Source organism: Mesorhizobium sp. W016, assembly GCF_054719485.1.
The window spans coordinates 4,894,887-5,356,259 of the sequence record NZ_JBTTIF010000002.1 but is presented as its reverse complement, the minus strand read 5'-3'; the positions used below and the strand labels follow the sequence as shown (position 1 = coordinate 5,356,259).

The 461,373-nt window shown below is 62.2% G+C and carries 398 protein-coding genes, 1 other RNA gene and 8 pseudogenes (1 of these 407 cut by a window edge); 226 read left to right on the top strand and 181 right to left on the bottom strand.

All coding sequences use genetic code 11. From position 1 onward, the window contains the following. Positions 1-553: 553 nt before the first annotated feature. The 9 genes from ACYG9V_RS26305 (at position 554) to ACYG9V_RS26265 (ending at position 11,120) form a co-directional block, all read left to right on the top strand. The gene (locus ACYG9V_RS26305; RefSeq protein ID WP_023681041.1) at positions 554-1,282 is read left to right on the top strand and encodes a nucleotidyltransferase family protein; all 729 of its coding nucleotides are present in this window, start codon (positions 554-556) and stop codon (positions 1,280-1,282) included. Positions 1,283-1,331: 49 nt separating this feature from the next. Then, entirely contained in the window at positions 1,332-2,483 is a 1,152-nt protein-coding gene (locus tag ACYG9V_RS26300; RefSeq protein ID WP_023681042.1) for a DegT/DnrJ/EryC1/StrS family aminotransferase, read from the top strand. Then, entirely contained in the window at positions 2,480-3,154 is a 675-nt protein-coding gene (locus ACYG9V_RS26295; RefSeq protein WP_023681043.1) for a sugar transferase, read from the top strand. The genes ACYG9V_RS26300 and ACYG9V_RS26295 overlap by 4 nt, the downstream gene beginning before the upstream one ends. Positions 3,155-3,198: 44 nt before the next feature. Beyond that, complete coding sequence (locus ACYG9V_RS26290) at positions 3,199-4,203, top strand: SDR family NAD(P)-dependent oxidoreductase (protein WP_460222037.1); 1,005 nt, start codon at positions 3,199-3,201, stop codon at positions 4,201-4,203. Continuing rightward, positions 4,200-5,477 carry a hypothetical protein gene (locus ACYG9V_RS26285; RefSeq protein ID WP_460222036.1) on the top strand — a complete coding sequence of 426 codons (1,278 nt, stop codon included), beginning with the start codon at positions 4,200-4,202 and terminating at the stop codon, positions 5,475-5,477. Before ACYG9V_RS26290 ends, ACYG9V_RS26285 begins: the two co-directional genes overlap by 4 nt. Continuing rightward, a complete protein-coding gene (locus ACYG9V_RS26280) occupies positions 5,464-6,723 on the top strand; it encodes a polysaccharide biosynthesis/export family protein (protein WP_460222035.1) in 1,260 nt (419 codons plus the stop codon). Before ACYG9V_RS26285 ends, ACYG9V_RS26280 begins: the two co-directional genes overlap by 14 nt. A gap of 70 nt (positions 6,724-6,793) precedes the next feature. Next, a complete protein-coding gene (locus ACYG9V_RS26275) occupies positions 6,794-7,708 on the top strand; it encodes a class I SAM-dependent methyltransferase (RefSeq protein ID WP_023805942.1) in 915 nt (304 codons plus the stop codon). A gap of 335 nt (positions 7,709-8,043) precedes the next feature. Continuing rightward, complete coding sequence (locus ACYG9V_RS26270) at positions 8,044-9,756, top strand: type I secretion system permease/ATPase (RefSeq protein WP_023701102.1); 1,713 nt, start codon at positions 8,044-8,046, stop codon at positions 9,754-9,756. 26 nt (positions 9,757-9,782) lie between these two features. After that, a complete protein-coding gene (locus ACYG9V_RS26265) occupies positions 9,783-11,120 on the top strand; it encodes an HlyD family type I secretion periplasmic adaptor subunit (protein ID WP_023714701.1) in 1,338 nt (445 codons plus the stop codon). Between the two features lie 289 nt (positions 11,121-11,409). On the opposite strand, the gene ACYG9V_RS26260 is transcribed toward ACYG9V_RS26265, so the two are convergent. Continuing rightward, positions 11,410-12,840: a coiled-coil domain-containing protein gene (locus ACYG9V_RS26260; protein WP_023821907.1), complete on the bottom strand. Its 1,431-nt coding sequence runs from the start codon at positions 12,838-12,840 to the stop codon at positions 11,410-11,412. Positions 12,841-13,321: 481 nt separating this feature from the next. Between ACYG9V_RS26260 and ACYG9V_RS26255 the strand changes: the two genes are divergently transcribed. After that, complete coding sequence (locus tag ACYG9V_RS26255; protein WP_081726094.1) at positions 13,322-13,792, top strand: pyridoxal phosphate-dependent aminotransferase; 471 nt, start codon at positions 13,322-13,324, stop codon at positions 13,790-13,792. Positions 13,793-14,921: 1,129 nt separating this feature from the next. Here the strand turns inward: ACYG9V_RS26255 and ACYG9V_RS26250 are convergent. After that, positions 14,922-15,434 carry a response regulator gene (locus tag ACYG9V_RS26250; protein WP_352765547.1) on the bottom strand — a complete coding sequence of 171 codons (513 nt, stop codon included), beginning with the start codon at positions 15,432-15,434 and terminating at the stop codon, positions 14,922-14,924. 179 nt (positions 15,435-15,613) lie between these two features. On the opposite strand from ACYG9V_RS26250, the gene ACYG9V_RS26245 reads away from it, so the two are divergent. The 4 genes from ACYG9V_RS26245 (at position 15,614) to ACYG9V_RS26230 (ending at position 17,788) form a co-directional block, all read left to right on the top strand. Then, on the top strand, positions 15,614-15,910 hold the full coding sequence (locus ACYG9V_RS26245) for an ATP-dependent DNA ligase (protein ID WP_023701099.1): 297 nt from the start codon (positions 15,614-15,616) through the stop codon (positions 15,908-15,910). 107 nt (positions 15,911-16,017) lie between these two features. Continuing rightward, positions 16,018-16,167 carry a hypothetical protein gene (locus ACYG9V_RS26240; RefSeq protein ID WP_023815062.1) on the top strand — a complete coding sequence of 50 codons (150 nt, stop codon included), beginning with the start codon at positions 16,018-16,020 and terminating at the stop codon, positions 16,165-16,167. A gap of 37 nt (positions 16,168-16,204) precedes the next feature. Further along, a complete protein-coding gene (locus ACYG9V_RS26235) occupies positions 16,205-16,450 on the top strand; it encodes a hypothetical protein (RefSeq protein WP_023714697.1) in 246 nt (81 codons plus the stop codon). Between the two features lie 1,146 nt (positions 16,451-17,596). Beyond that, entirely contained in the window at positions 17,597-17,788 is a 192-nt protein-coding gene (locus ACYG9V_RS26230) for a hypothetical protein (protein WP_023699954.1), read from the top strand. 729 nt (positions 17,789-18,517) lie between these two features. Here the strand turns inward: ACYG9V_RS26230 and ACYG9V_RS26225 are convergent. The 7 genes and pseudogenes from ACYG9V_RS26225 to ACYG9V_RS26195 form a co-directional block, all read right to left on the bottom strand. Continuing rightward, positions 18,518-19,584: pseudogene (locus tag ACYG9V_RS26225) on the bottom strand (IS3 family transposase); the annotation flags it as partial. A gap of 160 nt (positions 19,585-19,744) precedes the next feature. Then, positions 19,745-20,497, bottom strand: a complete 753-nt coding sequence (locus ACYG9V_RS26220) for a GGDEF domain-containing protein (RefSeq protein WP_023725559.1) — start codon at positions 20,495-20,497, stop codon at positions 19,745-19,747. Between the two features lie 165 nt (positions 20,498-20,662). Then, on the bottom strand, positions 20,663-21,376 hold the full coding sequence (locus ACYG9V_RS26215; RefSeq protein WP_245275038.1) for a thermonuclease family protein: 714 nt from the start codon (positions 21,374-21,376) through the stop codon (positions 20,663-20,665). Between the two features lie 13 nt (positions 21,377-21,389). Beyond that, positions 21,390-22,589: an ABC transporter substrate-binding protein gene (locus ACYG9V_RS26210; protein WP_023708369.1), complete on the bottom strand. Its 1,200-nt coding sequence runs from the start codon at positions 22,587-22,589 to the stop codon at positions 21,390-21,392. Between the two features lie 98 nt (positions 22,590-22,687). Further along, positions 22,688-23,215, bottom strand: a complete 528-nt coding sequence (locus ACYG9V_RS26205) for a lytic transglycosylase domain-containing protein (RefSeq protein ID WP_460222034.1) — start codon at positions 23,213-23,215, stop codon at positions 22,688-22,690. 264 nt (positions 23,216-23,479) lie between these two features. Next, a complete protein-coding gene (locus tag ACYG9V_RS26200) occupies positions 23,480-23,851 on the bottom strand; it encodes a hypothetical protein (RefSeq protein ID WP_023704351.1) in 372 nt (123 codons plus the stop codon). 67 nt (positions 23,852-23,918) lie between these two features. Then, entirely contained in the window at positions 23,919-38,930 is a 15,012-nt protein-coding gene (locus tag ACYG9V_RS26195; protein WP_460222033.1) for a tandem-95 repeat protein, read from the bottom strand. Positions 38,931-39,252: 322 nt separating this feature from the next. Between ACYG9V_RS26195 and ACYG9V_RS26190 the strand changes: the two genes are divergently transcribed. Then, entirely contained in the window at positions 39,253-40,191 is a 939-nt protein-coding gene (locus tag ACYG9V_RS26190) for a transglutaminase-like cysteine peptidase (RefSeq protein WP_023687774.1), read from the top strand. Between the two features lie 85 nt (positions 40,192-40,276). On the opposite strand, the gene ACYG9V_RS26185 is transcribed toward ACYG9V_RS26190, so the two are convergent. From ACYG9V_RS26185 to ACYG9V_RS26165, 5 genes are all read right to left on the bottom strand, one after another. After that, complete coding sequence (locus tag ACYG9V_RS26185; protein WP_023681069.1) at positions 40,277-40,918, bottom strand: ribbon-helix-helix domain-containing protein; 642 nt, start codon at positions 40,916-40,918, stop codon at positions 40,277-40,279. Beyond that, a complete protein-coding gene (locus ACYG9V_RS26180) occupies positions 40,908-42,197 on the bottom strand; it encodes an HlyD family type I secretion periplasmic adaptor subunit (protein ID WP_023691466.1) in 1,290 nt (429 codons plus the stop codon). Before ACYG9V_RS26180 ends, ACYG9V_RS26185 begins: the two co-directional genes overlap by 11 nt. A gap of 43 nt (positions 42,198-42,240) precedes the next feature. Next, positions 42,241-44,373 carry a type I secretion system permease/ATPase gene (locus ACYG9V_RS26175; RefSeq protein WP_352763293.1) on the bottom strand — a complete coding sequence of 711 codons (2,133 nt, stop codon included), beginning with the start codon at positions 44,371-44,373 and terminating at the stop codon, positions 42,241-42,243. Positions 44,374-44,410: 37 nt separating this feature from the next. Further along, a complete protein-coding gene (locus ACYG9V_RS26170; protein ID WP_023681072.1) occupies positions 44,411-45,859 on the bottom strand; it encodes a TolC family protein in 1,449 nt (482 codons plus the stop codon). Between the two features lie 280 nt (positions 45,860-46,139). Next, on the bottom strand, positions 46,140-46,415 hold the full coding sequence (locus ACYG9V_RS26165) for a hypothetical protein (protein ID WP_352763291.1): 276 nt from the start codon (positions 46,413-46,415) through the stop codon (positions 46,140-46,142). 888 nt (positions 46,416-47,303) lie between these two features. On the opposite strand from ACYG9V_RS26165, the gene ACYG9V_RS26160 reads away from it, so the two are divergent. From ACYG9V_RS26160 to ACYG9V_RS26140, 5 genes are all read left to right on the top strand, one after another. Further along, positions 47,304-48,020 (top strand): pentapeptide repeat-containing protein, encoded by a 717-nt coding sequence (locus ACYG9V_RS26160; protein ID WP_023687777.1) that lies wholly within the window; start codon positions 47,304-47,306, stop codon positions 48,018-48,020. Between the two features lie 504 nt (positions 48,021-48,524). Then, positions 48,525-49,712, top strand: a complete 1,188-nt coding sequence (locus ACYG9V_RS26155) for a magnesium transporter (RefSeq protein WP_023736095.1) — start codon at positions 48,525-48,527, stop codon at positions 49,710-49,712. Positions 49,713-50,244: 532 nt separating this feature from the next. Further along, a complete protein-coding gene (locus ACYG9V_RS26150) occupies positions 50,245-51,462 on the top strand; it encodes a tetratricopeptide repeat protein (protein ID WP_196814982.1) in 1,218 nt (405 codons plus the stop codon). Continuing rightward, on the top strand, positions 51,459-52,283 hold the full coding sequence (locus tag ACYG9V_RS26145) for a FecR family protein (RefSeq protein ID WP_460221765.1): 825 nt from the start codon (positions 51,459-51,461) through the stop codon (positions 52,281-52,283). Before ACYG9V_RS26150 ends, ACYG9V_RS26145 begins: the two co-directional genes overlap by 4 nt. Before the next feature lie 90 nt (positions 52,284-52,373). Further along, positions 52,374-54,344: a CHASE2 domain-containing protein gene (locus ACYG9V_RS26140; RefSeq protein ID WP_196813856.1), complete on the top strand. Its 1,971-nt coding sequence runs from the start codon at positions 52,374-52,376 to the stop codon at positions 54,342-54,344. 89 nt (positions 54,345-54,433) lie between these two features. On the opposite strand, the gene ACYG9V_RS26135 is transcribed toward ACYG9V_RS26140, so the two are convergent. The 3 genes from ACYG9V_RS26135 to ACYG9V_RS26125 form a co-directional block, all read right to left on the bottom strand. Continuing rightward, entirely contained in the window at positions 54,434-55,408 is a 975-nt protein-coding gene (locus ACYG9V_RS26135; protein WP_023667960.1) for a L,D-transpeptidase family protein, read from the bottom strand. Between the two features lie 788 nt (positions 55,409-56,196). Next, a complete protein-coding gene (locus ACYG9V_RS26130; protein ID WP_352763286.1) occupies positions 56,197-56,400 on the bottom strand; it encodes a hypothetical protein in 204 nt (67 codons plus the stop codon). A gap of 289 nt (positions 56,401-56,689) precedes the next feature. After that, complete coding sequence (locus ACYG9V_RS26125; protein WP_033001710.1) at positions 56,690-57,601, bottom strand: LysR family transcriptional regulator; 912 nt, start codon at positions 57,599-57,601, stop codon at positions 56,690-56,692. A gap of 176 nt (positions 57,602-57,777) precedes the next feature. Between ACYG9V_RS26125 and ACYG9V_RS26120 the strand changes: the two genes are divergently transcribed. From ACYG9V_RS26120 to ACYG9V_RS26100, 5 genes are all read left to right on the top strand, one after another. After that, positions 57,778-58,980 (top strand): MFS transporter, encoded by a 1,203-nt coding sequence (locus tag ACYG9V_RS26120; RefSeq protein WP_023691454.1) that lies wholly within the window; start codon positions 57,778-57,780, stop codon positions 58,978-58,980. A gap of 299 nt (positions 58,981-59,279) precedes the next feature. After that, positions 59,280-60,107: a transporter substrate-binding domain-containing protein gene (locus ACYG9V_RS26115; RefSeq protein ID WP_023736090.1), complete on the top strand. Its 828-nt coding sequence runs from the start codon at positions 59,280-59,282 to the stop codon at positions 60,105-60,107. A gap of 144 nt (positions 60,108-60,251) precedes the next feature. Continuing rightward, positions 60,252-61,532 (top strand): NAD(P)/FAD-dependent oxidoreductase, encoded by a 1,281-nt coding sequence (locus ACYG9V_RS26110; protein WP_352763285.1) that lies wholly within the window; start codon positions 60,252-60,254, stop codon positions 61,530-61,532. Between the two features lie 19 nt (positions 61,533-61,551). Continuing rightward, entirely contained in the window at positions 61,552-62,523 is a 972-nt protein-coding gene (locus ACYG9V_RS26105) for an amino acid ABC transporter permease (protein WP_023687785.1), read from the top strand. Between the two features lie 624 nt (positions 62,524-63,147). Continuing rightward, a complete protein-coding gene (locus tag ACYG9V_RS26100) occupies positions 63,148-63,711 on the top strand; it encodes a sigma-70 family RNA polymerase sigma factor (protein WP_023667968.1) in 564 nt (187 codons plus the stop codon). On the opposite strand, the gene ACYG9V_RS26095 is transcribed toward ACYG9V_RS26100, so the two are convergent. The 11 genes from ACYG9V_RS26095 to ACYG9V_RS26045 form a co-directional block, all read right to left on the bottom strand. Continuing rightward, entirely contained in the window at positions 63,712-63,888 is a 177-nt protein-coding gene (locus ACYG9V_RS26095) for a hypothetical protein (RefSeq protein ID WP_023704587.1), read from the bottom strand. Between the two features lie 142 nt (positions 63,889-64,030). Beyond that, positions 64,031-64,249, bottom strand: a complete 219-nt coding sequence (locus ACYG9V_RS26090) for a hypothetical protein (protein WP_352763284.1) — start codon at positions 64,247-64,249, stop codon at positions 64,031-64,033. Between the two features lie 73 nt (positions 64,250-64,322). Then, positions 64,323-65,225: a class I SAM-dependent methyltransferase gene (locus ACYG9V_RS26085; protein ID WP_352763283.1), complete on the bottom strand. Its 903-nt coding sequence runs from the start codon at positions 65,223-65,225 to the stop codon at positions 64,323-64,325. A gap of 4 nt (positions 65,226-65,229) precedes the next feature. Then, entirely contained in the window at positions 65,230-66,207 is a 978-nt protein-coding gene (locus ACYG9V_RS26080; RefSeq protein WP_352763280.1) for a GNAT family N-acetyltransferase, read from the bottom strand. A gap of 8 nt (positions 66,208-66,215) precedes the next feature. Further along, a complete protein-coding gene (locus tag ACYG9V_RS26075; RefSeq protein WP_352763277.1) occupies positions 66,216-67,373 on the bottom strand; it encodes a glycosyltransferase in 1,158 nt (385 codons plus the stop codon). Between the two features lie 6 nt (positions 67,374-67,379). Then, on the bottom strand, positions 67,380-68,312 hold the full coding sequence (locus ACYG9V_RS26070; protein ID WP_352763274.1) for a glycoside hydrolase 5 family protein: 933 nt from the start codon (positions 68,310-68,312) through the stop codon (positions 67,380-67,382). After that, on the bottom strand, positions 68,305-69,066 hold the full coding sequence (locus ACYG9V_RS26065) for a TIGR04290 family methyltransferase (RefSeq protein WP_023667975.1): 762 nt from the start codon (positions 69,064-69,066) through the stop codon (positions 68,305-68,307). Before ACYG9V_RS26065 ends, ACYG9V_RS26070 begins: the two co-directional genes overlap by 8 nt. A gap of 3 nt (positions 69,067-69,069) precedes the next feature. Further along, positions 69,070-69,873, bottom strand: a complete 804-nt coding sequence (locus ACYG9V_RS26060) for a sugar phosphate nucleotidyltransferase (RefSeq protein WP_352596994.1) — start codon at positions 69,871-69,873, stop codon at positions 69,070-69,072. Then, on the bottom strand, positions 69,873-70,973 hold the full coding sequence (locus ACYG9V_RS26055; RefSeq protein ID WP_023687793.1) for a CgeB family protein: 1,101 nt from the start codon (positions 70,971-70,973) through the stop codon (positions 69,873-69,875). Before ACYG9V_RS26055 ends, ACYG9V_RS26060 begins: the two co-directional genes overlap by 1 nt. 14 nt (positions 70,974-70,987) lie before the next feature. Beyond that, positions 70,988-71,584, bottom strand: a complete 597-nt coding sequence (locus tag ACYG9V_RS26050; RefSeq protein ID WP_023667978.1) for a histidine phosphatase family protein — start codon at positions 71,582-71,584, stop codon at positions 70,988-70,990. Beyond that, complete coding sequence (locus ACYG9V_RS26045) at positions 71,581-72,684, bottom strand: inositol-3-phosphate synthase (RefSeq protein WP_023681094.1); 1,104 nt, start codon at positions 72,682-72,684, stop codon at positions 71,581-71,583. The genes ACYG9V_RS26050 and ACYG9V_RS26045 overlap by 4 nt, the downstream gene beginning before the upstream one ends. Positions 72,685-72,769: 85 nt before the next feature. Here ACYG9V_RS26045 and ACYG9V_RS26040 point away from each other — a divergent pair, with 85 nt between their 5' ends. Further along, the gene (locus ACYG9V_RS26040) at positions 72,770-74,584 is read left to right on the top strand and encodes a hypothetical protein (RefSeq protein ID WP_352763272.1); all 1,815 of its coding nucleotides are present in this window, start codon (positions 72,770-72,772) and stop codon (positions 74,582-74,584) included. Between the two features lie 8 nt (positions 74,585-74,592). Here ACYG9V_RS26040 and ACYG9V_RS26035 read toward each other — a convergent pair whose 3' ends face one another. The 9 genes from ACYG9V_RS26035 to ACYG9V_RS25995 all read right to left on the bottom strand — a co-directional run bounded on the left by ACYG9V_RS26035 (position 74,593) and on the right by ACYG9V_RS25995 (position 83,811). Further along, entirely contained in the window at positions 74,593-74,778 is a 186-nt protein-coding gene (locus tag ACYG9V_RS26035) for a hypothetical protein (protein WP_023667982.1), read from the bottom strand. Between the two features lie 94 nt (positions 74,779-74,872). Next, positions 74,873-75,913, bottom strand: coding sequence for a UDP-glucuronic acid decarboxylase family protein (locus ACYG9V_RS26030; RefSeq protein WP_023681096.1), 1,041 nt, complete (start codon positions 75,911-75,913; stop codon positions 74,873-74,875). Positions 75,914-75,936: 23 nt separating this feature from the next. Continuing rightward, positions 75,937-77,040 carry a CgeB family protein gene (locus ACYG9V_RS26025; RefSeq protein ID WP_023725529.1) on the bottom strand — a complete coding sequence of 368 codons (1,104 nt, stop codon included), beginning with the start codon at positions 77,038-77,040 and terminating at the stop codon, positions 75,937-75,939. Beyond that, positions 77,037-78,131, bottom strand: coding sequence for a CgeB family protein (locus tag ACYG9V_RS26020; protein WP_352626563.1), 1,095 nt, complete (start codon positions 78,129-78,131; stop codon positions 77,037-77,039). Before ACYG9V_RS26020 ends, ACYG9V_RS26025 begins: the two co-directional genes overlap by 4 nt. Next, positions 78,128-79,258, bottom strand: a complete 1,131-nt coding sequence (locus tag ACYG9V_RS26015; RefSeq protein ID WP_352626565.1) for a CgeB family protein — start codon at positions 79,256-79,258, stop codon at positions 78,128-78,130. The genes ACYG9V_RS26020 and ACYG9V_RS26015 overlap by 4 nt, the downstream gene beginning before the upstream one ends. A 2-nt stretch (positions 79,259-79,260) precedes the next feature. Beyond that, a complete protein-coding gene (locus ACYG9V_RS26010) occupies positions 79,261-80,361 on the bottom strand; it encodes a glycosyltransferase family 4 protein (protein ID WP_352763269.1) in 1,101 nt (366 codons plus the stop codon). Continuing rightward, on the bottom strand, positions 80,346-81,638 hold the full coding sequence (locus ACYG9V_RS26005) for a TIGR04295 family B12-binding domain-containing radical SAM protein (RefSeq protein ID WP_352763266.1): 1,293 nt from the start codon (positions 81,636-81,638) through the stop codon (positions 80,346-80,348). The genes ACYG9V_RS26010 and ACYG9V_RS26005 overlap by 16 nt, the downstream gene beginning before the upstream one ends. Continuing rightward, positions 81,635-82,708 carry a GDP-mannose 4,6-dehydratase gene (locus tag ACYG9V_RS26000; RefSeq protein ID WP_352763264.1) on the bottom strand — a complete coding sequence of 358 codons (1,074 nt, stop codon included), beginning with the start codon at positions 82,706-82,708 and terminating at the stop codon, positions 81,635-81,637. The genes ACYG9V_RS26005 and ACYG9V_RS26000 overlap by 4 nt, the downstream gene beginning before the upstream one ends. Continuing rightward, complete coding sequence (locus ACYG9V_RS25995) at positions 82,705-83,811, bottom strand: NAD-dependent epimerase/dehydratase family protein (RefSeq protein ID WP_023681102.1); 1,107 nt, start codon at positions 83,809-83,811, stop codon at positions 82,705-82,707. Before ACYG9V_RS25995 ends, ACYG9V_RS26000 begins: the two co-directional genes overlap by 4 nt. Before the next feature lie 217 nt (positions 83,812-84,028). Between ACYG9V_RS25995 and ACYG9V_RS25990 the strand changes: the two genes are divergently transcribed. Continuing rightward, positions 84,029-84,304 (top strand): hypothetical protein, encoded by a 276-nt coding sequence (locus ACYG9V_RS25990; RefSeq protein ID WP_023667991.1) that lies wholly within the window; start codon positions 84,029-84,031, stop codon positions 84,302-84,304. A gap of 215 nt (positions 84,305-84,519) precedes the next feature. Here the strand turns inward: ACYG9V_RS25990 and ACYG9V_RS25985 are convergent, their stop codons facing one another. The 4 genes from ACYG9V_RS25985 to ACYG9V_RS25970 form a co-directional block, all read right to left on the bottom strand. After that, complete coding sequence (locus ACYG9V_RS25985) at positions 84,520-84,846, bottom strand: low affinity iron permease family protein (RefSeq protein ID WP_023681103.1); 327 nt, start codon at positions 84,844-84,846, stop codon at positions 84,520-84,522. A gap of 110 nt (positions 84,847-84,956) precedes the next feature. Continuing rightward, the gene (locus ACYG9V_RS25980; protein WP_023741841.1) at positions 84,957-85,439 is read right to left on the bottom strand and encodes a DUF2269 family protein; all 483 of its coding nucleotides are present in this window, start codon (positions 85,437-85,439) and stop codon (positions 84,957-84,959) included. Continuing rightward, a complete protein-coding gene (locus ACYG9V_RS25975) occupies positions 85,439-86,725 on the bottom strand; it encodes an SDR family oxidoreductase (protein WP_352763262.1) in 1,287 nt (428 codons plus the stop codon). The genes ACYG9V_RS25980 and ACYG9V_RS25975 overlap by 1 nt, the downstream gene beginning before the upstream one ends. 165 nt (positions 86,726-86,890) lie before the next feature. Continuing rightward, positions 86,891-87,847, bottom strand: coding sequence for an NAD(P)/FAD-dependent oxidoreductase (locus tag ACYG9V_RS25970; protein ID WP_352763260.1), 957 nt, complete (start codon positions 87,845-87,847; stop codon positions 86,891-86,893). A 188-nt stretch (positions 87,848-88,035) separates the two neighbouring features. On the opposite strand from ACYG9V_RS25970, the gene ACYG9V_RS25965 reads away from it, so the two are divergent. The 8 genes from ACYG9V_RS25965 to ACYG9V_RS25930 all read left to right on the top strand — a co-directional run bounded on the left by ACYG9V_RS25965 (position 88,036) and on the right by ACYG9V_RS25930 (position 94,664). Further along, positions 88,036-88,377 (top strand): hypothetical protein, encoded by a 342-nt coding sequence (locus ACYG9V_RS25965; RefSeq protein WP_352763258.1) that lies wholly within the window; start codon positions 88,036-88,038, stop codon positions 88,375-88,377. Between the two features lie 369 nt (positions 88,378-88,746). After that, a complete protein-coding gene (locus tag ACYG9V_RS25960) occupies positions 88,747-89,568 on the top strand; it encodes an ABC transporter substrate-binding protein (RefSeq protein ID WP_460222078.1) in 822 nt (273 codons plus the stop codon). Then, positions 89,462-90,346 (top strand): ABC transporter permease, encoded by an 885-nt coding sequence (locus ACYG9V_RS25955; protein WP_245270943.1) that lies wholly within the window; start codon positions 89,462-89,464, stop codon positions 90,344-90,346. The genes ACYG9V_RS25960 and ACYG9V_RS25955 overlap by 107 nt, the downstream gene beginning before the upstream one ends. Continuing rightward, positions 90,346-91,017 (top strand): ABC transporter ATP-binding protein, encoded by a 672-nt coding sequence (locus ACYG9V_RS25950; RefSeq protein WP_023829136.1) that lies wholly within the window; start codon positions 90,346-90,348, stop codon positions 91,015-91,017. Before ACYG9V_RS25955 ends, ACYG9V_RS25950 begins: the two co-directional genes overlap by 1 nt. After that, a complete protein-coding gene (locus ACYG9V_RS25945; RefSeq protein WP_352763255.1) occupies positions 91,014-92,189 on the top strand; it encodes a type 1 periplasmic-binding domain-containing protein in 1,176 nt (391 codons plus the stop codon). Before ACYG9V_RS25950 ends, ACYG9V_RS25945 begins: the two co-directional genes overlap by 4 nt. Next, positions 92,177-93,139 (top strand): PQQ-dependent catabolism-associated beta-propeller protein, encoded by a 963-nt coding sequence (locus tag ACYG9V_RS25940; protein WP_352763253.1) that lies wholly within the window; start codon positions 92,177-92,179, stop codon positions 93,137-93,139. Before ACYG9V_RS25945 ends, ACYG9V_RS25940 begins: the two co-directional genes overlap by 13 nt. Next, positions 93,136-93,861: an ATP-binding cassette domain-containing protein gene (locus ACYG9V_RS25935; RefSeq protein WP_352763251.1), complete on the top strand. Its 726-nt coding sequence runs from the start codon at positions 93,136-93,138 to the stop codon at positions 93,859-93,861. The genes ACYG9V_RS25940 and ACYG9V_RS25935 overlap by 4 nt, the downstream gene beginning before the upstream one ends. Then, a complete protein-coding gene (locus tag ACYG9V_RS25930; RefSeq protein WP_023681112.1) occupies positions 93,858-94,664 on the top strand; it encodes an ABC transporter permease in 807 nt (268 codons plus the stop codon). The genes ACYG9V_RS25935 and ACYG9V_RS25930 overlap by 4 nt, the downstream gene beginning before the upstream one ends. A gap of 1 nt (position 94,665) precedes the next feature. Here ACYG9V_RS25930 and ACYG9V_RS25925 read toward each other — a convergent pair whose 3' ends face one another. The 13 genes from ACYG9V_RS25925 to ACYG9V_RS25865 form a co-directional block, all read right to left on the bottom strand. Next, positions 94,666-95,082, bottom strand: a complete 417-nt coding sequence (locus tag ACYG9V_RS25925; protein WP_023817815.1) for a c-type cytochrome — start codon at positions 95,080-95,082, stop codon at positions 94,666-94,668. Then, on the bottom strand, positions 95,063-95,941 hold the full coding sequence (locus tag ACYG9V_RS25920; protein ID WP_352763249.1) for a cytochrome c oxidase assembly protein: 879 nt from the start codon (positions 95,939-95,941) through the stop codon (positions 95,063-95,065). Before ACYG9V_RS25920 ends, ACYG9V_RS25925 begins: the two co-directional genes overlap by 20 nt. Beyond that, positions 95,938-96,279, bottom strand: coding sequence for a hypothetical protein (locus ACYG9V_RS25915; RefSeq protein ID WP_023817816.1), 342 nt, complete (start codon positions 96,277-96,279; stop codon positions 95,938-95,940). Before ACYG9V_RS25915 ends, ACYG9V_RS25920 begins: the two co-directional genes overlap by 4 nt. Then, positions 96,279-96,884, bottom strand: a complete 606-nt coding sequence (locus ACYG9V_RS25910) for a cytochrome c oxidase subunit 3 (RefSeq protein WP_352763247.1) — start codon at positions 96,882-96,884, stop codon at positions 96,279-96,281. Before ACYG9V_RS25910 ends, ACYG9V_RS25915 begins: the two co-directional genes overlap by 1 nt. Further along, a complete protein-coding gene (gene ctaD / locus ACYG9V_RS25905) occupies positions 96,881-98,857 on the bottom strand; it encodes a cytochrome c oxidase subunit I (RefSeq protein ID WP_023712214.1) in 1,977 nt (658 codons plus the stop codon). The genes ACYG9V_RS25910 and ctaD overlap by 4 nt, the downstream gene beginning before the upstream one ends. Further along, the gene (gene coxB, locus ACYG9V_RS25900; protein ID WP_023668010.1) at positions 98,854-99,867 is read right to left on the bottom strand and encodes a cytochrome c oxidase subunit II; all 1,014 of its coding nucleotides are present in this window, start codon (positions 99,865-99,867) and stop codon (positions 98,854-98,856) included. The genes ctaD and coxB overlap by 4 nt, the downstream gene beginning before the upstream one ends. Continuing rightward, the gene (locus tag ACYG9V_RS25895) at positions 99,864-100,397 is read right to left on the bottom strand and encodes a c-type cytochrome (protein WP_023668011.1); all 534 of its coding nucleotides are present in this window, start codon (positions 100,395-100,397) and stop codon (positions 99,864-99,866) included. Before ACYG9V_RS25895 ends, coxB begins: the two co-directional genes overlap by 4 nt. Continuing rightward, positions 100,394-101,185, bottom strand: a complete 792-nt coding sequence (locus ACYG9V_RS25890; RefSeq protein ID WP_245275042.1) for a substrate-binding domain-containing protein — start codon at positions 101,183-101,185, stop codon at positions 100,394-100,396. Before ACYG9V_RS25890 ends, ACYG9V_RS25895 begins: the two co-directional genes overlap by 4 nt. Before the next feature lie 58 nt (positions 101,186-101,243). Beyond that, positions 101,244-103,121, bottom strand: a complete 1,878-nt coding sequence (locus ACYG9V_RS25885) for a methanol/ethanol family PQQ-dependent dehydrogenase (RefSeq protein ID WP_023681121.1) — start codon at positions 103,119-103,121, stop codon at positions 101,244-101,246. Continuing rightward, entirely contained in the window at positions 103,118-103,900 is a 783-nt protein-coding gene (locus ACYG9V_RS25880) for a heme-binding protein (RefSeq protein WP_023826387.1), read from the bottom strand. Before ACYG9V_RS25880 ends, ACYG9V_RS25885 begins: the two co-directional genes overlap by 4 nt. A gap of 273 nt (positions 103,901-104,173) precedes the next feature. Beyond that, positions 104,174-105,223, bottom strand: coding sequence for a chemotaxis protein CheB (locus tag ACYG9V_RS25875; protein WP_023681123.1), 1,050 nt, complete (start codon positions 105,221-105,223; stop codon positions 104,174-104,176). A gap of 135 nt (positions 105,224-105,358) precedes the next feature. Further along, the gene (locus ACYG9V_RS25870) at positions 105,359-106,327 is read right to left on the bottom strand and encodes a manganese catalase family protein (RefSeq protein WP_023681124.1); all 969 of its coding nucleotides are present in this window, start codon (positions 106,325-106,327) and stop codon (positions 105,359-105,361) included. 366 nt (positions 106,328-106,693) lie between these two features. Continuing rightward, positions 106,694-109,846: a GAF domain-containing protein gene (locus ACYG9V_RS25865; RefSeq protein WP_352763242.1), complete on the bottom strand. Its 3,153-nt coding sequence runs from the start codon at positions 109,844-109,846 to the stop codon at positions 106,694-106,696. Positions 109,847-110,066: 220 nt separating this feature from the next. On the opposite strand from ACYG9V_RS25865, the gene ACYG9V_RS25860 reads away from it, so the two are divergent. The 4 genes from ACYG9V_RS25860 to ACYG9V_RS25845 all read left to right on the top strand — a co-directional run bounded on the left by ACYG9V_RS25860 (position 110,067) and on the right by ACYG9V_RS25845 (position 112,695). Next, complete coding sequence (locus ACYG9V_RS25860; protein WP_023714654.1) at positions 110,067-110,321, top strand: hypothetical protein; 255 nt, start codon at positions 110,067-110,069, stop codon at positions 110,319-110,321. 128 nt (positions 110,322-110,449) lie between these two features. Further along, complete coding sequence (locus ACYG9V_RS25855) at positions 110,450-111,508, top strand: alpha/beta fold hydrolase (RefSeq protein ID WP_352763240.1); 1,059 nt, start codon at positions 110,450-110,452, stop codon at positions 111,506-111,508. Positions 111,509-111,528: 20 nt separating this feature from the next. Beyond that, the gene (locus ACYG9V_RS25850; protein ID WP_023681128.1) at positions 111,529-112,059 is read left to right on the top strand and encodes a DUF1003 domain-containing protein; all 531 of its coding nucleotides are present in this window, start codon (positions 111,529-111,531) and stop codon (positions 112,057-112,059) included. 243 nt (positions 112,060-112,302) lie between these two features. After that, positions 112,303-112,695 carry a response regulator gene (locus tag ACYG9V_RS25845; RefSeq protein WP_023700015.1) on the top strand — a complete coding sequence of 131 codons (393 nt, stop codon included), beginning with the start codon at positions 112,303-112,305 and terminating at the stop codon, positions 112,693-112,695. A gap of 186 nt (positions 112,696-112,881) precedes the next feature. On the opposite strand, the gene ACYG9V_RS25840 is transcribed toward ACYG9V_RS25845, so the two are convergent. From ACYG9V_RS25840 to ACYG9V_RS25830, 3 genes are all read right to left on the bottom strand, one after another. After that, on the bottom strand, positions 112,882-113,058 hold the full coding sequence (locus tag ACYG9V_RS25840; RefSeq protein WP_023700016.1) for a hypothetical protein: 177 nt from the start codon (positions 113,056-113,058) through the stop codon (positions 112,882-112,884). Positions 113,059-113,250: 192 nt separating this feature from the next. Next, the gene (locus ACYG9V_RS25835) at positions 113,251-113,487 is read right to left on the bottom strand and encodes a DUF6894 family protein (protein ID WP_023668023.1); all 237 of its coding nucleotides are present in this window, start codon (positions 113,485-113,487) and stop codon (positions 113,251-113,253) included. 19 nt (positions 113,488-113,506) lie between these two features. After that, complete coding sequence (locus ACYG9V_RS25830) at positions 113,507-114,442, bottom strand: Crp/Fnr family transcriptional regulator (RefSeq protein ID WP_245271882.1); 936 nt, start codon at positions 114,440-114,442, stop codon at positions 113,507-113,509. Positions 114,443-114,654: 212 nt separating this feature from the next. On the opposite strand from ACYG9V_RS25830, the gene ACYG9V_RS25825 reads away from it, so the two are divergent. Next, positions 114,655-117,984 carry a DEAD/DEAH box helicase gene (locus ACYG9V_RS25825; RefSeq protein ID WP_352763237.1) on the top strand — a complete coding sequence of 1,110 codons (3,330 nt, stop codon included), beginning with the start codon at positions 114,655-114,657 and terminating at the stop codon, positions 117,982-117,984. Positions 117,985-118,054: 70 nt separating this feature from the next. Here ACYG9V_RS25825 and cyoD read toward each other — a convergent pair whose 3' ends face one another. The 5 genes from cyoD to ACYG9V_RS25800 form a co-directional block, all read right to left on the bottom strand. Beyond that, the gene (cyoD, locus tag ACYG9V_RS25820) at positions 118,055-118,465 is read right to left on the bottom strand and encodes a cytochrome o ubiquinol oxidase subunit IV (RefSeq protein ID WP_023668026.1); all 411 of its coding nucleotides are present in this window, start codon (positions 118,463-118,465) and stop codon (positions 118,055-118,057) included. Further along, on the bottom strand, positions 118,462-119,148 hold the full coding sequence (locus ACYG9V_RS25815; protein WP_023815896.1) for a cytochrome (ubi)quinol oxidase subunit III: 687 nt from the start codon (positions 119,146-119,148) through the stop codon (positions 118,462-118,464). The genes cyoD and ACYG9V_RS25815 overlap by 4 nt, the downstream gene beginning before the upstream one ends. Beyond that, on the bottom strand, positions 119,145-121,145 hold the full coding sequence (gene cyoB / locus ACYG9V_RS25810) for a cytochrome o ubiquinol oxidase subunit I (protein WP_460222077.1): 2,001 nt from the start codon (positions 121,143-121,145) through the stop codon (positions 119,145-119,147). Before cyoB ends, ACYG9V_RS25815 begins: the two co-directional genes overlap by 4 nt. Positions 121,146-121,147: 2 nt before the next feature. After that, a complete protein-coding gene (cyoA, locus tag ACYG9V_RS25805) occupies positions 121,148-122,077 on the bottom strand; it encodes a ubiquinol oxidase subunit II (RefSeq protein WP_352651493.1) in 930 nt (309 codons plus the stop codon). 231 nt (positions 122,078-122,308) lie between these two features. Next, entirely contained in the window at positions 122,309-123,199 is an 891-nt protein-coding gene (locus ACYG9V_RS25800) for an MBL fold metallo-hydrolase (RefSeq protein ID WP_023668030.1), read from the bottom strand. 299 nt (positions 123,200-123,498) lie between these two features. Between ACYG9V_RS25800 and ACYG9V_RS25795 the strand changes: the two genes are divergently transcribed. Further along, entirely contained in the window at positions 123,499-124,656 is a 1,158-nt protein-coding gene (locus tag ACYG9V_RS25795) for a hypothetical protein (protein ID WP_023704619.1), read from the top strand. Positions 124,657-124,725: 69 nt separating this feature from the next. Here ACYG9V_RS25795 and ACYG9V_RS25790 read toward each other — a convergent pair whose 3' ends face one another. Genes ACYG9V_RS25790 through ACYG9V_RS25780 form a run of 3 tightly spaced genes read right to left on the bottom strand, consistent with a single transcriptional unit; the run spans position 124,726 to position 127,612 of the window. Further along, on the bottom strand, positions 124,726-125,247 hold the full coding sequence (locus ACYG9V_RS25790; RefSeq protein ID WP_023687824.1) for a ferritin-like domain-containing protein: 522 nt from the start codon (positions 125,245-125,247) through the stop codon (positions 124,726-124,728). Positions 125,248-125,294: 47 nt separating this feature from the next. Next, positions 125,295-126,437 carry a UDP-galactopyranose mutase gene (gene glf, locus ACYG9V_RS25785; protein WP_023668033.1) on the bottom strand — a complete coding sequence of 381 codons (1,143 nt, stop codon included), beginning with the start codon at positions 126,435-126,437 and terminating at the stop codon, positions 125,295-125,297. Positions 126,438-126,439: 2 nt separating this feature from the next. Then, positions 126,440-127,612 (bottom strand): glycosyltransferase family protein, encoded by a 1,173-nt coding sequence (locus ACYG9V_RS25780; protein WP_023729506.1) that lies wholly within the window; start codon positions 127,610-127,612, stop codon positions 126,440-126,442. Between the two features lie 354 nt (positions 127,613-127,966). Between ACYG9V_RS25780 and ACYG9V_RS25775 the strand changes: the two genes are divergently transcribed. Further along, positions 127,967-128,884, top strand: coding sequence for a glycoside hydrolase family protein (locus ACYG9V_RS25775; protein WP_023668035.1), 918 nt, complete (start codon positions 127,967-127,969; stop codon positions 128,882-128,884). Positions 128,885-129,174: 290 nt separating this feature from the next. Here ACYG9V_RS25775 and ACYG9V_RS25770 read toward each other — a convergent pair whose 3' ends face one another. Continuing rightward, positions 129,175-129,477: a hypothetical protein gene (locus ACYG9V_RS25770; protein WP_155929678.1), complete on the bottom strand. Its 303-nt coding sequence runs from the start codon at positions 129,475-129,477 to the stop codon at positions 129,175-129,177. A 17-nt stretch (positions 129,478-129,494) separates the two neighbouring features. On the opposite strand from ACYG9V_RS25770, the gene ACYG9V_RS25765 reads away from it, so the two are divergent. Both ACYG9V_RS25765 and ACYG9V_RS25760 read left to right on the top strand, forming a co-directional pair. Beyond that, positions 129,495-130,004 carry a pyridoxamine 5'-phosphate oxidase family protein gene (locus ACYG9V_RS25765; RefSeq protein ID WP_023739555.1) on the top strand — a complete coding sequence of 170 codons (510 nt, stop codon included), beginning with the start codon at positions 129,495-129,497 and terminating at the stop codon, positions 130,002-130,004. Between the two features lie 40 nt (positions 130,005-130,044). Further along, positions 130,045-130,644 carry a cupin gene (locus tag ACYG9V_RS25760; RefSeq protein WP_352763234.1) on the top strand — a complete coding sequence of 200 codons (600 nt, stop codon included), beginning with the start codon at positions 130,045-130,047 and terminating at the stop codon, positions 130,642-130,644. Between the two features lies 1 nt (position 130,645). Here ACYG9V_RS25760 and ACYG9V_RS25755 read toward each other — a convergent pair whose 3' ends face one another. The 5 genes from ACYG9V_RS25755 to ACYG9V_RS25735 form a co-directional block, all read right to left on the bottom strand. Continuing rightward, on the bottom strand, positions 130,646-130,942 hold the full coding sequence (locus ACYG9V_RS25755) for a SemiSWEET family sugar transporter (RefSeq protein ID WP_023687830.1): 297 nt from the start codon (positions 130,940-130,942) through the stop codon (positions 130,646-130,648). Positions 130,943-130,957: 15 nt separating this feature from the next. Further along, the gene (locus ACYG9V_RS25750; protein ID WP_352763231.1) at positions 130,958-131,524 is read right to left on the bottom strand and encodes a hypothetical protein; all 567 of its coding nucleotides are present in this window, start codon (positions 131,522-131,524) and stop codon (positions 130,958-130,960) included. 112 nt (positions 131,525-131,636) lie between these two features. Then, positions 131,637-132,413, bottom strand: a complete 777-nt coding sequence (gene xth, locus ACYG9V_RS25745; RefSeq protein WP_023668041.1) for an exodeoxyribonuclease III — start codon at positions 132,411-132,413, stop codon at positions 131,637-131,639. 68 nt (positions 132,414-132,481) lie between these two features. Further along, complete coding sequence (locus ACYG9V_RS25740; RefSeq protein ID WP_245259911.1) at positions 132,482-132,694, bottom strand: hypothetical protein; 213 nt, start codon at positions 132,692-132,694, stop codon at positions 132,482-132,484. 215 nt (positions 132,695-132,909) lie between these two features. Next, positions 132,910-133,437: a YciE/YciF ferroxidase family protein gene (locus ACYG9V_RS25735; protein WP_023704627.1), complete on the bottom strand. Its 528-nt coding sequence runs from the start codon at positions 133,435-133,437 to the stop codon at positions 132,910-132,912. A 423-nt stretch (positions 133,438-133,860) separates the two neighbouring features. Between ACYG9V_RS25735 and ACYG9V_RS25730 the strand changes: the two genes are divergently transcribed. Continuing rightward, positions 133,861-135,261: a phospholipase D family protein gene (locus tag ACYG9V_RS25730; RefSeq protein WP_023725501.1), complete on the top strand. Its 1,401-nt coding sequence runs from the start codon at positions 133,861-133,863 to the stop codon at positions 135,259-135,261. Positions 135,262-135,352: 91 nt separating this feature from the next. Here ACYG9V_RS25730 and ACYG9V_RS25725 read toward each other — a convergent pair whose 3' ends face one another. Next, positions 135,353-135,649 (bottom strand): hypothetical protein, encoded by a 297-nt coding sequence (locus tag ACYG9V_RS25725; protein ID WP_023668045.1) that lies wholly within the window; start codon positions 135,647-135,649, stop codon positions 135,353-135,355. Positions 135,650-135,722: 73 nt separating this feature from the next. Next, positions 135,723-136,715, bottom strand: a complete 993-nt coding sequence (locus tag ACYG9V_RS25720) for a YihY/virulence factor BrkB family protein (protein WP_352763228.1) — start codon at positions 136,713-136,715, stop codon at positions 135,723-135,725. 186 nt (positions 136,716-136,901) lie between these two features. Here ACYG9V_RS25720 and ACYG9V_RS25715 point away from each other — a divergent pair, with 186 nt between their 5' ends. From ACYG9V_RS25715 to ligD, 3 genes are all read left to right on the top strand, one after another. After that, positions 136,902-137,126, top strand: a complete 225-nt coding sequence (locus ACYG9V_RS25715) for a hypothetical protein (RefSeq protein WP_155921617.1) — start codon at positions 136,902-136,904, stop codon at positions 137,124-137,126. Further along, positions 137,123-137,416: a hypothetical protein gene (locus ACYG9V_RS25710; RefSeq protein WP_023687836.1), complete on the top strand. Its 294-nt coding sequence runs from the start codon at positions 137,123-137,125 to the stop codon at positions 137,414-137,416. The genes ACYG9V_RS25715 and ACYG9V_RS25710 overlap by 4 nt, the downstream gene beginning before the upstream one ends. Positions 137,417-137,578: 162 nt before the next feature. After that, complete coding sequence (ligD, locus tag ACYG9V_RS25705) at positions 137,579-140,221, top strand: DNA ligase D (RefSeq protein ID WP_352763226.1); 2,643 nt, start codon at positions 137,579-137,581, stop codon at positions 140,219-140,221. 95 nt (positions 140,222-140,316) lie between these two features. On the opposite strand, the gene ACYG9V_RS25700 is transcribed toward ligD, so the two are convergent. After that, positions 140,317-141,084, bottom strand: coding sequence for an alpha/beta fold hydrolase (locus ACYG9V_RS25700; RefSeq protein ID WP_352763223.1), 768 nt, complete (start codon positions 141,082-141,084; stop codon positions 140,317-140,319). Between the two features lie 174 nt (positions 141,085-141,258). Then, positions 141,259-141,729 carry a GFA family protein gene (locus tag ACYG9V_RS25695; RefSeq protein WP_352763221.1) on the bottom strand — a complete coding sequence of 157 codons (471 nt, stop codon included), beginning with the start codon at positions 141,727-141,729 and terminating at the stop codon, positions 141,259-141,261. Between the two features lie 192 nt (positions 141,730-141,921). On the opposite strand from ACYG9V_RS25695, the gene ACYG9V_RS25690 reads away from it, so the two are divergent. The 3 genes from ACYG9V_RS25690 to ACYG9V_RS25680 all read left to right on the top strand — a co-directional run bounded on the left by ACYG9V_RS25690 (position 141,922) and on the right by ACYG9V_RS25680 (position 144,946). Then, on the top strand, positions 141,922-142,146 hold the full coding sequence (locus ACYG9V_RS25690; protein ID WP_352763218.1) for a hypothetical protein: 225 nt from the start codon (positions 141,922-141,924) through the stop codon (positions 142,144-142,146). A 292-nt stretch (positions 142,147-142,438) separates the two neighbouring features. Then, on the top strand, positions 142,439-143,932 hold the full coding sequence (locus tag ACYG9V_RS25685) for an alpha,alpha-trehalose-phosphate synthase (UDP-forming) (protein ID WP_352763216.1): 1,494 nt from the start codon (positions 142,439-142,441) through the stop codon (positions 143,930-143,932). A 750-nt stretch (positions 143,933-144,682) separates the two neighbouring features. Beyond that, the gene (locus ACYG9V_RS25680) at positions 144,683-144,946 is read left to right on the top strand and encodes a hypothetical protein (RefSeq protein ID WP_023681159.1); all 264 of its coding nucleotides are present in this window, start codon (positions 144,683-144,685) and stop codon (positions 144,944-144,946) included. A gap of 224 nt (positions 144,947-145,170) precedes the next feature. On the opposite strand, the gene ACYG9V_RS25675 is transcribed toward ACYG9V_RS25680, so the two are convergent. Together ACYG9V_RS25675 and ACYG9V_RS25670 are read right to left on the bottom strand one after the other, a co-directional pair. Beyond that, entirely contained in the window at positions 145,171-145,347 is a 177-nt protein-coding gene (locus ACYG9V_RS25675; RefSeq protein WP_023681160.1) for a hypothetical protein, read from the bottom strand. Between the two features lie 117 nt (positions 145,348-145,464). Further along, positions 145,465-146,019 (bottom strand): response regulator, encoded by a 555-nt coding sequence (locus ACYG9V_RS25670; protein ID WP_050588792.1) that lies wholly within the window; start codon positions 146,017-146,019, stop codon positions 145,465-145,467. 158 nt (positions 146,020-146,177) lie between these two features. Here ACYG9V_RS25670 and ACYG9V_RS25665 point away from each other — a divergent pair, with 158 nt between their 5' ends. Beyond that, positions 146,178-149,285 (top strand): CheR family methyltransferase, encoded by a 3,108-nt coding sequence (locus tag ACYG9V_RS25665; protein ID WP_352763214.1) that lies wholly within the window; start codon positions 146,178-146,180, stop codon positions 149,283-149,285. Then, positions 149,282-149,698: a response regulator gene (locus tag ACYG9V_RS25660; protein WP_352763212.1), complete on the top strand. Its 417-nt coding sequence runs from the start codon at positions 149,282-149,284 to the stop codon at positions 149,696-149,698. Before ACYG9V_RS25665 ends, ACYG9V_RS25660 begins: the two co-directional genes overlap by 4 nt. Before the next feature lie 181 nt (positions 149,699-149,879). On the opposite strand, the gene ACYG9V_RS25655 is transcribed toward ACYG9V_RS25660, so the two are convergent. From ACYG9V_RS25655 to ACYG9V_RS25645, 3 genes and pseudogenes are all read right to left on the bottom strand, one after another. Then, positions 149,880-150,125 (bottom strand): hypothetical protein, encoded by a 246-nt coding sequence (locus ACYG9V_RS25655; protein ID WP_023725497.1) that lies wholly within the window; start codon positions 150,123-150,125, stop codon positions 149,880-149,882. Positions 150,126-150,215: 90 nt separating this feature from the next. Further along, a pseudogene (locus ACYG9V_RS25650) lies at positions 150,216-150,618 on the bottom strand (SDR family NAD(P)-dependent oxidoreductase); the annotation flags it as partial. A gap of 601 nt (positions 150,619-151,219) precedes the next feature. After that, entirely contained in the window at positions 151,220-152,005 is a 786-nt protein-coding gene (locus ACYG9V_RS25645) for an SDR family NAD(P)-dependent oxidoreductase (RefSeq protein WP_352497950.1), read from the bottom strand. Positions 152,006-152,541: 536 nt separating this feature from the next. Here ACYG9V_RS25645 and ACYG9V_RS25640 point away from each other — a divergent pair. The 4 genes from ACYG9V_RS25640 to ACYG9V_RS25625 are packed head-to-tail and all read left to right on the top strand — an operon-like array spanning position 152,542 to position 154,914. After that, positions 152,542-153,003: a hypothetical protein gene (locus ACYG9V_RS25640; protein ID WP_352763210.1), complete on the top strand. Its 462-nt coding sequence runs from the start codon at positions 152,542-152,544 to the stop codon at positions 153,001-153,003. Beyond that, complete coding sequence (locus ACYG9V_RS25635) at positions 153,000-154,220, top strand: NRAMP family divalent metal transporter (protein ID WP_352763208.1); 1,221 nt, start codon at positions 153,000-153,002, stop codon at positions 154,218-154,220. The genes ACYG9V_RS25640 and ACYG9V_RS25635 overlap by 4 nt, the downstream gene beginning before the upstream one ends. Continuing rightward, entirely contained in the window at positions 154,217-154,579 is a 363-nt protein-coding gene (locus tag ACYG9V_RS25630) for a hypothetical protein (RefSeq protein WP_245260251.1), read from the top strand. The genes ACYG9V_RS25635 and ACYG9V_RS25630 overlap by 4 nt, the downstream gene beginning before the upstream one ends. A gap of 2 nt (positions 154,580-154,581) precedes the next feature. Beyond that, on the top strand, positions 154,582-154,914 hold the full coding sequence (locus tag ACYG9V_RS25625) for a hypothetical protein (RefSeq protein WP_023681169.1): 333 nt from the start codon (positions 154,582-154,584) through the stop codon (positions 154,912-154,914). Positions 154,915-154,993: 79 nt separating this feature from the next. Here ACYG9V_RS25625 and ACYG9V_RS25620 read toward each other — a convergent pair whose 3' ends face one another. Then, positions 154,994-155,569: a GNAT family N-acetyltransferase gene (locus ACYG9V_RS25620; RefSeq protein ID WP_023681170.1), complete on the bottom strand. Its 576-nt coding sequence runs from the start codon at positions 155,567-155,569 to the stop codon at positions 154,994-154,996. 202 nt (positions 155,570-155,771) lie between these two features. Here ACYG9V_RS25620 and ACYG9V_RS25615 point away from each other — a divergent pair, with 202 nt between their 5' ends. The 5 genes from ACYG9V_RS25615 (at position 155,772) to ACYG9V_RS25595 (ending at position 159,610) form a co-directional block, all read left to right on the top strand. Continuing rightward, positions 155,772-156,092 (top strand): hypothetical protein, encoded by a 321-nt coding sequence (locus ACYG9V_RS25615; RefSeq protein ID WP_023807304.1) that lies wholly within the window; start codon positions 155,772-155,774, stop codon positions 156,090-156,092. Positions 156,093-156,725: 633 nt separating this feature from the next. Beyond that, positions 156,726-157,136 carry a DUF427 domain-containing protein gene (locus tag ACYG9V_RS25610; RefSeq protein WP_023691393.1) on the top strand — a complete coding sequence of 137 codons (411 nt, stop codon included), beginning with the start codon at positions 156,726-156,728 and terminating at the stop codon, positions 157,134-157,136. A gap of 40 nt (positions 157,137-157,176) precedes the next feature. Next, positions 157,177-157,596: an HD domain-containing protein gene (locus tag ACYG9V_RS25605; protein WP_352673043.1), complete on the top strand. Its 420-nt coding sequence runs from the start codon at positions 157,177-157,179 to the stop codon at positions 157,594-157,596. A gap of 332 nt (positions 157,597-157,928) precedes the next feature. Then, positions 157,929-158,435 carry a YciE/YciF ferroxidase family protein gene (locus tag ACYG9V_RS25600; protein WP_023668075.1) on the top strand — a complete coding sequence of 169 codons (507 nt, stop codon included), beginning with the start codon at positions 157,929-157,931 and terminating at the stop codon, positions 158,433-158,435. A 128-nt stretch (positions 158,436-158,563) separates the two neighbouring features. Further along, on the top strand, positions 158,564-159,610 hold the full coding sequence (locus ACYG9V_RS25595; protein WP_352763203.1) for an ATP-dependent DNA ligase: 1,047 nt from the start codon (positions 158,564-158,566) through the stop codon (positions 159,608-159,610). Between the two features lie 654 nt (positions 159,611-160,264). On the opposite strand, the gene ku is transcribed toward ACYG9V_RS25595, so the two are convergent. Continuing rightward, positions 160,265-161,281: a non-homologous end joining protein Ku gene (ku, locus tag ACYG9V_RS25590; protein WP_460222032.1), complete on the bottom strand. Its 1,017-nt coding sequence runs from the start codon at positions 161,279-161,281 to the stop codon at positions 160,265-160,267. Here ku and ACYG9V_RS25585 point away from each other — a divergent pair. The 6 genes and pseudogenes from ACYG9V_RS25585 to ACYG9V_RS25560 all read left to right on the top strand — a co-directional run bounded on the left by ACYG9V_RS25585 (position 161,280) and on the right by ACYG9V_RS25560 (position 171,018). Further along, entirely contained in the window at positions 161,280-161,789 is a 510-nt protein-coding gene (locus ACYG9V_RS25585; protein ID WP_352763201.1) for a DUF6894 family protein, read from the top strand. The two genes, ku and ACYG9V_RS25585, sit on opposite strands and share 2 nt — an antisense overlap. A gap of 23 nt (positions 161,790-161,812) precedes the next feature. Next, positions 161,813-162,433 (top strand): cysteine hydrolase family protein, encoded by a 621-nt coding sequence (locus ACYG9V_RS25580; protein ID WP_023687850.1) that lies wholly within the window; start codon positions 161,813-161,815, stop codon positions 162,431-162,433. Positions 162,434-162,729: 296 nt separating this feature from the next. Then, complete coding sequence (locus ACYG9V_RS25575; protein WP_023754442.1) at positions 162,730-163,056, top strand: hypothetical protein; 327 nt, start codon at positions 162,730-162,732, stop codon at positions 163,054-163,056. A 164-nt stretch (positions 163,057-163,220) separates the two neighbouring features. Continuing rightward, positions 163,221-168,931 (top strand): annotated as a pseudogene (locus ACYG9V_RS25570) (HAMP domain-containing protein). Positions 168,932-168,980: 49 nt separating this feature from the next. After that, a complete protein-coding gene (locus ACYG9V_RS25565) occupies positions 168,981-170,306 on the top strand; it encodes an ATP-binding response regulator (protein ID WP_460222031.1) in 1,326 nt (441 codons plus the stop codon). Positions 170,307-170,352: 46 nt separating this feature from the next. Further along, on the top strand, positions 170,353-171,018 hold the full coding sequence (locus ACYG9V_RS25560; protein WP_352763196.1) for a response regulator: 666 nt from the start codon (positions 170,353-170,355) through the stop codon (positions 171,016-171,018). Positions 171,019-171,102: 84 nt separating this feature from the next. Here the strand turns inward: ACYG9V_RS25560 and ACYG9V_RS25555 are convergent, their stop codons facing one another. The 7 genes from ACYG9V_RS25555 to ACYG9V_RS25525 form a co-directional block, all read right to left on the bottom strand. After that, positions 171,103-171,531: a GFA family protein gene (locus ACYG9V_RS25555; protein WP_081839719.1), complete on the bottom strand. Its 429-nt coding sequence runs from the start codon at positions 171,529-171,531 to the stop codon at positions 171,103-171,105. Then, positions 171,524-171,700 (bottom strand): PPC domain-containing DNA-binding protein, encoded by a 177-nt coding sequence (locus ACYG9V_RS25550; protein ID WP_023704643.1) that lies wholly within the window; start codon positions 171,698-171,700, stop codon positions 171,524-171,526. Before ACYG9V_RS25550 ends, ACYG9V_RS25555 begins: the two co-directional genes overlap by 8 nt. Before the next feature lie 26 nt (positions 171,701-171,726). After that, complete coding sequence (locus tag ACYG9V_RS25545) at positions 171,727-172,044, bottom strand: hypothetical protein (protein ID WP_023714619.1); 318 nt, start codon at positions 172,042-172,044, stop codon at positions 171,727-171,729. A 269-nt stretch (positions 172,045-172,313) separates the two neighbouring features. After that, complete coding sequence (locus ACYG9V_RS25540) at positions 172,314-173,285, bottom strand: SDR family oxidoreductase (protein WP_023687856.1); 972 nt, start codon at positions 173,283-173,285, stop codon at positions 172,314-172,316. A 183-nt stretch (positions 173,286-173,468) separates the two neighbouring features. Further along, positions 173,469-174,110, bottom strand: coding sequence for a hypothetical protein (locus ACYG9V_RS25535; protein WP_023691383.1), 642 nt, complete (start codon positions 174,108-174,110; stop codon positions 173,469-173,471). Positions 174,111-174,565: 455 nt separating this feature from the next. Continuing rightward, positions 174,566-175,546, bottom strand: a complete 981-nt coding sequence (gene ftsZ / locus ACYG9V_RS25530) for a cell division protein FtsZ (RefSeq protein ID WP_023702103.1) — start codon at positions 175,544-175,546, stop codon at positions 174,566-174,568. Positions 175,547-175,864: 318 nt separating this feature from the next. After that, positions 175,865-176,734, bottom strand: a complete 870-nt coding sequence (locus tag ACYG9V_RS25525; protein WP_023668092.1) for a LysR family transcriptional regulator — start codon at positions 176,732-176,734, stop codon at positions 175,865-175,867. A gap of 235 nt (positions 176,735-176,969) precedes the next feature. Here ACYG9V_RS25525 and ACYG9V_RS25520 point away from each other — a divergent pair, with 235 nt between their 5' ends. Together ACYG9V_RS25520 and ACYG9V_RS25515 are read left to right on the top strand one after the other, a co-directional pair. Beyond that, positions 176,970-177,125, top strand: a complete 156-nt coding sequence (locus ACYG9V_RS25520) for a DUF1127 domain-containing protein (protein ID WP_023681184.1) — start codon at positions 176,970-176,972, stop codon at positions 177,123-177,125. A gap of 141 nt (positions 177,126-177,266) precedes the next feature. Continuing rightward, the gene (locus ACYG9V_RS25515) at positions 177,267-178,337 is read left to right on the top strand and encodes a DUF930 domain-containing protein (RefSeq protein WP_050485629.1); all 1,071 of its coding nucleotides are present in this window, start codon (positions 177,267-177,269) and stop codon (positions 178,335-178,337) included. Between the two features lie 88 nt (positions 178,338-178,425). Here ACYG9V_RS25515 and ACYG9V_RS25510 read toward each other — a convergent pair whose 3' ends face one another. The 6 genes from ACYG9V_RS25510 to ACYG9V_RS25485 form a co-directional block, all read right to left on the bottom strand. Continuing rightward, complete coding sequence (locus ACYG9V_RS25510; protein ID WP_027048645.1) at positions 178,426-179,169, bottom strand: ribonuclease activity regulator RraA; 744 nt, start codon at positions 179,167-179,169, stop codon at positions 178,426-178,428. A 23-nt stretch (positions 179,170-179,192) separates the two neighbouring features. Further along, positions 179,193-180,356: a mandelate racemase/muconate lactonizing enzyme family protein gene (locus ACYG9V_RS25505; protein WP_352763192.1), complete on the bottom strand. Its 1,164-nt coding sequence runs from the start codon at positions 180,354-180,356 to the stop codon at positions 179,193-179,195. 31 nt (positions 180,357-180,387) lie between these two features. Continuing rightward, positions 180,388-181,485, bottom strand: coding sequence for an ABC transporter ATP-binding protein (locus ACYG9V_RS25500; RefSeq protein WP_352763189.1), 1,098 nt, complete (start codon positions 181,483-181,485; stop codon positions 180,388-180,390). Between the two features lie 124 nt (positions 181,486-181,609). Then, positions 181,610-182,500, bottom strand: coding sequence for a carbohydrate ABC transporter permease (locus ACYG9V_RS25495; RefSeq protein WP_352763187.1), 891 nt, complete (start codon positions 182,498-182,500; stop codon positions 181,610-181,612). Next, positions 182,497-183,456 (bottom strand): carbohydrate ABC transporter permease, encoded by a 960-nt coding sequence (locus ACYG9V_RS25490; protein WP_352763184.1) that lies wholly within the window; start codon positions 183,454-183,456, stop codon positions 182,497-182,499. The genes ACYG9V_RS25495 and ACYG9V_RS25490 overlap by 4 nt, the downstream gene beginning before the upstream one ends. Before the next feature lie 81 nt (positions 183,457-183,537). After that, on the bottom strand, positions 183,538-185,016 hold the full coding sequence (locus ACYG9V_RS25485) for an ABC transporter substrate-binding protein (protein ID WP_023668101.1): 1,479 nt from the start codon (positions 185,014-185,016) through the stop codon (positions 183,538-183,540). A 205-nt stretch (positions 185,017-185,221) separates the two neighbouring features. Between ACYG9V_RS25485 and ACYG9V_RS25480 the strand changes: the two genes are divergently transcribed. The 17 genes and pseudogenes from ACYG9V_RS25480 (at position 185,222) to ACYG9V_RS25400 (ending at position 205,332) form a co-directional block, all read left to right on the top strand. Continuing rightward, a complete protein-coding gene (locus ACYG9V_RS25480) occupies positions 185,222-185,932 on the top strand; it encodes a GntR family transcriptional regulator (RefSeq protein ID WP_027048643.1) in 711 nt (236 codons plus the stop codon). 53 nt (positions 185,933-185,985) lie between these two features. Then, positions 185,986-187,152 (top strand): mandelate racemase/muconate lactonizing enzyme family protein, encoded by a 1,167-nt coding sequence (locus ACYG9V_RS25475; RefSeq protein ID WP_023681194.1) that lies wholly within the window; start codon positions 185,986-185,988, stop codon positions 187,150-187,152. A 56-nt stretch (positions 187,153-187,208) separates the two neighbouring features. Next, positions 187,209-188,567: a mandelate racemase/muconate lactonizing enzyme family protein gene (locus ACYG9V_RS25470; protein WP_023704649.1), complete on the top strand. Its 1,359-nt coding sequence runs from the start codon at positions 187,209-187,211 to the stop codon at positions 188,565-188,567. Positions 188,568-188,614: 47 nt separating this feature from the next. Beyond that, positions 188,615-188,941, top strand: coding sequence for an NIPSNAP family protein (locus ACYG9V_RS25465; RefSeq protein WP_023704650.1), 327 nt, complete (start codon positions 188,615-188,617; stop codon positions 188,939-188,941). An 8-nt stretch (positions 188,942-188,949) separates the two neighbouring features. After that, a complete protein-coding gene (locus ACYG9V_RS25460; protein WP_023739520.1) occupies positions 188,950-190,152 on the top strand; it encodes a mandelate racemase/muconate lactonizing enzyme family protein in 1,203 nt (400 codons plus the stop codon). 36 nt (positions 190,153-190,188) lie between these two features. After that, positions 190,189-190,496, top strand: a pseudogene (locus ACYG9V_RS25455) (ATP-binding cassette domain-containing protein); the annotation flags it as partial. Between the two features lie 126 nt (positions 190,497-190,622). Next, on the top strand, positions 190,623-196,871 hold the full coding sequence (locus ACYG9V_RS25450) for an RHS repeat-associated core domain-containing protein (protein ID WP_352763181.1): 6,249 nt from the start codon (positions 190,623-190,625) through the stop codon (positions 196,869-196,871). 30 nt (positions 196,872-196,901) lie between these two features. Beyond that, positions 196,902-197,315, top strand: coding sequence for a hypothetical protein (locus ACYG9V_RS25445; RefSeq protein WP_352763179.1), 414 nt, complete (start codon positions 196,902-196,904; stop codon positions 197,313-197,315). Between the two features lie 240 nt (positions 197,316-197,555). Continuing rightward, the gene (locus ACYG9V_RS25440; RefSeq protein WP_352763176.1) at positions 197,556-198,614 is read left to right on the top strand and encodes a PilN domain-containing protein; all 1,059 of its coding nucleotides are present in this window, start codon (positions 197,556-197,558) and stop codon (positions 198,612-198,614) included. A 2-nt stretch (positions 198,615-198,616) separates the two neighbouring features. Further along, positions 198,617-199,210 (top strand): type II secretion system protein GspM, encoded by a 594-nt coding sequence (gene gspM / locus ACYG9V_RS25435; RefSeq protein ID WP_352597061.1) that lies wholly within the window; start codon positions 198,617-198,619, stop codon positions 199,208-199,210. Continuing rightward, entirely contained in the window at positions 199,207-199,785 is a 579-nt protein-coding gene (locus ACYG9V_RS25430) for a hypothetical protein (RefSeq protein WP_352763174.1), read from the top strand. Before gspM ends, ACYG9V_RS25430 begins: the two co-directional genes overlap by 4 nt. Then, a complete protein-coding gene (locus tag ACYG9V_RS25425) occupies positions 199,782-200,972 on the top strand; it encodes a hypothetical protein (protein ID WP_352763172.1) in 1,191 nt (396 codons plus the stop codon). Before ACYG9V_RS25430 ends, ACYG9V_RS25425 begins: the two co-directional genes overlap by 4 nt. After that, positions 200,969-202,612 carry a GspE/PulE family protein gene (locus ACYG9V_RS25420; protein ID WP_352763170.1) on the top strand — a complete coding sequence of 548 codons (1,644 nt, stop codon included), beginning with the start codon at positions 200,969-200,971 and terminating at the stop codon, positions 202,610-202,612. The genes ACYG9V_RS25425 and ACYG9V_RS25420 overlap by 4 nt, the downstream gene beginning before the upstream one ends. Beyond that, on the top strand, positions 202,612-203,829 hold the full coding sequence (locus ACYG9V_RS25415; RefSeq protein WP_352763167.1) for a type II secretion system F family protein: 1,218 nt from the start codon (positions 202,612-202,614) through the stop codon (positions 203,827-203,829). Before ACYG9V_RS25420 ends, ACYG9V_RS25415 begins: the two co-directional genes overlap by 1 nt. Continuing rightward, positions 203,826-204,296, top strand: coding sequence for a prepilin-type N-terminal cleavage/methylation domain-containing protein (locus tag ACYG9V_RS25410; RefSeq protein ID WP_352497925.1), 471 nt, complete (start codon positions 203,826-203,828; stop codon positions 204,294-204,296). The genes ACYG9V_RS25415 and ACYG9V_RS25410 overlap by 4 nt, the downstream gene beginning before the upstream one ends. Then, the gene (locus ACYG9V_RS25405; protein WP_245260247.1) at positions 204,293-204,625 is read left to right on the top strand and encodes a PulJ/GspJ family protein; all 333 of its coding nucleotides are present in this window, start codon (positions 204,293-204,295) and stop codon (positions 204,623-204,625) included. The genes ACYG9V_RS25410 and ACYG9V_RS25405 overlap by 4 nt, the downstream gene beginning before the upstream one ends. After that, positions 204,622-205,332, top strand: coding sequence for a type II secretion system protein GspJ (locus tag ACYG9V_RS25400; protein ID WP_023687882.1), 711 nt, complete (start codon positions 204,622-204,624; stop codon positions 205,330-205,332). The genes ACYG9V_RS25405 and ACYG9V_RS25400 overlap by 4 nt, the downstream gene beginning before the upstream one ends. Before the next feature lie 46 nt (positions 205,333-205,378). On the opposite strand, the gene gspG is transcribed toward ACYG9V_RS25400, so the two are convergent. The 5 genes from gspG to ACYG9V_RS25375 form a co-directional block, all read right to left on the bottom strand. After that, on the bottom strand, positions 205,379-205,825 hold the full coding sequence (gene gspG / locus ACYG9V_RS25395; RefSeq protein WP_023696276.1) for a type II secretion system major pseudopilin GspG: 447 nt from the start codon (positions 205,823-205,825) through the stop codon (positions 205,379-205,381). Further along, positions 205,825-206,319 (bottom strand): A24 family peptidase, encoded by a 495-nt coding sequence (locus ACYG9V_RS25390; RefSeq protein WP_352497924.1) that lies wholly within the window; start codon positions 206,317-206,319, stop codon positions 205,825-205,827. The genes gspG and ACYG9V_RS25390 overlap by 1 nt, the downstream gene beginning before the upstream one ends. Beyond that, positions 206,316-208,442 carry a type II secretion system secretin GspD gene (gspD, locus tag ACYG9V_RS25385; RefSeq protein ID WP_352763163.1) on the bottom strand — a complete coding sequence of 709 codons (2,127 nt, stop codon included), beginning with the start codon at positions 208,440-208,442 and terminating at the stop codon, positions 206,316-206,318. The genes ACYG9V_RS25390 and gspD overlap by 4 nt, the downstream gene beginning before the upstream one ends. 284 nt (positions 208,443-208,726) lie before the next feature. Continuing rightward, complete coding sequence (locus tag ACYG9V_RS25380) at positions 208,727-209,266, bottom strand: hypothetical protein (RefSeq protein ID WP_352763160.1); 540 nt, start codon at positions 209,264-209,266, stop codon at positions 208,727-208,729. A gap of 2 nt (positions 209,267-209,268) precedes the next feature. Beyond that, positions 209,269-215,517, bottom strand: coding sequence for an RHS repeat-associated core domain-containing protein (locus tag ACYG9V_RS25375; protein WP_460222030.1), 6,249 nt, complete (start codon positions 215,515-215,517; stop codon positions 209,269-209,271). A 193-nt stretch (positions 215,518-215,710) separates the two neighbouring features. On the opposite strand from ACYG9V_RS25375, the gene ACYG9V_RS25370 reads away from it, so the two are divergent. The 3 genes from ACYG9V_RS25370 (at position 215,711) to ACYG9V_RS25360 (ending at position 218,386) form a co-directional block, all read left to right on the top strand. Further along, the gene (locus ACYG9V_RS25370; protein ID WP_352763155.1) at positions 215,711-215,842 is read left to right on the top strand and encodes a hypothetical protein; all 132 of its coding nucleotides are present in this window, start codon (positions 215,711-215,713) and stop codon (positions 215,840-215,842) included. A 108-nt stretch (positions 215,843-215,950) separates the two neighbouring features. Continuing rightward, the gene (locus tag ACYG9V_RS25365; RefSeq protein ID WP_352763153.1) at positions 215,951-217,480 is read left to right on the top strand and encodes an MDR family MFS transporter; all 1,530 of its coding nucleotides are present in this window, start codon (positions 215,951-215,953) and stop codon (positions 217,478-217,480) included. Positions 217,481-217,549: 69 nt separating this feature from the next. Beyond that, on the top strand, positions 217,550-218,386 hold the full coding sequence (locus ACYG9V_RS25360; protein ID WP_352763151.1) for an amidohydrolase family protein: 837 nt from the start codon (positions 217,550-217,552) through the stop codon (positions 218,384-218,386). A 55-nt stretch (positions 218,387-218,441) separates the two neighbouring features. On the opposite strand, the gene ACYG9V_RS25355 is transcribed toward ACYG9V_RS25360, so the two are convergent. Continuing rightward, positions 218,442-219,227, bottom strand: coding sequence for an SDR family NAD(P)-dependent oxidoreductase (locus ACYG9V_RS25355; protein ID WP_352763304.1), 786 nt, complete (start codon positions 219,225-219,227; stop codon positions 218,442-218,444). Between the two features lie 83 nt (positions 219,228-219,310). On the opposite strand from ACYG9V_RS25355, the gene uxuA reads away from it, so the two are divergent. The 5 genes from uxuA to ACYG9V_RS25330 all read left to right on the top strand — a co-directional run bounded on the left by uxuA (position 219,311) and on the right by ACYG9V_RS25330 (position 226,650). Further along, a complete protein-coding gene (gene uxuA, locus ACYG9V_RS25350) occupies positions 219,311-220,495 on the top strand; it encodes a mannonate dehydratase (protein WP_352763148.1) in 1,185 nt (394 codons plus the stop codon). Positions 220,496-220,698: 203 nt separating this feature from the next. Continuing rightward, on the top strand, positions 220,699-221,988 hold the full coding sequence (locus ACYG9V_RS25345) for a D-arabinono-1,4-lactone oxidase (RefSeq protein ID WP_352763146.1): 1,290 nt from the start codon (positions 220,699-220,701) through the stop codon (positions 221,986-221,988). Continuing rightward, the gene (locus ACYG9V_RS25340) at positions 221,985-223,157 is read left to right on the top strand and encodes an alanine racemase (RefSeq protein WP_352763143.1); all 1,173 of its coding nucleotides are present in this window, start codon (positions 221,985-221,987) and stop codon (positions 223,155-223,157) included. Before ACYG9V_RS25345 ends, ACYG9V_RS25340 begins: the two co-directional genes overlap by 4 nt. Before the next feature lie 77 nt (positions 223,158-223,234). Beyond that, positions 223,235-224,947, top strand: coding sequence for an aldehyde dehydrogenase family protein (locus ACYG9V_RS25335; protein WP_023826421.1), 1,713 nt, complete (start codon positions 223,235-223,237; stop codon positions 224,945-224,947). Positions 224,948-224,997: 50 nt separating this feature from the next. After that, positions 224,998-226,650, top strand: a complete 1,653-nt coding sequence (locus ACYG9V_RS25330; RefSeq protein ID WP_023826422.1) for an FAD-binding dehydrogenase — start codon at positions 224,998-225,000, stop codon at positions 226,648-226,650. A gap of 239 nt (positions 226,651-226,889) precedes the next feature. On the opposite strand, the gene dgoD is transcribed toward ACYG9V_RS25330, so the two are convergent. Beyond that, a complete protein-coding gene (gene dgoD / locus ACYG9V_RS25325) occupies positions 226,890-228,038 on the bottom strand; it encodes a galactonate dehydratase (protein ID WP_023714596.1) in 1,149 nt (382 codons plus the stop codon). Positions 228,039-228,045: 7 nt separating this feature from the next. Then, positions 228,046-228,786, bottom strand: coding sequence for a FadR/GntR family transcriptional regulator (locus tag ACYG9V_RS25320; RefSeq protein WP_460222029.1), 741 nt, complete (start codon positions 228,784-228,786; stop codon positions 228,046-228,048). Between the two features lie 194 nt (positions 228,787-228,980). On the opposite strand from ACYG9V_RS25320, the gene ACYG9V_RS25315 reads away from it, so the two are divergent. From ACYG9V_RS25315 to ACYG9V_RS25300, 4 genes are all read left to right on the top strand, one after another. Next, entirely contained in the window at positions 228,981-229,970 is a 990-nt protein-coding gene (locus ACYG9V_RS25315; RefSeq protein ID WP_023668118.1) for an arabinose ABC transporter substrate-binding protein, read from the top strand. Between the two features lie 70 nt (positions 229,971-230,040). Beyond that, positions 230,041-231,552, top strand: a complete 1,512-nt coding sequence (araG, locus tag ACYG9V_RS25310) for an L-arabinose ABC transporter ATP-binding protein AraG (protein ID WP_023833960.1) — start codon at positions 230,041-230,043, stop codon at positions 231,550-231,552. Positions 231,553-231,563: 11 nt separating this feature from the next. Continuing rightward, positions 231,564-232,514 (top strand): L-arabinose ABC transporter permease AraH, encoded by a 951-nt coding sequence (gene araH / locus ACYG9V_RS25305; protein WP_023668120.1) that lies wholly within the window; start codon positions 231,564-231,566, stop codon positions 232,512-232,514. A 25-nt stretch (positions 232,515-232,539) separates the two neighbouring features. Continuing rightward, entirely contained in the window at positions 232,540-233,319 is a 780-nt protein-coding gene (locus ACYG9V_RS25300; RefSeq protein ID WP_023739508.1) for an SDR family oxidoreductase, read from the top strand. A gap of 62 nt (positions 233,320-233,381) precedes the next feature. On the opposite strand, the gene ACYG9V_RS25295 is transcribed toward ACYG9V_RS25300, so the two are convergent. Continuing rightward, a complete protein-coding gene (locus ACYG9V_RS25295; RefSeq protein ID WP_023712134.1) occupies positions 233,382-234,329 on the bottom strand; it encodes a GlxA family transcriptional regulator in 948 nt (315 codons plus the stop codon). 86 nt (positions 234,330-234,415) lie between these two features. Between ACYG9V_RS25295 and ACYG9V_RS25290 the strand changes: the two genes are divergently transcribed. The 7 genes from ACYG9V_RS25290 (at position 234,416) to ACYG9V_RS25260 (ending at position 241,550) form a co-directional block, all read left to right on the top strand. Further along, entirely contained in the window at positions 234,416-235,123 is a 708-nt protein-coding gene (locus tag ACYG9V_RS25290; protein ID WP_023702130.1) for a DJ-1/PfpI family protein, read from the top strand. A gap of 121 nt (positions 235,124-235,244) precedes the next feature. Beyond that, positions 235,245-235,979 carry a FadR/GntR family transcriptional regulator gene (locus ACYG9V_RS25285; protein WP_023668124.1) on the top strand — a complete coding sequence of 245 codons (735 nt, stop codon included), beginning with the start codon at positions 235,245-235,247 and terminating at the stop codon, positions 235,977-235,979. Beyond that, positions 235,976-237,172, top strand: coding sequence for a PLP-dependent transferase (locus ACYG9V_RS25280; protein WP_023725462.1), 1,197 nt, complete (start codon positions 235,976-235,978; stop codon positions 237,170-237,172). Before ACYG9V_RS25285 ends, ACYG9V_RS25280 begins: the two co-directional genes overlap by 4 nt. Positions 237,173-237,198: 26 nt before the next feature. Continuing rightward, positions 237,199-238,476, top strand: coding sequence for an ABC transporter substrate-binding protein (locus ACYG9V_RS25275; RefSeq protein ID WP_023685297.1), 1,278 nt, complete (start codon positions 237,199-237,201; stop codon positions 238,474-238,476). 231 nt (positions 238,477-238,707) lie between these two features. Further along, positions 238,708-239,631: a carbohydrate ABC transporter permease gene (locus ACYG9V_RS25270; protein ID WP_023685296.1), complete on the top strand. Its 924-nt coding sequence runs from the start codon at positions 238,708-238,710 to the stop codon at positions 239,629-239,631. Next, positions 239,631-240,479 (top strand): carbohydrate ABC transporter permease, encoded by an 849-nt coding sequence (locus ACYG9V_RS25265; protein ID WP_023668128.1) that lies wholly within the window; start codon positions 239,631-239,633, stop codon positions 240,477-240,479. Before ACYG9V_RS25270 ends, ACYG9V_RS25265 begins: the two co-directional genes overlap by 1 nt. A gap of 3 nt (positions 240,480-240,482) precedes the next feature. After that, positions 240,483-241,550 (top strand): ABC transporter ATP-binding protein, encoded by a 1,068-nt coding sequence (locus tag ACYG9V_RS25260; RefSeq protein WP_023685295.1) that lies wholly within the window; start codon positions 240,483-240,485, stop codon positions 241,548-241,550. Positions 241,551-241,622: 72 nt separating this feature from the next. Here the strand turns inward: ACYG9V_RS25260 and ACYG9V_RS25255 are convergent, their stop codons facing one another. Then, entirely contained in the window at positions 241,623-242,465 is an 843-nt protein-coding gene (locus ACYG9V_RS25255) for an AraC family transcriptional regulator (protein WP_081727386.1), read from the bottom strand. A 247-nt stretch (positions 242,466-242,712) separates the two neighbouring features. On the opposite strand from ACYG9V_RS25255, the gene melA (ACYG9V_RS25250) reads away from it, so the two are divergent. The 6 genes from melA (ACYG9V_RS25250) (at position 242,713) to melA (ACYG9V_RS25225) (ending at position 251,703) form a co-directional block, all read left to right on the top strand. Then, positions 242,713-244,179 (top strand): alpha-glucosidase/alpha-galactosidase, encoded by a 1,467-nt coding sequence (gene melA, locus ACYG9V_RS25250; protein WP_352763139.1) that lies wholly within the window; start codon positions 242,713-242,715, stop codon positions 244,177-244,179. A gap of 98 nt (positions 244,180-244,277) precedes the next feature. After that, positions 244,278-246,389, top strand: a complete 2,112-nt coding sequence (locus tag ACYG9V_RS25245) for an ABC transporter substrate-binding protein (protein ID WP_023691352.1) — start codon at positions 244,278-244,280, stop codon at positions 246,387-246,389. Between the two features lie 99 nt (positions 246,390-246,488). After that, complete coding sequence (locus ACYG9V_RS25240) at positions 246,489-247,496, top strand: ABC transporter permease (protein ID WP_023668135.1); 1,008 nt, start codon at positions 246,489-246,491, stop codon at positions 247,494-247,496. Beyond that, positions 247,497-248,633 carry an ABC transporter permease gene (locus tag ACYG9V_RS25235; protein ID WP_023687914.1) on the top strand — a complete coding sequence of 379 codons (1,137 nt, stop codon included), beginning with the start codon at positions 247,497-247,499 and terminating at the stop codon, positions 248,631-248,633. Positions 248,634-248,643: 10 nt separating this feature from the next. Next, positions 248,644-250,311: an ABC transporter ATP-binding protein gene (locus tag ACYG9V_RS25230; RefSeq protein ID WP_023691351.1), complete on the top strand. Its 1,668-nt coding sequence runs from the start codon at positions 248,644-248,646 to the stop codon at positions 250,309-250,311. Positions 250,312-250,332: 21 nt separating this feature from the next. Continuing rightward, complete coding sequence (melA, locus tag ACYG9V_RS25225; RefSeq protein ID WP_031201500.1) at positions 250,333-251,703, top strand: alpha-glucosidase/alpha-galactosidase; 1,371 nt, start codon at positions 250,333-250,335, stop codon at positions 251,701-251,703. A gap of 29 nt (positions 251,704-251,732) precedes the next feature. On the opposite strand, the gene ACYG9V_RS25220 is transcribed toward melA (ACYG9V_RS25225), so the two are convergent. Both ACYG9V_RS25220 and ACYG9V_RS25215 read right to left on the bottom strand, forming a co-directional pair. Further along, positions 251,733-253,379, bottom strand: coding sequence for an acetolactate synthase large subunit (locus tag ACYG9V_RS25220; protein ID WP_352763136.1), 1,647 nt, complete (start codon positions 253,377-253,379; stop codon positions 251,733-251,735). A gap of 107 nt (positions 253,380-253,486) precedes the next feature. Beyond that, positions 253,487-254,374: an AraC family transcriptional regulator gene (locus ACYG9V_RS25215; RefSeq protein WP_023704666.1), complete on the bottom strand. Its 888-nt coding sequence runs from the start codon at positions 254,372-254,374 to the stop codon at positions 253,487-253,489. Between the two features lie 99 nt (positions 254,375-254,473). On the opposite strand from ACYG9V_RS25215, the gene ACYG9V_RS25210 reads away from it, so the two are divergent. Continuing rightward, positions 254,474-255,178, top strand: coding sequence for a glutathione S-transferase family protein (locus ACYG9V_RS25210; RefSeq protein ID WP_352763134.1), 705 nt, complete (start codon positions 254,474-254,476; stop codon positions 255,176-255,178). 132 nt (positions 255,179-255,310) lie between these two features. Then, positions 255,311-255,871 carry an FMN reductase gene (gene msuE, locus ACYG9V_RS25205; protein WP_352763131.1) on the top strand — a complete coding sequence of 187 codons (561 nt, stop codon included), beginning with the start codon at positions 255,311-255,313 and terminating at the stop codon, positions 255,869-255,871. A 139-nt stretch (positions 255,872-256,010) separates the two neighbouring features. Here msuE and ACYG9V_RS25200 read toward each other — a convergent pair whose 3' ends face one another. From ACYG9V_RS25200 to pcaQ, 10 genes are all read right to left on the bottom strand, one after another. Beyond that, on the bottom strand, positions 256,011-257,093 hold the full coding sequence (locus ACYG9V_RS25200) for an IS481 family transposase (RefSeq protein ID WP_460222028.1): 1,083 nt from the start codon (positions 257,091-257,093) through the stop codon (positions 256,011-256,013). 57 nt (positions 257,094-257,150) lie between these two features. After that, positions 257,151-258,182, bottom strand: a complete 1,032-nt coding sequence (locus ACYG9V_RS25195) for a hydroxyacid dehydrogenase (protein ID WP_023729450.1) — start codon at positions 258,180-258,182, stop codon at positions 257,151-257,153. A 256-nt stretch (positions 258,183-258,438) separates the two neighbouring features. Further along, entirely contained in the window at positions 258,439-259,884 is a 1,446-nt protein-coding gene (locus ACYG9V_RS25190; protein ID WP_023815845.1) for an aldehyde dehydrogenase, read from the bottom strand. Positions 259,885-259,978: 94 nt separating this feature from the next. Then, a complete protein-coding gene (locus tag ACYG9V_RS25185) occupies positions 259,979-260,764 on the bottom strand; it encodes a coniferyl-alcohol dehydrogenase (protein ID WP_352763300.1) in 786 nt (261 codons plus the stop codon). A gap of 2 nt (positions 260,765-260,766) precedes the next feature. Beyond that, positions 260,767-261,831 (bottom strand): branched-chain amino acid ABC transporter permease, encoded by a 1,065-nt coding sequence (locus ACYG9V_RS25180; RefSeq protein ID WP_352763130.1) that lies wholly within the window; start codon positions 261,829-261,831, stop codon positions 260,767-260,769. After that, positions 261,828-262,724, bottom strand: a complete 897-nt coding sequence (locus ACYG9V_RS25175) for a branched-chain amino acid ABC transporter permease (protein ID WP_023685279.1) — start codon at positions 262,722-262,724, stop codon at positions 261,828-261,830. The genes ACYG9V_RS25180 and ACYG9V_RS25175 overlap by 4 nt, the downstream gene beginning before the upstream one ends. Next, positions 262,721-263,449: an ABC transporter ATP-binding protein gene (locus ACYG9V_RS25170; RefSeq protein ID WP_023685278.1), complete on the bottom strand. Its 729-nt coding sequence runs from the start codon at positions 263,447-263,449 to the stop codon at positions 262,721-262,723. Before ACYG9V_RS25170 ends, ACYG9V_RS25175 begins: the two co-directional genes overlap by 4 nt. Further along, entirely contained in the window at positions 263,446-264,186 is a 741-nt protein-coding gene (locus tag ACYG9V_RS25165; protein WP_023691339.1) for an ABC transporter ATP-binding protein, read from the bottom strand. Before ACYG9V_RS25165 ends, ACYG9V_RS25170 begins: the two co-directional genes overlap by 4 nt. 23 nt (positions 264,187-264,209) lie before the next feature. Continuing rightward, positions 264,210-265,508, bottom strand: coding sequence for an ABC transporter substrate-binding protein (locus ACYG9V_RS25160; RefSeq protein ID WP_023733161.1), 1,299 nt, complete (start codon positions 265,506-265,508; stop codon positions 264,210-264,212). A 276-nt stretch (positions 265,509-265,784) separates the two neighbouring features. Beyond that, entirely contained in the window at positions 265,785-266,702 is a 918-nt protein-coding gene (gene pcaQ / locus ACYG9V_RS25155; protein ID WP_460222027.1) for a pca operon transcription factor PcaQ, read from the bottom strand. A gap of 92 nt (positions 266,703-266,794) precedes the next feature. On the opposite strand from pcaQ, the gene pcaD reads away from it, so the two are divergent. The 6 genes from pcaD to pobA are packed head-to-tail and all read left to right on the top strand — an operon-like array spanning position 266,795 to position 271,606. Next, complete coding sequence (gene pcaD / locus ACYG9V_RS25150) at positions 266,795-267,604, top strand: 3-oxoadipate enol-lactonase (RefSeq protein ID WP_352763127.1); 810 nt, start codon at positions 266,795-266,797, stop codon at positions 267,602-267,604. Further along, positions 267,597-268,010, top strand: coding sequence for a 4-carboxymuconolactone decarboxylase (gene pcaC, locus ACYG9V_RS25145; RefSeq protein WP_023714835.1), 414 nt, complete (start codon positions 267,597-267,599; stop codon positions 268,008-268,010). The genes pcaD and pcaC overlap by 8 nt, the downstream gene beginning before the upstream one ends. Next, positions 268,000-268,755 carry a protocatechuate 3,4-dioxygenase subunit beta gene (pcaH, locus tag ACYG9V_RS25140; protein WP_023744539.1) on the top strand — a complete coding sequence of 252 codons (756 nt, stop codon included), beginning with the start codon at positions 268,000-268,002 and terminating at the stop codon, positions 268,753-268,755. Before pcaC ends, pcaH begins: the two co-directional genes overlap by 11 nt. Further along, positions 268,755-269,369 carry a protocatechuate 3,4-dioxygenase subunit alpha gene (gene pcaG / locus ACYG9V_RS25135; RefSeq protein WP_352763125.1) on the top strand — a complete coding sequence of 205 codons (615 nt, stop codon included), beginning with the start codon at positions 268,755-268,757 and terminating at the stop codon, positions 269,367-269,369. Before pcaH ends, pcaG begins: the two co-directional genes overlap by 1 nt. 12 nt (positions 269,370-269,381) lie before the next feature. Continuing rightward, a complete protein-coding gene (locus ACYG9V_RS25130) occupies positions 269,382-270,434 on the top strand; it encodes a 3-carboxy-cis,cis-muconate cycloisomerase (RefSeq protein ID WP_023685270.1) in 1,053 nt (350 codons plus the stop codon). Next, positions 270,434-271,606 (top strand): 4-hydroxybenzoate 3-monooxygenase, encoded by a 1,173-nt coding sequence (pobA, locus tag ACYG9V_RS25125; protein ID WP_352763123.1) that lies wholly within the window; start codon positions 270,434-270,436, stop codon positions 271,604-271,606. The genes ACYG9V_RS25130 and pobA overlap by 1 nt, the downstream gene beginning before the upstream one ends. Positions 271,607-271,618: 12 nt before the next feature. Here pobA and pcaF read toward each other — a convergent pair whose 3' ends face one another. The 3 genes from pcaF to ACYG9V_RS25110 are packed head-to-tail and all read right to left on the bottom strand — an operon-like array spanning position 271,619 to position 274,468. Further along, positions 271,619-272,824, bottom strand: a complete 1,206-nt coding sequence (gene pcaF / locus ACYG9V_RS25120; protein ID WP_023754409.1) for a 3-oxoadipyl-CoA thiolase — start codon at positions 272,822-272,824, stop codon at positions 271,619-271,621. A gap of 1 nt (position 272,825) precedes the next feature. Continuing rightward, positions 272,826-273,614 (bottom strand): CoA-transferase subunit beta, encoded by a 789-nt coding sequence (locus tag ACYG9V_RS25115; protein WP_023754408.1) that lies wholly within the window; start codon positions 273,612-273,614, stop codon positions 272,826-272,828. Then, positions 273,611-274,468, bottom strand: a complete 858-nt coding sequence (locus tag ACYG9V_RS25110) for a CoA transferase subunit A (RefSeq protein ID WP_023754407.1) — start codon at positions 274,466-274,468, stop codon at positions 273,611-273,613. The genes ACYG9V_RS25115 and ACYG9V_RS25110 overlap by 4 nt, the downstream gene beginning before the upstream one ends. A 116-nt stretch (positions 274,469-274,584) precedes the next feature. On the opposite strand from ACYG9V_RS25110, the gene ACYG9V_RS25105 reads away from it, so the two are divergent. The 12 genes and pseudogenes from ACYG9V_RS25105 to ACYG9V_RS25050 all read left to right on the top strand — a co-directional run bounded on the left by ACYG9V_RS25105 (position 274,585) and on the right by ACYG9V_RS25050 (position 286,332). Then, positions 274,585-275,355: an IclR family transcriptional regulator domain-containing protein gene (locus ACYG9V_RS25105; RefSeq protein ID WP_023754406.1), complete on the top strand. Its 771-nt coding sequence runs from the start codon at positions 274,585-274,587 to the stop codon at positions 275,353-275,355. A gap of 206 nt (positions 275,356-275,561) precedes the next feature. Continuing rightward, positions 275,562-276,287 (top strand): GntR family transcriptional regulator, encoded by a 726-nt coding sequence (locus ACYG9V_RS25100; protein WP_023687928.1) that lies wholly within the window; start codon positions 275,562-275,564, stop codon positions 276,285-276,287. A 3-nt stretch (positions 276,288-276,290) separates the two neighbouring features. Further along, the gene (locus ACYG9V_RS25095) at positions 276,291-277,319 is read left to right on the top strand and encodes an ADP-ribosylglycohydrolase family protein (RefSeq protein ID WP_352763122.1); all 1,029 of its coding nucleotides are present in this window, start codon (positions 276,291-276,293) and stop codon (positions 277,317-277,319) included. After that, on the top strand, positions 277,316-278,290 hold the full coding sequence (locus ACYG9V_RS25090) for a PfkB family carbohydrate kinase (RefSeq protein WP_352763120.1): 975 nt from the start codon (positions 277,316-277,318) through the stop codon (positions 278,288-278,290). Before ACYG9V_RS25095 ends, ACYG9V_RS25090 begins: the two co-directional genes overlap by 4 nt. Positions 278,291-278,323: 33 nt before the next feature. Then, a complete protein-coding gene (locus tag ACYG9V_RS25085) occupies positions 278,324-279,385 on the top strand; it encodes an ABC transporter substrate-binding protein (protein ID WP_352763119.1) in 1,062 nt (353 codons plus the stop codon). A gap of 66 nt (positions 279,386-279,451) precedes the next feature. Next, positions 279,452-280,322 (top strand): annotated as a pseudogene (locus tag ACYG9V_RS25080) (ABC transporter permease). Continuing rightward, entirely contained in the window at positions 280,322-281,110 is a 789-nt protein-coding gene (locus tag ACYG9V_RS25075) for an ABC transporter permease (RefSeq protein WP_023685259.1), read from the top strand. Before ACYG9V_RS25080 ends, ACYG9V_RS25075 begins: the two are co-directional and overlap by 1 nt. Further along, on the top strand, positions 281,110-282,174 hold the full coding sequence (locus ACYG9V_RS25070) for an ABC transporter ATP-binding protein (RefSeq protein WP_352763117.1): 1,065 nt from the start codon (positions 281,110-281,112) through the stop codon (positions 282,172-282,174). Before ACYG9V_RS25075 ends, ACYG9V_RS25070 begins: the two co-directional genes overlap by 1 nt. Positions 282,175-282,275: 101 nt before the next feature. Continuing rightward, positions 282,276-283,364 (top strand): Gfo/Idh/MocA family protein, encoded by a 1,089-nt coding sequence (locus tag ACYG9V_RS25065; RefSeq protein WP_352629231.1) that lies wholly within the window; start codon positions 282,276-282,278, stop codon positions 283,362-283,364. 54 nt (positions 283,365-283,418) lie between these two features. Next, entirely contained in the window at positions 283,419-284,333 is a 915-nt protein-coding gene (locus tag ACYG9V_RS25060; protein WP_352763116.1) for a sugar phosphate isomerase/epimerase family protein, read from the top strand. 18 nt (positions 284,334-284,351) lie between these two features. Next, positions 284,352-285,443, top strand: coding sequence for a fatty acid desaturase family protein (locus ACYG9V_RS25055; RefSeq protein WP_023712101.1), 1,092 nt, complete (start codon positions 284,352-284,354; stop codon positions 285,441-285,443). 85 nt (positions 285,444-285,528) lie between these two features. Then, positions 285,529-286,332: a 3-methyl-2-oxobutanoate hydroxymethyltransferase gene (locus tag ACYG9V_RS25050; RefSeq protein WP_023682254.1), complete on the top strand. Its 804-nt coding sequence runs from the start codon at positions 285,529-285,531 to the stop codon at positions 286,330-286,332. Here ACYG9V_RS25050 and ACYG9V_RS25045 read toward each other — a convergent pair whose 3' ends face one another. Both ACYG9V_RS25045 and ACYG9V_RS25040 read right to left on the bottom strand, forming a co-directional pair. Then, positions 286,333-287,841 (bottom strand): HAL/PAL/TAL family ammonia-lyase, encoded by a 1,509-nt coding sequence (locus tag ACYG9V_RS25045; RefSeq protein ID WP_023712100.1) that lies wholly within the window; start codon positions 287,839-287,841, stop codon positions 286,333-286,335. Further along, positions 287,838-288,839 (bottom strand): ornithine cyclodeaminase family protein, encoded by a 1,002-nt coding sequence (locus ACYG9V_RS25040; protein WP_023699683.1) that lies wholly within the window; start codon positions 288,837-288,839, stop codon positions 287,838-287,840. Before ACYG9V_RS25040 ends, ACYG9V_RS25045 begins: the two co-directional genes overlap by 4 nt. Positions 288,840-288,948: 109 nt before the next feature. Here ACYG9V_RS25040 and ACYG9V_RS25035 point away from each other — a divergent pair, with 109 nt between their 5' ends. The 7 genes from ACYG9V_RS25035 (at position 288,949) to ACYG9V_RS25005 (ending at position 298,128) form a co-directional block, all read left to right on the top strand. Next, positions 288,949-290,382 (top strand): DHA2 family efflux MFS transporter permease subunit, encoded by a 1,434-nt coding sequence (locus ACYG9V_RS25035; protein WP_023699682.1) that lies wholly within the window; start codon positions 288,949-288,951, stop codon positions 290,380-290,382. A gap of 272 nt (positions 290,383-290,654) precedes the next feature. Continuing rightward, positions 290,655-291,641 (top strand): ABC transporter permease, encoded by a 987-nt coding sequence (locus ACYG9V_RS25030; RefSeq protein ID WP_023699681.1) that lies wholly within the window; start codon positions 290,655-290,657, stop codon positions 291,639-291,641. A 60-nt stretch (positions 291,642-291,701) separates the two neighbouring features. Continuing rightward, positions 291,702-292,727: a sugar ABC transporter substrate-binding protein gene (locus ACYG9V_RS25025; RefSeq protein WP_023668177.1), complete on the top strand. Its 1,026-nt coding sequence runs from the start codon at positions 291,702-291,704 to the stop codon at positions 292,725-292,727. Between the two features lie 79 nt (positions 292,728-292,806). Further along, complete coding sequence (locus ACYG9V_RS25020) at positions 292,807-294,930, top strand: ABC transporter permease (protein ID WP_023746981.1); 2,124 nt, start codon at positions 292,807-292,809, stop codon at positions 294,928-294,930. After that, the gene (locus ACYG9V_RS25015) at positions 294,927-295,976 is read left to right on the top strand and encodes an NHL repeat-containing protein (protein WP_352763113.1); all 1,050 of its coding nucleotides are present in this window, start codon (positions 294,927-294,929) and stop codon (positions 295,974-295,976) included. Before ACYG9V_RS25020 ends, ACYG9V_RS25015 begins: the two co-directional genes overlap by 4 nt. Further along, positions 295,976-297,472 carry a sugar ABC transporter ATP-binding protein gene (locus ACYG9V_RS25010; RefSeq protein ID WP_352763111.1) on the top strand — a complete coding sequence of 499 codons (1,497 nt, stop codon included), beginning with the start codon at positions 295,976-295,978 and terminating at the stop codon, positions 297,470-297,472. The genes ACYG9V_RS25015 and ACYG9V_RS25010 overlap by 1 nt, the downstream gene beginning before the upstream one ends. Positions 297,473-297,720: 248 nt before the next feature. After that, positions 297,721-298,128 carry a carboxymuconolactone decarboxylase family protein gene (locus tag ACYG9V_RS25005; protein WP_352763108.1) on the top strand — a complete coding sequence of 136 codons (408 nt, stop codon included), beginning with the start codon at positions 297,721-297,723 and terminating at the stop codon, positions 298,126-298,128. A gap of 45 nt (positions 298,129-298,173) precedes the next feature. Here the strand turns inward: ACYG9V_RS25005 and ACYG9V_RS25000 are convergent, their stop codons facing one another. The 12 genes from ACYG9V_RS25000 to ACYG9V_RS24945 all read right to left on the bottom strand — a co-directional run bounded on the left by ACYG9V_RS25000 (position 298,174) and on the right by ACYG9V_RS24945 (position 309,184). Then, positions 298,174-299,061, bottom strand: coding sequence for an amidohydrolase family protein (locus tag ACYG9V_RS25000; protein ID WP_352763298.1), 888 nt, complete (start codon positions 299,059-299,061; stop codon positions 298,174-298,176). Then, a complete protein-coding gene (locus tag ACYG9V_RS24995; RefSeq protein ID WP_352763107.1) occupies positions 299,061-300,197 on the bottom strand; it encodes a vWA domain-containing protein in 1,137 nt (378 codons plus the stop codon). Before ACYG9V_RS24995 ends, ACYG9V_RS25000 begins: the two co-directional genes overlap by 1 nt. Before the next feature lie 235 nt (positions 300,198-300,432). Next, positions 300,433-301,314 carry an AAA family ATPase gene (locus tag ACYG9V_RS24990; RefSeq protein WP_352763105.1) on the bottom strand — a complete coding sequence of 294 codons (882 nt, stop codon included), beginning with the start codon at positions 301,312-301,314 and terminating at the stop codon, positions 300,433-300,435. 7 nt (positions 301,315-301,321) lie between these two features. Then, positions 301,322-302,326: a xanthine dehydrogenase family protein molybdopterin-binding subunit gene (locus ACYG9V_RS24985; protein ID WP_023690781.1), complete on the bottom strand. Its 1,005-nt coding sequence runs from the start codon at positions 302,324-302,326 to the stop codon at positions 301,322-301,324. Between the two features lies 1 nt (position 302,327). Beyond that, positions 302,328-303,695, bottom strand: coding sequence for a xanthine dehydrogenase family protein molybdopterin-binding subunit (locus tag ACYG9V_RS24980; RefSeq protein ID WP_352763103.1), 1,368 nt, complete (start codon positions 303,693-303,695; stop codon positions 302,328-302,330). An 11-nt stretch (positions 303,696-303,706) separates the two neighbouring features. Next, on the bottom strand, positions 303,707-304,189 hold the full coding sequence (locus ACYG9V_RS24975) for a (2Fe-2S)-binding protein (protein ID WP_023746979.1): 483 nt from the start codon (positions 304,187-304,189) through the stop codon (positions 303,707-303,709). A gap of 59 nt (positions 304,190-304,248) precedes the next feature. Continuing rightward, positions 304,249-305,043, bottom strand: coding sequence for an FAD binding domain-containing protein (locus ACYG9V_RS24970; RefSeq protein ID WP_352763100.1), 795 nt, complete (start codon positions 305,041-305,043; stop codon positions 304,249-304,251). A 15-nt stretch (positions 305,044-305,058) separates the two neighbouring features. Further along, entirely contained in the window at positions 305,059-305,502 is a 444-nt protein-coding gene (locus tag ACYG9V_RS24965) for an SRPBCC family protein (RefSeq protein WP_023673045.1), read from the bottom strand. Positions 305,503-305,615: 113 nt separating this feature from the next. Continuing rightward, complete coding sequence (locus tag ACYG9V_RS24960) at positions 305,616-306,443, bottom strand: AraC family transcriptional regulator (protein WP_023712094.1); 828 nt, start codon at positions 306,441-306,443, stop codon at positions 305,616-305,618. Positions 306,444-306,593: 150 nt separating this feature from the next. Beyond that, positions 306,594-307,364 (bottom strand): SDR family oxidoreductase, encoded by a 771-nt coding sequence (locus tag ACYG9V_RS24955; protein ID WP_023712093.1) that lies wholly within the window; start codon positions 307,362-307,364, stop codon positions 306,594-306,596. A 39-nt stretch (positions 307,365-307,403) separates the two neighbouring features. After that, positions 307,404-308,402, bottom strand: coding sequence for an ABC transporter permease (locus tag ACYG9V_RS24950; protein ID WP_023673048.1), 999 nt, complete (start codon positions 308,400-308,402; stop codon positions 307,404-307,406). Positions 308,403-308,443: 41 nt separating this feature from the next. Continuing rightward, the gene (locus ACYG9V_RS24945; protein ID WP_023696206.1) at positions 308,444-309,184 is read right to left on the bottom strand and encodes an ATP-binding cassette domain-containing protein; all 741 of its coding nucleotides are present in this window, start codon (positions 309,182-309,184) and stop codon (positions 308,444-308,446) included. A gap of 466 nt (positions 309,185-309,650) precedes the next feature. Here ACYG9V_RS24945 and ACYG9V_RS24940 point away from each other — a divergent pair, with 466 nt between their 5' ends. Beyond that, entirely contained in the window at positions 309,651-310,640 is a 990-nt protein-coding gene (locus ACYG9V_RS24940; RefSeq protein ID WP_023673050.1) for a sugar-binding protein, read from the top strand. 179 nt (positions 310,641-310,819) lie between these two features. Continuing rightward, positions 310,820-311,602 (top strand): FadR/GntR family transcriptional regulator, encoded by a 783-nt coding sequence (locus ACYG9V_RS24935; RefSeq protein ID WP_023690787.1) that lies wholly within the window; start codon positions 310,820-310,822, stop codon positions 311,600-311,602. Positions 311,603-311,620: 18 nt separating this feature from the next. On the opposite strand, the gene ACYG9V_RS24930 is transcribed toward ACYG9V_RS24935, so the two are convergent. Then, positions 311,621-312,559, bottom strand: coding sequence for an NAD(P)-dependent oxidoreductase (locus ACYG9V_RS24930; RefSeq protein WP_023690788.1), 939 nt, complete (start codon positions 312,557-312,559; stop codon positions 311,621-311,623). Between the two features lie 117 nt (positions 312,560-312,676). Between ACYG9V_RS24930 and ACYG9V_RS24925 the strand changes: the two genes are divergently transcribed. Both ACYG9V_RS24925 and ACYG9V_RS24920 read left to right on the top strand, forming a co-directional pair. Further along, complete coding sequence (locus ACYG9V_RS24925; RefSeq protein ID WP_023712090.1) at positions 312,677-313,567, top strand: NAD-dependent epimerase/dehydratase family protein; 891 nt, start codon at positions 312,677-312,679, stop codon at positions 313,565-313,567. 118 nt (positions 313,568-313,685) lie between these two features. After that, positions 313,686-314,462, top strand: coding sequence for a FadR/GntR family transcriptional regulator (locus tag ACYG9V_RS24920; RefSeq protein WP_023725423.1), 777 nt, complete (start codon positions 313,686-313,688; stop codon positions 314,460-314,462). A 149-nt stretch (positions 314,463-314,611) separates the two neighbouring features. Here the strand turns inward: ACYG9V_RS24920 and ACYG9V_RS24915 are convergent, their stop codons facing one another. From ACYG9V_RS24915 to ACYG9V_RS24895, 5 genes are all read right to left on the bottom strand, one after another. Next, positions 314,612-315,718: a Gfo/Idh/MocA family protein gene (locus tag ACYG9V_RS24915; protein ID WP_352763097.1), complete on the bottom strand. Its 1,107-nt coding sequence runs from the start codon at positions 315,716-315,718 to the stop codon at positions 314,612-314,614. 32 nt (positions 315,719-315,750) lie between these two features. Then, positions 315,751-316,587, bottom strand: a complete 837-nt coding sequence (locus ACYG9V_RS24910; RefSeq protein WP_023712088.1) for an ATP-binding cassette domain-containing protein — start codon at positions 316,585-316,587, stop codon at positions 315,751-315,753. Further along, positions 316,584-317,699: an ABC transporter permease gene (locus tag ACYG9V_RS24905; RefSeq protein ID WP_023687958.1), complete on the bottom strand. Its 1,116-nt coding sequence runs from the start codon at positions 317,697-317,699 to the stop codon at positions 316,584-316,586. Before ACYG9V_RS24905 ends, ACYG9V_RS24910 begins: the two co-directional genes overlap by 4 nt. A 157-nt stretch (positions 317,700-317,856) precedes the next feature. Further along, positions 317,857-318,825 (bottom strand): rhizopine catabolism ABC transporter substrate-binding protein, encoded by a 969-nt coding sequence (locus ACYG9V_RS24900; RefSeq protein WP_023696200.1) that lies wholly within the window; start codon positions 318,823-318,825, stop codon positions 317,857-317,859. Between the two features lie 63 nt (positions 318,826-318,888). Then, the gene (locus ACYG9V_RS24895; RefSeq protein WP_023696199.1) at positions 318,889-319,800 is read right to left on the bottom strand and encodes a polysaccharide deacetylase family protein; all 912 of its coding nucleotides are present in this window, start codon (positions 319,798-319,800) and stop codon (positions 318,889-318,891) included. 359 nt (positions 319,801-320,159) lie between these two features. On the opposite strand from ACYG9V_RS24895, the gene ACYG9V_RS24890 reads away from it, so the two are divergent. Next, a complete protein-coding gene (locus ACYG9V_RS24890) occupies positions 320,160-321,404 on the top strand; it encodes a DegT/DnrJ/EryC1/StrS family aminotransferase (RefSeq protein WP_352765030.1) in 1,245 nt (414 codons plus the stop codon). Positions 321,405-321,425: 21 nt separating this feature from the next. Here the strand turns inward: ACYG9V_RS24890 and mocR are convergent, their stop codons facing one another. From mocR to ACYG9V_RS24870, 4 genes are all read right to left on the bottom strand, one after another. Then, complete coding sequence (gene mocR, locus ACYG9V_RS24885; protein WP_245261866.1) at positions 321,426-322,892, bottom strand: rhizopine catabolism transcriptional regulator MocR; 1,467 nt, start codon at positions 322,890-322,892, stop codon at positions 321,426-321,428. Position 322,893: 1 nt separating this feature from the next. Next, complete coding sequence (locus ACYG9V_RS24880; protein WP_023705614.1) at positions 322,894-323,100, bottom strand: LacI family DNA-binding transcriptional regulator; 207 nt, start codon at positions 323,098-323,100, stop codon at positions 322,894-322,896. A 214-nt stretch (positions 323,101-323,314) separates the two neighbouring features. Then, positions 323,315-324,226, bottom strand: a complete 912-nt coding sequence (gene iolE / locus ACYG9V_RS24875; protein WP_352765032.1) for a myo-inosose-2 dehydratase — start codon at positions 324,224-324,226, stop codon at positions 323,315-323,317. A 218-nt stretch (positions 324,227-324,444) separates the two neighbouring features. Then, the gene (locus ACYG9V_RS24870) at positions 324,445-324,732 is read right to left on the bottom strand and encodes a DUF3175 domain-containing protein (RefSeq protein WP_023673065.1); all 288 of its coding nucleotides are present in this window, start codon (positions 324,730-324,732) and stop codon (positions 324,445-324,447) included. 231 nt (positions 324,733-324,963) lie between these two features. On the opposite strand from ACYG9V_RS24870, the gene ACYG9V_RS24865 reads away from it, so the two are divergent. The 7 genes from ACYG9V_RS24865 (at position 324,964) to ACYG9V_RS24835 (ending at position 332,942) form a co-directional block, all read left to right on the top strand. Then, entirely contained in the window at positions 324,964-326,136 is a 1,173-nt protein-coding gene (locus ACYG9V_RS24865) for an MFS transporter (protein WP_050587434.1), read from the top strand. Between the two features lie 155 nt (positions 326,137-326,291). Further along, positions 326,292-327,320: an HTH-type transcriptional regulator GntR gene (gene gntR / locus ACYG9V_RS24860; RefSeq protein WP_023746968.1), complete on the top strand. Its 1,029-nt coding sequence runs from the start codon at positions 326,292-326,294 to the stop codon at positions 327,318-327,320. A 324-nt stretch (positions 327,321-327,644) separates the two neighbouring features. Continuing rightward, on the top strand, positions 327,645-328,769 hold the full coding sequence (locus tag ACYG9V_RS24855; RefSeq protein WP_023682221.1) for a sugar ABC transporter substrate-binding protein: 1,125 nt from the start codon (positions 327,645-327,647) through the stop codon (positions 328,767-328,769). 93 nt (positions 328,770-328,862) lie between these two features. Beyond that, positions 328,863-330,425, top strand: a complete 1,563-nt coding sequence (locus ACYG9V_RS24850) for a sugar ABC transporter ATP-binding protein (RefSeq protein WP_352765034.1) — start codon at positions 328,863-328,865, stop codon at positions 330,423-330,425. Continuing rightward, a complete protein-coding gene (locus tag ACYG9V_RS24845; RefSeq protein WP_023733121.1) occupies positions 330,422-331,402 on the top strand; it encodes an ABC transporter permease in 981 nt (326 codons plus the stop codon). The genes ACYG9V_RS24850 and ACYG9V_RS24845 overlap by 4 nt, the downstream gene beginning before the upstream one ends. Further along, positions 331,399-332,385 carry an ABC transporter permease gene (locus ACYG9V_RS24840; protein ID WP_023673071.1) on the top strand — a complete coding sequence of 329 codons (987 nt, stop codon included), beginning with the start codon at positions 331,399-331,401 and terminating at the stop codon, positions 332,383-332,385. The genes ACYG9V_RS24845 and ACYG9V_RS24840 overlap by 4 nt, the downstream gene beginning before the upstream one ends. A 2-nt stretch (positions 332,386-332,387) precedes the next feature. Then, positions 332,388-332,942, top strand: coding sequence for a gluconokinase (locus tag ACYG9V_RS24835; RefSeq protein ID WP_023673072.1), 555 nt, complete (start codon positions 332,388-332,390; stop codon positions 332,940-332,942). Here ACYG9V_RS24835 and ACYG9V_RS24830 read toward each other — a convergent pair. Continuing rightward, positions 332,937-334,082 (bottom strand): hypothetical protein, encoded by a 1,146-nt coding sequence (locus ACYG9V_RS24830; RefSeq protein WP_352518725.1) that lies wholly within the window; start codon positions 334,080-334,082, stop codon positions 332,937-332,939. The two genes, ACYG9V_RS24835 and ACYG9V_RS24830, sit on opposite strands and share 6 nt — an antisense overlap. A 113-nt stretch (positions 334,083-334,195) precedes the next feature. Between ACYG9V_RS24830 and ACYG9V_RS24825 the strand changes: the two genes are divergently transcribed. Continuing rightward, complete coding sequence (locus tag ACYG9V_RS24825) at positions 334,196-335,737, top strand: acyl--CoA ligase (RefSeq protein WP_460222026.1); 1,542 nt, start codon at positions 334,196-334,198, stop codon at positions 335,735-335,737. 65 nt (positions 335,738-335,802) lie between these two features. On the opposite strand, the gene ACYG9V_RS24820 is transcribed toward ACYG9V_RS24825, so the two are convergent. Together ACYG9V_RS24820 and ACYG9V_RS24815 are read right to left on the bottom strand one after the other, a co-directional pair. Next, positions 335,803-336,252: an RrF2 family transcriptional regulator gene (locus tag ACYG9V_RS24820; protein ID WP_023673075.1), complete on the bottom strand. Its 450-nt coding sequence runs from the start codon at positions 336,250-336,252 to the stop codon at positions 335,803-335,805. A gap of 261 nt (positions 336,253-336,513) precedes the next feature. Further along, the gene (locus ACYG9V_RS24815; protein WP_023744562.1) at positions 336,514-337,500 is read right to left on the bottom strand and encodes a sulfate ABC transporter substrate-binding protein; all 987 of its coding nucleotides are present in this window, start codon (positions 337,498-337,500) and stop codon (positions 336,514-336,516) included. Positions 337,501-337,740: 240 nt separating this feature from the next. Between ACYG9V_RS24815 and ACYG9V_RS24810 the strand changes: the two genes are divergently transcribed. Both ACYG9V_RS24810 and ACYG9V_RS24805 read left to right on the top strand, forming a co-directional pair. Continuing rightward, positions 337,741-338,013: an antitoxin gene (locus tag ACYG9V_RS24810; RefSeq protein WP_352765038.1), complete on the top strand. Its 273-nt coding sequence runs from the start codon at positions 337,741-337,743 to the stop codon at positions 338,011-338,013. 8 nt (positions 338,014-338,021) lie between these two features. Continuing rightward, on the top strand, positions 338,022-338,408 hold the full coding sequence (locus ACYG9V_RS24805) for a PIN domain-containing protein (RefSeq protein ID WP_460222025.1): 387 nt from the start codon (positions 338,022-338,024) through the stop codon (positions 338,406-338,408). Between the two features lie 14 nt (positions 338,409-338,422). Here the strand turns inward: ACYG9V_RS24805 and ACYG9V_RS24800 are convergent, their stop codons facing one another. The 7 genes from ACYG9V_RS24800 to ACYG9V_RS24770 form a co-directional block, all read right to left on the bottom strand. Next, on the bottom strand, positions 338,423-339,463 hold the full coding sequence (locus ACYG9V_RS24800) for a sulfate/molybdate ABC transporter ATP-binding protein (protein ID WP_023673079.1): 1,041 nt from the start codon (positions 339,461-339,463) through the stop codon (positions 338,423-338,425). A 69-nt stretch (positions 339,464-339,532) separates the two neighbouring features. Next, the gene (cysW, locus tag ACYG9V_RS24795) at positions 339,533-340,417 is read right to left on the bottom strand and encodes a sulfate ABC transporter permease subunit CysW (protein WP_023673080.1); all 885 of its coding nucleotides are present in this window, start codon (positions 340,415-340,417) and stop codon (positions 339,533-339,535) included. Further along, on the bottom strand, positions 340,410-341,261 hold the full coding sequence (gene cysT / locus ACYG9V_RS24790) for a sulfate ABC transporter permease subunit CysT (RefSeq protein WP_023687973.1): 852 nt from the start codon (positions 341,259-341,261) through the stop codon (positions 340,410-340,412). The genes cysW and cysT overlap by 8 nt, the downstream gene beginning before the upstream one ends. Positions 341,262-341,279: 18 nt before the next feature. Further along, positions 341,280-342,308 (bottom strand): sulfate ABC transporter substrate-binding protein, encoded by a 1,029-nt coding sequence (locus ACYG9V_RS24785; protein ID WP_023673082.1) that lies wholly within the window; start codon positions 342,306-342,308, stop codon positions 341,280-341,282. Positions 342,309-342,539: 231 nt separating this feature from the next. Continuing rightward, the gene (locus tag ACYG9V_RS24780; protein ID WP_352463501.1) at positions 342,540-343,223 is read right to left on the bottom strand and encodes a M15 family metallopeptidase; all 684 of its coding nucleotides are present in this window, start codon (positions 343,221-343,223) and stop codon (positions 342,540-342,542) included. Positions 343,224-343,476: 253 nt separating this feature from the next. After that, positions 343,477-345,582: a penicillin-binding protein 1C gene (gene pbpC / locus ACYG9V_RS24775; RefSeq protein WP_031247064.1), complete on the bottom strand. Its 2,106-nt coding sequence runs from the start codon at positions 345,580-345,582 to the stop codon at positions 343,477-343,479. Positions 345,583-345,665: 83 nt separating this feature from the next. Next, on the bottom strand, positions 345,666-351,152 hold the full coding sequence (locus tag ACYG9V_RS24770) for an alpha-2-macroglobulin family protein (protein WP_352765041.1): 5,487 nt from the start codon (positions 351,150-351,152) through the stop codon (positions 345,666-345,668). A gap of 277 nt (positions 351,153-351,429) precedes the next feature. Here ACYG9V_RS24770 and ACYG9V_RS24765 point away from each other — a divergent pair, with 277 nt between their 5' ends. The 8 genes from ACYG9V_RS24765 to ACYG9V_RS24730 all read left to right on the top strand — a co-directional run bounded on the left by ACYG9V_RS24765 (position 351,430) and on the right by ACYG9V_RS24730 (position 366,809). Next, positions 351,430-353,358 (top strand): autotransporter assembly complex protein TamA, encoded by a 1,929-nt coding sequence (locus ACYG9V_RS24765; protein ID WP_031199490.1) that lies wholly within the window; start codon positions 351,430-351,432, stop codon positions 353,356-353,358. A 2-nt stretch (positions 353,359-353,360) separates the two neighbouring features. After that, the gene (locus ACYG9V_RS24760; RefSeq protein ID WP_352765042.1) at positions 353,361-359,408 is read left to right on the top strand and encodes a translocation/assembly module TamB domain-containing protein; all 6,048 of its coding nucleotides are present in this window, start codon (positions 353,361-353,363) and stop codon (positions 359,406-359,408) included. A 252-nt stretch (positions 359,409-359,660) separates the two neighbouring features. Then, positions 359,661-361,313: an ABC transporter substrate-binding protein gene (locus ACYG9V_RS24755; RefSeq protein ID WP_023668187.1), complete on the top strand. Its 1,653-nt coding sequence runs from the start codon at positions 359,661-359,663 to the stop codon at positions 361,311-361,313. Positions 361,314-361,535: 222 nt separating this feature from the next. Next, on the top strand, positions 361,536-362,570 hold the full coding sequence (locus ACYG9V_RS24750; RefSeq protein ID WP_023668188.1) for an ABC transporter permease: 1,035 nt from the start codon (positions 361,536-361,538) through the stop codon (positions 362,568-362,570). A 13-nt stretch (positions 362,571-362,583) separates the two neighbouring features. Continuing rightward, the gene (locus ACYG9V_RS24745) at positions 362,584-363,741 is read left to right on the top strand and encodes an ABC transporter permease (RefSeq protein WP_352522042.1); all 1,158 of its coding nucleotides are present in this window, start codon (positions 362,584-362,586) and stop codon (positions 363,739-363,741) included. Positions 363,742-363,789: 48 nt separating this feature from the next. Then, entirely contained in the window at positions 363,790-366,006 is a 2,217-nt protein-coding gene (locus ACYG9V_RS24740; protein ID WP_023668190.1) for a dipeptide ABC transporter ATP-binding protein, read from the top strand. Positions 366,007-366,147: 141 nt separating this feature from the next. Then, positions 366,148-366,375, top strand: a complete 228-nt coding sequence (locus ACYG9V_RS24735; protein ID WP_023668191.1) for a hypothetical protein — start codon at positions 366,148-366,150, stop codon at positions 366,373-366,375. Continuing rightward, positions 366,372-366,809, top strand: a complete 438-nt coding sequence (locus ACYG9V_RS24730) for a TA system VapC family ribonuclease toxin (RefSeq protein ID WP_352741258.1) — start codon at positions 366,372-366,374, stop codon at positions 366,807-366,809. Before ACYG9V_RS24735 ends, ACYG9V_RS24730 begins: the two co-directional genes overlap by 4 nt. 56 nt (positions 366,810-366,865) lie before the next feature. Here the strand turns inward: ACYG9V_RS24730 and ACYG9V_RS24725 are convergent, their stop codons facing one another. Then, positions 366,866-367,456 (bottom strand): transglycosylase SLT domain-containing protein, encoded by a 591-nt coding sequence (locus ACYG9V_RS24725; RefSeq protein ID WP_352741259.1) that lies wholly within the window; start codon positions 367,454-367,456, stop codon positions 366,866-366,868. Positions 367,457-367,672: 216 nt separating this feature from the next. On the opposite strand from ACYG9V_RS24725, the gene ACYG9V_RS24720 reads away from it, so the two are divergent. Together ACYG9V_RS24720 and ACYG9V_RS24715 are read left to right on the top strand one after the other, a co-directional pair. Continuing rightward, positions 367,673-369,211 carry a trimethylamine methyltransferase family protein gene (locus ACYG9V_RS24720; protein WP_352765043.1) on the top strand — a complete coding sequence of 513 codons (1,539 nt, stop codon included), beginning with the start codon at positions 367,673-367,675 and terminating at the stop codon, positions 369,209-369,211. 78 nt (positions 369,212-369,289) lie between these two features. Next, positions 369,290-371,731, top strand: coding sequence for a GcvT family protein (locus tag ACYG9V_RS24715; RefSeq protein ID WP_352765044.1), 2,442 nt, complete (start codon positions 369,290-369,292; stop codon positions 371,729-371,731). 113 nt (positions 371,732-371,844) lie between these two features. Here ACYG9V_RS24715 and ACYG9V_RS24710 read toward each other — a convergent pair whose 3' ends face one another. Further along, complete coding sequence (locus ACYG9V_RS24710; protein WP_023707718.1) at positions 371,845-372,237, bottom strand: DoxX family protein; 393 nt, start codon at positions 372,235-372,237, stop codon at positions 371,845-371,847. Positions 372,238-372,443: 206 nt separating this feature from the next. On the opposite strand from ACYG9V_RS24710, the gene ACYG9V_RS24705 reads away from it, so the two are divergent. Further along, positions 372,444-372,932 carry a hypothetical protein gene (locus tag ACYG9V_RS24705; RefSeq protein WP_352765045.1) on the top strand — a complete coding sequence of 163 codons (489 nt, stop codon included), beginning with the start codon at positions 372,444-372,446 and terminating at the stop codon, positions 372,930-372,932. Between the two features lie 74 nt (positions 372,933-373,006). Here ACYG9V_RS24705 and ACYG9V_RS24700 read toward each other — a convergent pair whose 3' ends face one another. Further along, positions 373,007-373,783, bottom strand: coding sequence for a VOC family protein (locus ACYG9V_RS24700; protein WP_352765047.1), 777 nt, complete (start codon positions 373,781-373,783; stop codon positions 373,007-373,009). A gap of 195 nt (positions 373,784-373,978) precedes the next feature. Here ACYG9V_RS24700 and ACYG9V_RS24695 point away from each other — a divergent pair, with 195 nt between their 5' ends. Then, positions 373,979-374,671: a gamma-glutamylcyclotransferase gene (locus ACYG9V_RS24695; protein WP_352765048.1), complete on the top strand. Its 693-nt coding sequence runs from the start codon at positions 373,979-373,981 to the stop codon at positions 374,669-374,671. 117 nt (positions 374,672-374,788) lie between these two features. Here the strand turns inward: ACYG9V_RS24695 and ACYG9V_RS24690 are convergent, their stop codons facing one another. Next, positions 374,789-375,370 (bottom strand): helix-turn-helix domain-containing protein, encoded by a 582-nt coding sequence (locus ACYG9V_RS24690; protein WP_023821798.1) that lies wholly within the window; start codon positions 375,368-375,370, stop codon positions 374,789-374,791. A gap of 233 nt (positions 375,371-375,603) precedes the next feature. Between ACYG9V_RS24690 and ACYG9V_RS24685 the strand changes: the two are divergent. The 6 genes and pseudogenes from ACYG9V_RS24685 to ACYG9V_RS24660 all read left to right on the top strand — a co-directional run bounded on the left by ACYG9V_RS24685 (position 375,604) and on the right by ACYG9V_RS24660 (position 380,704). After that, positions 375,604-376,958, top strand: a pseudogene (locus ACYG9V_RS24685) (NAD(P)-dependent oxidoreductase). A 5-nt stretch (positions 376,959-376,963) separates the two neighbouring features. After that, positions 376,964-377,806: a class I SAM-dependent methyltransferase gene (locus tag ACYG9V_RS24680; RefSeq protein ID WP_023690824.1), complete on the top strand. Its 843-nt coding sequence runs from the start codon at positions 376,964-376,966 to the stop codon at positions 377,804-377,806. Between the two features lie 12 nt (positions 377,807-377,818). Further along, positions 377,819-379,132, top strand: a complete 1,314-nt coding sequence (gene preA, locus ACYG9V_RS24675) for an NAD-dependent dihydropyrimidine dehydrogenase subunit PreA (RefSeq protein WP_023729383.1) — start codon at positions 377,819-377,821, stop codon at positions 379,130-379,132. Between the two features lie 109 nt (positions 379,133-379,241). After that, positions 379,242-379,760, top strand: a complete 519-nt coding sequence (locus tag ACYG9V_RS24670; protein ID WP_023668205.1) for an RrF2 family transcriptional regulator — start codon at positions 379,242-379,244, stop codon at positions 379,758-379,760. 31 nt (positions 379,761-379,791) lie between these two features. After that, complete coding sequence (locus ACYG9V_RS24665; protein WP_023668206.1) at positions 379,792-380,250, top strand: carboxymuconolactone decarboxylase family protein; 459 nt, start codon at positions 379,792-379,794, stop codon at positions 380,248-380,250. Positions 380,251-380,326: 76 nt separating this feature from the next. Further along, the gene (locus tag ACYG9V_RS24660) at positions 380,327-380,704 is read left to right on the top strand and encodes a DoxX family protein (protein ID WP_023668207.1); all 378 of its coding nucleotides are present in this window, start codon (positions 380,327-380,329) and stop codon (positions 380,702-380,704) included. Between the two features lie 2 nt (positions 380,705-380,706). Here the strand turns inward: ACYG9V_RS24660 and ACYG9V_RS24655 are convergent, their stop codons facing one another. Together ACYG9V_RS24655 and ACYG9V_RS24650 are read right to left on the bottom strand one after the other, a co-directional pair. Further along, positions 380,707-381,429 carry an SDR family oxidoreductase gene (locus ACYG9V_RS24655; RefSeq protein WP_023668208.1) on the bottom strand — a complete coding sequence of 241 codons (723 nt, stop codon included), beginning with the start codon at positions 381,427-381,429 and terminating at the stop codon, positions 380,707-380,709. Continuing rightward, a complete protein-coding gene (locus ACYG9V_RS24650; RefSeq protein WP_352765049.1) occupies positions 381,426-382,265 on the bottom strand; it encodes an SDR family oxidoreductase in 840 nt (279 codons plus the stop codon). Before ACYG9V_RS24650 ends, ACYG9V_RS24655 begins: the two co-directional genes overlap by 4 nt. Before the next feature lie 99 nt (positions 382,266-382,364). Between ACYG9V_RS24650 and ACYG9V_RS24645 the strand changes: the two are divergent. Continuing rightward, a pseudogene (locus tag ACYG9V_RS24645) lies at positions 382,365-383,236 on the top strand (helix-turn-helix transcriptional regulator). A gap of 10 nt (positions 383,237-383,246) precedes the next feature. Here the strand turns inward: ACYG9V_RS24645 and ACYG9V_RS24640 are convergent. Continuing rightward, on the bottom strand, positions 383,247-383,876 hold the full coding sequence (locus ACYG9V_RS24640) for a TetR family transcriptional regulator C-terminal domain-containing protein (RefSeq protein WP_023697053.1): 630 nt from the start codon (positions 383,874-383,876) through the stop codon (positions 383,247-383,249). A 255-nt stretch (positions 383,877-384,131) separates the two neighbouring features. Between ACYG9V_RS24640 and aptA the strand changes: the two genes are divergently transcribed. From aptA to ACYG9V_RS24615, 5 genes are all read left to right on the top strand, one after another. Further along, positions 384,132-385,460 (top strand): omega-aminotransferase AptA, encoded by a 1,329-nt coding sequence (gene aptA / locus ACYG9V_RS24635; protein ID WP_023830791.1) that lies wholly within the window; start codon positions 384,132-384,134, stop codon positions 385,458-385,460. Between the two features lie 69 nt (positions 385,461-385,529). Further along, complete coding sequence (locus ACYG9V_RS24630) at positions 385,530-386,780, top strand: Zn-dependent hydrolase (protein WP_352765051.1); 1,251 nt, start codon at positions 385,530-385,532, stop codon at positions 386,778-386,780. Between the two features lie 62 nt (positions 386,781-386,842). Further along, the gene (hydA, locus tag ACYG9V_RS24625) at positions 386,843-388,294 is read left to right on the top strand and encodes a dihydropyrimidinase (protein WP_027050645.1); all 1,452 of its coding nucleotides are present in this window, start codon (positions 386,843-386,845) and stop codon (positions 388,292-388,294) included. After that, complete coding sequence (locus tag ACYG9V_RS24620; protein ID WP_023668216.1) at positions 388,291-388,668, top strand: hypothetical protein; 378 nt, start codon at positions 388,291-388,293, stop codon at positions 388,666-388,668. Before hydA ends, ACYG9V_RS24620 begins: the two co-directional genes overlap by 4 nt. A 16-nt stretch (positions 388,669-388,684) precedes the next feature. Continuing rightward, positions 388,685-389,068, top strand: coding sequence for a hypothetical protein (locus tag ACYG9V_RS24615; protein ID WP_031251092.1), 384 nt, complete (start codon positions 388,685-388,687; stop codon positions 389,066-389,068). A 17-nt stretch (positions 389,069-389,085) separates the two neighbouring features. Here the strand turns inward: ACYG9V_RS24615 and ACYG9V_RS24610 are convergent, their stop codons facing one another. After that, positions 389,086-389,490: a cupin domain-containing protein gene (locus tag ACYG9V_RS24610; RefSeq protein WP_031193071.1), complete on the bottom strand. Its 405-nt coding sequence runs from the start codon at positions 389,488-389,490 to the stop codon at positions 389,086-389,088. Between the two features lie 110 nt (positions 389,491-389,600). On the opposite strand from ACYG9V_RS24610, the gene ACYG9V_RS24605 reads away from it, so the two are divergent. From ACYG9V_RS24605 to ACYG9V_RS24585, 5 genes are read left to right on the top strand one after another with little or no spacing between them, the layout of a single operon-like run. After that, a complete protein-coding gene (locus ACYG9V_RS24605) occupies positions 389,601-390,392 on the top strand; it encodes an ABC transporter ATP-binding protein (RefSeq protein WP_023668219.1) in 792 nt (263 codons plus the stop codon). Continuing rightward, positions 390,382-390,918: an endonuclease domain-containing protein gene (locus tag ACYG9V_RS24600; RefSeq protein ID WP_023705579.1), complete on the top strand. Its 537-nt coding sequence runs from the start codon at positions 390,382-390,384 to the stop codon at positions 390,916-390,918. The genes ACYG9V_RS24605 and ACYG9V_RS24600 overlap by 11 nt, the downstream gene beginning before the upstream one ends. Further along, positions 390,919-391,797 carry an ABC transporter permease gene (locus ACYG9V_RS24595; RefSeq protein WP_023741720.1) on the top strand — a complete coding sequence of 293 codons (879 nt, stop codon included), beginning with the start codon at positions 390,919-390,921 and terminating at the stop codon, positions 391,795-391,797. Then, positions 391,794-392,948 carry an ABC transporter permease gene (locus ACYG9V_RS24590; protein WP_023753550.1) on the top strand — a complete coding sequence of 385 codons (1,155 nt, stop codon included), beginning with the start codon at positions 391,794-391,796 and terminating at the stop codon, positions 392,946-392,948. The genes ACYG9V_RS24595 and ACYG9V_RS24590 overlap by 4 nt, the downstream gene beginning before the upstream one ends. A gap of 38 nt (positions 392,949-392,986) precedes the next feature. Then, a complete protein-coding gene (locus ACYG9V_RS24585) occupies positions 392,987-393,958 on the top strand; it encodes an ABC transporter substrate-binding protein (protein ID WP_023682178.1) in 972 nt (323 codons plus the stop codon). A 48-nt stretch (positions 393,959-394,006) separates the two neighbouring features. On the opposite strand, the gene ACYG9V_RS24580 is transcribed toward ACYG9V_RS24585, so the two are convergent. Next, positions 394,007-394,465 carry an Lrp/AsnC family transcriptional regulator gene (locus ACYG9V_RS24580; RefSeq protein ID WP_023682177.1) on the bottom strand — a complete coding sequence of 153 codons (459 nt, stop codon included), beginning with the start codon at positions 394,463-394,465 and terminating at the stop codon, positions 394,007-394,009. A 123-nt stretch (positions 394,466-394,588) separates the two neighbouring features. Between ACYG9V_RS24580 and ACYG9V_RS24575 the strand changes: the two genes are divergently transcribed. Further along, entirely contained in the window at positions 394,589-395,872 is a 1,284-nt protein-coding gene (locus ACYG9V_RS24575) for a cystathionine gamma-synthase family protein (protein WP_023668225.1), read from the top strand. A 246-nt stretch (positions 395,873-396,118) separates the two neighbouring features. Here ACYG9V_RS24575 and ACYG9V_RS24570 read toward each other — a convergent pair whose 3' ends face one another. From ACYG9V_RS24570 to ACYG9V_RS24560, 3 genes are all read right to left on the bottom strand, one after another. Continuing rightward, complete coding sequence (locus ACYG9V_RS24570) at positions 396,119-397,768, bottom strand: thiamine pyrophosphate-binding protein (RefSeq protein WP_023735984.1); 1,650 nt, start codon at positions 397,766-397,768, stop codon at positions 396,119-396,121. After that, positions 397,765-398,940: a CaiB/BaiF CoA transferase family protein gene (locus ACYG9V_RS24565; RefSeq protein WP_023668227.1), complete on the bottom strand. Its 1,176-nt coding sequence runs from the start codon at positions 398,938-398,940 to the stop codon at positions 397,765-397,767. Before ACYG9V_RS24565 ends, ACYG9V_RS24570 begins: the two co-directional genes overlap by 4 nt. 82 nt (positions 398,941-399,022) lie before the next feature. Then, positions 399,023-399,955 (bottom strand): alpha/beta fold hydrolase, encoded by a 933-nt coding sequence (locus ACYG9V_RS24560; RefSeq protein WP_023735983.1) that lies wholly within the window; start codon positions 399,953-399,955, stop codon positions 399,023-399,025. Between the two features lie 140 nt (positions 399,956-400,095). Here ACYG9V_RS24560 and ACYG9V_RS24555 point away from each other — a divergent pair, with 140 nt between their 5' ends. From ACYG9V_RS24555 to ACYG9V_RS24540, 4 genes are all read left to right on the top strand, one after another. Next, on the top strand, positions 400,096-400,986 hold the full coding sequence (locus ACYG9V_RS24555) for an alpha/beta fold hydrolase (RefSeq protein ID WP_023735982.1): 891 nt from the start codon (positions 400,096-400,098) through the stop codon (positions 400,984-400,986). After that, positions 400,983-401,432: a MarR family winged helix-turn-helix transcriptional regulator gene (locus ACYG9V_RS24550; protein WP_023714791.1), complete on the top strand. Its 450-nt coding sequence runs from the start codon at positions 400,983-400,985 to the stop codon at positions 401,430-401,432. The genes ACYG9V_RS24555 and ACYG9V_RS24550 overlap by 4 nt, the downstream gene beginning before the upstream one ends. A gap of 98 nt (positions 401,433-401,530) precedes the next feature. Further along, positions 401,531-402,544: a ribonuclease T2 family protein gene (locus ACYG9V_RS24545; RefSeq protein ID WP_023735981.1), complete on the top strand. Its 1,014-nt coding sequence runs from the start codon at positions 401,531-401,533 to the stop codon at positions 402,542-402,544. A gap of 70 nt (positions 402,545-402,614) precedes the next feature. Next, complete coding sequence (locus tag ACYG9V_RS24540; RefSeq protein WP_031194875.1) at positions 402,615-403,229, top strand: hypothetical protein; 615 nt, start codon at positions 402,615-402,617, stop codon at positions 403,227-403,229. Between the two features lie 5 nt (positions 403,230-403,234). On the opposite strand, the gene ACYG9V_RS24535 is transcribed toward ACYG9V_RS24540, so the two are convergent. Beyond that, positions 403,235-404,521 (bottom strand): GGDEF domain-containing protein, encoded by a 1,287-nt coding sequence (locus ACYG9V_RS24535; RefSeq protein WP_023744581.1) that lies wholly within the window; start codon positions 404,519-404,521, stop codon positions 403,235-403,237. Between the two features lie 235 nt (positions 404,522-404,756). On the opposite strand from ACYG9V_RS24535, the gene ettA reads away from it, so the two are divergent. The 3 genes from ettA to ACYG9V_RS24520 all read left to right on the top strand — a co-directional run bounded on the left by ettA (position 404,757) and on the right by ACYG9V_RS24520 (position 408,479). After that, on the top strand, positions 404,757-406,406 hold the full coding sequence (gene ettA / locus ACYG9V_RS24530; RefSeq protein ID WP_023668235.1) for an energy-dependent translational throttle protein EttA: 1,650 nt from the start codon (positions 404,757-404,759) through the stop codon (positions 406,404-406,406). Positions 406,407-406,455: 49 nt separating this feature from the next. Continuing rightward, positions 406,456-407,226, top strand: coding sequence for a trans-aconitate 2-methyltransferase (tam, locus tag ACYG9V_RS24525; RefSeq protein ID WP_352765053.1), 771 nt, complete (start codon positions 406,456-406,458; stop codon positions 407,224-407,226). Between the two features lie 131 nt (positions 407,227-407,357). Continuing rightward, the gene (locus tag ACYG9V_RS24520; RefSeq protein ID WP_023668239.1) at positions 407,358-408,479 is read left to right on the top strand and encodes a beta-ketoacyl-ACP synthase III; all 1,122 of its coding nucleotides are present in this window, start codon (positions 407,358-407,360) and stop codon (positions 408,477-408,479) included. On the opposite strand, the gene ACYG9V_RS24515 is transcribed toward ACYG9V_RS24520, so the two are convergent. Beyond that, positions 408,480-408,626, bottom strand: coding sequence for a hypothetical protein (locus tag ACYG9V_RS24515; RefSeq protein WP_023749129.1), 147 nt, complete (start codon positions 408,624-408,626; stop codon positions 408,480-408,482). Between the two features lie 72 nt (positions 408,627-408,698). Here ACYG9V_RS24515 and ACYG9V_RS24510 point away from each other — a divergent pair, with 72 nt between their 5' ends. After that, a complete protein-coding gene (locus ACYG9V_RS24510) occupies positions 408,699-409,316 on the top strand; it encodes an MOSC domain-containing protein (protein WP_352765054.1) in 618 nt (205 codons plus the stop codon). Between the two features lie 59 nt (positions 409,317-409,375). On the opposite strand, the gene ACYG9V_RS24505 is transcribed toward ACYG9V_RS24510, so the two are convergent. Beyond that, positions 409,376-410,218 carry an SDR family oxidoreductase gene (locus ACYG9V_RS24505; protein WP_352765055.1) on the bottom strand — a complete coding sequence of 281 codons (843 nt, stop codon included), beginning with the start codon at positions 410,216-410,218 and terminating at the stop codon, positions 409,376-409,378. Positions 410,219-410,363: 145 nt separating this feature from the next. Then, positions 410,364-411,326 (bottom strand): D-amino acid aminotransferase, encoded by a 963-nt coding sequence (locus tag ACYG9V_RS24500; RefSeq protein ID WP_352765057.1) that lies wholly within the window; start codon positions 411,324-411,326, stop codon positions 410,364-410,366. Between the two features lie 151 nt (positions 411,327-411,477). Here ACYG9V_RS24500 and ACYG9V_RS24495 point away from each other — a divergent pair, with 151 nt between their 5' ends. After that, on the top strand, positions 411,478-411,984 hold the full coding sequence (locus ACYG9V_RS24495; protein ID WP_352765059.1) for a hypothetical protein: 507 nt from the start codon (positions 411,478-411,480) through the stop codon (positions 411,982-411,984). Positions 411,985-411,990: 6 nt separating this feature from the next. On the opposite strand, the gene ACYG9V_RS24490 is transcribed toward ACYG9V_RS24495, so the two are convergent. Beyond that, on the bottom strand, positions 411,991-412,305 hold the full coding sequence (locus ACYG9V_RS24490; RefSeq protein ID WP_352765060.1) for a DUF2293 domain-containing protein: 315 nt from the start codon (positions 412,303-412,305) through the stop codon (positions 411,991-411,993). Beyond that, positions 412,302-412,808 (bottom strand): tRNA (N6-threonylcarbamoyladenosine(37)-N6)-methyltransferase TrmO, encoded by a 507-nt coding sequence (tsaA, locus tag ACYG9V_RS24485; protein WP_352765062.1) that lies wholly within the window; start codon positions 412,806-412,808, stop codon positions 412,302-412,304. Before tsaA ends, ACYG9V_RS24490 begins: the two co-directional genes overlap by 4 nt. A 166-nt stretch (positions 412,809-412,974) precedes the next feature. Here tsaA and ACYG9V_RS24480 point away from each other — a divergent pair, with 166 nt between their 5' ends. Together ACYG9V_RS24480 and metF are read left to right on the top strand one after the other, a co-directional pair. Continuing rightward, a complete protein-coding gene (locus tag ACYG9V_RS24480) occupies positions 412,975-413,997 on the top strand; it encodes an ArsR/SmtB family transcription factor (RefSeq protein WP_023739873.1) in 1,023 nt (340 codons plus the stop codon). Continuing rightward, positions 413,997-414,914, top strand: a complete 918-nt coding sequence (gene metF / locus ACYG9V_RS24475) for a methylenetetrahydrofolate reductase [NAD(P)H] (protein ID WP_023690856.1) — start codon at positions 413,997-413,999, stop codon at positions 414,912-414,914. The genes ACYG9V_RS24480 and metF overlap by 1 nt, the downstream gene beginning before the upstream one ends. Before the next feature lie 449 nt (positions 414,915-415,363). Here the strand turns inward: metF and ACYG9V_RS24470 are convergent, their stop codons facing one another. Beyond that, positions 415,364-416,281: a DMT family transporter gene (locus ACYG9V_RS24470; RefSeq protein ID WP_023741708.1), complete on the bottom strand. Its 918-nt coding sequence runs from the start codon at positions 416,279-416,281 to the stop codon at positions 415,364-415,366. A 211-nt stretch (positions 416,282-416,492) separates the two neighbouring features. Here ACYG9V_RS24470 and ACYG9V_RS24465 point away from each other — a divergent pair, with 211 nt between their 5' ends. Next, on the top strand, positions 416,493-417,713 hold the full coding sequence (locus tag ACYG9V_RS24465; protein WP_023668250.1) for an alanine racemase: 1,221 nt from the start codon (positions 416,493-416,495) through the stop codon (positions 417,711-417,713). Here the strand turns inward: ACYG9V_RS24465 and ACYG9V_RS24460 are convergent. Beyond that, a complete protein-coding gene (locus tag ACYG9V_RS24460) occupies positions 417,710-418,441 on the bottom strand; it encodes an SDR family oxidoreductase (protein WP_023690857.1) in 732 nt (243 codons plus the stop codon). The two genes, ACYG9V_RS24465 and ACYG9V_RS24460, sit on opposite strands and share 4 nt — an antisense overlap. Before the next feature lie 131 nt (positions 418,442-418,572). Here ACYG9V_RS24460 and ACYG9V_RS24455 point away from each other — a divergent pair, with 131 nt between their 5' ends. Next, positions 418,573-419,472 carry a LysR family transcriptional regulator gene (locus ACYG9V_RS24455; protein ID WP_352765064.1) on the top strand — a complete coding sequence of 300 codons (900 nt, stop codon included), beginning with the start codon at positions 418,573-418,575 and terminating at the stop codon, positions 419,470-419,472. A 25-nt stretch (positions 419,473-419,497) separates the two neighbouring features. Here ACYG9V_RS24455 and ACYG9V_RS24450 read toward each other — a convergent pair whose 3' ends face one another. Together ACYG9V_RS24450 and ACYG9V_RS24445 are read right to left on the bottom strand one after the other, a co-directional pair. Then, entirely contained in the window at positions 419,498-420,727 is a 1,230-nt protein-coding gene (locus tag ACYG9V_RS24450; protein ID WP_023729359.1) for a lytic murein transglycosylase, read from the bottom strand. A gap of 32 nt (positions 420,728-420,759) precedes the next feature. Then, positions 420,760-421,557 (bottom strand): glycoside hydrolase family 25 protein, encoded by a 798-nt coding sequence (locus ACYG9V_RS24445; RefSeq protein WP_023705561.1) that lies wholly within the window; start codon positions 421,555-421,557, stop codon positions 420,760-420,762. 283 nt (positions 421,558-421,840) lie between these two features. On the opposite strand from ACYG9V_RS24445, the gene ACYG9V_RS24440 reads away from it, so the two are divergent. Next, a complete protein-coding gene (locus tag ACYG9V_RS24440; protein ID WP_352765066.1) occupies positions 421,841-423,220 on the top strand; it encodes a serine hydrolase domain-containing protein in 1,380 nt (459 codons plus the stop codon). Between the two features lie 123 nt (positions 423,221-423,343). On the opposite strand, the pseudogene ACYG9V_RS24435 reads toward ACYG9V_RS24440, so the two are convergent. From ACYG9V_RS24435 to ACYG9V_RS24425, 3 genes and pseudogenes are all read right to left on the bottom strand, one after another. Then, a pseudogene (locus ACYG9V_RS24435) lies at positions 423,344-424,000 on the bottom strand (class I SAM-dependent methyltransferase); the annotation flags it as partial. After that, positions 423,997-425,295: a BtaA family protein gene (locus ACYG9V_RS24430; protein WP_352765068.1), complete on the bottom strand. Its 1,299-nt coding sequence runs from the start codon at positions 425,293-425,295 to the stop codon at positions 423,997-423,999. The pseudogene ACYG9V_RS24435 and the gene ACYG9V_RS24430, both read right to left, overlap by 4 nt. A 31-nt stretch (positions 425,296-425,326) precedes the next feature. Then, complete coding sequence (locus tag ACYG9V_RS24425; protein WP_352765069.1) at positions 425,327-429,286, bottom strand: hydantoinase B/oxoprolinase family protein; 3,960 nt, start codon at positions 429,284-429,286, stop codon at positions 425,327-425,329. A gap of 177 nt (positions 429,287-429,463) precedes the next feature. Between ACYG9V_RS24425 and ACYG9V_RS24420 the strand changes: the two genes are divergently transcribed. The 7 genes from ACYG9V_RS24420 to ACYG9V_RS24390 all read left to right on the top strand — a co-directional run bounded on the left by ACYG9V_RS24420 (position 429,464) and on the right by ACYG9V_RS24390 (position 433,443). Continuing rightward, the gene (locus ACYG9V_RS24420) at positions 429,464-429,661 is read left to right on the top strand and encodes a hypothetical protein (RefSeq protein ID WP_023668260.1); all 198 of its coding nucleotides are present in this window, start codon (positions 429,464-429,466) and stop codon (positions 429,659-429,661) included. Between the two features lie 209 nt (positions 429,662-429,870). Further along, positions 429,871-430,590, top strand: a complete 720-nt coding sequence (locus ACYG9V_RS24415; protein ID WP_023668261.1) for a J domain-containing protein — start codon at positions 429,871-429,873, stop codon at positions 430,588-430,590. Further along, entirely contained in the window at positions 430,587-431,354 is a 768-nt protein-coding gene (locus ACYG9V_RS24410; RefSeq protein ID WP_352765071.1) for an N-acetylmuramoyl-L-alanine amidase, read from the top strand. Before ACYG9V_RS24415 ends, ACYG9V_RS24410 begins: the two co-directional genes overlap by 4 nt. A gap of 184 nt (positions 431,355-431,538) precedes the next feature. Next, complete coding sequence (locus ACYG9V_RS24405; protein ID WP_023682146.1) at positions 431,539-432,243, top strand: lytic transglycosylase domain-containing protein; 705 nt, start codon at positions 431,539-431,541, stop codon at positions 432,241-432,243. A 50-nt stretch (positions 432,244-432,293) separates the two neighbouring features. Continuing rightward, positions 432,294-432,691, top strand: an RNA gene (gene rnpB, locus ACYG9V_RS24400) — RNase P RNA component class A. Positions 432,692-432,869: 178 nt separating this feature from the next. Next, positions 432,870-433,154, top strand: coding sequence for a type II toxin-antitoxin system ParD family antitoxin (locus ACYG9V_RS24395; RefSeq protein WP_023668264.1), 285 nt, complete (start codon positions 432,870-432,872; stop codon positions 433,152-433,154). Positions 433,155-433,263: 109 nt separating this feature from the next. Further along, positions 433,264-433,443, top strand: coding sequence for a type II toxin-antitoxin system RelE/ParE family toxin (locus tag ACYG9V_RS24390; RefSeq protein ID WP_460222076.1), 180 nt, complete (start codon positions 433,264-433,266; stop codon positions 433,441-433,443). Between the two features lie 8 nt (positions 433,444-433,451). On the opposite strand, the gene ACYG9V_RS24385 is transcribed toward ACYG9V_RS24390, so the two are convergent. Continuing rightward, complete coding sequence (locus ACYG9V_RS24385) at positions 433,452-434,567, bottom strand: cystathionine gamma-lyase (RefSeq protein ID WP_352765073.1); 1,116 nt, start codon at positions 434,565-434,567, stop codon at positions 433,452-433,454. Positions 434,568-434,969: 402 nt separating this feature from the next. Here ACYG9V_RS24385 and mraZ point away from each other — a divergent pair, with 402 nt between their 5' ends. The 21 genes from mraZ to ACYG9V_RS24280 all read left to right on the top strand — a co-directional run bounded on the left by mraZ (position 434,970) and on the right by ACYG9V_RS24280 (position 461,126). Next, on the top strand, positions 434,970-435,443 hold the full coding sequence (gene mraZ / locus ACYG9V_RS24380; RefSeq protein WP_352765075.1) for a division/cell wall cluster transcriptional repressor MraZ: 474 nt from the start codon (positions 434,970-434,972) through the stop codon (positions 435,441-435,443). Further along, positions 435,440-436,456 (top strand): 16S rRNA (cytosine(1402)-N(4))-methyltransferase RsmH, encoded by a 1,017-nt coding sequence (rsmH, locus tag ACYG9V_RS24375; RefSeq protein ID WP_352765077.1) that lies wholly within the window; start codon positions 435,440-435,442, stop codon positions 436,454-436,456. The genes mraZ and rsmH overlap by 4 nt, the downstream gene beginning before the upstream one ends. A 4-nt stretch (positions 436,457-436,460) precedes the next feature. Next, positions 436,461-436,853 (top strand): cell division protein FtsL, encoded by a 393-nt coding sequence (gene ftsL / locus ACYG9V_RS24370; RefSeq protein WP_023682142.1) that lies wholly within the window; start codon positions 436,461-436,463, stop codon positions 436,851-436,853. A gap of 14 nt (positions 436,854-436,867) precedes the next feature. Beyond that, positions 436,868-438,592, top strand: coding sequence for a peptidoglycan D,D-transpeptidase FtsI family protein (locus ACYG9V_RS24365; RefSeq protein ID WP_023682141.1), 1,725 nt, complete (start codon positions 436,868-436,870; stop codon positions 438,590-438,592). Positions 438,593-438,646: 54 nt separating this feature from the next. Continuing rightward, the gene (locus ACYG9V_RS24360; RefSeq protein WP_352765078.1) at positions 438,647-440,101 is read left to right on the top strand and encodes a UDP-N-acetylmuramoyl-L-alanyl-D-glutamate--2,6-diaminopimelate ligase; all 1,455 of its coding nucleotides are present in this window, start codon (positions 438,647-438,649) and stop codon (positions 440,099-440,101) included. Next, complete coding sequence (locus ACYG9V_RS24355) at positions 440,098-441,531, top strand: UDP-N-acetylmuramoylalanyl-D-glutamyl-2,6-diaminopimelate--D-alanyl-D-alanine ligase (protein WP_352765080.1); 1,434 nt, start codon at positions 440,098-440,100, stop codon at positions 441,529-441,531. The genes ACYG9V_RS24360 and ACYG9V_RS24355 overlap by 4 nt, the downstream gene beginning before the upstream one ends. A gap of 18 nt (positions 441,532-441,549) precedes the next feature. Next, positions 441,550-442,632 carry a phospho-N-acetylmuramoyl-pentapeptide-transferase gene (gene mraY / locus ACYG9V_RS24350; RefSeq protein WP_023668273.1) on the top strand — a complete coding sequence of 361 codons (1,083 nt, stop codon included), beginning with the start codon at positions 441,550-441,552 and terminating at the stop codon, positions 442,630-442,632. A gap of 8 nt (positions 442,633-442,640) precedes the next feature. Further along, positions 442,641-444,041 (top strand): UDP-N-acetylmuramoyl-L-alanine--D-glutamate ligase, encoded by a 1,401-nt coding sequence (murD, locus tag ACYG9V_RS24345; RefSeq protein WP_023712435.1) that lies wholly within the window; start codon positions 442,641-442,643, stop codon positions 444,039-444,041. Further along, a complete protein-coding gene (ftsW, locus tag ACYG9V_RS24340; RefSeq protein WP_023668275.1) occupies positions 444,041-445,192 on the top strand; it encodes a putative lipid II flippase FtsW in 1,152 nt (383 codons plus the stop codon). The genes murD and ftsW overlap by 1 nt, the downstream gene beginning before the upstream one ends. A 1-nt stretch (position 445,193) precedes the next feature. Beyond that, positions 445,194-446,318, top strand: a complete 1,125-nt coding sequence (murG, locus tag ACYG9V_RS24335) for an undecaprenyldiphospho-muramoylpentapeptide beta-N-acetylglucosaminyltransferase (protein ID WP_023733072.1) — start codon at positions 445,194-445,196, stop codon at positions 446,316-446,318. Next, positions 446,318-447,724: a UDP-N-acetylmuramate--L-alanine ligase gene (gene murC, locus ACYG9V_RS24330; RefSeq protein WP_352765082.1), complete on the top strand. Its 1,407-nt coding sequence runs from the start codon at positions 446,318-446,320 to the stop codon at positions 447,722-447,724. Before murG ends, murC begins: the two co-directional genes overlap by 1 nt. Then, entirely contained in the window at positions 447,721-448,686 is a 966-nt protein-coding gene (murB, locus tag ACYG9V_RS24325) for a UDP-N-acetylmuramate dehydrogenase (RefSeq protein ID WP_352626748.1), read from the top strand. The genes murC and murB overlap by 4 nt, the downstream gene beginning before the upstream one ends. A 303-nt stretch (positions 448,687-448,989) precedes the next feature. Beyond that, positions 448,990-449,916, top strand: coding sequence for a D-alanine--D-alanine ligase (locus ACYG9V_RS24320; RefSeq protein ID WP_023668279.1), 927 nt, complete (start codon positions 448,990-448,992; stop codon positions 449,914-449,916). After that, positions 449,904-450,845 carry a cell division protein FtsQ/DivIB gene (locus ACYG9V_RS24315; RefSeq protein ID WP_352626747.1) on the top strand — a complete coding sequence of 314 codons (942 nt, stop codon included), beginning with the start codon at positions 449,904-449,906 and terminating at the stop codon, positions 450,843-450,845. The genes ACYG9V_RS24320 and ACYG9V_RS24315 overlap by 13 nt, the downstream gene beginning before the upstream one ends. Continuing rightward, a complete protein-coding gene (gene ftsA / locus ACYG9V_RS24310) occupies positions 450,842-452,149 on the top strand; it encodes a cell division protein FtsA (RefSeq protein WP_023682133.1) in 1,308 nt (435 codons plus the stop codon). Before ACYG9V_RS24315 ends, ftsA begins: the two co-directional genes overlap by 4 nt. Before the next feature lie 66 nt (positions 452,150-452,215). Continuing rightward, positions 452,216-453,874, top strand: a complete 1,659-nt coding sequence (gene ftsZ, locus ACYG9V_RS24305) for a cell division protein FtsZ (RefSeq protein WP_023744605.1) — start codon at positions 452,216-452,218, stop codon at positions 453,872-453,874. 271 nt (positions 453,875-454,145) lie between these two features. Beyond that, positions 454,146-455,093 carry a UDP-3-O-acyl-N-acetylglucosamine deacetylase gene (lpxC, locus tag ACYG9V_RS24300; protein ID WP_023668283.1) on the top strand — a complete coding sequence of 316 codons (948 nt, stop codon included), beginning with the start codon at positions 454,146-454,148 and terminating at the stop codon, positions 455,091-455,093. 263 nt (positions 455,094-455,356) lie between these two features. Beyond that, the gene (locus tag ACYG9V_RS24295) at positions 455,357-456,226 is read left to right on the top strand and encodes an outer membrane protein assembly factor BamD (protein WP_023668284.1); all 870 of its coding nucleotides are present in this window, start codon (positions 455,357-455,359) and stop codon (positions 456,224-456,226) included. A gap of 218 nt (positions 456,227-456,444) precedes the next feature. Beyond that, on the top strand, positions 456,445-458,118 hold the full coding sequence (recN, locus tag ACYG9V_RS24290; protein ID WP_023697015.1) for a DNA repair protein RecN: 1,674 nt from the start codon (positions 456,445-456,447) through the stop codon (positions 458,116-458,118). 111 nt (positions 458,119-458,229) lie between these two features. After that, complete coding sequence (gene ligA / locus ACYG9V_RS24285; protein WP_352765085.1) at positions 458,230-460,434, top strand: NAD-dependent DNA ligase LigA; 2,205 nt, start codon at positions 458,230-458,232, stop codon at positions 460,432-460,434. After that, a complete protein-coding gene (locus tag ACYG9V_RS24280) occupies positions 460,434-461,126 on the top strand; it encodes a DUF2461 domain-containing protein (protein ID WP_023688039.1) in 693 nt (230 codons plus the stop codon). Before ligA ends, ACYG9V_RS24280 begins: the two co-directional genes overlap by 1 nt. Positions 461,127-461,148: 22 nt before the next feature. Here the strand turns inward: ACYG9V_RS24280 and ACYG9V_RS24275 are convergent, their stop codons facing one another. After that, on the bottom strand, positions 461,149-461,373 hold the 3' end of the coding sequence (locus ACYG9V_RS24275) for an SDR family NAD(P)-dependent oxidoreductase (RefSeq protein WP_023688040.1). It continues 534 nt past the right edge of the window; 225 of the gene's 759 nt are visible here — the last part of the coding sequence; the start codon falls outside the window, past its right edge — the gene reads right to left on this strand; the stop codon is at positions 461,149-461,151.

Genomic DNA, 461,373 nt, shown 5'->3' with positions numbered 1-461,373 from the left:
GGTGGTCCTAAAATGGCGGCCATCCACTGGTCAACGCATCACAGTGATGTCCGCAGCGTCCCATCCACGCACATCCAGAACGTCTAATATAATACTAAATTGCGAAGCTCATCCATAGATTTTTAACCCTGGCGTGCGGTGCCTGTCCGCAAAACGATGCCGGTTTCCCATCTCTGGGTCCAAGCCAGCTGTTCAGGACCATCGTAATCATGTGGCATCTGTTATGTCGCCACCCGCTGTCGCCGGACCTGTAGGCCGGTCCGGCCCTGGCGGATCGCAGCTTTCTTGAAAGCAACTGCTTTCGTTTTATCGGCGTCATGATCAGTGCCCAATCGCGCTTCTGTAGGCTGTTGATCTCGTGGCCATCTAATACCTTGAACGTTTTGAATCCCTACCATTCGAATGCACGACGACAGCCGCCCCGGCTGTCACATACCTTTTCGCATATGATGTTCGGATTGCCGCCGAGGTTTGGCCGGATTTGAGGGGGTGCCCTGGCCGGACAATGGAACACCGATCCCGAACAAAGCCAACTGCAGATCAGGAGGATCGAATGAAAGCGGTGATTCAATGTGGTGGGATGGGTACGCGCCTTCGACCGTTTACATCGGTCCTGCCGAAACCATTAATGCCGATAGGGGCCCGGCCTGTTCTTGAGTTGCTTTTGAAGTGGCTGCGGCGCAACGGCATTGAAGAGGTATATATTACGACAGGGTATCTAGGACATTTGATCCGTAGCGTCTGCGGCGACGGATCGCAATGGAACTTGAAGATCAAATATACCCAGGAAATGGAGCCACTCGGCACCGTCGGACCTCTCTCTCTGATTAGGGATGAACTGAACGAAACATTTGTCGTTCTGAACGGCGATGTCCTCACAGATCTAAGCCTGAGCCGGTTTGTAGCCGCGCACCGCTTGCATAGGGATCCCGTTACGATTGCCACGGCGTGCCGTCATATCAAGATGGACTTCGGGGTCATCGACGAGATCGACAATACCGTCCAGCTCTTCCGGGAAAAGCCGACGCTTTCCCATCTCGTCAGCATGGGGATTTACTGCATGAACCCAGATGTCCTGCGGTTCATTCCGTCCGGGATCCCATTTGGGTTCGATGACCTGATGCTGCAGATGATGCAGGGCGGCACGACCGTGCATGTTTACAAGCATGACGGTCTTTGGCTCGACATCGGTCGTGTCGATGACTTCCAGAATGCACAGGCAATTGCCTGGGAAGATCAGTCGTCCTCAATCGAGGTCGCGGCTGCCGCTGCAGCCGCATGAAAGTCTGATGCAGAGGTCTAGCCACTAACAAGGCTTTCAGGAGGTCAAAATGCTCTTGGTGAGCGCCCCGATCCTAGGCGTGCCAGAGAAGGCAGCCCTGTCGCAGGTGATTGATAGCGGCTGGCTTACGATGGGGGACAGGGTACGAGAGTTCGAACAGGCCTTTGCCGGCATGCATGGCGCGCGAGATTGCGTTGCGGTTGGTTCCTGCACCGCAGCGCTCCATCTTCTCCTCCATGCTTTGGGCATCGGCCCTGGCGACGAAGTACTGGTTCCTTCGCTGACGTTCGTGGCGACGGCGAATGCGGTGCTGTATGTAGGGGCGACGCCGGTCTTCGTCGATATCGAGTCCGTCGACGTGCCGTTGATCTCGGTTGCGGAAGCCGAAGCGCGGTGCACGACGCGCACGAAAGCGGTCATTCTCGTTCACTTCGCCGGGTATCTCCCCGATCGGGAACAATGGCAGCGGTTCGCCCGGCTTCGCGGGCTGCATATCATCGAGGACGCTGCGCACGCGCCCGGGCTTAGGGAAGTCGGGACATTCGGCGCCGCGGCCGCGTTCAGCTTCTATGGCAACAAGAACATGACAACGGCCGAAGGGGGCGCCGTGATCGCACGTGACCCCGATCTGCTCGACAGGGTTCGCTTGGCCCGCGGGCACGGAATGACCACGGGGACGCATCAGCGGCTGAACAGTCGTACGCCGCAATATGATGTCACGATGCTCGGGTTCAACTACCGAATGGACGAGATGCGAGCGGCAATAGGGCTGGTTCAGTTGCAGAACCTGCAAGAGTGGAACGAAATCAGGCGTATCATAGCTGTCTTGTACCGACGCCTGATCGCGGACCGTTGCCCAGCCATTGTCATTCCATTTAGCGAACCCCGGACGTCGGCTTACCACATCATGCCGATCGTCCTGCCGCGCTACGCGAGCCGGCAGGATGTCATCGACGAGCTGCGGACACAGGGCATACAGACCACCATCCACTACCCGCCGGTGCACCAAATGACGTTCTACCGCGAGCGCTTTCCCGGCGTGAGTTTGCCCCGAACAGAGGATTTCGCTGAGCGAGAGCTCACAATTCCGCTGCACCCCCAGATCACTTCCGCCGCCGCCGAATCAGTCGTGGCTGCCCTGGCAGCCGCGCTCAAAACAGGCGCGCTCAAAGCAGGCGCCCAAAGAGGAACTGCTGCATGAATGCGTTAGACCCTGCCTTTCACCGGATGTTCGTTCCAAATCCTGATCACGGCTTTGCGAGACGCGCAATCGATCTTGCGGTGGCGGGCATCGCTACCGTCGCATTGGCGCCATTGATGCTGCTGATCGCCGGAGCGCTTCTGCTCGAGGGCGGTGGCTCGATCTTGTTCGCTCAGACCCGCATCGGGGCCGGCGGCCGAACCTTCCGCATGTACAAATTTCGCAAATTCGGTGTGAACTGCGGCTCTCAAGGCCTTGCGCTGACGGTCGTGGGCGATACACGCATGACCACCGTTGGCCGCTTTCTCGCAGCGACGAAGCTGGACGAACTACCGCAGCTGTGGAATGTCCTCAAAGGCGAAATGGCGATCGTCGGCCCACGGCCCGAGAGCCTGGCTTTCGCCGATTGTTTCCGGGGCGAGCTTAGGGCCGTGCTGCAATACAAGCCAGGCCTGCTGGGACCAGCCCAGGTCGTTTTTCGGCACGAAGCGCATTACTTCCCCCAATCCGTAGATCCGATCGTGTTCTACCGGGAAGTCATGTTCCCCGCCAAGGCAACACTGGACCTCTCATATTATCCGCGACGCACCATCGTCTCCGACCTCGCGTGGATGGTGCGGGGAGTGCTGGCAGTGGTCGGTTGGGTTCCGGTACCGCCGATCGACGTTTGAATATCCAAGGGAAGCGTTCCAAACAGCCAAGGGAATGCGCAGTGATGAGCTACAATGGAAAGAAAGTCCTGGTGACCGGCGCGGACGGATTCATCGGTTCGCATGTCACCGAGGCGCTTGTTCGCAACGGGGCAGATGTCACAGCCCTTGCCCTTTACAATTCCTTCGACAGCCATGGATGGCTAGACGATCTGCCGGACACCATCCGCAGCCAGTTGAGGCTCGTCCGTGGTGACGTCCGCGACAGTGCGTTCCTTAACCGGATCATGCGCGGCCAAGCCGCGGTTTTTCATCTGGCGGCGCTTATTGCGATTCCATATTCCTACGCCGCTGCCCAGTCCTATGTGGAAACCAACATCCTGGGCACGGTGAACGTCCTCGAAGCGGCGCGCCTATGGGAGACGGAGCGGGTGATCCATACCTCCACGAGCGAGGTCTATGGAACTGCCCAAACCATGCCGATCGGCGAAACACACCCCCTGCAGGGACAGTCACCATATTCGGCATCCAAAATCGGCGCTGACATGATGGCGGAGTCTTACGCCAGGTCGTTCGATGTCCCTGTGGTCATCATGCGACCCTTCAACACGTATGGCCCGCGCCAGAGTGAGCGCGCCATCGTGCCGACCATTATCCGGCAAGTCCTCGACCCGAAATGTCCTGCGATCATGGTCGGCGATACCAGCCCGATCCGCGACCTGACCTATGTCGAAGACACCGCGACAGCGTTCCTGACCGCAGGTCTCGCCCAGCTCGAGTTCGGCCACGCCTACAACGCTGGCAGCCAACGCGCTGCGACCGTCTCGGACGTATTGGCCATTGTTCTTGAGTTGACCGATTGCAAGAAGCCGGTCCGTCGTGATGAAAGGCGCCTGAGGCCGCAAAATTCCGAAGTTCGCGCCTTGCTCGCCAACTCCTCGCGCTTTGAACGCGAGACTGGATGGCGGACACAGACCAGCCTGCGCGATGGGCTGGAGCGAACAATCACGTGGTGGCGCGAGCGCCTTAGTGAAGGCCGGGTACGGCGCGAAGTGGGTTACATGACATGACCCTGGGCGGCCGTCATGCGTTGGCGCTGTTGCTGGCTGCCGGTGCCATATCTCCCAACATCTACGTTGCCGGTGGCCGTCAAAGCAAGGCAGCGGAGGCGGCGGCCACCGCGGTTGTGGACAACCTGCCGGGCCATGTGCCCGAAACAAGGGATCCTTGGTCTGGCATGGTTTTCGCACGGATCACCAGACCGGGCGTTCTCGGCGGGGCGGGTGTATGCGGGAAGAAGTACTGCACCCACCGTTACTCAAGCGCACAGGCTTGGAATGCCGACCAGAGCCTGCTCCTGATCGCCAATGGCTGCGGTGGCCTGTGCTTTCTCGACGGACAAACCTACTTGCCTTTGTTCCACCGCAACCGCGCGACCGAATGCGAATGGCATCCCACTGATCCCGAGTTGATGATCTGTGTCGGGGGCCGGCAGATTGCGACATGGGCCCCACGTACCGATCATGAGGACGTCGTGTTTGCCTCCGCAGCGTACTCCAACCTCAAATTTGGACCCAACAAAGGCAATCCGAGCCGCGACGGCAGCCGGATTGCGGTGCGTGCAACGAACAATGACGGCAGAGCGGTGGTCTTTGGCTACGATCTAAAGCTACGGCGGAAATTCCCCGATATCGATCTTGCCGAATTCCCGGGAACAACCGGCTCCTGCTCAATCTCACCACTCGGAATCAACATAGTGTGTTCCCAGCAATTACCGGACGGAATTGAAGCGAGTTTCGTCTTCTCCATAGACGGCATATTGCGCCAGAAGTGGATGGAGCACCATCGACCAGGCCATGGCGACATGACGGTCAATTCCGACGGAAGCGAAATCTATGTCGGGATCAGCAAATCGGATCCTGACAAATATCAGGTGATCAAGCGCCGCTTGGCTGATGGCAAGGCTACCTCGCTGATGAAATATGGCGAGGCCATGCATGCGTCACTCAGGTCGCTCGGCAGGCCCGGCTGGGTGTTTCTGAGTTATGGCGGCACGCCAGCCGAACTATCGCAGCACCCGGATTGGGCGCCTTACGCTCAGCAAGTCATTGCTCTGCGTCTAGACGGCAGTGGAGAGGTCCGCCGTGTCGCAGACACGCACAACGCGCCCTTCGACTACTGGAGCGAGACGCATGCCTCTCCGTCTCCGGACGGCTCCCAGGTGGTCTGGTCCAGCAACTGGGGCGTGCCCGGTGGCCCGGTATATGATTTCGTTAGTCGTGTTGAATGGCCTTTGAAGCCGGTGTTCGACCGGAAGGAGATTGTCGCAAATGACCTTCAGTAGACGATACGTTCTTGGCGCAGTCGTGATGATGTCGCTAACCTCGATGGCTTGCGCAGGCGAGGTCGAGCCCTATCAACTCTCACCTGGCGATACGGTCGAGATAGGAATAGCGCCGATCCCTGATCGGACGCAGCGCGCCGTAGTCCAGATGGATGGCAATATCGCCCTTCCGGAGGCTGGAATGATCATGGTCGCAGGCCTGACGGCGTCCCAACTGCAAAGGCGCATGCAAGAGGTCTTGCCAAGCAAGATTTTTCACGTGCGTCTGACTGATGGGCGGGAGCAGACAGTTACTGTCGAGCCCGACGATGTCACAGCGATCATAGCGGACTATCGCCCGATCTATGTAACGGGCGATGTGCTCACCCCGGGACAACAGGCCTACCGTCCGCTCATGACTATACGGCAGGCGCTGGCCGTTTCCGGCGGCTTCAGTCTTTTGCGATCACGGGCAGGCCAGGCCGGGCCTGATCCGGTTGATCTCAAGCGCGATTACGAAATGCTCTGGGGAGATTACACGAAAGAATACCTTCACGCTGCCCGCATTCGCGCCGAGCTTCAGGGCCAGGCGGATTTCGACAAGAAGACACCACAGGGATCACCTCTTTCGCCGAGCGTTGTAGCCGCGATGGCACAGGCTGAAGCAGAGGCGCTGAAGGTTGCGCTGAGCGATTTCCGGCAGGAACAGGATTTTCTGGAGAAGGGCCGGACGGACGCTGCCGAGCAGATTGACGTTTTGCAGAAACGCGAACGAGTAGAGGGCGAGAGCGTGAAGGCGGATGAGCAAGATTTGGCGCGAGTGACGAAGGCATTCGATGCAGGCAATCTGACCAACACCCGGCTCGCGGATGTCAGGCGCGCGTTGCTTCTGTCTTCAAGCGGCGCGCTTCAAACCTCGGTCGAGCTGATGAGGGCGCGGCGCCAGCAGGAGGACTTTGTCAGACAGCACGAACGCAACGACAATCAAAGGAGGATTGGCCTGCTGACGGATCTGAAGGACACCAACGCCCGGCTGGCGGATGTCACCGCCAGGCTCCATGCCGCCAGCGAGAAGCTGCAGCCGACCGGAGCATCCACACAGCCATTGCCGATTGCCGGCGAAACGGTACGGGCCCAGGTGACCATCGTGCGCAAGATCGGCAATGAATGGCGCAAGCTGTTGGTTGACGAAGATGCGATTGTGCTGCCGGGGGATACTCTCGAAGCCAAATTCAGCAGTGAACTGCAAAGTGTGGCAGTCCAATAGGGCGTCAGCGCAGTCCGTGCGGAGCTTACTGTTCTATCGGGGGGGCAACCCAATTGAACGGAGATCCAAGGTGAGGCGCATTTTCAACCAGGGAGCGACCCTGACACCCTCAACGAACGCGGATCAGATGACGCAGTCTGCAAGTTATGCTTCCCATATGCCGTCAGCGCGAATTGTGCGGTCCAGGTCGCGCGCCGGTGAGTCCGGAAATTGGCAGGAATTTACGTCCAGCAAGGAGAGCAATGCGCAGGGCGGCTGGGTGTCGGACGGCTATAGGACCAGCCATTGCGCGCCCGGCTACGGCCTACATTACAACAAAACGCACAGTTCCGGCTATTATGGCGCGCTTTGGGAGAACATCGAAAAGCCCCTGATCCTCAACGTTCTTCGCCCCTTGAGCGGAGCGAGCCGAAACTGCCTCGATTTCGCATGCGGAACAGGTCGCATCGCCGAGGTAGCCGCCGGCCTCTTCAGCGAGGTGGTTGGCGCCGACGTTTCCAGAACTATGCTCGACAGCGCTCAAGTACCGCCCAATGTGAGTTTGCGTCACGTCGACGTGACAAGGGAGAAGTTGGGTATGACGTTCGATGTGGTAACCGCATTTCGTTTTTTCCTGAACGCAGAGGATGAACTGAAATGGCATGCACTGAAAGCGATCAATGAGCACCTGAAAGATGGCGGGCGGCTTGTGTGCAACGTTCACATGAATGCGACGTCGCCCGTCGGCCTGGCGTGCCGGCTGCTCAATCGAGTGTCTGGACGCACAATTCGCCACACGCTGAGCGCGGCGAGGTTCAAGGCCCTCCTGACTGCCTCGGGATTCACCGTCGAGCAGACGATACCGTACGGTTACCTGCCTCGGCCGGGAAACCTGTTGCCAGGGTTCTGTGAAATGATGATGCAGCCTGTCGAGAAGGCCTGCAGAAGGCTTTGCGTTCCTGGCCAGCTGGCGCAACACTTCCTGGTTGTTGCGAGGAAGCGCTAAAGCGCGAAAATGTCCCGAAAAAGGGCAGGGGGTGGTTTTCTTGGGCCGCTCCGCCCGGCATGAAGCCCCGCCCAAATACCATGGAACGGCAGTTTTCCCCCGATTTGACATGTGGGTTCCGGGTTTCTGAGGGCAGCGCCACGATTTTGCTACATTTTGACTAAAGTCCAAGCATGTTAGTGGGGCGTAATATTAGAAGGCTAAGGGGATACGCTCCTGAACAGCAAGAGATTGTCGGTGCCCAGTGGGGCCAGTGAGCTTGCGCAACGATCTCTCACGGGAGGTCGAAGCCTATGAACCCTGGTGGAAGGAGTTCGTCGGATCTGCGAGGCGCAATGCTTGGGACCGTGCCTGGCCTGGTAGGCGTCGGCATCTTCTCGGCAGTCATAAACCTTCTCGCCCTGACCGGCTCGGTCTATATGCTGCAAATTTACGATCGCGTTTTACCTTCGCAGAGCGTTCCGACGCTTGTCGGGTTCACCATCGGAATGCTGGGTCTTTACGCTGTCTACGGGCTGCTGGATTTCGTGCGGCTGCGCCTGCTGGTTCGAGTGGGCAATCGTGTCCATAGGAATTTGAAGCAGAGGGTGTTCGGCCTCTCGCTGTCCTTGCCGCTCATTGGCGGGCAGGATGCGAACCGGATACAGCCCCTCCGTGATCTCGATCAGTTACGCGGCTTCCTTTCCGGAATGGGGCCGACTGTTATATTCGACGCTCCGTGGATTCCATTTTACCTGCTGATCATCTATTTCCTGCATCCTGCGCTCGGTCTGTTGTCCACAAGCGGTGCGATCATTGTCGTGCTGCTCACGGTCATGGCGGAAGTTCTTGGCCGCACATCGGTGACACGCGCGTCCGAGACGCTGGTGTCGCAGCGCAATCTCGCCGAATCCGGACGCCGCAACGCGGAGGTCGTACGCGCGATGGGCCTTTCCGCACGGCTTGCCCACCGCTGGGGCGAGATCAATAACGCATATCTGAGGCACCAAGAGAAGCTTTCCGACGTCGTCGGCGCCACCGGGGCACTCTCTAGGGCACTGCGTTTGGCCTTGCAGTCCTGCGTTCTCGGACTGGGTGCCTACCTGGTGATAGGAGGCGAAGCCTCGCCAGGCGTGATCATCGCATCCTCCATCTTGCTGGGCCGCTCATTGGCTCCTGTTGACGCCGCTATCGCGAACTGGCGAGGCTTCGCCGCGTTCCGGCAAAGCTATTCGCAACTGGCAACGGCCCTGGCCGCTTTTCCTGACCGGGACGAACATATGGAACTTCCGCGCCCCCAAGCGGAGCTTGCGGTCGAGGACCTGACTATAGCGCCACCGGGCCAGCAAAAACCGACGGTAGCCAATGTCAGCTTCCGCCTGGCTGCAGGGACGGGAATGGCCGTTGTCGGCCCGAGCGGTTCTGGCAAAAGCACGCTTGTGCGCGCGCTGGTGGGCGTCTGGCAGCCACTTCGCGGCACGGTGAGGCTGGACGACGCCTCGCTTGACCAATGGGACCAAGAACGTCTTGGCGCACATATTGGCTACCTGCCCCAGGACGTCGAACTGTTTGATGGAACGGTTGCCGATAACATTTCGCGATTTGGCGGGAAGGGCGACGCCAAGGGCGTGCTCGCAGCTGCCAAGGCAGCGGGCGTCGACAAAATGATCCTGCGATTGCCGAACGGTTTTCAAACTCGCATGGGCGAGGGAGGAACAGCGTTGTCGGCTGGACAGCGGCAACTCGTAGGGCTTGCCAGGGCACTTTACGGCGATCCGTTTCTCGTCGTTCTGGACGAGCCGAATTCAAATCTGGACGTCGATGGCGATACCGCCTTGGCCGGCGCGATCCTGGCAGTGCGCAGACGTGGAGGCATCGTCATCGTAGTTGCGCACCGTCCTTCTGCCCTTACCAACATCGACAGGGTACTCGTAATGTCCAATGGGATGCTTCACGCCTTCGGCTCACGCGAGGAGGTCCTGGCCAACGTCATCCGCCCCTTTGCTGCGCCGGTTGAACGCCCGGCAGCGGCCGTCGCGATGCACAAAGGGGTGAGCGGTCACGCATGAGGGATATTTTTTTGTCTGAGGCGACGATGGCTCCATCGGCCCCGATCGGCAATGGGAGCCGGCGCAACGCGATTTCGGGCACGCGCGATGGAATCGGGGCCAACCTGATCCTGGGTGCGGCGGTCACGGTTATGTTGCTTGCCGGCGGCGGGCTCTGGCTCGGTCTGACCAAGATTGCTGGCGCGGTAATTGCGCCGGCGACCGTGGTGGTCGAGAGCAACATAAAGAAGGTGCAGCATCTGACGGGCGGCACGATAGGTGGCATCTTCGCGCAAGACGGGGATCATGTACGGGCCGGCGATGTGATGGCACGGTTGGACGACACACTGACACGGGCCAATCTGCTGATAATTAGCAAGGATCTTGATCGGGCAACGGTTCGGCTTGTGCGGCTGGAGGCAGAGCGGCAAGGCCTGTCGGAGATGCAGCTTCCGTTCAGCCTTCAAGCGCGAATGGGCGAGCCGGAGCTGGCTGCGCTGGTGAACGGCGAGCGCACGCTGTTCGACAGCCGCGCTACGGCCCTCAACGGGCAGAAGGCACAATTGCAAAGCCGCTCAAAGCAACTCGAACGCCAAGTTGAGGGCCTCAAGGCGCAACAGACCGCGGAAGAACAATCCGTGGTCCTGCTGGATGGCGATCTTGTCGATGTACAGGCGCTTTTTACAAAGAAACTGGTGTCCAAAGAGCGACTTAGCAACATCAGACTGGATGCCACCCGGGCGCACGGAGAATCAGGGCGCCTCGCGGCGGCAGTTGCCGAGGCGCAGGCCCGGATCAGCGAGACCGAATTGCAGATTCTTCAGCTCGATGAACAAAGGCGTAGTGACGTAACGAGCGAACTTCGTGAAACGGAAGCCAAGCAAACCGAACTCAGCGAGCGCAAGGTTGTGGCACAGGACGAACTGGCCAAAACCACCATCCGCGCTCCGCAATCGGGAACGGTACAGGAATCTTCCATTCACACGATCGGCGGCGTGATTGCCGCGGGCGAAGTTCTGATGATGATCGTCCCTGACACCGGCAACCTTGTGGTCGACGCGCTGATTGCGCCGTCGCGCATAGATGACGTTCGTCCAGGTCAGCGGGTCTCGATCCGGTTTCCGGCTTTCGACGCCGGCACTACGCCTGCCTGCCAAGGGTCTGTCAAGCGCATCTCGGCGGACCTGATAAAAGATCAACAGCGCCAGCTTTCTTATTTCTCGGCGCGCATCAATGTCGAAGACAAGTCCACCTGTCTGACCGATGCCAAAGTGCTCAAACCCGGTATGCCAGCGGAGGTTCACATAAGTACGGACGAACACAGCGTCTGGTCTTATCTGCTGAAGCCGCTTACCGACCAGATGTCGAGGGCTTTCCGGGAATGACATGGCGGCTGTGAGCGGTCGACCGCGGGAACACGGCAGGCGTGCTTGCTGACATATTAGGGTAGGCGACGTGATGCCACAGGGGTGACGCCTGCGGCCGACGCGCGAGGCTCGTCTGGGACATTGTCCCGGCTACAAGGATGCCCCAACAGGATTTTCCTGGCCGCCTCACCAAGTCCTGCCCCGACAACAGCGTTAGTGTCCTGTCATCTTTTGCGCAACAAACAGCGCATACCGTTCCACGATCATCGACATGGGCAATTGCCTCACGAGGAGAGGTTCTTTGCTCCTACGACGCGGCGAGGGCCCTGCGGCGGACACGGCGTGCGGCATGCACCGTTCGGTCTGCAGTCACCGCTACATTTGCCACGTCAGATGTATGCGGCAAGGCGTTCGCGCTTCCATGCGACCTCTTGTAGGGCAGCAATTCCCTGACCCGAGCATTGACCGAGGCAATCTCGACCCGCAAGTCCTCGCATTCCTGCCGTCTCACATCGAGTTCAATCTGATCGGACGCCTGCTGCATGGACAGCTGTGCAAAATCTGCGGCGATCTTGGAAAGGTTCACCTTGTTGGTTTCGGCCTCCTCGGTGAGTGCGGCCAACCTTTCGTCGGTCACCTGTTTTTCGGCCAGGGCGTCGCTCCATTGTAGCTGGAGCCTGGCGATCTCGGCCGCGGCCTCGTTGTTTGCGTTTGAGGCGAGTTCGAAGCGCGATTGGAGACTTTGAATTTCTGAGCGCAATCCTCGGTTCTCAGCCTGGCAGCGTTTAAGCTCGCCATCCATGTCCGCCTGCATAATCCTGGCTGCTTCGGTCACCTCCCATAGCTTCGCCTGCGCAACCTCGAGTGAGGTGTGCAATTTGATTGCCTCTTTTTCGCTCTTGCCGAGCGCACTCAGCATTTCGGAATTTCGCGCAGCTTCGTTGGCATGGATCGTGGAGAAGGCATCCAGCCTATGCCGTGCCTCTTCCTCCCGCTTCATGGCCTTTTCCAGGTCAATAGACAGGCTCACATTCTTTTCACGCAGCTGTTTGTTCTCTCGGGAGCGCCTGTCGGCCTCGACATTTGCGGCGGCAAGCATGTTCGTGAGGTCGCCAAATTCCGCTTCGTTCTTTGTGGTGGTGTTCGCCGCTTCGACCAGCTCCAGCCTTGCCGCGGCCAACGCGCCACGGAGCACTTCACACTCCTGAACAAGGCTTGCCTGGCGCTGCTGCAATGTCTCGACGGTGCCTTGACGCTCACAGTACCGTCTGTTCAGGTCATTGAGTGTTTCCGACAAGTTCCTTTGATCTGCGATCAGATTTTGATTCGCCAACTCCAGTTCGTTGGCACGGAGAATGTCCGCGTGAAGGATGTGAAAAAACTCGGACGTCAGTTGACATGTGCTTGTAATTTCGGAGATTTTTGCGTTGATCTCCTCGAAATGGAGCTTGGCATCGTGGAACAAGCCGTTAAACGAGCTCACGGCAGCAATTCGGCTCTGCGTATGTGAGGTCATCCGATGCGCTGGTATCGGCGAGCTATCATCGTCGTCGCCGGCACCGTCCTCGCTTGGTACGCTGTCATCCTGTTCGTTGTTTTCGCCTGCCATGTTTGGCACGTCGGCGACATCCTCCAAATCGAGGCACTGGTCGACAGCGTTAGCCAAGTCAGCTTCGAGATCGTCGAACGACCTCTCCACATTGTCCTCGGCGCGTCTGATCAAATCCCTGAACTTCATGACTTCATCCCCTGCAGCCGCATGCCCGGACCATTGAGGCACGAGGACTGAGATGCTTTTGTATCGAGAGCTCAACTCAGCGTCTTCGTTCAATCAAACGATGCCAGGGCGCCGGCGCCGCGAGGAGCCGAGAGCTGCGATCGGAAGGCCCTACATCGGTCTAGGTGCCTGCTGACTTATTCTTGAGGACTGCGCGGCTCCCCTTCTTGCCATCGTCTTGGCGTCAATGGTGTGTTGCCTGGGCACATTAACAACTCAGGTGCAGAAGCCCCGACGAACGGCCCGGCACAGCCTCTTGTGGGGCGCATCAGGCGGCCGGGCCTAACCGGCGGTTGAGTGTTTTGGTTTGCCGGCTGACTCACCATGCGACATTGGCGAGGCAAGCGCATCATTCGAACGAATTGGGGACCGGCCGCCTGGCCGCTCAATCGCACTAAGCTTCCGTTGCCGGAGCTGGCGACGAGGTGCTTTGCCTTGAGCCTTGGTATCTACATACGAAGCGGCAATACGCGCCGATGGAGCAGTGGTCCGACCCGTCAAACTATCGCTGCAAAATGCGCGGCGGAAGGCATCCGAGGATATTCTCCGTTCAGCGGTAGGAGATCGAACGCGGGCGATCTTGCTGAACTCCCCAAACAATCCCGGCGGATATGTGTTCGGCAAGGAGGATCTGGAAACCATTGCCACATTTGCCGAGCGGCACAATCTATGGATCATCAGCGATGAGGTTTACCGCAGCACAGTGTTCGACGGCGAGTTCCTCTCAATAGCATTCAGTCCCGGAATGAGAGAGCGGACGATAATTGTGAACAGCCTGTCGAAGTCTCATGCAATGACCGGCTGGAGGCTAGGGTGGACGCTTGGGCCGGTCTCGGCATCAGTTCATCTGGAAAATCTTGCGCAATGCATGCTCTTCGGATCGCCGACCGTATTCAGGATGCCGCAGCGGTGACTCTCGATGAGGCGGTGACGCAGAGATGCGTTTCTTTTCGGACGCCCTTCTGCCGTTGATGTTGACCAATGCTGTGCGGATGTTCGCCGGGGATATGCGTGAACCTTATCGTCCGCTGCGGCGCTCAATTTGCTTGGGGTTCTTGGAACCGTTCCGAACTTTCTCCTTGCGCCTCCGATCGAGTTGCGCGTGCTCATGCGGGGCGCTGAGGTGTCTCGATCCGCAGTGGCGCGGCCATTATGCGACGATCAGCTTAGTTGAAATTTGTCCCCAGCGGACGGGAACGACGCTTGGCCATGTTAGTTGATGTGAATGGAGCAGCTAAGAAAAGATCTGGCATTGCTTACGCGACCCGGCTTCTGGATAGCTTTCGGCATTTTGTTGCTGCTTTACGGGATTCAGGTCTTTTTTCTAATTCGGGCATGCCAATGCCTTTAGCCTGGAACATCGATACCCCTAGCTGGAACGCGGTCTGTCCATCTCCCGGCGGCTGCGCCGATAGCGTTGATCAACGATATATTCATTTATAAGCCTGCTATTCCCGGGGATGCCGAGGTTGGCAGCGCCTGCATCGTTGACTACGCACGTGGCGCTCCCCTCAAGGTAGGTGGTTACCATTCTCGCGCAGCCGGTGAGCATTGGAGCCCGCACTGTGTTGGACGTGCGCTCATGCGTCGGGAAATTTCTTATAGACAGGGGAGGGTCTGTCAGGCTGGAAAATCACAAGCTGCCCCGCGAATGAGGAAGCAAAAAAGGTGCAAGACCAGATCGATTTCTTCCAGGCAACTCGGTCCTCGCATCATCGCCGATCAGCGGCCGTACCGTCGAGAACCAAAATGCGCACGATCTCAGCCGGTCGGCTTCGACCAAAACATGCGGACTACCGGACGGGGACAGTCGGTGCCGCGTCCCATCCTGTGGCCGGCGCTATGCTGACGCTCCTACGGTATCCCGTTCACCGCCCGCGCAGGAGGGCGAATTTCCTCCGTCCTGCGCGCGACAACCGTCCACTGTTGCGGCCGCACGCAGGACTGCGGCTTATACGCCGTTCTTCCTTTGAGCGGCGTCCAGTTCGCAGGGCTAAATCACCATTGGTATGCAGACGAGCCTCTCGGCGTCTGGACAGAGATCAATTGCGCTTTGCACCAGGGTTCCTGGATCGTAAGCTCCAAACACGCTGCAGTCGCCTGATATGGTCCACTACGTTGGCCGGCTCATACGGCTTCGCAAGGTGCGGGCCTTCCTGACAAAGGTCGCCCGCCGCGATCGCAGTTCGTTCTACTGCGGCGGAAAGCATTATTTTGACCTCGGGCTTGTTCTCGCGAACCCACTTCGACAGTTGGAACCCGTTCATGTTGCCCGGCAGGTCAACGTCACACAAGACGGTGTCGACACCGAACTCCGCATAGTTCAACGCTTGTTGCGCCTCACGTGCGAAATGGGCCTCAATCACCCTGTAGCCACAGTGGCGGAGATAGTCCGCGATGACGCATCGGGCGATGACGTCGCCGTCAACCACGAGGATCGTTTGGCTCTGTTGGTTCGGGGCTTCCATTGACGGAGAACGGTCAGCAACCGGCAGGGTTCCACGCATCATGACCTGCGCGGGATGCCGACCGAAGATCGCGGCGAGATCCTGCACGAAATGATCCCTGCCGGCGGGCGCATTCAATTCAGCGGAGCGATGCCGCACTGGTGACGCCGTCTACCACCTGGTCGACGAGACGGGCTAGAAGACATGGTCTCGAAGCTCAAGGGCAGCCCATATCGCAGCGGCAAACGAGCGCTTGGCGCAAGATCAAGTGCTTTGAGGAAAAGGAAATGCAAATCATCGGTGCACAGCGCGAGCGCGGCAAAGCTACCCAGGTGATCATCGCTGAAAAGGGCCTCTATAAAGGCGGCGCACTCGTCAACTTCAGTGCCGATGAGCGGCAAGCGCTTTGGGATCGCGTCCAGGGCAAGGTTGGCGGCCCGGTCCCGAAGGGGCATAAAAAGGACAAGGCCGAGTGGCTGAAGCCCGGACTGGTTGGCTGGGTCAAGACCCTCAAAGGCGAAGAGAAGCTGGGGCACGCAAGGCTGCTGGATTTCCGGGAGGATGATGCAAATGGCCATGCCTAAGAAAGATCAGGAACGCGCCACCTACGCTTGGATGTACGGCGCCCAAGCGCGCAAGGATGGCAAGGAGCGTGAGGTGCCAGCTGGCTGCAGGGCTTGACGGTGTGGCGATGGACGGTTTTGGCAAGACCAAAACCGTCAACGACGAGATGGAGGCCGAGGTCGACGAAGCCGCCGTCGAGCGCCCCGACGAATACCATTTGGTGTATGAATCTGTACGGTCGTTTTTGATTGAAGAAAGGGTTTCGGCGGGCCTATAAAGATTGCGTTTACCATTGCCTTTTTTGGGAGGATGCGATGGTTGCAACGCCCATAGATATCGCTCAAGCGGCCACTGCGACTACGGCTACCTTGCTGAAGTGGCAGAAGTCCATGGAGGAACGCGCCACGTTTCGCCAGAACATGGATCAATCGCGCAGGGCGATCCAAGCCTCACGCGAACTGCTGAAGCGCCTTCGCCAACGTCATCGCGACGAGATGTCGGAAAGTTCGGAAAATGCCGACCCGTCTACTGCGCCGATATCGCAACGCGCCGGCAGCTAGCGGGAGGCGACCAGAGCCGATGTGATGGGGAAAGTTTCACTGGCCGTTCCTTGGGTGGGCAGGCAAGTTAAACTTTGTCAACGAGCGGCCTTTTTCGCGCTCGCGGAAGCGCCACGTTGCTTTCGACCAGGCGCACGTGCTCGGCGTCGACAGTCACCAATGGCCGGAGGCTGACGGTTACCTTGTCCCCGTCGATGCGTGTGACAGGGCCGATCAATTCCATATGCTGGCCAATCACAGCCTTCCAAGTCGAATCGACAACAGAATGCGGGAAGTCGTAGGAGGGGATCGTCACGCTTATGCGATCGGGCGTCACCCGGCCGCGCACAATCGCCGTGACTGCGACCTCGTCGCCAACTTTGATACTTCCCCGAGCCATGCCCAAGACTTTGGAGCAGCCGGCGCCGGCGTCAAGATGAGGGGGAGCTAATAAAACCCCTCCGCGCCGCGATTGTGACGCAGGGCGATCCGATCGCCGCCAGCGACTTAGCAGACCAATTGACGACAGCGGCCGAGAAGCCTGGCATCCCTGCCGACCAAATCAACGGCGAAATCGAAAGCGTCTTCGAACTGCTCTTAGAGGTGATGCGGCGCGAGAGTTGCGCGAGGAGAACCAGCCCGGAGGCTTCTCCGGGGCTGTGCCGGTCCTGTCCCGTTCCAGCGGATGAACTGCGCCTTCTGACCGGTGACCGTCTCAATCGACTTCAACAGGGGTCCATGGGCCTCAGGTAGAGCTTGGCAGTGCTCCCTGTGGTACGCCAGGAGCGGCCCGGCGATGCTCTTGTGCAGCGCTTCGGCTGCCGCCAGGAAGCGCTCGATTTCAGCCCGGGAAAGCTGTTCGGAAGGTTTGTTCTGGCCATTGGCGCTCTCCATTGAGGGCGTCGCCGCAACGAGGACCACATTTCTACATGCCAGGCCGTCTGACAAGCGCCTCGCCGGCCTTACCCGAAGGAAGACGCAGGGCCACGGCGCCAAGCGGAGCCATCAGGAGCAACCCGCAAAGATGAGCAACGGCAGGCCCGGCGACCTCCTTTGGCACACGGGACAAACAAGAAGGGCGCCGAGCCTTACCGGCGCTGCTTTGTGAGGGAGACGACGCCGGATGATGAGAGTATGCGATCGTGCTAATCTCTGCGAACCATGCGAATGAAGGAAAGCCGCGTGGCAGTGCCAATCAACGACGTTGAGACCAAGGTCGGCGGGTGCGATCAGGTTCGGACCATGATGACGGGCTGGTGGGCCTGCACATGGTGGTGGCTACCGCGCTACCGCCTTGCTTTGCGCCAGCCGGCGGCCCATGCCTCTGCCTCGCTGCACAGCCAGCGCTCGCTGTACTGAAACTGATCGTCGTCTTCCAGTAATGCTCCTGCCCTGGAACGTGATAAATCGCTCATCGGTACTGGTGGAAATGTTGCCCTTGATATCGCAGGCTCCCCGCGCCGGCCGTGCGGGTGCCACTCAGCCAGCCAGCTGGGATGAGCCGGTCAGGGAACCATCACCAGCGCCGGCAGATATTGCCGTCGCCACATCCACCGCCGCTTTGCGTTCTTGCGCCAGCGGTCGGCCTGATCCGCACCTTGATGACGCTGGACTTTGCCCACGCCCTCTCCCCCGAGTGCAGAATGCTTCCAAAGCGGTAGCGAGTCCCGACCGGAACATTAGCGCCGACTAACGGTTATTTCGGCAGTGTTCCGAACCGTGATTGGTAGAGCGTTGGTGGCGTTTCATCTTGTCTATTTTTCCGGCCTGACGGCAGACCAGCTGCTAGGCAGCGCCGTTTCTATGATAGTGTGTTTGCTGCTTTATCACGCTCTAGCTACGGACCCCTAACTGATGGTCCACTTCCCGGCTACCCGGCAATCGAAGCTCGCGCGACGTTCCCGACTTTTTCAGCATGATGAGAAGCGCCTCTAGGATTTGATGTGCGCCCGTAGCCAGTGCCCATGCATTCGCGACGATCTCTTGCTCACGCTCTGTGACCTGGGACCCTTGTTCCCTCCAGTTCAATGGAGAGTCCGGAGTTTCATTTCTGGCCTCATGCGGCCTGTTTTCCAGAGCCATTTTGATGGCGAATTCGATGGGCGTGATGTTGCCCAGGGCTGAGTGTGGTCTGTTCTGGTTGTAGTCCTCCTTCCATAGATCGATTGCTGCCCGTGCTTGCGTGAGAGTGGAGAACAACGTTTCGTTCAAGCATTCGTCGCGAAATCGGCCGTTGAAACTCTCCACGAATCCGTTTTGCATCGGCTTGCCGGGCGCGATGTAGTGCCATTCGACGCCGCCTTCCTGGCACCATTTGAGGATCGCCATCGACGTTAGCTCGGTGCCATTGTCCGAGACGATCGTGCGAGGCCTGCCGCGGCGGGCGAGGATGGCATCCAGCTCCCGAGCGACGCGGGCGCCCGACAGCGATGTATCCGCGACCAGCGCCAGGCACTCGCGCGTGAAGTCGTCGACGACGGCCAGAACCCGGAACCGGCGTCCGTCCGTGAAGGCATCGCTTACGAAGTCCAGGCTCCAGCGCTCATTCGTCCGACCCGGCGCGATCATCGGCCGTCTTGTTCCCAAGGCCCGTTTGCGGCCGCCACGTTTGCGGACCTGGAGCTTCTCCTCCCGGTAAAGCCGCCGCAGTTTCTTCTGGTTCATCACGATCCCTTGCCGTTCAAGCATGATGTGGATGCGCCGGTAGCCAAAGCGGCGGCGCTCGGCAGCCACCGTCTTCATCGCGGCTCGAACGGCGGCATCGTCCGACCGGATGCTTGTGTAGCGAACGCTTGAGCGGTCGACGAAAAGAGCCTTGCACGCCCGACGCTGGCTCACCCCATGCCGATCGCAGGCGTGGGCCACAGCGCATCGCTTGGCATCGGGCGTCACCATTTTTTTGCGGCGACATCCTTCAGGATGGCATTGTCCAGCATCTGCTCGGCCAGCAGCTTCTTCAGCTTGGCGTTCTCCTCTTCCAAAGCCTTCAGCTTGCGCGCATCGGAAACGTCCATGCCACCGAACTTGGCCTTGTATTTGTAGAAGGTCGCTTCCGAGATCCCATGCTTGCGGCAGACATCGGCGGTCTTCATGCCCGCCTCCTGCTCCTTCAAAATCGCGATGACTTGTTCTTCCGTGAACCGTGAACGCTTCATTCGTCCGTCTCCTTGAGCGGGACAGACTCTACCAAAAACTGGAGGAGCTTCAGGGTTTCAGGTCAGTCCGGTTTGGCAACAAAGGCCAAGATGATCGCTGTCGCAGCCGTGCGGCAAGACATATTTGCGGCGGTGTTCCTCCGGCAACGAATCGTCCCAGCTAGTTGTGGAGGTGCGACAGTTGAAGTCCAGGCTGGTGCTCCATGCCGGATAACAGCGATTCCGCCGATCGGAACATGTCCTCGAATTCCAACTCGTTTTCAAACACCACGCCGCCGACGCTGATGGTCAGCGTGTCCGCGGTTCCTTTTGGCGCGAAATAGGCTTGGGCCACGCGCGCCCGGATACGCTCGCCGATCTCCCTGGCGTCTTCTTCTGTCGCACCGGGCAGAAAGACCCCGAACATGGAGGTTCCGATCCGGCCCACCAGATCTTCCTTGCGTACCGATGACTGGATGGTCGAGGCTATGAGCCGCAAGGCTTCGTCACCCCAGCCAAGGCCGAAGCGCAGATTGATGGACCTGATGTGTTCGGGATGAATGACCAGGAAGGCGCCAGATCTTGGACCAGACGATTTCGGCCTGGTTGCTCTCCTTTCGACCATCGACGTGAAGACTGTCCGGTTGAGGCAGCCTGTCAGGCTGTCAAAGGTCGCCGACTTGTTGAGTTCTCTTCGATAACGGACGAGCTCGGTCCGCTGCAGGCCAATGAACAGCAAAAGCGGGCCACCGACGATGACCGGCAACAGGATCGCTGTGACCATGCTGCGGCCGAACGGCGTCAAGGCTTCCGAGAACAGAAGCAGATAATTTAGGCCAACCGAGAGGAGCAGAATTCCCGCCGATCCCAGGGCGGTCAGCCATGCGATATCTTTCCATTGCCGGGGCGAGCTATTCGCCATTGGTGTCATCATTAGCCAATCTCCCGCCTGATCGGCTGTCATAAGGCCAAGGTGCTGCACTTTCAGTTTCGAGGAAACATACAATTTTAGTAATGGCGCAATCACCTACCATCGGCCCGAAATCAGGCCTTCAAAAGCAAGGCTACGGCGGTAAAAGCGACGACACCGAATTATCGGCTATTGCGGCGGGCCGAATATCCCCATCTGCGCGTCTCTGGCCACTGCCTCCGCCTTGCCGTAGATGCCACTCGCCAGGGCCGTCGCCCAGCCATTGGAAACAAGCCAGGCGCCGACATCCTGCTTGCCCAAGCTGCACGGTGCCGCAATGGCAAAACGATCGATTTCCGGCGGCACGACGCATTTCAGCGCCCGGCCGCGCAGCCAGGAATTGAACGTCGCGCGCGCACGCTGGCCGCAAGGCCAGGCGATGCCACGAAAGGAACAGGTCTCATCCAGGTCAATGCCTTGGATCCCGCTGATGGCTACCTTGCGCCCCATCGACTCGAAGGTTGCCGACGAGGTGGCAACCGGTTGGTACAGCAGGACCTCTTTCCAATCCTTTGGCATCCGCATCCCTGCAGGCGAAGCCAGACCAAGGTCGCTGAGCGGCGGGCGCGGCTCGACCCGTTCGATTTGCGCCGGATCAAGCTGTGGCGGCGCGATAAGGTCCTGAGCAATCTTGCGTGCCCGTCCTCGCCATGGCGTATTGGCGGCGCTCGCAATTGGTCGCAGTGGCTGGCTATCGTCGATGGATTGACGCGACGCTGGTATCGGCCGATCGATGGGAAGCAGATCGGCGGCCCGCATGATCAACAAGACCCCGGCCAGGAGGAGCAGGCTTCCGAGCGCTATCAAGCGATTGTGCCTCAGCCAGCCCATCAACTCAAGCAAGGTTCCTTGCCCCTCAATACCCCGATGTCGATTTGGCGACCAGCTTGAGTGCGCCTTTTCGAACCTGATAGAAGGGCATGGATCGCTCACTGGAGCCATCCGCCCGAAACCGGAACAGGCCGGTCGATCCGCGAAATCCGCTCCGATTTTCGAGCACCTGCTTGCTGAAGCCGTCAGGCCCGGCCGAACTTGCAATTCCTGCTGTCAGGGCGACCATATCATAGGCGTAGGCGACATTGGCGTCGGCTGGATAATTGTAGGTCGTCTTGAAGCGGTCGGCGATCGGGCCGGTTTCGGTTGGGTCGAGCGTGGCGATATAGGAGCTCTCAAACAGCGGCTCCATCGGATGTTCCAGCCAGCGGTTGGTTCCAACGACGGCAATTGCTTTTCCAGGAATGCCTTTCGTTTTGAGCGCCGCAAGGATCTGCGCCGGATTGTCGTCGCCGCTGGCGATGATGATGGCGTCGGGAGCCTCGACCAGCGAGCCCACATCATCGACCACTTTGGTGCCGCCGTCGCCGGCCGGATACGGAATGGTGACGGCGAGCGTCGCGCCATAGATGCTGAGACTGTTGGCGACCCGCTTTTCCACCACGCTGGCATTCGGGCCCGCCGCAACGAGCAACACGAACTTCTTGCTGCCTTTGGCCGCCAGGCCGGCTGCGCCCGCGGCCGCGCTGTCGGCCTCGTTGAGGCGCACCGCATAGACGCCCGGGCCGCCGGCGAAATTGTCGGCCAACGCCAGCACCGGCGGCCGCTTCGATCCCGACAGCTTGGCTATGTGCTGCGCGGCCGCGAGTTCGACCGGGCCGATGACGATCTTGGTTCCAGTGGTGATCGCCTTCACAGCCAATTCGCTGGCGTGCGCGCTGTCGCCCTTGGTGTCCTCGACCGTAACCGTGAGCAGTGCGCTGCCAAGGTCGGCCATTGCCAGCTTGGTCGCATCGAGCATCTTCCGGCCGTTTTCGCCGGCGACTCCCGGGGCCGACAAAGGCAGCAGCATCGTGACCTTCGTCGACCCGGTACCGAGCGATCGCGTGGCTTGGGCCGGGCTGGCAGCGGTGCCGGCGGCCGGCGCTCCGGGTGCGGCGATCGCCGCCTGGTCGAGCGCGTCCGAGACGCTGCCTTTCGACTGGCAGCCCGACACTATGCCCGCTAACGCAAAGACGATCGCCCACGTCCACGAACCGTGTCGCTGCCGGCCAGAATCCATGATGCCTCCCTCATATCCCGCCGGGTATTTGTCCCGGTCTCATCCGTTCATCTTACGGCAGACTTGCCTCGCCGTCTTTGCAATTGCTGGATTATGGCTCAGCCGTCGAAAAGTCTTGCCCGGAGCGCCTTGATCATTCTGGCTTGCCCGGCGCTTCGATAGTCCGCGCATTTCATGTATCGTGGGCCCGGCACGAACAGGCGGCGCACACAAATCCGCCTCGCCGGGGCAGGGGCACCATCGTCTCCTGCTGTCGGGAATGCGGAGAATCCGAACGTCGCCACCGGCAATGGCCCGGCCACCGCAAAACCTTCTCTCGCCAGGATTGCACGCGCACGCCGGCAGTAGCGGACCGAAAGTTCGGAGAACCGGGTTTCACCGTGCCCGGCGCGATACTTCATGACGGTGGTGCAGAGATCGCCTGCGGCAAGGCTGTTTGCCTGCGCCAGATATCTGACGCCGAGCGCGATGTTGGTCGCCGGCGCGCCAAGCTCGTCGAGCGAGCCACGAAAGCCCAGCATTCGGGCCGTCGCGGGCATTACCTGCATCAACCCGACCTCACCATCGGCGCCGTGCACATCGGGATCGAATCCGCTTTCGATCTCCATCACCGCGTGCGCCAGCACCGGCTCCAGGCCGTAGAGCGATGCCTGGCATGTCGCAAACGCCTTGAATGTCGCGCGCGTCCATTCGGAGGCGGTGTCGCAGCGAACCGGCCGCCTCAAGCCGAACGGTGCTGGTCTCTCCAGGCTAGGTCGTTCCAGCCAGTTGGCGCAGGCTTGAGTGGCAAGCTGGCCAAAACCGGTCAATGCGATCGCTCCGGCGATCGCCCTCGTCAATCGTCCGCCGACCATCGGGTCAGCCAACCGGCACTGCCGGATCCCTTTCGGTCAGTTCATGTACTCGACCATGCGGTCGTGGAAGCACTCGCACTTGTTGAGCGTGTCCTCGTCCTTGTAGTTCGTCTTGAGGTAGCCATAGGCCATGCCGCAGGCGACCTTGGCTTCCGACGCCCAGACGAAGGCGGGGCGGGACGAATTGATCCATTCCGAGCTGTTGGCGACGGCCACCGACTCGTCCATCAGCTTCACCACCTGGACCTTGAGATCGACGATGTTGTCGTTCAACACCAGGTTCGATGTGCCGACGGTCCGGCAATAGTCGGCCACCGGCCCGTCGATGATGTCGGCGGCATAGCCCGTCGATCCGACTGCCAGAAACAGCGTCGCAGCGGAAACCAACAGTCTTACGGAACGTTTCATGATGAGATCCCCTCTGTATTCCTAATCTCTAATACATAGCATAGTCGCGTGGCCCCGCACCATGCTCCTAGACCACGTTTGCCGTTGTCGTATGCTGCGTCACTCCGTCATCGTAGAGCAGGGTGATCGTGTTGGCGACGGGTGCGTTCGTCAAGGTGGCCACGTCCACGAAATTGGCGCCGTTGGCCAAACCGTCGGCGTCGACGCTGAGAGTGTTCGTTCCCGCATTGTAGTTCACGAAGTCGCCGACATTGGCCCCTCCGGCGGCTGTATCGAACAGTGAGGTAAGGTCGATGATGTCGCCATGGCCGCCGACACCGCTGTAGTCAGCGATAAGATCTTTGATGTCGAGGTGCTCGAGCTTGAACGTATCGACGCCTATACCACCGGTGAGCGTGTCCTGACCGGAACCGCCGATCAGCAGGTCGTTGCCGTCGCCGCCGAACAATATGTCCGCTCCCGAGCCGCCGTAAAGCGTGTCGTTACCGGAGTTGCCCGACAAGGTATCATCGCCGCGTCCGCCGGAGAGGATATCAGCCTGGAGATTGAGTCCATTGAGGGTGTCGTTGCCGTCCTCGCCGAGCAGCGTGGTTTCTGTCGCGGTCGTGGTGTGAGTGTCCACGCCCGAAGTTCCTTGCCAGGTGCTGAGATCGGGCGAAAGGTGTGCCGTCACTGACCCGGCAATTGGGTCGCCGTCACCGTCGGTTGCCGTGACCGGGATCGAGATGTCGAACGGTGTGACGGCGTTGGCGGTCGTGTAGGTGACCGGGCCCAGTTTGAAGTCATTCGAGCCAACATTGGCCGAAATTTCGATTGCGCTGAACGGGTCTGAATTTGCAACCACGGTAAAGGTGTCGCCTTGCGCAAGACCGGTGATCGTCCACGTTCCGTCCCCATTGTTCGTTGCGGTCGGAGTAGCTCCGCCGGAGCCGTTGACGACAGTGACCAAGGCGCCGAGGGCCGTGCTTTCGCCGGTAACATCACCTATGTAGGTGTTATCATAGTCGGCGTTGACCGGGCGGATCGTTATAGAAACCAGGCCAGGTCCCGAGACATTGCCAATCCCCTGTGTATAGCTAGCCACCTCGTAGTGATCCGTATAGTGGGTTCCCGCCCCGATGCCCGCGGGGGTTCCGGCGATGGTGCCGTCGGTGGTTGCATTGCTGACGAAATCGAAGCGGATCTTCTCACCAGGGCTGATGCTGTTTCCGCCATCGACGCCCCAACTGCCCGTGCTGGTGTTCACGGAATTGGGGCTGTTGGCGGTTGCAAGCAGGTCGCTGGTTGAGCCGATGGAGTCCAGGACAATCGCTTGGTTGTTGCCACCGCTTGGCGAGAAGTTCGCCGTATTGAACTGGTTGCCGGCAAACATCGTCGCGGCCTGGGTGTATGTCCAAGTATCTGTCGCCGGGTTCAGGGTCGCCGTGAAAGCGAGGTCGCTGCCGTTCGCGGCCGAGGTCCGTCCCTCCACAGTATGCGTATCGACGACGTGGAAGAAGACCTGCTCGCCATTCAGGAATATGTTTGTGCTGCCTGATGTGACGGCCGCGCCTTCGGTCACGTTGAACACGACATTGCCAACGCCGTCAGCACCGGCGCTCGCGGCAAAATTGATGCTCTCCGTCAGCACCGTATGCGTGGTGTTTTCCACGAAGATGCCATCCGGCTTGAATGGCAGCGGAACGTCGTCCAGGACCGTCAGATTGACCGATCCGGAAACATGATCACCGCTGGTGTCGGTTGCCACCACCTGAAGCCCGTTGATGGTGACGTTGCCCGAGCCGGCAAGATGCTGGAGCTGGTCGGTCAGTGTCGCGGTAACGACGGGTGTCAACGAACTGTTGGCGCCGGCGCTTGTGTTTGACAGCGCCAGATAGACGAATGCGCCGAGGTTCACGCTGCCGGCCGTTTGTATCAGACTGCCGACGAGTTGGTTGCCCACGAGCGCCCAGCTGATTGTGTATCCAGAGGCTAGGCCAGAAACAGTCGGCGCCACCCAGTTTGGATCGCCGGTCGGGTTGGCGAATGCAACATTAATGGCTTCGCCGGTCGTGGTGAAGGTGATGCCGCTGATTGCTTGCGCCGTCTCGCCGCGGCTGCCTGGGTTGGTGCCGGTCACGGCCCCGGCTTGGAGATCCGCAGGCGCCGAAGCATCGAGCGTGGTGTCGAGCGCGGCTTCGTTCAATGTCAACGATGCAGTCCCGCCACCAGATGGAACGGTGTTGGTCTGCACATTCAGGGTCACCGTGGCCGTCGAAGTGTCGCCGTCGCCGTCCTTGATCGTGTAGGTGAAAGAGTCCGACCCGATATAGATGCCCGTCGGCGTATAGGTGAACGTTCCATCGTTGTTGTAGGTGACGGTGCCGTGAGCACCGTTGGTGGCGGTCACCTGGCCGCTGACCGGATTGTTGTCGGTGTCGACGCCATCGGCGCCAAACTTGTCATTGGTCAGGAGGCCGGTGAGGACCGTCGCACCGGTGATCGTTGGCCCCCAGGTGTCATTCGTCGCGGTCGGCACGTCGTCGACGATGGTGATGACGAGATTGCCGGCTGGAGCGCTGTCGCCGTCGGCGTCGGTGACGACGACCGCGAAGCTGGTGCTCGACGGATCGGTCAGCGTGTTGTCGATCAGCGTATAGGCGTAGCTGATGGTGCCGATGCCGGTGGTTGCATTGTAGACATAGCTGGCCGTCAGCGATCCTGTGGTGCCGTCGGCAAAAGTCTGGGCCGAGCCGGTCAGCACATGGCCACCCAGCGAGACGGTGGTCAGGCCGTCGGGCGAGGTGAAGCCGATGGTGCCCGAAGTGGTCTCGGTGGTTGCAGGCTCGTTGGAGCCGGCCGGTTCGCCGGCGCGTGCCGGCAGGCTGGCTTCATAGACGGTGGTGGTGGCGCCGCCGGCAGCCGGAATGGCGTCGGTCGGGGTTGAATCGCCGATGGCGATGGTCAGCGTGGTGTGCGAGGTGTCGCCGTCGCCGTCCTTGATGGTGTAGGTGAAGACATCGCTGACGCCGCCCTGCGTGCCGGCATCGCGAACATAGGAGTAGGAGCCGTCGGCGTTGAGCGTCAGCTTGCCGTAGCTGCCCTGGACCTGGGTGCCGAGCGTTGCGGCATTGTCGACATCGAGATTGGTGTTGCCGGCGGCAACGCCGACCACGGCAGCGCCATCGGCGCCCTTGACGTCGATGCCGGTGACCGGCGAGGTGGTGCCAACCGCGCTCAGCACATTGCCGGTCTCGGCGGTGAACTGGTTTGACGCAACACTGTCGGTATCGGCGTGTGCGGTCGGCACGTCGTCGACGATGGTGATGACGAGATTGCCGGCTGGAGCGCTGTCGCCGTCGGCGTCGGTGACGACGACCGCGAAGCTGGTGCTCGACGGATCGGTCAGCGTGTTGTCGATCAGCGTATAGGCGTAGCTGATGGTGCCGATGCCGGTGGTTGCATTGTAGACATAGCTGGCCGTCAGCGATCCTGTGGTGCCGTCGGCAAAAGTCTGGGCCGAGCCGGTCAGCACATGGCCACCCAGCGAGACGGTGGTCAGGCCGTCGGGCGAGGTGAAGCCGATGGTGCCCGAAGTGGTCTCGGTGGTTGCAGGCTCGTTGGAGCCGGCCGGTTCGCCGGCGCGTGCCGGCAGGCTGGCTTCATAGACGGTGGTGGTGGCGCCGCCGGCAGCCGGAATGGCGTCGGTCGGGGTTGAATCGCCGATGGCGATGGTCAGCGTGGTGTGCGAGGTGTCGCCGTCGCCGTCCTTGATGGTGTAGGTGAAGACATCGCTGACGCCGCCCTGCGTGCCGGCATCGCGAACATAGGAGTAGGAGCCGTCGGCGTTGAGCGTCAGCTTGCCGTAGCTGCCCTGGACCTGGGTGCCGAGCGTTGCGGCATTGTCGACATCGAGATTGGTGTTGCCGGCGGCAACGCCGACCACGGCAGCGCCATCGGCGCCCTTGACGTCGATGCCGGTGACCGGCGAGGTGGTGCCAACCGCGCTCAGCACATTGCCGGTCTCGGCGGTGAACTGGTTGGACGCAACACTGTCGGTATCGGCGTGTGCGGTCGGCATGTCGTCGACGATGGTGATGACGAGATTGCCGGCTGGAGCGCTGTCGCCGTCGGCGTCGGTGACGACGACCGCGAAGCTGGTGCTCGACGGATCGGTCAGCGTGTTGTCGATCAGCGTATAGGCGTAGCTGATGGTGCCGATGCCGGTGGTTGCATTGTAGACATAGCTGGCCGTCAGCGATCCTGTGGTGCCGTCGGCAAAAGTCTGGGCCGAGCCGGTCAGCACATGGCCACCCAGCGAGACGGTGGTCAGGCCGTCGGGCGAGGTGAAGCCGATGGTGCCCGAAGTGGTCTCGGTGGTTGCAGGCTCGTTGGAGCCGGCCGGTTCGCCGGCGCGTGCCGGCAGGCTGGCTTCATAGACGGTGGTGGTGGCGCCGCCGGCAGCCGGAATGGCGTCGGTCGGGGTTGAATCGCCGATGGCGATGGTCAGCGTGGTGTGCGAGGTGTCGCCGTCGCCGTCCTTGATGGTGTAGGTGAAGACATCGCTGACGCCGCCCTGCGTGCCGGCATCGCGAACATAGGAGTAGGAGCCGTCGGCGTTGAGCGTCAGCTTGCCGTAGCTGCCCTGGACCTGGGTGCCGAGCGTTGCGGCATTGTCGACATCGAGATTGGTGTTGCCGGCGGCAACGCCGACCACGGCAGCGCCATCGGCGCCCTTGACGTCGATGCCGGTGACCGGCGAGGTGGTGCCAACCGCGCTCAGCACATTGCCGGTCTCGGCGGTGAACTGGTTGGACGCAACACTGTCGGTATCGGCGTGTGCGGTCGGCACGTCGTCGACGATGGTGATGACGAGATTGCCGGCTGGAGCGCTGTCGCCGTCGGCGTCGGTGACGACGACCGCGAAGCTGGTGCTCGACGGATCGGTCAGCGTGTTGTCGATCAGCGTATAGGCGTAGCTGATGGTGCCGATGCCGGTGGTTGCATTGTAGACATAGCTGGCCGTCAGCGATCCTGTGGTGCCGTCGGCAAAAGTCTGGGCCGAGCCGGTCAGCACATGGCCACCCAGCGAGACGGTGGTCAGGCCGTCGGGCGAGGTGAAGCCGATGGTGCCCGAAGTGGTCTCGGTGGTTGCAGGCTCGTTGGAGCCGGCCGGTTCGCCGGCGCGTGCCGGCAGGCTGGCTTCATAGACGGTGGTGGTGGCGCCGCCGGCAGCCGGAATGGCGTCGGTCGGGGTTGAATCGCCGATGGCGATGGTCAGCGTGGTGTGCGAGGTGTCGCCGTCGCCGTCCTTGATGGTGTAGGTGAAGACATCGCTGACGCCGCCCTGCGTGCCGGCATCGCGAACATAGGAGTAGGAGCCGTCGGCGTTGAGCGTCAGCTTGCCGTAGCTGCCCTGGACCTGGGTGCCGAGCGTTGCGGCATTGTCGACATCGAGATTGGTGTTGCCGGCGGCAACGCCGACCACGGCAGCGCCATCGGCGCCCTTGACGTCGATGCCGGTGACCGGCGAGGTGGTGCCAACCGCGCTCAGCACATTGCCGGTCTCGGCGGTGAACTGGTTGGACGCAACACTGTCGGTATCGGCGTGTGCGGTCGGCATGTCGTCGACGATGGTGATGACGAGATTGCCGGCTGGAGCGCTGTCGCCGTCGGCGTCGGTGACGACGACCGCGAAGCTGGTGCTCGACGGATCGGTCAGCGTGTTGTCGATCAGCGTATAGGCGTAGCTGATGGTGCCGATGCCGGTGGTTGCATTGTAGACATAGCTGGCCGTCAGCGATCCTGTGGTGCCGTCGGCAAAAGTCTGGGCCGAGCCGGTCAGCACATGGCCACCCAGCGAGACGGTGGTCAGGCCGTCGGGCGAGGTGAAGCCGATGGTGCCCGAAGTGGTCTCGGTGGTTGCAGGCTCGTTGGAGCCGGCCGGTTCGCCGGCGCGTGCCGGCAGGCTGGCTTCATAGACGGTGGTGGTGGCGCCGCCGGCAGCCGGAATGGCGTCGGTCGGGGTTGAATCGCCGATGGCGATGGTCAGCGTGGTGTGCGAGGTGTCGCCGTCGCCGTCCTTGATGGTGTAGGTGAAGACATCGCTGACGCCGCCCTGCGTGCCGGCATCGCGAACATAGGAGTAGGAGCCGTCGGCGTTGAGCGTCAGCTTGCCGTAGCTGCCCTGGACCTGGGTGCCGAGCGTTGCGGCATTGTCGACATCGAGATTGGTGTTGCCGGCGGCAACGCCGACCACGGCAGCGCCATCGGCGCCCTTGACGTCGATGCCGGTGACCGGCGAGGTGGTGCCAACCGCGCTCAGCACATTGCCGGTCTCGGCGGTGAACTGGTTGGACGCAACACTGTCGGTATCGGCGTGTGCGGTCGGCACGTCGTCGACGATGGTGATGACGAGATTGCCGGCTGGAGCGCTGTCGCCGTCGGCGTCGGTGACGACGACCGCGAAGCTGGTGCTCGACGGATCGGTCAGCGTGTTGTCGATCAGCGTATAGGCGTAGCTGATGGTGCCGATGCCGGTGGTTGCATTGTAGACATAGCTGGCCGTCAGCGATCCTGTGGTGCCGTCGGCAAAAGTCTGGGCCGAGCCGGTCAGCACATGGCCACCCAGCGAGACGGTGGTCAGGCCGTCGGGCGAGGTGAAGCCGATGGTGCCCGAAGTGGTCTCGGTGGTTGCAGGCTCGTTGGAGCCGGCCGGTTCGCCGGCGCGTGCCGGCAGGCTGGCTTCATAGACGGTGGTGGTGGCGCCGCCGGCAGCCGGAATGGCGTCGGTCGGGGTTGAATCGCCGATGGCGATGGTCAGCGTGGTGTGCGAGGTGTCGCCGTCGCCGTCCTTGATGGTGTAGGTGAAGACATCGCTGACGCCGCCCTGCGTGCCGGCATCGCGAACATAGGAGTAGGAGCCGTCGGCGTTGAGCGTCAGCTTGCCGTAGCTGCCCTGGACCTGGGTGCCGAGCGTTGCGGCATTGTCGACATCGAGATTGGTGTTGCCGGCGGCAACGCCGACCACGGCAGCGCCATCGGCGCCCTTGACGTCGATGCCGGTGACCGGCGAGGTGGTGCCAACCGCGCTCAGCACATTGCCGGTCTCGGCGGTGAACTGGTTTGACGCAACACTGTCGGTATCGGCGTGTGCGGTCGGCACGTCGTCGACGATGGTGATGACGAGATTGCCGGCTGGAGCGCTGTCGCCGTCGGCGTCGGTGACGACGACCGCGAAGCTGGTGCTCGACGGATCGGTCAGCGTGTTGTCGATCAGCGTATAGGCGTAGCTGATGGTGCCGATGCCGGTGGTTGCATTGTAGACATAGCTGGCCGTCAGCGATCCTGTGGTGCCGTCGGCAAAAGTCTGGGCCGAGCCGGTCAGCACATGGCCACCCAGCGAGACGGTGGTCAGGCCGTCGGGCGAGGTGAAGCCGATGGTGCCCGAAGTGGTCTCGGTGGTTGCAGGCTCGTTGGAGCCGGCCGGTTCGCCGGCGCGTGCCGGCAGGCTGGCTTCATAGACGGTGGTGGTGGCGCCGCCGGCAGCCGGAATGGCGTCGGTCGGGGTTGAATCGCCGATGGCGATGGTCAGCGTGGTGTGCGAGGTGTCGCCGTCGCCGTCCTTGATGGTGTAGGTGAAGACATCGCTGACGCCGCCCTGCGTGCCGGCATCGCGAACATAGGAGTAGGAGCCGTCGGCGTTGAGCGTCAGCTTGCCGTAGCTGCCCTGGACCTGGGTGCCGAGCGTTGCGGCATTGTCGACATCGAGATTGGTGTTGCCGGCGGCAACGCCGACCACGGCAGCGCCATCGGCGCCCTTGACGTCGATGCCGGTGACCGGCGAGGTGGTGCCAACCGCGCTCAGCACATTGCCGGTCTCGGCGGTGAACTGGTTGGACGCAACACTGTCGGTATCGGCGTGTGCGGTCGGCATGTCGTCGACGATGGTGATGACGAGATTGCCGGCTGGAGCGCTGTCGCCGTCGGCGTCGGTGACGACGACCGCGAAGCTGGTGCTCGACGGATCGGTCAGCGTGTTGTCGATCAGCGTATAGGCGTAGCTGATGGTGCCGATGCCGGTGGTTGCATTGTAGACATAGCTGGCCGTCAGCGATCCTGTGGTGCCGTCGGCAAAAGTCTGGGCCGAGCCGGTCAGCACATGGCCACCCAGCGAGACGGTGGTCAGGCCGTCGGGCGAGGTGAAGCCGATGGTGCCCGAAGTGGTCTCGGTGGTTGCAGGCTCGTTGGAGCCGGCCGGTTCGCCGGCGCGTGCCGGCAGGCTGGCTTCATAGACGGTGGTGGTGGCGCCGCCGGCAGCCGGAATGGCGTCGGTCGGGGTTGAATCGCCGATGGCGATGGTCAGCGTGGTGTGCGAGGTGTCGCCGTCGCCGTCCTTGATGGTGTAGGTGAAGACATCGCTGACGCCGCCCTGCGTGCCGGCATCGCGAACATAGGAGTAGGAGCCGTCGGCGTTGAGCGTCAGCTTGCCGTAGCTGCCCTGGACCTGGGTGCCGAGCGTTGCGGCATTGTCGACATCGAGATTGGTGTTGCCGGCGGCAACGCCGACCACGGCAGCGCCATCGGCGCCCTTGACGTCGATGCCGGTGACCGGCGAGGTGGTGCCAACCGCGCTCAGCACATTGCCGGTCTCGGCGGTGAACTGGTTGGACGCAACACTGTCGGTATCGGCGTGTGCGGTCGGCACGTCGTCGACGATGGTGATGACGAGATTGCCGGCTGGAGCGCTGTCGCCGTCGGCGTCGGTGACGACGACCGCGAAGCTGGTGCTCGACGGATCGGTCAGCGTGTTGTCGATCAGCGTATAGGCGTAGCTGATGGTGCCGATGCCGGTGGTTGCATTGTAGACATAGCTGGCCGTCAGCGATCCTGTGGTGCCGTCGGCAAAAGTCTGGGCCGAGCCGGTCAGCACATGGCCACCCAGCGAGACGGTGGTCAGGCCGTCGGGCGAGGTGAAGCCGATGGTGCCCGAAGTGGTCTCGGTGGTTGCAGGCTCGTTGGAGCCGGCCGGTTCGCCGGCGCGTGCCGGCAGGCTGGCTTCATAGACGGTGGTGGTGGCGCCGCCGGCAGCCGGAATGGCGTCGGTCGGGGTTGAATCGCCGATGGCGATGGTCAGCGTGGTGTGCGAGGTGTCGCCGTCGCCGTCCTTGATGGTGTAGGTGAAGACATCGCTGACGCCGCCCTGCGTGCCGGCATCGCGAACATAGGAGTAGGAGCCGTCGGCGTTGAGCGTCAGCTTGCCGTAGCTGCCCTGGACCTGGGTGCCGAGCGTTGCGGCATTGTCGACATCGAGATTGGTGTTGCCGGCGGCAACGCCGACCACGGCAGCGCCATCGGCGCCCTTGACGTCGATGCCGGTGACCGGCGAGGTGGTGCCAACCGCGCTCAGCACATTGCCGGTCTCGGCGGTGAACTGGTTGGACGCAACACTGTCGGTATCGGCGTGTGCGGTCGGCACGTCGTCGACGATGGTGATGACGAGATTGCCGGCTGGAGCGCTGTCGCCGTCGGCGTCGGTGACGACGACCGCGAAGCTGGTGCTCGACGGATCGGTCAGCGTGTTGTCGATCAGCGTATAGGCGTAGCTGATGGTGCCGATGCCGGTGGTTGCATTGTAGACATAGCTGGCCGTCAGCGATCCTGTGGTGCCGTCGGCAAAAGTCTGGGCCGAGCCGGTCAGCACATGGCCACCCAGCGAGACGGTGGTCAGGCCGTCGGGCGAGGTGAAGCCGATGGTGCCCGAAGTGGTCTCGGTGGTTGCAGGCTCGTTGGAGCCGGCCGGTTCGCCGGCGCGTGCCGGCAGGCTGGCTTCATAGACGGTGGTGGTGGCGCCGCCGGCAGCCGGAATGGCGTCGGTCGGGGTTGAATCGCCGATGGCGATGGTCAGCGTGGTGTGCGAGGTGTCGCCGTCGCCGTCCTTGATGGTGTAGGTGAAGACATCGCTGACGCCGCCCTGCGTGCCGGCATCGCGAACATAGGAGTAGGAGCCGTCGGCGTTGAGCGTCAGCTTGCCGTAGCTGCCCTGGACCTGGGTGCCGAGCGTTGCGGCATTGTCGACATCGAGATTGGTGTTGCCGGCGGCAACGCCGACCACGGCAGCGCCATCGGCGCCCTTGACGTCGATGCCGGTGACCGGCGAGGTGGTGCCAACCGCGCTCAGCACATTGCCGGTCTCGGCGGTGAACTGGTTGGACGCAACACTGTCGGTATCGGCGTGTGCGGTCGGCACGTCGTCGACGATGGTGATGACGATTGCCGCCGGGGCTGACGAGGAGGTGCCGTCCGACACGGTGAGCGAGAAGGTCTCGGTCTCGGTGACGGCGGGAACGTCCGTGGTCGGACTGGTCAGCGTGTACTGGTAGGTCGCTACGCCGGTTACCGCGTTGTAGCCGGTGATCAGCAGCGTGCCGTGGTCGCCCGGGAAGGTCGAACCGTTGAGGCTGCCGATGGCAACCGTGGTGCCGCCGATGGTGACGCTCTGGACGTCGTCGAGGCCGTCGGGGTCCGATACCGTGAAGGTGCCGGTCGCCACCGTGCTGCCGTTGCCGGCCGCCGAGCCCGCCGCAAGGCCGGCTTCATAGACCAGGTCGTGCGCGCCGGCCGGGTTGCCCTGGTCGACGACGATCTGCGGCACGTCGTTGGTGCCGTTGATGGTGATGGTCAGGGACGCCAGAGCGGTATCGCCGTCGCCATCCGCCACAGCATAGTCGAAGCTCTCGGCCACGGTCTGGCCGACATCCAGCGCCTGTACCGCGGCATACCCGGCCGGGTTCTGGGCTTGGGTGTAGAGCACATATGTGTAGCTGCCGTCGGCGCCCACCGTAAGCTGGCCGTAGGTTCCAGCAACGTGGTTGGCAACGGCGCCGTCCCAGGTGATCGAGCCCAAGCCGTCGGTGCCGAGGTGATCCGCGTGGCCGTCGGTTGCGTTTGCGTCGGCGCCACCCACGCCCGTGATCACATTGCCGTCTGCCGTGAGCGGCCCATCTTCGGTGACCGAGTCCTGATCGTTGACCGCAACCGGGCCATCATCCTGGAATTCGATGCTCAACGCGACATGGGATACGGCGGTGCTCGTGTCGCCGTCGAAATCGGTGATGGTGGCCTTGACGTGCAGGTCGGCGGCGACGGTCGCTATGTCGTCAAAGGCTGCGGTGCTTGAACCGTCGACATTGTGAGCGATCGGCTGATATTGCCCGATCCAGACCGCTCCGGTCGGATCGACATAAACCTTGAAGACGTCGACGCCGTTGGCAGAACCAACGAGAACGCCGTCCGCATTTGTCGAGAGCATGATCGCCGAGCCGTCGAGTGTCTTCAGGCCGGAATCGACGTTTGACAGCGGATTGCCAATCGCGTCGGTGACGGCAAACGAGAATGTCGCGTCGTCATCGGCGCCGACCGAGGCGTTGAAAAGGCCGAGCGCGCTGGCTGACGATTTTGCGTAGCCCAACGCCCCCGGCTCGTCCACCAGAGCTGGCGGGGAGAGAGCGGTGTCATCCGCCGGATTGGGATCTGCGGCGTTGTTGACGCCGGCGGACTCGTCGTGGCTGACCCGGAAGACCTCGGTCTGCGTTGTGACTGTCGTGACCTTGGCTTCGATGCCGAAGATCTTGAACGGGTTGCCGCCAGTCAGGGTCGCATCGGTTCCGCCAGCGTTGGAATCGAAGGTAAAATCGTTGTAGTTGCCCACCTTGAGCTGGTCGAACGGGGTGCTGCCGATGACCTCGACAGTCGCACCATCGGGCACGCCGGCGAAGGCATAGCCCACCTGCACGCCGCCCTCGAAGACAGCCGTGCCGGCCGTCAGCACACCATTGATGCTCACGGTGAACGGCTCGAATGTGCCACCGTCCTTGGCGCCGATGAACATCACGGCGGCTTCGACACCCTGGGCTTCCGCAACATCGATCGTGAACTTGACCGAGTCGACGTCGTATGAACCACCGTCGGTGATGCTGGGCGGATTCGGATTGTTGGGGGCGATGACAAGATTGTTGACGAAGTCCATCGTCACGATTTCGGGGCCGGTCAAATGCGGATGGGTTTCGTATCCGTCGATGATCTGGCCGTCGCCAACGCCGATCTTGGTGCCGGTGGTGTTGACGGAATTGTCGCCTTCGTTGATGTCGACGGCGCTGAGCTTGATGTCGTGGTTGCCTGCGCCATCCATGCCGCGAACATCGGTGTTGCCGGCCTGCAGCGTGTAGACGATCGTTTCGGTCGTGGTTGTGGTCGTCGTGCCGGCATCCCGCGCGACGATCTGCGGAACGTCGTCGAGCACCTGGACCTTGAATGTACCAGCCGCCAGTCCGATGGTATCGCCGTCACCGTCCATGGCAACGACAAAGGCCGAAAGATCGATACCGCCATTGGCAAGCGTATTTTCGGTGTTGTCGCCCGGGAGCATATCCAGAGTCGGATGATCGATCTGATCGATCAGGGTGAAGACATAGGAGCCGTCCGCACCGACGGTCAGGGTGAAAACAGGACGATCCGTGCCCGCCTGATAGCCGGCGCCGGCGCCTACATCGACATAGCCGGTCAGGGTCGTGCCGTCGGAGACGATGAGGACGTTGCCGCCTTTCGAATCAAATCCCGAATCCGATGGGGTGGTTTGGGTGACAAGGCCGAAGGCCGAAGTCGCATTCGGGCCGTCAGAGCCGAAGTCGACGATTGCATTCAATGCGCCGGCAGCACCGATGGCAACCGCGGAGTTTGTTCCGGTCACTTCGCCAGGCTGAAGATTGTCGGCATTTCCGGTGGACTGGCTGTTGTGCAGACCGTCTTCGTCGACATTCGCGGTGACCTGGGCGGTGCCAGTAACCTTCGGCCCGTCATCGTCGAAGGAGAATGCGGAGCCTTGGCCGTTGATCAGGTCGACGGTCGCCTTCTCTGTGATGGTGTCGCCGTCGCCATCCTGGCGCGTTACCTCATATTGCAGCTGAACCTGGCCGCCATTGGTCAGCGACAGATTGAGTTCGGAATCGAACTTGTTGCCGTCGGCGCCATGGTTAAGTGCCTCATAGAGCGTGGTCTGCAGCTGCTCGGCGCCAGGCGCCCCGGTGATCGCGATGGTCAGAACCTGATCGCCATGCGTGTCGCGGCCGACGATCACTCCTCCTTCGAGGAAGAGCGTGACGGCGCCGCCGTCGGTGGCGGTGAGATTCGTGGCAAGGCCACCGGCCGGAATGCCGGTAAAGCTCAGATTCCCGGTAACGGTACCAGGACCGTCCGAACCATAGCTGCCGCCGACAGTGAACAGATTGGTCAGTCCGCCTGCTACCCCGGTGTTGACCTGCGCCAGGCCCGGACCGGCATCATCCGTGTTGGCGTTGCCGCCGGCATCTTCGGTCTCGCCGATAGCGCCGTTGTAGCGGTCCGCGCCAACCGTCTCGTCAAGCTCGACGGAAAGCAGGCCAGCCGCTCCATCGTGGGCGCCGACCGTTAGGCTTGGCCCATCGTCGTCGAAGGAGAATGCGGAGCCTTGGCCGTTGATCAGGTCGACGGTCGCCTTCTCGGTAATGGTGTCGCCGTCGCCGTCCTGGCGCGTTACCTCATATTGCAGCTGAACCTGGCCGCCATTGGTCAGCGACAGATTGAGTTCGGAATCGAACTTGTTGCCGTCGGCGCCATGGTTGAGCGCTTCGTAGAGCGTGGTCTGCAACTGCTCTGCGCCGGGCGCGCCGGTGATCGCAATGGTCAGGACCTGATCACCCTGCGTGTCGCGGCCGACAATCACTCCTCCTTCGAGGAAGAGCGTAATGGCCCCGCCGTTCGTGGCAATGAGATTCGTGGCAAGGCCACCGGCCGAAATGCCGGTGAATGCCAACTGCGCGGTCGTGCTGCCTGGCCCGTCGGCACCGTAGACGCCGCCAACGGCGAACAGCGAAGAAAGGCCACCCGCCAGGCCGGTCGTCACCTGGGCCAGGCCAACGCCGTCATCCGTGTTGGCGTTACCGCCGGCATCTTCAGTCTCGCCGCTATTGTAGCGGTCGCCGCCGACCGTCTCGTCGAGTTCGACCGAAAGCAACTGTGCCGCTTGCGCAGTTGCCTGGACCGAAAGCGTTGGGCCGTCGTCCAGCACACCAATATTGAGGGTCGCGGTGGCCGGATCATTGTCTGTGTCTGTAACCACGACGGCAAAGCTGTCGGAAACCCCCTCGGTCGTTCCGGTCGATGAGTTGTCGTGATGATCAAGAGTGTTGTCGGCAAGGGTATAAATCCAGCTATAGCCGTTCGTAGGATTGCCGGTGACCACGAGCGTGCCGTATTGCCCGGCAACGCTGCCGCCGTTGGTCACGTCCACACCGTCAATGACAAGCGTCCCGATGCCATCACCCGAGACGATGTTGAAGGTCCCTGAAACCTGCTCGGCGGTGCTGGCCGGGTCCGTCCCGTCGGAAAGCGCGGCCTCGTTGACGACAAATCCGGAGCCAATGTCGATTGTCGGCGTCGTATCTTCTTCCCTGACCCCGATCGTCAGCTCACGCGGCTCCAGCCGTCCAAATTGCAGGTCCGTCGGCGGCAACAATGCGGAAAGATCGAAGCCGTCGCCGATACCACCTGGGGGAATGGTGAAGTCGCCGCCGGCACTGCCTGGGGCGCCGCCCGGGCCGGCCGAGATCGAACCATCGGCACCGAAGGCGACATCGACGTGGCTCGCTTCAAGAGCGGCCAGCAAGGCCACGCGCGGAACTTCGACATCACCGATGATGAAGGTCGGCACGTTGAGCGCGCCATCCTTGATGAGGATGACTGAACCGTCGGCCTGTTCCAGCAACAGATTGTGGCCGTCGACCTTGATGTTGTCGATGGAGACGTCCGCCGGAAGCTTCACGATGTTGCTGGCGTCGGCCACGTATTCATGCGGCGCGGCTGCCGCCGGCGCTTTCGCCTCCGCGGGTGCTGCCGGCTGAACGGGTGCGCCACTGCCGACATCGACCGGCACCGGCTCGGCAGGCGCCGCCTGAGCGGCCTGCGCTACCTGGATGCCTGCCTGCGATGGCGAGCCGCCATGTTCATGTGAAGAGTGCTCGTCCCAAGAATTCGAGACGGTATCCAAATCGTTACTGGTCGTCATCGCCAAACCCCTCCGGCATTTCCCGGATAGAGACAGTGACGACTTCTGCTTTGCAACTGTCCCGCAATCAATTTCATATATCCCGGTATGCAAGTCTCGGCATTTTTTACGTGTGGTAAACCCGGAAGATATAATCTGATATACATTGACCGCGCCGCGCTTCGTTTATATCCGCCGGCTGAGCTGGATTGGTAAACAGAAGTATAAGTTTGAATAAAGTTTTACACAAAATAGGTATTCCCGATTGAAGGAAACTTATCCACCTTCCTTTCCAGTAATTTGAGACAAGATTGGTACCGTCCACAGTCAAGAGGTGGGCGTTATGAAAAAAGAAAAATCTGCCCTGGGAATAACCGGGCTCAGGCTCATCCTGCTGGCAATGGCGATCACAAGCCTGCCGCAGCCATCATCCGCGAAAGCAATTACCGTGAATGCCGGCGCTGCCGCTGGAGTTCTGGCGGCGGTCGAAACCCCTTCCAGTCTCGGCGGCGTTTCGCTGGCTCGGCCGCAGCCATGGCAGCCGGTTTCAGCCTACCGGATCGGCATGATTTTCAGCAGCTCTGTTGCCGTTGATGAAAAGCGTGGTTCTTCGATCGCGCCGCCCGCCGCCGGGATCGACCTGATCCAGACGGCGGCGATCATTCCCGGCGTGTTCGGTTCTGTTGCCCTGTCGATGCGCAATTTCCCGGTTTCGGCGCGCTGGGCGCCGGTCTACAAGGCAATTGTCGACTGTACCGCGAGCAGCGCGTGCGAACGCAAGAACAGCGCCTTTGCCGAGATAGTCAAGGCAGCCGGGAACAAGCGCTTCATCGACAAGTTGTCCTTCGTCAACTCAAGTATAAATCGCGCCATCGCCTACAAGAAGGACAGCGTGGTTTACGGCAAGCTCGACTACTGGGCCAAGCCCCGGGAAATCCTTGAGCGGCGGGCAGGGGACTGCGAGGATTTCGCCATCCTCAAGATGGCCGCGCTGCTGCATGCAGGCATCCCGGCGCAGAGCATGTCGCTGGTCGTCTTGCAGGATCGCAAGCGCGGTTTCTTTCATGCCGTGCTGTCGGTCAGCACCGGCAGCGGCGTCTTCATTCTCGACAGTTTGAGCAATGTAGTTTCCCGCGACACAGACCTGCCGACCTACGTGCCGCTGTATTCGTTCAGCACCGATCGCGCGTGGATCCATGGCGCGAAGACCGGTTCTGCTCAAATAGCCGATATCAAGGGCGGCCTTTCGACGGTCGCGCCTGGTGAAGGTGTGCAGCCGTAAGCTCCCATCAGAGAGTCTTGAGCGCTCTATCTCTTGTTTGACGCAATTTTCCACGGAAACCGCTCACACTTTTCCCGGAATTGCTCTAGCCGCCGAAGACGAACGCCATCAGCAGTTCCGGCTCGACCACCGGCGCCCGCACCGCGCTCAGTTGACCGCGGTAGCGGCGGTCGCCGGCGCCTATGACGAAACCGGTCGCGACCGGCGTCTCGCCATTGGCGTCGAGCCTAGCGAATATGTCGGCGACATTGAGGTCCAGCGCCAGCTTGAGATCCTGGCGCGCGTCCTCGTTCGGCGCCACCGGCAATTGCCGCCGCACCAGTTGCTGGAACGGCGCATTGAAGGTCAGGATCTTCTTCGACGATGCCAGGGCAAAGGCCGGCGAGGGACAGGCGACGAGAATGGCGCTGATGGTCTTGATCGACGCGAGCCTCTGCAAGGTGAGGTTTTGGTCGGCCAATCCACGCATGCAGGCTACGCGAATTGCCGATGTCAGGTTTCCGGCGTTGGCGTGGCTCTCTGCAATTTCCTCGATCAGTGTGCCGATCGTGCATTTGCGGCTTTCCGCCATCTGCTTCAGCGATGTCCAGAACGCCCGTTCCAGACGAATGCCGCGGCGCATGCCGCCACGCGCCACAACCCGGAACTCCAGTCCGAAATCCTCTGCCGCCAGCGGTGGCAGCAGCCGGTCGCGATCGGCAGGAAGGGAGACCGCGCTATCGCTCACTCATTGCCTCCTCTCGCGCCTTGTTGATCGGCTTCATAAGGTAGGTGAGAATCGTTTTGCGTCCGGTCTTGATGTCGACCGAACAGATCATGCCGGGGATGATCGAATAGGTCTTGCCGTCGCGTGTCAGGGTCGATTTGTCGGTGGCGACACGGACCTGATAATAGGGTTCGCCGGTCTTCTGGTCGACCAGGCTGTCGGCAGTGATGTTCGAGACCTTGCCTTCGATGCCGCCGAAGATCGAGAAGTCATAGGCGGTCACCTTGATCAGGGCATCCTGGCCCGGCCGGATGAAGGCGACGTCCCGCGGTGAGACCCGGGCTTCGACCAGCAGGGTCTCGGACGTCGGCACGATACCCGCGACGACCGCGCCGGGCTGGACGAAGGCGCCGACCGTGTTGATGTCAAGCGTGTTGACGATACCATCGACAGGCGAACGGATATCGGTACGCGCCACCTTGTCGGTGGCACCGCGTATCGTCTCGTCCACCACCGAGAGATCGGCCAGCGCCTGCGTCAGATCGCTGAGCGCTTCCTGTTGCAGCTGCAGGCCAAGTTCGTCGACCTGAAGCTTGGCTTCCGTGATGGCCGACCTGGCTTTCTTGATGGTCTCTCCGGCAAGCGTCAGCTGACCATTGAGCTCGGTCTGCTCGCGCTCGACGCGGAGCTGCTCGGTTCGCGCCATCAGGCCTTTCTTGACCATCGCTTCGACCAGCTTCGCCTCCTGGTCGCTGACGGCCAGGTTCTTGGTGAGGCGATCGGCATTGGCGTTGGCTTCGTCGAGTTCCTTCTCACGCTGATCGAGCCGCGACTTTAGAACCGACAGTTTGACTTCGAAGTTGTCGCGCCGCGCGATTAGCAGCTTCTGCTCGTTGTCGCAGATTTCCGGCGCCACCTTCTGGATCTCGGGCGGACAGGGAAACGCGCCCTCGAGGCTGCCGGTCTGTTCGAATTGGAGCCGTGCAATGCGCGTCTGCAGCGCCCGCGCCTTGGCCTGCTGCTCGCCAAGGCTGGAAGTGTTGAAGGTGTTGTCGAGACGAATGATGAGGTCATTCTTCTTGACGACCTGACCGATCGTCACGGCGATTTCCTGAACCACGCCCGGCTCGCTGGCCTGGATGATCTGGGTCTTCGACGCCGGTATGATCTTGCCGTCGCCGCGTGCGATTTCATCGACCTCGGCGAAGGATGCCCAGGCCACCGAACTCGCAAAAAGCGCTCCGATAATGAATATCGAAGCCGACGCAAAAAGCGGCGGACGGTCTTCCCTGGCTAGCATTTACCACGTCCCAACGTGCTGTGTTCACGCATAATTCTGTTCGTCAGGCGCTTGTTTTCTGCAGCGCTTGTATCACTTGGTCTTTCGGTCCATCGGCAACGATCTTGCCCTGCTCGATGACGATCAGGCGGTCGGCCAGCTCGAGCATGCTGAAGCGGTGCGTCGATACGATCAGGGTCGTGTTGCGATCGAAAGCCACTTTGAGCTGCTTGATCAGCTGGCGCTCGGAAGCCAGATCCATCGAGCCGGACGGCTCGTCCAGGAACACGATTTTCGGTTTGGTCAGCAACAGGCGGGCAATTGCCATTGTCTGCCTCTGACCGCCCGAGAGATTGGTGCCGCGCTCGCCGACATTCATGTCGTAGCCTCGCGGATGGCGGGAGACGAAGTCGTCGACGCCGGCAGCCTTGGCCGCCTCGACGATCTGCTCATCGGTCGCCTCCGGGCACGCCATCAGGAGATTTTCCTTGATGGTGCCGGAAAATAGATCGTTGGCTTGCGCGACGATCCCGACCGCGGCGCGAACCTCCGATGGGTGGTATTGGCGGATGTCGATCCCGTCCAGCAGCAGCTCGCCGGAGGTCGGCAGGAAAAGCCTGCCGATCAGCCTCCCCATGGTCGTCTTTCCCGAGCCTATGCGGCCGATGATGCCAATCCGCTCACCGGGCTTCACCGAGAAATTCAGGCCGGTCAGCACTTCGTTTTCGGAACCCGGGTAGACAAAGCCGACATTCCTGAATGCCATTGCACCGTTGCGAATGGGGCGGTTGACGAAACCAACCGTGTCCGGCCGATCCTCAGGCTGCGCCATGATCGAATTCACCATTCGCAGGGACAGCATCGCCTGGCGAAGTCTGGACAAGGTGATCGCAATCTGCCCAAGCGGGGCCACCGCCCGGCCCGCCAGCATGACGGTGCCGATGATGGCGCCGGTCGAGACATGCCCTTCCGAAAAGGCATAGGCGCCGGCCACGATCAAAGCGACGGTGACCATCTGCTGGATGGCTTGCGTTATGTTGCCGGCGGCAGCCGAAAGCTGTTTGATCTTCTCGGACGTGTTGGATGCGTTCTTGGAATGCTCCGCCCATTTTCGCAGAAGGTACGCCTCTGCGCGCAGCGATTTGATCGTTTCCAGCGTGGAGATGGATTCCACCAGCAGGGCCTGGCGCTGCGAAGCCTCGTTCATGGAAGCGGCAACGCGTTTGCCGATGCGCCGTTGCGTGATCAGCCCGACGATCACCGAGGCGACAAAGGCTATGGCCGGTATGACGACCAGCCAACCGCCTATCGCATAGATGACAAGAAGAAAGACGAAGACGAAGGCTGTGTCGATGAAGACGCTGATGGTGTTCGACGTGAAAAACTCGCGCACGAACTCGTACTGGGTCACCCGATTTGCATATTCGCCGGTTGAGCCGGGCCTTGCCGACAAGGACGAGTTCAGCACCTTCTCGAACAGCATATAGGAGATGCGAAGATCGGCCTTGCGCCCGGCATAGTCGATCAGTGACGCTCTGGCGGTCTTCAAGAGCAGGTCGAACAGAATGACCGCGCCGATCCCGATCGACAGCACCCAGAGCGTCGATATCGCCTTGTTCGGCAAGATCCTGTCGTAGACGTTCATGGTGAAGATCGGTGAGGCAAGAGCCAGCAGATTGATGAATACCGCCGACAGGATGACCTTCGAATAGGTGCGCCAGAACGGCCCCATCGTGCCGGTCAGCCAATGTCGCCGCTCGATCCTGGCCGCCGAACCGACGCTCATCGCCTCTACTGCGTTGGCATAGGTTATCGAGAAGGAAACGCCGCCACTAATATAACTTCCGGAAAACTCGGATTTGCTAATTGTCGTGCGCCCGTCTTCCTGGGGAGCGGTCGTAAATCCACCGTCCTCGGTCTGGGCAAGCAGCGCAACCGGCAACTGGCTGACGCGAAACAGAATGGCGGGAAGGTCAATGCGTCCGCGAAGAAAGTCGCGATGGCTGAATTCCGTGATTTCAAGACCGATGCGTTCGGCAAGATGCCGGATGGCGTCGATATCGATGCGGGTGTCTGACAGCGGCACGCCGGCAAACAGCACGGTCTCGGAACTCGGCCTGCCGAGGTACCCGGCAACAGCGGAGAAGCAGGCCTTGAACGCCTCTTTTGGGGAGAGGATTTTGGGTTGTGGGTTCACGATCGGCCCGCAGGACTATCGTTCGTCCTTGACCTTCCTACTTCTTTCTTACCGGTGCGAGGATGTCGAAAGGCAGATCGTTCGTCTGCTCCGACGGCGTGCGCGCATACGTTTCGGTGTCGGCCGTTTCAGGCGCATTGAACTCGGCCTTGGCATAGGCGGTGGCCTGTTTTGCCGGCTGAAGATTCATGGTCTTCAGCAACTGCCCGGTTGCCGCCAGCAGCCGGTACTGCGCGAAAAGCGACGCGTAGGATGCGGTGTCGGCAAGCGTAGCTGTGTTGAACCGCGTGTTCTGCGCGTCGAGCACGTCGAGCAGCGAGCGCTGTCCGACCTTGAACTGCTCGCGATAGGACGCCACCAGCCTTTCGTTGGCGGCAGCCTGAAGCTTCAATGTCTTTGCCAGATCGGCCTGCCGGAAGCGGCGATCCCATGACGTACGGACGGCTTCCTCGATCTCGCGCAGAACCTGGTGCAGCACAAGGCGCTGCTCGCTGGTGCGGCGGACCTGCTCTTGCTCGTTGGCTTTGTCGATGCCGCCGCGATAGAGGTTCCAGCGCAGCACCAGCCGCGCCTGCAGGTCGCTAGCGTCGCCATCGTCGCCGTCGATGTCATAGCCGCCGCGGGCGCGGCCTTCGGCGATGACGGAGGGCCCGAATTTCGCCCGCGCCGCATCCACCAGGGAGGCGGCGGCGTCGATATCGCTGTTGGCCATGTGGACGCGCGGATTGTTCTGTCGCGCCAGCCCTAGCGCGTCGTCGAGCGACCTTGGCAGCGCGCTCGAGACATCGCCTGGCCTTGACGCGTTGGTCAGCGGCTTACCGACCGTCTTGAAGAACCGTATCTTGGAAGCCTCCAGTTCTTCGGTCGCCTCTTGCATACGTGCCTTGGCAGCGAACAGCCGCTCCTCGGCCTGCTGGCGATCAGCCTCGTTCAACGCGCCGCCTGCAATACCTTGCCGGATGTCGCCGAGGATTGCCTGGTGAAAGCCCAGATTCTTCTTCGCTTCTGAAACGATCGAAGCCTGCAGCATGTATTCGAGATAGTCCTGGACGACAGACAGTCCAATGAATTCAGACCGTTCCAGCACCCGGAACGATGCGCCGTCGACCCGCGACGCCTGACGGTTCAGTTCCGCCCGCCTTGCGCCGCTGTCATAAAGCGTCTGCGTGACAACGACATCGGCTTCCGCCGGATAGAGCGCGTCATCCTCTATGGACAGCGAACGCCGGGAGGAATTGTCGAGACGACGAACCCCCGCCGACGCCTCGACATCGACGCTGGGAAGATAAAGTCCCTTCGCTTGGCGTAGCTCGAATTCGATTGCTTCGCGGTTTTCGATCGCTTGGCCAATTTCGGGGTTGGACTCCACCGCAACCGCCATCGCCTCCTGGAGAGTGAGCGCGTGAGCATTCCCACAACTCAATATGGCGACCGTCGTCAGCAGGCCGAGGCGCTTGCCTATCGCCGACATAGATGTCGTATTCATTTCACCCCACCCCAACGTTCCCCTGCGCCATTATTGCCAGGCGTTACAACTCAACCGTGATTGTTCACAAATTTGCAAAATATGGGAGCACTTATTGATTTAGTGACCGCTAAAACGCTGAATTCAAGCAAAATTCTATAGAATGTCGCAAAAATGGCACATAAAATACCCACTGCGGTTTTTGAGTAACAGCCGTCCGAGTTTGAACAGGCAAGCGAAACCGCTCCGGGAAGGAGGACTGCAAGGCCACCTTATGACCTATTTGCTCCTGATGGCTTGACTATTTCTGGGTGTACTTTTCAGCGAGGTGACCGACAACATCTTGGTTGGCAGCTACAATCGGCAGGATAATCTTAGCCCGCTTGCCAAGAGCCTGGAACGGACACCCCTGCCTTTCTTCGACCTGAAGCGTGGGCATAAATCCCTGAGCCGGCGAATAAACGCCGACGACTGCTTCACTGGCCAGCGTGCCAGCATAGGGCTCGTATGAGGGCCGATCAACGACTGGGTCAACCGAAGAGGTGACGGTACTTTTTGAGGCGGTTCTGTAGGCCATCGAATGCCGCAAGGTCCAAAAATCGCTCCATTGAACCCGATAGCTGGTGAAACCTCAAAATATTTCTTGCGGCGATTTTCCGTTAAAATCAAAAGTGCAATTTTTTTGACGGTTAGTGTCCGCCTTTTCGCAGTTCAGAAAAAAATCTGACTGGAATTGAGTCATACGCTGTTTAAACAATGCGGAACGAAGTGGTCGGTTGCGCCACCACTTTGCGGGACGACATACGAGAGTTGCAGGACGAGCGGTCAAACATCGAGGGCCGCCGGCTCGTTAGATACCACTACTCGTTCCTCCGCGCCATTCCAACAGGCTGAACTTCGAGGCAAGTGAGCCCGTCCTGGTCCGGCGCCTCGACTCGTAAATCCATTCCACCGATCACAACTGCCTGCAAGCTGCCGCTTGTTTGTTACTTCCCAAGTCCCGTCGGCATATCGAGGCGCTAGACCGTCAGCTGGTCGCGCGCTGTTGCCACAGCTGCCGATCTGCAACCGCCCCCATTTCCGCCGTTCTGGACCCTGTCTCCCAACGTTTGCAAAACGAGGTCAGCTATGGTCGGCAGTTTGGGGTCGCGGGAGCATACGGAATGATACGGGAACCTTTCAGATTTTGGCCCACCAAAAATTCAGCAACATCAACGATTTCCGTTCGCCCTCCGGGCCCACCAATAACTCACGGCTTACGCCGAACTCTTTGTTTTGTGATCGCATCCGCGAAAAAGCACTCTACCGTCAAAGCTTTTCCCCACCTCTCGATAATTTCGCAAGCTGCCGCTGGCTATCGGCGGATCGTTGATGCGCAACTGTGACGGCGGTCGTTACCGTGGCTCGAGTGTCAGCAGATGTGGTAAGGCTGATTGTCGACGAGTAGCAGAGGGGTCCAGCAACAATGACTTTGAGACGAACCAGAGCTTACGGCGGATCCGGCTTGGTTCTGGCGGTTTGCACTGTATTGGCTTGGCAAAACGCCACCGCCGCTCAGGATTGCTACGCAGCCGCGACGCCTGGCGTCAATTGGCAGGAGTGTGACAAAAAGCTTCTCATCCTGGAAGGACAGGACCTGAGCGGGGCAAACCTGTTCGGTGTTGATTTCACTTCGACCGACCTCAGGAACAGCAATCTCCTTGCGGCAAATTTTGAGAAGGCAACGCTTGTGCGCGCTTCCCTGGCCGGCTCGACCGCCAAAGGCGCCCGGTTCGACAAAATCGAGGCGTACAGGACCGACTTCAGCCAGATGGACGCGCAGGGCGCTGTGTTTACGGGCGCGGAAGTGCAGCGCTCGAATTTCCAGAACGCCAATCTGGTCAATGTTGATTTCACAAAGGCGGAATTGGGGCGTGCACAGTTCCATGACGCCGATATCAGCGGCAGCCACTTTTCGTTTGCCAATCTCGCGCGGGCGGATTTCCGAGGAGCGAAGTTCACCGCACCGATAGACTTTGACGGCGCTTTTTTCTTTCTGACCCGTATCGAGGGCCTCGATCTATCCAATTCGGCGGGTCTGTCCCAGTGGCAGCTCAACATGGCTTGTGGAGACGCCCGGACCGAGTTGCCTTCTGGCATGACGAGGCCAGAAGATTGGCCCTGTCAATTCCAGCAGGAATAGCCCGCCCGTCCGCTTCCCGCCCAAAGGCTGCCGGGCGGCAAAGCGCCTCAATTCAGTCCTCGGCCGCGGGTCAAAGCACGACACTGCGGGACATTTCCGGCAATCTCATTTACCGGCGAACGACAACGACCAAATGGAGGACGGATGCCCAAGGTCAAAGGTGATACCGCTCTGGACAAGGAGCGCGCCAAAACAGAGAAGCTCCTCAAAAAGGTTGGATACACAGCCTTGAAGGAGGCCGGTGTGGTATCCAAGCGACCCGACCTCCCAAATCTAAAGATTGAAAAGCGAGGGAAGTAGCGCGGACACTCCCATGCTGACCTGACCGAAGGCACGCCCAAAATGTAGACGTCTGCTTTGCCTTCTCAAGCTAGGAGTGTGCAGGCGGCGCTTGCGACAACCACAAGGCGGACTGCTGGGGCCGGAAGAAGCTGTCGTATTTCCGCCCCGGTGCGATCCGATACTTCACAACTTTTTCACTTTCCAATTGGGGGGCCATAGCAAATGAACGAAGAGACCGGCGTTCAGAAGTTGGTGCGCACGCTGCGTGCTCGAGCACCTGATGACGCAGCTGAATTGCTCGCTAGAGAGTCTCCCGAGTTCATCCGCGACACACTAAAGCTGTTGCCGGACGGGCACGCCCGTAAGGTGGCCGAGCATTTGCCACTGCATATGCGGCCCATCAGCTCTCATGACGGTGAGATGGGTTTCGCGATCCCCGAGTCGCTCGTCGACGTGATGGACCCGATCCCCGCCAGCGTTCCTGTCGGGACGACGGTTGCTGCCGCGGTGGAAGCTGTCAGAGGCGCCCAGGTGCCGACCGAGCTCACTTATCTCTACGTCACGGACGAGGGCAATAGACTGGTTGGCCTAGCGGTCCTGCGCGATCTGATGCTGAGCGAACCCGACGCGATTGTCGATCACATCATGCTGCCCAGGCCGTTCGCTCTTGATGTCGGTCTCTCTTTGAGTAACGCATGCAAGGCGGCGGTACGGCGTCACTATCCTGTCTATCCGGTGGTGGATGCGGAGAACCGGCTGCTCGGGCAGGTTCGCGGCTGGCGATTGTTCGAGCAGCAAATCATCGAGATTTCCGCCCAGTCTGGCCAGATGGTAGGCCTCCAGAAGGAGGAGCGCTCTTTTACGCCGCTGTTTTCAGCCTTCCTGAAGCGTCATCCGTGGCTGCAGTTGAATCTCCTGACGGCCTTCATGGCCGCATTCGTGGTCAGTTCGTTCACAGGCACGATCGAGAAGATCGTCGCTCTGGCGGCGTTCCTCCCGGTCTTGGCCGGGCAGAGCGGAAACACCGGCTGCCAGGCACTGGCTATGACGCTGCGTGGCCTTGCCCTGGGGGATGTGGACAAACGACCGAAGCTGCACTTGGTGATGAGAGAGGGCGCGCTCGCGGCCGCCAACGGCGTGCTCGTCGGCGTTGTTGCGGCTGCGGCGATGTGGTTCTATGCCTCGAGGCAACCGGCGTCGGCGGCGCAGGCGCCGATGCTGGCACTTGTGATCCTGCTTGCCATGTCCGGATCGTGCCTCATGTCCGGCATCTCCGGCGTGCTGATCCCGTTGGGCCTGCGCCGGGTAGGCGCCGATCCGGCGGTCGCCTCGGCGATCTTCCTCACCACCGTGACCGATATTGTAGGCATGGGCCTGATGCTGGGGCTGGCCACCATGCTCGTGCTGTAGCAAGCTGCGTGCGGTGACGCGTCCCTGCGCGTTGAGGCAATGAGCTGACCTCGCGTTCAAAGAAATTGCAAGACCCGGGCCGAATCGCACACGCCTCGTGAGAAGCACCTCCGGCAGCTCTCCGTCCCTTGCGAAACGCGACGGAAGGCCTTTGGAGAAGCCGTGGGTGACCTTGAAGCCTGGTGACCAGATACGCAGGATCGCCCACCCAATATTAATCTTGTCGGCTGTGCGATCCACTACTGATGAGATTTGATTTTGTTAAGCCTTGGGCCAAATACTTCAATCACGTGCAGCAATGTTGAGAAGAGTTTTTGACAATCAGCGCAGCCGAAATAGGAATAAACCCGATATCTTGTTGCGCAGCTGCAACAGCTGCTGAGGACTCGCATAAGTCCGGCGACCGTTCAGTCGCCTTTTTCTTGCAGTCGTGCTAAATCCCTCGCACTAGTCGGGTTTGGGGTGGGTTCTCGGCATGCAATCTTCGTTTCGAACGATCTTCGGCTTCGCCGCAGCGCTGCTTTGTGCCGGCGTGTTGCCGGCCGGCGCACAAGGTCTTTTTGGGGCCTATGACGATGCGTTTGCGGCCCGCATCGCCAGTCCGGCCGACAATGGAACGCTCGCCCAATTCGTCACGGTTGCGGTCAACGCTGGGCAATACGATCAGGCGATCTCCTCGATCGAGCAGTATCTGATCCAGTACCCCCGCGATGCGCGCGCCCGGCTTGCGGCCAGCCGGTTGTATTACCATGTCGGGTCCTATGAATTGGCCCGGCGGCAGGTGCAGTACGGCATCGAAGTCGGGGGTCTGACCGCAAGTGAGCAACAGGAAGCTGTTCGCCTGCTCGCCCGCATCGAGCGCGCGTTGCGTGGCGTCACCTGGGAACTCGCCCTGACCGGCGGCGTATTCAGCGCATTCACCGATTTTGAGCCAGGCGGGGCGCAGGACGACGACAGCTTCGTCTCGCCTTACGGGCAGGCGGAAGGTTTTGTGCGGTGGGACCTCGGCACGCCAAGTGCCGACGCGCTCGTTCTTTCGGGGTCGTTGACCGCGACTGAGCGTCTTTTCACGGAAGACCTGTCGGTTCCGGGTGGCGAGAAGACTTTTATCCACGGCAACGCAGCGGTAACCTGGGACAAGGGACTGCCCAACAGCGGGATCGATTCGCTGCGCCTGCTGCTTTCCGCGTTCACCGTTACGGATCGTTTCGACAGCGACATTTACGAAACCGGTATCGGCCTCAGTGGACGTTTCGTCGTTCGCCCGACGGTCGAGACGACGCTCTTCGCCGGTGGCGGCTACATCGATCTAAGCGCCTCGCAAGGCATTTTCGCGGATAGCAGGGTCTTCTATGAGGCAGGCGGCAGCTACCGCTTCCGCAATGGCCAGGCGCTCGGCTTGCGCTTTGTCGGCTCGAATGACTTCGCTTCCGGATCGGGCGAAATCAGCCGCAGCTATACGGGCGAGGTCCGCTATGGCGGCCTGTTGATGAACGTACCGGATTTTTTCGCATGGTCGCACCAGATCGCCTTATCGGCCGGCCACAGCGACACTCCCGATCTGTCCGTCGGCATCGGCACAAATATCAAGAGCGACTTCTGGCGCATTGCCTCGGAAAGCGATTTTCAGCTGACGGAAGCGCAGAAGATCAGCGTCGATCTCGCCTACCGCAAAACCAACTTCGCCCTCGCCAACCGCGACCGAAAATCGTTCGAAATGCTCATGAGCTATACGTTGACGCTCAATTGAAAGAGGCCGCGATGAGGTATCATCAGATCGTCATTTTTATCGCCTGCCTCGCCTTCGCGGCACCATCCGCTGCTGAGACGGTCGGGTCGATGACGGCCTACCAGACCATCATCGTCCGCAATAACGGCGGGACGATGAACGTTGGCGCCGGCGTCGAACTCGGCGACCAGTTGCGCAGCAATCCCACCGGTCTCGGAATGCTGGTGTTCCGGGATGAATTGAGCGCCAAAATTGGTCCAAACACCAGCCTGACGATCGATGAGTTCGTCTACAATCCGGGCTCCGGGTCGGGAAAGATCGACATCGGGATGAACAGCGGCCTGGCCCGTTTTTATGGCGGCCAGGTTTCGAAAGGGGGCGTCATGCAGGTTGCGACGCCGCACATGGTGCTCGGAGCGAGAGGCGGCATCATCGAAGTGCTGGTGGCAGCCGGCCAGACCGTCGGCATATTGCGCGCCGGCCGCATGACCTGCACGATCAATGGCAAACGGCTGGTCATCACGAACCCGGGCTACGCCTGCACGTCGGACGATGGCAAGCTTCTGGCCGGCTACGGCGGCATCGACGCCTTCCCGATCTTGGACAGTATCGACCGGATAGCGGGAACCGGCCTGCCGGGCGCACCGGGTCCTGGGTTGGACGTAAGCGCAATTTGTGCGTCGGCTCTAGGCTCCTCGCTCAAAGTCTGCGGGTCCAGGGACGGCGCACTGCCAGGAGTGGTCATGGAATTCCCTGACAGCCCAACGCCACCTGCGGGCAGCGGGGGGCGGCGGGGCGAGTGTGAGGGTGAGGGTTGCTGCTACTACTACAACTGCGATTAGGCCTGGCTGCACGAGATGAGCCACTCGGTCGGTAGGCGCTGGGCTGATTGGCGGCAAGCCGGCAGACGCAAAATATCCGGCCTTGTGGTCGTGCTCCTGCTGCTCGCTTGCCATTTGGCTTTTGACGGGCCGTTGTCGCGCCTGCGTGAGCGGACGTACGACTTCTATCAGTTTCTCGCCCCACGTCAGGCGACGAGCAATCCTGTCGTGATCGTCTCGATAGACGACGCCAGCCTCAAGGCACATGGGCGATGGCCCTGGAACCGTGGCCTCTTGGCCGATCTGGTCAATGGCATCACGCAGTCCGGTGCGGCGGTGGTCGGGCTTGCGCTGGTACTCCCCGAGGCTGACACCTCGCCTGAGGGCATGGCCGGAGACAAGCGCCTGGCAGCGGCGCTGTCCAAAAATCGAACGGCGCTTGCCGTCAGCCTGGGCAATGAAGCGACGGTTTCAGAAGCAGAACCCAAAGCCGGCTGGTCGATCGTCGGGCAAGTACCCGATACACTTCCCGGCTTCACCGGTCTTACCGGGTCGCTTGCCGAATTCTCGAACGCCGCCGCAGGCCTCGGCGTGATTCGCACCTTGCCCGATCCCGACGGCGTACTGCGCCATGTGCCGCTGCTCTGGCTTCGCAACACCCCTCAACGCGCGCAGCTGTGGCCGTCTTTCGCACTCGAGCTCCTGCGCCTTTACGCTGGACAGGACGGTTACACAGCCCGGATGAATGCAGCCGGGTTCGACGCACTCAGGATGGCAGGCGCCATTGTGCCGCTCGAGCCGGAGGGGAGCATCCGCCTCTGGGAAACCGCCACCGACACGCCTCGCCTGTCTGCCAGCACTATCCTTTCGGGCCATGGCGATCCGCGGCTGCGGGACGCCATCGCCATTGTCGACCTGTCGGCTGTGGGCCTGACGCAGTACCTGCCCACGCCGACGAGTCCAGCGCGACCAGGAGCGGAGATCCACGCCGATGCGATCGGCCAGATGCTTGCCGGGCGCTTCCTGGCAGAGCCAGCGCACGCGCGTATGCTCGAGCGGCTCTGGTTTCTCCTCAGTGCCGTCGTTTTCATCGGGGTTTCCGGAGTGCTCGCCGGGCGTGTCGTGCTTGGCGCCCTCTCCCTGGCGCTGCTGGCCGTCACGCCGTTCGTGTTCGGCGCTCTCGAGTACAGCCTGCAGGGTGCACTCTATGACCCGCTGCAGCCGGCGCTTGCAACCATCATGGTTGCGGGCTTCGAAGGCTATGTCCTCTACAGGCGCAGCGAGCAGCGCCGGTCCACCCTCACGCGACAGTTCTCCCAATATCTGTCGCCCTCCGTGGTGCAGCGCCTCGCAAGCTCGGACACCGAGGCAATCCTGTCCGGCGAGAAGCGCGAGATCACCATTTTGATCAGCGACATACGTGGCTTCACGACCATGAGCGAACAGCTCGACACCCAAGAGATCGCCAAGGTGGTCAACCATTTCCTCGGCATTGCGACCGATGAGATCCTCAAGCGCGACGGCACCATCGACAAGTTCATGGGCGATGCGGTACTGGCCTTCTGGAACGCACCGCTAGATCAACCCGATCATCGTGAGCGTGCGCTGGACGCGGGCCTTGCCCTTATCGAGCGGGTGAGGCGCGAAGACGCCGCCTTCACCGCGGATGGCCATCGATCCATCGAAATCGGCGTCGCCATCGAGACCGGCATCTGCTCGGTAGGCAATTTCGGCTCCGAACGGCGCTTCGATTACACCGCGATCGGCTCCCCCGTGAACCGCGCGGCACGGCTCGAATCGACGACCAAGAAGCTGGGCATCCCCCTGGTGCTTGGACCCGGCTTTGCGGCAGGAGCATCGATGCCGGTCGTTCAGGCGGGCGCCTTTGAGCTCCAGGGTTTCAAGGGCGAGGTCCCGGTTTTCACCGTTCCGGAGATGCAAGCTGCTCAACAAGGTATGAGCCGCGAAGTAGAGAGCCAACGTGGTGAGCAATCTGGCGCCCCCGCCATGGTGGTTGGTTCGCCGCCATCCGTGCAAATGGCGCCGCTTGACCTGACACCCCGAACCCGGAGCATCCGCTGATCGGATCCAGCGGATCGCAAGATGCAATTGTCACGGGCACAGACGGACATCTTGTTTCGGCGACCATCGAGGGATGCGACGGCTTGCGTTCACTCGTCCTTGAAAGTCACCTTCATATGTTTGTGCACCATTGAGGCGAGGTCCTCGGCATCCCAGTTCGTGAGCCTGATGCAGCCGTGAGAGAAGGTCTTCCCGATCTTGCCGGGTTCGGGCGTGCCGTGAATGCCGTAGCTTTCGATGGAGAGGTCGATCCAGATTGATCCCACGGGATTGTTAGGGCCGGCAGCAATGGTGAAGGGCCGCTTGGTTTTGACTCCCTTGAATGCAAAATCGGGATCGTAGTGATAGGTCGGGTTGTGCACCACCCTTTGGATCTCTGCCTGCCCACTTGGTGCCGGCTTCTCGTCGCTCCCGATCGAGGCAGGGTAGACGGCAAGCGCTTTATTGGAGGGGTCGAGCACGCGCACCTGATGAGCGCCTTTGTCGACTTCGACGCCGGCAATGGTGGCGGGAGGTTCACCCCGGCCAACATCTGGTACCAGCAGCGTGGTTCCAGCTTTCCTGAATCCGGTGCCTGGGTTTAGCCTCCTGAGCAATGGTTCGCTCACATGGAAGCGCTCCGCCAGCTTCTCGATCGAGTCGTGATAGCCAAGCCTTCTCAGGCGAGCCATCCTCTCCATGCGCCGCGGAATGCGTTTGGTGAAGGGGCCGCGTACATCTTTGCGGGTCAGTTCAAAGGTGACCAGAGCTGGGCTGGTGGAGGTTGCCATCAGCTTGTCCCAAGTCGCCTGGGTGAGCTTGCCATCTGGCGCCAGTCCGTTCGACGCCTGGAAGGCCTTGACCGCCTTGGCGAAGTTCTCTCCAAGGCGGCCGTCGATGAGCCCCGGTGAGAAGCGCGCACGATCCAAAAAAATTTGCGCCTTCAGCACGGCAGGATCGAGCCCTTTCGGATCGCCGGCGGAGAATTGCGCCTGATTTACCGCGGCTAGGTCCAGCTTGGCCGCCTCCGTCCCGCCGCATGCGAAGGCGAGTGCAATGGCGAGGAGGAGAAGGAGCCTGATCATCGATTTCACTCCTTACGTTAAATCGCACCTGATCTGCTTCTATGACGCGCTGTGGCAGATCTGGTTCCATTCGCCGGTAGGAGGATCATAGGCAACCAGCCTTATGCCGCCGACCGGTCCGAGACGTTCGATGCCCATGCCTTGCCCCTCACGAGAGGCGTTGCTGGCCGCGCAGATCGGCAGTGTAAAAATGGCCTGGCCATGTTGACGTGAGCTTCTACCTTCAAACTGCCCACTACCTGGACCGGCAGTCAAATGGTCTCAGGGCAGCAAGTGAGGAGATGCGCTGGGAACCGGCTTGTCGGGCGGGTATTCTATTGATCTTCGGGATCGATAGATCCATGTTCCGTCGTCACTGTGATCGCGTTGTCGCCCGCGATTGCCCTAGCGTATTCGAAGCGCTCCAACTTCTGCCGATAGGCCTTTGAACATCGCGGTGGCCGAGTTCGTGATTTTGAAGTCGCCGCAACTCGGACAGCGAAACTCCCGGATGTCACCAACTGTCTCCGAATTAACGAGCGCCTGCTCATCTGTAATCGGGCAAATTGCGGCCATCCAAGCCATCGTGGTCCTCCGTCCTAAGGCCGTCCTCGATTACCCAAAAGGCATCGTCGAGTGCAAAATCCATTTCTGCCGACGCTCACCCCACCTGGAGTACTCCACCGAGTAGATTGCGCTCTCCACTCTCCAACCCGGAATGTGGATTAAAGCCAGTTCCTCGGCGAGCGATTTGCTGGTGGGCGGTAGGCGCTCTCGCTCTGGAGCCTCTCCCAAACGATCGGAGATGTTCATGTAGCGTCGGGCAGGACCGAAGGGCCGGAACGTGGCGTTTTCATCTCTTCGGCAATCACCAGCAGCGCCTCCAGAGCGACGGCGATCCCCGACATCACCGTACTTATGTCTGCGCTGCCGCCGAGCGTCGAAAGTTCGGCCGCTCGCGTTTGCGTGCTTTGGCTCAGCTCTTGTAACTTCAGGCGCAGCTCGTCATCCATGTATGTTCTCCAAGCTTGACGCTGGAGGAACGCGCCTGCTTACAACCCGTTCCGCCGGTGGCCGCAGAGAACCAGAGACACCGCAGATGCTACAACTCGCGCTGTGGCGGCGCTTAGGATGGGCGGTGGATTGAGCCTCAGCGACTGACCGTCGGCAAATAGCGGATGCTTCAGTCTCGAAAAGGTGCTGGACGGCTCGATATGCACCGGCCCTTGGCCCTGGGTGCTGGTCCCATGCACAGTAAGGCCGTGCAAGTGCGCGCGGCCTCTGGGCTCAACATTCCAGTCGTCATGTTCCAAAGTTGTCCCAAGGTGGGTTCTCACCAAAGTGGGCGGCGAGAAGCGTCACGAAGCTTTGAACTTTGGCGGAAAGATGCCTTCTTGACGGGTACATCGCGTAGATCGACCGGCTTACCGGCTTGAACTGGGGCATCACTGTCTCCAGCTGGCCCGAACGAATGGCTTCTCCAACAAGGAAAGTGGGGCAAAGTACTATGCCTGCTCCACCCAGCGCCGCATCGCGCAGGAGCTGCCCGTTCGTTGCCGTCATCCGTGCAGTGATTTTTACCGCCACTTGCCCCTTTGGTCCGTCGAACCGCCATTTTCCGCGGCTGGCGCGCAACGCGTAGTCCAGACAATCATGGTCGTGGAGATCCGACGGCTTTGTGGGACGCCCGCGTCTGTCCAGATAATCGCGCGAAGCGCAGACCACCTCGCGTGACGGCGCGATTCGGCGAGCAACCAGATTGGAAACCGTGAGTGGAGCGATGCGTACCGCGACATCCAGGCCCTCTTCCACGATGTCAACCACACGGTCGTCCAACACCAACTCAACCGACACCTCCGGGTAGACCGCGAGATATTCTGCAACGACTCTCCCAAGGTGCATCGCGCCGAAGGAGATCGGCGCGCTGACACGCAGTGAGCCGGTCGGACGTGTCTTGCTCTCGGCCGCGCTCGTACGAACTTCCTCGACATCCTCGATTATGCGCAGACTGCGCTCGTAGACGGAGGCGCCGAGCTCTGTCAGGCTGATGCGCCGGGTCGTCCGGTTGAGAAGGCGTGCGCCAAGCCACTCTTCCAGCATTTGGACATGCTTGCTCACAGCCGCTGGCGATAGTCGCATCCGCTTGGCCGCTCCAGCGAAGCTGCCTTCACCGACGACGTTGGCAAACACGGTCATGCTGGTCAGCCGGTCCAACTGCAATCACCTCTTTCATTCACGTTTCGTGAATTCACCATCCATATCTCCCTCGATTATCAATCCGCAGTGGACAGATTATCTGAAACCAGGCCGGGATCAATTGCCCGATCCGTCTCTCTAACGTTTGCCCGAAACGTTGGCGTCGAGTGCCTTCTCGCGGGCTGGAGGTGATCATGTCTCTGACCAAAGCAGCCCTTCGGGAGAAACAGGGAGCCACTTTTCGCATGTGGCTCTCCGTGCTCACTGTATCGCTGGGTATTTTTTCGATGATCACTGCGGAGCAACTCCCTGTGGGGCTGATTCCGGCAATTTCTTCCGAGTTGAATGTCTCTATTGGGAGTGGCGGTCTCACGGTGACGATACCCGGCGTAATTGCGGCGTTCGCTTCTATCGGTTTGCCGTTGGCAGTGGGGAGGCTCGACCGGCGTATTCTGATGGCGGGCCTGCTCGCGGTAATGGCTGCGGCGAGCGTGATTTCAGCGCTCGCAACGAACTTTCCCGTTCTGCTCGCGTCCAGGCTGCTCGTCGGGATCACCATCGGTGGCTTTTGGGCGATAGCCGGAAGCATCGCAGTACGCCTTGTTCCTGGACCGTCCGTGCCGCGCGCCATGACTATTGTCTTCGGCGGTGTAAGTGCCGCTGCGGTGCTGGGCGTGCCGGCCGGCACGATCATCGGTGATCTAGTCGGCTGGCGCGGCGCGTTCTGGTCTCTCGCCGGCCTGAGCTTTGCCACACTGCTCGCCGCCCTGCTTGTGCTTCCGAAGCTGGAGGCGGCGCAGCCTGTGGAGGTGAAAGCCCTGCGTGCGCAATTGCGCAATCCCGCCCTTCTGGCGGGCGTGGTTGCGACCGCACTGCTGGTGGCTGCCCACTACGGTGCCTACACCTTCGTGAGCCCGGTGTTGCTGGAGGTCTCGGGCGTCACTGCAGGGAGCATAGGCTGGCTACTGTTGGGGTATGGCATTCTCGGAATGATTGGCAACGCCGTCGCAGGCGTCTGGGCCGCCAAATCCGTCGGTCGCACATTGGCCTGCGTCGTCATTGGGCTCGGGGCCACGCTGGCTCTTTTCCCGTTGCTCGGGGTCACGCCGCTCACAGGAACCATCCTGCTGCTGGTGTGGGGCTTCGCGTATGGCGCGGCGCCCATTACGCTGCAGACGTGGGTGCTGAGTGCAGCATCAGAAAGCGCGGAGACCGCGACGGCCATCTACTGCTTCACTTTCAATCTTGCCATCTCCGTGGGTACCCTAGCGACCAGTCAGATCGTCGACACGATGGGCGTGAACAGGGTCCTCTGGGTCGATTCCGCCATCATCCTGCTGGTGCTGCTGCCGGTGTGCCGCGCACCCATGCTTAACCGGAACATCGGAAACTCGTAGACAGCAAGCCATCCTGTGCCGCCATCTGTCTATGATGCTGTGTAGGTTGAAGTAGACCTTCGTTCCTCTGTCTTGAAAGTCACGCGCGTCACATCAAACGCGGGTTCCGCCGCACCGTGCGGGTGCCGATGCTTTGCGCCCCCGGAGGACAACTGGCTACTTGAAAAAGGACTTGATCCCCTCGTCGATATGTGTGCTGATATGAGATCGATCTCATGCCGCGCTCTCAATTACTGTTTCTCTACGGGAGCGCGCTCTGGGAAGCATATGTCTGAATGACGATGAAGAGGGAGGTTCAAGTGAGGAAATTGATCGCGTGGCTGGCCTTGGCCACTACCACGCTCGCGTTCGCGTCTGCGGCGTCGGCGGGTGAAACCATCGACCGGGTTACCTCGAAGAAGGCAATGGTGGTCGCCACAAACAGCGGTTGGCCGCCGCAGAGTTTCCTCGACGACAGCAATCAGTTGGTCGGCTTCGACATAGACGTCTCGAAAGAGATCGCAAGGCGCCTCGGTGTCGAGGTCAGTTTCGATACGCCGGACTGGGCGACGATGACGGGCGGCCATTGGCAGGGACGTTACGATCTGGGTGTCGGCTCGGTGACGCCGACCAAAGCGCGGGCCAAGGTGATCGATTTCGAAGGCATCTATTATTATAGCCCCTACGTTTACGTGGTTCACAAGGACAGCCCGGCCAAATCGGTCGCCGACCTGAACGGTAAGATCATCGGGGTCGAGACCGCCACCACGTCGGAGGATTTCATCCGCAGACAACTCGAGATCGATGCTCCCGGCCTGCCGCCCATCGAATACAAGCTGGAGCCCGGTGAGATAAGGACTTTCGCCGACTCAATGCTGCCGTTCGACGATTTGAGGCTCGGCGACGGCGTGCGCCTCAACGCGGTCATCGCACCAGAACAGACGGCTCAAAACGCGATAAAGAACGGCTACCCGTTGCGTGTCCTGGAAGGCGGCTATGCCTTCCGTGAGCCACTGGTGGTGATCGCGGAAAAAGGTGATGCCGAGTGGAATGCCAAGATCGGCGGCATTCTCGACGAGATGAAGAAGGACGGTACCCTCGCGAAACTGACCACCAAGTGGTACGGCAAGGATTACAGCGCCGACTGAGGAGCATCGTGGATAAAGCTTGAGCGGGGTGCATTCAATTGAACATCCCGCTCCATCTGTTTTGTTTCAGCCGCATTTCCACGACACCGGGCGGCTCCGCCTGCCTGCAAAATGCTCTAGTGCCGCCACCTCATCATATTGATCATGACATGTCCTGACACCTATTACCGACGCACGCTTGCCGACAACACCATCAGGCCGCCGCTGAGCGGCGTTTCCGAGTGCGAGACAGTCGTTGTCGGCGGCGGACTGGCCGGCCTGACGACGGCGTTGCAGCTGGCTCGCGCCGGCCAGCAGGTCGTCGTGCTTGAGGCGCAGCGGATAGGATTCGGCGCTTCCGGTCGCAATGGCGGCTTCGTCAATCCCGGTTTCGCCACCGGCACCGACAACATCGCCGCGATGGCCGGCGTCGACGCGGCACAAAAACTGCACCGCCTGTCCATCGAAGGCGTCGACTTCGTGCGGCAGACGATCCGCGATCTAGACATCAAGGCGGCAGAGCCGCGCTCCGGTATATTGAGCGTGCTTCGCCACGATGGCGGCGCCGCGCTCAAGGCATATGCGGAGCAACTGGCGCGGGATTTCGACTATCGGCTCGACTATCTCGATCGCGACCAGGTGCGAGCGGTGCTGAATTCCGATCGCTACCACCAAGGCCTGCGCGATCCCAGCGCCTTCCACATGCATCCGCTTAACTATCTGCGCGCCGTTGCGGGCGAGATCGAACGGCTGGGCGGCAGGATATACGAGAGAACGGCTGCCGTTGAAGCCAACCTTGACGGCGCCGAAAAGATCTTGCGCACCGACAGCGGCGAAGTGCGCGCCCGCCAGGCCGTAGTTGCCACCGGCGGATATACGGGCCCACTGGTCGGCCGGCTGCAGCGGGCATTTCTGCCTATCGCCACTTACGTTATGGTGAGCGAGGAGGCGCCTGACCTCATCGCCAAGGCGATTACGACGACCGACGCCGTCGGCGATAACCGTCGCGCAGGCGATTATTACCGTGTTGTCGAAGGCGGCAGGCGGCTGCTCTGGGGAGGGCGCATCACCACCCGGGCAGCCTCATCGGGCGTGTTGGCGAGGCAATTGCGCCGTGAGATGGTCACCACTTATCCGCAGCTCGAACACCTCAAGACCGAACTCGCCTGGTCCGGGCTCATGTCTTATGCCCGGCACATGATGCCCCAGATAGGCCCGTTGCAGCCGGGCGTCTGGTACCTCACGGCTTTTGGTGGCCATGGCATCAACACCACGGCGGTCGCCGGCAAGTTGATCGCCGAAGCCATACTGGGACAATCGGACCGCTACCGGCTGTTCACACCCTTCGGCCTTGCCTGGGCGGGCGGCCCGGCTGGACTTGCGGTTGCGCAACTCACCTACTGGAAGCTGCAGGCGCAGGATTGGTGGCGCGAGCGGGCCCGCTGACCGCAGGGAGATCGAAGACGTGATCGGCCGACTATTGCTCAACCACCCGGACGCGGCGCGCCGGGTTGGCGTGTTCTTCGTGCTCGCCGCCATCGCCGCCGGCCTGTATGGGCTCGGCATCAAAGCCAGTTGGCTCGGCAAGCTCGTTCCGGGGTCGGTCGAGTGGCTCGCCGCCAACCCGGACGTCGGGCGGGCGGTCTCGGCGGTGCTGATCGCATTGATCTTGGTGGCGAACTGGAACGCGCTGCGGTATCTCAGCCGCAAACAGCAGATTGTGGCAGTTTGGATAGAGCTGTTCGTGTTGCTAATGTTGTTTTTCTATTCCTTCGACCTGTCCTTCGCGTTCATCGCCAAGAAGATCGGCTTCCTCGTCTCGAAGGGTGTAGTGACGACCCTCTACATTTCGGCCATTTCGATCGCCATCGCCACCCTCATCGCCTTCGTTGGCGCCATCGCCAAACTTTCCCGCAACGGCGTGGTCTATGGCTTGGCGACCTTCTATACCTCTCTGTTTCGTGGCTTGCCGTTGTTAATGCAGATCTACATCATCTATCTCGGCCTGCCGCAGATTGGCTACGTGATCGGCGCCGTGCCGGCCGGCATCATGGCGCTGTCGCTCTGCTACGGCGCGTACATGACCGAGATCTTCCGCGCCGGCATCGAAAGCATCTCGCGCGGCCAGACCGAGGGTGCTACGGCACTCGGCCTTAGCGCTAACCAGACGATGTTCCTGGTGATCCTGCCGCAGGCGATGCGGGTCATCGTGCCGCCAACCGGCAACCAGTTCATTGCGATGCTGAAGGATTCTTCGCTGGTCTCGGTGGTCGGGGTCTGGGAGATCATGTATCTCGCACGCACGCAGGGCCAGACCGAGTTCCGCCACATCGAGATGCTCATCACCGCCTCGATGATCTATTGGCTGCTCTCGATGGGGCTCGAGTTCCTTCAGTCGCGGATCGAGGATCGGTTCGGGCGCTCACTCAAGCGCTGATCGTCATCCGTGATCTTCGCCAAAGCGAGTTGCACAGCACCGCAACAGCCAGCTTCGGAGAGAGCAACTGCAGATTGTACGCGACAGCACGCCGTTCGGCGACGTCGTCAAGGGTGAATCAGCCAGTATTTCATCGGCTTAGACCGGTCGCCGCGCGCAGAGCAAGTGCTGGACGAGCATGTTCGTTGGCCGGCCTCCCGGCAACTACGACCGATTGCTGGACTTCACCCGCGCCAACAAGTTAACAAAGTCAACAACTTTAACATGTCCTCCGGGCCAACCATTATCGCTGTGTATCGATGGTAGCCGAGTTCGCCACGTGGTTCGCCAATAGGTTTGTCAGGCAGTGGTTTGCGCGTTACCAGCCGCACGACTCGGTCCATGCCCTGCACAGCCAAACGCACCGGCGAGGCTTCCCGGGAATGAAGCTCGGCATGGTGTTTCGTTCCTTTGAAGTGGGCGTGTTTGGGGGAAGACCGTAGTCGGCGTGTTCGCGCCCGGTGGAATTTTCGAAGAGTTGTTTCCAACGGCGGGAACGAACCAAACTTCCATGCATTTAGCTCTGGCTTCGTTCATTCACTCTTTCTTCTGGGAGCTGGACCATTGTCATCCGGAGGCTATCTCTTGGCCGACCAACAAACCAATGACGTTTCCATCGTTGATCTGATACCTGCCCTGCGGGCTTTCGCGCGCACCTTCTGCCGCGTTCCAGACGATGCCGACGATCTGGTGCAGGAAACGTTGACCAAAGGGCTCGCCAACATCGACAAGTTCGAACCCGGTACACGCATGAAGTCGTGGCTCTTCACCATCATGCGCAACACCTATTACACCCGGATCAAGATCGCTGCACGGGAAGCGCCAGGCCTTCTCGACTGCGCGTCTTCGAGACCGATTTCGGAAGCTACCCAGGAATGGACCGTTCAGAGCAAGGAAGTTCACGGCGCCATCCAAAAGCTGCCCGAACATCAGCGCGAGGTGCTGATGCTGATCGGCGTTTTAGGAGTGGGCTACGAGGAAACCGCCGAAATCTGCGGCTGCGCGGTAGGGACGGTCAAGAGCCGGCTGAACCGTGCCCGCGCCAACATCCTTGAGCTACTCGGGGAGAGCTCGTTGCAGACATTGATAGAAAGGCGAAATCAGCTGTCGGATGGTCAGCTCGATATAGAGGTCGACAGCCGCAGATAATCAGCTCTTCACGTCTCGCCGACGCTTCTCGACGAGAGCGTTTTGCAATTCGATCGCCAGCTTGGACAGGCGGTCTGGTATCTTTTCCTGCTCTATGGCGGCCAGCAGGGAAGCAATCTCCCGATCCACTGCCATCTCGACAAGCAGATCCGTGGTATCGTCGCTCGAATGAGACATCACGTTCTCTTGATAGCATCCCTAGATCCAAGTCTGATGATGAGCGCTCGGCACTACAAGGCGTTGTCGGCCGCCGAGAGGCTCACCGGCGGCCCTTGCACAGTTTTTCCTCCGTGCCGCGGCAAGACGCGGCGCGGTGGCGTCAGTCCTTCAGCAACCGGTTTGCGGCGTGATCCTGAAATTGATCGGACTTGATTCGATTGCCGTCCAGCCCGCGCTCTCGGCTATGTTGCTTCCTGTCGCGGTTGGACAAAACCGCGTTTTCCTCGATCTTGTCCTTGTCCAAGGTGGTCATTGCGCCGGGGCCGGCACCTTTGCCTTGGCTGCCTTGGTCGAAATGCTTTTTGCCGCCGGATGCCATGATCTCCTCCTTCGAATCCAGGACACCGATCGGTGCCGACGCCCGAACCGGCATCGCGCTGTAATGTTCCGTCTCACCCAGCAAGCAAGAAGGCGTCGCCATCCCATGACCGAAACGGCTTCTCGCCGTCGATGACGACCCGCAATTGGTGAGCTTGCGCAAGACGGCCGATGTCGGCCCGGTCCAAAGAAAGCGATCCGCGATAAGAATAGTTCAGCAATGCGAGCCGGCCCGGCCGTTTGAGAACGCGCGCAATTTCATCGAAAAGCCGCTCAGCCATGCCGGCCAGGACCAGGTAGGGAAAGCTGTCGACCGCCAACACGCAATCGAAACTGTCGTCGTCGAAGTCGGCCAGATCGAGACCGGAGGTTTGGCGCAGTTCGACATTGCCGAGCGCTGCGCATTGCTCGGAGGCGATAGAGATCATCCGCGATGATATGTCGATGCCGACCATCCGCTTGAAGGAATTGGACAGCGCGCGCTCGAAACGTCCGATGCCGCAACCGATGTCGAGAATGTCTCGTTCAATTCCGGTGAATTCTCGCGCCTCAAGCCATTCAACGATTTCGTCGGTCATGGCTGTCAGCCGCTCGTCATCGCCAAGGGATCCTAGCTGGACACTTGCGGCTGTCGAAATTGCTGCCGCGGCATCAAAACTCGAGGCCAGCCGCGTGACGACTGCGATATCCGTCTCGCCGTTACCGCGTTCATGCCGAACGGCGCCGCCTGTCGCTCGCAAAGTGGCAAGGACGCCCGGTCTGTGGCGCAGCAGTCCAGCGACCTTTCGCAGTCTTTCAGCATCGCCGGTATCCGCCGGACGGACTTTCAGCACGACCTCCGCCAATTCCGCCGCTTCAATTGTGGGCGGCAGGTGAAGCGCCAGCCTGACGAGAACAGCTTCGGCGCAGGCACCATCGGCCACACAATCCTCGACCGCCCGTCTGACCGTTGTCCGGCGCTGCGCGTGCACACTCATGACATCAACTCCGCGTCCAGATCCTCCGCATCGTCCACCTGTCGACGGCGCCCCAGCCATATTTGTAGGCTTCCTGGCCGCGCAGGAAGTCGAACTCGCGCGCATCCTCGCGGATCGACTCCGCGATCGCGTGGCCGATCAGGATCGCCCCTGGGCTCTCCTCGGCATAAGCAGGATCGAGGCCGCCGAGATAGGCATAGGCGCGGCCGCGGTGGTGAAATCCGTAATAGGCGGCGACAGTCGTGCCATCGATCGCGAGCAACCAGCATCGGACCAGACCGTGAGCATCGAGCAAGGGAAGTGAAAGCCCATGGAAGTGCTGCACGGCGGGGTCGGCCAATACACCACCTCCATGTCCAACCCAGCGTGCATGGTGCAGGCGGATCAATTGGTTCAGGAAGTTCTGATCGCCCCGGGCTGCCGCCAACGCGAGCCGGCCGCGTCTGGACGCCGCTTGGCGCGCCCGGCGCAACTGGCGCCTGCGCCGAGCGGGAACGCAGCCGGCCAACGTTTCGTCGCCGGCAACAGCAAGCACAGGGCAGGCTGCATGAATTGCCGGCCTCTCGACCGTTAAACCGGGATGCGCGATCGTAAGACCGGCACTGTTTTGCGGCAGATCAGACAATATCCATTGTGACCACCCGACCGAGCAGATCGTTTCGGCAATGGTGGCGACAACCGCCGCCTCGATATCCCGGACAGCCAGGATGTCCAGATAATCGCTGAGCGAAATACCGACCGGAAGCAGCTTCGAACCGGCCGTTCCATGCTCAAGATAGAGTGGCGCCAGCCCGACCAGATCGCCGCCACGCCAGACCGCGACTGTCGCCAGTTCACCGGGTGCGAATGAGCGCCACCATGGCACCAGCCAGGCGGGGGATTGGAACGGCGTCGCAGAGGAACTCTGCTCCCACAGTTTCCACCAGTGCGGCGTCAAAGCATCGAATTTTACGGGGTCATCGATGATTTCGCTGCGCAACACTGCTTTTCTCACGGTGCCGCAGCGAAGCGCCGGCAATCTGTGCCAAGTTGTGCCAGCGCCTGATAGGCAGCCATATACGACGAGATCATCCGTTCCAGCGAAAACCGCCGTCGCGCCTCCACCCGGCACGCCTCGGCGTCCAGGCTGGGCGCCGCAAGAATGGCTTGGGCCATCTCGTCGACTGTGTTGACGAGAAAGCCCGTCCTGCCGTGCTCGATGACATCCGCAAGCGCACCATTCGGGAATGCGACCACCGGGGTACCGCAGGCGAGGGCCTCCATGGCGACAAGCGAGCTTGTCTCGGCGGCGAGGCTTGGAATGACCAGACAGCGGGCTGCGTTGAGAAAGCGCCTCTTGGCGTTAAAACCGAGCGGGCCCAGGAAGCGGCGGCGAGCATCAAGACGGGATTGGACCTCGTCGCGAAAGTAGCGCGTATGTGTTTCGTAGGGATAGACCTTGCCGCCGATGACCAGGGGCACGCCCGCCTGTTTGGCCGCGTCCAGGGCCAGGTGAATGCCCTTTTCCGGGCAGACCCGGCTGAGAACCAGGGCAAAGTCTCGCTTCGGCTGCACCAGGCTCAGTGCTTCGATGTCAACGCCGTTGGGAATCGGCGCCACCAGTCTGGCCCCTGGTGGCGCCGTTTGCTGCTGGGTGGGCGAGACCGCATGGAGCCACAGGTCGTCGCGCGTCGGTCGCAGAGCCTCGGCCGGATACCAGTCCAAGGGCAGGTGGAGGCTCACCAGGGTCGGACCATCGTCGGGCAGATAGGCATGAAAATCGATGCCGTGCAGATGAACCACATCGATCGGCCATCGGGCGCGGGCAGCGGCGATCGCTTTGCGATGAGCCTGCTGCGCGCGGCTCTTCGCCGCCTCGTCGAGCACGCCGTTTTCAGCCGGTATTTCCACAAGGGTACCGCTGGCGCTGGAGCCGCGGCAGCCAATGACGATAGAGCGGTGGCCGGCGCGAACCAGCGCCCGATCGAGCATCGACAGAACCTGTTCGGCACCGCCGACAGCATCGGGTCCGACGGGTGCGAGAGGGTAGGCGACATTGAGGATAGTGAGCGCCGCGGCTGGTTGGGCCTCGGTCCCGTACGCCGCACCACCTGTCGATGGTGCCGCTAATTCGTCCAATGTGTCGGGCGTCTGATGCATCGGTAGCATGACATTTCACGCTGCCGAGGCCCGCCGCGTCGGGAGCGAATTGGACGCCATGCCGGGCGCATAGCGGCGGATCATGGTTGCGCAGAATTCCGCGAACTCCTCCGGCACCAGAGGTGGGCTGGTGTGGTGGGGCATCATTCCGCGATGCTGCGGTGTAAAGCAAAAGGTGACCGTCACGTCGAAATCGGCGAGTGCCTCCATCTGCCGGTCAAACCAGTCCAGCGCGTTCGGCCGGAAGCTGTCTGCCCAGGAAAGCCCCGTGCGCATATTGGTGACGCCCAGCCGCTTCATCCAGGCGACGGCATCGTCCAGCCGGGGGTCCTCGAAATGAAACCACTGCACCAGCCCCATTGCGGGCGTGTAGCGCAGGAACTCCTCCAGCGCAGGTTTTGGCGTACCGTCCTGGCGCAGCAGCCCCATGTGGAAATGTCGATAGTAAGAAGAGCCCTCCGCCTCGCGATGCCGCGTCGTTGCTTCCCATTCGCGCGGAAGATCGTAGAGGCTGTACCACTGGATGCGTGGTGCGTTGCCAATCAGCAACTCAGCGGTGCGCTTGAGCCCCCAAACCTGGATTTCTTCCGCGCCGAAGGTTGATACGCCGACTTCGCTGACCCAGATGGGAAGGTTGGTGACGGTCGCGATCTCGCCGATCTTCTGTGGCCATTCGTGGATCTGCCACAGGTTCCAGTCGAGCGGAAAGCCGTGCACGGCGACGGCATCGATATGGTCCAGCACGCCGAATTCCTTCATGCGGGTGATAAAGCCCGGATCTATCGGCGAGATGCCACCGAGTACTTTCGTCAAAGACGGGTTCTCTGACGCGATTGCGTCAGCCGACAAGATCGCCATCCTGGCAAAGCGGCTCCAATCGGGATCGAGCTCTGGGTCCCAATGCGATTTGTTGTTGGGCTCGTTCCAGATCATGGCGGCTTCAATCATGGAGCTGTCCTTTCGAGGGGTAGATGGCGCCGCCGCCGGCCGGGTCCCCGGCTGCGCGGCAGAAATAGACCTCCTGCTCGGGGTGCAGAACGATCTCGAAACCGGCGCTGCGCAGCATCGCTTCGGTGCAGGCGCGGTTTGGAATCCACCAGTTGGTGGGATCGTCGGCATAGCGGTGCTCGATGAAATGCAGCTTGGGAAACTGCGGCTGGTCGAACAGGTCATGCGTCCAGAAATGATAGTTTTCTTCCAACTCGGGCAGATCCGCGCTGCCGCGCTGCATGGACTGGAAGATCATCAGGTCACGGGCGACATGTTCGCGGATCAGGTCGAGCGCGAGCAAGGGGTGGCGCAAATGGTAAAGCACCCCCATGAACAGCACGACATCGAATGTCTCGCGCAGCGAGCCGACGTCGTAGACCGAAAGCTTCTGGAATTCGATCTCGCAATCGGCAACCTCGGCGGCAAAGCGAGCCTGCGCCAGGTAGGCGTCATCGAAATCGATGCCGAGGACACGGTCAGCACCTCGCCGTTTCATCTCGATGGAGTAAAATCCTGCATTGCAGCCGATATCGAGTACGGCTTTGCCCCTCAGATCAGCGGGAATGGCATTGGCAAATTTGCGCCATTTGATCAGCGGGTAGTTGCCCAGAAAATGGTTGGGAGCGGTTTGGACGCCGGCAAGTTCCATGTTGTGGAACCATGGGCCGAGCGCATCGATGCGGCGGCGGATTTCGGCATGGGAATGCAGCATGGCTCAGGCTCCTTCGCCAGGAACGACGGGTACATGCGACTGCGCGCCGGGCATGATCATGGTGGGCCGGCGCTGCGCGGATGAGGCGTCGTTTTCAAGCAACCGCAGAGCTGTTCGATAGCCGTTGAAAGTGCCGACATCGACATAGTCCGACCCAGCCCTGACACCAAAAGCTGTACCGCCGGCCGCAATATAGGCGTTGACCAAAGTGCCGATATATTCGTCACTGCGCTCCCGCTCACGCCAGAGTCCCGCAAGCTGATGCAGGATATGGCCCGGCATCTTGAACGCACCCCAAACCCAGTTCGTGGCGGCATCCTGCCGCTTGACCTGGATTTCGATCACGCGCTCGTGGACGTCGATGACGACGGCGTCGAAGAATTCCGGCTGATCCACCGGGAAAAGCAGAAATGAGAGCTGATCGTCGGGCAAATGGCGGAAACCGTCCTCGGGAAACCAGATCGTATCGGGAAGGCCGACCAGGACGACCTCGTCGGGCGCGACGAGGGGCGCCGCCCGGAAGATCGCATCGCACAGACCGACGGGGTTCGGCTGCACCACGAAGAGAGCCGCCGCGTCACCGTAGCCGGCGGCGTAGTATTCAAGGATGTCGGATTTGCCCGATCCGATGATGAAGCAAATCTTGTCGACGCCGGCCTGCACCATGCGCCGTACCAGATACTCGCTCACGGCGCAGGGACGCTCGGTCTGTCCATCGATCCGGCTACCGACCGGCAGCAGCTCTTTCGAGAAGCCGAGCGGCTGAATGCGGCTGCCGCGCCCGGCAGCGGGTACGATGCCCAACATCAGACCGCTTCCCTCATCGGTTCGCCGGGAGATCTTTGAAAGGCATCGTTCAGGATGCGATCCAGTTCCGCCGCGCGCCGTGCGGAAGTGTGTTCGCCCAAGACCCGGTCGCGGGCACGCCTTCGAATGCCGTCGAGCTCGCACTCCGGCAATTGCAATGCGGCGACCACATCATCGGTGTCATGCGCCAACAATATTTCGCGGCCGGGTTCGAAAAATTCGGCTAGGCCCGGCCATGCATCGGTGACGATGGCAGCCCCACACGCGGCCGCTTCGAAGAGCCGTCCCGACGGGCACCAGCCCTTTTGCGCCATCGCCTCCCGGGTGACGTTCAGTGTCAGGCGAGATGATGAGAAGAAAGCCGGATGGTCGGCTGGCGGAAGATGCCTGACAAAGAAGATGTTGTCGCTCCATGGGAATTCCTGCGGATATTGCGCGCCGCCAATGATGAAGCGGTGGTCAGGCAGGCGCGCGGCCGGGCGGACCAGCAGCTTTTCGACGCCGGCCTGGCGATCCGCCGCGTAAGTTCCGAGATAGGACAGATCACCGGCGAATTCGGCCCGCTTCTCTGCCGGCCGGTGTTGGTCGGGATCGACATGCCCATAGAGAGGTACCACGTGACGCGCGCCTAAAACCGACTTAAGCGCCTCGATCGCCGAGCCGCCGGTGTAACTCAAAACGAGGTCGAAATCGGCAAGACCCTCAGGTCCGAAATAGGGCGGACGCTCGCCTTGCTCGATGCGGGCAAGCGTGACCGGAGTGTCGAGATCGTAGAAGACACGCAATCCGCGACCTGTCTGCTGCGCCAACCGCGAGGCCTCCACGGCGTCGGCACAGTAGGAAGTGACGACGACGACATCCGCTTGCTTCATTGCCCGCTCCGCAACGCGACGGATGTCTTCCCAGTCCGGATAAATGACGACGTTGCCGCCATCGAGCCGATCGAGATCACGCGTCCCGGCATAGTAGGGGGTATCGCGTTCGAAGAAGGTGATGGACCATCCCAGCCGACCCAGGGCGCGGATCAGTCCCCGCCAGAGCGTGGCATGGCCGTTGCCCCATGATGATGTAACGGTGAGACCGAAAATGACCATCTGCATCCGGAAAGTCCTCGTCAGGCAGCTTCGTTCATTCGCAGGAGCTTGGAGCCCCAGTCACCCGACACGATCGTCGTGATCGAGGCTGGATCGATGTCGAAGCGGAAGCAGTCGCCGACCGGCAAGCCAAGCACCTTGCAGACGGCGGCTTTGATCACGTCGGCGTGGCTGACCAGGGCGACACACTGATTCGGATGCCGCTCGCGCACTGCGTTCATCAGTGCGACGATCCGCTCCTGGACATCCAGCATGGTCTCGCCGCTCGGTGTCCTGGCCTCCTGCCGCTGGTCGTTCCACGCCCGCCAACCGGCATCGCCATTCAACTCGTCGAAGGTCTTTCCCGACCAATCGCCGAAATCGATCTCGTCGAGTTCGGCGCAGATCGCGATTTCACCGACGCCGCAGGCAAGCGCGATCGGCACGGCCGTCTCTTGCGTACGCTCACGCGGGCTGCACAAGATGGCTTCAATCGGCTCCCGGGCCATGCGGCCACCAAGATGCGCGGCCTGCGCCTTCCCAGCCTCGCCAAGGCAAACGCCATCCATCCGTCCTGCAAGATAGGAGCCGACATTGTCGTGCGCTGCATGACGGATCAAAAAGAACGTTGTCGTCATTCCGCGGCATCCAGCAAAGGCTCGTCCTTGCCGGCGATGAAGGCGAGCGTGCGCTGCCGCGCTTCGGCGTCGGTGAACTGTTCGGGAGGCGACTTCATGAAATAGCTGCAGGGACCGGTCAGTGCTCCCGCTATGCCGCGATCGAGCGCAAGCTTGGCGCAGCGTATCGCATCGATCACCACGCCGGCTGAATTTGGAGAATCCCAGACTTCCAGCTTGAGCTCGGCGTTGAGCGGCACGCCGCCGAAGGTCGTCCCTTCCACTCGGATATAGGCCCATTTGCGATCAGTCAGCCACGGTACGTGGTCGCTGGGTCCGACATGAATATTGCCCGGCTCCAGGGGAACATCGAACTGGCTGGCCACGGACTGGGTCTTGGAAATTTTCTTTGATTCCAGCCGCTCGCGTTCCAGCATGTTGAGGAAGTCGGTGTTGCCGCCGAAATTCAGCTGATAAGTGCGATCGATGCGCACGCCGCGCTCGCGGAAGAGATTGGCCAGCAGGCGGTGAACGATGGTCGCCCCGACCTGGCTCTTGATATCATCGCCGACCAGCGGCAGCCCTCGCTGCTCGAAGCGCCGGCGCCATTCCGGACGTGAGGCGATGAAAACGGGTATGCAGTTGACGAAGGCGCAGCCGGCCTCAAGCGCGCATTCGGCGTAGAAGCGCGTCGCCTCCTCGGAGCCCACCGGCAGGTAAGAGACCAGCACGTCGGCGCCGCTGTTGCGCAGGATTTCGCTGACGTCGGCAACCGGCTCCGGCGCCTCCTCGATTTCGTCGCGCAAGTATTTTCCGATGCCGTCAAGTGTCGGTCCGCGCTCGACGCGAACGCCGTTTGCCGCCGCATCGGCAAAGCGGAACGTGTTGTTCGGGGCGGCGTAGATTGCTTCAGCGACGTCGAGGCCAACCTTGCTCCTGGCGACGTCGAATGCGCAGACAATCTCGATGTCGTCGACATGGTAACCGCCGAGGTCGGCATGCATCAGCCCTGGGATTGGTTCGTTGCTTTTTGCGTGACGATAATAGGAGAGGCCCTGCACCAGGGAGGATGCGCAATTGCCGACCCCGACGATACCGACACGAACCTTTTTCGATCCCACGAAACTGCCGCCCTATGCTGTTCAAAGGTAAGTTCCTGCAGCCGAACCACCAGCGTGCCGGAATGTTCCTTGGCCTGCCGAAAAATTGCGCAAGACAGCATGGATCGAAGCAGCGCTCGCTGCGTTGCCGCAAGGCGAAGCATTGGAAAACCGATCGATGATTGTTTACGGCGACCAGAAGCGGAGGCAGAGCGCAGAACGGCTTCGCGATGCTGCGAGCGAAATTGCTCAAAGTCTGGACCGCATGGCTCATGGCGTCCGACGCCATGCCGCGTTGGTCGGCCTATTCATCAGCGTATCGGAACTGGTTCGCGCGCTTGCCGATGTCGATTTCGAGAACAGGGGCATCGACATCTTTTCGCCGCGGCAACAGCAAGGCGCCAGATTGCTGGTTGGTCTTGCGGCAGAGGTGGCGAAGTCGTGGCGAAGCGGTTTCGCCGTGGGCGGTGGCATCGAGCCGGGACTTCTCCAACTGCTGGACGGGTTGGATTGCGAGGCTGAGGTTCTGACCGGTTCTGCCGAGGGTTACGCGCATTACGCGCTTTATCCCGAAAGCTATTTGGGAGCGGCGCAGGAGTCAGGTCTCGATGCGAACACATGCGTGATCGGCATCCGCAGCATCGGCCTGGGGCTTGCCGCCATAGTGGCTGCCGCGATTGGCGCGCCGGCGCCGTTCAGCGTTCGTCCGGTCGGCCATCCTTTCCGCAGGCACATCAATGCCGATCCGCGCTCGATCGCTTCCTGGAAGAACAATCCATCGGCACGCTTCGCCGTTGTAGACGAAGGTCCCGGTCTGTCCGGCAGTTCGATGCACGCCGTCGTCGCGTGGCTGCGGGAACTGGGTATTGGTATGGACCGCATTCACCTGTTTCCCAGCCATCCTGGCGACCCGGGCATCGAAGCGTCACGGGAGGCCAGGGAGACATGGTCGCGCTGTCCGAAACATGTGGCGACGGCGCTCGAATGCACCTTCCCCGAAAGCTCGAACATTCCCACGCTTAGCGAATGGGTGGCCGAGGCGGTCGGCAGCCCCGAATTACGCCTGACCGAACTGTCTGGTGGCGAATGGAGGAGCGTCCACTACGTCGACGAAAAGCATTGGCCGCCGAGCCCGCGCGGCATCGAGCGGCGTAAATTCCTGGCGTCCGCGGGGTGTGGTCGCTGGCTCGTCAAATTCGCCGGCCTCGGCGAAACCGGACGGCGTAAGAGACGAGCCGCGGAAATGTTGGGGAAAGCCGGGTTCGGATCGCAAGTGGTCGGGCTTTGCCACGGCTTTCTGGTCGAACGGTGGATTGACGGCACCACGATGGACCAGGCGCCGCTGCCAAGAGGAAGGCTGGTCGCGGAGTTGGCGCGCTATCTAACCTGGCGGGCGCTCAATCTCCGAACCTGCGAACCGGGTGCATCATTGCTCGCACTCGCGGAAATGGCTGTTTCCAATACATCTGAAGCCCTGGGCGAGAACCGAGCGGCGACGTTGCGCCGTTGGCTCTCGAAAAAAACCCCTGCGCATGTTCTGCAGCGGGTGGAAATCGACGGAAAGCTTCACGCGTGGGAGTTTCTCGTTTGTGCCGATGGCACGGTGGTCAAGACAGATGCCGTCGACCATTGCCGGGCACACGATTTGATTGGCTGCCAGCCGATAGAGTGGGACATTGCCGGCGCCTGTGTCGAATATGGACTGTCCGACAGCGATGTGACGACATTGGTCGAGGGGATGGGGCTCGATATTGACAATGGCCACATCGATTTTTTCGAACCCTGCTATTTGGCGTTCCAAATCGGGCTCTGGAGCACGGCTGCGCAATCCGAAAATGGCCAGGAAAAAGCAAGGCTGGCCGGGACGGCAGACCGATACAGGGCGGGGCTGATACGATTCCTGGACGAATCTCAGGTGTAACGTTTCGATCAATCCAGCCTTCGCAGCATGTCTGCTTCCTGCTCAAGAATAGCGGCCACTTCCTCGCGCTGCAGATGCGTCATCATCAAGCTGACGCAGCACTCGAGATAGGTGATCGAGGAGCGCCGCAAATAGGCAGCCGCCTCGCGTTCGGCAATCTTGTCGACATCCTTCGCGGGTCGCTTGGGTTGCATGAGGATGATCCTCCGTATCGGGTCCCTCCCGCCAAACTACAAGGTTGGATGGATGTTCCGCACGATCTCCGGGCAGGTCCGGCCGCGGCCCACGTCATGCAGGAAGGTTCTGCAGCCCGCCTGCGGGTCTCCTTTTGGCAAGGCCTGTCATCTGATCGCCGATGCCGGTGCCTTCGAGCGCCGCGAAATAATCGATCGTCAGCTTGAGCCCTTCGTTGAGCGGCACTCTCGGCGACCAGCCGAGCAGCGTTTTCGCACGCGAAATATCAGGCTGCCTGCGCCGAGGATCGTCTTGCGGCAGGGGCAGAAATTTCAGATCCGACTTGGTGCCGGTCATCGCCTTCACCAATGCCGCCAGTCGCACGATGGTGAATTCTCCGGGATTGCCCAGATTGACCGGCTTGCCCGGATTGGGGTCGATGTTCATCAGGCGCATCAATCCATCAATCAAGTCGGAGACATAGCAGAAGGATCGCGTTTGCTGGCCGTCGCCGAATATCGTCAGCGGACGCTTCTCGAGCGCCTGCATGATCAAATTCGAGACGATGCGACCGTCGGCCGGATCCATTCTCGGACCGTAGGTGTTGAAGATGCGCGCGACGCGGACGTCGGCCTTGCCGGCCCTTAGATAGTCGAAGCAAAGCGTTTCGGCGGTGCGCTTGCCCTCGTCGTAGCAGGCGCGTGGGCCGGTGCAGTTCACATGACCGACGTAGTCCTCCCTTTGCGGGTGTTGTTCCGGATCGCCATACACTTCGCTCGTCGAGGCCTGCAGCAGTCGCGCGTCATTGCGGACAGCGAGTTCGAGCAGGTTGAGGGTTCCGATCACGCAGGTACGCGTGGTGTGTATCGGGTCGGCCTGATAACGCGGCGGTGAGGCGGCGCAGGCCAGGTTGAAGATGTGATCCACGGGCTCGCCGAGATCCAGTGGCCGGCAGATGTCCTGCTCGATCAACCGGAAACCCGGCCGGTCCATGATCGAGATGATGTTTTCCATGCGCCCGGTCAGAAAATTGTCGACGCAGATCACGCGCCAGCCGTTGCGGAGCAATACTTCGCAAAGATGCGAACCGAGGAAACCCGCGCCGCCGGCAACAAGCACCGTCTTTGCCCTGTGCGCCTTTCTTGTCTGTCGCATCGCTGTTTTCTCCTGTCTGCCGTTCATGCTGCACTTCCAATGTCGAGATCGAGGGCCGTCGCCCTTGGTTGGGTCAGCGCCGCCACGAATTCGCGAGCCCTGGCCCCACCGGTGTGGGAAGCGAGGACGAGTTTGCGAGCCCGGCCGGCCATGGCCAGGCGTGCGCGCTCGGACTCGCCAACGAGGATATCGATGACTTCGTCCGTCTCCGCGGCGGTGTGGATCGCCGATGCGGGAAAGAAGCTGTCGAGCCCTGGCCAGTGGTCGCTGACGATGGGCGTGCCGCAAGCCGCCGCTTCGAACAGGCGCACGCTGGGCGACCATCCTGCGGTGATCATGGAACTGCGTGTGACATTCAGCGTGTAGCGCTGACGGCTATAGAACGCGGCGTGATCGGCTGGCGGCAAATGTTCGATGCGTTCGACATTGTCCGGCCAGATGATGTCGGATGGATATTGGGAGCCGGCCACGACGAAACGGAGGTTCGGCATATGCCGTGCGGGCTCGAGCAGCAGAGCGTTCAGCGTTGTCTGCCGGTCCATGCTGTACGTGCCGAGATAGCCGAGATCCCAGCGGATCGGATCTCCTGTCGGGTGATGCCGTTCTGGATCGACCGAACAATAGAGAGGTTCGGCATGGCGCGCGCCGAAGTCTTGCGCCAGATGGTTGAGCGTTGGTCCGCCAGTGAAGGAGAAATAGACATCGAAATACGGAATTTGCCGCGAACTCAGATAATCGCAATCGTCGGCTGAAAGCTTGGCCAGGGTCACCGGGGTGTCGATGTCGTAAAAGCAGAGCTGCCCCTTGCAAAGCGAGGCGACGATGTCGATGACCTGGCGTCCTTCTGGAACAAAGGATCCGATGACGATGATGTCGGCCTGCTCCAGGCACTGTGCGTAGTCGCGTTGCAGCTCCGCAGTGGTTTCGTAGTAGCGCAAGGCGCAGAACTCCGGATCGCGCAGATCGCGGTGATTGGCGTACCAGGGCACGTTGCGCTCCAGAAAAGTCACCCGGTGACCGAGTCCGTGCAAGCCTTTCAAAAGACCCCGGAAAGTCGTGGCGTGGCCGTTTCCCCAGGATGAGGACAGCGACAGGCCGAGAAAGACGATGTCCAGTTTCTTGGTCATTCCGCTGCCTCCACGGCCCCGTGCTCGAAATGACGTTTGAAGACGGCATCCGCCACATCCGCCCGAAGCGCGTAGGTATGGTCCGCCAGCACGCGGTGAAGTGCGGCTTGGCCGATTGCCTTGGCCCGCCCGGGGGTCAGCGAGCGCATTATTTCGGCGACATCGCCGCCGTCACGCGCGACCAGGATCTCCTCGCCTGGTTTCAGGAACAGTTCCACGCCCAGCCATGCATCCGTGATGAGACAGGCGCCCGCGCCGGCCGCCTCGAACACTCGCGTGGCCGGTGAAAAACCGTTGGCGGCCATGCTGTCGCGGCTGATGTTCAACACGGCTTTTGGGGTGACATTGAAGGCGTTGTGATCGCGGGTGCGGACATGGCCGAGCCAGCCTACATTGGTGGGGAGCGGCTTGTCGCCCCAACCCGAGCCTCCGAGCAGGAAACGCTGTTTCGGCAGCTGGCTGGCGGGATCGAGGAAAAACGATTCGACACGCGCTTCACGGTCCGGCAGCCGGTTTCCGAGGAACGCCAGGTCGCAGGCAAAATGCGCTTTGCTGGCGACCGGATGGTGCGTTTCGGGATCGAGCGCATTGTAGATGGGCACGCACTCCTTGGCGCCCATGGCACGATAGGCCCAGACAACGGGATCGCCGCCACCATAGGTCAGCACGAGGTCGATCTCCTGCAGTGCACGATGGAGCGGGTGGTCCGGCTCGTCGCGCAACTGGGCAAGCGTGGCTGGCGCATCCACGTCCCAGAATACGACAAGCGCGTCGCTGCGGGCGTGGTCGAGAACGGCGCGAAGCAGCGCCTCGTCTTCGAAACCGACGCCACTCGCCTTGACGACGATGTCGGCGCCGGCGGCACGTGCCGCGACCTGCATCAGCGCATGCTGGGTCGCCTCGTAAACGACGACAGTGCACCAGTCGGGAGCTTCGATGTCGCGGTTCTTCTGCCGGTCGTAGACATCGGGTTCGTAGAACGTGATCTCGTAACCCAATTGCGAAAGTGCCTTGAGCAAACCGCGATAGTACGTCGCGGCACCGTTCCAGTAGGACGACAAAAGGCTCGATCCATAGAATGCGATCTTCATGCGACGGCTTCCTTTGCGGCTGTCGGGACGGCGGTGTGTCGGTTCCCGCATTGCGTGAGCACGCCGAGCAACTCGTCGACGCGGTGGCGGCAGGTGTGCCGCGAGCGGATGGTCTCGAGACCCGAGGTCACCAGGGAGGCCGCAAAGTCCTCGTCGGACAACACCGTCCGAAGCTGTTGCCGCATTTGCGAGCCATTCTCGGCAAACAGGAAGTCGACACCGGGCCTGAAAAGCTGCTCGACATCGGACCATGGCGCTGAAATCAGCGGAATGCCGCAGGCGAGTGCCTCGAACATGCGGATCGTCGGGATTCCGGGCAACCTCTCGCGATAGGGGCGCCGTGGGATGTGAACGGTGACACGATGCGCGGCGAAAGCCTTCGGCACGTCGGCATTGGCAATCCACCCCTCATAGCGCAGTCCTGCGGTGGCCAGATCCGCAAGTGCGGTCTTGGGATAGCGTACGCCGTGAACAGCGGCATCAAGGCCGAGATCGTGCACCGGCTCGATCAGAAACTCATTGAGTTCGGCGGTCCGCTCATCATCGCCCCAGTTGCCGATCCAGACCAGATCGGAGGTGGGGCGGATCTCCGGGTGCGGCTTGAACAGGCGATCGTCCGCGGCTTCATGCCAAGTGAAGACGCGCTTGCCCCAGCCGGCGCGCAAATAGCTCTCACGCAAGGTCTCGCCAAAGGCGAGAACGCCGTCATAGTGCTCCAGCCGGAGCGCCGAGAGCGCCTCGGTCGCCGACACGGCCCGGTGGTGGGTGTCATGAAAAAGAAGGATGAAGTTGCCGCCGGCGGCCCGGGCACGGCCAATACGTGCGACAAGCTCCGGATCCGTCCACTCATGAACGATCACAACGTCGGCCTCAGCGATCCAGGCTTCATGATCAAATCCGGCATCGTAGGTCACCGGCATCAGTTCGGGGAAATCCTTGCGGAAGCGTTCGATGGCGAACGACCCCTTCTCAGCCAGCAGATTCAACCGGCTCCAGCCATCCGCCGGCTCCAGCGCAATCGCCTGATGCCGGCGCTGGACCAGCTCTCGCATGACGCCGCGCAGGAAATGGGCATTGCCATGATTCCAGTCGGAAACGACCGAATGGGTGTAGAACACAAAGCGCATGATCAGCGCTCCGCCATCGCTAAGGCCGCTTTGTCGTAGACGCCGCGCATGGCCGCTGTCTGTTTTGTCAGCCTAAACCTGCGGCTGCGTCGGATGGCTGCCTGGCCAAGCTCTCGCCGGAGCTCGGCATCGCTGGAGAGACGATTGAGGCAGGCAGCGAGATCGTGCGGATCGCGCGCGTCAAAGAACATCGCGGCCCCGTCCCATAGTTCGCGATAGGTGGCGATATCGGAAAGCACCAGGGGCGTAGCCGACATGCCGGCTTCCAGCGCGGCCAGGCCGAATGGCTCGTAGAGCGATGGCGATACGAAAACGCCGGCGCGAGCCATCAACGAACGCACCTCGTCGGACGGCACTGCTCCCAGAGGAACAGCATGGCTGAAGCTGACATGCTCGCCGTTTGGGCCGTTCGTCGACCCGGCGGCAAACAGAGGCCATCGCGTCAGGGACGCCGCCTGGTCGACCACCGCGGCATTTTTGCCCTCGTCCCACCAGCGGGCAGCAGCGAACACGAGCGGTTGGTGCTTTTCGGCATTCGGCAGAGGACGGGCACCATTTCTGACCACACTCAAGCGCGCGATCGGGCCGTAGCAGGTCTCTAGCATGTCGGCGTGGCTGCGGCTCGGCGCGATGACCGCGTCGGCCCGATCCATGCCGCGTCTGTTGCGCTCCTTCTGCCAGGCCCATGCCCCATCCGCCGCCTGTCCTCTCACCGCATGGAACCAAGTCGTCACGCAGGAATGGGAGACCACCACGACCGGGCACGGCGCGTCGAATCCCGCCGCCTGCGAAGGCGCGTTGAAATGGACAAGGTCGATGGCGTGGTCGCGCATGGGCGCATGCAACTCCCGCGGCAGCGCGTCGAGATCACCGCCGTTGCGGGTCATCCAATCCGGCGGCGTGTTCAGCCAGATCAGCTTCGCGAAAGCCTCCGCCTCGTCGGCCTGCTGCCTGGACGGTGGCGGACCGAGGCCGGCAAGCACCACGCTATCGCCGCCGTTGACAAGTTCCCTGGCCAGGTCGAGCGCATAGCGCCACACGCCGCCCACGGCGTCGACCGTCATCAGGATGCGCCGCGAGCGCGGCGTCAGTGTCCGCAACATGTCGCCTCCAGTTCCGCCAGCGGACGCGGGCGCCTTTCCTGGATGTCGCTGAACTTCTGGAATGATGCGAGATAGTGATCATGGGCGCGCTCCCAGGCGAGGTCGTCGGGTTCGCCCCAAAGCTCGCGATAGCTTGGCGAACTCGGATATGGATAAAGCGGTACGGGTTCATTGGCCCACACGCCGTTGTCGATGAGGTGCGTTCGCCAGTAGTCCACAAGGGCAGGGTCATCCTCGACGACGCCGATCAGATTGGCCTGTACGAACGGAACGTGACGCCTCGCATTGACGAGCAGCGCGGCAAGTTCCTCGGTACCCAGACGGCAGCGTTTCGCCAGCATCGCACGACCTTCCACGGTCAGGCTTTCGAGACCGGCCTCGATGGAGACGCAGCCAGCCGCACCAAGCAGTTCCAGCAGCTCGGGTTTCCAAAGGTCGATGCGGGTCTGCACACCGAACTTCACGTCGCGATGGATCAACGCTTCCAACAGCGCTTTTTGCGGCAGGAAGATTTCATCGATGAAATAAATGTAGCCGACGCCTTGGGCAATCAGCCGATCGATTTCCGCTATGACCGCCTTGTGGTTTCGGCGGCGATAGGCATCGCGGAAATCGATCTTGGCGCAGAAGCTGCAATTGTAGGGACAGCCGCGCGATGCTTCGACCTCCGCGCCGAACCCAACCTGATTGTCATCGAACCTGTGATGGTGATGCGAATGGGCAGCGATCCAGTCTGATGGCCATTGGAGTGGCGGATGATCGACAAACGAGCTGGCGTGGACGCCGCCGTTCAAAACCACCTTGGTATCCCGCAAATAAGCGGTCGAGGGCACCGCGCTCCAGGCGTCGCGCCGGGCAAGTTCCGCGACGATTTCCTCGCATTCGCCGCGCACAACAATGTCGACCCCAAGCTTGCGCAAGGTTGGCGCGGGCGTAGCCGAGCCATGCGGCCCGACCGCGACTGTGCGTCCACCGCGCCCGGCGAGACGGTTGAGGAAATCGGCCGGCACGCGCAACTCGGGTGGTGCGCAGCGCCAGAACAGATAAGTCGGGGCGGTACTGACGACCGTCATTGCAGGCGCGAAATCAGCCACACGCTCGGAGAGGTCCGAGTTGTCGAGCTTCTGCAATTGCCCATCCAGCATCAACACCTCATGGCCAGCTGTTTCGAGCAGGGATTTCGAATAGCCGAGTTCCAGCGGGAGATGTGGTTGGCGGCAGCCGAAATAAATGCTGTCGTCATAGGTCCAGAACGGGTTTACCAGGGCGACTTTCATGCGACGTACCTCACGACTTCGGGGCGAGGCTGGAGCCGGTGTTGTTGCAGCCAGTCTGCGAGATCGCGAATGCCTTCGCGCCATGAAACACGAGCTTTCCAGCCAAGCATCGCTTTGATCTTGCGGGTGTCGGCGACGAAGAAGGGCTGATCGCCGGTGCGTTCGCCATCATGGCGGATCGAAAGCTCACGGCCGGTCAAGCTACGGATCTCGCTCAACAGCATGCGCAGGCTGATCGCATTATCGGGGCCGCCGCCAAGATTGAATGCCTGGCCTTTGGTCGTCTCGATACGATCGAGCGTGGCCCTGTAGGCGGCGACCGCATCGGAGACATGCAGTATGTCGCGCACTTGTCTGCCGTCGCCGTAAATGGTGATTGGACGTCCCGTCAGCGCACTCAGCAGGAAGTGCGCGACCCAGCCTTGATCCTCGGTTCCGAACTGGCGCGGCCCGTAAATGCAGCTCATCCGCAGCACCGCCGTTGGCATGCCGTAGGATTTGGCATAGTCGAGCACATATTGGTCCGCCGCGCCTTTGGAGCAGCCATAGGGCGTGCAGAAATCCAGGACGTGGGTCTCGTCGATGCCATTCGCTTGGATGATGCCGTCGCAAGGCAGGTAACGATCGCCGTCCTCGCGCACCGCGACGTCGGGCAGGCTGCCATAGACCTTGTTGGTGCTGGCGAAGACCACCGGAACAAACTCATTGCTCAGCCGCGCCGCCTCGAGGACATTGAACGTTCCTCGAAGGTTGATGTCGAAATCCTCGTCCGGTTGGACCAGGCTCGTTGTGACGGCGGTTTGCGCGGCCAGGTGGAAGATCGCCTTGGAACTCTTCAGAACGGGCGCAAGCGCGTTGGCGTCGCGCACGTCAATCGTTTCGACCATGAGGCGGCTTCCGTGTTTCTGCGCCAGCCATTCAAGGTTCTGTTCGACGCCGGGGCGGCTGAGATTGTCGATCACCAGCACCGGATCGCCATCCGACAACAGGCTGTCGGCCAGGTTCGATCCTATGAAGCCGCTGCCGCCGACAATGGCGACGGGCGCGTCGCGTCGATTGCGCGTATTCATGACACCAGCCCACGTTCTTCAAGCTCGCGTTTCATGTCGGCGCCGCGGTCGATGGCGGACGAGTTGCGCACCCAGGAAACGAAATCGGCGAGCGAATTCTCCAGTTGTTGCCTCGGCTCGAAACCGAGCAGCTCACGGGCCTTGGAAATATCGGCGAAGCAGTTGCGGATATCCCCGGAGCGCGCCTTGCCGAGCAACTCTGGCGAGCGGTCCGGCGTTCCCATGGCCTCGGCAAGTACCCGCGCGACGTCGCTGATAGCATAGGCTCGGCCGCTGCCGATGTTGATGACGTGACCCCTTGCCTGGCGTTGCTGCAGCGCAAGACGAAAGGCGCGGGCGACGTCATCCACATGGACGAAATCGCGCTTCTGTTCGCCATCCTCGAAGATCATTGGACGTTGGCCGTTGGCGAGACGCGAAGCAAAATTGGCCAACACGCCGGTATAGGGGTTCGATAACGCCTGGCCGGCGCCGAAGACGTTGAACAGGCGCAGCGCGACCGCATCGATGCCATAGGCTTCGCCGAAGATCAGCACGGCGCGTTCCTGGGCGTATTTCGTCAGTGCATAGATAGAGGCGAGATCGACCGGCTTTTCCTCGTCCGTCGGCAGGGGGGAGAGGGGTTCGCCTTCCGGCGACAGCGGATTCCACTGTCCGTTTTTGATGTCGCTCGCCTTGCGCCGGGCATTGTCGATGCGCCGGCCGTCCGATGTAGCATAGAGGCCCTCGCCATAGACACTCATCGATGAGGCGACGACAATGCGCTCGACCGGGTGTTTGATCAGCGCCTCAAGCAGCGTCGCGGTGCCGAGATCGTTGGTGCCGACATAGCGCGCGATCTCGTACATCGACTGTCCGACGCCGACTTCCGCGGCTAGATGAATGACCGCGTCAACGCCTTCCAGCGCCTTGGCGACCGCCTCCCGGTCCCGAATGTCGCCCTTGATCAGCTCGGCCCCGGCGGGAAGGGCGACTGTTTCGCCTGCGTGCACCTGCTCCAGCAGCACATCCAAAATGCGAACCGAATAATCCTGCTCGATGAGTTCCTGGGCGACATGCCGGCCGATGAAGCCGCAGCCCCCTGTAACCAATATCCGTTTCACGACCACTCCTCAGACAGGTAATCTTGGCGACCCGAACTTTTCGGCAAAAGGTTTGTTCCCTTGGCTTCAACAAAGTTCCTTTGGCCGGCTTCGTTCGGAAGCAGCCACATCGCGCTCGCCGCGCCGTGCCGGAACATTGCCGCCCTTGTGCTGTTAGGACGCCGGCAGCCCCGACGATGCCCGATGTTGGCAACGCCGATGATCAAAGGAGATTTCAATGTCCCAGTCGCAAACGACCACCAATCACGACGAAATCCGCAAATGGGCGGAGGAGCGGGATGGACGGCCGGCAGTGGTTCGCACCAAAGGCGCGGGCGGCATCCTGCGGATCGACTTCGGCAAACCCGAGGAAGCATTCGAGCCGGTCGAATGGGATGAGTTCTTCCGCATATTCGACGAGAACGATCTGGCCTTTCTTTACCAGTCCAAGACTGGTGACGGACAAACCAGCCGTTTCAACAAGTTCGTCGAGCGCAACCAGAAGGGCGAATGACGCACTTCGAGCCGGCCGATTTGCCTGACCTGGTTCTCGGGCAAATTTTTCTGGATGCGGTGGAACAATAGGGGCTCCGATCCTTCCGTCGCTGAACCACAGCCGCAGCAAGGATCGAAGGCCTTGGCCCTGAGCGCAGGAGGCGGCGGGGCTGGATAGGCGTCAAAAGCCGGAAACCCGCTACTCGTCCTGCCGTGAAACCAAAACGCCGCTCATCAGTCGTCCTGCTGCCTGCGGTGGCGGTGTTTTTCGATTTCCTCGGGCTCTTCATCGTCGATCCGCGTGATGTTCGAGGCATTGTGGTCTGATCGCAGGATCTCATCCAGTTTGGCGTGAATGGCCTGAGTGTCGCGGTGCTCGGCACGCTGGATGAACAGCGTCATGGCCCACGTAAACAAGGTAGCCGCTCCATGCCAGTCCAGGGTCTGTCGCTCGAAGATCATCCAAAGGATTGCGTAGACCAACAGGATCAGGAATGCCGCGGGGCGGGAGGTTAATGTGCCGATTGAGGTAAGCACGCCGGTGACGGGATGATTGGCCATGCGAAAGAACTCGCGGCAGTGACCGTGGTTCCCGACCGCAGTGCATCGCGCCGGCACGAGCCAGCTAGGCGCGACGGATGAATTCACGGCGCAGTGCTTGCCGATCGCAGCTACAACGATGACCACTCGATTGCCGGGCGCGCAATCATCAGCCAGAAAATGGCGAGCACGGCGCCGAAAGCTGGGAAGCCGAAGACAAACCAGCGTCTGAACAGCTGATGGTAGCGCTCGGGAGGAGGTTGGTTGGAGAGTGCGGCCTGTGTGGCTAGATTTCGCATCTCGATCTGCATCCACACGACAGGCAGCCAGAACAGGCCCGTCAAGATGTAGAGCAGGATCGAGAGAACGATCCATCCTTCGGACAGCGAATACCCCGCAACCCTAGCGAGGCCCAGTCCGGTCAGAGGTTGTGCGATAACGGCGGTAGCCGTGAACAGGAAATCAGCCAGCACGACAATGCGGGCGACGGCTGCGATCGTCGCGGCATTCCCGGTCCGGTGTGCCAAAAGCATGAAAAAAGCAATGCCGGCACCAGTTCCGAGCAGCACAGCAGCGCCGATCACGTGCAGGTATTTAAGCACGAAGTACGTCATCAGCGTTCCTCCAGAATGGCCAGCGCTGCAAAATGCAGAACGAGGATCGGGAGGATTTTGATCAACGGCCCGAGTGGCTCAAGCCAAAGATCCGGCCGCAGAATGCTCCCAGCGATCGCATAGAAAAGCGATACCGCGATTGCGCCGAAAAGACCAAGCCGGCTGGTTGGGCGCCAGGCGATAAGCGCCCCGACGGCGATGTCAGCCAGCGCGCCGGCGACTACCGCCGGTTCGGCCAAGGGGCCGGCAGCAGTGCCAATCAGCAAATCAACTCCGCTGCGCCAGCCGGCAGTGAGGGAAATGATGCCCGTCATGATCCAGAAGAGCGGCAAGATGACAAAGAGCGCCGGCTTGACGAAGTAAAGACCGGCGAACCATCGCTCCTGCACCGCCGCAGGATTTAAACGCAGTGCAGATGTAAGACTTGATGGTTGAATGCCGGTCGCCGTCATCCAGGGTTGGGGATCGCCGACAGCGCCACGGGCAATCTCTTTTGCTGCATTGCTGCGCATCGGCGGGCGCCAGCCCAGCTGAGCCGCGGCATCCCCGAACCTGTACAAGATAGCTGCGGCCCAATTGGGCAAGATGAACTCCCGAGCACTGCTCCATCCGAACCAGCGGCGATAGCGACCCACGACCTCGCTCATCGAAAGTGCCTCGGGCCCAGCCAGGTCCAGCGTGAGGTGCGATGGGCTGCCGGGTTTGAGGAAGAACAGGACGGTGGAGATCACGTCATCGAGTTGGACGACTTGGAGACGGCCCGTGTCGGGCATCAACGGCAAGAGCGGCAACGCCGCGAGGCCGCGAAAAAGTGCACTTGCGCCGAAGGCCGGCCTTCCCAGTACTACGGAGGGGCGCAGGATGACCCAGTCAAGGCTACGTGCCATCAGTGCCTCATCGCCGGCGAGCTTGCTGGCGGAAAAGGCGGACGGCTGCTGGCGATCGACCCCGATGGCAGAAAAGTGGATCACCTTATTCACACCTGCTTGCTCACACGCGGTGAAGAGAGCCGAGGCGCCGGTAGAATGGACATGCCGGGTGTTTTCCCGGGCACTATCCTGCAGGACCCCGGCACAGTTTACGACGGCGTCCACACCGGCGAGATAGGGGGTCCAGTCCTGAGGTCGCAAGGCCCGCGCCATATCCACAAAAGCGGTAGGGATCTCCGGGTGGACGCCAGTGTCTGCGTGGTGAAGCACGCGAACCACTTCATGTCTCTCGCCGGCCAGGCGCGCGCAAAGCGCGGCTCCAATCAGACCTGACGCGCCGGTGACGAGAATTTTCATTCCTTCCTCCAGCCGTTCGCCAGCGCGTGCCCGTCCATCAACCCAGCGGCTGCGCCTGGGACAACTCTAGCAAAGCCGAAGCCGGTAGTCTCACGCCGGGTGGAACAGGTTCCGGGCATCAACGCAGCCAAAGGTGAGCCGGTACGGTGCGTTCGCATCTGCAGGTCAACTTCGCCGGAAGTTCGTCGCCGGCTCGGCGCAATCGCGGAGGTCGTTATGAATGTGAGTTGCAGCCCTGGCGGCGTCTCCGAACGCAACAGCAATTTGATTGAGCCCCTCGGCCACGTCGCCAATGGCATAGAGTCCTGGCGTTGAAGTCTCAAGGTGTCGGTTGACCAGGACATAGCCTTCTGCGTCACAGTTAGCCCCCAGAGCAACCGCGAGTTCGGAGCGTACGTCGCTGCCCATCGAAGGGTACACCACATCGATGTTGCGCATCGGGGCGCCCTCGGCCATGACGACATCGAACCCGGTTCGTCGAGGGATCAGGTCATCGACAGCGTCCCAGATTTCAACTCCGCCTGCCAAGGCGGCGCCGCGGGCAGCTTCGGAAACATCATCCTGGTTATTGGCGAGCAAGGCGACCTGACTGCCATATCCCTTCAGGAACAGAGCCTCCCTGACGGCGAGATGCTCCGGACCAACAACGCCGATGCGGCTACCCCGGGCCTCATATGCATCGCAAACCGGGCACAGTCTGACAATGCCGGTTGCGATCGCCTCCTCCAGTCTTTCAATGGGACTTGCCTTGTCCACAATGCCCGTTGCCAGAATCACGCGCCTTGCTTGGACAATCCCGCAGGTGGTCGTCAGAACAAAAAACCCCTCGCGTTTTTCGGCGTGGCCTACGCAACCATGGACAAGGCTCGCGCCGTATAGCTGTGCCTGGGCTCGTAGGCGGCCGAGCAGTTCTTCCCCGCTGATGCCGTCGGGGAAGCCGGGACAATTACGGGATTTTGGGATGAGCTTGGCACGCGCATTCCCCGCGTCGAATGAGATCACCGAACGCAGAAACCTGGCTAAATACATGGCTGCAGCGAGCCCCGCGGGGCCGCCGCCGACGATGGCAACGTCAAAAACTTGTTCGCCCGAAAAACTTGGTTCGCCCGAAAAGCTTGGCATCGGGCCTAACTTCAACTCAACGAGCTTGTTCCACAGGGTCGAAATGGACGCAATCAGGATGCACACTGCGCAATAAGAGTGAACTCCAATCGAGTCGTGAAGAGAAAGGCCAGTGCCTCATCAAGCCTGCAAAAACCTCGTGGCTCCCAACGCTGTGGGTACAGCGCCACTGGGAAAGTAAACGCATCATGGAACTTCGGCTCACCCTCGCGCTTAGTTTGGCGAAAGGGTGGTCTGAGATGAGCGCGACCAGAGAGTTTTTTCAAAACTGGCTACAGGAGAATGTCGGCACACTTCCTGGTCGAGAGGAAGTCAGCGTCGCGGTGCTCGCTCAGCAATTCGAGCAAGATGCCGAGGTGGCTGGTTATGGGCGTGAAGTAAGGGAGGACGAACTCGGAAACATCGAAGATGCTATCGTGCAAGCGATCGAGAACGCCGGGTCCGGGGTGCAGAGCCCGAGCTCCGAAAAGAGCGATCCGGCACCTGTAATGGACGCGTTGGAGGTCGATGATGCCAAGAGCGGACCGTAGCCCCTGACACCTCTTCTGTTCGCCTGAACAAGCCCCCCGGGCTGCTATACGAGCTGAAAAACGGACCTTAGGTGCTTTCCCGTTAGTTCCATGCACCATTGAGGAACATTCCTGCCGCCACGGCGTTAGGAAAGTTCCTTCACACCCGGTGCGCCCGTGCTGACTGCTACCCTTCCAGGCGAATGGCTGACCCGGCATGATCAGGGTCACATCTCGCGGCGGGCCGCTCTTGCGGGTATTTGTTGCTGGCTATTGGGTCCTTCCGCAGAAGCCGCGCCACAGCCATCGCCGCTCGTGCGATTTGGCGTGCTGGGATTTGGCACCGCCGCCTGGGAAGTTGACGTCATGCGGCGACATGCGTTGGACACTGTGCACGGCGTATCAATCGAGGCTCAGCGGCTTGCCGGTACCGAAGCCGGTAAGAGCGCATTGCTGGCCGGCAGCGTCGACGTCATCGTTTCGGACTGGGTGTGGGTCATGCGCCAGCGCAGCGAAGGCGCTGATCTGGTCTTCTATCCCTATTCTCGTGCCGTCGGCGCGCTGGAACTGCCGCAAGGCTCGCCCATTCGAACTCTTGCGGACCTCAAGGGCAAAAGGCTGGGGATCGCAGGTGGTCCGCTGGACAAAAGCTGGATCCTGTTGCGCGCGCTCGGCCTCCGTCAGGTGAAGCGCGACCTTGCTGAAGAGGTGGAGCCAGTGTTCGGCGCGCCGCCCTTGTTGGAGCAGGAATTTCTGGCGGGGCGACTGGATGCACTGCTGACGTTCTGGAATTTCGCCGCCCGTCTCGAGTCAGAGGGTGCAAGGCCTCTGCTCAGTGTCGCTCAAATCCTGCAGGGGCTTGGCGTTTCCGTGGACTTGCCGATGCTCGGCTACGTCTTCCATGAAAGCTGGGCGCGGGCCAACCCGATAGCCCTCGCGCGATTCACGAGCGCGACCGCGGCAGCGAAGTCGCTGCTCGAGTCTTCGGACGACGAGTGGCGGGTGCTCGCGCCTCAATTGGGCACGGACGATCCTCACCTACAGGCGGCGTTACGCGCCGCCTATCGAGCCGGAATCCCTCGTCGTTTCGGCAAAGACGAACGTGATGGCGCGGCCCGGTTGTTTGCAATCCTGGCCAAATTGGGCGGCGAGGATCTGGTCGGCAAGGCGACGAGCCTCGATCCTGGTGTCTTCCGGGCCATACCGGCTTGAGCTCGCGCCAATGACCGATGTCCCAGCGTTCCCCATCACAATGCAGCGTTGGCAATCGGCTGCGGCATTGCTGACCATGGTGCTCGTCTGGCAGATTGCATCATCGATCGCCGCCGATCGGCTGTTTCCTGGTCCGGTCCAGGTTGTTTCGGTTCTCCTGCACGAAGCGGTTCGGGGCGAGCTGCCATACCATTTGGGCATCTCGCTTGCGCGCGTCGTGGCAAGCCTCGGGTCGGCAATACTCATCGGCGCGGCCCTTGGCTACGCGGCAGGCCGCTCGCACAGAGCCGACATATGGATGAGGCCTTGGATCGTCTTACTCCTCAACATGCCGGCGCTGATCACGGTCATTCTAATTTATATCTGGCTTGGTCTTGCCGAGACCGCGCTTGTCCTTGCGGTCGCGCTCAACAAGATCCCCAATGTCGTGGTGACTATTCGTGAAGGCGCCAGCCGGCTGGACAAGGACTTTGCCGAAATGGCTGAGCTCTATCGCTTCGGGCGTGCTGCAAAGCTGCAGCATGTCGTGCTGCCGCAATTGGCGCCGTTCTTTCTCGTCACCCTGCGCAGCGGGCTGGCATTGACGTGGAAGATCGTGTTGCTCGCCGAACTGCTCGGCCGCTCCAACGGCGTCGGGTTCCAGCTACAGGTCTATTTTCAGAACTTCGACGTCACCCACATCCTTGCCTATGCGATCAGCTTCGGCGTTGTGATGCTTGCCATAGAGTATGGACTGCTTGTGCCGTTGGAACGTCGTTTGTTCGCCTGGCGACGCTGATGCTGAGGATCAGGATCGAGGACAAGACTTTCCCCGGTGACGACGGCCAGCGCCGGACGATCTTTCGCGCGCTGTCGCTTGATATAGCCGACGGACAGGTCTGCGTCCTGACCGGCCCTTCCGGTGTCGGCAAGTCGACGCTGCTGTCGATCGTTTCGGGCGTCGACCGCGAATTTCGCGGCAGCGTGAGCGGACGACCGCTTCCGATAGGCATGCTGTTCCAGACACCGAGGCTGCTGCCCTGGCTCACCGCCTTGCGCAATGTAGAGATGGCCATCCCGGATCGCGCGCCCGATGCGGCCCGGTGGCTTGCCGCTGTCGGCCTGAAAGGCAATGAGAAGAGCTATCCGCAGCGACTCTCGGGCGGCATGGCGCGGCGCGTAGCGCTTGCCCGGGCGCTCGCCGTGGAGCCTGCGCTCCTGCTCCTCGACGAGCCATTCGCTTCACTCGACGAGGCGACCGCGCAAGCCATGCGCCGCCTGCTGCAGGATTGTTTCGCCAGTCGGCGGACTACCACGCTGCTGGTTACGCATGATCTCGCATATGCCTCGTCGCTGGGGGATCGGGTTATTGTTCTGGAGGGATCGCCTGCGCGCATCGTGCGCGATGTCGCAATCTCTGGTGGCGATGAAGCGGGATCGTCGCGCTTTGGGCTGGGGGCGACACAATGAGACTGTTGCTGGGCCTTCTCTTTCTTTTGCTGATCACCGGCCCTGGCGCCACCGAGCAACAGACGATGGTGATCGGGTATATCGGCCAGGAGCGCAAACCGGCTCTGCCCCTTGGACCCCTTGATGAAACCGTCACCGATGACGGCCTGCAAGGCGCTCGGCTCGGCATTGCCGACGACGAAAGCACCGGCCGGTTTCTCGGGCAGAAATTTCGGCTGGAGGAAAGGGTATTGAAACCAACCGAAACGCCGGACGACGCGGTAAGACAATTCGCCGATGCCGGCATCGCCTTTGTCGTCGCCGATCTCGACGCCAGTCAGCTTCTACAGGCCAGTGCCGCGCCCGGTGCCGAGCAGATGACGTTGCTCAACAGCCGGGCGCCGGACGACGTGCTTCGCCAACAGGACTGCCGTCGGAACGTGCTGCACACGATCCCGAGCCGCGCCATGCTCGCCGACGGGCTGGCGCAATATCTCGCCTGGAAGCGCTGGCAGCGTTGGTTCCTGCTTGTGGGGCCGCATCCGCAGGATCAGGCGATGGCTGCGGCCTTTCGACGGGCGGCGGCTCGCTTCGGAGCCGAGATCACGATCGACCAGCCGTGGACATTCAGGCCCGCCAACGGACGTGCCGATACAGGGCATGTCACGCTGCAGACCGAAATACCCGCGGTCACGCAGGTCAGCGACTATGATGTGCTCGTGGTCGCCGACGAGGCGGATGAATTCGGCGCCTATCTGGAGGGCCGCACTGCGCTGCCGAGAATTGTCGCCGGCACGCAAGGGCTGGTCACCACAGGCTGGAGCGCTGTCAGCGAGGAATGGGGCGCCACGCAACTGCAGGACCGTTTCCACAGGCAGGCAAGGCGCTGGATGTTGCCCAGCGACTACGCGGCCTGGCTCGCTGTGCGCAGTATCGGCGAAGCGGCGACGCGCCTGCACAGTCTCGATCCCGCGGCAATCGGCAGATATATACGCGGCGACGCGTTTCTTCTCGCTGGCTTCAAGGGGCAGGGGCTTAGTTTCCGTCCCTGGGACGGACAGATGCGCCAGCCCATTTTGATCGCCGGGCCTCGCCTCTTGATTTCCAGCTCACCGCAACCGGGCTTCCTGCATCAGCGCACGCCGCTCGACACGCTGGGCATCGACCTGGAGGAGAGCACATGCAAGTTCTGATGACGCTGTTGTTGGCGGCGTTCGCTCTTGCTGCTCCCGCCGCCGCCGAGACCATCTACGTTTCCAATGAGCAGGATAATACGGTCGCGGTCGTCGACAGCGTGACAATGACTTTGCTGGCGACGATCGATGTCGGCCGCCGTCCGCGCGGGCTGGCGCTGTCGATAGACAACAAGATGCTTTTCGTCGCGGAAGGCGACGACAACCGCATCGACGTGGTCGACGTCGCGAAGCGGCGGGTCGTCGGCGAATTGCCTTCGGGAGCCGATCCGGAATTCTTCGCAGTCCATCCCGATGGCAAGCGGCTGTTCGTCGCCAACGAGAATGACAATCTGGTGTCGGTGGTGGACATCGCCGCGGCCAAGGTCATCGGCACCGTGGATGTCGGCGTCGAACCGGAAGGAATGGCGGCCAGCGCCGACGGCCGCTATGTCGCCTGCACTTCGGAGACCACCAGCATGGTGCATCTGATCGACGCAGGCACGCTTGAACTCGTCGACAATCTGCTGGTCGATACCCGGCCGCGCGCGGCTTTATTCTCGCCGGACGGGAAGCAATTCTGGGTGTCCTCGGAGATCCGGGGCACTGTCACCGTCTTCGACACGGCAACGCGCGCACAGACCGGCAAAGTCGAGTTCGAGGTGCCGGGTATACGACGCGAGGGTGTGCAGGCGGTCGGCATGGCGACGTCTCGCGATGGCACGACCGTCTATGTGGCGCTCGGCCCCGCCAACAGGATTGCGGAAGTCGATGTGAAAACGCTGGCGGTCCGTCGGCTCTACCTTGTTGGTCAACGACCCTGGCACGTTGCGCTCTCCGGCGACGAGAAGCGCCTGGTCAGCGCAAACGGGAATTCCGGCGATATTTCGTTTATCGATCTGGAAAACCAGGAGGTGGTGAAATCGCTGCCGGTGGGGCGGGGACCGTGGGGCGTCGTGATCGGGCCATGAACGCCTTGTCGGTCGAGAATCTGGGCCATAGTTTCGGAAACCGGCGGGTTCTCGACGGCGTCTCTTTCTCTGTGGCCCAAAACAGGATGTGCATCTTGTTAGGCCGCAATGGCGCCGGCAAGACGACGTTGTTCTCGCTGATCACCGGTCTTTATCACGCCCGCTCCGGCTCGGTGCATGTCTTCGACCAGGCGATGGATGTCAACCCGTCCGCCGCGTTGGCGCAGATGGGCGTCGTCTTCCAGTTGCCGACCCTCGATCTCGATCTGACAGCCGGCGAGAACCTGCGTTACCACGCGGCCTTGCATGGGCTTAGCCAGGCCTTGAGCAAGGAGCGCTCCATCCACGAACTCGGCCGGCTGGACGTGCTGGACAGGATCGACGATCCTGCCCGAGCGCTTTCCGGGGGGCAGCGTCGCCGTGTCGAGATAGCACGCGCTCTGATGCATAGCCCACGCCTTTTGCTGCTGGATGAGCCGACCACCGGGCTCGACGTGCCGGGCCGCCGCGCGCTCGAGCGGCACGTGCGGGAGCTTTGCTGCGAGCGCGGCATTGCCGTCCTGTGGGCAACACATTTTCTGGAAGAACTAACGGCGGATGACGATGTGGTGGTGCTGCATCGAGGCACAATGCGGTGGGCCGGCCGCGCCGATCGTCTGGCTGCCGATCTCGGTGTAGCGAGCACGGGCCAGGCCTTCGCGTCGCTGACGGAGTCCGAATGAAAACGTCTCACGCGGTGCGCGCGCTCAACGGCATCCTGCGCAGGGAGATGCTGCGCACGTTGCGGCAACGCGGTCGGCTGCTCTCGGCGATGGTGCGGCCGCTGGTCTGGCTGGCAATCTTTGCCGCTGGCTTCCGCTCCGTTCTCGGTCTGTCGATCACGCCACCCTACCAGACCTATGTTCTCTATGACGTGTATGTGGTGCCCGGGCTAGCGGCCATGATGCTGCTCTTCCATGCCATGGCGAGTTCGCTGGCCATGGTCTACGATCGCGAGATGGGCAGCATGCGCTTGTTGCTGACCGCACCATTGCCGCGCTGGTACCTGCTTGCGGCGCGCCTGCTGGCCAGCGTGATCGTCGGCGTGCCGCTGGTCTATTTGTTTCTGTTGATCGCGCGTTTCTGGGATGTGCGGCCGCCCGTTCTCGGCTACGTCGCGGTATTTCCGGCGCTCGTGCTGGCGGGCCTGATGCTTGGCGCGTTCGGCCTGCTTGTCTCCTCGGTTTCGACACAGATGGAGAACTTTGCCGGTGTCATGAATTTCGTCATCTTTCCGGTGTTCTTTGCCTCGACGGCGCTCTATCCGCTGTGGCGGCTTGCCGAGGCGGGACCGGTGCTGGCAACAATCGCCGCCTGGAACCCGTTCAGCTCGGCGGTCGAGCTGATACGCTTCGCGCTCTATCTGCGGTTCGATCCTGTCGCGGCGATTGTGGTCCTTGGCTGCCTCATCGCCTTCTTCCTCGCGGCGGTCATCGGCTACGATCCCGGCCGCGGCTTGTGGTCCCGGCGCGGCGGCGAGGGCTGATTTACCTCAAAGCATAGAGATAAGCGGCGATGTCCCGCGCCTGTTGCTCGGTGATCCTCGTCGACGGCATGGCCGTGTGCGGATTGACTTCCCTCGCCGAGCGTATCCAGCGGATCATGTTCTCCGGATTGTTTGCCAGCAGGCCACCGATAAAGACCCTGTCGGCAAGGCCACCGTCCAGGCGGGGTCCGACCTGGCCTTGCGCACCCGGCACGCCGGGTATCGTATGGCAGCCGGAGCAGCCATTCGCCGTCATGATTGGAATGGCGCGGGCGCCTACGCCGCCGGTCGCCGCATCCGACTCGTGCCGGACGCGCTCGCGCCTGTCGGACCACAAAGTCGCCGCTGCGACAGCCGCAGCCAGCAGCAGGATTGCGGCAAGGGCGCGCCCGATCAGCCTACCCAGGTCGGAACGCATGTGTTGCCTCCCTGGTTGCGCTGCTGCTTATCCAGAGGCCGGCGAGCAGCAGGGCGGCGCCGCCATAGATCAAGCCGGCCGGAACCCACATTACCAATCCGGCGAGCTGCTGGTCCTCGATCGCGGTCATTCCCCACAATGCCGCGCCGGCGCCATTCTCCGGATACCAGAGTTTGGGCGACATCAGCAGCAGGACACCGAGCAGGCCGGTATGAAGCGAGGTGAAGAAAAGATGCATGACGGAGCTGCCATAGGTCTGCTGTCGACCGGGGCGCGGAAGGAGCGCCCACCAGAACAGCAAGGCTGTGCCGAGGAAGCTCGCATGCTGGGCATAATGAAGAAAGCCCTGCTGGAGCGCTGCCTGGAACAACGCCGGAATGTGCCAGATCCAGATGGCGACGCCGTGAATGATCGTCGCGTTGAGGGGGCGGATCACCAGGGCCCAAACCGATTGCAGCGTCTTTGCGCGCGTGAGCTTGCCCGTTCCGCGGCGAAGTGAGGCCGGCAAGGACCAGAGCAGGACTGCGCCTGGGCAAGCGGCGACAAGGAGGGGCGCCGCCACCGCCATCAGCAGTTCATGCTCGATCATATGGGCGGCAAACACCCGCTCGCCGAGCGCGTGGATGGGGCTGACCAGTGCTGCCGTCAGCACGCCCCAACCGGCGGCGAAAAACAACGCCTGCCGCATCCGCTCGGGACGGCCTCGGCTGCTGCGGCGCCACAACCGAGTCGCTCCGATGGAATAAAGGAAGGCAATCGCGGCCAGCGGAAACGTGATGGGAAATGCGAGCGTCCATCCGGCCTCGGGCGCGCCGGCGCCGTAGCAGATCGAGGTCGAGAAGAACGCGTCGAAGCTCATCGCAGGCACTCGTCGAGAATGAGAGCCGCGCTGCCTTGCACGATGATGACGAGGGCAAACAGCAATGCCGCAAGCATGCCGAGATCGGCGACGAACTGCTCGGTGCTGCGCGTGCGCTCAGGCTTGAAGGCGGCGCCGCCCTGCCGCTTCGCCCGCCATGACAAGGCACCGCCGAGCAGCGAAAGCACGGCGAGCACCAGTGCCACGGGAAGCACCACCGGCACCTGGCGGTTGCACTGCCATGGTACGAGTGCGTAGTTCAGCTGCGTCGAGATTGCCCAAGCCATCGGCCCCGACAGAAGACCAGCCCAGGACGTTCCCATTTTCAACGCACGCATCAGCCTAGCCTCGGCATCCAGTAGATGAGCAGATAGATCGGGATCCAGGTCAGCACCACGAAATCCCAATAGAAGACATTGTCGCCGACATCGCCGAAGCGCCGGCCGCTATAGCCATGGCGTGTGAACATCAGCACCGTCAAAACGATGGTGTCGCCGACATCGGTGATCAGGTGTGTGGTGTGCAGCCCGAGCAGCACCCAGAGCATCGAGCCATAGGCGTTCGTGTCCCAGTAGATGTTCAGCGCCGGGAATTCGAACCAGCGCACGACAAGCGGGGCCAGACCGAGCAGCGACATCACCACCAGCCCGATCCGCACCGGCACGATCGCGCATTGCTTGGCGTAGCCGTGGAGGATGTGGTTCGGCACCACGCTGATGATAAACAGGATGGTGACGATCGTCCCGGGCCAATGGTTGGGGTGCGGGGCGCTTAGACGCCAGTTGGGCCACAAAGTGGCGAGATAGAGATAAGCGCCGGCGGCCAACGCAAAGCCCATGCCTTCCAGCGCCATGAAGCCGAGCGTTCCCCACCAGGTCGGGCTGCGCGGACCATGTCCAAAGGTTGGGAGGTCCGAAAGATCCAAGCTGGGACGCTCACTCATCCCTCATCCTCCGGGTCGTCCTTGGGCCAGAACCAGCCGATCAAGGTGATGGCGATCGGCGCGGCGCCCCAGACGATCGCCCAGGGCGTGAAGATCGAATAGACAAACGTACCGCCGACAGCGATTGCCGCCAGCAGCGGCCAGATCGACGGTGTCGCCGATTTCTCGCGAATGTCGGGGTGGGCTTCCGCCACGGTTGAGATCAACAGCTCACGGACATCGACGCGGAGACCGGTCGCCACAGGCAGCGCCTCCCGTTCGGCCCAGAGCGGCTCGACATGCGTGACAATCGGTATCCGCGCGAAATTATAGCTTGGCGGCGGCGAAGACGTCGCCCATTCGAGCGTACCGGCATCCCAGGGATTGTTTCCGGCCAGCGCGCCCTTCAACGCGCCGTGTACAAGATTGAAAGTGAACAGTACGAAGCTGAGGAAAAAGAGCACCGCGCCAGCGCTGATGAACAGGTTGATGTTGCCCCAGCCAAGCTCGGCCGGATAGGTGTAGACCCTTCGTGGCATGCCCCAGAGCCCGACGAGATGCATTGGAAAAAAAGCTGCGTTGAAGCCGATGAAAGCCAGCCAGAAATGCCAGCGCCCGAGACGCTCGCTCATCATGCGGCCGCTGATCTTGGGGAACCAGAAATAGGCCGCGCCCAGCAGCGGGAAGACCGAACCGCCGATCAGCACGTAATGGAAATGGGCGACGACGAAATAGGTGTCGTGCACCTGGAGGTCCAGCGGCACCGAAGCGAGCATGACGCCGGTGAGGCCGCCGATGACGAAGATGAAAAAGAAGCCGAACACGAACAGCAGCGGCGTGCGGATCACCGGCCTGCCGTCCCACAAGGTCGCCAGCCAGCAGAAGATCTGAACGCCATTGGGGATGGCGATCAGCATGCTCGACGCGGTGAAGAAGCTGGCGCCGAGCTTGGGTAGCCCCGTCGCGAACATGTGATGGACCCAGAGGCCGAACGAAAGGAAACCGACGGCGATCAGCGACAAGACCAGCCCGAGATGCCCGAACACGGGACGCCGGGCGAAGACCGGGATGATCGCGGAGACCATGCCCGTCGCCGGCAGGAAGATGATGTAGACCTCGGGATGGCCAAAGAACCAGAACAGATGCTGGAAGAGCAGTGCGTCGCCGCCCTCGGCCGGGTTGAAGATATGTGTGCCAACCAGCCGGTCGAGGATCAGGAAGGTCGAGGTGATCATCACCGCGGGCATGGCGAAGACGACGACGAAGGAGGTAACCAGCATTGCCCAGACGTAGAGCGGAATCCTGTCCAGCGACATGCCGGGGGCTCGCTGCTTGAACACGGTGACGATGGTTGCCACCGCGACGGCCAGTGAGGATACTTCTGTATAAGTGATCATCTGGGCCCAGACGTCGGCCCGCTTGCCTGGCGCGAATTCGGGGCCTGACAGCGGCACATAAGCAAACCAGCCGACGTCGGGCGCCATGTTGAGCGCGAAAGACACCCAGGCGAATATGCCGCCCGAAACATAGATCCAGTAGCTGAACGCGTTCAGGCGGGGAAAGGCGATGTTGCGGCTGCCGACCATCAGCGGGACGAGATAGATGCCTGTCGCCTGCACGATGGGCACGGCGAACAGGAACATCATGGTCACACCATGCATCGTGAACAGCTGGTTGTAGAGGTCCGGGCCGATCAGACCGCGCTGCGGCCCTGAGAGCTGGATGCGCATGGCGACGGCGTTGAGCCCGCCCAGGCACAGAAACACGAAGGCGGTGATCAGATAGCGCCGTGCGACGACCTTGTGGTCGACGCTCGACAGCGCGCCGATGATGCCGGGGGGCGTGCGCCATGTCCGCGCCAGCCAGCGATCCAGGCTGGCATCGTCCATGCCGGTGTCGCGCGGTCCGTCATGCTCGGGTGCGACGTCGCCCGCGGTAGAGGTTTCACGCACCGGCGGCAGGTCGCGTTCGCTTGTGAGGTCCGCGCTGCTCATTTAAGCGCCTCGAGGTAGGCGACCATGGCGTTGAGTTCGTCGCCGCTGAGCTCCACCACCGGCATGTGGGATCCGGGCTTGATGCCCTGTGGGTCGGCTATCCAGGCGGCGAGATTGCCGCGGCTCATTGTCAATGTCCCGGCGGCAAGCGTCTGCCGGCTGGCTATATGGGTGAGGTCAGGGGCGACCGTTCCTCCGGCAGGCGTGCCGCCTATTCTGTGACACATCACGCAAGGGCGCTTCAGAAACAGATCCTGGCCGGCCTTGGCTTCGTCCCCCGTCGGAGTAGCGGCCGGCTGCAACTGGTCGTTCCACCAGGCGTCGAACTTCGCACGCGGCTCGGCGATGATGAAGGTGCCCATGTTTGCGTGCTGCGCCCCGCAGAACTCGGCGCATTGACCTCGGTAAACACCAGGCTTGTCTGCCTTGAGGTCGAGCACGTTCATGTGGCCGGGAATGAGGTCGAGCTTGCCCGAAAGGCTCGGAATCCAGAAGGAATGGATGACGTCGGTCGAGGTCAGAAGAAGCCGCACCGGCTCCCCGGCGGGGATATGGATCTCGTTCGCCGTGGTCAGGATGCGGCTTGGCGTGGCATCCTCATAGCGCACCTCCCACCACCATTGATGGCCGGTGACCCGAATGGTCAGTGCGGCATCCGAGCCGATCGCGGCGAGCGTCCTGTTGGCGAAGAAGCTCAGCAAGGTCAGTCCGATCAGGACAATGGCGGTCAACCCGACGGCGGTCATCACCGCGCGCAGCTTCCGGTCGTCGGCGCCGGCCTTGATCGCGAGCGGCTCCGCCTGCGCGCGCGACCGCATCATCAAGGGCACGACGAGGGCGATCATCACCAGCACCCACACCACGGCGCAGAGCGCGGTGAAGAACCAGATCAGCCATGCCAGTTCGCTCGCCGCGGGACCTTTCGGGTCGAGGGCGGATTGCCAGCCCGCGCATCCCTGGAGCAACAGAGCGCCGGCGGTGGCGAACGCCATCGAGACGAGACGTTTCACGGCGACTTCCCCAGCGTGGCCGCGTCGGGCATGCGGTTTTCCGACGGATGCGCCATCATGTCGTCATTGCGTTGCGGCGCGGCGGAAGACGGCGCGTTGCCGCTCAGCGAGCGCACGAAAGCCGCGAGCTCCCAGATCTGGTCGTCGGGAATCTTGTCGCGGAAGCTCGGCATGCCGTTTGGCCGACCGTCGCGGATCGTGGCATGGATGCTTTCGATCGAGCTGCCATAGAGCCACTTCTGGTCCATCAGGGCCGGCCCCATGCCGCCGCCGCCATTGGCGTGGCATCCCGAACAGTTGAACCAGCCGAAAAGCCGTTTCCCTTCGCTCATGTGGAAGGCGTTGGCCTCGAAGCTCGCCGCCTTGTTATCGCTGGCGGGGGGCCGCTGTCCGCCGGGCTCCAGCGTGGTCACAGGCGTCGGCTGCTCGCCCGATCCGAGCGCCGATTGCGGGCGCGTGTCACGTTCCTCGCGCTGGCAGGCAGCGAGCGCCAGGACTGGAAACAGGAGCATGGCCACAACGGCTCTCATCGCACCGGGCTCCCCGGGGGATCGAGGCGGGGCACGCCATATTGTGACAGCAAGGCGTCTATCTCGCCCTTGTGCCTGGACAGGGCGCCATTGACGTCCCCGCGCAGCGCATCGTCTTCGCGGCGGACGCCCATCGAGATGTCGTAGATCATCGGCAGTTGCGGTCCGTCGATGCGGGGCGCAACCGGCGTGATGCGGAGCGGCACCTTCTGCCTGGCGGCGAAGTAGCCGGCGAGGGGGCCCCAGACCACCGCAAGGTCGATCTCGCCACTCGCCACCGCTTCGACGATGCGCGCCGGCGGGTTGGGGGCGGAATAATCGCCATACACGGGATAGCCAACGAGGTGCCCGACGATACCGCGGCGGCCAAGCGCCTGGACCGGAGGCGAATTGGCGCCATCGTCGCCGATGAGCTGAACACCGATCCGCATGTCGCGCAGCCGCGGATCATTGAACGATGCTACGTCGGGGCCGTCCCTGCGGGTGACGAAGACATAGGACGATCGGTAGTAGGGCGTGGTGGTGCGCAGCATTTCGAGGTTGCTCGGCGTGCCCGGCACGAGATCGCATAGACCGGCCTTCAGCGTGTTGCGGATGAAGCCGCGACGCTGCGCCCACCAGGTATAGGTCAGCTTGGCGCCGAGATCGGACGCAACGATTTCGGCGATCCTGTTCTCGAAGCCCTGACCTGCCGCGTTGGAGAACGGCATGTTGTTCGGATCGGCGCAGACCCTCAACTCACGTGCGTCGGCTGTGGCCGTCAAGAACACGAAGGCGATGGCGGCCATGCCGATCACCAGCCGTTGACACGCCTTTCGCGCCGGACCTACGGTCAAGTACAATCCATCAAGGCAGCCGGAACACATAAAGCGTGCCTCCCGAGGTTGTCGCGTTCTTCAGATCCTTCATAGCATTGACGAAACCGAGCGCGGCGGTGGCGTCACGCGGATCAAGATCGCCCGATACAATGGCGCCGGCCCAGCCGCCGACGCCTGAGAGGATGGCGACATACTGGTGCCCGTCGGGACCGCGATAGGTGATAGGCTGGCCGATGATCCCGGACGAGGTCTTGAACTGCCAAAGCAGGTCTCCGGTCTTGGCGCTGACCGCCTTGAACCAGCCTTCCATCGTGCCATAGAACACAACGTCGCCGGCGGTCACTACCGCGCCGCTCCACACCGGGAAATTCTCCTTGAGGCTCCAGGCGGGTTTCTCCGCGGCGATGTCCCAGGCGGTGAAGGCGCCGCGATTACCGCCAGGCCCTGGTATCATGCGGACGTTCATGCCCACATAGGGCGTGCCGGCGATGTAGTTCACCTCGACGCCTTCTTCATCCATGCACAGATTGTTGTGCGGGATGTAGAGCAGGCCGGTCTTCGGCGAGAACGCGGAAGGCTGCCAGTCCTTGAGGCCCGACGCCGTCGGACAGATATCGCGAACGACCTTGCCGGTGCCGGTCTTCTTGTCCGGGTTTACGATCAGCCGACCGGTTTTCAGATCCACACCTTTGCTGGAGTTGACCGGACCAAACGGTTTTGCCGACAGCACCTCGCCGGTTGTCCGGTCGAGGATGTAGAGATAGCCGTTGCGCTCCGGCCGGATCAGCACCTTGCGCGGCTTGCCCTGCCAGGTCATGTCGAGCAGGATCTGCTCGTTGATGCCGTCATAATCGTGGAGGTCGTGCGGGCTCCACTGATAGAACCATTTCGCCGCGCCGGTGTCGGGATCGCGCGCGAAAATGCCAGACGTCCACTTGTTGTCGCCCGGCCGCAAATCCGGATTCCATGGTCCGGGATTGCCGGTGCCGTGGAAGATCAGGTTCAGATCGGGATCATAGGAAATCCAGCCCCACATGTTGCCGCCGCCGATCTTCCAGGCTTCCGGCGGCCACGTCGTGACGCCAAGATCCTTGCCTTTGTCCATGTCGTAGTGCGGCTTGAAGTCCGATCCGATCAGCACGTCCTTGTCCGGCCCGGTGCTATAGGCGATCCAGACGACATGACCGTCGCCGGCGTCGAGCGCCTTTACCCAGCCGCGAACGCCCATCTCGCCGCCGGAATTGCCGACCAGCACTTTGCCCTTCACCACAAGCGGCGCCATGGTGATGGTCTCGCCGATGTTGATGTTGCCGACATGAGTGTTCCAGATCGGCTTGCCCGTGTTCGCATCAAGGGCAATCGTGTGGCCGTCCAGCGTATTGAAAAAGATGCGCCCGTCGGCGAATGCCACCCCTCGGTTGACGACGTCGCAGCAGGCCACCCCCTGTGCCGCCGGCTCGGGATTGGGTTCGTACTTCCACTTCATCGGGGCGCCGGGCTTGGAGAGATCGAGCGCATAGACGAAGTTGGGAAAGGGCGTCACGATATACATGGTGTTGCCGACGACCAGCGGCGCTGCTTCCTGGCCCTTGTTCACGCCTGTCGAGAACGTGAACGCGACCTGCAGGTTCTTGACGTTGCCTTCGTTGATCTCGGAGAGTTCGCTGAAGCGCGTCGACGCGTAGTTCTTGGCCGGCATCGTCCATTGGCCGTCATCGGGTGGCGAGGCTGCGGCTGGTGGTACGATCGCTGGTGTTTTAGGTGGCTCGGACGCAGCGCCCAAAAGCGGCAGGCAGGCGAGCAGCGTCACCAGAAGGATAGCGCCAAAGGAATTCCCGGCAGCCAATTTGCGGGTATGGCGTTCTACGTCAACGCGCGTCAATGCCAACTGGGGCATAGCTTTCATTTATTGATCGAGCCTCCCACGCCGGCGCCGAGTTCGGCCGCGATGTCGGCCTCCGTTCCGGCACAAAGCGGATGGCCCCAGCCCGAAGCGCTTTTGCCGCCGGGGTCCAGATCGTAGACAATGGCATCCTTGCGATTTGGATTGACGCCTGCCGGGACCTTGTCGAAGCCGAGCGCCGCGCGGATACGCCAGGCGACATTGTGATCGGCGCATGAGGAATCGCCTGAAACGCCGAGGCCGCCGACAATGCTCTTGCCGTCGTAGAGGGCAAGCCCGCCGCCAAACACCACGACGCCTCCGATCGGCTTGCCGACGAGCGGGTCGCCGGCGCTTCCGAACGTTTTGGGATCGCCCGTATAGGCCGCGGCCTGGTTGACGGGATTGGTCTCCTGCAGGCCAAATAGCGGCCCGCCCGGCTGCACCCCCGCATAGAGATTGGCCGTAGAGAGGGCCATCTGAGCCAGGCTGAGACCGTTGGCCGTGTTGGCTTTCTCCGCTGCTATGAGCCGACTTCCCGGCCATTGCGAGTCGGGGGTGGGGCCGCTGAACGCAATCGCGCAGACAGTGCCGTCACGGGCAACGATGGCTGCCCATTCGTTGGTTTCAAAGCCGCCATTGGCTGGTCCGCCGCTTGCCTTCACGTTGGCTTTGAGGGCTGCAAGCAGCTTGTCGTGATCGGCCGGACAGGGCTCCTGCGCCATGGCATCGTGCCCGTGGAACAGGCCACCCATCAGCAACAGCAGGCCAAAAAGAGGTACGAAAAGCTGCGAGCGATACATTGTCCTGGCATTCGTTTACATAACAAGGACCACCCCGGCAGACCGCAGAATGCGAGGATACGTCCAGTGCGTCAGTGCCTAACTCGCGTAATGCTTCTATGTTCCTGCTTTGCATAAAATTCGTGCAGTTGGATTTGGGTGCAGGTGTTCAATCAAAGCATGGGACCTGGATACCCGTGGCCACAGGCCAAGCGGTGAGGCAACGCGGCTGATCCAGGAAAATGCGATCGGGATGGCGCAGACGCACCCGCCCTGACAAACGCTGTTGCCTTGTCACGGCGTTCGACGATGGATGATCTCTTCAATAAGTTTCGCGTCGGCTTCGTACTCCGCGGCCCGCGCAGCCATTTGGCTGGCCAGGCTGTGTCTTTCCCGCGCGGCTTCGCGTTTTGCCGTACGTTTCGCCAACTCAGCCCGCTGCTGGTGCGCTCTTAAAAGGCTCCAAAGAGCCTGTTCCGCATCGTCAGCCTGGGCCTGCATCAAAACGTCTGCCCCGAACGCATGTCCGGTGTGGCAGCGGTAACGGGTAATCGGCCCGTCTTCTATCTCCCATAGGGGGCCATGACATTCGGGGCAGACAAATGTCGAGGGGGCGCCAAGCTGGCCTTCGGTCAGTTCCATTGTGCTGTGCTCCTGAGCTGCAATCGCTGCCTCAAGGCGGATGCCGGACGGGATTTCTGGTGTCGGTCCTGCGATTTCGGAAGCAAGCCTGTGCAACAGGCCAGCCATTTCGGACAGAGGGACGCAATGGTCGATTTCCACATTCTGCAAGGCGCTCAGCGGCATGTCGGGTACTGCAGCGTCGCCGGGGTCCTGGACTACGCTGACGCCTCCGCACATCTTGATTGCGTGCAGGCCGGCGGTGCCGTCGGAGAGGCTGCCTGTGAGCACGACGCCGATCACGCTGCCGCCAAAGCTGCAGGCCGCCGATCGAAACAGGGGGTCGATGGCGGGGCGCGCCAGGTTCTCGCGCGGCCCGCGCCGCAGCAGCATATGATCGTCATGTAACAGAAGGTGAGCTCCGGGCGGTGCAACGAAGATGTGCCCGTTTTTAACCTTCATGCCGTTGGAGGCATTTGCAACGGGCATGTTGGCAGCGCGACCGAGAATGTCGCCGAGGTAACTCGTGGGACCAACGTGCTGTACGACGAGGAGAGCCGCCGGGATGTCCGGCGAAAGATCGCGGACAAGTCTCTTCAGCGCGTCAACGCCGCCGGCCGATGCTCCGATTGTCACGATGCACCGGTTCTCGCAACCGTCGGGACGGACCTTGTCCGGCTGGCCCGCACGCTCCGAATCTGATCGTGGTGCGGCGGTGGCCATGGTTGCTTCACCCACATTCAGCACAGATGTCGATGCGAGCGCTCCGGCCAGTCCGTTGCTGGTCGGGCGCCCTGCCTTCGTCGGTGTTAGCTTCCGGCCGCATCGCGGAACATAGATGCCCGCGTCGGCTCTGTACTAACGCCTACGTGCGCGTTTGACAGCAGCCTCTGCCACGGCCGGGGCCTCCTGAATGCTTGCCGCGCCGCCGAAATCGGCGTTCTTGGTACGGCCAGCTCCCGGGCCTGCTCCTAGATCAGCGCCTGTTGTCGGATCGGAAGCCGGATCGGAAAGCGTACGGTCGGCCATCCTGGCCACCACCTTCATGTCTTTGGCCCCCAGCTTGACAGTTGCCAGGCCGTCTCCGCCGTCGACGGGCATCACCTCTTCAAGGTCATCGATCCGATCCCACTCTTCGCCGGAATTCCATGGGCCAGCGACATCGCCGTCGCCTTGAGAGGTGTTGACATACATGCTGGCGTACTTCTCTACGCCTGGGAGCTTGCCGGAAGGGAAATTGTTTTCGATCGCGTAGAGTGCTTTCTCGAACGACTTCTGGTGCGCGATCTCGCGGGTCATCAGGAAGCCGAGCGCGTCCTTGATTCCCGGGTCGTCGGTGATGTTGATGAGGCGTTCGTAAACGATCTTGGCGCGGGCTTCGGCGGCGATATTCGACCGCAAATCCACCGTAGGTTCACCGCGCGAGTCGACATAGGCCGCGGTCCAGGGAACGCCGGCTGAGTCGCACAGCGCGGGAGCGCCGCCGAACAGAATTGATTCCTTGGCTGTTGTGCCGCTGGCGCCGATCATCAGGTAAAGGTCCGCTTCCTTCATTTGGCCCTCGGCCAGCTGTGCCTTGAGCCCCTTGTTGAGCATGGTGACGATTGATCCCACCACTTCGAGATGGCTGAGTTCTTCGGTCGCAATATCGAGCAACATGTCGCGACGGCCAAGATCGTCCTCGCCAAGCCCTTGCGTGAAATAGCGCATGGCCGCTGCAAGCTCGCCATCGGCGCCGCCGAACTGTTCCATGATCATGCAGGCCAGGCGAGGATTCGGCTCCGAGACGCGAACGGTGTATTGCAAGCGCTTGTTGTGCATGAACATGGACATCTCTCCGGTTAGATCATCCGAACATCCCGGCAAGTTGATTGTTCCATCCGGCCATCGGCCAGCGAGCATTTTTACGGCAGCTTCAGTGTTGAGCATCGCAGGGAGCCAGAGGCGGCATTTATTCTCCGACCGGTGACCGGCGGCAACGAGATTTCGATCGTGCTGCGCCATCACGGCAATGAGCAAGGCCGCGGATGGGCAAGAGGTAGACAAAATCTGGAGGGATACTGGCTCGGAAAAGTGAAGCCGGGCCATATTAATACGATGTCGGTGTCGACACCTTCGGCCCGTTTCGCCGCACACCTTACGCGGCAAACGCCGGGTTCGGTCACACGGCGAGCGTCGCGGGCTGTTGCCCGTTCACTTTCGATCCAGCACCTTCCGGACTTTCTCTGCCAATTCGTCGATCGTGTAGGGCTTGGTCAAAAGTTCGGTTCCGAAATCGAGCGTGCCGTTGTGGACAATCGCATTTCGTGTGTAGCCGGTGGTGTAGAGCACTTTTAGCGACGGGTGCATTGTCTTGACCTGATCCACCAGCTCCCGGCCCGACATCTCCGGCATCACCACGTCGGTGAACAGAAGCGACGGCACTTGCCCGCTTTCGACGGCCACCAGCGCTTCGCGTGGACCTTGCATTTCCAGCACGGAGTAGCCCAGTTCCCGCAGCGCTTCCGCGGCCATCAGCCGGACGCGATCTTCATCCTCGACAACCATGATGATCTCGTCTGCACAGCCGGGGTGCTCGCCTGCCACGACGTCGATTTGGCTGTCGAGCACGCCATGGTGCGAGCGCGGCAAATATATTTTCAAGGTGGTTCCGATGCCCTGCTCGGAATAGATCTTCACACTGCCGCCGGACTGGCGAACAAACCCATAGACTTGGCTGAGTCCCAGCCCGGTGCCTTTGCCGACCCCCTTGGTGGTGAAGAACGGATCGAAGGCTCTTGCGACAACATCAGCAGTCATGCCCGTTCCTGTATCGGTGACCGCTATCATCACATACTGGCCGGAGGGGATCGCGTTCTCCCTGGCATAGCGATCGTCGACGTGGGCGTTTGATGTCTCGATCGTCAGCTTGCCGCCAGCAGGCATGGCATCCCTTGCGTTGACGCAGAGGTTGAGCAGCGCGCTTTCCAATTGCCCTGCGTCGGCCTCGACATGCCATAGCCCCGCGGCGAGCACGGTCTCGATCTGGATGGTTTCGCCAAGCGTCCGGTTCAGCAATTCGCTCATGCCGGAGACGAGGCGATTTGGATTCAGCCGCTTCGGCGCCAGTGGTTGCTGGCGGGAAAAGGCGAGCAGTCGCCTGGTAAGTTCTGCGGCACGTTGTGCTCCATCGATCGCGCCGGTTACGAATTGGTGGACGTTGGTATCGCCGTTTCTGAGCTTGCGCTGCACAAGGTTCAGGCCGCCGATGATGACGGCCAGCATATTGTTGAAGTCGTGCGCGATGCCACCGGTGAGCTGTCCGACAGCTTCCATCTTCTGGGCTTGGCGCAGGTGCTCTTCTGCTCTGGCGCGTTCCGCTACTTCATCTTTGACACGCTGTTCGAGCGTGCCGTTGAGTGTCTGCAGCGCCTTGAACAGTCGGGAGTTGTCGATTGCCGTCGCGGCATGGCCCGCAAGCCCCAGCAAGGCCGCCTCTTGCTGTTCGGCGAAGACGCCGATTTCTGGATGGCCAAGGAAGAGGCCACCCAGCACCTCGCCCGAACGCGAGACGACCGGCACGGCGAGATAGGAACGCACCGGCAGATGGCCCTCCGGCATGCCCTTGCGGGGCCAGTTCTTGCCGTAACGCGGATCGGTGAGGATATCGTCGGAACGCACCACGCTTGTGCCGCGGAAAGTGGGCTCGAACACCGCGGTGTTGCGCGGCATGGGAAAGTTTTCGAAAGCAGAACGAGGTGCCCCCGAAAGGGCGTAGAGCACATAGCTGTCGCCCTTGTCGTCGATCACATTGTAGAAGAAAGCTCCAAATTGTGCGCCCGACAGCACGACGCCGGCATCGGTTACCGTCTGGACAATTCGCTCCACGTCAAGCTCGGCCGCCACGGCTGCCGCAGTAGCGTTCATCAACTGAAGCTGATGCTCCACCCGCTTTCGCGCGGTGACATCAACCACGGTGCCGATGAAGCGGATCGCACGGCCGGACTGGAAAAGTGCTTCCCCGGTTGCGGCAATCCAGCGCTCCTTGCCATCCCGAAGGCCGATCGTCCGGTATTCGATGTCGTAGCGGGAGGGGGTGCCCGGCGCGAGCGACTGGCGTACGGCCTCGTCGGCCCGTGCGCGATCTTCCGGGTGGAGGCCCGCCAGGAAGGCGCTTTCATATGTCACCTCCGCGTCCGGCGGCAAACCAAAAAGGGCTTTGCACCGGTCGTCCCAACGCAGCACTCCGCTGATGGGATCGTAATCCCAGGTGCCAATAGCGGCCGCGTCGGTGGCAAGCCTCAGCCGCTCCTCGCTCGCCCGTGCCGCCTGTTCCGAGCGAACGCGCTCGATGTGAGCCCAGGACCGCTCCGTCACCTCGGTCAGCAAGGACAATTCGCGTTGCGACCAGACGCGGCGCTGCTTGTCGTGGATGGCCATCAGGGCAGTCAGTCGGCCTTGTTTGACCAAAGGCATACAGATGGTTGCCGTTATCCCGATATCCTGAAAGGTCTTCGCTTCCTCGGGAGCGATTTCCTCAAGGTTGTTGTTGATGATAAGCGGCTTGTTGGCGCTGAGGTTGGTGACAGCCAGGCGACCGAAATCGGCAAGACTGTAATATCCCCTGATGCTGGGCGAGCCAGGTGCGCTCCAATCGCCGCGGATGGTGAAATGGTCTTGGTCCTGCTCCATGTCGGCATAGGCGCAAATCGAGACGCCAAGATGTTCGCCGAGGAGCCGAGTGGTGATCTGCATGACAGCATCGGCGTCGGCCGCGAGGGCTATCTCCCTGCCGAGGCGGTCGAGAAAAGCAAGGCGTTCGGCGTTCTCACGCAGGGCCAGTTCGGCGCGAAGGCGTTCTATCGCCGTACGCGTCCGGTCCGCGACTGCCGAAATGAGGGCTACTTCCTCCGTCGCCCAGCGTCTGGGCGCGGAGTGGTTCAGGTATAACAGCGCCACCAGCCCGCCATGCTCGGTAACGGGCATGTTGATGACGGATTGGGCGCTGATGGCTTTGAGTGCCTCCGCATGGCTGCTGGTTCGCGGATCTGTCTCGGCGTTTTCAAAGACAACGGTTTCGCCTCGCTTCAAATCCTCGATATACGAGCCGTAGTTCCTGAAATTCAGCGTCCCAGCCAGGCTTTTGATGCCTGGCGCGTTCCAGTCCCTGTCAATGGTGATCGTTTCTTTCTCTAGATCGATCGTGCCGTATCCGGCTCGGCTGATGCCAAAATGGTTCCCCAGCAGTTCCGCGGCTGCGTAGGCCAGTTCTGCGGGATCCGTAATCTCGCGAATACGGTCGCCCAGCGCTGCCAAAAGCTCGAAGCGCTGCAGTTCAGATCGCGGATTGCTTGAAGTGGCCCCCATTTCGCCCCCGTTTTGCCCGGACTTAAATGCAGTCTGCGGCCAAGAGTTCCCCGCAGGACGGCAGTTTCTTTGGCGGGCCGGTCAGCCGAACACGCCGCACCGGTCATAGGTTAATGACAGCTTGGCGCGCTGTGGCGGATAAAGGGGAAACCAGCGGGCACTTGACGAGCTCCCGCTGGCTGGGTGCCCGAACCGCACTTCACTCGTTTGGAGACGTTTGATGCTTGACCGACCCATTCTTACGAATACGGACGCTCTCTATCCAGACGACCTGAAAACGCTTCGGTCGGTTTTCGACGCGCTGTGTCAGGAATTTGAGATTTCGTCGGACACTACCGCGGCAGAATCCATCGCGAGAGAGCTGGTCAGACTTTTCCAGACCGGGATGACGGAAGCGGCCATGCTGATCATTGCCGTGCGCGCACGTTGGCAGGGTGATTGGAAAATGGGAGGCAGCAGCGCTGCCCAGGCTTAACGGTCCCAACTCCATGGAGAAGGCCTACTTTAGCCGCTTGAGCCGGTTGTACAGCGTTATCTTGTCTGGCGGAACAAGCTTTCGCCCCAAGAGTTGGGGTCGGCAGATGGTTTCCAACAGGCACGGGCATGGCGTTCGACAGAGATGGACCGAAACTCGCGACCGGGTTGCTCGCGGCCTCGTTGGCGGCGCTGGCGGCATACAATGCCATCCGCGCCAAACGTGCGATTGCCGGCCGGGCATGCGGACGTGTGATGGAGATCGATGGTGTGCGCCTGCATTTTATCGAAGCCGGAACCGGCATGCCGCTGCTTCTCCTGCATGGCAATGGATCCATGGCGGAGGATTTCAAGTCGAGCGGCATCTTCGATGAGGCGGCAAAGACCTATCGGGTGCTTGCATTTGATCGTCCCGGTTTTGGGCGAAGCTCACGGCCGCGCGGCCGGCGTTGGTCCGCTCGCGACCAAGCCGACCTTATACATGCCGCCGCCTGCGGGCTGGGTATAGAGAAATACCTCGTGCTTGGACATTCCTGGGGAGCTTGGATCGCCCTCGAATTGGCGCGCAGGCATTCTCAATCGGTCGTCGGCATCGTGCTGGTCTCGGGCTATTACTATCCGCCACCGCGGCTGGATCTTGCACTGGCCGCACTCCCTGCACTGCCTGTGATCGGCACCGCGTTTCGTCACACCTTGCTGCCCCCGCTTGTAAGGCTTGCTTGGCATTGGGCAATGGAGAAGATCTTTAAACCCGCCGTCGTCGCCGGCGACTTCGCCGCACTGGCCAAAGATGTCGCCAGCCGCCCTTCCCAACTGCGGGCGGTTTCTCTGGAGACAGCATCGATGCTGGCCGCGTCCCTCTTGGGAAAAGCCAACTATAGGGACATTGCCGTGCCCACCGGCATCATGGCGGGATCCGGGGACCGGTTGTTCGACGCGCAACGCGATGCACGACGCTTGCACGCGGAAGTCGGTGGGTCTCTCCTTGAGGTGGTTCCGGGCGCCGGCCATATGGTTCATCAGAGCGCCCCGCAGGCAGTGGTCGGCATGGTGCACACTATTGCAGGACGGCACGCCTTGTTCCAAGCGGGCCGTCGGCAGCGACCCAAGTCGTGTGCCGACGAGTTCAAGGCAGATCCGGCCTCGCGGGAGCCACCGGCGATAAGCGACGCCGCTTGCACGGAATGATCTCCAAACGGGGCTTTCAAATGAGCGACCAACGTCCAGCCGACATGCAGTCGGTGCTCCACCAGAACATACAGGCCCTGGTCGAGCACAGGCGGCAGCAAGAGGAGCACCAAGGCGTTCAAGCGTGGGTCGCCGGCGCTGTTTCGCGCTTCGCGGGAAGCATGACTTTCGTCTATCTGCACCTTGCAATTCTTGTCGTCTGGGTCCTCGCGAACCTTGGCGCGATACCAGCCGTCCCAGCCTGGGACCCGACTTTCGTGATCCTGGCCATGGTCGCCTCGGTTGAGGCAATCTTCCTGTCTACTTTCGTGCTGATCAATCAGAACAGAATGGCCGCCCACAGCGAGCGCCGAGCCGAACTGGATTTGCAGATCAGCCTTCTGAACGAACATGAAACCACGCGGCTGATCGAGATGGTGGCTGCCTTGACGGCGCGTCTGAATATCTCGACCCCGGCCGACAAAGAGCTGCCGGAACTCGCCGAGAATGTGGATCCCCAAAAGGTGATGACGCAGATCCAGCAAGCTTCTGGAGATCAGGAGAACGCTTGATCAAAGCGACCTCGTCGGCAACGGTTAAGCGTCGGCTACAACCTGTAATTCAGCCTCGTTGTCCAAGGCTGTCGAAGCAGCTAAGCCGGTGTCGGCCTTTTCCAGGGTGGCTTCCCGACGTCACAAGTCCGCCGCGCAATCGAGGCAGCGTAGAGCTTCGATAACCAACAGGCTGCTGCGCGTCAGATGGAACCAAGTTGACGCCGAACTCGTATTAGCGGTGGCGGCTTGGGGAGATTCCGGATGAGCGAAGGTGCTGTTCTGATCGTCGAAGATGAGACAATGATCCTGCTCGACCTCGAGTCAGCTTTGGAGGAGGCCGGCTTCCAGGTCGTCGGCACTCGGAGTGCCGCCGACGCGCTGGCGGCTTTCGACCCCGATCCGACCAAGTTCAAGGCCGTGCTCACGGACATCCGTCTGGGAGCAGGACAGTCGGGGTGGGAGGTCGCTCGGCACTTGCGAAGGTCCAACTCGACCATCCCGGTTGTCTATATCAGTGGCGACAGCGCGGTACACTGGGGAGCGGAAGGCGTGCCCAACAGCATAATGATCACCAAGCCCTTTTTTCTGCCGCAGATCATAACTGCCGTTTCTCAACTTTTAAACGCGCAGCAAGGTGCAGAAACTCACCTCTAGGAATCCGACCGCGGCTCCACGAAACCACCGAACATTCTTTCTTCGGCCAATCGGCGCCGTCCCCGCGTAAAGCGTTCGCGTCTGCTTCGGTCAAATGTCGGCGGCCTCAACCAGATGTCGACCTCAGCTCCTTTCCCTCGCCACCGGCTCGCATCCACTCGGAAGCCCTCCCGAAAGCAGGGGCGCTCATTGGTTGAGCTTTCGGTCGAGTTCGTCAAGCAATGACCGATGCTCGCTGGGCATGTCCGTATCTGTCGGCAGATCCAGCAACTGGCGAAGCTGGCGACGATTGGCGTCCGATGAAATCCACTCCCGTATGAGGCGGGCTATGACCTTTTGTTGTGCCTTGCCGATTTCTTCCATGTTAGATTCCGGGCTTGTCCGTTGGACGAACTCGGCGGCTCTTTGATGGTTCCCCGTCCTGTACACAAATCGAGGCACAATCTATGGGTTAATGCATGTCGCTCAAAAGTGGCCCTGGTTTTGAGACACGACATGCCAGTGGATGTTTGCAGTCCCAGTCCGCTCGCCTAACGCTGCGCGTAGGGTGCAAATTTATACGTTCGATTTTACCCGAAGCGAGAGGCTTAGCCGCAAAATCTTGGCGCCATTTTCATCGCGCACTTCGATAAACAATTGCTGCCCGTCGACGCTCTTCAGTGACTCTCTCGTGAGGTCGACAAGGCCCTCGAATCCCGCGCGGCGGACCTCCTCGAGGCCAGCGCATTCGACACCTATTTCGTCCTCGAAGATGAGATCGCCATCGCCGCTGTCGAAGAAAAATCGTGCCATCGGAGAGCTTCCGTCACTGCTAATCTGCGGGGTTCCTTTGGTGCAGGTAGGTCGTGTCGAAATCTCCTGCGTGAGTGAGGCCAGCCCAGTCCAGTGCGTGAACTTTTGATCCCGAGGTGGCAATGAGACCTCTGCGTCGTAGTTCCTGGAGCATCCGGTTGACGTGGACCGTGGACAAACCCAGTGCATCGCCAAGGGCCGCCTGTGTAATGGGAATATCCGCCACGTGATCCTCAATGCGCCCCATGGAGCGCAAGCGAAAAATCAGTTCGCACAGGATGTGAGCCATGCGGGTGTATGCCTCGCGTCTTCCCACATTGATGACCCACTCCCTGTAAATCGCGGCATCTATCAACGTCGACCGCCAAAAAGCGGTGGCGATGCGAGGGTGCTGGTCGCAAACGGCACGCAGGGTGTCATGCCGCATGAAACCTATTCGCGCCGGCGTAAGGGTCGAGAAGTTACAATCCATGACCGACAGATGCAGCCCATGCAGATCAGGAATGTCGCCGGCGACGAAGAATGATGTGATTTGTCGCTTTCCTTCGCCCGTATGTTTGGTGGAACCGACCAAGCCATCAAGAACGACAAACGAGTAAACAGGACGGTCGCCCTCACGCACCAGATCGTGGTTGGCCGAATATTCCTTCTCCTGGATCGGAATGCCTTTCAGAACGCCGATGTCGGCCTCTCGAAGATCCGAGATGGTCTGAAGCTTGCGAATGAGTACATCCGAGGATGAGGTGGGGAACAAATTGACTACCTGGCTGATGTTGGTGATCGAACTATTATCCGCGCCAAAAGTTCCGACTGGCATGGGGACATATGCGCGGCGGCAGAAGGCGCCGCCGTGCGGCATGGTCCCATGCCTGGAGCGTTTTGCCAGCGTCGAGCGTGGTTGAAGATCCCGGAATGATCGAAGCACCAGTTTTTTAGGACAGCCATAGGTGAGCAAGGCAGCAATGCATTAACCTATGACATAGGCTCGGTTAGAAATTTTCCCGCTGGGCAGCCAGCCCCAGGAGTTCGCCGATCACGGCGCAGCTTTGACCCTGTCGCTCCGCCCATTCAAGGGCTGCACCCGCAGCCCGTCCTGGAACTCTTTGATGCGCCGCCAGGAACGGGGTGGCTCCGCTGACGTTGTCTCAGTGGCAAGGTGAGATTTCAGTGAACAGGCATATTTCGCGGACGGATGTCGAACAAATCGATCACACGGATGACAGCGGGTTTGCGATAGAGCACGGCGGACCGCCATCCTCAGCAATCGCGGTAGCGCTGGCCCGTGGCCTGGAGACCAGTCGGGACAAGCACATCATCCATATAGCTCCCTCGGAACGCAGTGCCGAGGAGATCGCCGGCGCCTTGCGTCAGTTCCTGCCTGACGCGGATATAATCTTGCTGCCGTCCTGGGATTGCCTGCCTTACGACAGGGTGTGGCCCACACGCGCCAATATGGGGCGAAGGCTTCGTGCGTTGCGTGAGATCGCAACGAAGCCGGATCGCCCGCGCATCGCTGTAATGTCGCTCGAAGCCATTCTGCAGCGGGTGCCGCCTGCTCCGGTCATCGCTGGCGGTTTCACAATTCTGGAGGTGGGACAAAAGCTCGACCGTGACGATTTTAGAACCTGGTCCGAAGCCATTGGCTATGTCGTCGACGAGAGGGTCGACGAACCGGGTGAGATAGCCTTTCGGGGCGATCTCATCGATATTTTCCCTGCTGGCGCGGATGGCCCCGTTCGCGTCATCGTTGATCCCGATGCCTGCATCCGGCAGCTCAAGACCTACGACCCGCTCAGTCAGCTCAGCGATCAGGTTCGAGACTCGATTACGGTCGGACCGGCATCCGAGCTGATCTTTAAAGCTGGTGAGCATCCTGAGTTGACAGCGATGCGCACGACGTCGATGGAGGAGCGCCTGGTCGCATCGTATGGCGCTATGCCATCCGTCTTCGATGCGGCATCCAGCGCTTCGATCTCCTTCCTTGAAGGGACCGACGGGCAGCCGCTCGGCAGAATTCTGGATCTGGTCGAGGATGCACGTCGTGCCAGGCAGGAGGCAGCCGGAACGAAAAAACCTTTGCCGGGACGATTTTACCTATCCCGTGAAGAGTGGGACGCTGCTCTGCTTAACCGCTGCTGCGTGAGACTAGCCGTTTCTGCCGTGGGAGTTCCCAAATTCTTCCGCCAGGCCCGACCCGGGCATGATTTCGCGGAATTCATCAGAGGGCAGACGAGTGCCGGAGTCAGAGTAGTGTTCACCGGCGATGCCTCTGAACTGCAGCGAGCAGATCGCCTGCTCGATAGGAGACTAGGCCGGCGGGCAGAGGAAGCGGCCGACTTGCCGCAAATCCTTTCGGCCGCGAGGGGCTCTGTTCTCAAGGCTGAATTCGTCCTCGACGAAGGGTTTGTCGACGCGCAATCCAATATCGCCGTGGTGGCCGCATCCGACCTGTTTGGGCCCGCGTTAAAGGCGAGCGGGAGCGCGACCACGGGCATACTCGAACCCGAGTTGCGCATTGGCGATGTCGTCGTCCATGAAGACCATGGCCTGGGCGTGCTCGCCGCGGTCGAACAGGTCGAGTTGGCTGGCCAGCAACAGGATGTCGTCAGACTGGAATATCATGGCGGGGCTTCCTTGCTGGTTCCGGTCGACGACTTTGGACGAATATGGCGCTACGGCTCGGAACCGGAGGCAGTGTCGCTTGATCGCCTCAAAGGCGAGGGCTGGCCGAAGCGACGCGAAGCTGCGTTGCGCGAGATCGACAGGCTGGCCAAACGCCTCTTGAGTCTTGCCAAAATCAGGTCCAGCCAGCCTGCCGAGATCATAAAGCCCTCCCGCACGGACTTGGCCCGTTTTGCGGCGAGATTTCCCTATACGGAGACGCCCGACCAAGCGGCCGCCATCCGCGCTGTGCTCGATGATCTTTCGTCGGGAAGAACAATGAACCGGCTCGTCTGCGGCGATGTCGGCTTCGGCAAGACAGAGGTCGCCCTGCGTGCTTGCGCCGCCGCGGCTTTCTGCGGGAAACAGGTTGCTATCATAGCGCCGACAACGGTGTTGGCACGACAGCACTATGAGACGTTCAGCCGCCGCTTCGCAGGAACCGGCCTGCAGGTCGCCCACCTTTCTAGGATGGTCGGGGCAGCGGAGGCGAGAGCGGCAAAAGAGGGTCTGCGGAGCGGCCAGGTTGCGGTCGTTGTGGGTACTCAGGCCCTGGCGTCCAGGAGCGTCACCTTCGCCAATCTTGGACTGCTGGTGATCGACGAGGAGCACCGGTTCGGGGTCAAGTTGAAGCGGGCCCTGCGGACCATGACGCCTCGCCTCCATACGCTGAGCATGAGCGCCACACCGATACCCCGGACGCTGCAATCGGCGTTGTCGGGCATCCAGGACGTCAGCGTTCTAAACTCTCCGCCCGCCAAACGACGTCCCGTTCGCACGATCTTGGCAGCGTTCGATCCAGCATCGGTGCGCGCGGCCCTCCTGCGTGAATTTCACCGGGGTGGACAGAGCTTCTTCGTGGTCCCGCGGATCGAGGATATTGCCCCGGCCTGTGACCAGCTGAACAGACTGGTGCCGGAACTCCGGGTCAAGACGGCGCATGGTGAAATGAAGGGGAGACAGCTGGACGAAGTCATGGTCGGATTCGCCGACGGTGATGGCGACATTTTGTTGAGCACCGACATCATCGAGAGCGGCCTCGATGTGCCGCGGGCCAACACCATCATCGTTTGGCGCCCCGACCGGTTCGGTCTGGCGCAGTTGCACCAGTTGCGGGGCCGGGTCGGAAGGGGGGCGGTGCAGGCCGTTGCGTTTCTTCTGACCCAGCCTGGCGTTGAACTGGCCGACGGCACCAGGGCCCGGCTTTCGACGATGCTTGCGCTCGATCGGCTCGGCTCCGGCCTGGCAATCAGTCAAAGAGACCTCGACCTGCGTGGCGCCGGAGATCTTTTCGGCGAAGACCAGGCCGGGCATATGAAGCTGATCGGAGTGGGCTTGTACGAGCACTTGCTGGAGCGGGCGGTCTCGGCGGCTGGCGGAGGGGCCAACTTCAGCAAGCAACTTGCCGAGATCAATGGCTCGGGAAAGGGGGCTTTTCCCGAGAGCTATGTCGACGAGCCTACGGTGCGCGTTGGCCTCTATGCGCGGCTCTCCCGCATCCGTTCGGAGCCGGACCTCGATACATTCAGCGAAGAGCTCGAGGACCGCTTTGGAGACATGCCTGGCGAAGTAGCCCTTTTGCTGGAATTTACCAGGTTGCGAATAGCAGCGTCGGAATTGGGCGTCGGCAAAGTCGATGTCGGTCCCGAGGCCATCGCGATCACCCCTCGGAACAAGCCGTCGGCGTCCCAATGGCGGAACAGCAAGGCGTTGGGCCTGGACTACCGGAACGGCCGCCTGATTTTCAGGCCTATCCAGCCCAGCGTCTCAGGCATCGATGCGGTTCGCTTAGCGCTTGATGCCCTACGCGCAGCCCAGCCAAAGCACGAGATCTGACGAGCCTTTTGTCTCCTGGGGCCATCCGTGCGAATGGCGCTGCGGGCGGCCGTGCGTTCGCGGGGAGCGTTCAAGGCATGGTTCCGGCTTGATGGGGTGTCATGGCAGCCATGTTTTCATTCAGATGGGCCATGATCCAGATAGAGCCCAGAACCACCAGCGCGACGATCAGCACGCCGAAGGCCAGCGCCAGGATGTTGTTGGTGTTGTCCGGCCCGGTGGTCAGGTGCAGAAAGAAGACAAGATGCACGCCCATCTGCGCAACGGCGAGCACCACCAGGGCCGAGATGACCGCGGGCTGGTAAATCAGGTCGGTTCGCGCCGCCAGGAATGACGCGATCGTGAGCAGGATAGCCAGGCCGAAGCCGAGCACATAGCCCGAGAGGCCCCCAGCCGTTTCGTGCTCGCTTATGTGTTCCTCGCCCGGCGCTGAATCGCGGCGGTCCTGCAACTCGCCGGTCTTGCTCTCGAACTCGGTCATGACGATGCTCCCAGCAGATAGACCAGGGTGAAGATGGCAACCCAGATGATGTCGAGGGCGTGCCAGAAGAGCCCGAAGCAGTGGAGCCGCCGCAAGATGTCGGGCCGAAAGCCCTTGACCCACAGCTGCGCCATCATCGTTCCCAGCCAGAGCAGGCCGAGACCGACGTGGGCACCGTGGCAGCCAACGAGCGCAAAGAAGGCAGAAAGAAATGCGCTGCGCGAGGGGCCTGCCTGCTCGCCGATCATTGCCGCGAACTCCTGTAGTTCCAGGAACAGGAACGCTGCCCCGAGCAACCCCGTGACGAGAAGCCAGAACTGCGTGGCAGCCATTGATCTGCGACGGGTGGCGAGTGTTGCCACGCCGCCGGTGAAGCTCGAAGTGAGCAGAAGGCCCGTCTGGACCGCAACCCGTGTCGGTTCGAACAGATCCTTGCCTGTCGGTCCGCCGGCGGTTGCCTTGGCGAGCACGGCGTAGGCGGCGAAAAATGCCGAGAACATGATGATGTCGGACAGGAGAAAGATCCAGAAGCCGTAGGTCACCGTGACGAACTTTGAGGCCGGGCCGCCTTCTCCGTGGCCCGTCGCAGAGCGCACCGCATGCCGACCGGTGTGATTAAGCCGATACGGGTCCTGTGCCTGGGTGCCGGCGCTGATGTCGCCGGAGAATGCGTGATCGCTCATGCCGGGCGCTCCCACCCGCGCAGCCGGGCAAACTGGGCTGCCTTGTGGTCATGGTCGATGCGGGCGACCTCGTCGACAGGGATCTCGTAGTCTCCATGATCGCGCCAGGCGAATACTACGAAGGTTGCGTAGGCGCCGATGAAGCCGACGATCGCCAGCCACCATATATGCCAGATCAGCGCGAAGCCGATCAGTGTGCTGAAGAAGGCGGTGACGAAGCCAGTCGGGCTGTTGCGAGGCATCTCGATCGGCTCATATGCCTTTTCCTCGTCCGAGCTCTGTCCGATCCCTCGTTGCTTGATGCTCCAGTAGGGCTCTTCGTCTTCCACGTGAGGCAGCCGTGCATAATTGAAGACAGGAGGAGGAGAAGATGTCGACCACTCCAGCGAACGCCCGTCCCACGGGTCGCCGGTTTCGTCGCGAAACTTGTCGCGATGCCGGATCGAAACGAAAAGCTGTGTGATCTGCAGCGCCGCGCCGGCGATCATCACCACCACGCCGAAAGCGGCCACCACCAGCCACGGTGCCCAAAGGTCCATATCGATATGTTGCAGGCGCCGCGTCATGCCGAGCAGACCGACAATATAGAGCGGTACGAAGACCAGCATGTAGCCGGCCAAGGTGACCCAAAATGCCGCCTTTCCCCAGCCTTCGTGCAAACGGAAGCCGAACGCCTTGGGGAACCAGTAGGTGAAGCCGGCGAATGCTCCAAACAACACGCCCGAGATGATGACGTTATGGAAATGCGCGACGAGGAAAAGGGAATTGTGTAGCACGAAGTCGGCCGGCGGGACGGCAAGCAGGACGCCAGTCATGCCGCCGACGGTGAAGGTGGTCACGAAAGCCAGTGCCCAAAGCATCGGCGTGTCGAAACGAACGCGCCCGCCATACATGGTGAAGAGCCAGTTGTAGATTTTCACACCGGTTCCCACGGCAATGACCGACGTGGCGATGCCGAAGGCGGCATTAACGTCCGCTCCGGCACCCATGGTGAAGAAGTGATGCAGCCAGACCATGAACGAGACGATGCAGATGAACATCGTGGCCGCGACCATCGAACGGTATCCGAACAGCGGCTTCGATGAAAAAGTCGAGAAAATCTCGGAAAAGATTCCGAAGGCGGGAAGCACCAGGATGTATACTTCGGGATGGCCCCACGCCCAGATCAGGTTGACGAACATCATCTGATTTCCACCAGCTTCGTTGGTGAAGAAGTGGAAGCCGAGATACCGGTCCAGCGTCAGCATTGCGAGCGTGGCGGTAAGGATCGGGAAGGCTGCGACAATGAGCAGGTTGGACGCGAGCGAGGTCCAACAGAACATCGGCATTCGCAGATAGCCCATTCCCGGCGCCCGCATCTTGAGGATGGTCGTCACCAGGTTGACGCCGGTGAGCAGCGTGCCGACGCCGGAGATCTGGATCGCCCACAGATAATAATCGACACCGACGCCCGGCGAGTAGGCGGTTTCCGACAAAGGGGCATAGGGCAGCCAGCCGGTGCGCGCGAACTCGCCGATCACAAGCGAGATGTTGACCAGCAGGGCTCCGGAAGCCGTCAGCCAGAAGCTGACGGAATTGAGCGTCGGAAAAGCGACATCGCGTACGCCAAGCTGCAGCGGCACGACGAAATTCATCAGGCCGATCATGAACGGCATCGCGGCGAAGAAGATCATGATCGTGCCGTGCGCGGAAAAGATCTGGTCGTAATGCTCCGGCGGGAGGTAACCCGGCCCGTAAATCGCCAGCACCTGTTGTGTGCGCATCATGATAGCATCGATAAAACCACGAAGAAGCATGAGCATCGCCAGCACAATGTACATCACGCCGATGCGCTTGTGGTCGACCGAGCTTATCCACTCGCTCCGCAGATATGGCCAGTAGCCCTTCACCGTTATCCAGCCAAGCACGGCGGCTGCTGCCAGAAAGACGCCAAGGGCTGCGCCGAGGGGGATAGGTTGATCGAAAGGAACGGCCGACCAGTCGAGCTTGCCCAGCATCGTCATTCTGCGCCTTGTGGATGATGGGTCATCGTTGCCGCCGCCGGGGGGAATGCCCTTGGGCTCACCTGTGGCTCGCCGCTGGCTGCGCTCTCAGCAGGCCCCGGACCCGGTGGGAGCGTCTGCTGAACGACCGCTTCGAACAGCCCAGGCTGGACATGACCGAAGGAAGCCGGCGCCACATTTGTGCTTTGCCGGGCGAGTTCGCGATAGGCATTGGCATTCAGCACGCCGCCCCCGCCACGCAGCGATGACGCCCAGCGGGTGAAGGCATCGGCTGAAACCGCGCTCACACTGAAATTCATATCCGAGAAGCCGTCGCCGCTGAAGTGCGCCGACTGGCCGAAAAAGCTGCCCTCGCGGTCGGCCTGCAGATGCAATTCGGTCTGCATGCCGTTCATGACGTAGACCATGCTGCCAAGCTGGGGCACGAAGAACGTGTTCATCACGCTGGCCGAGGTCAACTTGAAACGCACTGGAACACCGGCGGGGATAACCAGTTGATTGACAGCGCCCACGCCCTGCTCGGGATAGAGGAACAGCCATTTCCAGTCGAGCGCCACCACCTGAATGTCGAGCGGCGGCTGGCTAGAAGGGATCGGTTTGCGCGGATCGAGCTGATACGATCCGTAGTAGATCAGACCGCCAATGAACAGGATGGTGAGCGTCGGGATCGACCAGACGATCAACTCCACGCGTCCCGAATAGGTGAACTCCGGGTTATAGCGGGCGTTGCTGTTCGAGGCGCGGAACTTCCAGGCGAATGCCAGAAGCGCAACAAGCGTGGGAACAACGATCACCAGCATCACCGCCAGCGAGTTCAAAAGGATCGTGCGATTGCCGACGCCAATTGGTCCTTGGGGATCGAGCACTCCCCCCGCGCAACCGGGGAAGAATGCGCCTCCGAGGATACAGAGCAGTTGGCGTGTCAACTTAGGGCTGGATGGCAACAACACCGGTTCTGCAATCTCTCTTTGCGGGAACGCGTGCTAGGGGCATGCGTTCATCGGGTTTCCATCTGAGCCTCCCCATGGCGCGGAACCTCGCGGCACTTCGCAGGGTGTCGCCCCTAAGCGAGTGCCCCAACTGTCGCCGGCTGGGTTTGTTCCGCTGGACGAGTTACTCTGTCCGATGTCCCGCGTTGGACCAATCCGACCATAATTTCAGAACGATGGCGGCTCGATTGGCCTAGCTATCGGCGACGCTGGCTCGCGCACGAATTTCAATTTCGGCGGGACGGCGAATACCCTGAACCGCTCAGCCAGGTTGTCGAGAGCCTGACGCATGCCCACTCCCGCAGCAGCCGCGCCGTGCCCACTGATGACCATCTGGGGGCCCAAGGCAGCCAGATGCTTCACGGACCTTTCCGCTGCATCCCAGTCTGGCGTGAAATAGCGCGGCGGACCGTGCATCTCGAGATCCTGAATGGCGACTTCATAGACCGACTCCTGACCGGTGGTGATGAAAGCGTCTCCTACGATGAGCGAGCGGTCTTGCTCGCGCCAGAGCGAGATATGCCCAGGGGCATGTCCGGGTGTGTGCAGCCATTGCCATCCGGGCATTCCGGGGATCGATCCATCGGCGGGCAAGGGTTGCAAACGGCTGCCAAGATCGATTGGCCCGCGTGGAAAAAGCGGTGAAAGCAGCGCCATCAGTCCACCCCCAACCCAGGGATCCGGTGGCGGATAGGATGTGGTTCCGTCCAAATAGGGGTGCTCGAGTGGATGGGCGAAGACAGGCACGTCCCAGCCATTTGCGAGTTCTAGAACCGTTCCCACATGGTCGAAATGGCCATGGGTCAGGATGATTGCAGCCGGCCGTGCGTTGACGCCGAACCGCTTTTCCGCGACCGCTAGAATGCTGCTGCGAGACGTCGGCAACCCGGTATCGATCAGCACCCAGTTCCGATCTCCGCTGCCCGGTGCGCCGAAGAACACGACATTGACGATTGCTAGCCGCAAGTAACCCAGGTCCGGTGCGATGCTCCAAGCGCCGTCGCCACGATCCTCGCGCCTGGCGTGGTCGATCTCGGAAAGTCGAATCTGAACGGTCATGTGATCCCATGCCTCTGTTGTTGCCGAGCAGCCGCTCGAGTGGATGACGGCGGCTGTACATCGCCCCGAACTTGGGACGGGCCTCCTTGTTCCTCATTTGCACGCGGCGCCCGGACAGTTCACCACCGGAACAAAGGCTCTACCAATGGGTTCGGCACTACCCGGCCACGCAAGGACGAGCTGGACTGAGCAACGAACATGGGGCGCGCCCGACTGAATTCGGTATTTCGCCAACGCGGTTCCCGGTCCGGACAAGGCGGCCGAGTTCGAAGCCGATTGCCCAAAGGAGACTTCGAAAAATGAGCGAAGTGGGACGCCAGACGGAGGCCTCGGTTCCGGAAGCTTCGCGCTTCGCCAGTTTTTTCATGGCAGGCTTTGAATGCTCCTCGCACCGGCGCAAGGACGGCGTTCGCCTCGATCTTATTCGTGCGACCTCGCATAATTTGCATGCCCTGGGCGACTACCGCGGCTGCGCCGAACTCGGCCTTCGCACCATCCGCGACGGCCTGCGTTGGCATTTGATCGAAACCGCTCCCGGAACCTATGACTGGTCAAGTTGGGCGCCAATGGTCGAGGCAGCCCGATCGGCAGGTGTTCAGGTAATCTGGGACATCTTTCACTACGGATCTCCGGACCATGTCGATCAGGGCTCGCTGCATTTCATCGACGCCTATGCCTCGTTCGCGGCAGAAGCCGTCAAGGTACACCGTTCGATCACCGGAACATCGCCTCTGTTGTGTCCCATCAACGAAATCTCCTTTTTCGCATGGGCTGTCGAGGTCGGCTATTTCCCGCGCGTGGGGCCGAACAAACGTGGATGGTTCAAGCGGCACCTCGTCAAGGCCGCCATCGCGGGTGTTCGTGCAATGCGGGAGATCGACCCCGCCTGCAGATTTGTCTGGGCCGAGCCGCTTATCCATATCGCCCCTCGCGACCGGACCCGCAGCGAACGGCGCCGGGCCGAAAACGCCCGACAGGGGCAGTTCGAAGCTTACGACATGTTGCTGGGCCGCGTCGAACCTGAGTTGGGCGGGAGCGAAGATGTTGTCGATGTCGTGGGCTTGAATTTTTACCCGCACAATCAATGGTACGTAAACGGGCCGACGATTCCGATGGGACACCACGAGTACCGCGCCCTGTCGGAAATGTTGCTAGAAGTTGCTCATCGATACGGCAAGCCGATGTTCATTGCGGAGACCGGTTCCGAGGGATCCGGCGGGCCGGCTTGGCTCCACTATGTCTGCGACGAGGTGCGTTCCGCAATCAGTCTCGGAGCGCCGGTCGAGGGTATTTGCCTGTACCCGATAACGGCCTACCCGGGCTGGGACAATTCGCGACATGCCGAGGTTGGTTTGTTTTCCGTCATCCAGGCTGATGGCAGGCGACACCTGCGCAAACCCACAGCAGATGAACTGGCCCGGCAGCAAGCTCTTCTCGTGGCGGACACGACGCCTTGAAGAGGCCTCAAACGAGGGAGGGGCGGGCGAGCGTCTGTTTCGAAACGCCGCCCGCGCCGGTGCGGTGCATCAGCTTTTTGCAGTCGCCCCGGCCTCGCGCAACCTGGCATACCGCATGGTAACGTCGCTCAGATTTTCCTTGAGCCAGTTGGCCATGGCTTCCTCTTCGTTCAGGTTCTGCTTGAGGGCCCTTTCAGCATCCTGGAAGCCCCCGGCGTCGGCCAGTACCAGCAGCGAATTGTAGGCAGCAATCTCGTAGTTCTCGAATGCGAAATTCGCCAGGCTGTTCTTGATGATCTCGTCGCCGGCCATCGAATGTCCAATGGCGGCCACGCTGCCAACCATCGACAAGGCGGTGTCCTTGAGGGTGGAGTGCTCCTCGCCAAGGCCCTCCAGGACGGACTCGAGTCTCGTGATCTGGCCTTCGGTTTCCTGAATGTGCCGGCGCAAGCGATCGGCCACCTCCGGATAGTTCTCTATACGCTCGACCTGAGGCTTCATGATCGACAGCGCTTGATTTTCCATGGCGTGCGCGTTGCGCAAGCCGACGATAAATATCTCACGGCTTTCCGAGTTGAAGTTTGTATCCATCGAGTTTCTCCTTCTGATACCCGCCCGATCTTCCGTCTTGAAAGAAACTATCTTCTCGGCTCGGCCAACAACGGCTCGTCCGTGCGCGCCCAGGCCGGGAGGCTTTTTTGGATGCGCGAGAAAGTGGCCAGAGCCTGTCCGACTACCTGGTCCATGTTGTAATAGCGGTAAGTTGCAAGCCGACCGACAAACCAGACGTCTGGGCAGCTTGCCGCGAGCGCTTCGTAGCGCTTGTAGAGCACTTCGTTTTCGGGCCGGGGCACGGGATAGTACGGGTCCCCGATGTCCGTGGGGTATTCGTAGGTCAGGCTGGTCCGCGAACTCTGCTGGCCGGTCAGATGTTTGTACTCGGTAATGCGCGTGTAATCTTCCGTCTGGGGATAATTGACCACGGCAACCGGCTGAAATTGCTCGCAATCCAGTGTAACGTGCTCGAAACGAAGCGAACGGTACGGAAGGTGCCCGAGCTGCCAGCCGAAATATTCATCGATCGGGCCGGTATAAACCATGCGCCTGAACGGTATCTTCTCACGAATTTCACGGAAGTCGGTCTGCAGCATGATCTTGATGTTCGGATGATCGAGCATGCGTTCGAACATCCGCGTGTAGCCGCCGGCCGGCATTTTCTGGAAGCTGTCGCTGAAGTAGCGGTCGTCACGGTTGGTCCTGGTCGGCACTCGTGCCGTGACGGATTTGCTCAGCTGACTGGGATCGACGCCCCATTGCTTTCTTGTGTAGCCGCGGAAGAATTTTTCATAGAGCTCGCGCCCCACGGTGCTGACGACGACGTCCTCAGCCGTTCGGACATCCTCCACCGTTTCGCGTCGCGACGCGAAGAAATCCTCCAGCTGTGCCGAGGTCAGGTCTAGCCCGTAAAGCCGGTTGATGGTGTCGAGATTGATCGGGATGGGAACCAGTTGCCCGTCCACGGCCGCCAACACCCTGTGCTCGTACGGCCGCCATTGCGTGAACTGCGAAAGGTGGTCCACGATCGTTTGGCTGTTGGTGTGGAAGATGTGCGGGCCGTAGCGATGGATGAGGATGCCGGCTTCATTGTAGCAGTCGTAGGCGTTGCCTCCCACATGGCTGCGGCGATCGATCAGCAAAACGCTTTCCTGACGCTGCGACGCTATCCTTTCGGCAAGCACACTGCCGGCGAAACCCGCGCCGACGATCAGCCAATCGAACATGGCTATGCACTCCTGCGAAGGGGCACGACCTTCTTGCGTTGATAGGCGCGCTCAATGTGAGCTGCCATGGCATTCCATGTCCGTTCCCAGGACATGTCCGCAAGGTAGGCATCGACTTGCTGCAGGAGCATCTGACGCGGTCGCGAAAGAACGGAGCGCAGCTTGATTTCCAGATCGTCACAGTCGGCGATTTCCACCAGCCCGGCAGCACCGTAACTGCGCACCACGTCGACGATTGCCGTCGAGATCACCGGCAGACCCGCCGCGAGAAATTCCGGCGTCTTGGTCGGGCTGATGAAACGCGTCGCCTCGTTGAGGGCAAACGGCATCCATCCGGCGTCCCAATGGCGCAGATAGTCGGGCAGATCGCAGTAGGCTTTCGGGCCAAGCCAATGCAGGTTTTCGGCTTGCGGCAGGCTTGCAGGGTCGATCTTGACGACCGGACCGAGCATGACGAAATGCACGTCCGGCATTGTCTTTGCCGCTAGCGCCACGAGATCGACGTCCAGCCGCTCGTCGATGACGCCGAAATATCCAACCCTCGGGGAAGGAATGCCCGCCTGGTCGGCTGGGTCCCTTCCTGGCTGTCTTGCGGTGTGAAAGTGCCTCACATCGATGCTGCTCGGAAATGGAAAGATGGCGGGATGGAGGTGACGCTTGGTCTCGAACAAGCTTAGACCACCGGTGAAAACGAGATCCGCGCGGCGAAGAAGCGCCTTTTCCATCTGGCCCAGCTCGGGGGGCGCATTCCTGAACGCAGAGAGTTCGTCCATGCAGTCATAGACGCATATGTCTGGGTCGAGGAATTCCGTAAAGCGAAGAGCCATTGGGGTGTAGTACCAGGCGATCAGCCGGCTATGCGGCATAGAAGCGATGGTCTGCTGCACAAATCTCCGCTGGACGGCATCTGCTTTCGCGGCCGACGTGCCAAGCGGCAGCACTGGTGTGACAATCAGAATGTTTTCCGATGCCACGCTCGTCCGCATCAGCGGCTGCGGCAATTCTTCGAAAACGGGTTCTTCAAAATAGACCACTCGCTGCTGAGCGGATGCAAGGGTGAGGAGATGCTGCGGACGCTGGTGAACAAAATTCCATCGTAAGTGGGAGAAGCAAACCAGTATATTTTCGCGACGAACATATTGACTGCCGGTTACCCCGCCAAAGGCCGCTTCCATTGACATACTCCCTCTGTGACACTATTTATGTTACGATTAACATTTGTTAATCGCGAATGGAGAGAACTACTTAGTTCCAGCTCCTAACTTTCGATCAGGTGAGTTGTTCCAACTGAAATGAAGAAGGCCCGGTCGCCCGCCTTGGTCCACGCACGAAGCGGGATCTGGGTGCGGAGGCGAGGGCGGCTGTCGGAACCCGGCCGCCACTGAAAGCGTGGTTGAACGACGAATGCTGGTGGACAGCGGCATTGCCGTATTTGCGTTGAACTCGTTGGCTATAGAATGTGCCTAACATCAATGATTCGCCTGTATCTCTGCGCGTCTCCGACTGCCGAGGCGAATTCCGGGGCTGACATGAACATCAACTTTGAAACCAACGTTTTTCCACTGTTTCATCCGCAAAGCGTGGATGATCTCAAGGACCCGTGTCCTGTCTTCGATGGCCGTGTCTGGCACGTCTTCGGGTCAAGCGGCACGGTCACCACCGAGACGTGGAGAATCTTGCATGCCACGGCGCCCGATCTTTATGGGCCGTGGGCCGAGCATGATCCGATCGAACTTCCAATCAACGGCACTGGTGTTGCGGCTCCCGGTGTGACCCACGAGTGCGGCGTCTTCCACATGTTCATTCAGACGGAATTCATGAAGTCGGGTGGCCGTTGCGAGCATGCGGTTTCCAACGACGGGTTCCATTGGGTAGTCCTCAGTCCGGCCATTCTGGCCATCCCGGACACGGAAGAGGACGGCATTTACGATCCGCATCCAGCAGTCATTGGCGGTGGGCGCTACCTGGTTTATTCGGCTATGCCAAAATTCACCAGGGTGCCTCAGCCCGACATCTATCTGGCACGTAGCCAGTCCGACTCGTGGTTCGGTCCGTGGAAGCGGATCGGCAAAATCCTCGACCACAACGATGTTCCCCACCATAACACCAGAGATGATCCCGACTACGAATGGGGCATTGAGGGCGCGCAACTGATCGAGCTGCCGGACGGCCGGGTGCTTCTCAACGCCACTTGCTTTCTTCCGAATGGCCTTCGGGGAAACCGGCAACGGGTGTTTTTTGCCATCGCCGACGAGGTCAGCGGGCCTTACGTTTCGATCGGCCCGGTGCTGGAGCCAGGTCAACCGGGCGAGAACGGCCACTCGACAGTGATGATCGATGGCAGTCAGCTTTCACTGTTCTACCAGAGCCGGGTTGCCACAACCGATCACCGATGGCGCTATGGTTTAGCCAGATGCGACGTCGCTCTCTTTTCAAAGGTCGCGTAATTTCCAGGCTGCCATTAGCGCCTCCAGGCGGATGCGCGTCATGCGGCCATGAAACTCCTGAGGGTTGAAGGTGATCCGCGTCGGTGACGGCAAGTAAAGTGTCATCCGACGCAGTAGGAGACACGACATGGCCGATGCGGATTGACGATTGCCGCGATCGCACTTGGCGGGCGGCAAGTCGGGAAGGCCGGCCCTAACTCTGTCGCTTTTAGCGAAATGACTTGAGCCGTTCGTCAATTTTCTCCGTGGCATTGATGACACCGCCAGATGCCCTGCCAATGAGCTCATAGCTATTTCTTCGGTCCCTTGACAGGGAATGTCGCGTCGCCGTCTTTTTTGCCGGAGATCACCCGCGGATCGGCGCTGGCGACGCCATCGCTTCCGCCGCCCTTGTGGTCCTTTTCCGACTGACCCTTTGCGTCCTGCTCGGGTGTCCGTTTTGATGTTCGAAGCGTCTTGTCCGCCATCATGGCCTCGCGTTTGCCATCCAAACTTCCGGCAATTTCGAAAGTTCCACCGCCGCTTAGCAGGTCGAAGGAACCAGTGAGTTGGAACGTCGTGGCGGGACGTGAGTTGTCAGCAAGGATATTCACCCGCAGGAGGACATCTTATGGCTAACCGCCGAGAGCAGCAGACGGACCTCACGCCCGCCGAGGCAACAGACCGCATCTGGGAACTCGCCGAAAACATCGACGTCTGCATGTTCGTGACCTGGGACGGCGAGTACAATCGAGCCCGTCCGCTATCTGCGCGTGTGGTCCGTGAGGAAAACGCCATATACTTCCTCGTCAATGACGACAGCGCCAAGAGCAAGCAGCTGTCGACCTATCCAAAGGTCACATTGGCCTGGAGTGACAACAGCCACTACAAATACGTCACGATGTCAGGCCCGGCCACAGTGACAAATGACAGGGAAAAGATCGCCGAGCTCTGGGAGAAAACTGACTCAGCCTGGTGGGATAATGCCGATGATCCCGAGATTCGTCTGATAACGGTGAAACCCGAGGAAGGCGAATTGTGGGACAGCCCGGGGCTAATGATGGCTACCGCAACGATGGTGTTTGCGGCCGTTACCGGCGCCAAGCCGAATGTGGGCGACAACGCAAAGGTCGAGCTCTGAGCGAGCGGCTAAACTAACCTCTGCTTTAGAGGCAGCGTCGATGAGCATTTTGGAAACCAGCAAGAAAGTGATCGAGAACGTCACCGGTTTCGCAAGACCGCGCAAGCAAGCTGTCGCCGGATTTGTGAGGCAGCGAAAGTCAAATGAGTTCTGGTTCAAGGATGATGGACTTGTACCCAATCATCCAGCATGGCCGCTCGTCGTTTATCGAGGCGCCGTCGAATTGCCCGAAGGACTTGATCCAGCAGCCGTCATGGAGGTGCTTTTCGATGCAAACGGATGGGGCGATAGCTGGCGAAACGGCATCTATGATTACGTTCACTATCATTCGCAAATACACGAGGTTCTGGGCATTGCCCGCGGAAATGCTGAAGTCCGGTTTGGGGGCAAGAGAGGACGAACGCTGTCGCTGAAGGCTGGCGACGTCGCGGTCCTCCCGGCAGGCACCGGGCACCAATGTCTCTCGGCATCCGATGACTTTTTGGTTGTCGGCGCGTATCCTCCATTTGGGACTTATGACGAATGTAGGAGCAAGGATCAGCATAGCGATGCGCTCGCAACCATCCCCAAGGTGGGGCGTCCGCGCAAGGATCCTGCATATGGTAGCCAAGGTCCGCTTCTGAAAAGTTGGAAGCGTTAATTTAGTCGTCGGGGTCGAAAGCCTTGGCAACTGCATCTTTCTCAGCCTGCGGCAGGACTGTCATTGTGAGAATGAACGCTGACAGCAGGAGACAAACGCCATTCGTGATTATGATCGGCCACTCTGCCTTCATGATGCCGAAGGCCAGCCACAAGGCGAAGCCCAACACAGTGATGGCATACATCGGTGCGGAGATGCCGCTTGTCTCTCGTGTCCTGATGATTTTCCAGGCTTGCGGGGTGAAACTGCTCATCGAGCAGACGGTCGCGAGATAGCCGATGAGCGTGACTGTCTGCATGGAAGCGGCCCTGACCTACGTCGCAGATACGCGCTTGAGATCAGATACGCGGACCACGCCGTGCTGGCTGACAAAGGTCAGGGTGGAGTCCGTGCTCTGGCTCTGCGAAACACCGGATATGCGATGGTCGCCTGTGTCATAAATCTCCATCTTTCCATGATCGTCCATGACCAGGCGGCTTTGCTCAGGAAACGCTGCGTAGCGCATATTGTTTTGAGAACCAGCGGCAGACGGGCTCCCAAACTCCTCAGGCCACCATGAGCCGGCGTGGGCCATAGCTGCAGAACGATAGCTCGTGTCGTCGCGTTGTGGCTTGGCGGGATGATCGCGCAGGTAGGCCGAGAGCTCCGCCGCGATAGTGTTGAGCTTCGCCTTGAGGCTGTCATCGAACATGTCGCCGACCATCGTCATGCCGGAGGACCATTGTGACATTCCTCCGAAGTCGACGTGGCTGAACTGGGCCATGGTTCCACCACCACGCCGCAACGCCTCAAGGACAGCCATGACAGCGCCATCAGTGACGCCATGCTGGCGTGCAAGGCGCGCAATCAGTTCAGCTTCCTTTTGAGTGTTTGTCATCATTGCGTCCTTTGATCGCTTGGCGCCGGCAGTCCTCATTGTTGGCGATAGACATGCGGCCAAATCTAATCACGAAGGAGCGCCACCAGGTCTTCAGGCTCCTTGCCGAGGAAGCTCAATCAAGTTCTATCCAGGCTGGCGCATGATCGCTCGGCTTGTCCCATGCACGCGTTTCGGCATCTACTCCGGCATTCTTCAGGCGATCCAATAGGGATGAACTCAGCAAGAGATGGTCCATCCGGAGCCCGGAACTCCGATCGTACCCGCCGCGGTAGGAGAAGTTCCAATAGGTGTAAATTCCTTTTTCTGGATGAATGCGACGAACCGCATCGAACCAGCCCTGAGCAAGCATTTCGGCGTACGCGCTCCGGCTCTCGGGGAAGTAAACGGCATCGCCAACCCAGCGCCCCGGCACCGCCGCGTCGATCGGGCCTGGAACGACGTTATAGTCGCCGCACAGGATGGTCGGTGAGCTATCGCCGAGCAGCACCTGGCCATAGGTGATCAAACGTCGGAACCAGCGAAGTTTGTAGTCGAACTTCGGCCCCGGCGCTGGATTGCCATTGGGCAAATACAGGCAGCCGACAACAAGCCCATTCACATCTGCCTCGATGTAGCGGCTGTGCGAATCGTCGGGATCGCCCGGCAGACCTCGACGACGTTCCAGCGGCTCAATCCCGCGAGCGAGGATTGCCACGCCATTGTAGGACTTCTGTCCGTGCCAGATTGCGCCATAGCCGGCGTTTCTAATCGCATCGACGGGAAATTTTTCGTCAGAGGTCTTCAGTTCTTGAAGGCAGACGATGTCATAGCCGGTTTCGCCAAGCCACTTGAGAAGCACTGGCAGTCGGCCGTTGACGCCATTGACGTTGAAGGTTGCGATGCGGGTCATCTCGACGATTTAACGTCTTTGCGCCGCTTCGATGCGACATAGGGTCGGTAGCCAAATCTTGCCTTTTGTCATCGTCCATCTGCATTTTTGCTCGAAGCATTGGTGCTTTGACCGGAAGCAGCGGATGTCTTTGCATCTTTGGAATGCGCGGCAATCGCCGGACCCGCGCCGGTAGCTTTACGCATATCGCCGCTCCCCTTGCCGTCAGTCGATTTCTTGCTCAACAGTCCTGAGAAATATTTTCCAAAGAAGCCCATCCGACTCTCCATCTTGGCGCTCATTCGGCGACTTTGCGGGCCCTGAACTCATCTCTGCGCTGTTCTCGCAACTGCCGAGGATCGCTGCGCGAACCACCAAGGGCGCGGCGCCTGACCAGCGCGGCCGAACACTCAAGCAGGAAACATTCCAGTCCTTTGTAGATATGCGTGACCATGTCCTTCATCTCCCGCGACCGCCTCGGCACATGGGTCGCCGAGGCGGTTGGGTAGGCGATCAATCAAGCCGCTTTCCGTTCTGCCGCTCGTTCGTTGACGCCGGCTTCACCGAGGGCAGTCAGCGCCTCGTCGGTGGCCTTCTCCTCCTCAAGTGTCGCATTGAGGAGCGCAACCACGTCATCCTTGCCGAGCGTCGTAGCCCAGGCAATCAGGGTTCCATACCTGGCAATCTCATAGTGCTCCACGGCTTGCGCGGCACCGACGAGCCCTGCATCGAGCGAAGTCGAACCCTTGTACTCCTGAAGGATTTCAGATCCTTCCTCCAGGATGCCGTCGATCGCCGGGCAGGTTTTGCCGCGCGCGGCCGCGCCGAGAATCTCGAAGACCTCCTCCAGACGTTCGACCTGCCCCTCGGTTTCAGCGAGGTGCTTCTCGAATGCTGCCGCAACTTGCTGTTCGGATGCGCCTTTGGCCATCTTCGGCAAGGCTTTCAGAATTTTCTTCTCGGCATAGTAGATGTCTTTGAGGCCATCGAGGAAAAGGTCCTCCAGGTCCTTGTTGTTGCCATTGGCTTTCTTGGCAGTGGGCATTGTGCCGTCTCCTCTGTTGAAAATTGCCCGTCGCGAGCATTTTCTTAACTCGGAAACCCGAACCCGGTTCCGGGATAATGGAGATATCTAAATTTAAAGGGTCCTGCGCTTCACTGAGAACAACGACCACGTCATTCTCGTCGAAGAGCCGCGGCGGGGCGCACGCCATCGGGCTCCCGCCAACGGTCGTGCGGTCTGAGGGCCTGGGACTGCAGGAGACGCAAGTACCGCAGCGGCAGCAGAGCAGTCGGGGCAACGCCTCTCAAGCCTCCTGACCGCTCTGCAGCCGCTTGATTGCTGGCCCTGCTTGCATCCAGGAATTGGGTGATTGGACGCTGCGTATGCAACCAGAATACCTCAGAATGGTTCTAGCTATGATTTGAGCGGGATGGCAGCGAGCGCCGTCCAAAGGTGGCAATTTTTATGGACGTATCACTTTCGCGAACCGCAGACGACAACATCAAAACCGGCAAGAGCGGCTTGCTGCTTGTCTCGGACAATTATGACGCTTTCGCTCTGCGCGTGCTGGCCGCAAGGAGCGCTGAGCGCAGCCTCGACCTGATGTACTACCTTTGGCATGATGATCACACCGGCCGCTTGCTGCTTCGCGAGGTTTTTCGAGCTGCTGAGCGCGGTGTTCGGGTGCGCATGCTCCTTGACGACGTCAATCCGCGTAAAAATGATGCGGCATATCTGGCGCTGAACAACCATCCAAACATCGAATTGAAGTTGTTCAATCCGAGCGGTATCAGGCGCGGCCGGATCATGCGTGGTGTGGAAGTGCTGTTGCGGCTCTTTGCATTGACGCGACGGATGCACAACAAGGCTTGGATCGTCGACGACAAATTTGCCATTGTCGGCGGTCGGAATGTTGGCGATGCCTATTTCGATGCGGCAGAAACCAATTTCCGGGACCTCGATCTGCTGCTCCTGGGGCCTGCGGTACGGCAAACCGCGGCGATATTCGATGCCTTCTGGGCTTGCAATGAAGCCAAGCCAATCAAAACCCTGGGATCAGTGGCTGAGCATGAGCATGCCAAATGGCTTGAAGGAAGCGATACCGGCCCCGATCCCAAATTCCTGAACGGCATCGGCAACCGGGGCTCGATCACAGAGTTTATTGCGGCCAGCAACGACGTTCATTGGGTGGATGGCGTGCGGGTCATTTCCGATCCGCCGGAGAAGGTTCGTGGTTGGAGACGTCGCAGCTGGCTTATGAAAGAGCTGCGTCCGATCATCCAATCCACGCGCGGGTGTCTGGAAATTGTGTCGCCCTATTTCATCCCCGGCAAAAGGGGCACAGCGATCTTGCTGGACCTTGTCGGCGCCGGTGTTGACGTTTCGGTTCTGACCAATTCCTTGGCCGCCACGGACGTCGCCGCAGTCCATGGCGCTTACGCAAACTATCGCAAGCGGCTGCTGAGGAATGGCGTCAATATTTTCGAGCTTCAGCCGTTCAACCGGCGCTCCGCAATCTCGGTGTTTGGCTCCAAGGGCGCCAGTCTGCATACGAAAGCTTTCACCGTCGACGACAATATCGGCTTCGTCGGTTCCTTCAATTTCGATCCACGGTCAGTGTCCTTGAACTCGGAAATGGGCGTGCTGTTTGAGGATCCGAAATTGGTCGCCGAGCTGCGGCATCGATTCCAATCGGAAATATCTCCGGAAACAAGCTATCGGCTCGAACTGAAGCACAATGTTCTGCATTGGCATGGATGCGGCGAAGGCAAGATTCAGGACTATACGCATGAACCAGAAGCCGGATTTTTTCGCCGTATCCTGGCGGTCTTCGTCCGTCACCTCCCGATCGAATCTCAGCTCTAGCATCTGACGATGGGCGAGGACCTCGCGATCTCAGCGAATTGCCCTGCCGGGGATCGCGTGAGCGAAACGTGAAACCCTGATCTACCACGGGTCAGCCAGACCGCATCACACCCGGTTCTTCGACAACCGCGTCGCCAATCCCATGCTGTCCGGCGTCCGGATCACTCGGCAACACGTCGGAAAAATTGACTGTGGCGACCAGGTATCCGGCTTCATCGTAGACCTTGATAGTCGATCCCGATTGCTTGGTTCCTGACCCAGGATCCGCCGCCACCGCTACGCGCGCCATCTCTATTGCTCTCGGACTGGCCATCTCCGCACTCGCTAGCTCTTCCTCGAGAGCGGTAGTCTGGCCGGATACTGTCGTCTCAAAGCGGAATTTTGGCATGGGCAACCTCCTGTTCCTATGCAATTCCGGTGTCCGGGTTGCGTTCCAAAGAAACAGAATTGGTGGGAAGCAGCTAAGATCGCCGCGATGGCCAGACCCGTGTCGCCACGAAGGTCAGCAAACCCGTGATCACAATCCAGGCCTGCACCTCGCGTTGGATGGTTGGTCCAAGGTTCGATGTCTGTCGCGACGGGCTCTCTGCCTCCACTAACGGTTGAAGGTCGGACCGACTGCCGAGACGGACGGAATAGGCCCGCGTGAACTCGGCGCCGAGCAGGAATATCTCAGACGAATAGTAAACCCAAAGCAGCACGACCAGCAGTGCACCCGCCGCGCCATAGGAGGATGCAATCGCGCTGGTTCCGATATACCAGCCAATCAGCGACTTGCCGATGGTGAAGAGCAAAGCGGTCACTGCCGCGCCAATTGCGACATCGCGCCAAGCGAGCGACCGGTCCGGCAGGATCTTGAAGATCGCGGCAAACAGAGCGGAAATCAGCACGAACGATACAATGCCGTTTATCGACGCGAGAATGATCGTGCCGAACGGCAGATGGGCGTTGATGACAGCGCCAAGCGCGGAAATGGCGGCACTCGCCGCCAACGACACAAGCAGTAGAAATCCCAACGCTGCAACCAGACCCAGGCTGGCCGCCCGCGCCCGCACCAATCGCGACACAGACATGGGTGGTGGGTCAATCTTCCAGATTGTGTTGAGCGAAAGCTGCATTTCGCCAAACACCCCGGAGGCTGTCACGAAGAGGGTGACGATGCCCACCAAGGTGGCAACAGTGCCGGCGGTTCTGTGAGAAGCGCTTTCGATGGTGCTGCGCAGAAGGTCGCCGGTTTGCGATCCCATCACGCCTGCGATTTCGGCCGACAGAGCGAGTTGAGCTGCTTCATGCCCAAAGACAAGTCCAGCAATGGCAACAACGATCAACAAGATCGGGGCCAGGGACGTAACGGCATAGAACGCCATCGCCGCACCGTGGCTGAGGGCATTGTCGTTGATGAATCCGAGGATGCTCTCCTTGCCAAGAACCCAGGCTTCGCGTGCCACCCGCATGGGGAATTCCTTTTGCCTCAACGAGCAACCTAGTGCTGTCGGCAACGAAAGCGAGACCTGCCGCCAGTGCGCGAGGCGCGATTGCCGAGACACGCCCGCTGCACGAACGGCCAGAAATGTTCCATGCGGCGCCGGAACTCGCCGGGCTCGTAATGGTTATCGGTCATCCGATTGGAGTGATCAAAAATGCCTGATAATGAAAACCGTCGCGAGACCGGCGCAACGAAGTACCCGGCTAGAACAGGTCCTGATCCTTCGGATGCGTTCTCTCAGGATGCGGCCGGCAACAAGAAACCCAAGAGTGGGGTCGGTCTGACGCGGCCAGTCAATGAGGTGGATGACAAGACGCACCAATCCGATGGCCAGAACGCCCCGGCGAGGCCGGGCGGCGGAAACACGGTCAAGCCATGAACGTTGCCAATCTTCAGCTTGAAGGGTTGATGATGGCGGTCGCGTCAATCAACAACCTGCTCGTTCACAAAGGTCTGCTGTCAATTGACGAGATCGATACCGCCCTGCGAAAGGCAGAGGCGTCCATGACAGGTGACGAGCGGACCTACGAAGACATGTCACCGGCCAACCGTGACGCGATCTGCTTCCCGATCCGGCTTCTGCAGATCGCAAACAACGCGCAAGGCGAACTGGACATCCCACCATTTTCAGAGCTTGCAAAAATGGTTGGGCAAACCAAGGAACCTTAACGTCAGCGGTGACGACACCTGTAGTCTCCGTGAAGGCCTCATTTGACGCCGATGCCACTCTGAAGCGGAAAAGCAGCATCGGCGTCGTCTCGGCTATGAACCGAACCAAATCTCACCCACTGCGTTGAGTCCCGGCGTTGCGTCATTAGTCGGGGCACTTCCATGAAAACGGGCGAGCTTTCAACCTACCGGGCCAAAAGGGATTTCGCGAAGACGAAAGAGCCCAGCGGCGAAAGCTCGATTGCGGGTTCGAACCGACTCCGGTTCGTCATCCAAAAACACGCGGCCACGCGGCTGCACTATGATCTTCGCCTCGAGCTTGGCGGGGTCTTCAAATCATGGGCTGTGACCAAAGGTCCATCACTGGATCCTCACGACAAACGACTTGCCGTGGAGGTTGAGGATCACCCGCTGGAGTACGGCGACTTCGAAGGCACGATTCCCAAAGGACAATATGGTGGCGGCACGGTGCAGTTGTGGGATCGCGGATATTGGGAACCGGAAGGCGCCATGTCTCCCGAAAAGTCGTTGGAAAAAGGCGACCTGAAATTCACGCTGCAGGGCAAGCGCCTGCATGGAAGCTTCGTCCTCGTGCGCATGAAGCATGACCGCAATGGCGGGAAGCGGACCAACTGGCTGCTGATAAAACACCGCGACAAATACGCGACAGAGGGCAATGGCGATGCGGTGCTGGCTCAGGATCGATCCGTCGCCTCGGGTCGGAGCATGGAGAGGATTGCAGCGGGGAAGGGGGCAGGTCCGAAGCCGTTCATGATGAAAGGTTCATCGTTGGCCGATGCGGATGCCGTTTGGGACAGCAAGCGCGGCCATGCCGACAAGCGCGCCGCCAGGTCGGCAAAGCCTGCTCCGCGGCCGAAGCGAGCCGCTGGTGCCTCAGCGGCGAAGATGCCCGACTTCATCCCACCACAGCTTTGCGCGACGCTCTCCCGGCCGCCGGCCGGGACGAACTGGGTTCACGAAATCAAGTTTGACGGTTATCGCGTCCAGTTGCGCGTGGAAGACAAGGACATCGCGCTTAGGACCCGCAAGGGTCTTGACTGGACGGAGAAATTTGGCGCCATCGCAAAGGAGGCCGCCAGTCTTCCCAACGTCATCATCGACGGCGAGATCGTAGCGCTTGGCGAGAACGGCGCGCCCGATTTTGCCGCACTGCAGGCAGCGCTGTCGGAGCGCCGGACGAAGGACCTGATCTACTTTGCCTTTGACCTGCTCTTCGCAAATGGCGTCGATCTGCGAAAGATGCCTCTCTCACAACGGAAGGAACGTCTGAGCGAGATGCTCGGCGAAGTCGATCGCGGCGAGCAAAATCTCATCCGCTATGTCGAGCACTTCAGCAATGGCGGCGACGCGGTGCTGCGTTCTGCCTGTCGCCTGTCGCTTGAGGGGATTGTCTCCAAAAAGGCCGATGCGACCTATGTTTCGGGGAGGACCGACACCTGGGCAAAATCGAAATGCCGCGCCGGGCATGAGGTGGTCATCGGCGGCTGGTCGACGACCAACGGCAAATTCCGGTCATTGCTCGTCGGCGTCAATCGCGGTGAACATTTCGCCTATATCGGCCGTGTGGGGACCGGATTCAGCGAGGCAAAGGTCAAGCAGCTGATGCCCAGGCTGCAGGAGATGAAAGCCGCGACGTCGCCGTTTACCGGCGATGGCGCACCGAAAAGGAATTCAACCGTCTTCTGGACGAAGCCGGAATTGGTCGCGGAAATCGAGTTCGCCGGCTGGACCGGGGGTGGCAATATCCGGCAGGCCGCCTTCAAAGGCCTGCGTGAAGACAAGCCCGCAAAAGACGTCGAGGCCGAGCGTCCAGCCGATCCTCAAGAGACGCCGATTGCCGACCCTGCCAAGGTGACTGGCAAGACAGGAAAAAGCCCGGTTGTCATGGGCGTCATCATTTCCAAGCCGGACAAGCCGCTTTGGCCGAATGCCGGCGACGGTCAGCCCGTCGACAAGCTCGATCTTGCAGAATATTTCGAGACCGTTGGCCCCTGGATGATCAGACATATCAAAGGTCGTCCCTGTTCACTCGTGCGTGCGCCGGATGGCTACGCCGGCGAGCAGTTTTTCCAGCGCCACGCAATGCCAGGCACATCCAATCTGCTGGAACTGGTAAAAGTCTTCGGCGACCACAAACCGTATCTGCAAATCGACCGCGTCGAGGGTCTGGCCGCGATCGCCCAGATAGGCGGCCTTGAGCTTCACCCCTGGAATTGCCAGCCGGGTCATCCCGAAATACCTGGCCGACTTGTCTTCGACCTTGACCCCGGTCCGGAAGTCCCTTTTGCGAAGGTGGTCGCGGCAGCCAAGGAAATGCGCGATCGTCTCGAAGATCTGGGCTTGGTGAGCTTCTGCAAAACCACGGGCGGCAAAGGCTTGCATGTCGTGACGCCATTGGCGGCCGAACGCAGCAAGACGACATGGGCCGAGGCCAAGGCCTTCGCAAAGGCCGTCTGCATCCAGATGGCGGCAGATAGCCCGGATCTCTACCTCGTCAACATGGCCAAGAAGCTGCGGACATCCCGGATTTTTCTCGACTATCTCAGGAATGATCGCATGGCGACAGCCGTCGCCCCTCTCTCCCCTCGCGCCAGGGAAGGCGCGACTGTATCCATGCCGCTGACCTGGAGTCAGGTGAAGGCGGATCTCGATCCGAAAAAATACACCGTTCGCACGGTCCCGGGCCACCTGAAAAAGACCGTCGCCTGGGCTGACTACGACGATGGCGAACGGTCGATCAGCATCGCCATCAAACGGATCGGTTCAGCAAAGCTCGCCGCGTGACGACTTCGGTTCGCGCAAGAAGGCCATGACGGCTGCGGCTATCGCGTCGGCTGCTTCTTCGGCCATATGATGTCCGCAATCGATCGGTTGGCCCTTTAGTTCGGTGGTCCAGGGTCGCCAAACATCGAGCACGTTGCCGTAGAGTGCCCCAAGATCATCGCGGGCGGACCAGAGCGCCAAGGTCGGGCACGCGACCCGGCGACCAGCTTTCCTGTGGTCGGCATCGTGCAATTGGTCGATGGCCAGACCTGCCCGATAGTCTTCAAGCATGCCGTGAACAACATTCGGATCGTGGATTGCGTCCTTGTAGTCGATATAGGCCTCAGCCCCCATGGACCCGGCTGAGCCGCCATACCATGCGTCAGGATCGGCCATGATTGCGCGTTCGGGCTTGTCCGCTGTGCGAAAAAGAACCAATGCCACCAGAGCTTCGCAAAGCGGGCGTCGCAGCGTTCGAGGGCTTCCAGGATAGGGACGCTGTCCATGACGATCAGATGGCTGATCGCTGACGGGTGATCCATCGCTGCTCGGAACGCTGTGTAGCTGCCGCGGTCATGGCCTGCGATCGCAAACCGGCCAAAGCCGAGATGTCGCATGAGAGCGATGCAGTCCCTGGCTTTGGCACGCTTGGAGGATCCAGCATGGTCCACGGCGTCCGCCGGTACCGAGGACCGGCCAAAGCCCCTCAGATCGGGGCAGACAACTGTGTGGTCGGCGGCGAGAAGTGGGGCTACCCGGTGCCAGGTAACGTGCGTCCGAGGATGGCCATGCAGCAAAAGAAGCGGCGGGCCTGAACCTCCATACCTGACTCTCAGTGAGGACTCGGGCAGATCCACGGTCTCTAGCTTGAATCCTTCAAACATCCGCTTCTTTGTCGTCAGACTGTGAAAACAAGTCCCGCATGTCCATCTTCAACCCACCCCGGTGAAATTGGTTTCGGGCATTTGTCCGTTTGGACATTTCTCTCATTCCAATGGTTCGGCCGCCGTTCAGGATCCGCCAGCCCTGGCGCTGACGCCCGGATCCAACCTCCTGCCTCACCGGTCTCTGGGATTGCCCAGGGTGGGGTCGCGCGCTCGGGTGTAGCCCTCGACGCGAGGCAAACCGTCATCCATCCTGATAAACGGCAGTCGCATTTCCCAATAGGCTTGAGCTTGGGGATGGAACTTCTCGGGCGCGTCCATGAATCCGATCGAGATGTAGAACTCATTTGGCAAGCCTTCATCGGTGTACCCAATCGAGGTGCCACATTCCGAACAGAAGGAGCGCACGACCCCCCTGGTTTTCGAAAATGTTTTTGGTTTGGAGCCGAGCCAATCGACCTGATCTGGACGATAGCCAATCCAGATCGTCAGTGGGCTGCCGATCGCTCGTCGGCAGTCATCGTCGTGGTCGAAACAAATCCAAAAGGGATCGCCACTGAATTCAGCTGTGATGGCTCCGCAAAAGCAATGCCCTTGATCAATCCGGGCCGGTTTTCTGACCGTCGTTCGGGGTTTGTCGTCCATGGTAATCTTCCGGCCAGCGTGGTGGCGTAACGCCGCGGACGGCAAGCAGTTCCTTTGGACGTCACAGAGCCGCAGATGCGCGCAACCGGCGGGCTGCTCGTCAATATCATTTGAGGCAGATCAGGCCTTAATTTGTTGGGAACATTTTTTCAGGTCCGCACTTTGTTCGCCGTCTGACCAAAGGAGGCGACCTTGAAAACACGACGCATCGACAGGGAAAAGATCGAGAGGGCGGATCGAGAAGCCAAGTTGCTGTTGGAAGCGGAGCGGCATGCCAGGGAAGCCAAGACGGCGCGGCTTAGAGAACAGCGACAGTTGTTGGAGGCATCGATAGCGCGGACCCCGCCCGCGTCCGCAGCGGTAAAGCCGCCGCCCCGCCAACGAAAGCCGACGCGCAAGGTAATCGAGGTGGACTGACGGTTTGGTCAGTTGGGGCTTTTGCCAAGGTGGGGAGTTGATATGACAGGGCAGGGGATCCGGCAGCATGAATGCCAAAGCGGTAAGCCCGGCCGTCGCCAAAGCGGCTGCTCGGCGTGCTGGATCGGGGTCTCATCACCGGTGTGTCCGACGACGATCCTGCGAGAGCCGCTGAAAAAGGCGCCCGAGCGGGCCGAGAATGCGATCCAGCGAATCCGGCTGGACACTTACGTCGGGAACAATCGCACGCGCGGACCGTTCCCCAAGCGATCTTCACGCTCAGGATTTGCTCTTGTTGCAGCGACCGGATGAAATTCTCAACGAGGCTTCGCAGACGGTTGGTGATCCCCTTGAGCGCGACGCCTTAGGTGGGGAGGCTGAGCTAACTGGCGATCGCGCCATCCCGCGTCGTCTGGTTGTCGTCTCGAACAGGCTGGGGAACATTCGCGATCCGTCGCAAGCCGGCGGACTTGCTGTAGGCATCGGGGATGCGTTGGCCGAGCGTGGAGGCCTGTGGCTAGGAGCAAGCGCCGAGTATCAGGACTACGCCGCGAGCGACGAACCGCTGATCCGCTTGGAACGCGTGGGAAAGATCGAGACGGCTGCGCTTACCCTGCCCTATGAGGAGTATTCGCTCTATTACAATGGCTATGCCAACAGCACGCTGTGGCCGCTTTTTCATTACCGACTCGACCTGGTGAACCACCGGGCAGAGTTTCAACACGCCTACCGGCAGATCAATGCGCGGTTCGCGAAGGCGCTCGCAGGACTGCTGTCGGGCAACGACGACCTGGTGTGGGTTCACGACTACCACCTTATCCCCTTGGCCGCCCAGTTGCGGCGGCTGGGAGTCCGGAATCGGATCGGGTTTTTTCTTCACATACCGTTCCCGCCGCCCGACCTGTTTGTAGCCACGCCCGACCATGAAGAACTCATCGATGATCTGCTTCAATATGACGTCGTGGGGTTCCAGACCGAAACGGACGTGGGGAATTTCCGGCGCTCAGTGCAGGCGGCCAACTCCACTACTTTTGATATCAATGGTTCGGCTGAGATGAACGGCCGCACGGTGTTGTCGAGGTGTTTTCCGATCGGCATCGACGTCGATTCAATCGCACGCATGGCCAATGAGGCGGCGGAGGATGTGCAGATCGATTCCATGCGCCGCCAGATTCTGGGCCTCAAGCAAATCATCGGCGTCGATCGGCTGGACTACTCCAAGGGTCTCCCCGGCCGCATGCAGGCTTTCGCTCGTCTTTTGGAAAGGCATCCGGAACACGAGCGAGCGGCAACCTATTTGCAGATTGCGTCGCCGACGCGGGAGGAGGTCAGCGCCTATGCCGACATCCGGGCCCAGCTTGAGGCAACCGCCGGCGCGGTCAACGGAAGATACGCGGATTTGGCTTGGACCCCGATCCGCTACATCCACCGTGCCGTATCACGCTCTCGGCTTGCTGGCCTGTTGCGCGCTAGCCAGGTCGGATTGGTCACACCCCTGCGTGACGGAATGAACCTCGTCGCCAAGGAATACATAGCCGCGCAGGACGAAGCCGACCCCGGAGTGCTGGTTTTGTCGCGTTTTGCAGGTGCGGCCGAAGAACTTGCCGAATCCTTGATCGTGAACCCGTATGCGGTCGACGAGGTTGCCGACGCGATCGCAAAAGCGCTCGCGATGCCGCTTGGGGAAAGAATTGCAAGGCATAGTGCACTGCTCAAGCGCATCACGCGCAATGACGCAGCAGAATGGCGGCGGTCATTTCTCGCCACGCTCGCGGGCGAGAACTAGCGCCTGGCATCGATGCCTGAATCCGTCCGTGTGTCACGCGTTCCCACAGGGTCATAGCCCGGCCATAACCCGGCTTGCCTAGCAGTTCGAAAGGCCTTGAAGCTGATCATGTACCTTGTCAGCCCGCATCAGAAGCTTTTCGCTCGTTGCCGGAAGCGCGATAGCCCGCCTCAATCGGTGGACTATCGAAGGTTCCACGGAACACACCGCCGGTCCGGTCGTTTGGGCTCTGATAGGAGATCTGCGATGACAAGGAACCCCGGGCGAAAGGACAGTGATCTCTCTGAACAAGAGGCAATCAAGTTGGCCGAAGCCACCGACGTGTCACCCGGGCAGGCCAAAGAGCTTGCAGCCGAGCACGGCAAAGACGGCGCCAAGAAGGAAGCAAGAAACTACAAGGCGGAGGGCTGACTATGGCGGCCAGTGGATCCGCAAACGACAGAGACGCACGAGCCACCCTCTACGCACAAGGAGTAATGGAAGCCGAGCGCAAGGCGCGGGAAGAGAAAACGGCGCGATTGCGCAAAGCCCGTTTGGCGCACGAGGCGATCAATCCGCCTGCACCCGAGCGGAAACCGGCAGTGCCGAAAGCCCCAAAGCGGGCCGCCAAACCAGGCAGCCGAAAAGCTGGAGAAGATTAGCTTCAGCTTCTTCGGCTGTGCTGGCGGCACGCGTCGGGGAAGAGCAGACCGTGCGGTCGATCCTGCACGATAATTTGTACCTCATCGAACGACACAAAGGAGTCCAGTGATGACGGAGCATGTGTCCCGGAAGGAAGAACAGCGTGGCACCCGAAATGTACTCGGGTGGGGCGTCGTCATTGCGGCTGTGATCTTCGTCGCACTGCTAGCCTTCTTTGTGTTCATACCCCTTTCAGGCGGATCGTGGCAGACATCGCCAGTAAAGCGCACCCCGGAACAGAACCAAGGCGGCAATGCCCCCGCCGAGACATCACCCGCGCCCGGCGTTAAAAAGAACCCGCAAGAAAATACCGAGATGCCAGGGCAGCAGTGATCGACCTTGGGCTGCGACCCAAGTTGGCCCTGATCTTCCTGGTCGTCTCATCGGCGTCATGATGGGATCAGGGCCTTCTGGGCGCAGAACCGCTGAGCTATTGAGACTGGGGTTTCGCCCACATCGAGCGCAGAAAGATTACCGCAGCAGCATCGGTCTGGCGAACGAGGCGATGACGCCATCGTGGAACTCGAGGCAAATCAAGATGCCTAGCTGCAGGCCGTTCAGTTGGGATTTTTCAGCTGCTTTGACAACAGCAGTTGCTGCTGCAGCTCAAGGGCGAGTTTCAACAGCCGTTCAGGTGTTTCCTCTTCCGCGATTTCGTCGAGCAGCGCTGCGAGTGCGTCGCCCTCAACAGGATCGCGGAATGAGTCAGGTTTGGTTTGCGGAGGTTTGGCCACGAGGATTTCTAGCAGGAATGCGGCCGTATTTGCAAGACGAAGCGAAGCGCTCTTGGGGAGGGGTACCGTGGCGGGGGGCGGTCGACAGGGCGGCCTGCGGCAAACTATCGGACAATCTTAATTCATGATGCCAGACCTGTCGTTGCGGAGCACCTCCTCCATGAGTGTATTGAGCCATTCGCTCAAGGGAAGGTCATGCCGCGTCGACAACCGCTCCTCCAGCGCCGCCTTCAATGTCCGTTCCACGAGGCGATCGGCCGCTTGTGGGTCGCCTAACAACAGCCGCGCGGACAGCCTCAGTTTTGGAAGAGCGCGGAAAACGTTGTCTTCACCAAGCGCTGTTGATTGCGCGGCGAGGATCCCGGCAACCGTCCTGAACCCGGCCGGCTTGGAGAGGTTTTGGGTGTACCGGAACCGCTCCGGTAGGGTGATCTGATCGTTTCCGGAGAAGAATACGAACGGGATGCCTCTGTCCGTCAGCTCATCGGCGAGGGGAAAGACAGTCTCACCGTTAAGATCGATGTCCAGCACCGCCCCGTCCGCTGAATCGATATATCGTCGAGCCCGGCTGACTGACGACACCGGCCCCAAAACGGTCGCCCCACAATCGCTGAAATAAGAGGCAAGTTCGCTTGCCAGCAAGAATTCGTCCTCGACGAGCAGAATTCGCATGCCTAATAACATAGCAGCCCTCCGGGCTTTAAACGGCGGTCGCGTCCATCGGTTCCGTGGCTATCGGCGGTGCGGGATAGGAATTCGACCAGGAACGGTTTACACATTGGATCGAAATCAGCGCTGCCGCGTTGCATTTCACTGAAGCAGGACAATTGATGCAAAAGCTGCCGAGGTTCCCCATAGTCGGTATTGGCGCCTCTGCGGGCGGCATTGCCGCCATGGAGGGATTTTTTCGCGGGATGCCGTCTTCGAGCGGGATGGCGTTCGTGATCGTCACGCATCTCAGCCCGGAACGGGAAAGTCTGCTGCACGAAGTGATTGCGCTTTACACCGGAATTCCGGTTCGTGTCGCTGAAGATGCAATGGATATCCATCCTGACACCGTCTACGTGATGCCGCACAACGCGATCCTCACCATCGAAAATTCCAGCCTAAAGCTGCGCCAACCGAATTCGGTGTCCAGGGAGCGCAAGCCCATCGATATCTTTTTCAGCGCGCTGGCCGAGGATCAGGGCGAATACGCCGTCGGCGTCGTCCTGTCGGGCGGCGATTCCGACGGTACGTTGGGCATCAAGGCAATCAAGGAGCATGGCGGCCTGACGCTGGCGCAACTCTCCGACGAGTCGGGTCCGAGCAATCCCGACATGCCGCGCAGCGCGATCAGTTCCGGTCTGATCGATATCGCCATCCCGGCCGATGAGATGGGTGCGAAACTCATGGAATTTGCCCACAGCTTTGAACTGCTCGACGAGCTTGAAGCTGACGATGGCAAGGCCAGTGCTTTGAAACTCCGCAAGGGCCAGGAAGAAATCTACGCGATCCTGCGCAGCCATTCGGGACATGATTTCTCGGGCTACAAGGCCAAGACGTTCTTGCGCCGCGTCAGGCGACGCATGCAAATAACACAGAACACCGCGATCGATGCCTATATAGAGTTGCTTCGTTCAAATGCGGAGGAAGTGCGGTCGCTGTTTCGCGACCTGCTGATCAACGTGACAAATTTCTTCCGCGATACGGACGCTTTCAAGACCCTGGAAGAAACCGTCATCCCCAAACTTTTCGAAGGCAAGGACGCCAACGATACGATCCGCGTCTGGGTGCCCGGCTGCGCAACCGGCGAGGAAGTCTTCTCGATCGGAATGCTGATGCGCGAGCATATGGATACACTTTCGGCTGTGCCGCGCATCCAGATTTTCGCCACGGACATCGATGACGCGGCGTTGGGCATCGCACGTTCGGCGCGCTATCCGGAGTCATTGCTTGCGGGCGTTTCGCCTGAACGTCGCGAACGCTTCTTCAGCAATGACGGCACAAGTTTCATCTTGAGCAAGAGCGTACGTGATCTCTGCATCTTCTCGGCGCACAGCGTCATCCGTGATCCACCCTTCTCGCGCATGGACATGGTGTCGTGCCGGAACCTGCTGATCTATTTCGGCCCCGATGTGCAAAAGCAGGTTATTCCGACCTTCCACTATTCGCTGAAGCCCGGCGGCTATCTGTTCCTTGGCACCTCCGAGAGCATAAGCCAGCATGCCGATCTGTTTGCACCGGTCGACAAGAAACAACGGATATTCAAGGCACGAGAACATACGGCGCCGCCGCGGCTGCCGATCTTGTTGAATGCTGCGCCTGCAAGCAACTTTTCCAGCGCCAATGACACTCATGCCCGCCGCGGCTTGTCTTATTCCCTAAGGCAAACCGTTGAAGCCCATGTTCTCGAACGCTACGCTCCGGCCCATGTCGTCATCAATGGTGATGGAGATGTCGTCTATTACTCGGTCAGAACCGGCAAATATCTCGAGCCGCCGCAAGGGGTGCCGAGCAGACAATTGCTCACAATGGCACGCAGCGGCCTGCGTCTGGAACTGCGCGGCGCTTTGCGGGAAGCGGCCGAAGGCCGGCGCACGGTTGTGCGCGAAGCGATAGCCATTGAAGAAAATGAAGATCGTGTCCAATTCGTCACATTGACGATCGAGCCCTTGGTTGATCGCGGCAGCGGCGAGCCGCTGTTTCTCGTCCTGTTCGAACCGGTGGGCCAGCCGCAGCCGCGGCTGGAGGCTCTAAAGGTTCGTCAGCCATCCGGGATTGCTGATTTCGAGCGCGAGCTCCGCGATACGCGCGAGCGCCTGCAATCGACGATCGAAGAATATGAGACCGCATTGGAGGAGTTGAAATCTTCCAATGAGGAACTCGTCTCAGTCAACGAAGAAGCCCAGTCCTCCAATGAGGAGCTTGAGGCCTCCAAGGAAGAAATGCAGTCCCTCAATGAGGAATTGAACACCATCAATGCCGAACTGGTTTCCAAGATCGAGGATCTCGATCGGGCCAACAGCGATCTGAAGAACCTGTTCGAGAGCACACAGATCGCGACTGTTTTTCTCGATACCAAGCTGGTTATCCGCAGCTTCACGCCGGCGGCGTCTTCGTTCTTCAATTTGCTGCCGACCGACATCGGAAGACCGCTTACCGATCTTGCCAGCCGGCTCGATTATCCGCACCTGCGCGACCATATCGCGCAGGTTTTCAGGGCCGGCGAGATGATCGAGCACCAGCTACCGCGCGATAGCGACGGCATCCACTATCTCGTGCGGCTGATCCCCTACCGCGACAGCGTGCGGAAAATCCAAGGTGTGGTGGTGACCTTTGTCGATGTGACGACCATGGCTGAAGCCGAAGCCCACCAGCGGGTATTGATCTCGGAACTCAATCATCGGGTCAAGAACATGCTGGCCGTTACGGTCAGCATTGCCAGTCAGACCCTGAAAAATGCTCCCTCTTCGGAGGCTTTCGCCGAAGCGCTCATCGGTCGCCTGCGCGCCATGGCGCGGGCCTACGGAGTGCTCTCGCGCGAAAGCTGGAAAGAGGTCTCGGTAGAGGAAATCGTGCGGCAGGAAGTCGAGCCGTTCGGGCTGGAACGCATCAACACCACAGGCGAGGACATTCGGCTCAAGCCTCAGCAGGGCCTGTCGCTTGGCATGGTGATCCATGAACTTGCCACGAATGCTGGAAAATATGGCGCCTTGTCCGTGCCAAACGGCGTGGTGTCCGTGACTTGGTCGGCGTCGGATCACGGTTTTCAGCTCGAATGGTTAGAAAGCGGCGGTCCCGCTGTCAGTCCGCCTGAGAAGACGGGATTTGGTCTTTCGCTGGTGAAGGGCGAAATTGAGTATCGGCTTGGCGGAAATTTTGAAACATCTTTCGGTTCCGATGGTTTGAGCTTGCGGATTGAGTTTCCGTTTGATCATCGGGAGAGCGAAACGTGACTGCATCTCGTATCCTTGTCGTCGAAGATGAATGGCTGGTCGCGGAGGAGCACCGCGCAATCCTGGAAGAGGCCGGCTTCGCCATCGCCGGGCCAGTGCCGTCCGTTGCTCGCGCGAAAAAGCTGATCGAGAGTGAAGTCATATCTGCTGCGGTCCTGGACATTGGTCTCGGCGGCGAGACCAGCGCTGCCCTTGTCCCTCTTCTAGCGCAACGCGGAATTCCGTTTGTTTTCGTCAGTGGGTACACGGCAGCCGACATCCCGCAAGATTTGCGTCATCACAAGATGCTGTCAAAACCCGTGTGGGCTGCCGCGCTGGTCGAGGCCGTGCGAAATATGCTCGGTGTTCAACCGACAGCTTTGGCAAGACACCAGGACAGCGGAACGGTGCCAACCCAACGAGAAGCCCGATAACTGCACAAAGACACTGGTTTTTCACCAGAGATGCGACGACATTCGGGTCCAGGCCCGAGCCGGCGTCGCCGGCAAGTGCCTGCGATCCGGCCGGCACGATTGGCATGCTCGCGGTCTGGCGTACTCCAGCGCTGGGCGAAAGTTCGCCACCGCGCGACGATTGGTCAGCCGTGTGAGCTTATCAAACAACGGGCAGTTCGCCCTCGGTTTTCCTCGCGTCGAATAGGACGCCAAGGCCGTAAGTGACGGCGCCAGCGGCAATCATCTCTGCCAACGCTGCGCTCGACACCGGGCAATGCGGCATGACAGCCTTGATCGCGAGTTCGGCATTCGCGATCGACACGAAATCGTGCCGTCGCTTACGGGTCTCCAGATATTGTTCGATCAACATCTGCAGTCGCCTTCTTTCTATATCATCGCCAGCCATTGGTTCCTCCTGTAGACAGACTGAAAGCCCACCACGCCTAAGGAGCGGTGGGCCTGGCGGCCCTTTTTGAGGACCGTGGACTCGAGTGAGGCGGGCAGCGTTGCTGACCAGGATGTCGAGACCGCCGAGGGGCGTTGCTGCTTCATCGACCAGCTTTCTGCAAAAGGCCTCATTGCGGATATCGCCGGCAAGCCTTTTGACCTGCCGCTTTTATTAGGTCCACCAGTTCGTCGGCGTCTTCCTGTTCTTCGGGGAGGTAGCCGAAAGCAACGTCCGCACGCTCGCGCGCGAATGCTATCGCCGCCGCACGACCGGTTCCGGAATCGCCGCCGGTTATCAGCGCTTTGCGACCGGCAAGCCTGCCTGGTCCCTTGTAGGTCGTTTCGCCGTGATCCGGGCGCGGCACCATCTTGCTGGCCAAACCCGGCCACTTCTGTTCCTGTGGCTTGAACGGCGGCTGGGGATATTGCGTCACCGGATTCTGTTTGAGCATCGGGCTCGCAGGGCCTGCTTTAGCAGGCACTGTTCCCGTATCGGCTGACGCCGTGGAAGCATAAGCGGCGAGAATTCCTCCCGCCATGCTTCCAGCGACAAGTCTACGCGCTGCGTCTGGTACATTGTCATGCTGGTCGTGGTTCATCATGGGCTCGCTTTGACGGCAGGTGACCGTTACGGAAGTGGCACCTAACCGGCCGTCGACGCGAATGTTCCCTTGTGATTGCAGTGAGGTGTCGCTCGCCTTGCCCGTCTCGGCCGTGAGGCCGCATCACCACTTTGACACAACCTCCTGATTGTAGCGGAACGTCTTGTACAGACCGGCCCTGCTTCCAGATCGGCCGGTGGGTAATCACAAGGAGCGATCGATTGCGCCGCTCTGGACCATGGCCAAAAGAGGTACGAGGTAGCGTTGCGTATGCGTCTGGCCCATCCGGAAAGCCGGTCCCTCATTCATCGCGCCAAACGGGATGTGATCGACCAGGCCAACACAGACGCCGGGAACCGAAATGGTGCCGCCTTGCTGCAGCGATAGATTGCCTCGCGCAGCACATGCGGTCTCTGCGAATGCCAGCCCGTTGATGACGCGAAATATCAGCTCAGTCGCTGGACGCCGACCCCGGCTCGGCCATCCTACGGTGCTGTTCGGCCAAGGTGGCTGCCGGCGTGACATGCGCGGCGGCAACCTGCAGCTTGTTTTTCCAACCGCTGACGACCTGTTCATCACCGGCCATCATCGCCTCGTAACCCGTTTTGGCGACATCGGCCGGATTGTCCTTTTCATCGGTGCCGATCTTGGTATCCATCATTTCAGCGCGCTCGAAGAATCGCGTCTGCGTAGGGCCAGGCATCAGCACGGTGACCGTCACCCCGCTATCTTTCAGCTCATGGCGGAGCGCGATCGAGAAGGAATCGATGAACGCCTTGGTGCCGTTGTAGACGGCCTGGAATGTGCCGGGCATGAAGCCGGCGATCGATCCGGTGAACAGGATGCGCCCGCGACCTCGCCGGGCCATCTTGGCGCCGAGCTCATGCGCCAGATAGACCGTTCCAGTGACATTGGTGTCGATGATCCGGCGGACTTTTCGCCAGTCCTGGTCGACGAAGCCGTTGCCGAGCCCGCGTCCCGCATTGAGAAACAACAGGTCGATATCGCGATCGCCGATCTGGGAGATCAACCGATCGGCGCCCTCGACGGTCGCCAGATCGGCCTCAATGGCTTCGACCGTTACATTGTGGGTCTCAAGTGCCTCTGCCGCCTGCCGGATAGCCGGCTCGTCGGCGGCGATGATCAGGTCGTAACCGTCTTTAGCGCACAGCTTTGCGAGTTCCCTTCCGATGCCACTCGAGGCGCCGGTCACCACAGCGAGTTTGGCGTCCGTCATCATATCCTCCATCTTCGTGCCATCGGAACCACGAGTGGGCACAATTGTTCCGCGGCGTTTGGGCTGGATTGATCGTGCGCTGTCATGACGGTCAGGCGACGGTCGTCGTCGCGGTCCTCGCGCGCATTCATGGATGGGCCGTTGCGACAAAAACCGTTCTACGCCATGAGAACTCGCCATGGCCTACCTTCAAAAGGCCCCCAAACGCATGGATTGAGTACTCAGAACGGCAATGAGCCTAATCAGTTGAAGTTGGAACAAGTGGCCCGGTTGGAAGTTCGAACCGTGCAGCGTTGTTGCCCTCCCATGTTGATGCTGCGCGATCGGGTCATCCCCTCAGCCCGATCTCCCGCGCTTCTCCGCGCCAAAGAGAAGCGCGGGCCCCCGCACTTTCACGGCTGTCCGGGATGGAGCGTTTTGTTACGTGGGACTAGCCGACCTCACAGGCTCGTCGTCGGTTTCGTTTGACGAGCTCTCCGAGCGCCCTAGATCATTGATGCCGGACGCAGTTGGTTCGGGCCGGGGAGGAAATCCGCGTGGCGCATCCAACGCGCGCTGTACCCCATAACGACCGTCATTTTCCGGTTGACTGCCTGTGCTTGCTTCTGATTCTAGCCGGGTTGGCCGGATGCTCGTCTTCCAATCAGGTGGCGCAGCAATCACGAACAGCGGCCTCCGCGGCACAGACCGTATCGATGGTGCTGGATGCCTGGGTGGAGGGAGCGGCACCGTCCGCCTATGCCACGGCCGCACTGCACTCGGTCGGAAAAACGCTGGCCGATGTCGAGGCGCAAATTCGATCGGCCGAGACCGCTGAACCAGCCGGGCGAGCAGGACTGACGGCAGCAGTCGACAGTTTGTCGGTGGCGGTGGCGCATGCCGAGGCGGGATTGCGGGTGAACAATCGCACTGAGGTGGAAAGCGCACAACAGGATCTTCGGGCGGCCATGCGCTCGCTCGCCGCCGCTTACACCAGCGCTTTCGGACCAAAGCCGTGAAGAAGCTTCTGGAAATATCGCTTGGCGTCGTCACCAGTGTCGGAGGTTTCCTCGAAGTCGGGTCGATGGCTACGGCGACGCAGGCGGGTGCCGCCTTCGGATTCCAGCTAATCTGGGCCATAGTTCTCGGCACCATATGCATCATCTTTTTGGTTGAAATGGCCGGTCGGTTCGCCGCGATGAGCCATCACACGATCTCAGAGGGCATTCGTGAAAGATTTGGGTTCAACGTCTTTCTATGGCCGTTGCTCGTCGTCCTTCTCGTCAATTTCATGGTGCTGTCCGCTGAGATCGGCGGTGTGGCCATCGCACTCGAACTTGCCACCGGCATAGGCTTCCAGTGGTGGGCACTGCCGGTGGCGTTGCTGGCATGGTTGCTGCTGTGGAAAGGCACGTTTGGCTTTATCGAGAAAGGCGTTTCGGTCCTCGGCCTCGTGACGCTGTGCTTCGTGGTTGGTGCGGTGATGTTAAAGCCCGACTGGACAGCGGTCGCTGGCAGCGCCGTGCCTTCGCTGCCGGCTCACGATGCCATCAATTACTGGTTCATGGCGGCCAGCATTCTCGGCGCGTCAATATCGCCTTATCTTTTCATGTTCTATTCCTCGGGAGCTATCGAGGACAAATGGGATGAAAGCCACCTTGGGGCCAATCGTGCCATCGCCGGGCTGGGCATGACCTTCGGTGGGACCATTTCGATCGGCGTGTTGATCGTCGCTGCTCTCGTTCTCGCGACGCGCGGCATCGACCAGGTGGACGACTATCACCAACTGCCGTTGATGCTGATCCCTATATTCGGCTTCTGGGGGTTCGTTCTATTCGTTGCCTCGCTCGCCATTGCCTGTTTCGGCGCCGCACTCGAAGTCGGGTTGCAACAGGCATATCTGGTGGCGCAGGGCTTTGGCTGGACCTGGGGCGAGGATCGCAAGCCGCGCGATGATCCGGGCTTCAGTGCCGTCTATACGGCATCATTGTTTTTGGCCGCCATTCCGATCATGCTTGGCCTCGACCCACTGAGGCTGACCATCTTTTCCATGGCGGTAACGGCGGCGAGCCTTCCGCTGACGGTAGTTCCATTTCTCTTCCTGCTGAATGACGAACGCTATGTCGGCGAACATCGCAACGGCATCATTTCGAATGCCGCCGTTGTCTTCATTATCGCGCTTGCCTTCGTGCTCGCCGTGGTGACGATTCCGCTGCAGATATTCGGAGGCACATGATGGAATTGATGCGTGATCTCCTGGACAAGCAGGTGTTCGACCGCCGGCGGGTCAAGATCGGCAAGGTCGACGGAGTGGTGGCCGAGTTGCGGCGGGGCAAACCACCAAGGATTGTCGCGATAGAACTCGGCTCCATCACTTTGGCGCGCCGCCTTGGCGCGCGGCCCGGGGAATGGATGGCGCAACTGGCGACGAGGGTGGGTGGCAAACGCCACGCCGAGCCACACAGGATTGCGTGGAAAAAGGTGCAGGACAACGGGCTCGACATCGAATGTGACATCGAGGTGGGCGAGACGTCGATTTTCGCCTGGCAGGACTGGTTGCGCGATCATGTCATCGGGCGCATCCCAGGAGCGTGATGATGAGGACAGTCAACCTCGAACATCTTGCCGGGCGACGCGTGCTCTCGCAGCGTGGAAAGAGCATCGGTCACATCGAAGAGATTCTCGCCGAACAGCGTGGCGACGAGCTCGTCGTTACTGAATTCCACGTTGGCATCTACGCCGCGTTCGAGCGTCTGTCGGCCTCGACCATCGGCATCGCGATGCTCGACCTGTTTCGGCTGCGCCGCCGCGACGGCCTGTACCGCATTCCCTGGGATAAACTCGATATCTCCGATCCGGCGCGACCGCGGCTACTATGCCCGATGACCGAGCTTCCTGGATGGAAAGGGCAAAAGGACCTTCGGGAGTAGATGGCTACGGCTGGGAGGGCTAAGGCGCCGGCGTTTTGCCGGCGAACAGCCGTTCGTGCAGATGGCGCCTCCGCAAAGATTACTGCAGGTTCTTGCGAAGGAAGATGCGGGCGTGTCCTGGAATAACGAATTCGACCTTGCCGAATTCCTCAAACCCATGATGCCGGTAAAATTGGGGCGCCTGGAAACTGCTCGTCTCGACGACGGCTCTCTTGCATCCACGCCTAACGGCTTCCTCCTCGATCGCCATAAGAAGCTGTGATCCATAGGATCGGCCACGCAATTTTTCAGGCAAGAAGAACATGTCGAGAAACAGGAGCCCCAGTTCCGTTCTGCCCCAAATTCCACCCCAGATCTTTCCGGAGGGGTCGGTAAGCTCCGCGCCGATCACTGCCCGGTCATCGATTCCGGTTTGTTCGATGTTGTGTCGATAGAGCGCAGCGGCCGCCTGCGTTCGTGCATCCCCGTTGTGAGCCAGAGCGATTGTAAATCCTTCGGATCGAGCCGGCATGCGTTCTGCTCCTGCGTCGGAATGGTCTTGAGATTCAACCGTCAGATTAACATCAAGGCGGCCGGTTCGCTCGCAGCTCTGATCGCCGCTTCTGTTGTAACCCGTCTTGCCCACATTCCGCATCGCGATCCGCGTCGGATGCATGCAGCCGCGCCCAACATATCGCTTTGGTGTTGAACAAAGCCCATCCTGCCCTTGTCAGGTCTCATCACAATTCGTGCGCCGTCAAGAGTGTCCACCTCGACGAAGGCTGCTGCGGATCACAATCCATTACGCCGGGAACAATGAGAAAAACCTGTCGTTGGGAAAGCGATCGCAATTCGGCGATTCAAACACGGAGACTCCAATGTTGAAGAAAATTCTAGCCGCGTCGGTGATAACTATTGCCTTGGCCGGTTCCGCCTTGGCGCAGACAAATGGAACGGGTGCTGGCGGCACGGCTGGCACGGGTAATGGAACTGGTACTGGAACTGTTGGCAGCGGCGGCGCCGCTGGCAATGGCACTGGCAGCGGGAATGCGGCCGTGCCAACCGATCCGAATTCCACAAACTCGACTACAAAATCGAACGGCATGACCGACCGTTGCAAGGACGCCGCAGGCAATGACATCGATAACAACACTGCAAGTGGCGCAACGACCTCGACCGTGCAAAATTGCAACAAGTAGCCGATGGACCTAGCGGCTTCGGCCGCCCGAAGGCCCGCCATCAAGACAATGGCGGGCCTTCGAGTACGTGCCTCGCATGGCTGGATACATAGGAGCACATGTGTCCAAAGAGACCCGGCGGGCCAAACTCGATCGCTTAGCAGCCTCGATTCCGAAGCACGAATTCGAATTCCTAATGAAGATTGCAAAGCTAAGCCGTCATGACTTACTTGGCCTGATCGCTAAACACGATGGCGGCAGGGACAAGGTCTATAGGGACCTTGCGGCCCACTTGGCAGCAACTGAGGCCGCCCCGGAGCCCGTACATGAGGCGGCAGCTGACGACGGCCAAACAGCTGGAGCATCTCCAGCCACGAACTCGCCCGCCGGCAAGTAGCGGCGAAGATCATTTCGGCGCCAGCCCTGACGCTCCACGGAAGCGACGACCGTGTCGTCCTTCTAAAGTCTTCGAATGGGTTGGACGAGCATTTCACCGCGCCTTACCAACGAGAACTGCTGGATACGGCAAGCGGGAGGCGCTTTAAGTCTGGCCCGCCATTCAGGTTCATCGGACATGCCGGAACCTGAAGCGCCGCCGCGCATTTCGTCTCCAGGCATGACCGATCTTGCGGTAATCGCCAGGGAGAAATTCAGATGCAAACTTCAGGCGCAACTTCACAGCAAAACCTTGGCCGATTGGCCATAGAACCGTTTTCCGGCACGGTGACGGTGCGGTTTTCCGACGCCATCGTCGCAGCTACGGAGCGGGCGAAGGTCCTGCGTGAAGACGGGCACGAGCCCGTTTTCTATATCCCCTTCGAGGACATCTATTTCGATCTTTTCGAAAAGACCGACACCACCACCTGGTGCCCGCTTAAAGGCACCGCAAGCTACTGGCGTGTCCACGCCGTCGGCAGTTCTTCCGACGATTTCATGTGGGCCTACGAAACGCCCGATGCGGCTGCTCTGGCTATTGCAGGTCACGGCGCTTTCGATCCGGAAAAGGCCCGTATCGATGTCGACCCTGCCGAGGACAAGCGACACACGCCACATATCGTCGAATAGGTTTCATCAGGCAGAGACAATCACGGTAACGACAGGCGCGATCAGCATTTTCTACCAGGCGGCAAAGATTGCGGAGGAGGTTCACGAGTCGCAGCGCGATAAGACCGGGCGGCCCTACATCGAGCATTGCCGCCGTGTCGTCGACGCCGTCGAGACAATCGATCAGAAGACTGTTGCCTACCTTCATGACGTTCTGGAGAAAGGCGAAGGCTGGACCCGCGCCAAGCTCGAAGAAGCAGGCTTCGGACCGACAATTGCCGCGGCGGTCGATGCCATGTCGCGCAGGCCGGATGAGGAGTATTTCGCCTTTGTCCGGCGGGCTGCGTCGAACCCAGTGGCGCTCCCCGTAAAACGCGCCGATCTGGAGGACAACATCTGGCAGTCGAGGCAGGTCCGAGCGTCGGCGGCCAAATATGAAGAGGGCCTTCGCATACTTGACCAAGAGTTCTCCCGACAATAGTGCGCGCCCGACGCTGGCATTGCATTTGTCGAGGCAGCCATCGCCTGCGAGAGCTTGCGGCGCAGAGCACGTTTCCGCTCTCCTGGCCGTCAGTTTTTCCGCGCCGGCGTGCGCCTTGGGGTCGTCGTCTGGACCATGGAACGTGTGATTGGGTCAAAGCTCCTTTGGAGATGGATCGCAGCGTCTCGAAAAGAAGTAACGGCCCGGCTCGGAATCAGGAACTCCTCCAGCACCGGTGCGTTGACCAGCAAGCCGGGACGAGTTCCCGGCCTCCGCGGGTGGCGGGCAAGCGGCCGCCGAACCCGAACTTCTGCACAATGAAAGGTAAAGCCATGGGCTTCTTTTCGAAGGACATCAAGACACTCGACGATCTCTTCGTGCACACGCTGCGCGACATCTATTACGCCGAAAAGCAGATCGAGAAAGCGCTGCCGAAGATGATCGGCAAGGCAACCGATCCGCAATTGAAGGCCGGATTCGAAAAACACCTCGAGCAGACCAAAGGCCATATCGAGCGCGTCGAACAGGTGTTCGAATTGCATGGCGTCAAGGCCAAGGAGGTCAACTGCCCGGCGATAGACGGCATTCTGGAGGAAGCCGACGATGTGAGCGGCGACGTCGACGACAAGGAGGTCCTAGACGCGGCACTGATAGCCTCGGCGCAGGCGGTCGAACATTATGAGATGACCAGATATGGCACGCTCATCGCCTGGGCCAAGCAGCTTGGCCGCAGTGACTGCGCCAACGTATTGGCCAAGAACCTGAAGGAAGAGCAGGCGACCGATCGCAAGCTCACCGAAATGGCGGAAAGCAAGATCAACATGCAGGCTGCCGAGTAGACCGTCCCAGGTCATGATGAGATTGGTTGAAATCTCATCATGACCTAACCCTGTTGGAGCATGATTTTTTCCAAAGCCGGCACCAGTGCTGCGTTGAGTCGATCTCCATCGTTGTCCACGGAACTTTCATGACGGGCGAATCTGCCATCTCTCGCGATCTGCCGACGAGTGTAAAATCGTCTTTCGGCGTGGCGTTGAGCACGGCGCCGATGGAAGCAAAGGCTGCCGACACGTTGCCGGCCGATGCTGGCCGATGGCAATACGAACCCAAATGGGACGGGTTCCGCTGCCTGGCCTTTAAATCCGGCGCGGCCGTGGAGTTGCGTGCAAAATCCGGCAAGCCGTTAGGGCGGTATTTCCCGGAAGTCGTCGCGATGTTGCATGAACTGAAAACAAAAGAGTTCGTGGTCGATGGTGAGATCGTCATCGAAATTGCAGGCTCTCTTTCTTTCGACGCCTTGCAGATGCGGCTGCATCCGGCGGAAAGCAGGATCCGGAAACTGTCGGTCGCGACGCCGGCAAAGCTGATCCTCTTTGACATGTTGGCGACCTCCGAGGGCGCCTTGATGCAGCAGCCGCTCTCGGTTCGGCGCGCTGCACTCGAACTGTTCGTAAAGTCGGCCGCGCGAAAGGATCTCGAACTGTCTCGGGCGACGCGTGATTTGGCGGCGGCAGGCAGATGGCTTGGCCAATCCGGACAAGGTTCGACCGACGGGGTCGTTGCCAAGCTTCTCGATGACGAATATCGACCCGGCGAGCGCGCCATGGTCAAAGTCAAGCGCCTGCGCACGGCCGATTGTGTCGTCGGAGGGTTCCGCTACCTGGCGAATTCGCGTGAAGTCGGCTCCCTGTTGCTTGGCCTGTACAATGACCAGGGGCAACTCGACCATGTCGGGTTCACTTCGACGATCGCCCGGGAGGACAGGGCCAAGCTTACGCGACAACTTGAAGCTTTGCGATCGGCTCCTGGCTTCACGGGAAAAGCGCCGGGCGGTCCCAGTCGGTGGAGCAAGGAAAGAAGCGGACAATGGGAGCCATTGCGGCCCGAACTGGTGGCGGAGGTGCGGTTCGATCATGTCACCGGGGATCGTTTCCGTCATGGCACCAAATTTCTGCGATGGCGTCCTGACAAAAGCCCGAAGCAATGCACGTTCGAACAGATACTTGGAAAATGAGGCTTGGCGAGGCGTCGACAGGTCCACACCATCGAGACCAAATCCGTCAAGCATTCGGCGCAGCCAAATCCAGTCGCATTTCACTGGCGATCTTGAACCCGGCGGCGAGATAAACGCCTTTGCAGGAGGATGCCGGACCAAACTCGTTGTTCAGTCTGTCACCACGCCTCGCTTTGGCGGATCACGGTTCTCGTCCGGATTAGGAACTGGCACTTCGTCGGGAAGAAGATCCGGCTCAGGCTCGCGTATGTCCGGCGTCCACGTCGGCGCATCCACTGGCGGCTCTTCGGTTGGCTCTGGTTTGGGGGGCACATCTATTCTCCGGGTTTCGCTTGGGCGTGGGGTTCGGCCCGCCACAGGTCGCGCGTCGCCGCGTCTGGAGGCGAAAGGGTCTTTTCACACCCCATGTATTTTTACCGATGGCCAGCGGTCCTGGGGCTTCTCGGCGCCCGATCAGAGTCCTGCGTTCCGGCTCCTTTGAGCGCAATGTTGGCATCCGCTGCCTCTGGCTCTTTGAGGACTGCCCTGTCGACGTTCTTGATCTCGGCCATAAGGCATCGTCCTTGGTGGCCAACGGGCAACCGCGAGAATTGTTCCGAGCGATTAAGGGCGGCTGGAGCTGCTGTGCGGACCTTCTGGCTGGGCAGTTATCAACTATGCTGTCTTGCGTTTCGGTGAGGCTCTCTTTGTGGATCTCGCCAGCCCTTCCTGTTTGAGGCTCTTCTTCAGCACCTCAGCGAGGTTGATGACATTCTCCTGTGGCCTTGGTGCGGGCTTCGGCAGCTTCTTGCCTTTGCGCTTTGCATCGATCATGGCGATCAGCGCGTCTTCATAGGTGTCTTCAAATTTCGAGGGATCGAAGGTCGTCACTTTTTTGTCAATAAGCATGCCGGCGATTTCGAGCAGATCGGGGTCGTATTTCTGCTTGGCCAATCCATCGAACACAGTGCTTTCCGAAACCATTTCGTTGTGGTTGCGAAGCTCGGTCATCACCATCCCCTTGCCATAGGGCTGAATCAGCACATCGCGGCCGCGCTGGTAGAGCACCACGCAGGATCGAGCGGCCACGCCCTTGTTCTTCATGGCGTCGCGGATCACTCCGTATGCTTCGATTGCGGCGCCGTCGGCCGGGATCAGATAGTAGGGCTTCTCGAGATAGCGCGTATCGATATCGTCAATCGATACGAATTCGCCGACTTCGAGCGTGTGCTTCGACGTCAGCTTCAACGCCTTTATGTCGTCAGGTTCGATCTGGAGAAATTCGTCCTTTTCGATCTCGAAACCCTTCACCTGATCCGCTGCATCCACCAGCTTTCCGGTCTCCTCGTCGGCGTAGACGCTCCTGACCGGCAGACCGTCCTTGCGGTTCAAAATCTTGAAATGGATCTTGGATGCTTCGCTGGTTGCGCCGACAATCTTCACGCCGCAAGTAACCGAACCAACCTTCAAGAAGCCCTTCCAAGCAGCACGTGGCGCGGCCATTTTGCGCTTATCCCGTTTCCAGCTAGGGCAACGCGTTTCCGTTCGAATTGTTCCTGCGGCGGGGGCTCGGTGCACCGTGAATGTCCGGTGGGCGAAATCCTGTCGGTCTCGACAGCCGGGCCGACGCCCTGCATCCGCAGGAACCGAAAGCGCACCATGAACATTGTCAGACAGGCAGGAGAGTGTCATGCAAGTCGTTCGGACCGAAGTGGTGAATGCCAGGGCGCCAGACGGGCAGTCGGTTCGCCGGGTGATATTTTGCGGCGAGGGCGGCGACTGCGTTACGGTGGACATGGCAAACGTCGGGATACAAGCTGAAGATGACGTGCTTGCCCGCGCAAAGGCAATCCTGGTCCAGACAGCGACCTTTGATCTCGCAGCCAATGGATATGACGCGAGCAGCAACGGCAATTTCGACCAGGTCGAGATAACCTCTGCAAGCGACGGCGCCGGCGACGTATATGTCTTTGAGTATCGCGATGGCGAAACCAGCCGACGCATACCGCCGTCGAGGATGGCGAGCCTTGAGGCGGCCCGGTCCGAAGCTATCCGCTGCGCAATCGATCTTCTTGCCGACCTGCAGCCTGGCACGGACGCTCTGTCCGGCTGGCTTGTGAGGGTATCCAACGAAAACGGTGAATTGCTTTACACTGTTGATGTGGCTGAGGCCGATGCAGCGCGGCAGGCAGGCCAGTAACCCAAACCCGACGGAATCCACCAGTGGCCGCCCAAGGATTGATTCACGGACCAATAGGCGACGATGGCCTGCATCTGTGCGTCGACATGCAGCGCCTGTTTGCGCCGGGTGGACCTTGGCCCGTGCCGTGGGCTGAAAAGGTGGTCCCGGCGATCGAAGAACTGGTCGCCAGACATGCCAGCCGTACCCTGTTCACGCGCTTCATTCCTGCCGCCCGCCCGGGCGAGGCGCCGGGAATGTGGGCAAACTACTATCGTCGGTGGGCGGAGGTAACCCTTTCCAACATCGATCCGCGCCTGATTGAGCTGATGCCTCAACTTGCACGATTTGTACCGCCGGCGACGGTGGTCGACAAACATGTCTATTCGCCCTGGACCGAGGGGCGGCTCGACGCGCTGCTGAGTGGCTCCGGCGTGCGTGCGCTCGTGATCACCGGTGGCGAAACCGACGTTTGCGTTCTCGCGACCGTGCTTGGCGCCATCGATCGTGGCTTCCGCGTCATTCTCGTCACCGATGCCATCTGCAGCTCTGCCGACCAGACCCATGACGCACTGATGGAAGTCTACCATTCCCGCTTCAGTGAGCAGATTGAGGCGGCCAGCATGGCGGAGGTGTTGGAGTGTTGGCCACAACTCACTCGCTGATCTGGGGGGCTTAAAGTGAATGGGCCGACAATCGTCATTCTGGTCGGGTGGACTGTTTCAGTTGGCGGACGGCACTACAGTGAACCGGAAAACGTATATGAACGGCACGATTGCCTGATCTGGTCGCTCGCGTGAATCAGTGTCTGGAAGCGTACAAAGCCTTGCAGAGCTATCGACAGCGCGGCCAACCGTCATAGAATGAACAGGATACAGCGCCGAAGACTCGATGCCGGCATCTAGCAATCTTTGCGAGACATCCGGCGCCTCTGCCGTCGGCCTTCCGCAGGGAGGATGATGTGCTGAAAACAGAAGTCATTGACCTTGAAACCTATAGCGCAGTCTACGCGGTGATCTCTGGCTATCGCGCTGACGACATTATCTCGACGGCGTTTGCGGTCGATGAAATCCGCGCAAGGTTTCCTGAGTGTCGCTGCGACGACGAGGAATTGGTCGGGCTTATGGTCCATGCCATGTCCGGCAAGAAAATTGCCGTGAGCTTCGACCACCGGGTGGCTGCCTCGCCTTCCGAGTTGCGCAACGCAATTCCGCCTCTCTGGCAATGGCAAACGGCTATGACGTGTCGTGGTCGGCTGAAGCACGATAAATCCACAACCGCATCATGAAAATCCGGCGTTCAAACCAAGGCGCAACCGTCGGCCTGGAATTCACGGCACGATGGAACAAAATTGAAGATGCCGCGTTTGGGGTCTTGCGGCGCGATCCACCATTGGCCGCGGGGGCAACTTTATCCGTATAAATCCATAGGGCTGGGAGTGGCGCTGTGACCGTGCAGGCATCCAAGAAGCAATTGGACCGTCGAAGCATCCTGAATTCTCTGAAAGCCTTCCGGCGCGGCGATTTCTCCGTCCGCATCGACAATGTTTATGAAGGCCTCGATTCCGAGATAGCTGAGACTTTCAATGAGATCGCTGACCTCAACGACCAAGTGACGCGCGAGTTCGAGCGCTTGAGCCGGGTCGTCGGCAAGGAAGGGCGGATAGGCGAGCGCGGCCGGGTTCGCAATGCCACCGGCAGTTGGGAATCCAGTGTCCGTTCAGTCAATGATCTCATCGAAGACATGGTTCAGCCAACGGCTGAGGTTGCGCGCGTTATCGGCGCCGTCGCCAAGGGTGACCTGTCGCAGACCATGATGGTCGAAATTGACGGCCGACCGCTGCGCGGCGAATTCCTGCGCATCGGCAAGATCGTCAACACCATGGTCGGCCAGTTGGCCTCTTTCGCCTCCGAGGTGACGCGCGTGGCGCGCGAGGTCGGTACGGAAGGCAAGCTCGGCGGCCAGGCCCGGGTCAAGGGCGTCGCCGGCACGTGGAAAGATCTGACCGACAACGTCAACGCGATGGCCACGAACCTGACCGGGCAAGTGCGCAACATCGCGGAGGTTACGACCGCAGTCGCGTCGGGCGACCTGTCGAAGAAGATCACAGTCGATGTCAAGGGCGAAATCCTAGAACTGAAGAACACCATCAACACGATGGTGGACCAGCTTAATTCCTTCGCTTCGGAAGTGACGCGCGTGGCGCGCGAGGTCGGCACTGAAGGCAAGCTTGGCGGCCAGGCGCGCGTTGAGGGTGTTGGTGGTACGTGGAAGGATCTGACCGACAATGTGAATTCCATGGCCGAGAACCTGACTGGCCAGGTGCGCAACATCGCCGAAGTGACGACCGCGGTGGCTTTGGGCGACCTGTCGAAGAAGATTACGGTGGACGTGAAGGGCGAGATTCTCGAGCTGAAATCCACGATAAACACGATGGTGGACCAGCTGAATTCATTCGCAGGCGAGGTCACGCGCGTGGCACGCGAGGTTGGCACCGAAGGCAAGCTTGGCGGCCAGGCGCAGGTGCGCGGCGTCGCCGGCACCTGGAAGGACCTCACCGACAACGTCAACTCGATGGCCGAGAACCTGACCGGTCAGGTGCGCAATATCGCCGAGGTGACCACGGCGGTCGCGTCGGGCGATCTGTCCAAGAAGATCACGGTCGCCGTGCAAGGCGAAATCCTGGAACTCAAGGACACCATCAACACGATGGTCGACCAACTGAACTCCTTTGCCTCGGAAGTGACGCGCGTGGCACGCGAGGTCGGCACCGAAGGCAAGCTGGGCGGCCAGGCAGAGGTGAGGGGCGTCGGCGGCACATGGAAGGATTTGACCGACAACGTCAATCTCATGGCCGCCAACCTGACTGGCCAGGTTCGAAACATCGCAGAAGTCACCACCGCCGTGGCGCGCGGCGACCTGTCGAAGAAGATCACCGTCGACGTCAAAGGCGAGATCCTGGAGCTCAAGGACACCGTCAACACGATGGTCGACCAACTGAACTCCTTCGCCTCTGAGGTCACGCGTGTGGCCCGCGAAGTGGGATCGGAAGGCAAGCTTGGTGGCCAGGCGCATGTCGAAGGCGTCGGTGGCACCTGGAAGGATCTGACCGACAACGTCAACGCCATGGCCGGCAATTTGACGGTGCAGTTGCGTGACGTGTCGAAGGTGGCAACGGCCATTGCGACCGGCGACTTGACCCAGAAGATCACCGTCGACGCGCTGGGCGAGATCTTGCAGATCAAGGACGTCATCAACACGATGGTCGACCAGCTCAATTCCTTCGCTTCGGAAGTGACACGTGTGGCGCGCGAGGTCGGCTCCGATGGCAAGCTCGGCGGCCAGGCCCAGGTGCGCGGCATCGGCGGCACGTGGAAGGATCTCACAGAAAACGTCAACGCCATGGCGGCCAACCTGACCGGCCAGGTGCGCAACATCGCCGAGGTAACCACCGCCGTGGCGCTCGGGGACCTTTCGAAGAAGATCACCGTCGATGTCCGCGGCGAGATCCTGGAGCTGAAGGACACCATCAACACAATGGTGGACCAGCTTAATTCCTTCGCTTCGGAAGTCACGCGCGTGGCACGCGAGGTCGGCACGGAAGGCAAGTTGGGAGGCCAGGCGCAGGTGCGCGGCGTTGCCGGCACGTGGAAGGATCTCACAGACAATGTGAACTCGATGGCCGAGAATCTGACCGCCAGGTGCGCAACATCGCCGAAGTCACGACCGCCGTGGCGCGCGGCGACCTGTCGAAGAAGATCACCGTCGATGTGAAGGGCGAAATCCTGGAGCTCAAGTCGACCATCAACACCATGGTGGACCAGTTGAACTCCTTCGCCGGCGAGGTCACCCGAGTCGCGCGTGAGGTTGGCACCGAGGGCAAGCTTGGTGGCCAGGCGCGCGTCGAAGGTGTTGCCGGTACCTGGAAGGACCTGACCGACAACGTCAACCTGATGGCGACGAACTTGACCAATCAGGTGCGCGGCATCGCCGATGTCGTGACGGCGGTCGCGCAAGGCAATCTCAGGCGCAAACTGACGGTCGACGCGAAGGGAGAGATCGCCCTGCTGGCCGACACCATCAACGGCATGATCGAGACGCTTGCCACCTTTGCCGACCAGGTGACCAACGTCGCCCGTGAGGTGGGCATCGAGGGTAAGCTCGGTGGTCAGGCGCGTGTGCCAGGTGCCGCCGGCCTCTGGCGCGACCTGACCGACAATGTCAATCAACTCGCTGCCAATCTGACCACCCAGGTGCGTGCCATCGCCGAGGTTTCGACGGCGGTGACCAAGGGCGATCTTACCCGTTCGATCAGCGTCGAAGCCTCCGGCGAGGTCGCCGCGCTGAAAGACAACATCAACGAAATGATCCGCAATCTGAAGGATCAGACGCTGAAGAATGCCGAGCAGGACTGGTTGAAGACCAATCTCGCCCGGTTTTCGCGCATGCTGCAAGGCGAGCGCGACCTTGCCACCGTCTCGCGGCTCATCATGTCCGAACTCGCTCCTCTGGTGAACGCCCAGTATGGGGTGTTCTACGTCACCAATCGCGACGAGGAGGAATCCTATCTTGAGCTGGCGGCTTCCTATGGCGCCGAGAGCAAGGCTGCCATCAAGCAGCGGCTTGATCTGCGAGAGGGCCTGGTTGGGCAAAGTGCCGCCGACAAGCGCGCCATCATGCTGGACAATGTGCCGCCAGAATTCCTTCGGGTCACATCTGGTCTTGGCAGCGCCTCGCCAGCCAATGTCATCATCCTGCCTGCCCTGTTCGAGGATGAAGTCAAAGCCGTCATCGAGCTCGCCTCGTTCGGCGAGTTTCGTGACACACACCAGTCGTTCCTCAACCAGCTCATGGAATCCGTCGGCATCGTTCTCAACACCATCGCTGCGACGATGCGCACGGAGGGCCTGCTCAAGCAGTCGCAACTGCTGACGTCGGAATTGCAAGCGCGTCAAACCGAGCTGACAAAAAAGCAGGAAGAGCTGCATGCGACAAACGAGGAGCTGCAGGAAAAGGCGCAGCTGCTCGAGAACGAAAAGAAGCAGGTCGAAAACAAGAATCTCGAAATCGAGATGGCGCGACGCGCGCTGGAGGAAAAAGCCGAGCAACTGGCGCTCACGTCGAAATACAAATCCGAATTCCTGGCCAATATGAGCCACGAACTGCGCACGCCGCTCAATTCGCTGCTCATTTTGTCAAACCTGCTGGCGACCAACCAGCACGGCAACCTCAACGAAAAACAGGTAGAGTTCGCCCGCACCATCAATTCGGCAGGAACCGATCTTCTCAGCCTCATCAACGATATCCTCGATCTGTCGAAGATCGAGTCGGGCACTGTTTCCATCGACATCAACGATATGCCGGTGACGCATCTTCGCCAGCATATGGAACGAACTTTTCGTCAGCTGGCAGCCGACAAGGGACTTGGCTTCACCATCAAGGTCGATCCGGCGCTTCCCGACACGGTCCGCACAGATGAGAAACGCTTGCAGCAGATTGTCCTCAACCTGCTTTCCAACGCATTCAAATTCACCTCGGAAGGCGAGGTCAGCCTGAACTTCCGGGTTGAAAAGGCCGGCCGCCGCAATGGCGCGACGCAGCCGGTGAAGGCTCTCGCGATCGCCGTCACCGACACCGGCATTGGCATTCCAGAAGACAAACAGAAGCTGATTTTCGAGGCCTTCCAGCAGGCCGACGGCACCACCAGCCGCAAGTATGGCGGCACCGGCCTTGGGCTCTCGATCAGCCGCGAGATCGCTCGCTTGCTTGGCGGCGAATTGCGGGTCGAAAGCACGCCGGGCAAGGGGTCGACATTTACCCTCATCATCCCGTTCGACGGCCCCCGCGTGACGACAGTACAGTCGACCTTGGCTCCGGCGGCGGAGGCGGTTGCTGCGACAGCTCTGCTCAGCAGTCCGCCCTCGGCAGAGCTGATCGACGACCGCGATTCAATCCTACCCACCGATCGGATCGTGTTGATCGTCGAAGACGATCCGACCTTTGGCGGGTTGCTGCTTGGCCTCGCCCGGTCGGCCGGGCTGAAAGGCGTTCTGTCGACTGCAGGTTCCGGCACGCTGGCATTGGCCCGCAAGCTCGTTCCCGACGCAATCACACTTGATCTCGGACTTTCGGATATCGATGGCTGGGTGCTTTTCGATCTGCTGCGGCATGACCAGAAGACGAGGGGAATTCCTATCCATGTCATCTCGGGTGCCGAAGACATCGACAGTCTCGCACGCAAGGGGGCGTCCAGCATTTCCACCAAGCCCGTTTCCTCGGACGAGCTGATGAAGGTGTTTCAGGATATCCACTCGAAGAAGCTCCGCGTTCAGCGCCGCGTTCTGGTCGTGGACCCTGACCCGGAGCGGCGTCTGGCTCTGGTCGAGGCAATCCGCGACGGCGTAACGTCGGTCACCGCGATCGGTCGTGTTGCGGCAAATGCAGAAGACGTTGGCCTCGCCTTCTATGATGCCGTCGTGCTCGGCTTTGGACGCTCCGCCAAGGACAACGCAAAGGCGCTGGACGAGATCACCGGCCAATTCGGCGAAGCCTTGCCGCAGCTGCTGTTCTTTACACCTCACCCGGACGCGCTTGAACAGGTACTGGCATTGAACCCGGCCTTGGCAGAAGCACCGCGGGCGGAGAACTTCGCTCAATTGGCGCTGCATATTTCGGCAACGCTGCCGGGAGAAGGTCGCCAAGAGGCCTGGGCAGGAACTGAACACAACGGCAAGTCCGATCTCGCCGGGGCGAAAGTTCTCATCGTCGACGACGACATTCGTAACATCTATTCGCTCACGAGTGTTCTGGAGACCTATGACATACAGGTTCTGCATGCCGAGCGGGGCCGTGATGGCATCGCGCTTCTTGAACAGACGCCCGATGTCGACGTGGCATTGATCGATATCATGATGCCGGAGATGGACGGCTACGAGACGATGCGGCGGATTCGCGGCACACCGGCGATTGCTCATATCCCGCTGATTTCCGTCACCGCAAAGGCGATGAAGGGGGATCGGCAAAAATGTCTGGATGCCGGGGCTTCCGACTACATCGCCAAACCCGTCGACCTGGATCTCCTGCTGGCGCTGCTTCGTGTCTGGATCGGGCGTGCCCGATCCCGTGTCGAGAGCCCGGAAAAAATTCTCCTGGCAGCGAACTGACGGCCGTTCGATGCAAAAGCTGGCAAGAAACAGGGTAAGGAAACTTGAGGTGGCAGCTCTTGCCGAAGGGCCGGCAAGAGCCCGCATCCTGGCGGTGGACGACGATGAGCGCAATCTGCTGGCGATCAGCGAAGTGCTCGCGACTATCGGAGAGGTCATCTGCGCCCAATCGGGCGAAGAGGCTCTGCGCTTTCTGCTGAAAGAGGAGTTCGCCGTCATTCTCCTGGATGTCCTCATGCCAGGGTTGGACGGGTATGAAACGGCCGCACTTATCCGCCAGCGCGAGCAATCCAAGCGCACCCCAATCATCTTCTTGACCGCCATCAACAAGGAGGATGCGCATATGCTGCGCGGCTACGACGCCGGCGCAGTCGACTATGTGTTCAAGCCATTCGATCCGATCATGCTGCGTTCGAAAGTCGCGGTTTTCGTCGAACTCCACGAGAAGACGCTCGAGATCCAGCGCAAGGCGGAGGTCGAGCAGGGACTATTGGCGCAGGCGTTGCAGGCGCACAAGGACAAGCTTCAGGCCGAACGCGCGCTGCGCAGCGCCGAGCAACGGCAGGACGCCATCCTGAATTCGTTGCCGGTCTGCTTTCATGCTCGGGCAGCCGAGCCGCCCTTTGCGGCGCGCTTTGTTACGGAGGGCGTCGAGCGCTTGACCGGCTTTGCGCCTGAATACCTGACATCGGATCCAGAGTTCGGTCTCAGCCGCGTTCATCCGGACGACCTGCCGCGATTGAGGGAAGCGCTGCTGGCGGCAAAAACCACCGGCTCCTATACGTGCGAGTTCCGCTGGCAATGCGCCAATGGCGAGTATCGCATTTTTCTCGACCAGGGGGTGATGTCGGACGGCTTAGATGGCCGTGAACCGGAAATCATCGGCACATTGCTTGACATCACCGAGCGGCGCGGTCTTGAGGATCAGCTGCTTCAATCCCAGCGCATCGACGCTATCGGCAAGCTAACCGGCGGCCTGGCGCATGATTTCAACAACCTGCTCGCCGCAATTCTCAGTGGGTTAGGGCTGCTTGAACGCCGAGCCACGTTGGATGATCAGGCGCAACAGGTACTCGACCTGACGCGGCGTTCTGCAAAACAAGGCGCTGACCTTGTGGCGCGAATGCTGGCATTCTCGCGGCGCCAGACCCTGAAGCCGGAAGCGGTGCGCCTTGCTGCGCTGAACGACACGATGAACGGATTGGTGGCGCCCGTGCTGGGGGGGTTGATCCGTTTCGACTGGCAGATCGATGACACGATCTGGCCGGTGCATGTCGATGCAGGCCAACTTGAATTGGCCTTGATGAATCTGGTTTTCAACGCGCGTGACGCCATGCCCTCTGGCGGGACAATAACCGTGCATGCGCAGAATTGATCGATCGGGACGCCAACAGAGGATATTCCGCCGGGCGACTATGTCAATGATCGCCGTCAAGGACACCGGATCCGGCATACCCCCCGATCTTGTCGCCAAGGTCGTCGAACCGTTCTTCACCACCAAGCCGGTCGGTAAGGGAACGGGCCTCGGCCTCAGCACGGTCTACGGCTTCATGAAGCAGTCAGGTGGGACACTTCGCATAGAAAGCGTCGTCAACCGCGGAACTACCATGCAACTCTGGCTGCCACGATCGACCGAACAGCCGGTCGATCCTGTGGTGGAACCCGACATTGAACGAGCGTTCGCCGATGCCGGGATGGAGCACCCATCAATCCTCCTGATCGACGACAGCCATGTTTTGCGGCAATTGACCGCCGAGTCCCTTCGCCAGCGTGGTTTCGAGGTGACCTGCGCGGGAGGAGGGGCGGAGGCGCTGGCCATGATGGAGCGCACTCCCGACGAGTTCGACGTCATTATCACCGATTTCGCCATGCCACTCGTATCCGGCGTCGACGTGATCCGCTTCGCGCGCAATTTGCGCTCGGACTGGCCAGCGGTCATGATCACGGGCTATGCCGATGCCCGGGAGATTGCCGATCGGCCAGCCGACGTGCCCTTGCTCGGCAAGCCCTTCCGGGACGAGGATCTGTTCGAAGCGATTTTCCTCGCGATAGAGAATGCGGCCCCCCAAAGGATCAAAACCGGCTAGCGCTTAGGGGTTGTCAACGGTCTGGCCACGTCGCAAAGGGCCGCATTCCTGATCGGCAATCTTGGTCATTCGCAACAGGCGGCGCTACCAGCGTTCCTCGGTGTCGCGGTCCGGTAGGTCTATTCCGCAGCACACCCAACCAAGGCGCTGCGCTGAACCATAGTTGTACCGAGGCTCCAGATGAGCCGGATCATCGAAGGTACCGACGTGCAGCGCGATCTCGGTTGGCGACGCGTCATAGCAAAGGCTGAGCGGCGACCCGCATTCTGGGCAGAAGCCTCTTTGCGCGATCGGCGAAGACCTTCGATATGTTGGCGTTCCGGAATTCCAGGTCAGGCTTTGGCAGGGCATCCAGGCAAGAACTGCAAACGCGCTGCCGGTCGCTCGTCTGCACATATCGCAGTGGCAGTAGTGAACCCTCGGTTCGATCCCGGCGCTGAATCGGATCCTGCCACAGAGACATCCGCCCTTGATGGCCAAGGAGCCGGGTAGGCGCTTGCCAACCTCACGCATTAAGATCGATCAAGGCGGCGCCGAACGCTCCGATCGCAGTCAAAGAGGCACTGCCGAGGTTTTGGTCGGTTGCGAAGGCTGTCAGCGCACCGAAGCCTTCGTCGCCGAGGTCGAGCACGACGACGAAAGTCCTTTGCCCGCTGACCTGATTGACGAGCTTGGGTTTCATGGCGTTCCGAACCTGTTGCGGGGCAGTTAATGGGCATGGTGCTCGGCATTCCGCTTGCGGGTTGCCGCTGCCTTCTTTGCCGATTCCGATCGGCTTTCAGCTGACCGTGAAGCCGATGCCTTGCCGCCGCTTTTCCCACCCTTGTGGGCCGCGGGGTGTCCGGTGTGTTTACCACGACCCGAGCCGCCTTCTTTCTTGCCGCCGCCATCGTCCTTGTTGACGGTCGCCCATGCCCGGCGCTCGGATTCCTTCTCGGAAACACCGCGCTTCTCATAGCCTGCGGCAATGTGGTCGGCTTTGCGTTCCTGTTTGTCGCTGTATTTCGATTTGTCGCCTCGTGGCATGGTCGTTCTCCTGGCTCAATGATGTTTGAACGGTATGCCGGCGGGAGAGTTCCAAGCGGAAATTCAGAAAATTGAAAACGCGAGCGAGGATTTCGACCAACACGGAGCGCTATTGCTCCGGAGCCGTGGCGGGTGCCGTGTAGCGGCGGCGCACGGCACCGATCACGCGTTTCTTGAAGCGATCGAGCGCGGCAAGCGTCTCCCTGGAGACGACGTCGTCGCGTGCCGTCTACTCGGTAGCCCAATGCAACGAAATACGTTCCGCGACCTCAGTAGCCACCGACCACCGGCAGGATCTCTCCCGTGATGTAACTCGAGCAATGCGACGAGGCGAGGAACACGTAAGCCGGGGCAAGTTCTTCCGGTTGCGCTGGCCGTTTCATCGGCGTATCCGCGCCGAATTTCGAGACGTCGTCGGCTTCCTTGTCCGAAGGGTTGAGCGGCGTCCACACCGGACCTGGCGCGACCGCGTTTACCCGGATGCCCTTGCCGATCAGATTGCCCGAAAGCGCTCGCGTGAAGGCATGAATGCCGCCCTTGGTCATCGAATAGTCAACCAGTTGCTTGGAACCGTCGATGCCGGTCACCGAACCGGTATTGATGATCGCGGAGCCCGGCTCCATGTGCGGCACGCTCTCCTGCGCCATATGAAAATAGCCGTAAAGATTGGTCTTCAGCGTCGTGTCGAAATGTTCCTCGGTCAGGTCGTTGAAGTCACTGGAATGGATTTGGAAAGCGGCGTTGTTGACCAGCACGTCGATCCTGCCGAATTTTTCGACCGTCAGCGCCACGGCGTTGCGGCAATGCTCGCGTTCACTGACATCGGCTTTTATCAGTATGCAACGCCGGCCTTCCTTTTCGACGGCGTTTTTGGTCGCTTCGGCGTCCCTGTCTTCACTCAAGTATACGATCGCAATGTCGGCGCCCTCGCGGGCGAACAAGACTGCCACCGAACGGCCGATGCCGGAATCACCACCCGTGATAAGCGCTACCTTGTCGTCGAGTTTTTTCGATCCGAGGTAGTAAGGCGCATCGTAGAGCGGAGCGGGCTCGATCGCCCATTCATGCCCCGGTTTGGGTTGATGCTGCTCGGGAAAAGGCGGCTCGGGATATTTGCGGGCGCCGGCTTGCATCGCTTGTTGCATTTTGCCATTGCTCTTCGTCTCGTCTTTGGCGTCGATACCACGCTGGATATGGCGTTGCTTGGCGGCTTCAGCTGAAGTCTGCGACTTAGTCTGCATGGCTTTCTCCTGTGCTCGGAGAACGAACAACGCATGCCGGGCAAAAAAGTTTGCGCAAATATCTCGATCCCGAAGGGGCTCGCCATTGCGAACAGCCTGCGAGGAGCGTGGAGCATTGGTCGTCAATGAGACCGGAATTGCCATGCCGGTGGCGTTCAGACAAACACCACATTCGTTACCCGCTCAAAGCACGCTCTTTTCAGAACCATAGGGTTTGGCAATGCGGACCATGCCTTTCGTCCGAAGGCGCTGGTATAAATAGAAAATCGTCATCAAGCCGATTGCTGTTCCGGCACCAAGACACAGCGCGAGCAATAGTTCTGCACCGACACGAAACGCAAGCAGAGTAACGCCGGCCGCAGCGACGATGGCATTTATGAATGCGATCATAGTCGCTGCAGTGGTCAGGTACGCCAGGAGAGGCCCAGTACGAAGAGAAGGTTCGGCGTCATTTTCGGGCCAGCGACCGAATTCCTTGGAAAACTGGAAGGCAGCCTCGTCGCCCAAAGTTCGATAGTAGGCTCTGATCCGGGCAATGCCGATATGGGCCTGCATGTTCTCAGCGGCGATGTCGACCAACCTCAAGACGGTAAAGGCACCCAGTAAAAAGACCGATGGCAGCACAACCGCGACAAACGGCAGGAAGAACTCGGAGGACTGCGTAACAAAGCCCGTTGCCACCAGAGCGCTCGACAGAGCCATAATGTAGATGGTCGTCCGCGACGCCATTTCACTTATGGACGTGCTGATCGCTGTCTGCTGCACGAAATGCTCTGTCGTCAGGGCCGCGAGAAACGAAGCATCGGGTGTCGGCGTGTCAGCCATGGAGTATGCTCCTGTCGGGTCGACCTGAGTTTTTCTTCGATATAGCGCTTGCGAGGCTGGCCGCCACTGGATGCTCCCGACGTCTGACCCATGCCGGTTTTATTGTGCCATATCCAGCGAGCCCGCATCACCGATCAGAAAGGGCCGATCATGTGGTCAGCAGACGCTGGCCATATCGCAGGCGAAATGTCTGCCGTGGTCAATCTGTATGGCCTCCTGTTGGGGATCCGGGTCGAAGCGCATTCGCGGCGCGGTTGCAGTTGGGAGCGGTTCCGCGGCGGCGCTGATGCGAGTTCGCGCATTCGTGGCAGCGGCCTCGAAACGAATTCGGTCCCTAGGCCGGCAACGCAAATTCACCGGCAAGTTCAATGGTGCGGGCTTGCGGGCCGACTTTTCGGTGGCGAAGCCCATGACCACGGTCCACCAGACTCATAAATCAGCAGCCCGGATCCTGCCTACTGCGGTATCTCCAGGCCCTGCCGCAATCCTGTCGCGACGACTGAGACCCTGAATTTTCCGGCGAGTGCCCGGTCGAATATGGCGCCGACGATGATGTCGGCGTCGGCGTCGACCTCCTCGCGGATGCGGGTGGCGGCCTCATCGACTTCGAACAGCGTCATGTCCATGCCGCCCGAGATCGAGACCAGGACGCCCTTGGCGCCGATCATCGAGGCTTCGTCGAGAAGCGGGTTGGCTATCGCCGCTTCGGCGGCCTTCCTGGCGCGGTCCTCGCCCGTGGCTTCCCCGGTACCCATCATTGCGCGGCCCATGTCGCGCATCACCGACTTCACGTCAGCGAAGTCGAGATTGATCAGCCCCTCCTTGACGATGAGATCGGTTATGCAGCCGACGCCGGAATAAAGGACGCGATCAGCCATGGCGAAGGCGTCCGCGAAAGTCGTCTTTGCGTCAGCGATCCTGAAGAGGTTCTGGTTCGGAATAACGATCACGGTATCGGCGCATTCGCGAAGCTGCTCGATGCCCTCTTCGGCGGCTTGCATACGGCGCTTCCCTTCGAAGGTGAACGGCTTGGTGACGACGGCCACGGTCAGGATGCCGGCTGCCCGTGCAGCGTTCGCTATGACGGGCGCGGCACCGGTTCCAGTTCCGCCTCCCATGCCGGCGGTCACGAAGCACATATGGGTTCCCGCAAGGTGGTCCCTGATCTCGTCGATCGATTCCTCGGCTGCCGCGCGGCCGACCGCGGGCAGCGACCCGGCGCCCAGGCCTTCCGTGACATGGGCACCCAGCTGGATCAGCCGCGATGCTTTCGACATGGTCAGTGCCTGGGCATCGGTGTTGGCGACGATGAACTCCGCACCCTGCAGATTTTCGGCAATCATGTTGTTGACCGCGTTGCCGCCGCCACCGCCCACACCAATGACGGTTATCTTCGGCCGCATTTCCGAGATGACGGGCCTTGCCGCGGTGCTCATCGTCTTGTCTCCTTGGAATTGATCGACAAAAAAGTTCCCGGAACGCGCCGCTTGAACACGCCAGGTGCAAGAATCAGGTTCTATCGCCTTGGCACAGGGAATCAGAGGGTGAACTTTGCGGCAAGACAAGATGTGGGACTTGTACCATATACGCCTGAACGAGCCGACCTTTTGGACGAGTCTCCAGCCAATTTCCGGGATTGGCCCGGCTTCTGGCCAGCGAAAATCCACAATCCGGGATCCAACCCCTTCAAGCTTCACGCGCCCGCCTCACGCGCCAGAACCTTGAGAATCTGGCGGCCGATCGACGCCTGACGCTTAGCGGATCGGCATCTTGCCGCGAAACAACGGCTGATGGGCCCGCATCAGAGCGGCAATCCGGTCGGCAATCTTTCGTACCGGCGGGGAGTGGCGTTCCTCATGGTGGGTGACGATCCACTGGTCGGTTTCGAGTTCTGGGATAGGATGAGCGACGCGAACCAGCCGCGGATCGCTGTCACCGACGAAGCACGGAAAGATCGAAAGGCCGGCGCCCGCGGCCACAAGTTCTCGCACCGAATGGGTGTTGTTGCCGCGCACGGCGATGCGATCGCCGTGATGGGCTTGCAGCCAGCGCGCCGAGGCAATGTTTGCCCCTTCGCCGGTGACGCCGACGAACAAGCCGGCGGCGATGCCGTTGATCAGGTGGCGTCCGGAATAGATGGCATACGCGACCTTGCCGCTCTGACGGCCGGCCAGCCACTGTTCGGTCGGGCGCTCGCTGCGGATGCCGATATCGGCGGCGCGGCGACCGATGTCGACCCGGTCGGTGGTGGTGACGAGTTCCACCCTGATGCCGTCATCGACGGTCCAGATTTCGCCGATATGGGTGGAAACGAAGGCCGAGGTCCATGGCCCGGCCGAGACGCGGACAATGCGGTCGGGCAGGTTTCCCTCGCGCCAGCGGGTTAGCGACTGCATTGCTGCTTCGACGTCTTCGGCGCGCCGCAGCAGTTCTTCACCGACCGGGGTTAGTCGGTAGCCGGTCTGCTGACGTACGAACAGCGCTTCGCCGATCTGCTTTTCGAGCGCGGTGACGCGTCGTCCGAGTGTGGCTGCGCTGAGGCGCGTGGTTGCCGTCGCCGCGCTCAGGCCACCCAGCCGCGCAACGTCGAGAAACAACCTCAGATCGTCCCAGCCAATATCCATTTTGCAGAAATGAAAAACTCCTTGCGACCGTGGCTGTAGCGCGAAGCGGCCATCACGCGCAAGTATATAGGCAATGGAAGCGCTTGATAATTCTGCCCTGGCGGGAAAATGACAGGCACCTCGGTTGGCCAGGCAGTCAGCGCAATCCGTTCGATCGTGCATACGCTTTGCGCGATTGCTTTGCGTTTTCGACCAATCCAAGAGCGTGGGTATCCCGCTCGCCAAGGAGACGATCATGTTGCATGAACTTCGACACCGTTTCGCCCGCTGGCTTGCCTATCGCCAGACGCTTGCGAGCTTGAGGCGGCTTCCAGACAGCATATTGGCGGATGCGGGCCTTTCTCGCGAAGAGCTCCGCGAGCGTGCCCGCGACGCCAGCCTGCGTCGCTGAGATTGGAGGCGGGCATGCAGAGAATGGAGCCGGCGGCGAGAAGCAATCATGCGTCGTCTCCTCACTGCTGAGCTGCGGCTGAATGCGCCAATACGGTTGCCACGCTTGATGCCGCCGCAGTTTCGCTCCACATCGTGAGGGATGAAGACCGAGAAATCCGAGCGACGTCGGACTTTGCTGTGGGCCTTGCCCGCATCGCTGGTCCTGCATGCGCTCATCACCGCATTCCTGGTCTATGGCCTGCCCGTTCCTGCCCAGCAGCCGCAGGAGGAGGAACCGGTCAATGTCGCACTCGTCCCGCCGCCCGAACCGCCGAAGCCGAAACCCGAAGCCAAAAGTCAGCCTGAAAAGAAGGTCGAAAAGCCGGTGCCGGACAACCTGCCGTCAGAGAAAGTCCTGAAGCCTGCATTCCAGTTCGGTGACAAAGACACCGGCCCCAGGAAATCGCTGGATGGGAGAAGCGCTCAGGACCAAGCGTCGTCCACGACCAAGGATAGCGAGCCCAAGCCGGCTGCCACGCCAACTGATGCGGAGAGCAGATCTGAACCGACGCCCGACGCTGCAAAGCCGGCGGAGCCAGCCAGCATCGACGAGAAGCCGGAAGCTGACAAACAGGAGGCGGGAGCCCCTGACGCCGACAGGCACGAATCGGCCGCTGCAATACCTTCGGCTGATGATGGCGGTGAGATCGAGCTTCCTGCGTCGGCTCAGGCGCCTGAGGCCAGACCCGACACTGCACCGAAACCCAGCCCGGCGAAGGCCGCGAAGCCGCCGCGCGCAAAGGCCGTAGAGCCAAGCCCCACGGCCAACTCACTAGCGTATGCGGGGCTTCCGGGTGTTCGCAAGCTTTTTTCAAAAGGCGCTACCGGCGATCCCTTCGCAACGAACTCGATGGCCGACGTGCCACGGGGGCAACGCGTAGCCGACCTTTGCTCCAATCTTCTGGGTCAGCAACTGAACGACGCCGCTTATCGCCCCGTATTGCTCCCAAGCATTCCACTAGAGGTCGGCAATCTTCTGGACGCCCCGGATACCGCTTTTCGTACCGCGACGACTTGGTATCATGTGCGCTTTCGCTGTGGGATCGACACCAATGCGACGCATGTGACGTCCTTCACCTTCCGTATCGGAGCCGCCGCTTCACCCGAGGAAAGCGTTTTTCTGGATCGGGAGGCCCGTCGGCAGGGTTTTCGAGTGGGACCAGGCATGTAGCCGAAGGCAAGGGTCTCAAAACCCACGTATTGCGGGGCAACAATCACCTCTTGGACAGCTGCATGCCGAATGCCGTTGCTGCCGGGCCTCAGCCCTTCACTGGATTGGCTTTGCGCCACTCCTCATATTCGCCGCGGGCGTCGTCATGCAGCGGATAGTAGCGCTGCAGCGGCGCTCCCTGCATCAGCTTCTCTCGCGAGAACTCTTCCCAATCGTGATGCTTCCGGGATTCTTCGATCACCTTTGCGGCCATTGCGACGGGAAGCACTACCACCCCATCGTCGTCTGCGATGATAATGTCGCCCGGGATCACCGTGACACCGCCGCAGGCGATCGGAACGTTGACGGCGTTCGGATAGATGCTGGTTTGCACATGGTAGTTGGGCGTCCAGCCGCGCAGCCATAGGGGCAGATCGAGCTTCTCGACATTGGGCCGGTCGCGCATGCAGCCGTCGATGACGATGCCCGCGCCGCCTCTGCCCTTGAAATAGGTCGACATCATATCGCCGAAGACGCCCGAGCTCATGTCACCGCGCGCGTCGACGACGACCACATCGCCTTCCTGCGCGTGATAGAGCACGTGCCGGTGCAGTTGCGTTTCCGGGTCGGCGTATTCTCCCTCGCTGAAGAGGTCCGGCCGCTGCGGCAGGAACTGCAGCGTCAGCGCCGGCCCGACGATCGACTTCCCATGGTTCTGCGCCACCGGACCGACCATGTGAGGATTGCGGAAACCCATATGGCCAAGCGTGCCGGCGACCGTCGCGGCGCCGATTTCCCTCAGGGCGTCAATGAGGTCTTTGGGCGGTCGCGTGATGTCAGGGATATGCGTCATCGTGGACTCCGGTTGAGATGGAACTACCAGTTCGTAACAGACCCGTCCCGGCGCCTGAGGTGAGGCGCTTCCCAGAAACGAAAAGCCTCCGCCTGGACCGCCGCTTCGTTGACCTCGACGCCGAGGCCCGGCAGGTCGCTGACCGGATAGTCGGGACCGTCGAGCCGTGGCTGCACGGGGAAGAAGTCGGAATTGTCGAAGCCCAGCTTCGTCTCGGGTTCCCTGGTCTCGAGCCACGCGAAGTTGGGTACCGCGGCGGCGAGATGTAGGGTCGCGGCCGTGCACACCGGACCAAGCGGATTGTGCGGCATCAGGTCGACATAGTGCGCCTCGCTCCAGCCGGCGACTTTCATCGCCTCGGTGAGCCCGCCGACATTGCAGACATCGAGACGGTTGAACTGATGGATGCCGCGCTCGATGTAGGGCAGGAACTGCCACTTGCTGGCAAATTCCTCGCCGATGGCAAAGGGAATGTCGGTCATCCTGCGCAGGGATTCGTAGGCTTCAGGTGTCTCGTCGCGGATCGGCTCCTCGAGAAAATCAAGCACGCCGCGGCCGAGCTTGTTGCAGAAGCTCGCCGCCTCTGCCACCGACAGCCGATGATGATAGTCGATGCCGAGAACGACGTCGTCGCCAAGCGCCTCGCGCGCCTTGTTCAGCATGCTCGCGGTAGCGCCGATCGACTCGCGGGGTTCGAAGATGTCCCTGCTGCTTTGCCCTGCGGGGAAGAAGCGGATCGCCTGCCACCCCCGTGCGCGCAGCTCCCGGGCTCGTTCGATGGCGAGGTCGCCCTCGGCCTCGTCTCCGGTCGAGGCGAAGGTGGGGATGCGGTCGCGCTGCTTGCCGCCCAGCAGTTCGTAGACCGGCACCCCCAGCGCCTTGCCCTTGATGTCGTGAAGGGCGATGTCGATGGCGGAGATAGCCGCCTGCAGAACGCGCCCGCCTTCGAAGTACTGGCTGCGATAGGCCTCCTGCCAGATTCGCCCGATCTGCATCGGGTCACGGCCGATGAGAAACTCGCGATAATGCTCGACCGCGCCGGCAACGGCCTTTTCGCGCCCGCTCAAGCCGCTCTCGCCCCAGCCGAAGACGCCCTGGTCGGTCTCGATCTTGACGAGCATCTGATTACGCGTTCCAACCCATACAGGATAGGGTTTGATCGCGGTGATCTTAAGCTTTTCAGTCATCCCCAACGTTCCCAATGAACCCCGTCTTGTCTCAGCCGGCCTTGAGGGCCAGTTCAGTTTCGCCATCGAACAGATGCAGCCGCTCCTGGTCGAACTCGAGCCAGATCTGCTCGTCAGGTGCGACGGTGATGTTGGGGGACACGCTGATGTTGACGATGGCGCCTGACAGCAACGCCTGCACGAAGGTGACGTCTCCGGTCGGCTCCACTGTATAGGCCGTGGCCGGGACGCTGCCTGGCACCGCGCTCTTGTGGAGCCTGATGGTCGAGTGACGTGCGCCGAGCACGACTTTCCTCGACGTTGCCTTCGCAACCTTCCGGGCGTTGAGCGGCGAGAGCTCAAGGCTCCAGCCCTCCGCGCCGGTCAACGCAGTGTTGCCGTTTGCTGTCGATGCCTCCAGTGGAACAAGGCTCATCGCCGGGCTGCCGATGAAGCTGGCGACGAACATGTTCACCGGATGGGCAAAGACCTGCGCCGGAGAATCGTATTGCAACAGGTAGCCGCCGTTCATCACCGCCATCTTGTCGGCCATGGTCACGGCTTCGAGCTGGTCGTGCGTGACATAGATGATGGTCGCCTTGAGGTCCTGGTGGAAGCGCTTGATCTCCGAGCGCATCTGGACCCGCAGTTTGGCGTCGAGGTTGGAGAGCGGCTCGTCCATGAGGAAAACGGCAGGGTCGCGGACGAGGGCGCGCCCCAAGGCGACACGTTGCTGCTGCCCGCCTGAAAGTTCGCGCGGCTTGCGCTCGAGAAGGTGCGTCATGTCGAGCACGCGCGCCGCTTCCTTGACCTTCCTGTCGATCTCGTCCCTGGGCAGCTTGCGCATCTGCAGCGGGAACGCCAGGTTCTTGTAGACCGATTTCTGCGGGTAGAGCGCGTAGTTCTGGAACACCATCGCGATGTCCCGGTCCTTGGGGTCGAGGTCGTTGACCACGCGGTCGCCGATGACGATGTCGCCCGATGTGACCGGGATCAATCCCGCGACAAGATTGAGCGTGGTTGTCTTGCCGCAGCCCGAAGGGCCGACGAGCGCAACGAACTCGCCGTCATTGACCGTCAGCGAAACGTCGTTGACAGCTTTGAAGCCGCCATAGGTCTTGACGAGATCTCTCAGGACCACGTGGGCCATCGGCAACTCCCTACGGCATGATGCCGAAAAGTGTGAAGTGGTTTTCGGACGACATCATGCTCTATCTCTTTGATTTAGAGGCGGATTCAGATTTCAGGTCGAACAGACCTGAAATCATCCGGCTCTAGTGTTTGACCGCGCCTTCTGTAAGGGCGCGTACGAAGTATCGTTGCAGGAGGAGGAACAGCACCACGACGGGCACGCTCATCATGAAGCTGGCCGCCATCAGGCCCGGAAAGTCCGTCGTATTCTCCGAGAAGAAACGCTGTATGCCGACCGGCAGGGTCAACTGCTCGTTCTTGGAAAGGAAGGTGTAGGCATAGATGTACTCGTTCCAGGCGCCAATGAAGGAATAGATCGCGGTGGCGATGATTCCGGGCGTCGAGAGAGGCATCACGATCAGGATGAAGGCCTGGAACCGGGTCGCCCCATCGATCCGCGCCGCCTGCTCGAGCTGCACCGGAATGTTGTCGTAAAAGCCCTTGAGCAGCCAGATCGCCAGCGGCAGGCCGAAGGTGAGATAGGTGAGAATGAGCGAGCCATGCGTGTTCACCAGCCCGATCGCGCGCATCAGGATGAAGAGCGGCACGAGAAAGATCACCGCCGGGAACATGTTGCGCAAAAGCACGGTGAAGAACAGGAAGTTTCGGCCGGGGAAACGAAAGCGCGAAAAGGCGTAGGCCGCAGGAACGGCCACGATCACCGAAAGGATGGTCGTGACCGTCGACACGTAGAGGCTGTTCCAGAAAAAACGCAGGAAGTCCTGGCCGACGCTGTTTTGCGGATCGAGCAGCTTCTGGTAGCTGGCCAGGGTAGGCTCGTCCGGCCACCATTGCGGCGGGAACTGCATCGCCGCGAACCCGGACTTGATCGATGTGATCAGCATCCAGATCATCGGCAACGCCGTGTAAAGCAGCATGAACACGAGGAAGATGCGCCCGGCCCAACGCCATCCGTCGATGCGCATGCGGCGCCGGGCCGGACGTTGAGGGACTGTCTCGACAATCGTGCTCATGCGCCGCCCTCCTTGCGCTCGTTGCCGGCCAGCGCACGAACGTAGAAGTAGCCCAGCACCATCAGCATGAGGAACAGGAGCACCGAATAGGCCGATGCGACGCCCCATCGCTGCCGGCCGAAGGCGAGCTCATAGATGTGGGTGATCCAGATGTGCGAAGCGTTCGACGGCCCGCCACCGGTCATGATCCACGGGATGATGAAGGAATTGAAATTGGCCACTGCTAGCAGCAGAATTGTCACCGTAGAGACGTTGCGCAGATGCGGGAAGGTGACGTGCCAGAAACGCTGCCATGCATTGGCCCCGTCGACTTCCGCGGCGCGCAGCAACTGGTCGGGGACCGTCTGCAAACCGGCCATCATCATGATCATGGCAAACGGAAACTCGCGCCAGATGTTGACGACGATCAAGGAGGGCAGCACCGTGCTGACGTTGTCGATGAAGTTCGGCGGCCGGTCAGCCAATCCGAGGCCGACCAGCACCGCGCCGATGATGCCGAAGTCCGAATGGTAAATCCACTTCCAGATATAGGAGGCGGCAACCGCGCTGATGACCCAGGGAATGATCAGGATAGCGCGCAGGACACCCCGGCCGATAAACTCGCGGTGGAGGGCCAGCGCGGCGGCAAATCCCAAGGCAAAGGCAACGAAGGTAGATGCGATCGTCCAGATCAGGGTGTTCAAGGTGACTTTCCAGAACACCTGACTGGTGACGATGGCCGTGTAGTTGTCCAATCCGATAAAGGTCTTGTCGCGGAGCTGCAGGCCAGGCGGCGTCTTAAAGAACGACAGCTCGACCGTGTAGTAGATCGGATAGGCGATGACGATGAGCATCACGGCGATCGCTGGAAGCACGTATGCGTAGTCGGCGCGGTGCTCCCAGATATTCCGCAGCACCCCGGAGCTACCGGGTTGCAATCTTTGGCGAGCCTCGGCCTTGCCGGTCACGATCGTCACGATGGCGTGCCCTTGTTCTTCGGAGCAAACCGGCTGCACGCAGTATCGGCACAGCCGGTCGGATCGCAGGTCAGGCCCGGACTAGAGTCCGTCCATCAGGTTCTTCACCTTCTCGGCCGCGTCATCCGCTGCCTGGTCGACGGTCATCGCTCCGGTCAGGGCGTTCTGCAGCATGTCCGGGACGATGATATTCATGATCTCGGGGGATTGCGGCAGCGCCGGGAACGGAATGCCGTATGGCAACATCGAGGTCGTGACATCGAGGAACTTGATGTTGTCCAGACGTTCCTTCATCCATTTGGTCTTGAAGCCGTTGAGGTTGCCCGGGTTCGAGCCGGCATACGCCATCTTCAACGACCATTCAGGGCTCGTCCACATACAGATGATGGCCTTTGCAGCCGGCTCGTCCACCTTGCCGCCCTCGACATATTCGGGCTTCAGGATGTGAATGTTCGAGCCGCCAAACACGACGGCGCGCTTGCCGTCGGGGCCGGTCGGAATCAGGCCATAGCGCATGTTGTCGATGACGGTCTGCGCCTTGTCCTTGTCGGCGCCCGTTGCCTTCTTCTGCAGGTCGAGCATGACGTTATAGTCGGACGGGTGCGAGACCATCATGCCGAGTTGGCCGGCGACGAACAGGGGCTGGTTATCGGCCTGCTGGTTGGTGAGGGCCGAGACCGGAACCGACTTGTCGCGAACATACATGTCGTAGGAGGCTTGCAATGCCGCCTTGCTCTGCGGGCTATTGAGCTCGACCTCCTTATAGGTCGGGTTCGCGGAGGCTTCGTCGAAGACACCGCCGCCATAGGCCCATAGTTGCGGCATGAAGCGGTACGGCGTGTTGCCGGCGTTCTTGCGCGCCACGAGGCCGTAGCCGGCTATGCCGAGCTTGTCATGGATCTGCTTGGAATATTTGACGACGTCGTCCCAGGTAGCTGGAGCCTTGTCCGGATCGAGGCCCGCACGCTTGAAAATGTCGGCGTTCCAGATGAACGCCATCGTCTCATTGTTGGTGGGAATGCCGTAGGTCACGCCATCCCAGGTTACCGCCTTCATGGCGCCGGGCCAGAAATCCTCTGTGGGATAGCCCACATCTTCCGGCTTGAGCGGCTGCAGATAACCCTTCGAGGCGAACTCGGTTCCGCCCAGGATTTGCAGGCGGACCGCCATCGGCGCGGCATTGCCCAGCAGCGCCGTGCGGAACTTGTCGAGAAGGTCGTTGTAGGTGAGGGCCTGATCCTCGAGCTGGATGTTCGGATAGGTCTTGCGGAAGGTCTCGAAGAAATCCTTGTAGTACTGACGCAGCAGGTCGGGGTCGCCCTCGAACACGCCCTGATACCAGAACGTCAGTCGCCCCTTGTAGTCGAGCGGAGTGACCTTGCCGCAATCGGCGGCCGTGTCGAAATCCTGTGTGCCGGCGATGGAGCGCACATATTCCGGCGACCACTTGCTCAAATCGACTGGCGGCGAACCCAGCGCCGATCCCGACATGAGCGACGCCATCAAAGCAGTGGCGACAGTGCCGCGCAGGACGGCACCGCCGAGTGTAATCCTCGTCATAGTATCCTCCCAGATTCTCCCATGCCGCTGTGCGCCAAGGGGCTCGTCCGACCGTGCGGGATGCGTCCTTCTGCTCAATGTATCCCTTCGATCATCTGGTACGTTTTCAGATCGTGGATTGCCTGTCAACGCACCCGATCGTACATTGTTTGCAAAGCGCGTGTATGATATCGAGCATGCGATGTACTAATCGGGGGAGCCGGCTTTGGCCGAAACAAGTGATTTCAAAGCAGAGCCACCCGTGGGGATTGATCCCATCGGGGCGTCCAGCGAGGGCGCCTCGCTTTATGAGCTGATCCGGGAAGACATCATCGAGGGACGGCTCGCCGCCAACGAACGGCTTGTGGTCACCGATCTCGCCCGCCGTCACGGCACCTCGACCAACCCCGTACGCGAGGCGCTGCAGCTGTTGCGAGGGGAGGGCTTCGTCACCTTTGTCGCCAACCGTGGCGCGCGCGTCCGGCCCATAGACCAGGATTTTGTCCGGGATATCTACGAGATCGGAGTCCTAATCGAGCCGGCCCTGACGCGATGGTTCGTGAACATGGCGACCAGCGAGGACATCGCCGAACTCGAACGCATCCAGGCTCTGATCGAAGAGAACAACTTCACCGACACATTGCGGCACAGTGAACTGGATACCGCCTTCCACACCGTAATGTACCAGCGTCACTACAACCGCCATGCCGCCGAGCTTTGGTGGAAGCATCGCGAAGTGCTGCGGGCCGTGAGCCGCCGTTTCAATTTCACGCTCGCGCGGCGGGCCGCCATCATGCGTGAACACCGCGAGCTCATCGCGCATATCAAAGCGGGAAATGCCGACGAGGCCGCCGAACTCATTGCCCGCCATGTCGAGGGCTCCGGCCGGCACGTTCTCGAACAGATGCGTGCGCGCAATGCCGCTCGGGCCGGATAGAATTCCAGCCCAGAACATCATTGGTCCAGCCATCAGACAGAGGTAGTTGAGAGATGAAAATCACGAGCGTTCGGCCGTGGCTGATCAAGTCCGATGCTTCCTATTGGGGAGAGTTCCTGTTCGTCGAGGTGACGACCGACGAAGGGGTGAGTGGCTGGGGGGAAATCACCACCACCACAAGGCTCGCCAACCGCGCGCTCTGCACGATCCTGCGGCAGATCGGTGTTGCCGTCACAGGCGAGGATCCGGCGCGCATCGAGCATCTCTGGCACAAGATTTTCCGCAGCTTCACCTATATGGGCAGCCGCGGCGCCGCAGTCGAATGCGTGAGCGCTATCGACATAGCGCTCTGGGACATTCGCGGCAAAGTTCTAGGCAAGCCGATCTACGAGCTGCTGGGCGGACCGGTGCGCGATGAAATCGCGCTCTATACCCATCCCAACCAGGCCAAGTTTACCAGCAAGGAGGCTGTGGTCCGCGAAATTCGAGACATCGTCGAATCCGGACACACCGGGCTGAAGTTCGATCCTTTCCCCCACCAGGGCCGCATCGCCGATGGCTTGGCGCGCGAACAGCGGGACGGCTACCTCGATGGCAGCATGACCCGCAAGGACGAGCGCGAGGCTGCCGAACTAACGGCTTTGATCCGTGAAACGGCGGGGCCCGATGTCGACATTCTCATCGACGCGCATGGCCGCTTCGATGTGCCCACCGCCATTCGCCTCTGCCGAAGCCTCGAGGAAGCCGGCCAGATCGACTGGTTCGAGGAGCCATGCCCGCCAGAAAGCCTCAATGCTCTCAAGCAAGTGCGTGAGAAGGTCAGTGCCGCCATCTCGTGGGGCGAGCGCGGCCACACCAAATGGGATTTCGTGCCGGTGCTCGAGAACAGGCTTGCGGACTACATCATGCCGGACGTTACCTGGACCGGCGGCATTACCGAACTGAAGAAGATTTCCGCCCTGTGCGAAGCCTACTACATCCCGGTCTCGCCCCATGACGCCGCGGGACCGATCAATGTGGTTGCGGGAGCGCAGGTGATGATGACGGTTCCCAACTTCTACAAGCTCGAAACGTCGGAGTGGAACCTGGACAAATATAATCACCTCATCGACGAGCCACTCGATGTCTCGAACGGCAGCCTCAAGCTGGCGTCGAAGCCGGGTCTCGGTGTCGAGATGAACCGAGACTACCTGCAGGCCCACGAGATAGAGCTTGGCTAGCAACGCTTATGCAGGCCGGGGGTGCGGGGCGCCACCAATCAGAACGAGGATAAGCCATGGCAAAGACGGGTAGCGCCGGCGAGGCGCTCAATCGGGTAAATACGAACTCCAGGCCGAGCGACCTGCGCATCACCGACCTGCGCGTTGCCGAGATCGTCGGCGCGCCGTTCACCTCCGCGCTGGTCAAGATCTACACCAACCAGGGCATTGTCGGCCTGGGCGAAGTGCGCGACGGCGCCAGCGCGACCTATGCGCTGATGCTGAAGAGCCGGTTGCTGGGCGAGAACCCTTGCGACGTCGACCGGCTGTTCCGCCGCATCAAACAATTTGGCGGCCATGGGCGGCAAGGTGGCGGTGTCTCGGCAATCGAGATCGCGCTTTGGGACCTCGCCGGCAAGGCGTATGGCGTGCCGATCTACCAGATGCTGGGAGGACGGTTTCGCGACAAGGTGCGTGTCTATTGCGACACCGACGCGGACAAGCCCAGCGGCACCGAGACCGGAAAGCGGCTCAAGGCGCGGATGGATCTCGGTTTCACCTTCCTCAAGATGGATCTCGGTCTGGCGCAGATTTCGCACATATCGGGCGCAGTGGTGGCGCCGGCCGGCGTGCTCGACGGTTTCCGCAGCCATGCCGCGCGCGGTCCGGCACGCACGCTGGACGAGCGCCGGGCGCGTAATGCCGCCTATGACGCGCAAAACGTGCCGCATCCCTTCACCGGCCTCCACTTCACCGAAAAGGGCATCGACCTGCTCGACCAATATATCCACGAGGTCCGCGAGGTGATCGGCTACGAGGTTCCGCTCGCCATCGACCATGTCGGCCACATCTCGCTGCAGGACGGCATCCGTCTGGCCCGGCGGATCGAGAAATACGCACCGGCCTGGCTCGAGGACGTGATCCCCTGGCAGTACACCGAGCAGTATCGGCAGTTGCAGCAGGCGACCTCGGTGCCGATCTGCACGGGTGAGGACATCTACCTCAAGGAAGGCTTCGAGCCGCTGCTCAACGCCGGCATCTCGGTCATCCATCCGGATCTGCTGACCACCGGCGGCATTCTCGAGACCAAGAAGATCGGCGACGCGGCGCAGGAGCATGGCGTCGCCATGGCCATTCACATGGCGGAAAGCCCGATCGCGGCAATGGCCGCCGCGCATGTCGCGGTGGCGACGGAAAACTTCATGGCGCTCGAATATCACAGCGTCGAAGTCGACTGGTGGGACGATATCGTCACCGGCCTGCCCAAGCCGCTGGTCAAGGACGGCTTCATCACCGTGCCCGACAAGCCTGGTCTGGGCATCGACGACATCGTCGACGAAGTGATCAGCCAGCACCTGCAGCCCGGCGTCACCGGCATCTGGCAACCGACCGATCACTGGGACGACGAATACTCCTGGGACCGCACCTGGAGCTGACTCTACACTTCTCTCCTCGGAGGGAGAGGTGAACAGAAGGATGGACCATGATCTACGAACTTCGCATTTACGACTGCGTGCCGGGCCGGCTGCCGGCGCTGCTCAAGCGTTTCAACGACCATACCTTGGCGCTGTGGGATAGACACGGCATCCGCCAGGCCGGGTTCTTCACCACGGTGGTCGGCGAAAACAGCAATCGACTGATCTATTTCGTCGCCTGGGAATCCCTTGCCGAGCGCGAAGTGAGATGGAAGGCCTTCACCACCGATCCGGCATGGCTCAAGGCCCGCGACGAGTCCGAGCGCGATGGCCCGATCCTAGCCAATATTTCCAGCCAGTTTCTCGCGCCAACCGCCTTCTCGTCGGTGAAATAGAGGACATCATGAAGATCACCGATCTCAGGTGCGCCGTCATCGGCAGGCACCCCATCGTGCGCATCGTCACCGACGAAGGCCTCCATGGCCTCGGCGAGGTCGAGTACACCAAGCCTTATCTGAAACCCTGGGTGCTGCATTTCCGCGACGCGCTGATCGGCGAGGACCCGACCGATGTCGAACGCGTGATGTTGAAAATCCGCCAGCGCGGCTCGTTCAAGCCCTACGGCGCCGCCGTCAGCGCTATCGAGCATGCTCTGTGGGACATCGCCGGCAAGGCGGCAGGCGTTCCGGTCTACAAGCTGCTCGGCGGCAAGGTGCGCGACAAGGTGCGGGTCTATAACGGTTCCATCCGCAAGAAGCGCACCGGCGACAGGCCGGAGGATTACGCGGCCGACGTCAAATGGATGATGGAGCGGCCGGAAGGTTTCTTCATGGTCAAGCAAGGCATCAGCTTTCATTCCAACATGAAGACCAGCGTCCCCGACTTCCACTACGGCGTGCGTCAGCCGCCGACCTATCACGGCGCGATGGACCAGGGGCAGATCAGCGAGCGCGGCATGGCGCATATGATCGAATGCGTCATCGCCATGAAGGATGTGCTCGGCGACAAGGTCTCGCTGGCGTTGGATTGCGGCCCCGGGTGGTTCCTGCCGGACGCCATCCGCTTCGCTCAGGCGGTGGAAAAATACAATCTGATGTGGCTGGAGGACATGCTGACCGGCGACTACGTGCCATGGGTCAATCCGCAGGCCTACCGCGAACTCACGACATCGACGTCCACCCCCATCCACACCGGCGAGCAGATCTACCTGCGCCATAACTTCAAGGAACTGATCGAGACGCAGGCGGTTCGCGTCATCGGTCCGGATCCCGCCGACATCGGCGGCATCGCCGAGCTCAAATGGGTGGCCGAGCACGCATACATGCACTCGATCATGATGGCGCCGCACGGCACGGCGAACGGTCTGCTGGGCCTCGGTGCGCTGATCAATGTCTGCGCCACGCTGCCGGCCAACTACATCGCCTTCGAATATCCCAGCGCCTCCGACCCGTGGTGGGAGGACATCGTCATCGGCCTGCCCAAGGGGCAGATCGTCAGGGAAAGTATGGTGGACCTGCTCGAAGCTCCGGGACTCGGCCTCGACATCGACGCCAAGGCAGCGAAGAAATACCTGGCGGAAGAGGACGCCGGTTTCTTCGACCGATAACGATCCGACGCGACCTGAGCGTCATCGTCGAAGCCGGGCGGCCAACGCCAGGCGGTCAGCCTGCTGATGTCGACGCTGACCGGTATCAAGATACTGCTCCTGGACGAACACACCGCCGCACTTGATCCGCGCATGGCGGCCTTCATGCTCGATCTCACGCGCAATATCGTCGAGGAGCAGAGACTGACGGCGCTGATGGTGACGCATTCGATGCGCGACGCGCTTGACCACGGCCCGCGTACCGTCATGCTGCACGAAGGCCCATCGTGTTCGATATTGCCGGCGACCAGCGCAAGAGCCTCGACGTTCCCGATATGCTGAACCTGTTCCGGCAGGCGAGGGGCGCCTGGCGCTCTGTGCGCAACCCATGCGTGCAAAATAAAGCTGTGGATATCTGGGTTGTGACGGGTTGTCGTCGTATAAACCAAGTCAAGCCGGAGTAGCGTCCAGCAACTGGCTCGGGGGATTCAATGAAGCGGTTGCTTTTGGGCGCGGCTATGCTTGCCGCTGGCGTCTTCGGCGCGGATATATCTTTCGTTTCTTATATTAGGGATGGCGCAGGGATCGGGGCGTTTGCGCAGAACGCGCAAAGCGCCTCGCCCGAGGCGCCAGCCAGTGGCGGCCTTGGCAATGGCGGCGCCGCACTAGGCGGCGGCTCTTCGACGAAGCAACCGGCCGCAGGCGCGACGGGTGACGGGGCGACCGGCAGTCCCGATGCGGCGGCCAAGGTCGGCGCCAAGCCGGCGGACGCCAAGGCTGATGATGCGAGCGACGCCAAGGCTGCCGATGCCAAAACGACCGATGCGAAGGGCAAGGCCACAGAGAAGAAGGCCGATACGGAAGCAGCGCCGGAGGAATCTGCCGCGGCAGCGGCGGCAGTGGAAGCGGCCACGGCAACCGACAGTGGCGATCCCGAAGTTATCGGCACGCCGAAGGTGGATCTGCCCAAGGCTGGCGGCAACGGCAATCTGGGTTATGACATCGGCATCGACGTGCCGGGCTTCCATGGCATCGAGCCGCAGATTGCGCTGAACTACAACTCTTCGCGCAAGACCAAGACCGGTGGCCTCTACCAGGGCTGGCTCGGCTATGCCTGGGGGCTCGAAGGTTTCGATGTCATCGAACGGGCCACGCCTGGCTATGGCATGCCAGCATACGACTCCAATGACATCTATCTGCTCGACGGCCAGGCGATGGTGGCTTGCGTTGCGGGCATGGTCTCGCCCTCCTGCGCCACAGGCGGCACGCATGCGACGGAGAATGAGAGCTACCGCCGCATTGCACTGAACAGCACCACCAATGAATGGAAGGTGACCGACCGCGACGGCACCGTCTCAACCTTCCGCTCCGTGGCGGCGATTGCCAATCTGACGCCAACCGCCGGCACACCTGCCTATGATCTGGCGATGAGCTATCGCTGGCTGTTGACGTCGGTCACCGACACGAACGGCAACAGTGTCACCTACAGCTACACCTGTCCGGCAAGTCCGGTCTGCTATCCCGACGCCGTCAGCTACAACGGCACCGTGGTGAAATTCTACTACGAGACGCGGCCCGACCTGATCCTGATGGGCAATGGCCGTGACATCTCCGAGACCAGCCAGCGCATCAAGACGATCGGCATTACGGTCTCAGGTGCGGTGCGCGGCGCCTACAAGCTGACCTATGACCAGGCGCCGTTCTCCAACGCCTCTCGGCTGACCGTGGTTACGCGCTACGGCACCGATGCCACCGGCACCGCCGATGGCACCATCACCGGGGGCACTGCGAAGGTGCTTGGCCAGATGACCTATCAGAACACCGATGGGGTGTACGGATCGGTCACACCAGGAATGTATGGCCAGCCGTTGATATGGGGGCAACTCGCGGGCAAGCAGCCTACCGAAGTGGGCGATCTCAATTTTGACGGACGCGACGAAGTCTTTGGCGCTTATACTGAGTCGGAGGATAGACGCACCGGTGGAAGCGGTGGGGAAACCTATACTGTAACCAGGACTTACAAGCGAGTTATCAAATTCGATACAAATGGGAGCCGCACAGACACGAAAACAATCCTGCTCAACGAATCTTATTCGAATTCTGACTTTAATGACGGCTGGGATTTTTCTGGGTCAGGACACTTCTTGGCGTCCAAGAATGCCATGGATTTTTTCCTCTATGATAACAAGGTCACCGGCAGAAACAACCAAGGCACCCCGATAGCATATGCGCCCACGGGTGCACTCCTGCTGACCGACAGCCAGTTGGCAATGACCAACTCGTACTGCAAACCGACAGCGCCTGCCGGTTACCAATCCGTCTGCGATGCTGTGCCCACTAACGTTACTGCCCCCAATCCTGATAAAATCTCCCTTGTCGCCGATCCCGATGGGGACGGCATCGACACGGTGAACGTCAACAACTCCGAAGATGTACCCATCGGCGTTGGCGATTTCCTCGGCAATGGCCGGCAGCAGCCACTCTTTTGGAAACCAGGTCCCGCTGTACAGAAGGGCGTACTCTCGAACGGTAAATGGCAGCGCAGCGGAACGTCATTCGGGATTAGTTGTCCAAGAGAATATCACTTTGGCAGTGGAACCTGCGCCTTGGCCGACCTTAATGGGGACGGGGCATCGGATTTGCTCCGCTACGACGGGAATGGCGGCAACGTCTGGCTATGGTTGTCCACCGGTGTTGGCTTCAAAAGCTATTCGGTATCATCGATTTCCGTGGGGTCCGTCGCGCTACGCGATTTCGACAATGATGGACGCACGGACGTCATCGCCATCTACAGTCCGCTAACGCCGCCGCCGCCGATGTATTCAGGTCCGGTCAAAGTGTATTCGCTACGGCCGTCCTCGACGGCGATGACGCCAGTTCAGTTTACGTTGCCGACAGGCATAAATGCAGGCACGGTCATCGGCGATTTCAACGGCGACGGACTGCCTGACTTCGGAGGTCGCATCTCAAACGCCGGCACCGGCAATCCGAACCTGTTGAAGCAGATCGTGACGGAGCTCGGCGGGACAGTTGCGGTGGAGTATTCGCCGTCCTCGACCTGGGTGAACAACTACCTGCCGCAGGTCGTGCATGCGGTGACGAAGCTCTCGGTGAGCGACGGCCGTGGCCAGACGGCCGTGAGCACCTATGCCTATGCCGGCGGCAAATACGATCCGGCGGCGCGCAAGTTTCTGGGCTTTGCCTCGATCGTTGAGACCAGGCCGCTCGCCAATGGCGAGACGGCGGCGTCGAAGATCGAGACCACCTACCGCCAAGATCTGGCGAGCTATGGCCTGCCATCACTGACGGTGTGGAAGGATGGCGCCGGCGCTGTGCACAAGCAGGTGGCCGAGACTTATGTCGTCAACACTACGGCAAAACCCTACACCGTGCAGAACACGGCGACGGATACGACGCTGACCGAGAACATCAGCCGCACCTTGCGGGTCGAGCGGGTCTTCGACGCTTACAACAATCTTGCACAGGTAAAGGATTATGGTCGCACGGATGTCAGCGGCGACGAGTTGTGGACGGCAAATTGGTTTGCGCCAAACACCAGTGCATACATCGTGTCATTGCCACGCGCCCAGACGGCCCAGGGAGGCTTCGATGCGTCGCTCCCCTACATTCGTGTCCACTATGACTTCTATGACAACAATCATGCCGACAACACCACTCCACCGACCAAGGGCAATCTGACCTGGTCGGTGGATTATGCCGATATCTATTCCTCACCGGCGAGAGCGACCTATCAGGTCTTCGCCTACGACGCTTATGGCAACAAGATTTCCGCCACCAATGCGCTCGGTCACAAGACCGAGTGGGACTATGACGCGACCTATCATCTCTATCCCGTAACCGAGCGGGCGCCGAAGTTTTTTGCCACGGGCGGGCAACCAGCAGACACGCGCTTCGTCTCGACCGCCACCTACAACACGACGTGCGGGCTGCTGGCGACGAAGACCGATCCCAACGGCCTGGTCAAAACCTTCACCTACGATCCGTTCTGCCGGCTCTATCAGGTCTCGCAGAGCGTGACCGGCGCCTATGCCAAGATCCGCTTCGAGAATGAGGGCAATCCGGCGACACAGGCGCTGGTGAAGTACACGCCGCTGTCCAATGGCGCGAGTGGGGGCGCCAGCGAGGATTTTACCCGCTCGTACTATGACGGGCTCGGCCGGGTCTATCGTGTCGAAACACCCGGAGAGACAGCAGCCGGCGCCAGGCGCATTGCCGAGACCGACTACGATCTTCGCGGCAATGTCCTGCGCACCGCCTTCCCGCGTTTTGTCGGCGAGGCCGCGCAGTGGACCACCAACAGCTATGACTGGGCCGATCGATTGGTTCTGACGGTCAATCCGGATTCAAGCCAACGCAGCTACCTGCCCTACCTCGCCACCGCCGAAACCATTCCGCCGCGGCTGTGGGGTACAACGCTGACTGACGAACTCGGTCACAAAACCACAACGGTCACATGGGCACGTGGCGATGTCGTGGCCTTCTACCGCGACACCACGGGTCTCGGCCTGATGGAAAGCCGCAACTACGACAGGCTTGGCCGACTGATCGGCGTGACCGATCCCGGAGGCTCGGCCTGGAGCTACACCTATGACATGGCCGGCAACCGGTTGACGGCGTCCGATCCCGATCTCGGCACATGGTCTTACACCTACGATGCCGCCAACCGGCTGGTCAGCCAGACCGATGCCAGGGGCACGGTCACCACGCTCAGCTATGACCAGATGGACCGGCTGACGCTGAAGACGGCAACGGCTCCCGGCGGCAGTGCGGTGACGCAGACGCAGAACAGTTATGATCAGGCGGCTGCCGGCTATTACAATATCGGCCAGCTGACAACCTCGACCAATCCGGCTGCCACGCAAGCCTACAAATATGACGGCTTCGGCAAGGTGGCGCGTCAGGATGCCATCATCGGCACGCTGACGCATACCACGACGAGTGTGCGTGATGCCTCCGGGCAAACGCTGGCGACGCAATATCTGCCGGTGCAGCTCGACTTCGGCACGTTGGCTGCCCCGCTGCAATACAGCGCCGGCAACAGGCTGATCTCCGCCCCCGGCTTCATCACCTCGACGCTCTACGAGGCCGATGGTCAGACGAGGGAGATCACCTACGCCAACGGCGTGAAGACTACCTTCGCCTATTCGCCGACCCGGCGCTGGGTGACGCGTGTCACGACATCGAAGGGCGCCACCATCCTGCTCGACGATCAGTATGCGAGGGACAATCTCGGCCGCATCACCGGCACTACAGGGCAGACGGCTGCCGACAGCTGGACCTATGGCTATGACAATGCCGACCGATTGATCTCATCCGACAATCTCGGCGACAACACGCTGGACGAAACCTTCGTCTATGCCGCCAACGACAATATGGTCTCGCGCACCCGTGTCGCCGGCACGTACATCTATCCCGCGGCGAGCGCAGCGCGTCCGCATGCGCCGGTCACGGTCGGCGCCAACGCCATGGCCTATGACGCCAACGGCAATCTCACCTCCGACGGCAGCCGCACGCTGGTCTGGGACGAGGCCAACAGGCTGAAGACGGTCACGCGAGCGTCCAATACTGTCTCGTTGTTCTATGGGCCGGACGGCGCGCGGGTGAAGAAAGCTTCATCCTTCGCCACCACCCTCTATCCCGACGCGTCCGTCGAGATCGATCCGGCAACACCGGGCGCGGAAATCTACACCCGCTATCCCCATCCAGATATCAAGGTGGTGAACGCGACCAAATACTTCCTGCACCGCGAGCACCTTGCCTCGGTGCGCAATGTCACCGACATGTCGGGTACTATCGTCGAGGCCACCAACTACGCCACCTATGGCGAGCAGCTCAACACCGGTTTCCAGACGCAGAAGGGCTATATCGGCGAGCGCTTCGATCCCGAGACCGGGCTGCTCTACCTCAATGCACGCTACATGGATCCGGTGCTGGGACGGTTTATTTCACCGGACGATTGGGATCCGACCAGGAAAGGTGTCGGCACCAATAGGTACGCCTACGCCCAGAACGATCCTATTAATAATGCCGACAACAACGGCCATGTTGCCGCAACGCCGTCGTCTGACAAAGCCGCTAAGGATAGAGCGGCGCAGAAGGCACTTGACGCGCGTGCCGACGCCATAAGAAGAGCGCGAGGTAATTCCAATTTCTTCAGCAATCGCGACGTAGACGCGTACGAACGTTTGAGTCAGCCAGTTGCGGACGAGATATCTCGTCAGGTCGCGTTGGACGTTTCAGGAAAGGTCGAAACTCGTGACGAGGTCTTCGCGGCCGTACCGGGTGGCTTACCTGCGAGAGCGGTAACAACTCTTTCTGAGCTAACGATAGCAAGGATAGCCGCTTCAAAACTTGCGCTGTCCGCCGAGCAAGTTGGAGTCAAGCAAGGAGCAGTGTCTGTTGTGGTATCGTCAGAAACTGGGGCTACATATGTTGGTTATAGTACTACTGCAGCCAAGAAATTGGGGGTTGGGAGGCCAACAAATTCCGCCGTGGACGATGCGTGGGCAGGCGTGCCGGCATCCGAACGCTCGGTGACGCATGGGTGTTGCGGCGAACCTCCTGCCGTTGCAAGTGCAATGAACGCTGGGGAGCATCCTTCGAACCTCACAGCGGCTACCGCCTCTATCGGCCGGACGGCGCCAGGAATCACGGGATCAATCAAAGGTCCCTGCTCTTCGTGCAGAGCAGCTATGGATACTCTCGGCGTGAAGTACTAACATCGTTAGAACGGTGACGAGAATGATATCATGGATATAGCGGACATCTTGGAGCGTTTTGAGGTCGAGAGCGTCGCAAGAGCTTTAGTAGAGAAGGTTATATCTAAGCTTGATCAAAATTTATCGGAAAATGAGAAAGCCAAATACTCCATACTGTTTGATGTATCGAGGTTTAATGCAAAAATTGAAATGAATGAGGAAGACAAAGAAGTATATGGGAGTTTCTTGACACTTCTTATTGAAAAAATCGGTGGCGCGTATGACTATGATAGAGATTTACTATTCTTGCTTTGGGGATCTGTATTTAGAGGGCGCTGGATGGACAAGGAGTCGATAAGCGACTGGGCCATTGAGGTAGTTGAGGGGTATTTCGAAAAAAGAGGTTGGAATTTTGATTTTATGTATGACGAAATATACAACACTTTGAATGACGGAGAGAAATAGAGCTTTTTGTAAAATGCCGTTCTTTATTCATCGGCAGGCTTTTCATAAGATCGACGCATGTCTGACTTTTCCGTGTTGTCGTCCCGATCGCCGCACCACGTCGCGCAGGCGGCCGCCGGCACCCAACAAAAGCTGTGGCTAATCCGCCCTCCGCGCCTTCGCTGATATCCCCGTCACACCAGCCCCTGTAATCTCAGCCTGAAAGCCCTCGGCTTAGAATCAACCGAGGCAGGGTGGGTCGTGGCGGGACTTGGCGCGCAATGTCTGGATTTCCGGGACTGGTGGCTCGAGGAGCTGCGAGGGGCGCGGCTTTCGCCGAAGCAGAAGCAAGCGCCCACGGGCGACTGGATCGTCGGCCTCGCCGATGACGGCATTCGCGTGCGCGAGGCCGGGGCGCCGGAGTTCCAGTCGATCCCGCTGGCGCTGACCGCCTCTTCCGACGAGATCCTGGCGCTGCTGCAGGGCGGGCGCCGCGTCAGGCGGCCGCGCTTCGATATTGTCATTCAGCCCGGCCTGTTCCTGACAAGGCAGCTGGCGCCGCGGCTTCTGCCGGTTCGGCAGGCGCGCGACATGGCCGAGCTCGACCTGCTGGCCGCGACGCCGCTCGACCCGGCGCAGGTGCATGTCGTGTTTGCCAGGGATGCCGGGGCCAGGCCTGCCGGGCAGGACAGCACCTACCATGTCGTCAAGGGCAAGACGCTGGCCTCGGTGCTGGACGCGGTGCGCCGCACCGGCGGCTCGGTGCGCAGCCTGTCGCTGGCGCAGCCCGACGAGACGCTGCGCGCCGATCCGCTCAGCCTTGCCGCCATCTGGCCGCCGACGGCGCGCGACCGGCGCAAGCGCCGCACCTGGATCGCGGCCTGTTCGGCGCTGGTAGCAGCCCTGCTCATCACCTTCGTCCACGCGCATTGGCTGATATGGCAGGCCGATGGCGAACTCGATGCGCAGATTGCCGATGCGCAGGTGTTGGCCAAGGCGGCGCGCGCGTCGCTGCAGAAGCGCCGGGCCGGCATCGAGCGGGTCGAGAAAATCCGCCGGGAGAAGAAGACGACGGCGTCGCTGGTGCGGGTCTGGGCCGAACTCACGCATCTGCTTCCCGACACGGCCTGGCTCACCGATCTCTCGGCCAGGGGCGACGATCTCACCATCACCGGCTTTGCCACCTCGGCCGCCGAACTGATCCAGCCGATCGATGCCTCGCCGCTGTTTTCGGCGCCTGAATTCGCCTCGCCCGTGGTCAAGGTGCCCGGACAGGACGGGGAGCATTTCACCATTTCGGCAAAGATCGGAGCGCTCTGACGATGCTCTCCGCCATCCTCAACACCAGCCCGCCGCTCCGCCGCCTGATCGCGCTGGCGCTGGCAGTGGTGGCGGCGTGTCTGTGCGCCTGGCTGGTGTTCGCGGCATTCGACAGCGTCGCTTCGGCGCGGGCCGGAATCGAGGAAAAGCGCGCGCTGCTCGGCCAGCTGCAAAATGTGGCCGCCCTTGCCAAGCGCCTCGACGGCGACGCCAGTCCGGTGGAAGCGGCCAATCCCGAATTCCTCACCGGCGAAAGCGAAGCGATGATTCGCGGCGGGCTGCAGAAGCGGCTGAACGCCATCGCCGCCGCCAATGGCGTCAGCGTGCTCTCGGCCGGCAACGCCCCGGTGCTGAGCGAAGGCGGCGTCGATTTCATCGGGTTGCGGGTCAATCTGTCGGGGCAGCTGGAAGCCATCCACAATGCCGTGCTTGCCCTGGAGACCTCGCTGCCGGTGCTGTTCATCCGCGAGGCGACGCTGCGCACCACCGATGTCAGCCCCGCCGCGGGACGGATGGGCGACCCCGAGCTGTCTGCCGAGATCCTGTTTTACGGCCCGCTGCAAACGTCGGGCCCGCCAGGCGGGGTCAAGCCATGAGCGGGAAGTTTGCGAGCCTGGCGATTGCTGGAGGTTTCGCGGTTCTCGCCCTGATCAATTTCGCGCTCTACAACACGCCGGTCGACATCTCGCCGATCGCCTCCAGCAAGGGCCATGATGGCGGCCCGGCTTCGGCGACGGGTGCGCTGCAGTTCCCCGAGTCCGGCGATTTCAACGAGACGTTCCAGCGGCCGCTGTTCACGCCGATGCGGCGGAAAATCGTGCCGCCGCCGCCAGCACCGCTGCCGGTGGAGGTGGCAGTGGCGCCCGTCGAACAGGCGCCTCCGCCGGTGGACGTCGCGCCAGTGGCCGCGCCATCGCTGCTGGGCATCAGCATTCAGGGCGGGGCGGGAAAAGCCCTGCTGCGCGTCGCCGGCAAGGATGAAGCGCTCTGGTATGCCAGTGGCGAGACTGTCGATGGCTGGACGGTCTCGACGATCGACAAGGATCAGGCCGTGCTGGAGCGGGACGGCAAGGTGGCGCGCATCCTGCTGCATCCGCCATGGCTGAACCCGCTACCGGCGCCGCCGCCAGCGCCAGCGCCGCCACCGCCGCCACCTGAGCCGGAACTATGAGCGCGCGCATGTTTGCTGAGAGTAAAGGCAGGGCAATCGCATTTGGTGGTGCCAGTCCCCCACTCCGTCCGCTGCGCGGCCACCTCTCCCCCATGTCCATGGGGGAGAGGAAACCCAAGCCTTTCAAGGCAGCGATGTCGGCGATTGGCATTTCCTCTTCCCCCACGAATGTGGGGGAGAGGTGGCTCGGCGAAGCCGAGACGGAGTGGGGGAACGCCATATGCGATTGCCCTGCTTCCCCTTGCGGGAAGGGGCCAAGGGTAGGGGTATTCTTAAAACGCAAAGCTCTCCCGGCCATAGACGCAGATAGCACCAGCGCCGGCTTTTCGCTGGTCGCGGTGCTGGTGTTCACGCTGATCGTCTCGGCCATCGTCGTTCCCTTCGCCGTCACCGCCAGGACGCGGCTGATGATTGCCAATAACGAGCTGGAGCAGGAGCGTCTGTCGCTGCTTGCCGAGGGTCTCGGCAATCTGGTGGCGAGCGAATTGACCAGTGACCAGCCCGCGGAAAAGCTGCCGCTGGATTCCACGCCGGCCGCGTGCCGGTCGGGAAAATACAGCTTTGTCCTGCGCGTCCAGGATCATGGCGGGCTGATCGATCTCAATGCCGCCGATGACCGCCTGCTGGGGCTGGGCTTTGCTGCGCTCGGTTTCGACCAGCAGATGGCGGACGAACTGGCAAAGGCCGCGATCCGGTTTCGCGACAGCGCCAAATTGTTCGCCGGCCTGCCCCAGGCCAGAAGCCCGGTCGGGCCGCCCGAGGACAAGCAGGCGCCGTTCGAATCCGTATCCGAGCTGCAGGAATTTTCTGCACTTGCGCAAATCCCGCTGCGCAGCCTGCAGGGCATTTTCACCGTCAACTCCAAGCGCGGCACGGTCAGCTCCGATCGGGCGCCGCGCCGGCTGCGCGCTGTTCTCGTCGGCGGCCCCAACGCATCGGTCGTTGCGGGCGCGAGCGATGTATCGGCCTACACGGTTGACATCGTTGTCAGGCGGGACGGTTCCGGCATTACGGGCGAGGCCGGCTTCATCATCGAGAAATCCCAAGCAGGCCTATCGTCGTTCTCGCGCGTCTCGCGCAGCCCGGTCGGCGATGCCACAGCACTGCCGCCAGCCGCCAGTGCCGGTGGCTGCGAGGCGCTGTTCGGCACTGAAGCCGCGCAGTCTCTTGCGAGGTGGAGCGTATGAACGCTTCCGTCCAGGCCAAGGGGATCGAGGCGTTCCTCACCTTTCTCGAAGGCGAGAAAGTGCTGACCGCGCATGCCGCCCAGCGCGCCCTCGGCGCGTCGCGAACATCCGGGCATCCCTTCGATACGGTGATGACCGAACTCGGGCTGATCGGCGAGCAGGAGCTTGCCAACAGCCTCAGCCGCTATCTCGAAGCGCCGACGCCGGTGGAGGTCCCCGACCAGGTCAGCGCCGAAATGCTGGCCGGGGTGCCGCTCGCCTATCTCAAGGAAAACGCCATCCTGCCGCTGCAGATGGACGCCGAGCGGCTGGTCGTCGCCGTCGCCGATCCGTTCTCGTCGGCCACCATCGACGCGCTTGCCTTCCACTACGAGCGGACGGTTTCGCTGCGGATCTTGCCAAGGCGCGTGATTGCCGAATGCATCGACCGCATCGAGCAATCGGCGCTGGCGTCCGTCTCCAATGGCGGTGCTACCGGCGAGATCATGGATTTCGGTCCTGATGATCTCGAGCGGCTGAAGGATTTCGCCCGCGAGGCGCCCATCGTGCGCTTCGTCGCCGAGACCATCCACAAGGCGGTCGATGCCAGGGCCACCGACATTCACATTGAGCCGCTCGAGGATCACGTCCGCATCCGCTTCCGCCATGACGGCATGCTGTCCACCGTCGACACCGCCTCGATTGCGATGCTGTCGGGCATCTCAACGCGGATCAAAATCCTGTCGCGGCTCAACATTGCCGAGCGCCGCCTGCCGCAGGACGGGCGCATGCGCATCGCCGTGCGCGGCAGGGATATCGACCTGCGCGTCTCGGTCATCCCGTCCATCCATGGCGAAGCCATCGTGCTGCGCATTCTCGACCGCGCCGGGGTCGAGCTGAAGCTGGAGAAGCTCGGCTTCGACAGCGCCGCGCAAGCCAAGATCCGCTCCATGTCGCAATCGGCCAACGGCATCGTGCTGGTCACCGGGCCGACCGGCAGCGGCAAGACGACGACGCTCTATTCGATCCTTGCCGAACGGTCGCGGCCCGACGTCAAGATTTTCACCGTCGAGGATCCGGTGGAATACCGCATGGCCGGGATCACCCAGCTGCAGGTCAATCCGGCGATCGACCTCGACTTTGCCGCGGCCCTGCGGTCGATCCTGCGCCAGGACCCCGACATCATCCTGCTCGGCGAAATCCGCGACCGCGAGACGGCGCAGGTCGCGGTGCAGGCGGCGCTGACCGGGCATCTGGTGTTCTCGACGCTGCACACCAACAGCGCGGCGGGCGCGTTGACACGGCTGCGCGACATGGGCATCGATGGTTACCTGCTGGGCGCGACGATCCGCGGCGTCATCGCGCAGCGGCTGCTGCGCCATGTCTGTCCGGCCTGCCACGGCCTCGAGCAGGCCGGGTCGCCCTGCCGCACCTGCAATGGCTCGGGCTATAGCGGGCGCACGGTGACCTACGAAATGCTGCAGGTGTCGCCGCGCATTGCCGAACTGATCGACCAGGGCGCCGGCGAAATGGAGATCGGCCGCATAGCCGCGCAAGACGATTTGGTGCCGATGTCGGTCCATGCCACAGCGCTTGCCCGCTCCGGGGTTACCACGATGGACGAGGTCCGCCGCGTCATCGATCTCGCGGGGGATGGCTGATGCCGGCCTTTGCCTATCGCGCCTATCTCGTCGACGGCAGCACGGAGAGCGGCGTCCTCGATGCCTCGACCAAGCAGGAGGCCGCCCGTAAGCTGGCCCAGCAAGGGCGCCGTTCCTATCACCTCGCCCCGGTAAGCAGCGACAGACCGCAGTTGCGCCTGCCGGGGCGAACCGCGTTGACCTTTACTCGCAAGGTCGATCTCAGCCGGCTGTTCTCCGAGCTGTCGGTGCTGCTCAACGCCGGCTTCACCGTCGACCGCGCCCTGGGCGCGGTCATCGCCGGCGAGGCGAACCGCCAACGGCGCCAGCAGCTGCAATCGGTGCTCGATCTCACCACGGGCGGGCGGCCGATCGCCGAGGCCTTTGCCGCCCTGCCGGGCATCACCTCCGATGTCGCGGCACTTCTCGCCAGCGGTGAGCGCAGCGGCAAGATGGCCTATATCTGCCAGCGGCTGGCCGACACGTTCGAGGCCACCGCCAAGCGCCGCGCGGCAATCGGCGAGGCACTGGCCTATCCGGCCTTCCTGCTGCTGGTGATGAGCGGGGCGCTGGTCATTCTGGCGACCGTGCTGGTGCCGGCGCTGGAGCCGATCTTCGAGGGCTCATCCGCGCCCAAGCCGTTCACCATGAAGATGCTGTCGGTCTTCGGCACGGTGTTCCGCGACTACCCCTTCGTCTTCCCGCTGGCGGCAGTGCTCGGCCTTTTGTCCTATCTCGTGCTGTCTCGCTCTGCCGGCGCCAGAAAACAGTTCTCGCACGCGGTGTTGAAGATACCGCTGATCGGCGCGCTGGTCAGGGATGCCGTCATCGCGCGCTACCTTGAAACGCTGGCCTTGCTGCTCGGCAATGGCGTGGCGATGACCGAGGCGCTTGGGCTCGCCGCCAATGTGTCGAGGCAAAGCTCGCTCGCGGCAAGCTTTGCCTCGATCGAGGACAATGTCGCCAACGGCGCGCGCCTGCATGGCGCGGTCGTCAAGGCGGGGATTTTCGATCATGCGACGATGTCGCTGGTGTCGCTGGGCGAAGAGGCGAACGCGCTGCCGGTGGTGCTGGATCGCGCCGCCAAAATGCTGCAGCTGACGCTGACGCGGCGGATCGACACGGTGCTGAAGCTGCTGACGCCGGCGCTGACGATTTCGCTTGGCTTCCTCGTCGGCAGCCTGGTCATTTCGGTGATGACCACGATCCTCTCGATCAACGATCTGGCGCTGCAATGACCGCCGCCGCCGCGAAAGCCGACCAGCAGGCGGAAGCCGGATTCACCCTGGTCGAAATGCTGGTGGTGCTGGCGATCATGGCGCTCGTGGCGGCTATCGCCGCGCCCGGGCTGGTCAGCCACTACCGCAGCAAGAGCCTGGAGACGCTGGCCGGCGAGATCACCATGCGGCTGCGGCTGTCGCGCACATCGGCCATCGCCACCGCGCGGCCGAGAGAGGTCCTCGTCGATCTCGGCGCCCGCACCATTCGCTTTGGCGAGCGCGATGTTTTCGCATTGCCGGATGACGTCAAACTGACGGTCGTTACCGGCCAGGAGACAGTCGTCGCCGGACGGCAAACGGTGCTGACCTTCCTGCCCGACGGCAGCGCGTCGGGCATGGATATTTCGCTGCAGCAAAAGGGGCGGACCGCGCGCATTGCGGTCAACTGGCTGACCGGACTTCCGACATGGCGGGGATTGCCGTGACAGAGCCTTCGTCCGAAGACGGGTTTTCGATCCTGGAAATGATCGTCGCCATGACGATCCTGGCGCTGGTGCTCGGCATTGCCAGCCAGTCGATCGTGCTGGCCAGCCGCAGCATCGCCATCGCCAAGGCGCAGATCGAAGCGGCGAGGGCCGCGCGCATCATGCTGTCGGAGTACGAGGCCGGAACGGACAGCAGGCGATCCGGCTGGCAGTTGCAGACGCGCCCGATCGTGGTGTCGAAGACGAAGATGGTTGCCGTCGTCATTGGCAGGAGTAACGGCGCCGGCCAGCCGTTCCTGACCTTCGTGCCCGCGAAGGATCGGCAATGATCCGGCGGCTGGTCCAAGCCCATGCGCGTCGTGGGGGCCGGCCATCCGGGCAGCGTGTTCTCAAGCAAATATTCGGGACCGACCGGCGCCCCAAATCATCGGCATCGGTCGAAGGCTTCGCGCTGATCGACGTGCTGGTCGGACTGGCGATGATCGGCGTGATCTCCGCGCTGATGATCGTCTTTCTCGGACAGGCGCGGACCATGATGCGGATCCAGAAGACGACCGAGATGCAGATGGAGGTCGATGCCGCGGCGCGGTTTCTCGAAACGGCGATCGGCAGCGCCGAGCCGCTGCCGTTGTCGCAGTCGACGCCCGACATGGTGCTTTATCTCAGCGGCACCGGCGCGCGCATCGAGTTCAACGCCGTTCAGGCCATCGGCTTCAAATCCTCAGCCTTGCGCGAGGTCGCCGTTTCGCTTGGAAGTGACCTGACCATCGTGCAGAAAATCCGACGCGGCAGCGATGCCGCCAAATCGACTGGAGGCCAACCGGTGCTGCTGATCGCCGGCGTCAGCGCGGTAAGGTTCGAATATCTCGACGCCTCGGCCAAAGTCCCGTCATGGTCGGCGAGCTGGTCCGCTCCACGGCGTCTGCCTGCTGCCGTGCGGTTCACCATCTCGGTGGCGAGGGACGGCGCGACCTACTCGTCGACGGGCTTTGCCCGCCTCGATCTGGCAACCGCCGTGCCGCCGCCGGTGAGCTGAAGAGCCTGACCCATAACGCGTCCCGCCTCGCTTCAGTTGGCGGGCATCAGTTGGTGATGTCCTGGTCCTCGCCGGTGCCGTCGGGCTTGCCGTCCTTGCCAAGCGTGCGGATGACGACGCCGCTCGCATCGGCCTTCACCTCGTAGGAATAGGGCTTGCCCCAGGGATCCTTCAGGCCGCCCTTGAGATAGGGGCCATTCCAGCGCGCTTCGCTGGCCGGCTGTGTGACCAGGGCGGCGAGCCCTTCTTCGTCGGTCGGGTATTTCGCGTTGTCGACATAATAGAGTTCGAGCGCGCTTTCGATGTTGCGGATCTGCGCCTTGGCGGCGTTGGTCCGCGCCGAGCCGAGATAGCGCAACACCTGAGGCGCGGCGAGCGTCGCGATCAAGGCAATGATGGCGAGAACGACCAGAAGCTCGACCAGCGTGAACCCGCTTTCGCTGGTGTCGCGGCCGGATTTTTCGGAAGCTTGCTTAAAGCGCAGCATGATCATCAGAGCAGTCCCATGTTCAAACCGGCGAATTGTTCCAGCACCCAGCAGGAACCGAGACCGATGGTGATAAACGGGCCGAAGGCAATGCGGGCCCGCGCGGCTGCCGGACCGCTCGCTACCACCTGGCCACCAACGAACAGCAGCGCGGTGGCGCTGGCGATGAACAGCAACACCGGCAGAAGCAACGGGTCGATCCAGCATGCGGCGGCGGCCAGCATCTTGACGTCGCCGAGGCCAAGCCCGATCCGGCCGGTCATCAGGAAGTGCCCGCGCCGCAGCAGCCAGGCGGCGGCGAATGTGGCAGCCGCAAACAGGAGATGCAGCGGCAGGCCGTCCGCCGCCACCTGATAGCCAAGGCCGGTTGCCGCCAGCGCCAGGTTCAACCCGTCCGGGATGATCTGGCGGCGGAAATCGGCGATCGAAATGGCGGCGAGAATTGCCGCCAGGGCGAACGTGGCAGCCAGCAGGAGCGATGGGTGCGCAGCCGCGATCAATAGGCCAGCCTCTTCAAATCCTGCTGCAGCTTGGTGCCGCCGCGGCGTTTCTGGATCGGCGTCTGCAGGCTAATCTTGCCGCGGAATTCGTCGGTCACTTCGCGGGCCTCGTTGATGTCGCGCACGACATGCGGCCGGATGAAGATGATCAGCTCGGTACGCACAATCTTGTCGTTTTTCTGTTTGAACGCGTTGCCGATAATGGGGATGTCGCCGAGAATTGGCACCTGCGTGCGGCCGACACTGTTGTTCTGCTGGATGAGGCCGCCCAGCGCCAGGCTTTCGCCGTCATTGACCAGCACGCGGGTCTGGATCTTGCGCTGCTGTATGGTCGGTGAATCGATGCCGGAGCTCTTCGTCTCGGCAACGTTGCTGACCTCCTGCTGAATGTCGAGCATCACCCGGCCCGCATTGTTGATGCGCGGCGTCACCGTCAGGATGACGCCGGTGTCCTTCATCTGCACCGAGTTGATGATCGGCGCCGTGCCGCTGCCGGTATCCTGCGATTGCTGGGTCAGGATCGGCACCTGGTCGCCGACCTGCAAGATCGCCTTCTGGTTGTTCAGCGCCATGATGGTCGGCGCCGAAATGACGTTGACATCGGTGATCGAGGACAGCGCATTCAGCGTCACCTGTATGTTGTCGGTGGCATAACTCCAGTTGAAACCCGGCAAAGTGGCGGCGGCAGCCGCCTTGGCCACGTCGGTCACCGATACCTTCGTGCCGCCATTCTCGAAGAACCAGCGCAGGCCGTATTTCAGCTCGTCGTTGAGCGTGACTTCGGCAATGACGGCTTCGAGCATGACCTGCGTCGGCAAGATGTCGACCTTGGTCAGGATCTGCTCGATGCGCTCATAGTCGCGCGCCGTGGTCTGGATCAGCAGCGCGTTGTTTTCGATGTCGGCGACGACGGTGGCGCGGGCGGGCGGCTGTCCGTCCTGCTGCGGCATCGAAGGCGACGGTCCGGTCAACGGCACCGGGGTAATGCCGTCCGACTGCATGGCGATCGGCGTCTGGTCGGGCGACACGTTCGAGCCGTCCGTGCCGCCCTCGGTCTTGACCGAGGTGCCGAGAACGGAGCTCAGCACCGCGGCCAGTTCCTTGGCCGGGCGGTTCTGGATCTGGTAGACGAAGAGCTGGTCCTCGTTGGACTCGGCCAGCCGGTCGAGCTTGTTGATCCAGCTTGCGGCCCGCGCGAGATAGGCCGGACGCGAGGTGATCACGAGCACCGAATTCAGCCTGTCGTTGGGGATGAACTGGATGAGCTTGGCGCCCGGCCCGTCCTTGGTGCCGAAGATGGAATCGAGTTCCGCGGCAACGGCTTCCGGCTTCGAGGTCTTCAGCGGATGCAGCGCCACCGACATGCCGCGCATCCAGTCGACGTCGAACACGGACACCGCCTCCCTGATGGCATTGAGGTCGCTGTCATTGCCGGCGACGGTGATCAGGTTGCGGGTGGAATCGACCCGCAGCACCGAGCCTTGGCGGGTGATCGGCTCGAGAATGGTCTTCATCTCGTCGGCCGCGATATATTGCAGCTGCAGCACCTGTACCTTGACGCCGGGGCCCGACGGCGACACCGAGGGAACGCTGACCGGCGGTGTGTTGGACATGATCTCGGACAGCGGCACGATCTGGTAGGTGCCGGCGCGCTTGGTGATGCCCGCGCCATTCACCGCAAGTGCTGATTCCAGTATGTCGACCAGTGCATCCTTCGACACCGGCTGCGAGGTCTGCAGCGTCACCGTGCCCTGTACGCGCGGGTCGACGATGTAGTTGAGGTGCAGCGCGTCACCAAGCACCGCCTTGGCCGCCTCGGTGATCGGCGCGCTGACCAGATTGAGCTCGAACTGGCCCGAGCCGTCCGTCGTTACCTGGGTGACGGGGGCGCTGGACGAGACGAACTGGCCGGACCCCTGATACTGCGCGCCGTTGAAGCGCTGCCCGGCGGCTGCGGCCGAGGTGACGGTGGATGGTCCGGTGTATCCCGCCCGCAAGGGCGAGTTCTTGGCATGCAGGCTGTCGATGGTCTCGGTGAAAAAGTCCTTGCCCGGCGTGGAATTGCAGCCGGCAAGTGCAAGCAACAGGCACAATACGACGCGATTGCTTGACCCGATTGACATACACCCGATTCCCCAAGGGCCTTAGACTAGGACGTCCTGAGGTTGAGCGCTTGGATTGATGGCGGGATTTGGAGTCTATCCACAGGGTTGGTAGGGGGTGGGGGTTGTCGGGTGTATTGACTCGAGCAAGCAAAGTTTGCGCGGATTTGATCCGCCTTGGGAGTCCCAGACAGAGCACTGCAATCTACCACTTTCTATATAAACGGCGCTCTTAGGTAACAATAGTGCAATAGATCTGCCGAAAACAGACGGGCCTGTCTATTGCATCCTCTGTCCATTTGCTTCTAAAATTTCAAATCGAATTGAGGAGGTGACTGTTCCGCAGTTGTAGTCAATCTCTTGCCCGACTTCAGCATTTGCAGCGCCTCCGTGCCAACCCACCACTCTCGGACCTTCGTAAAGCCTTCCTGCTTCAACGCGGAGTTAAACCATTTCATCAGTTTCTGTGCGGTAGGTGTTTGATGAAGTGTCGACATGCTGCCTGGCAGTAAAGTTCCTGTCTTCCAGATACCTGCTAAAATTAAAGTGGTTGCGTCCTCATTGTCACTATTAAATAAATTCCAAAACTTCTCTCCCTTCTTCGAGACGGAAGCTCGCATATGATTCATGGTGTCCCTATGTGACACCAGGTAGCCCTGCGACATACTGCCTGTCTCATGGGTTGCAATTCCAGGATTCGGGATTTCGGAAGATTCCAGATAGATTGGCCTATTCGGGGTTGAGGCTGTTCCCATCTCGACGAACTTTAGTGGCGTGTTCGATTCGAATCGACGGAGAACCGGCGCGATATCGGAGGGAGTGGCGAAGAAGAGAATTTGCTTCATAGCTAGCGTTTCGGCACGATCAGGAGCTTGTCATTTGGGAAAGCAGCTCTAATGCGAGCTGCCGCCGCCGCTTCACTTGGTGTTGGTGTTACACCATCAGGAAGGGTCGTAACCGTCTGAACTCGCACGGTTCGACCATTCGGTGCCGTAGCGGTGATGTCAACATAAGTTCCTCCGCTTGAGCCAGGTCCAGAGCCTGGAATGTATTCCTCGGAGCCAATGCCGCCGCCTGGCCTCGCTGGGAAGCTATAACTACGCGTACCCATTTCTTGAGATATCGCATAATTCTGCTGCCGGGTAGTCGTGCTGCCCCATCGTCCTCCTGATTCCGTTAGATACCTTTGCGTAAATGGCGAAAGCGCCTCACTGTCTGCGGATGCAGAACTGCCTATCTTTAGGCCTTTAATTGGTATTTTTGATGTCACTAGCCCGGTAAAGAGCTCATAAGTCTGAAACATCATCGATTTTTCGGCGGCGCTGCTTGCATAGTAGTACTCAGGGCGTTTCATTTTTGCCGCTTGTTCAGGGGGAGACCAGCCTCTTCCTTGCGATAAGAAGAGAAAGATATTGGCAAGGGCTTTAGCTGGCCCTGTAATTATAGCCGACGAGCTCCCTGGGGGGAGTTGGACAGGTAAGTGACTTTCTGCAACACCTGCATGCCCATTCTGGTCGCTCTTGTTGACCGGATCATTCTGCGCATAGGCATACCGATTGGTGCCTACACCTTCCTTTGTCGGATCCCAGTCATCCGGTGAGATGAACCTGCCCAGCACTGGATCCATATACCGCGCGTTGAGATACATCAGCCCGGTCTCGGGATCCAAGCGCTCGCCGATGTAGCTCTTCTGCGTCTGGAAGCCTGTGTTCAGCTGCTCGCCATAGGTGGCGTAGTTCGTGGCCTCGACGATAGTACCCGACACGTCGGTGACATTGCGCACCGAGGCAAGGTGCTCGCGGTGCAGGAAGTATTTGGTCGCGTTCACCACCTTGATATCTGGATGGGGATAGCGGGTGTAGATTTCGGCTCCCGGTGAGGCTGGATTGATCTCGACTGAGGCGTCGGGATAGAGCGTGGTGGCAAAGGACGAAGCCTTCTTCACCCGCGCGCCATCAGGGCCATAGGTTAGGTTGACGGTGTTGGAGGCTCGCGTGACCGTCTTCAGCCGGTTTGCTTCATCCCAGGTCAGCGTGCGGCTGCCGTCGGAGGTGAGATTGCCATTGGCGTCATAGGCCATGGCATTGGCGCCGACCGTGATCGGTGCATGCGGACGAGCGGAGCTCGCCGCGGGATAGACATAGGTGCCAGCCACGCGGGTGCGCGAGACCATGTTATCGTTGGCGGAATAGACGAAGGTCTCGTCAAGCGTGTTGTCGCCGAGATTGTCGGATGAGGTCAGGCGGTCGGCATTGTCATAGCCATAAGTCCAGCTGCCCGGGCCCGCAGGGTCGATACCGACGATGTTGGTGATGCGGCCAAGATTGTCGCGCATGTACTGGCGATCCATTAGAACGGTGGCGTCCTTGGCGGTGGTTATCCTTGTCAGCCAGCGCCTAGTCGGCGAATAGCTGAAGGAGGTCTTCACGCCATTGGCATAGGTGATCTCCTTGGTTTGCCCATCGGCCTCATAGAGCGTCGAGGTGATGAAGCCAGGTGCCGAGACCAGCCTGTTGCCGGCGCTGTATTGCAGCGGCGCGGCAGACGTGCCGAAGTCGAGCTGCACCGGCAGATATTGCGTCGCCAGTGTTTGCCCGGAGGCATCGCGAACGCTGGTCGTCACATGCGTCAGCGTGCCGATGGTGACATCCTGACGCGCGACCTTGCCGAAGCCGTCGTACTTGTAGCTCTGCGTGGCTGCTGGATTGGTCGCGGTGGTCAGCTGGCCGATGTTGTAGTAGCCGGCGGCTGCCTGGTCGTAGGTGTTCTGCGTCTGCGTCTGCGTCTGCGTCTGCGTCACCGCACTGCCGCCGGGCGCTGTTGCCGTCTTCAGCGTCAGCCGGTCCATCTGGTCATAGCTGAGCGCCGTGACCGTACCCCTGGCATCGGTCTGGCTGACCAGCCGGTTGGCGGCATCGTAGGTGTAGGACCATGTGCCGAGATCGGGATCCGACGCCGTCAGCCGGTTGCCGGCTAGGTCGTAGGTGTAGGTCCAGCTTGAGCCGCCTGGATCCTTGACACCGATCAGTCGGCTGAGCACATCGTAGATGCGCGTCTCGAAGAGATTCAGGCCGCCATAGTCGCGCAGGATGAGCACGACATCGCCACGGGTGGAGGACCATGTTACGGTCTGTCTCGCCACGGTGTTGCTCACCTGCTCGGTCTTGAACACAGCGGCTAGGGGCGGGTTGGCAAATCCTGTCGTGCTGTCGACAAGGACATAGAAATAGGTGGTCAGACTGGCATCGGCATTGACAGTCGATATCAGGCGGTCGGTCCAGTCATAGGAATTGGTGGTCCATTGTGCGGCCTCGCCGACAAAACGCGGAAAAGCTGTGCGCAACACATTGCCGCGAAGATCGTAGTCGGTCTCGGCGACGCGCCTGGCGCCGGCCGCCGTCTCTCCGGGGGTTTCGACACGATAGACCCGGCCCAGCCCGTCATAGTACGAGCGGGTAAGATCCTCACCGGCGCCATTAGGGAGTGGCGTGTACTTGACTAAAGCCTGTGTTGCCGGATTGCCTTCATTCTCGAAGCGGGTCTTGGCATAGGCGCCGGTGACGCTCTGCGAGAGTTGGTCGAGCCGACAGAACGCATCGTAGGTGAAGGTCTTCGCCAGCCCGTTGGGATCGGTCTTTGTGGCCAGTAGACCGCAGACTGAATTGTAGGTAGCGGTCGAGACAAAGCGCGTGTCGGCCGTCTGTCCGCCGGTGGCGAAATAACGAGGCGCCCGCTCGGTTACGGGATAGAGGTGATAGGTCGCGTCATAATCCCATTCGGTCCTGTGGCCGAGCGCATTGGTGGCGGAGATCTTGTTGCCAAAACTGTCATAGGCAAAGATCTGATAGGAAAATCTCTGCGGGGTCGAATTGATATCGGCAAAGTCGACGGACCAGGTCAGATTGCCCTTGGTCGGCGGCGTCGCGTTGTCGGCATGCTGATTGTCGTAAAACAGCGCCTTGTAGCCGATGAGCGGGAATGTCTCGTCAAAACCCGCCTGCACCGTCTCAAGGCGCGGTAACGATACGATATAGGCGTTGGTATTGGGCGCGAACCATCGCCCCGTTCGGGTCTCGTCGCCGCTGACATCGATGCGCCCATAATCGTCCTGGACGAAGATGTTGTTGTAGGCATCGAAGTAGCGTTGCACCTTGAGGCTGAGCGCAACGTTCTCGATCAGTATCGTGTCGGTCTGCGTGTTTTGCACCGTGTAAGGTTTTGCCGTTGTATTGACGGCATAGGTCTCGGCCACCTGCTTATGCACTGTGCCAGCGCCATCCCTCCACACCGTCAGCGACGGCATGCCATAGCTCGCCAAGTCCTGCCTGTAAGTGGTCTCGATCTTCGATGGCGCCGTCTCGCCATTGGCAAGCGGTCTGGTCTCGACGGTCGAGGCAAAGCCCAGAAACTTGTGCGCCACCGGATCATATTTGCCACCAGCATAGGCGTAGCCACTCATCGCCGTCTGGCCGCGGCCATCGCTGATCGATAGCTTTGTCACTGCATGCGTCACCTGTGGTAGGTAGGTGTTCGCCCATCCGCTCGATGGTGCATATTCAATGGCAACTGTGCCGCCGAGTTCGGTGATGATTTGCCGAAGCAGGTTCGGATTGCCGGCGCCCGCGTTGGACAGAAGAATATTTCGGCTCGCTTTGATCCAATCAGTCAGCCCGTCGCCATTTACGTCGCCAACACCGCCGAGACCACGCTTTGCCAGGTCTTTGGTGTTGACACTTCCCAAATCCAGGGAACCCACCAACCCGAGCGTACTTGTACCCAGCGCGTAAAGCTTGACGCTAGGAAGGCCGACTGCAAATTCGCCACGCCCATCTCCGTCGATATCCGCGAACTCCAGACGATAGGTGCCGGTGTAGGCCAGCTGCGTGCTTAGGACCTGTTTCAGTTGTTGTCCCGTCGAGAGATAGACTGTTGTAGTTGCGATCGAACTTGCCAAGGTCGTTCTGACCAGATCCGTCGCGCCGTCGCCGTTCAGATCGGTGAAGTAGCATCCTGGCTCACCTGCATTTACGCGCTTCGGGCAATCGAGCGCCGAAAAGAGGGAGGTGAATTGCCACGCATTGTTGTGTCGATAGCCGGCGACGATGTTCTGCGAGTTTGCGGAATAGATGGGCTGCTGCTGGCCATTTCCCGCAAGATCGGCGACCCCTATCAGCCGCTTGCCGGACATCTCATAAACTTCGTCGAGACCGTCACCGTTCGTATCTACGACAGTAGGTTCTTCCGGGTCACCCGAAAATTTTGCGCACGCAGCTTGCGATGCAGTGCAGTCCCTTGGTGTTTGAATTAGTGAAGTGGGAATTTCGGAATAGCGTCCGTATGGGTAATAGTGAGTAACATCAACCCATTCTAATTCATATCTCTGTCGACTATAGCATCGATCGGGTTGCGGGTAACAATGTGTAACAGGTGGATTGCCGCTTGAAGTACAAATCGGCGGCACTGGGTCGCATAACGTGTAGGTTACCCAGTGACCTCGTTGTTCTGGTACAGTTTCTGAGCGTCCGCCAACAGCAAAAGTTCTATCAGGCGTTGACCCGAATCTTCCAACATACCCATTTATGTATTTTGATGATGAACCTGAGGCGATTGTGGTGTCTGTTACGGAAATGATCTTCTGGTTTTCACTGCTTGGCCTAGATCTTGTATACAGCTCGTCTTTTCCGTCATTGTTCTGATCTGACGCGATGCCGAGGAGGTCTGAGGTATTTGCAGAATTGCGTTCAACGTAAGAGAGCGATGCATCCTGATACACCATCTGGCCGAGCGACTTCGAGGTGCTACCGGAGATCGTGCCGTCGGCAGCGATGGTCGCGTCGGTACCGAAGCGGGTGACGGCGGTTAGCCGCGAATTGTTGGAGAGCGGCGCCTGGTCGTAGGTCAGGCTGTAAGCGCCGCGCAGCACGTTGCTGGTCCAGACACTGATCGATTTGACGCGTAGGGTCGTCTCGGAGATGTCGCGCCCATTGCCCATCAGGATCGTATCGGGCCGCGTCTCGTAATGAAACCCGATCATCGTTCCATTGTAGGTGATCGTAATGGGATAACAGACGGGGCTGACGCAAGCATAGCTGTAGGCAACGCTGTTGCCGTTGATGTCGGTAACCGAGGTCAAGAGCCAACGATAGTTTTGGGCCAGGTCATAAGCCGGCGTGCCGGCGGTCGGCGTGAGGTTCGCGACCGCCGCCACCGATCGGAAGGTAGAGACAGTGCCGTCGCGATCGGTCACTTTCCATTCATTGGTGGTGCTGTTCAGCGCAATGCGGCGATAGCTCTCATTCTCGGTCGCATGCGTGCCGCCAGTCGAGCAGGATGGCGACACCATGCCGGCCGTGCAGGCCACCATTGCCTCGCCGTCAAGCAGAAAAATGTCATTCGCGTCGTATGCCGGCATGCCATAGCCCGGCGTCGCCCGCTCGATGACGTCGAAACCGTCGAGACCCCAGCCATAACCCAGCCAGCCCTGATAGAGGCCGCCGATCTTGGTTTTGCGCGAGGAATCATAGGTCAGCGCGATCCTCGGCTCAATGCCGTGGAAGTCCGATACATCAATGCCGATGGCATAAGCCAGATTGCCGTTGCCGCCTGCTTTGGGTAGATCCGCCTTCGGTGTGCTGACCGCCTGGGGGTCGTCGCTGCTGTCGGCGTCGGCAGCCGCTGCCGCCATCGCCGCTGCGGGCTCCTCGGGTGCAGCCTCGGTGTCGCTCGTTTTTGCCGCCTTGCCGCCTGTTTTCGTGTCCGCGGCCTTGGCATTGTTTGCCTTGGAGTCTACCGGCTTGGCGCCAACCTCGGCCGCCGCGTCCGGACTGCTGCCTGATGTTCCGGCTGCCGTGCCGTCTGTCGCGCCGGCCGCCGGCGCCGGCTGTGCGGGCGGCGAACCGCTGCCACCAAATGCTGCCCCACCATTGCCGAGACGCCTGGCAGGCACTGCTGCCTCAGGCGAAGCGCCTTGCGCATTCTGCGCAAAGGCTTCTATTCCTGCATTGTTGCTAATATATGAGATGGCAGAGATAAAAGGTATATCCGCGCCAAAGACACCCGCGACAAGAAAAGTCACACCCAAAAGCAGCCGCTTCATGAGTCCCCCCGAGTCAAGTTGCTTGAAGTTACTCCTGCTTGACTTCGAAGATACGACACGATCCGGTCAGAAACCAAATATCCACAGGTTTATTTGCGATTTAGTAGAGCATTGCAGAAGAGGCAAGCCAGGAGGGGCGAAGCTCTGACTCTGGCCTCCAGACGCCCTTCCGCAGCATCTGCGCAATGGCTGTGTGGAGAGCCACAATCTGACGACGCTGGCGCTCGATCACACTGCCTTCATTGACAGCATCGTCTACCTGATTGCACGCGACCCCGCGGAACTGGTCGCGACGACCATCATCCACGGCTGCACGGTCCGCTAAGGCTCTTCCCGTTAGCCGGACGGAATGCCTCCAGGCATGGCGTTTTCGCCTATTTGACACCTCCTGGTTGTGGGCACATAAATCGCGCCCCAAGTTACGGAGACACCGATGACTGTCGAGCAGACGCTGCCGGACGCGCGGCCCGTTGAGGCCCAAGTCAGGCCCGATCTGACGACATTGATCGTCTATTTCGGCGCGCTGATCGCCATGTTCATGGCCACCATCGACATGCAGATCGTCGTCACCGCCTTGCCTACCATTGCGGGCGAACTCGGCAATCTGCATCTGTTCGGCTGGGTCGGTGCCGCCTACCTGCTCTCGACCGCCGCGGTCTCGCCATTCTACGGCAAGCTTGGCGACATGTATGGCCGCAAGAATGTCGTGCTGACGGCGATCGGCCTGTTCCTGCTGGGCTCGCTGGTCTGCGGCATGGCATGGTCGATGGAGAGCTTGATCGCCGCGCGCGTGCTGCAGGGTATCGGCGGGGGTGGGTTGATGGTTTCGGCCTTCGCCATGATCGGCGAACTGTTTTCGCCGCGCGACCGCGCCAAATATCAGGGCTACAGTTCGGCGGTGTTCGCGCTGTCATCAGTGCTCGGCCCGTTGGCCGGCGGCTACATCACCAGCCTGTTCGGCTGGCGCTGGGTGTTCCTGGTCAATCTGCCGATAGGGATCATCGTGCTGGCTGTGCTGGCCTTCGCCATGCGCAGCCGGTTCAACGAAAAACGGCACCGCATCGACTATCTCGGCGGCGCGCTGCTCGCCACCGGCACGACGGCGATTGTTTATTGGGGCTACCACGTGCTCGACCCCAGCGGACCGGACCTCATCACCTTCGCGCTGCCGCTGCTGGCACTGGTCGCCATCACCTTGTTCGCCATGGTCGAGCGGCGGGCCGAAGAGCCGATCGTCCCTCTGCGGCTGTTCGGCAATTCGACGGTCAGCATCGTCTCGGGCGTGTCGCTGGTCGCCGGAACGGTGACGCTGGGCATGTTCTTCTATTTTGCCCTCTACATGCAGACGCTGACGGGCCTGAGCCCGGCCGAGGTAGGCTTCCTGTTCCTGCCGGCGTCGCTCACTTCCATGGTCATCTCGATCGTCGCCGGGCGGGTGATCGCGGCAACCGGACGCTACAAATGGATGCCGGTGGTCGCCATGGCTATTGGCGGGTTTCTGATGCTGGGCTTCGTCCTCACCAACCAGCATACGCCGATCTGGGTATTGGCGACGATGATGGCAGTGTTCGGCATCAGCATGGGCCTGCAGTTCCAGGTGCTGATCGTGGCGATCCAGGCGGCAGCACCGCTGCAGGATATCGGCGCGGTGACGTCGCTGATCACCCAGGCGCGGACGCTCGGAGCATCGCTGGGTCTGGCGCTGAACGGCGCGGTGATGATCTGGGCGCTGAACCGACAGACAGCCGAGCTTCCTGCAGACGCCGCCGCCCTGCTGCCGGGTGGCCTGAACGGGTTGACGCCGCACCTCGCATCGAGCCTGCCGGGCGCGATCCGCGAAGTGGTGCTCGACCATTACTCCAGTGGCTTCAACGTGATGTTCATCTGGGTGGCGGCGCTCTATTTCGTCGCCATGGGGCTGACGCTGCTGCTCGAGGACAAAGAGATCCCGAAGCGGGCCTGAGCCAAAGCTTGTGTCATGCGCTGGGTTTAGGCATTTGGCGATGATCTGAAATCACCCAGGGGGACAGCCATGATCATCGACACTCATCTGCACCTGATCGACCTGTCGGCGCTGCGCTATCCCTGGCTCAGCCGCGAGCCGGCGCTCAACCGCGATTTCCCGCACGCAGAATATGCGATCCAGGCCCGCCGGGCCGGTATCGAGGCCGCGCTGCATATGGAGGTCGACGTCGATGAAGCCGACATCCAGGCCGAGACCAGCCATGTGAAGGCGCAGTCGCTGGAGAAGGGCAGTCTGTTGCGCGGGGCGATCGCCTCCTGCCGCCCGGAGGAGGCCGGTTTCGCCGCCTATCTCGAGCGCCAGCAGGCCGATCCCTTCGTCAAGGGGTTCCGTCGCGTGCTGCACGTCATGCCGGACGAGCTTTCGGACAGCGCGCTGTTTCGCGAAAACATCAAGCGGCTTGCCGGCACCGGCCTGACCTTCGACCTCGTCGTCCTGCCGCATCAGATTCCAAGGGCGGTTGCGCTCGCCGATCTGGCGCCGGATGTGCAGTTCGTGCTCGACCATTGCGGCGTGCCCGACATCAAGGCCAGTGCGGAACATCCGTGGCGCGAGCATATGACCGAGATCGCGCGGCGTCCCAATGTCATCGGCAAGATCTCCGGTGTCGTCGCCTATGCCGATGCCGGCTCATGGACCGTCGAGACCTTGCGCCCCTATGTCGAGCACACGATCGGCATTTTCGGCTGGGACCGCGTCGTGTGGGGCAGCGACTGGCCGGTGTGCACGCTTGGCAGTGGCCTTGCGACCTGGGTGGCGGCGACGCATGCGTTGATTGCGGGAGCCAGTCCCGACGAACGGGCGAAGCTGCTTTCGGGCAATGCCAAGCGGATATGGAGGCTCTAGAGGCGGTGGACAGCGCTCGAGATCGCCGGCGAATGGGCAGAGCACGATCAGTGCTCTATCTGACGCCAATACCTGCCGTCAGGCCGCCATCGATCCTGTAGTCCGCGCCGGTGCAGAAGCCGGCCTTCGACGAGCACAGGAAGGCGATGAGTTCCGCCACTTCCTCCGGTTCGCCGATACGGCCGAGCGGATGCGCCGCGCCGAAGCGCTTGTAGGCCTCTTCGACATCGGCATCGCTGCCGCCGTCACCGCGCGCAGCCTTCTCCAGGATCGGCGTGCGGATCGAGCCGGGGCTGACCGAATTCACCCGAATGCCTGCCGCCGCGTAGTCGAGCGCCAGCGAGCGCGTCAGCGTGTGGATGGCCCCTTTGGTCGTGGCATAGGCGGCGACGTTCTGCTGGCAGGCAAAGCCCTGCACCGATGCGACATTGACGATGGCGCCGCCTCCGCGCTTGATCATTTCGGGGATGCCGAAATGCGCGGTCAGGTAGATCGAGCCGACATTGACCGTCATCGTTCGGTTCCAGGTTTCCCAGTCGGTCGTCGTCGCCGTGCCATAGGGATGGACGGCGGCTGAATTGACGATGACATCAAGGCCGCCGAACCTTGCGACGCCAGCCGCCACCGCGTCGCGCACCTGGTCGGAGATGGACACATCGGTTTCGATGACCAGCACCGCAGCTCCAGCGCTTTCCAGTTGCGCTTTCATCGCCGCATTGGCGCTGCGGTCGATGCCGCAGGCGATGATTGCGGCGCCACCGGCCGCAAGGCGTCTGGCGGTTGCCAGGCCAATGCCGGTCGTCCCCGTCACCAGGGCGACCTTGCCGTCGAAATCCATCATTTCTAAAAACTCTTCCATTTTCTATCGACTCCCATCGAGGTCCAACAATAAGTTGCCAACCTCTCGCAGAAGGAAAGCCGAAAATGGAACAATGCTGGCGCTGGTATGGGCCCGATGATCCGGTGACGCTCGATCATGTCAAGCAGGCGGGCGCCACCGGCGTGGTCTCGGCGCTCCACCATATCTATGACGGCCGGACGTGGCCTGAGGCCGAAGTGCTGGAGCGCAAGCGCATTATCCAGGAAGCAGGACTGACCTGGTCGGTCGTCGAGAGCATTCCGGTCCACAATTCCTTCAAGATCGGCGCGCAGGAACGCGAGCGCTATGCCGGCTATTACCGCGATTCGATCCGCGCGCTGGCCAAGGCCGGCATCGCCACGATCTGCTACAATTTCATGCCGGTGGTGGACTGGACCCGCACCGATCTAGCCTACCGTCTGCCGACGACAGGCTACGCCCTGCGTTTTGATGCCGTTGATTTCGCCGCCTACGATCTGTTCGTGCTGAAGCGCAAGAACGGAGCTGACAGCTACACGCCGGCGCGTATTGCGCAGGCGGAAGCGCGGCTGAAGGAATTGCCGCCCGAGAAGATCGACCAGATCGAGCGCAATCTGATCGCCGGCCTGCCGGCTACAGAGCGCAAGTATGACCGCGACAGTTTTCGCGAGGCGCTTGCGGACTATGACGGGATCGGGCCGAAGGAGTTGCGCGACAACCTCGCGTGGTTCCTGCGCGAGATTATTCCGGTGGCGGAAGAGGAGGGGGTGCGCATGTGTATCCACCCCGACGATCCGCCGTTTTCGCTCTACGGCCTGCCGCGCGTCGTTTCGACCGCCGAGGATGCGCGTTTCATTCTCAATGCCGTCGACAGCCAGGCCAATGGGCTGACGTTCTGCACCGGGTCCTACGGCACGCGCGCCGACAACGACATCGTCGCCATGGTCAAGGAATTCGCCGACCGCATCCACTTCGCCCATCTGCGCAACATCACCATCGAGGATGACGGCTCGTTCTACGAGGCCGAGCATCTCGAGGGCGGCACCGACATGGCGCACGTCATTCTGGTGCTGATGCAGGAAGAGAAACGCCGCCACAGAGAAGGCCGCGCCGACTGGCAAATCCCGATGCGGCCGGACCATGGCCACCTGCTCGCCGACGATATCGGCAAGACAAGGATCAATCCCGGCTACTCGCTGATCGGCCGCCTGAAGGGCCTGGCCGAATTGCGCGGCATCATGCGGGCCGTGGAAACGTTTGGGCTGGCTTGAAGGGGCAACGAACTGCGTTCAATGCCGACGCCGGCTCAGCGTGCGTCGCTGTAGATCCATGCGGCCGGCGCGGACGCAAGACACCTCCGATTGCCAGGTTGACAGAAAGCTGACAATGTATCATATCCGGAAAAGCTGACTATGTATCATATTATCTAGCGCTAGGAGAAAGACCGGCAAAGCCGGCGCCCCAGGGAGGGATCGTGGGAGAGGCTATCAGCCAGTGGAGCAATTGGTCGGGCTATGTCACGGCCACGCCGCAGGCTTTTGCCGAACCGCAGAGTCTCGATGAGCTGAGTGGTGCCATTCGCAACTCGCCGGGACCAGTTCGATTTGTCGGCACGGGCCATTCCTTTACGCCGCTGGTCAAGAATGACGGCACCATCCTGTCGCTCGACCGCTTCGAGGGCCTGAGGTCGCACGATCCCGAAAAACTGACGGCGCGGGTCGGCGCCGGCACCAAGATCGGCGCGCTGGCAAAGCTGTTGCACGGCGTCGGCCAGGCGCTGCCGAACATGGGCGACATCGACAAGCAGGCGTTCGGCGGGGCGCTCGGCACCGCCACGCACGGCTCGGGCATCACACTTGGCGCGTACCACACCCAGCTCGAGGCGATGCAGATCGTCGACGGGCGTGGCGCGCTGAAAGAGTTCGACCGTGCCAAGAGCCCCGACATGATCGAAGCCATGGGCGCTTCGCTCGGCGCTTTCGGCGCCGTCACCGAAGTGACGATCCGCAACGTGGCGAGCTACCGGATGCGGCACCGCCGCTGGACGGCGCCGATCGCCGATGTGCTTGCGCAATTCGAAAGCACCATGACGGCGCATCGTTCGGCCGAGTTCTACTACGTGCCGTTTTCGGGCCAGGCGCTGCTGATTGCCAGCGACATCACCGAGGCGCCGGCGACGGTGCGTCCGCCGACGGAAGACGACGATGCGGTGACGACGCTGAGAAAACTGCGCGACTATCTCAGCTGGCTCCCTTGGCTGCGCCGCCGTCTCATCGGCTCGGCCTTCGCCAAGGTGCCGGCCGAGGATTATGTCGAGGAGTGGCTGAAGGTCTTCACCTCCGAGCGCAACGTCAAGTTCAACGAGATGGAATACCACCTGCCGTTCGAGGAAGGGGCGGCCGCACTCAGCGAAATCATTGCGCTGCTCGAGACGCGGTTTCCAGAGGTCTATTTTCCGATGGAGGTGCGCGTCGTGGCGCCCGACAATGTCTGGCTCAGCCCCTTCTACAAGCGCCCAACCTGTTCCATCGCCATCCATCACGGCGTCGAGCGCGATCCGATGGCGTTCTTCAACGCCGCCGAGCCGATCTTCAGGAAGCGCGGCGGCCGCCCGCATTGGGGCAAGATGCACAGCCTGACATCAAGGGAATTGAGCGCGCTCTATCCGCGCTGGAACGATGCGATGGCGGTCCGCCGCGAGATGGACCCGGACAACCGCTTCGTGTCGCCCTATATTGCCAGGCTGCTCGGCGTCGCGGCATGAGCCTGACCGACACCTATTTCGCGGAAATGTCGGGCGCGCTCAGGGCAGCCGGGATCTTTCAGCCTTGCCTGGTGCTCGATCTCGACCGGCTCGATCACAACATCGCTGCGATCAAGGCGAAGTTCGCCACGGGCCTCGATCTGCGCCTCGTCGACAAGTCGCTGCCATGCCTGCCGCTGATCGACTATATCCGCGCGGCGTTTGCGACCGACAGGCTGATGACCTTTCATCTGCCGATCAGCGCCGAGATGCTGAAAGTGTTTCCCCAAGTCGATCTCCTGTTGGGCAAGCCGATGCCGGTTGCCGGCGCCAGGCACGCGCTGACGAAGGGCGTTCTCGCCGGGCTCGGCGAAGCTACGTCGCGCATCGTCTGGCTGATCGATACCGAGGAGCGGCTGGCCGCCTATGGCTCGCTTGCCGCCGAGCTCGACCGCGAGCTGCGCGTCTGCTTCGAGGTCGATGTCGGCCTTCATCGCGGCGGTATCATCGATCCCGACTCACTGGCCCGGGCAGTTTCCGCGTTGGCGAATTACCCGCGGCTGAAATGCGAAGGCGTCATGGCCTACGAGGCGCATATCGGCCATATCCCAAAACTGCTGGGAGGACCGGCCAAGGCGCGCGTCAAGGCGATCAGCCTGTTTCGCCAGTATGTCGCTTGCCTTGCCGCCGACCAGCGCAAGATCCTCAATCTTGGCGGCAGCAGCACCGCATTGCTCTATGACAGCTGGGTCGGCGCCAATGAATTGTCCATCGGATCGGCTTTTATGCTGCCGACCGATTTCGATGTGCCGAGCCTCAGCCAATTGCGGTCTGCCGCATTCATCGCGACGCCGATCCTGAAAGTGGTCGATGTCCAGGCGCCGGGCCTCGACCAGCGCTCCTGGCTGCTGCAGAAGCTCGGGCTGTTGCCGCGGCGCGGCTGTTTTCTCTATGGCGGAAAATGGATGGCGAAGCCCGTCCATCCCGTGGGGATGAAGACCGACAAGACGTTCGGCTTTTCGACCAATCAGCAATTCATGGCGCTGCCCGACAACGTCAATGTCGGGCCTGACGACTACGCCTTCCTGCGTCCGACGCAGAGCGAATTCGTGCTACAGCAGTTCGGTTCGATCCAGGTCTATTCCGGCGGGAAATTCGTCGAGCAATGGGCCGCACTGCCGTTTTCGTAGAGCAATTCCAGGAAAAGTGTGAAGCGGTTCCGTCCGGAGTTGCGTCAAACAAAGAGACCGAAGTGGAGGAGGATAGGATGGTCGCCAAGGCAGTCAAAACTCAGCCCGTGCAGCCTGAATGGGCAGCCGAACTCGACCTCGCCCTCACCGATCTCGACGCCAGGAAGGACGACTGGGCGCAGACCTCGAATGGCGAGCGGATCGCCTTGCTGCGGCAGGTCAAGGATCACATCCGCGAGGTCGCCGAGGCGTGGGTCAAAACCGCGACGCGCAAGAAGGGCATCCCGACCGGCTCGCCGCTGGAAGGCGAAGAATGGCTGGCTGGCCCGGCGGCGCTGATGGATGGCTGCAACCAGTTCATCCACACGCTCAGCCTGATGGAGGGCAAGAAGTTTCTCGACAGACTGCCGGTCCGCACCTTGCCTAGCGGACAGGTGGCGGTAACGGTGGTTCCGAATTCGCTCTGGGACAAGGTGTTGTTCACCGGGCTGAAGGCCGAGATCTGGATGCAGCCCGGCGTGACCAAGGCGAACCTCGCCGCAAACACCGCATCGGCCTATGACGCGCCGCGCACCAGCCGCAAGGGCAAGATCGGCCTCGTGCTCGGCGCCGGCAATGTCGCCTCGATCGCGCCGCTCGACTGCCTGCACAAGCTTTTGGTCGAGCACCAGGTGGTTCTGCTCAAGATGAACCCGGTCAACGACTATCTGATCGATTTCCTGCGGCCGGCGCTGCGGCCGCTGATCGAATTCGGAGCGCTGCGCATCGTGCGCGGTGGCGCCGATGTCGGCGCGTATCTGTGCAACCACGATCTCGTCGACGACATCCACATCACCGGTGCCGCCGCCTCGCATGACGCGATCGTCTGGGGGCCTGGCGAGGAGGGCCGCAAGAACAAGGCGGCGGGCACGCCGCGCAACAGCCGGCGTATCACCTCGGAGCTTGGCGGCGTGGCACCCACCATCGTGGTGCCCGGTCCGTGGTCGGATGCCGATATCACCTACCACGCCGAACTGATCGCTACCCAAAAGCTCAACAATTCCGGTTTCAACTGCATCGCCTGCCAAATGCTCGTGTTGCCCGAAGGCTGGGGCAAATCCGATGCGCTTTTGGCAGCACTCGAAAAGGTGATGCAGAAAGCCCCGTCGCGCCCGGCCTATTATCCCGGCGCGACCGAGCGCCTCGCCGCCTTCGAGGCGCACGCCGACACGGCACAAAAATTCGAGCGGCCTGGCGGGCCCGCCTGCGTTGTGGTGCCGTTCCGGCCGGGCACGGACGCCTATCTCGAAAATGCCGAGGTGTTCGCGCCGGCGCTCAGCGTCATGCGGCTGCCGGCGGGCAATGCGGAATCCTATCTGCGCGCCGCTGTCGCCTACGCCAATGAAAAGCTGCACGGCACGCTTGCCGCCAACATCCTCATCCATCCCAGGACGATCGCCGAGATCGGCCGGCAGCGCTTCGAGGAAATCATTGCCGAACTGCGCTATGGCGGCATCGGCATCAATTCCTGGAGCGGCGTTCTGTTCGCGCTGCTGCGCCCGACCTGGGGTGCTTTCCCTGGCCACACGCTCGACGATGTGCAGAGCGGCATCGGCGTCGTCCACAACACCTATTTGTTCGACAGACCGGAGCGCAGCGTGCTCGAAGCGCCGTTCCGCATCATGCCGAAGCCGGCCTGGTTCCTGACCCACAAAAGGGCACACATGGTCGGCCGCCTGATCACCGAGTTCAACTACCGGCCGAGCTTCCTGAAGCTGCCGCGCATCATCTGGAACGCGCTGCGCGGCTAGCAACGAGCATCCGATGTCAAAAACAACAAGCCGGGACAGGAGTTACGACAATGGCTGACACGGATGCAATCATCGTCGGCGGCGGGCTGGCCGGCCTGGCCGCAGCCGCGGAACTCGGCGATGCCGGAAAGCGCGTGATCATCGTCGAGCAAGAGGGTGGCGGTTTTCTCGGCGGCCAGGCATTCTGGTCGCTCGGCGGCCTGTTTTTGGTCAACACGCCCGAGCAGCGCCGCCTGCGCATCAAGGACAGCCGCGACCTCGCCTGGCAGGATTGGCTGGGTTCTGCCCAGTTCGACCGGCCCGAGGACCATTGGCCAAGGAAAGTGGCGGAAGCCTATGTCGATTTCGCCGCCGGCGAGATGCGGCCGTGGCTCTACGCCATGGGCATGCGCTGGTGGCCGGTGGTCGGCTGGGCCGAGCGCGGCGGCGCGCTGGCCAATGGCCACGGCAATTCAGTGCCGCGCTTCCACCTGACATGGGGCACTGGGCCGGGCGTGGTCGCGCCGTTCGAAAGGCGCGTGCGCGAGCACGTCGCCAAAGGGCTGATCACTTTGAAATTCCGTCATCAGGTCAGCCGGCTGATCAAGACCAACGGCGCGGTCACCGGCGTCGCGGGCGAAATCCTGGAGGCATCCGATGTCGAGCGCGGCAAGCAGTCGAGCCGCACGGCCGTCGGCGATTTCGACCTTTCGGCCGGTGTCGTGATCGTCACCTCGGGCGGCATCGGCGGCAATCATGAGTTGGTTCGCAAGGTTTGGCCGGTCGGGCGGCTGGGGCCAGCGCCGAAGCGTATGGTTGCCGGCGTGCCGCACCATGTCGACGGCCGCATGGTGGCGATCACCCAGGACGCCGGCGGGGCCGTCATCAACGCCGACCGCATGTGGCACTATGTCGAGGGGATCAAGAACTGGAATCCGATCTGGCCGAACCACGGCATCCGCATCCTGTCGGCGCCGTCGCCGCTATGGTTCGATGCTCTGGGACAACGCATGGAGGCGCCGTTCTTCCCGAGCTTCGATTCGCTCGGCACCTTGAAGCGTATCCTGTCGACGGGACACGATTATTCCTGGTTCGTGCTGAGCAAGACGATCGCTTCGAAGGAGTTCGTGCTGTCGGGTTCGGAGCAAAACCTAGACTTTACGGCCAAGGATTGGCGGGCCGTGCTGAAGAACCGGCGCGGCGGCAAGGCGCCACCATCGGTGGCAGCGTTCCTGGAAAAGGGCGAGGACTTCGTCGTCCGCGACAACCTGGCCGACTTGGTCGCCGGCATGAACGCGCTGTCAGGCGACAATCTGCTCGACTACGACCGGCTCAAGGCGCAGATCGTGGCGCGCGATCGCGAGGTCGACCATGCCTATACCAAGGATGCGCAGGTCACAGCCGTCCGCGGCGCCCGCAACTACATTGGCGACAAGATCTTCCGGGTGACCAAGCCGCACAAGATACTCGATCCCAGGCACGGGCCGCTGATCGCGGTGCGCCTCAACATCCTGACGCGCAAAACGCTTGGCGGCCTGCACACCAATCTCAATTCGCAGGTTCTCGACGGCAATGGCGAACCCATTGCCGGGCTCTATGCGGCAGGCGAGGTGGCCGGCGGCGGTGGCGGCGGCTATCACGGCTACAATGCGCTGGAAGGGACATTTCTCGGCAGCTGCATCTTCTCCGGCAGGAACGCAGGCCGGCACGCCGCGGGCAGGTGACGCGGCTGGCGGGCCAAGAAAAGGTCGATGAGAACAGGACATCCGCCATGTTCCATGGATAGCGACTGCTTTCGATCGCTTGCGGCAACCCAGGCGGTCAGCGAGTTGCGGCTTGCCGGCGCCGACGGTTCCCATGCGCTGGTGCTCGGCGCTGCGGCCCATCAGAGGCCTGCGTTACGCTGGCGCCACCGCGAAATCGAACCCGAGGTCCTGAAGGCCTGGCCGCAAGGTCGGCCGAGCTACCACTCGGCGAAGGAGCCGTCCTTGTGACGCCAGACCGGGTTGCGCCAGCGGTGGCCTTCCTTGGCGCGTTCCTTGACGTAGTCCTCGTCGATTTCGACGCCGAGGCCGGGACCATCGGGGATTGCGACATAGCCATCCTCGTAGCGGAAGACGTCCTTGTTGGCGGCATAGTCGAGCAAATCGTTTGCGGCGTTGTAGTGGATGCCGAGGCTCTGTTCCTGGATGAAGCAGTTGTAGCTGACGGCATCGAGCTGCAGGCAGGCGGCGAGCGCGATCGGGCCGAGCGGGCAGTGGGGCGCCACCGCAATGTCATAGGCCTCGGCCATCGCCGCGATCTTGCGGCATTCGGTGATGCCGCCGGCATGCGACAGGTCTGGTTGGATGATGTCGACGGCGCCTTGTTCGAACACCGATTTGAAATCCCAGCGGCTGTAGAGCCTCTCGCCGAGTGCGATCGGCGTCGAGCCGAGGGCGGCGATCTCCTTCAGCGCCTCGCGATTTTCGCTCAGCACCGGCTCCTCGATGAACATCAGCCGGTAGGGTTCCAACTCCTTGACCAGCATGCGCGCCATCGGCCGGTGGACGCGGCCGTGGAAATCGACGGCGATGCCAATGTTGGACCCAACGGCCTCGCGCACCATGGCGACTCGTTCGACAGCCGCATCTATTCTGTCATGGCTGTCGACGATCTGCAGTTCCTCGGTGCCATTCATCTTCAGCGCCTGAAAACCGCGCGCCACCACTTCCCTGGCGCCATCAGCCACTTCCGCCGGCCGGTCGCCGCCGATCCAGGAATAGACCTTGATGCTGTCGCGCAGCTTGCCGCCGAGCAGTTCGTGCACAGGCACGCCGAGCGCCTTGCCCTTGATGTCCCACAGCGCCTGGTCGATGCCGGCAATGGCGCTCATCAGGATCGGCCCGCCGCGGTAGAAGCCGCCGCGATGCATCACCGTCCAATGGTCCTCGATCAGGCGCGGGTCCTTGCCGATCAGATAATCGCCAAGTTCCTTGACCGCTGCCTCGACCGTCAGCGCACGGCCTTCGACCACAGGCTCGCCCCAGCCGGTAACGCCGGCATCAGTCTCGATCTTCAGGAACAGCCAGCGCGGCGGGACGATGTAGGTGGTGAGCGAGATGATTTTCATGCTGGTCTCAGTTGTTCTTGAGTTTCTTGGCGCTGACCAGGTCGCGCGCCGCAAGGTCGAGGATCCGGCCTGCCGCCGCACGCGCCGCCGCGGCATCGCGCATGCGCAGCGCCTCGACCACCTCACGGTGCGCCGCCACCGCTTCCATGCGCCGGGCGAGCGAAATGGTCGCAGTTGCTTCGAGCGAGAATTTCAGCCCGGTGTCGATAAGATTGCCGATCTGGCGGAAGATCGGGTTGTGGCTCCCGGCATAGACGATCTGGTGGAAAGTGATGTCCGAGCGCGAGAAGGCGGCGAGATCCTCGCCGGCATTGGCCATGCCGCGCCAGGCGGCTTCGAGATCGGCGATCTCCTGCAGCGTCGCACGAGTTGCCGCCAGTTCAGCTACCAGCGGCTCGATGGCGCGGCGCGTCTCGAGGATGGCGTCGAACAATTTGTCGTCCAGTGCATGCGGCGCGTGCCAGGCCAGCACCTGCGGGTCGATGATGTTCCAGTTGTCCTGTTCACATACAACCGTGCCGATGCGGGGCCGCGACAGCACCAGCCCCTTGGCGGCCAGCACCTTCAAGGCCTCGCGGATGACGGTGCGGCTGACGCCATATTCGACGCCGAGTTCGTTTTCGGTCGGCAGGGACGAGCCGGCGGGATAGCGTCCGGAAAAGATGTCTGAGGCAAGCGCCTTGGTCACATCGGGCATGACGCGCGGGCGGCGGGTGTCGCCTGATGCCTTCTTCGAAGTGTCGGTCACCTCAGCCCTCCTCCAAGGCGGCGAAACCACTGATCTCGCGTCCCCGGCCTTACCGGATGCGGATGATTTGCGCCAGCGATCCCTGGTCAGAGCATGTAGCTCAATTATCATACCAGATCAATTGACGAGTATGATAAAAAGAATTAGAGACTCTGCATCCGGGCTGAGCGCCCGGCCATCGCTGGGAGGTAATCATGCGACTTCTGAAGACCGCGCTCGTCGCGGGCGCCCTTGCCGTGCTGTCCGTCACGACCATCGCTGCATATGCTCAGGACACCAAGATAGGTTTTATCGTCAAACAGCCCGAGGAGCCGTGGTTCCAGGACGAATGGAAGTTCGCCGACCAGGCCGCCAAGGAGAAGGGTTTTACCCTGGTCAAGATCGGCGCCGAGGACGGTGAGAAGCTGATGTCGGCGATCGACAATCTCGGCGCGCAGGGCGCGCAAGGCTTCATCGTCTGCACGCCTGATGTGAAGCTCGGCCCCGGCATCGTCGCCAAGGCCGCCGCCAACAATCTCAAGCTGATGACGGTTGATGACCGTCTGGTCGGCGCAGACGGGAAGGCGCTGGAAGACGTGCCGCATATGGGCATTTCGGCGACCAAGATCGGCGAGGCCGTCGGCCAGGCGATCGTCGACGAAATGAAGGCGCGCGGCTGGAAGGCCGACGAGGTTGGCGCCATCCGCGTCTCCTATGATCAGTTGCCGACCGCCGTCGACCGGGTCGAAGGCGCCATTTCGGTGCTCAAGGCCAACGGCTTCAAGGCCGAAAACATCTTTGACGCGCCGCAGGCCAAGACCGATACCGAGGCTGCGCTCAATGCGGCGACGGTGGTACTCAACGCCCATGCCGACATCAAGAAGTGGGTCTCCTTCGGCCTCAACGACGAAGCCGTTCTCGGCGCCGTGCGCGCTTCCGAAAGCGTCGGCATCCCGGCCGAAAACGTGATCGGCGTCGGCATTGGCGGCGCGGATTCGGCGATCAACGAGTTCAAGAAGCCGACCGCCACCGGCTTCGTCGGCACGGTGATCATCTCGCCGAAGCGTCACGGCTACGAGACTGCGCTCAACATGTATGACTGGGTCGCCAACAACAAGGAACCCGAGAAGCTCATCCTGACCGCCGGTGCGCTGGCCAAGCGCGACGACTACCAGACGGTCCGCAAGGGTCTCGGCATCGAATAATCCTCCCTGTACAAACAGGCGGCGGCTCACAGTCGCCGCCTGTTTGGCATGGCAAAAGGATAGGCGCCCCATGTCCTTTCTCGACTTCTCGGAAATCACCAAGACCTATCCGGGCGTCAAGGCGCTGTCCGGCGTCTCGTTCAGCGTCGACAAGGGCGCCGTGCATGGCTTGATGGGCGAGAACGGCGCCGGCAAATCCACGCTGATCAAGATCCTGTCGGGCGACCAGCATGCCGATGACGGCGAGATCCTCATCGACGGCAAGATGCAAGCCTATGCAACGACGCGAGATGCCTTCGACAATGGCGTCATCGTCATCCACCAGGAGCTACAGCTGGTTCCTGAGCTCACTGTTGCCGAAAACCTCAGCCTTGGCCGCTTCCCCACCAACGCCGGCATCATCGCCCGCGCCAGAATGCTGGAAGACGTCGGCGCCAAGCTGAAATCGGCGGGCATCGACATCGATATCAGCCGCAAGGTCAAGACGCTGTCCATCGGCGAACGGCAGATGGTCGAGATCGCCAAGGCGATCATGCTCGACGCGCGCGTCATCGCTCTGGATGAGCCGACCTCGTCATTGTCGTCGCGCGAAAGCGAAATTCTGTTTGCCCTGATCGACCGCCTGCGCGGCGAGGGCAAGGTCATCATCTATGTCTCGCACCGGCTGGACGAAGTGTTCCGCCTCTGCGACAGCCTGACCGTGCTGCGCGACGGCAAGCTCGCGGCGCACCATGCGTCACTGAAAGACGTCACGCGCGATCAGGTCGTCGCCGAAATGGTTGGCCGCGAAATCTCCGACATCTGGGGGTTTCGCCCACGCCCGGCTGGCGATGTCCGGCTGAAGGTCGACGCTGTTTGCGGAGTAAAACTGACGACGCCCGCCAGCTTCGAGGCGAGGGCGGGCGAGATCGTCGGCTTCTTCGGTCTGATCGGCGCGGGCCGCTCCGAACTGATGCGGCTGGTCTTCGGCGCCGACCCGCGCTCAGGCGGCACCATTACCGTTGATGGCAAGGTCGTTCATGCCACCGATCCGCATGACGCGATCCGCGCCGGCATCGTTTTGTGCTCGGAAGACCGCAAGCATGACGGCATCATCCAGGGCCGCTCGATCGAGGAGAACATCAACATCTCGTCGCGGCGTCATCACACGCGCTTCGGAATCCTGAACCGCGCCAGCGAGATCGCCACCGCCGAGACCTTCATCAAGAAGCTCAAGGTGCGCACGCCGTCGCGCAAGCAGGACATCATCAACCTCTCCGGCGGCAACCAGCAGAAGGTCATTCTCGGCCGCTGGCTGTCGGAGCAGGGCGTGCGCGTGCTTATCGTCGACGAGCCGACACGCGGTATCGACGTCGGCGCCAAAGCGGAAATCTACGAACTGCTCTACCAGCTTGCCGAAGACGGCATGGCGATCGTCGTCGTCTCGTCCGAATTGCCGGAAGTGATGGGCATTTGCGACCGCATCCTGGTGATGTGCGGCGGGCGGGTCAGCGCCGAACTCGCGCGCGACCAGTTCGCCGAAAAAGCGATCCTGGCCGCCGCTCTTCCCGATCAGAAAACCCCCGACGCGATCGCATCCTGAGGATCTTTGCCATGACCGATCAGTTGAAGAAGATCCTGCTCGGCGAACAGGGCCTCGTCGTGATCTTCATCGTCGCCTTCGCGCTGGTGTCGCTGCTGGTGCCGAATTTTCTGACTGACCGCAACATGCTCGGCCTGCTGCAGTCGGTGGTCACCGTCGGCATTGTCGCCTGCACCATGATGTTCTGCCTTGCCGCGCGCGACTTCGACCTCTCGGTCGGCTCCATCGTCGCCTTTGCCGGCATGGTCGCGGTGATGGCGTCGAACTATACCGGTTCGATCCTGCTCGGGCTTCTCGCGGCAATCGCCTGCGGCGCCTTCGTCGGCTTCATCAATGGCGTCGTCATCGCCAAATTCCGCATCAACGCACTGATCACGACGCTCGCCACCATGCAGATCGTGCGCGGCCTTGCGCTGATCGCATCGGACGGCCGCGCCGTCGGCATCAACAGCCCGGATTTCTACCAACTGGCGCTGTCGAAGCTGTTCGGCATTCCGACGCCGGTCTGGGTCCTGGCCGTGCTGTTCTGCATCTTCGGTTTTGTCCTCAATCGTACCGTGTTCGGCAAGAACACGCTGGCCATCGGCGGCAACCCGGAGGCTTCGCGCCTGGCCGGCGTCAATGTCGACTGGACGCGCATCTGGATCTTTGCGCTGCAAGGCGTGGTTTGCGGCATCGCCGGCATCCTTTTGGCCTCGCGCATCACGTCGGGCCAGCCCAATGCGGCGGTCGGGCTTGAACTCTCGGTCATCTCGGCCTGCGTGCTCGGCGGCGTCTCGCTTGCCGGCGGCCGCGCCACCATGTCGGGCGTCATCGTCGGCGTGCTGATCATGGGCATCGCCGAAAACGCCATGAACCTGCTCAACATCCCGGCGTTCTACCAATACATTGTGCGCGGCGTGATCCTGCTGCTTGCCGTTTTGCTCGACAATCTGCGTTCGTCGGCACTGGGCCGGCGCTGATCCGTCTTCCAGTGGAGTGACAGCCATGGCTGAGCGCCTGTCCGGCAAACGCATCTTCCTCACCGGCGCCGCGCAAGGCATCGGGCTTGCCATCGCCGAGGCCTGCCTGGCCGAAGGGGCAAAACTGTTCCTGGTCGATCGCGACGGCGCGCTGCTGGACAAAACGGTCGCCGGCCTTGCCGCACCGCAGGGCCATGTCGGACATACCGCAGCCGACATCAGCGACGGGGCCGCGATTGCCGCTGCCGTCAGCCGGGCGACCGACGCGATCGGGCCGATCAACGCGCTGATCAACAATGCCGGGATGAATGTGTTCTCGACGCCGCTCGAGGCGACCGAGGAGGAGTGGAATCGCAATTTCGATGTCAACGTCAAAGGCGCCTGGAACTGCGCCAAGGCGGTGCTGCCGGCAATGATCGCAAATGGCGGTGGCGCGATCCTCAACATCGCCTCGACGCACAGCTTCACCATCATCCCTCATACCTTCCCCTATCCCGTGGCCAAGCACGCGCTGCTTGGGCTGACCAAGTCGCTGGCGCTGGAATATGCCGGGCAGGGCGTGCGCGTGAACGCGCTGGCGCCCGGTTATGTCGAGACGCAGAAGGCGACCGACTATTGGAACAGTTTTGCCGATCCGGTTGCGGCGCGCGCCAAGACGCTGGCGCTGCATCCCGGCGGCCGCATCGCCTCGGCGCGCGAGATCGCGCTGGCCGCTGTGTTCATGATTTCTGAGGAGTGCCCGTTCATGAACGCGGCGACCCTCGTCGTCGATGGCGGGCTCAGCCAGCTACAGCATCCCGCCTGAACGCTGGAGAGGCTCTATTTCTACGGCGTCGACCGCCGGCTTAATGGCGCAAGCCGTAGCGATCAGAAACGCTCGCGATAGGCGCGCGGGTTGGTGCCCAGCACGCGCAGAAAGCCGCGCCGCATGGTTTCTTCCGAGCCGAAACCGCAGCGGCGGGCCGTCTGGTTGACGGGCTGGCCCCGCTCCAGCATCCGCCGCGCCGCCTCGATCCGGATCTCCTCGATCGCGCGGGCAGGTGTCCGGCCGGTGGCCTCGCGATAGCGCCGCGAGAAGCTGCGCGGGCTCATATTGGCGTGGTCGGCCAACTGCGTGAGCGACAGGTCACCGGCCAGATTTTCGAGGATCCAGCCATGCAGCCGGTCGAAGCGTCCGTCGCCTTGCTGCAGCTTGAGGGTCTGGCTGAATTGCGCCTGGCCACCGGGACGTTTCAGGAAGACCACCAATTCGCGCGCCACGGCAAGCGCCGTGTGCCGGCCAAGGTCGGCCTCGACGAGGGAGAGGGCGAGATCGATCCCCGCCGTTACACCAGCTGATGTCCAGACATTGCCGTCACGAATGAAGATCGGGTCAGGTTCGAGGCGGACCGCGGGAAAGCGGCGGGCGAACTCCGCGCAGCGTCCCCAATGGGTCACCGCGCGACGCCCGTCGAGCAGGCCAGCCGTCGCCAGCAGCATGGCGCCGCTGCAGACGGAAGCGGTTCGCGTGGCATCGCGCGAGCGGCTGGCGATCCACTGGATCAGCACGGGATCGTCGCAGGCCGCGTTGACGCCCCATCCGCCGGGCACGACCAGCGTGTCGATCTTACCTCCGTTCGCCGGCAGCACTGCTGCCTCCAGCACGAGACCGGCCGATGTCCGGATGCGCGGTGAGGCGGCGACGACCACGACCTCGTAAGGAGCCGGTTCGCCGGCCTGCCTTTTGAAATCATTGGCGCTGGCAAAGACCTGCAGCGGTCCGCTGACGTCGAGGAGCTGGATGTCGGGATAGGCAAGTACTTCGATACGGCGCATTGGTTTGGCCCGAAGCGAGGGATGAATGGCAATCGTGCCAAACCATGATGCCGTAGATTGCCGGAAGTCAACCCACGGAGATTTCCATGCCCCTTCGTTTCGGCATCCTCGTATTCCCCGACGTCCAACAACTCGACCTCACCGGCCCATACGAAGTCCTGGCATCGGCCAAGGATGCCGAGGTGGAACTGATCTGGAAGGATCGCAACCCGGTGACGTCATCGACGCGCCTCTCGCTGACGCCAACCGCGACCTTTGACGATTGCCGGCCCCTCGACGTGCTGTGCATTCCTGGCGGGGGCGGGGTCAACGCGCTGCTGGAGGACCAGACAGTCCTCGATTTCGTGTGGGAGCGCGCGGGGCAGGTGCGCTACATCACCTCCGTTTGCAGCGGTGCCCTGGTGCTTGGGGCGGCCGGACTGCTGAGGGGCAAGCGCGCGACCACGCACTGGTATGCGCATGATTTCCTTGAGGAGTTCGGAGCGATCCCGGTCGACGAGCGTATCGTCGAAGACGGCAAGCTCATCACCGCCGGCGGCGTCACTTCGGGGATCGACTTCGGCCTGGCGCTGGTTGCGAGGCTGCTTGGACAGGAGGAGGCCGAGATCGTGCAGCTCTCGCTCGAATACGCCCCGGCTCCCCCCTTTCGGTCCGGCACGCCCGCCGAGGCGTCGCCTGCGGTGCTGGCGCAGGCAAAAAAGCGCCTCTCTGCTTCGAGGCGGGTTCGCGAGGCAATCTTCGCTCGCTGGCGCGAGGCTCGCGCCGCCGCTGCGCCGGCGCGCATCCACGGCTGAAGCAGCAAGGCCGAAGGTGCATCCCCTGGCCCTTCGGCCTCGCTGCGTTTCCACTGTTGACAGGTCCCTTCGTCTGTGCAGAAATTGGTTGGACCATTGAACCACTTCGGTAATAGCCCCGGTGACCGAATTCAGCCTTCCGCCGATCCAGACGACGGCCCGCGACGACGCGGTGCTGAAGGCGTTGGCCGGCTTCGTCATGCGCGAGAAGCTGGAACCCGGTGAGAGGCTGCCGACCGAACGCATCCTCGCTGAGCGTCTGAAGGTCAGCCGCAACACGGTGCGCGAGGCGCTGACGCGCTGGGAAGGGCTTGGCCTGGTCGAGCGCCGGCAGGGCTCGGGCACCTATCTCAAGGCCGCCGTCTCGCTCGACATGCTGCACATGCCGCTGACGCTTGCCGGCGGCAATGATTTCACCGGCCTGATGCGCACGCTGGAAATCCGCCGCGCGCTGGAAGCGGAAGCCGCCGCCCTTTGCGCCATTCGTGCCGACAAGGACGACCTCGCCGAGATCGAGCGCAAGCTCGACATCATGGAGGAAGAGTTTCTCAGCCGCGCCGGCATGTCGTCGGAAGAGGACTGGGAATTCCATCAGGCGATCTACCGCGCCTGCGGCAATCCGCTGTTCGAGCAGATTATCGCCGCCATGCACGAACTGTTCCACCGCTTCTGGGAACATCCGCTCGGCGTGCGCGATTTCGGCCACGCAAGCTTTCCCTACCACCGCACCATGTTCGACTGCATCGCCGCGCACGATCCGGAAGGCGCCCGGGCCGAAGCGCTGAAGCTGATCGCCACGGTCGAGGACGATTTGAAGCGCGGCGCCGCCAACCTCAAACTTTCGGTCCGCACATGAACGAGCACAGCTTCGACCCAGGCATTTCCGGCAGCGACTATCTTGCCGAGGCGGCGACGCTTCTGGCGCATGACGACCCGTTCCCCGGCAATGCGGTGGTGCCGCCGATCTACCAGACCTCGCTGTTCACCTTCGCCAGCTATGCCGACATGGCCGACACCTTTGCCGGGCGCAGGAAACAGCCGATCTATTCGCGCGGCGACAATCCGACGGTGATGGAATTCGAGTCGCGCGTCGCAGCGCTTGAAGGTGCTGAAGCCGCACGTGGTTTTTCGAGCGGCATGGCTGCGATCAGCGCGACGTTGCTGGCTTTCGTCGGCGCAGGCGAACGCATCCTTGCGGTGCGCAATTGCTATGGCGACGCCTACCGACTGTTCGAGCGGCTGTTTCCGCGCCTGCATATCAAGGTCGACTATGTCGACGGCTCCGATCCGGATGCGGTGGCCGCGGCACTTCCCGGTGCGAAACTGCTCTACCTGGAAAGCCCGACCTCGATGATGTTCGAGCTGCAGGATCTCGAACATCTGACGCGGCTGGCGAAAGAGCAGGGCATCGTCACCACAATCGACAATTCCTGGGCGACGCCGGTGTTCCAGAAGCCGATCCTGCACGGCGTCGATCTGGTGCTGCACTCGGCCTCGAAATATCTCGGCGGCCACAGCGATACCGTCGCCGGTGTGGTGGCGGGCTCGGCCGCCCATATCAAGCACATCAACGACCAGACCTACTCGCAGCTTGGCGCAAAGCTGTCGCCCTTCGAGGGCTGGCTGCTGTTGCGCGGCCTGCGCACGCTGCCGCTGAGACTGCCGCATCACATGAAGAGCGGGCTCATCATCGCCGAGCGCTTGAAGGCGCATGACAAGGTCGAGCGGGTCAATCATCCCGCCTATTCCAACCATCCCGGCAAGAAGACGCTTGCCGGCTATGCCGGGCTGTTCTCCTTCGAGGTGACGGAGGATGTCGACATTCCCGCTTTCGTCGATGCGCTGAAATTTTTCCGCATCGGCGTCAGCTGGGGCGGTCATGAAAGCCTCGTCGTGCCGGCAAAGGCCTCGCTCGAGCAGACACCGGGTCTCAATTCGATGGCGCGCTTCGGCGTCAGCCCCCGAACCATCCGCTTCAATGTCGGATTGGAAAGCGTCGAAGACCTCTGGGTCGACATCGGCCAGGCCTTCGACAAAGCAAAAAAATGACTGGGTTCAAAATGGGAGTTCTGAACATGAAACGACTGAGCATCATGCTTGCCACCGCTGCCGGCCTGGCGATGTCCGCCAGCGGCGCATTGGCCGACACCACCCTCAAGCTGGTCGAGGTCATCACCAGCCCGCAGCGCACCGAATTCCTGAAGAAGCAGATCGCCGAGTTCGAGGCCGCCAATGCCGGCGTCAAGGTCGAGGTGGTCTCGCTGCCCTGGGGCCAGGCGTTCGAGAAATTCCTCACCATGGTGCAGGCCGGCGATACGCCCGACATCGTCGAGATGCCGGAGCGCTGGATGGGCCTCTACGCCACCAACGGCCAGCTCGAGGATCTCGGTCCCTACATGGCCAAATGGGATGATGCCAAAACGCTCGGCGACCGCGCCAAGCAGTTCGGCTCGACCGTCAACAACACCCAGTTCATGATCCCGTACGGCTACTATGTGAATGCGCTGTTCTGGAACAAGAAGCTGTTCAAGGAGGCCGGTCTCGACGGCCCGCCGGCGACACTCGACGACTTCATCGCCGACTCCAAGAAGATCTCCGCCATTCCAGGCAAGTACGGCTATTGCCTGCGTGGTGGGCCGGGCGCCTTCAACGGCATGCACATGTTCATGAACATCGCCGCTGGCAAGGGCGGCTACTTCAACGAGGACGGCACCTCGACCATCAACGAGGAGGGCTCGGTCAAGGGCCTGCAGATGCTGGCCGACATGTACAAGGACGGGCTGGCGCCCAAGGATGCGGTGAGCTGGGGCTTTAACGAGACCGTCACCGGCTTCTATTCCGGCACCTGCGCCATGCTCAACCAGGATCCCGATGCGCTGATCGGCATTGCCGACAAGATGAGTGCCGACGATTTTGCCGTGGCGCCGCTGCCTGTGGGGCCAAGCGGCAAATCCTATCCGACGCTGGGCTATGCCGGGTGGGCGATGTTCGCCAATTCGCAGCACAAGGACGATGCCTGGAAGCTGATGGCGACGCTGTTGTCGCCCAAGGACAATCTCGAATGGGCCAAGGAAGTCGGCGTCGTGCCGATCCACAATGGCGCCGACCAGGATGCCCACTTCAAGACCGAGCAGTTCAAAGGCTGGTTCACCGAACTCAGCGACACTTCCAAATATGAAATGGTGACGCCGCCGACACATCTGGAGAACCTCGGCAATTTCGTCGACCAGGTGGCGATCAAGAATTTCCAGGAAGTGCTGCTCGGCCAGAAGTCGGCCAAGGACGTTGCCGATCAATGGGCCGCGTTCCTGACCAAGGAACAGCAGGACTGGCTGGCCAAGAACAAGAAGTAGTTCTTCCACCTTCTCCCCGTTTACGGGGAGAAGGTGGCCCGAATGCATGTCGCCCAAAAGTGCGTAGCGGTTTTGGGACAACGACATGCACAGACAGGCCCGGATGAGGGGCAGCGCGAGCACCCCAAGGCTGGCGCCGCCCCTCATCTGCCTGCCGGCATCTTCTCCCCGTGAACGGGGAGAAGGGTGCTGTTGCCGCTGTCGGCACCCACCCATGATTGTTGAGCGCTAATGACTTATGCCGTGTCCGAAATACGATCCGCCGGCCGGCCGCGAAAGAAGCGGCTGACGCATGCAGCAATCGAGCCCTGGCTTTATCTCAGCCCGGCGATCGTTCTGCTGGTCGTGGTGCTGCTGGTGCCGCTGATCATCGGCATCAGCTATTCGTTCCGGAAGTTCTCCGCCTTCAAATCCGAATATGTCGGTCTAGGCCAGTATCAGGCGATGCTGACCGACCAGGTGCTGGGGCAGGCGCTGGTCAACACGCTGTGGTGGACCGTCGCCAGCCTGTTCTTCCAGTTCTTCCTCGGCCTGGGTCTGGCGTTGCTGCTCGACAAACCGTTTGTCGGGCGCAAGTTCGTGCAGGCGGTGGTGTTCCTGCCCTGGGCGGTGCCATCTTTCCTGTCGGGCCTGACCTGGGCGTGGCTGTTCAATCCGATCATCGGACCACTGCCGCATTGGCTCTTCACGCTCGGGCTGAAGGCCGAGCCGACCAATGTGCTGTCCGATCCGGCGACCGCCATGTGGGGGCCGATCATCGCCAACATCTGGTTCGGCATTCCGTTCTTCGCCATCACGCTGCTGGCGGCGCTGAAGTCGATCCCGTCGGAACTGCATGAGGCGGCCGCAATCGACGGCGCTTCGCCTTGGCAGCGCTTCACCAAGGTGACGCTGCCGTTCCTGGCGCCGACCATCGTCATCACCGTCATGCTGCGTACGATCTGGATCGCGACCTTCGCCGATCTGATCTTCGTCATGACCGAGGGCGGGCCGGCCGGCTCGACCAGCACGGTGCCGGTCTACATCTATGTCAGCGCCTTCAAGTCGCTGGACAAGGGCTATGCCTCCGCGGTGGCGGTGCTGCTACTGGTACTGCTCATCGCCTATGCGATCGCGCTGATCGCCATCCGCCGCTTGCTGGTGAGGCACGTCTGATGATTGCCGGACGCTCCACCTCCTCGCGCATCTTCAGCGGCATCGGCCTCTACGCGGCGATTGCCGCCTATATGATCTTTGCGCTGTTTCCGATCTTCTGGACGCTGAAGATTTCGGTAACGCCGGAGCGGCTGCTCTATTCCGAGGGCATCACGCTGTGGCCGTCGCAGACCACCTTCCGCAACTTCATCACTGTCCTGGAAGCCTCTGACTTCCCCCGCTATTTCCTCAACAGCGTTATCGTCTCGGTGTCGACGGCGGCCCTGGTGACAGTCATCGCCACGCTCGCCGGCTACGCCATGTCGCGCTTCACCTTTCGCGGCAAGGCAACGCTGGCGATCATGCTTTTGCTGACGCAAACCTTCCCGCTGGTGATGGTCATTCCGCCGATCTACCGCGTCATGGGCGAGCTTGGCCTGACCAACAGTCTGGTTGGTCTGATCATCATCTACACCGCCTTCAACACCGCCTTCGCCACCTTTCTAATGCAGTCCTTCTTCGACGGCATTCCGAAGGATCTGGAGGAAGCGGCGATGATCGACGGCTGCACGCGGGCGCAGGCGATGCGCAAGGTGATCGTGCCGCTGACCTTGCCCGGCATGGGCGCCACGCTCGGCTTCGTCTTCACCGCCGCCTGGAGCGAATTGCTGTTCGCGCTGATGCTGATCTCCAGCGACGACCAGAAGACCTTTGCCGTCGGCCTGCTCACCTATATCGGCAAGTTCGCCGTGGACTGGGGGCAGATGATGGCGGCGTCGATCCTGGCGCTGATCCCGGTCTGCATCTTCTTCGCCTTCCTGCAACGCTATCTCGTCACCGGCCTCACCGCCGGCGCGGTCAAAGGATAATCGATGGCTTCCGTCACGCTGCAAAACGTCGAGAAGGATTACGGTTCGCTGCGCATCCTGCACGGCGTCGACCTCGAGATCGCCGATGGCGAGTTCGTCGTGCTGGTCGGCCCGTCCGGCTGCGGCAAGTCGACCCTTTTGCGCATGATTGCCGGGCTGGAGGAGGTGTCGGGCGGCGAGATCCATATCGGCGATCGGCTGGTCAACGATGTCGCGCCGAAGGACCGCGATATTGCCATGGTGTTCCAGTCCTACGCGCTCTATCCGCACATGGATGTGTCGTCGAATATGGGTTTCAGCCTGCTTTTGAAGAAGGCGGAGAAGACGACGATCGACGGCAGGGTAGGGGCGGCGGCCAAGCGCCTCGGCCTCGACAGTTTCCTCGGCCGTCTGCCCAGGCAACTGTCCGGCGGCCAGCGCCAGCGCGTCGCCATGGGCCGCGCCATCGTGCGCGATCCCAAAGTGTTTCTGTTTGACGAGCCGCTCAGCAATCTCGACGCCAAATTGCGCGTGCATATGCGCGCCGAGATCAAGGCGCTGCACCAGCAGCTCAAGACCACATCGGTCTATGTCACCCACGACCAGATCGAAGCCATGACTATGGCCGACCGCATCGTCGTCATGCATGACGGCTATGTGCAGCAGGTCGGCCATCCGCTCGAACTCTACGATCGGCCGATCAATACTTTTGTGGCCGGCTTCATCGGCTCGCCCGGCATGAATTTCTTTCCGGCGACAGTGGCCAAGGGCGGCAAGGTGGACGCGGTGCTGGCCGACGGCCAGAAGCTGCGGTTGCCTGATGGCTTGCCGTTGAAGGATGGCGATGTGCTTACTGTCGGGCTACGGCCGGAGCACATCCAGCTTGCCGACGATGGTCCGCTCAAGGCAGAGGTCGAGGTGGTCGAGCCGCTCGGCCTGTCGACGCAGTTCTATGTCCGGCTCGCCAACCAGCTGGTTTGTGTCTTCGTCATGGGACGCAGCACTATCCGGCCGGGCGACACGGTAAGACTGTCTGCCGATCCGGCGGCGCTGCATCTGTTCGATCCCGCAAGTGGCAATCGCATCGGGTGATGGCGGCCATCCGGCCTGTTTTCCGAGCATGATCTCTTCCGGAAACCGGTATCCACTTTTCGAGATCATGCTCTACTGAAGGCTGCCCAGGCTGGCATACATGCCGGTGGTGCGGAACTGCGTCGGGTTGATGCCGTAGAGCCGGCGGAAGACTTTCGAGAAATAGTTGGCGTCCTCGAAGCCGCACAGGATGGCGACCTCCTTGACTGGCAGGAAATCGGCTTTGGTTAGCAGCTTCGCCGCCCGCTGCAGCCGCTGCTGCAGCACGAACTCGGCCGGCGGAACGCCTTCGCTCTCGGCGAAGCAGCGCGAGAAATGGGCGCGGCTGAGGCCGCTGATCTGGACGAGCTCGGCCACGGGCAAGGGCTTGTCGAGATTGGCGTTGATATGATCGATGACCGGCTGCATGACGCTCTGTTTCTCAGTGAAGGCGTGCGAGCCGAAGACATCGTCGTAAAGCGCCATCGCCGCCTCATAGGCGATTGCCGAAGCAGCGCCAGGCGAAGCGCCGCCCTTGATCAGGCGCAGGCTGCAATCGGCGAGATGATCGATCGTCTCCGGCTGCAGCCGAAACACCGGGCCGGAGACGCTGAGTATGGATTTGTGGACGCGCAGCGCCTCCTCGCCATTCATCGAGATCCAGAAATATTCCCAGCGGTCGCCCTTCTCCAGCCAGTAGCGATGGTTGTGTGGCACCAGCACCAGCAGCGTGTCGTTGGCCTGCAGGCGGTAGTTGCGGTTCTCGTAGCGCAGCTGGCCGGTGCCGCTGATCGTGTGCTGCAGCACGGTGAACGGCGTCTGGCCGCGCTTGCGCCCATCCCAGTCGTAAGTCACGCCCTCGCGTACTTCATAGCCGGTGCTGGTCGGCATGGCATGCAGGCGCTGGCGGCCGCGCGGCAGCGAAATGGTGCGCATCAACTGTCCGTTGGCGATCAGATCATGCAGCACAAAATTACCCTCGAAAGCATAATCGTTCTCTGGCCGCGCCCTGGAATAACGGCATAATCCAAATCCTGAGAACGCGAAAGACCCGCGGTCGAGGAGCGGGCGGGGAGGAGAACGAGCCGGAATTCCGGCTCGAATGGCATGCGCGCCAAGGCGGGCCGCCATTCCCTTTCCTGTTGCTCCTTACCCGGCATTCGAATGGATCGAGGTGAAGGTGATGAGTTTCAAAATCGCTATTATCGGCGCGGGCAGCGTCGGCTTCACCAAGAAGCTGTTCACCGACATTTTGTGCGTCCCGGAATTCAGCGACATCGAATTCGCGCTGACCGATCTCAGCGAACACAATCTGCAAATGATCAAGGCGATCCTCGACCGCATCGTCGAGGCCACCAAGCTGCCGACCAGGGTGACGGCGACGACCGACCGCCGCAAGGCGCTCGAAGGCGCGCGCTACGTCATCAGCTGCGTGCGGGTGGGCGGGCTCGAAGCCTATGCCGACGATATCCGCATTCCCTTGAAATACGGCATCGACCAGTGCGTCGGTGACACGATTTGCGCCGGGGGCATCCTCTACGGCCAGCGCAACATCCCGGTCATCCTCGACTTCTGCAAGGACATATTGGAGGTCGCCGAGCCAGGCGCCAAATTCCTCAACTATGCCAACCCGATGGCGATGAACACCTGGGCGGCGATCGAATATGGCAAGGTCGATACGGTCGGCCTCTGCCACGGTGTCCAGCACGGCGCCGAACAGATCGCCGAAGTGCTCGGCGCCAAGTCGCACAGCGAACTCGATTATGTCTGCTCCGGTATCAACCACCAGACCTGGTTCATCGATTTGCGGCTCAACGGCCGCAAGATCGGCAAGGACGAACTGGTGGCTGCCTTCGAGGCGCATCCGGTCTATTCGCAGCAGGAAAAGCTGCGCATCGACGTGCTGAAGCGCTTCGGCGTCTACTCCACCGAAAGCAACGGTCATCTCTCCGAATATCTGCCCTGGTATCGCAAGCGGCCGGACGAAATCACCCGCTGGATCGACATGTCCGACTGGATCCATGGCGAGACCGGCGGCTATCTTCGCTACTCCACGGAAACCCGCAACTGGTTCGAGACGGAATATCCGCAATTCCTCGAAGCGGCGTCGAAGCCGCTCGACGTATCGAAGCGCTCGAACGAGCATGCCAGCCATATTCTCGAAGCGCTGGAGACGAACCGCGTCTATCGCGGCCACTTCAACGTCAAGAACACCGGCATCATCACCAATCTGCCGCAGGACGCGATCATCGAATCACCCGGTTTCGTCGATCGCTTCGGCATCAACATGGCGTCAGGCATCACGCTGCCGGAAGCCTGCGCGGCCACCTGCATGGCTTCGATCAACGTTCAGCGCATGTCGGTGCATGCGGCTGTTACGGGCGACATTGACCTGCTCAAGCTCGCGGTGCTGCACGATCCGCTGGTGGGTGCGGTGTCGACGCCGGAAGAGGTCTGGCAGATGGTCGACGAGATGGTCGTCGCCCAGGCGCGTTGGCTGCCGCAATACGCCGATGCCGTGCCGGCCGCCAAGGAGCGGCTTTCGAAATCGATGGTGAAAACCCGCGACTGGGCGGGTGCGGCGCGGCGCAAAGTGCGCTCGATCGAGGAACTGCGCGCCGAAAAAACGGCTCTGAAACAGGCCGGCTGAGAATGCTGGCAGGCGGACAGCGGGAGGCCGGTTCGCCAATCAGCCGTCATGAATAGATGCGAGCAGCAGCAGACGTCGAAACATCTGGGAGGAACACAATGAGGAACTTTCGTGGAATTGGCATTCTCGCCGGGCGAAGAATTGGCATTCTCGCCGGGCTGGCGCTGAGCGTCTCGGCATCGGCGCTTGGCAGTGCATACGCGTCCGAGCCGACCACGCCGCCGGCGCCGGCGGCGTTTCCCGCCGAGGGCAAGATCAAATACGTCGCCCGCGATTCCATCCTGGAGTTCAAGGCGCTGCCCGAATATCACGAGCCCGAGTGGGTCACCGAGAAATACGTCAAGACTGGCAAGCTGCCGCCGGTCAAGGATCGCCTGCCGAAGGAGCCGCTGGTGTTCAAGACCGGCAACATGCCGGACGGCATCGGCGTTTATGGCGACACCATGCGCCACGTCATTGGCGGCCGGCCGGAAGGCTGGAATTATGGCGCCGGCCAGACCCAAGGATGGGGCGGCATCGACATCGGCCTTTCGGAATGCCTGACGCGCACCGCGCCTTTGTTCCAGGTCGAGGCCAAGGACACCGAGCCGCTGCCCAACCTCGCCAGGAGCTGGGACTGGTCGAAGGATGGCCACACGCTGACCATGCACCTGGTCGAAGGCGCCAAATGGTCTGACGGCGTTGCCTTCAATGCCGACGATGTCATGTTCTACTGGGACGATGAGGTCGTCGACCCCAATGTCTCGCCGTTGAACGGCGCCACAGCGGAAACCTTCGGTGTCGGCACGACGCTGAAGAAGGTCGACGATTACACCGTCGAGTGGACCTTCAAGGACGCTTTCCCCAAACAGTATCTCTACGCCATGGCCTATGGCACCTTCTGCCCCGGCCCAGCGCATATCCTCAAGCCGCAGCATCCGAAGTACTCGAAGAATACCTACGAGCAGTTCAAGAACGCGTTCCCGCCGGAATATATGAACATTCCGGTGATGGGCGCCTGGGTGCCGGTGGAGTATAGGCCTGACGACATCATCGTCTTGCGCCGCAATCCCTACTACTGGAAGGTCGACGAGAAGGGCAACCAGCTGCCCTATCTCAACGAACTGCACTACAAGCTGTCGACCTGGGCCGACCGCGACGTGCAGGCGGTGGCAGGGGCCGCCGACTTCTCCAACCTCGAGCAGCCGGAGAATTTCGTCGCTTCGCTGAAGCGAGCGGCGGACAAGGACGCGCCGGCCCGGCTCGCCTTTGGCCCGCGCCTGATCGGCTACAATCTGCGCATGAATTTTTCCGCCAATGGCTGGGGCAATCCCGACGAACGCGGCCAGGCGATCCGCGAGCTCAACCGCAATGAGGACTTCCGCAAGGGCATCACCATGGCGCTCGACCGCAAGGCGCTCGGCGACTCGCTGGTCAAGGGGCCGTTCACCGCCATCTACCCCGGTGGCTTTTCCTCGGGCACCAGCTTCTATGACCGCAACTCGACCGTCTACTATCCCTTCGACATCGAGGGCGCCAAGGCGGAACTGGCCAAGGCTGGTCTCAAGGATACGGATGGCGACGGCTTCGTGAACTTCCCGGCCGGGACCGCCGGCGGCAAGAATGTCGAGATCGTGATGCTGGTCAACAATGACTACGGCACTGACAAGAGCCTCGCCGAAGGCGTCGTCGGCCAGATGGAAAAGCTTGGCATCAGGGTCGTGCTCAACGGCCTCAACGGCACCCAGCGTGATGCCTCGCAATATTCCGGCCGCTTCGACTGGCTGATCAGGCGCAACGAGCAGGAGCTGACTTCCGTCGTGCAGAATACCGTGCAACTCGCGCCCGTCGGACCCAAGACCAGCTGGGATCACCGCGCGCCCGAAAGCGGCGTGGTCGACCTGATGCCGTTCGAAAAGGAGCTTGTCGACATCGTCAACAAGTTCGTCTCCTCGTCAGACAATGACGAGCGCGCCAGCCTGATGAAGACGTTCCAGAAGATCTCGACGGAGCATGTCTACAATATTGGACTGACCGAATATCCCGGCGCCCTGATCATCAACAAGCGCTTCTCCAACATCCCGCAGGGAACGCCGATCTTCATGTTCAACTGGGCCGAGGATTCGATCGTGCGCGAACGCGTCTTCGTCGCCGCCGACAAGCAGCAGAAATACGAACTCTTTCCCGACCAGCTTCCCGGCAAGCCCGGCGACAAGGGTCCGACGAACTGAGTTTCCTCCCCTGGCTGACGCCCGGCCGCGCTGCGCGCGCGGCCGGGACGGAGTAAGGTCAGCGGCAACAGATTAGATCCAAGGAGGAGAAACGGTCCGATGCTGCGATTCCTGGCCATGCGCATAGCATCGGCGGTGCCGGTCATGGTCATCCTGAGCCTGGTCACCTTTGCCATCATCCAGGCGCCGCCGGGCGACTATGCCGACTATATCCGTTCGCAGCTCATCAACCAGGGCGGGGCGTCTTTTGCCGAAGCCGACGCGCAGGCGCAGGCCTATCGGGTCGAGCACGGCCTCGATAAACCGCTGCCCGTCCAGTACCTGAACTGGGTCGCCGGCATCATCACCCGCGGCGATTTCGGCTACAGCCTCTATTACAACAAGCCGGTCGCCGCAGTGGTCGGCGAGCGGCTGCCGCGCACGCTGCTGCTGGCATTGGTCTGCCATCTGCTGGCGTCGGTGCTCGGCATCACCTTCGGCATCTGGGCGGCGACCAGGCAATACACATGGATCGACTCGGTGCTGTCGGCCATCTCCTTCCTCGGCATGACGGTGCCGCGCTTCCTGATGGCGCTGATCATCGTCTATCTCCTGGTCTTCCAGTTCAACGTGTCGGAGATCGGCAGCTTCTTCTCGCCGCAATATGGCGGCGCGCCGTGGTCGTGGGCGAAATTCGCCGACCTCGTCAAGCATGTCTGGCCGGTGGTGGCGATCGCCACCTTCGGCGGGCTCGCCTACAATATGCGCGTCATGCGCGGCAATCTGCTCGATACGCTGAACGCGCAATATGTCGAGACGGCCAAGGCCAAGGGCCTGACCGGCAGCGCCGTCGTCATGCGCCATGCCGTGCCCAACGCACTGCACCCGCTCATCATGTATCAGGGCGTGGTGCTGCCCTACATGCTGACCGGCGAGATCGAGACGGCGATCATCTTTGCGCTGCCGACGGTCGGGCCCGCCATCGTCGGCTCGATGGCGGTCGGCGACGTTTATGTCACGGCGACCTTCATGATGGTGCTGTCGGCAACGCTGATCGTCGGCAACATCATCGCCGACATGCTGCTCGCGCTGCTCGATCCGCGCGTACGCCAGTTCAGGGAGAGCTAGATGCTGGCGCGTGACCCATCCCCGCCGCCGCCCCCGGCTGAAGCAACCGCGATTGCGACCCCACGCGGCAATGAGAGCTATATGGCGCTGGTCTGGCGCCGGCTGAGGCGCTCCTGGACCGGCATGGCCGGGCTGATCCTTGTCGTGCTTCTGGTGCTGATGGCGCTGTTCGCCGATTTCTTCGCGCCGATGGACCCCAAGGTGACCGATGTCGCTTTCGCCCCGCCGCAAGTGATGAGTTTTCACGACAGAGACGGGAATTTCGTGCTCCAGCCGCGGGTCTATGCGCTGGCGGATTCTGCAGACCTCGACCCGGTCACCTTCCAGCCGGTCGTCGGGCCGGATTACGAGCATCCGCGCCTGCTCGGCTTCTTCGTCAAGGGCGCCGACTACCGGCTGCTTGGCCTGATCCCCGCCAACCGGCATTTCTTCGCTTCGGCCGACGGCCAGCCGGTGCATTTTCTCGGCACCGACAAATTCGGCCGCGATGTGTTGTCGCGCGCCATCCAGGGCTCGCGCGTCTCGCTGATGATCGCGCTGACGGTGGTGTTCATCATCACCGTCATCGGCACCACAGTCGGCATGGTCTCGGGCTATTTCGGCGGCCGCTTCGACGTCTGGATGCAGCGCTTTGTCGAGCTGGTGCTCGCCTTCCCGCAATTGCCGCTCTATCTTGCGCTGACGACGCTGATCCCGGTGACCGCGCCGACCAACGTCTTCCTCGCCTTCGTCATCATCGTCATGTCGGCGCTGGGCTGGGCGCAGATGTCGCGCGAGGTGCGCGGCAAGACGCTGGCGCTGGCGCGGATCGACTATGTGCGCGCTGCCATGGCGGTTGGCGCCACCGACATGCGTATCATCATGCAGCACATTTTCCCCAATGTGATGAGCCACGTCATCGTCGCCGTGACGATCGCGATCCCGACGGTGGTACTGCTCGAAGCCTTTCTCGGCTTCCTCGGCTTCGCCGTGAAACCGCCGCTGATCTCATGGGGGCTGATGCTGCAGGACACGGCTACCTATTCGGTCATCGGCACCTATCCGTGGATCCTGTCGCCGGTCGGCTTCGTGCTGATCACCGTCTTTGCCTTCAACGCGCTGGGCGACGGCCTGCGCGATGCCGTCGATCCCTATTGAGGTGGCCGGGATGACCGTAGCGCTCGCAGCCACCTTCGCACCAGCCGTCCGGCTCGACCATGCCGGCCGCCACGACCAACCCATCATCGATGCCCGCAACATCGAGGTCGCCTTCAAGGTCGAGCACGGCGTCGTCGACGCGGTGAAGGATGTCTCGTTCCAGCTCTATCGCGGGGAGACGATCGCCATCGTCGGCGAGTCCGGTTCCGGCAAGTCGGTGACGGCGCGCGCCGTCATGGGGCTCTTGTCAAAGCGGGCCACCGTGTCGCCGAAATCCACCATCGACTATTGCGGGCAGGACATACTGAAATTCCCCGAGAGCGCCCGGCGCAAGTTGCGCGGCAATCGCATCTCGATGATCTTCCAGGAGCCGATGAGCTCGCTCAACCCGATCTATACGGTCGGCAGTCAGATCGTCGAGGCGATCAGAGTGCATCGAAAGGTCAGCCGCAAGCAAGCCTGGGCGCGGGCGCTCGAGCTTTTGCGGCATGTCCAGATCCCCGAGCCGGAAGCGCGCATCAAGCAGTATCCGCACCAGATGTCGGGCGGGCAGCGCCAGCGCGTGATGATCGCCATGGCGCTCGCCAACGACCCCGATGTGCTGATCGCCGACGAGCCAACGACAGCGCTCGACGTCACGGTGCAAGCACAGATCCTCAATTTGATCCGCAATCTGCAAAAAGAACTCAGGATGGCGGTCATCCTGATCACCCACGACCTCACCGTGGTGCGAAAATTCTCCGACTATGTCTATGTCATGCAGCATGGCGAGATGTGCGAGCACAACGTCACCGAGCGGCTGTTCGCCGACCCGCAGCATGCCTATACCAAGCGGCTGCTCGCTTCAGAGCCGCACGGCAAGCCGCAGCCGCTGCCGGAAAACAGCGGCACCATCCTCGAGGCCCGCGATATGCGCGTCTGCTTCATGCTACGCCATGGCAGCTTCCTGAAGCCGGACTGGCGCGAGCTGGTCGCCGTCGACGATCTCGGCCTGAAGCTTTGCCGCCACGAGACACTGGGGCTGGTCGGCGAATCCGGCTCCGGCAAGACCACCTTCGGTCTCGCCTTGCTCAGGCTCACCGAGGCCAAGCGCGGCGAGGTCAGCTTCGACGGCCAGCCGATCCACGGCCTGTCGCGCGCCGGGATGCGGCCGCTGCGCTCGCGCATGCAGGTCGTTTTTCAGGATCCGTTCTCGTCGCTCAACCCGCGTATGACGATCGGCCAGATCATCGAGGAAGGGCTGGTCGTCAACAGGATCGGCACGACACGGCGCGAGCGGGTCGGTCGGGTTCGCGACGCCCTGGTCAGCGCCGGCATGCCCGGCGATATCCTGTCGCGGTTCCCGCACGAATTTTCCGGCGGCCAGCGGCAGCGCATCGCCATTGCCCGAGCCATCGCGCTGGAGCCCGAATTCATTCTGCTCGATGAACCGACATCGGCGCTCGACCTTTCGGTGCAGGCGCAGATCATCGACTTGTTGCGCAAGCTGCAGGACGAACGCGGCCTTAGCTATCTCTTCATTTCGCACGACCTCAAGGTGGTGCGCGCGCTCTGCCATCGCGTCATCGTCATGCAGAACGGCAAGATCGTCGAACAGGGGCCCGTCGACGAGGTCCTCACCCATCCCAAGACCGCCTACACCGAACGGCTCGTCAGGGCCGCCTTCGACGTGGCGTAGCAAAGTGCCGGAGGTTTAATAGTGGCAAGACATCCCAGGATCACCTTCATTGGCGCGGGTTCGACCGTGTTCATGAAGAACATTGTCGGCGACGTGCTGCAGCGCCCATCGCTGTCAGGCGCGACGATCGCGCTGATGGACATCAATCCGCAGCGGCTGGAAGAGAGCGCCATCGTCGTCAACAAGCTGATCGCGACGCTGGGCGTGAAGGCGAAGGCCGAGACCTATTCCGACCAGCGCAAGGCGCTCGCCGGTGCCGACTTCGTGGTCGTCGCCTTCCAGATCGGCGGCTTTGAGCCCTGCACCGTCACCGATTTCGAGGTGCCGAAGAAATACGGCCTGCGCCAGACCATTGCCGACACGCTCGGCGTCGGCGGCATCATGCGCGGCCTCCGGACCGTGCCGCATCTGTGGAAGATCTGCGAGGACATGCTGGCCGTCTGCCCCGACGCGATCATGCTGCAATACGTCAACCCGATGGCGATCAACACCTGGGCGATTTCAGAGAAATTTCCTGACATCAAACAGGTCGGCCTCTGCCATTCGGTGCAGGGCACGGCGATGGAACTGGCGCACGATCTCGACATTCCCTACGACGAGATACGCTACCGCTCGGCCGGCATCAACCACATGGCCTTCTACCTGAAGTTCGAGCACCGGCAGCCGGATGGCTCTTACCGCAACCTCTATCCGGACCTGGTCCGCGCCTATCGCGAGGGCAGGGCGCCGAAGCCGGGCTGGAACCCGCGGTGCCCCAACAAGGTGCGCTACGAGATGCTGACGCGTCTCGGCTATTTCGTCACCGAAAGCTCCGAGCATTTCGCCGAATACACGCCCTATTTCATCAAGGAAGGCCGCCCCGACCTGATCGAGAAGTTCGGCATTCCGCTCGACGAATATCCCAAGCGCTGCATCGAACAGATCGAGCGCTGGAAGGGCCAGGCCGAGGCCTATCGCTCGGCCGACCGCATCGAGGTCGAGCAATCGAAGGAATACGCGTCCTCGATCATGAACTCGGTGTGGACCGGGGAGCCTTCGGTGATCTACGGCAATGTCCGCAACAATGGCTGCATCACCTCGCTGCCGGACAATTGCGCCGCCGAGGTGCCGTGCCTGGTCGACGGCTCCGGCATCCAGCCGACCTATATTGGCGAGCTGCCGCCGCAACTCACCGCGTTGATACGCACCAACATCAATGTGCAGGAACTGACGGTGCAGGCGCTGATGACCGAAAACCGCGAGCACATCTACCACGCGGCGATGATGGATCCGCATACGGCCGCCGAACTCGATCTCGACCAGATCTGGGCGCTGGTCGATGAGTTGCTGGCGACACATGGCGACTGGCTGCCGACCTGGGCGCGTGTGAGCGCCAAGGTCCGGGCCGCCTGAGCGCTGCTGCGGCGGTATCTACTCCACCGTCAGGCCTCCGGTGGCGCCGGCAACCGGTGGCGCAGTTCCTCGACCAGCACGCGCTCGTTCTCCGAATAGTCGATCGGAACGACGACGAGATGGACGCCACCGCCGGCAAAAGCCTGTTCAAGCGTCGATTGTATTTCTGAGACGGCGCCGACCCTGGTTCCCTTGGCGCCATAGGCCTCGGCATATCTGACGAAATCGGGATTGCCGAAGGTCATGCCGAAATCGGGGAACTGGTCGACCGCCTGCTTCCAGCGGATCATGCCGAAAGCATTGTCCTCGATGATCAGCACGACCAATTTGAGCTTCAGCCTGACGGCGGTTTCCAGTTCCTGGCTGTTCATCATGAAGCCGCCATCGCCGCAGATCGCCATGACGCGGCGGCCGGGATAGAGCATCGCGGCCGTCATCGCCGAGGGCAGGCCGGCGCCCATCGTGGCCAGGGCGTTGTCGAGCAGCAGCGTGTTGGCGACGCGCGTGCGGTAGTTGCGCGCGAACCAGATCTTGTACATGCCGTTGTCGAGCGCCAGGATGCCATCGGCCGGCATCACCGCGCGCACGTCATGCACCAGACGCTGCGGCGTGAAACGGTCTTCGGTGGCGCGGGCGGCAATGCGGCTCAAAATCCCTTCGCGCAGCGGCAGTAGCGCCTGCGCGTTGGGGATCTTGCCTTCGAGGCGGTCGGCAAGCAGCCTGAGCGAAGCGCCGATGTCGCCGACCACTTCGGTCTGCGGGAAATAGACCTGCTCGACATTGGCCGGCTGGTAACCGACATGGATCACCTTCGGTCCCTTTTCGCCCATAATGAAGGGCGGCTTCTCGATCGTGTCGTGGCCGATAGTGATGATGAGGTCGGCCTGTTCGATGGCCTCATGCACATAGTCGCGCTCGGAGAGCGCGGCGGTGCCCATGTAGAGTTCGGTGCCGCCGGGCACCGTGCCCTTGCCCATCTGCGTGGTGAAATAGGGAATGCCGGTCCTGATCACGAACTGGGCGAGGTCGGACGTCGAGCGCGGCCGCGATGCGGCGGCGCCCAGCATCGCCAGAGGACGCTGCGCCTTGATGATCATCTCGGCGGCGCGGTCGAGCGCAAGCGGGCTGGCCAGCGGAAGCTCGACCGGATGCGGCGGGATCAGCGCGACATCGTCGCACTCCTCGGCCGCGATGTCTTCGGGCAGTTCCAGATGCACCGGTCCCGGACGCTCCTCTTCGGCAATCCGAAACGCTTCGCGCACCACGGCGGGAATGGTCTTCGCCGAGATGATCTGGCGTGACAGCTTGGTCAGCGGCTTCATCGCGGCGACGATGTCGACGATCTGGAAGCGGGCCTGGCGCGACGACCGGATGCCCTTCTGCCCGGTGATCATGATCATCGGCATGGCGCCGAGCAGCGCATAGGCGGCACCCGTCGTCAGGTTCAGGGCGCCGGGTCCCAGCGTGGTGATGCACACACCTGGCTTGCCGGTGAGCCTGCCATGGGTGGCGGCCATGAACGCCGCCGCCTGCTCATGACGGGTGAGGATGAGCTGGATCGAGGATTTGCGGATGGATTCGACGACGTCCAGGTTTTCTTCGCCGGGAATGCCGAAGATGCGATCGACGCCCTCATTCTCGAGGGCGGCAACAAGCAGGTCAGAACCTTTGGGCACGAAGCATCTCCTGGGCAAAGCGGCGGCGAACCGCGTCGGGATATGATCAGACATAGTGCTGGCAAAGCCCTAGCGCGAGGCGCGGCCGCCGCCAATATCGCTCTGCCTTACAGATCCTTCCGTTTCCTGAATTGGCCGGGCGAGACGCCGGCGTGGCGCCTGAAGGCGGTGGAGAAGGCGGCTTCCGAGCTGTAGCCGACCGCCTCGGCGACTTGGCCCAGGCTCTTGCCCTCGTGCAGCAGCCGGCTAGCCTGCCGCATGCGGCAGCCGAAGAGATAGGCCATGGGCGCTTCGCCGACGAGATCGCGAAAGCGGGCGGCAAAGGTTGCCCTGGAGAGCCCGACCGCGCGTGCCAGGGTCTCGATCGTCCAGCCGTGGCCATAGGCTTCATGCAGGGTCGCGAGCGCTCTGGCGATCGCGGGGTCCTGCAATCCCCTCAGCCAACCTGGATTGTCCATGCTTTCCAGACCGGAGCGCAAGGCGCGCGTGACGATGGCCCCAGACAGGCGAGCCATTACTACGTCGCTGCCGGGACCTTCGTCGGTCGCTTCCACCAGCAAGGCCTCGACATAGCCACGCAGCCATTTGGGCAGACGGCCATTCGATCCCCGGATGTGAACGATGCGCGGCAGGCCGGCAAGTGCCGGATGGTCGGCGTCGCGAAAGGCGAAGGCGCCGCACAGGATGACGGTCTTTTCGCCTTCGCCGCCGCTGCGAATACGCCCGGCTGCGGTTTGGGTCGCCAGTTCGGCGGCGGGGACGTTCGCGCTTTTGAGCGCGCCGGGCGACCGCAGCACATGCGGATCGGCGCGCGGTGCAATGATCAGGTCGCCGGCATCGAGAGGCTCGACATCTTCCTCACCGAACACCGCCTCGCATCGCCCCTTGATGACGACGTGAATGCCGCGAAGTCCAGCCTGGCTGAACGAGATCGCCCAGGGCGCGGCCAGTTCGAGGCGCCGGTACCCGGCGGCTGCGAAGTGCAATTCGCGCATGAGGGTAGCCAGGAGATCCACGCTTCGCTCCAGAAACAGACGATCGATAAATCAATCCAGACGCTGTCGAATAGCGCGCCGGCCTTACTGGACCTAGCTATGCCCGACAGGCCGCTTGTCGGCGATAACGAAACTCAGGAGTTATTCATGCCGCCAATCGAGCTTTTTGTCGCGCAGCTTTGTCCCTATGCGCACCGTGTCAGGCTCGCCCTTGCCGAGAAAGGCCTGCAGGCGACGGAAATCGAAATCGATCTGCGCAACAAGCCGGCGGGGTTCCTGAAACTCACGCCGACGGGAAAGGTGCCGCTGCTGCGCCATCAGGGGCAATATGTCAGGGAGTCGGCGATCATCTGCGAATATCTCGATGATGCATTCCCCGAACGGCCGATTTTCCCCAGGGATGCTCATGCCCGCGCTGAGGCGCGCATCTGGATCAGCTTCGCCGACACGCAGCTTTACGCCAGGACGGCAACCATGATGCACAGTTCCGACGCTATGGTTCATGAGCGGATCAAGGCCCAGCTTGCCGACGATCTGCGCTTTGTGGAACAGCATGCCTTCGCCCTGCGAGGGGCGGACGAACGGTTTTTGCTGGGCTCGGAATTCAGCGCCGCCGACATCGCCTTCTATCCCTGGTTCGAACAGCTGTGCGTGCTTGAGAAATATCTGGGCTTCGTCATGCCGACCGAATGCGAGCGCCTGCTGCGGTGGCAGGAAACGGTTGCCGCCAGGGAGGCGGTGCGGACCTGCGCAAGGTCGCCCGGCTTCTACCTGGAATCCTATGGCCCGCTTCTCGCGGCCTGAGACGAGCGGGCAACGGAAAAAAATTCCTCACTATGGTGCTGCAAGGTCAGTCATTTGCTTCTTGCGGCAGGCGCAAGCCTGTAAACATGCGGTATGAAGCGGGCCTGCCCGCCGCGCAAGAGGTGCCAGAATATGCCCAATCCAACCGTCGTCGGGTTTTCCGGCAATTTCACCCGGCCGTCCAAGACGCGCGGCTTCGTCGACCAGGTCGTCAGGGACATTGCGCGCCAGCATGGATTGTCGGCGAGTACCTACGACATCGAAGACCTCGGCCCCTCACTTGGCGCTGCCAAATGGGCGCGCGATCTCGACGGTCAGGCGCGGGCAATCTTCGACAGCGTCGTCAATGCCGATGTGCTGGTGGTGGGGTCGCCGACCTACAAGGGCAGCTACACCGGCCTGTTCAAGCACTTCTTCGATCTGTTCGATCCCGCTTCCTTGCGCGGCAAGCCGGTGGTGCTGCTTGCCACCGGCGGTAACGATCGCCACGCGTTGATCGTCGAGCACCAGTTGCGGCCGCTGTTCGGCTTCTTCGAGGCGCTGACGCTGCCGACAGGGGTCTATGCCACGGACAAGGATTTTTCCGATGGCGTGCTGCGGGCAGAACCCATCCTGAAGCGCGTCGATCAGGTTGTCGGCGAGGTCGGGCTGGTGCTGGCCAATCGCTCGGCAGCCGGCGTTGCTGCCCGATAGAGCGAGGCGAGCAGACCGCCTCCGGCTTTGCTCGGGAGTGAATAAAAAGGCCCGCCACCGACGCGAATCGTGACGAGCCTCCTTGGAGTAGGCCAGGCCTCCCACAGCCCGATTGCTTTCAAAATCAATACCCCGCCGGCTACGCCTGGCGGGGTATCGATAGTAGGATCTGGATCGAATGGGAGCGATCCGGCTGAAAAACGCCAATGCCGGAAGGTTCCCGGTCATCCTGAGCGGCGACGACAAAGGGGTTTTGGCCAACTGCGAAATCCATCTCAGGCGGATTTCTCGCGACAACTAGATGTTTAGTCCCAAGGTTTGAAGGGTTGGATCGAGCCTGAATCCTTCGGGCTCTTTTGTCCAGGTTTTGCAGATCGGCGAGATGCTGGCGCAGTTGGTCATGGCTCTCGTAGTAGAAGCGTTTGACGGTCGCATCCTTGATCGTGCGGTTCATGCGTTCGACCTGGCCGTTGGTCCATGGGTGCCTTGGCTTTGTCGTTCGGTGGTCGATATCGGCCTTGGCGCAAGTATGTTCGAAGGCGTGCGCCCATATGATTTCTCCCGCCGCCATGGCTTCCTTGATCAGCGGAACGGCCGAGCCGCCGGCACCTGGGGTCGTGAACTGAATGCCGTTGTCGGTAAGCACTGTGTGGATCTTGTAAGGGACAGCATCAAGAAGATGGCGCAGGAAATCGGCGGAGACCGCTGTCGTTGCCTTCTCGTGCAGCTCGACGAAAGCGAACTTCGAGGTCCGATCTATGGCCACGAACATATGCAGCTTGCCCTGCTCGGTTCGGACCTCGGCGACGTCGATATGGAAGTAGCCGATTGGATAGGCCTTGAACTTCTTCCTTGCCGGCTTGTCGCCCTCGACATCCGGCAACCTGCCTATCCCGTGACGCTGCAGGCAGCGATGCAAGGATGACCGCGACAGATGCGGGATCGTCGGTTGGAGAGCATAGAGGCAATCGTCCAGTGGCAGCAGCGTATAACGCCGAAAGGCGACGATGACCGCCTCTTCCTCAGTCGATAGCACTGTCGACTTCGGATCTCTGGGGCCAGTCGGAAGATCGGCGGCCGACGTCCGGTTCCTCCACTTCCTAACAGTCTTCTGATAGATGCCGTAGCGCTTCGCCCGCGCCCTCAGGCTCTCTTGACTATGCTGTATCGCTCGACGGATCGCCTCTGTCGTCGTGGCGCTCCCATGAAGAACCTGGCCCATAGCGCATCCTATGATTCGGACGAAAAGTATGCGCCATCAAAGCCTGGGATCAAACAGCTAGTTCCTGTCCGCCGGCTTCGAACGCATCCTTGACACCGTCTCGCGCTCGGCGCGCTTGGAGCGCAGAGGCGGCAGGCCGCGGTCGATCAGGTCCATGTCCTCCAGCACCATGTCGCCCATGCGCTTGAAGGCGATGTCAAGCGCACCGGCGCGGTGGGCGGAGCGCAGGAAGCCGGGGATCGTGCGGACCGGATGGTCCTGCGCCAGCGGCTCTTCAGGGAAGACATCGCTGGCGGCGACGATGTGGCCGCTTTTCACCGCCGCCATCAGGGCAGGGAAGTCGACGACGCCGGCGCGGCTGAGCAGGATGAAGGCGGCGCCCTTGCGCATACTTGCAAAGGCCTCAGCGCCGAGGAAACCCTGGTTCTCCGAGGTCACCGAAGCGACGACGAAGACGAAATCGCTTGATGTCAGCACCTCGTCCAGCGAGGCCGGCTTCACCCCATTGTCGATCAGGATCGACGGCGGCAGCCAAGGGTCGAAGACCTTGGTGCGGGTGCGAAAACCCGACAGCAGTCGGTTGAGCGCACGGCCGAGATCGCCGAAGCCGATGATGCCGACATCGGCGCCGGACAGAAGCCGCGCCGTCAAATTGCCGTCACCGCCCCACAGCTCCTCGCCTTTGCGGAAGGCGAGGTCGGCATCGACGATGTTGCGGGCGAGGTTGAGCGCCATGGCGAGGCCAAGCTCGGCCACCGGCTCGGCGAAGACGAGGCCGGTGGTGACGACATGGATGCCGCGCGCAAACAGCGTCTCATAGGGCATGTTGTTGATGAGGTTGGTCTCGACATTGAAGACGCAACGCAGCGCCTGCATCTGGTCCAAGGTCTCGGGCGAGATCGGCGGCTGGCCGATAATATAGCGGGCTTCGGCCAGCACGTCGGCGGGCAAGTTCGCCACGCCCTCGGCCGTCGTCTCGACGACGCGGTAATGCGCCTTGAGGCGCGCCAGCTGCGGTGGGGTGAAGATCAGGTCGAGCGTGCGTGGTTCCGGCGCGCTGATGACCAGCGGCAGGGCTTTGTTTGGCATAACGACTCCTCCCCGGCGCGATGCGTATCGCGTATTCTTGCTTTGCACTTGTGGTAGTCCCCAAAACCGCTTGCCGCCTTCCGGCGGCATGTGCTTGAGGGGTAAAATACCCACCATTAAACGATTTACAACTCCGGGAGGGGCCGCCGATCGCGCGGCTCGAGCCTTGCCGGGTTTTGATGCGGGAATCCGTTGGCTCGCCAGGCAACCGGCCCTGAGGGCTCCTTCCCTTCTCCCCCTGTCGGAGAAGGTGCAGTCAAAACGGATAGTGCTGCCCCGGATCCTCGATGGTTAGCCAGCGCAGGTCGGTGAACTCGGCAATCGAGGCCTTGCCGCCGAAGCGGCCGTAGCCTGAACCCTTGACGCCGCCGAACGGCATTTGCGCCTCGTCGCCGACGGTCGGGCCGTTGATGTGGCAGATGCCAGCTTCGATGCGCGCGGCAACCGCCATGGCACGGCGGATGTCGCGGCTGAACACGGCTGAAGACAGGCCGTATTCGGTATCGTTGGCGACACGTACCGCTTCGTCCTCGCCCTTGACGCGGATCACCGGCTTGACCGGGCCGAAGGATTCTTCCGAATAGACGCGCATCGCCGGCGTCACGTGGTCGAGCAATGTCGCCTCGACTACGGTTCCGGTGCGCTTGCCGCCGGCCACAAGCCTGGCGCCCTTGGCGACGGCGTCGGCAACCAGTTCTTCCATCTTGTCGGCGGCTTGGCCGCTGATCAGCGAACCGAGCACGACATGGCCGCGCGGGTCGCCGGCAGGCAGCTGCGCGGCGCGGGCGGCGAGCTTGGCGACGAATTCGTCGGCGACCTTTTCATCGACGACCAGACGCTCGGTCGACATGCAGATCTGGCCCTGATGCATGTAGGCGCCGAAGGTCGCCGCATTGACCGCGGCGTCGATGTCGGCATCGTCGAGCACGACCAGCGGCGCCTTGCCGCCGAGTTCGAGCAGCGCCGGCTTCAAGTGACGGCCGGCGAGTTCGGCAATGATCCTGCCGACCTTGGTCGAGCCGGTGAAGTTGACACGCCTTACGGCGGGGTGCGCGACCAGTGCCTCGGCGATTGTCGCTGCGTCCTTGGGATCATTGGTGACGACATTGATGACGCCCTTGGGCAGGCCGGCCTCGACCAGCACCTGCCCGATCAGCCGGTGTGTGCCTGGGCACATTTCCGAAGCTTTCAGCACAACCGTGTTGCCGCAGGCGATCGGCATGGCGATGGCACGAGTACCGAGGATGACCGGTGCATTCCACGGCGCGATGCCGAGGCAGACGCCGGCCGGCTGGCGGATCGCCATGGCCAGCGTGCCGGGCTTGTCGGAGGGAATGACCTCGCCCGAAATCTGCGTCGTCATGGCGGCTGCCTCGCGCAGCATTTTGGCGGCGAGCATGACGTTGAAGCCGGCCCAGGGGCCGGTCGCGCCGGTTTCTTCCATCATCAATTTGGTGAATTCGCCGACCTTGGAGTCCATGACATCGGCCGCCTTGGACAGCAAAGCGCGGCGCTCGCCCGGGCCGGTCTTCGACCACGTCTTGAAAGCGGCAGCAGCGGCTTCGACCGCGGCATTGGCGTCGGCGATGCTGGCTGCGGCAGCGCGGGTCGCCAGCTTGCCGGTGAACGGGTCCATGCGCTCGTAAGAGGCTGAGCCGGAGGCATCCCTTTTGTCGCCGTCGATCAGAAGTCCGATGTCCATTGTTCTCTCCCTCGCTCGCCGTGGAGCGTCTTTTCTATCTATTATCGACCACGATCTGATCCGAACACCGGCTCCCACTTTTCGGGATCATGGTCTAGAAGCCGAGCACCTCGGCATTGATCGATGCTTCAAGCCCACCGTCAACCGGCACATTGACGCCGTTGACCCAGCGTGCGCCGTCCGAGCACAGGAACAGCACGACAGGCGCGATGTCGCCCGAGGTTCCGGCGCGCCCGACCCTGGCGATGTCGCTGTCCACGCGGGCGTCACCCAGCACATTGCGGAACTGTTTGAGGATCGGCGTCTCGACCGGGCCGGGGCTCACTGCATTGACGCGGATGCCGCGGCTCCTGAACAGGTCCTGATGTGCGGCGCGCTGCGTCCACAACAGCAGCAGCTCCTTGGAAACGGGATAGCCTTCCTCGTTCTTCACCTGATGGTCGGCGATCATCTTCGCCACATCGGGAAAGCCTTCGATGCCGACCATCGATGCCGCGCGGTTGAGATTGGCGCGCCAGCCATAGCCGGCGATCGAGGCGACGTTGACTACGGTGCCGCCTTCACGAAGTCTTGGTGCGAGGCCTTCCGAGAGCGCGCGCAGGCCGTAGAAGTTGACGGCCAGTGTCGACACCGCACCGGTGTTGCCGGGGAGGCCGGCGACATTGCAGAGCGCATCGATGCGCTGCGGCAGGCGCCCGATGAGATCGACGACGCCGGCCTTGAACGAGATGTCGGCCTTGACGAAGAAGCCGACCGGTGCGGCAGGTTCACGCACGTCGACGCCGATCACGTCAGCGCCCAGTTGGCCGGCAAGTTCCGCGGTGCGGGCGCCGATACCGGACGCGACACCGGTGATGAGGATGGTCTTGCCGAACAGCATGGTCACGCCTTTTCACTATGTGTTGCGGTCTGTTGCGGCGAAGGCGTGGCGTCGCTATCGCCGGCGTTTGCCGGCAGCCTGACCCGGTAGCCGACCGGTAGCAGGCGCAGGCCAAAGCGCTCCTCCAGCGTTCCCCACAGGCCGCGCGGCAGGAAGAGCGAGAACAGCACCGCCGTGGCGCCGAGGCCGATCAGATACCAGACGCCGGTGCCGCCGAACCAGGTCTCGATGAGGAAGAACAGCAGCGCACCCAGAATGGCGCCCTCGAAGGTGCCGATGCCGCCGACCAGGACCATGAAGATCATGTAGGCGGTCCACTGGACGTTGAAGTAGGTTTTCGGCTGGAAGGTGATCGACGTGGCCAACCACAGCGCGCCGGCCATGCCGATGCCGAAGGCGGCGAGCACGAAGAGCAGCCGCTTGGTGCCGGTGACGCGCACGCCGACCGATGCCGCGGCCTCCTCATTGTCCCTGATGGCGCGGATGGCCGCACCCGTGCTGCCACGCAGCAGGCTAAACAGGGTGGCGAGCAGCGCCGTCATCGCGGCCAACGCCAGCCAGTAGATCGTCGCCCGCCTGACGCCGGCGTCATAGACGTTGAGCGAGATCAGCGACGTCCCGGTTTCGCCTTGCACCAGCCGGTCGAGATTGACCAGCAGATGGGTGAGCGCGGCGATCACCCACATGCCGATGGCGAACTCGCCGTTCTTAAGCTTCAGCATGAACAGCGACATCGGCCAGGAGATCGCGCCGACGATGATCGCCGAAACGAACAGCGAGGCGAACGGGTTGAGGCCGGCATCGGCCAGACGGATGGCGAAATAGGCGCCGAGGCCGAAGAACACCTGCTGTCCAACCGAAACCAGCCCGCCGAAGCCGGCCAGCGCGTTCCACATCGCTGCCAGGATCACATAGATGAACAAGGCGGTAAGGCGGTCGACGGCGCCGGCCGACAGGAAGTGCGGCGCGATGCCAAGCAGCGCGATGATGACGACGACCGCAATCGCCGAGATGCGCGAGGCGGAGGTGCCGCGCTCGATGACGGGGTCGTTTAAAACCGCGCTCATGATGCTTTCCTCGCGGGCAGGCGCAGCAGGCCGCGCAGGCCAAGGCCGGAGGTGGAGAGCCGGATGAACAGCACGATCAGGAAGGCGACATGGCCGCCGATCAGAAAACCTTGCGGATGGATCTGCGCGCCGAGCGTCTGGGCGAGCGCCAGAACGATGCCGCCGACCAGCGTGCCCCATAGCGAACCGGCGCCGCCGATCACCGCCGCCTCGAAGGCGAACAGCAATTGAGGTGCGCCGGTATAGGGATCGAAGGTGGCGCGCATGGCGAGGAAGGCGCCGGCCAGCCCAACGGTGACCATGGCGATGGCGGCGGCGAGGGCATTGGCGCGGCGCGCATCGACGCCGACGAGACCGGCCGTGTCGGGATCTTCCGACGTGGCGCGGATCGAGCGGCCAAGCCTGGTGCGGGTGAGGAACAGCTGCAGTCCGCCAAGCAAGATGACGGCGGCGGCGAACATGATCACGGCAAGCTTGCCGACATAGATGCTGCCCGGCCATTCCCAGGAATCGTAGGAGAGGCTGCCGATATACGGCGCCAGCGAACGTGTGTCGGCGCCGAACTGCTCGAACAGCGCATTGTCGATGACGATGGCGAGGCCGAACGTGGTCAGGATCGGCAGGAGCGCGCCGCCGCGGGCGCTGCGCTCGAGCAGGAAGCGCTGCAGCGCCCAGCCGATGGCCGCCATCAGCGGCAGCACGATGAGCAGGCCGACGAAGGGCGAGATATGGAATTGCGAGGCGAGCCACCACAGCGCGTAGGCGGAAAACACGGCCAGGCTGCCATGCGCGAGGTTGATTATGCGCATCACCGAAAACATGAAGGAGAGGCCGCAGGCGATCAGCGCGTAGTAGCCGCCGAGCAGGATGCCCTGGACGATCTGGTTGCTCATGCCGGCACACTCCCGGCGCTTTTTCTGTGCAGACCAAAATAGGCTTTCGTCACTTCATCGCGGGACATGCCCTTGCTCGGGCCTTCCAGCGCGACGCGTCCTTCGAGCATGCAGATGACCTTGTCCGAGACCGAGAGCGCGCGATTGAGGTCCTGTTCGACCAGGATGATCGTCGTGCCGGAGCTGATCAGGCCTTGCAGCGAAGCGTATACGCGGTCGACCACCAGCGGCGACAGGCCGAGCGAGACCTCGTCGAGCAGCAGCAGTTCGGGATTGCTCATCAAAGCGCGGCCGATGGCGGTGGCCTGCTGCTCGCCACCGGAGAGATGCCCGGTCTTGGCATGGCGGCGCGGCTTCAGATTGGGGAACGTGTCGAGCACTCGTTCCACGCTCCAGTCGCCGGGACGGCCGGCGGTCTTGCCAAGCAGGAGGTTCTCCTCGACCGTCATTTGCACGAACAGTTTTCGCCCTTCCGGCACCAGCGCGACGCCCATGCCGACGCGCTTGTGCGAGGGAACGCCGGTGATATCGGCGCCATTCAGCAGCACGCGGCCGGCCGTCGGCTCATGGGCGCCGGCGATCGCCCGCAGCAGCGTCGTCTTGCCGGCGCCGTTGGCGCCGACCAGCGCCAGCGTTTCGCCGCGCTCGATCGTAAAGCTCACACCGCGCACCGCCTGCAACAGGCCATGGCGGACGACCAGATTCTCGATTGCGAGCAGGCTCATTTCGGGCCTCCGCCGAGATAGGCGCGCACGACTTCCGGGTCGGCCATCACCGCTTGCGGCTCGCCATCGGCGATGATCTTGCCGGCGTCCATACAGATCAGCCGCTCTGCCACCTGCAGCAGGATGTGGACGATGTGCTCGATCCAGACGATGCCGATCTTGCGGCGGCGCAATTCCTTGATGGTATCGACAAGTTCGCTCGCCTCGCCATCGGTCAGTCCGCCGCCGATCTCGTCGAGCAGAAGCAGCGTAGGCCTTGCCGCGAGCGCGCGGGCAAGTTCCAGCCGCTTGCGGTCGAGCAGGCCGAGCGTTTCGGCGCGCCGGTTGGCCACGCCCATCATGCCGCACAGTTTCAGCGACTCCAGCGCCTCTTCATAGGCCTCGTCGCGGGCGAGACCGGCGCCATGCGACGCGGCAACAAAAACGTTCTCGAACGTGGTCATGCCGCTGAACGGCTTGGGCACCTGGTGCGTGCGCACCAGGCCGAGACGACAGCGCGCTGTAGCCGGCATCGCGGTCACATCGCCACCCTTGAAGGCGACCGTGCCGGCGCTCGGCGGGAAGGCGCCTGATAAGATGCTGAGCAGCGTCGTCTTGCCGGCGCCGTTCGGGCCGACGATGCCGACGGCCTCATCGGCATTCATGGCGAAGTCGACATCGTCGAGCACCACCAGCGCGCCGAAGCGTTTCTGGATGCCGGCAGCGCGGAGGATCGCGGCGTTTGCTGAACCGTTCACGATGCGATCCCCGTAGCCGTCCGTCAGCCGTTATACGGCTGGAGCTTGGCCTCGACCGGAACCTTCGGGTCGGTGGCGTTCTCGGTCACGACGTAGTCGAGCGGGAATTTGCCGCCTTCCTTGGCCGCCACCCATTGGGTGCCGATGATCGGGCCGGGAGAGACATTGGCGACCGGGCCGCTGGTGAAGTCGACCTTGCCGATCATGGTCTCGGTGTTGAGCGTGCTCAGCGCCTTGGCGACGGCCGCCTTGTCCTTGGCGTCGGTGCTTGCCTTCAGCGCCTCGAAGCCGGCGTCGAGCAGCGACATCGAGGCGCCGAGCTGCTGCGTCCATTGCTTGCCGCTGGCGGCCTCATAACCGTCGGCCAGTTCGATTCCCGAAACGCCGGTCAGCGGCGACTTGTAGGGAAAGGCCTTGTGCCAGTAAGCGGCGCTCGAAATCTTGTTGCCGAGATCGCCCAGCGCCTCGATGTCGGACGGGAACAATCCGGTCTTGGCGACCTGGCAGATCTTGATCTGCTTGATCAGGCCTTGCTGTGCAGCCTGACGCCAGAAGGCGGCGAAGTCCGGCGGGATCGGGAAGGAGTTGAAGATCTCGACGCCTTCCTGCTTGAACAGCGCGATCTGCGAGGAATAGTCGGTGGTGCCGGTCTCGTAGGCGCCGGGATCGACGATGGTGAAACCCTGCTTTGCCAGCAACGGCGCCAGATGGGTGCGGATGGCATTGCCGTCTGCGTCGTTGGGATACATGACGCCGACCTTCTTGTTGGTCTCGATCAGGTTCCATTGCGAGATGTAGGTCCGGAAGAACTCGTCGACGCCGAAGCCGAAATGATAGGTCCATTTGAACGGCGAGGGTTCGCCGGGCTTGGCGCCGCGGCCGAAATACCAGGCCTCCCACGGCATGACGGTGGAGAGGCAAGGCACGCCGGCGGCTTCGCAGGCGTCGGCGACCGGGTTGATCACCTCCGGCGTCGACACCGCCAGCATCAGGTCGACGGCCTGGTTGTTGATGAGGTCCTTGGCGAGCTGGCCGGCGCGCGACGGGTCGGATTGCGTGTCCTGGTCGATGATCTCGACACTGTATTTCTTGCCGCCGATGTCGAGGCCGTTGGCGAGCGCCTTGCGGGCGAGATCGAGCACATAGCCGTCGGTCTGGCCGAAGCCGGCGAGCGGCCCGGTGCGCGGGCTGACAAAGCCGACCTTCAGCGTGTCGGCGGCCTGCGCGAATGCCTGGCCGCGGCTGAGCGCAAGTGCCGCGCCGCCGGCGAGCGATGTGGCGATGAACTGGCGCCGCGAGACGCCGGATTTGCTTGAGGTCATGCTGGTATTCCTCCCTTTCCTGACGGCACCTGGAGGTCACCGCCGGCCTGCTCAAAATCGATGCCGCCCGTTCTTAAGATCGGAGATCGCCCCGGCAGGCCTTGAGGCGGCAGCGGAACGCCGCCAATGCCGATAACGGCACGATTTCGATCCTCCCATCGTCACAGTGCCCTAGGTGTTTGGTTTGGTAAAATGATATTTTGCGGTGTTTCGTTAACCAACAGGTTATGGAAATACGGCTGAAGGCCCGCTCTGCGCCAGATTGGCGAAAGGTGCTCAGGCGTTCTGGCTGGCCGCCTCGCGAATGGTCTGCAGCAGGATGGTGAAGGCCGGCGAAGGCGCAGTGTCGGTCCGCATCGTCAGGCCGACCGGCCCTTTGGTTTCCTCGGTGTTGACGGGCAAGGCGACGAAGGCGCCGCTGGAGAGTTCGTTGGCGACGACGCCTGTCGATATGATCCAGACCGCATTGCTTTGGCGCAGGAAGGCACGGCCGAAGGAATCCGAGACGGTCTCGATCTCGGTCGCAGGCGCCGTCATGCCGTTGGTGATGAACAGGCGGTCGACGAAGGGGCGGATGACCGACTCCCGCGTCGGCATCAGCACCGGGAATTCATCGAGCCGGGCGAAGATGTCCTGGCCCGGCTGCAGCAGCGGATGGCCGGCCCTCACCACGAACAGCACCGGTTCGGAATAGAGATGCTCGAAGAAGAAGCCGGTCATGTTTTCCGGCGCCGCAAGCCGGCCGACGACGAGATCGAGCGCACCGACGCGCAACTGTTCCAGCAGGACCGCGTTCTCGCCGGTGACGATCTTGATCGCAGCACCGGTATTTTCACTCAGGAACAGGCTTATGGCGCGTGGCATCACCTTGGCCGACACTGTCGGGAGCGCGCCGATGCGGATCGGATGCCGGTTGATGGCGCCGTCCTGGCGGACGGAATTGACGCCGCGCTTCAGTGCCGTGATCGCCGTGCCGGCATGGCCGAGAAAGATTTCGCCAAGCCGCGTCACCCTGATGCCGCGGCCGTCGCGTTCGACGACAGCGATGCCAAGCGCCTCCTCCAGTTCGCGCAGCGTCTTGGTCACGGCCGGTGGGCTGACATGGAGAAAGTCGGCCGCCCTCGCCACGCTGCCTTGCCGCGCTACCTCAAGGAATGCCTGCAGGTGACGGAACCTTATGCGGCTTTCGGACATGTTCTCATAACCTAGCAGTTAACGAAACGGCGTAAAATATCATTTTACCAAACCAAATGCCTTGTGCAATGTGAACACGGAGGATCGAAATCGTGCCATTCGTCAACATTGGCGGCATCACGCTGCACCATCGCCACATCAAGGCGAAGGGAAATGCGCGGCCGATCGTGTTCATCAATTCGCTGGGCACCGACTTCCGCATCTGGGACGAGGTGTTGTCCGAACTGGGTGGTGAAATGCCTGCGTTGGTCTACGACAAGCGCGGCCATGGCCTGTCCGACATTGGTGGCGTCAGCTCGATCGACGAGCATGTCGATGATCTGTCGGGCCTGATCGATCATTTCGAACTGAACAATGCGGTGCTGTGCGGCCTGTCGGTGGGCGGCCTGATTGCGCAAGGGTTTTATGCCCGGCGCCCCGAAATCGTCGACGGCCTCATCCTGTGCGACACCGCCCACAAGATCGGCACGGCCGACAGCTGGAGCACCCGCATCGAAACGGTCGAAAGCAAAGGCATCCAGGCCATCGCCGATGCCGTGCTCAAAATGTGGTTTACGCCTGCCTTCCACGCGGACCGTGTCGCCGAGCTCGACGGTTACTGGAACATGATGACCCGGCAAGCCGTCGCCGGCTATGTCGGCACCTGCGCCGCGGTGCGCGATGCCGATTTTACCGAGGCTGCGCAGGCGATCGCGGTGCCCACGCTTTGCGTCGTTGGCGACCAGGACGGCTCGACGCCGCCGGATCTCGTCCGCTGGCTGGCCGATCTGATCCCAGGCGCACATTTCGAAATCATTCGTGACGCCGCGCACATCCCTTGCGTCGAACAGCCCGAGGCGCTGACCACCCTGATCCGCGATTTCGTCGCGGCGCTTCCCCTGAGAAAGCAGACCCATGGATGAACTGCCCAAAAACGAAACCAGATACCAGACCGGGCTGACCGTCAGGCGCTCGGTGCTCGGCGACCCGCATGTCGATCGCAGCGAGGATGCCGTCACCGATTTCGACCGGCCGTTCCAGGAGCTGATCACCGAGGCAGCCTGGGGCACTGTGTGGACGCGTCCGGGCTTCAGCAGGCGCGAACGCTCGATCGTGACGCTGGCACTGCTGGCCGCCCTTGGCCATGATGAAGAGGTCGCCATGCATGTGCGCGCCACCGCCAACACCGGTGCGTCGCGCGACGATATCTGCGAAGCGTTCCTGCATGTCGCGATCTATGCCGGCGTGCCGGCCGCCAACCGCGCCTTCAGGATCGCCAAGGAGGTGTTTTCGGAAATGGACGGAAGCAGGGCTGGCCATGCCAGCTGATGCCGGCTCGAACCGCAGGCCCGAGAGCGGCGCCTTCTTCCAGCGCGACCGCGGCTGGCATCCGCCGGCGCTGACGCCCGACTACAAGACGTCAGTGCTGCGCTCGCCGCAAAAGGCGCTGCTGGCCTTCGACAACACGGCGTCGGAAATCACCGGTCCGGTGTTCGGCCACGCCATGCTGGGCGAACTCGACAATGACCTGATCCACAACTTCGCCAAGCCCGGCGAGAGCGCCATCGGCGAGCGTATCATCGTCTATGGCCGCGTGCTCGACGAGCGCGGCCAGGGCGTCTCCGGCGCGCTGCTCGAATTCTGGCAGGCCAATTCAGGCGGCCGCTACCGCCACAAGAAGGACGGCTATCTCGCGCCGCTCGATCCGAATTTCGGCGGCTGCGGCCGCACCATCACCGATGCCGATGGCGGTTATGCCTTTCGCACGGTGAAGCCAGGTCCCTATCCCTGGCCGAACGGGCCCAATGACTGGCGGCCGTCGCACATCCATTTTTCGGTGTTCGGCCACGGCTTCGCACAGCGGCTGATCACGCAGATGTATTTCGAGGGCGACCCGCTGATCTGGCGGTGCCCGATCGTGCGCGGTATCCGCGACAGGGCGGCGATCGAAACGCTGGTCGCCGCGCTCGACATGCAGGCGACGATCCCGTTCGATGCGCGCGCCTACAAGTTCGACATCGTGCTGCGCGGGCGTCGCGCCTCGCTGTTCGAAAACCGGCCGGAGGGAAATTGATGGCGCAGGCGCTGACCCGGCTGAAGGAGAGCCCGTCGCAGACCGCCGGGCCTTACGTGCATATCGGGCTGACGCCGAATTTCGGTGGTATCGGCGGCGTCTACCCGACAGACTTGGGCGCCACGATGCTCAACGACAACGCCAAGGGCGACCGCGTTGGTTTGCGCATTCGCGTGCTCGACGGCACCGGCACGCCGCTCAGGGATGCCTTGATCGAAATCTGGCAAGCGGATGCCAATGGCTTCTACAATTCGCCGGCCGAACTGCGCGGCGATGCCGATCCGGATTTTCAGGGCTGGGGCCGTCAGCCGACCGACATGGAAACCGGCCTGTGCAGTTTTCAGACGATCAAGCCGGGACGCGTGCCGTATGGCGACGGGCGGCTGATGGCGCCGCATATCAGCTTGTGGATCGTCGCGCGCGGCATCAATATCGGCCTACATACGCGGCTCTATTTCTCAGACGAGGCCAAGGCCAATGCCGAGGATCCGATCCTGGCCCGCATCGAGCACAAGGTGCGAGTGCCGACGCTGATCGCCGAGCGGCAAGGCGACAACTATATTTTCGACGTCCATCTCCAAGGGGAGAAGGAAACGGTCTTCTTCGACAGCTAGGAGACCAATGACATGACCGTATCGCCCTTCGACCATCCGCTGCTCTCCGGCCTGCTCGGCGACGAGGAGGCGGCTCGGCATTTTTCGGTGGATGCGGAAATCGCCGCCATGCTCGATTTCGAGCGCGCGCTGGCGCAAGCGGAAGCCGAAAGCGGGACTATCGGCACGGATGCCGCCGCGGCGATTGTACCTGTCCTGTTGTCATACAAGCCGGACACCGCGCGGCTGCGGGCCGGTGTGGCGAAGGATGGCGTGATCGTGCCCGAACTGGTGCGCCAGTTGAAGGCAGCGGTCGGGGCGCCGCACGACGCCGGCGTGCATTTCGGCGCAACCAGCCAGGACGTCATCGACACTGGCCTGGTGCTTCGGCTGCGCCGGCTCATTGAACATCTCGACCTGCTGCTGACTGAAAACATTCTGCGGCTGGTGGGGCTGGAAGAACGTTTTGGCAGCCGTGCATTGACAGCGATGACGCGCATGCAGCCGGCGATCCCAATTCAGGCGTCGGACCGCGTGGCGGTGTGGCGCACGCCGCTGCAACGGCATCAGCAGAGACTGTCGGAGCAATCCAAGCGTCTGCTCGTGGTGCAGTTTGGCGGCGCCGCCGGCACGTTGGAGAAGCTGGGCGACAAAGGACCTGCCGTGCGCGCGGCCCTTGCCGCAAAGCTCGGCCTTGGCGACGCGCCGCAATGGCACAGCCAGCGGGATGCGCTGGCCGAATTCGCCGGGCTGCTATCGCTCATCACCGGCAGCCTCGGCAAGTTCGGCCAGGACATTGCGCTGATGGCTCAAGATAGAACCGACATCAAGCTGTCCGGCGGCGGCGGCTCGTCGGCCATGCCGCACAAGCAGAACCCGGTGAAGGCGGAAGTGCTGGTGACGCTGGCGCGCTTCAACGCCACCCAGCTTTCCGGCATGCATCAGGCGCTGGTGCATGAGCAGGAGCGCTCCGGTGCTGCCTGGACGCTGGAATGGCTGCTCTTGCCGCAGATGGCGGTTGCGACCGCGGCTGCGCTACGGCTCGCCGCCGAACTCGCCGGACAGATCGAAAGCCTGGGACACTGATGCGCACCCGGATTGTCATTGTCGGCTCCGGACCGTCCGGGCTGCTGCTTGGCCAGCTTCTCGGCACCATTGGCGTCGAGACGGTGATCCTCGAACGTTCGAGCCGGGAGCATGTGCTTGGCCGGGTGCGGGCAGGGGTGCTCGAACAAGGCACCGTCGAGTTGCTCGAAGAGGCGGGCGCAGCTGCAAGGCTGCATGCCGAGGGCCTGCTGCATGGCGGCATCTCGCTTGCCTTCGGCGGCGGCCTGCACCGGCTCGACCTCACGGCACTGACTGGCGGCAAGCATGTCACCGTCTATGGCCAGACCGAAGTGACGCACGATCTGATGGACAAGCGCGAGGCGGCCGGACTGACCACCGTCTATGAGGCGGCCAACGTCGCGCTGCATGGTTTCGATGGCGAGGCGCCTTACGTCACCTATAGCAAGGACGGCGTCGGCCATCGCATCGACTGCGACTTCATCGCCGGATGCGACGGCTATCACGGCGTCAGCCGCAAATCGGCGCCCGAGCGGGCGCTGAAAACCTTCGAGCGGACCTATCCCTTCGGCTGGCTCGGCGTGCTGGCCGAAGTGCCGCCGGCCGATCACGAACTGGTCTACGCCAACCATGAGCGGGGCTTTGCGCTGTGCTCGATGCGGTCGACGCATCGCAGCCGCTACTATGTGCAGGTCCCGGCTGACGAACAGGTCGACGCCTGGAGCGACGGTCGCTTCTGGGACGAATTGCGCAGTCGCCTGCCGGAACAGACCGCAGCCGCCGTCGTTACCGGACCATCCTTCGAAAAGTCCATCGCGCCGCTGCGTTCCTTCGTTGCCGAACCGATGCGCTTTGGCCGGCTGTTCCTGGTCGGCGACGCCGCCCATATCGTGCCGCCGACGGGCGCCAAGGGGCTCAACCTTGCCGCCAGCGACGTGCGCTATCTCTTTGCCGGGCTTCGCGAATTCTATCTGGACAAATCACCAAGCGGGCTCGACGCTTATTCAGCCAAGGCGCTGGCCAGAGTGTGGAAGGCGGTGCGCTTCTCCTGGTGGATGACGACGATGCTGCACCGCTTTCCCGATACGGGCGAGTTCGGCCAGCGCATCCAGGAAGCCGAGCTCGACTATCTCGTGCATTCGCAAGCGGCGTCGACCGCGCTGGCTGAAAACTATGTCGGTTTGCCCTATTAGGGCGGTGCAAACTCAAACCCGTTCGAGCGCCACCGCGATGCCCTGGCCGACGCCGATGCACATGGTGGCCAGCGCATAGCGGGCGCTGCGCTCGCGCAGTTCCAGTGCCGCGGTGCCAGTGATACGCGCGCCCGACATGCCCAAGGGATGACCAAGCGCGATGGCGCCGCCATTCGGATTGACGTGCTCCGCATTCTCGGAGATGCCGAGTTGACGGAGCACGGCGATCCCTTGGGAGGCGAAGGCTTCGTTGAGTTCGATGACATCGAATTGGTGCGGTGTCAGGCCGAGGCGGGCGCAGAGCTTTTGTGTCGCCGGGGCAGGGCCGATGCCCATGATGCGTGGCGCCACGCCGGCAGCAGCGCCGCCGAGGACGCGGGCGATCGGCGTCAGGCCGTATTTTTTCACAGCCGCCTCGGAGGCGATGATCAGCGCTGCCGCGCCGTCATTGACGCCGGACGCGTTGCCGGCGGTGACGGTGCCGCCCTGGCGGAACGGCGTCGGCAATTTGGCCAGCGACTCGACCGTGGTGCCGGCGCGCGGATGCTCATCCTTCGATACCATAATCGCATCGCCCTTTTTCTGCGGGACCGTCACCGGGGTGATCTCCTTCGCCAGCCGGCCATTGGCCTGTGCCGCGACGGCCTTGTCCTGGCTGCGCACGGCAAAGGCGTCCTGGTCGGCGCGCGACACTGAAAAATCCTCGGCGACGTTCTCGCCGGTCTCCGGCATGGAATCGACGCCATAGTGTTTCTTCATCAGCGGGTTGATGAAGCGCCAGCCAATCGTGGTGTCGTGGATCTCGGCGTGGCGCGAAAAGGCTGTCTCGGCCTTGGGCATGACGAAGGGCGCGCGGCTCATCGATTCGACGCCGCCGGCGATCATCAACTCGGCTTCGCCCGCCTTGATGGCGCGGGCGGCAATGGTGAGCGCATCCATGCCGGAACCGCAGAGGCGATTGACGGTCGAGCCTGAAATTTCCTTCGGCAGTCCGGCCAGGAGCAGCGACATGCGGGCTACATTGCGGTTGTCCTCGCCGGCCTGATTGGCGCAGCCATAGACGACGTCGTCGACAGCCTGCCAGTCGATGCCGGCATTGCGCTCGACCAGCGCCTTCAGCGGGATGGCGCCAAGATCGTCGGCCCGCACCGACGACAGCGAGCCGCCGAAACGGCCGATCGGGGTGCGGATGTAATCGCAGATGAATGCCTCGGTCATGTCATGCGGCCTTTTCTTTACCGCTTCCCTCATGCGCCGCCTTGGTGCGGGCCTGCAGGTCACGCAATGTCGTCAGCTCGAGTTCCGTCGGCGCCGGCGTTTCGTCAAGCGCCTCGGCGAACTTTACGATCCAGCCACAGCTGTCCTGCACCTCAAGCCGCGTCGAGCCGGGATGCAACGACACCACGGTGAATTCCTTGCTCACCGGATCTGGCTTCCAGATGGCAAGGTCGGTGATCAGCAGCGTCGGCCCTGATGTCTCGATGCCGAGGCGCTGGCGATGGTCGCCGCCATCGCCATGGCCGAAGGAGGTGAAGAAGTCGATCTTCTCGACCATGCCTCGCTTGGACTGCGCCATGGTGATGTAGATCTCCTTCGACGAGGTGGCGATCTCGGGCGCGCCGCCGCCGCCGGGCAGGCGGGTCTTGGGATGCGCATAGTCGCCGATGATAGTGGTGTTGATGTTGCCGAACTTGTCGAGCTGGGCGGCACCGAGGAAACCGATCGAAATGCGGCCGCCCTGCAGCCAGTAACGAAACATCTCCGGCACCGAGACGGTCGTGACGGCGGTGTCGCAAAGTTCGCCGTCACCGATCGACAGCGGCAAAACATCGGGCGCGGTGCCGATGGTGCCGCTTTCATAGATCAGCGTGATGTCGGGCGCATGCGTCAGCCGCGCGACGTTGCAGGCGGCGGACGGCGCACCGATGCCGACGAAGCAGACATCGTCGTTCTTCAGCGCGCGGCTGGCGGCAATCGTCATCATCTCGTTGGGGGTGAAGCCGCTCATGCCGCGCTCCTCAGATGTTCGACGCGGGCCGCGAAATCGTCGGCCGAGCGTTCGATGACATTGGCCTGCATCCAGGCCTGGAATTTTTCACGGTCGGCGGCGATCTCGTCCCATTCGAGATAGGCGGCGTTGTCCCTGGCATAGTAGCCGTGCGTGTAGGAGGGATGCGAACCGCCTGATACCACCGAGATCGCAGCGATGATCCAGCGCGGCAGCACGGTGAGGTTGGGATGCAGGTCGTCGAAATTGTCGACGACTTCCTCTACCGTCACCACGGCGCGCTTGGCCGCGAGCACCGCTTCCTTCTGGATGCCGATAATGCCTTCGACCAGCACATTGCCTTTTTTGTCGGCCTTCTGAGCGTGGATGAAGGTCACGTCCGGTCGGATGGAAGGAACGGCGGCAAGCACCTCGCCGGTGAACGGGCAGGTGACCGAGCGGATGTTGGGATTGACTGCCGCCAGCCCGGCGCCGCGATAGCCGCGGAACACCGCGCAAGGCAGGCCGGCAGCTCCCGCCTCGTAGGCGTTGGCCATGCCGGCATGGCTGTGCTCCTCGATCTCGATCGACCGGGGGAAGCCGTTCTCGATGGCGTCGCGGGCGCGGCGCAACAGGCCGACGCCGGGATTGCCGACATAGGAGAAGATGATCTTCTTCGCCATGCCCATGCCGATCATCTGGTCGTAGATCAGGTCAGGAGTCATGCGGATCAATGTCAGGTCGCGAAATCCCTGGCGGATGGCTTCGTGCGCCGCCGCCGTCGGGATCAGATGGGTGAAGCCCTCGAAGGCGACCGTATCGCCATCATGCAGGTTCTCGGCCACGGCCTGTTTGAGCGGCAGGAATTTGACCATCGCCAAGAACTCCGGAGTCCAAAAAGTTCGTATTGCGAACACTTGTTTTGTATGAGATATTTTTACATCGCGCCGCCGAGACGAGTCAAGGCGGCGCATTGTCTTGCGGAGGCCGCATGGAGGACAAGGCAAAGACGCGCGACCATGTCGGCTCGCTGGAGCGCGGCCTTGCGGTCATGGAGATACTGGCACGCCATCCGGCCGGCATGACATTGACCGAAATGGCGGAGGAGGCGGGGCTGACCCGCGCCGGCGCGCGGCGCTTCCTGCTGACGCTGACCGCCACCGGCTATGCCACGCAATCCGGCCGGCTGTTTTCGCTGTCGCCGCGCCTGCTCGCCATCGTGCGCTCTTGGCTCGGCGGCGCCTCGCTGTGGACATTCGCGGCATCCATCATGCGCGACGTCGCGGGCCAATTCGACGAGGCCTGTAACGCGGCGGTGCTGTCGGGCGAGGAAGTCGTCTATGTCGCGCGCATTCCTGGCCGCCGCATCCTCAGCGTTTCGCTCGATGTCGGCACCAGGCTGCCGGCGCATTGCACCTCGATGGGGCGCGTCCTGCTTGCGGGGCTGGGCGCGGATGAGCTGAAGGCCTTGCTTGCAGAGGCGAGGATCGAACGGCGCACGCCGAAGACGATCACCAGCCGCGCCGCGCTGGCCAAGGCCATCGACGCGGCGAGGGCGGATGGCTTTGCCGTCGTCAATGAAGAGCTGGAACTTGGCCTGCGCTCGATAGCGGTGCCGATCTATGACCGCGCCGGCAAGACCGTGGCGGCGATCAACGTCTCGACGCAGTCGGCGCGGTTCTCCGTCGAGGCGATGGAGCGGGATATCCTGCCAGCGCTGCGGACGGCCAAGCAACGGATTGAGGAATTTTTCTTCGTGTGAGCGCAAGGCTAATCGCCTGAGGGAAGCGCTGCCCCCGCTCTGTCTCGGAGACGCGACGCCCTGCGCGGTTAGCGTCGCCATGCGAACAAACGATGCCCGGGGCAGCTGAGCACAACGCATATGCGTGAATCCAAATATATCGTTGACGTCGCCCTTCAACTCCAATATCGAACAGGACTATACAGGTTTACTGAACAGGTACCCATATGAAGCGGCGCGCGGTTCAACTTTCTCCCGGCACGGGCAAGCCCGAGCAGATCGCCACCGTTCTCGAACATGAGATCCGCTCCGGCGTGCTTGGCTTCGGCGACCGCCTGCAAAGCGAGAACGAACTCGTCCAGCGCTTTTCCGTCAGCCGCAACACGGTCCGCAAGGGCCTCGAGGAGTTGTCCAGCCGTGGGCTGATCACGACCAAGGTCGGCATCGGCTCCTTCGTCACTTTCGACGGCAAGCCGGTCGATGACAGCATTGGCTGGTCGCGGGCGCTGGCCAATGCCGGCGCCAATGCCGAAACGCGGACGCTGCGGCTTGAAGTGATCGAGGATGCCGATCTTGCCGCGCTGCTTGGCATCGAAAGCCCGTTCTTCATCGCCGTCGACCGGGTGCGCACCAATGCCAGCGACGGCCATGCGATCTCCATCGAACGCAGCCGCCTGCCGCTGTCGCCCGAACTGGAGGACGTGCCGCTGCGCGGCCTGCGCGAAGGCTCGCTGCACCAAACGCTGCGTGGCGCCGGGCTCATTCCCGACCATGGCGAGGAATGGGTCGGCATCGAGATGCTCAACGCCGAAGACGCCGCCATTCTCGGTTGCCCGCAAGGCACGCCCTTTTTGCGCGGCCGCCGGCTGACGCGTGCGGCCGATGACCGGCCGATCGAATATGTCACCAGTCTGCTCAACCCGGCGCATTTCGCGCTGCATATGAGGTTTTGAGCGATGCCGGAAAGCGCCATTCTCGATCGCGCGCTGGGCGCGCTTGTCGGCGGGGCGCTGGGCGATGCGCTGGGCATGCCGACGCAGCTTCTGTCGCCGGCCCGCATTGCCGAATTCTACGGCCATGTCGAAGATTTCGTCGCGCCCTTCGCCGACCATCCGGTGTCGAAGGGGCTCGTGGCCGGCACCATCACCGACGACACCGAACAGGCGCTGCTGCTTGGTCGTATCCTGGTCGAGTCCGGTGACCGCTTCGACCATGCGCGCTGGGTCAATGCGCTGCTCGACTGGGAACGCGAGGTCAAGGCGCGCGGCAGCTACGATCTGCTGGGGCCATCGACCAAGCGCGCCATCGACGCCATCAATGACGGCGTGCCGGCGGAAGAGGCGGGAAGCCGGGGCGACACCAATGGCGCGGCCATGCGCATCGCGCCGGTCGGCATCATGATGCCGCTGGAACCGCTCGACGCTTTCGTCGCCAAGGTGGCCGAAACTTGCCGTGCCACGCACAACACCTCGATCGCCATCGCTTCGGCCGCAGCAGTTGCCGCCGCCGCCAGCCACGGCGTCGCCGGTGGCGACTGGCGTGCCGCTTCCGACAGCGCGGTAGCAGCCGCGCGGCGAGGCGCCCGGCTCGGACATTGGGTGACTGGTGGCGATATCGCCGCGCGTATCGCCTGGGCGCAGGAGCTCGTGCGCGGCAAGACCATGCGGGATGCGATCGGGCTCATCACCGATCTCGTCGGCACCGGTGTGGCCAGCCAGGAGTCCGTGCCGGCAGCTTTCGCCGTGCTTGAAGTCGCGCAGGGCGATCCCTGGCAAGCGGCAATCATCAGCGCCAATCTCGGCGGCGACACCGACACGATCGGCGCGATTGCCTCAGGCATGGCCGGCGCCTGCGTCGGCTTTTCGCAACTGCCGCAACAACACATTGCCGGGCTCGTCGGCATAGATATGGGGGAGGTGCGCTCGCTTGCCGAAGACCTCGTCGCGGCGCGCACGGCAAAGGCCAGCAAGGATGCCGCGGCATGAGTGGGCGTCTGGTCCATATCGGCAGCGCCGTCGTCGACTATGTCTACCGCATCGACGCCTTGCCGGCGCCGGGCTGCGAGAAGACCGCGTCGAGCTTTGCGCAGGTCGCCGGCGGCGGCTTCAACATGATGGTCGCGGCCAGCCGCACCGGCATGACGGTGGTGTTCGGCGGCCAGCTCGGCAGCGGACCGAATGGCGATTTTTTGCGCGCAGCGTTTGCGGCCGAAGGCATCATAACGCTGACGTCGCCATCGCCGGTCATGGACAGCGGCAATTGCGTCGCCATGATCTCCGGGGATGCCGAGCGCACCTTCGTGTCGTGGCCCGGTGCGGAGAGCATTCTCAGCCTCGAGATGATGAGGCCCGTGGTGGTCGCGCCTGATGATTGGGTGTTCACGTCGGGCTACACGCTGAGCTATCTCGGAAGCCACAACGCGCTGACCGACTGGATCGAGGCGCTGCCAGAAAACATTCCCTTCGTTTTCGATCCAACGCCGGTCATCGCGGATATCCCACGTCCCATCCTGTCGCGGGTGCTTGCCCGTACGACATGGCTGAGCTGCAACATGACGGAAGCGGTCGAGATCGCTGGGCAAGGCGATGTCGAGGCACTCGCCGCCCGGCTGCTCGCCGACCACTGCCCAAAGGCCGAAGGCGTCGTTATCCGCGCCGGCGCCAAGGGCTGTTTCGTGAGGTTGGTCAATGGCGAGACGCAGACCATTGCCGGCTTCAAGGTCGATGCCATCGACACCAATGGCGCCGGCGACACCCATATCGGCGGTTTCGTCAGTGCACTCTCGCGCGGCGTGCATCCGTTCGAGGCGGCGCGCTATGCCAATGCGGCGGCAGCACTTTCCGTCACCCGCCATGGCGGGTCATCGGCGCCGACCGACAGCGAGATCCAGACTTTCCTGAGCCAGGCCGCCACGGGCGAGCCGGGCCAGAACCAGAAGGCCCATCAGACAGCCTGACCCGCCAAGCGGGCAAACAAGAGAGGAACGAACATGCGCATGCCAAGACTGACTGCCCTGCTGACGGCGACCGCCGTCATCACCTCCGCGCTCACGCTGGCCGCCAGTGCCGCCGAAGTGCATGTGCTCAACTGGAAGGGCTACGGCGCCGACGAGCCGTGGGCGATCGAAGCCTTCGAAAAGGCGACCGGCAACAAGGTCGTCAACGACTTCTTCAATTCCGAACAGGAAATGCTGACCAAGATCCGCACCAATCCGGGCCTCTATGACGTGGTCATGATCAACGCCGCCTTCAACGATCAGGCGATGGCGGAAAAGCTGATCCAGCCGATCGATGTCTCGAAGCTGCCGAACTATGCCGACATCAGCAAGGACAAGGCGCAATCGCCGATGCTCGACCATGACGGCAAGGTCTATGGCGTGCCGTGGGTGTGGGGCCTGACGGCGCTGGCAATCAACGAAAAGTCCTTCGACAAGCCACCGACCTCGATCGCCGAAATGTGGGACCCAGCGCATAAGGGCCGGGTCGTCATTCGCGACGACGCTGTCGAAGCGGTGCAGTTCGGCGCCATCGCCACCGGTCAGAATATCAACGACATCAACGATATGGAAGCGGTCAAGGCGAAGCTGACCTCGCTGATGCCGCAGATCAAGACGTTCTGGAGCTCGGAGAACGACTGGAACCAGATGGTCGCCTCCAACCAGATCGACATCGGCACCTATTGGAGCGGCTCGGCCGACCGTGCCAAGACGCATTTCAAGCTGCCGGTCTCGCTGGTCGTTCCGCAGGAAGGCGCCGTCGCCTGGCTCGACGCGTTCTCTATTCCCGTGGGCTCGAAGAATGTCGAGGGTGCGCAGGCCTTCATCAACTGGATGATCGATCCGAAATTCTATGTCGAATGGGTCACCAAGGTCGGCGCGCCGGTGTCGGCCAACACCAAGGCGGTGGAAGCGCTGCCTGAAGACTCCTTCAACCGCAAGGTGATGGGCGATCCCGAGGTGGCCAAGCGCATCCAGTTCCAGGCGCCGATCACCGACGCGCAGCGCGAGGCCTATCTGGCGCTGTGGCAGCAGCTCAAAGTCGACGTGAAGTAACGCTCACGTCCGGACCAGCCGGCGGTTGGCGCCGGCTGGCCCTTCAATCCTGGGGAGGAGGGTATCATGGCAGTACAGGGTGCGGTCGCGTCGCGCAGCGGGCTGAGATCGGCCCTGCCGCTGCTGGCGCCGGCCTATCTCTGGCTGACGGTGGCGATCTTCCTGCCGCTCTCGGCCATGGTATTCTTCTCCTTCATGACCGACCTGCCGCTGTCGGGAAAGCCGTGGGCGTTCACCCTTGGCAATTACGCCGCCTTCTTCTCGCAGAGCCTGTACCTGACGCTGCTGCTCGCTTCGCTGCGGCTCGGCCTCGAAGTGACTTTGTGGTGCGTCGTCATCGGCTACCCCGCCGCCTATGTGCTGGCCAAGGTGCTGAAGGGGCGCAGCCGCGAGGCGATCTTCCTGCTGGTCATCCTGCCGTTCTGGTCGAACGGGCTGGTGCGCATCTTCTCCTGGGCGATGGTGCTGCGCGAGGGCGGCATCCTCGACACGGCGCTCAACGCCGTGCTGCCGTTCAAGATCAACATCGACCTGATGTATTCCTATCCCGCAATCATCATCGGCCTGGTGCACTCCTACGTGCCCTATATGGTGCTGACCTGTTATCTCACTTTGCAGGCCATCGACGACTCGCTGATCGAGGCCGGACGTTCGCTCGGCGCCTCGCGGCTGCAGGTGCTGAAGCGGGTGATCATCCCGCTGTCTATGCCCGGCCTGGTGGCAGGTGCGGCACTGATCTTCGTGCCGGTCGTCGGGCTCGTTCATGGAGCCGCGCATCCTCGGCGGCCGCACCGGCACGTTCTACGGCACGGTGATCGAGGACCAGTTCGTCGCCGTCTTCAACTGGCCGCTGGGGGCGGCGCTTTCCTTCATCCTGCTGGCGGTGGTGCTGGTGATCCTGGCGGTTGCCTCGCCGGTGCTGCGGAGGGCTGCTTGATGATGACGACCCGCATCCTCGAAGGACTAGGCCGCTTCTACATCGGACTGCTGCTCGCCTTCCTCTATCTGCCGATCATCATCATGGCGCTGATGTCGTTCAACGTCTCGCCCTTCTACCAATTGCCGTTCGAATGGACGACGGAATGGTATGCCTCGCTCTGGCAGAACGACCAGCTGATCGCGGCCACCTGGAACAGCCTCAAGATCGCGGTCATCACCACGCTCATCTCAGTGGTGCTTGGCTCGGCCGCTTCGCTGGCGCTGTTCCGCTATGATTTCCGCGGCAAGAAAGTGCTGCAGGCGCTGCTGTTTCCGCCAATCGCCATTCCGTGGCTGATCACCGGCACGGCGATGCTGATCTTCTTCTTCGGCGTCGGCATTGGCCGCGGCCTGTTCGCCATCCTGCTCGGCCATGTGGCGCTAGCGCTGCCCTATGTCATCGTCGTCGTCTCGGCCCGGCTGCAGACTTTTGCACCGGAGCTGGAAGAGGCGGCGCGCTCGCTCGGCGCCAACCAGTGGCAAGTGACGAGGCGTGTGACGCTGCCGTGGATCATGCCCGGCGTCATTGCCGGCGGCTTGTTCGCATTTGCCGTGTCGTTCGACCAGTTCGTCGTCTCCTACTTCCTGGCGACGCCGGGCCAGACGACGCTGCCGGTCGAAATCTACGCCGCGATCCGCAAGGGTTTCACGCCCGAGATCAACGCGGTCTCGACCATCATCATCGTCGTGTCGATGGCGCTGATGCTGCTCACGGCGCGCTTCTTCAAATTCGGCGGAGAGAAATAATGGCCGGCGTGCAGGTATCGAACGTCTCCCGCAGTTTTGGCGCGCACAAGGCGCTGGACGACGTCTCCATCGATTTCGCCGATGGCGGTTTCTATGGGCTGCTTGGCCCCTCGGGCAGCGGCAAGACCACGCTGCTGCGCCAGATCGCCGGCTTCGACTTTCCCGATACTGGCCGCATCACCATTGGCGGTGAGAGTGTGGAACGCGTGCCGGTCGAAAAGCGACGCATCGGCATGGTGTTCCAGAACTATGCGCTGTTTCCCAATATGAGCGTCGCCGATAATGTCGCCTTCGGCCTGTCGGTGCGCGGCGAAACGAAAGCGACGATCGCCACCGAAGTGCAGCGCGCGCTCGATCTGGTTCAGCTCGGCAAGCTCGGCGAGCGCCGGCCGCACCAGCTCTCCGGCGGCCAACGCCAGCGTGTGGCGCTGGCGCGCGCCATCGTCACCAAGCCGCGCGTGCTGTTGCTCGACGAGCCGCTCGGCGCGCTCGACAAGGCGCTGCGCGTCGACATGCAGATCGAGCTGAAGCGCATCCAGCGCGAGATCGGCATCACCACCATCTTCGTCACCCACGACCAGGAAGAGGCGCTGACGATGAGCGACCGCATCGGCATATTGCGGGACGGCAGGCTCGTGCAGGAAGGGCCGCCGGAGGAAATCTACGACCGGCCGAAGAGCGAATTCGCCGCCACCTTCCTCGGTGACGCCAATATCCTTCGCGGCGATGCGACCGGCAACGGCATCCGGCTGCCTGATGGCACGGCGATTGCCGCCGGGGTGGGTGGTCGGCTTGCCGCCGGCACAAAGGCCAGCTGCGCCGTGCGACCCGAACGCATTCGTATCGCCACCGATGCCGGGGCATCGAGCGGCAATGCCAACACGCTGAAGGGGCAAGTCTCCAAGCGCATCTTCGCCGGCAACAACAGCACCTATTTGGTCGAGCGCGCCGGCCAGACGTTGAAAGTCATCGTCCAGAATACCGGCAGTGACCGGCTGGCCGAGGGCCAGAATGTAATGCTCAGCTGGTCGCCGGAAAGCACTGTGCTGATTGCCGCTAACTAGTTCGCACCGTCACCCCGGCATCGTTCTGATGGGAATTGATGGAGCGGACCTTGGCTGATCGACGGGCCATGGCGTTATATCCGTCCTCCAGGGAGGAATGGATGGCAGGCCAGGGTTTCGAGCCGGATGTGAGGGTTCGCACTAGCGGATACCGGATCGGTTGCATCGGCGCCGGCATGATCATGGCCGAATGCCATCTTGCCGCCTATGCGCAGGCCGGTTTCCCAGTCGTCGCCATCGCTTCGCGCACCAAGGCCAGCGCCGAGAAGGTAGCTGCACGCTGGAGCATTCCGACCATCCACGACACGCCGGAACAACTGATCGAGAATCCCGAGATCGAGATCGTCGACCTTGCCTTTCCACCCGACCAGCAGCCGGCATTGATCCGCCATGCGCTGAAGCAGCCTCACATCAAGGCGATCCTGGCGCAGAAGCCGCTGGCGCTGTCGGTCGATGAAGCCGTGAAACTGCGCGACGAAGCCGCAAAGTCCGGCAAGATCCTCTCGGTCAACCAGAACATGCGCTACGACCAGTCGATGCGCGTCCTGAAGCAGATCATCGACAGCGGCGCGCTGGGCGACATCGTCTTCGCGCAGATCGACATGCATGCGATCCCGCACTGGCAGACCTTCCTTCAGGACTACGACCGGCTGACGCTCGCCAATATGAGCGTGCATCATCTCGACGTGCTGCGCTTCCTGTTCGGCGATCCCTCGGAAATCACCACGCTGACACGCAAGGACCCGCGCACGACATTCGAACATACCGACGGCATCACCATCTCGACGCTGCGCTTTCCCTCCGGCGTGCTCGCCGTGTCGCTGGAGGATGTCTGGTCCGGCCCACGTCAGGAGGGCTATCTGGACGACCAGCACATCAACTGGCGCGTCGACGGCACCAACGGTGTCGCCAAAGGCACGATCGGCTGGCCGAAAGGCGTGGCCTCGACGCTGACCTATGCCTCGACCGAGACGACGGATGGCAAGTGGGTCAGCCCGAGCTGGGACACGATGTGGTTCCCGCATGCCTTCATCGGCGTCATGGAGCAACTGCAGCACGCCTTGAAGACCGGCACGCCGCCGGCATTATCGGTGGCCGACAACGTCAAGACGATGGCGCTGGTCGAGGCGGGCTATCGCTCGATGGCGCAAGGCCGCACCGTCAAACTGTCCGAGATATCGATCGACTGAACATGCCCGCCGAATAGTGTGGCGGCTGAATCGCTTACCGGGAGGAGTCACATCATGATGCAGGCAGGTATATTCACCGGCTATTTCCCCTACGAGCTCGCGGAGGCCGCCCGCCGCATCCGCGCACTCGGCTTCAACACAGTGCAGCTCGACATGCATTTCAGGGATGTCGATCTCACGGCCGGGCAGATCACCGGGGACAAGGCGAGGACAGTGCGCGACACGTTTCGCGACCACAATCTGCCGGTCTGCTGCATCTCGGGCTACACCAACATCATTCATCCCGACAAATCCGAGCGCGACAAGCGCGTCGGCTATCTCAAGGAAATCATCCGCAATGCGCGCGCCTTCGGCTCGCCCTACGTGATCTCGGAGACCGGAACCTACAACACCGAATCCGACTGGGTGCATCACCCCAGGAACAAGACCGAGGAAGGCTTCGAGGAATGCCGCAAGGTGATCTCGGACCTTGCCCAGACGGCTTACGACCACGGCGCGGTGTTCCTGCTCGAAACTTATGTCAACAATGTCGTCGGTTCGGTCGAGGAGACGGTCAAAATGTTCGCGCAGGTCGACCATCCGGGCCTCGGCCTGCTGATGGATCCGACCAATTATTTCGAGGCGCACAATATCGACCGCATGGACCAGGTGCTGAACCAGGTATTCGACACGCTGGCCGACAAGATCCGGATCGCGCATGCCAAGGATGTGAAACGCTCCGGCAGCGACAAGACGGAAAAGCATGCCGATATCGGCGATGCGGATGCGCATGAGGGGCTGACCTTCCGCGGCGTCGGCGAGATCGAATTGCCGGCGCCCGGTCTCGGCTCGCTCAACTACGACCTCTATCTGAAGCGGCTCAGTGAGAAGCACCCGAACATCCCTGTTATCATCGAGCATCTGACCGAGGACGACGTGCCGCGCGCAAAGACATTCCTCGACGGGAAATTCCGCGCCAACGGTCTCTAAGGGCAGGGCGAGACGGTGATGGCGACGGCCAAGACAAAGCGCGATTACGGCCTGGTCGGCGAAAGCACCCGCCGGGCGATCGAGACCGGGCTGGCCTCGGCCGAGTGGTATCACACCGACGTGCCGCGCAAGGCAATGAAGGAAATGATGCAGCGCTCCGACGGGCCGGCGATCCGCGATACGGTGATCTGGATCGCAGCCATCCTGGGCTCGGCCGCCGGCATCGTGTGGTTCTGGGGCACGTGGTGGGTGGTGCCGTTCCTGCTCGTCTATGGCGTGCTCTATGGATCGTCGAGCGATTCGCGCTGGCACGAATGCGGCCATGGCACCGCCTTCCGCACACGCTGGATGAACGATGCGATCTACGAAATCGCCAGCTTCATGGTGGTGCGCAATCCGGTGCAATGGCGCTGGAGCCATGCGCGGCATCACACCGACACGATCATCGTCGGCCGTGACGCCGAGATCGCGGTAATGCGGCCGCCAAATCTGGTCAAGGCGGCGCTTGCCTTCACCGGCATTCTCGATTTCCGTTATTCGCTGCCGATCCTGGCGCGCCAGGCGTTGGGCAAGCTGTCGGACGACGAAAAGAGCTACATTCCTGAGACCGAACAGGGCAAGGCCATCACGGCGGCGCGCTGGCATGTCGCCGTGTACGTTGCGACGATCGCCCTCGCGATCGCGCTGGGTTCATGGCTGCCGCTGGTGCTGATCGGCCTGCCGCGTTTTTATGGCAGCTGGCACATGGTTCTGACCGGCCTGCTGCAGCATATCGGGTTGGCCGACAATGTCGTCGACCACCGGCTGAACACGCGCACCGTCTACATGAACCCGGTCAGCCGCTTCATCTACTGGAACATGAATTACCACGTCGAGCATCACATGTTTCCGATGGTGCCCTACCATGCGCTGCCGAGGCTGCACGAGCTGGTCAAGCACGACCTGCCGGCGGCGAACCCGTCCATGTGGCATGCCTATCGCGAGGTCTGGCCGGTGCTGCTGAAGCAGCTGCGGTACGAGGATTATTTCCTCAAGCGCGAATTGCCGCCGACGGCGCGGCCCTATCGCGGTGAATTTCACGAGCTCGATATGTCGGCGGCGGCCGAGTAGCGAATAAACCACCCGCCTTCTATCCGGCCTGTTACGGGGCCGGTAAGGTGACCGGGAAAAGCAACCAGCCAACAGGGACATCCCGATGAGCCGAAAGAGACCGACCGTCGCCGATCTGCGCGCCATGAAGGGCAAGCGCCAGCTGACCATGCTGCGCGTCCTGACCATGGACGAGGCCGAGGCTGCCGAGCGGGCAGGGGTCGATATCGTCTCGGTGCCGCCCGAGCTGGTGCTCAACCCTGAGTATCGCGATGCGGCGCCCAGCCTGTTCACCATGCCGGGCGAGAATTTTTATGAGATCGGCACGGCGGACGATTTCCTGCGCTGGGCGTTCCGGCTCTACAAGGCCGGCGCCGACGCCGTTTATTGCAGCGCCGGTTTCGCCACCGTGAAGCGGCTCGCCGACGACGCGATCCCCGTCATCGGCCATGTCGGCCTCATTCCGTCCCGCGCCACCTGGACCGGCGGCTTCAAGGCCGTCGGCAAGACCGCCGACACCGCCATGCAGATTTTTGAGGCGGTCAAGCAGTATGAGGCCGTTGGAGCTCTCGGCGCCGAGATCGAAGTGGTGCCGATCGAGGTGGCGAAGGCGATCTCGGAACGGACCTCGCTGATCATGCTGTCGATGGGTGCGGGCACCGGCTGCGACGCGCAATATCTGTTTGCCGACGATATTCTTGGCCAGAACCGGGGCCACATGCCGCGCCATTCCAAGGTCTACCGCAACTTCGCCGCCGAGTACGATCGTCTGCAGGCGGAACGCGTCGCGGCGTTTTCCGAGTACGTTGCCGACGTCGATAGCGGCGCCTATCCGGAAGACAGGCATGTCGTGCGCATGGATCCGGCCGAGCTCAGCCTGTTCATGAAACGGGTGGACGCAAAGGGCTGACTACTCGGCCTCCTTGCCGATCATCGCTGCACCTTGCCATGTTCCGTCGGCGAGCATGGCATGGAGCACCTCGGCATCCGTTCCCAGCGGCCGGTCCTCTCTCAGCATCGCTACATGCGCGCGCACCGCGGTATGGACCGCTGCTGTGCCGGGCGCCAGCTTGAGACCGTCGCGCAGGTCCACGGCTTGCGCGGCGGCCATCAGTTCGAAGGCGATCAGCCGGCGCCACAGCGCGATCATCCCAGCGCATTTCGACACGGCAAGCGGCGTCTGCGTGGCGTGGTCCTCTACGCCTTCGGACACGGCCAGGAAATCCAGCATCACCGGATTGGCCTTGTGGCGGATGCTGGCCAGGATTGCCGTTGCCGTCTTTTGCAGCGGCACGAAACCGGCCGAGGCGCCGCCAACCGGCGACAGATATCTGGGCAGACCGTTGCGGCCGGAGCCGGCGAGCTGGATGAAGCGGGCAACGCTTGCCGCGGCACATTGCGCGATCGCCAGGCCGAGCGTCTCGAAGGCAAGCGCCAGCGATGCGGTGTGGAAATTGCCGGTCGACAGAACCAGCCCGTCATCGCCCAGCACCAGTGGATTGTCGGCGGCGGCATTGAGTTCGATCTCCAGCGCCAGCCGCGCCTGGTCGATCGCCTGGATCAATGCACCATGGATCGACGGCATGCAGCGGATCGACAGCGGGTCCTGCAGGGTGGTCGGCGCCGGCTCTTCGTCGCGGGCAAGCAGGTAGCGCAAGCCCTTGGCCGCGAGTTGCTGGCAGGCTGCCGGCCGCGCCAGATGCAGGCGCGGATCGAGGATGGTGCGGTTGGCGCCAAACCCTTCCATGGTCAGCGCGCCGGCCTGCTGCTGTTGCGCAAAGGCCGACAGCGCGTCGGCCAGTACCAACGCGCCAGTGCCGGCTGATACCGCCGAGGCGTTGATCAGCGACAGGCCGTCTTTCGGCGCCAGGCTGATCGGAGCCAACCGCGCCATCATCAACGCCTTGGCCGCCGGCATGCGCCGACCCTGATAGTCAGCTTCGCCGTCGCCGGTCAGCAGACGGGCGAGCGCCGCCATCAGCACGAGATCGCCGGCGCCGATCGAGCCCAACTGCGGCATTACCGGATGCACGCCTGCATTGAGCGCATCGACAAGGGCGGTGAAAGCCGCCGGCGAAATGCCGGAGCCGCCGACTGCCAGCATCGCTGCGCGCGCAAGCATGGTCGCCCGCACCGCCTCTTGGGGCAACGGTTCGCCGACAGCGCCGCTTCGCCCTTCCAGCAACTGGCGCTGGAAGGCGCTGGCATCGCCCTCGACCGATGTGCCGAGATTGGCGCCGAGCCCGGTGTTGAGCCCATAGATTTGCTGACCGGACGCGGCGACCTGATCGAGCACTTTTCGCGCTTTGTCGAGCCTCTCGATGACTGTCGGTTCAACCTCGACCTTGCGGCCGCCGCGGGCGACCGCCGCAACGTCCTCGACGCTGACGCCGGCGCCGGTGAGGACGAGCGCGCTCATGCGAAGCGCAGCCTCTGGCCGATGCCTTTATCAGCAGCCTTGGCCAGCATCGCCTTGCCCAGCGCAATGTCGGACAGCGACAGGCCGCGATGCCAGAACAGGATCGTCTCGTCGTCGCTCTGGCGTCCCGGCTTGAGACCGGCAGCGATCTGGCCGAGCTCGGCGTGCAGCGTCGCTTCGCTCAGCCGCCCGGTCTCGACATGGGCGCGCAGCGAGCCGAACTTGCCGCCTTTGCACTGGCCCCAGTCGTCGACGACCATTTTCTGCATGATGTCGGTCAATGACAGCTCCACCGCGCTCATCGTACCATAGGGCACGACCAGCGCACCGGGCTTGATCCATTCGGTCTTGAGCAGCGGCTGCGGCTCCGGCAGCCGCGAGGCCTCGACGACGATGTCGGCGCCCTTGACGCAGCTCTCCCAGTCGGCGACCGCCGTGACGGTCTTGCCGAGATCGGCGGAGAGTTTGGCGGCGAAGCCGTCGCGGCTTTTCGGGCGGCGCGAATGAACGCGGATCTCGTCGAAGTCGAAGAGATGGTCGAGCAGGCGGACATTCCAATAGGCGGTGCCACGTGCGCCGATATGGGCCAGCACCTTGGAGTTCTTGCGCGCCAGATGTTTGGCGCCGATAGCGGTGACGGCGCCGGTGCGCATGTCGGTGATGACGGTGGCGTCGAGAATGGCGCGCGGCGTGCCGGTGCGCGGATCGAACAGGTTCAAAATGCCAAATTCTGAAGGGAGCCCGTGCAGATAATTGTCGACATAGTCGCCGACGATTTTCACGCCCGCCGTATCGAGCGGCGCAACGTAGCCGCGCAGAACGTTGAAATGGCCATGGAAGGAAGGGGCGGGTTCAAGATGGACGCGCGGCTCGATCACCGTCTGGCCATTGCCTTGCGCGATAAGCCCGGCTTCGACAGCGGCAATGATTTCGCCGTCGGTCATCTCCAGGGCTTCGATATCGAGGCCATTGAGGTAGTCGATATAGATAGGCTTCATGCAATGTCCTTGGCCGCCCGCCCATCCATAACAGGCTGCGAGCCGACACGGAAGTTTGTTGGATAAGCTCTGGACGGGGCCAGCCATATGCTGTTCAACGCGGTTCGCCATGACTGCCGTTCCCGACACCGAGGCCTCCGCCGTAACCGCCAGCAATGCGCGGCGCGTGGCGCTGATCGTCGCCATCGCGTTTTTCATGCAGCTGCTGGATTCGACGATCATCTCGACCTCGCTGCCGCAGATGGGACAATCCTTCGGCGTGCCGGCGGTGGCGATGAGCATCGGCATCACCGCCTATATGCTGACCATGGCAGTGTTCGTGCCGCTGTCGGGCTGGCTTGCCGACCGCTTCGGCGCGCGCAACATCTTCCTGCTGGCGATCGTACTGTTCACGCTGGCCTCGCTGGCCTGCGGCTTCTCGCAAAGTCTGCCTCAGTTCGTTGCCGCTCGCGTCGTGCAAGGCCTTGGCAGCGCGCTGATGACGCCGGTCGGGCGAATTCTGGTGCTGCGCAATGCGTCGAAATCGGAGCTGCTCAACGCCACGGCGCTGATCACCTGGCCGGCGTTGTTTGCGCCCGTGGTCGGGCCGGTGCTTGGCGGCTTCATCACAACCTATCTCTCCTGGCACTGGAATTTCTTCATCAACATCCCGCTTGGGCTGGTCGGGCTGGCGCTGGTCGCGCGCTTCATTCCGGGCGACCGCGCGGCCGATCCCAAGCCGCTGGATTGGCCGGGGTTTTTCCTCACGTCGCTTGGGCTCGCGCTGCTGCTCTACGGCCTTGAGCGCATCGCACATCCGGAAGACGGCGCTTTGCCCGCCGTGCTGCTGATTGCCGCCGGCATCGTCATCGGCTGGCTGGCGGTGCGGCATCTCCGGCGCGCGCCGCATCCGCTACTCGATCTCAGCGCGTTCAGGGTGCAGACCTTCGCCATCTCGACGCTTGCCGCCGGCACCATTTTTCGCGTGGCGATCAACGCCACGCCGTTCCTTTTGCCGCTGCTGTTTCAGGTCGGCTTTGGCCTTTCGCCGGTCGATGCCGGCTTGATGATCCTGGCCTACTTCGTCGGCAATCTCGGCATGAAGACGGTGACGACGCCGACGCTGCGACGCTTTGGTTTTCGCACGGTCATGGTCGTCAACGGCCTGATCGCCTCGGCCTCGATCATGGCCTGCGCGGCGATCTCGCCCGAAACGCCGCAGGCGCTGGTAGTGATGCTGATGCTGATCGCCGGCCTGACGCGCTCGATGCAGTTCACGGCGCTGAATACTCTGGCCTTCGCCGACATCGATGCCGCGCAGCGCAACTCGGCGGCGACTTTGTCCTCCATGCTGCAGCAGATATCGATGCTGTTCGGCGTGGCGGTGGCGGCTGCCATCCTCAACCTGTCGCAGATCGTCAGGCACCGGCCGGCGCTCGACCTCGTCGATTTTCGCATCGCCTTCCTGGTCATCGGCGCCATCGGGCTGGTGGCGGCGTTGCGGTTCCTCGTGCTGCCGCCCGGTGCAGGCGCCGAAGTTTCAGGCCACATGACCAGGACCTGAATTCGCGATTTTCGCCGCTCAGGCGGCAATTAATTCCGCCTTGTGCTTTCGCCTCAGAACGGCACCTTCGCGCATACACGCAATGGTGCAACGGAATGCCAAAAGCGCAGCCTTTTCCTAGGATTGCGCCAGTTCTAGCAATCGGTGCGTCCACTGGAAGATTATCACTGCCAACGGGCGTTCCGAGCGCGGATTCATTTGACGAAGCGGCGCCGAGCCGATTAGCTTTCTTCGGAAGGGGTGGCAGAGCTGCCATCGGGGCGAATGCAGACATGAACACGATTGGCTGGCCAAATGTCAGGAGCCTGAATCAGGAAGGCATTGTCTTTGCCATCGCCGTGGTGCTGTTCGTCGCCGCTGCCATTGGGCTGCCTGGTTTCATCGCTGCCAACAATCTCGTTGCCATCGTCCGCTCGGTGTCGGTGCTGGGCATTTTGGCGCTCGGCATGGCGGTCGTCATAATCGGCAGGGGCATCGACCTGTCGGCGGTGGCGATCATGGCGATGTCGGTCGCCTGGTATCTGCAATTGCTCAACGCCGGAACGCCTGATGGGCTCGCCTTCGCCTATGTGCTGGCAGGCGTGCTCGCCATCGGCCTGCTCAATGGTTTTCTCGTCGCTTATGCCGACGTGCCGGCGATCTTCGTGACGCTGGCGACCGGCTCCTTCGTCTTCGGCTATGTCCGCTCGCAACTGATCACGCAGGATGCGGTGCCGGTGCCTCAGGGCCATTGGGTGGAGCTGCTCGGCGGCCTGCGTTTCCTCGACATTCCGATCGAAGTGTTCGTCTTCGCCGGGCTCGCCTTCCTGTTCTTCGTGTTCCTGCGCTACACCAAATGGGGCCGCTACATCTATTTCGCCGGCGACAATCCGGTCGCCGCGCGCAACATCGGCATTCCGGTGCGGCCAATGCTGGTGCTGCGTTATGTGGTTTCGGCCTTTGTCGCGCTGATCGCCGGCCTGCTTACGGCGGCAAGCCTGCATTCGATCAACACCCGCGTCGTCAACTCGACGCTGCTCTATGACATCGTGCTGGTGGCGGTGATCGGCGGCATCGGCCTTTCCGGCGGGCGGGGCGGGGTGCGCAACGTGCTGGTGGGCGCTGCACTGATCGGCATCCTGTCGAACGCGATGACCATCATCGACATTCCGCTGCTCTATCAAAACCTGATCAAGGCGGCGATCCTGCTGGGGGCCATCATCGTCGACGGCATCATCAATCCGCGCGACGAACAGACTGCGCAGCAGGGCGACATCTAAGGGGTACCCGACCGGGTCATGCCGACCGGCCGGCAATAAGTGAAAAACAGAGGATGTGACATGAAACTGATCAGAACACTGATGGCCGCCGCCACGGCGCTGGCCGCTACCGCCTTCGTCGCGCCGACCTTCGCCGCCGACGATCCGGGCCCGGCCGCTTACGCGCAGGCGCTCAAGGGCAAGCGCGTCATGCTGGTGCCGCTGGCGATGGGCTTCGACCTTGCGCAGGGCTGGTCGCACTATCTGAAGACGGAAGTCGAGGCCTGGGGCGGCACCTTCGAAACACGCGATCCGAACTGGGTCGTCGATGCCGGTGCACAGGCGATCACCGACGCGATCTCGTCCGACACAAGGCCGGACGTGTTGATCATCCATGCGCCGGACCTCAACTCCTATTCCAAGCTGATGAAGAAGGCACAGGCCGCCGGCACCTACGTCATACTGGTCGACAACCCCGCCAACTTCCCGGCCGACGCCTTTGTCGGCAGCGACTGGGACCGGCTTGGCCAGCTCGAAGCCGAAGCGGCGATCAAGGGCTGCGGCGAGAACTCGTCGAAGAAGATCGGCCTTGTGCAGGGTGATCAGGCCAACTCGTCCAGTCTCTACCAGTATGCCGGCATCATGAAGGTGCTGGAGAAGCACCCCGACTTCAAAGTCGTGGCCAAGCCCGACTCCAACTGGGATCCGACGACGTCGCGCAACGTGACGACGACAATGCTGCAGCAGAACCCCGACATCTGCTCGATCATCGACTTCTGGGATGGTGACGCCACCGGCGCATCCGCCGCCATCCGCGACGCCAAGCTCGACGGCAAGGTCTTTTTGGTCACCACCGGCGGCGGCGAGAAGGCGGCCGATTGCGACAAATTGCAGGACGGAACTTACGGCGCCGTGGTGATGACCGATCTGGCTCGCCAGTCCGGCGACATGAACGCTATCATCAAGTTCCTGCTGCAGAGCGGCCAGCCGGCCGGCACGTCGCACACCTACATCTACACACTGGAGAAGGCTACGACCAAGGCCGACCTCAAGCCCGACAGCTGCTGGGACCTGAAGGCACTGCAGGCCGAAGCGGCGGCGAAGTAAGCCGCGCTTTTTCGACTGAAATAAACGAGGTGGCTGGACAATCCGGTCACCTCGTTCCCTCATGGAATAGCAGCCGCCGATGTCCTTTCGCGAACGCCTCCAGTCCTGGCGCTACAATCTCGTGCCCGACCATCTGGTCGGCGAAATCCTGACAAAACGCTGGACCGACAACGCCATTCCGTTCCTGGCGCTGGTGGCGACGCTCAGCGTGTTCGGCTCGATCATTCCCGGCTTCTTCAAGCTGACCTCGCTACAGGAATCGACCCGCCAGCTCGGCGAGTTCTCGATGGTGGTCACCGGCATGACGGTGGTGATGCTGGGCGGCGGCATCGATCTGTCCGTCGGTTCGATCTTCGCGCTGTCCTGCTTCTCCGCCGTCTATGTCTTCTTCATCCTCGAACAGTCTATCTGGCTGGCGCTGGCGGCATCGCTTGCCACCGGGCTCATCTTCGGCGCCGTCAACGGCTACCTCGTCGGCTATCTCAGGCTGCGCGCCTTTCTGACTACGCTGGTCACCTTCATTTTTGGCCGGGCGCTGTTCGATATTCTCGTCACCACCTATGCCGCAGACGTGCAGCTTTCCCAGGCGACATCCGATGTGCTCGACTTCATCGGCGACAGCACCTTCTGGGGGCTTTCGGTCTCGGTGTGGCTGGCGATCATTCTTGCCATCGTCACCCATATCGCGCTGACGCGCTCCCGGCCGGGCTGGCATGTGCTGGCGGTCGGCGGATCCAGGCGCTCGGCGCACAATGCCGGCATTCGCGTGCGTCGCACCGTGTTCATGACCTATGTCTTTTCCGGCTTCTGCGCCTCGATCGGCGGCTTCCTGATCGCTTGCCGCCTGAGTGGGGCAGGGCCGGGCACCGGCCTCAACCTTGAGATCATGGCGCTGACGGCGGCGGTGGTCGGCGGGGTCAGCCTGGGTGGTGGCCGCGGCTCGGTCATCAAGGGGCTGATGGGCGCCATCATCGTGCTGACCATGACCAACGGGCTGATCCGGCTGGGCTATGGCACCGGCACCAACCAGATGGTGCTGGGCATCATGCTGGCGGTGGCGGTGACAATCGACATCCGCTGGCTGAAGAACCGCCATAAGGTGCTCAACGAAGTCTATGTCGCGCCGGTCTATCTCAAGATGGGCGAGACACAGTCTGCGGTGCCGGGCTCAGGCACGCCCTACGCGCTCGACAACCGGCTGTCGGCGGCCGACCATATCGGGCTCGGCGAGTTGGAAGGGCCGGAAGACGTCATCCTCGACCGCGACGACCATCTCTATTGCGGCACGCGCCATGGCGAGATCGTCCGCTTTTTCGCACCGGATTATGTGAAGTCGGAGGTGTTTGCCCATATCGGTGGTTTTCCGCTAGGCTTGGCCTTCGACAAATCGGGCAATCTGATCAGCTGCGTCGGCGCCATGGGGCTCTATTCCGTCTCACCGGATCGGGAAGTGAGGCGCTTGTCGGCCGAGACGTCGCGCTCCTGGACCTCGATCGTAGACGATGCGCGGCTGCGCGACCCCAATGATTGCGACATCGCGCCGGACGGGCGCATCTATTTCACTGACTCCACCAAGCGCTATGACGCCCACGATTGGGCGCTTGACTCGATCGAGAACCGCGCCACCGGCCGGCTGCTGGTCTATGACCCGAAGGACGGTTCGACGAAAACGCTGCTCGACGGCTACCGCTACACCAATGGTGTGTGCATGGCGCATGACGGGAAGTCGCTGTTCTTCGCTGAGAGCTGGGCCTGCCGCGTGCATCGCTACTGGCTGGAAGGGCCGAAGGCGGGCGCCGCCGAATGCGTCATCCGCGACATGCCGGGTTATCCCGACAACATCAACCGCGCCTCCGACGGCAATTACTGGATGGCATGGCTCGGCATGCGCACGCCGAGCTTCGACCTGTCGCTGCGCCATCCCGATATGCGCAAGCGCATGACGCGCCGGCTGCCGCAGGACGAGTGGCTGTTCCCCAACATCAACACCGGCGGCGTGGTGAAATTCAACGACAAGGGCGGCATTATCGAGGCGATGGGCGACCTCACCGGCGGCGCGCATCCGATGGTCACCTCGATGCGCGAGCACAAGGGTTTCCTGTTCGTCGGCGGCATCCTCAACAACCGCATCGGCCGCTACAAGATTGCGGGCGCGGACCCGACCTGGACCAGCTCCGCTTCTTATTGGGGAACGCAGCCATGATCCTCGATCCCATCTTGGACATGTTTCGCGGCAAGGCCGTCACCATCCCGCCGCTCGACGGCGCCTTCCGCCCCAACACGCGGCTCGATGGTGCGCCGGTTTTTGCCGGACTGATCGAACCCGACAATCTTCTGGTTGCCGATGGCCGGCTGCTCGTTTCCAGCGGCAATGCGGTATATTCGCTTGCCGCAGGGGTGGAGCCGAAGGTTGTCGGGACCTTTCTTTCCCCCATCAAGGCGCTGGCTCTATCACTGTCGGGCGAACTGACGGTGGGGTTGGAAAGCGGCAAGCTGCTGGTTGCCGGCAAGGAGGTTTCGCTGCCGGCCGGCGTCAGCTGCATCACCGCGCTTGCCTATGCAGACGACGGCACGTTGTGGCTGGCCAATGGCTCGGCTGAGCACACGCCGTCGCAATGGGCCGCCGACCTGATGAAGAAGGGCGCGTCCGGTTCGCTTTGGAGGCGGGACGCGGCCGCCGCCGAGTTCCGCAAAGTGGCCGGCGATATCGCCTTTCCCTATGGGCTGCATCCCATTGGGCGGGATGTGCTGGTCAGCGAAAGCTGGCGCCATCAACTCGTTCGCTTCGATGGTGCGACCGGTAGCCGCTCGACCGTGCTGACGCATCTGCCCGGCTATCCCGCGCGCCTCGCGCCGGCCGGCGATGGCGGCGCGTGGCTGGCTCTGTTCGCGCCACGCAACCGGCTGATCGAATTCGTTCTCCAGGAAACCCACTATCGGCGCGACATGCTAGACCAGGTGGCGCCGGCCTACTGGATCGCGCCGGCTTTGGCCTCCAATCGCAGCTTCCTCGAACCGCTGCAATGCGGCGGCATCCGCACCATGGGCATCCACAAGCCCTGGTCGCCGAGCCGCTCCTATGGGCTGGTGGTCAGGCTCGATCAGAACATGCAGCCGCAATTCAGCCTGCACAGCCGCGCCGACGGCACGCGCCATGGCATCTGCAGCGTGGCGGAAACGGACGGCCGCCTGTTCATCGCCTCCAGGGGCGGCGATTGCGTGCTGGCCATCGACGCAGGAGGTCTCTGATGGAACCGATCGTGCGCCTGGAAAATGTCACCAAGAACTATCGCGGCGTGCCCGCGGTCAGACAAGTCAGCTTCGAACTGCGCAAGGGCGAAATCCACGCGCTGCTCGGCGAGAATGGCGCCGGAAAATCGACGCTGACCAAGATCATTGCCGGCGTCGTCGACGCCACTTCCGGCAAGATGTTCCACAAAGGCCGCGAGATCGCCTACGCCTCGCCGCATGCGGCGCTCGAGGCCGGCATCGCCATGGTGTTCCAGGAGACCAGCCTGGTGCCGTCGATGACAGTGGCGCAGAACCTCTATCTCGGCACCGAAAAGTTTCTCAACCGGCTGCGCGGCACCTACATTTCGGCGCAACAGTTTTTGCAATCGCTGAACTTCCCGGTCGACCCGAACGCCATGGTGGCAACGCTCGGCGCGGCCAAGCGTCAGATGGTCGAGATCGCGCGCGCCGTTCACCACAATGCCGAGATCATCATCTTCGACGAGCCGACGGCGACGCTGACGCCGGAGGAGAAGCGGCACTTTTTCGCACTGATCCGGCGGCTGAAGGCGAACGGCGTCTCGATCGTCTTCATCAGCCATGCACTGGAAGAGGCGCTGATGATCGCCGACCGCATCACAATCCTGCGCGATGGCGAACTGGTGATCACCGACGACACATCGGCCTTCGATCGCGACAAGATCGTCGCCGCCATGGTAGGGCGCACTTTGTCGGGACAGATCTACCGCCAGCGCGACGAGGCGAAGCTGCGCAAGGCCGGCAAGAAGGTGCTGTCGGTGCAGGACATTTCGATGAGCAATGTCGTGCGCAACACCTCCTTCTCGATCTTTCAGGGACAGATCACCGGTGTGTTCGGGCTGATCGGCTCCGGCCGCACCGAGACCTTCAAGATCGTCTCCGGCATCTACAAGCGCGATTTCCTGCGCGGTGGCGCGATTGAACTCGACGACAGGCCGGTGCGCTATCTCGTGCCCAGTGAGGCGGTCGCCGACGGCATCGTCTATGTTACCGAGGACCGCAAGAGCGAGGGCATTTTCGAGACGATGGGCATTGCCGAGAACCTGTTCGGCGGGCTCCTGGCGGCGGGCCGCGAAAAGGCCTGGGTGATTAACCAGCAGGAGATGCGCAGGCTTTCCGCTGAATGGACGAAGACGCTGAACATCAAGGCGATCAACGACAATGCCCGCGTGGTCGAGCTTTCCGGCGGCAACCAGCAAAAGGTGGTGATCGGCAAGGGGCTGGTGCAGCAGCCGCGTATCGTGATCTTCGACGAGCCGACGCGCGGCGTCGATGTCGGCGCCATCGCCGAGATCCACCAGATCATCAACCGGCTGGCCGACGAGGGATTGGCCGTCGTCGTTATCTCGTCCTACCTGCCGGAAATCATGAACCTGTCGGACCGGATTCTGGTGTGCCGGCAGGGCCGTATGGTCGAGGAGTTTTCGCCCGCCGAGGCGACGGAGGAGAAGATCATGTATGCGGCGGTTCATTAGGTTTCTGGTCGGTGTTTGAGGGTGCGCATAGGTCGCCAATTGGCGAAGGCCTCAGCGCCTTCGTCATCCTCGGGTCTCCGCGACGGCGCTTCGCGCCTGCTTCGCCCGTGAATGACGAAGCTGAGATGCTTCGGCCAATCGCCATGGTTCTGTCAGCATCAAAAACTGAATCGGAATAGCCGGTTAGCCGCCCTTGCTCGAGACCTGATTCAACCACCTGATCCACCGATTCAACGAAAGGAAACGCCATGGCCGCCACAAAACTCCTCAGCGATGCCGAGGTCGAAAAAATCCCGGTTGCGAAGGCTGTGTTCGATGACATCCGCGCGACGCGCAAGTCGGACTTCGTCAACAATTTCTGGCGCGGGCTGGCCAACGATCCTGCCTTGCTGAAACGGACATGGGACCAGCTGAAAGTGGTGATGGCTACGGAAAGCGCCATCGATCCGCTGACCAAGGAGATGATCTACATCGCTGTGTCGACCGCCAATGGCTGCTCCTACTGCGTCCATTCGCATACGGCTGCGGCGCGGGCCAAAGGCTTGACCGATGCGCAGCATGGCGAGCTGGTGTCGATCATCGGGCTGGCCGGGCAGACCAACCATCTGGTGACTGCGATGCAGATTCCGGTCGATCCTGAGTTCGAAGTGAAGTGAGGGGCGGCTTTCCCTTCTCCCCTGTGGGAGAAGGGAAAGCGTGCGCTATGCCGGTCTGTAAACCTTCTCTGCTGTATTCCAAAAGATATCCGCTTCCGCCACCGGACCGTGCTTCGCCACGGCTGCACGATGCGCCTTGATCAGTTCGGCGTGGCTGGTCCAGAGCTTCTCTATCGGGAAGTTGGAGCCGAACATCAGGTGGTCAGCGCCCAGAATGTCGATGGCATTGTCGACGATGTAGGCAATCAACGCCGGATCGTTGCGGTGGGCGAAGGTGCCGAGGCCCGACAGCTTGGCGTAGAAGTTCGGCGCTGTTGATAGAGAACTCAGGCCGGCTTTCCAGGCCTCGGTGGTTTCCGGCTCCATGCCGGTCAGCATGCCGGCATGGGTGAGGATGAAATTGGTGTCGGGGTTCTCGCCGACGAGCGTCAGCCCGTTCTTCATCTGGGCGGGGAAAAGCTGCAGGTCGAAGGACAGGCCATAGTCTTTAAGCCGCGCGACATTGGCCCGCACCCTGGGGTCGATGACCTGATCGGCCGAGGCAGCGAAGCGGAAGGCCGGCGTCTCGTGCCAATGCAGCTGCATGCGCACGCCGCGCAGGAGCGGGTACTTTTTCAATCGATCGATCTGGGGCCGGACATCGTCGACAGTCATATCGGTATAGCCGACGATAGCGTGCGGCCAGCCGGTCTCGTCGGCAGTCTTCTGCAGGAAGGCGACTTCTTTTTCGAAATCCTCCTTGGCCCAGTTGGTCTGGACATAGACGGCCTTCTCGACACCTGCGCCTTGCTGATCGGCGAGAAATTCCTCGATCGGATAGTCGCGGCGGATCGGCTCGTAGGGGCCGAAAATGCGTGGCACCATCGGCCCGACCAGCCAGGGCTGATCCTGCTGGCGCCAGATGTGGAAATGCGCGTCGATGGCTTTCTGCATCACGATACCCTTTTCCAGATTGCCGACGCCGCCGGGGCCGGGCGGGCGAGCGACAGGATGAAATCGGTGAGACTCCCGAGCGACGAGCCGTCGATGAGATCGTCGAGATCGGGCAAGATGGCGCGCAACGCCGCCGTTGCCGGCTGGAAGCGCGGATCGCCGGCCAAAGGTGTCGCCAGCGAAAGCCGGAAGGCGCGCGCGCTCAGTCGGCGCATTGCGGTCTCGAGATCGGCATGGTCGCCGCGCTCCAGCGCGTCCGACAGGATGATCACAGCAGCGCCGCGGGCGAAGGCTGAGAAACGGGGCACCGAGAGGAAGGCGAGCAGGGTCGGTCCCATGCGCGTGCCGCCGTCCCAGTCGTCGACGAGTGCCGCCGCGCGGGCGAGAGCCTGGTCGCGATCGCGGATACGCAGTGCGGACGTGATGCGGGTGAGCCGCGTGCCGAAGGTGAAGATTTCGGCACGGTCAGCACCTTGTACGGCGGCGTGCGCCAGTTTGAGGTAGTCCGCCGTGTGCAGCTTCATCGAGCCGGAGACGTCGATCAGGATCAGCAGTTTGCGCGCCACCGTCTGGCGGCGGCGCAGCTGCGGCGAGGGGATATCGCCATCGGCGCTGACGATTTCCCTGAGCGAGCGGCGCAGATCGAGCTTGCCGCGCGAATGGGTGCGCACGGTGCGGAAGGAGCGGCGCGCGGGCAGGGTTGAAGCGAGCTTGCGGCGGAAGGCGGTCAGCCTGTCATCGTCACGCTGAAAATCGCGCGTGCTCAGTTGCTCCAGGCCCGACGACAGATCGCCGCCTTTCTCCTGGCGCGTGGTCTGTTTCTCCTCCTGGCGCGTGCCGTGATCGTCTTTGATGCGGGTTTCCTCGTCTTCCTCGCCTTCGATCGAGGGTTGGCCATCGCCATGGAAGTGATTGCGAAAATGCGCCTCGAATTCGCCGCGGCGATCGGGCGGGGGGGCAAGCGTTGCGAGCGCCGCCTCGCGGATGTCGGCCATCGAGCGGGGACCGAGCAGGGTGACCGCCTGCATGAAGCTGGAGACCTGCTCGGGGGCGACGGCAAAGGCGTGGCGGCGCAGCAGCCGGGCGAAGTGGAGGAAGGGCGCGGAGGCGAGAGGAAGGGTTCCCTGACGCATCATTCCTTCGCGCCCCCCTCTGTCCTGCCGGACATCTCCCCCACAAGGGGGGAGATCAGCAGCTTTGGCGCTTCGGTTCTTTCTGCGCCGCTGGAGATTGGCGAAAGCCAGGATGACGGCTGATCTCCCCCCTTGTGGGGGAGATGTCCGGCAGGACAGAGGGGGGCGCTGTCCCGCCAGCGTTGCAGAGTGCCCAGGTGAGGCCACCTCGCTATGAACGAGCTGTTGACCTCACACGTCACCCCAGCGCCTCCTCGACAATCTGGCCAAGCTCCGGCGCGATCGCGGACAAATCCTCCTCGTCCTTGATAAGCACACCGATGGCTCGGCGGAAGGCTTGCGGCCATGGGCTGCCGCCTTTCTCCAGTATGGTGGCGGCGTTGGCCCATTCTACGGCCTCGGAGATGCCGGGCGGCTTGGCCAGCGGGCGGACGCGGATCTCCTGCACGGCGGCCGCCACGGCGCGGGCGGTCGCTTCGGCGACCCCGCCGGCGCGCAGCATGATGATGGCGGCTTCGCGCTCGGCGTCGGGATAGCCGATCCAGTGATAGACGCAGCGCCGACGCAGCGCCTCCGCCAGTTCGCGGGTTCGGTTCGAGGTCAGGATGACGATCGGCTGTGCCTCGGCGCGGATCGTGCCGCGCTCAGGGATGCTGATTTGGAAATCGGAAAGGAATTCGAGAAGCAGCGCTTCGAATTCGTGGTCGGAGCGGTCGATCTCGTCGACCAGCAGCACGCGCTGCTCCGGCGCCCGCAGCACCTGCAGCAATGGCCGCGCGATCAGAAAGCGGTCGTCATAGATGTCGATCTCATGCTCGCCGGCATGGCGGATGGCGAGCAGCTGGCGCTGGTAGTTCCATTCGTAGAGCGCGTGTGCTGCGTCGATGCCTTCATAGCATTGCAGCCGCACCAGATCGCGGCCAAGCAGTTGCGCGATCGCCTTCGCAGCTTCGGTCTTGCCAACGCCCGGCGCGCCTTCCAGCAGCAGCGGCTTGCCGAGCCGTATGGCCAGGAAGATGGCGGTGGCCAGGCTGTCGTCGGCGAGGTAGCGCGAAGCAGCGAGATGCCGTGCCACCGCCTCCGGCGAGGTCGCGACAGTCTCGGCATTCGGCTCCTGCATGTCGTCCTCAGTTCGCCGCTTGCGCCTTCAGCGCGCGCAATATGCGCTCCGGTGTGATCGGCAGCGTGTCGATGCGCACGCCGACGGCGTCGAAGACGGCATTGGCAACCGCGGGGATCTGCGGGTTCGCGCACATTTCGCCTGGCCCTTTGGCGCCATAAGGCCCGTCGGCCGAAGGCCGCTCCAGCACGATGATCTCGGTTTGGGCGAGATCGCCCGGTCCCGGCATCAGATACTGGTTGAAGTCGGTGCCGCCATGGTCGCGGTTGGGATAATAGGGCTCGGTCGTTTCGTAGAGCGCGTGGCTGATGCCCATCCAGGAACCGCCGACCAGTTGCTGCTCAACCATTTTCGGGTTCAGCGCGCGGCCGATCTCAAAGACGTTCTTCACGGTCAGCACCGTAACCTCGCCCGTCTCGTCATCGACCTCGACCTCGGCCACCGTGCAGGCATGGGCGTAGCAGGTCGACGGCTTCATCGCGCCGGTCTCTTTCTCCGGATAGGAGCGCGGGATCAGGAACATGCCGCGGCCTGAGATCGAGCGGCCGCGCTTGAAATGCGCCGACAAGGCAACATCGAAGATCGAGATCGATTTCTGTGGCGCGCCCTTGACCAGAATGTTGCCCTCGCCATCAGTTTCGAGATCGGAGGCGTTCACCTCCAGCTCTTCCGCCGCCACTTCCAGCATCACCTGGCGCGCTTCCTTGGCCGCCTGGATGACGGCGTTGCCGGCGCGGTGGGTGCCGCGCGAGGCGAAGGTGCCCATGCAGTGCGGGCCGGTGTCGGTGTCGGCGGTGTCGATGGTGACCCGGTCGGTCGGCACGCCGATGGTCTCGGCGCAGATCTGCGCCATGATCTGCTTCAGGCCCTGGCCGAGATCGACCGACGAAAGTGTGACCATAAAATTGCCGGTCGGCGTCGAATGCACCAGCGCCTGCGTCGGGTCGCCGCCAAGGTTCATGCCCGTCGGGTAGTTGATCGCGGCGACGCCGCGTCCGCGCCTTATCGCCATCTCAAGCTCCCTTCGTGTAGGAGGACATCGCCATATACTTCTCCGCCACCGGCCAGTTGGCGGCGCGCGACGCCTCCTGCATGCACTCGATCAGCGCCGCTCCTTCGGTCGGCTGGCGATGCGCCTTCATGTCGCCATCGCGATAGGCGTTGATGAAGCGGAATTCGAGCGGGTCCATGCCGATCAGCCGCGCCAGCTTGTCCATCTGCACCTCCAGCGCGAAGTCGCCGATGGTGACGCCGAAGCCGCGCATGGCGGAGGAGGGGGTGCGGTTGGTGTAGACGCAATAAGTGTCGATCCAGACATTGGGAATGGTGTAGGGCCCGGGATAGTGCGCCGCTCCCTTCTGCGCGCCATAAGGCGAGTGGCGCGAATAGGCGCCGGCATCGGTGTAGCCGGTCACCTTGCGAGCCACGATGCGGCCATCGTTCATCACGCCATCCTTGATGATTATCTTTTCGGCCGCTCGGGGTGACGAGATCTGCATCTCCTCCTCGCGGCTGTAGATGAAGGAGACGGGACGTCCTGTGAGCTTGGCGCCAAGAATGGCGATCGGCTCGACGATGACGTCGACCTTGCCGCCAAAGCCGCCGCCGACGGTGCCGCCGACGAAATGCAGTTTGGAGCCGGGCATCTGCAGGATGATCGAGGCGTTGTCGAGGGTGAAGAACATCGCCTGGGTGTTGGTGTAGCAGGTGAAGCGATCATTGCCTTCCGGCACCACGACGCAACCGGTGGTCTCGGTCGGCGCATGCTCGATCGGCGAGGATTGATAACTCTGTTCCAGGATGTGGTCGGCGCCGGCGAAGCCCGCCTCGACATCGCCGAAGCGCACCTTGCGGCATTCGCCGCTGTCGTAGAGGTAATAGTTCTGGCCGTGATATTCATTGACCAAAGGCGCGCCGGGCTTCAGCGCTTCTTCCATGTCGAAGACGGCCGGCAGCACCTCGTAGTCGACCTTGACCTTGGCTGCCGCTTCCTGAGCCGCGCGCTCGGTCTCGGCCAGCACCGCCACCACCGCCTCGCCCTTCCAGCGTACCTTGCCGTCGGCTAGCACCGTCTCGTCTTCCGGTCCGACCTGGATCAGGATCAGGATGGTGTAGACATTGTGCGGCACATCCCTGGCAGTAAGGATTTTCATCACACCCGGATGCTTTTCTGCTTCGGAGGTGTCGATGGAGCGGATGCGGGCGTGGTGATGCGGGCTGCGGACCATCTTCAGGTGCAGTATGCCAGGAAAATTGCGGTCGGCGAAATAGGCGGTCTTGCCCGTCACATGTCCCGGCGAATCCAGCCGCGGCCGCCCATGGCCGATCTCGTGCAGGCCGTCCTTGCGCTGATCGGCGAAATAGTTTTTGCGCAGTTCCATTCTTTTGGTCCTTAGGCCGCGTTCTGCGAATTGGCTCGGGCCGCCGTCAGCACCGCCTGGATGATCGGCTCGTAGCCGGTGCAGCGGCAGATATTGCCGGACAGCGCCTCGATCACGTCCTCGCGGCTCGGATTGGGGGTATGGTCGAGCAGCACCTTGGCGGCCATGATCATGCCCGGCGTGCAGAAGCCGCATTGCGTGGCGAAGGCGTCCAGGAAGGCACGCTGCAGCGGATGCAGGACGCCGGCCTCAGCGAGGCCCGATGTGGTGCGGATGTCGGCGCCGCTGCAGGTCTCGGCCAGGGTCAGGCAAGAGAGCCGGAGTTCGCCGTCGATGATCACCGAGCAGGCGCCGCAGGTGCCCTGGTGGCAGCCGCCCTTGGGCGAGGTGTCGCCGATCTTGTCGCGCAGCGCGTGCAGCAGTGTCGTGCCGCTGTCGACAAATTCGGCCTTCTCCGAGCCGTTGAGCGTGAACTGAACCGGAACCTTTGCCATGTTTTCCTCCCAGCGCGCCTGCCCGATTGATCGGACAGACGCGCCCCCCCAAGCGGTGGTTAAGTAAGCAGCAGCCGGCCGAGATGGACCGGGAGAACCTCGGCGCGATACCAGGCGCTGGCGATCGGATCGGTGATTGGCGAAGTGCCTTCACCGGCTGCAGCCAGCGCCGCTGCGATGCCGCCCTGGTCAAGCCTGCTGCCGATCAGTGCCTTTTCCGCAGCGCGGGCGCGCATCGGCCGGTCTGCCATGCAGCCGAGCGCGATCCGCGCCGAGGAGACAGTGCCGTCGCCGGCCTGTTCGAGAACGGCGGCGATGCTGAGCACGGAGACGCCCTTCGGCTTGACCCGCGACACTTTCAGAAAGCGGAAATTCTCGGCCTTCGGCAGCGCGAAGGCGACTGACGTGACGATGGCGCGGCTGCCGTCCCGCCTGGCCAGAAAATCCTCGACAGGCAATTCCCCATCATCGGTGCCGACCGTCGCATCCAACGCCAGCAGGGCGACAGCGAAATCACCGTAGGGCGCGGGTGCGAACAGATTGCCGCCGACAGTCGCCATATTGCGGATCGCCGGGCCGCCGACGGCGCGTGCGGCCTTGGACAGCGCCGCAAGCTCCGGATGGCGGGCGATAGCCGCCATCGTCACCGAGGCGCCTATGCGGACCTTGCCGCCGGCAACGGTAATCTCGGAAAGGGTCGGATCGGTCGAGCGGACGAGGCCGGTGACGGAGACATCGCCTTCATTGGCGGCACGCACGACCAGCGTGCCGCCGCCGAGATAGCGGGTGCCGGGCGCCTTCAGCGCCGCGTTGGCATCCCTGACGGCCGAAAAGGTCTGGAGGGCAAGCGCCATGGCAGTCTCCCTGGTTCAGCTCTGGCCAGAAAAATGGCTCTTCAACGCATTGAAGCCACCCTGGAAGACATTGGCGGCCATGCCGGCGGCGATCTTGTCGGCCTCTTCGGGCGCCGCGTCGAAAGTTGCTGTCCATTCGGCATAGGTGCGGTCGCCGTCGGTAACGCGGCGCAATTGCAGCGTCGCTTTGTGATTGGTCAACGGCTGCGGCGTCTCCAGGATGGAGTAGCTGACGCGGAAATTCGCGTCGGAGAAGTCGAGCAGTTTTTCGCGGATACGCGCGCCGCTGGCGAGCTCGAAATTACGCACGCAGCCGATGGTTTCGGCGCTCTTGCCGTCTTCGATATGGCTCTTGACCATGCGCGGATGCCAGCCCGGCAGGCCGTTGAAGTCGCGTATGCGCGCCCAGACCTTTTCGACCGGCGCGTCGATGACGCTGGAGACGGTGACTTCAGCCATATGATCATTCCCCTACGAATTCGATACGCAGCAGGGTAGGGCGGCGGGCGGTGCTGCGCTTATCAATGGGTCTTGCGGCCCTATCAAGGAGTCTGAAAAACGAGCGGCTTGGCTCAGGCCATAGCCCGCGCCGCCTCGCGGTAAAGCGTCGGCGGCACGCCGACATGGTCGCGGAAGAAGCGCGAGAAATTGCCCTGGGTGGTGAAGCCGAGATTGCAGGCGACCGAGATCAGCGGCTCCTGCGACCACTGCAACTGCCGCACGGCTTCCTCCATGCGCAGCGTGTTCCAGTAGACGTTGGGCGTCAGATTGGTCTGTTCCTTGAACAAAGCGAAGAAATGCGGCCGCGACAGGCCGACGCTGCGGGCGACGTCGTCGAACGAAATGCGCTCGCAGACATTGGCCTTCATCAGCTGGATCGCCTTGCGGACGCGGAAATCCTGCATGGTGTTGACGCGGATGCGCGTCTCCTGCGGCGCCGAGGCGTCGGCGGCGTCGAGCACGCTATCGATGAAGCGCTCGATCTCGTAATTGGCGACGTCGTCGATGCTTTCATTATCGCTCAAATGATCGAGCAGGTTGGCGGCGGCCTGGTGCAGCCATGGTTCGAGCGTGATCGCAGCCTGTGCAAACAACGGCGCCGACGAAGGCAGGTCGCGGCGCCGGCGCGCCCAATCCGGATCGATGTAGAAGGCGAGGAACAGGCCGGGCCTGCCGTTGTGCGACAGAATGTGGCTGTGTGGCTGGTAGGAATTGATGCCGGCGGCGGTGCCGGGACCCAGCGGCACCGTCTCGCGGCCGACGGTCATCTCGCCGGCCGTGCCCTCCAGCCAGATGATGATGTGGGCCTCGACATGCGCATGGGTGACGAAGTCGCTGGCGACATTCAGGACAGAAACATGTCCGAACCGGCCCCAATAGAGCCTGATCGCGTCCGTCATGGGTTATACCTCCCGCAGACGACTGGCCTCCCTTCGCCTGCGACGGGATTGTGCGGCTGAGTTCGGGCTCGCGTCAAGGCGCGGGGCGAAAGCCGCTGTGTGCTGCCGGCCGTAGTGGTGGATTTTCAGACTGAGCGATAGGGTTTCCCGTCAAACCGAAGCCGTCATGCCGCCGTCGACATAAAGCGTATGGCCGTTGACGAAGGATGAGGCGTCGGAGGCGAGGAACACGGCGGCGCCGATCAGTTCGTCGACATACCCCCAGCGGCCAGCCGGCGTGCGCTTTTCCAGCCAGGCGGAGAATTCCTGGTTGTCGACCAGCGCCTGGTTCATCTCGGTGCGGAAATAGCCGGGGGCGATGGCATTGATCTGCAAGCCGTATTTCGCCCAGTCGGTGCACATGCCACGGGTCAAATTGCGGATCGCGCCCTTGGTCGCCGTATAGGGCGCGATGTTGGGCCGGGCGAGTTCGCTCTGCACCGAGCCGATGTTTATGATCTTGCCTTTGCCGCGCGCGATCATGTTGCGGGCGACCGCCTTGCCGGCATGGAAGGCGCCGGAGACATTGGTCTTGAACAGCCGCTCCCACTGCTCCTCGGGAAAGTCCTCGAGCGGGGCGCGAAACTGCACGCCGGCATTGTTGATCAGGATGTCGATGGCGCCGATCTCGGCCTCGATGCGGGCGACATCGGCATCGACCGCGCGAAAATCCGTCACGTCGAAGGTCGAGGGGTGCGCTTTGAAGCCAGCGTCGCGCAAGCCGGCGACAGCACCGGCAACCTTGCCGGCATCGCGGCCGTTGAGCACGACACTTGCGCCATGCTCGGCAAGGCCGCGCGCCAGCGCCAGGCCGATGCCCTGGCCGGAGCCGGTGATCAGCGCCAGCCGCCCGTTGAGGTCGAACAGGGATTTCGATGTCAAAGCAACGGTTTCCAGCCGGAAGATTCAGTCCAAAAACATTCAGTCATTGCGCCTGAAGTTGCGGATCCGGTCGAACAGCACCGCGAGCAGGATGGCGCCGCCGATGAACACGCCTTGCCAGAAAGCATTGATGCCGAGCAGACCAAGGCTGTTGCGGATCACTTCGATGAGCGCGGCACCGACAATGGCGCCGAAGGCGGTGCCGACGCCGCCGGCGAGATTGGCGCCGCCGATGACGGTGGCGGCGATGACCTGCAGTTCCATGCCGGTTCCGAGATTGGTGGTGACGGCGCCAAGCCATCCGGTCTGGATGATGCCGGCAATGCCCGCCGCCAGCGCCGAGATCATATAGACGGCGACCTTGATCTGCTTGACGGGAACGCCGGTCAGCGTCGCCGCGTGCTCATTGCCGCCAATGGCGAAGATGTGGCGGCCAAACTTGGTCCAGCGCAGCGTGAATCCGGTGATCAGCGCCAGAAGGATCATGTAGAGGACCGGATTGGCGATGCCGAACACCCAGGCGCCGCCGCCCAGCGCCAGAAGCTTGTCGTGATCCGGGCCGAACTGGAAGACGACGGTGTTGTTGGAGGCGACCATGGCGAGGCTGCGGGCAATCGACAGCATGCCGAGCGTCACCACGAAGGGTGGAAAGCCGAGATAGGCGATCATGATGCCGTTGAAGGCGCCTATGGCGAGCGCAGTGGCGATCGAGGCGAGGATGCCGACTTCTATGGAGTAGCCGGCATGCATGGTGACGGCCAGCACCATCGACGACAGGCAGAGCACCGAACCGACCGACAGGTCGATGCCGCCGGTGATGATGACGAAGGTCATGCCAAGCGCGATGATGGCGACGAAGGTGATGTTGCGGGTGATGTTGTAAAGGTTCTTCGACGTGGCGAAGGCGTCGGTGGCAAAAGACAGGAACAGGCAGGCCAGGATGACCGCGATCACCACCCAGAAGGTCTGGCTGGCAAACAGTCTTGCCGGCAAGGATTGCTGTTTTTGTTCGATCGGCTGGTCAATTGTCAGTGCCATCGTCGACCTTCATGTGCTGTGCGTGGTGAAATTCGCTGAGATCAAACCTGTTCGATGGCGCCGGTGATCAGCCCGGTGACTTCCTCGGGCGAACTTGACGCAATCGTCTTGTCGGCGACCTTGCGGCCGCGCCGCATGACGATGACGCGGTCGGCGACGGTGAACACGTCAGGCATGCGGTGGCTGATCAGCACCACTGCGATGCCCTGGTCGCGCAAATGGCGGATCAGGTTCAGCACTTCGGCGACCTGGCGCACCGAGATCGCGGCCGTCGGTTCGTCCATCAACACGATCTTGGCCTGCGACAGCATGGTGCGCGCGATCGCTACTGCCTGGCGCTGGCCGCCCGACATCTGCTTGACGAGGTCGCGCGGACGGGTCTCGGACTTCAACTCGGCGAACAACTGGCCGGCGCGCTTGTACATGGCGGCATAGTCGAGGATGCGTAATGGGCCGACGCCGCGGCGCAGTTCACGGCCGAGATAGACATTGGCGGCGGCGGTCAGATTGTTGCACAGCGCCAGGTCCTGGTGGACGATCTCGATGCCGTGCTGGCGAGCTTCCGCCGGCTTGTGCAGGATCAACTCCTTGCCGTCCATGCGCATGACGCCATGGCTGGGGCGGAAATTGCCGGCGATCATCTTGACCAGTGTCGACTTGCCGGCGCCGTTGTCGCCCATCAGGCCGACCACCTGTCCGGGCTCGATCGACAGCGATACGTCGTTGACCGCCTGGATGGCGCCGAAATGCCTCGAGATATTGGTGAGTTCGAGAACCGCCACCAGTCTTTGCCTCCCCGTGTTTTGCGACCCGCTGCTGTTCCCGGCGTGAATGCCGGCGCTGCTTTGGCCCCGCTCTCCCCATCTCCTCCCGGAAACAGCGTCAGCGTTCTTTTACGCAAAAGCCGGCGCTCGTCAATCAATTGTCGGACGAATTGAAGCGTTGGTTATCCAAAAATCCGTTTTGTAGGACAAATAGCATTGACGTTGGCCGCAAGCCGATATTAGCTAAGCGTCGGAGGAGATTATGCCGATGCCGCTGGCGGTTAGCCGGGCGGAATCGGCGGAGGTTTATAGGTCGAGGTTGCGGCGCCACCCTTGTGTTGAGCCGGGCCAATGCCGCATCTGGAAATGCTTATCGATCTGTCTTGGCGACACGAGTGCTCGTGAAACGAACCTCGGTCATTAAGCATCCGGTCGATCTGTGTGGCGGGCACGCCGTGTCCGTCTGTTTCAAGGGAGGACTGACATGAGGAAAACACTTTTGCTCGCCGCCGTCGCCGCCATGGCGCTGGGCGCCGGGCCGGCTTTGGCCAAGAAACAACTCGTCATCGTGGTGAAGGGTCTCGACAATCCATTCTTCGAAGCCATCCACCAGGGCTGCGAGAAATGGAACAAGGAAAATGCCAGCTCGGAATATGAATGCTTCTACACCGGCCCGGCATCGACCTCCGACGAGGCCGGCGAAGCGCAGATCGTTCAGGACATGCTGAGCAAGGCCGACACGGTGGCAATGGCGATTTCGCCATCCAACGCGCCGCTGATCGCTCAGACGATCAAGACCGCCAATCCGACGATCCCGATCATGACGCTCGACGCCGATCTCAGCAAGGAAGATGCCGCGCTGCGCAAGACCTATCTCGGCACCGACAACTATTTGATGGGTCACAAGATCGGCGAGTACATCAAGAAGGGCAAGCCGAACGGCGGCACGATCTGTACCATCGAAGGCAATCCCGCGGCCGACAACATCCTGCGCCGCGCGCAGGGCATGCGTGACGCGCTGTCGGGCAAGGAAGGCCTGGCGGCACTTGCCGGCGAAGGCGGCTGGACCGAAGTCGCCGGTTGCCCGGTGTTCACCAATGACGACGGCGCCAAGGGCGTGCAGGCGATGACCGACATCCTCGCCGCCAATCCCAAGCTCGACGCCTTCGGCATCATGGGCGGCTGGCCGCTGTTTGGCGCACCGCAGCCCTATCGCGACCTGTTCGGGCCGCTCAAGGACCGCATCGCCAGCAACGACTTCGTCATCGGCGCCGCCGATACGATCGGCGATGAAGTGGCGATCGCCCGTGACGGCCTTGTAACCGCTCTGGTTGGTCAGCGGCCGTTCGAAATGGGCTACAAGGCACCGTCGGTGATGATCGATCTGGTCGAAGGCAAGGCCGTCGCCGATCCGGTGTTCACCGGCCTCGACGAATGCACCAAGGACACGGTCGACACCTGCATCCAGAAGTAGGTTCTCGATTTCGGGGCGCCCTTTGACGGGCGCCCCGTCTCTTCCCGAACGGACGCAACGGTTGGGGCAGCAGGCTCCGGCTTTGACGCGCCTGTAGTTTGGATTTTCGGCAACGAGATCGGCGCGCCGTGCAGGTTCGGACCAGTCCGGACGCAGACGGCCGACGCATTGGAACGTGAATGCCGGACGAGAAATCAAAGAAGCGAACCGAGCGGGCCAAGGCACAAGCCAGCCGCGGCCCGGCTGTCATGCGCAGGGCCGGTGCCGCGCATTTTCCGGGAGCGAGCGTCCATGTCTCGCTGGCCGGCGAGATCGGCCTCAGAATCGTGCGCGGCGATTATCCGCCCGGCACGATTCTGCCCAACGAGGCCAAATGGGCCGAGACCTTCGATGTCAGTCGTTCGGCGGTGCGCGAAGCCATCAAGATGCTGATGGCCAAAAGCCTGCTGGCTTCACGGCCCAAGATCGGCAGCTGGGTCGAGCCCAGGGAACGCTGGAACCTGCTCGACCGCGATGTGCTGGCCTGGTACGCGACCGGGCCGGACCGGGAGGCCTTCCTGCGCACGGTGCAGGAGTTCCGTCACATCATCGAGCCGGAAGCGTCGGCCTTTGCCGCCACGCGGCGCAGCGACGAGCAGATGGACGAGATCAGCCAGGCCTGTCGTGAGATGGGCGAGGCTTTGAACCTGCAGGAGCGTATCCGCGCCGATACGCGTTTTCACCTCGCCATATTGCGCGCCTCGGGCAACGATCTGCTGGTGCCGCTTGGCGTTCTGATCGAGTCGGCGCTCGATCATCTCTTTGTCTTCGTCACACGCGAGACCAGCGATCAGCGGCGGGCGCAGGCGCTGCATGAGGCGATCGAGAAGAACATCCGCCTGCAGCGCCCTGCGGCCGCGCGCAATGCGGTGCACAAACTGCTCGCCAACACCGACGATGTTATCGGCCGCTCGAGGCGCTGACACAGGCTTTTCGCCACCTCAAATCGTCTGCTTCTTGCCATCCTTGCTGGGCATCAGGTCGACGCCGTTGACCTTGCCGACATATGTTGCCAGCATCGGCACGAATTGCTCGGCCGGGCCAGTGGCATGGGCACCGGCGAAGGAGTTCTTGGTGGCGTTGCCGAGCGGGTTGGCGATGCCGGCCGCACCCGCCATCGATTCCAGATAGGTCAGGTCCTTAAAGGCGTTGGCGATGGTGAATTTATGTGCGTCGCGGTCGCCCTCCAGCGTCCAGCGCATGAAGGTCTGGTAGAAGCCGCAATCCATGCGGCCGTTGCGGATGACGCTGTCGAAACGCGGTGGCGAGATGCCGACCTTTTCGGCCAGCGCCAGCGCCTCGGAATAGATCGCGGCATAGCCCAGCGAGATGAAGTTGTTGAGCAGCTTCATGCGGTGGCCGTCACCGGTGTCGCCAATATGGACGATGCGGCCGGCCCAGGTCTCGATGACCGGCTTCACACGGGCAAACAGCGCGTCGGGCGCGCCGACCATGGCGTCGAGCGTGCCTTCCCAGGCTTCCTTCGGGGTGCGGCTGAGCGGTGCATCGACGAAGTCGACGCCGATCTCCTTCAGTTCCGCCGCCAGCGCTACCGTCGAGACCGGATCGGCGGTCGAGCAGTCGACGACAACCGAGCCTCTTTTCAGGCCCTCCTTGAGGCCGCCGGGGCCACGGATGATGGCTTCGACCTCGCGCGAGCCGGTGACGCAGATGAAGACGATATCGGATGCCGCTGCCACCTCACGCGAGGTGGCCACTTCCTTCGCACCGCGGCCAGCCAAGTCTTCCGCCGGCTTGCGGTTCTTGCGGCCGAGGAAGGTCAGGCCATAGCCCTTGTCCACGATGTTCTTGGCAATGCCGTGCCCCATCAGGCCAAGGCCGATAAAGCCGATCTTTTCGCTCGCGGCGGTCGTGGTCATGTCTTGAAGTCCTGTTGCGATGATTGATAGTGGGCGCCGCCGTCTGGCGGGCGAGGGTGGTTGCGGAATGCCATATTGTCTGACAATACACGGAAATCCTAGGCATTGGAGACGAAAATGACGAAGCGGATCATGTTCACCGGCGGCAGCGGCAAGGCCGGTCGCCATGTCGTGCAATATCTGGTCGAACAGGGCTGCCAGGTGCTCAACATCGACACCAGGCCGCTCGACAATCCCAAGGTACGCACGCTGATCACCGACATCACCGACAGCGGCCAGGTGTTCAACGCGCTGTCGAGCTATATGGGTCTGCACGAATTCGACCCGTCGCTGCGCCCGCAGCCGGTCGATGCCGTGGTGCACTTCGCCGCCATACCGCGCATCATGATCACGACCGACAATGAGGTGTTCCGCATCAATGCGATGGGCACCTACAACGTCATCGAGGCGGCGGTGAAGCTTGGCATCCCCAAGGTGGTGATCGCGTCCAGCGAGACCACCTACGGCGTGGTGTTCGCCAATGAACCGCGCGACCCCAAATATTTTCCCCTCGATGAAGAATACGACGTCGATCCGATGGACAGCTATGCTCTGTCCAAGGTCGTCAACGAGCACACGGCGCGCGCCTTTGCGCAGCGCAACGGCACCGATATCTATGCGTTGCGCATCGGCAACGTCATCGAGCCGCACGAATATTCGCTGTTTCCGAAGTGGTTTGCCGATCCGGGCTTTCGCAAGCGCATCGCCTGGAGCTATGTCGACGCGCGCGATCTCGGCCAGATCGCGCTGCGCGCCGTTGAAACGGACGGGCTCGGCTTCCAGGTGTTCAACGCCGCCAATGACGACACCTCGTCCGACCTGCCGACAGCGGAACTGTTGAAGCGGTTTTATCCCGACGTGCCGGTCAAGACGAAGCTCGGCGAATATGAAACGCTGCTTTCCAACCGCAAGGCCAGGGACATGCTCGGCTTCCGTCCCGAGCACAGCTGGCGCAAATACGTCAAATAGGACTGGCAAATTGGGCTTTGGGGCAAGGTTGTAACCTGATCTGTGCACAGGCGCAGGCTTTGCCGTCTGCGCCCGGCACTCTGCTTGACAGCTTTCGAAATCCGGACTTTGTGGACGCATGAGGGACGGAAAGCCGAATAAGGGAACGAAGCCTGAAAAGGGGGCATCCGCCGAGCGCCCGGCGGCCCTTCGCCGGGCTGACGCGACCCGGATGCCCGGCACCAGCGTGCATGCGTCACTGGCCAGCGAAATCGGGCTTCGGATCGTGCGCGGCGACTATCCGCCGGGCACCATCCTGCCCAATGAAGCCAAATGGTCCGAAACCTTCAACGTCAGCCGCTCGGCGGTGCGTGAGGCGATCAAGATGCTGATGGCCAAAAGCCTTCTGGCATCGCGCCCCAAGATCGGCAGCTGGGTGGAGCCCAGGGAGCGCTGGAACCTGCTCGATCGCGATGTGCTCGCCTGGTACGCGACCGCGCCCGACCGTGAGGTGTTCCTGAAGACGGTGCAGGAATTCCGCCATATCATCGAGCCGGAAGCGACTGCCTTCGCCGCCATGCGACGCACCGAAGAGCAGATGGCCGAGATCAGCCAGGCCTGCCGCGAGATGGGCGAGGCGCCGAGCCTGCAGGAGCGCACGCGCGCCGATACGCGTTTCCATCTGGCCATCCTGCGCGCCTCCGGCAACGATCTGCTGGTGCCGCTCGGCGTGCTGATCGAATCCGCCTTCGATCATCTGTTCACCTATACGACGCGCGAACTCGACGATCTGCAGCATGCACAGCAACTGCACGAGGCGATCGAGAAGGCCATCCGCCTGCAGCGGCCGGAGGCGGCCCGCAACGCGGTGCGCAAGCTGCTCGCCAATACCGACGGCGTCATCAACACCCGGTAGGATATGCTGATATTCAGGTGAGGCCGGCCTGCAAACGCCGGCTTTCTGCGCTTCCGGTGCTCACTTACTTAAGTACGCTCCGCTCCGGTTCTCGAAATCCAACGTTTTCGGCGCGGCCTGACCTGAATCTCAACACATCCTGCGAGCGCTCAGCCGGCCTGCGAAGTGGCCAGGTGCTGCCTGGTCAGCGCGACCAGCAGCGCCTGGTCGCGGGCGGCGTGCTCGGGGCGGTTGACCACCTCGTCGCCATTGACGATCGCACCCCAGAAGCCGCGCAGTTCCTCGACGAAGGCTTGACCGTAGCCGGCGCGTAGATCCCTGGTCGACAGTGTGTGGCCGTCCGAGGTCTTCACAGTCAGCCGGGTCGGATGATGGTTGAGCCAGGGCGAGGGGAATTCGAGCTCAAGGCTGGCATCGTCGAAGAAGAGCGTGATGCGTTCCTTGTAGTCGGCGAGCTTCGGCACGGTGAGATGCGTCATCGTCCACAGCGCCTGGCTGTCGAGCAGTTTTACCGCGCCCTGGCCGCCATCGCCATTGGCGAAGATCTGCGCGCCGACAACCTCGCCCTCCGGCACGCCGAGTGCGTCGAGCAGTCCGTGCACGGCATTCACATCGTGAATCAAGGCGGAGCTGTAAGCGCCGGTAAATCCACGGAAAGCCAGATCGGTCATGGGCTGGCCGATGGCGCGCTCGACCTGTTGTTTCTGCCTGGCTTGCGCGGCGGCAATCAGCTCCTCGGGAATGTCGTTGCCGCGCTTGTAGCGCTGGTGGGCGATGAACGGCCAGGCATCGGGATCGTTAACCTCGACCGAGACGGACCGCAACGTCTTTGCCGTGCCGGGCAGCGAGGCCAGCGCCAGCCGGTAGCTCGGATCGAAGCGCTTCATATAGCCGACCTGCATGACCTTGCCGGCCTTATCGCGCGCGGCGATGATCTCGGCGATTTCCGCCGGGGAATAGCAGAGCGGCTTTTCGCAGAAGACATGCAGGCCGCGCCCCAGTGCGGCCAGCACCTGCTCTTGATGCAGCGGGTCGGGCGAGCCGATCACGACGGCGTCGAGCTTATGGTCGAACAGTTGCTCCGGCGTTTCGAAATTGGCGATGCCGTGAACTTCGCTGACATATTCCCGCGAAATCCTTGACGGGTCGGCGACGCCGACCAGTTCGAACAGGTCGCCGAGCCGCAACAGGTTTGGAATATGCTCGACCTGCGAGATCATGCCGGCGCCGATAACGCCAACCCGTATCCTGCTCATGCTGCTAAAACTCTCTGCAAAGTGTTCCAGGCTCAGGGTGCGGCGGCCGGCCGATTGCCGATCTGCGCCAACAGCCCGGCAATCTCAGCTTCCACCGCCTTCAGATCCTCGCCGCCCGACATGATGGAAATCACCTCGTCGCGCGAGATCTCGGACTTTGCGTATGTGCCGCGATTGCGGCCGCGGTTGAGCAGCGTGAAAGTGTCACCGACAGGGTAGGCGTGGTGGATGTTGTGGCTGATGAAGATCACCGCCAGCCCGCGCATGCGCGCCTCGATGATGAATTTCAGCACCATGGCCGCCTGATGCACGCCGAGCGCCGAGGTCGGCTCGTCAAGGATCAGCACCTTTGCGCCGAAGTGGACTGCGCGCGCGATTGCCACCGATTGGCGCTCGCCGCCCGACAGCGTGCCGACGGCCTGCGTCGGGTCGCGCACGTCGATGCCGATATCGGCCATCGCCTGGCGGGCAATTGTGTTGGCGCGCTCCTTGTCGAAGCGCGAGAAGGGCAGGCGGCTTCTGGTCGGCTCGCGGCCGAGGAAGAAATTGCGCGTGATCGACATCAGCGAGATCATGCCGAGGTCCTGGAAGACCGTCGCGACGCCGAGGTCCTGCGCGTCGCGCGGGCTGCGGAACGTGACGGGCTTGCCGTCGACGAAAATCTCGCCCTTGGTCGGCCGGTGCACGCCCGACAGAACCTTGATCAGCGTCGACTTGCCGGCGCCGTTGTCGCCCAGCAAGCAGTGCACCTCGCCGGGATAGACCTTGATGTCGATATCCTGCAGCGCGCGCACCGAGCCGAAATTGACCGACACACCACGCAATTCCATGGCTGGCTGGATGGCCGGGGACGGGTTTGGGTAGGTCATTTGCCGCCTCCGCGTCCGAGCGCCTTGAGGCGGATGTAGTTGTTGACCAGCACGGCCATCAAAATGACGATGCCGAGGAAGACCTTGAACCAGTCGGTGTCGATGCCGGTGTAGAAGATGCCCATCTGCACCAGGCCGAAGATCAGCGCGCCGAACAGCACGCCATAGACGGTGCCGTAGCCGCCGGTGAGCAGCACGCCGCCGATGACCGCGGCGATGATCGCCTCGAATTCCTTGAGCAGGCCGCGCGTGGTGTCGGCGGAGCCGGCCTCCATCACCTGGATGGTGGCAAGCAAGGTCGCGGCACAGGCGGTGTAGATGAACAGCGCGATCTTAACCCGGTCGACCGGCACGCCGACATTGCGGGCGGCATTGAGGTCGCCGCCGGTGGCGAAGATCCAGTTGCCGTATTTGGTCTGGGTCAAGACATAGCCGGCAAGCGCTGTCAGTCCGAGCCACCAGACGATCGACATCGGAATGCCGACGACGAAGGGAATGCCGTCGGTGCGGGTGGCGATCCAACCTTGCGTGCCCATCCATTGGAAGAAGCCGGTCAGGAGATGGCCGTTGAACAGGCCCGCGGTTGCCGGGTCCGGCGCGCCGTCGAGGATGTAGGGGATCTGCGTGCGGCCGGTGACGGCGCGGGTGATGCCGATCGACAGGCCGCGCAGGATGTAGAGCGACGCCAGCGTCACGATGAAGGAGGGCAGGCGGGTCTTCACCACGATCAGGCCGTTGACGTAGCCGGTGAGGATGGCGACAGCGAAGGCGCAGGCGATGCCGCCCCACAGCGGCAAGCCCCAGTATTTGACGGTCAGGCCGATGACGACGCCGGCGAAGCCGACCATCGAGCCGACGGAGAGATCGAACTCGCCGGCGATGATGAGAAGGGCTGCGGCCGTGGCGATGATGCCGAGTTCGGCTGCCAGCGTCAGGAAGGTCATCGACCCCTGTAGCGAATAGAGGTTCGACGCACCCGGCAGCAGGGCGAAGATGATGACGGTGGCGATGAGGCCGCCGGCGGCACCGGCTTCGGGCCGGCGCAGCCATTGCGTCAGCCGGCCGGTGCTGGCCAGCCGCTCGTCAGTGCCGGCAGCCCGTTTCGACGTCATGCCGAAACGGTCCTTGCCCAGTACCCCGGGGGCCGGCGCTTCTGGAGGTATCGCCTTGTCTTCCACAACAGCCATTAGGCTCCCCAATCGCTCACTTCGCAATCTCGACCAGAGACGGGGAGCGCATGGCGGCTCCCCGATCCGTTTTGGTCTTGCCTTAGCGGATGCCGTCCTTGGCGAGCGCCAGGATCGCCTTGGCCTTGTCGGGCGAGTCGATGAACAGCGGGCCGGTGTAGGCGTTGTTCTGCGGCCAGAAGCCATGTGTGGCATGCTCGACCAGATAGATCACCGGCAGGTATCCCATCAGATATTGCTGGGCGTCCATGCCGAAGCCCATTTCGCCGGCGACGACGGAATCCAGGACTTCGGGGCTGATGTCGAAGGTGTAGAGCTTGATCTTGCCGAACAACTCCTTCTGCCGGAAGAACGGGATCAGCGGATTGGCGGCGGTGGCGCCCAGCGCGAAGACGGCCTGGGTGTCGGGATGCGCCGACAGGTAGGCCTCGGTGCGGCGCTGGATGTCGGCCGGATCGGGCGACACGGTAAGCACCTCGGTGCCGCCGCCTGACGGCTTCAGCCCGTCATTCAACCCCTGGCAGCGCTGGTCGAGGCTGACATTGCCGACCTCGTGGTTGATGCAGACGACCTTGAGCGTGCCTTCCTTGGCCAGCCGCTCGCCGGCCTTCTTGCCGGAATCATATTCGGAGACTGTGCCGACATAGAGAGAGGTGCCGAGTTCGGCGCCTTCCTTCTCGCCGGAATCCAGCACGACCATCGGAATGTTGGCGGCAAGGCCGGCCTTGACCGATTTACCAAGTGCATTGGCGTCGGCAATGGAGACGGCGATGCCGTCTGGATTGGTGGCGATGGCCGCGTCGAGCAGGCGGGCCTGCTCGACGACGTCGAACACTTGCGGCGCATAATATTCGACCTTGGCGCCGGTGAGCGCCGCCGCATCGTCGACGCCGCGCTTGACCACCGACCAGTAGGGATCGGAGGCCGAGCCATGCACCACGAAGGTGATGCGGACATCCTTCGGGTTCTTCAGGCCCGCGGCCTGCACGACGCCCGCCAGCATACTCATCGAGACAAGCGCGCCGAGCGCCAGTTTCAGAACAGTCTTCATGTCATTCTCCCATTGTCGTTGCAGTTCCAATTCCCTCTTTGCGCCATTGGCCGATGGATCGGCTTACGGTGCTGCCCGGGTGGCCGCTTTGCGGGCCTTTGCCGGTGTCGATGCCCCGAGCCGTGCACGAAGCTCCTCGCGCAGCGGCTTCATGCCGATGATGTCGATGTCCTGCGCGCCGAGCCAGTCGCGGAAAGCCTGGTCGCGGAAGAGTTCGTATTCCTCGGTGCGGATATAGGCGGAGCGAGGCTCGATGAGTTCCAACTCGCCCGGCGCGTTGAAGTGCAGGCAAAAGAAGGTCAGGCCTTCGCGCACCCCTTCGACCAATGCCTTGTAGGCGGGCTTTATCGGCTTGGAGCGTGGACGGCCCCAGGTCGTCTGAATGGCGGCGTCGAAGATGACAAAGCCCTTGGCGCGGGCTTCAGTGACGCCGCGCTGGAACGCCGCTTCGGTGACGCCGACGAGATTGTCATTGGGCGAATAGGCCGACAGCGTTTTGGTCAACAGCACCGGCAGCCGATATTCCAGGCCGAGCTTGATGTAGACGTCGCAAAACTCGGGCGACAGCGCTGCTCCCATATGGGCATCAAGATGAGTGACGTCGATGCCGGCGCGGTAGGCGGTGTCGATCTGGGCGCGAAGCTCGGTTTCCACCGCTTGCGGTGCTGCCTTGCGGCGGGTGGTCGCGACATCGGGCCAGAAATAGCCGAACTCGTCCGTCAGGCCGGCCGCACGCGACGGCGACGTCAGCGGCCGCCATTTGTAGTGCTGCTTTTCGCTGTTCAGCGTCAGGTGGACGCCGAGATCGAGCCGGGGATCGGCGGCTGCCGCTTCGGCCATCTCAGGGAACCATGGGCACGGCACCATCACGGCGCCGGAGCTGCAGGCGCCCAGTGCGGTCAGTTCGAGGAAGGCGCTGTTGGCGCCATGGCACATGCCGACATCGTCTTCATGCAGGACGAGCTGTCGCGTCATGGATGGCCACCGTCTTGCCGGCCACCATCTTGCCGGCCACCATCTTGCCGGCACGCCGGTTTCGAGGGTCTTCCAAAGTGTGTCCCGTGCTGCATGGAACCGACCGTTTGCCCAACTGGACGCGATGGAACGCCCAATGCCGGCTTTCCGACAGGGCCACTTCGACGAATTCGGATGGGTACGATTTTTCCGCGGGCCTGCATTCTGAAATGTCGATTTCATTCGATATGCCCACATTCGGCGTCAAACCCGGCCATCAAGCAACCGGGATGGCTTGGTCAGATCGCAGCGGAGTGGTTCTTTCAAACAGCGGCCGCAGGCGTACTGCTTTCATACCATCAGCGATGTGGAGACTTGCCATGTACACTGCCGGCGAAGAAGAGATCGAAGCCATTGCCAGGGTGATCCGCTCGGGTGCGCTGTTTCGCTATGGCGAGAACAGCGAGTGCAACCGCTTCGAGGCCCGCTATGCCAGGCATCTCGGCGTCGAGCATTTTGCGCTGGCCGCCAGCGGCACCTATGGGCTCGCCGCCGGCCTGATCGGCCTCGGCATCGGCCCGGGCGATGAGGTGCTGGTGCCGGCGCACACCTATATGGCGACCGCAACGGCAGTGCTGTCGGTCGGCGCCATTCCGGTCATTGTCGACATCGACGAGAGCCTGACCATTGACCCGGCCGCTCTGCGCGACGCCATCGGCCCGCGCACCAAGGCGGTCATCCCGGTGCATATGTGGGGTGCGGCCTGCAACATGAACGCGATCATGGATATCGCTAAAAAACGCGGTCTGCTCGTGCTGGAAGATGTCTGCCAGGGCATTGGCGGCGGCTATGAGGGCAAGAAGCTCGGCTCCATCGGCCATGCCGGCGCCTACTCCTTCAACTACTTCAAGAACATGACGTCGGGCGAGGGCGGCGGCATCGCCACCAGCGATCCGAAAGTGGCCGAGCGCGCGCGCTGCGCCATCGACCCCTGCCATTTCTACTGGCAGGGCCGCAGCGACAGCATCAAGCCGTTCGCCGGCATCGGGGCGCGCGCCTCGGAATTGATGGGCGCGATGCTCAATGTCCAGCTCGACCGTCTGGACGGCATCATCGAGGCGATGCGGTCGGAGAAGAAGAAGGTGCTGGCCGGCACGCGCCATCTCGGCAATCTCGGCCTGACGCCGTCGCCGATGAACAGCCCCGACGACGATTGCGCGGCGCAGGTGATGTATCTCCTGCCCAGCGAACAGGCGGCGCAGACTTTTTCGAAGACCATTCCGAGCGTCATTGCCGGCAAGACCGGCCGCCACAATTTCACCCAGTGGGACCAGGTGCTGATGCATGAGGGCGCGCACCATCCGGCGCTCAATCCGTACACGCTGCCGGAAAACAAGGGCCTGCGGCTGACCTATGCCGACGACCTCGGCAAGGGTTCTCTCGACATCCTCAACCGCACGGTGATGATCGCGATGAATCCGGCGCATGGCGACGCCGACATCGCCGACATGATCCATAACATCGATGCGGCGGCCCGTGTGGCGCTGGAGAATGCCTCGCTGGAAGATGTCGAGGTGCGCAAGGCAGCGCCCGTCGATCTGCAGAAATTCGATAGTGTGAATTGAAGCGCTCAGCGCTGGATCGGCCTATTGCCGGTCCAGCCGCATGAAGGCAGCGCGCAACGCCAGCACCGCGCGCAGGATCTGGCGTTCGTCCATCGCGGCATAGCCGAGCAGCAGGCCGTGTTCCGGCTCGCTCGAATGGTAGTTGATCGAGATGCCCTGCACGTCGAGGCCCTCCTTGACGGCAGCGGCGACGACGTCACTGTCCTTGTAGGGTCGGACAAAACTGGCCAGCAGTTGCATGCCGGAATCGTTCTCGGTCACTGTCAGCCATTCGGCCAGATGCTCCTGGCACAGCTTGACGAAATTGGCTTGCCGGCGCGCATAAAGGCGGCGCATGCGTTTCAGATGTGTGGCGAAATAGCCTTGCGTGATGAAGTCGTTGACCGTCGCCTGCAGGATCAGCGGCGCGAACTGGCCGGTGATCGAGACGGCACGGTCGAAGGGCACGGACAGTTCGCGGGGTACGATGAGATAGCCGATGCGCAGCGCCGGGATCAGCGTCTTGCCGAAGGAACCAATATAGACGACGCGGTCGGCATGATCGAGGCCGCGCAGCGCCGGCACCGGCCGGCCGCGATAACGATATTCGCCGTCATAATCGTCCTCGACGATCCAGGCGCCGTGGCGTTCCGCGATGTCAAGCAGCTGCAGTCGTTCCTCGATGCGCATGATGGTGCCGAACGGCCACTGGCAGGATGGCGTCACATAGATGAGGCGCGGCGGCGGCAGCTCTGGGTCTGCGAGATGCCATCCAAGGCGATCGACCTTCAAGGGCGCAAGCTGCGCGCCGCTGGCGAGAAAGGCGCTCTTGGCGCCGAGATAGCCGGGCTCCTCCATCCAGACATGATCGCCTTCGTCCATCAGCACGCGCGAAGCGAGGTCGAGTGCCGCCTGCGCGCCGGTGACGATGATGACCTGGTCGGCGGTGCAGTTGATGCCGCGCGACAGGCTGATGGTCGACGCAATGGCCTGGCGCAGACCGGGATGGCCGGCAAAGGAGATATAGCCGAGCAAGTTCTCGTCGCGGCTGCGCGCATTGCGCACCAGAAGGCTGGACCAGATGGTGAAGGGGAAGGAGGCGGTTTCCGGCACGCCGGGATGGAAGTTGATGACGCCGGCATTGCGTGGCGGCTGCGGGCCGTTGACGATGGTCTGACCGCGCCGCGAGAGTTTTTGCGGGGCGGCGAGGCCGGCACGCAGCGCGGCCGGCGGGCGTTTCTGCTGGATCGGCGCCACCCAGGTGCCGGACCCGGCGCGCGCCTCGATAAAACCTTCGGCGAGCAGCTGGTCGTAGGCGGCGATCACCGTGTTTCGGCCGACCTTGAGATCCTCGGCCAGCGAGCGGGTCGATGGCAGCAGCGTGTTCTGCTGGATCTGGCCGTCGAGGATGAAGCGCCGCAGGGCGCCATAGATCTGTCGGTGCATCGGTTCGTCCGAGCCGCGGTCGACCGACATGATGTCGAGGGAAAGGCGCATGTGGTCGGCCAAGCTAGTCTCCGACCAACCTGGCGGCGCGGGCGATCTTCTCTTCGTTAAGCAGGCAAACGGTCTCGAGCACCAGCCGTCTGGTTGCGGGACGGACCTCACGGCTGTTCTTCAGCGCGCGGTGAACGGTTGCCGCGCCGAGTTCCGCCTTCTCGGCGATCTCACGGATGGTGCAAAGCCGTTCCATGCCGAGTGCCGCCTCGAATGCCATGTCGCTCCTCCATCTGCATCAAGGCATGCCTCGTCGCCAGCCTCAAGCTGGAAACGCCGGGCCGGCAACTCGGGGGCAAAAATTTCGATGCCAAGAACTGTGCGATCCGCGCCGCCAAGGGAGGGCGGCGGCGCGGATCGCCGGGCGCTTTCGCGTCGCTACCCCTACCGAAGCGCGCGCCCAACCGGCCCAACCACCAGCCCCCCGGCGGTGGTTAGGCCATGTCTCGTATTGCCACGTCGAACCCGGCCGCGCAGGCCGTTTTGAGAAGCGAAGCGTAACCTTTCGTGGCATAGGTCAAGGGATGTGCCTTGGCCGGATCCTGCTCGGCCTCAACGACGATCCAGCCTTCGAAGCCATGGCTGGCCAGCGGCTTCAACAGCGACAGGAAATCGACGGAGCCGTCGCCGGGCACAGTGAAAATTCCTTCCATCACTGCCGCCATGAAACTCATGTCCTCGCGCCGTGCCTTCTCCAGCACGGCCGCGCGGACGTCCTTGCAATGAAAATGCACGATGCGGTCGAGATGCCGGTTCAGGAGCGAGGCCGGGTCGCCGCCTGAGAACAGACAATGGCCGGTATCGAACAGCAGGCCGACGCTCTTGCCGGTTGCGGCCATCAGCCTGTCGACCTCGTCATCGCTCTCGACGATGGTGCCCATATGGTGATGGAAAGCCATGCCGACGCCGAAGGCAGCCATGCGGTCGGCGAGTTCGGTCAGCTTCTCGCCATAGGCAGTCCATTCGCCGTCAGCGAGGCGCGGACGCTGTGAGATCGGCGCGAAAATGCCGTCATGACGGCCGCGCGAGGTGTCGGCATAGACGACGACCTTGGCGCCGAGGTCGCGCAGCAGGGTCAGATGCGAGGTGATGGCGGCGAATTCCTCGTCGACCGTGCGGTCCAGAATGCGGCCGTCATACCAGCCGGAGACGAGCTCCAGTCCGTAAGAAGACAGGATCGGTCCAAGCTCGTCGCTTCGCCTGGGGAATTTGCCGCCGAGTTCGGTGCCGCGATAGCCGGCCTGCCTGGTTTCCGACAGACATGTCGCGAGCGGCGTATCGCCGCCGAGTGCGGGAACATCGTCATTGCTCCAGGTGATGGGATTGATGCCGATCTTGACCGTCATGCCGCTACTTCAAAGGCTCGGGGAACCACAAAGCCGAGGCCGGCAAACTGAGGGGAAAGAGGACCTGTCACTAGGTCCAGTTGAGGTGAATTTGGCAGAACCAATCGGGAGCGCTAAAAAAGCGCTTCCCGTTTGAACGGACTAAGTCGACGCGCTTTATGTCTTCGTTTTATGCATGTCGTTGTCTCAAAACCGGCGCCACTTTTGAGCGACATGCATTAATCCTGCTGCGGCCTTCCGAAGGCCGCGCGCAGTTCGTCCTTGGCGTCCTCGAGCACTTTCCGGCGCGCCTGCGGCAGGTTCTTGCCGGCGCGGTTGATGTAGAAATTCAGCATCGACATGGCCGACTGAAACGGCTCGGCCTTGCGGCGGTCGCTGTGCTCGGCCGAGCGCTTGAGCGAGGCCGCGATCTTCCTGGCGTCGTCGGCTTCGAAGATATGGTCCTCGAGGTCCATCGCATCGCTGTGCTCGGTCACCTCGGCCGACCATTTCTTTTTCGCGGTCATGACAAACTCCTTCCTGTCGCAAAAACTCGGGCAGGCCGCCGCCGGTTCCCGAGAAAGCCGCCGGGCCGCTGGAGCCACGGATCATGGCCCTGTGGCGCTGCCCGTCGCGGTGAATGCGCCGATAGTGGCGACACAACGGTCGACTTCCCAGGACCGTAGACAGGAAACGCCTTGACCCCGATCGTCGCCAATCAGGCGGATAGCCCCGGCATCGACAGCAGCTACGCCTGGATGCGGCTTGCCATCTCCATGCTGCTGGCGACGATCGGTGCGGTCGGCATGTGGGCCGTCGTCGTCGTGCTGCCGGCCGTGCAGGCCGAGTTCGGCGTTGACCGCGCCGCGGCATCGATGCCCTACACCGCAACCATGGTCGGCTTCGCCGCCGGCAATGTGCTGGTTGGCCGCGCGGTCGATCGCATGGGGTATTGGATCCCGGCACTGCTATCCTCGGTGGCTCTCGCCGCCGGCCTGCTGCTCGCCGCGCTGTCGACCTCTATCCTGCAATTCACCCTTGCCCAGGGCGTGCTGATTGGTGTCGGCACATCGGTGATCTTCGGGCCGCTGATCGCCGACATCTCGCACTGGTTCAACCGTCGGCGCGGCGTCGCCGTCACAGCTGCGGCGGCTGGCAACTATCTCGCCGGAGCGCTCTGGCCAACCATCATGCCGACACTGATCAAGGCGGAAGGCTGGCGCTTCACCTATGCCGGCATCGGTGTCTTCTGCCTGGTCACCATGGTGCCACTGGTGCTGTTGTTGCGGCGCGCTGCTCCGGCGGCGGCTGCCGCCGGTTCACCCGGAAGCCGGCCAGTGCAGTCGATTTCGCTGTCGCCGGCGGCGTTACAGGTGCTGCTGATCGTTGCCGGCCTCGGCTGCTGCGTGGCGATGTCGATGCCGCAGGTGCACATCGTCGCCTATTGCATGGATCTTGGCTACGGCATTGCGCATGGCGCCGACATGCTGTCGATCATGATGGCGGCGGGCGTCGTCAGCCGGCTTGCCTCCGGCTTTGTCGCCGACCGCATCGGCGGCGTGAAAACCCTGCTTATCGGTTCCGTGCTGCAATGCCTGTCGCTTTTGTTTTACATCCCGTTCGACGGGCTTGCCTCGCTCTATGTCGTGTCGCTGGTGTTCGGCCTGTCGCAAGGCGGCATCGTGCCTTGCTATGCCATCATCGTGCGCGAATACCTGCCCGCCAGGGAGGCCGGCCAGCGTATCGGCATCGTCATGATGGCGACCATCTTCGGCATGGCGATCGGTGGCTGGATGTCGGGCTGGATCTACGACCTGACCGGCTCCTACGCCGCCGCGTTCCTCAACGGGATCGCGTGGAACTTGCTGAACATAGTGGCCATCGGGCTGCTGCTGTGGAAAGCAAAACGCAGTGCTGCCCTGATGGCTTAGGAAGGCAGGATTGCCCTGTTGCTTGACAAGGGCGATTGGCTGCGCGACGCCAGCAGGCGAGTGGGTGCGGCAGCAGCCGGCATGGTGGCAGTGGAAAAGCTGAACATGGTTTCGCAAGGGCGCAGCGGCCGGGGCCCGGCACGTGGAGGATGTCCATGACCAAGCCGCGCTCGCGTCGCGGCGGCGGCCGCCCGACCCTATCAGATGTTGCGCGCAAGGCCGGCGTCGGCGCCATCACCGTGTCGCGGGCGCTGCGCGAACCGGAACGCGTCAGCCAAGATCTGCGGCGCCAGATCCAGGCCGCCGTCGACGAACTCGGTTATGTCCCGGATCCCAATGCACGGGCGCTGGCCTCGGCGCGCGCCGATGTGTTCGGCGTGCTGGTGCCGTCGCTGACCAACAACGTCTTCGCCGAAGTGGTGCGCGGCATCTATGACAGCCTGTCGGACGGCCCGTTCCGCGTCCAGCTCGGCAACACCCATTATTCCGGCCTCGAGGAGGAGCGCCTGCTGCAGGTGTTCGCACCGCAGCGCCCGGCGGCGCTGATCGTGGCCGGCATCGACCAGACGCCGACCTCGCGAAAACTGCTGGAGAGCGCGGGCTGCCCGGTGGTGCAGGTGATGGAGACCGGGTCCGATCCGGTCGACATGCTGGTCGGCTTCTCGCATTTTGACGGCGGCCGCACCGCGACCGAGCATCTGATCGAGGCCGGCTACCGGCGGATCGGCTTCATCGGCGCACGCATGGACCCGCGCTCGCAGCGGCGGCTTGCCGGCTATCGCGCGGCAATGGAGAAGGCCGGCCTGTTCGACCCCCGGCTGGTCACCACCACGCCGCTACTGTCCAGCGTGACGCTCGGCCGCGAGCTGCTTCGCGATGCGCTGGCCAAGATGCCGGCGCTCGACGGCGTCTTCTGCAACAATGACGACATCGCGCTCGGCGTTTTGTTCGAATGCCATAGCGCCGCGCTCAACGTGCCGAAAACAATCGGCATTGTCGGCTTCAACGACCTCGAAATGATGCAGGCGGCGTTCCCGCCGCTCACCAGTATCCGCACCCCTCGCTATGAAATCGGCCGTCGGTCTGTCGCCATGGCGCTGGCGGCGATCGCAGGACGAAGGCCTGAGCAGCGGGTCGTCGATCTCGGTTTCGAACTCAAGCCCCGCGAGAGCACCGCACGCTGAACAGGCTTTGGCGGCCTCAGCAAATGGTGCTTTACACAACGTGATGGTAGCGCTACCATTTTCGTCGGGCAGACGTTTTGATGAAAGGCCGCCCTGTTTATTATACATAAGCAACAGCTCATGCTTGTTTATTATGTATAATATGCTAGTTTCGTTTCTCGCCTGTGAAGCGGCGAGGGGGAGGGGATCGGGCCGGCTTCGGGCCCTTGAGACGTGGCGCCGGCCAGGCTGGAGGGCCTTCGGCAGGCGTGGAAACCACACCACGACAAATTGCATCAAATAAATAAGCAGCAGCAAACAAAACTACAACTGGGAGGAATATCGATGATCAAGTCACTTGTTGGTGGCATCGTTGCCGCCACTGCATTCGTCATGCTGAGTTCGTCGGCCATGGCCGACCCAGAAGTCGTCAAGGGACCGTCGGCTGAGCCGGATTGCTTTGCGCCCTGGGCGGCCGATACGCAGTTCTTCAAGTTCCCCAAGAAAGACGGCCCATACCGCATCGCGCTCGCCAATGGCTATATCGCCAACACTTGGCGCATCCAGATGGTGCAGACCGCCAAGGCCTATGCGGCCCAGCCGGAGGTCGCCGCGAAACTGAAGGAATTCAAGGTCGTCTCGACCGGCGAGGACGTGCCGGCTCAGATTTCGGCGATCAACAACTTCATCGATTCCGGCTATGATGCGATCGTCGTCAACGCCCAGAACCCGACCGCTTTCGGGCCGGTCATCAAGCGCGCCAAGGAAGCTGGCGTCATCCTCGTCGCCTTCGACAATATTCTCGATACCAAGGACGCCATCAACGTCAATGTCGACCAGAAGGGCCTTGGCGAATTGTGGGGCAAATGGCTGGTCGGCCATGTGCCGAATGGCGGCAAGGTGCTCGAAGTGCGCGGCGTTGCCGGGACTTCCGTCGACACCGACCGTCACAACGGAATCCATGAAGCGCTCGATGCCTCCGGCAAGAAATGGGACGTCACCGAGGTGGTCGGCAAATGGGACGACGGCGTGGCACAGAAGGCCACGGCCGACGCCATTGCCACCAACGGTCCGTTCGACGGAATCACCGGGCAAGGCGGCGACACCGGCATCGTGCAGGCGATGATCGATGCCAAGCATGCTTTCGTGCCGTTCGGCGGGGAGACCGAGAACGGTTTCCGCAAGTTCTGCGCGGCACATGCCGGTGACGGGCTGAAATGCTCATCGGCCGGCACCGGTCCGGCGCAGGTCGCGGTCGCCATCAAGACGGCGATTGCCGCGCTCGAAGGCAACGTCGTGCCGCAGGCGGTGAAACTGCCGCTGGCGATCGTCGAGGATCCGAACTTCAAGGCCGGTCAGGATTTCTTCCCCGACCAGTCCGACAATTTCTTCGTCGGCAATTCCTTCCCGACCTGCGGCATCAATTTCACCGCGCAGGAAATCATGGGCCAGACCAAAGCTGACCAATAGGGCTGACCAATAGGCGGCATATCCGGCGCCGCGGGATCTCCGCGGCGCCGGCCACTCGATATCCCTTGAAGTCAAACTGCCTCGGGAGGGCCGATGGACGGTGCGGTTCCGCTCTTCCGGATGGAAGGCATATCCAAGCGCTATGGTGGTGTGCGGGCGCTGGAAAAGGCCGAGCTTTCGGTCGCGTCCGGTAGCATCCACGCCATTCTCGGCGAAAACGGCGCCGGCAAATCGACGCTGATCAAGGTCATGGCGGGCGTCGTCGCGCCCGACGAAGGCCGCATGATGCTGAACGGCGGCGAGGTGACGTTCGCTTCGCCTGCTGTTGCAAACAAGTCCGGCATCGTCTGCATCTTCCAGGAGCTGTCGCTGGTTCCCGAACTCAGCGTTGCCGACAACATCGTCATCTCCGATCCGCCGAAGCGTTTCGGCATGATCGACCGCAAGGCGCAGCGCCGCATTGCCGAGGATGCGCTGGCACGCGCAGGTGCGGCCGATATCCATCCATTGGCGCTGGTCAAGGATCTTCCGCTTTCAAGAAGACAGATGGTCGAGATTGCCAAGGCATTGGCCAGGAAGCCGCGCATCCTGATCCTCGACGAGGCGACCTCGGCGCTGACCGCGACGGACGTCGCCAGGATATTCAGCGTGCTCAAGCGGTTGCGCTCGGAAGGGTTGGCGCTGCTTTACATTTCGCACCGCATGAACGAGATCGCCGAGCTTGCCGACCACTGCACGGTGTTTCGCAACGGCCGCAATGTCGCCAGCTACAAGGCAGGCACAAAGAGCGACAACGAAGTCGTCGAACTGATGATCGGGCGCGAATACAGCCATATTTTCCCGCCCAAACCCGCGCGCACCGCAGCCGCCGCCGTTCCTGTGCTGGAGGCGCGCAAGCTGTCCTGGACGGACCGGCTGGACAATGTCTCGCTGACGGTCGGGGCAGGCGAGGTCGTCGGCCTTGGCGGCCTGGACGGCCAGGGCCAGCGCGAATTGCTGCTTGCCTTTTTCGGTGTGCTGCGCGGCCTCGGCGGCCAGATCCTTATCGACGGCAAGCCTGTTTCGATCGCCAGCCCCCAAGCGGCGCGCGACGACCGCATCGGCATGGCGCTGATCCCGGAGGACCGCAAGACCGAAGGCCTGATGCTGCCGATGACGGTGCGCGAGAACCTCTCCTTTGCCGCCCTAGACCGGCTGTCCAAGGCCGGCATCATCGACCGCGCCGCCGAACAGCGGCTGATCGACGACATGGTCGGGCTGCTGGCGATCAAGACGGCCGGCCTCGACATTCCGGTCGGTGCGCTGTCGGGGGGCAACCAGCAGAAGGTGGTCATCGCCAAATGGCTGATGCGCCAGCCGCGTATCATCCTGCTCAACGATCCGACGCGCGGCATCGACGTCGGCACCAAGCAGGAACTCTATCAACTGATGCGCAAGCTGGCGGATGCGGGGGCGGCGATCCTGTTCTATTCGACCGACTATGACGAACTGATCGGCTGCTGCGACCGCGTGCTGGTGCTCTATGACGGCGCGGTCAAGCGCGAGCTGGTCGGGGCCGAGATCACCGAGCGGGCGCTCATTGCAAGCGCGCTCAACATCCACGGCGATGACGGCGCGAGAGACGATGCCGGCGCAAGACAGGGAGCGGACGCGTGAAAGAGTGGCGCTACTGGCTGGCCGAGCAGCGCGGAACACTGATGGCACTCGGCATATTCATTGTCATGTTCGTCATCTACACCTCGAACCATCCGGCGGGCTTCACCGCCAATGTCGTGCAGACGGCGTCCAACAAGGGCGTGCTGCTCGCCTTCGTCGCCATGGCGCAGACACTGGTCGTGATCACCGCCGGCATCGACCTCTCCGTCGGCATGATCTTCACGCTGACCAATTGCCTCGCCTCCTGGCTAGTCATCGGCACCGGCCTCGAGACCGCTTTCGGCGTCATCGCCGTGCTCGGCACCGGGTTCCTGTGCGGGGCGATCAACGGCGCCATCGTCATCTACGGCCGCCTGCAGCCGATCGTCGCCACGATCGCCACGGGTGCGGTCTATTTCGGCATCGCGCTGCTGCTGAGGCCGTTTCCCGGCGGTTCGGTCAACGAAGGTCTCGCCGACGCGCTGACCGGACGCCTGTTGGGCGTGGTGCCGGCGAGCCTGGTCGTGCTGCTCGCCGTCGTGCTCGTGGTCTGGGTACCGTTCAGCCGCTCGGTGCTCGGGCGCGCGGCCTATGCGGCCGGATCCTCGGAGACGGCGGCCTACATGTCCGGTGTGCCGATAAGGCGCGGCAAGTTCGCTGCCTACGCGCTCGCAGGCCTGTTGGCCGCGATCGGCGGACTGTTCCTGACCTTCTTCACCTATACCGGCGATGCAGCCTATGCCAGTGGCAACGCCTATACGCTGTTTTCGATTGCCGCGGTGGTGCTGGGCGGCGTCTCGCTGTTCGGCGGCAAAGGCAGCGCCATCGGCGCCATCTTCGGCGCGCTGGCCTTCCGCACCATCGGCGACCTGTTGTTCGTGTTCGATTTCGACCCGCTATGGCAGCCACTGTTCCAGGGCGTTATCCTGCTGGTTGCGGTCAGCCTCGGCGCCTTCGCACTGTTTCGGGTCCGCAACCGGCTGGAGTGGTTCCTGTGAGCGAAACGACGTTGGGCGGCATAGCCGGCCGCATGCCGAAATTCATCCGCCGCGCCGATCCGGCGGTGCTGACGGCCTTCGCCTGCATCGTGCTGTTGCTGTTCCTAGGCAGCCTCTATTCCAGGAGCTTTCTGTCGCCTGAATATCTCTTGCAGCAGCTCAAGGTGGCCTCGTTCCTCGGCGTCATCGCCACAGGCATGATGCTGGTCATCCTGCTAGGCCAGATCGACCTGTCGGTGCCGTGGGCGGTGGCGGCGGGCGCGATGATGGCGTGTGCGGCTGCGGCCTATGGCCCGATCGGTGTGGCGCTGGCCATCCCGTTCGGCATCTTCTGCGGGGTGCTGATCGGCATCGTCAACGGCTTTGGCGTCGCCTATCTGCGCATACCCTCGATGATCATCACGCTCGCAACCAACGCTGTCGCTCAGGGGCTCATGGTCGTTTATACCGGCGGCTACTCGCCACAGGATTCGGCCACCGGCGCCATGCGCTATCTTGCGACAGGTTTTACCATTCCAGGCGTGCCTAACGCCGTCATCATCTGGGCCCTGATTGGTGCCGCGATGGTGTTCGTGCTGTCCCGCACCAGCTTCGGCCGCACCGTCTACGGCATCGGCAACCGCGAGCGTGCCGCCTATCTCTCCGGCATCGATACAAGGCGCGTGGTGATGATCGCCTTCGCTATCTCAGGCGGGCTGTCCGCCTTTGGCGGAGTGCTTCTCGCCGGCTATGCCTCCAAGGCGGCGCAATCGATGGGCGATGCCTATCTCCTGCCGTCGATCGCCGCCGTGGTTCTGGGCGGCACCTCCATCCTGGGTGGCCGCGGCTCCTATCTCGGCACCGTCGCCGGTGTCATTCTGATCACCCTCCTGCAGTCCATACTCTCGGTCATGCAGATGCCGGAGGCGGGGCGGCAGATCGTCTATGGCCTGGTCATCGTCGCCATGCTCCTGCTCTACGGCCGCGCGCCGGCAAGCCGCTGACCATGGACGAAAAGACCGCAAAGGCGCCAATGGGCGCTACCGGCTCAGTGCCTCGGGCCATTGTGGTGATGGGCGTCGCCGGCTGCGGAAAATCGGCTGTCGGCAAAGCATTGGCAGCAGAGGAAGGGGCCGTCTTTGTCGAAGGCGACAGGCTGCACCCACCCGAAAACGTCGCCCGCATGGCGAGCGGCGAGCCGCTCACAGATCAACTGCGTGAGGGCTGGCTCGATGCCATCGGCGAGCGGATCGCCGACCTGACCGGCAGCGGCCAAAGCGTGGTTGCCGCCTGCTCGGCGCTGAAGCGCAGCTACCGCGATCGTCTGCGTGGCTTCCGCCGGGATATCGATTTCATCTATCTGAAGATCGATCCCGCAACCGCCAAGCAGCGTGTCGCCAACCGCAAGGGCCATTTCATGCCGGCAAGCCTGGTCGAAAGCCAGTTCGCCATCCTTGAGCCGCCTGGCGCCGACGAGCGGGCGCTGACGGCCGACGCCACACTTCCAGTGGCTGAGATCGTCACCGCCGTTGCCAGCCTGCTGGCCGGCGCAAAATCATGAACCACCCTCGTCGGGCAAGGCGGTTTCCGGTCGTTCGGTGAACCGGTCGGCGCCGGACCAGACCATCATTTGCTCGGGATAGAGTTTCAGCGCCTCCAGCAAGCGGTCGCGCTTGAGCAATATGTACTCGGCCTGCAGCGCCATGTTCTTGGCGCCGGCTCTGGCCGCGCGCTCGCCGGCCTCTGCCGGGGCCGGCACCAGTTCGGGACTTAGGACGGCGCGGTATTGGCGGAACGGATCGGTCTCGAAGGTCGACATGGAAAACAGCGCCGCCTTGCCTCTGGCAGCGAAATTCGTCGGCGCCGAGGCGAGGTGAGTCCAGCCGCTCTCGCCAAGGCCGACTTCGGTGAATGTCGAGCCGGCATGCACGGTGTTGGTCACCAATACGACGCCGTTGCTGCCAAGGATCTTCTGGATCCGGCCGGTGACCTGGTAGGCGTCGCTGCGGTCGAACACGATCCGGCTTTTCAGGAAACGGTTCTCGACCCGAACCATCGGCGGGTTCAGGAAGCGCAAGCCGAAGGTCGAATCGGATATGCCGTGAGCCCTGACGCTGAGCTGGTGTGTCTCGATACCGGCCTCATGGAGAGCGCGTTTGCCGATGATGGTCTGTGCCGTGAACTGATCGCACCAGATGATAGCGCCGTGGCCGCGCTTCAGCGCCGCTTGCAGGCCTTCCAGGCCCTCCAGCCGGATATCAGGTGACCAGCGGCGGCCGATGAGATGCGCGGCAAGCAGCAAACGCCGGCGGTGGTTGGCGCAGAGCAAGGCCCTGAACTGCCTTTGCGCATCGATGCCATTGCCGAGCACGGCGCGCGTCGCGGCGGCGTAGCGCACGAAATCCTTGCGGATATGGCGCTTGAGGCGCAGCCCCGATATGCGACTGCAGATCGCGGCCCACCAATTGACCGGCAGCAATGCCGCGACCCCGAGATAGAAGGCGGCCAGCAGCAGCTCGCGGAAATCCCTGTTGTTGAAGGTGCGCAACTTGCCGGCGCGGACCTGCTTGCGGCTGAAGAAGCGGACATGCTCGGCGCGTTCGGGCACCAGGATGTCGGCGATGATTTCCGTATGATAAATGACGGCGGAAGATGGTGTCCGGTCGGCTTTCCGGGATTTTCCCAACCACGGCAGCCTCATCCGATCGGTGTCCACCTGTTCTTGCGTGCGTCCGGAAATCGCTTTACTGCGTCTGCCACGGGCGCGCAATCGGCGCCGGCAAGGCCATGGTGAACGCCATTCAGGGTTCGAACTTGAAACAGGCCCTATCGGTAGCACTTCCCCAACTGGCGCCCTGGCGGCCGGCTGCGGTGGCGCTGATGGCGCCGGACCGGCCGTCCCTGAGCTTTGCCGGCCTCGCCAATCTTGTCGACAAGCTCTGCGGCGATCTCGCCAGGCGTGGCGTTGCCCGCGGCACGGCCGTCGGCATCGTCTTGCCCAACGGCCCGGAAACGGCGGCCTGTTTCCTGGCGGTCTCGGCGTTGGCGACGGCGGCGCCGCTCAATCCGGCTTACGGCGAAGACGAATTCCGCTTCTATCTCGGCGATCTCGATGTGAAGCTGCTGCTGTGCGGACAAGGCATGGGCGATGCCGCGCGCAACGCCGCAAAGGGGCTCGGCATTGCGGTGCTCGACGTCGTCGTGACTGACGGCGCCAAGGCTGGCGAGTTTCTGCTGGCGGGCGACGCCGAGGTGGAGGCTGCCAGCGAGGCTCGCCTCGACGATATGCAGTTCAACGGACCCGACGATTTCGCGCTTGTCCTGCACACATCGGGAACCACGGCGCGACCGAAGATCGTCGGCTTGCGGCAGCGCAATCTGCAGGCATCGATGGCCAACATCGCCAGCACCCTGGCGCTGTCGGCAAACGATATGTGTCTCAACGTGATGCCGCTGTTCCACATTCACGGGCTGATGGCGGCGCTCAGCGCACAGCTGGCAGTCGGCGGCGCTGTTGTCTGCACGCCGGGCTTCAACCCGCTCAAATTCTACGGCTGGCTGGGCGATTTCCGGCCGAGCTGGTACAGCGCGGTGCCGACCATGCATCAGGCGATCCTGGCGCGCGCCGCCCGCAATGGCGAAACCATCGCGGCTGCGCGGCTGCGCTTCATCCGCTCGTCTTCGGCAGCGCTTCCCGACACCGTGTTCCGCGACCTCGAGCGCGTCTTCGGCTGTCCGGTGGTCGAGGCCTATGGCATGACCGAGGCGGCGCACCAGATGACATCCAACGGCCTGCCGCCGGCACGCCGCAAGCCAGGCTCGGTCGGCCTGCCTGCGGGTCCGCAGGTGACGATCCTGGACGACAAGGGGACGATCCTGCCGGCGGGTGAAAAGGGCGAGATCGCGGTGCGCGGCGCCAACATCCATGATGGCTATCTCGACAATCCGGTGGCCAATGAAGCTGCCTTCAGCGATGGCTGGTTCCGCACCGGCGACCAGGGTCTCATCGACGAGGATGGCGATCTGAAGATCACCGGGCGGCTGAAGGAGATCATCAACCGCGGCGGCGAAAAGATCTCGCCGCTCGAGGTCGACAATGTGCTGCTCGATCATCCGCTGGTGGCGCAGGCGGTGACCTTCGCCGTGCCGCATGCCATGCTCGGCGAGGAGGTGGGTGCGGCTATCGTGCTGGCCGAGGGCGCCATCGCCGACGCCGATGAGATACGCGATTTCGCGCGCAGCCGCATTGTCGAGTTCAAGGTGCCGCGCCACATCTTGTTTCTTCAGGAGATACCCAAGGGTCCCACAGGCAAGATCCAGCGCGTCGGCCTGGCCGGCAAGCTCGGCCTGGTCTGAGGACTCTCATTTGAGCATGATCTTGTCCGAAAACCGGTTCCCACTTTTCGGGACCATGCTCTAATTTAGATCTGCGATGTCAGCTCGACCGGAAAATCATCATTGTCGGCGTCGCGCATGGCGGCGAGGCTGCGATTGTCCAGCACTTCGGCGATCGCCTGGCGCACTTCCAGCATCATGTGCCGGACCTGGCAGGTCGCCTCGTCGCAATCCTCGCAGCGCTGGTATTGCGTGCGGCTGGCGCAGGGTATGGGAGCGAGCGGGCCGTCCAGCACGCGCACGACGTGGCCGATCTTGATTTCGGAAGCCGGCCGGGCGAGGCGATAACCGCCTTCCTTGCCCTTGCGACTGAGGACGAAACCGGCATTGCGCAGCTCGCCCAGAATGGCATCCAGAAATTTCTTCGGGATGTTGTTGGCGATCGCGATGTCGTTGACGAATGCAAGCTGGCCGACCGGCAGGCCGGAAAGATGCACGAGGGCCTTGAGGCCGTATTTGCCTTTTTTGGTAAGCATGCCCGCTTCAGTTCATGAAAACCCCAACCACCCGCATCTGGCGGTTGTTTGTGTGCAAATCATGACGTTTCGCCTGAACAACCCGGTTTCGCGTAGAACAAGCCGCCCGGTTGAGACGTTAGGCACAAAGGCGTTGATTCTTTGTAACGCTTTTCGCCGATCGCGACAGATTCCGCCTGAAAGCCGTTTGTCGGCGCGCGAAATCAAAAAAGCCGGCAAAGCGCCGGCTTTCTTGTGAGGTGAGGTCGAACGCTGCTGATATCAGCGGCTGCCATAGGTCTGGTCGAGCAGACCGCCGGCGGCGAAGTGCTCCTTCTGTACCTTGTCCCAGCCGCCAAAGACGTCTTCCACCGTCAGCAGGCGGACATCGGGGAAGTCGGCCTTGTATTTTGCCGCGACTTCAGCGTTGCGGGCGCGCAGGCCATTTTCAGCCGCGATGGTCTGGCCCTCGGGCGTGTAGAGGAAGTCGAGATAGGTCTTGGCGAGGTCACGGCTGCCGTGCTCGTCGGCGACCTTGTCGACGATCGCCACCGGGAATTCGGCGAGCAGGCTGACCGTTGGCGTGACCTGTTCGAACTTGTCGTTGCCATACTCCTTGCGGATGCCGCGCGTTTCCGACTCGAAGGTGATCAGCACGTCGCCGATCTCGCGCTGCACGAAGGTGGTGGTGGCGGCGCGCCCGCCGGTGTCGAAGATCGGCACGTTGTTGAACAGCTTGGTGACGAACTCCTTCACCTTGGCGTCGTCGCCCTTGAAGGCTTCCTTGGCGTAGGCGGTTGCGGCCAGATAGGTGTAGCGCGCATTGCCCGACGTCTTGGGGTTGGGGAAGATCACCTGCACGTCGTCGCGCACGAGGTCGTTCCAGTCCTTGATGTGCTTGGGGTTGCCCGCGCGGACGAGAAAGGATGGGAGCGAATAGAAGGGCGAGGCGTTGTCGGGGAAATCCTTCTGCCAGTCGGCGGAGACGAGGCCTTTCTTGACCAGAAAGTCGATGTCGGTGACCTGGTTGAAGGTGACGACATCGGCGCCGAGGCCTTCGGCAATGGCGCGCGCTTGCGCTGAGGTGCCGGCGTGCGACTGGTCGACGGTGAAGCCCGGATGGCCGGCGACGAAAGCCTTGTTCACCTGGGCGAACAATTCGCGGCCGACATCATAGGAAGCGTTGAGCAATTTGTCGGCCGACCAGGCCTGCGAACAGGCGAGGATCAGGCCGGCGACAGTGGCGACGCTGAGGAAAAATCGCTTCATGAAAACAGGCTCCGATGTGCAATGCGTTGCCAGAACATAGCTGGGCCGGAGGGTGTACTGCGAGGCACACGGGGCAGACGTATGGCGTTGCAGCGAAAAAGAAATCGCTGAAGCAGGTTATCGGCGAAATTTCATTCCAGCCGAAATGCCGATGCGTTGGGGTTTTCTGTGGTTTGCAATTCGAGGCCGAGTGGCATATACAAATGGCATATACAAGTGGAACAGACAGGGGAGGCTGCCATGCCGCAGCACCGTCACTCAATACCACCGTCCAGGGAGGCGAAGTTGTTTCGCAACAACCGCAGTCAGGCGGTTCGCATCCCTGTCGAATTCGAGCTGCCTGGCGAGAAGGTCCTGATCAGCCGCGATGGCGACCGGCTGATCATCGAGCCGGTCCGTCAACCAGGCCTCACCGCCTTGCTCACCCAATGGTCGAAAGAGCCGCCGCTTGGTCCTGAAGACGACTTTCCCGAGATCCATGATGCGCCCGTGGGGCCTGAGGATATCTTTTGATTCGGTTCATGCTGGACACCAACATTCTCAGCGACATGATCCGAAACCCTGCCGGCAAGGCTGCCAGTGCGGCGGTTCGCGCGGGAGACGGTGCCCTGTGCACCAGCATCGTTGTCGCCTCGGAGCTGCGTTATGGCTGCGCCCGCAAGAAATCGGCCAAGCTGCTCGCCAAGGTGGAGGAATTGCTCGCCGAGGTTCCTGTGTTGCCGCTCGATGTGCCGATGGATAACGAATACGGAGCACTTCGTGCCGAGCTGGAGGCCAGAGGCCAGCCAATCGGCCACAATGATCTTTTCATTGCTGCCCATGCCTGTGTGTTGGGGACGACACTGGTGACGGCCAACACCGAGTTCCGTCGGATCAAGGGCCTGACGGTCGAGAACTGGCTGGAGTAGCGCCGGATCGATGTCTATGCCGCCGGGAAAAGCTTCCAGCGCCTCGGCCTGAACGCCACCCGGCTCTTCTGCGCCGCAGGATGGTCCACAGGCAGTTCGATCTCGACGCGCTGGCGCTCGCCGCCGATTTCCAGTTCGACGCGTCTTGTGCCGGCGACGCGGCGGCTGGCGGCGACCGTGCCGGCGATGCAGCCGCTGCAGCCGTCGAGCAGTTCGATATCGTGCGGGCGGAAGTACAGCGTCGCATCGCCCTCGGGTGCGTGCGGCGCCGACACGCCGATCGGACGGTCGGCGAGCCAGATCTCGCCATTCTCAACCTTGACCGGCAGCATGCTCGATTCGCCGATGAAGGAGTAGACGAAGGGCGAGTTCGGCGTGTCGTAGATCTCGTCGGCGGAGCCGACCTGCTCGATGCGGCCCTGGCTCATCACCACGACGCGGTCGGCAAGCTCGAGCGCCTCTTCCTGGTCGTGGGTGACGAAGACGGTGGTGTGGCCGGTACGGTCATGGATCTCGCGCAGCCAGCGGCGCAGTTCCCGGCGCACCTGCGCATCGAGCGCGCCGAACGGCTCGTCGAGCAACAGCACCTTGGGCTCGATGGCCATGGCCCGGGCGAGCGCCACGCGCTGGCGCTGGCCACCCGAAAGTTGCGCCGGATAGCGCTTTTCCAGGCCGGAAAGCTGAACGAGATCGAGCAGTTCGGAGGCGCGTCGGCGGATTTCGGCCGCCGGTGGTCGCGACGGTCCATGCCGCACCTTGAGGCCGAAGCCGATATTGTCGGCGACCGTCATGTGCCGGAAGAGCGCATAGTGCTGGAAGACGAAGCCGACATTGCGCTCCTGGATCGAGCGGTGCGAGGCGTCCTCGTCGCCGAAGAAGATCTTTCCGCGCGTCGGCCGCTCCAGGCCGGCGATAAGCCTCAGCAGCGTCGTCTTGCCGGAGCCGGATGGCCCAAGCAGCGCGATCAGCTCACCCGATTTGATGTCAAGCGATACGTCATGGAGGGCCGGAAACCGGTCAAACTCCTTGCGTACGTTGGCAACGCGAACTTCCATCAAATGTCCCTTTTTAGTGGATGCATGTCGTTATCCCAAAACCGCTTCACACTTTTGGGCGACATGCATCTAATGTCCGCGCGTCGCGGCGATCTCGGCGCCGTAGCGCATCTCAAGAAGTGTTTTCAAGACCAGCGTGACCAGCGCCAGGCCGGCAAGCAGCGAAGCGACGGCAAAAGCGCCGACGGCGTTGTACTCGTTGTAGAGGATTTCGACATGCAACGGCATGGTGTTGGTCAGCCCGCGTATGTGGCCCGACACGACCGAGACCGCGCCGAATTCGCCCATCGAGCGGGCGTTGCACAGAAGCACGCCGTAGAGCAATCCCCATTTGACGTTGGGCAGCGTCACGTACCAGAAGGTCTGCCAGCCATTGGCGCCGAGAGAGAGCGCGGCTTCCTCGTCGCCGTTGCCCTGTTCCTGCATCAGCGGGATCAGTTCGCGGGCAACGAAGGGGAAGGTGACGAAGATGGTCGCGAGCACGATGCCGGGCACGGCGAACAAGATCTGGATGCCGTGCGCCTTCAGCCATTCACCGAACAGTCCCTGAGCGCCAAACAAAAGCACATAGACCAGGCCGGAAATGACCGGCGAGACCGAGAAGGGCAGGTCGATCAGCGTGGTCAGAAAAGCCTTGCCCTTGAACTCGAACTTGGCGATCGCCCAGGCAGCCGAAATGCCGAAGACGACGTTAAGCGGCACGGCGATCACCGCCACCAGCAGCGTCAGCCGGATCGCCGAGCGCGTATCGGGATTGGAGAGCGATTCCGTGTAGGCGCCAATGCCTTTCGCCAGCGCCTCGTGGAAGACGATGATCAGCGGCAGCAGCAGGAAGATGGCGAGGAAGGCGAAGCCCACCGCCATCAGCAGCAGCCGCACCGGCCGGCTTTCGGTCACCGCCGCCGACCGGCTCTCGTGATGCGGTTCGTAGGATTTGATCTCGGGGTCAGCCATAGCGCTTGCGACTCCATGACTGCGCCAGGTTGATGACCAGCAGCATCACGAACGACAGCAAAAGCATGATCGCCGCGATCGCGGTGGCCGCCGGATAATTGTACTCCTCGAGCCGGATGACGATCAGAAGCGGTGCGATCTCCGACTTGTAGGGAAGGTTGCCGGCGATGAAGATGACCGAGCCGTATTCGCCGACGCCGCGCGCGAAGGCGAGTGAGAAGCCGGTGATGATGGCCGGCGCCAGGCCGGGAAACAGGATGCGGGTGATGATCTGGAAGCGGTTGGCGCCGAGCGTCGCGGCGGCTTCCTCCACTTCCTTGTCGATCTCCTCCATGATCGGCTGCACCGTGCGCACGACAAACGGCAGGCCGATGAAGACAAGCGCCACGACAATGCCGAGCGGCGTGTAGGCGACCTTGATGCCGAGCGGCGCCAGGAGATGGCCGATCCAGCCATTGGGCGCATAAAGAGTGGTCAGCGCAATGCCCGCGACCGCGGTCGGCAGCGCGAAGGGCAGGTCGACCATGGCGTCGACGACGCGGCGGCCGGGGAAGCGGTAGCGCACCAGCACCCAGGCGACGAGCGTGCCGAAGACGACGTTGACGGCGGCTGCGATGAAGGCTGTGCCGAAGCTGATTTCGAGTGCGTTGATGGTCCGGCGGTCGGTGGCGATCGCCCAGAAATCGGTCCAGCCGAGGGCTGCCGAGCGCCAGATCAGGCCCGACAGGGGGATGAGGATGATGAGCGTGAGGTAGGCAAGCGAGAAGCCGAGCGTCAATCCGAAACCCGGAATGACACTCGGCTGTCTGAATCGCCACCCCGCCTTGGCGGGTGCTATGGTCATGTCGTCCTGATCTAAATCCTACTGGGCCGGCTTGTAGATCTGGTCGAATATACCACCGTCGCCGAAATGATAAGGCTGTGCCTTCTTCCAGCCGCCAAAAAGCGGATCGTCGATGGAGATCAGCTTGATTTCGGGCGTCTTCGGAATGTCAGCCGCATCCACCAGCTCGGGCTTGGCCGGACGATAGTGGTTCTTGGCGATGATCGTCTGGGCTTCCTTGGAATAGAGCCAGCCGAGATAGGCTTCGGCGACCTTGCGGGTGCCCTTGGCATCGACATTGGCGTCGACGATCGCCACCGGCGGCTCGGCCAGGATCGAGGTCGGGGGATAGACGATCTCGAAATTGTCGGCGCCGAATTCATTGAGCGCCAGATAGGCGTCGTTTTCCCAGCCGATCAGTACGTCGCCGATGCCTTTTTGCGCGAAGGTGACCGTCGAGCCGCGCGCACCGGTGTCGAGCACCGGAGCATTGGCGTAGAGCTTGCCGACGAATTCCTTGTTCTTGGCTTCGTCGCCGCCATCATTGGCGTTGGCATAGGCCCAGGCGGCAAGGTAGTTCCAGCGGGCACCGCCGGAGGTCTTGGGGTTCGGCGTGATCACCTGGACGCCGTCCTTGACCAGATCGCTCCAGTCGTGGATGCCCTTCGGGTTGCCCTTGCGGACCAGGAAGATGATGGTCGAGGTGTACGGCGCCGAATTGTTCTCGAACTTCTTGCGCCAGTCCGGGTTGATCTTCTTCGACTTGGTGACGATGGCGTTGATGTCGCCTTCGAGCGCCAGCGTGACCACATCGGCATCGAGGCCGTCGATCACGGCGCGGGCCTGGGCGCCGGAGCCGCCATGCGATTGCTGGATGGTGACCGTCTCGCCGGTCTCGGCCTTCCAGTGTGCGACGAAGGCTTCGTCATAGGCCTTGTAGAGTTCGCGTGTCGGGTCGTAGGACACGTTCAGAATGGTCGTATCGGCAAACGCGAAACCGAGCGTGCCGAACTGGATCGATGTGGCGACCAGTGCGCCGAGCAGTTTCTTGAAATGAGGTTTGGTCATTTCCGCCTCCGTTGATGACGGCTGAACTCTATCGAATTGATAGAAATTAGATGCATTCAACGTTGCATTTTTTGTCCCCCCGAAGGAAATTTTCGCCGATATTGGGTTTCGGAAGGAAATATTTTCCTCATATTGGTCTAAACCCGAATCCGGCCGGTTTGACGCTATCTAGGAGCTGACACCGCAGAAGCAAGGCCGAGCGAGGGAAGGCTCGCTGTAGCACCGGGCACTTCAGCCCGCAGTGATGGGAAAATCGAAGCGCAGTTTTGGAAACGGCTCATCCCGAAGCGTGTAGTGCCACCACTCGCGCGCATAATTCTTGAAGCCGCCGGCGCGCATGGCGTCGAGCAGCTTTTTGCGGTTTGCCGCTGCTTCTGCCGCCAATGGGCGATGGGCGGTTTCGCTCGCCGGGTCGAAACAGTCGAAGCTGGTGCCGAAATCGAGCGTGCCGGCGCCGGCCGCGCCGCAAGCGGCGGATGACTTGTTCTTGCCGTCGCTGCGGGCGATGGCGACATCGACGGTCGAGCCGCGCGAATGGGTGGACAATTCGCCGATATAGCCCTTGGCGATGAGGTCGCCGCGCGGCACCAGAGGGTACCATTGCGGATCGGGCGGGCCGCCCTCTCTGGTCCATTTGCCCATGTCGGCAACGGCGCGGGCCGGGCGGTAGCAGTCGAAGACGACCAGCGTCAGGCCGTCGGCGGCGAGCGCTTTCTGCACGCCGGACAGCGCTTGCGCAGCTTGCTTCGTGAGGATGCAGACTGGGGCGTCGTAGCCATCGGCCTTGCGATGCAGGAAATTTTCCAGGCCGGCATAGCGGATGTCCTGGCGGATCGAGGGATCGACATCGGCCAGGCGGACGAAGCCGGCGGGCAGGGGATCGGCGGCGGCGGGGGAGCAAGTCGAAACGAACATGGATACGGCTAAGGCCAATCCTCGATGCAAGCGCTTCGGCACACCCCCCTCTGGCCTGCCGGCCATCTCCCCCGCAAGGGGGGAGATCAGGTGTCGCTGCGGCTTTCGCCAATTTTCAACGTTGCTGAATGAGCGCGGCGCCGAAGCTGCCAATCTCCCTCCTTGCGGGGGAGATGGCCGGCAGGCCAGAGGGGGGTGCCTCGCGCCGGGTTTCAGGCGAAGAAACCCAATCCCCTTTACCGCTTGGCGCCCTCTATTCAACGAACACCTTCACGCTTGCCGCGCGTCCCACGGCGTCGATGACGGTGAGCGTCGAATAGCCAGCGCCGTCGGGCAGCCAGGTCGCGGTGCGGCGGCGGTCGATGCCGACGAGCGGCTTGCCATTGGCCAGCCAGCGGAACGGCGCGCGGCCGCCTTGCAGTTTCAGCACCAGCGGCGAGGCCTCGGCGGAATTGGTGGCGAGATCGACGCGGGCGCCGTTGGGCGGGAAAATGATCGTTGGCGCCGGTTCCGTCGGGCCTGCCTGCACCAGTCCGTCGGCGCCGGCGCCGAAGCGCGCCAATGTCACCGGCAGGTCTTCGCGCCTGGCCTTGACGACGCCGGCCGGCTGGCTGGGCAACGGGACGGCGGTGAGGCCTGAACGGACGAAGCCCTCGAACAGGATGGGGGCGGCCGAGACATAGCCGGACAGGCCGGGCACCGCACCGGCATCGGCGCGGCCGACCCAAACACCCAGCACGTAGCGGCCGTCGAAGCCGACCGACCAGGCATCGCGATAGCCGTAGGACGTGCCGGTCTTGTAGGCGATGCCGCGCTGCAAGGCGCCCTCGGGCGGCTTTACGCCCGACAATATGTCGGTGATCTGCCAGTTCGCCTGGGCGTCGAGGATGGTGGCGGTGGTGCGCTCGGCATTGGCCGGCTCGGTGCCGTCATGCAGCGTGTTTGCCTTCCCGCCATTGGCGAGGCCGGTATAGAGCTGGACGAGATCGCGCAGCGTTACGCCGACGCCTCCGAGGCCGATGGCGAGGCCCGGCGCCTCGTTGACCGGTAGCACCGGGCTGACGCCGGCCTGGCGGAAGCGCGCCATCAGCCGTGCCGGGCCGACCGAGTCGAGCACGCGGATCGCCGGAACGTTGAGCGACAGCTGCAGCGCCTGGCGGATCGAGACATCCCCCTGATAGCCCATGTCGAAATTCTTTGGCCGGTAGCCGCCGAAATCGACCGGACTGTCCTCGATCAGCATTTCCTGGGCCACCAGCCCCTGCTCGAAGGCGAGGCCATAGATGAACGGCTTCAGCGTCGAACCGGGCGAACGCACGATCTTGGTCATGTCGATCCAGCCGGAGCGGCTGGCGTCGAAGAAATCGGCCGAACCGACTTCGCCGAGGATGTCGCCGGTGCGGGCATCGGCCATCACCATGGCGACGGAGAGGCGCGGCCCAAGCTTGATGGCGGCATCGCGCGCCACCTGCTCCAGTCCTTGCTGGACGCTTTTGCGGATAGTCAGCTGCAGCGGCTTGCCGGGTATGGCCTTGGGCAACATGGCATAGGCGGCGTGCGGCGCCAGCGCCGGCAGTTTGCGGCGCAAGCCCGAGACATCATCGAGCGCTGCGCGCGCGGCCTCGCGCTCGCCAAGCAGGCCAGCCGAAACCATGCGGGTCAGCACGCGGTCACGGGCGGCATGCGCAATGGTGAGATTGCGGTCGGGCCGGCGCTTTTCCGGCAATTGCGGCAGCGCCACCAAGAGGGCTGCTTCCGAAACCGTCAGCCGCTTCGGCTCGTTGCCGAAATAGGCAAGCGAGGCGGCGCGCACGCCTTCGAGATTGCCGCCATAGGGCGCCAAGGTCAGGTAGCGTTCGAGGATCTCCTGCTTAGACAGCCGCCGCTCGATCTGGATGGCACGCAGCATCTGCTTGATCTTCGAGCCGAGGCTGCGGTTTTCGCGTGGCTCGATCAGCCGGGCAAGCTGCATCGACAGGGTCGAGCCGCCGGAGACGATATGGCCGCTGGTGGCGAACTGGCCGGCGGCGCGCGCCAGCGCCAGCACATCGACGCCATCATGGTCCCAGAAGCGCTTGTCTTCATAGGTGACCAGCATGTCGACGAACTGCTTGTCGACCTGGTCGAGATGAGTGTCGAGCCGCCAGTAACCGTCCGGCGTGGCGAAGGCGCGCAACAGCTGGCCGTCGCGGTCCTGGACCTCGGTGGAGACGGTGAGCCTTCCGGGCAGCGGCGGCGGAAAAGCGCGGTCGAGTTCCCAGAGAGAAGCGGCAGCGATCGCCGCAATGCCGACGAGGGAGGCGGCGGCGATGCCTGTTCGACGGAGAAATTTTCTGGAGAGCATGGTGGTGCCCTTCATCCGCCTGCCGGCTCCTTCTCTCCGCATAGCGGGGAGAAGGAGATGGTCGCGGACATCGGCGTGTTCATCTTCGTCAAGGCGCCTTACGGCGCCTTGATCTCCATCATGCCGGTGGCGGTGCGGGCCGAATATTGCGGCCGGTACATGTCCTCCACCGTGGTTGCCGGATGGGCATAGGTGCCCGGCGTTACCGCACGCACGACGTAGGCCAGCATGATGTTGCGGTCGCCATCGCCGTCATTGGGATTGAATGCCGCGACGAAACGGTCGTCGCGGAATTCGAGATGGGCTGCGTCCGTTTGCGCCAGCCAGGTGAAGTTCGACAATTGGGCGCTGGAGACAAGGCCCGGATTGTCGATCTCGAAGCCGGCCGGCAACAGGTCGGTGATCAGCAGGCGCGAAGGCCAGCGGTTCTGCTCGTAAACCTTGAGCACGACCACGTAGCGTTCGTTCTGCGTCGCCTCGGTGACGTTGGCTTCGGTGCCATCGAGCTTGTAGTAGGTGCGGTCGATGGTGAAGCCGTCGCCGCCGGCCGGCAAGGGCTCTACCGGCGAGGCGACCGTGGTGACGACCGCCTGCAGCGGCGTGGCGCCGGTGTTGGCGATGGTCAGCGGGCTGTCGGCAATGTCGGTGCCGCTGAGGTGGTTGGAATATCCACCTGCATGCGGCGCGCCGTTGACCGACAGCGTGATCGAGTCGTTGCCCGACTTCAGCGCGCGGGCCGCCAGAAGCATCCAGGACTCGTCCTGCGTGCTGGTCCAGCGGGCATCGGCGCGTTCCCTTGCCACCAGCCGGATCAGCTCCGGCACGATGGTCGGCACCGGCTTCGATTCGGCGGCGAGCGCCAGGATCGCGGCGCCATCACGCAGCCGCGAGCCATAGTCGGACCGGTAGTAGTCGTATTCGGTGGTCGACTTGGCCAGCTGCAGCGCCGTCTGGAAGGTTGCTTCCGAACGCTGCGCGTCGCCGTAGAGCGCCAGGCTCGCCGCCAACTGGGCGACGGCCATCGGGCTCGAGAAGGCTTCGAGCTTGGTGTCGGCGTAGTAGCGCAGATCGCCGACCGAGGCCTTCTTGTTGCGGGCCAGAACATAGAGCGCGTAGGCGATTTCGCTGCCGCGATCCTGGACGTCCTGGTCGTAACCGACCGAGTTTTGCAGATTGCTCAGCGCCTGGCTCATCGCCAGCGCCGGCACGTCGTAGTTCTGCTCGCGCGCCCGGGTCAGGAAGTCGGTGACGTAAGAGTCAAGCCACAGGTCGCCGGAGCCCGGACCCCACAGGCCGAAGCTGCCGGCCGAAGCCTGGTAGCTCAGCACCTTGTAGATGGCGGCCTGCACGCGGCCGTGCAGTTCGGGATCGCTTTGCATGCCAACGCCGGACGCCAGATCGTTGACGTAGAGAAGCGGCATGGCGCGGCTGGTGGTCTGCTCGGCGCAACCATAGGGGTAGCGGTCGAGCGTCATCAGCAGTGACGGCACGTCGAAGGCGGCAGCCTGCGAAACGCCGACGCTGATCGAGGCGCCGTCGAGCAGGCTTGCCGCGAGCAGCTCCTTGTCGACGCGCAGAGAGCCGCCATTACCCTTGAGGTCGACGACCAGACGGGTGGTGACCGGCAATTGCGCCGGACGCACCGGGACATACAGCGTCTGCTCGACGGAGGTGCCGTCGCCATGGGCGAGCTTGATGGTGATCGAGGCATTACCCGCCGTCTGTGCAACCAGCGGCACGGTCAGCGTCTGGCGCTTGCCCTTGGCGAGAGTCAGCTTTTCGGGCAACGGCTTGTCGCCGGTCGAGAGGTCGCCGGTCGTGGCGATCGACAGGGCATAGTCGCCCTCCGGACCGTCGGTGTCGGCGACGTCGAGCCGCATGATCGCTGCATCTCCAGGCGCCAGGAAGCGGGGCAGGCCGGCGGTGATCACCACCGGATCGCGCACGATGACATCGGTCGTGGCATGGCCAACGGCCTCCTTGGTCCAGGCGACGGCCATGACGCGCACGGTGCCGTTGAACTGCGGGATGTCGAAGTCGATCCTTGCCTTGCCGTCGGCGTCGAGCTGGACCGGGCCGGAGAAGAAGGCGACCAGCTTTTCGGTCGGCGGACTGCCTTGCGGCTGCATGGAGGCGCCGTCGCCGCCGGTCCTGAGCTTGCCGGTGGTGCCGAGCGAGCCGTCGATGAGACGGCCATAGATGTCGCGGACTTCAAGCCCGAGCATGCGCTGGCCGAAATACCAGCCCTCCGGATCCGGCGCCTTGTAGTTGGTGAGGTTCAAAATGCCGACATCGACGGCAGCGACCGTGACATAGGCATTGCTGCCCGGTGCTACGCCGGCGACCGAAACCGGGATCGACAGCTGCTGGCGCGGCATCGTCTTGTCCGGCGGCGTCAGGGTGACGGCGAGCTTTTTCGAACCTGGGTCGACCGTCAGCCATTTTACGCCGATGGCGCGCGCCGGCATGCGGGTTTCCTGCGCATCGCCGGGCCGGAACAGGGTTGCGGTGATGTAGGCGCCGGCGCCCCAGTTGTCACCGACCGGGATGTCGACCGTGCTGCCGCCGGCCGGCACGGTTGCCGTGACGGTCTTGAGCAGCTTGTCGGCGCCGATGGTAACCAGCAGTTCGCCGGCAAAATGCGGCGACACTTTCAGCTTGGCCACGTCGCCGGCGGCATAGCTGTCCTTGTCGAGAGCGATCTCGAGCCCATCAGGCGTTTCGGTGGAGGTCGAGGAGACATACCAGCCGGCGTCGAACTCATAGCTGGTCGCCGGGCCCTCGGGATCGGCAGTCTCGATCTCGAGCCGGTACTGGCCCCAGTCGACCGGCATCGTCACGGTCGCCTCGGCATCGGCGCTGAGATCGACCTGGCCGTTGGCGATCGACTTGGTGAAGGTGACCGGTTCGTAGTTCCACGAGTTGTTGTTGCGATACCACTGGTAATTGCGTTCGACCTTGACCAGCGACCACTGCGCGCCCTTCAGCGTCTCGCGCTTGCCGTCGGGATCGACCGCGATGAGGCTGAATTTGGCGGTGCCGCCCTGCGGCACCTCATTGTCGGCGAAATCCGGACGAATGCCGATCATGTGGCCTTGCGGGCGGATGCCGATGTTGATCGAGCGCTCGATGGCGCGGCCGCCGGTTTCGCGCATGCGAACCGTGACCTTGGCGTCGACCAGCTTGGTGGTCGCGGGCAATTGGTCGACCGTGACCGGGAAGGTCGCCTTGCCGTCGTCGCCGACCACCGGCAGACCGGTGAACGGGGTGACCGAAGGCTCGGCCGACTGCTCGTCGGCAAGGCCGAACGAATAGCCGGCGAAACGGTCCCAGTCGCGCGCCGTCGACAGCGTCAGCTCGCCTTCGAGCGCGAGGCCGGCGGCCGGCGCGCCATAGAGGAAGCGGCCGTCAATGTCGATGTTGGCGGTTTCGCCCTGGGCGATCTCCTGCTTGTCGGACTTCATATCGAACTCGATGCGATCCGGCACGAAGTCTTCGACCAGGAACATCTGGCTGGAAACGGCCGCCTGCTTGGGATCGGTATAGATCGACACCATCCAGGTGCCGCGCATGGCGTTGGCTTCCAGCGGCAGGTCGACGGCATAGCCGCCGGCCGAGACGCCATCGGCAACGATGCGGCGGTTCTCGACGCCGTCGGGACGGGTGAAGATGAAGGTCAGCGGCAGGTTTTCCACCGCTTTGGAGGCGCCGTCGCGGGCAAGGGCTGCGACATGCACATCCTCGCCGGCGCGGTAGATGCCGCGTTCGGTCCAGGCATAGACATCGAGCGCGCCCGGTGCGGCGCGTCCGGCGACGCCGCGATCGGACAGATCGAAGCCAGCGCGGCCCATGTCGAGGAAGACGAAATCGTTGTCGCCCTGCTTGGCCATCAGAACGGCCGGCACCATGCCGCCGTCGCCGCGCGTCAGGCCGGGGTTGAAGACAGCATGGCCTTCGGCGTCCGACGTGGCTGTGCCGAGGATTTCATTGTTCCTGGCCAGCAGCGTCAGTTCGGCGCCGGCGATCGGCTTGGCGGTTCCGAGCGAGCGGGCAAAGACATTGAGGCCATCCTGGCCGGTATAGGTCGACAGGCCGATGTCCGAGACGACGAACCACTGCGTGGCAAGCGAATTGTAATTGTCCTCGTCATTTTCATTTACCGCTTGCGCGGTCAGCACGTAGACGCCGGGCTTGCGCTGCGGCAAGGCTTCGTCGACCGGGAACGAAGTCGTGACGTCGTTGTTGAGGTCGTTGGCGATATCGAGCTGCCCCTGCCAGACCGGCTCACCCATCTGGTCGGAAATGCTGGAGATATCATAGCCGTCGAGCTGCTTCAGGAACTGATAGCCGGACAGAAGCTGCGCGAGCGAACGATCGCCGATGCGGTAGAGCTTCATCTGCGCGGCGTTCATGTTGACGGTGACGACCGGGATGCCGCGGCGGGCGCCGGCGGGCAGCACGAAGCTGTCGCCGGTGAAACGGGCGGACGGCGCGCGGTCCTGCACATAGATCGACAGCACGACCGGAGCGGCGGTGACCTCGCCAATTGCGGCCGGCAGGCCGGCGCGGAAGGTCACTTCGTAATGCTGGCCGTGTTCCAGGCCTTCGACGCAGATCTGCTTGTCCTTGGCCTCGACGCCCTTGGGCGGCTGGTTGTCGACGGTGACGAACTGGGCGTAGTCGACGCCGGTCTTCACCAGCTCCTCGGAAAACTGCGCGCAAATGCGCGGCGCGCTGGTGTCGGCGTCGATCGAGTGATCGATGACGCGGAAGCCCTTGCGGGCCTTGAGATCCTCATATTCGGCCTTGACCGCCGGCGAACTGACCAGCGCGAGGCTGGCTTCATAGGCCTGCAGGGCTGGACGGTAGAGATCGCGGCGGTCGAGGCCGTTGCCGAGCAGCGCCAGCACTTCGGCGCGGGTCTTGGTGGTGCGCAGCAACTTGTAGGCGTTGATGGCGGCGGAGGTGCCTTTGACCGGCAGATTGTAGGATTCGGAGGTGCCGCTGGCCGGCTGTATGGCAAGCGTTTCACGCGCCAGACCGAGCCAAAGCTGGCCGTCGTCAGGCAGGACCGAGACCGCGGCCTCGTATTTGTTCATGGCTTGGCCATGGTCGCCGGTCAGTGCAGCCTGTTCGGCGGCGGCGCGGAGTGATTCCAGCCCGTCGGTCGGCTTGTCATAGGCCGGATCGGTCAGCTTGTTGCGGTATTGCTGGGCCTGGTCGGCCATCCAGTTGGGGAAGAAGGCGAGTTCCGGCGGGGCGCCGATATCGGGGTCGCCATCGACATTGACGACCTTGCCCGCGACCGCGCCGCTGAAGGGTTTCAACTGGTTATAGTCGGATTTTAGGAAGCACCATTTGGCCTTGTTGTTGTAAGTAAAGGCGCGGCAGGCGGGGTCGCCGAGGCATGTCGTCTTGCACTGATCGAGGCTGACATTCTGGTCCGATCTGAGATCGAACCCGAAATAGTCGGAATTATTTGAGGTCACCACCCGGCGGGCTTCGGCCGCTTGCGCTACAGACCCCCAGGCGAAAATGAGAAGAATCAAGATCGACAGACCACGAGCCGCCGCGCGCATCGCCATAACACCCTCCAGACACTGCTACGTCCGCGGCATGTTCAAGCTTCAGTCAAGCTTGTCAACACGAGGACGGGCAGGTTTCCGCCCGCCAACGGTTCCCAAACCGGCCAATGACCGGTATGCCGATAGTTCATCCACGGGAAAGGGATCACGCATTCTTGCGAAAACGCAGAAGGTGTGAATTCCAAGCCCTGCCTATTTCAGACAATTGGATTGTGGCCCCTTTACGAGCGCTTCAAAACTTCATTCCAATTTTAGTTTTGTAACCTAGGTTGTCCTGATGCCGGCGTATGAAGCGCAGATGTCGAAGGTAAGTGCGCCACGGCGCACGCTTTCGCGTGCGCTGATTGTGGCGTTGGCGTGCTCGAGCGTGCTCGTTGCCGAATCAGGGTCGGCAGCCGCCTTCGAGCTCTTCGGCATCAAATTGTGGGGCTCTTCGAATGACGAGGACGCCGATATCGTCGACCCGCTGCGCTATGCGGTGACCATCGAAGCGCCCGATGCCGACAAGGACCTGATCAAGAAGCTCGAAAACGCCTCGTCGCTGAAATCCGACGAGGACCGCCCGGTTTCCGGCTCGCTCGGCCTTTTGGCAAAGGCGCGTAGCGACCGCGAACAGCTGGTCGCCGCGCTTTATGCCGACGCCCGCTATGAAGGCGTCGTCACCATCACCATCCAGGGCAAGGCGCTCGACGATTTGCCGCCCGATGCCGAATTCACTGGTCCGCAGCCGATCCCGGTGGTGGTCAGCATCGCCAGCGGGCCCAAATTCACACTCGGCAATATCAGGCTGGAGGGCGATGCCGCCGGGCTGGCGAGCGCCGATTTCGGCCTGATAGCCGGCGGCGATGCCGGCTCGGGCGCCGTGCTCAAGGCCGAGGCGCTGATCGTGCGGGCGCTGAAGCAGGAGGGCCGGCCGCTGGCCCGGATCACCGACCGGCAGGTCGTGGCCGAGCACACCACCTCGACGCTCGACGTGACGCTGACGGTGGCCGCCGGGCCGGTTGCCGGCTATGGCGACACCACCGTCGATGGCACCGAGAAGGTCGATCGCGAGTTCACCGAATATATGACCGGGCTGAAACGCGGCCGGCAATATTCGCCCGACGAGATCGACGATGCCCGCGACCGGCTGCTGAGGCTCGAAGTGTTCAACAGCGTGACGCTGAAGGAAGCCGACAGTCTTGACCCCGACGGCAACATTCCGATCGGCGTTCAGGTCAGCGAGCGCAAACCACGCTATTTCGGCGTCGGCGGCACTTTCTCCAACACCGAAGGGCTAGGCCTGGAAGGCTATTGGGGCCACCGAAATCTGTTCGGCCGGGCCGAAAAGCTGCGCATCGAGGGCAAGATCAGCGGCATCGGCAGCAACGATCTCAGCGAGCTCAACTACAATGCCGGCATCATGTTCGAGAAGCCGGGGGTGGTCGGGCCGGCCTCGAAATTCATCGCCAGCGTCAAGACCGTACTCGAACATCCCGACGCCTACGACCATTTTTCGGTCAAGGGCAGCACCGGCCTGTCCTATGAGATCGACAAGAAGCAGACGGTTTCGGCTGAAATCGCGCTCGACTACTCCAGGATCACCGACGCTTTCGGCAAGCACAAATACCTGATCGCCAGCATTCCGCTGCAATATGTCTACGACAACAGGGACAACCGGCTCAACCCGACCAGCGGCTTCAGGGTTCTGGCCTATGCCGAACCGAGTTACGACATTCTGAGCGGCGCCGCCTTCCTCAAGCTCAGGGGCGAGGGGTCGGCCTATCAGTCGCTCGACACGGCCTCGAAATTCGTGCTTGCCGAACGCGTCGCGCTGGGTTCGATCGTCGGCACCGGCCTTCAGAACGTTCCAGCCGACAGGCGCTTCTATTCCGGCGGTGGCGGCTCGGTGCGGGGCTATGCCTATCAGGGCATCGGACCGAAGGACATCGACAATCAGCCGATCGGCGGGCTTTCCTTCTTCGAAACATCGGTCGAAATGCGCATTGCTCTGACCGACACGATCGGCATCGTGCCGTTCGTCGACGCCGGCACTGTCTCGACCACAGCGACGCCGGACTTTTCAGACGTGAAGGTCGGCGCGGGCGTTGGCCTGCGCTACATCACGCCGTTCGGGCCGCTGCGCATCGACGCCGCCGTGCCGCTCAACCGCGACCGTGGCGACCCGCGTTTCGGCATCTATGCCGGGATCGGACAGGCGTTCTGACGATGAAGATTTTGAAACGCATCCTTCGCCTGTTTTTCTACACGCTGCTGATCGTGGCGGCGGCGGGCATCGGCGCGTTGGTCGTGCTGACCAAGACCGAGCGCGGCCGCGAAAATCTCGCCGGCATCATCTCTGACATGGCCTCGTCAGGGGACAGCAAAGTCACGGTCAGCGGCATTAACGGTATCTGGTCCGGCGCGCTGACGGTCGACCATGTCGTGCTGGAAGACCGCGAGGGCGCCTGGCTGGTGGCCCGCAAGGTGGCCGTCGACTGGTCGCCGCTGGCGCTGTTGTCGAAGAATTTCAGCGCCGACCGCATAGCGGCCGAACGGATAGAACTGGCACGGCTGCCTATGGCGAGCACCGAGCCGAGCAAGAGCGGGTCGACCGGCCTGCCGGTTTCGCTTGATATCAGAGCGATCGATTTGCCGGAGATCGCGCTCGGCCAGCAACTTGCCGGCAGCGGCATTGCCGAACTTGCGGCCAAGGGATCGGCCAAGGTCGATGCGTCGCCGCTGGCGATCCAGACGGTGCTCAACGTTACCCGCCATGACGGCAAGCAAGGCAATGTCGACGCCAACATCCACTTCGCGCCGGATGAAAACAAGCTCGACCTCGATCTCAAGGCTTCCGAGCCGGCCGGCGGCATCATCGCCAACCTGCTCAAGCTACCCGGCGCGCCGCCGGTCAACATCGTCGTCTCGGGCACCGGGCCGCTGGCCAACTGGAGCGGCATCGGCACCTTCATGGTCGACGGTCAGATCGTTACCCAGCTCACCGGCCGGCACCAGCTCACCGACAAGGGCAACCGGATCGAGGCCAAGGGCGACGGTTCGTTCGAAGGCTTCCTGCCGGAACGGTTCAAGTCGCTGTTTGCCGGCAAGACCAGCTTCGACCTAGCCGGCACCGCGACCGCGACCGGCGGCGTCGACATCGAGCGCGCTGCGATCGAGAGCGACGCAGTTCATGGTACCGCTGCCGGCATGGTCGACCCCAAGGGCGCCAGCGACCTTTCGGTCGAACTCGTGGCCAAAGCCAAGCCGGTCACGGTCAATGTCGGTACCCAGGCGCAGCCGATCATGGTGGCCATCAACAATGTGACCGCGCGCGCCTTCGGTGACGGCAAGGCGCCGATGATTGACGCCAGCGCTTCACTGGTGTCGGTGGTGGCGGGCGGCTCTCAGGTGAACAATCTGGATGCGAAGATCCATTCCGACGGTTTCGACATCGAGAGCCGCAGCGGCCCGGTCAGTGTAAGTCTGGCGGCCGCCGGGCTGAAGACCGACGTGGCGACGCTGGCGCCGCTGATCACCGGCAAGCTGACGGCCTCTCTTGCCGGTTCGATCAGCAGGGACGAGATTTCCCTCGACGAAGGCACGCTGCGCAGCGATGCTCTCAATGCCGGGCTGACGGCCAAGGTGACGCTGGCCGATCTCGCCATGACGCTGAAGATGAATGCCGATGCTGTGTCGACGGCGCTGCCGCCGCAGATCAGTTCGCTGCTTGGCGAACGGGTCAAATTCTCGGCGACCGCGACGCGCGATCCGCAGGGCTCTTTCGCCGCCAACTCGATCGAACTCACTTCCGGTTCGCTGAGCGCCAGCGGCACCGCCAGCGCGCAAGGCAGCGATATCCAGGCCGACATCAAGGGCAAGCTCGGCGACGTCTCGGTGCTGTCTTCGCTGGTCGGCGTGCCGGTCGCCGGCGGGGTCGATTTCGCGCTGACGGCAAGCGGCGCGCGCAACGCACCGGATTTCTCGGTTTCGGCCGACAGTGCCAGCCTGACGGCCTCCGGCCGCACGGTCAAGGACATCAAGCTGACCGCATCGGGCAAGGCCGACATTGTGAGCCCGGCCGCAGATATCTCGCTGACCGGCGCGGTCGACGAACAGCCGCTCGCCATCAAGGCGGCGCTGGTGACGAGCGATGGCAAGCGCTCCATCAAGGGGCTCAGCGTAGCGCTGGGCGACAACAAGGTGTCGGGCGACCTCACGCTCGATGAGAAATTCCTGCCGCTGGGGACGCTGACGATCTCCGCGCCCGATATCGCGCCGCTGGCGTCGCTGGCCGGGCAGACGGCGGCCGGCGATATCGGCGGCACCGTGGTGTTCGCCAAAGACGGCGAGGCTCCCACTGTCACCATCAATGCAGCCAGCGTGTCGATCGCGCGCGGTGATGTGGCAGCCAAGGCAGTCACCGTCAGCGCACTGATCGCCAACTATCTCAACAGCCCTGCGATGTCCGGCACGATCAAGGCCGAGAGCGTGACCTCGGGAACGACCGTCGTCAGTGGCATCGGCGTCGACCTCAAGCGTGACGGCGACTGGACGAATTTCACCGGCGGAGCAACCATATCAGGCATTCCGGCGACAGCTGCCGGGCGGGCGAAGATTGCTGGCGGCGCGACCAGCGTCGAGATCGCGTCCGGCGAGGCGACGGTGCGCGGCATCAAGGTGGCGATCGCCGAGCCGTCGAGCCTGACCATTGCCGATGGCATAACCAACATTCAAAGGCTGGTAGTCGATCTCGGCGGCGGCTCGGTGACGCTGTCGGGCACGGCGGGCCAGACGCTCGATCTGGCGGCGACCTTCTCGGCGCTGCCGGCTGCGCTTGCCAATGGCTTTTCGCCCCGCCTCGATGCCGCGGGCACGCTCGACGGCACGGCGCAAATCACCGGGCCATCAGCAAATCCCGACATTCGCTTTAATGCAAAACTGGCCGGCGCCGAGACCAGCCAGACCCGTCAGGCCGGGCTCGGACCGCTCGATGTCGATGCGGCCGGCAGCTATTCGACGGCCGGCGGCGTCGTGCTGGATCAGGCGACGCTGTCGGGCCAAAAAATCTCCGGCAAGGCCGCCGGCACCGTCAACCCGAACGGCGCCAGCGATTTCGCGCTCGATCTGACATCGTCCGGTCCGAGCCTGCCGTTGACGCTGGGCAGCGCGGAAAGCCCGATCAAGCTCGAATTGCAGGCGCTGTCGGTGAAGGCGGCCGGGCAGGCTGCGCAAGCCAAGCTCGACATCTCGGCGGTACTGCCTTCGGTGGCGACGGATGACGCCAAGGTCGAGGGCATTGCGCTTGCGCTGCATTCCGATGCATTTGATCTGAGAAGCCGCACCGGTCCGATCTCGGGCACGGTGACGGCGGACAAGATCGGTCTGGACAATCCGACCATCGCACCGCTGATCGCCGGCAAAGTCACCGCCAAGGTCGCGGGCAGCCTGGCGGCCGATGCGATCACCATCGACAGCGGCTCGGTGCAGGGCGATGCGCTGGGCAGCGCCTTCAATGGCCGTGTCGGCTTTGCCGATGGAGCAATCGACCTCAACCTCAACGCCGACGTGCTGTCGGCGGCGTTGCCGGCGGCGGCGCGCAGCGTGCTGGCAGAGCGCACGCAGCTCAGCGCCACGCTGAAGCGGGATGCCAATGGCAATGTCAGCGCCAATCCGGTCACGCTGGCGTCGGGCGCACTGACCGCGGACGGTCAGGCCAGCCTCGCCGACAACAAGCTTAGCGCAAATATCAAGGGTGCACTGGCCGACATCTCGCTGTTGTCGAAAGATGCCAAAGGCGCGATCAGCTTTGCACTCAACGCGCAGGGGCCCAGCCTGGCCCCGGATCTGTCGCTGACGGTCAGCAGCGACCGGCTTCTCGTGGCGGAACGCGAAATCACCGGGTTGAAGCTGACCGCCACCGGCAAGGCCGATGCCGCCAATCCGGCGGCCAATGTGCAACTGACCGGCAATGTTGCTGGGCAGGCGCTGCAAGGCAGCGCGGTGCTGGCGACGGCGGACGGCAAGAGCGCCATCAACGGCCTGCTGCTGTCGCTCGGCAAGAACAAGATTTCCGGCGACCTTGCGCTCGACGAGGCTTTCGTGCCGGTCGGCACCATCGCGCTCGACCTGCCGGATATCGGGCCCCTGGCGGCGCTGGTGCTGGAAAAGGCCGAAGGCGACGTGCGCGGCACCATCGCCTTCTCAAAGACCGCGGATGGCCCGAACGTCGCCGTCAAGGCTGCGACCGCTTCGATTACGCGCGGCGACCTGCAGGCGAAGACGGTGTCGATCGATGCGCTGGTCGCCAACTATCTCGCCGCGCCGGTCATCTCGGGCAAAATTCGCGCCGACAGCGTCATTTCCGGCGGCACCGCCATCAGCGGCATCGATGTCGATTTGAAGCGCGACGGCGACTGGACCGGGTTTTCCGGCGGCGCCACCGTCAAGGGCATTCCGGCGAAGGCTGCGGGCAGGATAAAGGTGGCTGGCGGCACCACCACCATCGAACTCGCTTCCGGCCAGGCCACGGTGCAGGGCATCAAGGCGGCCATCGCCCAGGCCTCGACCGTCAGCATCGCCAACGGCACAACGACGCTGGACAAGCTGGTGCTCAATCTCGGTGGCGGCACGGCGACGGTGACCGGCAAGGTCGGGCAGGCACTCGACATCAGTGCCGCGCTGTCGAAGGTGCCGGCTTCGCTGGCCAACAGTTTTTCGCCGGGCCTCCAGGCCGCCGGTTCGATTTCAGGGACTGTGAAGGTGACGGGCGCGTTGGGCAATCCGGCTGTCGCCTTCGATATCGATGCCGGCGGGGTGCAGACCTCGCAGACGCGCAGCGCCGGTCTTGGCGGCATGAATATCTCTTCGTCGGGAACATTTGCCGGCAAGAAGCTCACCTTCAACGCCGACATCAGCGACGGCGCCGGGCTTGGCCTCAAGGGCGGCGGTACGGTGACGACGGCCGGCACACCAGCGCTGGTGCTCGACTTCAACGGCAAGGTGCCATTTTCCTTCCTGGCCGCCAAGCTTGCGGCGCAAGGGCTGTCGCTCAGCGGCACCGCCAACGTCAATATCCAGATGCGCGGCCCGGCGGCGTCGCCGGTGATCGGCGGCACGGTCAGCACGTCGGGCGCCCGCCTGGTCGACGCGCGTTCCGGCCTTGCCGTCAACGACATTGCCGCCGACATTTCGATCGGCAACGGCGTTGCCCGGATCAACCGGCTGACCGGCACGCTGTCGACACGCGGCAGCCTGTCGGCCTCCGGCACCCTCGGCATCAATCCGGCGCAAGGTTTCCCAGCCGATTTGTCGATCAAGCTGGTTGACGGCCGCTATACCGACGGCAGGGTGGTGACAGCCAATCTCGGCGGCGACCTGACCATCAAGGGGCCGCTCACCTCGGCGCCGGTGATTTCGGGCAGCGTCAACCTGGCCAAGACCGTCATCACCGTTCCCGATAAGCTGCCGGGCTCGCTGGCAGCGCTCGGTGTCAAGCACAAGAACGCGCCCGCCTCCGTGCGGGCGCAGGACAAGGCCTTGCGACCGGCGGCGGCCAGCGGGGGTGGCGGCAGTGGACTTGTCCTCGACGTCACCGTCAATGCGCCGAACCAGATCTTCATCCAGGGCAGGGGTGTCGATGCCGAGTTCGGCGGTTCGCTGAGGCTGACCGGCCCGGCGGCTTCGCCGCAGGCGGTCGGCACCTTCACCTTGCAGCGTGGGCGGCTGTCGATTCTCGGCAAACGGCTGACCTTTACCGAAGGCACGGTCGGCTTTTCGGGCTCGCTGGTGCCCTACCTCAACTTGACCGCGACATCGACCACGACCAGCGCCACCGTCACCATCGTCGTGTCGGGCGAAGCGACCAACCCGAAATTCGACTTCTCATCGGTGCCGGCGCTGCCCGAGGACGAGGTGCTGGCGCAGCTGATTTTCGGCCGCTCTATGTCGAACCTGTCGCCGCTTCAGATCGCGCAGTTGGCCGAGGCCGCCGGCCAACTGGCCGGCGTCGGCGGCTCGACCTCGCTGCTCGAAAACCTGCGCAGTGCAATCGGCGTCGATGACCTGGATGTGACCACCGATGACCAGGGCGGCACCGCCGTGTCAGCGGGCAAGTACCTCAATGACCGCACCTATGTGACGATCCAGAAAGGCGACAGGCCAGGATCGGGCAAGGCGACGATCGACCTCAATGTGGGACGCGGCGTCAAGCTGCGTGGCGAGGCTAACGATGGCGGCGAGGCCAAGGGCGGCATATTCTACGAAAAGGAATATTGAATTCCTGGCCCTTACCGCCGCCGGAACTGGCGCTGTCTCAACCCGCCCAAATGTATCAGTTACTCGCCTAAGCAGATTTCGGCGGAATCTGGGCGCGCTAGCACTTTTGCGCCAAGTCTGTCGTTATCACGCGAACCGCTCCCTTTTCAAAGTTGCACATTCCCTAACAGGTTCCGTAGCCATGCCGTCTTTGACATCACGGCAGGGATGCGGAATGTTAAAAGGCGGAAAGCCAACAATGGGAGTTAAGGTATGACAAATTACAAGAGTAATGGCGATCGCGTTCCCGATCACATCCTGGCCATGGCCGAAGAAGCCAAGGCAGGCAAAGTCGATCGCCGCGAGTTCCTCGCCATGGCGAGCGTGTTCGGCGCGTCGACTGCGATGGCCTACGGCATGCTCGGCGTAGCCGTGCCGACCCAAGCCAGGGCCGAAGAGGTGCAGGGCAAGAAGGGCGGCATCCTTAAAGTCGCGCAATGGGTCAAGGATCCCAAGGATCCGCGCAAGGCCGACTGGTCGGAAATCGCCAATGCCGAGCGTCAGGCGCTTGAGCCGCTGGTCAAGTACACCAGCGAATACACGTTCCGCCCGTACCTTCTGGAGAGCTGGGAGGTCAACGACGACGCCACCGAGTACACGCTGCATGTGCGCAAGGGTGTGACCTGGTCGAATGGCGATGCCTTCACCGCCGATGACGTCATCTTCAATCTCAAGCGCTGGGCCGACAAGAAGGCCGAGGGCAATTCCATGCCTGGCCGTCTCGGCACGCTGGTCAAGGACGACAAGCTCGACGAAAGCGCCGTGACCAAGGTTGACGACCACACCGTCAAGCTGAAGCTCGGCAAGGCTGATATCGCGCTCATTCCGAACATGTGCGACTATCCCGGCCTCATCGTCCACAAGAGCTTCGACGAGAAGGGCGGCGACTTCAAAGCCTGCCCGATCGGTACCGGCCCGTTCGAGCTCGTCTCCTACGATGTCGGCCAGAAGGTGGTCTACAAGCGCCGCGAGGACAACAAGTGGTGGGACGGCGAGGTGTTCCTCGACGGCATCGAATTCGTCGACTACGGCACCGATCCGGCAGCCATGGTCAGTGCCTTCGAGGCCGGCGAAGTCCATACCAATTTCGAGACCTCGGCCGACTATGTGTCGATCCTCGACGGACTGGACCTGGTCAAGTCCGAAATCGTCACCGCGTCGACCATCGTGTGCCGCACCAACATCAACAACAAGCCTTACGGCGACCAGAAGGTACGCAACGCGCTGCAACTCGCGGTCGACAACAATGTCGTCCTGCAGCTTGGCTACGGAAATGCCGGCACGGTGGCTGAAAACCACCATGTCTGCCAAATCCACCCGGAATATTACGAGCTGCCCAAAGTCGCTCGCGATCCGGCCAAGGCCAAGGCGCTGATGGCGGAAGCCGGCCAGGCCGACTTCGAGCATGAGCTGATCACGGTCGACGAAGACTGGCACAAGAATACCGGCGACGCCATCGCCGCGCAGATGCGCGACGCCGGCCTCAAGGTAAAGCGCACGGTGCTGCCGGGCTCGACGTTCTGGAACGACTGGACCAAGTATCCGCTGTCGATGACCAACTGGAACATGCGCCCGCTCGGCGTCCAGGTTCTGGCGATCGGCTACCGCACCGGCGAGGCGTGGAACGAGTCGGCCTATTCCAACCCCGAATGGGATGCCAAGCTCAATGCAGCATTGGCCGTTGCCGATGCGGCCAAGCGCAAGGAGATGATGAAAGACATCGAGCAGATCCTGCAGGATTCCGGCATCATGATCCAGCCATACTGGCGCAAGCTCTACAGCCACTCGGTCAAGGCGGTGCAGAATTACAAGATGCATCCGACCTTCGAGCGCGACTACGGCAAGGTCTGGCTCGACCAGGCGTGATCGGAAGTCAGGGAAGGGGCGCTTCGCTCCTTCCCGTCACGCCTCGCATGGCCCAGAACCGGAAGCCGCCGCAGCAAAAAGTTGCGGACTCTCCTGAAAGACCGTTCAATAAAACTGGGTTGATTGCATCCGAGTGCCGATTTGACGGCCAACTCTGCCGGCAACGGCAAAGCTGGTTTTTCGAACTGGCTCCAACCCCAACCAGACCGGCAGGGGACCGCCATGCTTTCTTTCGTAATCCGGCGTCTCGGCACCATGGCATTGACGATGCTGTGCCTGACGATGATCGTCTTCTTCCTGATCAACCTCGAGCCGAATTTGAAGAAGCTGGCGATCAGCCAGACCGAAATGCACACATCGGCCGAACAGCTCGAAAGCTGGCTGGTCAACCATGGCTACCGGCAGAACTTCTTCGTGCGCTACGGGCAATGGCTGGGCGTCGTCCCGAAGCAACCGGTGACCGATCCGGCGACCGGCAAGCCGACGCAGCGTTTCTCCTTCTGCAACGATCCGCTGGAGCCGAAATTCTCCGGCATCCTGGAAGGTGATTTCGGCTGCTCGACGAAGTTCAAAACCTCCGTTGCGTCAAAGCTCTTCCCCGCACTCGCCGCCACCGGCATTCTGATGCTCTGTGTGCTGTTGGTGATGGTGCCAATTTCGCTGCTGATTGGCATCCTGGCCGGCATGCGCGAGGGCTCGCGAACGGACCGAACGCTGTCCGTCGCATCGATCGCGTCGACCGCGACGCCCGAATATGTGTCCGGCGTCATCTTCACCGTCATCTTCGCCTCCTGGCTCGGCTGGCTGAACGGTTCGGCCGCCTCGGCAAGCCAGGGCATCACCTTCTACAATTTCACCCTGCCGGTGATGACGCTGGCGATCTACGGCATCGGCTACATCGCCCGCATGACACGCGCCTCGATGGTCGAGGTGATGACGCAGCAATATATCCGCACCGCCCGGCTGAAAGGGCTTTCCTTCGGCAGCGTCGTCGTCAAGCACGCGCTGCGCAATGCGCTGATTGCGCCGTTCACCGTAATCATGCTGCAATTTCCCTGGCTGCTTACCGGCGTCGTCATCGTCGAGGTGATGTTCCGCTACCAGGGCTTTGGCTACACGCTGGTCGAGGCCGCCGGCAACAACGACATCGATCTGCTGCTTGGCTGTTCACTGGTCTCGGTGTTCATCGTGCTGATCACGCAGCTCATCTCGGATGTCGGCTACGCGTTCCTCAATCCGCGTATCAGAGTTCAATAGGGGGCTGGGGCAGATGCAGGTCGAATATATCGGTGCCTTCAATGTCGTGCTCGGCGTGATTGGGCGTTTCTGGCCGGTCTGGTTAGGGCTTGCCCTGGTGATGGGGGCGAGCTTCACCTACAAGAAAAGGCTAGGCCTCTACGGCCAGCTGTTCGATAGCGGCGTCGGCATTGTCGGTGTCGGCATCTGCCTGTTCTGGCTGTTCACTGCAATCTTCGCGTCGACCGTCGCGCCCTTCGATCCGCTCGCCCAGGTCCCGATCATGAAGGATGCGCTGCCGGGCGCGCTCGAGCCGGTATCGAAACTCATCTACTATTTCGGCGGCGACAAGCTCGCCCGCGATGTCTTTTCGCGCATGGTCTATGGCAGCCAGATCGTGCTGATCATCGCACCGGCTGCGACCGGTTTCGCGCTGATGGTCGGCATTACGCTCGGTCTGCCCGCCGGCTACTATGGCGGCCGGATCGACACTGTGCTGTCCTTCCTGGCCAATCTGGTGCTGGCCTTCCCGGTGATCCTGCTGTTTTACCTGCTGGTGACGCCGGGCATCATGGATACGCCGATCCCCTACGCCATGGCCGGGCTGTTCTTCCTGTTCCCGATCATCTTCTTTTCGGTGCTGTTCTGGACCCGCTACAAGAACCGGCCGGACCGCCTCTATATATTGCTCGGGCTGACGCTGGTCATCGGCGGCTGGGTCTATGCCGGCCTGGTGTTCGACGCCGATCCGTTCAAGATCATCCACATCGATCCCAACCAGCTCAACATCTTCGTGGCGGTGGTGTTCGCCTCCAGCCCCGGCGTGTTCCGCATCGTGCGCGGCCTGGTGATGGACATCAAGACGCGCGACTATGTGGCGGCGGCGCAGACGCGCGGTGAATCGCCCTGGTACATCATGCTGTGGGAGATCCTGCCCAATGCGCGCGGACCGCTGATCGTCGATGCCTGCCTGCGCATCGGCTACACCACGATCCTGCTCGGCACGCTCGGCTATTTCGGGCTGGGCCTGGCGCCGGAGAGCCCGGATTGGGGCACCGCGATCAAGGACGCCAGCCGCCTGCTGCGCTCGTTCATCCACCCGGCGCTGCCGCCGACAATCGCGCTGATGTCGTTCGTGCTGGGCTTGAACCTGCTTGCCGACTCGCTGCGCGAACAATCGATGAAAGACTGATCTGCGGGTTTCGGCCCCGCGAGCATAAAAATAGGATTGGAGCGACCCATGAATGAGGCAGTTCGAAATCCCGGCAACCCGACCCTTGGGCCAAGCGCTGCGCCGATCATCGAGATCGAGAACCTGTCGATCTCCTTCTTCACCCGCAAGGGCGAGATCCCTGCCGTCATGGACTTTTCCTGCACGGTGATGCCGGGCGAAGCCATGGGCATCGTCGGCGAGTCCGGCTGCGGCAAGTCGACCGTGTCGCTCGGCATCATGCGCGACCTCTCCAACATCGGAAAGATCGTCGGCGGCAAGATCAAGTTCCAGGGCAAGGACATGGGCGAGCTGTCCGACGAGGAGTTGCGCTCCATCCGCGGCAACAAGATCGCCATGATCTACCAGGAGCCGATGGCGAGCCTCAATCCGGCGATGAAGGTCGGCCAGCAATTGATGGAAGTGCCGCTGATCCACGACAAGGTGTCGAAGGAAGAGGCTTACAAAAGGGCGCTCGAAATGGTGCGCTCGGTGAGATTGCCCGATCCCGAACGCATGATGCGTTCCTATCCGCACCAGCTGTCCGGCGGCCAGCAGCAGCGCATCGTCATTGCCATGGCGCTGCTGTCGAAGCCGGCGCTGCTTCTGCTCGATGAACCGACGACGGCGCTCGACGTGACGGTGGAGGCCGGCATCGTCGAACTGGTCAAGGGGCTGGGCGAGAAGTTCGGCACGTCGATGATCTTCGTGTCGCACAATCTGGGCCTCATCCTCGAGACCTGCGACCGCATCACGGTGATGTATTCGGGCGAAGCGGTCGAGACCGGCAAGATCAAGGACGTGTTCGACCGGATGCGCCATCCCTATACGCAAGGGCTGTTCCGCTCGATTCCGCTGCCGGGCGCCGACAAGAATTCGCGGCCGCTGATCTCTATCCCCGGCCAGTTGCCGCTGCCGCATGAGCGGCCCAAGGGCTGCAATTTCGGCCCGCGCTGCCACCATTTCGTCGAGGGCGTCTGCAATGCCGCCGAAATCCCGATGATCGAGGTCGCCGGTCACGAAGGGCATTTCTCGCGCTGCGTGCGCTTCAACGAGATCGACTGGGAAGCGCTGCCTCCCGGCGCCAAGAAGGTCAATGAGAAGGTCGTGCCCGGCGCGCCGGTGCTCAAGATCGAGGATTTGAGAAAATACTACAAGGTCGGCGGCAGCGAAGTGTTCGGCTCCAGCGAAGGCCGCGTCGTCAAGGCCAATGAGACGATCTCGTTTATGGCCCGCGAATCCGAGACCGTCGCCATCGTCGGCGAGTCCGGCTGCGGAAAGTCGACACTGGCCAAGGTCCTGCTCGGGCTGGAGACGGCAAGTGCCGGCACAGTGACGCTGGGCAACAAGGAGATCCAGTCGACCGGCATCGAGAAGCGCAGCGTCGAAACGGTGTCGTCGATCCAGATGGTGTTCCAGAACCCGTTCGATACGCTCAATCCCAGCCACTCCGTCGGCTCGCAGATCATCCGCACGCTGGAAAAATTCAAAGTCGGCAACAATGTCGCGGAGCGGCGCAAGCGCATGCTGGAGCTGCTTGACCTGGTGAAGCTGCCGCGGGCCTTCGAGACGCGCAAGCCGCGTCAGCTCTCAGGCGGCCAGAAGCAGCGCATCGGCGTGGCGCGTGCCTTTGCCGGCGATGCCAAGGTGGTGGTGGCCGACGAGCCGGTGTCGGCACTCGACGTCTCGGTGCAGGCGGCGGTGACCGAGCTGCTGATGGACATCCAGCGCAAGAACAAGACGACGATGCTGTTCATCAGTCACGATCTGTCCGTCGTGCGCTACATCGCCGACCGGGTCGTCGTCATGTATCTCGGCTACATCGTCGAGCAGGGTACGACCGACCAGATCTTCGCGCCGCCCTACCACCCCTACACCGAGGCGCTTCTGTCGGCGATCCCGATCGCCGACACCAGCGTGGTCAAACGGCACATCGTGCTCGAAGGCGATATCCCGTCGGCGATGAACCCGCCGAGCGGCTGCCCGTTCCAGACGCGCTGCGGCTACAAGAGGCTGGTGCCGGACAATCTGTGCGAGACCAAGGTGCCGCCGGTGAAGCATCTCGGCGATGGCCATATGAGCCTGTGCTGGCTGTCGGACGATGTGCTGGCGACGATGGAGCCGGTGATCAAGTTCGACAGGGAACACGCAGCGCATGAGGGCGTGCCAGAAGACGCACCGGATGGGATCGGCCCCGGTTTCGCCGGCGAACCGCCGAAGCGCCCGCATGGCAAGAAGCCGAGCTGACCAGCCATAGGGCAATGCCGCTCGTTGGCGCATTGCCGCAGCGTCGCCATAGCTCAAGGAACGACAGCTACGTTCGCTTGAATATTGCTGTCCATTGCTTTATGTGATGCGTGATGTTTGATGCGCGGTAGGGAGCATGTTGTGAGAACCACACTTGCAATCGATGACGATGTCCTACTTGCGGCCAAGGCCATGGCGCGACAGCAGGACCGCAGCGTTGGCGACGTCATTTCCGATCTGGCTCGCCGCTCACTGCGCAGGCCCCCGACCGGCGGTGAACGCAACGGCATCCCCTTGCTTGCATCGCGGCCCGACGGCCCGATGGTCGATCTCGAAATGGTCAATGCGCTTCGCGACGAATTGCCGTGACCTTCCTGCTCGACGTCAATGTGTTGATTGCGTTGATCGATCCGGCTCACGTCGCGCATGAAGATGGCCATCGGTGGTTCCAATCCACCGGGCATTTATCATGGGCAACATGTCCCATTACCGAGAATGGCGTCATCAGGATTGTAAGCAACCCGAAATACCCCAATTCTCCGGGTTCGCCCGCCGTGGTGGCGCAGATTGTCGGCAAGCTGCATGCCCTTTCAGGACATCAGTTCTGGCCTGACGAGATCAGCCTTGTCGGTTCCAACGACATCGATGCAGCCAGGATCCTCACCCCGGCACAGGTAACGGATAGCTATCTGTTGGGACTCGCCAAGGCGCGTGACGGCCAATTGGCGACGTTTGACCGAAAGCTGTCGACGGCAGCGGTAAAGGGAGGGAGGTCGATCCTCCACCTGATCCCAAGCGAATGAATGGCTGAGTTCTGCTTCGATCGCGAACTGCGTGGCTGCAAGACCGCTTGGCAACGTCAGCTGCCGCATTGCTGCAGCTGTTCGGCATAGTCGCGGGCCATCTTTTCGGTCGCCCTGGCATAGCCCTGCACGCCGGCATCGCCACGGTTGCCGCGGCCGTAGGCGGTCCAGCCGAGATAGTAGGCGAGATAGAGATTGTAGGTGTCGTTGCGGGCGACGCCGAACGTGTCTGATGTCTTGGAATGATACCAGCCGACGAAATCGACGGCATCGGCAAACTTGGTCCGCCTCGCCGCCCAACTGCCGGTTTCGCTCTGATATTGCGACCAGGTGCCGTCGAGCGCCTGCGAGAAACCGGTGGCTGACGAGACATGTTTCCACGGAATGAAGCCGAGTAGTTTGGTACGCGGCGGCCTGGCATTGCTCTTGAAGCCGGATTCCTTGCGCACCGTCGCCATCAGCACGGGGACGGGGACCCCGTATTTCTGCGAGGCGCGCTCGGCGGCCGACTGCCAGTTGTCGAACCAGCCGTCGTTCTGGTCGAAGACGGCGCAGACATCGTTGATATGGTTGGGCGGCGTCGCGCAGGCCGCCAAAGCCAGCAGCACGCCAATCGCTACAATTTTACTCAAACTCGAACTACGCATGGAAGACGGATAGGCTGAAATCATAAAGGGAATCTTTCGGCGTTTGTTAACGGCTTGCCGGCCTGGCTGCGCTCAGTGGGCCTGTATCATTATTCCGACCTTTCGCGTCGCCTTTATCTCCGTCAGAATTCAAAAATGCCGCCTTGGCTAAAATCACGTCCGCGAAGGGCGGATTTCTGACAGCGATGTCCGGATGCCGGCGCTCTGATGCCAGGCATGAATGAACCAAGACGCAAGCGCGGCGCGGAGCGAACCAGCAACCGGGGGCCTGCCGCCATCCCGCAACTTCCACTGCGGCGGGTGACCAATCCCTATCCGCCGATTGCGATGCTGTCGGCCGACCAGATCGAAGCCATCCATCAGGCATCGATGCATATTCTGGAAAACTTCGGCATCGAGGTGATGTCTCCGCGGGCGTTGTCGCTGTTCGAGAAGGCGGGCGCAAAGGTCGACCATGCGACCGCGAATGTCCGCATCGACCGTGGCCTTGTGGCCGAGGCGCTGAAGACCACGCAGTCCAGCTATCGACTGACGCCGCGCAATCGCGCCAACACCATTCATCTCGGCGGCAACACGATCAATTTCACCCTCGTCGCCGGGCCGCCCAATGTGCACGACATGGAGCGCGGCCGGCGCGCCGGAAACTTGCACGACTATGCCGATCTGACCCGGCTGGCTCAGCATTTCAACTGCATCCACATGCTCGGCAACCAGGTCTGCGCGCCGGTGGAACTGCCGGCGAACACCAGGCACATGGATACCTATTTCACCAATCTGACGCTGACCGACAAATCCTTCCATGTCTCGGCGATCGGACGAGGCCGGGCGCTGGACGGCATCGAGATGATGGCAATCGCGCGCGGGCTGACGCTGGACGAGATGCGCGATGATCCCGGCATCGCCACCATCATCTCGGTCAACTCGCCGCGGCGTTTCGACGAGATGATGGCCGAAGGGCTGATGACCATGGCTGAGTTCGGCCAGTCGGTGGCGGTGACGCCGTTCACGCTGATGGGCGCGATGAGCCCGGTGACGCTCGCCGGCGCCCTGGCGCAGCAGAATGCCGAGGCGCTGTTCGGCGTGGTGCTGACGCAACTGGTGCGCCCCGGCGCGCCGGTGATGTACGGCGCCTTCACCTCCAACGTCGACATGAAGTCGGGCGCGCCGGCCTTCGGAACGCCGGAGAACACCAAGGCCAACATCGCCTCGGGGCAATTGGCGCGGCGCTATTCTCTGCCCTACCGCACGACGCCGGGGTCGGCATCGAATGCGGCGGACGCGCAAGGCGCCTACGAGACGCTGATGGCGCTGTGGGGCGCTGTGCTTGGCCACGGCAACCTCGTCTATCATGCCGCCGGCTGGCAGGAAGGCGGGCTGACGGCATCGTTCGAAAAGCTCATCATCGATGTCGAGATGATCCAGCACATGATGGAATTCCTGCGCCCGATCGTCGTCGATGAGGCGGAGCTTGCTGTCGAGGCGCTGGGCGCGGTGCCGACCGGCGGCCATTTCTTCGGCGAACCGCACACGCTGGAACGCTATGCCACCGCCTTCTACCAGCCGATGCTGTCCAACTGGCAGAATTACGAGGCATGGCAGGAGGCCGGCGGCCTCGATACGACGGCGCGCGCGACCCGGCTGTGGAAGAAGGCGCTGGAAGACTATGTCGAGCCGGTGATGGATATCGCCGTGCGCGAGGCGCTGGAGGCGTATGTGGCCAGGCGCAAGGAAGCGATCGGGCAGGGCGAGCCGTGACTTTTTCAGCGTCGGCGCGCGGCGCTGCCTTTCTGATTCACCTTATCTCCTCAACTCATTGATAATAGAGCAAAACTCATGAAATCGCATGCAAAGGTCGTGGTCATTGGCGGTGGCGTCGTCGGGTGCTCCGTGCTGTTCCATCTGGCGCGTCATGGCTGGACCGATGTCGTGCTTTTGGAGCGCGACGAGCTGACCTCCGGCTCGACCTGGCATGCGGCCGGCGGCATGCACACGATCAATGGCGACCCCAACGTCGCCAAGCTGCAGAAATACACGATCTCGCTCTACAAGGAGATCGAGGAGCTGTCGGGACAGGCGACCGGCGTGCATCTGACCGGCGGCGTACTTCTGGCGGCGACCGAGGCGCGGCTCGACTGGCTGCGCGGCGTCGTCGCCAAGGGGCGTTACCTCGGCATCGACCTTGAGGAAATATCGGCCAATGAAGCGGCCGAGCTGATGCCGCTGCTCGACCCGAAACAATTCGTCGGCGCCGTCCGCAACAAGGAGGACGGCCATCTCGATCCCTCCGGCGTGACGCATGCCTATGCCAAGGCCGCGCGGAAACTGGGCGCCGAGGTCGAGCGCTTCACCAAGGTCGAGGACATTGTGCGCCGGCCCGACGGCATGTGGCGCGTCATCACCAACAAGGGCGAAGTGGTGGCCGAGCATGTCGTCAATGCCGGCGGGTTATGGGCGCGCGAGGTCGGCCGCATGGTCGGGCTGGAGCTGCCGGTGCTGGCAATGGAGCACATGTACCTGATCACCGAGGATATGCCCGAAGTCGCTGCGTGGAACGCCAAGATCGGCACCGAGATCATCCATGCCGTCGATTTCGATGGTGAGCTGTACCTGCGCCAGGAGCGCGGCGGCATGCTGATGGGCACGTATGAGAAGGCCAATAAGGTCTGGTCCGAATTCCAGACGCCGTGGAATTTCGGTCATGAATTGCTGGAGCCGGACATCGACCGTATCGCGCCGTCGCTCGAAGTTGGCTTCAGGCATTTCCCGGCCTTCGAGAGGACCGGCATCAAGCAGATCATCAACGGGCCCTTCACCTTCGCGCCGGACGGCAATCCGCTGGTCGGGCCGGTGCGTGGCCTTCCCGGCTTCTGGGTCGCCTGCGGCGTCATGGCGGGCTTTTCACAAGGCGGCGGCGTCGGCCTGGCGCTGTCCAACTGGATGATCGAGGGCGATCCAGGCGCCGACATCTGGGCCATGGATGTCGCGCGCTACGGCGACTGGGCGACGATGGCCTACACCAACGCCAAGGTGCGCGAGAATTATTCGCGCCGCTTCTCGATCCGCTTCCCCAATGAGGAACTGCCCGCCGGGCGGCAGCTCAAGACGACGTCGATCTACGATTTGCTGTCGGCCAAAGGCGCGCAATGGGGTGTGTCCTATGGGCTGGAAGTGCCGCTCTGGTTTGCGCCCGAGGGTGTCAAGGACGAGTTCTCGTGGCGGCGGTCCAGCGATTTTTCCCATGTCGCCAATGAGGTCGCGACGGTTCGTGAGAGCGTCGGCCTGGCGGAGATTTCGAACTTCGCCAAATACAAGGTGACGGGAGAAGGGGCGGCTGCTTGGCTCGACCGGATCTTTGCCTGCAAGTTGCCGAAGCCCGGCCGCATGACGCTGGCGCCGATGTTGAAGGACGACGGCAAGCTCATCGGCGATTTCACGCTGGCCAATATCGGTGCCACCAATTCCAACGGGACCGAGTGGTTCATCGCCGGCTCCGGTATCGCCGAGCAGTATCATATGCGCTGGTTCGAGGCGCATTTACCTGCGGATAGCTCAGTGCGCATGGAGGCGCTGGGGCAGAAACTGACCGGTCTGGCGATCGCCGGACCCAAGGCGAGGGAGGTGCTGGCGAAGGTCAGCCGCGCGGATGTCGCCAACACCGCATTCCCCTTCATGGCGGTCGCGAAAATGGACATCGGCACGGCGCCATGCCTGGTCGGCCGCGTCAGCTACACCGGCGATCTCGGCTACGAGATCTGGGTGGCGCCGGAATATCAGCGCGCTGCCTTCCAGGCGTTGATGGCGGCAGGCGAGGAATTCGGCCTCGGCCTGTTCGGCTCGCGCGCGCTCAATGCGCTGCGGCTGGAGAAAAACTACGGCTCATGGGCGCGCGAATACCGGCCGATCTACGGGCCGCTGGAGGCCGGGCTCGACCGTTTCGTCGCCTATGGCAAGGATGCCGATTTCGTCGGCAAGGCCGGCGCTCTTGCCGAGCGCAAGCAGGGCGGCAAGCTCAGGCTGCGCACATTTATCCTCGATGCCGACGATGCCGATGTCATCGGCGACGAGCCGATCTGGTACGATGGCGCGGTGCGCGGCTGGGTGACGTCGGGCGGCTATGCGCATCACTCGAAGAAATCCGTCGCCATCGGCTATGTGCCGAAGGAGATCGCAGACAAGAGCGACGGCTTCGAAATCGAACTTTTGGGCAAGCGCCACGCGGCGCGCGTTCAGGCAGCGCCGCTCTTTGACGCGAACTTCGAGCGAATGCGCGCCTGAAGCGCTTCGGCTTCGCCAAGGCGCTTCAGATTCTTGTTTTGTGCAAGTCGCTTTTTGTGCAAGTCGTTATCCCAAAACCGCTGCGCACTTTTGGGCGACATGCATCAGGCGCGTCAGGTGCTGCGGCGGTTGTCGAGCGCGAAGGCGCCGGCGCCGGCAAACACCAGATAGAGGAAGATGAAGCAGAAGGAGATTGCCGCGTCGCCGCTGTTGTTGACCGGGAAGAAGTCGCGCGGGTAGTGCGCCATGAAATAGGCGATGGCCATCTCGCCGGCCAGCAGGAACGCGACCGGGCGGGTGAACAGACCGAGCGCCAGCAGGATGCCACCGGCGAATTCCAGGATGCCTGCCGTCGCCGTCAGGCCGCTAAGAGCGTGAGGCTCGGCGCTGACCGGAAAATTGAACAGTTTCTGCGAGCCATGCTCGAGGAACTGCAGGGCCGTCATGATGCGCAGGACGCCGAGTGCCTGCGGCTGAAATCTGGCGAGACCGTCAAAAAGCTTCATCTAAACTCCATTTTTCCAACCATGTGGCCCGGCCATAAATCATCACCCGGCGCTGGACCATTCACTTCCCATGGCCTGTCATCAACAATCGGTGATGCAATTATTTCCAGTCTGACTTCGAAATCTGCTCTCGTTATGGTTGCATACGTCTCGTTAAAGTTGTATATCTGCGTGTAAGACACTCCAAACCAATCGGGTTCCTAGCCATGAAAAAAGTCGCCGTCAGCCTGTTCGCAATTCTCGCAAGCACCAGTTTCGCCATGGCCGCTGATGCTGGCTGCGATGCCTTCAAATGGCCGGTGACACGCGAGCAGGAACTGTTTCCGGCAGCGCCCGCCGCGCAGTCCGGTGCCTCTCTTGCTTTCGGCGAAGCCGCGGATATGGCGCTGGAGCCGGTCGATGCGGTCAGCTTCATGGTCTCACCGCAACGCGCGCCGGCAGCCGGCACGTTCGGCGCGACGGCAAACGTGGCCGTGCCAACGGAAGGAGAGCTCCAGATCAGCCTGTCCGATGAGGCCTGGGTCGACGTCATTCAGGATGGCCAGGCCGTGAAATCAGCCGGTTTCAGCGGCGTGAAGACCTGCCTCGGCGTCCGCAAGAGCCTGCGCTTCAAGCTGACGCCTGGCGCAGCCACGATCCAGCTCAGCGGCTCCAGGAAAGAGAACCTCAAGGTTGCTGTGCTGGCGCCAGAGTGACCGCCCCGGACGCGCCTCTCATCGCACCGGCGGCGCGATGAGAGCAGTTCCGTGCGGGCGAGCACCGCAGGGTATCAGCGGCCCGGCGCGATCAGCGCGAAATAAGCGCCTTGCGGATCGGTGAACTGGGCAATCCATTGGCCGGTCGGCACCGGCATCGGGCCCATCACGATCTTGCCGCCATTGTCGGTGACGCGTTTGGCGGCTGCGTCGATGGCGTCGACATTGAAATAGAACAGCCAGACCGGCACCGGCAGCTGTTGCGGCTTGTTCATGATGCCGCCGCCGGATTCAGGGCCGGCTGAGAAGGTCTGATAGATGCCCATCTCGCCGACTTCCATGCTACCGGCATCAGTCCAGCCGAACTGGCTTGAGTAGAAATCGAAGGCCTTCTGGCGGTCGGCCGCATAAAGCTCGTGCCAGCCGACATGGCCCGGCGAGGTTGCCGGAAGGACGGGCTGGTCGGGGCCATTGGGCTGCAGGAACATGAAGGCGGCGCCTTGCGGGTCGGCGACGACGGAGAAGCGGCCGACGCCGGGAATGTCGTCGGGTTCGCGGTGAACAGCCCCGCCGGCGGCTTTCAGTGCCTCGGTCGAGGCATCGGTATCGCTGGTGTGGATATAGCCGAACCAGGCCGGCTTCAGACCCGTCCTGGCTGCTTCCTCGGGCAGGGTCATCAGCCCGCCGACGCCACGCTCGGCGGAGTTCACCACGATATAGCGCGGCATGCCGGGCGCCTTGTCGAAGGGCTCGGCGCGCCAGCCGACCACGGTGGTGTAGAACGCTTGCGCCGCATCGAGGTCGCTGGTCATCAACTCGTACCAGAAGAAGGGCATTGGGGATTTCGGCATTTTCGGTCTCCTCACCTTCATGCATAGATCGTCGTCCGATCCATCAAAGGACGTTTTCACCGACGCGAATCCGACAGCGAAGCGGAGAAAGTTCAACGGCTGCGTTGACACATCGTTCCGCACTTCGTCCCGCTCGACGCCTTGCACGTGCAGCGGTTTTCGACTTTCCTTGGGCAAACGAGGGGTTGTCGTTTCATGCGCCTTATGTCGCTCACGCCTGAGCTGGTGTCACTGTGTCATCGCGAAGAGGTCGATCCCGGACCCGACGGCAGCTGGACGCAGCTGAACGACGAGGATTTTCGCACGCTTGCCTTACGGCTCTCCGACGAAGCCGATGCGGGGCCGTTATGGGTGTTCGCCTATGGCTCGCTGATCTGGAAGCCGGCTTTCGAGTCCGTCGAAAGCCAGCGCGCCACCGCGTTTGGCTGGCATCGTTCCTTTTGTCTCGACATGGTGCGCTGGCGCGGCAGCGTCGCGCAGCCGGGGCTGATGATGGCGCTCGAACGCGGCGGCCGATGCGATGGCGTCATCTACCGTCTGCCCGACGGCGACAAGCCGCAGCAGATCGAAAGACTGCTGCGGCGCGAGATCGACGACCATGAGAGTGTCAGCTCGGTTCGGTGGGTTCCCGTGCGCACGGAGCAGGGCCGGATACGGGCGCTCGGCTTCTGGGTCGGGGTGACGGGCAGGGGAACGTCGCTTGGGCAGCCGCTGGACCTTGTGGCGCGGGTGTTGGCGCGGGCCTGCGGCCATGTCGGCTCGGGCGCGGAGTATCTCTACAACACCGTCAGCCACCTCGAGGAATTCGGCATCCGCGACCGCAATCTGTGGCTGCTGCAGCAACTGGTTGCCGAAGAGATCAGGTCGATCCATGGCGGCGCAGGTTAAAGATTTCGGACCGAATACGATTGGCCATTTCGGAGAGACGCTACGGGCTCATTGAGTGCGATGGTTATAAGACACAAAGGCCCGACCTTTTTTGATCGGACCTTCGAGTATTCGAGTTTAAGCAGCCAAAGACTTCGGCAAGTCACGCATTCTGGTATAGTTTGCGTGAACAATCGGGCCGAGGCCGGTCTCTACCGAAATCTGCCCGCGATCATTGCGAATGTTGAGCTGAGCCTTGACGGGGAGAACCCATTCGAAGGGATTGCTGATCCCGCCGACGACACTCCTAGCGTTAGGCGGCATCCGTACCTTGACGTCGACGTCAACCATCTCCGCAGACGCCGTGTTGGGGGTGCAAACACCATCGTATTGGCCGCCGCCGGTATCGAAGCCATATACAAGCCCGTTATCGAAGGTGAGGGTGGCGTAGCCGTCACCAGCAGTGCCGACGAAGTGGATGAGATACATTCCGTTACGCATATTAATTGCTCCTTTTTGAAGTTGATAGATTTCGAATTCCCGGATCGAGAGAGGCAGCCTCATAAAAAGGGCGACGAATGCCTCTACCGGACCCGGGATGCTTCTATTTTCTGACAGCCACTGAGCTACTGCGCCGACGGTTACGCCCACCAGGCGAGCGAATTCAGCTTGGCTGATGCGCAGTTCGGCAATGGCTTCTTTCAGTTCCGATCCAGTCATTGAGTATCCTTGATTAATCTATGTTGAGTATACTAACATACTCAATGTGAAGACGCAACAGAGGCGCTAGCCCCTTCTGTGACGGATGGTGAAAGGCGACACTGGGTAATAATATGACTAAAAAGATCATGTTATTATCCAGCCTTTTCAGTGGCTTGCGGCGAAAATTGACCAATTGATAAAAAAATAAAACGTGCTAGCCTTCCCCAAAACGAAAACATGGGGAACTGACGATGCCAGAAGGCCAGTTCAAGGACGGCATTGCCGGCGGCCGGCTTGCCGCCGACCAGTACGCCGAGAATTTTTCCGACCTGCATCCGCCGCTCGATCACCACGAAGCGCTGGTCGAATCCGACCGCTGCTATTTCTGCTACGATGCGCCGTGCATGAACGCGTGCCCGACCTCGATCGACATTCCGCTGTTCATCCGCCAGATATCGACCGGCAACCCGATCGGTTCGGCCAAGACGATTTTCGACCAGAACATATTGGGTGGCATGTGCGCCCGCGTCTGCCCGACCGAGACGCTTTGCGAAGAGGTCTGCGTGCGCGAGGTGGCGGAAGGCAAGCCGGTGCAGATCGGCCGCCTGCAGCGCTACGCCACCGACGTCGCAATGGCCGAGCACAAGCAGTTTTATCCGCGCGCTGAATCGACCGGCAAGTCGGTCGCCGTCGTGGGCGCCGGACCGGCCGGTCTTGCCGCCGCCCACCGGCTCGCTCGCCACGGCCACGACGTCACCATTCTGGAAGCCCGCCCGAAGGCCGGCGGCCTCAATGAATATGGCATCGCCGCCTACAAGAGCATCGACAATTTCGCCCAGGCCGAGGTCGACTATGTCACTGGGATCGGCGGCATCGATATCCATAACGGCAAGGCGCTCGGTCGCGACTACCAGCTGTCGGACCTGATCCTCAATTATGATGCCGTCTTCCTCGGCATGGGGCTTGGCGGCGTCAATGCGCTGCGCGCCGATGGCGAGGACGCCGATGGCGTTGTCAATGCGGTCGAGTTCATCGCCGAGCTACGCCAGGCCAGCGATCTCGCGAGCCTGCCGGTCGGCCGGCGCGTCGTCGTCATCGGCGGCGGCATGACGGCGATCGATGCCGCGGTGCAGTCGAAGCTGCTCGGCGCCGAGAGGTGACGATCTGCTACCGGCGCGGCCAGGAGCACATGAACGCCTCCGAGTTCGAGCAGGATCTGGCCGCCGCCAACGGCGTCACCATCCGCCACTGGCTGCAGCCGAAGCGGGTCATTGTCGAAGGTGGCAAAGTGTCGGGCATCGAACTCGAATACACCGCGATGAACGGCGACAGGCTTGCCGGCACGGGCGAGCGGCTGACGCTGGCCGCCGACCAGGTGTTCAAGGCAATCGGCCAGAGCTTCGTGCCGGCGGCACTCAATGGTAGCGGTGCTGCGATCGAACTCGAAGCCGGCCGCATCAAGGTCGACGCGGAAGGGCGCACCTCGCTCGCCAATGTCTGGGCCGGCGGCGACTGCATTTTTGGCGGCGACGATTTGACGGTTTCGGCCGTGGCGCAAGGCCGCGATGCGGCGGAGAGCATCAACCGGAGTCTGGCACAGGGATAGAGATCATGGCCTCAGTGGAATCAGGCATCGCGCGTCACTACGACGTCTCGGATCTTGAGCAGCACATTCTTGCCGTGCTCGCCGATACCGGCGTGGAAATTGCCCATCTACGCGCTGGCGATCTCGAAGCGGTCGACGAGTTCCACATTGGCGGTATCGCCGCCACCAGGGAACTCATCGGCCAGATGGGTTTGAAGCCGGGGGCCAGGCTGCTCGACATTGGTTCCGGCGTGGGTGGTCCAGCCCGCTTCGCCGCCAACAATGCCGGCGCCGATGTCACCGGCATCGATCTGACGCAAAGCTATGTCGACATCGCGACCAGCCTGTCGAAGCGGGTGGGAATGGCCGACAAAGTCCGGTTCGTGCAGGGCAGCGCGCTGGACATGCCGTTCAGCAACAAAAGCTTTGATACGGCCATGATCCTGCATGTCGGCATGAATCTTCCCGACAAGAAAAAGCTGATGAGCGAGGCGGCGCGTGTGCTCAAGCCGGGCGGCGTCTTTGCCGTCTACGATGTGATGCGGCTCAAGGCAGGTGCACTGACCTATCCGCTGCCATGGGCATCCGACGAGAGCATGTCCTTCGTTGCCACGCCCGACGACTATCGTTCGGCTGCCGCCGCCGCGGGGTTCTCTGTAACCGCCGAGCGCCCCCGTGGCGCCTTCGCCATCGAATTTTTCGACACGATACGGGCGCGCATGGCTGCGGCGCAGGCGGAAGGAAAAAAGCCGCCGCCTGGCGTTAATCTTATCATGGGCGAGAACGCCGGCACCAAGATCGCCAATCTCACCCCCGCGCTTAAAGGCGGCATTCTCGCACCCGTGGAAATGCTCCTTCGTCTCGGTTGAAAGGGACCTGTCATGGCAGACATCCGCAACAATTTCGTCGGCATCAAATCGCCCAATCCGTTCTGGCTGGCTTCGGCGCCGCCGACCGACAAGGCCTACAACGTCATCCGCGCCTTCAAGGCGGGCTGGGGCGGCGTCGTGTGGAAGACGCTGGGCGAAGAAGGTCCGCCGGTGGTCAACGTCAACGGCCCGCGTTATGGCGCGATCTGGGGGGCGGACCGGCGCCTGCTCGGCCTCAACAATATCGAGCTGATCACCGACCGCGATTTGCAGGTCAATCTGCGCGAGATCAAGCAGGTCAAGAAGGACTGGCCCGACCGCGCCATCGTCGTCTCACTGATGGTGCCATGCGTCGAGGAAAGCTGGAAGGCGATCCTGCCGGTGGTCGAGGAGACCGAAGCCGACGGCATCGAGCTCAATTTCGGCTGCCCGCACGGCATGTCGGAACGCGGCATGGGCGCGGCTGTCGGCCAGGTGCCGGAATACATCGAAATGGTGGTGCGCTGGTGCAAGGCCAACACCCGCATGCCTGTCATCACCAAGCTGACGCCGAATATCACCGATGTGCGCAAGCCGGCGCGCGCCGCACTCTCCGGCGGAACCGACGCGGTGTCGCTGATAAACACCATCAACTCGATCACCGGCGTCGACCTCGACAGTTTCGCGCCGCAGCCGACCATCGACGGCAAGGGCTCGCATGGCGGCTATTGCGGCCCGGCGGTGAAGCCGATCGCCATGAACATGGTGGCCGAGATCGCCCGCGATCCGGAAACGCGCGGCCTGCCGATCTCCGGCATTGGCGGCATCACCACCTGGCGCGATGCGGCTGAATTCATGGCGCTCGGCGCCGGCAATGTGCAGGTGTGCACGGCGGCGATGACATACGGCTTCAAGATCGTGCAGGAGATGATCGCCGGTCTCGAAAACTGGATGGACGAGAAAGGCCACGCCTCGCTCAACGACATTGTCGGCCGCGCCACGCCCAACGTCACCGACTGGCAGTATCTCAACCTCAATTACATCGCCAAGGCGCATATCGACCAGGACGCCTGCATCAAATGCGGCCGCTGCCACATCGCCTGCGAGGACACTTCGCACCAGGCAATCACCAACATGGTCGACGGCGTCAGGCATTTCGAGGTGATCGAGGCCGAATGCGTCGGCTGCAATCTGTGCGTCAATGTCTGCCCGGTCGAGAACTGCATCACCATGGAGCCGCTGGCCGCCGGCGTCATGGACCAGCGCACCGGCAAGCCGGTGTCGCCGATCTATGCCAACTGGACGACGCACCCGAACAACCCGATGGCCAAGGTGGCCGCAGAGTAGGGAACGGGTCGAAGAAAAAAGCGGCGCTTTCGAGCGCCGTTTTTCATTTTACTATTGCAGATAAAATCTATCTAGGATAAAAGATATCCATGAATAGGAGCGCAACATCGTGAAACTGGGCGAGGGTGTAGAAGCGGCCATCCATTGCGCGGCCACACTGGCCAGCGTGGAGGGCAACAGCACGATACCGGGTGCTGCTTTGGCAGAGTCCTTCGGCCTGTCGCCGAGCTATCTGCTGAAACATCTGAACCAGCTGACTGCTGCGCGCATCCTGGAATCGGTGCCGGGACCGGCGGGCGGCTACCGGCTGGCGCGTCCGGCCGAGCGCATCACGCTGCTCGATATCGTGCTTGCGGTCGAGGGTCGCGAGCCGGCCTTCCGCTGCGGCGAGATCCGCCAGCGCGGCCCGGTCAAGATCGATGCTTCGGCCTATGTGAAGCCGTGCGGCATCAATGCCGCGATGCTGAAAGCCGAGCGTGCCTATCGCGCGGCTCTCGCGGAAACCCGGTTGTCCGACATCGTGGCTGACTACAAGGCCGAAGGCGATCCGCGATCGTTTGCCGCCAGCTGTGCCTTTGTGGCGCGCCATCAGCGGCCGCAGAAACCCGCTTCGACCAAACAGATTTAATCCCCCGCAAACAGATGTGAAAGGAAAGACGATGAAACAGAGACTGCAATTCTTCGCCAAGGCGCCTGAGATCATGAAAGCCGTGTCGGCGCTCAACAAGGCGGTCGACGAATGCGGGCTTGAAGTGAGCCTGCTGCATTTGATCAAGCTCCGCGCCTCGCAGATCAATGGCTGCTCCTACTGCGTCGAGATGCATAGCCGCGAGGCGAGGCGCGATGGCGAAACCGAGACACGGCTCTATCTGGTTTCGGCCTGGAAGGAATCGCCGCTGTTTTCCGAGCGCGAACGCGCGGCGCTTGCTTGGACCGAGGCAACGACCCTGATCGCCAACAATGGCGTTTCGGACGAACTCTATGCCCGCACGCTAGAGCACTTCTCGGAAGAGGAACTGGTCAAGCTGTCGGTCGCGATCGGCATGATCAACACCTGGAACCGGCTCTGCATCCCGTTCCACGCCATTCACCCGATGCCGGCTGCCAAAGCAGCCTGACCGTCCGGTTAGTCATGGAGCGCCGTGGAAAGGGCGGCGCTCCACCTGTTTCATGCTTAAGTACGGGGAAGATTTCATGCCTGTCGATTTGCCTTCGACCTTTTTGTTTCTCGGCCGCCTGTTGCTCGGCGGCGCCTTCGTTTGCGCCGGCCTGCGCAATGTTCAGAACGAGACCTTCCTGACAGGGCTGATGACCGCGCGCGGCGTGCCGCAGGCGAGATTGGCGTTGTGGGCCGGCATCGTCCTGCAGACCATTGCCGGCGCGCTGTTGATGGCCGGCCTGTGGACTGCGACCGCCTGCGCCGTGCTGCTGCTGTTTCTCATCGTCGCCACGCCGATGTTCCACAATTTCTGGGACCATCAGGGCCCGGACCGGGCGTCGCGCATCAACGGTTTCGTCGGCAACGTCGCACTGGCCGGAGGCCTTCTCACGCTGATCGCGCAGTCGCTGTAAGGTCACGCCGCGTAGCGCAGGCCGCCGTCGCAGGTCAGCACCTGGCCGGTCATGAAGCCGTTGGAGACTAGAAAGGCGATTGCGCCGGCGACGTCTTCGGCGCGGCCGATCCTGCCCACCGGGGTTTTGCCGGCATATTCGCTGAACACCGCCTGCCGCTGGTCTTCGGCCAGGAAATCCCACCACGGCGTGTCGATGACGCCGGGCGCCACGACATTGACGCGCAGCGGCTTCAGTTCGACCGCCAGGATCGGCACCACCGTCAACAGCATGCCGTTGACGGCGGCAATGCCAGCCACGCCGGGCGCCGACAATTGTGCCGACACCGCCGAGATGAAAGTGACCGATCCCGATCTGTTGAGCGTCGGCAAGGCTGCCTGCAAACAGGACAGCTGCGGCCGGACTTTCTCGTCGACGCCGCCGGCGATGTCTGAGAGATCGAGGGTTTCGAACGGCCCAAGTCCCTTGCCGCCGCTGGCAGCCAGCACGAGGTGATCGAACGGTCCGAGTTCCCCAAAGAAATGGCGGACTTCATCCGGCTTCGAAGCATCGAAGGCAGCTTTTTCGGCGGCGCCGCCGAGGCTCTTCCAGGCGCTGGTGAGCTTGTCCTGGCTTCGTCCGGTGATGGTCACCTTCATGCCTGGGCCCAGCAGTTTTCGCGCCGTTGCGAGGCCGATGCCGGATGAGCCGCCGATGACGACCGTGTGTTCGATCTTGCCGGTCATGAATGCTGTTCCTTCGATTTTGCGGAGACTTGGCCGACGAAGTCGAGGCTCAGGGTTCGCAATTGCTGTCTGGCCTTGGCGTCATAGGCTTGTGCTTCGGCGCGGGATTCCTTTAGGCCATCGAAATAGAGGCCACTGCGGCCCTCCAGGGCGGGCGATGTCGCGACGTTGAGAATGGCGTCGGCGCCGGTCTCGACCGAGCTCCATGGCGTCACGCCGGCTTGGCGGACCATGGTGGTGTTCATGTAGCTCGCCGGATGCAGAGCGTTGACGGTGACGCCGCTGCCTTTCAACTCTCCGGCCAGGTCGATGGTGAACAGGATCTGCGCCAGCTTGCTCTGGCAATAGGCGCGCACGCCGTCATAGGAACGTGTCAGCATGACATCGCCGAAATCGATCGCCTGCTGGCCGGCCGAAGCGACGTTGATGATGCGCGCCGGCGAACTCGCCTTGAGCAGCGGCAGCAGTTCCGAGGTCAGCAGGAAACCGGCGAGATAGTTGACCGCAAAGCGCAGTTCGAAGCCGTCGGCGCTGAGCTGTCGCTTGGCGCCGGCCGTGCCGATGCCGGCATTGTTGATGAGGATGTCGAGCCGGTCGGTTTTTGCGCGTACGGCCTCGGCAAGGCGGCGGACCTCGGCTAGCGAGGCGAGGTTGGCGGCGAGGAACTCGGCCTTGCCGCCGGCGGATTCGATTTCTGCGACGGTTGCCTTGCCGCGAGCCGCGTCACGGCCATGCACCAGCACGCGCGCGCCGCCGGCGCCCAGCCTTTGCGCGACGACACGGCCGACGCCGTCGGTCGAACCGGTGATGAGGATTGTCTTGTCTTTCAGATCCATATTCAGAGCCTCCATCTCTCTGGATGGAAGATGGGGCGCCTGACCCAGCCCAAACAGTTCAAACTTTATCCTGGTATCAATACTGCTATAATAGCTCTCATGGATGCCCCCACGCACTCCGCTGAAGACAGCCGCCGGCGCGAGCTTGGCGCCTTCCTGCGCTCGCGCCGCGAAAGATTGACGCCGTCCGCCACCGGCATCGCGACCGGCCTGCGGAGACGCACGCCAGGCTTGCGTCGCGAGGAAGTGGCGATGATCGCCGGCGTCGGCACCACCTGGTACACATGGCTAGAGCAGGGGCGCGAGGTCAGACCCTCGGTGGAGGTGCTAGCGGCGCTCAGCGAAGCGCTGCGCCTCGACGCCGTTGAAAGGCGGCATCTGTTCATCCTGGCAGCCGCCAGCAACCGGAGAACCGCGTGGCTGCGCCGGAAAAGGTCGATGGCCCGCTGATGCATATGCTGGAGAGCCTGGTGCTGCAGCCGGCCTATGTCGTCGGGCGGCGCTGGGATGTGCTGGCCTGGAATCCGGCGGCGGTAGCGGTGTTCGGTGATTATGGCCTGCTAGAGGGCGACGCCCGCAACATCGTCCACATGGTGTTCACCAATCCGCATCACCGGCGCCTGCTGGTTGACTGGGAGCAATTGGCGCGCACCGTGCTGGCCTCGTTCCGGGCGGAAAGCGCCCGCTATGTGGGCGATGCGGATTTCGAGCGGCTGATCGTGCTTATGACGCGCTCAAGTCCGGAGTTTCGCGACTGGTGGCCGCAACGCGACGTGGCACGCCGATTGTCGGGGGTGAAACATGTCCGACATCCGAGCGCCGGCGCCATGACGTTCGAGCATATGAGCCTGTCGATCGACGACGGCTCGGACATGAAGCTGATCGTCTACACGCCGCTGGCCGAACAGAATTCGATCGAGAAGCTGCAGAATTTGCTTGAGGCGATGCCGGCGGAGCGCCGCAGCGCCTGACGCCCAAAGGTCAGCCCTTCGGCTTCAGCCCATCAATGAACAACTGCTCCAGAAACCGCGCCGCATCCTCGAAGCGGCCGTCGCCGCCGCGATCGGCGCCGAGCACGGCACGGACCTGGACATCGAAATCGGCATAGTGCTGCGTCGTCGCCCAGATCGAAAAGATCAGGTGCCAGGGATCGGTGCGGGCGATTTTTCCCGCGCGCATCCAGCCCTTGATGACGTTGGCCTTCTCGTCGACCAGTGTCTTCAGTTCACCCGCCAGCAGCGGCATGATGCGTGGCGCGCCTTGCAGGATCTCGTTGGCGAACAGCCGGCTCTCCCTGGGAAAATCACGCGCCATTTCGAGCTTGCGCCTGATGTAGCTCCTGAGCTCGGTCAGGGGATCGCCGATATCGTCGAGTTCGCGCAGCGGCGCCAGCCAGGTCGCCAGCAGCCGCTCCATCAGTGTCTCGTGAATGTCTTCCTTGCGGCGGAAATAATAGAGCAGGTTCGGCTTCGACATCCCGGCGGCCTCGGCGATCTGGTCGATGGTCGAACCGCGAAAGCCGTTGGCGGAGAAGACTTCGAGGGCTGCCTCCAGGATCAGTTCGCGCTTTTCCTGCTGGATGCGGGTGCGGCGAGGGGCTGAGCCTTCCATGGCGCCGCTCACCCCTGCAAGCCTTGGCCGAGCGGGTCATCTGGACCAATTCTCTGGACCAGTTTTTCTCTTACCCGTGGAGCGCACTTCGGAGGCCGCATTTCCGCTAGTAATCCCTTGACCGCCGACAGGGCGGTGCTAACGTTTGTCCAATCGGTCAAAAATTTGCGTAGCATGAAAACGCAGCAAAGACCAAGCTTTGGAAAGACCAAGCGTTAGCCGCACCGAAACAGGTTACAAGGGGAAGTCTTGGTCATGTCCAACCGGCTGAAAGTCACGCCGAACGATCTCAGCGCATTCTGGATGCCGTTCACGGCAAACCGGCAGTTCAAACAGGCGCCGCGCATGTTCGTGTCCGCCAAGGACATGCACTACACCACCAGCGACGGCCGCAAGGTGCTCGACGGCACCGCGGGCCTCTGGTGCGTCAATGCCGGCCATTGCCGTCCCAAGATCACCGAGGCGATCCAGCATCAGGCCGCCGAACTCGACTATGCGCCGGCCTTCCAGATGGGTCACCCGATCGTGTTCGAACTGGCCAACCGCCTGGTCGACCTCGCGCCCAAGGGCATGGACCATGTCTTCTTCACCAATTCCGGTTCGGAATCGGTGGAAACCGCGCTGAAGATGGCGATCGCCTATCACCGTGTGAAGGGCGAGGGCGCGCGCACCCGCCTGATCGGCCGCGAACGCGGCTATCACGGCGTCAATTTCGGCGGTATCTCGGTCGGCGGCATCGTCACTAACCGCAAGATGTTCGGCACGCTGCTCGGCGGCGTCGACCACATGCCGCACACGCATCTGCCGGAAAAGAACGCCTTCTCCAAGGGCGTGCCGGAGTATGGCGCGGAACTCGCCAACGAGTTGGAGCGCATCGTTGCCCTGCATGACGCCTCGACCATCGCCGCCGTCATCGTCGAACCGGTCGCCGGCTCCACCGGCGTCATCCTGCCGCCGAAGGGCTATCTGCAGAAACTGCGGGAGATCTGCACCAAGCACGGCATTTTGCTGATCTTCGACGAGGTCATCACCGGTTTCGGCCGTCTCGGCGCGCCGTTCGCAGCGGATTATTTCGGCGTCACGCCCGACATCATGACCACCGCCAAGGGCGTCTCCAACGGCGTCATCCCGATGGGCGCGGTGTTCGTGAAGAAGGAAATCCACGACGCCTTCATGAGCGGCCCCGAGCACATGATCGAGTTCTTCCACGGCTACACCTATTCGGGCAATCCGATTGCGTGCGCCGCGGCACTCGGCACGCTCGACACCTACAAGGAAGAGGGCCTGCTCACCCGCGGCGAGGAACTGGCGCCGTACTGGGAAGATGCGCTGCATTCGCTGAAGGGCGAGCCGCATGTCATCGACATCAGGAACATCGGCCTGATCGGCGCGATCGAACTGGCGCCGATCGCAGGCAGCCCGACCAAGCGGGCCTTCTCGGCCTTCGTAAAGGCGTTCGAGCGCGGCGCGCTGATCCGCACCACCGGCGACATCATCGCGCTGTCGCCGCCACTGATCATCACCAAGGGCCAGATCAACGAATTGATCGACCATGTCAGAGAAGTGCTGAGGGCGATCGACTAATCTATCCAGCCAGTCGGGCGGCGGCGGGAACCGCCGCCCGGTTGGTTATATGAAATGAGAGGACTTTGAATGGCCGCCCCAGGCGAGAATCTGCGAATCAATTCAGACCGTTTGTGGGATTCCATCATGGAGATGGCGAAGATCGGCCCCGGTATTGCGGGCGGCAACAATCGCCAGACCGTGACCGACGAGGACGGCGAGGGACGGCATCTGTTCAAGCGCTGGTGCGAGGCGGCCGGGCTCGAAATGGGCCTGGACGAGATGGGCACCATGTTTGCCCGGCGGGAAGGTGCTGATCCCAGCCTGCCGCCGGTTTATGTCGGCAGCCATCTCGACACGCAGCCGACCGGCGGCAAGTATGACGGCGTGCTCGGCGTGCTCGGCGGGCTGGAGATCATCCGCTCGCTTAACGATCTCGGCATCCAGACCAGGCATCCGATCGTCGTTACCAACTGGACCAATGAGGAAGGCTCGCGCTTTGCCCCGGCGATGATGGCGTCCGGCGTGTTCGCCGGTGTGCTCGAGCAGGCGGACGTGTATCAGCACACCGATAAACAGGGGAAAAAGTTCGGCGAGGAGCTGGAGCGCATTGGCTGGAAGGGAACCGAGAAGGTCGGCGACCGCAAGATCCACGCCTTCTTCGAACTGCATATCGAGCAGGGGCCGGTCCTCGAGGACGAAGGCATCGACATTGGCGTCGTCACCCACGGCCAGGGCCTGAAATGGCTGCAGGTAACGCTGACCGGCAAGGAGGCGCATACCGGCTCGACGCCGATGCCCAAGCGCCGTAATGCCGGTCTAGGCATGGCGCGCGTGGTCGAGCTGGTGCATGAGATCGCCATGGACTACCAGCCCGATGCCGTCGGCGCGGTCGGCCACATGGAGGTGTTTCCGAACTCGCGCAACATCATTGCGGGACGCACCGTCTTCACCATCGACATCCGTTCGCCCGAGAAGGAAGTGCTGGACGCGATGGATGGGCGCATACGCGAAGGCATCGACACGATCTGTGAGGCGCTCGACATCCAGTACAAGGTCGAGCAGGTCGGCGCTTTCGATCCGGTCACCTTCGATGCCGGCTGCGTCAAGGCGATCCGCGACGCCGCCGAGCGGCTCGGCTATTCCCACCGCAACCTCGTATCCGGCGCCGGCCACGACGCCTGCTGGATCAACCGCGTCGCGCCGACCGCCATGGTGATGTGCCCCTGCGTTGACGGGTTGTCACACAACGAGGCCGAGGAAATCACCAAGGAATGGGCCGGCGCCGGCGCCGACGTGCTGTTCCATGCGGTGGTAGAGACAGCGGGGATCGTGGCGTGAACTAAGATCTGTATTCAAAACGACGCTCACAAGAAGCGCGAAGAGAACAAGGGAACACGACAATGACCAAAGTCATCCGAAACGGCACCATCGTCACCGCCGACCGCACCTGGAAGGCCGATGTGCTGATGCAGCACGGCAAGATCGTCGCCATTGGCTCGAACCTGCATGGCGACCATGAGTTCGACGCCAGCGGCTGTTACGTCATGCCGGGCGGCATCGATCCGCACACCCATCTCGAAATGCCGTTCATGGGCACCTATTCGGCCGACGATTTCGAGTCCGGGACGCGCGCGGCCCTTTCCGGTGGCACCACGATGGTGGTCGATTTCTGCCTGCCGGCGCCGCAGCAATCGCTGCTGGAAGCGTTGCAGATGTGGGACAACAAGACCTCGAAGGCTGCCTGCGACTACTCCTTCCACATGGCGATCACCTGGTGGGGCAAGCAGGTGTTCGACGAGATGGCCACCGTCGTCGACAGAGGCATTACCTCGTTCAAGCATTTCATGGCCTACAAGGGCGCGCTGATGGTGGACGACGACGAGATGTACGCGTCGTTCCAGCGCTGCGCCGATCTCGGCGCGCTGCCGCTCGTTCATGCCGAGAATGGCGACGTGGTTGCGGCGCTGTCGCAAAAGCTGCTCGCCGCCGGCAATAATGGCCCCGAGGGACACGCCTATTCGCGGCCGCCGGAAGTGGAAGGCGAGGCGACCAACCGCGCCATCATGATCGCCGACATGGCCGGCGTGCCGCTCTATGTCGTGCATGTGTCCTGCGAGCAGAGCCACGAAGCCATCCGCCGCGCCCGCCAGAAGGGCATGCGGGTTTTCGGCGAGCCGCTGATCCAGCATCTGACGCTGGATGAAAGCGAGTATTTCGATAAGGATTGGGACCACGCGGCGCGCCGCGTCATGAGCCCGCCCTTCCGCAACAAGCTGCACCAGGATTCGCTGTGGGCCGGCCTGCAGGCGGGATCGCTGCAGGTGGTGGCGACCGACCACTGCGCCTTCACCACCAAGCAGAAGCGCAACGGCGTCGGCGATTTCACCAAGATCCCGAACGGCACTGGCGGGCTTGAAGACCGCTTGCCCGTGCTGTGGACGACGGGCGTCAACACCGGGCGGCTGACGATGAACGAGTTCGTCGCGGTGACTTCGACCAACATCGCCAAGATCCTCAACATGTATCCTAGGAAGGGCGCCATCGTCCAAGGCGCGGACGCCGACATCGTGGTGTGGGACCCCAGCGCCAAGAAGACCATCACCTCGAAGAAGCAGCAATCGGTGATCGACTACAACGTCTTCGAAGGTTTTGAGGTGACCGGCCTGCCGCGCTTCGTCTTTTCGCGCGGCGAATTGTCGGTCGAGGAAGCGGAGGTCAAGGCCAAGCCCGGCCATGGCGAATTCGTCGCCCGCGAGCCGAACGCGGCGGTCAACCGGGCTCTGTCGACCTGGAAGGACATTACCGCGCCGCGCAAGGTGGAACGCACCGGCATTCCGGCGACAGGCGTTTGACGTTGCGGAGCCCGGGGGCGCTCATTTCACTGGTCGTGGCGATGGTGGTCGCTGGTCCGGCAACAGGGGCCGAGAGGCTGGCCGGCTCCTGGGGCAACGATGCCGGCTGTGTCTTTGCAAAGGCCGGTTTTCAGGGCCGGGACGATTATATCGTGCTGACCGCCGAAGGCATCGAGACCTATGGCAGCGGCTGCCGGTTCGCGCAGCAATTGACGTGGGCGCCGGGCACGCAATCGCTTGATGCGACCTGTTCCGCCGAAGGCGAGGCGGGGACGACGGCTGAAACCGTTGTGGTCACCAACAAGGGCGAGGGTGGGTTCTTCGTGACCATTCCCGGTCTTGAAGAAATGGGGCCGTTGCAACCGTGTTCGTGACGTTGGAGCTGGGGGAATGAGCGCGCGCGGTTTGGGGCCGTCTGTTGCGATGGTAGTCGTTCTGGCTGCGGGTCAGGCCCTTGCGGCAGGCATCGACCTGACGAAACCCTATGGGGACAAATATGGCTGCATCAACCGCAACGGCCAGGAAGTCGCCGCCGATCGGATGCTGCTTTTGACCGACGAGGCATTGGTCACCGCCGCCAGCGCCTGCACCTTCACGGACAAGCAGGCGCAGGCTGATGGGTCGCTGGTGGTGACGGCAACATGCGAGGCGGAAGGCGAAGAAGGACAGGCGCCGACCAAATTCACCATCAAGCGCAGCGCCAAGAACGCCAAGAAGCTGACGGTCGCCGACGACGACGGCAATGTCATGGGCGAAGTGGCGCGGTGCAAATGACGGCAGTCCCGTCAGCGTCAGGCCACCAGCGCATCCAGTTCCGGCAACAGGACGACGCTTTCCTGTTCATTGGGATCGGTGCGGGCGATGACGGCCGAGGACGGGGCGTTGCTCAGATTGGCCGGCAGATGCGGTACGCCGGCCGGGATGTAGAAGAGGTCGCCGGCCTTGACGACGATGTGGTTCTCGAGCCTGTCGCCATACCATGTGTGGACCTCGCCCGAGAGCACATAGATCGCCGTCTCATGGCTTTCATGCAGATGCGCCTTGGCGCGGGCGCCAGGCGGCAGGGTGAGCAGATGCATGCAGATGCCGGACGAGCCGACCGTCTCGGCTGCAATGCCGGCAAAATAGGTCAATCCCTGCTTGCCTTCATAAGTGCTTTCAGGACGGATAAGGTGACAAGTGGGTTTGGGCGACATCGGCAAGGCTCCGGGCGTCGATTGGGTGGGATTGGACGAGTGGAAAGCAACATCAACGCGAATGCAACGGCATTTCATCCTGGGCGGCTGCGAGAAGCAGGCAGCAAGCGATGACGGGACGATCGCCAGCCGTCGTCTCGGCAAGCAAACTTGGCCTTACCTTTCAGACCAATGACGGTCCGGTAGAGGCGCTCTCCAAAGTCGACCTGACAATCGGCAAGGGCGAGTTCGTCTCCTTCATCGGCCCATCTGGCTGCGGCAAGACCACCTTGCTGCGCGTCATCGCCGATCTGGAAAAACCGACATCGGGCACGATCTCGGTCAACGGCATGACGCCGGAACAGGCGCGCGAGAAACGCGCTTATGGCTACGTCTTCCAGGCGGCAGCCCTTTTCCCGTGGCGCACGATCGAGCGTAACGTGGCGCTGCCGCTGGAGATCATCGGCCTTTCGAGAGCGGAGCAGGCCGAGCGCATCAAGCGCACGATGGAGCTCGTCAACCTCTCCGGCTTCGAGAAGAAATACCCTTGGCAGCTTTCCGGCGGCATGCAGCAGCGCGCTTCGATCGCCCGCGCGCTCGCCTTCGACGCCGACCTGTTGCTGATGGACGAGCCCTTCGGCGCGCTGGACGAGATCGTGCGCGACCATCTCAATGAACAGCTTCTGGAATTGTGGGCGCGCACCAACAAGACGATCTGCTTCGTCACCCATTCCATCCCCGAGGCGGTGTATCTGTCGACGCGCATCGTCGTCATGTCGCCGCGCCCAGGTCGGGTTACCGACATCATCGAATCGACGCTGCCAAAGGAGCGGCCACTGGACATCCGCGAGACGCCTGAGTTTCTGGCGATCGCGGCCCGCGTGCGCGATGGGTTGCGGGCAGGGCACAGCTATGATGATTGAGGGGGCGAACGACCGGCTGGCTCCTCTCCCCAACGGGGAGAGGGTGGCCGGAGCGAAGCGGAGGTCGGGTGAGGGGGCGGCGCCGACGGATCCGACCAAGAGAAATGTCGGGGCAACCGCTCGCGCCCGAAAGCTGCGGTTTGACGAGACCGAAGCTGAATACCGGCTTTGGGGGGAATTGAGAGGACGTCATCTCAACGGCTACAAATTTGTGCGGCAAGTGCCGCTCGGACCTTTCATCGCGGACTTCGTCTGCCGCGAGCAGGGGCTGATTGTCGAACTTGATGGCAGCCAACACGCGGATTCACTGACCGATCCCGCCAGGACAGCCTGGCTGAACGGACAAGGTTATTCGGTTCTGCGCTTCTGGAATCACGAAGTTTTGGCTGAGCGCCGAGCGGTCCTGGATACGATCTTGGCTTGTCTCGACGGAAAGATTTCTACCCCCTCACCCGACCTCCGCTTCGCTCCGGCCACCCTCTCCCCGTTGGGGAGAGGAGGGCGCCCCGCTGGCGAGGCGCGCTAGATGGACACCTTCCGCGAAAAACTCATCCCCGTGACCTCCATCCTCCTCGGCATGGTGGTGCTCTGGTATGTCTTCGCCGTCATCCTAAACGCGCCCTTCCAGCGCGACCTCGACCGGCGCGCCGGGGAAACCCACGACACCGTCGAATTCATCGGCAAGACGCTGTCGCAGCCCAAGCCGACGCTGCCGGCGCCGCATCAGGTGGCGGTGAACTTCTTCGAGAACACCTTCCTGCGGCCCATCACATCGAGCCGAAGCCTCGTCTACAATGCTTGGGTGACCCTGTCGTCGACGTTGCTCGGCTTTGCCTTCGGCACGGCGCTCGGCATCGTCATCGCGGTTGGCATCGTGCATGTGGCGACGCTCGACCGCAGCCTGATGCCGTGGATCATCGCCTCCCAGACGATTCCCATTCTGGCGGTGGCGCCGATGATCATCGTCGTGCTGGGGGCGATCGGCATCAGCGGTCTGATCCCAAAGGCGATGATCTCGACCTACCTGTCGTTCTTCCCGGTGACGGTGGGCATGGTGAAGGGCCTGCGCTCGCCCGAACTCATGCATCTCGACCTGATGCACACCTACAATGCCAGTGTCTCGCAGACCTTCTGGAAGCTGCGGGTGCCGGCCTCGGTGCCGTTCCTGTTCACCTCGATGAAGGTGGCGGTGGCGGCGAGCCTGGTCGGCGCCATTGTCGGCGAACTGCCGACCGGTGCTGTCGCCGGCATCGGCGCCAAGCTTTTGGCAGGCGCCTATTACAGCCAGTCCATCGACATCTGGTCCGCCCTTGTGGCGGGCTCGGTGGTGGCGGCCCTTCTGGTCATGGTGGTCGGCATAGCCGGGCGCCTCGTTGACCGCGCGATGGGCGGGAGGCCGGCATGAACTGGCTGAAGCCCTCCTGGCAAGCGGTGCTGGCCATTACGCTGTGTCTTGTAGCCCTGTCGCTCGGCGCGATGTCGAAGCCGGAAGCGGCCACCCTTGCAGACCCGACGGCAAGTTTCGACTACCCCTATTTCGGTATAAAGACCCCGATGATCGGCCTGGCCGTGCTGGCGGGGCTGATCTCGATGCTCAGGATTTCGGCGGTGGCCGAGGCTGCGGTGCTGTTTATCGGCGCTCACCTTGTCGCCTGGATGCTGATCTCGGGCATTACAGGGTTCGAAGGCATGGCATTGGCGCCGTATTTCCTGCTGCTCGCCGCTGCCTGGCTGCTGGCATGGCGCTGCGTCGCCGTGCTGTCGGGGCTTCGCCCGATGGCAAAAGGGGCGCGGATGGCGCTGCGCCTCATCATACCGGCGATCTTCGGCGCCTGGATCCTGATCATATGGGAAGCGATGACGCGTGGCGCCGGCATTCCCTTCATCCTTTTGCCGCCGCCGAGCGCCATCGGTGTGCGCATCGCCAGTTCCCTGCCGGTGCTCGGCGCCGATATCAGGCAGACCATCTTCAAGGCGGTGATCTTCGGTTATGTCATCGGCAGCGGCGCCGGCTTCCTGGTGGCGATTGCGGCCGACCGCGTGCCGTTCCTGCGCCGCGGTCTGCTGCCGATCGGCAATATGGTCTCGGCGCTGCCGATCATCGGTGTGGCGCCAATCATGGTGATGTGGTTCGGCTTCGACTGGCCGTCCAAGGCCGCGGTCGTCATCATCATGACCTTCTTCCCAATGCTGGTGAACACGGTTGCCGGTCTTGCCGCCTCCGGCCATATGGAGCGCGACCTGATGCGCACCTATGCGTCGGGCTACTGGCCAACACTCTTGAAGCTCCGGCTGCCGGCGGCAGCGCCCTTCATCTTCAACGCGCTGAAGATCAACTCGACGCTGGCGCTGATCGGCGCCATCGTCGCCGAGTTCTTCGGCACGCCTGTGGTCGGCATGGGCTTTCGCATCTCGACCGAGGTCGGGCGGATGAACATCGACATGGTCTGGGCCGAAATCGCAGTTGCAGCACTGGCGGGTTCGGTCTTTTATGGCGTGGTCGCTCTCGTCGAGAGAGCCGTCACGTTTTGGCATCCCTCTGTCCGTGGTGGATAGGGCGGTGGGTTCGGGTGTTAACTTCAGAGGGTAAAAACATGAAAAGACTGATCATTCCGATGCTGGCCGGCGCGATGTCGCTGGCCGCGTTCCAGGCAATGGCCGCCGACAAGGTGACCTTGCAGCTGAAATGGGTCACGCAGGCGCAGTTTGCCGGCTACTATGTCGCCAAGGCCAAGGGTTTTTATGAAGCAGAAGGCCTCGACGTCGACATCAAGCCGGGCGGTCCCGATATCGCACCCGAGCAGGTGATCGCCGGCGGTGGCGCCGACGTCATCGTCGACTGGATGGGCGGGGCGCTCGCCGCGCGCGAAAAGGGCGTGCCGCTGGTCAACATCGCCCAGCCGTTCAAGAAGGCCGGTATGGAGCTGGTCTGCCCGAAGGACGGCCCGATCAAGACCGAAGCCGATTTCAAGGGTCACACGCTGGGCGTCTGGTTCTTCGGTAACGAATATCCATTCTACGCCTGGATGAACAAGCTCGGCCTGAAGACCGAAGGCGGCCCGGACGGCGTCACGGTTTTGAAGCAGAGCTTCGACGTGCAGCCGCTGATCCAGAAGCAGGCGGATTGCATTTCGGTCATGACCTACAACGAGTACTGGCAGCTGATCGATGCCGGCTACAAGCCGGACCAGCTCACCGTGTTCAACTACTCGGCGATGGGCAACGACCTGCTTGAGGACGGGCTCTATGCCTCGGAAGACAAGCTCAAGGATCCGGCTTTCGAAGACAAGATGGTGCGTTTCGTGCGCGCCTCGATGAAGGGCTGGAAATATGCCATCGACAACAATGACGAGGCCGCGGGCATTGTCATGGACGGCGGTGGCCAGGACGAAAACCACCAGAAGCGGATGATGAGCGAAGTCGCCAAGCTGATCGACAATGCCGACGGCAAGCTCGACCCGGCGACCTACGAGCGCACCGCCAAGGCGCTGCTCGACCAGAAGATCATCACCAAGGCGCCGACCGGCGCCTACACCACAGCCATCACCGACAAGGCGATCAAATAAGCCTGGCCAGGCAATTTCGACCTCGAGAGCGGCGCCTTTGACCAAATGTCAGAGGCGCCGTTCCTTTATGGTGTTCATGACGAAGCTGGTCTCGATCGACGCGACGCATTTCAGCCGCGCGATCTTTTCCTTGATGAAGCGCTCGTACTGTTCGAGGCTGCCGGTCACCACTTTCAACACATAATCGCGTGACCCGGTGACGAGGTGGCATTCCAGTACCTCTTCCCAACCGCGGATGGCGTCTTCGAACATGACGATCTCGTCCTCGTTCTGGCGGCTGAGCCGGACGGTGGCGATGGCGACCATGTTCCAGCCGAAGGCGGCCGGGTCGACCAGCGTGGTATAGCCCCGGATAATGCCGGCCTCCTCCAGCCGGCGTACCCTCCTCAAACATGGCGACGGCGACAGGCCGATGCGCTCCGCAAGCTCATTGTTGGTGATGCGGGCGTCGGCCTGCAGCTCGCGCAGGATCTTGCGGTCGAAATCGTCGGCTATCTTCTGTTGCACTTTTGCTCTCGCTCGGCAATTTGTTGCCGGGATGCAGCCATGCGAGGCCGAAAATAGCAAGGACTGGTGGACCGGGATCGCATAAATTGCTGGACGAGACTCCTCCAGAACGCAGGAAAAGCCATGACCGCGCCGCGCCCGTCGAAAACCCACATCGGCAACCACAAGCTCCATCCGGAAACGTTGATGTTGAGCTATGGCTTCGATCCGCAACTGTCGGAAGGCGCCGTCAAGCCGCCGGTGTTCCTGACCTCGACCTTCGTGTTCAAATCGGCGGAGGAGGGACGCGACTTCTTCGACTACACATCCGGCCGCAAGGAGCCGCCGAGCGGCACGGCGTCCGGCCTGGTCTATTCGCGCTTCAATCATCCCAACTCGGAGATCGTCGAGGACCGGCTGGCGGTCTATGAGGGAACGGACGCCTGCATCCTGTTCTCGTCGGGCATGTCGGCGATCGCCACGACGCTGCTCGCCTATGCCCGGCCGGGCGATGTCATCCTGCATTCGCAGCCGCTTTACGGCGGCACCGAGACGCTTTTGACGCGCACGCTGTCCGGCTTCGGCATCGGCGCTGTCGGCTTCGCCGACGGCGTCGACGACAAGGCGGTGCGGGCCGCTGCTGATGCAGCGGTGGCGAAGGGGCGTGTCTCGGTCATTCTCATCGAAACGCCGTCGAATCCGACCAACAGCCTGGTCGACATCGCACTGATCCGGAAGTTTGCCGACGAGATCGGCGCAAGCCAAGGATCAACGCCGATCATCGTCTGCGACAACACGCTGCTCGGCCCGGTGTTCCAGCGACCGATCGAACATGGCGCGGATGTCTCCGTCTATTCGCTGACCAAATATGTCGGCGGCCATTCCGACCTGATCGCCGGTGCGGCGATGGGCAGCAAGGCGGTGACCAAGCCGATCAAGGCGCTGCGCGGCGCCATCGGCACGCAACTCGACCCGCATTCCTGCTGGATGCTCGGCCGCTCGCTGGAGACGCTGTCCATCCGCATGGAGCGCGCCAACGACAATGCGCGGCTCGTGGCCGAATTCCTGCGCGATCACGCCAAGGTCGAGAAGGTGCATTACCTGCCGTTCCTGGGCGAGGATACGGCAGCGGGACGGGCCTACAAGGCGCAATGCAGCGGCGCCGGGTCGACATTTTCTTTCGATATCAAAGGCGGAGAGAAGGCGGCCTTCGCATTTCTCAACGGGCTGCAAATATTCAAGCTGGCGGTGAGCCTCGGCGGCACGGAGTCACTCGCCAGCCACCCGGCGGCGATGACGCACTCCGGCATTCCCTTCGACGTGCGCCAGCGCATTGGCGTGCTGGAGACCACGGTCAGGCTGTCGATCGGCGTCGAGCATCCGGACGATCTTATCGCCGACCTGACGCAGGCGCTGGCAGCGGTCTGATAGCTCGCTTGTAGATATCAGGAAAGGGGCGATCGTCTTGGCAGCGTCGGCGGGACAGCACCCCCCTCTGTCCTGCCGGACATCTCCCCCTCAAGGGGGGAGATCAGCAGCTCTGACCATAGCGCCCTGTCTGCAACGCTGCAGATTGGCGAAGGGCGACATGACATCCAATCTCCCCCCTTGAGGGGGAGATGTCCGGCAGGACAGAGGGGGGTGTGACGGAACTCGGCTTTCGCTGCTAACTTCTCAGCTCTTGTCGCGGATCTGCGTCATCGTCCGCGTCGGCGTGATCGCCTCGGGGTCGAGCCTGATTTCGACGATCGCCGGCTTGCCGCTGGCGCGGGCACGCTCGAAGGCAGGGGCAAAATCTGCCGTGTTCTCGACCGTCTCGCCGTGGCCGCCATAGGCGCGGGCAAGAGCGGCAAAGTCAGGGTTCTTCAGATCGGTGGCGACGACACGGCCGGGATAGTCGCGCTCCTGGTGCATGCGGATGGTGCCGTAGATGCCGTTGTTCACGACGATAACGATGATCGGCAGGTCGTATTGCACGGCGGTAGCGAATTCCTGTCCGTTCATCAGGAAGCAGCCGTCGCCGGCAAAGGCGATCACGGTGCGGTCGGGATGGAGCGCCTTGGCGGCAACCGCGGCCGGCGTGCCATAACCCATCGAACCGGAGGTCGGCGCGCCCTGCGTGGCGAAGCGGCGAAAGCGGTGGAAGCGGTGCAGCCAGGTGGCGTAATTGCCGGCGCCGTTGGTGAAAATGGCGTCGTCGGGCAGAACCTTTTCCAGGTAATTCATGATCGGTCCCATCTGGACCGTGCCGGGGCCGGTCTCAGGAGGCGTCGACCAGTCGAGGTAGGCAGCGTGTGCTTTCGCTGTCTCATCCGCCCAGGCTGGCGCGGAGGCTGGCTTGCGCTTGGCGAAGGCTTCGACGAAGGCTGACGGCGCAGCGTTGATCGCCAGGGTCGGCCGGTAGACACGGCCGAGTTCGCCGGCATCGGCATGGACATGGACCAGCGTCTGGTCGGGATAGGGGCTTTTCAGCAACGTGTAGTCGGAGGACGGCATCTCGCCCATGCGGCCGCCGATCAGCAGCACCAGGTCGGCCTGCTTGATGGCGGTGGCCAGCGTCGGGTTGATGCCGATGCCGACATCGCCGGCATAGTTCGGGTGCAGATGGTCGAACAGCATCTGGCGGCGGAAGGAGCAGCCGACCGGCAGCGACCAGGCCTCGGCAATGGTGCGCATACGTGCCACCGCTTCCTCGTCCCAGCGTGTGCCGCCGAGGATGACGAAGGGACGCTTGGCTTTGGCCAGAAGCTTTTCCAAAGCATCGAGTTCGGCTTCGCCGGGCCGGGTTTCGACCGGCGTGTGCGGCAAGGCCGCGGGCGCGTCGACAAGACTGGTCAGCATGTCCTCCGGCAGCGAGACGACGACGGGGCCGGGGCGGCCCGATGTCGCGACAGCAAAGGCGCGGGTGACGAGTTCGGGGATGCGCGCGGCATCGTCGATCTCCACCACCCATTTGGCGATGTCGCCGAAGAAGCGCTTGTAGTTGACCTCCTGGAAAGCCTCGCGCTCCTTGGCGTGGCTGGCGACCTGGCCGATGAACAGGATGACGGGTATCGAATCCTGCATGGCAATGTGAATGCCGGCCGACGCATTGGTGGCGCCGGGGCCGCGGGTGACGAAGCAGATGCCGGGCTGGCCGGTCAGCCGCCCCTGGCAGTCGGCCATCATGGCGGCGCCGCCTTCCTGTCGGCAGACAATGGTGCGGATGGGCGAGTCATGCAATGCGTCGAGCACCGCGAGATAGGATTCGCCGGGCACGCAGAAGATGCGGTCGGTGCCGTTCGCCTCGAGTGCGTCGACAATCAGTTGTCCACCGGTCTTCATCGTCCAGACTTCTCCAGTTCGGCAAGAATTTCTTCGGTATGTTCGCCAAGGCGTGGCGAAGGGCGTTCATAGACCAGCGGTGTGCCGGACATCACCATCGGCGCGCGCACCGAGGGCAGACGATTGCCATGGCCATCGTCGAGGTCGAGGCGCATGCCGCGTGCGATCGTCTGCGGGTCGGCAAACATCTGGCCGATATTGTTGATCGGGCTCGCCGGCACGCTTGCCGCTTCGAGCTTGGCCAGCAACGGGTCTCGGTCCCAGTTCTTCAGCGTCTCGATCATGTGCTCGCGCAATTTCACCCGGTTGGCGACGCGGGCCGGATTGGTGGCGAAATCGGGATTCGCTGAGAGATGGTCGAGTCCGACGGCGGCGCAGAATTTGGCGAACTGGCCGTCATTGCCGACCGCCAGGATGATATGGCCGTCCCTGACCGGGACAACCTCATAGGGCGCAATGTTCATATGCGCATTGCCCATCTGCACCGGCGCCTTGCCGGAGACGAGATAGTTGAGGTTCTGGTTGCCGAGTGCGGAAATCTGCGTGTCGAACAGCGCCATGTCGATATGCTGTCCCTGGCCGGTCTTTTCGGCATGGCGAAGCGCTGCCTGGATGGCGATCACCGAATAGAGGCCGGTGAAGATGTCCGATATGGCGACGCCGGCTTTTTGCGGCTCGCGCCCGACCTCGCCGGTGATCGACATCATGCCGGCCATGGCCTGGATGATGAAATCATAGCCGGCGCGGGGTGCGTAAGGCCCATCCTGGCCGAAGCCGGTGATCGAGCAGTAGACGAGCTTTGGATTGATCGCCTTCAGGCTCTCGTAATCGAGCCCGTATTTCTTGAGGCCGCCGAGCTTGAAGTTCTCGATCAGAATGTCGGCCGTGGCAACCAGCCGGCGCACCGTCTCGGCCCCTTCGGGCGTCGAGAAATCGACGGCGATGGAGCGCTTGCCGCGATTGCAGGAGTGGTAATAGGCGGCCGACAGGTTCTCGCCATCATGGCTCATGACGAAGGGAGGACCCCATTTGCGGGTATCGTCGCCGCCATCGGGGCTCTCGACCTTGATGACATCGGCGCCGAGATCGGCCAGCAATTGTCCTGCCCAGGGGCCGGCCAGGATGCGGGCGAGTTCGACGACGCGGACGCCTTTCAGCGGAGGTTCAGCCATAAATCACCAAAAACGGGTCGGAACCGCAGCCTCTATCAACCCGGGATGCCGCTGTCACGGGCCTTGCGGTGGGCCAGCGATGTCAGCGTTTGAGCACGCTATCGGCCCAGGCAGCGAAATCGTCCATGACGACATCGCGGTTCACCTCGTTCAAGCTTTCGTGGCGGGTGTCGGCGTAAACCTTTGAAACCAGATTCGAAAAGCCCATCGCACGCATGCGCTTGGCGAGATGGTCGATGCCCTTGCCATAGTCGGAGGCCGGATCCTTCTCGCCGCCGACGATGCTGACGGGCAGGTCGCGCCTGATGCCGGCAAAGCCCGCATCCTTGCCGCCTTTCTGCGCCATCTCCACGACATCGCGCCACATCGAGATCGAGGCATCCCAGCCGCACAGCGGGTCGGCAATGTACTTGGCCACTTCAGCCTCGTCGCGCGACAGCCAGTCGAACGGCGTCTTGTGGTTGGGCACCGCCTTGCCCCAGGCCTGGAAGGTCAGTTTGGGCAAGACGCGTGAGGGGACATCGGAGCCGAGCCTGAAGCGCTCATAAGCGAGGATGGCGAGCGCAAGCCGGCCGAGCAAGCCTTGTGAGAAATTGCCGTTCCAGATCGCCGCGGCGTGGACGCGCGGCGAGTGCGCCAGCAGGTAGTTGAGCGCCACCGACGCACCCATCGAATGGCCGAACAGGATGACCGGCAGGCCGGGCTGCTCCCTTGCGATCAAATCGTGGACGGCATCGACATCGGCGATCACCTTGGCCGGGCCGCCTGTGCCGGCGAACCTGCCGAGCGGGGCATCGGGCGCCTTGGTCGCGCCATGGCCGCGATGGTCGTGGACGTAGACATGAAAGCCGCGGGTGCTGAGGTAATCGGCGAAGCGGGCATAGCGCGCCGCATGTTCGGCCAGGCCGTGATTGACCTGGACTACCGCGCGTGGAGAGCCCCCCGCGTGCTTCACATAGAGGTTGAGCGTGGCCCCGGTCGGAGAGGCCAGCGTCGTCTGCTTGTCAAATGCCATGTCTCGCTCCTCGGCGACTGTTGGGCGACGGCGGGACCGACGTCAAGGGGAGGTCGAAATCAGCCGGGGTCACTATTGACAGCTTGCTGTCAATTTGGTTATATGACAGCATACTGTCAAATTACATCGGGAACATGAGTATGAAAACCGTTTCGACCGTTTCGCGCCGCGCGTTTCTGCTGGCGAGCCTTTCATCCGCAATGCTCCTGCCCGGCATTGCTTCCAGCCAGACCAGGGAGATGACCATGAAGACCTCAACCATTGCCGGCCCGCAGGGCCAGCTTGCCGGCTACGACATCAAATCCGGCGACGGCCTGCCGATCCTGTTCGCGCATGGCGACTGCAGCCGCGCCACACAGTGGAACCGGGTGATGCAGCTCACCGCAGGTGGCCGTGAGGCGGTCGCCTTCGATTTTCGCGGCCATGGCGCATCGGCGCCTGCAGCTGATGCCGACTACGGCTATGACGGCCGTGCCGACGATATTGGTGCGGTGGCCGATGCGTTCGGCCTGAAGCGGTTTGTCCTCGTTGCACATAGCGGCGGCAGTGGGGCCGCGCTCGCCTATGCCGCCGGCCATGCCGACCGTGTTGCCGGCATCCTGCTGGTCGATCCGGCGACCGATCCGCGCGCCCTGCCCAAAGAGATTCGCGACGGGTTCGTGCGCGATCTGGCGGGGCCAAACGGCGGCGATGTCCTGAGCGCTTATTACACCTCGATCGCCGGCTCCAACCCAGATGTCCGCAAACAGGTCATCGCCGATGCGGCGGTGGTCGATCCGGCGGCTCGGGCAGGCGTCGGCAAGGCGCTGGCGGAATGGAATCCCGAACCGACGCTCGACGCCTATCACGGGCCGATCTTCGTGCTGGCCACGGAGGCCAATGACAATGCGGCGGCCCTGTTTCGGCTGCGCAGCGGAATTGGCCACAGAACCGTCGCCGGTTCCGGCCATTGGGTGATGCTTGACAAGCCGGAGGCGGTGGCTGAAGCCGTCAACACTTTCGTTTCCACCATCGAGGCCGGCCAGAAATGACAAGCAGGACCGAAGCCGGAGATGTGCTCACCGAACTGGTGCTTGCCGTGTTCCGGCTGAATGGCGGGTTTCTCGACGCGGCCGACCGGCTGGCGGAGCCTGCCGGGTTGACGGCGGCGCGCTGGCAGGTTCTGGGCGCGGTGCTGAAGGAGCCGAAATCGGTTGCCGACATTGCCCGCCACATGGGGCTTGCCCGCCAGAGCGTGCAGCGCCTTGCCGACATTCTGGCCGCCGAAGGGCTCGCCGCCTATGCGGACAACCCGGCGCACCGCCGCGCCAAGCTCCTGGCGATGACCGATGCGGGCCGGGCCGCGATCAGGGATATCGGCACGCGCCAGCATGTCTGGGCCAACCGCATCAGCGAGGGCATCGAGCCTCGCGTGCTTGAGACCGCGCTTGATCTGCTGCGTATGTTGACGAAGCGGGTCGAGGAGGGCGGGGTCTGATCGACCGAGCGATTGTTTTTTGCGGCGGACGAAAGAAATCGTAATTCTGACATGTCACACGTTTCTAGCTTGCGCTATGAAACGCTAGGAGTGCTGGAATGCGGATATCGGCGATATGGGGTGCGGTGTTGGTGGCGCTGGCCGGTGTCGGCCTAGCGCGCGCCGATGTGAAGATGAGCGGCTCCTTCGTGGCCGATGCTGCCTGTCCAGCAACGCAGGCAATCAAGAGCGGCAAGAACCCCGGCAATATCGCGACAACGGCTGGACAGAGCTACGACCTCCTGGCCGGCAACAAGGATGCGCCGACGCATTACCTCATCCGCGTGCCGGGCGCCGATCCTGAGCGTCGCTGGGTCAAGATCAGCTGCGGTCATGTCACCGGCGGCAGCGCAGCCGCCCAGCCGGCCGCGCCCGCCGATCAGGGCAAGCCTGCGGCGCCGGCTTCAGGAAAACCCGAATATGTTTTCGCGCTGAGCTGGCAGCCGGCCTTCTGCGAAACCAAGTCGAGCAAGCCCGAATGCCAGGCGCAGACGGCGGGCGGCTTCGACGCGTCGCATTTCACATTGCATGGGCTCTGGCCGCAGCCGAACGGCAATTTCTATTGCCAGGTGCCGGCGAGCGACAAGGCCAATGACAATCCGGCCCATTGGGCAGACCTGCCGCCGGTCGATCTCGATGCCGCTACGCGCGCCGAGCTCGACCAGGTTATGCCGGGCACCGCCTCCAAGCTCGAACGGCATGAATGGATCAAGCACGGCACCTGCTACGGCAAGAGCCAGCAGGAGTATTTTGCCGAGGCGCTGAACCTGATGCGGGCGGTGAATGCCTCGCCGGTGCGCGAGCTCTTCACCAGGAATGTCGGCAAGCAGCTGACTTCGGACCAGATCCGCAGCGCCTTCGACAGCGCCTTCGGCGCCGGGTCGGGCGCGCGGGTGCGTGTCTCCTGCCTGGTCGATCCGTCGAGCGGCAGGCGGCTGATCGGCGAGCTGACGCTCGGCCTGACCGGCCCGATCGGCCCCGACAGTTCGCTGGGCACTCTCATGCTCGCCTCGGCGCCGACGACCAAGGCGGGCTGTCCGAAGGGCTCGGTCGATGCGGCCGGGTTCCAGTAGGATATCCGTCTGTCGCTTGGCAGTGACGCGGTGATATGGTCTGGATGTGTTTCATTCGGCGGGGGTGGCGATGAGTGGCATGACATCAGGCGCGCTGGCGCGGCTGGCTTTCTGGGCCAGGGGGATGACCGCCATTAAAGACGGCCGCATGGAATGGCCGGGCTTTTCCTATACCGATGCCGAGTGGGCGCGCATGCGCGTGCTTGCCGCGCCGATCGGGGCAAGCCGCTACCAGCTGTTCACTTGGGTCAATGCCGCGATCTTCATCGCCATTGCCGCGCTCGGCATCGTCTGTGTCTTCCTGCCGCTGGCGACACTTTTGTTTCCGGTGCCGGCCGACACCAGCGCGCTCAAATTCTCGGCTCTGCTGGCGGCGTGTGCCTTCCTCATAATCGGGCTCGGCTTGCCGATCTCCATGCGCCTGTCGAGCGCGTTGGCCATCTCTCGGGAGATGCGCGCCGGTCTTGTCGGCGAAGCCGGTGACGAAGCGCTGGCAGCAAAAGTGTCTTGGCAGATCAACCGCATCATGCTGGTCATGTGCGGCCTGCTGGTGCCCGGCATTCTGTTGTTCATCGCTTATGACATCGATGCCAGTCCGATCATCACCGTGCTGAAATGGCTGGCCATCGCGCTGATAGCCGTTTCAGTTGCGGTCGGCGCGTTGCAGCAGCGCAAGCGGAGCTGACAGCCTTATCCGCTGACGCCACGCGTGGGCAATGTCCACGCAGTTAGGTCTTCGGCATCGTCATGCGCTTCGCCGACGACGCGGTCACGCCCGGTGGACTTGGCCCTGTAGAGACGCTCGTCGGCAAGGGCGAAGAGATCGGCAAGCGAGCCTACGGTCTCATCGACAGTGGCGATGCCGGCGCTGACGCTGATGTCGAACCGGTTTACGCACGCTTTGACGGCCTGGCGGAGGTTTTCTCCGAGCAACCTGGCGACCGCATGCGGCTGCGAGCAAAGGATGGCGAACTCCTCGCCGCCGATCCTGAAAACCTGATCGTGTGCGCCGGCCGCCTGGGTCAGCACCTGGGCGATCGATCTCAGCACCCTGTCGCCCTCGGCATGGCCGAAGCGATCGTTGATCGACTTGAAATGGTCGACGTCGACGATCAGCAGGCTGAGCGGTTGGGCCGTGCGCAGGCTGACGGCAACCAGACGTTCGCCGTCGCTGTCAAAGCGTCCCCTGTGCAACAGGCCGGTGAGGCCGTCGCGGCCGACATGTTCGACCAGGGCTTCGTAGCGCTCGCGATAGGTCAACGTGTCGAAGACGTCGGACAGCCCGCGGGGTGCCACGACCTGACGCGTTTCGAACCATCTGAGGTAGGCGACAAGCATGGCGCTGTAGGCAAAAGCGGCACCCATCTTGGCCAACCAGCCGCCGAAGAAGACCGCAATCGGTGCGCCTGCGACGAAATGCAGGGCGGTGAAAAATCCGGCCTGGTCGAAGGTGAGCACGCAGGCGACGCAAATCAGGATGCGGGAGAACGGCGCCTTGCGCAGATAACGCCCGAGCTTTTCGTAAAGCAGGATGATCAGGATGGCGTCGATGAAGAGCAGCGTCGTGCCCCACACCATCAGCCAGCCCAACTGGTCGATGAAACCGATATCGGGAAGCTTGCCGTCGGAAAGGGCTGAAATATCGTGCAGGCGCAGGATCAGGACCAGCCCGATCATCAAGGCGTTGCCGAGCAAAAGGCCATAGATCGGCTGGCGCACCGTGGCCGCATCTTCCTTCACGTAGAGCAGAAGCAGCATCACCAGCTTGCCGGAAAACAGCACCGCCGAGCCTGGCGAGACCATGCCGAAGGGCAGGGCGACATAGAAGACGCTGGCGAGATAGGTTTCGAGGAAATGCATGGCGCCCAGCGCGCAGACGAAGACGCCGAGGCCGATGCGATCCCTGAAGCGGAACAGCGTGACCATGACGCTGAAGTAGACGACCGCTTCGGCAAGGAGCAGGAAACTGTTCAGCACTACCTTCGGTCCGATCTCTACTTTCGATCGCGACAGGCCAGCGATCGATCCTGTTTTGACGCTGAAGGGTTAACCGGGGATTTCAACGCTCCCTACAACCGGCGGAAAACTTAACGTGCGGTGTACACCCGGCTTGAAATGGCAAAAGCGATTGCCGTTCGGCCCGGCATCGCCTACATAGCGGCCAACCTCCATTCAATCCGACATTTTCGGTCAATCATCAAGGAAAGCGCGCGTGGCACGCCAGTTCATCTATCACATGGCCGGCCTCAACAAGGCCTATGGCACCAAGAAGGTGCTTGAGAATGTCCATCTCTCCTTCTATCCCGACGCCAAGATCGGCATCCTCGGCCCCAACGGCTCGGGCAAGTCGACGATCCTCAAGATCATGGCCGGGCTCGACAAGGAGTGGAACGGCGAAGCGTGGCTCGCCGAAGGCGCCACCGTCGGCTATCTCGCGCAGGAGCCGGCGCTCGATGCCAACAAGACGGTGTTCGAGAACATCATGGAAGGTGTCGCCGCCAAGACCGCCATCATCGAGCGCTACAACGAATTGATGATGAACTACTCCGACGAGACGGCCGATGAGTCCGCCAAGCTCCAGGACGAGATGGACCGGCTCAATTTGTGGGATCTCGAACAGCAGGTCGAGATGGCGATGGAAGCGCTGGGCTGCCCGCCCAAGGATTCCGAGGTCACCAAGCTTTCGGGCGGTGAGCGCCGCCGCGTCGCGCTCTGCCAGCTGCTGCTGCGTCAGCCCGACCTCTTGCTGCTCGACGAACCGACCAACCATCTCGACGCCGAAACCACGGCGTGGCTCGAAAAGCATCTGCGCGCCTATCCGGGCGCCGTGATGATCATCACCCACGATCGCTACTTCCTCGACAATGTCACGGGATGGATCCTCGAGCTCGATCGCGGCCGCGGCATTCCCTATGAGGGCAACTACACCAAATACCTCGAAGCCAAGGCCAAGCGCCTCAAGCAGGAAGGTCGCGAGGACGACGCCCGCCAGCGCGCTATCGGCCGCGAGCGCGAGTGGATCCAGTCCAGCCCGAAAGCCCGCCAGACCAAGTCCAAGGCGCGTATCCAGGCGTTCCAGGACCTGCTGGATGCAGCCGACAAGCGGCGTCCGAGCGATACGCAGATCGTCATTCCGCATGGCGAGCGGCTCGGCAATGTGGTGATCGAGGCGGAAGGCTTGTCGAAGGGCTTTGGCGACACGCTGTTGATCGAGGGTCTGGAATTCAAACTGCCGCCGGGCGGCATCGTTGGCGTTATCGGGCCGAACGGCGCCGGCAAGACGACGCTGTTCCGCATGATCACCGGCCAGGAAACCCCGGATGCCGGCTCTGTCCGCGTCGGCGAGACGGTCAAGCTCGGCTATGTCGATCAGAGCCGCGATGCGCTCGATCCGTCAAAGACGGTGTGGGAGGAGATTTCCGGCGGCGCAGAAGTGGTCAAGCTCGGCAAGTTCGAGGCCAACACGCGCGCCTATTGCGCGTCGTTCAATTTCCGGGGCGGCGACCAGCAGCAGAAGGTTGGCAACCTCTCCGGCGGCCAGCGCAACCGCGTCCATTTGGCCAAGATGCTGAAGACCGGCGGCAATGTGCTGCTGCTCGACGAACCGACCAACGACCTCGACACGGAAACGCTGGCGGCGCTCGAAGACGCGCTGGAAAATTTCGGTGGCTGCGCCGTCATCATCTCGCACGATCGTATGTTCCTCGACCGCCTGGCCACCCACATCCTCGCCTTCGAGGGCGACAGCCATGTCGAATGGTTCGAGGGCAATTTCGAGGATTACGAGCAGGACAAGATCCGCCGGCTCGGCCCCGAGGCCGTCAACCCGCACAGGATGACGTACAAGAGGTTGACGCGGTAAGGGAGCAACCGGGGCGGCGAATTTCTCAACTGATACGAGGAAAGTTTGAATGACCGACTGGTCAGCCGCCCAATATCTGAAATTCGAGGATGAGCGCACGCGGCCCGCGCGCGATCTTGTTGCGCAGGTGCCGGTGGATTTCCCGCGCCGGGTGGTCGACATCGGCTGCGGCCCGGGTAATTCGACCGAGCTGCTGGTCGAGCGCTGGCCGGATGCTGATATCAGCGGCTTCGACACCTCTCCCGACATGATCGAGAAGGCGAAGGCGCGCCTGCCCAGCGTCAATTTCGACCTCGCCGATGCCTCGACATGGCGACCGGCCGAGCCGGTCAACGTCATCTTCGCCAACGCGGTATTCCAGTGGCTGCCCACCCACCCGGTAGTGTTCCAGCGGCTGATGGGCTTTCTCGCCCCCGGTGGCGCGCTCGCCGTCCAGATGCCCGACAATCTGCTTGAGCCGTCGCATCAGGTGATGCGCGAGACGGCCGCCGAAATGCCGTTCGCCGCCAAGATGGCAGGTGCTGCGCGCGGACCGCTGCCGGCGGTGTCGTTCTATTATGATCTCTTGTCGCCGCTCTCCGACCGGGTGGATATCTGGCATACGGCCTACAATCATCCGCTGACCGACGCCGAGGCGATCGTCGAATGGGTGAAGTCGACGGGGCTGAAGCCTTTCCTCGATCCGCTGGACGCCGGCGAGCGCAAAATCTTCCTCGACAGCTACACGGCCAAAATCGCCAAGGCCTATCCGAAGACCGCAAACGGCAAGGTGCTGCTGCGCTTCCCGCGCATTTTCATCGTCGCCAAGCGGGCCGGCTAGCACTCCCGATGACATCCGGCCACAGCCTGTGGTTTAAGCCGGCGTAAACCGGTGGGGTGAGAAAAGTGTTGTGTCGCGCCCCCTGGTCGTTCACATGAGAACGACAACGCCTGCGCATGGACGGACTGGATATGCATCGCGTCATCATCAGCGGCATTGGCGTTGAAATCCCTGAAGCCAAGATCACCAATGAAGAACTGGTCGCCAGCTTCAACGCCTGGGTCGACACCGAGAATGCGCGCCGGCAAGGCACGGATGAGACGCTGCTGCAGAAATCCGACAGCGCCTTCATCGTCCATGCCTCGGGCGTCCAGACCCGCCATGTGATCGAGCGCGAAGGCATTCTCGATCCGACCCGCATGGCGCCGCGCATTCCGGCGCGGCCCGATGATGCGCTGTCGCTGCAGGCCGAGTTTGGAGTGGCCGCGGCCCGGAAGGCGCTCGACCATGCCGGCCTGAAGCCGTCCGACATCGACCTGGTGATCTGCTCGGCCTCGCACCAGCAACGGCCCTATCCGGCGATCGCCATCGAAATGCAGGAGGCGCTGGGCACCAAGGGCGCCGGCTTCGACATGGGGCTTGGTTGTTCATCGGCCGCGGCCGCCTTGCACATTGCGGCCAATCTCGTGCGGGCGGGCGCGCACAAGCGCGTGCTGGTGGTCACGCCGGAGATCATCACCGGCCATCTCAATTTCCGCGACCGGCAGACGCATTTCATCTTCGGCGATGCATCGGTGGCGATGGTGGTCGAGGGGCTGGGCGAGGGCGAGAGGCGGCCGGGGCGTTTCGAGGTGCTGGACACGCGCACCTGGACGCAGATGTCGAACAATATCCGCACCAATCTGGGCTATCACACCCGCACCGCCCAGGACGATCCTTACATGATCAACCTCGAAGGCAATCTGATCAAACAGGTCGGCAACAAGGTGTTCAAGGAAGTCACCGTCGCCGGCCACAAATTCATTGTCGAATTCCTCGCCGAACACGGGCTGACGCCGCAAGCCATCAGGCGCTTCTGGCTGCATCAGGCCAATGCGCGCATGAACGCCATGATCCTGAAACTGGCCTTCGGCCACGAGGTCGACCACGACCGCGCGCCGATGGTGCTGGAGCGGCTCGGCAACACCGCCGGCGCCGGCGCCATCATCGCGCTGTCGGAAAACCACGCCGACATGAAGCCCGGCGATTTCGGCGTGCTGTGCGCCTTCGGCGCCGGCTATTCGATCGGCGGCGCGCTTTTGCGGATGCTGTAATCAGGCCGGCATGAACGGCACCAGCATCGGTACGCTGCGGGCATAGTCGTCATAGGCGTTGCCGAGTTCTCCGCGCAGAAAGCGTTCCTCCAGCCTTGCCTTCATGACGATGCCGATGGACGCCATCAGCCGGTTTGATCGAATCATCATCGCTTTCGACTGGACCCGAGCCCACGGCTACGGCTATTTGCGACGTCATCCTGCAGAAGGAACGAAGCCATGCTGGACCTCTTCCCGGAGTCTGAGAAGCCGGTCGACATCATCCCCGCCAGGAAGCTGTCCGCCAAAGTGGCCGCTTTGTACGTCGCCCCGTCGAATCACTTCCAGACGCGCCCGGTGGAAGCATTGCAGCTCGGTTTCGAAGGCATCGACGGCGACTTCCACGCCGGCGCCACCCGTCGTTCCGGCGGTCGCGAACCCTGGTATCCGCGCGGCGCCGAAATCCGCAACGAGCGGCAGATATCAATCGTAGCCGCCGATGAACTCGCCGTCGTTGCCGAGCGGATGGGGCTGGCCGAGATCAAGCCGGAATGGATCGGCGCCAATCTGCTGATCGAAGGCGTGCCGCATCTCTCGATGCTGCCGTCAGGCACGCTGCTGTTCTTCAGAAGTGGCGTGACGATCAAGGTCGATGCGCAGAACGGACCTTGCCGCCTTGCCGGACGTTCGATTGCCGAAAACGCCGGGATGGCCGATCGGGAGGCCGGCGCGCTGGCCTTCCCGAAGGCGGCGAAACGGCTGCGCGGCCTCGTTGCCTGGGTCGAGAAACCGGGTCGTATGACAACAGGGGAAGAGATCTCGGTGCGCGTGCCCGAGCAGTGGATTTATCGATCCTAGTACCGGGCTAGGGCAAGGGCTGCGCCGCCGGGGCGACGCAGCCGGGTTTCAAGACGCGCTCAGGCCGCCTTGCGGTTCTTCTTGGCGCCCTGCGCCTCGACGGAAACGTGGTCCCACTTTTCCCAAAGCGCGATGCGGTTGGCGTATTCCTGCTTGATCATCGGCAGGCCGCCATCGCCGAAGAAGACGCGCAGCGGCGGCTCGGCCGCGTCGACGATTTCAAGCATCGCCGGTCCGGTGGCATCGGGGTCCCCGGCGACCGAGTTGGCGCGGCGTTCCGCCATCTTGGCGCGGGCCGGCGCGTAAGCCTCGATCGCTTTGGAGACCTTGGCCGAGGCGCCGGACCAATCGGTGGAGAAGCCGCCCGGTTCGACAAGCGTCACATGGATGCCGAATTCGGCGACCTCGATGCTGAGCGACTGGCTGAAGGCTTCGAGCGCCCATTTCGAGGCATGGTAAAGGCCGAGCGAGGCAAAGGCGTTGACGCCGCCGATCGACGAGATCTGGATGATATGGCCGGAGCCCTGCGCCCGCATGATCGGCAAAGCCGCCTGGGTGACCCAGAGCGCGCCGAACACATTGGTCTCGATCTGGTCGCGGGCTTCCTGTTCGCTGACTTCCTCGATGGCGCCGAAATGGCCATAGCCGGCATTGTTGATGACGACGTCGAGCCGGCCAAAGCGCTTGTGCGCCTCGGCGATGGCCGCATCGACAGCCTTCTTGTCGGTGACGTCGAGCTTGATCGCGGCGACATTATCGCCGTATTTCGCGACGAGATCGGCGAGCGTGCCGGCATCGCGCGCGGTTGCGGCGACACGGTCGCCGCGAGCGAGTGCGGCCTCGGCCCAGACTCGGCCAAAGCCTTTCGACGATCCGGTGATGAACCAAACCTTGCTTGTCATGACGTGGAATCCTTGCCCATGCGGGCCGTGAACTGGGAAGCGGAGGCTTCTCCGCTTCCGCGATATACCGTGCGTCGAGCGATTTTCCAGAGGCGAGGGGAAATCTTTTTGGTCACGACATCGTGTGGAGCAGGACCTTCGCCGGTCAGGGATAGCGCACCGGGCTCGACCAGGCCGGGTCGTCATGCTTTTGCCAGTAGAGCGCCATCAAGCGCTTTGTGATCGCGCCTATCTTGCCGTCAGCGACAGCAGCGTCGTCGATCACCGTCACAGGCATGATGCCGCCGGCGGTGGAAGTGATGAAGACTTCGTCGGCAGCCTTCAGCGCGGCAACGCTGACGTCGACGGCCGTGGTGGGAAGCGCTGCCTCGGCGCAGAGGTCGAAGACGGTGCGCCTGGTGATGCCGGGCAGCACGCCGGCGGCTGGCGTCGACAGCCTGCCGTCCTTGACGCAGAACACGTTGAAGCCGGGGCCTTCGGCGACATTGCCGTTGAAGTCGAGAATCAATGCGGTTTCGGCCCCACGGTCATAAGCGTCGTAGAGGCCGCGCACGAGGTCGAGCCAGTGGTAGTTCTTGATCGCCGGATCGATCGAGACCGGCGGAATGCGCACCTTGTCGCTAATGGCGACATGCAGGCCGCGCCGCAACTGCTCGGCATTGGCGACCGAGCCGAAGGGAACTGCGAAGGCCATGAAGCGGTTGACCGCCTGGCGCGGATCGCGGCTGAAGGTCGGCGAGGCGCCGCGTGTGCACAGCATTTCGACATAGGCGGCGCGATGGCCCGACAGCGCCACGCAATTGTGCAGAATCTCGGCCACGCCATCGCGGTCGGACGGGATCGTCATGCGCAGTTTTTGCAAGCCGGCGAAGAAGCGGTCGAGATGCAGGTCGAGTCGGAAGAAGCTCCCGTCCCAGACATGCACGGTGTCGTAGGTGGCGTCGGAATGCAGAAAGCCCCAATCCAGCACCGAGATCTTGGCCTGCGACATCGGCAGATACTGACCATCGAGAAAGGCGATGCCGTCGGGATAGGAATGCGGATCGATATGGCGATCCGACAAAGCCGGCAATGGCACAATGCTACCGGCTGCTGCGCTTCGGTTCATGGCGATTGGTCCTTCGGCTTGATGCGGCAGAGTCAAGCTAGTGGTCCCCTGCAGGCGGCATAGGGCCACCCAACCATCGCCGTTTGTGCTAGGTAGCACATTCGATATGCCCTATGGTCCGGCTTGAAAATATCCGGCCGGGAGGGGCAAAATGGGCAGATCTTTTCGGACCATCAGCTTTGCAATTTTCCTCGTCTTCGTCACTGGCGATGCCTTCGCGCAATGCGCTCGCGAGGGCGAGGCGCTGTGCCAGAACGGCCAGACCTATCGTTGCGAGAAGACGGGCGGCGAACTGACGCCGATCTTTCAGAACGTGCCTTGCGTGGTCAACGCGGCGGGGCTCAACGGCGTCTGGACCGGCAGCGGTCATCAAAGTCCGGCCGGCGCTGCCGGCGCCGATTGGGCGATCGCCATGACCATTGGCGATGGCGCCGCGTCGATCGACTATCCATCGCTCGGCTGCGGCGGATCGTTGACCCAGATTTCTCGCGACGACAGTTCGGCGGAATACCGGGAAAGCATCAGCTACGGCCAGGACAAGTGCATCGACGGTGGCGGCATCACCGTCCGATTTTTCAAAGGGAACCTGTCCTGGACCTGGGTTGGCCAGGCCGACGGCCAGCCATACAATGCGGTTGCCGTATTGAAGCGACGGTAGCTGAAGTTATTCCTCTTCGTCCTCTGCATCGAGCAGGCGCGTGGCGCGCCAACGGGTCAGCACCATGTTTGTCTGCTCGATGACGAAGAACCGCGCCGAGTCGCGGTCATAGCCCTCGGCCAACAGCTTCTCATAGTCGGTATGGCCGTGCCTGACATGGGCGATCGTCGCCAGCCAGACCGCGATGCCCGGCGGCAGCGTCTTCATGTGCACGGCGCCGGCCTCGGTGCGGATTTTCTCCATATCGGCATAGGGCGCCAGGGGCAGCAGTGCGGTCAGCGCCTTGGCGATGGCGCGGCGGCGGCCGGTGGGCGCGCTCATTTTTCGTCACGCCCGGCAATGGTCGCCTCGGGAAAGGCGTCGGTCGAGGCGAAATAGGGCTTGATGTCGATCACCGGGGTGCCGTCGAGCACATCGATGGCGGCGATGGCGATGCGGCCGTGGTCTATGTCGACGGCGATCAGCCTGGCGATATGCAGCCCGATGGGGTTCGGCCGGGCAGGGGAGCGCAGCGAGAAAACGCCTTTCGGCTCAGCCGCATGACGGGGTTTCTGCACAATCAGTGCCCGCGGCGCGTGATGCAGCCAGGACAGGATGACGATGTGGCTGGCGCGGTCCAGCGCAAGCAGACCGTCGCGATAGGGTGGGTCGATGAGAACGGTGGCCGCCTGTCCGGTCTCGCGGGCGGCGCGCATGTTCTTCGGGCAGCTTTCGCGCGTGGTCCATGGCGAGGCGATGCGGCCGATGAACACGATATGGCCATCCGCCGGCATGTCAGCCGGGTCGGTCTGCAGGAGCTTTTCGCCGTCGTGCGTCTCGAACATGGCTTTCGCCCTAGCACAAGTTTCCAGCCGATCGTCAGGGAAAAGCAGTTCCTTCGGGCGGGGATCATGTGTGCGGCATTTTCTTGTCAGGAAGCGACATAGGCCTTGCCATGCCGTCGAAGGTGACATAAACATATGTTTATATCTTTTCAACGAGAATACGCTGATGCATGTTTCGCTCGATACGATGGTGGATACGCTGAAGGCTGCGGCCGAATCGAGCCGGCTGCGCATCCTGGCGCTGCTGTCGCGCGGCGATCTCACCGTGTCCGACCTCACCGAGATCCTCAGCCAGTCGCAACCGCGGGTGTCGCGGCATTTGAAGCTGCTGCTGGAGGCCGGGTTGATCGGCCGCTACCAGGAGGGCTCCTGGGCCTTCTTCCGGCTGTCGGATACGGATTCCGCGCGCGACTTCGTCATGGGGCTGGTCTCCGGCATTCGCGGCGCCGATCCGCAGGTCGAGCGCGATCTCGAGCGGTTGGCATCGGTCAAGCGCAAGCGGCAGGACCGTGCCGCCGAGTATTTCTCCGAGAACGCCGCCAGCTGGGATCACATCCGCTCGCTGCATGTGCCGGACCGCGCCGTGGAAGCCGCACTCCTCAAGCTGGTCGGCAAGCGGCCATTCCAGTCGATGCTCGACCTCGGCACCGGTACCGGGCGGCTGCTGGAGATATTTTCGCCGCTCTACCGGCGCGGCGTCGGCATCGACATGTCGCGGGAAATGCTGACGGTGGCGCGGGCCAATCTCGACAAGGCAGGCATCGCCAATGCGCAGGTCCGCCAAGGCGACATTTTCGCGCCGCCGGTCGAGCGCGACGCCTTCGACCTCGTCACCATCCATCAGGTGCTGCACTATCTCGACGATCCGGCACGCGCCATTCGCGAGGCGGCGCGGCTGCTGCGTCCGGCGGGCCGGCTGGTGATCGTCGACTTCGCGCCGCATGCGCTGGAATTCCTGCGCGACCAGCATGCGCATGTCAGGCTGGGCTTTTCCGACCGCCAGATCTCCGAATGGTTTGCCGAGGCCGGGCTCGATCTCGAGGATGCCCAGGAATTCGAGCCGCGCGGCGGCAACGAAGCCAGGCTGACCGTCAAGCTGTGGCTCGGCCGCGACCGCCGCATGCTGATCGCCGAGCCTTCAAATGACACCCAACCCACCAAAGCGTACCCTATGGGGGAAATCGCCTGATGAACCAGTTCCGCTTTTCCCGCCGTCCCGACATTGGCGACAAGGTCCGCGTCTCCTTCGAGTTCTTCCCGCCGAAGACCGACGAGATGGAAGCCAGGCTCTGGGACACCGTCACCAGGCTGGAGCCGCTGAAGCCGAGATTCGTCTCGGTGACCTATGGCGCCGGCGGCTCGACGCGGGAGCGCACGGCGCGCACGGTCAAGCGCATCCTGAACGAGACGGCGCTGACGCCGGCGGCGCACATGACCTGCGTCGATGCCGCCCGCCATGAGGTCGATGCCGTGGTCCGCGAATTCGCCGATATGGGCGTGAAGCGCTTCGTTGCGTTGCGCGGCGATCCGGCGGCGGGTGTCGGTACGGCCTACCGGCCGCATCCCGATGGCTATGCCAATGGCGCCGAACTTGTCGGAGCGCTGAAGGACGCCGGCGATTTCGACATCTCGGTCTCGGCCTATCCCGAAAAGCATCCGGAAAGCCCCGACTTCGCCACCGACTTCGACATGCTGAAGCGCAAGGCCGACAATGGCGCGACGCGGGCGATCACCCAGTTCTTCTTCGACAACGATCTCTACGAGCGTTATGTCGAGAAGGCGCGCCGTGCCGGCATCTACATCCCGATCGTGCCTGGCATCCTGCCGGTGCACAATTTCACCCAGGTCGCCAATTTCTCGGCACGCTGCGGCGCGCTGGTGCCGGCATGGCTGGCCGAGCGTTTCGAAGGGCTGCACAACGATCCGCAGACGCATGCGCTCGTGGCGTCTGCCGTGGCGGCCGAGCAGGTGCTCGATCTCGTCGAGCGCGGCGTCAGCGACTTCCATTTCTACACCATGAACCGGGCCGACCTGGTGTTTGCCATCTGCCATATGATCGGCATCCGCTCCCACGAAACAGAGGCAGCTGGATCCGCCGCCGCCTGAGCTTCATCGTGGTATGAAATCTGAAATGCAAAAGGCCGGGCGAAACACCCGGCCTTTCGAATTTGTGGGCTATTGCTGCTGTTCTTCCGCTCCGGCGGTTACGGAAGAACACCTATGATAAGGGCGCCAATGAAGGCAAATGCAGCACAGATCATCAATGCGTTGATTGGCCTCGTAAGTCCCATGTCATAGTCTCCTCTTCAAGAGCTATGGGTGGAGTCTAGGGGCATTTGTGCCACAGGCAAGCGGAAAATATGCTGCAATGCGACGCGATTGTGGAATTTGCGACCTGCCACCTGTCGTTAAGCGTTGAAACTCTTCGGCAAAAGCCGCTGGCAGCCTGTGAATAAATTGTGACGCGGCCGTGGCAAAAGCGAGGCATGGCAGCGCTACCAGAGCTAAAGCGCGTCGTTGTCCCAAAACCGCTGCGCACTTTTGGTCGACAGGCATTAGCGCCGACCAAACAACCGCCCGTCGATCGTCACCAGGCCAAGCGCGATCAGTGCCATGCCGCAGAACTCGAACAGAGCGAGCCGCTCGCCGAGGAACAGGAGGCCGAGCAGGATGGCGCTGGCCGGGACGATGAGCGTGACCAGCGAGGCGTTGGTGGCGCCGGCCGAGGCGACGAGGTTGAAATAGAGGATGTAGGCGAAGGCGGTGGAGAGCAGCGCCAGCGCCAGCACCGCCGTCCAGACCGGCGGCGAGGCCGAGAACAGGCCGGCCGGGCCATAGGTGAGCAGCACCACCGGGATCATGATGATGGTCGACGCCGTCAATTGTCCGGTGGCGATGACCGGCGAGGGCACGCCCTTGAAGCGGCGGGCAATCATCAGCGCGACGGCGTACGACAGCGAGGCGCCGATCAGCGCGAATTTCGCCCAGACCGGGCCGCCGAGCCCGGCCAGCAGGCCGGGGCCGATCATGACAGCGGTGCCGGCGATGCCGAGCCCGATGCCGGCAAGCTTGTTCCAGGAGAGCTTTTCGTCCGCTGTCAGCGCGTTGGCGAGGATCAGCGTCCAGAACGGCGTCGTCGCGTTGAGCACCGAGGCGACGCCGGCGCCAAGCGCGGTCTGGCCGGCAAAGATCAGCGAGAACGGGACGACATTGTTGGCGAGCGCCAAAAGGAAAAACGGGCCGGCATGCGGGAAGGCGAGGCGGAAGGACGGACCGCGAATGCCGAGATAGAGCTGAAGTGCGATGGCCGCGATGGCAACGCGAAACAGCACCAGCACCAGCGGGTGCATTTCGGCAACGGCGATGCGGGCAAAGAAGAACGAGCCGCCCCAGATGGCGCCGAGCAGCAGAAGCTGTCCCCAGTCCCTCAGCGTCATCGGTCCGCGCTGCACGGCTGTCGTGGCTATTGCCATCGTGAACGTCCTTCCCCGCGGCATCAATGCCAGCCACTCAGGCAGAAGGCATATCGGGTCCGGCGACAAGAGCCACCCGAAACCTGATTGCTGGCAACAGTGCTGCCAGGAGGGTGCGCCGCTGGGTCAGTGCCCGCCAGACACAGAATTGTTTTCTTTGGCCGCTAGCTTGGATTAATTGTGCGCAGCCGAGAAGTCAGGGGATTCGTCCATGCAGCGATTCGAGAATGCCCGCGAGGCGGCGCTGGCGCTTCGGCCGGACGATCCGGTCTACTGCTTTCGCCCGCAGGTGCTGAAGGCGGATGCCAAACAGTTCATGGGCATGTTTCCCGGCAAGACCGCCTACGCAGTCAAGACCAATGGCGAGCAGATCGTGCTGAAGGCGCTGGTCGAAGCCGGCGTCACCGCCTTCGATGTGGCCTCGCCCGGCGAGTTCGCCGCAGTGCGCGCCGTCTCACCCGACGCCGAGATGCTCTACATGCATCCGGTCAAGGCGCAGTCGGACATCAAGCTTGCGCTGGAAAAATACGCCATCCGCGTCATTTCGCTCGACCATGAGGACGAGATCACCAAGCTGACGCGGGTGGTGCGGGCGCTTGACATCGATCCGGGCTCCATCAGCGTGTTCGTGCGAATCCAGACCAAGGGTTCGGCGGCCTATGAACTGTCGAAGAAATTCGGCGCCGGGCCGGCCTATGCGGTGGAACTCGCCGAGCGGCTCAACCGCACCGGCTACAAGGTCGGCCTATGCTTCCATGTCGGCAGCCAGATCGAGGATCCCGACACCTATGAACGGGCGCTGGCCTCCGCCGATTGGGTGCGCAACCGGCTGACCTTCGACATTGCGGGGCTCGATGTCGGCGGCGGCTTTCCCGCCGAGTACGGCCATGACCCCAATCGCAAGCAGATCGAGATGCCGTCGCTCGGCCAGATCATGTCGCGGCTGTCGGGCGACCTCAGGGAATACCAGTTCGACCAGATCCCGTTGGTGGCCGAGCCCGGCCGGGTGATCGTGGCGCGCTGCCTCTCGCTGATCGTGCGGGTGCTGCTGCGCAAGGGCAAGCGGCTCTACATCAATGACGGCATCTGGGCGTCGCTGTCGGATTCTTGGACCGGCAAGATCACACTGCCGGCCCGCTTCATCCCCGATCCGGCGATCCGCTCGCGCAATGGCGAGGAGAAGAACATCGTGCCGTTCAAGGTCTGCGGCGCGACCTGCGATTCCGTCGACATCCTGTCGCGGCCGTTCTGGCTGCCGGAAACCGTCGACACCGGCGACTGGATCGAGATCGGCCATATCGGTGCCTATTCGCTGTCGCTGAGAACCCGCTTCAACGGCTTTTATCCCGATACCTTCGTCGAGGTGACGACACCCTTCGATGAAGGCGATGCGCCGCAGGGATTCGCCAGCCTAGAGACGATGGCGGACTAAGCGACCCCGCCACCGGCCTGGATATTCTCGCCGGTCAGCCAGCGGGCCTCGTCGCTGGCCAGGAAGACCGCGACATCGGCAACGTCGCGGGGCGCGCCGATCCTGCCAAATGGAGACATGCCGGCCGCCACGGCGCGATCGCGCTCGGGAAGCAGGTCCGTGTCGGTGAAGCCAGGCGACAGCGCATTCACGGTGATGCCGCGCGGTCCGAGTTCACGCGAGAGCACACGGACGAATTGTTCGACGGCGCCCTTGCTGCCGAGATAGAGCGCCGTTTGCGTGAAGAACATCTTGGTGCCGCCGGTGGAGACCGCGATGATGCGGCCGCCGTTTCGCACACGGCGCGCTGCTTCCTGAAGCACGAAGAACGTGCCCTTGGCATTGGTGCCGAAGACATGGTCGAAATCGGCTTCGGTTGCCTCGGTCAGAGGCTTGATGACGGCGACGCCGACATTGGCAACCACGATGTCGATCGCGCCGAACTCACTCTCAGCCTCGTCAAACAGGCGATGAATATCCGAGACGCTTGATATGTCGGCCTGGACGGCGATCGCCTTTCCTCCCTTGCCGGCGATGGCGGCCACGACCTCGTCAGCGGCTTCGTGGTTGCCGACATAGTTGACGACGACGGCAGCGCCCTTGGAGGCGAGTCCTTCGGCGATGGCTCGCCCAATGCCGCGCGAACTGCCGGTGACGAGTGCGGTTTTGCCTTGCAAGGACTTGGGCATGATACGTTTCCTTCAATCATTCAGGCCCGTGCCGGTTTCATCTGACGGGTCCGCTAGTCGAGAGATAGGGCCATGCAACTGATTAGATAATGGCCTATTATCTGACTAGCTTGTTAATCTAGGGATACACAATGCGCGGTTCTGAATTCACCGAGTTCAAGGCATTCGCCGCAATCGTGGAAGAGCGTAGTTTCGTCCGCGCCGCCGCCCGGCTGCGTGTTTCCCCGCCGGCGCTCAGCCAGTCGATCCGGCAGTTGGAGGCTCGCATCGGCGTCAGGTTGCTGAATCGCACGACGCGTAGTGTTTCACCCACTGGTGCTGGCGAGACGCTGTTTGCGCGCCTTGCCGTTGCGTTCGAAGAGCTGGAGGGCGCCGTAGCGGACATTCATGCCGCGCGTGATCGGCCGGCGGGTTCGCTACGAATAAACGTGCCGCGTGTTGCCGCGGTGCGGTTCATCGGCCCGATCCTTGGCGACTTCCAACGCGCCTATCCTGATATCGCGCTGACCGTCATCGTCGACGATACGCTGACCGACATTGTCCGAGGACGGTTCGATGCCGGAATCAGGCTTGGCGAGCGGCTGGAGAAGGACATGGTGGCAGTGAAACTGAGCGGGGATTTGCAGATGGCGGCGGTGGCCGCTCCCGTCTATCTTGAAAACCGGGCCATACCGCGCCATCCGCAGGAGTTGCATCAGCACCAATGCATAAAATTCCAGTGGCCTGGTGGCGGCAACCTCTATCGATGGGAGTTCGCGCGCGGCAAACGGTTTCTGGAAATCGCCGTCGAGGGCAGCCTGACTGTCAACGACTCCGAGCTGATGCTGAACGCGGCGCTGGGTGGAGCAGGCGTTGCCTACATGATCGACTATCAGGTCCAGTCCTGGATCGATGCGGGCAGGCTGATGAGATTTCTAGAGCCCTGGTCGCCCAGCTTTCCAGGCTTCTTCCTGTATCACCCGAGTTCGAGGCACGTCCCCCCGGCTTTGCGGGCATTTATCGACTTCGTCCGGGCAAGGAGTAGGGAATAAGGAACCCAGCTTGGGCAGATTCTACTCACAGTTTCCCCAAAAGCTCCGGCGTCGGCCAGCCGTCTACCGGCATGCCGAGCCGCATCTGTTCCTTGCGGATGGCTTCGCGGGTGTTGGTGCCCAGAATGCCGTCGACGGTGCCGACGTCATAGCCCCTGGCTTCGAGCTTGGTCTGCAATTCCTTCATCTGGTCGCCATTGAGCCCGGTTTCGGGATTGCGCGGGTCGAACTGCTTTGCCCCGGCCAGCCGGCTGGCGAAGTTGGCGGCGGTCAGCGCGTAGGTGAAGGACTGGTTCCATTCGAGATAGACGTCGAAATTGTCGTAGGCGAGGAAGGCCGGACCTTTGCGGCCCATCGGCAGCGCCAGGCCGGCCTTCAGGCCATTGTCGATCAGCGGCGTGCCATCGGGATTGGTGACGCCCCAGGCGGCCCATTGCGACAGCGGCAACTTGTTGGTGCGGCCGGTCTGCTCCCAGGGCATGTCCTCGGGCACGCGCACTTCCTCGATCCAGGGCTGGTCGCGTTTCCAGCCGCGCGACAGCACCTTGTTGGCCGTGGTCATGATCACGTCGGGTACGCTGCGCCTGAGGTCGACGATGCCGTCGCCGTCGCCGTCGACTCCGCGCGCGAGATAATCGGAAGGCAGGATCTGCGTCTGGCCGATCTCGCCGGCCCAGGCGCCGGTGACGTCGGCCGGAACGACGCCGCGATCGATCAGCGTCAACAGCGGCACCAGTTGCGGCCGAAACAGCTGCGGGCGGCGGCAGTCATGCGACAGCGTCACCAAGGCGCTCAGCGTGTGGAAATCGCCCTGGACGGCGCCGAAATCGGTCTCCAGCCCCCAGAAGGCGGTGATGATCGGCGCCTGGACACCGAACTGCTGGTCGGCGCGCGCGAAGATTTCGGCGTATTTCTTCAGATTGGCCGCGCCCTGCTTCAGCCGGTAGGCCGAGATCATGCGGTTGGAGAACTGGATGAAGGTCTGTGCGAAGACGCCCTGGGCGCGATCGCGCGCCAGCACCTTGTCGTCGATGGTGGCGGCTTCCAGTGCGTCAAGGCCGACAGCGCCGACACCGGCCGCCTTGGCTTCCGCCGCCACGCCTTGCTTCCAGGTTTCGAAGTCGCCGCCGCATTCCTGCGCCCCCGCCGGCATCGCCGTAGCGCCGAGCAGCAGGGCCGCGAGCAGCCCGGAGCGCAGGCGGCTCTTCGACTGTTTCCGGCGTAAATATCCCAGTGGCTGCAGGTAGGTGCGCATGGGACGTCGAAAAGCAGGCGGCTGAGCCGGTGTCAACGGGTGTTCTGCCGCAGCCACTTTTTCCAGGCTGCCTCAGTGCCGTTGAAGACGTTGATATCGGACTTGCCGGTCATGCCGGGAACGATACCGGTTCCGGTGTATTGCCAGAAGGTGAAAGGGTGGCTGCCGTACTTCTGGCGGGGGTGGCCGGCCACCGAGCGCAGCCAGTAGGGATAGCCGCGGAACGTCGAAAGGTCGTTATCGTCGAAGAAGTCGACCGAGGTGTAGATGATCGGCTTCTTGCCATAGTGCCGCTCGATCATCTCGAGAAAGGTGGTCATTTCGGCCCGCACCGTCGCCGAATCCGGGCGCAGCCGGCAGGTCGGCGATTGCGGGTTCCACTCCATGTCGAGCACCGGCGGCATGGCCGAGCGGTCGACGGGCACGTTCTGGATGAACCAGCGCGCCTGGGTGGCGGCAGGCGTGCAGAAGTAGAAAAAATGGTAGGCCGCGCGCGGAATGCCATTGGCCTTGGTGCGCGACCAATGCTCGTTGAAATACTCGTCGAAACGGTCGCCGCCCTCGGTCGCCTTGATGAAGGCGAAGGAGATGCCGCTGGCCTTGGCCGTCGGCCAGTCGACCGAGGTCTGGTATTTGGAGACGTCGGTTCCGTGAACGGCATAGTTCCAAGGCGCGCCGCTATCCCATTCATGCGGCTTGGAGTCTTCGAAACGCGGTGCGCGCACGGCAACCGTCGGGCTGCTGGATGGCGATATCGAGGGCACGAGATCGCCGGCGGTCGAGCAGGCGGCCAGCAGCGTCAACGTGATGAGGGCCGCGAAACGGCGCATCGCATTTCCCGAGCCGGAATCAGCCGGTCGCTGTTGGGTTGTCGATGCAGGTGCCCCTCAGGCGATCGCCCCACAGCATCGCCTGATACGCTATTTTCGTGCATGTCGTCGTCCCAAAACCGCTGCGCACTTTTGGGCGACATGCATCAGTGATCGCCGATCATGGTTGATAACAGGTTGACGGCGCTCGACAAGAACACCGATTTTGCGGAAGCAATGGCGGCAAATCGATGACATAAATCGGGCCGCAAGCCACGGGCAGCGGAAAAGCAGGGACGGAAAGATGCGGATCGCCGTGAAGATCATCAAATGGCTGCTCGGCCTGGTCGGGCTGGCGATAGCCGCGCTGTTTGCCTGGCTCTACATCGCTCCGCCCGACCTGATCCGCGTCGGTTCCGGCTATTCCGCCAAGATCGTCTGCTCGAATGTTTTTATCGCCGGCCGTGATCCCAATGAGGTGCTTGCCATCGACGTGCAGGCGCCCGGCCATCCGCTGCTCAGGCTGATGAAGGTGTCGGTCGACAAGAACAGGGGAACCGTCTCGGCCGGGCTGCTTGGCTTCCTCGGCAAGAGCGTTGCCGTTGCGCGCGCCGGCCTGGGTTGCGCCTCGGTTCCCGATGGCGACGTCGGCAAGGCACGGCGCACGTCAATCCCTGCCGAGGCGTCGGCGGCCACCAAGGGCGATCTGTGGCCCGGGGGAGATCGAGTCGACGCCTCGCAAAATCCCGAAATCAACAAGATCCTCGACGGTGCGGCGATGACCGGCATCGGCATGCGCGCCGTGGTGGTGGTCAAAAATGGCCGCATTGTTGCCGAGCGTTATGGCGAGGGCTTTTCGGCGAAAACGCCGCTGCTGGGCTGGTCTATGACCAAGACAGTCAACGCCGCGCTCGTCGGCACGCTGGTCAAGGACGGCAAGATGGCGGTGACCAATCAGGGCCTGTTCGGCTCATGGAAGGCGGACGGCCGCGCCGCCATCAGCCTTGCCGATATGATGGCGATGTCGAGCGGACTCGAGTTCAACGAGGATTATGGCGACGTTGCCGATGTGACGCGCATGCTCTACCTCGAACCGGATATGGCGGGCTTCGCCGAGGCCAAGCCGCTGACCGGCGACGTCGGCAAGGTCTTTTCCTATTCGAGCGGCACGGCGGTGATGCTGTCGCGGCTGTGGCAGGATGCTATCGGCGACAAGGACAAGGCGCTGATGTGGCCAAGGACAGCGCTGTTCGGGCCGCTCGGCATGCAAAGCGCGGTGCTCGAAACCGACGAGGAGGGTACCTTTGTCGGCTCATCCTACCTCTATGCCACGGGGCATGACTGGGCGCGGTTCGGCCAATTCCTGCTGCAGGGCGGCGTCTGGAACGGCAACCAGATCCTGCCGGCCGGTTTCGTCGACTGGATGCGCGAACCGGCACCGGCCTCGAAAGTCTACGGCAAGGGGCAACTTTGGATCGAAGCCCCGGGGGACGAAGGAAATCCCGGCGCCGGCGTCGCCGCCGGCCTGCCCAACGATACCTACTGGATGGAGGGCCATGACGGCCAGACGGTCGCCATCATCCCGTCGGAGCAACTGGTGGTGGTGCGGCTGGGGTTGACGCCGGCCAAGCTCGGCTACCGGCCGCAGGTGATGGTCGGCGCGCTGATGAAGGCACTGCGCTAGCTCCCTTTACCCTCCCCTTGATGGGGAGGGTCGGCGCGTAGCGCCGGGGCGGGGTGCCTGGCACTTCACCCCCACCCGCGCCTTCGGCGCGACCTCCCCCATCGAGGGGAGGTAAGAGTGCGCGATCTTGACGACCGCCAGCCAGGCATAGCCGCGATAAAGCGCGCCGAAACAGAAGCTTGCGCCGGTTCGCCGAGATTCCGATTCCAAGACTTCGCGCAATGATTCACGTGGCGTGACATGGAACTTCTTGAGCCAGCCGCGCAGGAATCTCCGGAACCAGTTGGGCAAGCCTTCCTGCTGGCCGAAATCGACGACATGCAGCGAGCCGCCGGGCGCGAGTGCCGCAAGGGCTGCCGAAACCGTCTTTTCCCAACCGGGGATCATCGACAGCGAATAGGACACGAAGATGCGGTCGAAGCGCTCGATGCCGAACAGCGTCTTGGCGTCGAAATCGGTGGCGTCGCCGCGTGCCAGCACGACGCGGCCGGACAGGCCGTCGCGGCCGATCGACTTGCTCGCCGTCTCCAGCATCTCGGCCGAGATGTCGAGGCCGTAGAGGCGGGCGTCGGGATAGCGGCGGGCGGCAAGCGCGATGTTGCGGCCGGTGCCGCAGCCAAGTTCGAGCACTCTGCCATTCGCCGGCACATCCAGCCCGGATATCATCTGGTCGCGGCCGAGCAGGTAATATTTGCGAGTCAGGTCGTAGATGTGGCGCTGCCAGCGATAGACGCCGTCCATCAGTTCGGCATGGTCGGCCGGCAGCTCGCTCGCGCTCATGCCGCGTGCTTCACATAGAGGTGGAAGCCGCCATAGATGGCCGAGCGGTCGCGGGCCGAACAGTCGCGCGAGGCCTCGTCCTCGTAGGTCCACTGGTCGAGCAGCGAGATCGAGACGCGGCCCGGCAGCAGGCTGGGCTCGGCGGCGGTGCGGAAGATGACTCGGGCGCCGACCGAGGCGGTGCGGGTGATCTCCGACCAAAGGGCATTGAGCTGGTCGTTCGTCATCCAGTCCTGCGCGTCGAGCAGGACGAAACGGTCGACGGTGCCTGCGTCCTTGCCGGCCAGAAATTCGATCAGATTGGCGTGGTGGATGCCGACGCGATCGACATTGTTGCGGATCGCCTTGTAGTTGGCCTCTTCTAGATAGGCGGGCAGGGCGGCCTCGCCCGGATTGGGATAGCGACGGGCGAAAGCCTGCCAGGCGAAGTAGTTGTTCTTCAGCGGAAAATCGCAAGCGAGCTTTTCCAGCCGGGCCTTCAGCACGCTGGCCATCGAACCATCGCCCGAGGTGATCAGCGAATCGTACTGCGCCGGCGGAATGCCGAGGCCGAACAGCGAAGCCTTGCGCGAGGTAGCCCAGCGCAACAGCTTCTTGTCGAAGACCGGCGCCAGCTCTTCGTTGAAGAAGCGGCGCTGGTCGGCGAGGCTCTTCGACGCCATGAGACCGGCGGGATCGACGCCGAAGAATTTGGCGATGCGGTGGCCCATGGCGATGAACAGGCCGAGCAGGCCGGTCTGGTAGAAATTGCGGTCGAAGACGGTGATGCGCCGGCGGCCGCGCCAGCTGCGACGCTCCCAATAGTGGCGGCTGACCGGGTCGAGATGCGGCGCGATGAAGCGGTCATAGGCTTGCGAATTGTGGTTGGTGTCGGCGGCGCCGAAGAAACGGAACAGATCGCCCTGCGAGGGCAGATGCCGCACCGCCTCCAGCTTCATCCGGTTCAAGGCGATGTGGGCGGCGTTGAGGTCGACCGCATCGACGCGTTCAGGCGAGCGGGTGAGGTAGGCGAGGATGTTGCAGCCGCCCGACGCTATGGTGACGACGCGGTGGCCCTGGCCAAGCTGCATGGCCTCCATGTCAACTTCAGGGTCTTCCCAGATCTGCGGATAGACAAGGCCGGAAAACAGCAGCGCGAACAGCCGCTCCGAGATGCCGGCCTTCGACAGCGGGCGGTTCTGGTAGACGGCCTTTCCAACTTCCTTGCCGCGGCGAAAAACGAGATCCGAGGAGACGTCCGTCATGGCAAAGTGATTCCCCATTTGCTTTGCCGCAAGCGGGTAACTCAGGGGCATGACAGGCGGGTGACAGGCTGTTGACGCGAGTTCAGGCCTTGCCAAATCCCCCCGGTGTCGGCGTTGTCAGGATGACGGCGTCGCCGGCGTCGAGCACGGTCTGGTCGCAGGCCTTCAGCGTCTCGACGCTGCCGTCGTTGCGGCGGACCTTGGTCGAGCCGACCTCGCCGTCACTGCCGCCATCGAGGCCTTGCGGCGGGCGGTTGCGGTGCGAGGACAGGATGGCGCATTCCATCTTTTCGAGGAAACGGATGGTGCGCCTGGTGCCGTCACCGGCATCCCATTCGCCTTTGCCGCCGGAGCCCTCGCGAATGTGGAAATCCTCAAGCAAAACGGGAAAGCGCAATTCCAGCACCTCCGGGTCGGTGAGGCGCGAATTGGTCATGTGGGTGTGGACGCCGGATGTCCCGGCAAAGCCGCGGCCGGAGTTCATCCGGCCTGACGGCGAGCCGGAGCAGATGGTCTCGTAATACTGGTACTGCTTGTTGCCGAAGGTCAGGTTGTTCATCGTGCCTTGCGCATTGGCCATGGCGCCCATGGCTCCGAACAGCGCGTTGGTGACATGCTGCGAGGTCTCGACATTGCCGGCGACGACTGCTGCGGGGTAGGCCGGCTTCAGCATCGAGCCGTCGGGGATGATGATGTTGATGGGCCTGAGGCACCCGGCATTCATCGGGATCATGTCCTCGACCATGACGCGGAAGGCATAGAGCACGGCGGCGCGGGCGACGGGCTCGGGCGCGTTGAAATTGTTCTTCATGACAGGCGAGGTGCCGGTGAAGTCGACGGTCGCTTCGCTCTTTTGCCGGTCGACCGTGATCTTCACCTTGATCACCTGGCCGGTGTCGGTCGGGTATTCATACTGCGAGCTGTTAGGCAGCCTTTCCAGCACGCGGCGCACGCTTTCGGCGGCATTGTCCTGGACATGGCCCATATAGGCCTCGACGACATCGAGGCCGAAATGGGAGACCATTTTGCGCAGTTCCGCCACGCCCTTTTCATTGGCGGCGATCTGCGCCTTTAGGTCGGCGATGTTCTGGTGCGGGTTGCGGGCGGGGTAGGGGTGGTCGGTGAGCAGCGTTTGCAGCTCCGCCTCGCGGAATTTTCCGCGATCGACGACGCGGAAATTGTCGAACAGCACGCCTTCCTCGTCGACCGTGGTGGCAAGCGGCGTCATCGAGCCGGGGGCAGTGCCGCCGATATCGGCATGATGGCCGCGTGAGGCTACGTAGAAGATTACTTCCTCCCCCCTTGAGGGGGAGGTGGCGGCGGAGCCGCCGGAGGGGGTCGTTGCGGCAGTGCTCGACGCTCTTGTGGTGCCTTCTGAGAGGACCCCACCCGGCCGCTGCGCGGCCACCCTCCCCTCAAGGGGGAGGGAAAACACCGGCGTCACCACGGTGATGTCGGGCAGATGCGTGCCGCCATTGTAAGGTGCGTTCAGCGCAAAGACGTCGCCGGGGTGGATGTCGCCGGAGTTCAGCCGGATGATGGTTTCGACCGAGCGATCCATTGAGCCGAGATGCACCGGCATGTGCGGCGCGTTGGCGACCAGCGCGCCGTGGCGGTCGAAGACGGCGCAGGAGAAATCCAGCCTTTCCTTGATGTTGACGGAATAGGCGGTGTTCTGCAGCGTAACGCCCATCTGTTCGGCGATCGACATGAAGAGGTTGTTGAAGACCTCCAGCATCACCGGATCGGCTTCGGTACCGAGGGCAGCCGTGCGAACTTTCCGTTCGGTGCGGCGGATGACGACGTGATTGAGGTTGGTGATTTCGGCCCGCCAGCCCGGCTCGACGACGATGGTCTGGTTCGGCTCGATGATCAAAGCGGGGCCTGCGATCAGGTTGGATGGGCGCAGATTTTCGCGACGATGGATGCCGGCCTCATGCCAGCGGCCCTCGGTGTAGATGCGCCGCGTTCCGGACGCACCCGCTTCAACCCTTGCCGGTCCGGCGGGCGCAACGGCTTCGGCCGTGGTCTCGACGATCTCGGCGCCTTCCACGCCAACGGTCTCGACGATCATCGGCTTGTCATCATAGACGAACCCGAACTGCGCCTTGTGGGCGATTTCGAAATCGCGCCTGGCCTGGAAGATCGAGTCGCCTTCGAAATTCACCGGCAGCGTGGTGTCGGTGCCGTCATAGCGGATGTGCAGCACCGGCTTTGCCGCAATCTTGTCCTCGGCGATGCCTTGCGCTACCAATTCGGCGATGACGGCTTTTTTCAACGTGCCGATGAGGCTGCCCATCTGGGTCCTGGATTCTTCGGCAAGCGGCTTCAGCAGCGCCTGCTGCCGCGACGCGAAAACCGACGACAGGCCGATACCATAGGCTGAGAGCAGACCGGAGAAGGGGTGGATCAGTACCGCCTCCATGCCGAGCGCGTCGGCAACCAGGCAGGCATGCTGGCCGCCGGCGCCGCCAAAACAGTTCAAGAGATATTCAGTGACGTCGTAGCCGCGCTGCACGGAGATCTTCTTGATGGCATTGGCCATGTTTTCCACCGCGATGGTAACGAACCCTTCGGCGACGGCTTCCGGCGTGCGGCCATCGCCGATTTCGGCGGCGAGCGCAGCGAATTTTTTACGCACGGCGGCGACGTCCAGCGGCTGGTCCTGGCCGGGTCCGAAAATCGCCGGGAAGAAATCGGGCTGCAGCTTGCCCAGCATGACATTGGCGTCGGTGACGGCAAGCGGGCCGCCGCGGCGGTAGGCGGCGGGGCCGGGATTGGCGCCGGCGGAATCCGGCCCGGCGCGGAAGCGGCCGGCTTCGTAATGCAGGATCGAGCCGCCGCCGGCAGCGACGGTATGGATGCGCATCATCGGCGCACGGATGCGCACGCCGGCAACCTCGGTGTCGAAGGCGCGCTCATACTCGCCGTCATAATGGGCGACGTCGGTCGAGGTGCCGCCCATGTCGAAGCCGATGACTTTCTCGAAACCGGCGAGTTTCGCCGTTTCGACCATGCCGACGACACCGCCGGCCGGGCCGGACAGCAGCGCGTCCTTGCCCTGGAACATGTCGGCGGCGGTGAGCCCGCCCGACGACATCATGAACATCAGGCGAGGGTTTTCCCTGCCCCTCGAGGGGAGGGTGGCGGCGGAGCCGCCGGGTGGGGTTGGATCGACCGGGCTCAGCGCATTGGCGGTGCCTTCCGAGAGGACCCCCTCTGGCCGCTTTGCGGACTGCCCTTCGCTATGGCTCCGGGCGTTCGTCGCTGAAAAAGCCAAATCGTTGGCTTTTTCTCGGCCTTTGGCCGACCGCTCCTCACCCTCCAGAAGTGGGGAGATTGGCGTCGCGCCCAGTTCTCCCGCTACTCTTTGCACATAGCGCGACAGGATCGGCGACAGATAGGCATCGACCACGGTGGTGTCGCCGCGGCCGACCAGTTTGATCAGTGGCGAGACTTCATGGCTGACCGAGACTTGGCTGAACCCGATCTTGCGGCAGACTTTCGCCACCGCCTTCTCGTGGTCGGGATATTTCCAGGCATGCATGAAGACGATGGCCACCGCATCGATGCCGTCGGCCTTCGCCTGTTCGATGGCGGGCCGGCAGGCGGCGATGTCGAGCAAGCGCTCGACCTCGCCATTGGCGCGCACACGCTCGTCGATCTCGATGACCCGCTCATAAAGCTGTTCGGGAAGAATGATCTCCTTGGCGAAGATGTCTGGCCGCGCTTGATAGGCGATCTTCAGCGCGTCGCGAAAGCCCTTGGTGATGAGCAAAAGCACACGGTCGCCCTTGCGCTCCAGCAGCGCATTGGTGGCGACGGTGGTACCCATCTTGACGTCACCGACCAGGCCCGGAGGAATAGCGGTGCCGGATTTCAGCCCCAGAAGCTCGCGGATGCCGGCTATGGCCGCGTCGGGATAGGCTTCGGGATTTTCCGACAGGAATTTCCTGGGATGCAAACCGCCTTGCGGATCACGTCCGATCACGTCGGTGAAGGTGCCGCCGCGGTCGATCCAAAAATCCCATTTCTTGTCCACGCAGAACTCCGGCATTGCATTTGGGTCCAGACTGTTAGTTCGGCATCGCCCGGCCCGCAATCGGTAGTGCGCGGATGTTACATCAGGAAACGCAACGTTACGAAACTCATGGCCGTTTGATGCATTTTGCCTTCGACCGTTCACCGCAACGTGAGCGTGTGTTGAAGGAGAGATGTCATGAAAAAGCTCATTCTTGCTTCCGTTTCCGCCCTGGCCCTGTTCGGCGTTGCCGCCTGCAGCGACAGCGGTACGGATAACACCACCACCCAGAGCACCAATCCGCCAGCCGCCGAGCCCATGAAGCCGGCGACGCCGGATGCACCGAAGCCTGCAGAACCGGCTCCGGCAACACCTGCTCCTGCCCCCGCGCAGTAGCAGCAGTCCCGGTCACTTTGACGTGACGAGAGAGGAGGCCGGCTTCGCGCCGGCCTTCCTGCGTTTAGGTCGATTCGGGGCTCAAGGGCCTTGAACCGGCTCTTTCCTACGGTTTGGGATCTGGCGCGTCGGTTGCTCGCGTAAATTCGATCCCCTCTGCGGCGCTGTCTTGGCTTGATAGCAATGGCCGGCGGCCCTAATAAGCGCTCATGTCGATTTGGGATCGCCTCGGCGACTTCATCACCCGCGTTTCATCTTCAGCCACGTCCGGCGTAGCCGATGTGGTCGAGGCCGTGCGCACGGTTTTCTCCGGTGACGCCGATCTGCGCCGGCGTGTCGCCTTCTCTGTGGCGATGATTGCGCTGTCAGCCAAGATGGCCAAGGCCGATGGCATCGTCACCCAGGACGAGGTTCGCGCGTTCCAGGAAATATTCGAGGTGCCGCGAGAACAGACCCGCAATGTGGCGCGGCTTTACGATCTGGCCAAGCGCGACGTCGCCGGGTTCGAGACCTATGCCGAGAGTATGGCGCAGATGTGCGGCTCGGGCCATTCGAACTGCGTCATGCTGGAAGACATACTCGACGGTCTGTTCCATATCGCCAAGGCGGATGGGCTGGTGCATGAGCGCGAAGGGATTTTCCTGCACCGTATTGCCGAGATTTTCCGCATCGACGAGGTGCACTACGAGGCCATCATGGCCAGGCACGTCAATCTCGGCGCCGGCGATCCCTATATCGTGCTCGGCATTGAGCGCGGCAAGCCGTTCGAGGAGGTCAGGAAGCGGTATCGCAAGCTGGTCTCCGACAATCATCCGGACCGGCTGATCGCGCGCGGCCTGCCGCAGGAATTCATCAAGATCGCAACGACCAGGGTCGCGGCGATCAACGCGGCCTATGAGATGATCGAGCGGGGCCTCAGGCACGCATGAGCGGCTTCCTGCCCGACGAGCCAGGCGCCGAGGTCAGGGTATCGCCGAATTTCGGCCCGCGGCGCGAAACGCTCAGGCCCGATATGATCGTGCTGCACTATACCGGCATGGCGACTGGTGCTGCCGCGGAAGCCTGGTTGTGCGACCCCGCAAGCGAAGTCTCGTCGCACTACCTCGTCCATGAGGATGGCCGCATCATCCAGATGGTGCGCGAAAGCGACCGCGCCTGGCATGCCGGTGCAAGTTCCTGGTTCGGTCGTCGCGACATCAACTCCTGTTCGGTCGGCATCGAAATCGTCAATCCCGGCCATTCGCTCGGCTATTCGGCCTTTCCCAAGCGGCAGGTGGAAGCGGTGATCGGGCTTTGCCTTGGTATCATCGAACGCCATTCCATTACGGCGCAAAGGGTGCTTGCCCATTCCGACATCGCGCCGGGGCGCAAGATCGACCCGGGCGAGAAATTCCCCTGGAAGGCGCTGTTTGCGGCCGGGGTCGGCCATCTCGTGCCTGCGGCGCCGGTCCGGCGCGGCGCGGCGCTGAAGGCCGGCGATACCGGCGCCGAGGTCGAGACACTGCAGTCGATGCTGGCGCTCTATGGCTATGGCGTCGAGATATCAGGTGTCTTCGACCGCCAGACCGAAATCGTCGTCGAAGCTTTTCAGCGGCATTTCCGACCACGCCTGGTGGATGGCGTCGCCGACGGCTCTACGTCTAGCACGCTGCAAAGCCTGCTGACTTCCCTTAGGTCAGTTGCGTCTAAATAATCTTTTCCTGATATTCAAGTTACAGCCTGTCACTGAAAGTGAATTGCCTCGCCTTGTTCGACACAAATTCCGCCCTCAAAGGCAGTTCGTGCAAGTTATCGGACCTCCAGCCCCCCGGATGCTCCGATATTGATTAGGCGTTGCTGCGTGAAGATCTTCGCGCGGCCAAACAGAACAGGACCACATGCAGAAATTGACCGTTGTAACGGCAGCTATTGCTGCCGGAGTAATGACTTTTGCCTTCAGCACGGCCGATGCCGCACCACTGAGCCAGAGGGCAGACCAGGGCTTCATCGCCGCACCCGCCAAGGCCACCATGACGAAGGCAAACCCGAAAGCAAAAAGGGCAACCACCGCGAAAGTGCGCAAAGCAGCCGTGGTGAAGGCCAGAAAAGCCACGGCCAAGAGGCATTTTAAGCGCAACAGGAAGAGCGTCGACCTGACGACGACCGCATCGATCCGCCCAAGCACCGCTGCGGAGTCGACTGCGGCAGCCGCGCTTGGCGGCCAGTATTCGGCAATCATTGCCCGCTATGCCGCGGCCGAAGGCGTGCCGGTGTCGCTGGCCCAGGCGGTCATCAAGATCGAGAGCAACTACCGGCCGAACATCGTCGGCGGCGCGGGTGAAATCGGCCTGATGCAGATCAAGCCGGCAACGGCGCGGATGATGGGTTACAGCGGCTCCGCCAAGGGTCTGTTCGATCCCGACACCAACATCAAATACGGCATGAAGTACCTTGCCATGGCGCGCAATCTCGGCGGCGGCACCACCTGCGGCACGATCCTGAAATACAATGCCGGCCATGCCGCGACGAGGATGAACCCGGTGTCGGCGGCCTATTGCGGCAAGGTCAAGGTGCAGTTGGCGGCATTGGGATCGCCGGCATAAGTCTGCTTTTTCATTTGCGTTTTGGAACGTGAACCCCTTTATACGCTCTGCCAGCTGGCCGGGCGGCCGCACCCGCAAAGCCGAAAGGCTGCGGGTGAGGAAAGTCCGGGCTCCATGGAAACACGGTGCCGGTTAATGGCCGGCGGGGGCGACCCCAGGGAAAGTGCCACAGAAAGCAAACCGCCACGATTTATCGGGGCAAGGGTGAAAGGGTGGGGTAAGAGCCCACCGCGCGACTGGCAACAGGAGCGGCACGGTAAACCCCACCGGGAGCAAAACCGAATAGGGACGGTGCGAGGGGAAACCTTCGAGGGCTGTTTCCGGCTCACCGTCCGGGTAGGTTGCGTGAGGCGCATGGCAACATGCGCCCAAGATGAATGGCCGCCACGTTCTCGCCCCGAAAGGGGCGAGGGCCATACAAAACCCGGCTTACAGGCCAGCTGGCAATTTCTCCCCCATATCGCGATTAATCCTTTGGATCAGCAGTCTGCGCCTTCGGGCGCAGCTGGCGATTCAGGTGCTTGAGCGATTGAATCAAGTACGCATGCTGGGGTCGAGACAAACGCATTTGAAGCTGGTACGATTTAATCGTACCATGATTGTCATGGTTTGATCAGGAGCGCATCATGGGTCACGTCGACAAACGCAGCATCACGCTTTCGCCGGAACTGGCGGCGGCGGTCGACGATGTCGTGGCCGCCGGCGAATATGCCTCGGCCAGCGAAGTCATCCGTGATGCGCTGCGGCAATGGAAAGACCGCCGCGATCTTCTCGGCTACACGGTCGAGGAATTGCGCAGGCTGGTTCAGGAGGGGATCGACAGCGGACCGGCGGTGGACGGCCAGCCCTTCATGGACCGGCTGCGAGCCAAATATCACAGGATGTCGGAAGCTGCAGGCTCGGAAGAGTGAAATATCGGCTGCTTCCTCAGGCGATATCAGATGTCGAAGGCATCGGTGACTACATTGCGGAACATAGCCCAAAGGGAGCCATGCGCCTTGTGGACGCTTTGGAGAGGCGCTGGACACTGCTCACCTTGCACCGTTCTCAGGTGCGCCGCGCGATGATATCGCGCCCGGCATTCGTCATCTGATCGTCGGCGAATATGTCACTCTGTATCGCATGGGCGAAGACGCGATCGAGATCGTCCGCGTTTTGCACGGCAGGCGCGATATTGGCGCCGACGACTTGGTGACCTAACCGCCAGCTCAGATGCCGATCTTGTCCAGCGATGCCTCGATCGCCTGCCAGAGTTCTTCCACCGGCTCGCAGCCCACCGACAGGCGCACGAAGCCGGGCGGAACCGAATCTCCTCGCTTGGCCCGCCGCTCGGCGGAGGTGTGGACACCCCCGAACGACGTTGCCGCCTGCATCAGCGTGCAGTTGTTGATGAAATCCTCGGCCTTCTCCTGGGAAGCGAGTTCGAAGGACACGAGGAAGCCGAAGCGCTCCATCTGCGCCCGGGCGAGGTTGTGCGACGGGTCGCCCTCCAGCCCGGGGTAGCGCAAGCCGCTAACGGCGCGATGGTTTTTCAGGCGCTTCGCGATCACCTCGGCAGAAGAACACATGCGGTCGAAGCGTACGTCCAGCGTCTCCAGGCCGCGATGCACCAGCCAAGCCTCGAACGGGCCGGGAATGCCGCCTGCGGTCTCGCGCCAGCCGGTGACGCCCGCGATGATGTCTGGATTGCGGCTGGCGACATGGCCGAACAGCACGTCGGAATGCCCGTTGGCCGCCTTGGTGTCGGCAGCAACGACGATGTCGGCGCCGAGATCGAGCGGGCGCTGGCCGAACGGCGTCATCGTGGTGTTGTCGACGACGACGATCGCGCCCGCTTGGTGCGCGACTTCGGCGACGGCTGTGATGTCGCAAATGTCCAAGCGCGGATTTGACGGGGTTTCAACGTAGACAAGGCGGTAGCCGTCGAAGCCGCCGTCGAGGAATGTAGCTGTCGGCCGCAGATCATAGGCGACGCCGAAGGGCTTGAGGAAACGTTCGGCCAGCGCGCGTGTGGCATGGTAGCCGTCCGAAGGCAAAAGCACGCGGTCGCCGGATTTCAACAGGCCGAAAAACACCGCCGAGATTGCCGCCATTCCTGAGGGGAAGCCGACGCATGGCGCGTCTTCGAGATGCGCCAGCATGTGCTCGACTGCATCCCAGGTGGCGTTGCTGTAGCGGCCGTACTGGCTGTAGCCGGCGCCGTCGCCCGGGTTGTGGAAAATAGCGGCCATGGTCAGCGGCAATGGGATGGGGTCGCCTTTGGCAAGTCCGTCGCGCCGCAGATGGGCAAGGGAGGCCGCGCGGGACCTTGCTGTTTCGGACATGGATTTCTGACCTTGTTGCTCAGCGAAAAGACTGACGACGCTATTCGCGGCAGTGATGCGCGGCAAGCCGCTTCCGCTTGGGCCAGCCCGCTCTAAACGGTTCGTTAGGCTTAATGGGAGATAAAGACGGGAGTGTTGTCAGAGCTGCTCTCACCGGTTGTGGCGCGCGCGTTTGTGAAGCCTGTTCCCGTTGACGCCCATAGTGCCCCATGATATCCCATTTCGATACCAAAGCCTTCGTTCCGCGTCAGGGTAAAGCGTACGCCAATCGGGCAGCCGCGGCGGCTGTGCGTTTGCGGGGTTTTGCCGCTGGGACCGAAGCGGATTTTCGGCAGGGGACGCGCTTCGGCGCGGACGAAAACATGGAGAGGGGTGCGGCGGCGGAAGCGGCTGCAGCGTGTCATGGACCGGTTTCTGTCAAGCGCGGTGAACAGGATCGATGCGAAGGGGCGGGTCTCCGTTCCGGCGCATTTCCGCGCGGTCGTGCAGAAGCGCGGCTATTCGGAACTCTATGCGCTGCGCGGCCTGGACGTGCCTGCGATGGATGTCGGCGGGCTCGATCTGCTCGACCGCTACGAGCAGCGCGTCGCGCTGGAAGACCCTTTTTTGCAGACGGCGGACGATATGTCGTTCTTCTGCCATGGCGACGGGACGTTCCTGAAGCTCGATCAGGATGGCCGCATCACGATGAGCGATTTCATCCGCGAGCATACGGGCATCACGAGCGAAGTGGCCTTTGTCGGCCGTGGCAATTTCTTTCAAGTTTGGGAGCCTGGACGGCTGGGCGCCTATGGGGCGCAGGCGCGCGCTCGGCTTTTGCAGCTTCGGCAGGGGACGAAGGCTCACGAGGCCAAGGCTGGGGAGCGGCCGGAATGATGGCGGATCACGGCGATGATCTCAGCGCCGTTGGCGGACCGGTCCGCCACATTCCGGTCCTCCTCGCCGAAGTGCTGGAGGCGCTCTCACCCAAAGAAGGCGATGTGATCGTCGACGGCACGTTCGGCGCCGGCGGCTACACCAAGGCGATCCTGGCGAGCGGCGCCTCGGTGGTGGCGATCGATCGCGATCCCGATGCGATTGCCGCCGGGCGCGGCCTGGAACAGCAATCCGGCGGCAGGCTGAGGCTGGTGCAGGCGCCGTTCTCGACGCTGGACGAACAGGTCGAAAGCGCCGACGGCGTTGTCCTCGACATCGGCATTTCCTCCATGCAGGTCGACCAGCCCGAGCGCGGCTTTTCGTTCCGCACGGACGGGCCGCTCGACATGCGCATGGCGCAGGCGGGTTTGAGTGCTGCCGACGTCGTCAATTCGTTCAAGATAGGCGACCTTGCCCGCATCTTCGGCTTCCTCGGCGAAGAGCGTAACGCCGGGCGCATTGCCCGCATGATCGAGAGCCGCCGCGAAAAACGGTTGTTTGAGCGTACGCTTGATCTCGCCGACGCCATCGAGACGCATATCGGCCGCGCGCCGAAGGACAAGATTCATCCGGCCACCCGCGTCTTCCAGGCGCTGCGCATTTTCGTCAATGACGAGCTGGGCGAATTGGCCAAAGCCCTAATGGCATCCGAGCGGGTATTGAAGCCCGGCGGGCGGCTTGCGGTGGTGACGTTCCATTCGCTGGAAGACCGCATCGTCAAGCGCTTCATCGCCGACCGCGCCGACGTCGCCACCGGCTCACGTCATTTGCCCGAGGCGCACGCGCGCACTGCGACCTTCCGCAAGGCCGGTGGCGGCGTGACGGCAGGCGATGCCGAGGTCGCTGCCAATCCGCGGGCGCGCTCGGCCAGGCTGCGTACCGCCATCCGCACCGAGGCGCCGGCGCGCGCCGGTGATCTCACCATTTTCGGCCTTCCAAAGCTTCCCGGCATCCAGGCGCCGCGAGAGAGGTGAATACGTGTTTCGAACCAGCGACATAGTCCTGATCGCCGTCATGGTCTCGGCCGCGGCCCTGACCTACAAGGCCAAGCGCGAGGCCGAGGAACAGCTGGCTTCGGTGCAGAAGATCGAGGCGCAGATCCGCTATGAGGAGGACACGATCGACCTGCTCAAGGCCGACTGGAGCCTGCTGACCCAGCCGTCGCGCCTGCAGAAGCTGGCTGAAATCTACAAATCGCAGCTCGCACTCGAGCCGGTCAATGCGCGGCAGATCGTCGGGCTCGACGACCTGCCGGCAAAACCGCTCAACATCGAGGACCTGTCGTCGCAGCGGCTTGGCGGCATGGCCGACAATTCCGGCAAAGGACCAGCCGACAAGGATCCCGTGGTCACCGGAGCCATCGTCCAATGATCGCTGGATTTCCAATGCGCGCCAAACTTCCGTCGGTCGGCAAATTGCTGAAGCGCCGCGCACGGACCGGCGAGGACGGCTCCATCGTGGTCGAAGGCGCGCGCAAGGCGACCGGCGGCAAGGCCAAGACCCGCATCGTGATGACGATGGCGGTGTTCTTCGGCATCTATTCGACCATCGCCGGGCGGCTGGTCTATCTCGGTTTCCAGTCCCCCGACATGTCGAATGGGCCGCAAAGCCGGGTGACGGCGTCGCGTCCCGACATCGTCGACCGCAACGGCGAGGTGCTGGCGACCGACATCAAGACGGCATCGCTGTTTGCCGAGCCGCGCCGCATCGTCGATGCCGACGAGGCGATCGAAAAGCTGTCGACCATTCTGCCAGATATCGACCCCGAGCAGACCTATCACAAGCTGAAAAGCGGCGCCGGCTTCGTCTGGCTGCAGCGGCAGCTGACGCCCAAGCAGCAGGCCGACATCATGCAGCTCGGCATTCCCGGCATCGGCTTTCGCACCGAAAAGCGCCGCTTCTATCCGGCCGGCGTGACCTCATCCTACATTGTCGGCCTCACCAACATCGACAATCAGGGCATCTCCGGCATGGAGAAATACATTGACGAGCAGGGCCTGAGCGACCTGCAGGCCTCAGGCTTGGCGATCGCCAAGGATCTGAAGCCGGTTCAGCTGTCGATCGACCTGCGCGTCCAGCATGTGGTGCGCGACGAGATTGCCGCCGGCCTCGAGCGCTATCGCGCCATGGGCGCAGGCGCCGTCGTGCTCAACATCAAGACCGGCGAAGTGGTGGCGATGGCCTCGGTGCCGGATTTCGATCCGAACAATCCCTTCAATGCGCAGGACAAGGACCGCCTGAACCGCATGTCGGCCGGCCTCTACGAGATGGGCTCGACCTTCAAGAGCTTTACCTCGGCCATGGCGCTCGATTCCGGCAAGGCGAACATGAACAGCCGTTTCGACGCCTCGCATCCTATCCGGGTCGGCCATCAGGCCATTCACGATTTCCACGGCAAGAACCGCGTGCTGTCATTGCCGGAGGTGTTCCTTTACTCCTCCAACATCGGATCGGCGCGTGAGGCCGAAATGGTCGGCATCGAGGGGCACCGCGAATTCCTGCATCGCCTTGGCCTTCTGGACAGGATGCAGACCGAACTGCCTGAGGTCGCGCGCCCGACCGAACCGAAGGTCTGGAAACAGGTCAACTCCTTCACCATCGCCTTCGGCCATGGCGTGTCGACGACGCCGCTGCAGGCCGCCGTCGGCTGCGCGGCGCTGATGCAGGGCTATTTGATCCCGCCGACTTTCCTGGTCCGCAGCGAGCAGGATGCCATGGCGGTGGCCAAGAGAGTGGTCAGCGAAAAGACTGTGGAGGGCATGCGCTACCTCTACACGCTCAATGCTGAGAAAGGCTCGGCCAGAAACGCCAGGGCCCCCGGCTACCGCGTTGGCGGCAAGACCGGAACCGCCGAGAAGGTGATCAATGGCCGCTACTCGAAGGAACTGAATTTCAACACCTTCGTCGCTGCCTTCCCGATGGACGATCCGCAATATCTGGTGTTTACGATCGCTGACGCTCCGCACCCGGAAAAGCCCGGGATGACCGACGTCGCCGCCAACAATGCGGGTGTCATGGCCGGAAACATCATCAGGCGGGCAGCCGCCATGCTTGGCGTGAAGCCAGATTTCAGCCATGAAAATGGCGCAACGCTGGTTTCCTATCAGTGATTCTTAGGGCGCGCCGGCAACTGCGCGCCATTTTGTTGAGATAAACGGGGTTCGATGCACCTGAGAGATTTAGCCGGTATCCTGCCTGTCGAGGGAACATCTTCCCGCGATGTGGAGGTAACCGGGATTTCGTCGGATTCCCGCACGGTCAAGACCGGCGTGGTCTTTTTCGCGCTCGCCGGCAGCAAGGCGGATGGTTCGGCCTATGCCGCCGATGCGGCAAAGCGCGGCGCAGCGGCGGTTGTCGTGGGCAAGGCCAGCGCCGTTTCCGGCCTGTCCGTCCCGGTGCTCAGCGTCGACGACCCACGCCTGGCGCTGGCGCTGAGCGCGGCACGTTTCTTCGGCAGCCAGCCGGAGACCATGGTCGCGGTTACCGGCACCGCAGGCAAGACCTCGGTCGCCGCCTTCACCAGGCAGATCTGGGAGCAGGCCGGCTTTGCCGCCGCGTCCATCGGCACCACCGGCGTGGTGGCGCCGGGCCGCAACGATTACGGTTCGTTGACCACACCCGATCCAGTGGCTTTGCACCAGTTGCTCAAGGAATTGGCGGAGGCCGGCGTCACCCATGCCTCGATGGAAGCCTCCAGCCACGGTCTCGACCAGCGCCGCCTCGATGGCGTCAAGCTCGCCGCGGGCGGCTTCACCAATCTCGGCCGCGACCATATGGACTATCATCCGACGGTCGAGGATTACCATCGCGCGAAATTGCGCCTGTTCGACACGCTGCTGCCGAAAGGCGCGCCGGCGGTCATCTTTGCCGACGATCCGTGGTCGGCGCCGACCATCCAGGCTGCGCAGGCCGCCGGGCTCAAGGTGCTGACGGTCGGCCGCCATGGCGATTTCCTGCGCCTGAAGCGGGTCGAGCACGAGCGCCACCGCCAGCGCGCCGAGGTCGAAGCCGACGGCGTGCTCTATGAGATCGACCTGCCGCTCGCCGGTGACTTCCAGATCGCCAATGCCCTGGTTTCGGCCGGGCTGGCCATTTCCACCGGAACGCCGGTCGCCAAAGCTTTGATGGCATTAGAGAAACTTCAGGGGGCACCTGGACGGCTCGACCTTGTCGGCGCCACCGCCAATGGCGCGCCCGTCTATGTCGACTATGCCCACAAGCCGGATGCGCTGGAACATGTGCTGGCCGCCGTGCGCCCGTTCACCACCGGCCGCGTCATCGTCGTGTTCGGCTGCGGCGGCGACCGCGACCGGGGCAAGCGGCCGATCATGGGCGGAATCGCCACGCGGCTCGCCGATGTCGTCATCGTCACCGACGACAATCCGCGCTCGGAAGTGCCGGAAACGATTCGTGCCGCGATCCTGGCAGCCGCACCCGGCGCCATTGAAATCGGCGACCGCCGCAAGGCGATCCACGAAGCGGTCGCCATGCTCAAAGCGGGCGATACGCTGATCGTTGCCGGCAAGGGCCATGAAGAGGGCCAGACCATCGGCGCCGAGACTTTTCCGTTCTCCGACCACGAAGAAGTCCGGTCGGCGCTGCGGGAGCGGGCCGCATGAGTGTGCTCTGGACTTCCGAGGCGCTGGTCGACGCCATTGGCGGTCGGCCGCTCGGGCCGATGCCGGAGGGAATTTCGGGGATCTCGATCGACAGCCGCAGCCTGCAGCCGGGCGACGCCTTCTTCGCCATCAAGGGCGAGGCGATGGACGGCCATGACTTCGCGACCGCGGCGATCAAGGCCGGCGCCGGCGTTCTGGTCGTCGCCGAGGGCAAATTGCCGTCGCTTGGGCGGCTGACGGCGCCGATGATCGTCGTGCAGGATGTGCTGGCAGCACTGGAGAAACTCGGTGTTGCCGCCCGCGCCCGTTCCAGCGCAAAAATCATCGCGGTGACCGGATCGGCCGGCAAGACCACCACCAAGGAGGCGCTGCGTCATGTGCTGTCGGCCGTCGGCACGGTGCATGCTTCGGCGCAGTCCTTCAACAATCATTGGGGCGTGCCGCTGACGCTGGCGCGCATGCCCGGCGATTGCGACTATGCGGTGTTCGAGATCGGCATGAACCATCCGGGCGAGATCCGGCCGCTGGTCAAGATGGTCCGGCCACATGTGGCCATCGTCACGATGATCGCCGCGGCGCATCTCGGCTTCTTTAGAAATCTCGACGAGATCGCCAAGGCCAAGGCCGAGATTTTTGAAGGCATCGAGCCCGGCGGTGCGGCCTTGCTCAACCGCGACGATGCGCGATGGAAGCTGCTCGACAAGATGGCGCGAGCCGCCGGCGTCGAACATGTCTTTGGCTTCGGCGAGAATGCACGGTCGACCTACAAGCTGACCAAATGCGAGCTGCATGCCGATGATTCCGACATCACCGCCAGGATCGGCGGGCAGGATGTGACGGCGCGCATCGGCGCGCCCGGCCGCCACATGGTACAGAACGTCCTGGCGGTGCTCGGCGCCGCGCATTTGGTTGAAGCCGACATCGGCAAGGTGGCCTTGGCACTGGCCGATCTGTCGGCCGAGCGTGGCCGTGGGAAGCGCCATATGCTTCGCCACCCCAAGGGACCGATCACACTGATCGACGAGAGCTACAACGCCAATCCGGCCTCGATGGCTGCTGCCATGGCGCTGCTCAACGCGACGCCTGTCACGGGCGAGGGCCGGCGCATCGCCGTGCTCGGCGACATGCTCGAGCTCGGCGACCATTCGGCCAAGCTCCATGCAGCCCTTGCCGAGTTGATCGTCGGCACCGGCACAAACACGGTCTTTCTCGGCGGTCCGGAAATGCAGGCGCTGGCAGACATCCTGCCCGACGAGATCAAAACGGAATACCGCGCCGGCGCCGAGGAATTGAAGCCGCTGCTGTTGTCGACGCTGAAGGCCGGCGACGTGGTGATGATCAAATCGTCGAAAGGCATCGGCTTTTCAAAGCTGGTCGAGGCCTTGCTCGGCAAATATCCGGCGGAAGCCGCAGGCACGAAACAGAACTAGTCCGGGGAACGGAATCGTATGTTTACATTGCTCGTCGATTTTGCGGACAAGGTCTCGGTCTTCAATGTCTTCCGCTACATAACTTTCCGCACCGGCGGTGCGCTGATCACCTCGGCGCTGATCGTCTTCATCTTCGGGCCGACCATCATCAATTCGCTTAGGCTGCGGCAAGGCAAGGGCCAGCCGATCCGCGCCGATGGCCCGCAGACGCATTTCAAGAAGGCCGGCACGCCGACGATGGGCGGGCTGATGATCCTGTGCGGCATCGTCGGCTCGTCGCTTCTATGGGCGAACCTCTCCTCGATCTATGTCTGGGTGGTGCTCTTGGTGACGCTGGGCTTCGGTTCGATCGGCTTTTACGACGACTATCTCAAGGTAACCAAGCAGTCGCATCTCGGCTTTTCCGGCAAGGCGCGGCTGGCGCTGGAATTCGTCATCGCCGGCATCGCCGCCTGGGCGATCATGCATAATGGCCAGGCGCCGTTCTCGTCGTCGCTGACCTTCCCCTTCGCCAAGGAATTCATCATCAATCTCGGCTGGTTCTTCGTGCCGTTCTCCTGCTTCGTCATTGTCGGCGCCGGCAATGCGGTGAATTTGACCGATGGCCTCGACGGGCTGGCGATCGTGCCGATCATGATTGCGGCGGCATCCTTCGGCGTCATCGCCTACCTCTCCGGCAATGCGGTGTTCGCCGAATATCTGCAGATCCATTTCGTGCCCGGCACCGGCGAGCTGGCTGTCGTGCTTGGCGCCGTCATCGGCGCCGGCCTCGGCTTCCTCTGGTTCAACGCGCCACCGGCGGCGATCTTCATGGGCGACACCGGTTCGCTGGCCATGGGTGGCCTGATCGGTACGGTCGCGGTCGCCACCAAGCACGAGATCGTGCTGGTCATTGTCGGCGGATTGTTTGTCGTGGAAATCCTGTCGGTCATCATTCAGGTCGGCTACTTCAAGATGACCGGCAAGCGCGTGTTCCTGATGGCGCCGATCCATCATCATTTCGAAAAGCTCGGCTGGACCGAAAGCCAGGTGGTGATCCGCTTCTGGATCATCGCCGTCATCCTGGCGCTGGTCGGCCTGTCGACCCTCAAGCTGAGATAGGAACCCGCTTGATCCCCGCCGCATCCTTTTCGGGCAAACGCGTTTCGCTCTTCGGGCTCGGTGGCTCGGGGATCGCCACGGCGCGCGCGCTGATCGAGGGCGGCGCCGACGTGCTTGCCTGGGACGACAATCCCGATAGCGTCGCCAAGGCTGCTGACCAAGGCATTGCGACCGCCGATCTGCGCGGCGCCGACTGGTCGAAATTCTCGGCCTTCGTGCTCTCGCCCGGCGTGCCGCTGACGCATCCCAAGCCGCACTGGACGGTGGAGTTGGCGCGTGGCTCCGGCGTCGAGGTGATCGGCGATATCGAATTGTTCTGCCGCGAGCGGATTGCGCGCGCGCCTGATGCGCCGTTCATCGCTATCACCGGCACCAACGGCAAGTCGACGACCACGGCGCTGACCGCGCATATCCTCAAATCGGCAGGGCGCGACACGCAGATGGGCGGCAATATCGGCCGGGCCATCATGACGCTCGATCCACCGCAGGCTGACCGGGACTATGTCGTCGAGTGTTCGTCCTACCAGATCGATCTCGCGCCCTCGATCAACCCGACGGCCGGCATCCTGCTCAACCTGACGCCCGACCATCTCGACCGCCACGGCACCATGCAGCATTACGCTTCGATCAAGGAGCGGCTGGTTGCCGGCAGCGAGACGGCGATCGTCGGCGTTGACGATTCCTGGTGCGCGCAGATCGCTGACCGGCTGGAGAGGGCGGGCCGGGAGGTGATCCGCATCTCCAAGCGGCTGCCGCTGACCGACGGTTATTTCGCAGACGGTTCCGATCTGATGGAAGCCGTCCATGGCCGCTACAGCCGCGTCGCCTTCCTCGAAGGCATCGGTTCGTTGCGCGGCCAGCACAATGCGCAGAACGCGCTTGCCGCTGTTGCCGCCTGCCTCAGGGTCGGCTTGAGCCTGGGCGAGATCCAGGCGGGACTGGAGAGCTTTCCAGGCCTCGCGCATCGCATGGAGCAGGTCGGACGCAAGGACCACGTGCTGTTTGTCAACGATTCCAAGGCGACCAATGCCGATGCGGCGGCACCCGCGCTGTCGAGTTTTTCGCGCATTTACTGGATCGCCGGCGGACTGCCCAAGGAAGGCGGCATCGAGCCGCTGCGCGGTTTTTTCCCACGCATCGCCAAGGCCTATCTGATCGGCGAGGCGGCGCCCGCGTTCTCGGCGACGCTCGGCGAAGCCGTGCCCTATGAAATCTCGGGCACCCTGGCCGCCGCGGTCGACCATGCCGCGAAAGACTCGGCCAAGGATGACAACGGCGAGGTGGTGGTGCTGCTGTCGCCGGCCTGCGCCAGTTTCGACCAGTTCAAGAATTTCGAAGTTCGCGGCGAAGCCTTCAGGCAAGCTGCGAATGCTATCGAGGGTGTCAAACCCATCGGAGGGGCACGATAATGCAAAGCCGTCTCGACAAAAGCCCGGTTGCAACCTGGTGGTGGACGATCGATCGCTGGTTCCTGGCGGCGTTCCTGTCGCTAATGGGGCTTGGCATCGTCTTGTCCTTTGCGGCAAGCCCGGCGGTGGCCGAACGCATCGGCCTCGATAGTTTCCACTTTGCCACCAGGCAGATCATCTTCACCGTGCCGGCGCTCGGCGTGATGCTGGCGGTCTCCTTCCTGGAATCGCGGCAGATCCGGCGCATGGCGCTGATCATCCTGGGCATCATGCTGGTGCTGATGGTGGCCGTGCTCTACATCGGCGTCGAGGTGAAGGGCGCGCGGCGCTGGGTGTCGTTTGTCGGCATGTCGATCCAGCCGTCGGAATTTCTGAAACCCGCCTTCGTCATCGTCTGCGCCTGGCTGTTCGCCGAACACAAGCGCCAGCCCGACATCCCCGGCAATTTGTTTGCCATGCTGCTGCTGATCCTGGTCATCTCGCTTCTGGTGGCGCAGCCCGATCTCGGCCAGACCATGCTGGTGACCGGCACTTGGGGCGTCATGTTCTTCATGGCCGGCCTGCCATGGCTATGGATCATCGCGCTTGGCGCCACCGGCGCCGGCGGCCTGTTTGCCGCCTATACGGTGTTCCCGCACGTCGCCGCCCGCATCGACAAATTCCTGACCGGCGAAGGCGACACGTTCCAGGTCGACATGGGCCGCGAGGCGCTGATCAACGGCCACTGGTTCGGCGTCGGCCCGGGCGAGGGCACGGTCAAGCGGGTCATTCCCGACGCGCATGCCGATTTCGTGTTTTCGGTCGCCGGCGAAGAGTTCGGGCTGATCATGTGCTTCTTCATCATGTCGATCTTCGCCTTCATCGTGCTGCGCGGCTTGAGCACGGCATTGAAGGAACATGATGATTTCACCCGCTACGCCGTCGGCGGTCTCGTCACCGTGTTCGGCCTGCAGTCGGTCATCAACATGTGCGTCAACCTGCAGCTGATGCCGGCCAAGGGCATGACGCTGCCTTTCATCTCCTATGGCGGCTCCTCGCAGATCGCCATTGCCATCTCGATGGGCATGGTGCTGGCGCTGACCCGCAAGCGACCGGAAAAGCGCAAGCAGATGGGCTTTGCCCTGTCGCAGCGCGCCCTGCCGGCGGAGTGATATGGCGCGGGGTGTGATCCTTCTCGCGGCTGGCGGAACCGGTGGACATCTGTTTCCGGCCGAGGCGCTGGCGCATGAGCTGATCGAGCGCGGCTGGGGCGTGCATCTGGCGACGGACGACCGCGCCGAGCGCTTTGCCGGCCATTTCCCGGCCGCCGCCATCCATCCGATCCAGTCGGCGACGATGGGCTCGAAAAACCCTGTCGCGCTGCTTGGCGCGTTCTGGAAGATCTGGCGCGGCGTGCGCCAAGCCTCCGCCGTCATCGCCAGGATCAAGCCTGATGCGGTCGTCGGCTTTGGCGGTTATCCGACCTTGCCACCGCTCTATGCCGCGACGCGGCGCAAGCTGCCGACGCTGATCCATGAGCAGAACGCAGTGATGGGCCGCGCCAACCGGGCGCTGTCCGGGCGCGTCGATGCCATCGCCGGCGGCTTCCTGCCGCAAGATGAAAGTGCCACAGGCGCCAAGACGGTGACGACAGGCAATCCGGTCAGGCCGCCAATCCTGGAGGCGGCAAAGACGCCCTATAAGGCATCCCAAGGGGCGGATCCGTTCAGGCTCCTGGTGTTCGGCGGCAGCCAGGGCGCGCAGTTCTTTTCCGATGCCATGCCGGCGGCGATCGCACTTCTGCCGGAGGCGCAGCGCAAGCGGCTGGTGATCACCCAGCAGGCCCGCGCCGACGACGTGGCGCGGGTGAAGGCCGGCTATGCGGCACTCGGCGTCCATGTCGAGGTCTCGCCCTTCTTCACCGATATGGCACAGCGCATGGGCGCGGCGCATCTGGTGATCTCGCGCTCCGGCGCCTCGACGGTTTCGGAGATCGCCGTCATCGGCCGGCCGGCGCTGCTGGTGCCTTATCCCTATGCGCTGGATCACGATCAGGCGGCGAACGCAGCCGCCCTTGCCGCGGCGGGCGGCGGCGAGGTGCATCCGCAATCGTCACTGTCGCCGGAGCGCATCGCGGCTCTCATTGGCGGGCTGATGGACACTCCCGAGCGGCTGACGGCCATGGCTGCCGGAGCGAAGTCGGCTGGCCGGCCGAACGCGGCACGGTTGCTCGCTGATCTCACAGAGGCTATTGCGTCCAGAAAAACCGTTTCGGATTTCAGGAAAGGGACGCATTGATGAAGATGCCGCAAACCATCGGCCTTGTGCATTTCGTCGGCATTGGCGGCATCGGCATGAGCGGCATCGCCGAGGTTCTGCACAATCTCGGCTACAAGGTGCAGGGTTCGGACCAGGCCGACAGCGCCAATGTCCAGCGGCTGCGCGACAAGGGCATCGAATGCTTTGTCGGCCACAAGGCCGAGAATATCGGCGCGGCCGAAGTGGTGGTCGTCTCCACCGCGATCAAGAAATCCAATCCCGAGCTGAAGGCCGCGCGGGAGAAGTTGCTCCCAATTGTCCGCCGCGCCGAAATGCTGGCCGAACTGATGCGCTTCCGCCAGGCGGTTGCGATCGGTGGCACGCATGGCAAGACAACAACCACGTCGATGGTGGCGACGCTGCTCGATGCCGGCGGGCTCGACCCGACGGTGATCAATGGCGGCATCATCAATGCCTATGGCACCAATGCCCGTATGGGCGATGGCGAGTGGATGGTGGTCGAAGCCGACGAAAGCGACGGCACCTTCCTCAAGCTGCCGGCCGAGATCGCCGTCGTCACAAACATCGATCCCGAGCATCTGGACCATTATGGCAGTTTCGACAAGGTGCGCGAGGCCTTCCGGCAATTCGTCGAGAACGTGCCGTTCTACGGTTTTGGCGTGATGTGCACCGACCATCCGGAAGTACAGGCGCTGGTCAGCCGCATCGAGGACCGCCGCGTCATCACCTATGGCGAGAACGCGCAGGCCGATGTGCGTTTCACCAACCACCGCATGGCCGGTGCCGTCTCGGCATTCGACGTGGTGATCCGCGACCGCAAGACCGGCGGCCAGACGACGATATCGGATCTGCGGCTGCCGATGCCCGGCCGCCACAACGTCTCCAACGCCACCGCCGCAATTGCGGTCGCGCATGAACTCGGCCTGTCGGCCGAAGCCATCAAGAAGGGGCTGTCGTCCTTTGCCGGCGTCAAGCGGCGCTTCACCCACACCGGCTCGTGGAACGGCGTCGACATCTTCGACGATTACGGCCACCACCCGGTCGAGATCACGGCGGTGTTGAAAGCGGCGCGCAGCGCCACCAAGGGCCGCGTCATCGCCATTGCGCAGCCGCACCGCTTCACCCGGCTGCACGATCTGTTCGACGAATTTTCGGTCTGTTTCAACGATGCCGACACGGTGATGGTGGCGCCGGTCTATGCGGCGGGCGAGGAGCCGATCGACGGCGTGACCTCGGAGGCGCTGGTGTCGCGCATCCGCTCCGGGGGCCATCGCGATGCGCGCTACGTCGAAACCCCTGCCGCGATTTCGCCCGTCATCCGCGCGTTGGCGAAACCGGGCGACTTCGTCATCTTCCTGGGCGCCGGCAACATCACCCAATGGGCCTATGCGCTGCCTGGGGAACTCGGCGGTACCGTCTCATGATGCGCGGCCAGGACCTGCTCGACAAACTTGGCGACCGGCTTGCCGGCCTGCGCGGCCGCATCACGCCCAATGCCGAGATGGACAAGATCACCTGGTTCCGCGCCGGCGGTCTGGCGGACGCCCTGTTCCAGCCGGCCGACGAGGAGGATCTGGCTGCCTTCCTGCGCGCCGTGCCGGAGGACATCCCGCTCACCATCGTCGGTGTCGGCTCCAACCTCCTGGTGCGCGACGGCGGCATTCCAGGTTTCGTCATCCGGCTTTCGGCCAAGGGCTTTGGCGAGGCCGAGGTGGTTTCGCCGACCGTCATCAAGGCCGGTGCTGCGACGCCCGACAAGCGCGTCGCAGCCGTCGCTTATGAGGCCGGTATTGGCGGCTTTCATTTCTATCACGGCATTCCCGGCGCCATCGGCGGGGCGCTGAGGATGAATGCCGGCGCCAATGGCGTCGAGACGCGGGAACGTGTCGTCGAGGTTCAGGCGCTCGACCGCAAGGGCAATCTCCACACCCTCAGCAATGAAGACATGGGCTATGCCTATCGTCACTCGGCCGCACCTGCCGGGCTGATCTTCACCTCCGCCGTTTTCGAAGGTGTTCTGGAAGACCAGGAGGCGATCAAGGCGGCTATGGACGCCGTCCAGACGCATCGCGAGACGGTGCAGCCGATCCGCGAGAAGACCGGCGGCTCGACCTTCAAGAATCCGGAAGGCACCTCGGCCTGGAAGGAAATCGACAAGGCCGGCTGCCGCGGGCTGATGATCGGCGGCGCGCAGATGTCGCCGATGCACTGCAACTTCATGATCAACACCGGAACAGCGACCGGATACGACCTCGAATATCTCGGCGAGACGGTGCGCGCCCGCGTGCTTGAAAATTCAGGCATCCGCCTGCAGTGGGAAATCAAGCGGCTCGGCAATTTCCGCCCCGGCCATGCCGTGCAGGAATTCCTTGGACAGCTTCTTTAGCGCAAGCTGAAGTTCATGTGATGCTTGAACTTCAAACGGTCTGAAACAACAGCGCCACCGTTGCTCCAAAGACTCACAACACGCTTTTTCCGGCCGTTTTCGCGGAAAGTGAATCTGTCGGAATCATAAGCACTTGCCAGCGAATCAACTCTCTGATTCTCTGCCTTAAAGCGTTTCCTGATTTGAGTCGTTCGACGCGTCGACCGCGTTTTCCGTCTGGGGGGGCAACCTGCCGGGAGACTCGGACTCAATCTGGTCGCTGAATGCGTGGTTGCGGGCCCGCCGTGAGAGGGATGACGGGATATGAAGAACAAGCATGTGGCTGTCCTCCTGGGCGGATTCTCGTCCGAGCGGCCCGTGTCTCTGTCTTCGGGAAAGGCGTGTGCGGATGCGCTTGAGAATGAAGGCTACCAGGTTACCCGCGTCGATGTTGCGCGCGATGTCGGCGCCGTGCTCACCGAACTCAAGCCCGATGTCGTCTTCAACGCACTGCACGGCCCGTTCGGTGAAGACGGCACCATCCAGGGCATCCTCGAATATCTGGCCATTCCCTACACCCATTCGGGCGTGCTCGCCTCGGCGCTCGCCATGAATAAGGAGCAAGCCAAGAAGGTCGCCAAGGCTGCCGGCATCGCGGTGGCGGAATCGAAGGTTGCCAGCCGCTTTGCCATCCAGAACAAGCATCCGATGAAGCCGCCCTACGTGGTCAAGCCGGTCAATGAAGGCTCAAGCTTCGGCGTCGTCATCGTGCATGAAGGGCAGTCGCATCCGCCGCAGGTCATCGGCTCGTCCGAATGGAAATATGGCGAGACCGTCATGGTCGAGCGCTACATCCATGGGCGCGAGCTGACCTGCGCCGTCATGGGCGACGTGGCGCTCGGCGTCTGCGAGATCATTCCGACCGGCCATTCCTTCTACGACTATGATTCAAAATACGTCGCCGGCGGATCAAAACACGAAATCCCTGCTAAAATTTCATCAAATATTTACCAAAAAATACAGACACTGGCACTCAAGGCACATCTGGCTATCGGCTGCCGGGGCGTTTCCCGATCGGACTTCCGCTATGACGACCGTCACTCCGAAAACGGCGAGATTGTCTGGCTCGAGATCAACACTCAGCCGGGCATGACGCCGACGTCTTTGGTGCCTGAAATCGCCGCCCAGGCCGGGCACTCGTTTGGCGAATTGTTGAGTTGGATGGTGGAGGACGCTTCGTGTCTGCGTTGAAATGGGGACAGGACAAGGGCAGGGGCGGCGCCGGGCCGGCGCTGTTCGGCATGTCGTTGTCGTTCGACCATTTCGTGCTGCCGCGCGTGCTGCGCCGGCCGGTGCGCGTGCTGGCGCGCCTGGGCGGCGGCGACTTCGTCGCGCCGCGCTTTTCCGCGGCTATCCTGTCGGCTTCGCTCATTGCATCAAGCAGCCTCTATGGCGCCATTCTCGGCGGTCATGCCGACGACATCGTCCAGAGCATCACCGCCCGGACCGGCTTTGCCGTCGACCAGATCAAGGTGGTCGGCAACCGCCAGACTTCGGAGATCGACATACTGGACCGGCTCGAGCTCGACGGCTGGACGTCACTGATCGGCTTCGATGCCGAGGCCGCGCGTGAACGTATTGATACCTTGCCCTGGGTCGAAGTGGCGGCGGTGCGCAAGGTCTATCCACATACGCTGGAAGTGCGTGTCGAGGAGCGCGAGCCCTTCGCGCTCTGGCAGCAGGGCGCGGAGCTTTCGGTCATCGAACGCTCCGGCGCGGTGATCGCGCCGTTCTCCGGCGGCAAGCAGGCGCTGCTGCCGCTGATCATCGGCACCGGCGCACCGGCCAAGGCGCCCGACTTCGTGGCCAAGATCAAGAAATTTCCCGAGCTCGCGGCTCGGGTCAAAGGCTATATCCGCATCGGCGAACGGCGTTGGGACCTGAAGCTGGAAAACGGCATCACGATCAAGCTGCCCGAGGATGGCGAGGATCAGGCGATTGCCGACCTGGTTCGGATGGACCACGACAACGGGCTTCTGACGCGGGACATCGCCGCCGTCGACATGCGCATCTCCGATCGCCTGGTGGTGCAGCTGACGCCGGAAGCGGCGACGCAGCGCCAGGCCGCGCTCAATGAAAAGCCGCAAAATCTGAAGCGCAAGTCGGGGACGAAGATATGAGCTGGCTTGGCGGCAACAGCGATGCCTCTTCGCGGCGTTCCGGCACGCTCACCGTGCTGGATGTCGGCTCGAGCAAGGTTTGCTGCGTGGTGGCGAAACTGAAGCCGCGCGAGGACGGCAAGCTGTTGCGCGGCCGCTCGCACCGCATCCAGGTAATCGGCATCGGCCACCAGAAATCGCAAGGCGTGAAGTCGGGCGTGGTCGTCGATCTCGACCGTGCGGAGCACGCCATTCGCCTGTCCGTCGACGCCGCCGAACGCATGGCGGGACTGACGGTGGATTCGCTGATCGTCAATATGACGGCGGGCCGGCTGAAGAGCGAAACCTATTCGGCCACGATCAATCTCGGTGGCCATCAGGCCGACGAAGCCGACATCAAGCGCGTGCTTGCCGCCGGCGCCAAGCAGGCGCTCAAGGCCGAACGCGACGTGATCCATTCGCTGCCCGTCGGCTTTTCGCTGGACTCCGAGCGCGGCGTGCGCGATCCGCGCGGCATGGTCGGCGACCAGCTCGGCGTCGATATGCATGTACTGACGGGCGATGCCGCGCCGCTGCGCAATCTGGAGCTCTGCATCAACCGCTCGCATCTTTCGGTCGAGCGCATGGTGGCGACGCCCTATGCCAGCGGGCTTGCGGCCCTGGTCGACGACGAACTGGAAATGGGTGCGGCCTGCATCGACATGGGCGGCGGCACGACGACCATCTCGGTGTTTTCGGAAGGCAAATTCGTCCACGCCGATGCCATTGCCATCGGCGGCAATCATGTGACGCTCGATATGGCCAAGGGCCTGTCGACCTCGCTCGACGCCGCGGAGCGGCTGAAGGTGATGCATGGTTCGGCGCTGCCTGGCAGTGCCGACGATCGCGACCTGGTCTCGATCCAGCCGATCGGCGAAGACGGCGAGATGCCGCTGCAGATCCCGCGCTCGGTGATGACGCGCGTCATCCGCGCCCGCATCGACGAGACGCTGGAACTGTTGCGCGACCGGCTGAACAAGTCGGGCTACGGCAATGCCGTGGGAAAACGCGTCGTGCTGACCGGCGGCGCCAGCCAGCTTGCGGGTCTCCCCGAGGCGGCGCGCCGCATTCTGGGACGCAATGTGCGCATCGGACGCCCGCTCGGCGTGGCGGGCCTGCCGGAAGCTGCCAAGGGGCCGGCTTTCTCGACGGCGGTCGGGCTGCTGATCTATCCGCAGATGGCGAGCTTCGAGAGCCATCCGGCGAAAGGAATTTCCGGTCTCAGGATGACCGGGACGGGCGGAAAACTGCATCGCATGAGTCAGTGGTTGAGAGACAGTTTCTAATTGACGGGGACAGCCCCATAGGCGGCCGCGGCGGCGAAGCGGCGGGAAAGGCAAAGGACGGAGACAATGACGATCAATCTGCAAAAGCCGGACATCACCGAGCTCAAGCCGCGGATCACCGTATTCGGTGTCGGCGGCGGCGGCGGCAATGCCGTCAACAACATGATCACCGCGGGCTTGCGCGGTGTCGAGTTCGTCGTGGCCAACACCGATGCACAGGCGCTGACCATGTCGAAGGCCGAGCGGCTGATCCAGCTCGGCGCGCATGTCACCGAGGGGCTCGGCGCCGGCTCGCAGCCTGAAGTGGGCCGTGCGGCGGCGGAAGAGTGCATCGATGAGATCATCGATCATCTCTCCAACACCCATATGTGCTTCGTCACCGCCGGTATGGGTGGCGGCACCGGAACCGGTGCGGCTCCCGTGGTTGCCCGCGCGGCGCGCGAACGGGGTATCCTCACCGTCGGCGTCGTCACCAAGCCGTTCCATTTCGAAGGCCAGCGCCGCATGAAGACGGCGGATCTCGGCATCGAGGAGCTGCAGAAATGTGTCGATACCCTGATCGTCATCCCCAACCAGAACCTGTTCCGGCTGGCCAATGACAAGACCACCTTTGCCGACGCCTTCGCCATGGCCGACCAGGTGCTCTACTCCGGTGTTGCCTGCATCACCGACCTGATGGTCAAGGAAGGTCTGATCAATCTCGACTTCGCCGACGTGCGTTCGGTGATGCGCGAAATGGGCAAGGCGATGATGGGCACCGGCGAAGCTTCGGGCGAGGGCCGCGCGATGGCCGCCGCCGAGGCGGCGATCGCCAATCCGTTGCTCGACGAGACCTCGATGAGGGGCGCCAAGGGCCTGCTGATCTCGATCACCGGCGGCCGCGACCTGACCCTGTTCGAAGTCGACGAGGCCGCGACCCGCATCCGCGAGGAAGTCGATCAGGACGCCAACATCATCCTCGGCGCCACCTTCGACGAGGAACTCGAAGGCGTCATCCGCGTCTCGGTGGTCGCCACCGGCATCGACAAATCGGCAGCTGAAATTGCCGCGGCGCCGATCTCGATCCGGGCCGTGCCGCCGCAGCAGAAGCCGGTCAGCCGCCCAGCGGCTTCGGGGGCGGAAGGCCGTCCGGCACCGGTCCAGCAGCAGACCTATGAGCAGCGCGCGGCCGATCCGGTGGCCGAGGCGATCCAGCTTGCCGAGGCCAATGCGGCGGCAATGGCTCGTCCGGCGCCGATGGCCCAGGCGGAAGATTTCCGCCCGCAGAGCAAGATCTTCCAGGCCCCGCCTGCCCAGCCGCAGCCTGTCGTGCAGCAGGTGATGCAACCGGCGCCGCTGCGGGAAATGCCGCAGCCGGTGGCTGCCGCACCGCAGCGCATGCCGCGGGTGGAGGATTTTCCGCCGGTGGTGCGGGCCGAGGTGGAAGCCAAGGGCCGTCCGGCCGACCATGAAAACAGCGGGCCGATGGGGCTGCTCAAGCGGCTGACCAACGGACTGACGCGCCGCGAAGAAGAGCCGGCCCGGTTGCAGCCGGCACAGCCGCGCGAACCGAAACTGCGCCAGGCGGCGCCGGAAATGCGCCGCCTTGCCAGCCAGGATCCGCAGCTTTACGCGCCGCGCCGCGGCCAGCTCGACGATCAGGGCCGGTTGACGCCGCAGACCAGGTCGACCCAGGAAGACGACCAGCTGGAGATACCGGCTTTCCTGCGCCGCCAGGCCAACTGAGCCGTTAACGGTATGTAACACTTGTTAACAGGCAGACGAGAGATTGTCTGCCTGTTAACGTTTAAAGGGGTTTAATAACAAGGCGTTACGATGTGACGCTCAAGGTCTGTCGCGGTTACACAGAGTAAGAAACCGTGATTTGGAGTCTCCCTGACAGACCATTATCTTTGCCGCAGCACTTTCGGTGTGCTGGGATTCGGGGAAGTGGCCCTGCCTGCCGATAAAAAAGAGCCGCGCCTTTTGGGTTAAAGCGGACTTAGGCGTTTGGGCTATGGGGTTTGTCTTGCAAGACTATCAGACGACACTGAAATCGCGTGCAACGCTGACCGGTACCGGCGTTCACAGCGGCAAACCGGTCACCGTCAATTTCCTCCCTGCGGACGCCGACACCGGCGTGCTCTTCCACCTTTCGAACGGAAGCGAGAGCCGCGAGTTCCGCGCGCTGGTTGCTGAAGTCGGCGCGACCGATCTCTGCACCATGCTCGGCGATCCGGCAGGCGAGCATATCGCCACCGTCGAACATCTGATGGCGACGCTTTTCGGGCTCGGCATCGACAACATCGTCATCGAGATCGACGGTCATGAGGTTCCGATCCTCGATGGCAGTGCGGTGGCGTTCGTGGAAGCCATCGACCAAGCCGGCATCGAGACGCTGGCGGTCAAGCGCCGCTACATCAGGGTGGTCAAGCCCGTCCGCATCGAGAATGGCGCGTCCTGGGCCGAGTTCAGGCCCTATAGCGGCACGCGCTTCGAGGTCGAGATCGATTTCGAAAGCCCGGCGATCGGCCGCCAGCTATTCGCCTCCGACATCAACCCCGACATCTTTCGCCAGGATATCGCGCGCGCCCGCACCTTCGGCTTCATGAAGGATGTCGAGCGGCTGTGGGCGGCCGGCTATGCGCTGGGCTCCTCGCTGGAGAACTCGCTGGTGATCGGCGACGACAACCGGGTGATCAACATGGGCGGCCTGCGCTACCCCAATGAGTTCGCTCGCCACAAGACGATGGACGCGATGGGCGATCTGGCGCTGGCCGGCGCCCGTTTCATCGGTTGCTTCCGCTCCTATCGCGGCGGTCACCGGATGAATGCGGCTGCTTTGCGGCGGCTTCTGTCCGACCGTTCGGCCTTCGAGGTCGTCGAGACCACGCGCCGCGAGCGCGGCCGCACCGCCGAGATGAGCGCCGTCACCGGCCCTGTCTTTGCGCCCTGGGTGATCTGATTCTTAACGATTTTCTGGCTTTCTGAACGCTGGCCGGTGTTGCACGAAAGCATCACCGGCCAGTGAAAGTGCGTAGCATTCGGGGCAACACCAAGCCGCCACAAAAATGTGCGATTGGCTAGACATAGCGTTGCTGGGCAAGGCAGTTATGGTTTATGGCTGCTGCCGTCTGTTAGGCGCATGTCGCTCAAAAGTGGGGATCAGTTTTGAGGGAACGCCATGCGAAAGGCATTGAACTAACGCCGAAAGGGCGCAATCCAATCATGTTCTTCAAGCGAGTTGGTCAATCGAAAGCGCCGTATCGGGCTGTTTTCCTGGCGCTTTCGGTGGTTGTGCCATCGCTCTTCCTCTCGGCCTGCATGTCGTCCGAGAAAGACGTCGACCTGTCGACCTATGTCGACCAGACCGAACCGGCCGACGTCCTTTACAATCAAGGCCTTGCCAATCTCAATGCCGGCCGCCTGGATGAGGCGAGCAAGAAGTTCGACGCCGTCGACCGCCAGCACCCCTATTCGGAATTCGCCCGCAAATCGATGGTGATGGGCGCCTTCGCCGACTATCGCGCCGGCCGTTATGACGAAGCGATCGGCTCGGCCAAGCGCTATCTCACGCTCTATCCGTCGACCGACGACGCGGCTTACGCCCAGTATATTATCGGGCTGAGCTACTACAAGCAGATCAAGGACGTCACCCAGGATCAGAAGGAAGCACGCCAGACCGTGCAGACGATGCAGGATCTGGTGACGCGCTGGCCGACGTCGGAATATGTCGACGACGCCAAGGAAAAGATCCGTTTCGCCAACGACCAGCTGGCCGGCAAAGAGATGCAGATCGGCCGCTATTATCTCGAGCGGCGCGAATACATTGCTGCCGTCAAGCGCTTCCGCAACGTTGTCGAGAACTATTCCAACACCCGCCATGTCGAAGAGGCGCTGGCGCGTCTGGCCGAAAGCTATTACGCCATGGGCTTGACCTCGGAAGCGCAAACCGCCGCTGCTGTGCTCGGCACCAATTATCCCGACAGCCAATGGTACAAGGATACCTACAAGCTGTTGCAGAGCAACGGGCTTGAGCCGCGCGAGAATGCCGGATCGTGGATATCCAAGGCCGGCAAGCTGATCACCGGCGCCTGACGCCCGAGCATCGACTGAGGCGGAACGCGCTTTTCGGATTGATCCGACGCTCAAACAAAAAGATAGTGCGGCGCTGCGACTCCATCGGTCGCATGCCGCTTCACAGCGGTTCAGTGGTTTGATTGAGGCGCTGAACCGTCCTAACTTTTTGTTCTACGCAATTCCGGACGGAAAACCGCTACGCACTTTTCCCGGAATTGCTTGAGGTCCGGGTTCTGATGCTTTCCAGACTGTCGATCCGCGATATCGTCCTGATCGAGAAGCTGGATATCGACTTCCAGCCCGGCCTTTCCGTGCTGACCGGTGAAACCGGCGCCGGCAAATCCATCCTTCTCGACGCGCTGTCGCTGGCGCTTGGCGCGCGCGGCGACGCCTCGCTGGTGCGCCACGGCGCGGCACAGGGCCAGGTCATTGCCGTCTTCGATGTGCCGCGCAACCACCCGGTGCGCGCGCTGCTGGCCGAAAACGCCATCGAGGATGACGGCGACATCATCCTGCGCCGGCTGCAGACCGCGGATGGCCGCACCCGTGTCTTCGTCAACGACCAGCCGTCCAGCGTCACCCTGATGCGCGACATCGGCCACGCGCTGGTCGAGATCCACGGCCAGCATGACGAGCGGGCTCTGGTCGATCCCGGCGCCCATCGCGAATTGCTGGACAGTTTTGGCGGCCATCTGGGCGCTGCCCGCGCGACCGGCGAGGCGTGGCGCTACTGGCGTGGCGCCGAGCAGGAGTTCGTCAGGCACCGCGCCAAGGTCGAGGCGGCGGCGCGCGAGGCCGATTATCTCAGGGCCTCGGTGGCGGAACTGGCAAAGCTCGATCCGCAGCCCGGCGAAGAGACGCAACTGGCCGAATTGCGCGCCACGATGATGCGGGCCGAAAAGATCGCCTCGGAAATACACGATGCGCAGGATGTGCTGTCAGGCCCGTCCTCGCCACTGCCGCAACTGGCCAGTTTGCTCCGGCGCCTGCAGCGCAAGGCCAGCGAAGCGCCGGGCCTGCTCGAGGATGTGGTGAAGTCGCTGGATGAGGCGATGCTGTCGCTGGATGCAGCGCAATCGGGCGTCGAGGCGGCACTGCGCGCTACCGAATACGACCCGCAGCGGCTGGAGAAGGCGGAGGAGCGGCTGTTTTCGCTGCGTGCGGCCTCACGCAAGCACAGTGTCGCTGTCGACGATCTGGCGCAACTGCGCGACACCATGTTGGCCGACCTTGCCGATCTCGATGCCGGCGAGGGGCGCCTGCATGTCCTGGAAAAGCAGGCCGCGGCGGCGCGCGAGGCCTACGATATCTCCGCAGCCCAGCTGTCCTCGCTTCGCCATGCCGCGGCGGTCGGGCTGACCAAGGCTGTCATGGCCGAGCTGCCAGCGCTGAAGCTGGAACGGGCCGAGTTCATCGTCGAACTGGCCAGCGATGGCGAGAACCGCATGGAAGAAGGCATCGACCAGGTCGAGTTCTGGGTGCGCACCAATCCCGGCACCAGGCCTGGGCCGATGATGAAGGTCGCCTCCGGCGGCGAGCTGTCGCGCTTCCTGCTGGCGCTCAAGGTGGCGCTGGCCGACCGTGGCTCGGCGCCGACATTGGTCTTCGACGAGATCGACACCGGCGTCGGCGGCGCCGTGGCCGATGCGATCGGCCAAAGGCTGGCCAGGCTGTCGAAGCGCGTGCAGGTGCTGTCGGTCACGCATGCTCCGCAAGTGGCGGCACGCGCGGCAACGCATTTCCTGATCTCCAAATCCGGCGGCTCGGACAAGGTCGCCACCGGCATCGCCGAAATGGACCGGGCGGCGCGCCAGGAAGAGATCGCGCGCATGCTGGCCGGCGCCACCATCACCGAAGAGGCGCGCGCAGCCGCCGAACGGCTGCTACGCGAGAATATTGCTGCAGCGTAGTCGTCGCAAGGCTTTCGGACTGAGTCAGGATATGGCTCCATCCCGCTGTTCAGGAATGCTTTTTCCGAAATCCTGATTTATGGTGTCGCGCCACTGTCCAGGGACCGCTGCATGTCTGAAAAGCCAGTCGAATCGTTGAGCGAAAGCGAAGCCGCGGATGAGCTCCAGCGGCTGGCCGAGGAGATCGCCGGTCATGACAGGCGCTATCATGCCGAGGACGCGCCGACGATTACGGACGCGGAATATGACGCGCTGCGGCGGCGCAACCTTGCCATCGAGGAGCGGTTTCCCGGTCTGGTACGCGAGGATTCGCCCTCGCTGCGGGTCGGCGCCGCGCCGGCGGAAGGCTTTGCCAAGGTGCGCCATGCGGTGCCGATGCTCAGCCTCGCCAAGGCCTACACAGACGAGGACGTCACCGATTTCATCGAGCGTGGCCGGCGCTTCTTCGACCGCGACAAGGATCTCGACATCGCGTTTACGGCCGAGCCGAAGATCGACGGACTGTCGGCGTCGCTGCGCTATGAACGCGGCGTGTTCGTGCAGGGTGCTACGCGCGGCGACGGCGCTGTCGGCGAGGACATCACCGCCAATCTCAGGACCGTCGCCGACATCCCCGCCAAGCTCAAAGGATCGGGCTGGCCCGAGACCATCGAGATCCGCGGCGAAGTCTACATGACCTATGCGGAATTCGAGGCACTGAAGGCCCGCTCGGCGGCGGTGGGCGGCCAGGACTATGTCAACCCGCGCAATACGGCAGCGGGCTCCTTGCGACAGAAGGATGCGTCCGTCACCGCCAGCCGCAATCTTAAATTTTTTGCTTATGCCTGGGGCTACACGACAGCGGATCCGGCGCCGACCCAATATGATTCGGTGCAGAAATTCGCCGAATGGGGGTTCAAGGTCAGCCCATTGATGGTGCGGGCGAAGTCGGTCGAGGAGCTGATCGCGCACTACCACAAGATCGAGGAGCTGCGTTCGTCGCTCGGCTACGACATCGACGGTGTCGTCTACAAGGTCGACCAGCTGGAATTGCAGCGTCGCTGGGGCTTTGTCACCGGTGAGCCGCGCTGGGCCGTTGCGCACAAATTCCCGGCCGAACAGGCGATGACGACGGTGCAGAAGATCGACATCCAGGTCGGTCGTACCGGTACGCTGGCGCCGGTGGCGCGGCTGGCGCCGGTCACGGTTGGCGGCGTGGTGGTCGAAAACGTCACGCTGCACAATGAGGACTACATCAAGGGTTTTGACAGCAACGGCTTGCCAATTCGCGACGGCATCGATGTCCGCATCGGTGACACGGTTGTCATACAACGGGCGGGCGATGTCATTCCGCAGATCGTCAGCGTCGTCGTCGACAAGCGGCCGGCTGATGCGGTGCCTTACGAATTCCCGCACATTTGTCCGGTCTGCGGCTCGCCGGCGACGCGCGAAATCAACGAGAAGACCGGCAAGGAGGATTCGCGCCGGCGCTGCACCGGCGAGCTGATCTGCGCCGCGCAGGCCGTGGAGCGGCTGCGTCATTTCGTGTCGCGCGGCGCGCTCGACATCGAGGGGCTGGGCGCCGAGAATATCGACCTGTTCTTCAATTCGGGACTGGTCAAGACCGCCGCCGATATCTTCACCCTCAGGGATCGCCGCCCGGCCGTCACCAGGGCGCTGGCCGAGCGGCGCGAGGAGCAGGCCAGGCAGCGCGAGGCGGCATCGGGCAAGGCGCGCAAGAATGTGCGCGGTGTCGAGGACCGCAATTATGAAGGCCTCGACAAGCTGTTCGCGGCCATCGATTCGCGCCGCGAGCCGGAGCTCGACCGCTTCATCTTCGCACTCGGCATCCGCCATATCGGCGAAACGACGGCGGCCGTGCTTGCCCGGACGTTTTCGACCATCGAGCAGCTGATCCGCGTCGGCAAGGAAACGGCGGCGGCTGAGGATCCGCACAGCGTCTTCCCCTCCATCAACGGCATTGGCGACACGGTGATCGATGCGTTGCGCGATTTCTTCGGCAATGAACGCAATGACGACGAGCTCGACAGACTGCTCGAACAGGTCAAGCCGAAGCCGTATGTCGTCACCGTGTCGGCCGACAGCGAGGTTGCCGGCAAGACCATCGTCTTCACCGGCACGCTGGAAAAGATGACACGCTCCGAAGCCAAGGCGATGGCCGAACGGCTCGGCGCCAAGGTGGCGGGTTCGGTGTCGGCGAAGACCGATCTGCTGGTGGCCGGGCCGGGCGCAGGCTCCAAACTGAAGCAGGCCAGCGAACTCGGCGTCGAAGTCATCGACGAGGACACCTGGCTGCAACGGGTCGGCAAGGCGTGATGGCCGGTTCGTTCAAAGGGTTCGGGCAAAAGGCCCTACCGTTCCTCAAGGCGCTCGACTTCCACCAGAGCCGCGAATGGTTCCAGGAAAACCGCGCGCTTTACGACAGCGAGTTGCATGAGCCGTTCTGCGATCTGGTCGAGACGCTGACCGAGCGCTTCGCGGCGGCGGGTCTGGGCTTGCGCGGAGACCGCAAGAAGTCACTGTTTCGCATCAACCGCGACGTGCGCTTCGCCAAGGACAAGCGGCCCTACAACCAGCATTTGTCGGCCATGCTGTCGCCGGATGGCACGAAGATGGAGCAGGGCGTGTTCTTCGTCTATGTCGGGATCGACCGCTGCTTTGCCGATGTCGCCTGGTGGAATCCGGAGCCGTCCCTGCTGCTGGCGATGCGCAAGGCGATCGTCGCCCGGCCGGCCGAGTTCCGAAAACTGCTCTCAACGCTGAAGAAAAACGGCTTCGAACTTGAAACCGAGGGCCGCATGAAGCGCACGCCGCGTGGCTTCGAGCAGGTCAACGAACCCGATCTTGTCGACGCCATCCGCAACCGGCACTTCTATGTCCAGCACATGATCGATCCGGCTGGAATTCACGCGCCGACGCTGGTCGACGAGCTTGTCGATTTCGCCTTGCGCGCCAAGCCGCTGCTTGACTGGGGCAGGGCGATCCAGGGCACGGCACCGCGGAGCTAAATCAGCCCGGCGCACTGCACGGCTACATCCGCATCAAAAGACCACCGTCGACTGCCAGTTCGATGCCGGTGATGTAGCTTGCCGCATCGGAAAGCAGGAATAGCGCGGCATTGGCCATGTCCTGCGGCGTGCCGATGCGGCCGAGCGGCGCATAATTGGCAACGGCCGCGCGTTTCTCCTCGGTGTCCCAGCGCGCCTGCAGCGGCGTCAACGCCATGCCCGGGCAGATCGAATTGGAGCGGATGCC

Bases quoted from the DNA above. Each gene is read 5' to 3' on its own strand.
- ACYG9V_RS26305 (WP_023681041.1), top strand. From the start codon at position 554: ATGAAAGCGGTGATTCAATGTGGTGGGATGGGTACGCGCCTTCGACCG.
- ACYG9V_RS26300 (WP_023681042.1), top strand. From the start codon at position 1,332: ATGCTCTTGGTGAGCGCCCCGATCCTAGGCGTGCCAGAGAAGGCAGCC.
- ACYG9V_RS26295 (WP_023681043.1), top strand. From the start codon at position 2,480: ATGAATGCGTTAGACCCTGCCTTTCACCGGATGTTCGTTCCAAATCCT.
- ACYG9V_RS26290 (WP_460222037.1), top strand. From the start codon at position 3,199: ATGAGCTACAATGGAAAGAAAGTCCTGGTGACCGGCGCGGACGGATTC.
- ACYG9V_RS26285 (WP_460222036.1), top strand. From the start codon at position 4,200: ATGACCCTGGGCGGCCGTCATGCGTTGGCGCTGTTGCTGGCTGCCGGT.
- ACYG9V_RS26280 (WP_460222035.1), top strand. From the start codon at position 5,464: ATGACCTTCAGTAGACGATACGTTCTTGGCGCAGTCGTGATGATGTCG.
- ACYG9V_RS26270 (WP_023701102.1), top strand. From the start codon at position 8,044: ATGCTTGGGACCGTGCCTGGCCTGGTAGGCGTCGGCATCTTCTCGGCA.
- ACYG9V_RS26265 (WP_023714701.1), top strand. From the start codon at position 9,783: ATGGCTCCATCGGCCCCGATCGGCAATGGGAGCCGGCGCAACGCGATT.
- ACYG9V_RS26260 (WP_023821907.1), bottom strand. From the start codon at position 12,840: ATGAAGTTCAGGGATTTGATCAGACGCGCCGAGGACAATGTGGAGAGG.
- ACYG9V_RS26245 (WP_023701099.1), top strand. From the start codon at position 15,614: ATGCAAATCATCGGTGCACAGCGCGAGCGCGGCAAAGCTACCCAGGTG.
- ACYG9V_RS26240 (WP_023815062.1), top strand. From the start codon at position 16,018: ATGGACGGTTTTGGCAAGACCAAAACCGTCAACGACGAGATGGAGGCC.
- ACYG9V_RS26235 (WP_023714697.1), top strand. From the start codon at position 16,205: ATGGTTGCAACGCCCATAGATATCGCTCAAGCGGCCACTGCGACTACG.
- ACYG9V_RS26230 (WP_023699954.1), top strand. From the start codon at position 17,597: ATGAAGGAAAGCCGCGTGGCAGTGCCAATCAACGACGTTGAGACCAAG.
- ACYG9V_RS26220 (WP_023725559.1), bottom strand. From the start codon at position 20,497: ATGATGACACCAATGGCGAATAGCTCGCCCCGGCAATGGAAAGATATC.
- ACYG9V_RS26210 (WP_023708369.1), bottom strand. From the start codon at position 22,589: ATGGATTCTGGCCGGCAGCGACACGGTTCGTGGACGTGGGCGATCGTC.
- ACYG9V_RS26200 (WP_023704351.1), bottom strand. From the start codon at position 23,851: ATGAAACGTTCCGTAAGACTGTTGGTTTCCGCTGCGACGCTGTTTCTG.
- ACYG9V_RS26195 (WP_460222033.1), bottom strand. From the start codon at position 38,930: ATGACGACCAGTAACGATTTGGATACCGTCTCGAATTCTTGGGACGAG.
- ACYG9V_RS26190 (WP_023687774.1), top strand. From the start codon at position 39,253: ATGAAAAAAGAAAAATCTGCCCTGGGAATAACCGGGCTCAGGCTCATC.
- ACYG9V_RS26180 (WP_023691466.1), bottom strand. From the start codon at position 42,197: ATGCTAGCCAGGGAAGACCGTCCGCCGCTTTTTGCGTCGGCTTCGATA.
- ACYG9V_RS26170 (WP_023681072.1), bottom strand. From the start codon at position 45,859: ATGAATACGACATCTATGTCGGCGATAGGCAAGCGCCTCGGCCTGCTG.
- ACYG9V_RS26165 (WP_352763291.1), bottom strand. From the start codon at position 46,415: ATGGCCTACAGAACCGCCTCAAAAAGTACCGTCACCTCTTCGGTTGAC.
- ACYG9V_RS26160 (WP_023687777.1), top strand. From the start codon at position 47,304: ATGACTTTGAGACGAACCAGAGCTTACGGCGGATCCGGCTTGGTTCTG.
- ACYG9V_RS26155 (WP_023736095.1), top strand. From the start codon at position 48,525: ATGAACGAAGAGACCGGCGTTCAGAAGTTGGTGCGCACGCTGCGTGCT.
- ACYG9V_RS26135 (WP_023667960.1), bottom strand. From the start codon at position 55,408: ATGATCAGGCTCCTTCTCCTCCTCGCCATTGCACTCGCCTTCGCATGC.
- ACYG9V_RS26130 (WP_352763286.1), bottom strand. From the start codon at position 56,400: ATGGATGACGAGCTGCGCCTGAAGTTACAAGAGCTGAGCCAAAGCACG.
- ACYG9V_RS26120 (WP_023691454.1), top strand. From the start codon at position 57,778: ATGTCTCTGACCAAAGCAGCCCTTCGGGAGAAACAGGGAGCCACTTTT.
- ACYG9V_RS26110 (WP_352763285.1), top strand. From the start codon at position 60,252: ATGACATGTCCTGACACCTATTACCGACGCACGCTTGCCGACAACACC.
- ACYG9V_RS26095 (WP_023704587.1), bottom strand. From the start codon at position 63,888: ATGTCTCATTCGAGCGACGATACCACGGATCTGCTTGTCGAGATGGCA.
- ACYG9V_RS26090 (WP_352763284.1), bottom strand. From the start codon at position 64,249: ATGGCATCCGGCGGCAAAAAGCATTTCGACCAAGGCAGCCAAGGCAAA.
- ACYG9V_RS26085 (WP_352763283.1), bottom strand. From the start codon at position 65,225: ATGAGTGTGCACGCGCAGCGCCGGACAACGGTCAGACGGGCGGTCGAG.
- ACYG9V_RS26075 (WP_352763277.1), bottom strand. From the start codon at position 67,373: ATGCTACCGATGCATCAGACGCCCGACACATTGGACGAATTAGCGGCA.
- ACYG9V_RS26070 (WP_352763274.1), bottom strand. From the start codon at position 68,312: ATGATTGAAGCCGCCATGATCTGGAACGAGCCCAACAACAAATCGCAT.
- ACYG9V_RS26065 (WP_023667975.1), bottom strand. From the start codon at position 69,066: ATGCTGCATTCCCATGCCGAAATCCGCCGCCGCATCGATGCGCTCGGC.
- ACYG9V_RS26060 (WP_352596994.1), bottom strand. From the start codon at position 69,873: ATGTTGGGCATCGTACCCGCTGCCGGGCGCGGCAGCCGCATTCAGCCG.
- ACYG9V_RS26055 (WP_023687793.1), bottom strand. From the start codon at position 70,973: ATGCAGATGGTCATTTTCGGTCTCACCGTTACATCATCATGGGGCAAC.
- ACYG9V_RS26050 (WP_023667978.1), bottom strand. From the start codon at position 71,584: ATGACGACAACGTTCTTTTTGATCCGTCATGCAGCGCACGACAATGTC.
- ACYG9V_RS26035 (WP_023667982.1), bottom strand. From the start codon at position 74,778: ATGCAACCCAAGCGACCCGCGAAGGATGTCGACAAGATTGCCGAACGC.
- ACYG9V_RS26030 (WP_023681096.1), bottom strand. From the start codon at position 75,913: ATGCGACAGACAAGAAAGGCGCACAGGGCAAAGACGGTGCTTGTTGCC.
- ACYG9V_RS26025 (WP_023725529.1), bottom strand. From the start codon at position 77,040: ATGACCAAGAAACTGGACATCGTCTTTCTCGGCCTGTCGCTGTCCTCA.
- ACYG9V_RS26020 (WP_352626563.1), bottom strand. From the start codon at position 78,131: ATGAAGATCGCATTCTATGGATCGAGCCTTTTGTCGTCCTACTGGAAC.
- ACYG9V_RS26015 (WP_352626565.1), bottom strand. From the start codon at position 79,258: ATGCGCTTTGTGTTCTACACCCATTCGGTCGTTTCCGACTGGAATCAT.
- ACYG9V_RS26010 (WP_352763269.1), bottom strand. From the start codon at position 80,361: ATGTTGCGGACACTGACGCCGCGCTCGCGGCGCATCCTGATGACGGTC.
- ACYG9V_RS26005 (WP_352763266.1), bottom strand. From the start codon at position 81,638: ATGAAAGTCGCCCTGGTAAACCCGTTCTGGACCTATGACGACAGCATT.
- ACYG9V_RS26000 (WP_352763264.1), bottom strand. From the start codon at position 82,708: ATGAATACGCGCAATCGACGCGACGCGCCCGTCGCCATTGTCGGCGGC.
- ACYG9V_RS25990 (WP_023667991.1), top strand. From the start codon at position 84,029: ATGTCCCAGTCGCAAACGACCACCAATCACGACGAAATCCGCAAATGG.
- ACYG9V_RS25985 (WP_023681103.1), bottom strand. From the start codon at position 84,846: ATGGCCAATCATCCCGTCACCGGCGTGCTTACCTCAATCGGCACATTA.
- ACYG9V_RS25980 (WP_023741841.1), bottom strand. From the start codon at position 85,439: ATGACGTACTTCGTGCTTAAATACCTGCACGTGATCGGCGCTGCTGTG.
- ACYG9V_RS25975 (WP_352763262.1), bottom strand. From the start codon at position 86,725: ATGAAAATTCTCGTCACCGGCGCGTCAGGTCTGATTGGAGCCGCGCTT.
- ACYG9V_RS25970 (WP_352763260.1), bottom strand. From the start codon at position 87,847: ATGCCAAGCTTTTCGGGCGAACCAAGTTTTTCGGGCGAACAAGTTTTT.
- ACYG9V_RS25965 (WP_352763258.1), top strand. From the start codon at position 88,036: ATGGAACTTCGGCTCACCCTCGCGCTTAGTTTGGCGAAAGGGTGGTCT.
- ACYG9V_RS25955 (WP_245270943.1), top strand. From the start codon at position 89,462: ATGGCGCGGCCCGGTTGTTTGCAATCCTGGCCAAATTGGGCGGCGAGG.
- ACYG9V_RS25950 (WP_023829136.1), top strand. From the start codon at position 90,346: ATGCTGAGGATCAGGATCGAGGACAAGACTTTCCCCGGTGACGACGGC.
- ACYG9V_RS25945 (WP_352763255.1), top strand. From the start codon at position 91,014: ATGAGACTGTTGCTGGGCCTTCTCTTTCTTTTGCTGATCACCGGCCCT.
- ACYG9V_RS25940 (WP_352763253.1), top strand. From the start codon at position 92,177: ATGCAAGTTCTGATGACGCTGTTGTTGGCGGCGTTCGCTCTTGCTGCT.
- ACYG9V_RS25935 (WP_352763251.1), top strand. From the start codon at position 93,136: ATGAACGCCTTGTCGGTCGAGAATCTGGGCCATAGTTTCGGAAACCGG.
- ACYG9V_RS25930 (WP_023681112.1), top strand. From the start codon at position 93,858: ATGAAAACGTCTCACGCGGTGCGCGCGCTCAACGGCATCCTGCGCAGG.
- ACYG9V_RS25925 (WP_023817815.1), bottom strand. From the start codon at position 95,082: ATGCGTTCCGACCTGGGTAGGCTGATCGGGCGCGCCCTTGCCGCAATC.
- ACYG9V_RS25920 (WP_352763249.1), bottom strand. From the start codon at position 95,941: ATGAGCTTCGACGCGTTCTTCTCGACCTCGATCTGCTACGGCGCCGGC.
- ACYG9V_RS25915 (WP_023817816.1), bottom strand. From the start codon at position 96,279: ATGCGTGCGTTGAAAATGGGAACGTCCTGGGCTGGTCTTCTGTCGGGG.
- ACYG9V_RS25910 (WP_352763247.1), bottom strand. From the start codon at position 96,884: ATGAGTGAGCGTCCCAGCTTGGATCTTTCGGACCTCCCAACCTTTGGA.
- ctaD (WP_023712214.1), bottom strand. From the start codon at position 98,857: ATGAGCAGCGCGGACCTCACAAGCGAACGCGACCTGCCGCCGGTGCGT.
- ACYG9V_RS25895 (WP_023668011.1), bottom strand. From the start codon at position 100,397: ATGAGAGCCGTTGTGGCCATGCTCCTGTTTCCAGTCCTGGCGCTCGCT.
- ACYG9V_RS25890 (WP_245275042.1), bottom strand. From the start codon at position 101,185: ATGGCCGCCATCGCCTTCGTGTTCTTGACGGCCACAGCCGACGCACGT.
- ACYG9V_RS25885 (WP_023681121.1), bottom strand. From the start codon at position 103,121: ATGAAAGCTATGCCCCAGTTGGCATTGACGCGCGTTGACGTAGAACGC.
- ACYG9V_RS25880 (WP_023826387.1), bottom strand. From the start codon at position 103,900: ATGTATCGCTCGCAGCTTTTCGTACCTCTTTTTGGCCTGCTGTTGCTG.
- ACYG9V_RS25875 (WP_023681123.1), bottom strand. From the start codon at position 105,223: ATGGCCACCGCCGCACCACGATCAGATTCGGAGCGTGCGGGCCAGCCG.
- ACYG9V_RS25870 (WP_023681124.1), bottom strand. From the start codon at position 106,327: ATGTTCATGCACAACAAGCGCTTGCAATACACCGTTCGCGTCTCGGAG.
- ACYG9V_RS25865 (WP_352763242.1), bottom strand. From the start codon at position 109,846: ATGGGGGCCACTTCAAGCAATCCGCGATCTGAACTGCAGCGCTTCGAG.
- ACYG9V_RS25860 (WP_023714654.1), top strand. From the start codon at position 110,067: ATGCTTGACCGACCCATTCTTACGAATACGGACGCTCTCTATCCAGAC.
- ACYG9V_RS25855 (WP_352763240.1), top strand. From the start codon at position 110,450: ATGGCGTTCGACAGAGATGGACCGAAACTCGCGACCGGGTTGCTCGCG.
- ACYG9V_RS25850 (WP_023681128.1), top strand. From the start codon at position 111,529: ATGAGCGACCAACGTCCAGCCGACATGCAGTCGGTGCTCCACCAGAAC.
- ACYG9V_RS25845 (WP_023700015.1), top strand. From the start codon at position 112,303: ATGAGCGAAGGTGCTGTTCTGATCGTCGAAGATGAGACAATGATCCTG.
- ACYG9V_RS25840 (WP_023700016.1), bottom strand. From the start codon at position 113,058: ATGGAAGAAATCGGCAAGGCACAACAAAAGGTCATAGCCCGCCTCATA.
- ACYG9V_RS25835 (WP_023668023.1), bottom strand. From the start codon at position 113,487: ATGGCACGATTTTTCTTCGACAGCGGCGATGGCGATCTCATCTTCGAG.
- cyoD (WP_023668026.1), bottom strand. From the start codon at position 118,465: ATGACCGAGTTCGAGAGCAAGACCGGCGAGTTGCAGGACCGCCGCGAT.
- ACYG9V_RS25815 (WP_023815896.1), bottom strand. From the start codon at position 119,148: ATGAGCGATCACGCATTCTCCGGCGACATCAGCGCCGGCACCCAGGCA.
- cyoB (WP_460222077.1), bottom strand. From the start codon at position 121,145: ATGCTGGGCAAGCTCGACTGGTCGGCCGTTCCTTTCGATCAACCTATC.
- ACYG9V_RS25800 (WP_023668030.1), bottom strand. From the start codon at position 123,199: ATGACCGTTCAGATTCGACTTTCCGAGATCGACCACGCCAGGCGCGAG.
- ACYG9V_RS25795 (WP_023704619.1), top strand. From the start codon at position 123,499: ATGAGCGAAGTGGGACGCCAGACGGAGGCCTCGGTTCCGGAAGCTTCG.
- ACYG9V_RS25790 (WP_023687824.1), bottom strand. From the start codon at position 125,247: ATGGATACAAACTTCAACTCGGAAAGCCGTGAGATATTTATCGTCGGC.
- glf (WP_023668033.1), bottom strand. From the start codon at position 126,437: ATGTTCGATTGGCTGATCGTCGGCGCGGGTTTCGCCGGCAGTGTGCTT.
- ACYG9V_RS25780 (WP_023729506.1), bottom strand. From the start codon at position 127,612: ATGGAAGCGGCCTTTGGCGGGGTAACCGGCAGTCAATATGTTCGTCGC.
- ACYG9V_RS25775 (WP_023668035.1), top strand. From the start codon at position 127,967: ATGAACATCAACTTTGAAACCAACGTTTTTCCACTGTTTCATCCGCAA.
- ACYG9V_RS25765 (WP_023739555.1), top strand. From the start codon at position 129,495: ATGGCTAACCGCCGAGAGCAGCAGACGGACCTCACGCCCGCCGAGGCA.
- ACYG9V_RS25760 (WP_352763234.1), top strand. From the start codon at position 130,045: ATGAGCATTTTGGAAACCAGCAAGAAAGTGATCGAGAACGTCACCGGT.
- ACYG9V_RS25755 (WP_023687830.1), bottom strand. From the start codon at position 130,942: ATGCAGACAGTCACGCTCATCGGCTATCTCGCGACCGTCTGCTCGATG.
- ACYG9V_RS25750 (WP_352763231.1), bottom strand. From the start codon at position 131,524: ATGATGACAAACACTCAAAAGGAAGCTGAACTGATTGCGCGCCTTGCA.
- xth (WP_023668041.1), bottom strand. From the start codon at position 132,413: ATGACCCGCATCGCAACCTTCAACGTCAATGGCGTCAACGGCCGACTG.
- ACYG9V_RS25740 (WP_245259911.1), bottom strand. From the start codon at position 132,694: ATGAGCGCCAAGATGGAGAGTCGGATGGGCTTCTTTGGAAAATATTTC.
- ACYG9V_RS25735 (WP_023704627.1), bottom strand. From the start codon at position 133,437: ATGCCCACTGCCAAGAAAGCCAATGGCAACAACAAGGACCTGGAGGAC.
- ACYG9V_RS25730 (WP_023725501.1), top strand. From the start codon at position 133,861: ATGGACGTATCACTTTCGCGAACCGCAGACGACAACATCAAAACCGGC.
- ACYG9V_RS25725 (WP_023668045.1), bottom strand. From the start codon at position 135,649: ATGCCAAAATTCCGCTTTGAGACGACAGTATCCGGCCAGACTACCGCT.
- ACYG9V_RS25720 (WP_352763228.1), bottom strand. From the start codon at position 136,715: ATGCGGGTGGCACGCGAAGCCTGGGTTCTTGGCAAGGAGAGCATCCTC.
- ACYG9V_RS25715 (WP_155921617.1), top strand. From the start codon at position 136,902: ATGCCTGATAATGAAAACCGTCGCGAGACCGGCGCAACGAAGTACCCG.
- ACYG9V_RS25710 (WP_023687836.1), top strand. From the start codon at position 137,123: ATGAACGTTGCCAATCTTCAGCTTGAAGGGTTGATGATGGCGGTCGCG.
- ligD (WP_352763226.1), top strand. From the start codon at position 137,579: ATGAAAACGGGCGAGCTTTCAACCTACCGGGCCAAAAGGGATTTCGCG.
- ACYG9V_RS25700 (WP_352763223.1), bottom strand. From the start codon at position 141,084: ATGTTTGAAGGATTCAAGCTAGAGACCGTGGATCTGCCCGAGTCCTCA.
- ACYG9V_RS25695 (WP_352763221.1), bottom strand. From the start codon at position 141,729: ATGGACGACAAACCCCGAACGACGGTCAGAAAACCGGCCCGGATTGAT.
- ACYG9V_RS25680 (WP_023681159.1), top strand. From the start codon at position 144,683: ATGACGGAGCATGTGTCCCGGAAGGAAGAACAGCGTGGCACCCGAAAT.
- ACYG9V_RS25670 (WP_050588792.1), bottom strand. From the start codon at position 146,019: ATGCGAATTCTGCTCGTCGAGGACGAATTCTTGCTGGCAAGCGAACTT.
- ACYG9V_RS25665 (WP_352763214.1), top strand. From the start codon at position 146,178: ATGCAAAAGCTGCCGAGGTTCCCCATAGTCGGTATTGGCGCCTCTGCG.
- ACYG9V_RS25655 (WP_023725497.1), bottom strand. From the start codon at position 150,125: ATGGCTGGCGATGATATAGAAAGAAGGCGACTGCAGATGTTGATCGAA.
- ACYG9V_RS25645 (WP_352497950.1), bottom strand. From the start codon at position 152,005: ATGACGGACGCCAAACTCGCTGTGGTGACCGGCGCCTCGAGTGGCATC.
- ACYG9V_RS25630 (WP_245260251.1), top strand. From the start codon at position 154,217: ATGATGGAATTGATGCGTGATCTCCTGGACAAGCAGGTGTTCGACCGC.
- ACYG9V_RS25625 (WP_023681169.1), top strand. From the start codon at position 154,582: ATGAGGACAGTCAACCTCGAACATCTTGCCGGGCGACGCGTGCTCTCG.
- ACYG9V_RS25620 (WP_023681170.1), bottom strand. From the start codon at position 155,569: ATGCATCCGACGCGGATCGCGATGCGGAATGTGGGCAAGACGGGTTAC.
- ACYG9V_RS25615 (WP_023807304.1), top strand. From the start codon at position 155,772: ATGTTGAAGAAAATTCTAGCCGCGTCGGTGATAACTATTGCCTTGGCC.
- ACYG9V_RS25610 (WP_023691393.1), top strand. From the start codon at position 156,726: ATGCAAACTTCAGGCGCAACTTCACAGCAAAACCTTGGCCGATTGGCC.
- ACYG9V_RS25600 (WP_023668075.1), top strand. From the start codon at position 157,929: ATGGGCTTCTTTTCGAAGGACATCAAGACACTCGACGATCTCTTCGTG.
- ACYG9V_RS25595 (WP_352763203.1), top strand. From the start codon at position 158,564: ATGACGGGCGAATCTGCCATCTCTCGCGATCTGCCGACGAGTGTAAAA.
- ACYG9V_RS25585 (WP_352763201.1), top strand. From the start codon at position 161,280: ATGCAAGTCGTTCGGACCGAAGTGGTGAATGCCAGGGCGCCAGACGGG.
- ku (WP_460222032.1), bottom strand. From the start codon at position 161,281: ATGACACTCTCCTGCCTGTCTGACAATGTTCATGGTGCGCTTTCGGTT.
- ACYG9V_RS25560 (WP_352763196.1), top strand. From the start codon at position 170,353: ATGATCGCCGTCAAGGACACCGGATCCGGCATACCCCCCGATCTTGTC.
- ACYG9V_RS25555 (WP_081839719.1), bottom strand. From the start codon at position 171,531: ATGCGTGAGGTTGGCAAGCGCCTACCCGGCTCCTTGGCCATCAAGGGC.
- ACYG9V_RS25550 (WP_023704643.1), bottom strand. From the start codon at position 171,700: ATGAAACCCAAGCTCGTCAATCAGGTCAGCGGGCAAAGGACTTTCGTC.
- ACYG9V_RS25545 (WP_023714619.1), bottom strand. From the start codon at position 172,044: ATGCCACGAGGCGACAAATCGAAATACAGCGACAAACAGGAACGCAAA.
- ACYG9V_RS25540 (WP_023687856.1), bottom strand. From the start codon at position 173,285: ATGCAGACTAAGTCGCAGACTTCAGCTGAAGCCGCCAAGCAACGCCAT.
- ACYG9V_RS25535 (WP_023691383.1), bottom strand. From the start codon at position 174,110: ATGGCTGACACGCCGACACCCGATGCTTCGTTTCTCGCGGCCCTGACG.
- ftsZ (WP_023702103.1), bottom strand. From the start codon at position 175,546: ATGAGCACCGCGGCAAGGCCCGTCATCTCGGAAATGCGGCCGAAGATA.
- ACYG9V_RS25525 (WP_023668092.1), bottom strand. From the start codon at position 176,734: ATGGATATTGGCTGGGACGATCTGAGGTTGTTTCTCGACGTTGCGCGG.
- ACYG9V_RS25520 (WP_023681184.1), top strand. From the start codon at position 176,970: ATGTTGCATGAACTTCGACACCGTTTCGCCCGCTGGCTTGCCTATCGC.
- ACYG9V_RS25515 (WP_050485629.1), top strand. From the start codon at position 177,267: ATGAAGACCGAGAAATCCGAGCGACGTCGGACTTTGCTGTGGGCCTTG.
- ACYG9V_RS25510 (WP_027048645.1), bottom strand. From the start codon at position 179,169: ATGACGCATATCCCTGACATCACGCGACCGCCCAAAGACCTCATTGAC.
- ACYG9V_RS25505 (WP_352763192.1), bottom strand. From the start codon at position 180,356: ATGACTGAAAAGCTTAAGATCACCGCGATCAAACCCTATCCTGTATGG.
- ACYG9V_RS25500 (WP_352763189.1), bottom strand. From the start codon at position 181,485: ATGGCCCACGTGGTCCTGAGAGATCTCGTCAAGACCTATGGCGGCTTC.
- ACYG9V_RS25495 (WP_352763187.1), bottom strand. From the start codon at position 182,500: ATGAGCACGATTGTCGAGACAGTCCCTCAACGTCCGGCCCGGCGCCGC.
- ACYG9V_RS25485 (WP_023668101.1), bottom strand. From the start codon at position 185,016: ATGACGAGGATTACACTCGGCGGTGCCGTCCTGCGCGGCACTGTCGCC.
- ACYG9V_RS25475 (WP_023681194.1), top strand. From the start codon at position 185,986: ATGAAAATCACGAGCGTTCGGCCGTGGCTGATCAAGTCCGATGCTTCC.
- ACYG9V_RS25470 (WP_023704649.1), top strand. From the start codon at position 187,209: ATGGCAAAGACGGGTAGCGCCGGCGAGGCGCTCAATCGGGTAAATACG.
- ACYG9V_RS25465 (WP_023704650.1), top strand. From the start codon at position 188,615: ATGATCTACGAACTTCGCATTTACGACTGCGTGCCGGGCCGGCTGCCG.
- ACYG9V_RS25460 (WP_023739520.1), top strand. From the start codon at position 188,950: ATGAAGATCACCGATCTCAGGTGCGCCGTCATCGGCAGGCACCCCATC.
- ACYG9V_RS25450 (WP_352763181.1), top strand. From the start codon at position 190,623: ATGAAGCGGTTGCTTTTGGGCGCGGCTATGCTTGCCGCTGGCGTCTTC.
- ACYG9V_RS25445 (WP_352763179.1), top strand. From the start codon at position 196,902: ATGGATATAGCGGACATCTTGGAGCGTTTTGAGGTCGAGAGCGTCGCA.
- gspM (WP_352597061.1), top strand. From the start codon at position 198,617: ATGCTCTCCGCCATCCTCAACACCAGCCCGCCGCTCCGCCGCCTGATC.
- ACYG9V_RS25430 (WP_352763174.1), top strand. From the start codon at position 199,207: ATGAGCGGGAAGTTTGCGAGCCTGGCGATTGCTGGAGGTTTCGCGGTT.
- ACYG9V_RS25425 (WP_352763172.1), top strand. From the start codon at position 199,782: ATGAGCGCGCGCATGTTTGCTGAGAGTAAAGGCAGGGCAATCGCATTT.
- ACYG9V_RS25420 (WP_352763170.1), top strand. From the start codon at position 200,969: ATGAACGCTTCCGTCCAGGCCAAGGGGATCGAGGCGTTCCTCACCTTT.
- ACYG9V_RS25415 (WP_352763167.1), top strand. From the start codon at position 202,612: ATGCCGGCCTTTGCCTATCGCGCCTATCTCGTCGACGGCAGCACGGAG.
- ACYG9V_RS25410 (WP_352497925.1), top strand. From the start codon at position 203,826: ATGACCGCCGCCGCCGCGAAAGCCGACCAGCAGGCGGAAGCCGGATTC.
- ACYG9V_RS25400 (WP_023687882.1), top strand. From the start codon at position 204,622: ATGATCCGGCGGCTGGTCCAAGCCCATGCGCGTCGTGGGGGCCGGCCA.
- gspG (WP_023696276.1), bottom strand. From the start codon at position 205,825: ATGATCATGCTGCGCTTTAAGCAAGCTTCCGAAAAATCCGGCCGCGAC.
- gspD (WP_352763163.1), bottom strand. From the start codon at position 208,442: ATGTCAATCGGGTCAAGCAATCGCGTCGTATTGTGCCTGTTGCTTGCA.
- ACYG9V_RS25380 (WP_352763160.1), bottom strand. From the start codon at position 209,266: ATGAAGCAAATTCTCTTCTTCGCCACTCCCTCCGATATCGCGCCGGTT.
- ACYG9V_RS25375 (WP_460222030.1), bottom strand. From the start codon at position 215,517: ATGAAGCGGCTGCTTTTGGGTGTGACTTTTCTTGTCGCGGGTGTCTTT.
- ACYG9V_RS25365 (WP_352763153.1), top strand. From the start codon at position 215,951: ATGACTGTCGAGCAGACGCTGCCGGACGCGCGGCCCGTTGAGGCCCAA.
- ACYG9V_RS25360 (WP_352763151.1), top strand. From the start codon at position 217,550: ATGATCATCGACACTCATCTGCACCTGATCGACCTGTCGGCGCTGCGC.
- ACYG9V_RS25355 (WP_352763304.1), bottom strand. From the start codon at position 219,227: ATGATGGATTTCGACGGCAAGGTCGCCCTGGTGACGGGGACGACCGGC.
- uxuA (WP_352763148.1), top strand. From the start codon at position 219,311: ATGGAACAATGCTGGCGCTGGTATGGGCCCGATGATCCGGTGACGCTC.
- ACYG9V_RS25340 (WP_352763143.1), top strand. From the start codon at position 221,985: ATGAGCCTGACCGACACCTATTTCGCGGAAATGTCGGGCGCGCTCAGG.
- ACYG9V_RS25335 (WP_023826421.1), top strand. From the start codon at position 223,235: ATGGTCGCCAAGGCAGTCAAAACTCAGCCCGTGCAGCCTGAATGGGCA.
- ACYG9V_RS25330 (WP_023826422.1), top strand. From the start codon at position 224,998: ATGGCTGACACGGATGCAATCATCGTCGGCGGCGGGCTGGCCGGCCTG.
- dgoD (WP_023714596.1), bottom strand. From the start codon at position 228,038: ATGAAAATCATCTCGCTCACCACCTACATCGTCCCGCCGCGCTGGCTG.
- ACYG9V_RS25315 (WP_023668118.1), top strand. From the start codon at position 228,981: ATGCGACTTCTGAAGACCGCGCTCGTCGCGGGCGCCCTTGCCGTGCTG.
- araG (WP_023833960.1), top strand. From the start codon at position 230,041: ATGTCCTTTCTCGACTTCTCGGAAATCACCAAGACCTATCCGGGCGTC.
- araH (WP_023668120.1), top strand. From the start codon at position 231,564: ATGACCGATCAGTTGAAGAAGATCCTGCTCGGCGAACAGGGCCTCGTC.
- ACYG9V_RS25300 (WP_023739508.1), top strand. From the start codon at position 232,540: ATGGCTGAGCGCCTGTCCGGCAAACGCATCTTCCTCACCGGCGCCGCG.
- ACYG9V_RS25295 (WP_023712134.1), bottom strand. From the start codon at position 234,329: ATGCGCCGTATCGAAGTACTTGCCTATCCCGACATCCAGCTCCTCGAC.
- ACYG9V_RS25290 (WP_023702130.1), top strand. From the start codon at position 234,416: ATGCCCCTTCGTTTCGGCATCCTCGTATTCCCCGACGTCCAACAACTC.
- ACYG9V_RS25280 (WP_023725462.1), top strand. From the start codon at position 235,976: ATGAACGAGCACAGCTTCGACCCAGGCATTTCCGGCAGCGACTATCTT.
- ACYG9V_RS25275 (WP_023685297.1), top strand. From the start codon at position 237,199: ATGAAACGACTGAGCATCATGCTTGCCACCGCTGCCGGCCTGGCGATG.
- ACYG9V_RS25270 (WP_023685296.1), top strand. From the start codon at position 238,708: ATGACTTATGCCGTGTCCGAAATACGATCCGCCGGCCGGCCGCGAAAG.
- ACYG9V_RS25265 (WP_023668128.1), top strand. From the start codon at position 239,631: ATGATTGCCGGACGCTCCACCTCCTCGCGCATCTTCAGCGGCATCGGC.
- ACYG9V_RS25260 (WP_023685295.1), top strand. From the start codon at position 240,483: ATGGCTTCCGTCACGCTGCAAAACGTCGAGAAGGATTACGGTTCGCTG.
- ACYG9V_RS25255 (WP_081727386.1), bottom strand. From the start codon at position 242,465: ATGCGCACCATTTCGCTGCCGCGCGGCCGCCAGCGCCTGCATGCCATG.
- melA (WP_352763139.1), top strand. From the start codon at position 242,713: ATGAGTTTCAAAATCGCTATTATCGGCGCGGGCAGCGTCGGCTTCACC.
- ACYG9V_RS25245 (WP_023691352.1), top strand. From the start codon at position 244,278: ATGAGGAACTTTCGTGGAATTGGCATTCTCGCCGGGCGAAGAATTGGC.
- ACYG9V_RS25240 (WP_023668135.1), top strand. From the start codon at position 246,489: ATGCTGCGATTCCTGGCCATGCGCATAGCATCGGCGGTGCCGGTCATG.
- ACYG9V_RS25235 (WP_023687914.1), top strand. From the start codon at position 247,497: ATGCTGGCGCGTGACCCATCCCCGCCGCCGCCCCCGGCTGAAGCAACC.
- ACYG9V_RS25230 (WP_023691351.1), top strand. From the start codon at position 248,644: ATGACCGTAGCGCTCGCAGCCACCTTCGCACCAGCCGTCCGGCTCGAC.
- ACYG9V_RS25215 (WP_023704666.1), bottom strand. From the start codon at position 254,374: ATGCGCGAATTGCACTTCGCAGCCGCCGGGTACCGGCGCCTCGAACTG.
- ACYG9V_RS25210 (WP_352763134.1), top strand. From the start codon at position 254,474: ATGCCCGACAGGCCGCTTGTCGGCGATAACGAAACTCAGGAGTTATTC.
- msuE (WP_352763131.1), top strand. From the start codon at position 255,311: ATGCCCAATCCAACCGTCGTCGGGTTTTCCGGCAATTTCACCCGGCCG.
- ACYG9V_RS25200 (WP_460222028.1), bottom strand. From the start codon at position 257,093: ATGGGCCAGGTTCTTCATGGGAGCGCCACGACGACAGAGGCGATCCGT.
- ACYG9V_RS25195 (WP_023729450.1), bottom strand. From the start codon at position 258,182: ATGCCAAACAAAGCCCTGCCGCTGGTCATCAGCGCGCCGGAACCACGC.
- ACYG9V_RS25190 (WP_023815845.1), bottom strand. From the start codon at position 259,884: ATGGACATCGGACTTCTGATCGACGGCGACAAAAGGGATGCCTCCGGC.
- ACYG9V_RS25185 (WP_352763300.1), bottom strand. From the start codon at position 260,764: ATGCTGTTCGGCAAGACCATCCTCATCACCGGTGTCGCGTCCGGTATC.
- ACYG9V_RS25180 (WP_352763130.1), bottom strand. From the start codon at position 261,831: ATGAGCGCGGTTTTAAACGACCCCGTCATCGAGCGCGGCACCTCCGCC.
- ACYG9V_RS25175 (WP_023685279.1), bottom strand. From the start codon at position 262,724: ATGAGCAACCAGATCGTCCAGGGCATCCTGCTCGGCGGCTACTACGCG.
- ACYG9V_RS25170 (WP_023685278.1), bottom strand. From the start codon at position 263,449: ATGAGCCTGCTCGCAATCGAGAATCTGGTCGTCCGCCATGGCCTGTTG.
- ACYG9V_RS25160 (WP_023733161.1), bottom strand. From the start codon at position 265,508: ATGACCTCAAGCAAATCCGGCGTCTCGCGGCGCCAGTTCATCGCCACA.
- pcaQ (WP_460222027.1), bottom strand. From the start codon at position 266,702: ATGTCCGAAAGCCGCATAAGGTTCCGTCACCTGCAGGCATTCCTTGAG.
- pcaC (WP_023714835.1), top strand. From the start codon at position 267,597: ATGGATGAACTGCCCAAAAACGAAACCAGATACCAGACCGGGCTGACC.
- pcaH (WP_023744539.1), top strand. From the start codon at position 268,000: ATGCCAGCTGATGCCGGCTCGAACCGCAGGCCCGAGAGCGGCGCCTTC.
- pcaG (WP_352763125.1), top strand. From the start codon at position 268,755: ATGGCGCAGGCGCTGACCCGGCTGAAGGAGAGCCCGTCGCAGACCGCC.
- ACYG9V_RS25130 (WP_023685270.1), top strand. From the start codon at position 269,382: ATGACCGTATCGCCCTTCGACCATCCGCTGCTCTCCGGCCTGCTCGGC.
- pobA (WP_352763123.1), top strand. From the start codon at position 270,434: ATGCGCACCCGGATTGTCATTGTCGGCTCCGGACCGTCCGGGCTGCTG.
- pcaF (WP_023754409.1), bottom strand. From the start codon at position 272,824: ATGACCGAGGCATTCATCTGCGATTACATCCGCACCCCGATCGGCCGT.
- ACYG9V_RS25115 (WP_023754408.1), bottom strand. From the start codon at position 273,614: ATGAGCGGCTTCACCCCCAACGAGATGATGACGATTGCCGCCAGCCGC.
- ACYG9V_RS25110 (WP_023754407.1), bottom strand. From the start codon at position 274,468: ATGGTCAAATTCCTGCCGCTCAAACAGGCCGTGGCCGAGAACCTGCAT.
- ACYG9V_RS25105 (WP_023754406.1), top strand. From the start codon at position 274,585: ATGGAGGACAAGGCAAAGACGCGCGACCATGTCGGCTCGCTGGAGCGC.
- ACYG9V_RS25100 (WP_023687928.1), top strand. From the start codon at position 275,562: ATGAAGCGGCGCGCGGTTCAACTTTCTCCCGGCACGGGCAAGCCCGAG.
- ACYG9V_RS25095 (WP_352763122.1), top strand. From the start codon at position 276,291: ATGCCGGAAAGCGCCATTCTCGATCGCGCGCTGGGCGCGCTTGTCGGC.
- ACYG9V_RS25090 (WP_352763120.1), top strand. From the start codon at position 277,316: ATGAGTGGGCGTCTGGTCCATATCGGCAGCGCCGTCGTCGACTATGTC.
- ACYG9V_RS25085 (WP_352763119.1), top strand. From the start codon at position 278,324: ATGCGCATGCCAAGACTGACTGCCCTGCTGACGGCGACCGCCGTCATC.
- ACYG9V_RS25075 (WP_023685259.1), top strand. From the start codon at position 280,322: ATGATGACGACCCGCATCCTCGAAGGACTAGGCCGCTTCTACATCGGA.
- ACYG9V_RS25070 (WP_352763117.1), top strand. From the start codon at position 281,110: ATGGCCGGCGTGCAGGTATCGAACGTCTCCCGCAGTTTTGGCGCGCAC.
- ACYG9V_RS25065 (WP_352629231.1), top strand. From the start codon at position 282,276: ATGGCAGGCCAGGGTTTCGAGCCGGATGTGAGGGTTCGCACTAGCGGA.
- ACYG9V_RS25060 (WP_352763116.1), top strand. From the start codon at position 283,419: ATGATGCAGGCAGGTATATTCACCGGCTATTTCCCCTACGAGCTCGCG.
- ACYG9V_RS25055 (WP_023712101.1), top strand. From the start codon at position 284,352: ATGGCGACGGCCAAGACAAAGCGCGATTACGGCCTGGTCGGCGAAAGC.
- ACYG9V_RS25050 (WP_023682254.1), top strand. From the start codon at position 285,529: ATGAGCCGAAAGAGACCGACCGTCGCCGATCTGCGCGCCATGAAGGGC.
- ACYG9V_RS25045 (WP_023712100.1), bottom strand. From the start codon at position 287,841: ATGAGCGCGCTCGTCCTCACCGGCGCCGGCGTCAGCGTCGAGGACGTT.
- ACYG9V_RS25040 (WP_023699683.1), bottom strand. From the start codon at position 288,839: ATGAAGCCTATCTATATCGACTACCTCAATGGCCTCGATATCGAAGCC.
- ACYG9V_RS25035 (WP_023699682.1), top strand. From the start codon at position 288,949: ATGACTGCCGTTCCCGACACCGAGGCCTCCGCCGTAACCGCCAGCAAT.
- ACYG9V_RS25030 (WP_023699681.1), top strand. From the start codon at position 290,655: ATGAACACGATTGGCTGGCCAAATGTCAGGAGCCTGAATCAGGAAGGC.
- ACYG9V_RS25025 (WP_023668177.1), top strand. From the start codon at position 291,702: ATGAAACTGATCAGAACACTGATGGCCGCCGCCACGGCGCTGGCCGCT.
- ACYG9V_RS25020 (WP_023746981.1), top strand. From the start codon at position 292,807: ATGTCCTTTCGCGAACGCCTCCAGTCCTGGCGCTACAATCTCGTGCCC.
- ACYG9V_RS25015 (WP_352763113.1), top strand. From the start codon at position 294,927: ATGATCCTCGATCCCATCTTGGACATGTTTCGCGGCAAGGCCGTCACC.
- ACYG9V_RS25010 (WP_352763111.1), top strand. From the start codon at position 295,976: ATGGAACCGATCGTGCGCCTGGAAAATGTCACCAAGAACTATCGCGGC.
- ACYG9V_RS25005 (WP_352763108.1), top strand. From the start codon at position 297,721: ATGGCCGCCACAAAACTCCTCAGCGATGCCGAGGTCGAAAAAATCCCG.
- ACYG9V_RS25000 (WP_352763298.1), bottom strand. From the start codon at position 299,061: ATGCAGAAAGCCATCGACGCGCATTTCCACATCTGGCGCCAGCAGGAT.
- ACYG9V_RS24995 (WP_352763107.1), bottom strand. From the start codon at position 300,197: ATGATGCGTCAGGGAACCCTTCCTCTCGCCTCCGCGCCCTTCCTCCAC.
- ACYG9V_RS24990 (WP_352763105.1), bottom strand. From the start codon at position 301,314: ATGCAGGAGCCGAATGCCGAGACTGTCGCGACCTCGCCGGAGGCGGTG.
- ACYG9V_RS24985 (WP_023690781.1), bottom strand. From the start codon at position 302,326: ATGGCGATAAGGCGCGGACGCGGCGTCGCCGCGATCAACTACCCGACG.
- ACYG9V_RS24980 (WP_352763103.1), bottom strand. From the start codon at position 303,695: ATGGAACTGCGCAAAAACTATTTCGCCGATCAGCGCAAGGACGGCCTG.
- ACYG9V_RS24975 (WP_023746979.1), bottom strand. From the start codon at position 304,189: ATGGCAAAGGTTCCGGTTCAGTTCACGCTCAACGGCTCGGAGAAGGCC.
- ACYG9V_RS24970 (WP_352763100.1), bottom strand. From the start codon at position 305,043: ATGGCGCTTGCCCTCCAGACCTTTTCGGCCGTCAGGGATGCCAACGCG.
- ACYG9V_RS24965 (WP_023673045.1), bottom strand. From the start codon at position 305,502: ATGGCTGAAGTCACCGTCTCCAGCGTCATCGACGCGCCGGTCGAAAAG.
- ACYG9V_RS24960 (WP_023712094.1), bottom strand. From the start codon at position 306,443: ATGACGGACGCGATCAGGCTCTATTGGGGCCGGTTCGGACATGTTTCT.
- ACYG9V_RS24950 (WP_023673048.1), bottom strand. From the start codon at position 308,402: ATGGCACTGACAATTGACCAGCCGATCGAACAAAAACAGCAATCCTTG.
- ACYG9V_RS24940 (WP_023673050.1), top strand. From the start codon at position 309,651: ATGAGGAAAACACTTTTGCTCGCCGCCGTCGCCGCCATGGCGCTGGGC.
- ACYG9V_RS24935 (WP_023690787.1), top strand. From the start codon at position 310,820: ATGCCGGACGAGAAATCAAAGAAGCGAACCGAGCGGGCCAAGGCACAA.
- ACYG9V_RS24930 (WP_023690788.1), bottom strand. From the start codon at position 312,559: ATGACCACGACCGCCGCGAGCGAAAAGATCGGCTTTATCGGCCTTGGC.
- ACYG9V_RS24925 (WP_023712090.1), top strand. From the start codon at position 312,677: ATGACGAAGCGGATCATGTTCACCGGCGGCAGCGGCAAGGCCGGTCGC.
- ACYG9V_RS24920 (WP_023725423.1), top strand. From the start codon at position 313,686: ATGAGGGACGGAAAGCCGAATAAGGGAACGAAGCCTGAAAAGGGGGCA.
- ACYG9V_RS24915 (WP_352763097.1), bottom strand. From the start codon at position 315,718: ATGAGCAGGATACGGGTTGGCGTTATCGGCGCCGGCATGATCTCGCAG.
- ACYG9V_RS24910 (WP_023712088.1), bottom strand. From the start codon at position 316,587: ATGACCTACCCAAACCCGTCCCCGGCCATCCAGCCAGCCATGGAATTG.
- ACYG9V_RS24905 (WP_023687958.1), bottom strand. From the start codon at position 317,699: ATGACGTCGAAACGGGCTGCCGGCACTGACGAGCGGCTGGCCAGCACC.
- ACYG9V_RS24900 (WP_023696200.1), bottom strand. From the start codon at position 318,825: ATGAAGACTGTTCTGAAACTGGCGCTCGGCGCGCTTGTCTCGATGAGT.
- ACYG9V_RS24895 (WP_023696199.1), bottom strand. From the start codon at position 319,800: ATGACGCGACAGCTCGTCCTGCATGAAGACGATGTCGGCATGTGCCAT.
- ACYG9V_RS24890 (WP_352765030.1), top strand. From the start codon at position 320,160: ATGTACACTGCCGGCGAAGAAGAGATCGAAGCCATTGCCAGGGTGATC.
- ACYG9V_RS24880 (WP_023705614.1), bottom strand. From the start codon at position 323,100: ATGGCATTCGAGGCGGCACTCGGCATGGAACGGCTTTGCACCATCCGT.
- iolE (WP_352765032.1), bottom strand. From the start codon at position 324,226: ATGACGGTCAAGATCGGCATCAATCCCATCACCTGGAGCAATGACGAT.
- ACYG9V_RS24870 (WP_023673065.1), bottom strand. From the start codon at position 324,732: ATGACCGCGAAAAAGAAATGGTCGGCCGAGGTGACCGAGCACAGCGAT.
- ACYG9V_RS24865 (WP_050587434.1), top strand. From the start codon at position 324,964: ATGCGGCTTGCCATCTCCATGCTGCTGGCGACGATCGGTGCGGTCGGC.
- gntR (WP_023746968.1), top strand. From the start codon at position 326,292: ATGACCAAGCCGCGCTCGCGTCGCGGCGGCGGCCGCCCGACCCTATCA.
- ACYG9V_RS24855 (WP_023682221.1), top strand. From the start codon at position 327,645: ATGATCAAGTCACTTGTTGGTGGCATCGTTGCCGCCACTGCATTCGTC.
- ACYG9V_RS24850 (WP_352765034.1), top strand. From the start codon at position 328,863: ATGGACGGTGCGGTTCCGCTCTTCCGGATGGAAGGCATATCCAAGCGC.
- ACYG9V_RS24835 (WP_023673072.1), top strand. From the start codon at position 332,388: ATGGACGAAAAGACCGCAAAGGCGCCAATGGGCGCTACCGGCTCAGTG.
- ACYG9V_RS24830 (WP_352518725.1), bottom strand. From the start codon at position 334,082: ATGAGGCTGCCGTGGTTGGGAAAATCCCGGAAAGCCGACCGGACACCA.
- ACYG9V_RS24820 (WP_023673075.1), bottom strand. From the start codon at position 336,252: ATGCTTACCAAAAAAGGCAAATACGGCCTCAAGGCCCTCGTGCATCTT.
- ACYG9V_RS24815 (WP_023744562.1), bottom strand. From the start codon at position 337,500: ATGAAGCGATTTTTCCTCAGCGTCGCCACTGTCGCCGGCCTGATCCTC.
- ACYG9V_RS24810 (WP_352765038.1), top strand. From the start codon at position 337,741: ATGCCGCAGCACCGTCACTCAATACCACCGTCCAGGGAGGCGAAGTTG.
- ACYG9V_RS24805 (WP_460222025.1), top strand. From the start codon at position 338,022: ATGCTGGACACCAACATTCTCAGCGACATGATCCGAAACCCTGCCGGC.
- ACYG9V_RS24800 (WP_023673079.1), bottom strand. From the start codon at position 339,463: ATGGAAGTTCGCGTTGCCAACGTACGCAAGGAGTTTGACCGGTTTCCG.
- cysW (WP_023673080.1), bottom strand. From the start codon at position 340,417: ATGGCTGACCCCGAGATCAAATCCTACGAACCGCATCACGAGAGCCGG.
- cysT (WP_023687973.1), bottom strand. From the start codon at position 341,261: ATGACCATAGCACCCGCCAAGGCGGGGTGGCGATTCAGACAGCCGAGT.
- ACYG9V_RS24785 (WP_023673082.1), bottom strand. From the start codon at position 342,308: ATGACCAAACCTCATTTCAAGAAACTGCTCGGCGCACTGGTCGCCACA.
- ACYG9V_RS24780 (WP_352463501.1), bottom strand. From the start codon at position 343,223: ATGTTCGTTTCGACTTGCTCCCCCGCCGCCGCCGATCCCCTGCCCGCC.
- pbpC (WP_031247064.1), bottom strand. From the start codon at position 345,582: ATGAAGGGCACCACCATGCTCTCCAGAAAATTTCTCCGTCGAACAGGC.
- ACYG9V_RS24770 (WP_352765041.1), bottom strand. From the start codon at position 351,152: ATGGCGATGCGCGCGGCGGCTCGTGGTCTGTCGATCTTGATTCTTCTC.
- ACYG9V_RS24765 (WP_031199490.1), top strand. From the start codon at position 351,430: ATGCCGGCGTATGAAGCGCAGATGTCGAAGGTAAGTGCGCCACGGCGC.
- ACYG9V_RS24760 (WP_352765042.1), top strand. From the start codon at position 353,361: ATGAAGATTTTGAAACGCATCCTTCGCCTGTTTTTCTACACGCTGCTG.
- ACYG9V_RS24755 (WP_023668187.1), top strand. From the start codon at position 359,661: ATGACAAATTACAAGAGTAATGGCGATCGCGTTCCCGATCACATCCTG.
- ACYG9V_RS24750 (WP_023668188.1), top strand. From the start codon at position 361,536: ATGCTTTCTTTCGTAATCCGGCGTCTCGGCACCATGGCATTGACGATG.
- ACYG9V_RS24745 (WP_352522042.1), top strand. From the start codon at position 362,584: ATGCAGGTCGAATATATCGGTGCCTTCAATGTCGTGCTCGGCGTGATT.
- ACYG9V_RS24740 (WP_023668190.1), top strand. From the start codon at position 363,790: ATGAATGAGGCAGTTCGAAATCCCGGCAACCCGACCCTTGGGCCAAGC.
- ACYG9V_RS24725 (WP_352741259.1), bottom strand. From the start codon at position 367,456: ATGCGTAGTTCGAGTTTGAGTAAAATTGTAGCGATTGGCGTGCTGCTG.
- ACYG9V_RS24720 (WP_352765043.1), top strand. From the start codon at position 367,673: ATGAATGAACCAAGACGCAAGCGCGGCGCGGAGCGAACCAGCAACCGG.
- ACYG9V_RS24715 (WP_352765044.1), top strand. From the start codon at position 369,290: ATGAAATCGCATGCAAAGGTCGTGGTCATTGGCGGTGGCGTCGTCGGG.
- ACYG9V_RS24710 (WP_023707718.1), bottom strand. From the start codon at position 372,237: ATGAAGCTTTTTGACGGTCTCGCCAGATTTCAGCCGCAGGCACTCGGC.
- ACYG9V_RS24705 (WP_352765045.1), top strand. From the start codon at position 372,444: ATGAAAAAAGTCGCCGTCAGCCTGTTCGCAATTCTCGCAAGCACCAGT.
- ACYG9V_RS24700 (WP_352765047.1), bottom strand. From the start codon at position 373,783: ATGCCGAAATCCCCAATGCCCTTCTTCTGGTACGAGTTGATGACCAGC.
- ACYG9V_RS24695 (WP_352765048.1), top strand. From the start codon at position 373,979: ATGCGCCTTATGTCGCTCACGCCTGAGCTGGTGTCACTGTGTCATCGC.
- ACYG9V_RS24690 (WP_023821798.1), bottom strand. From the start codon at position 375,370: ATGACTGGATCGGAACTGAAAGAAGCCATTGCCGAACTGCGCATCAGC.
- ACYG9V_RS24680 (WP_023690824.1), top strand. From the start codon at position 376,964: ATGGCCTCAGTGGAATCAGGCATCGCGCGTCACTACGACGTCTCGGAT.
- preA (WP_023729383.1), top strand. From the start codon at position 377,819: ATGGCAGACATCCGCAACAATTTCGTCGGCATCAAATCGCCCAATCCG.
- ACYG9V_RS24665 (WP_023668206.1), top strand. From the start codon at position 379,792: ATGAAACAGAGACTGCAATTCTTCGCCAAGGCGCCTGAGATCATGAAA.
- ACYG9V_RS24660 (WP_023668207.1), top strand. From the start codon at position 380,327: ATGCCTGTCGATTTGCCTTCGACCTTTTTGTTTCTCGGCCGCCTGTTG.
- ACYG9V_RS24655 (WP_023668208.1), bottom strand. From the start codon at position 381,429: ATGACCGGCAAGATCGAACACACGGTCGTCATCGGCGGCTCATCCGGC.
- ACYG9V_RS24650 (WP_352765049.1), bottom strand. From the start codon at position 382,265: ATGGATCTGAAAGACAAGACAATCCTCATCACCGGTTCGACCGACGGC.
- ACYG9V_RS24640 (WP_023697053.1), bottom strand. From the start codon at position 383,876: ATGGAAGGCTCAGCCCCTCGCCGCACCCGCATCCAGCAGGAAAAGCGC.
- aptA (WP_023830791.1), top strand. From the start codon at position 384,132: ATGTCCAACCGGCTGAAAGTCACGCCGAACGATCTCAGCGCATTCTGG.
- ACYG9V_RS24630 (WP_352765051.1), top strand. From the start codon at position 385,530: ATGGCCGCCCCAGGCGAGAATCTGCGAATCAATTCAGACCGTTTGTGG.
- hydA (WP_027050645.1), top strand. From the start codon at position 386,843: ATGACCAAAGTCATCCGAAACGGCACCATCGTCACCGCCGACCGCACC.
- ACYG9V_RS24615 (WP_031251092.1), top strand. From the start codon at position 388,685: ATGAGCGCGCGCGGTTTGGGGCCGTCTGTTGCGATGGTAGTCGTTCTG.
- ACYG9V_RS24610 (WP_031193071.1), bottom strand. From the start codon at position 389,490: ATGTCGCCCAAACCCACTTGTCACCTTATCCGTCCTGAAAGCACTTAT.
- ACYG9V_RS24605 (WP_023668219.1), top strand. From the start codon at position 389,601: ATGACGGGACGATCGCCAGCCGTCGTCTCGGCAAGCAAACTTGGCCTT.
- ACYG9V_RS24600 (WP_023705579.1), top strand. From the start codon at position 390,382: ATGATGATTGAGGGGGCGAACGACCGGCTGGCTCCTCTCCCCAACGGG.
- ACYG9V_RS24595 (WP_023741720.1), top strand. From the start codon at position 390,919: ATGGACACCTTCCGCGAAAAACTCATCCCCGTGACCTCCATCCTCCTC.
- ACYG9V_RS24590 (WP_023753550.1), top strand. From the start codon at position 391,794: ATGAACTGGCTGAAGCCCTCCTGGCAAGCGGTGCTGGCCATTACGCTG.
- ACYG9V_RS24585 (WP_023682178.1), top strand. From the start codon at position 392,987: ATGAAAAGACTGATCATTCCGATGCTGGCCGGCGCGATGTCGCTGGCC.
- ACYG9V_RS24575 (WP_023668225.1), top strand. From the start codon at position 394,589: ATGACCGCGCCGCGCCCGTCGAAAACCCACATCGGCAACCACAAGCTC.
- ACYG9V_RS24570 (WP_023735984.1), bottom strand. From the start codon at position 397,768: ATGAAGACCGGTGGACAACTGATTGTCGACGCACTCGAGGCGAACGGC.
- ACYG9V_RS24565 (WP_023668227.1), bottom strand. From the start codon at position 398,940: ATGGCTGAACCTCCGCTGAAAGGCGTCCGCGTCGTCGAACTCGCCCGC.
- ACYG9V_RS24560 (WP_023735983.1), bottom strand. From the start codon at position 399,955: ATGGCATTTGACAAGCAGACGACGCTGGCCTCTCCGACCGGGGCCACG.
- ACYG9V_RS24555 (WP_023735982.1), top strand. From the start codon at position 400,096: ATGAAAACCGTTTCGACCGTTTCGCGCCGCGCGTTTCTGCTGGCGAGC.
- ACYG9V_RS24550 (WP_023714791.1), top strand. From the start codon at position 400,983: ATGACAAGCAGGACCGAAGCCGGAGATGTGCTCACCGAACTGGTGCTT.
- ACYG9V_RS24545 (WP_023735981.1), top strand. From the start codon at position 401,531: ATGCGGATATCGGCGATATGGGGTGCGGTGTTGGTGGCGCTGGCCGGT.
- ACYG9V_RS24540 (WP_031194875.1), top strand. From the start codon at position 402,615: ATGAGTGGCATGACATCAGGCGCGCTGGCGCGGCTGGCTTTCTGGGCC.
- tam (WP_352765053.1), top strand. From the start codon at position 406,456: ATGACCGACTGGTCAGCCGCCCAATATCTGAAATTCGAGGATGAGCGC.
- ACYG9V_RS24520 (WP_023668239.1), top strand. From the start codon at position 407,358: ATGCATCGCGTCATCATCAGCGGCATTGGCGTTGAAATCCCTGAAGCC.
- ACYG9V_RS24515 (WP_023749129.1), bottom strand. From the start codon at position 408,626: ATGATTCGATCAAACCGGCTGATGGCGTCCATCGGCATCGTCATGAAG.
- ACYG9V_RS24510 (WP_352765054.1), top strand. From the start codon at position 408,699: ATGCTGGACCTCTTCCCGGAGTCTGAGAAGCCGGTCGACATCATCCCC.
- ACYG9V_RS24505 (WP_352765055.1), bottom strand. From the start codon at position 410,218: ATGACAAGCAAGGTTTGGTTCATCACCGGATCGTCGAAAGGCTTTGGC.
- ACYG9V_RS24500 (WP_352765057.1), bottom strand. From the start codon at position 411,326: ATGAACCGAAGCGCAGCAGCCGGTAGCATTGTGCCATTGCCGGCTTTG.
- ACYG9V_RS24495 (WP_352765059.1), top strand. From the start codon at position 411,478: ATGGGCAGATCTTTTCGGACCATCAGCTTTGCAATTTTCCTCGTCTTC.
- ACYG9V_RS24490 (WP_352765060.1), bottom strand. From the start codon at position 412,305: ATGAGCGCGCCCACCGGCCGCCGCCGCGCCATCGCCAAGGCGCTGACC.
- tsaA (WP_352765062.1), bottom strand. From the start codon at position 412,808: ATGTTCGAGACGCACGACGGCGAAAAGCTCCTGCAGACCGACCCGGCT.
- ACYG9V_RS24480 (WP_023739873.1), top strand. From the start codon at position 412,975: ATGCATGTTTCGCTCGATACGATGGTGGATACGCTGAAGGCTGCGGCC.
- metF (WP_023690856.1), top strand. From the start codon at position 413,997: ATGAACCAGTTCCGCTTTTCCCGCCGTCCCGACATTGGCGACAAGGTC.
- ACYG9V_RS24470 (WP_023741708.1), bottom strand. From the start codon at position 416,281: ATGGCAATAGCCACGACAGCCGTGCAGCGCGGACCGATGACGCTGAGG.
- ACYG9V_RS24465 (WP_023668250.1), top strand. From the start codon at position 416,493: ATGCAGCGATTCGAGAATGCCCGCGAGGCGGCGCTGGCGCTTCGGCCG.
- ACYG9V_RS24460 (WP_023690857.1), bottom strand. From the start codon at position 418,441: ATGCCCAAGTCCTTGCAAGGCAAAACCGCACTCGTCACCGGCAGTTCG.
- ACYG9V_RS24455 (WP_352765064.1), top strand. From the start codon at position 418,573: ATGCGCGGTTCTGAATTCACCGAGTTCAAGGCATTCGCCGCAATCGTG.
- ACYG9V_RS24450 (WP_023729359.1), bottom strand. From the start codon at position 420,727: ATGCGCACCTACCTGCAGCCACTGGGATATTTACGCCGGAAACAGTCG.
- ACYG9V_RS24445 (WP_023705561.1), bottom strand. From the start codon at position 421,557: ATGCGCCGTTTCGCGGCCCTCATCACGTTGACGCTGCTGGCCGCCTGC.
- ACYG9V_RS24440 (WP_352765066.1), top strand. From the start codon at position 421,841: ATGCGGATCGCCGTGAAGATCATCAAATGGCTGCTCGGCCTGGTCGGG.
- ACYG9V_RS24430 (WP_352765068.1), bottom strand. From the start codon at position 425,295: ATGCCCCTGAGTTACCCGCTTGCGGCAAAGCAAATGGGGAATCACTTT.
- ACYG9V_RS24420 (WP_023668260.1), top strand. From the start codon at position 429,464: ATGAAAAAGCTCATTCTTGCTTCCGTTTCCGCCCTGGCCCTGTTCGGC.
- ACYG9V_RS24415 (WP_023668261.1), top strand. From the start codon at position 429,871: ATGTCGATTTGGGATCGCCTCGGCGACTTCATCACCCGCGTTTCATCT.
- ACYG9V_RS24410 (WP_352765071.1), top strand. From the start codon at position 430,587: ATGAGCGGCTTCCTGCCCGACGAGCCAGGCGCCGAGGTCAGGGTATCG.
- ACYG9V_RS24405 (WP_023682146.1), top strand. From the start codon at position 431,539: ATGCAGAAATTGACCGTTGTAACGGCAGCTATTGCTGCCGGAGTAATG.
- ACYG9V_RS24395 (WP_023668264.1), top strand. From the start codon at position 432,870: ATGGGTCACGTCGACAAACGCAGCATCACGCTTTCGCCGGAACTGGCG.
- ACYG9V_RS24385 (WP_352765073.1), bottom strand. From the start codon at position 434,567: ATGTCCGAAACAGCAAGGTCCCGCGCGGCCTCCCTTGCCCATCTGCGG.
- mraZ (WP_352765075.1), top strand. From the start codon at position 434,970: ATGGACCGGTTTCTGTCAAGCGCGGTGAACAGGATCGATGCGAAGGGG.
- rsmH (WP_352765077.1), top strand. From the start codon at position 435,440: ATGATGGCGGATCACGGCGATGATCTCAGCGCCGTTGGCGGACCGGTC.
- ACYG9V_RS24365 (WP_023682141.1), top strand. From the start codon at position 436,868: ATGCGCGCCAAACTTCCGTCGGTCGGCAAATTGCTGAAGCGCCGCGCA.
- ACYG9V_RS24360 (WP_352765078.1), top strand. From the start codon at position 438,647: ATGCACCTGAGAGATTTAGCCGGTATCCTGCCTGTCGAGGGAACATCT.
- ACYG9V_RS24355 (WP_352765080.1), top strand. From the start codon at position 440,098: ATGAGTGTGCTCTGGACTTCCGAGGCGCTGGTCGACGCCATTGGCGGT.
- mraY (WP_023668273.1), top strand. From the start codon at position 441,550: ATGTTTACATTGCTCGTCGATTTTGCGGACAAGGTCTCGGTCTTCAAT.
- ftsW (WP_023668275.1), top strand. From the start codon at position 444,041: ATGCAAAGCCGTCTCGACAAAAGCCCGGTTGCAACCTGGTGGTGGACG.
- murG (WP_023733072.1), top strand. From the start codon at position 445,194: ATGGCGCGGGGTGTGATCCTTCTCGCGGCTGGCGGAACCGGTGGACAT.
- murC (WP_352765082.1), top strand. From the start codon at position 446,318: ATGAAGATGCCGCAAACCATCGGCCTTGTGCATTTCGTCGGCATTGGC.
- murB (WP_352626748.1), top strand. From the start codon at position 447,721: ATGATGCGCGGCCAGGACCTGCTCGACAAACTTGGCGACCGGCTTGCC.
- ACYG9V_RS24320 (WP_023668279.1), top strand. From the start codon at position 448,990: ATGAAGAACAAGCATGTGGCTGTCCTCCTGGGCGGATTCTCGTCCGAG.
- ftsA (WP_023682133.1), top strand. From the start codon at position 450,842: ATGAGCTGGCTTGGCGGCAACAGCGATGCCTCTTCGCGGCGTTCCGGC.
- ftsZ (WP_023744605.1), top strand. From the start codon at position 452,216: ATGACGATCAATCTGCAAAAGCCGGACATCACCGAGCTCAAGCCGCGG.
- lpxC (WP_023668283.1), top strand. From the start codon at position 454,146: ATGGGGTTTGTCTTGCAAGACTATCAGACGACACTGAAATCGCGTGCA.
- ACYG9V_RS24295 (WP_023668284.1), top strand. From the start codon at position 455,357: ATGTTCTTCAAGCGAGTTGGTCAATCGAAAGCGCCGTATCGGGCTGTT.
- recN (WP_023697015.1), top strand. From the start codon at position 456,445: ATGCTTTCCAGACTGTCGATCCGCGATATCGTCCTGATCGAGAAGCTG.
- ligA (WP_352765085.1), top strand. From the start codon at position 458,230: ATGTCTGAAAAGCCAGTCGAATCGTTGAGCGAAAGCGAAGCCGCGGAT.
- ACYG9V_RS24280 (WP_023688039.1), top strand. From the start codon at position 460,434: ATGGCCGGTTCGTTCAAAGGGTTCGGGCAAAAGGCCCTACCGTTCCTC.